Annotated in this window: 421 protein-coding genes, 4 tRNA genes, 6 pseudogenes and 1 riboswitch (2 of these 432 cut by a window edge); of the genes and pseudogenes, 286 read left to right on the forward strand and 145 right to left on the reverse strand. The window is 68.5% G+C overall.

The features are described 5' to 3' along the window. The 6 genes from CKW28_RS02595 to CKW28_RS02620 form a co-directional block, all read right to left on the reverse strand. Positions 1 to 1597: the 5' portion of a Na+/H+ antiporter subunit A gene (locus tag CKW28_RS02595; RefSeq protein ID WP_003926619.1), read on the reverse strand. It extends 1307 nt beyond the left edge of the window; 1597 of the gene's 2904 nt are visible here — the first part of the coding sequence; the start codon lies at positions 1595 to 1597; the stop codon falls past the left edge of the window. 221 nt (positions 1598 to 1818) lie between these two features. Beyond that, a complete protein-coding gene (locus tag CKW28_RS02600; protein WP_003926618.1) occupies positions 1819 to 4074 on the reverse strand; it encodes an AAA family ATPase in 2256 nt (751 codons plus the stop codon). Further along, positions 4071 to 4931: a CDP-diacylglycerol--serine O-phosphatidyltransferase gene (gene pssA, locus CKW28_RS02605; RefSeq protein WP_003926617.1), complete on the reverse strand. Its 861-nt coding sequence runs from the start codon at positions 4929 to 4931 to the stop codon at positions 4071 to 4073. The genes CKW28_RS02600 and pssA overlap by 4 nt, the downstream gene beginning before the upstream one ends. Further along, on the reverse strand, positions 4928 to 5653 hold the full coding sequence (locus CKW28_RS02610; protein WP_081475538.1) for a phosphatidylserine decarboxylase: 726 nt from the start codon (positions 5651 to 5653) through the stop codon (positions 4928 to 4930). Before CKW28_RS02610 ends, pssA begins: the two co-directional genes overlap by 4 nt. 53 nt (positions 5654 to 5706) lie before the next feature. Then, positions 5707 to 6906: a molybdopterin molybdotransferase MoeA gene (moeA, locus tag CKW28_RS02615; protein ID WP_040547255.1), complete on the reverse strand. Its 1200-nt coding sequence runs from the start codon at positions 6904 to 6906 to the stop codon at positions 5707 to 5709. A gap of 6 nt (positions 6907 to 6912) precedes the next feature. Beyond that, complete coding sequence (locus CKW28_RS02620; protein WP_040547253.1) at positions 6913 to 7830, reverse strand: SDR family NAD(P)-dependent oxidoreductase; 918 nt, start codon at positions 7828 to 7830, stop codon at positions 6913 to 6915. A gap of 107 nt (positions 7831 to 7937) precedes the next feature. Between CKW28_RS02620 and CKW28_RS02625 the strand changes: the two genes are divergently transcribed. The 3 genes from CKW28_RS02625 to CKW28_RS02635 are packed head-to-tail and all read left to right on the forward strand — an operon-like array spanning position 7938 to position 10765. After that, positions 7938 to 8420, forward strand: coding sequence for a PH domain-containing protein (locus CKW28_RS02625; RefSeq protein WP_040547741.1), 483 nt, complete (start codon positions 7938 to 7940; stop codon positions 8418 to 8420). Further along, a complete protein-coding gene (locus tag CKW28_RS02630) occupies positions 8417 to 9904 on the forward strand; it encodes a PH domain-containing protein (protein WP_003926612.1) in 1488 nt (495 codons plus the stop codon). Before CKW28_RS02625 ends, CKW28_RS02630 begins: the two co-directional genes overlap by 4 nt. 45 nt (positions 9905 to 9949) lie before the next feature. Further along, positions 9950 to 10765 carry an HAD-IIA family hydrolase gene (locus CKW28_RS02635; RefSeq protein WP_003926611.1) on the forward strand — a complete coding sequence of 272 codons (816 nt, stop codon included), beginning with the start codon at positions 9950 to 9952 and terminating at the stop codon, positions 10763 to 10765. Here the strand turns inward: CKW28_RS02635 and CKW28_RS02640 are convergent. Then, complete coding sequence (locus tag CKW28_RS02640) at positions 10762 to 12459, reverse strand: DEAD/DEAH box helicase (RefSeq protein WP_003926610.1); 1698 nt, start codon at positions 12457 to 12459, stop codon at positions 10762 to 10764. The two genes, CKW28_RS02635 and CKW28_RS02640, sit on opposite strands and share 4 nt — an antisense overlap. 107 nt (positions 12460 to 12566) lie before the next feature. After that, complete coding sequence (locus CKW28_RS02645; protein ID WP_003926609.1) at positions 12567 to 14393, reverse strand: HNH endonuclease signature motif containing protein; 1827 nt, start codon at positions 14391 to 14393, stop codon at positions 12567 to 12569. A 469-nt stretch (positions 14394 to 14862) separates the two neighbouring features. Here CKW28_RS02645 and groL point away from each other — a divergent pair, with 469 nt between their 5' ends. Beyond that, on the forward strand, positions 14863 to 16488 hold the full coding sequence (gene groL, locus CKW28_RS02650; protein ID WP_003926608.1) for a chaperonin GroEL: 1626 nt from the start codon (positions 14863 to 14865) through the stop codon (positions 16486 to 16488). 72 nt (positions 16489 to 16560) lie between these two features. Here groL and CKW28_RS02655 read toward each other — a convergent pair whose 3' ends face one another. Next, on the reverse strand, positions 16561 to 17886 hold the full coding sequence (locus CKW28_RS02655) for an MFS transporter (RefSeq protein ID WP_003926607.1): 1326 nt from the start codon (positions 17884 to 17886) through the stop codon (positions 16561 to 16563). A 125-nt stretch (positions 17887 to 18011) separates the two neighbouring features. Here CKW28_RS02655 and CKW28_RS02660 point away from each other — a divergent pair, with 125 nt between their 5' ends. Genes CKW28_RS02660 through cobU form a run of 4 tightly spaced genes read left to right on the forward strand, consistent with a single transcriptional unit; the run spans position 18012 to position 22147 of the window. Then, a complete protein-coding gene (locus tag CKW28_RS02660) occupies positions 18012 to 18932 on the forward strand; it encodes an ABC transporter substrate-binding protein (RefSeq protein WP_003926606.1) in 921 nt (306 codons plus the stop codon). Positions 18933 to 18960: 28 nt separating this feature from the next. Then, the gene (locus CKW28_RS02665) at positions 18961 to 19944 is read left to right on the forward strand and encodes a FecCD family ABC transporter permease (RefSeq protein WP_003926605.1); all 984 of its coding nucleotides are present in this window, start codon (positions 18961 to 18963) and stop codon (positions 19942 to 19944) included. Further along, positions 19941 to 20744: an ABC transporter ATP-binding protein gene (locus CKW28_RS02670; protein WP_003926604.1), complete on the forward strand. Its 804-nt coding sequence runs from the start codon at positions 19941 to 19943 to the stop codon at positions 20742 to 20744. Before CKW28_RS02665 ends, CKW28_RS02670 begins: the two co-directional genes overlap by 4 nt. 23 nt (positions 20745 to 20767) lie before the next feature. Beyond that, positions 20768 to 22147, forward strand: coding sequence for a bifunctional adenosylcobinamide kinase/adenosylcobinamide-phosphate guanylyltransferase (cobU, locus tag CKW28_RS02675; RefSeq protein ID WP_040547739.1), 1380 nt, complete (start codon positions 20768 to 20770; stop codon positions 22145 to 22147). Here cobU and CKW28_RS02680 read toward each other — a convergent pair. Both CKW28_RS02680 and CKW28_RS02685 read right to left on the reverse strand, forming a co-directional pair. After that, the gene (locus CKW28_RS02680) at positions 22134 to 22511 is read right to left on the reverse strand and encodes a hypothetical protein (RefSeq protein ID WP_003926602.1); all 378 of its coding nucleotides are present in this window, start codon (positions 22509 to 22511) and stop codon (positions 22134 to 22136) included. The two genes, cobU and CKW28_RS02680, sit on opposite strands and share 14 nt — an antisense overlap. After that, positions 22508 to 24250 (reverse strand): N-acyl-D-amino-acid deacylase family protein, encoded by a 1743-nt coding sequence (locus tag CKW28_RS02685; RefSeq protein WP_003926601.1) that lies wholly within the window; start codon positions 24248 to 24250, stop codon positions 22508 to 22510. The genes CKW28_RS02680 and CKW28_RS02685 overlap by 4 nt, the downstream gene beginning before the upstream one ends. A 35-nt stretch (positions 24251 to 24285) precedes the next feature. Here CKW28_RS02685 and CKW28_RS02690 point away from each other — a divergent pair, with 35 nt between their 5' ends. Genes CKW28_RS02690 through CKW28_RS02705 form a run of 4 tightly spaced genes read left to right on the forward strand, consistent with a single transcriptional unit; the run spans position 24286 to position 27665 of the window. After that, positions 24286 to 24675: a VOC family protein gene (locus CKW28_RS02690; RefSeq protein WP_003926600.1), complete on the forward strand. Its 390-nt coding sequence runs from the start codon at positions 24286 to 24288 to the stop codon at positions 24673 to 24675. 26 nt (positions 24676 to 24701) lie between these two features. Next, positions 24702 to 25220: a mycothiol transferase gene (locus CKW28_RS02695; RefSeq protein WP_003926599.1), complete on the forward strand. Its 519-nt coding sequence runs from the start codon at positions 24702 to 24704 to the stop codon at positions 25218 to 25220. Positions 25221 to 25278: 58 nt separating this feature from the next. After that, a complete protein-coding gene (locus CKW28_RS02700; protein ID WP_003926598.1) occupies positions 25279 to 26796 on the forward strand; it encodes an aldehyde dehydrogenase family protein in 1518 nt (505 codons plus the stop codon). Positions 26797 to 26813: 17 nt separating this feature from the next. Beyond that, positions 26814 to 27665 carry a hypothetical protein gene (locus CKW28_RS02705; protein WP_003926597.1) on the forward strand — a complete coding sequence of 284 codons (852 nt, stop codon included), beginning with the start codon at positions 26814 to 26816 and terminating at the stop codon, positions 27663 to 27665. Positions 27666 to 27934: 269 nt separating this feature from the next. Here the strand turns inward: CKW28_RS02705 and CKW28_RS02710 are convergent, their stop codons facing one another. Next, a complete protein-coding gene (locus CKW28_RS02710) occupies positions 27935 to 28597 on the reverse strand; it encodes a class I SAM-dependent methyltransferase (RefSeq protein ID WP_003926596.1) in 663 nt (220 codons plus the stop codon). Between the two features lie 32 nt (positions 28598 to 28629). Continuing rightward, the gene (locus CKW28_RS02715; protein WP_003926595.1) at positions 28630 to 30675 is read right to left on the reverse strand and encodes a prolyl oligopeptidase family serine peptidase; all 2046 of its coding nucleotides are present in this window, start codon (positions 30673 to 30675) and stop codon (positions 28630 to 28632) included. A 61-nt stretch (positions 30676 to 30736) separates the two neighbouring features. On the opposite strand from CKW28_RS02715, the gene adh reads away from it, so the two are divergent. From adh to CKW28_RS02770, 11 genes and pseudogenes are all read left to right on the forward strand, one after another. Further along, positions 30737 to 32260, forward strand: coding sequence for an aldehyde dehydrogenase (gene adh / locus CKW28_RS02720; RefSeq protein WP_003926594.1), 1524 nt, complete (start codon positions 30737 to 30739; stop codon positions 32258 to 32260). A 77-nt stretch (positions 32261 to 32337) separates the two neighbouring features. Next, the gene (locus CKW28_RS02725; protein WP_040547737.1) at positions 32338 to 32757 is read left to right on the forward strand and encodes a DUF779 domain-containing protein; all 420 of its coding nucleotides are present in this window, start codon (positions 32338 to 32340) and stop codon (positions 32755 to 32757) included. A gap of 55 nt (positions 32758 to 32812) precedes the next feature. Beyond that, positions 32813 to 33091 carry a putative holin gene (locus CKW28_RS02730; RefSeq protein WP_040547251.1) on the forward strand — a complete coding sequence of 93 codons (279 nt, stop codon included), beginning with the start codon at positions 32813 to 32815 and terminating at the stop codon, positions 33089 to 33091. Beyond that, entirely contained in the window at positions 33084 to 33635 is a 552-nt protein-coding gene (locus tag CKW28_RS02735) for a hypothetical protein (RefSeq protein ID WP_003926591.1), read from the forward strand. Before CKW28_RS02730 ends, CKW28_RS02735 begins: the two co-directional genes overlap by 8 nt. A 33-nt stretch (positions 33636 to 33668) precedes the next feature. Beyond that, complete coding sequence (locus tag CKW28_RS02740) at positions 33669 to 35237, forward strand: ABC transporter substrate-binding protein (protein WP_003926590.1); 1569 nt, start codon at positions 33669 to 33671, stop codon at positions 35235 to 35237. Continuing rightward, on the forward strand, positions 35225 to 36274 hold the full coding sequence (locus CKW28_RS02745; protein WP_081475569.1) for an ABC transporter permease: 1050 nt from the start codon (positions 35225 to 35227) through the stop codon (positions 36272 to 36274). Before CKW28_RS02740 ends, CKW28_RS02745 begins: the two co-directional genes overlap by 13 nt. Then, positions 36271 to 37113 (forward strand): ABC transporter permease, encoded by an 843-nt coding sequence (locus CKW28_RS02750; RefSeq protein ID WP_003926588.1) that lies wholly within the window; start codon positions 36271 to 36273, stop codon positions 37111 to 37113. The genes CKW28_RS02745 and CKW28_RS02750 overlap by 4 nt, the downstream gene beginning before the upstream one ends. Positions 37114 to 37205: 92 nt before the next feature. Further along, positions 37206 to 37883, forward strand: a complete 678-nt coding sequence (locus CKW28_RS02755) for an ATP-binding cassette domain-containing protein (RefSeq protein WP_435406118.1) — start codon at positions 37206 to 37208, stop codon at positions 37881 to 37883. 68 nt (positions 37884 to 37951) lie between these two features. Continuing rightward, positions 37952 to 38485 (forward strand): annotated as a pseudogene (locus tag CKW28_RS02760) (ABC transporter ATP-binding protein); the annotation flags it as partial. 45 nt (positions 38486 to 38530) lie between these two features. Then, entirely contained in the window at positions 38531 to 39931 is a 1401-nt protein-coding gene (lpdA, locus tag CKW28_RS02765) for a dihydrolipoyl dehydrogenase (RefSeq protein ID WP_003926585.1), read from the forward strand. Further along, a complete protein-coding gene (locus tag CKW28_RS02770) occupies positions 39928 to 40197 on the forward strand; it encodes a hypothetical protein (protein WP_003926584.1) in 270 nt (89 codons plus the stop codon). The genes lpdA and CKW28_RS02770 overlap by 4 nt, the downstream gene beginning before the upstream one ends. A 673-nt stretch (positions 40198 to 40870) precedes the next feature. On the opposite strand, the gene CKW28_RS02775 is transcribed toward CKW28_RS02770, so the two are convergent. After that, a complete protein-coding gene (locus tag CKW28_RS02775; protein WP_003926583.1) occupies positions 40871 to 41419 on the reverse strand; it encodes a carboxymuconolactone decarboxylase family protein in 549 nt (182 codons plus the stop codon). Positions 41420 to 41437: 18 nt separating this feature from the next. Continuing rightward, positions 41438 to 42865: an acetate metabolism transcriptional regulator RamB gene (gene ramB, locus CKW28_RS02780; RefSeq protein ID WP_003926582.1), complete on the reverse strand. Its 1428-nt coding sequence runs from the start codon at positions 42863 to 42865 to the stop codon at positions 41438 to 41440. Positions 42866 to 42983: 118 nt separating this feature from the next. Here ramB and CKW28_RS02785 point away from each other — a divergent pair, with 118 nt between their 5' ends. The 4 genes from CKW28_RS02785 to CKW28_RS02800 all read left to right on the forward strand — a co-directional run bounded on the left by CKW28_RS02785 (position 42984) and on the right by CKW28_RS02800 (position 47488). Then, on the forward strand, positions 42984 to 43832 hold the full coding sequence (locus CKW28_RS02785) for an acyl-[acyl-carrier-protein] thioesterase (RefSeq protein ID WP_003926581.1): 849 nt from the start codon (positions 42984 to 42986) through the stop codon (positions 43830 to 43832). Between the two features lie 274 nt (positions 43833 to 44106). Next, positions 44107 to 45393 (forward strand): isocitrate lyase, encoded by a 1287-nt coding sequence (gene aceA, locus CKW28_RS02790; RefSeq protein WP_003926580.1) that lies wholly within the window; start codon positions 44107 to 44109, stop codon positions 45391 to 45393. A 218-nt stretch (positions 45394 to 45611) separates the two neighbouring features. Beyond that, positions 45612 to 46472: a 3-hydroxybutyryl-CoA dehydrogenase gene (locus CKW28_RS02795; RefSeq protein WP_040547249.1), complete on the forward strand. Its 861-nt coding sequence runs from the start codon at positions 45612 to 45614 to the stop codon at positions 46470 to 46472. Positions 46473 to 46612: 140 nt separating this feature from the next. After that, positions 46613 to 47488 (forward strand): cyclopropane mycolic acid synthase family methyltransferase, encoded by an 876-nt coding sequence (locus CKW28_RS02800; protein WP_003926578.1) that lies wholly within the window; start codon positions 46613 to 46615, stop codon positions 47486 to 47488. Between the two features lie 35 nt (positions 47489 to 47523). Here CKW28_RS02800 and CKW28_RS02805 read toward each other — a convergent pair whose 3' ends face one another. After that, positions 47524 to 48399: a polyphosphate kinase 2 family protein gene (locus tag CKW28_RS02805; protein ID WP_003926577.1), complete on the reverse strand. Its 876-nt coding sequence runs from the start codon at positions 48397 to 48399 to the stop codon at positions 47524 to 47526. Then, a complete protein-coding gene (locus CKW28_RS02810) occupies positions 48396 to 49070 on the reverse strand; it encodes a TetR/AcrR family transcriptional regulator (RefSeq protein WP_197700627.1) in 675 nt (224 codons plus the stop codon). The genes CKW28_RS02805 and CKW28_RS02810 overlap by 4 nt, the downstream gene beginning before the upstream one ends. A 150-nt stretch (positions 49071 to 49220) precedes the next feature. Here CKW28_RS02810 and CKW28_RS02815 point away from each other — a divergent pair, with 150 nt between their 5' ends. The 6 genes from CKW28_RS02815 to deoC all read left to right on the forward strand — a co-directional run bounded on the left by CKW28_RS02815 (position 49221) and on the right by deoC (position 53285). After that, complete coding sequence (locus CKW28_RS02815) at positions 49221 to 50543, forward strand: DUF445 domain-containing protein (protein WP_003926575.1); 1323 nt, start codon at positions 49221 to 49223, stop codon at positions 50541 to 50543. 107 nt (positions 50544 to 50650) lie between these two features. Then, positions 50651 to 51061, forward strand: coding sequence for a helix-turn-helix domain-containing protein (locus CKW28_RS02820; protein ID WP_040547247.1), 411 nt, complete (start codon positions 50651 to 50653; stop codon positions 51059 to 51061). Between the two features lie 56 nt (positions 51062 to 51117). Further along, complete coding sequence (locus CKW28_RS02825; protein ID WP_003926573.1) at positions 51118 to 51810, forward strand: hypothetical protein; 693 nt, start codon at positions 51118 to 51120, stop codon at positions 51808 to 51810. Between the two features lie 62 nt (positions 51811 to 51872). Beyond that, positions 51873 to 52157 carry a DUF2516 family protein gene (locus CKW28_RS02830; protein ID WP_003926572.1) on the forward strand — a complete coding sequence of 95 codons (285 nt, stop codon included), beginning with the start codon at positions 51873 to 51875 and terminating at the stop codon, positions 52155 to 52157. A gap of 4 nt (positions 52158 to 52161) precedes the next feature. Further along, positions 52162 to 52611 (forward strand): DUF2599 domain-containing protein, encoded by a 450-nt coding sequence (locus CKW28_RS02835; RefSeq protein ID WP_003926571.1) that lies wholly within the window; start codon positions 52162 to 52164, stop codon positions 52609 to 52611. Continuing rightward, positions 52611 to 53285 (forward strand): deoxyribose-phosphate aldolase, encoded by a 675-nt coding sequence (gene deoC / locus CKW28_RS02840; RefSeq protein WP_003926570.1) that lies wholly within the window; start codon positions 52611 to 52613, stop codon positions 53283 to 53285. The genes CKW28_RS02835 and deoC overlap by 1 nt, the downstream gene beginning before the upstream one ends. Before the next feature lie 29 nt (positions 53286 to 53314). Here deoC and CKW28_RS02845 read toward each other — a convergent pair whose 3' ends face one another. The 3 genes from CKW28_RS02845 to CKW28_RS02855 are packed head-to-tail and all read right to left on the reverse strand — an operon-like array spanning position 53315 to position 55666. Beyond that, positions 53315 to 54319, reverse strand: coding sequence for an LmeA family phospholipid-binding protein (locus tag CKW28_RS02845; RefSeq protein WP_040547245.1), 1005 nt, complete (start codon positions 54317 to 54319; stop codon positions 53315 to 53317). Continuing rightward, positions 54316 to 55131, reverse strand: coding sequence for a carbon-nitrogen hydrolase family protein (locus CKW28_RS02850; RefSeq protein WP_003926568.1), 816 nt, complete (start codon positions 55129 to 55131; stop codon positions 54316 to 54318). Before CKW28_RS02850 ends, CKW28_RS02845 begins: the two co-directional genes overlap by 4 nt. Before the next feature lie 22 nt (positions 55132 to 55153). Next, positions 55154 to 55666, reverse strand: a complete 513-nt coding sequence (locus CKW28_RS02855) for a DUF2505 domain-containing protein (protein ID WP_040547243.1) — start codon at positions 55664 to 55666, stop codon at positions 55154 to 55156. Between the two features lie 26 nt (positions 55667 to 55692). On the opposite strand from CKW28_RS02855, the gene CKW28_RS02860 reads away from it, so the two are divergent. Beyond that, positions 55693 to 56763, forward strand: a complete 1071-nt coding sequence (locus tag CKW28_RS02860; protein ID WP_040547241.1) for a UDP-N-acetylmuramate dehydrogenase — start codon at positions 55693 to 55695, stop codon at positions 56761 to 56763. 15 nt (positions 56764 to 56778) lie between these two features. Beyond that, positions 56779 to 58077, forward strand: a complete 1299-nt coding sequence (locus CKW28_RS02865) for a L,D-transpeptidase (RefSeq protein WP_003926565.1) — start codon at positions 56779 to 56781, stop codon at positions 58075 to 58077. Here CKW28_RS02865 and CKW28_RS02870 read toward each other — a convergent pair. Continuing rightward, positions 58055 to 58813 (reverse strand): SDR family NAD(P)-dependent oxidoreductase, encoded by a 759-nt coding sequence (locus CKW28_RS02870; protein ID WP_003926564.1) that lies wholly within the window; start codon positions 58811 to 58813, stop codon positions 58055 to 58057. The two genes, CKW28_RS02865 and CKW28_RS02870, sit on opposite strands and share 23 nt — an antisense overlap. 189 nt (positions 58814 to 59002) lie before the next feature. On the opposite strand from CKW28_RS02870, the gene CKW28_RS02875 reads away from it, so the two are divergent. The 6 genes from CKW28_RS02875 (at position 59003) to CKW28_RS02900 (ending at position 65466) form a co-directional block, all read left to right on the forward strand. Continuing rightward, positions 59003 to 60331: an ROK family transcriptional regulator gene (locus CKW28_RS02875; protein WP_003926563.1), complete on the forward strand. Its 1329-nt coding sequence runs from the start codon at positions 59003 to 59005 to the stop codon at positions 60329 to 60331. A gap of 41 nt (positions 60332 to 60372) precedes the next feature. Beyond that, the gene (mshA, locus tag CKW28_RS02880; RefSeq protein ID WP_162292338.1) at positions 60373 to 61701 is read left to right on the forward strand and encodes a D-inositol-3-phosphate glycosyltransferase; all 1329 of its coding nucleotides are present in this window, start codon (positions 60373 to 60375) and stop codon (positions 61699 to 61701) included. Then, positions 61698 to 62201, forward strand: a complete 504-nt coding sequence (locus tag CKW28_RS02885; RefSeq protein WP_003926561.1) for a type III secretion system chaperone family protein — start codon at positions 61698 to 61700, stop codon at positions 62199 to 62201. Before mshA ends, CKW28_RS02885 begins: the two co-directional genes overlap by 4 nt. Positions 62202 to 62692: 491 nt before the next feature. Continuing rightward, positions 62693 to 63442, forward strand: a complete 750-nt coding sequence (locus CKW28_RS02890) for a phosphoglyceromutase (protein ID WP_003926560.1) — start codon at positions 62693 to 62695, stop codon at positions 63440 to 63442. A 129-nt stretch (positions 63443 to 63571) separates the two neighbouring features. Continuing rightward, positions 63572 to 64783, forward strand: coding sequence for a sensor histidine kinase (locus CKW28_RS02895; RefSeq protein ID WP_040547238.1), 1212 nt, complete (start codon positions 63572 to 63574; stop codon positions 64781 to 64783). Then, positions 64780 to 65466, forward strand: coding sequence for a winged helix-turn-helix domain-containing protein (locus tag CKW28_RS02900; RefSeq protein WP_003926557.1), 687 nt, complete (start codon positions 64780 to 64782; stop codon positions 65464 to 65466). Before CKW28_RS02895 ends, CKW28_RS02900 begins: the two co-directional genes overlap by 4 nt. A 9-nt stretch (positions 65467 to 65475) precedes the next feature. On the opposite strand, the gene CKW28_RS02905 is transcribed toward CKW28_RS02900, so the two are convergent. Further along, a complete protein-coding gene (locus CKW28_RS02905) occupies positions 65476 to 66273 on the reverse strand; it encodes a DUF3109 family protein (protein WP_276008036.1) in 798 nt (265 codons plus the stop codon). A 13-nt stretch (positions 66274 to 66286) separates the two neighbouring features. Here CKW28_RS02905 and CKW28_RS02910 point away from each other — a divergent pair, with 13 nt between their 5' ends. The 9 genes from CKW28_RS02910 (at position 66287) to CKW28_RS02950 (ending at position 74073) form a co-directional block, all read left to right on the forward strand. Further along, positions 66287 to 67378: a Ppx/GppA family phosphatase gene (locus CKW28_RS02910; protein WP_081475535.1), complete on the forward strand. Its 1092-nt coding sequence runs from the start codon at positions 66287 to 66289 to the stop codon at positions 67376 to 67378. Then, positions 67375 to 68436 (forward strand): Rv0497 family membrane protein, encoded by a 1062-nt coding sequence (locus CKW28_RS02915; RefSeq protein WP_003926554.1) that lies wholly within the window; start codon positions 67375 to 67377, stop codon positions 68434 to 68436. The genes CKW28_RS02910 and CKW28_RS02915 overlap by 4 nt, the downstream gene beginning before the upstream one ends. 18 nt (positions 68437 to 68454) lie before the next feature. Further along, complete coding sequence (locus tag CKW28_RS02920) at positions 68455 to 69300, forward strand: sugar phosphate isomerase/epimerase family protein (RefSeq protein WP_003926553.1); 846 nt, start codon at positions 68455 to 68457, stop codon at positions 69298 to 69300. Positions 69301 to 69360: 60 nt separating this feature from the next. After that, on the forward strand, positions 69361 to 70236 hold the full coding sequence (locus CKW28_RS02925; RefSeq protein ID WP_003926552.1) for a thioesterase family protein: 876 nt from the start codon (positions 69361 to 69363) through the stop codon (positions 70234 to 70236). 22 nt (positions 70237 to 70258) lie between these two features. Beyond that, positions 70259 to 71122 (forward strand): pyrroline-5-carboxylate reductase, encoded by an 864-nt coding sequence (proC, locus tag CKW28_RS02930; protein WP_003926551.1) that lies wholly within the window; start codon positions 70259 to 70261, stop codon positions 71120 to 71122. A gap of 140 nt (positions 71123 to 71262) precedes the next feature. Next, a complete protein-coding gene (locus CKW28_RS02935) occupies positions 71263 to 71526 on the forward strand; it encodes a helix-turn-helix domain-containing protein (RefSeq protein ID WP_040547234.1) in 264 nt (87 codons plus the stop codon). Between the two features lie 194 nt (positions 71527 to 71720). Further along, complete coding sequence (locus tag CKW28_RS02940; protein ID WP_003855542.1) at positions 71721 to 71822, forward strand: 30S ribosomal protein bS22; 102 nt, start codon at positions 71721 to 71723, stop codon at positions 71820 to 71822. Between the two features lie 30 nt (positions 71823 to 71852). Further along, positions 71853 to 72965 (forward strand): SDR family oxidoreductase, encoded by a 1113-nt coding sequence (locus CKW28_RS02945; protein WP_040547232.1) that lies wholly within the window; start codon positions 71853 to 71855, stop codon positions 72963 to 72965. A gap of 43 nt (positions 72966 to 73008) precedes the next feature. Continuing rightward, positions 73009 to 74073 carry a lysophospholipid acyltransferase family protein gene (locus CKW28_RS02950; protein WP_003926548.1) on the forward strand — a complete coding sequence of 355 codons (1065 nt, stop codon included), beginning with the start codon at positions 73009 to 73011 and terminating at the stop codon, positions 74071 to 74073. On the opposite strand, the gene CKW28_RS02955 is transcribed toward CKW28_RS02950, so the two are convergent. Then, the gene (locus tag CKW28_RS02955) at positions 74038 to 74619 is read right to left on the reverse strand and encodes an FAS1-like dehydratase domain-containing protein (protein WP_003926547.1); all 582 of its coding nucleotides are present in this window, start codon (positions 74617 to 74619) and stop codon (positions 74038 to 74040) included. The genes CKW28_RS02950 and CKW28_RS02955 overlap by 36 nt on opposite strands. Positions 74620 to 74681: 62 nt before the next feature. Beyond that, a complete protein-coding gene (locus tag CKW28_RS02960) occupies positions 74682 to 75593 on the reverse strand; it encodes an HAD family hydrolase (protein WP_003926546.1) in 912 nt (303 codons plus the stop codon). A 39-nt stretch (positions 75594 to 75632) separates the two neighbouring features. On the opposite strand from CKW28_RS02960, the gene CKW28_RS02965 reads away from it, so the two are divergent. The 16 genes from CKW28_RS02965 (at position 75633) to CKW28_RS03035 (ending at position 87240) form a co-directional block, all read left to right on the forward strand. After that, positions 75633 to 75890 (forward strand): glutaredoxin family protein, encoded by a 258-nt coding sequence (locus tag CKW28_RS02965; protein ID WP_003926545.1) that lies wholly within the window; start codon positions 75633 to 75635, stop codon positions 75888 to 75890. A gap of 66 nt (positions 75891 to 75956) precedes the next feature. Further along, the gene (locus tag CKW28_RS02970; protein ID WP_003926544.1) at positions 75957 to 77420 is read left to right on the forward strand and encodes a glutamyl-tRNA reductase; all 1464 of its coding nucleotides are present in this window, start codon (positions 75957 to 75959) and stop codon (positions 77418 to 77420) included. 8 nt (positions 77421 to 77428) lie between these two features. Continuing rightward, positions 77429 to 78382 carry a hydroxymethylbilane synthase gene (gene hemC, locus CKW28_RS02975; protein WP_003926543.1) on the forward strand — a complete coding sequence of 318 codons (954 nt, stop codon included), beginning with the start codon at positions 77429 to 77431 and terminating at the stop codon, positions 78380 to 78382. 14 nt (positions 78383 to 78396) lie between these two features. Continuing rightward, complete coding sequence (locus CKW28_RS02980) at positions 78397 to 80157, forward strand: bifunctional uroporphyrinogen-III C-methyltransferase/uroporphyrinogen-III synthase (protein WP_085975139.1); 1761 nt, start codon at positions 78397 to 78399, stop codon at positions 80155 to 80157. A 10-nt stretch (positions 80158 to 80167) separates the two neighbouring features. Continuing rightward, positions 80168 to 81148, forward strand: a complete 981-nt coding sequence (gene hemB, locus CKW28_RS02985; RefSeq protein ID WP_003926541.1) for a porphobilinogen synthase — start codon at positions 80168 to 80170, stop codon at positions 81146 to 81148. Then, positions 81145 to 81558 (forward strand): hypothetical protein, encoded by a 414-nt coding sequence (locus tag CKW28_RS02990; protein WP_003926540.1) that lies wholly within the window; start codon positions 81145 to 81147, stop codon positions 81556 to 81558. Before hemB ends, CKW28_RS02990 begins: the two co-directional genes overlap by 4 nt. A gap of 22 nt (positions 81559 to 81580) precedes the next feature. Beyond that, a complete protein-coding gene (locus CKW28_RS02995; protein WP_003926539.1) occupies positions 81581 to 82048 on the forward strand; it encodes a hypothetical protein in 468 nt (155 codons plus the stop codon). After that, positions 82045 to 82521 carry a transport-regulating membrane protein Mce1N gene (gene mce1N, locus CKW28_RS03000; protein WP_003926538.1) on the forward strand — a complete coding sequence of 159 codons (477 nt, stop codon included), beginning with the start codon at positions 82045 to 82047 and terminating at the stop codon, positions 82519 to 82521. The genes CKW28_RS02995 and mce1N overlap by 4 nt, the downstream gene beginning before the upstream one ends. Before the next feature lie 17 nt (positions 82522 to 82538). Next, positions 82539 to 82751, forward strand: a complete 213-nt coding sequence (locus tag CKW28_RS03005) for a hypothetical protein (RefSeq protein WP_081475567.1) — start codon at positions 82539 to 82541, stop codon at positions 82749 to 82751. 119 nt (positions 82752 to 82870) lie between these two features. Next, positions 82871 to 83152 (forward strand): hypothetical protein, encoded by a 282-nt coding sequence (locus CKW28_RS24370; RefSeq protein ID WP_328588396.1) that lies wholly within the window; start codon positions 82871 to 82873, stop codon positions 83150 to 83152. Next, a complete protein-coding gene (locus CKW28_RS03010; protein ID WP_235653879.1) occupies positions 83067 to 83687 on the forward strand; it encodes a phosphotransferase in 621 nt (206 codons plus the stop codon). The genes CKW28_RS24370 and CKW28_RS03010 overlap by 86 nt, the downstream gene beginning before the upstream one ends. Before the next feature lie 52 nt (positions 83688 to 83739). Further along, positions 83740 to 84612, forward strand: a complete 873-nt coding sequence (locus CKW28_RS03015) for an oxygenase MpaB family protein (protein WP_003926535.1) — start codon at positions 83740 to 83742, stop codon at positions 84610 to 84612. Beyond that, the gene (locus CKW28_RS03020; protein ID WP_003926534.1) at positions 84596 to 85192 is read left to right on the forward strand and encodes a TetR/AcrR family transcriptional regulator; all 597 of its coding nucleotides are present in this window, start codon (positions 84596 to 84598) and stop codon (positions 85190 to 85192) included. The genes CKW28_RS03015 and CKW28_RS03020 overlap by 17 nt, the downstream gene beginning before the upstream one ends. A gap of 3 nt (positions 85193 to 85195) precedes the next feature. Next, positions 85196 to 86380, forward strand: coding sequence for a macrolide family glycosyltransferase (locus CKW28_RS03025; RefSeq protein WP_003926533.1), 1185 nt, complete (start codon positions 85196 to 85198; stop codon positions 86378 to 86380). Positions 86381 to 86485: 105 nt separating this feature from the next. Further along, positions 86486 to 86761 carry a hypothetical protein gene (locus CKW28_RS03030; RefSeq protein WP_003926532.1) on the forward strand — a complete coding sequence of 92 codons (276 nt, stop codon included), beginning with the start codon at positions 86486 to 86488 and terminating at the stop codon, positions 86759 to 86761. Continuing rightward, positions 86758 to 87240: a pyridoxamine 5'-phosphate oxidase family protein gene (locus CKW28_RS03035; RefSeq protein ID WP_003926531.1), complete on the forward strand. Its 483-nt coding sequence runs from the start codon at positions 86758 to 86760 to the stop codon at positions 87238 to 87240. The genes CKW28_RS03030 and CKW28_RS03035 overlap by 4 nt, the downstream gene beginning before the upstream one ends. A gap of 92 nt (positions 87241 to 87332) precedes the next feature. On the opposite strand, the gene CKW28_RS03040 is transcribed toward CKW28_RS03035, so the two are convergent. Further along, positions 87333 to 87716 (reverse strand): nitroreductase family deazaflavin-dependent oxidoreductase, encoded by a 384-nt coding sequence (locus tag CKW28_RS03040; RefSeq protein ID WP_003926530.1) that lies wholly within the window; start codon positions 87714 to 87716, stop codon positions 87333 to 87335. A gap of 104 nt (positions 87717 to 87820) precedes the next feature. Here CKW28_RS03040 and CKW28_RS03045 point away from each other — a divergent pair, with 104 nt between their 5' ends. From CKW28_RS03045 to CKW28_RS03080, 8 genes are all read left to right on the forward strand, one after another. Beyond that, positions 87821 to 88213, forward strand: a complete 393-nt coding sequence (locus CKW28_RS03045; RefSeq protein WP_003926529.1) for a nitroreductase/quinone reductase family protein — start codon at positions 87821 to 87823, stop codon at positions 88211 to 88213. Between the two features lie 59 nt (positions 88214 to 88272). Further along, on the forward strand, positions 88273 to 89607 hold the full coding sequence (hemL, locus tag CKW28_RS03050; protein WP_003926528.1) for a glutamate-1-semialdehyde 2,1-aminomutase: 1335 nt from the start codon (positions 88273 to 88275) through the stop codon (positions 89605 to 89607). Then, positions 89604 to 90212, forward strand: a complete 609-nt coding sequence (locus CKW28_RS03055; RefSeq protein ID WP_003926527.1) for a histidine phosphatase family protein — start codon at positions 89604 to 89606, stop codon at positions 90210 to 90212. Before hemL ends, CKW28_RS03055 begins: the two co-directional genes overlap by 4 nt. A 32-nt stretch (positions 90213 to 90244) precedes the next feature. Then, positions 90245 to 90820 (forward strand): TlpA disulfide reductase family protein, encoded by a 576-nt coding sequence (locus CKW28_RS03060; RefSeq protein WP_085975168.1) that lies wholly within the window; start codon positions 90245 to 90247, stop codon positions 90818 to 90820. Further along, on the forward strand, positions 90817 to 91638 hold the full coding sequence (locus tag CKW28_RS03065) for a cytochrome c biogenesis CcdA family protein (protein WP_003926525.1): 822 nt from the start codon (positions 90817 to 90819) through the stop codon (positions 91636 to 91638). The genes CKW28_RS03060 and CKW28_RS03065 overlap by 4 nt, the downstream gene beginning before the upstream one ends. Continuing rightward, positions 91638 to 93263 (forward strand): cytochrome c biogenesis protein ResB, encoded by a 1626-nt coding sequence (gene resB, locus CKW28_RS03070; RefSeq protein WP_040547229.1) that lies wholly within the window; start codon positions 91638 to 91640, stop codon positions 93261 to 93263. Before CKW28_RS03065 ends, resB begins: the two co-directional genes overlap by 1 nt. A 4-nt stretch (positions 93264 to 93267) precedes the next feature. Further along, a complete protein-coding gene (gene ccsB / locus CKW28_RS03075) occupies positions 93268 to 94263 on the forward strand; it encodes a c-type cytochrome biogenesis protein CcsB (protein WP_003926523.1) in 996 nt (331 codons plus the stop codon). Positions 94264 to 94369: 106 nt separating this feature from the next. Next, positions 94370 to 95584: a MinD/ParA family ATP-binding protein gene (locus CKW28_RS03080; protein WP_040547227.1), complete on the forward strand. Its 1215-nt coding sequence runs from the start codon at positions 94370 to 94372 to the stop codon at positions 95582 to 95584. A 36-nt stretch (positions 95585 to 95620) separates the two neighbouring features. Here the strand turns inward: CKW28_RS03080 and CKW28_RS23845 are convergent, their stop codons facing one another. Continuing rightward, positions 95621 to 95788, reverse strand: a complete 168-nt coding sequence (locus CKW28_RS23845) for a hypothetical protein (protein ID WP_085975138.1) — start codon at positions 95786 to 95788, stop codon at positions 95621 to 95623. A 50-nt stretch (positions 95789 to 95838) separates the two neighbouring features. Between CKW28_RS23845 and CKW28_RS03090 the strand changes: the two genes are divergently transcribed. Continuing rightward, entirely contained in the window at positions 95839 to 96156 is a 318-nt protein-coding gene (locus tag CKW28_RS03090; RefSeq protein ID WP_040547225.1) for a DUF4229 domain-containing protein, read from the forward strand. A 28-nt stretch (positions 96157 to 96184) separates the two neighbouring features. Here the strand turns inward: CKW28_RS03090 and CKW28_RS03095 are convergent, their stop codons facing one another. The 7 genes from CKW28_RS03095 to CKW28_RS03125 all read right to left on the reverse strand — a co-directional run bounded on the left by CKW28_RS03095 (position 96185) and on the right by CKW28_RS03125 (position 102162). Then, on the reverse strand, positions 96185 to 96901 hold the full coding sequence (locus tag CKW28_RS03095; protein ID WP_003926519.1) for a hypothetical protein: 717 nt from the start codon (positions 96899 to 96901) through the stop codon (positions 96185 to 96187). Then, on the reverse strand, positions 96898 to 97866 hold the full coding sequence (locus CKW28_RS03100) for a hypothetical protein (RefSeq protein WP_003926518.1): 969 nt from the start codon (positions 97864 to 97866) through the stop codon (positions 96898 to 96900). The genes CKW28_RS03095 and CKW28_RS03100 overlap by 4 nt, the downstream gene beginning before the upstream one ends. Continuing rightward, positions 97863 to 98852: a hypothetical protein gene (locus CKW28_RS03105; protein ID WP_003926517.1), complete on the reverse strand. Its 990-nt coding sequence runs from the start codon at positions 98850 to 98852 to the stop codon at positions 97863 to 97865. Before CKW28_RS03105 ends, CKW28_RS03100 begins: the two co-directional genes overlap by 4 nt. Then, entirely contained in the window at positions 98843 to 99316 is a 474-nt protein-coding gene (locus tag CKW28_RS03110; RefSeq protein WP_003926516.1) for a hypothetical protein, read from the reverse strand. The genes CKW28_RS03105 and CKW28_RS03110 overlap by 10 nt, the downstream gene beginning before the upstream one ends. Next, the gene (locus tag CKW28_RS03115; protein WP_003926515.1) at positions 99306 to 100178 is read right to left on the reverse strand and encodes a DUF58 domain-containing protein; all 873 of its coding nucleotides are present in this window, start codon (positions 100176 to 100178) and stop codon (positions 99306 to 99308) included. The genes CKW28_RS03110 and CKW28_RS03115 overlap by 11 nt, the downstream gene beginning before the upstream one ends. A gap of 7 nt (positions 100179 to 100185) precedes the next feature. Further along, complete coding sequence (locus CKW28_RS03120) at positions 100186 to 101181, reverse strand: AAA family ATPase (RefSeq protein ID WP_003926514.1); 996 nt, start codon at positions 101179 to 101181, stop codon at positions 100186 to 100188. Between the two features lie 111 nt (positions 101182 to 101292). Next, positions 101293 to 102162: a 1,4-dihydroxy-2-naphthoate polyprenyltransferase gene (locus CKW28_RS03125; RefSeq protein ID WP_003926513.1), complete on the reverse strand. Its 870-nt coding sequence runs from the start codon at positions 102160 to 102162 to the stop codon at positions 101293 to 101295. A 56-nt stretch (positions 102163 to 102218) separates the two neighbouring features. Here CKW28_RS03125 and CKW28_RS03130 point away from each other — a divergent pair, with 56 nt between their 5' ends. The 3 genes from CKW28_RS03130 to CKW28_RS03140 all read left to right on the forward strand — a co-directional run bounded on the left by CKW28_RS03130 (position 102219) and on the right by CKW28_RS03140 (position 105111). Next, complete coding sequence (locus CKW28_RS03130) at positions 102219 to 102995, forward strand: S-methyl-5'-thioadenosine phosphorylase (RefSeq protein WP_040547223.1); 777 nt, start codon at positions 102219 to 102221, stop codon at positions 102993 to 102995. Between the two features lie 8 nt (positions 102996 to 103003). After that, positions 103004 to 103816 carry an alpha/beta hydrolase gene (locus CKW28_RS03135; RefSeq protein ID WP_085975137.1) on the forward strand — a complete coding sequence of 271 codons (813 nt, stop codon included), beginning with the start codon at positions 103004 to 103006 and terminating at the stop codon, positions 103814 to 103816. 164 nt (positions 103817 to 103980) lie between these two features. Then, complete coding sequence (locus CKW28_RS03140) at positions 103981 to 105111, forward strand: NAD(P)H-dependent flavin oxidoreductase (RefSeq protein WP_003926510.1); 1131 nt, start codon at positions 103981 to 103983, stop codon at positions 105109 to 105111. Positions 105112 to 105155: 44 nt separating this feature from the next. Here the strand turns inward: CKW28_RS03140 and CKW28_RS24475 are convergent. The 6 genes and pseudogenes from CKW28_RS24475 to CKW28_RS23785 all read right to left on the reverse strand — a co-directional run. Continuing rightward, positions 105156 to 105473 (reverse strand): annotated as a pseudogene (locus tag CKW28_RS24475) (hypothetical protein); the annotation flags it as partial. Positions 105474 to 105815: 342 nt separating this feature from the next. Continuing rightward, the gene (menE, locus tag CKW28_RS03150; protein ID WP_003926508.1) at positions 105816 to 106964 is read right to left on the reverse strand and encodes an o-succinylbenzoate--CoA ligase; all 1149 of its coding nucleotides are present in this window, start codon (positions 106962 to 106964) and stop codon (positions 105816 to 105818) included. Between the two features lie 8 nt (positions 106965 to 106972). Further along, positions 106973 to 107365 carry a VOC family protein gene (locus tag CKW28_RS03155; protein ID WP_003926507.1) on the reverse strand — a complete coding sequence of 131 codons (393 nt, stop codon included), beginning with the start codon at positions 107363 to 107365 and terminating at the stop codon, positions 106973 to 106975. Between the two features lie 91 nt (positions 107366 to 107456). Then, positions 107457 to 108344, reverse strand: a complete 888-nt coding sequence (locus CKW28_RS03160; protein WP_040547220.1) for an SDR family oxidoreductase — start codon at positions 108342 to 108344, stop codon at positions 107457 to 107459. A 41-nt stretch (positions 108345 to 108385) separates the two neighbouring features. Further along, a complete protein-coding gene (locus CKW28_RS03165; protein ID WP_003926505.1) occupies positions 108386 to 109300 on the reverse strand; it encodes a 1,4-dihydroxy-2-naphthoyl-CoA synthase in 915 nt (304 codons plus the stop codon). 129 nt (positions 109301 to 109429) lie between these two features. After that, a pseudogene (locus CKW28_RS23785) lies at positions 109430 to 109612 on the reverse strand (hypothetical protein); the annotation flags it as partial. 123 nt (positions 109613 to 109735) lie between these two features. On the opposite strand from CKW28_RS23785, the gene CKW28_RS03170 reads away from it, so the two are divergent. From CKW28_RS03170 to CKW28_RS03225, 12 genes are all read left to right on the forward strand, one after another. After that, on the forward strand, positions 109736 to 110482 hold the full coding sequence (locus CKW28_RS03170; RefSeq protein ID WP_003926503.1) for a PIG-L deacetylase family protein: 747 nt from the start codon (positions 109736 to 109738) through the stop codon (positions 110480 to 110482). A 351-nt stretch (positions 110483 to 110833) separates the two neighbouring features. After that, positions 110834 to 111670: an MlaE family ABC transporter permease gene (locus tag CKW28_RS03175; protein ID WP_003926502.1), complete on the forward strand. Its 837-nt coding sequence runs from the start codon at positions 110834 to 110836 to the stop codon at positions 111668 to 111670. Continuing rightward, the gene (locus CKW28_RS03180; RefSeq protein ID WP_003926501.1) at positions 111671 to 112525 is read left to right on the forward strand and encodes an MlaE family ABC transporter permease; all 855 of its coding nucleotides are present in this window, start codon (positions 111671 to 111673) and stop codon (positions 112523 to 112525) included. It begins immediately after the preceding gene. Next, entirely contained in the window at positions 112526 to 113965 is a 1440-nt protein-coding gene (locus CKW28_RS03185; RefSeq protein WP_003926500.1) for an MlaD family protein, read from the forward strand. After that, on the forward strand, positions 113962 to 115017 hold the full coding sequence (locus CKW28_RS03190) for an MCE family protein (RefSeq protein WP_003926499.1): 1056 nt from the start codon (positions 113962 to 113964) through the stop codon (positions 115015 to 115017). Before CKW28_RS03185 ends, CKW28_RS03190 begins: the two co-directional genes overlap by 4 nt. Then, complete coding sequence (locus CKW28_RS03195) at positions 115010 to 116056, forward strand: MCE family protein (RefSeq protein ID WP_040547219.1); 1047 nt, start codon at positions 115010 to 115012, stop codon at positions 116054 to 116056. Before CKW28_RS03190 ends, CKW28_RS03195 begins: the two co-directional genes overlap by 8 nt. Next, positions 116056 to 117174, forward strand: a complete 1119-nt coding sequence (locus CKW28_RS03200) for an MCE family protein (protein ID WP_040547216.1) — start codon at positions 116056 to 116058, stop codon at positions 117172 to 117174. Before CKW28_RS03195 ends, CKW28_RS03200 begins: the two co-directional genes overlap by 1 nt. Beyond that, positions 117174 to 118391 carry an MlaD family protein gene (locus tag CKW28_RS03205; RefSeq protein ID WP_003926496.1) on the forward strand — a complete coding sequence of 406 codons (1218 nt, stop codon included), beginning with the start codon at positions 117174 to 117176 and terminating at the stop codon, positions 118389 to 118391. The genes CKW28_RS03200 and CKW28_RS03205 overlap by 1 nt, the downstream gene beginning before the upstream one ends. Next, entirely contained in the window at positions 118388 to 119638 is a 1251-nt protein-coding gene (locus CKW28_RS03210; protein ID WP_003926495.1) for an MlaD family protein, read from the forward strand. Before CKW28_RS03205 ends, CKW28_RS03210 begins: the two co-directional genes overlap by 4 nt. Before the next feature lie 17 nt (positions 119639 to 119655). Then, on the forward strand, positions 119656 to 120207 hold the full coding sequence (locus CKW28_RS03215) for an Rv1363c family protein (protein ID WP_003926494.1): 552 nt from the start codon (positions 119656 to 119658) through the stop codon (positions 120205 to 120207). A gap of 19 nt (positions 120208 to 120226) precedes the next feature. Then, the gene (locus CKW28_RS03220) at positions 120227 to 121030 is read left to right on the forward strand and encodes a mannan-binding family protein (RefSeq protein ID WP_040547214.1); all 804 of its coding nucleotides are present in this window, start codon (positions 120227 to 120229) and stop codon (positions 121028 to 121030) included. Continuing rightward, positions 121030 to 121629, forward strand: coding sequence for a hypothetical protein (locus CKW28_RS03225; RefSeq protein WP_003926492.1), 600 nt, complete (start codon positions 121030 to 121032; stop codon positions 121627 to 121629). Before CKW28_RS03220 ends, CKW28_RS03225 begins: the two co-directional genes overlap by 1 nt. Positions 121630 to 121688: 59 nt before the next feature. Here the strand turns inward: CKW28_RS03225 and fadD8 are convergent, their stop codons facing one another. Continuing rightward, positions 121689 to 123290: a fatty-acid--CoA ligase FadD8 gene (gene fadD8 / locus CKW28_RS03230; RefSeq protein ID WP_003926491.1), complete on the reverse strand. Its 1602-nt coding sequence runs from the start codon at positions 123288 to 123290 to the stop codon at positions 121689 to 121691. A gap of 65 nt (positions 123291 to 123355) precedes the next feature. Between fadD8 and CKW28_RS03235 the strand changes: the two genes are divergently transcribed. Beyond that, positions 123356 to 123652 carry a DUF3253 domain-containing protein gene (locus CKW28_RS03235; RefSeq protein WP_003926490.1) on the forward strand — a complete coding sequence of 99 codons (297 nt, stop codon included), beginning with the start codon at positions 123356 to 123358 and terminating at the stop codon, positions 123650 to 123652. 42 nt (positions 123653 to 123694) lie between these two features. After that, on the forward strand, positions 123695 to 124654 hold the full coding sequence (locus tag CKW28_RS03240; protein ID WP_197700610.1) for an o-succinylbenzoate synthase: 960 nt from the start codon (positions 123695 to 123697) through the stop codon (positions 124652 to 124654). Positions 124655 to 124678: 24 nt separating this feature from the next. Here the strand turns inward: CKW28_RS03240 and CKW28_RS03245 are convergent, their stop codons facing one another. Further along, a complete protein-coding gene (locus CKW28_RS03245; RefSeq protein WP_040547213.1) occupies positions 124679 to 125710 on the reverse strand; it encodes an AraC family transcriptional regulator in 1032 nt (343 codons plus the stop codon). Positions 125711 to 125855: 145 nt separating this feature from the next. On the opposite strand from CKW28_RS03245, the gene CKW28_RS03250 reads away from it, so the two are divergent. The 6 genes and pseudogenes from CKW28_RS03250 to CKW28_RS03275 all read left to right on the forward strand — a co-directional run bounded on the left by CKW28_RS03250 (position 125856) and on the right by CKW28_RS03275 (position 133424). Continuing rightward, positions 125856 to 127025 (forward strand): MCE family protein, encoded by a 1170-nt coding sequence (locus CKW28_RS03250; RefSeq protein ID WP_050812052.1) that lies wholly within the window; start codon positions 125856 to 125858, stop codon positions 127023 to 127025. Then, positions 127022 to 128053 (forward strand): MCE family protein, encoded by a 1032-nt coding sequence (locus CKW28_RS03255; protein ID WP_003926486.1) that lies wholly within the window; start codon positions 127022 to 127024, stop codon positions 128051 to 128053. The genes CKW28_RS03250 and CKW28_RS03255 overlap by 4 nt, the downstream gene beginning before the upstream one ends. Then, positions 128050 to 129339, forward strand: a pseudogene (locus tag CKW28_RS03260) (MCE family protein); the annotation flags it as partial. The gene CKW28_RS03255 and the pseudogene CKW28_RS03260, both read left to right, overlap by 4 nt. A gap of 6 nt (positions 129340 to 129345) precedes the next feature. After that, entirely contained in the window at positions 129346 to 130737 is a 1392-nt protein-coding gene (locus CKW28_RS03265; protein WP_003926484.1) for a virulence factor Mce family protein, read from the forward strand. Next, positions 130734 to 131876, forward strand: coding sequence for an MCE family protein (locus tag CKW28_RS03270; RefSeq protein ID WP_003926483.1), 1143 nt, complete (start codon positions 130734 to 130736; stop codon positions 131874 to 131876). The genes CKW28_RS03265 and CKW28_RS03270 overlap by 4 nt, the downstream gene beginning before the upstream one ends. Before the next feature lie 6 nt (positions 131877 to 131882). After that, positions 131883 to 133424: an MCE family protein gene (locus CKW28_RS03275; protein WP_003926482.1), complete on the forward strand. Its 1542-nt coding sequence runs from the start codon at positions 131883 to 131885 to the stop codon at positions 133422 to 133424. Between the two features lie 58 nt (positions 133425 to 133482). Here the strand turns inward: CKW28_RS03275 and CKW28_RS03280 are convergent, their stop codons facing one another. The 3 genes from CKW28_RS03280 to CKW28_RS03290 all read right to left on the reverse strand — a co-directional run bounded on the left by CKW28_RS03280 (position 133483) and on the right by CKW28_RS03290 (position 136560). Beyond that, on the reverse strand, positions 133483 to 134172 hold the full coding sequence (locus CKW28_RS03280) for a TetR/AcrR family transcriptional regulator (protein ID WP_003926481.1): 690 nt from the start codon (positions 134170 to 134172) through the stop codon (positions 133483 to 133485). A 148-nt stretch (positions 134173 to 134320) separates the two neighbouring features. Then, positions 134321 to 135871, reverse strand: a complete 1551-nt coding sequence (locus tag CKW28_RS03285) for a class I adenylate-forming enzyme family protein (RefSeq protein ID WP_003926480.1) — start codon at positions 135869 to 135871, stop codon at positions 134321 to 134323. Positions 135872 to 135909: 38 nt separating this feature from the next. Continuing rightward, complete coding sequence (locus tag CKW28_RS03290; protein ID WP_003926479.1) at positions 135910 to 136560, reverse strand: nitroreductase family protein; 651 nt, start codon at positions 136558 to 136560, stop codon at positions 135910 to 135912. 206 nt (positions 136561 to 136766) lie between these two features. On the opposite strand from CKW28_RS03290, the gene CKW28_RS03295 reads away from it, so the two are divergent. The 8 genes from CKW28_RS03295 (at position 136767) to CKW28_RS03330 (ending at position 146584) form a co-directional block, all read left to right on the forward strand. Next, the gene (locus tag CKW28_RS03295; RefSeq protein ID WP_003926478.1) at positions 136767 to 138692 is read left to right on the forward strand and encodes a flavin-containing monooxygenase; all 1926 of its coding nucleotides are present in this window, start codon (positions 136767 to 136769) and stop codon (positions 138690 to 138692) included. A 238-nt stretch (positions 138693 to 138930) separates the two neighbouring features. Then, entirely contained in the window at positions 138931 to 139845 is a 915-nt protein-coding gene (locus tag CKW28_RS03300; RefSeq protein WP_003926477.1) for an MBL fold metallo-hydrolase, read from the forward strand. 83 nt (positions 139846 to 139928) lie between these two features. Then, positions 139929 to 141137 (forward strand): cytochrome P450, encoded by a 1209-nt coding sequence (locus tag CKW28_RS03305; RefSeq protein ID WP_003926476.1) that lies wholly within the window; start codon positions 139929 to 139931, stop codon positions 141135 to 141137. A gap of 29 nt (positions 141138 to 141166) precedes the next feature. Beyond that, positions 141167 to 142270: an LLM class flavin-dependent oxidoreductase gene (locus CKW28_RS03310; RefSeq protein ID WP_040547212.1), complete on the forward strand. Its 1104-nt coding sequence runs from the start codon at positions 141167 to 141169 to the stop codon at positions 142268 to 142270. 78 nt (positions 142271 to 142348) lie between these two features. Continuing rightward, the gene (locus tag CKW28_RS03315) at positions 142349 to 143131 is read left to right on the forward strand and encodes an alpha/beta fold hydrolase (protein WP_040547211.1); all 783 of its coding nucleotides are present in this window, start codon (positions 142349 to 142351) and stop codon (positions 143129 to 143131) included. 2 nt (positions 143132 to 143133) lie between these two features. Further along, positions 143134 to 144759 carry a 2-succinyl-5-enolpyruvyl-6-hydroxy-3-cyclohexene-1-carboxylic-acid synthase gene (gene menD / locus CKW28_RS03320; protein WP_003926473.1) on the forward strand — a complete coding sequence of 542 codons (1626 nt, stop codon included), beginning with the start codon at positions 143134 to 143136 and terminating at the stop codon, positions 144757 to 144759. A gap of 101 nt (positions 144760 to 144860) precedes the next feature. Further along, the gene (locus CKW28_RS03325) at positions 144861 to 145361 is read left to right on the forward strand and encodes a DUF3592 domain-containing protein (protein WP_050812050.1); all 501 of its coding nucleotides are present in this window, start codon (positions 144861 to 144863) and stop codon (positions 145359 to 145361) included. Positions 145362 to 145441: 80 nt separating this feature from the next. After that, positions 145442 to 146584, forward strand: coding sequence for a glycosyltransferase family 4 protein (locus tag CKW28_RS03330; RefSeq protein WP_003926471.1), 1143 nt, complete (start codon positions 145442 to 145444; stop codon positions 146582 to 146584). Positions 146585 to 146598: 14 nt separating this feature from the next. Here CKW28_RS03330 and CKW28_RS03335 read toward each other — a convergent pair whose 3' ends face one another. Beyond that, positions 146599 to 147438: an SDR family oxidoreductase gene (locus tag CKW28_RS03335; RefSeq protein WP_003926470.1), complete on the reverse strand. Its 840-nt coding sequence runs from the start codon at positions 147436 to 147438 to the stop codon at positions 146599 to 146601. A 90-nt stretch (positions 147439 to 147528) separates the two neighbouring features. On the opposite strand from CKW28_RS03335, the gene CKW28_RS03340 reads away from it, so the two are divergent. Then, positions 147529 to 148221 (forward strand): demethylmenaquinone methyltransferase, encoded by a 693-nt coding sequence (locus CKW28_RS03340; RefSeq protein ID WP_003926469.1) that lies wholly within the window; start codon positions 147529 to 147531, stop codon positions 148219 to 148221. A 1-nt stretch (position 148222) separates the two neighbouring features. Here the strand turns inward: CKW28_RS03340 and CKW28_RS03345 are convergent, their stop codons facing one another. After that, positions 148223 to 148465: a hypothetical protein gene (locus CKW28_RS03345; RefSeq protein WP_003926468.1), complete on the reverse strand. Its 243-nt coding sequence runs from the start codon at positions 148463 to 148465 to the stop codon at positions 148223 to 148225. Positions 148466 to 148738: 273 nt separating this feature from the next. Continuing rightward, positions 148739 to 149953, reverse strand: a complete 1215-nt coding sequence (menJ, locus tag CKW28_RS03350) for a menaquinone reductase MenJ (protein WP_003926467.1) — start codon at positions 149951 to 149953, stop codon at positions 148739 to 148741. A gap of 93 nt (positions 149954 to 150046) precedes the next feature. On the opposite strand from menJ, the gene grcC1 reads away from it, so the two are divergent. From grcC1 to CKW28_RS03370, 4 genes are all read left to right on the forward strand, one after another. Then, positions 150047 to 151054 (forward strand): nonaprenyl/(2E,6E)-farnesyl/geranylgeranyl diphosphat synthase, encoded by a 1008-nt coding sequence (gene grcC1 / locus CKW28_RS03355; protein ID WP_003926466.1) that lies wholly within the window; start codon positions 150047 to 150049, stop codon positions 151052 to 151054. Between the two features lie 66 nt (positions 151055 to 151120). Continuing rightward, positions 151121 to 152005 carry a zinc metalloprotease HtpX gene (gene htpX, locus CKW28_RS03360; protein ID WP_003926465.1) on the forward strand — a complete coding sequence of 295 codons (885 nt, stop codon included), beginning with the start codon at positions 151121 to 151123 and terminating at the stop codon, positions 152003 to 152005. Between the two features lie 218 nt (positions 152006 to 152223). Then, positions 152224 to 153048: an alpha/beta fold hydrolase gene (locus CKW28_RS03365; RefSeq protein WP_003926464.1), complete on the forward strand. Its 825-nt coding sequence runs from the start codon at positions 152224 to 152226 to the stop codon at positions 153046 to 153048. Positions 153049 to 153103: 55 nt separating this feature from the next. Beyond that, positions 153104 to 153598, forward strand: a complete 495-nt coding sequence (locus CKW28_RS03370; protein ID WP_003926463.1) for a hypothetical protein — start codon at positions 153104 to 153106, stop codon at positions 153596 to 153598. 9 nt (positions 153599 to 153607) lie between these two features. On the opposite strand, the gene CKW28_RS03375 is transcribed toward CKW28_RS03370, so the two are convergent. Next, positions 153608 to 154633 (reverse strand): NAD(P)H-dependent glycerol-3-phosphate dehydrogenase, encoded by a 1026-nt coding sequence (locus CKW28_RS03375; RefSeq protein ID WP_003926462.1) that lies wholly within the window; start codon positions 154631 to 154633, stop codon positions 153608 to 153610. A 60-nt stretch (positions 154634 to 154693) separates the two neighbouring features. Beyond that, the gene (locus tag CKW28_RS03380; RefSeq protein WP_003926461.1) at positions 154694 to 155455 is read right to left on the reverse strand and encodes an SGNH/GDSL hydrolase family protein; all 762 of its coding nucleotides are present in this window, start codon (positions 155453 to 155455) and stop codon (positions 154694 to 154696) included. 32 nt (positions 155456 to 155487) lie between these two features. On the opposite strand from CKW28_RS03380, the gene CKW28_RS03385 reads away from it, so the two are divergent. Continuing rightward, positions 155488 to 156330 carry a helix-turn-helix domain-containing protein gene (locus CKW28_RS03385; RefSeq protein WP_003926460.1) on the forward strand — a complete coding sequence of 281 codons (843 nt, stop codon included), beginning with the start codon at positions 155488 to 155490 and terminating at the stop codon, positions 156328 to 156330. Here CKW28_RS03385 and CKW28_RS03390 read toward each other — a convergent pair. Together CKW28_RS03390 and CKW28_RS03395 are read right to left on the reverse strand one after the other, a co-directional pair. Beyond that, positions 156327 to 156752 carry a cupin domain-containing protein gene (locus CKW28_RS03390; RefSeq protein WP_040547701.1) on the reverse strand — a complete coding sequence of 142 codons (426 nt, stop codon included), beginning with the start codon at positions 156750 to 156752 and terminating at the stop codon, positions 156327 to 156329. The two genes, CKW28_RS03385 and CKW28_RS03390, sit on opposite strands and share 4 nt — an antisense overlap. Before the next feature lie 72 nt (positions 156753 to 156824). Then, positions 156825 to 157316, reverse strand: coding sequence for a YajQ family cyclic di-GMP-binding protein (locus CKW28_RS03395; protein WP_003926458.1), 492 nt, complete (start codon positions 157314 to 157316; stop codon positions 156825 to 156827). 99 nt (positions 157317 to 157415) lie between these two features. Here CKW28_RS03395 and CKW28_RS03400 point away from each other — a divergent pair. Next, positions 157416 to 157498, forward strand: a tRNA-Tyr gene (locus CKW28_RS03400). 221 nt (positions 157499 to 157719) lie between these two features. On the opposite strand, the pseudogene arr reads toward CKW28_RS03400, so the two are convergent. Next, positions 157720 to 157995: pseudogene (gene arr / locus CKW28_RS03405) on the reverse strand (NAD(+)--rifampin ADP-ribosyltransferase); the annotation flags it as partial. Between the two features lie 355 nt (positions 157996 to 158350). On the opposite strand from arr, the gene CKW28_RS03410 reads away from it, so the two are divergent. Together CKW28_RS03410 and CKW28_RS03415 are read left to right on the forward strand one after the other, a co-directional pair. Beyond that, positions 158351 to 159016 (forward strand): DUF4352 domain-containing protein, encoded by a 666-nt coding sequence (locus CKW28_RS03410; RefSeq protein ID WP_040547208.1) that lies wholly within the window; start codon positions 158351 to 158353, stop codon positions 159014 to 159016. A gap of 20 nt (positions 159017 to 159036) precedes the next feature. After that, complete coding sequence (locus CKW28_RS03415) at positions 159037 to 159342, forward strand: hypothetical protein (protein ID WP_234784998.1); 306 nt, start codon at positions 159037 to 159039, stop codon at positions 159340 to 159342. A 566-nt stretch (positions 159343 to 159908) separates the two neighbouring features. Here CKW28_RS03415 and CKW28_RS03425 read toward each other — a convergent pair. Beyond that, positions 159909 to 166349, reverse strand: coding sequence for a DEAD/DEAH box helicase (locus tag CKW28_RS03425; RefSeq protein WP_003926453.1), 6441 nt, complete (start codon positions 166347 to 166349; stop codon positions 159909 to 159911). Then, positions 166346 to 171586 (reverse strand): RecQ family ATP-dependent DNA helicase, encoded by a 5241-nt coding sequence (locus CKW28_RS03430; protein WP_003926452.1) that lies wholly within the window; start codon positions 171584 to 171586, stop codon positions 166346 to 166348. Before CKW28_RS03430 ends, CKW28_RS03425 begins: the two co-directional genes overlap by 4 nt. A 256-nt stretch (positions 171587 to 171842) precedes the next feature. Here CKW28_RS03430 and CKW28_RS03435 point away from each other — a divergent pair, with 256 nt between their 5' ends. The 6 genes from CKW28_RS03435 to CKW28_RS03460 all read left to right on the forward strand — a co-directional run bounded on the left by CKW28_RS03435 (position 171843) and on the right by CKW28_RS03460 (position 180215). Then, the gene (locus tag CKW28_RS03435) at positions 171843 to 174956 is read left to right on the forward strand and encodes a DEAD/DEAH box helicase (RefSeq protein WP_003926451.1); all 3114 of its coding nucleotides are present in this window, start codon (positions 171843 to 171845) and stop codon (positions 174954 to 174956) included. Positions 174957 to 175186: 230 nt separating this feature from the next. Beyond that, complete coding sequence (locus CKW28_RS03440; protein WP_131588054.1) at positions 175187 to 175441, forward strand: hypothetical protein; 255 nt, start codon at positions 175187 to 175189, stop codon at positions 175439 to 175441. Positions 175442 to 175610: 169 nt separating this feature from the next. After that, positions 175611 to 176042, forward strand: coding sequence for a PEP-utilizing enzyme (locus CKW28_RS03445; RefSeq protein WP_234784997.1), 432 nt, complete (start codon positions 175611 to 175613; stop codon positions 176040 to 176042). Further along, the gene (locus CKW28_RS03450) at positions 176039 to 177238 is read left to right on the forward strand and encodes a hypothetical protein (RefSeq protein WP_003926448.1); all 1200 of its coding nucleotides are present in this window, start codon (positions 176039 to 176041) and stop codon (positions 177236 to 177238) included. The genes CKW28_RS03445 and CKW28_RS03450 overlap by 4 nt, the downstream gene beginning before the upstream one ends. Then, entirely contained in the window at positions 177238 to 178986 is a 1749-nt protein-coding gene (locus CKW28_RS03455; protein WP_003926447.1) for a PEP-utilizing enzyme, read from the forward strand. The genes CKW28_RS03450 and CKW28_RS03455 overlap by 1 nt, the downstream gene beginning before the upstream one ends. Positions 178987 to 179057: 71 nt before the next feature. Continuing rightward, positions 179058 to 180215: an Rv3169 family protein gene (locus CKW28_RS03460; protein ID WP_003926446.1), complete on the forward strand. Its 1158-nt coding sequence runs from the start codon at positions 179058 to 179060 to the stop codon at positions 180213 to 180215. A gap of 116 nt (positions 180216 to 180331) precedes the next feature. On the opposite strand, the gene CKW28_RS03465 is transcribed toward CKW28_RS03460, so the two are convergent. Next, entirely contained in the window at positions 180332 to 181060 is a 729-nt protein-coding gene (locus CKW28_RS03465) for an HAD family hydrolase (protein WP_003926445.1), read from the reverse strand. Between the two features lie 102 nt (positions 181061 to 181162). Next, complete coding sequence (locus CKW28_RS03470; protein WP_234784996.1) at positions 181163 to 181957, reverse strand: helix-turn-helix transcriptional regulator; 795 nt, start codon at positions 181955 to 181957, stop codon at positions 181163 to 181165. A 216-nt stretch (positions 181958 to 182173) separates the two neighbouring features. On the opposite strand from CKW28_RS03470, the gene CKW28_RS03475 reads away from it, so the two are divergent. From CKW28_RS03475 to CKW28_RS03530, 12 genes are all read left to right on the forward strand, one after another. Further along, positions 182174 to 182878: a PEP-utilizing enzyme gene (locus CKW28_RS03475; RefSeq protein WP_003926443.1), complete on the forward strand. Its 705-nt coding sequence runs from the start codon at positions 182174 to 182176 to the stop codon at positions 182876 to 182878. Between the two features lie 13 nt (positions 182879 to 182891). After that, complete coding sequence (locus CKW28_RS03480; RefSeq protein ID WP_003926442.1) at positions 182892 to 184403, forward strand: hypothetical protein; 1512 nt, start codon at positions 182892 to 182894, stop codon at positions 184401 to 184403. After that, a complete protein-coding gene (locus tag CKW28_RS03485) occupies positions 184400 to 185899 on the forward strand; it encodes a class I adenylate-forming enzyme family protein (protein ID WP_003926441.1) in 1500 nt (499 codons plus the stop codon). The genes CKW28_RS03480 and CKW28_RS03485 overlap by 4 nt, the downstream gene beginning before the upstream one ends. Beyond that, positions 185892 to 186500: a hypothetical protein gene (locus tag CKW28_RS03490; protein ID WP_003926440.1), complete on the forward strand. Its 609-nt coding sequence runs from the start codon at positions 185892 to 185894 to the stop codon at positions 186498 to 186500. The genes CKW28_RS03485 and CKW28_RS03490 overlap by 8 nt, the downstream gene beginning before the upstream one ends. Next, the gene (locus CKW28_RS03495) at positions 186497 to 188245 is read left to right on the forward strand and encodes a pyruvate, phosphate dikinase (protein WP_003926439.1); all 1749 of its coding nucleotides are present in this window, start codon (positions 186497 to 186499) and stop codon (positions 188243 to 188245) included. Before CKW28_RS03490 ends, CKW28_RS03495 begins: the two co-directional genes overlap by 4 nt. Then, entirely contained in the window at positions 188238 to 188783 is a 546-nt protein-coding gene (accB, locus tag CKW28_RS03500) for an acetyl-CoA carboxylase biotin carboxyl carrier protein (RefSeq protein ID WP_003926438.1), read from the forward strand. Before CKW28_RS03495 ends, accB begins: the two co-directional genes overlap by 8 nt. Then, the gene (locus CKW28_RS03505; RefSeq protein ID WP_050811998.1) at positions 188776 to 190206 is read left to right on the forward strand and encodes an acetyl-CoA carboxylase biotin carboxylase subunit; all 1431 of its coding nucleotides are present in this window, start codon (positions 188776 to 188778) and stop codon (positions 190204 to 190206) included. The genes accB and CKW28_RS03505 overlap by 8 nt, the downstream gene beginning before the upstream one ends. Then, the gene (locus CKW28_RS03510) at positions 190203 to 191702 is read left to right on the forward strand and encodes a hydroxymethylglutaryl-CoA lyase-like TIM-barrel protein (protein ID WP_003926436.1); all 1500 of its coding nucleotides are present in this window, start codon (positions 190203 to 190205) and stop codon (positions 191700 to 191702) included. The genes CKW28_RS03505 and CKW28_RS03510 overlap by 4 nt, the downstream gene beginning before the upstream one ends. Continuing rightward, complete coding sequence (locus tag CKW28_RS03515; RefSeq protein ID WP_003926435.1) at positions 191702 to 192142, forward strand: PhlB family protein; 441 nt, start codon at positions 191702 to 191704, stop codon at positions 192140 to 192142. The genes CKW28_RS03510 and CKW28_RS03515 overlap by 1 nt, the downstream gene beginning before the upstream one ends. Beyond that, complete coding sequence (locus tag CKW28_RS03520) at positions 192139 to 193275, forward strand: thiolase family protein (RefSeq protein ID WP_003926434.1); 1137 nt, start codon at positions 192139 to 192141, stop codon at positions 193273 to 193275. Before CKW28_RS03515 ends, CKW28_RS03520 begins: the two co-directional genes overlap by 4 nt. Positions 193276 to 193291: 16 nt before the next feature. Continuing rightward, positions 193292 to 194488, forward strand: coding sequence for a tyrosine-protein phosphatase (locus tag CKW28_RS03525; protein ID WP_003926433.1), 1197 nt, complete (start codon positions 193292 to 193294; stop codon positions 194486 to 194488). Between the two features lie 97 nt (positions 194489 to 194585). Beyond that, positions 194586 to 195626, forward strand: coding sequence for a PQQ-dependent sugar dehydrogenase (locus CKW28_RS03530; protein WP_081475566.1), 1041 nt, complete (start codon positions 194586 to 194588; stop codon positions 195624 to 195626). Between the two features lie 44 nt (positions 195627 to 195670). Here the strand turns inward: CKW28_RS03530 and CKW28_RS03535 are convergent, their stop codons facing one another. Beyond that, complete coding sequence (locus CKW28_RS03535) at positions 195671 to 196867, reverse strand: thiolase family protein (protein WP_003926431.1); 1197 nt, start codon at positions 196865 to 196867, stop codon at positions 195671 to 195673. A gap of 89 nt (positions 196868 to 196956) precedes the next feature. Here CKW28_RS03535 and CKW28_RS03540 point away from each other — a divergent pair, with 89 nt between their 5' ends. Genes CKW28_RS03540 through CKW28_RS03570 form a run of 7 tightly spaced genes read left to right on the forward strand, consistent with a single transcriptional unit; the run spans position 196957 to position 203907 of the window. Further along, positions 196957 to 197742: a co-chaperone HscB gene (locus tag CKW28_RS03540; protein WP_131588053.1), complete on the forward strand. Its 786-nt coding sequence runs from the start codon at positions 196957 to 196959 to the stop codon at positions 197740 to 197742. A gap of 8 nt (positions 197743 to 197750) precedes the next feature. Then, positions 197751 to 198560 carry a CoA transferase subunit A gene (locus CKW28_RS03545; protein ID WP_197700611.1) on the forward strand — a complete coding sequence of 270 codons (810 nt, stop codon included), beginning with the start codon at positions 197751 to 197753 and terminating at the stop codon, positions 198558 to 198560. A 45-nt stretch (positions 198561 to 198605) separates the two neighbouring features. Then, a complete protein-coding gene (locus CKW28_RS03550; protein WP_003926428.1) occupies positions 198606 to 199655 on the forward strand; it encodes an acyl-CoA dehydrogenase family protein in 1050 nt (349 codons plus the stop codon). 12 nt (positions 199656 to 199667) lie between these two features. Beyond that, complete coding sequence (locus CKW28_RS03555; protein ID WP_003926427.1) at positions 199668 to 200798, forward strand: acyl-CoA dehydrogenase family protein; 1131 nt, start codon at positions 199668 to 199670, stop codon at positions 200796 to 200798. Then, on the forward strand, positions 200795 to 201952 hold the full coding sequence (locus CKW28_RS03560; protein WP_003926426.1) for an acyl-CoA dehydrogenase family protein: 1158 nt from the start codon (positions 200795 to 200797) through the stop codon (positions 201950 to 201952). Before CKW28_RS03555 ends, CKW28_RS03560 begins: the two co-directional genes overlap by 4 nt. An 8-nt stretch (positions 201953 to 201960) precedes the next feature. Further along, positions 201961 to 203109, forward strand: coding sequence for an acyl-CoA dehydrogenase family protein (locus CKW28_RS03565; protein ID WP_003926425.1), 1149 nt, complete (start codon positions 201961 to 201963; stop codon positions 203107 to 203109). A 39-nt stretch (positions 203110 to 203148) separates the two neighbouring features. After that, positions 203149 to 203907, forward strand: a complete 759-nt coding sequence (locus CKW28_RS03570) for an SDR family NAD(P)-dependent oxidoreductase (protein ID WP_003926424.1) — start codon at positions 203149 to 203151, stop codon at positions 203905 to 203907. A gap of 96 nt (positions 203908 to 204003) precedes the next feature. Here the strand turns inward: CKW28_RS03570 and CKW28_RS03575 are convergent, their stop codons facing one another. Then, entirely contained in the window at positions 204004 to 204795 is a 792-nt protein-coding gene (locus CKW28_RS03575; RefSeq protein ID WP_003926423.1) for a crotonase/enoyl-CoA hydratase family protein, read from the reverse strand. A 173-nt stretch (positions 204796 to 204968) separates the two neighbouring features. Between CKW28_RS03575 and CKW28_RS03580 the strand changes: the two genes are divergently transcribed. Continuing rightward, complete coding sequence (locus tag CKW28_RS03580; protein WP_235653880.1) at positions 204969 to 206045, forward strand: LLM class flavin-dependent oxidoreductase; 1077 nt, start codon at positions 204969 to 204971, stop codon at positions 206043 to 206045. A gap of 42 nt (positions 206046 to 206087) precedes the next feature. Here the strand turns inward: CKW28_RS03580 and CKW28_RS03585 are convergent, their stop codons facing one another. Continuing rightward, positions 206088 to 206762, reverse strand: coding sequence for a TetR/AcrR family transcriptional regulator (locus tag CKW28_RS03585; RefSeq protein WP_003926421.1), 675 nt, complete (start codon positions 206760 to 206762; stop codon positions 206088 to 206090). A gap of 258 nt (positions 206763 to 207020) precedes the next feature. Between CKW28_RS03585 and CKW28_RS03590 the strand changes: the two genes are divergently transcribed. The 11 genes from CKW28_RS03590 to CKW28_RS03640 all read left to right on the forward strand — a co-directional run bounded on the left by CKW28_RS03590 (position 207021) and on the right by CKW28_RS03640 (position 218820). Further along, entirely contained in the window at positions 207021 to 208256 is a 1236-nt protein-coding gene (locus CKW28_RS03590; RefSeq protein WP_040547206.1) for a CaiB/BaiF CoA transferase family protein, read from the forward strand. Positions 208257 to 208313: 57 nt separating this feature from the next. Beyond that, complete coding sequence (locus CKW28_RS03595) at positions 208314 to 208748, forward strand: nuclear transport factor 2 family protein (RefSeq protein WP_040547204.1); 435 nt, start codon at positions 208314 to 208316, stop codon at positions 208746 to 208748. 83 nt (positions 208749 to 208831) lie between these two features. Beyond that, positions 208832 to 210739: an ABC transporter ATP-binding protein/permease gene (locus CKW28_RS03600; RefSeq protein WP_110844464.1), complete on the forward strand. Its 1908-nt coding sequence runs from the start codon at positions 208832 to 208834 to the stop codon at positions 210737 to 210739. Between the two features lie 88 nt (positions 210740 to 210827). Further along, a complete protein-coding gene (locus CKW28_RS03605; RefSeq protein ID WP_064774574.1) occupies positions 210828 to 211442 on the forward strand; it encodes an MspA family porin in 615 nt (204 codons plus the stop codon). A 97-nt stretch (positions 211443 to 211539) separates the two neighbouring features. Further along, the gene (locus tag CKW28_RS03610; protein WP_003926416.1) at positions 211540 to 213039 is read left to right on the forward strand and encodes a class I adenylate-forming enzyme family protein; all 1500 of its coding nucleotides are present in this window, start codon (positions 211540 to 211542) and stop codon (positions 213037 to 213039) included. Positions 213040 to 213124: 85 nt separating this feature from the next. Further along, complete coding sequence (locus CKW28_RS03615; RefSeq protein ID WP_003926415.1) at positions 213125 to 213436, forward strand: hypothetical protein; 312 nt, start codon at positions 213125 to 213127, stop codon at positions 213434 to 213436. A gap of 67 nt (positions 213437 to 213503) precedes the next feature. Further along, positions 213504 to 214772 carry a cytochrome P450 gene (locus CKW28_RS03620; protein ID WP_003926414.1) on the forward strand — a complete coding sequence of 423 codons (1269 nt, stop codon included), beginning with the start codon at positions 213504 to 213506 and terminating at the stop codon, positions 214770 to 214772. Positions 214773 to 214811: 39 nt separating this feature from the next. Next, the gene (locus CKW28_RS03625; protein ID WP_003926413.1) at positions 214812 to 216278 is read left to right on the forward strand and encodes an aldehyde dehydrogenase family protein; all 1467 of its coding nucleotides are present in this window, start codon (positions 214812 to 214814) and stop codon (positions 216276 to 216278) included. Positions 216279 to 216331: 53 nt separating this feature from the next. Beyond that, positions 216332 to 217153: a mycofactocin-coupled SDR family oxidoreductase gene (locus CKW28_RS03630; RefSeq protein ID WP_003926412.1), complete on the forward strand. Its 822-nt coding sequence runs from the start codon at positions 216332 to 216334 to the stop codon at positions 217151 to 217153. A gap of 90 nt (positions 217154 to 217243) precedes the next feature. Further along, complete coding sequence (locus CKW28_RS03635; RefSeq protein ID WP_003926411.1) at positions 217244 to 218425, forward strand: thiolase C-terminal domain-containing protein; 1182 nt, start codon at positions 217244 to 217246, stop codon at positions 218423 to 218425. Then, a complete protein-coding gene (locus tag CKW28_RS03640) occupies positions 218425 to 218820 on the forward strand; it encodes a Zn-ribbon domain-containing OB-fold protein (protein ID WP_003926410.1) in 396 nt (131 codons plus the stop codon). Before CKW28_RS03635 ends, CKW28_RS03640 begins: the two co-directional genes overlap by 1 nt. A 48-nt stretch (positions 218821 to 218868) precedes the next feature. Here CKW28_RS03640 and CKW28_RS03645 read toward each other — a convergent pair whose 3' ends face one another. Further along, positions 218869 to 220023, reverse strand: coding sequence for an acyl-CoA dehydrogenase family protein (locus CKW28_RS03645; RefSeq protein ID WP_003926409.1), 1155 nt, complete (start codon positions 220021 to 220023; stop codon positions 218869 to 218871). A gap of 45 nt (positions 220024 to 220068) precedes the next feature. On the opposite strand from CKW28_RS03645, the gene CKW28_RS03650 reads away from it, so the two are divergent. From CKW28_RS03650 to CKW28_RS03665, 4 genes are read left to right on the forward strand one after another with little or no spacing between them, the layout of a single operon-like run. Next, complete coding sequence (locus CKW28_RS03650) at positions 220069 to 221133, forward strand: acyl-CoA dehydrogenase family protein (protein WP_003926408.1); 1065 nt, start codon at positions 220069 to 220071, stop codon at positions 221131 to 221133. A 13-nt stretch (positions 221134 to 221146) separates the two neighbouring features. Further along, positions 221147 to 221932, forward strand: a complete 786-nt coding sequence (locus CKW28_RS03655; protein ID WP_003926407.1) for an enoyl-CoA hydratase/isomerase family protein — start codon at positions 221147 to 221149, stop codon at positions 221930 to 221932. Beyond that, positions 221929 to 222975 (forward strand): phosphotransferase family protein, encoded by a 1047-nt coding sequence (locus CKW28_RS03660; protein WP_003926406.1) that lies wholly within the window; start codon positions 221929 to 221931, stop codon positions 222973 to 222975. The genes CKW28_RS03655 and CKW28_RS03660 overlap by 4 nt, the downstream gene beginning before the upstream one ends. A gap of 27 nt (positions 222976 to 223002) precedes the next feature. Then, on the forward strand, positions 223003 to 224286 hold the full coding sequence (locus tag CKW28_RS03665; RefSeq protein WP_003926405.1) for an acyl-CoA dehydrogenase family protein: 1284 nt from the start codon (positions 223003 to 223005) through the stop codon (positions 224284 to 224286). Between the two features lie 88 nt (positions 224287 to 224374). Here the strand turns inward: CKW28_RS03665 and CKW28_RS03670 are convergent, their stop codons facing one another. Together CKW28_RS03670 and CKW28_RS03675 are read right to left on the reverse strand one after the other, a co-directional pair. Next, positions 224375 to 225148: an SDR family NAD(P)-dependent oxidoreductase gene (locus CKW28_RS03670; protein WP_040547202.1), complete on the reverse strand. Its 774-nt coding sequence runs from the start codon at positions 225146 to 225148 to the stop codon at positions 224375 to 224377. 162 nt (positions 225149 to 225310) lie between these two features. Then, a complete protein-coding gene (locus tag CKW28_RS03675) occupies positions 225311 to 226132 on the reverse strand; it encodes a TetR/AcrR family transcriptional regulator (protein ID WP_050811994.1) in 822 nt (273 codons plus the stop codon). 363 nt (positions 226133 to 226495) lie between these two features. Between CKW28_RS03675 and CKW28_RS03680 the strand changes: the two genes are divergently transcribed. From CKW28_RS03680 to CKW28_RS03720, 9 genes are all read left to right on the forward strand, one after another. Continuing rightward, a complete protein-coding gene (locus CKW28_RS03680; RefSeq protein WP_003926402.1) occupies positions 226496 to 227365 on the forward strand; it encodes a mycofactocin-coupled SDR family oxidoreductase in 870 nt (289 codons plus the stop codon). Positions 227366 to 227379: 14 nt separating this feature from the next. Further along, complete coding sequence (locus tag CKW28_RS03685; protein WP_003926401.1) at positions 227380 to 228840, forward strand: aldehyde dehydrogenase family protein; 1461 nt, start codon at positions 227380 to 227382, stop codon at positions 228838 to 228840. Between the two features lie 191 nt (positions 228841 to 229031). Continuing rightward, the gene (locus CKW28_RS03690) at positions 229032 to 230267 is read left to right on the forward strand and encodes a CaiB/BaiF CoA transferase family protein (RefSeq protein WP_003926400.1); all 1236 of its coding nucleotides are present in this window, start codon (positions 229032 to 229034) and stop codon (positions 230265 to 230267) included. Between the two features lie 87 nt (positions 230268 to 230354). Next, positions 230355 to 231374 carry a Rieske 2Fe-2S domain-containing protein gene (locus CKW28_RS03695; protein WP_003926399.1) on the forward strand — a complete coding sequence of 340 codons (1020 nt, stop codon included), beginning with the start codon at positions 230355 to 230357 and terminating at the stop codon, positions 231372 to 231374. A gap of 178 nt (positions 231375 to 231552) precedes the next feature. Continuing rightward, on the forward strand, positions 231553 to 232764 hold the full coding sequence (locus CKW28_RS03700) for a cytochrome P450 (protein WP_003926398.1): 1212 nt from the start codon (positions 231553 to 231555) through the stop codon (positions 232762 to 232764). 49 nt (positions 232765 to 232813) lie between these two features. Next, a complete protein-coding gene (locus tag CKW28_RS03705) occupies positions 232814 to 233035 on the forward strand; it encodes a ferredoxin (protein ID WP_050812048.1) in 222 nt (73 codons plus the stop codon). A gap of 106 nt (positions 233036 to 233141) precedes the next feature. Next, complete coding sequence (locus CKW28_RS03710) at positions 233142 to 234758, forward strand: AMP-binding protein (RefSeq protein WP_003926396.1); 1617 nt, start codon at positions 233142 to 233144, stop codon at positions 234756 to 234758. A gap of 94 nt (positions 234759 to 234852) precedes the next feature. After that, the gene (locus CKW28_RS03715; protein ID WP_040547200.1) at positions 234853 to 235605 is read left to right on the forward strand and encodes an enoyl-CoA hydratase; all 753 of its coding nucleotides are present in this window, start codon (positions 234853 to 234855) and stop codon (positions 235603 to 235605) included. Between the two features lie 40 nt (positions 235606 to 235645). Further along, positions 235646 to 236407 carry a Mut7-C RNAse domain-containing protein gene (locus CKW28_RS03720; RefSeq protein ID WP_003926394.1) on the forward strand — a complete coding sequence of 254 codons (762 nt, stop codon included), beginning with the start codon at positions 235646 to 235648 and terminating at the stop codon, positions 236405 to 236407. On the opposite strand, the gene CKW28_RS03725 is transcribed toward CKW28_RS03720, so the two are convergent. The 4 genes from CKW28_RS03725 to CKW28_RS23955 form a co-directional block, all read right to left on the reverse strand. Next, entirely contained in the window at positions 236391 to 236876 is a 486-nt protein-coding gene (locus CKW28_RS03725; protein WP_003926393.1) for a hypothetical protein, read from the reverse strand. The two genes, CKW28_RS03720 and CKW28_RS03725, sit on opposite strands and share 17 nt — an antisense overlap. 131 nt (positions 236877 to 237007) lie before the next feature. Then, complete coding sequence (locus tag CKW28_RS03730) at positions 237008 to 237511, reverse strand: hypothetical protein (protein ID WP_197700612.1); 504 nt, start codon at positions 237509 to 237511, stop codon at positions 237008 to 237010. Positions 237512 to 237526: 15 nt separating this feature from the next. Further along, a complete protein-coding gene (locus CKW28_RS03735; RefSeq protein ID WP_003926391.1) occupies positions 237527 to 238819 on the reverse strand; it encodes an alpha/beta hydrolase in 1293 nt (430 codons plus the stop codon). Positions 238820 to 238957: 138 nt separating this feature from the next. Further along, on the reverse strand, positions 238958 to 239101 hold the full coding sequence (locus CKW28_RS23955) for a hypothetical protein (protein ID WP_110844435.1): 144 nt from the start codon (positions 239099 to 239101) through the stop codon (positions 238958 to 238960). Between the two features lie 193 nt (positions 239102 to 239294). On the opposite strand from CKW28_RS23955, the gene stpK7 reads away from it, so the two are divergent. Both stpK7 and CKW28_RS03745 read left to right on the forward strand, forming a co-directional pair. After that, entirely contained in the window at positions 239295 to 241061 is a 1767-nt protein-coding gene (gene stpK7, locus CKW28_RS03740; RefSeq protein ID WP_003926389.1) for a serine/threonine protein kinase StpK7, read from the forward strand. A 61-nt stretch (positions 241062 to 241122) separates the two neighbouring features. Continuing rightward, positions 241123 to 242247, forward strand: coding sequence for a YVTN family beta-propeller repeat protein (locus CKW28_RS03745; protein ID WP_003926388.1), 1125 nt, complete (start codon positions 241123 to 241125; stop codon positions 242245 to 242247). Here CKW28_RS03745 and CKW28_RS03750 read toward each other — a convergent pair whose 3' ends face one another. Beyond that, positions 242248 to 243690: a carotenoid oxygenase family protein gene (locus CKW28_RS03750; RefSeq protein WP_003926387.1), complete on the reverse strand. Its 1443-nt coding sequence runs from the start codon at positions 243688 to 243690 to the stop codon at positions 242248 to 242250. 70 nt (positions 243691 to 243760) lie between these two features. Between CKW28_RS03750 and CKW28_RS03755 the strand changes: the two genes are divergently transcribed. The 3 genes from CKW28_RS03755 to CKW28_RS03765 are packed head-to-tail and all read left to right on the forward strand — an operon-like array spanning position 243761 to position 246191. Next, the gene (locus CKW28_RS03755; protein WP_003926386.1) at positions 243761 to 244423 is read left to right on the forward strand and encodes a TetR/AcrR family transcriptional regulator; all 663 of its coding nucleotides are present in this window, start codon (positions 243761 to 243763) and stop codon (positions 244421 to 244423) included. 19 nt (positions 244424 to 244442) lie between these two features. Continuing rightward, complete coding sequence (locus tag CKW28_RS03760; protein ID WP_003926385.1) at positions 244443 to 245846, forward strand: cytochrome P450; 1404 nt, start codon at positions 244443 to 244445, stop codon at positions 245844 to 245846. Positions 245847 to 245855: 9 nt separating this feature from the next. Next, positions 245856 to 246191, forward strand: coding sequence for an alpha/beta fold hydrolase (locus tag CKW28_RS03765; protein ID WP_234784994.1), 336 nt, complete (start codon positions 245856 to 245858; stop codon positions 246189 to 246191). Here the strand turns inward: CKW28_RS03765 and sodC are convergent. Then, positions 246130 to 247014 carry a superoxide dismutase[Cu-Zn] gene (gene sodC / locus CKW28_RS03770; protein ID WP_003926383.1) on the reverse strand — a complete coding sequence of 295 codons (885 nt, stop codon included), beginning with the start codon at positions 247012 to 247014 and terminating at the stop codon, positions 246130 to 246132. The genes CKW28_RS03765 and sodC overlap by 62 nt on opposite strands. A 28-nt stretch (positions 247015 to 247042) precedes the next feature. After that, entirely contained in the window at positions 247043 to 247891 is an 849-nt protein-coding gene (locus tag CKW28_RS03775) for a hypothetical protein (protein ID WP_003926382.1), read from the reverse strand. A 145-nt stretch (positions 247892 to 248036) separates the two neighbouring features. Then, positions 248037 to 248148: riboswitch (SAM riboswitch) on the forward strand. Positions 248149 to 248179: 31 nt separating this feature from the next. Between CKW28_RS03775 and CKW28_RS03780 the strand changes: the two genes are divergently transcribed. The 3 genes from CKW28_RS03780 to proA all read left to right on the forward strand — a co-directional run bounded on the left by CKW28_RS03780 (position 248180) and on the right by proA (position 257425). After that, positions 248180 to 249646, forward strand: coding sequence for an ADP-ribosylglycohydrolase family protein (locus CKW28_RS03780; RefSeq protein WP_050811993.1), 1467 nt, complete (start codon positions 248180 to 248182; stop codon positions 249644 to 249646). Between the two features lie 165 nt (positions 249647 to 249811). Then, positions 249812 to 250504 carry a metallophosphoesterase family protein gene (locus CKW28_RS03785; RefSeq protein ID WP_003926380.1) on the forward strand — a complete coding sequence of 231 codons (693 nt, stop codon included), beginning with the start codon at positions 249812 to 249814 and terminating at the stop codon, positions 250502 to 250504. A 522-nt stretch (positions 250505 to 251026) separates the two neighbouring features. Next, on the forward strand, positions 251027 to 257425 hold the full coding sequence (gene proA, locus CKW28_RS03790) for an anti-phage protein ProA (RefSeq protein ID WP_003926379.1): 6399 nt from the start codon (positions 251027 to 251029) through the stop codon (positions 257423 to 257425). Positions 257426 to 257503: 78 nt separating this feature from the next. On the opposite strand, the gene CKW28_RS03795 is transcribed toward proA, so the two are convergent. The 3 genes from CKW28_RS03795 to CKW28_RS03805 are packed head-to-tail and all read right to left on the reverse strand — an operon-like array spanning position 257504 to position 261365. Beyond that, on the reverse strand, positions 257504 to 258898 hold the full coding sequence (locus CKW28_RS03795) for a xylulokinase (RefSeq protein WP_003926378.1): 1395 nt from the start codon (positions 258896 to 258898) through the stop codon (positions 257504 to 257506). Then, entirely contained in the window at positions 258895 to 260361 is a 1467-nt protein-coding gene (locus CKW28_RS03800) for a mannitol dehydrogenase family protein (RefSeq protein ID WP_003926377.1), read from the reverse strand. Before CKW28_RS03800 ends, CKW28_RS03795 begins: the two co-directional genes overlap by 4 nt. After that, a complete protein-coding gene (locus CKW28_RS03805) occupies positions 260358 to 261365 on the reverse strand; it encodes an NAD(P)-dependent alcohol dehydrogenase (RefSeq protein ID WP_040547196.1) in 1008 nt (335 codons plus the stop codon). The genes CKW28_RS03800 and CKW28_RS03805 overlap by 4 nt, the downstream gene beginning before the upstream one ends. Before the next feature lie 91 nt (positions 261366 to 261456). Between CKW28_RS03805 and CKW28_RS03810 the strand changes: the two genes are divergently transcribed. Genes CKW28_RS03810 through CKW28_RS03830 form a run of 5 tightly spaced genes read left to right on the forward strand, consistent with a single transcriptional unit; the run spans position 261457 to position 266776 of the window. Beyond that, positions 261457 to 262482 carry a sugar-binding transcriptional regulator gene (locus tag CKW28_RS03810; protein WP_040547194.1) on the forward strand — a complete coding sequence of 342 codons (1026 nt, stop codon included), beginning with the start codon at positions 261457 to 261459 and terminating at the stop codon, positions 262480 to 262482. Then, a complete protein-coding gene (locus tag CKW28_RS03815; RefSeq protein ID WP_234784992.1) occupies positions 262479 to 263825 on the forward strand; it encodes an ABC transporter substrate-binding protein in 1347 nt (448 codons plus the stop codon). Before CKW28_RS03810 ends, CKW28_RS03815 begins: the two co-directional genes overlap by 4 nt. After that, positions 263822 to 264796, forward strand: a complete 975-nt coding sequence (locus CKW28_RS03820) for a carbohydrate ABC transporter permease (RefSeq protein WP_003926373.1) — start codon at positions 263822 to 263824, stop codon at positions 264794 to 264796. Before CKW28_RS03815 ends, CKW28_RS03820 begins: the two co-directional genes overlap by 4 nt. Continuing rightward, positions 264796 to 265671, forward strand: coding sequence for a carbohydrate ABC transporter permease (locus tag CKW28_RS03825; protein ID WP_003926372.1), 876 nt, complete (start codon positions 264796 to 264798; stop codon positions 265669 to 265671). Before CKW28_RS03820 ends, CKW28_RS03825 begins: the two co-directional genes overlap by 1 nt. A gap of 22 nt (positions 265672 to 265693) precedes the next feature. After that, a complete protein-coding gene (locus tag CKW28_RS03830; RefSeq protein WP_003926371.1) occupies positions 265694 to 266776 on the forward strand; it encodes an ABC transporter ATP-binding protein in 1083 nt (360 codons plus the stop codon). 150 nt (positions 266777 to 266926) lie between these two features. On the opposite strand, the gene CKW28_RS23505 is transcribed toward CKW28_RS03830, so the two are convergent. From CKW28_RS23505 to CKW28_RS03870, 7 genes are all read right to left on the reverse strand, one after another. Next, positions 266927 to 269212, reverse strand: a complete 2286-nt coding sequence (locus tag CKW28_RS23505; RefSeq protein WP_131807462.1) for an ATP-binding protein — start codon at positions 269210 to 269212, stop codon at positions 266927 to 266929. 9 nt (positions 269213 to 269221) lie between these two features. Beyond that, positions 269222 to 270019 carry an IS21-like element helper ATPase IstB gene (istB, locus tag CKW28_RS03850; RefSeq protein ID WP_095176418.1) on the reverse strand — a complete coding sequence of 266 codons (798 nt, stop codon included), beginning with the start codon at positions 270017 to 270019 and terminating at the stop codon, positions 269222 to 269224. A 1-nt stretch (position 270020) separates the two neighbouring features. After that, positions 270021 to 271643 carry an IS21 family transposase gene (gene istA, locus CKW28_RS03855; protein WP_095176420.1) on the reverse strand — a complete coding sequence of 541 codons (1623 nt, stop codon included), beginning with the start codon at positions 271641 to 271643 and terminating at the stop codon, positions 270021 to 270023. A 147-nt stretch (positions 271644 to 271790) separates the two neighbouring features. Continuing rightward, positions 271791 to 272363 carry an AAA family ATPase gene (locus CKW28_RS03860; protein ID WP_082764993.1) on the reverse strand — a complete coding sequence of 191 codons (573 nt, stop codon included), beginning with the start codon at positions 272361 to 272363 and terminating at the stop codon, positions 271791 to 271793. Next, on the reverse strand, positions 272363 to 273190 hold the full coding sequence (locus CKW28_RS24020) for a metallophosphoesterase family protein (RefSeq protein ID WP_234785023.1): 828 nt from the start codon (positions 273188 to 273190) through the stop codon (positions 272363 to 272365). The genes CKW28_RS03860 and CKW28_RS24020 overlap by 1 nt, the downstream gene beginning before the upstream one ends. Continuing rightward, positions 273150 to 273488, reverse strand: a complete 339-nt coding sequence (locus CKW28_RS24410) for a metallophosphoesterase family protein (RefSeq protein WP_197700613.1) — start codon at positions 273486 to 273488, stop codon at positions 273150 to 273152. The genes CKW28_RS24020 and CKW28_RS24410 overlap by 41 nt, the downstream gene beginning before the upstream one ends. Positions 273489 to 273937: 449 nt before the next feature. Continuing rightward, positions 273938 to 275014, reverse strand: a complete 1077-nt coding sequence (locus CKW28_RS03870; protein ID WP_003923592.1) for an HNH endonuclease — start codon at positions 275012 to 275014, stop codon at positions 273938 to 273940. A gap of 145 nt (positions 275015 to 275159) precedes the next feature. Here CKW28_RS03870 and CKW28_RS03875 point away from each other — a divergent pair, with 145 nt between their 5' ends. The 3 genes from CKW28_RS03875 to CKW28_RS03885 all read left to right on the forward strand — a co-directional run bounded on the left by CKW28_RS03875 (position 275160) and on the right by CKW28_RS03885 (position 280119). Further along, positions 275160 to 276032, forward strand: a complete 873-nt coding sequence (locus CKW28_RS03875; RefSeq protein WP_003923591.1) for an FmdB family zinc ribbon protein — start codon at positions 275160 to 275162, stop codon at positions 276030 to 276032. 34 nt (positions 276033 to 276066) lie between these two features. Next, positions 276067 to 276633, forward strand: coding sequence for a class I SAM-dependent methyltransferase (locus tag CKW28_RS03880; RefSeq protein WP_003923590.1), 567 nt, complete (start codon positions 276067 to 276069; stop codon positions 276631 to 276633). A gap of 114 nt (positions 276634 to 276747) precedes the next feature. After that, positions 276748 to 280119, forward strand: coding sequence for a TM0106 family RecB-like putative nuclease (locus CKW28_RS03885; protein WP_003923589.1), 3372 nt, complete (start codon positions 276748 to 276750; stop codon positions 280117 to 280119). On the opposite strand, the gene CKW28_RS03890 is transcribed toward CKW28_RS03885, so the two are convergent. The 3 genes from CKW28_RS03890 to CKW28_RS03900 all read right to left on the reverse strand — a co-directional run bounded on the left by CKW28_RS03890 (position 280088) and on the right by CKW28_RS03900 (position 283484). Beyond that, the gene (locus CKW28_RS03890) at positions 280088 to 280444 is read right to left on the reverse strand and encodes a DUF732 domain-containing protein (protein ID WP_040545912.1); all 357 of its coding nucleotides are present in this window, start codon (positions 280442 to 280444) and stop codon (positions 280088 to 280090) included. The two genes, CKW28_RS03885 and CKW28_RS03890, sit on opposite strands and share 32 nt — an antisense overlap. Positions 280445 to 280513: 69 nt before the next feature. Then, positions 280514 to 282487, reverse strand: coding sequence for an oxidoreductase (locus tag CKW28_RS03895; protein ID WP_131588001.1), 1974 nt, complete (start codon positions 282485 to 282487; stop codon positions 280514 to 280516). A 217-nt stretch (positions 282488 to 282704) separates the two neighbouring features. Next, positions 282705 to 283484 (reverse strand): SDR family NAD(P)-dependent oxidoreductase, encoded by a 780-nt coding sequence (locus CKW28_RS03900; protein ID WP_003923586.1) that lies wholly within the window; start codon positions 283482 to 283484, stop codon positions 282705 to 282707. Positions 283485 to 283700: 216 nt separating this feature from the next. Here CKW28_RS03900 and CKW28_RS03905 point away from each other — a divergent pair, with 216 nt between their 5' ends. The 4 genes from CKW28_RS03905 (at position 283701) to CKW28_RS03920 (ending at position 290120) form a co-directional block, all read left to right on the forward strand. Next, positions 283701 to 286424, forward strand: coding sequence for a PEP/pyruvate-binding domain-containing protein (locus CKW28_RS03905; protein ID WP_003923585.1), 2724 nt, complete (start codon positions 283701 to 283703; stop codon positions 286422 to 286424). Further along, positions 286421 to 287539: a hypothetical protein gene (locus CKW28_RS03910; protein ID WP_003923584.1), complete on the forward strand. Its 1119-nt coding sequence runs from the start codon at positions 286421 to 286423 to the stop codon at positions 287537 to 287539. The genes CKW28_RS03905 and CKW28_RS03910 overlap by 4 nt, the downstream gene beginning before the upstream one ends. A 3-nt stretch (positions 287540 to 287542) precedes the next feature. Then, on the forward strand, positions 287543 to 288316 hold the full coding sequence (locus CKW28_RS03915; RefSeq protein WP_003923583.1) for a tyrosine-protein phosphatase: 774 nt from the start codon (positions 287543 to 287545) through the stop codon (positions 288314 to 288316). A 289-nt stretch (positions 288317 to 288605) separates the two neighbouring features. Continuing rightward, positions 288606 to 290120, forward strand: a complete 1515-nt coding sequence (locus CKW28_RS03920; RefSeq protein WP_162292329.1) for a class I adenylate-forming enzyme family protein — start codon at positions 288606 to 288608, stop codon at positions 290118 to 290120. 46 nt (positions 290121 to 290166) lie between these two features. Here the strand turns inward: CKW28_RS03920 and CKW28_RS03925 are convergent, their stop codons facing one another. Further along, complete coding sequence (locus tag CKW28_RS03925) at positions 290167 to 290532, reverse strand: Zn-ribbon domain-containing OB-fold protein (RefSeq protein ID WP_003923581.1); 366 nt, start codon at positions 290530 to 290532, stop codon at positions 290167 to 290169. Positions 290533 to 290537: 5 nt separating this feature from the next. Further along, positions 290538 to 291710, reverse strand: a complete 1173-nt coding sequence (locus CKW28_RS03930; RefSeq protein ID WP_003923580.1) for a thiolase family protein — start codon at positions 291708 to 291710, stop codon at positions 290538 to 290540. 59 nt (positions 291711 to 291769) lie between these two features. Here CKW28_RS03930 and CKW28_RS03935 point away from each other — a divergent pair, with 59 nt between their 5' ends. Beyond that, on the forward strand, positions 291770 to 292786 hold the full coding sequence (locus CKW28_RS03935) for a phosphotransferase family protein (protein ID WP_003923579.1): 1017 nt from the start codon (positions 291770 to 291772) through the stop codon (positions 292784 to 292786). Positions 292787 to 292867: 81 nt separating this feature from the next. Here the strand turns inward: CKW28_RS03935 and CKW28_RS03940 are convergent, their stop codons facing one another. The 3 genes from CKW28_RS03940 to CKW28_RS03950 all read right to left on the reverse strand — a co-directional run bounded on the left by CKW28_RS03940 (position 292868) and on the right by CKW28_RS03950 (position 295589). Further along, positions 292868 to 293839, reverse strand: a complete 972-nt coding sequence (locus tag CKW28_RS03940) for an IS481 family transposase (RefSeq protein WP_095176422.1) — start codon at positions 293837 to 293839, stop codon at positions 292868 to 292870. 108 nt (positions 293840 to 293947) lie between these two features. Then, positions 293948 to 294724: a FadR/GntR family transcriptional regulator gene (locus CKW28_RS03945; RefSeq protein WP_082764990.1), complete on the reverse strand. Its 777-nt coding sequence runs from the start codon at positions 294722 to 294724 to the stop codon at positions 293948 to 293950. Between the two features lie 100 nt (positions 294725 to 294824). Next, the gene (locus CKW28_RS03950; RefSeq protein ID WP_003925939.1) at positions 294825 to 295589 is read right to left on the reverse strand and encodes an SDR family NAD(P)-dependent oxidoreductase; all 765 of its coding nucleotides are present in this window, start codon (positions 295587 to 295589) and stop codon (positions 294825 to 294827) included. Positions 295590 to 295680: 91 nt separating this feature from the next. Here CKW28_RS03950 and CKW28_RS03955 point away from each other — a divergent pair, with 91 nt between their 5' ends. The 7 genes from CKW28_RS03955 to CKW28_RS03985 all read left to right on the forward strand — a co-directional run bounded on the left by CKW28_RS03955 (position 295681) and on the right by CKW28_RS03985 (position 304802). Beyond that, on the forward strand, positions 295681 to 296598 hold the full coding sequence (locus CKW28_RS03955) for an enoyl-CoA hydratase (protein WP_003925940.1): 918 nt from the start codon (positions 295681 to 295683) through the stop codon (positions 296596 to 296598). 1 nt (position 296599) lies between these two features. After that, positions 296600 to 297490: an LLM class F420-dependent oxidoreductase gene (locus CKW28_RS03960; protein ID WP_003925941.1), complete on the forward strand. Its 891-nt coding sequence runs from the start codon at positions 296600 to 296602 to the stop codon at positions 297488 to 297490. A gap of 13 nt (positions 297491 to 297503) precedes the next feature. Continuing rightward, complete coding sequence (locus tag CKW28_RS03965; RefSeq protein WP_003925942.1) at positions 297504 to 298826, forward strand: acyl-CoA dehydrogenase family protein; 1323 nt, start codon at positions 297504 to 297506, stop codon at positions 298824 to 298826. Next, complete coding sequence (locus tag CKW28_RS03970) at positions 298826 to 299989, forward strand: acyl-CoA dehydrogenase family protein (RefSeq protein WP_003925943.1); 1164 nt, start codon at positions 298826 to 298828, stop codon at positions 299987 to 299989. Before CKW28_RS03965 ends, CKW28_RS03970 begins: the two co-directional genes overlap by 1 nt. A 20-nt stretch (positions 299990 to 300009) precedes the next feature. Further along, the gene (locus CKW28_RS03975; RefSeq protein WP_050812037.1) at positions 300010 to 301563 is read left to right on the forward strand and encodes an AMP-binding protein; all 1554 of its coding nucleotides are present in this window, start codon (positions 300010 to 300012) and stop codon (positions 301561 to 301563) included. Between the two features lie 123 nt (positions 301564 to 301686). Then, positions 301687 to 303153, forward strand: coding sequence for an aldehyde dehydrogenase family protein (locus CKW28_RS03980; RefSeq protein WP_040547066.1), 1467 nt, complete (start codon positions 301687 to 301689; stop codon positions 303151 to 303153). Beyond that, the gene (locus tag CKW28_RS03985) at positions 303141 to 304802 is read left to right on the forward strand and encodes a GMC family oxidoreductase (RefSeq protein WP_003925946.1); all 1662 of its coding nucleotides are present in this window, start codon (positions 303141 to 303143) and stop codon (positions 304800 to 304802) included. Before CKW28_RS03980 ends, CKW28_RS03985 begins: the two co-directional genes overlap by 13 nt. On the opposite strand, the gene CKW28_RS24415 is transcribed toward CKW28_RS03985, so the two are convergent. Beyond that, positions 304729 to 304962, reverse strand: coding sequence for a DUF3060 domain-containing protein (locus CKW28_RS24415; protein ID WP_353960607.1), 234 nt, complete (start codon positions 304960 to 304962; stop codon positions 304729 to 304731). The two genes, CKW28_RS03985 and CKW28_RS24415, sit on opposite strands and share 74 nt — an antisense overlap. On the opposite strand from CKW28_RS24415, the gene CKW28_RS24025 reads away from it, so the two are divergent. Further along, complete coding sequence (locus CKW28_RS24025; protein ID WP_003925947.1) at positions 304880 to 305062, forward strand: hypothetical protein; 183 nt, start codon at positions 304880 to 304882, stop codon at positions 305060 to 305062. The genes CKW28_RS24415 and CKW28_RS24025 overlap by 83 nt on opposite strands. Before the next feature lie 66 nt (positions 305063 to 305128). Here the strand turns inward: CKW28_RS24025 and CKW28_RS03995 are convergent, their stop codons facing one another. The 3 genes from CKW28_RS03995 to CKW28_RS04005 form a co-directional block, all read right to left on the reverse strand. Then, entirely contained in the window at positions 305129 to 305524 is a 396-nt protein-coding gene (locus CKW28_RS03995) for a DUF4333 domain-containing protein (protein WP_234785012.1), read from the reverse strand. 319 nt (positions 305525 to 305843) lie between these two features. Continuing rightward, positions 305844 to 307322 (reverse strand): neutral zinc metallopeptidase, encoded by a 1479-nt coding sequence (locus CKW28_RS04000; protein ID WP_003925949.1) that lies wholly within the window; start codon positions 307320 to 307322, stop codon positions 305844 to 305846. A 15-nt stretch (positions 307323 to 307337) separates the two neighbouring features. Then, positions 307338 to 308972 carry a serine/threonine-protein kinase gene (locus CKW28_RS04005; RefSeq protein WP_003925950.1) on the reverse strand — a complete coding sequence of 545 codons (1635 nt, stop codon included), beginning with the start codon at positions 308970 to 308972 and terminating at the stop codon, positions 307338 to 307340. A gap of 229 nt (positions 308973 to 309201) precedes the next feature. On the opposite strand from CKW28_RS04005, the gene CKW28_RS04010 reads away from it, so the two are divergent. From CKW28_RS04010 to CKW28_RS04025, 4 genes are all read left to right on the forward strand, one after another. Beyond that, complete coding sequence (locus CKW28_RS04010; RefSeq protein WP_003925951.1) at positions 309202 to 309708, forward strand: O-acetyl-ADP-ribose deacetylase; 507 nt, start codon at positions 309202 to 309204, stop codon at positions 309706 to 309708. Between the two features lie 171 nt (positions 309709 to 309879). Continuing rightward, positions 309880 to 310194, forward strand: coding sequence for a nucleoside triphosphate pyrophosphohydrolase (locus CKW28_RS04015; protein ID WP_003925952.1), 315 nt, complete (start codon positions 309880 to 309882; stop codon positions 310192 to 310194). Then, positions 310191 to 311846: a nuclease-related domain-containing DEAD/DEAH box helicase gene (locus CKW28_RS04020; RefSeq protein WP_003925953.1), complete on the forward strand. Its 1656-nt coding sequence runs from the start codon at positions 310191 to 310193 to the stop codon at positions 311844 to 311846. Before CKW28_RS04015 ends, CKW28_RS04020 begins: the two co-directional genes overlap by 4 nt. Before the next feature lie 45 nt (positions 311847 to 311891). Then, a complete protein-coding gene (locus CKW28_RS04025) occupies positions 311892 to 313289 on the forward strand; it encodes a WS/DGAT/MGAT family O-acyltransferase (protein ID WP_040547067.1) in 1398 nt (465 codons plus the stop codon). Between the two features lie 25 nt (positions 313290 to 313314). Here the strand turns inward: CKW28_RS04025 and CKW28_RS04030 are convergent, their stop codons facing one another. The 4 genes from CKW28_RS04030 to CKW28_RS04045 form a co-directional block, all read right to left on the reverse strand. Further along, entirely contained in the window at positions 313315 to 316704 is a 3390-nt protein-coding gene (locus tag CKW28_RS04030; RefSeq protein WP_003925955.1) for an ATP-binding protein, read from the reverse strand. Then, on the reverse strand, positions 316697 to 317467 hold the full coding sequence (locus CKW28_RS04035; protein WP_003925956.1) for a DUF4194 domain-containing protein: 771 nt from the start codon (positions 317465 to 317467) through the stop codon (positions 316697 to 316699). The genes CKW28_RS04030 and CKW28_RS04035 overlap by 8 nt, the downstream gene beginning before the upstream one ends. Then, positions 317464 to 318909, reverse strand: coding sequence for a DUF3375 domain-containing protein (locus CKW28_RS04040; RefSeq protein WP_040547564.1), 1446 nt, complete (start codon positions 318907 to 318909; stop codon positions 317464 to 317466). Before CKW28_RS04040 ends, CKW28_RS04035 begins: the two co-directional genes overlap by 4 nt. Positions 318910 to 319097: 188 nt before the next feature. Beyond that, positions 319098 to 320126 carry a threonine aldolase family protein gene (locus CKW28_RS04045; RefSeq protein ID WP_003925958.1) on the reverse strand — a complete coding sequence of 343 codons (1029 nt, stop codon included), beginning with the start codon at positions 320124 to 320126 and terminating at the stop codon, positions 319098 to 319100. 150 nt (positions 320127 to 320276) lie between these two features. Between CKW28_RS04045 and CKW28_RS04050 the strand changes: the two genes are divergently transcribed. The 4 genes from CKW28_RS04050 to CKW28_RS04065 all read left to right on the forward strand — a co-directional run bounded on the left by CKW28_RS04050 (position 320277) and on the right by CKW28_RS04065 (position 324529). Beyond that, on the forward strand, positions 320277 to 322670 hold the full coding sequence (locus CKW28_RS04050; protein ID WP_003925959.1) for a nitric-oxide reductase large subunit: 2394 nt from the start codon (positions 320277 to 320279) through the stop codon (positions 322668 to 322670). Then, positions 322667 to 323317: a hypothetical protein gene (locus tag CKW28_RS04055; protein ID WP_003925960.1), complete on the forward strand. Its 651-nt coding sequence runs from the start codon at positions 322667 to 322669 to the stop codon at positions 323315 to 323317. Before CKW28_RS04050 ends, CKW28_RS04055 begins: the two co-directional genes overlap by 4 nt. Beyond that, on the forward strand, positions 323317 to 324150 hold the full coding sequence (locus tag CKW28_RS04060) for a slipin family protein (protein ID WP_003925961.1): 834 nt from the start codon (positions 323317 to 323319) through the stop codon (positions 324148 to 324150). Before CKW28_RS04055 ends, CKW28_RS04060 begins: the two co-directional genes overlap by 1 nt. Positions 324151 to 324277: 127 nt before the next feature. Continuing rightward, positions 324278 to 324529 (forward strand): hypothetical protein, encoded by a 252-nt coding sequence (locus CKW28_RS04065; protein ID WP_003925962.1) that lies wholly within the window; start codon positions 324278 to 324280, stop codon positions 324527 to 324529. A gap of 4 nt (positions 324530 to 324533) precedes the next feature. On the opposite strand, the gene CKW28_RS04070 is transcribed toward CKW28_RS04065, so the two are convergent. The 3 genes from CKW28_RS04070 to CKW28_RS04080 all read right to left on the reverse strand — a co-directional run bounded on the left by CKW28_RS04070 (position 324534) and on the right by CKW28_RS04080 (position 328375). Then, positions 324534 to 326873: an AAA family ATPase gene (locus CKW28_RS04070; RefSeq protein ID WP_003925963.1), complete on the reverse strand. Its 2340-nt coding sequence runs from the start codon at positions 326871 to 326873 to the stop codon at positions 324534 to 324536. Between the two features lie 83 nt (positions 326874 to 326956). After that, on the reverse strand, positions 326957 to 327343 hold the full coding sequence (locus CKW28_RS04075; RefSeq protein WP_003925964.1) for a DUF2237 family protein: 387 nt from the start codon (positions 327341 to 327343) through the stop codon (positions 326957 to 326959). 93 nt (positions 327344 to 327436) lie between these two features. Continuing rightward, complete coding sequence (locus CKW28_RS04080; RefSeq protein ID WP_003925965.1) at positions 327437 to 328375, reverse strand: hypothetical protein; 939 nt, start codon at positions 328373 to 328375, stop codon at positions 327437 to 327439. A 96-nt stretch (positions 328376 to 328471) separates the two neighbouring features. Between CKW28_RS04080 and CKW28_RS04085 the strand changes: the two genes are divergently transcribed. Continuing rightward, entirely contained in the window at positions 328472 to 328825 is a 354-nt protein-coding gene (locus CKW28_RS04085) for a Fe-S protein (RefSeq protein ID WP_040547069.1), read from the forward strand. A 1-nt stretch (position 328826) separates the two neighbouring features. On the opposite strand, the gene CKW28_RS04090 is transcribed toward CKW28_RS04085, so the two are convergent. The 3 genes from CKW28_RS04090 to CKW28_RS04100 all read right to left on the reverse strand — a co-directional run bounded on the left by CKW28_RS04090 (position 328827) and on the right by CKW28_RS04100 (position 332186). Continuing rightward, positions 328827 to 329363: a YdcF family protein gene (locus CKW28_RS04090; RefSeq protein ID WP_435405811.1), complete on the reverse strand. Its 537-nt coding sequence runs from the start codon at positions 329361 to 329363 to the stop codon at positions 328827 to 328829. Between the two features lie 112 nt (positions 329364 to 329475). Further along, complete coding sequence (locus CKW28_RS04095) at positions 329476 to 330174, reverse strand: TVP38/TMEM64 family protein (protein ID WP_003925968.1); 699 nt, start codon at positions 330172 to 330174, stop codon at positions 329476 to 329478. Positions 330175 to 330215: 41 nt separating this feature from the next. After that, on the reverse strand, positions 330216 to 332186 hold the full coding sequence (locus tag CKW28_RS04100) for a glycoside hydrolase family 183 protein (protein ID WP_234785011.1): 1971 nt from the start codon (positions 332184 to 332186) through the stop codon (positions 330216 to 330218). Between the two features lie 615 nt (positions 332187 to 332801). On the opposite strand from CKW28_RS04100, the gene CKW28_RS04105 reads away from it, so the two are divergent. Further along, a complete protein-coding gene (locus CKW28_RS04105) occupies positions 332802 to 332999 on the forward strand; it encodes a hypothetical protein (protein ID WP_003925970.1) in 198 nt (65 codons plus the stop codon). Positions 333000 to 333246: 247 nt separating this feature from the next. Here CKW28_RS04105 and recD read toward each other — a convergent pair whose 3' ends face one another. From recD to CKW28_RS04135, 6 genes are all read right to left on the reverse strand, one after another. Continuing rightward, on the reverse strand, positions 333247 to 334980 hold the full coding sequence (gene recD / locus CKW28_RS04110; RefSeq protein ID WP_003925971.1) for an exodeoxyribonuclease V subunit alpha: 1734 nt from the start codon (positions 334978 to 334980) through the stop codon (positions 333247 to 333249). Beyond that, on the reverse strand, positions 334977 to 338303 hold the full coding sequence (recB, locus tag CKW28_RS04115; protein WP_040547569.1) for an exodeoxyribonuclease V subunit beta: 3327 nt from the start codon (positions 338301 to 338303) through the stop codon (positions 334977 to 334979). The genes recD and recB overlap by 4 nt, the downstream gene beginning before the upstream one ends. A 23-nt stretch (positions 338304 to 338326) precedes the next feature. After that, a complete protein-coding gene (gene recC / locus CKW28_RS04120) occupies positions 338327 to 341659 on the reverse strand; it encodes an exodeoxyribonuclease V subunit gamma (RefSeq protein ID WP_003925973.1) in 3333 nt (1110 codons plus the stop codon). A gap of 47 nt (positions 341660 to 341706) precedes the next feature. Continuing rightward, the gene (locus CKW28_RS04125) at positions 341707 to 341904 is read right to left on the reverse strand and encodes a hypothetical protein (protein ID WP_003925974.1); all 198 of its coding nucleotides are present in this window, start codon (positions 341902 to 341904) and stop codon (positions 341707 to 341709) included. Positions 341905 to 342017: 113 nt separating this feature from the next. After that, positions 342018 to 343292: an MFS transporter gene (locus CKW28_RS04130; protein WP_081475561.1), complete on the reverse strand. Its 1275-nt coding sequence runs from the start codon at positions 343290 to 343292 to the stop codon at positions 342018 to 342020. A gap of 68 nt (positions 343293 to 343360) precedes the next feature. Further along, positions 343361 to 343843: a MarR family winged helix-turn-helix transcriptional regulator gene (locus CKW28_RS04135; RefSeq protein ID WP_003925976.1), complete on the reverse strand. Its 483-nt coding sequence runs from the start codon at positions 343841 to 343843 to the stop codon at positions 343361 to 343363. A gap of 53 nt (positions 343844 to 343896) precedes the next feature. Here CKW28_RS04135 and CKW28_RS04140 point away from each other — a divergent pair, with 53 nt between their 5' ends. From CKW28_RS04140 to prpD, 3 genes are all read left to right on the forward strand, one after another. Further along, positions 343897 to 344514 carry an HD domain-containing protein gene (locus tag CKW28_RS04140; protein WP_050811977.1) on the forward strand — a complete coding sequence of 206 codons (618 nt, stop codon included), beginning with the start codon at positions 343897 to 343899 and terminating at the stop codon, positions 344512 to 344514. Positions 344515 to 344569: 55 nt separating this feature from the next. Next, positions 344570 to 344896 carry a protein UsfY gene (usfY, locus tag CKW28_RS04145; RefSeq protein ID WP_234785010.1) on the forward strand — a complete coding sequence of 109 codons (327 nt, stop codon included), beginning with the start codon at positions 344570 to 344572 and terminating at the stop codon, positions 344894 to 344896. 96 nt (positions 344897 to 344992) lie between these two features. Further along, entirely contained in the window at positions 344993 to 346495 is a 1503-nt protein-coding gene (prpD, locus tag CKW28_RS04150) for a 2-methylcitrate dehydratase PrpD (RefSeq protein WP_003925979.1), read from the forward strand. A 30-nt stretch (positions 346496 to 346525) separates the two neighbouring features. Here the strand turns inward: prpD and CKW28_RS04155 are convergent, their stop codons facing one another. The 4 genes from CKW28_RS04155 to CKW28_RS04170 form a co-directional block, all read right to left on the reverse strand. Continuing rightward, positions 346526 to 347509: a magnesium transporter CorA family protein gene (locus CKW28_RS04155; RefSeq protein ID WP_003925980.1), complete on the reverse strand. Its 984-nt coding sequence runs from the start codon at positions 347507 to 347509 to the stop codon at positions 346526 to 346528. 1 nt (position 347510) lies between these two features. Continuing rightward, entirely contained in the window at positions 347511 to 348212 is a 702-nt protein-coding gene (locus CKW28_RS04160; protein WP_003925981.1) for a crotonase/enoyl-CoA hydratase family protein, read from the reverse strand. 56 nt (positions 348213 to 348268) lie between these two features. Then, positions 348269 to 349303, reverse strand: a complete 1035-nt coding sequence (locus CKW28_RS04165) for a phospholipase effector Tle1 domain-containing protein (RefSeq protein WP_003925982.1) — start codon at positions 349301 to 349303, stop codon at positions 348269 to 348271. A 149-nt stretch (positions 349304 to 349452) separates the two neighbouring features. Continuing rightward, complete coding sequence (locus CKW28_RS04170) at positions 349453 to 350169, reverse strand: MBL fold metallo-hydrolase (RefSeq protein WP_003925983.1); 717 nt, start codon at positions 350167 to 350169, stop codon at positions 349453 to 349455. A 124-nt stretch (positions 350170 to 350293) separates the two neighbouring features. On the opposite strand from CKW28_RS04170, the gene CKW28_RS04175 reads away from it, so the two are divergent. Next, a complete protein-coding gene (locus CKW28_RS04175) occupies positions 350294 to 350752 on the forward strand; it encodes an RrF2 family transcriptional regulator (RefSeq protein WP_003925984.1) in 459 nt (152 codons plus the stop codon). After that, positions 350749 to 351993 carry a globin domain-containing protein gene (locus CKW28_RS04180; RefSeq protein ID WP_003925985.1) on the forward strand — a complete coding sequence of 415 codons (1245 nt, stop codon included), beginning with the start codon at positions 350749 to 350751 and terminating at the stop codon, positions 351991 to 351993. The genes CKW28_RS04175 and CKW28_RS04180 overlap by 4 nt, the downstream gene beginning before the upstream one ends. A 148-nt stretch (positions 351994 to 352141) precedes the next feature. On the opposite strand, the gene CKW28_RS04185 is transcribed toward CKW28_RS04180, so the two are convergent. Continuing rightward, the gene (locus CKW28_RS04185) at positions 352142 to 353014 is read right to left on the reverse strand and encodes an NYN domain-containing protein (protein WP_003925986.1); all 873 of its coding nucleotides are present in this window, start codon (positions 353012 to 353014) and stop codon (positions 352142 to 352144) included. Positions 353015 to 353264: 250 nt separating this feature from the next. On the opposite strand from CKW28_RS04185, the gene CKW28_RS04190 reads away from it, so the two are divergent. From CKW28_RS04190 to CKW28_RS04245, 12 genes are all read left to right on the forward strand, one after another. Then, positions 353265 to 353337 (forward strand) — tRNA-Thr (locus CKW28_RS04190). Between the two features lie 35 nt (positions 353338 to 353372). Next, positions 353373 to 353446 (forward strand) — tRNA-Met (locus CKW28_RS04195). Positions 353447 to 353480: 34 nt separating this feature from the next. Then, on the forward strand, positions 353481 to 353648 hold the full coding sequence (gene rpmG / locus CKW28_RS04200; protein WP_003925987.1) for a 50S ribosomal protein L33: 168 nt from the start codon (positions 353481 to 353483) through the stop codon (positions 353646 to 353648). 52 nt (positions 353649 to 353700) lie between these two features. Next, the gene (gene hadA / locus CKW28_RS04205) at positions 353701 to 354177 is read left to right on the forward strand and encodes a (3R)-hydroxyacyl-ACP dehydratase subunit HadA (protein WP_003925988.1); all 477 of its coding nucleotides are present in this window, start codon (positions 353701 to 353703) and stop codon (positions 354175 to 354177) included. Beyond that, positions 354164 to 354592, forward strand: coding sequence for a (3R)-hydroxyacyl-ACP dehydratase subunit HadB (gene hadB, locus CKW28_RS04210; RefSeq protein WP_003925989.1), 429 nt, complete (start codon positions 354164 to 354166; stop codon positions 354590 to 354592). Before hadA ends, hadB begins: the two co-directional genes overlap by 14 nt. A 4-nt stretch (positions 354593 to 354596) precedes the next feature. Continuing rightward, positions 354597 to 355115: a (3R)-hydroxyacyl-ACP dehydratase subunit HadC gene (gene hadC, locus CKW28_RS04215; protein WP_003925990.1), complete on the forward strand. Its 519-nt coding sequence runs from the start codon at positions 354597 to 354599 to the stop codon at positions 355113 to 355115. Positions 355116 to 355258: 143 nt separating this feature from the next. Continuing rightward, positions 355259 to 355331: transfer RNA gene (locus CKW28_RS04220), tRNA-Trp, on the forward strand. A 91-nt stretch (positions 355332 to 355422) separates the two neighbouring features. Further along, complete coding sequence (gene secE, locus CKW28_RS04225) at positions 355423 to 355857, forward strand: preprotein translocase subunit SecE (protein WP_003925991.1); 435 nt, start codon at positions 355423 to 355425, stop codon at positions 355855 to 355857. A 27-nt stretch (positions 355858 to 355884) separates the two neighbouring features. Then, positions 355885 to 356751, forward strand: coding sequence for a transcription termination/antitermination protein NusG (nusG, locus tag CKW28_RS04230; protein WP_040547072.1), 867 nt, complete (start codon positions 355885 to 355887; stop codon positions 356749 to 356751). Positions 356752 to 356831: 80 nt separating this feature from the next. Beyond that, on the forward strand, positions 356832 to 357260 hold the full coding sequence (gene rplK, locus CKW28_RS04235) for a 50S ribosomal protein L11 (protein WP_003925993.1): 429 nt from the start codon (positions 356832 to 356834) through the stop codon (positions 357258 to 357260). 144 nt (positions 357261 to 357404) lie between these two features. Then, entirely contained in the window at positions 357405 to 358118 is a 714-nt protein-coding gene (rplA, locus tag CKW28_RS04240; RefSeq protein WP_003925994.1) for a 50S ribosomal protein L1, read from the forward strand. A gap of 274 nt (positions 358119 to 358392) precedes the next feature. Continuing rightward, positions 358393 to 360141: a PE-PPE domain-containing protein gene (locus CKW28_RS04245; protein ID WP_003925995.1), complete on the forward strand. Its 1749-nt coding sequence runs from the start codon at positions 358393 to 358395 to the stop codon at positions 360139 to 360141. A gap of 49 nt (positions 360142 to 360190) precedes the next feature. Here the strand turns inward: CKW28_RS04245 and CKW28_RS04250 are convergent, their stop codons facing one another. The 6 genes from CKW28_RS04250 to CKW28_RS04275 all read right to left on the reverse strand — a co-directional run bounded on the left by CKW28_RS04250 (position 360191) and on the right by CKW28_RS04275 (position 366600). Beyond that, entirely contained in the window at positions 360191 to 361087 is an 897-nt protein-coding gene (locus CKW28_RS04250) for a cyclopropane mycolic acid synthase family methyltransferase (RefSeq protein WP_040547073.1), read from the reverse strand. A gap of 140 nt (positions 361088 to 361227) precedes the next feature. Continuing rightward, positions 361228 to 362121, reverse strand: coding sequence for a cyclopropane mycolic acid synthase family methyltransferase (locus CKW28_RS04255; RefSeq protein ID WP_040547074.1), 894 nt, complete (start codon positions 362119 to 362121; stop codon positions 361228 to 361230). 122 nt (positions 362122 to 362243) lie between these two features. Further along, on the reverse strand, positions 362244 to 363116 hold the full coding sequence (locus CKW28_RS04260; protein WP_003925998.1) for a cyclopropane mycolic acid synthase family methyltransferase: 873 nt from the start codon (positions 363114 to 363116) through the stop codon (positions 362244 to 362246). 126 nt (positions 363117 to 363242) lie between these two features. Then, entirely contained in the window at positions 363243 to 364160 is a 918-nt protein-coding gene (locus tag CKW28_RS04265) for an alpha/beta fold hydrolase (RefSeq protein WP_003925999.1), read from the reverse strand. 7 nt (positions 364161 to 364167) lie between these two features. Continuing rightward, on the reverse strand, positions 364168 to 365523 hold the full coding sequence (locus CKW28_RS04270) for an ABC1 kinase family protein (protein ID WP_003926000.1): 1356 nt from the start codon (positions 365521 to 365523) through the stop codon (positions 364168 to 364170). Between the two features lie 72 nt (positions 365524 to 365595). Next, positions 365596 to 366600 carry an oxygenase MpaB family protein gene (locus CKW28_RS04275; protein WP_040547573.1) on the reverse strand — a complete coding sequence of 335 codons (1005 nt, stop codon included), beginning with the start codon at positions 366598 to 366600 and terminating at the stop codon, positions 365596 to 365598. An 88-nt stretch (positions 366601 to 366688) separates the two neighbouring features. Between CKW28_RS04275 and CKW28_RS04280 the strand changes: the two genes are divergently transcribed. Further along, a complete protein-coding gene (locus CKW28_RS04280; RefSeq protein ID WP_003926002.1) occupies positions 366689 to 367312 on the forward strand; it encodes a TetR/AcrR family transcriptional regulator in 624 nt (207 codons plus the stop codon). Here the strand turns inward: CKW28_RS04280 and CKW28_RS04285 are convergent. After that, on the reverse strand, positions 367282 to 367902 hold the full coding sequence (locus CKW28_RS04285) for a DinB family protein (protein WP_040547075.1): 621 nt from the start codon (positions 367900 to 367902) through the stop codon (positions 367282 to 367284). The genes CKW28_RS04280 and CKW28_RS04285 overlap by 31 nt on opposite strands. A 1-nt stretch (position 367903) precedes the next feature. Continuing rightward, entirely contained in the window at positions 367904 to 368425 is a 522-nt protein-coding gene (locus tag CKW28_RS04290) for a DinB family protein (RefSeq protein WP_003926004.1), read from the reverse strand. Positions 368426 to 368510: 85 nt separating this feature from the next. Here CKW28_RS04290 and CKW28_RS04295 point away from each other — a divergent pair, with 85 nt between their 5' ends. Next, positions 368511 to 371378 carry a cation-translocating P-type ATPase gene (locus CKW28_RS04295; RefSeq protein WP_003926005.1) on the forward strand — a complete coding sequence of 956 codons (2868 nt, stop codon included), beginning with the start codon at positions 368511 to 368513 and terminating at the stop codon, positions 371376 to 371378. A 51-nt stretch (positions 371379 to 371429) separates the two neighbouring features. Further along, positions 371430 to 372389: a helix-turn-helix transcriptional regulator gene (locus tag CKW28_RS04300; protein WP_040547076.1), complete on the forward strand. Its 960-nt coding sequence runs from the start codon at positions 371430 to 371432 to the stop codon at positions 372387 to 372389. 48 nt (positions 372390 to 372437) lie between these two features. Here the strand turns inward: CKW28_RS04300 and CKW28_RS04305 are convergent, their stop codons facing one another. Then, a complete protein-coding gene (locus CKW28_RS04305; RefSeq protein WP_003926007.1) occupies positions 372438 to 372989 on the reverse strand; it encodes a nucleotidyltransferase family protein in 552 nt (183 codons plus the stop codon). A 50-nt stretch (positions 372990 to 373039) separates the two neighbouring features. On the opposite strand from CKW28_RS04305, the gene CKW28_RS04310 reads away from it, so the two are divergent. From CKW28_RS04310 to CKW28_RS04350, 8 genes are all read left to right on the forward strand, one after another. After that, positions 373040 to 373807 carry an endonuclease/exonuclease/phosphatase family protein gene (locus CKW28_RS04310; protein ID WP_003926008.1) on the forward strand — a complete coding sequence of 256 codons (768 nt, stop codon included), beginning with the start codon at positions 373040 to 373042 and terminating at the stop codon, positions 373805 to 373807. A 17-nt stretch (positions 373808 to 373824) separates the two neighbouring features. Further along, the gene (locus CKW28_RS04315) at positions 373825 to 374733 is read left to right on the forward strand and encodes an ROK family protein (protein WP_003926009.1); all 909 of its coding nucleotides are present in this window, start codon (positions 373825 to 373827) and stop codon (positions 374731 to 374733) included. 160 nt (positions 374734 to 374893) lie between these two features. Next, complete coding sequence (locus CKW28_RS04320) at positions 374894 to 375340, forward strand: anthrone oxygenase family protein (protein WP_003926010.1); 447 nt, start codon at positions 374894 to 374896, stop codon at positions 375338 to 375340. 237 nt (positions 375341 to 375577) lie between these two features. Then, positions 375578 to 376105 carry a 50S ribosomal protein L10 gene (gene rplJ, locus CKW28_RS04325; protein ID WP_003926011.1) on the forward strand — a complete coding sequence of 176 codons (528 nt, stop codon included), beginning with the start codon at positions 375578 to 375580 and terminating at the stop codon, positions 376103 to 376105. Between the two features lie 38 nt (positions 376106 to 376143). Continuing rightward, positions 376144 to 376539, forward strand: a complete 396-nt coding sequence (gene rplL, locus CKW28_RS04330) for a 50S ribosomal protein L7/L12 (protein WP_003926012.1) — start codon at positions 376144 to 376146, stop codon at positions 376537 to 376539. Between the two features lie 283 nt (positions 376540 to 376822). Beyond that, entirely contained in the window at positions 376823 to 377905 is a 1083-nt protein-coding gene (locus CKW28_RS04335) for an ABC transporter ATP-binding protein (RefSeq protein WP_003926013.1), read from the forward strand. Between the two features lie 742 nt (positions 377906 to 378647). Then, positions 378648 to 382154, forward strand: coding sequence for a DNA-directed RNA polymerase subunit beta (rpoB, locus tag CKW28_RS04345; RefSeq protein ID WP_040547077.1), 3507 nt, complete (start codon positions 378648 to 378650; stop codon positions 382152 to 382154). Positions 382155 to 382211: 57 nt separating this feature from the next. After that, positions 382212 to 386159: a DNA-directed RNA polymerase subunit beta' gene (locus CKW28_RS04350; protein ID WP_003926016.1), complete on the forward strand. Its 3948-nt coding sequence runs from the start codon at positions 382212 to 382214 to the stop codon at positions 386157 to 386159. A 149-nt stretch (positions 386160 to 386308) separates the two neighbouring features. On the opposite strand, the gene fdhD is transcribed toward CKW28_RS04350, so the two are convergent. Next, the gene (fdhD, locus tag CKW28_RS04355; RefSeq protein ID WP_003926017.1) at positions 386309 to 387136 is read right to left on the reverse strand and encodes a formate dehydrogenase accessory sulfurtransferase FdhD; all 828 of its coding nucleotides are present in this window, start codon (positions 387134 to 387136) and stop codon (positions 386309 to 386311) included. Next, positions 387124 to 389505 (reverse strand): FdhF/YdeP family oxidoreductase, encoded by a 2382-nt coding sequence (locus CKW28_RS04360; RefSeq protein ID WP_003926018.1) that lies wholly within the window; start codon positions 389503 to 389505, stop codon positions 387124 to 387126. The genes fdhD and CKW28_RS04360 overlap by 13 nt, the downstream gene beginning before the upstream one ends. A gap of 73 nt (positions 389506 to 389578) precedes the next feature. On the opposite strand from CKW28_RS04360, the gene CKW28_RS04365 reads away from it, so the two are divergent. The 5 genes from CKW28_RS04365 to CKW28_RS04385 all read left to right on the forward strand — a co-directional run bounded on the left by CKW28_RS04365 (position 389579) and on the right by CKW28_RS04385 (position 394754). After that, complete coding sequence (locus CKW28_RS04365; protein WP_003926019.1) at positions 389579 to 390334, forward strand: deoxyribonuclease IV; 756 nt, start codon at positions 389579 to 389581, stop codon at positions 390332 to 390334. 108 nt (positions 390335 to 390442) lie between these two features. After that, positions 390443 to 391543, forward strand: a complete 1101-nt coding sequence (locus CKW28_RS04370) for a phosphatase PAP2 family protein (protein ID WP_003926020.1) — start codon at positions 390443 to 390445, stop codon at positions 391541 to 391543. A gap of 62 nt (positions 391544 to 391605) precedes the next feature. Continuing rightward, positions 391606 to 393249 (forward strand): acyl-CoA dehydrogenase family protein, encoded by a 1644-nt coding sequence (locus tag CKW28_RS04375; RefSeq protein ID WP_003926021.1) that lies wholly within the window; start codon positions 391606 to 391608, stop codon positions 393247 to 393249. Position 393250: 1 nt separating this feature from the next. Further along, positions 393251 to 393973: a PaaX family transcriptional regulator C-terminal domain-containing protein gene (locus tag CKW28_RS04380; RefSeq protein WP_003926022.1), complete on the forward strand. Its 723-nt coding sequence runs from the start codon at positions 393251 to 393253 to the stop codon at positions 393971 to 393973. Between the two features lie 16 nt (positions 393974 to 393989). Beyond that, a complete protein-coding gene (locus tag CKW28_RS04385) occupies positions 393990 to 394754 on the forward strand; it encodes a crotonase/enoyl-CoA hydratase family protein (RefSeq protein ID WP_003926023.1) in 765 nt (254 codons plus the stop codon). Between the two features lie 32 nt (positions 394755 to 394786). On the opposite strand, the gene CKW28_RS04390 is transcribed toward CKW28_RS04385, so the two are convergent. Both CKW28_RS04390 and CKW28_RS04395 read right to left on the reverse strand, forming a co-directional pair. Next, complete coding sequence (locus CKW28_RS04390; RefSeq protein ID WP_003926024.1) at positions 394787 to 395197, reverse strand: DUF3060 domain-containing protein; 411 nt, start codon at positions 395195 to 395197, stop codon at positions 394787 to 394789. 38 nt (positions 395198 to 395235) lie between these two features. After that, a complete protein-coding gene (locus CKW28_RS04395) occupies positions 395236 to 395694 on the reverse strand; it encodes a DUF3060 domain-containing protein (RefSeq protein ID WP_003926025.1) in 459 nt (152 codons plus the stop codon). Positions 395695 to 395827: 133 nt separating this feature from the next. Between CKW28_RS04395 and CKW28_RS04400 the strand changes: the two genes are divergently transcribed. The 11 genes from CKW28_RS04400 (at position 395828) to CKW28_RS04450 (ending at position 407429) form a co-directional block, all read left to right on the forward strand. After that, positions 395828 to 396388, forward strand: coding sequence for a DUF3558 family protein (locus tag CKW28_RS04400; protein ID WP_003926026.1), 561 nt, complete (start codon positions 395828 to 395830; stop codon positions 396386 to 396388). Between the two features lie 2 nt (positions 396389 to 396390). Continuing rightward, a complete protein-coding gene (locus CKW28_RS04405; RefSeq protein ID WP_040547081.1) occupies positions 396391 to 396954 on the forward strand; it encodes a DUF3558 domain-containing protein in 564 nt (187 codons plus the stop codon). An 81-nt stretch (positions 396955 to 397035) separates the two neighbouring features. Continuing rightward, complete coding sequence (locus CKW28_RS04410) at positions 397036 to 397647, forward strand: TetR/AcrR family transcriptional regulator (protein ID WP_003926028.1); 612 nt, start codon at positions 397036 to 397038, stop codon at positions 397645 to 397647. Positions 397648 to 397963: 316 nt separating this feature from the next. Next, positions 397964 to 398338, forward strand: a complete 375-nt coding sequence (gene rpsL / locus CKW28_RS04415) for a 30S ribosomal protein S12 (RefSeq protein ID WP_003926029.1) — start codon at positions 397964 to 397966, stop codon at positions 398336 to 398338. Beyond that, on the forward strand, positions 398338 to 398808 hold the full coding sequence (gene rpsG, locus CKW28_RS04420) for a 30S ribosomal protein S7 (RefSeq protein WP_003926030.1): 471 nt from the start codon (positions 398338 to 398340) through the stop codon (positions 398806 to 398808). Before rpsL ends, rpsG begins: the two co-directional genes overlap by 1 nt. 93 nt (positions 398809 to 398901) lie before the next feature. After that, positions 398902 to 401007, forward strand: coding sequence for an elongation factor G (fusA, locus tag CKW28_RS04425; protein ID WP_003926031.1), 2106 nt, complete (start codon positions 398902 to 398904; stop codon positions 401005 to 401007). 96 nt (positions 401008 to 401103) lie between these two features. Next, a complete protein-coding gene (tuf, locus tag CKW28_RS04430; protein WP_003926032.1) occupies positions 401104 to 402294 on the forward strand; it encodes an elongation factor Tu in 1191 nt (396 codons plus the stop codon). A gap of 1226 nt (positions 402295 to 403520) precedes the next feature. Beyond that, positions 403521 to 404342: a cutinase family protein gene (locus tag CKW28_RS04435; protein WP_003925825.1), complete on the forward strand. Its 822-nt coding sequence runs from the start codon at positions 403521 to 403523 to the stop codon at positions 404340 to 404342. A 111-nt stretch (positions 404343 to 404453) separates the two neighbouring features. Then, positions 404454 to 405266: an SHOCT domain-containing protein gene (locus tag CKW28_RS04440; RefSeq protein WP_003925826.1), complete on the forward strand. Its 813-nt coding sequence runs from the start codon at positions 404454 to 404456 to the stop codon at positions 405264 to 405266. A 71-nt stretch (positions 405267 to 405337) separates the two neighbouring features. Beyond that, positions 405338 to 406192: a mycofactocin-coupled SDR family oxidoreductase gene (locus CKW28_RS04445; RefSeq protein WP_003925827.1), complete on the forward strand. Its 855-nt coding sequence runs from the start codon at positions 405338 to 405340 to the stop codon at positions 406190 to 406192. A 61-nt stretch (positions 406193 to 406253) separates the two neighbouring features. Beyond that, complete coding sequence (locus CKW28_RS04450; protein WP_003925828.1) at positions 406254 to 407429, forward strand: NAD(P)/FAD-dependent oxidoreductase; 1176 nt, start codon at positions 406254 to 406256, stop codon at positions 407427 to 407429. A gap of 60 nt (positions 407430 to 407489) precedes the next feature. Here CKW28_RS04450 and CKW28_RS04455 read toward each other — a convergent pair whose 3' ends face one another. The 3 genes from CKW28_RS04455 to mftR are packed head-to-tail and all read right to left on the reverse strand — an operon-like array spanning position 407490 to position 409990. Then, a complete protein-coding gene (locus CKW28_RS04455; protein ID WP_003925829.1) occupies positions 407490 to 408815 on the reverse strand; it encodes a VOC family protein in 1326 nt (441 codons plus the stop codon). Next, on the reverse strand, positions 408812 to 409336 hold the full coding sequence (locus tag CKW28_RS04460; protein WP_003925830.1) for an RNA polymerase sigma factor: 525 nt from the start codon (positions 409334 to 409336) through the stop codon (positions 408812 to 408814). The genes CKW28_RS04455 and CKW28_RS04460 overlap by 4 nt, the downstream gene beginning before the upstream one ends. 39 nt (positions 409337 to 409375) lie before the next feature. Then, entirely contained in the window at positions 409376 to 409990 is a 615-nt protein-coding gene (mftR, locus tag CKW28_RS04465; protein WP_040547037.1) for a mycofactocin system transcriptional regulator MftR, read from the reverse strand. Positions 409991 to 410092: 102 nt separating this feature from the next. Between mftR and mftA the strand changes: the two genes are divergently transcribed. The 7 genes from mftA (at position 410093) to mftG (ending at position 416646) form a co-directional block, all read left to right on the forward strand. Beyond that, positions 410093 to 410182: a mycofactocin precursor MftA gene (gene mftA, locus CKW28_RS04470; RefSeq protein ID WP_040547039.1), complete on the forward strand. Its 90-nt coding sequence runs from the start codon at positions 410093 to 410095 to the stop codon at positions 410180 to 410182. Positions 410183 to 410185: 3 nt separating this feature from the next. Continuing rightward, a complete protein-coding gene (mftB, locus tag CKW28_RS04475) occupies positions 410186 to 410518 on the forward strand; it encodes a mycofactocin biosynthesis chaperone MftB (RefSeq protein WP_003925832.1) in 333 nt (110 codons plus the stop codon). After that, on the forward strand, positions 410515 to 411708 hold the full coding sequence (mftC, locus tag CKW28_RS04480; RefSeq protein ID WP_050811971.1) for a mycofactocin radical SAM maturase: 1194 nt from the start codon (positions 410515 to 410517) through the stop codon (positions 411706 to 411708). Before mftB ends, mftC begins: the two co-directional genes overlap by 4 nt. A gap of 2 nt (positions 411709 to 411710) precedes the next feature. Next, positions 411711 to 412901 (forward strand): pre-mycofactocin synthase MftD, encoded by a 1191-nt coding sequence (mftD, locus tag CKW28_RS04485; protein ID WP_040547041.1) that lies wholly within the window; start codon positions 411711 to 411713, stop codon positions 412899 to 412901. Positions 412902 to 413023: 122 nt separating this feature from the next. Beyond that, positions 413024 to 413770 carry a mycofactocin biosynthesis peptidyl-dipeptidase MftE gene (gene mftE, locus CKW28_RS04490; protein WP_040547534.1) on the forward strand — a complete coding sequence of 249 codons (747 nt, stop codon included), beginning with the start codon at positions 413024 to 413026 and terminating at the stop codon, positions 413768 to 413770. Further along, complete coding sequence (gene mftF / locus CKW28_RS04495) at positions 413767 to 415179, forward strand: mycofactocin biosynthesis glycosyltransferase MftF (RefSeq protein ID WP_003925836.1); 1413 nt, start codon at positions 413767 to 413769, stop codon at positions 415177 to 415179. Before mftE ends, mftF begins: the two co-directional genes overlap by 4 nt. A gap of 3 nt (positions 415180 to 415182) precedes the next feature. Then, positions 415183 to 416646 (forward strand): mycofactocin dehydrogenase MftG, encoded by a 1464-nt coding sequence (gene mftG / locus CKW28_RS04500; RefSeq protein ID WP_050811972.1) that lies wholly within the window; start codon positions 415183 to 415185, stop codon positions 416644 to 416646. Here mftG and CKW28_RS04505 read toward each other — a convergent pair. Further along, entirely contained in the window at positions 416545 to 418221 is a 1677-nt protein-coding gene (locus tag CKW28_RS04505) for an MFS transporter (RefSeq protein WP_003925838.1), read from the reverse strand. The two genes, mftG and CKW28_RS04505, sit on opposite strands and share 102 nt — an antisense overlap. A 92-nt stretch (positions 418222 to 418313) precedes the next feature. On the opposite strand from CKW28_RS04505, the gene CKW28_RS04510 reads away from it, so the two are divergent. Then, positions 418314 to 418964, forward strand: coding sequence for a TetR/AcrR family transcriptional regulator (locus CKW28_RS04510; protein ID WP_003925839.1), 651 nt, complete (start codon positions 418314 to 418316; stop codon positions 418962 to 418964). Here CKW28_RS04510 and CKW28_RS04515 read toward each other — a convergent pair. Beyond that, on the reverse strand, positions 418930 to 420165 hold the full coding sequence (locus CKW28_RS04515; protein WP_435405794.1) for a cytochrome P450: 1236 nt from the start codon (positions 420163 to 420165) through the stop codon (positions 418930 to 418932). The two genes, CKW28_RS04510 and CKW28_RS04515, sit on opposite strands and share 35 nt — an antisense overlap. Before the next feature lie 167 nt (positions 420166 to 420332). Next, complete coding sequence (locus tag CKW28_RS04520) at positions 420333 to 421595, reverse strand: cytochrome P450 (RefSeq protein ID WP_003925841.1); 1263 nt, start codon at positions 421593 to 421595, stop codon at positions 420333 to 420335. A 156-nt stretch (positions 421596 to 421751) separates the two neighbouring features. Between CKW28_RS04520 and CKW28_RS04525 the strand changes: the two genes are divergently transcribed. From CKW28_RS04525 to rpsQ, 12 genes are all read left to right on the forward strand, one after another. Then, the gene (locus tag CKW28_RS04525; RefSeq protein ID WP_050812035.1) at positions 421752 to 423386 is read left to right on the forward strand and encodes a carboxylesterase/lipase family protein; all 1635 of its coding nucleotides are present in this window, start codon (positions 421752 to 421754) and stop codon (positions 423384 to 423386) included. 441 nt (positions 423387 to 423827) lie between these two features. Further along, the gene (gene rpsJ / locus CKW28_RS04530) at positions 423828 to 424133 is read left to right on the forward strand and encodes a 30S ribosomal protein S10 (protein ID WP_003925843.1); all 306 of its coding nucleotides are present in this window, start codon (positions 423828 to 423830) and stop codon (positions 424131 to 424133) included. A gap of 12 nt (positions 424134 to 424145) precedes the next feature. Then, a complete protein-coding gene (gene rplC, locus CKW28_RS04535; protein ID WP_003925844.1) occupies positions 424146 to 424802 on the forward strand; it encodes a 50S ribosomal protein L3 in 657 nt (218 codons plus the stop codon). Further along, positions 424799 to 425467 (forward strand): 50S ribosomal protein L4, encoded by a 669-nt coding sequence (rplD, locus tag CKW28_RS04540; protein ID WP_040547044.1) that lies wholly within the window; start codon positions 424799 to 424801, stop codon positions 425465 to 425467. The genes rplC and rplD overlap by 4 nt, the downstream gene beginning before the upstream one ends. Continuing rightward, positions 425467 to 425769 carry a 50S ribosomal protein L23 gene (gene rplW, locus CKW28_RS04545; protein WP_003925846.1) on the forward strand — a complete coding sequence of 101 codons (303 nt, stop codon included), beginning with the start codon at positions 425467 to 425469 and terminating at the stop codon, positions 425767 to 425769. Before rplD ends, rplW begins: the two co-directional genes overlap by 1 nt. A gap of 34 nt (positions 425770 to 425803) precedes the next feature. Further along, entirely contained in the window at positions 425804 to 426640 is an 837-nt protein-coding gene (gene rplB, locus CKW28_RS04550) for a 50S ribosomal protein L2 (RefSeq protein WP_003925847.1), read from the forward strand. A gap of 21 nt (positions 426641 to 426661) precedes the next feature. Next, entirely contained in the window at positions 426662 to 426943 is a 282-nt protein-coding gene (gene rpsS / locus CKW28_RS04555) for a 30S ribosomal protein S19 (RefSeq protein WP_003925848.1), read from the forward strand. Continuing rightward, positions 426940 to 427443 carry a 50S ribosomal protein L22 gene (rplV, locus tag CKW28_RS04560; RefSeq protein ID WP_003925849.1) on the forward strand — a complete coding sequence of 168 codons (504 nt, stop codon included), beginning with the start codon at positions 426940 to 426942 and terminating at the stop codon, positions 427441 to 427443. Before rpsS ends, rplV begins: the two co-directional genes overlap by 4 nt. Beyond that, positions 427443 to 428297: a 30S ribosomal protein S3 gene (gene rpsC, locus CKW28_RS04565; RefSeq protein WP_003925850.1), complete on the forward strand. Its 855-nt coding sequence runs from the start codon at positions 427443 to 427445 to the stop codon at positions 428295 to 428297. Before rplV ends, rpsC begins: the two co-directional genes overlap by 1 nt. Before the next feature lie 3 nt (positions 428298 to 428300). Further along, complete coding sequence (rplP, locus tag CKW28_RS04570) at positions 428301 to 428717, forward strand: 50S ribosomal protein L16 (RefSeq protein WP_003925851.1); 417 nt, start codon at positions 428301 to 428303, stop codon at positions 428715 to 428717. Then, positions 428717 to 428950 (forward strand): 50S ribosomal protein L29, encoded by a 234-nt coding sequence (gene rpmC / locus CKW28_RS04575; protein ID WP_003925852.1) that lies wholly within the window; start codon positions 428717 to 428719, stop codon positions 428948 to 428950. Before rplP ends, rpmC begins: the two co-directional genes overlap by 1 nt. Then, complete coding sequence (gene rpsQ / locus CKW28_RS04580; RefSeq protein WP_003925853.1) at positions 428950 to 429291, forward strand: 30S ribosomal protein S17; 342 nt, start codon at positions 428950 to 428952, stop codon at positions 429289 to 429291. The genes rpmC and rpsQ overlap by 1 nt, the downstream gene beginning before the upstream one ends. A 67-nt stretch (positions 429292 to 429358) precedes the next feature. Here the strand turns inward: rpsQ and CKW28_RS04585 are convergent, their stop codons facing one another. Further along, positions 429359 to 430045: a TetR/AcrR family transcriptional regulator gene (locus CKW28_RS04585; RefSeq protein WP_003925854.1), complete on the reverse strand. Its 687-nt coding sequence runs from the start codon at positions 430043 to 430045 to the stop codon at positions 429359 to 429361. Between the two features lie 55 nt (positions 430046 to 430100). On the opposite strand from CKW28_RS04585, the pseudogene CKW28_RS04590 reads away from it, so the two are divergent. Beyond that, positions 430101 to 430580 (forward strand): annotated as a pseudogene (locus CKW28_RS04590) (DUF2306 domain-containing protein); the annotation flags it as partial. 164 nt (positions 430581 to 430744) lie between these two features. On the opposite strand, the gene CKW28_RS24030 reads toward CKW28_RS04590, so the two are convergent. Further along, entirely contained in the window at positions 430745 to 431194 is a 450-nt protein-coding gene (locus CKW28_RS24030) for a hypothetical protein (protein WP_435405793.1), read from the reverse strand. A 46-nt stretch (positions 431195 to 431240) separates the two neighbouring features. Next, a complete protein-coding gene (locus CKW28_RS04595) occupies positions 431241 to 432050 on the reverse strand; it encodes an SDR family NAD(P)-dependent oxidoreductase (RefSeq protein ID WP_003925856.1) in 810 nt (269 codons plus the stop codon). Positions 432051 to 432274: 224 nt separating this feature from the next. Here CKW28_RS04595 and CKW28_RS04600 point away from each other — a divergent pair, with 224 nt between their 5' ends. From CKW28_RS04600 to CKW28_RS04635, 8 genes are all read left to right on the forward strand, one after another. Further along, positions 432275 to 433087: an MlaE family ABC transporter permease gene (locus tag CKW28_RS04600; protein WP_003925857.1), complete on the forward strand. Its 813-nt coding sequence runs from the start codon at positions 432275 to 432277 to the stop codon at positions 433085 to 433087. A gap of 13 nt (positions 433088 to 433100) precedes the next feature. Beyond that, positions 433101 to 433946 carry an MlaE family ABC transporter permease gene (locus CKW28_RS04605; RefSeq protein WP_003925858.1) on the forward strand — a complete coding sequence of 282 codons (846 nt, stop codon included), beginning with the start codon at positions 433101 to 433103 and terminating at the stop codon, positions 433944 to 433946. Positions 433947 to 434025: 79 nt separating this feature from the next. Next, a complete protein-coding gene (locus tag CKW28_RS04610) occupies positions 434026 to 435213 on the forward strand; it encodes an MCE family protein (protein WP_040547543.1) in 1188 nt (395 codons plus the stop codon). Beyond that, positions 435210 to 436241, forward strand: coding sequence for an MCE family protein (locus CKW28_RS04615; RefSeq protein WP_003925860.1), 1032 nt, complete (start codon positions 435210 to 435212; stop codon positions 436239 to 436241). The genes CKW28_RS04610 and CKW28_RS04615 overlap by 4 nt, the downstream gene beginning before the upstream one ends. Next, positions 436241 to 437317: an MCE family protein gene (locus tag CKW28_RS04620; RefSeq protein ID WP_003925861.1), complete on the forward strand. Its 1077-nt coding sequence runs from the start codon at positions 436241 to 436243 to the stop codon at positions 437315 to 437317. The genes CKW28_RS04615 and CKW28_RS04620 overlap by 1 nt, the downstream gene beginning before the upstream one ends. Positions 437318 to 437319: 2 nt before the next feature. After that, positions 437320 to 438792: an MCE family protein gene (locus CKW28_RS04625; protein ID WP_003925862.1), complete on the forward strand. Its 1473-nt coding sequence runs from the start codon at positions 437320 to 437322 to the stop codon at positions 438790 to 438792. Next, positions 438789 to 439967 (forward strand): MCE family protein, encoded by a 1179-nt coding sequence (locus tag CKW28_RS04630; RefSeq protein ID WP_003925863.1) that lies wholly within the window; start codon positions 438789 to 438791, stop codon positions 439965 to 439967. The genes CKW28_RS04625 and CKW28_RS04630 overlap by 4 nt, the downstream gene beginning before the upstream one ends. Next, on the forward strand, positions 439967 to 441472 hold the full coding sequence (locus CKW28_RS04635) for an MCE family protein (RefSeq protein WP_003925864.1): 1506 nt from the start codon (positions 439967 to 439969) through the stop codon (positions 441470 to 441472). Before CKW28_RS04630 ends, CKW28_RS04635 begins: the two co-directional genes overlap by 1 nt. Positions 441473 to 441497: 25 nt before the next feature. On the opposite strand, the gene CKW28_RS04640 is transcribed toward CKW28_RS04635, so the two are convergent. Beyond that, positions 441498 to 441998 (reverse strand): Rv2253/PknI dimerization domain-containing protein, encoded by a 501-nt coding sequence (locus CKW28_RS04640; protein WP_040547545.1) that lies wholly within the window; start codon positions 441996 to 441998, stop codon positions 441498 to 441500. Between the two features lie 282 nt (positions 441999 to 442280). Between CKW28_RS04640 and CKW28_RS04645 the strand changes: the two genes are divergently transcribed. Together CKW28_RS04645 and CKW28_RS04650 are read left to right on the forward strand one after the other, a co-directional pair. Further along, positions 442281 to 442814 (forward strand): Rv1363c family protein, encoded by a 534-nt coding sequence (locus CKW28_RS04645; protein ID WP_050811974.1) that lies wholly within the window; start codon positions 442281 to 442283, stop codon positions 442812 to 442814. Then, the gene (locus CKW28_RS04650; RefSeq protein WP_003925867.1) at positions 442811 to 443350 is read left to right on the forward strand and encodes a hypothetical protein; all 540 of its coding nucleotides are present in this window, start codon (positions 442811 to 442813) and stop codon (positions 443348 to 443350) included. Before CKW28_RS04645 ends, CKW28_RS04650 begins: the two co-directional genes overlap by 4 nt. Positions 443351 to 443367: 17 nt before the next feature. Here CKW28_RS04650 and CKW28_RS04655 read toward each other — a convergent pair whose 3' ends face one another. Continuing rightward, positions 443368 to 443970 carry a PaaI family thioesterase gene (locus CKW28_RS04655; protein WP_003925868.1) on the reverse strand — a complete coding sequence of 201 codons (603 nt, stop codon included), beginning with the start codon at positions 443968 to 443970 and terminating at the stop codon, positions 443368 to 443370. A gap of 3 nt (positions 443971 to 443973) precedes the next feature. Then, positions 443974 to 445524 carry an FAD-binding protein gene (locus CKW28_RS04660; RefSeq protein ID WP_003925869.1) on the reverse strand — a complete coding sequence of 517 codons (1551 nt, stop codon included), beginning with the start codon at positions 445522 to 445524 and terminating at the stop codon, positions 443974 to 443976. 187 nt (positions 445525 to 445711) lie between these two features. Between CKW28_RS04660 and CKW28_RS04665 the strand changes: the two genes are divergently transcribed. Beyond that, a complete protein-coding gene (locus tag CKW28_RS04665; protein ID WP_050812036.1) occupies positions 445712 to 446311 on the forward strand; it encodes a PadR family transcriptional regulator in 600 nt (199 codons plus the stop codon). A gap of 12 nt (positions 446312 to 446323) precedes the next feature. Here the strand turns inward: CKW28_RS04665 and CKW28_RS04670 are convergent, their stop codons facing one another. Continuing rightward, a complete protein-coding gene (locus tag CKW28_RS04670) occupies positions 446324 to 448036 on the reverse strand; it encodes a 3-ketosteroid-delta-1-dehydrogenase (RefSeq protein ID WP_003925871.1) in 1713 nt (570 codons plus the stop codon). 112 nt (positions 448037 to 448148) lie between these two features. Here CKW28_RS04670 and CKW28_RS04675 point away from each other — a divergent pair, with 112 nt between their 5' ends. Genes CKW28_RS04675 through CKW28_RS04690 form a run of 4 tightly spaced genes read left to right on the forward strand, consistent with a single transcriptional unit; the run spans position 448149 to position 451981 of the window. Next, the gene (locus CKW28_RS04675) at positions 448149 to 449309 is read left to right on the forward strand and encodes a 3-ketosteroid-9-alpha-monooxygenase, oxygenase component (protein ID WP_003925872.1); all 1161 of its coding nucleotides are present in this window, start codon (positions 448149 to 448151) and stop codon (positions 449307 to 449309) included. After that, positions 449306 to 449605 carry a hypothetical protein gene (locus CKW28_RS04680; protein WP_003925873.1) on the forward strand — a complete coding sequence of 100 codons (300 nt, stop codon included), beginning with the start codon at positions 449306 to 449308 and terminating at the stop codon, positions 449603 to 449605. The genes CKW28_RS04675 and CKW28_RS04680 overlap by 4 nt, the downstream gene beginning before the upstream one ends. After that, a complete protein-coding gene (locus tag CKW28_RS04685; protein ID WP_003925874.1) occupies positions 449589 to 450389 on the forward strand; it encodes an SDR family NAD(P)-dependent oxidoreductase in 801 nt (266 codons plus the stop codon). The genes CKW28_RS04680 and CKW28_RS04685 overlap by 17 nt, the downstream gene beginning before the upstream one ends. Beyond that, positions 450389 to 451981, forward strand: coding sequence for an FAD-binding protein (locus CKW28_RS04690; RefSeq protein ID WP_040547048.1), 1593 nt, complete (start codon positions 450389 to 450391; stop codon positions 451979 to 451981). The genes CKW28_RS04685 and CKW28_RS04690 overlap by 1 nt, the downstream gene beginning before the upstream one ends. Positions 451982 to 452134: 153 nt before the next feature. Here CKW28_RS04690 and CKW28_RS04695 read toward each other — a convergent pair whose 3' ends face one another. From CKW28_RS04695 to CKW28_RS04715, 5 genes are all read right to left on the reverse strand, one after another. Then, a complete protein-coding gene (locus CKW28_RS04695) occupies positions 452135 to 453208 on the reverse strand; it encodes a hypothetical protein (protein WP_003925876.1) in 1074 nt (357 codons plus the stop codon). A gap of 125 nt (positions 453209 to 453333) precedes the next feature. Next, on the reverse strand, positions 453334 to 454290 hold the full coding sequence (locus tag CKW28_RS04700) for an alpha/beta hydrolase (protein WP_003925877.1): 957 nt from the start codon (positions 454288 to 454290) through the stop codon (positions 453334 to 453336). Further along, complete coding sequence (locus CKW28_RS04705) at positions 454290 to 455141, reverse strand: SDR family NAD(P)-dependent oxidoreductase (RefSeq protein WP_003925878.1); 852 nt, start codon at positions 455139 to 455141, stop codon at positions 454290 to 454292. The genes CKW28_RS04700 and CKW28_RS04705 overlap by 1 nt, the downstream gene beginning before the upstream one ends. Positions 455142 to 455144: 3 nt before the next feature. Beyond that, positions 455145 to 455636: a nuclear transport factor 2 family protein gene (locus CKW28_RS04710; protein WP_003925879.1), complete on the reverse strand. Its 492-nt coding sequence runs from the start codon at positions 455634 to 455636 to the stop codon at positions 455145 to 455147. Between the two features lie 250 nt (positions 455637 to 455886). Next, entirely contained in the window at positions 455887 to 457464 is a 1578-nt protein-coding gene (locus tag CKW28_RS04715) for an acyl-CoA synthetase (RefSeq protein ID WP_003925880.1), read from the reverse strand. A 116-nt stretch (positions 457465 to 457580) separates the two neighbouring features. Here CKW28_RS04715 and CKW28_RS04720 point away from each other — a divergent pair, with 116 nt between their 5' ends. Both CKW28_RS04720 and CKW28_RS04725 read left to right on the forward strand, forming a co-directional pair. Continuing rightward, positions 457581 to 459506, forward strand: coding sequence for a flavin-containing monooxygenase (locus tag CKW28_RS04720; protein WP_003925881.1), 1926 nt, complete (start codon positions 457581 to 457583; stop codon positions 459504 to 459506). Next, positions 459503 to 460390 carry an SDR family NAD(P)-dependent oxidoreductase gene (locus CKW28_RS04725; RefSeq protein WP_040547050.1) on the forward strand — a complete coding sequence of 296 codons (888 nt, stop codon included), beginning with the start codon at positions 459503 to 459505 and terminating at the stop codon, positions 460388 to 460390. Before CKW28_RS04720 ends, CKW28_RS04725 begins: the two co-directional genes overlap by 4 nt. Before the next feature lie 4 nt (positions 460391 to 460394). Here the strand turns inward: CKW28_RS04725 and CKW28_RS04730 are convergent, their stop codons facing one another. After that, on the reverse strand, positions 460395 to 461018 hold the full coding sequence (locus CKW28_RS04730; protein ID WP_003925884.1) for a Dabb family protein: 624 nt from the start codon (positions 461016 to 461018) through the stop codon (positions 460395 to 460397). Positions 461019 to 461022: 4 nt separating this feature from the next. Then, a protein-coding gene (locus CKW28_RS04735) for a hypothetical protein (RefSeq protein ID WP_003925885.1) crosses the window boundary here: on the reverse strand, positions 461023 to 461373 show its 3' portion. It continues 15 nt past the right edge of the window; the window shows 351 of its 366 coding nt (coding positions 16-366); its start codon lies off the right edge, out of view; it ends in the stop codon at positions 461023 to 461025.

Below are 461373 nucleotides of genomic sequence, written 5' to 3' on the forward strand. Positions count from 1 at the left end.
ACCGGGCCCGACGGCGCAGCACCTCCCGCAGGAAGTAGACGGTGACGCCGAGCCCGATGACCACCGCGGAGAGCAGCAGCGGCGGACCGAACCCGTGCCACAACGCCAGCTGGTAGTGCCCCAGCAGCACCCCGTTCGGGACGGTCTCGGCGTAGCTGTGCAACGCCGCGTCCACCGGCGACGGCCACACCCCGAACACCAGCGCCGCCGCGGCCAGCACGCCCGGGGCCAGCAGGAACGTCACCGGGGTGCGGTGCTGTTCCTCCACCCGGCGGCTCGGGCCGGGCAGGCCCTTGCGCCCGAACGCGCCGACGACGAACCGCAGGCTGTAGATGGTGGTGAACACGCTGCCGAGCACCAGCCCGGCCAGCACCCACGGCCCGGACGGACCCAATTGCTCGGAGTGCAGCATGGTCTCGAACACCGCTTCCTTGGCCACGAAGCCGAAGAACGGCGGGATCGCGCCCATGCTCGCCGCCGCGGCGACCGCGATCACCAACAGCGGCTTGTTGCGGTTCCCCAGCCAGGCCAGCCGGCGGATGTCGCGGGTGCCGGTGGTGTGGTCGATGATGCCGACGACCATGAACAGGGCGGCCTTGAACATCGCATGGGCGACCAGCATGGCCAGCCCGGCCAGCATCAGATCCCCGCTCCCGGCGCTGACCAGCACGGTGATCAGGCCGAGCTGACTGACGGTGCCGAACGCCAGGATCAACTTCAGGTCGTATTCGCGGATCGCCCGCCAGCCCGCCAGCAGCAGGGTGGCCAGGCCCAGGACGATCGCCATCGGCCGCCACACCGAGAAGTCGGCGAACCCGGGCGTCATCCGGGCGACCAGATACACGCCGGCCTTGACCATCGCGGCGGCGTGCAGATAGGCGCTGACCGGGCTGGGCGCCGCCATCGCGCCCGGCAGCCAGAAGTGCAGCGGCACGATCGCCGATTTGCTCAGCGCACCGACCAGGACCAGCACCACCGCGACCGTGGCCGCCACCCCGGTGGGCGGGGCGGCGATCAGCTCCGAGAGCAGGTAGGTGCCGGCGAGGTTGCCCAGCACCACGATGCCGGCCAGCATGGCGAGCCCGCCGAACGTGGTGACCAGCAACGCCTGCGTCGCCGCCCGCCGGCTCGTCGCACGCTCCGCGTAATGCCCCACCAGCAGGAATGACAGCACGGTGGTGATCTCCCAGAACACGTAGAGCACCAGCATGTTGTCGCTGACGACCAGCCCGAACATCGCGCCGGAGAACGCCACCAGCTCGGCGGCGAACGACGGCAGCCGTTTCTCCCGGCGGCCGTCGTGGTGGTGGAAGTAGTCGCCGCAGTAGAACAGCACCAGCGCGCCGATGGCCAGCACCAGCACGCTCATCACCGCGGCCAGCGAGTCGAAGCGCAGGTTGACGTCCATCGCCAACTCGGGCACCCACTCGATGTCGGTGGTCGGGACATGACCGTCGCGCGGCCAGTTCAGCGCCACCCACACCAACGACCCCAGCGGCACCAGGGCGAGCGGGTAGAAGGCCTTGCGGTCCCAGCGGTAGACGAGCAGCGGTGCCAGCGCGGTCGCGATCGCATGCGCGATCAGGATGGCGAGCATGGCACTCCGATCTCGTCAGGGTCGGCGATGCGCTCCGCGGCGACGAAGCGGCGGTCGGGGTGTCAGCCCTTCTGGTTTGAAGAGCGTCCGGGAGCAGCCGGACGGGCTGCGGACCGGGGTTCAGTTTACGGGGCGCCGTTTGCGGTCGGTTCGCATAACCGTGTCCGACCGGCATAACCGCACGCCACAAAGGCTTTCCGGGGCGTCCGTCGTGACCGGGATCACCGGCCGGCGGCGAAGGCCCGCAGCGCCTGCACCTGCGCCGGGTCCAGCGACGGCCGCACCGTCTCCCGGGCGCGGGCGACGTCGGCGGCCGTGACGTCGGCGGCATCGATCGAGCGCCGCATCGCGGTCAGTGCGGCCTCCCGCAGCAGCGCCACACAGTCCGCGGCGCTGTAGCCGTCCAGTTCGGCGGCCAACGCGTCCAGGTCGACCGCGTCCGGTCCCTCGGTGGCCAACGGAATCGATTTGCCGGCGGTGGCCAGAATCTCGCGGCGGGCCGCGGCGTCCGGCGGCTCGACGAACACCAGCCGCTCCAGCCGGCCCGGGCGCAGCAGCGCCGGATCGATCAGATCCGGGCGGTTGGTGGCGCCGAGGACCACCACATCGCGCAGCGGTTCGATGCCGTCCAGTTCGGTCAGCAGCGACGCCACCACCCGGTCGGTCACCCCGGAGTCGACGCTCTGCCCGCGCCGCGGCGCCAGCGCGTCGATCTCGTCGAGGAACACCAGCGACGGGGCCGAGGCCCGGGCCCGCTGGAACAGTTCCCGCACCGCCTTCTCGCTGGAGCCGACCCACTTGTCCATCAGCTCGGCACCCTTGACCGCGTGCACCGACAGCCGGCCGGTGCTGGCCAGTGCGCGCACCACGAACGTCTTCCCGCAGCCGGGCGGGCCGTACAGCAGCACCCCGCGCGGCGGCTGCACCCCGAGCCGGGCGAACGTGTCCGGATGCTGCAGCGGCCACAACACCGCCTCGGTGAGCGCCTGCTTGGTCTCGGCCATGTCGCCGACGTCGTCGAACGTGACCGAGCCGACCGCGACCTCCTCGGTGGCCGAACGGGACAGCGGCCGGATGACGCTCAGCGCGCCGAGCAGATCCTGCTGCCGCAACACCGGGGCCGCGCCGGTGGCGCTGGCCCGCGCGGCGGCCCGCAACGCGGCCTCCCGGATCAGCGCCTGCAGATCGGCGATCACGAAACCCGGTGTGCGGTCCGCGATCTCGGAGAGCCGGAGATCCTCGCTGGGCACGTTCCGCAGCAGCACCGCCAGCTGCTGTTCCCGGATCGCGGCGTCCGGCAGGGGCAGGCCGAGTTCCCGGTCGCACACCTCGGGGGCGCGCAGCCGGGTGTCCACCGCGTCCGGCACCGCCGAGGTGGCGATGAACGCCACCCCCCGGGTCGCCACCGCATCGCGCAGTTCGGCGAGGATCGCGGTGGCGACCGGTTCGGCCGGCCGGTCGGCGGACTGCGGCAGCAGCGCGTCGACATCGGTGATCAGCAGCACCCCGCCGCCGTCGCGGACCGTGGCGACCGTCTCGGAGACCCGGCGCAACCGTTCCTCGGCCGGCAGTGCGCCGATCTCCGGGCCGTCCAGTTCGACCAGCCGCCGGTGCGCGCACACCACCCGCACCAGGGTGGCCTTGCCGACCCCGTGCGGCCCGGACACCAGCACGCCCAGATGCGGTGTGGCGCCGAGCGTCTCCAGGAGTTCCGGCTCGTCCAGGGCGAGTTTGAGCCATTCGGTGAGCCGTTCGGCCTGACTCTGCGCGCCCTTGAGGTCCTCGACGGTGAAGTCCGGCCGGGCCCGTCCGGGGCCGGGTGGCCGGGCGGGAGCGGCCGTGCCGGTGCCGTGGGTCCCGGTGCCGTGGGTCCCGGTGCCGTGGGTGCCGGTGCTGTCGGCCCAGGCGACCACGGAATTGGGTTGCACGCTGACCGGCCCGGGCGGGTCGACCGCGGTGACGGTCAGCAGTTCCGACGTCCAGGTGATGCCGACCGACGCCGCCAGCGCCGTGGTCGCCGCCGAGGTGGAGGTGCCGGGGCCGAGGTCGCGGGGCAGCAGCGAGACGGTGTCGCCCACCGTCATCACCTTGCCCAACAGCGCCTGGCGCAGCGTCGCCGGTGAGATCGACCCGCTGGCCAGCCGGGACCCGGCGACGGTGACCGAACGGGCCCCGTAGACCGTCACCGGGGCGACCAGTACCGGGGCGTCCTCCACCAGCCCGGCGTTGGACAGGGTCACATCGTCGAGCAGGGCGGTGCCGACCGGGGTGCCCGGCGGTGCGTGCCCGACCACCGCGGCCGTGGTGCGGGAGCCGGTGAGCGACACCGCATCCCACTCGCGCAGACCGAGCGCCGCGATCGCCTCGGGATGCAGCCGCACCACACCGCGCCGGGAGTCCAGCGCGGAGGTGTTCAACCGCGCGGTCAACCGCAGCTGGTTCAGCTCCGGCTCCGGGACGTCTGTCGTCACGGTCACGACCTCGGCGGCTTGCGCAGACCGAGCCGGGCCATCGACCGCCGGTGCGGATGCGGCCGCCGGGCCCGCCGGATCGCCCGGCGTGCCGCGCGCCGCTCCCGCGGCTGCTCGCTCCACGCCTCCGGATGCGCGGCCAGCCAGCGCTTGCTGCGCACCGCGAACGGGATGTGCAGCACGTAGGCCACGATGATCACCATGATCACGATGTAGCCGTACTGGATCGCCGCGGCCACCCCGATCGCCAGCAGGGCCAGCAACGGCGCCACCATGTTCGCCGGCACCGCGAAGGTGTGGATCTTGCGCATCGGGATGGCGCTGATCACCAGCAGCGAGACACCGACCATCCAGACCGACACCGCCCACTCCGACGTCCACCAGCCGTCGCCGAACTGCATCTTGGCCGCCAGCGGTCCGATCGCGCCGATCGCCCCGGCGGGGGCGGGCATCCCGGTGAAGAACTCCTTGGCGTACTCGGGCTGATCGACGTCGAGCAGCGCGTTGAACCGGGCCAACCGCAGCACGATGCACACCGCATACAGCAGCACCACGATCCAGCCGACCTGCGAATCCGGCAACAGCGTCCAGTACACGATGAACGCCGGCGCCACACCGAAGTTCACCGCGTCGGCCAGCGAGTCGATCTCCTCGCCCATCTTCGAGGTGGCGTTGAGCATCCGGGCGATGCGGCCGTCCAGCGCGTCGAGGATCGCCGCCACGGCCAGCAGCGCCAGCGCCGGGGTGATGCTGCCGTCGTGGGCGAATTTCACCGAGGTCAGCGCCAGGCAGATGGCGGCCACCGTCATCCCGCTGGGCAGCACCAGCTTCAGCCCGGGCGGTCGTTTGAGGCGCGGCTTCATCGGGGCAACTCGGCCAGAACGGTCTCGCCGCCGACGGCGCGCTGATCGGATTCGACGAGCACGGTGGCTCCTTCGGGGACGTAGGTGTCGAGCCGGGACCCGAACCGGATCAGCCCGTAGGTCTGCCCGACGGTCAGCTTGTCACCGGCGGTGGCGTCGCAGACGATGCGGCGGGCCAGCAGGCCGGCGATCTGGACCACCGCGATGTCGACCCCGTCGGGGGTGCGGATCCACATGCTGTTGCGTTCGTTGTCGGTGCTGGCGCGCCCGCGGTCGGCCGATCCGAACTCCCCCGGCCGGTGCACCACCGCGACGACCTCGCCGCCGATCGGGGCCCGTTGCACGTGCACGTCGAACAGCGACAGGAAGATGCTGATCCGGGTCATCGGGGCGGCCGGCATGCCCAGCTCCTCCGGCGGCGTCACCCGGTCGATCAGGGTGATCCGCCCGTCGGCCGGGGCGACGACCACGCCGGGCCGGCTCGGTGGGGTGCGGGGCGGGTGCCGGAAGAACAGCGCGCAGGCGCCGGCGGCGGTGAGCCCGGCGGTCCGCAGCCACCTGCGGCGCCGACCCGCGGCGGCTAGGCCGAGCCCGCCTGCGACGAACGGTAGGCCGGCCGGATGCATCGGGGGAACAGTGCTTCTGACCAGGTCGACGAGCCGGGAGAGTTCGCTGCTCGCAGGGCTGTCAGAGTCGACCGAGGGTCGCGGGGGTCTGGCCATCGATCGGATTCTACGTCCGGGCCACCGACGCCGGTCCGACCGTCGGCGGCCGTTCAGCAGCCGGACAGATCCCAGATGGTGACCTCGGTTCCGGCGGCGATCCGGGTGGTGTCCTCGTCGATCTCCAGCAGGCAGTTCGCCGAGGCCAGCCAGCGCAGATGGTGGGATGCCGGTGGTCCGTAGCTGGTGACCGTGCCGGCCTCGGCGTCGTACCGGCCGCGGCGGAACTGCCGTTTGCCCCCCGGCGACGTCAGATCCTCCGCCAGCACCGCGGTCAGGCGGGGCCGTCGCGGGTGCGGCAGCCGCATCGCGGCGCGCAGCGGTTCGCGGACGAACACCTCGAAGGACACCAGGGCGCTGACCGGGTTGCCCGGCAGCGTGATGATCGGGATGCCGGACAGCCGGCCGGCGCCCTGCGGCATCCCCGGCTGCATCGCGACCTTCACGAACTCCACATCGTCCCCGAGGGAGTCCTTGACCACCTCATAGGCGCCGGCACTGACCCCTCCGGTGGTGATGATCAGGTCGGCGTCGGCGGTGTGCCGGTCCAGCGCGGAATGGAAGGTGTGCACATCGTCCCCGGTCATCGGGGTGGCCACCACGTGTCCGCCGGCGTCGCGGATGGCGGCGGCGAGCATCACCGCATTGGATTCGTAGATCTGGCCCGGGCGCAGCGGGGTGCCGGCCGCGACCAGTTCCGATCCGGTCGACATCACCAGCACCCGTGGCCGCGGCACCACCGGCAGGGTGCTCAGCCCCAGCGCGGCGGCCAGTCCGAGCATCGGCGGGGTGACCACCTGACCGGCCCGCAGCACGGTGGTGCCGGCGGTGACGTCCTCGCCGGCCCGCCGGATGTGCTTGCCGGGTTCCACGGCCGCCCGGATGACGACGGTGTCGGTACCGCCGTCGGTGGCCTCCACCGGCACCACCGCGGTGGCCCGGGCGGGCAGCGGGGCGCCGGTCATGATCCGGTGTGCGGTACCGGGTTTCAGCACCAGCCGGTCGGTGCGGCCGGCCGGGATGTCCTCGGCCACCGGCAGGTGCACCGGATTCTGCGGGCTCGCGCCGGCCACATCCTCGGCGAGGACGGCGTACCCGTCCATCGCCGAGTTGTCGAAGCCGGGCAGCGACAGCGGCGCGGTGACGTCGTCGGCCAGCACCAGGCCGAGCGCATCGTCCAGCGGCACGATGCTCGGTGGACGGGTGGTGATCAGATCGGCGACGACCCGCCGATGCTCAGCAACAGATCGCATGACTCCCTAGACCGGAAAGGTGACGCCGGTCAGCTCCTCGGACACGGTCCACAGCCGGCGTTGAATGTCCTCGTCACGTGACTTCGCACTCGATCCGACCAGCACCGGGTGCCCGCGGATCTCCTGGAAACCGTCCGGACCGTAGTACTGCCCGCCCTTCACCTCCGGATCGGTGGCGGCGCGCAGCGTGGCCAGCGCGCCGACCGCCGGGCTGTTGGTCAGCAAGCCGGCCAGCAGCGACACCCCGGGCAGCCGGGCGCCGGGGATGTACCGCGTCAGTTCGGTGTTGGACACCCCGGGGTGCGCGGCCACGGAGATCGTCGGTGCGTTCTTCGCGCTGAGCCGGCGCTGCAGCTCGTAGGCGAACATCAGGTTGGCCAGTTTGGACTGTCCGTACGCCGCGACCCGGTGGTAGCCGCGCTCCCACTGCAGATCGTCGAAGTGGATGTCGGCCATGTTGCGGTGGGCGATGCTCGCGACGGTCACCACGCGCGACCCGTCGACCGGGAGGATGTTGTCGAGCAGTTGGCCGGTCAACGCGAAGTGACCCAGATGGTTGGTGCCGAACTGCAACTCGAAGCCGTCGCGGGTGGTCTGCCTCGGCGGGTACATCACCCCGGCGTTGTTGATCAGCAGATCGATCCGCGGATACCCGGCCCGCAGGTCGTCGGCGGCCCGGCGGATGTTGTCCAGCGAGGTCAGGTCCAACTGCCGCACCGTGACGTCGGCGTGCGGGGCGGCGGCGGTGATCCGGTCGGCGGCCCGCCTGCCCTTGTCGGGGTCGCGGACGGCCAGCACCACATGCGCGCCCTTCTCGGCGAGCACCTTGGCGGTCTCGAAGCCCAGCCCGGTGTTCGCGCCGGTGATCACCGCCGTCCGGCCGGTCTGATCGGGCACATCGCGCGCGGTCCACTTACCCGTCATGGTGCAAACACTAGTCACTTGGGCATGCTCGAACCATGGACAATGCGGCTGGGCCGTCTCCCGGGCCCTCATCCGGACCCCCGTCACGACCCGCGTCGGGGACACTGCTGACCCTGCACGACCCGGCGAATCCGCCGAGCCGCAAGGCGCCCGCGGTGTGGGCGCTGGGTGCGGCCGTCCCGTGGTCGATGATCATCGTCGGCCAGCTGGTGTGGTGGGTGGCCGACGGCCGGATGCCGTGGCTGCACGCGCTGGCGGCGGTCGCGACAGTGTTCGGGGTGCTGGCGTTCGTGGTGGTCGCACCGTTGTGGCGGTACCGGGTGCACCGGTGGGACATCGACGAGCGGGCGGTGTACACCCGCACCGGTTGGGTGACCCAGGAACGGCGGATCGCGCCGATCTCACGGGTCCAGACCGTCGACACCTACCGCGGGCCGCTGGACCAGTTGTTCGGGCTGTCCAACGTCACGGTGACCACCGCGTCATCGGCCGGGGCGGTGCGCATCGTCGCGCTGGACGCCGACGTCGCCGACCGGATCGTCGCGTATCTGACCGACGTCGCCGCCATCGGTTCCGAGGACGCCACATGACCGAGCCCGTGACCGGCCCCACCCGGGCCGATCAGGTGTGGCACCGGCTCAGCCCGCGGATGCTGTTGGTGCATCCGATCCACGAGGTGCTGCGGCAGGTGCCGCTGCTGGTGGGGACGCTGATCGTGGGGTCGGCCACCGGGAACCCGGTGTGGCTGATCGTGGCGCTGGTGGGCACCGTCGGCGTCGGTGTCGCCCGGTGGTTCACCACCACCTACCGCATCGACACCGAGGAGGTGCAGCTGCGCACCGGGCTGCTGCGCAGGACGGTACTGGCGGTGCCGCGCAACCGGATTCGCTCGGTGTCCACCGAGGCCCGACTGCTGCACCGGATGCTGGGGCTCACCGTGCTGCGGGTCAGCACCGGGCAGGCGGCCACCGGTGACACCGAATTCGAACTCGACGCGGTCCCCGCCACCGAGGTGCCCCGGTTGCGGGCGATCCTGCTGGCCGAATCGCTGACCGCTCCCGGGCAGCCGGAGCAGGCGGCGCCCACCGGGCGGATCCTGGCGCGCTGGCAGCCGTCCTGGTTGTGGTACAGCGCGCTGAGCTTCACCGGGCTGGCGATGATCCTGGCCGCCGTCGGGGTGGTGTCCCAGTTGGGGATCGACCCCGAGGTGCTGCAGGATTCGGAGTTGGCCGAGTCCGGACTCGACATCGCGCAGCGGCTGGGGGCGGCCGTGACCGTGGTGCTGGTGGCGGTCGTGGTGCTGGTGGCCTCGGTGTTGTTGTCTGTGCTCCGGTCGTTGCTGACCTACGGAAACCTGGTGCTGCGCCGTGACTTTGATGTGCTTCATCTGCAGCACGGTCTGCTCAGGTTGCGGGAGAACACCTTTGACATGCGCCGGCTGCGCGGCGGCACATTGCGGGAACCGTTGCTGGTCCGGCTGTTCGGCGGCGCCCGGCTGGACGCGGTGATGACCGGTGTGGGCGGGGCGGGGGAGGCGTCGCTGCTGCTGCCGCCGTGCCCGGCATCGACCGCCCGGTCGGTGCTGGCCGATCTGGTCGAGCGACCGGAGGCGGTGACCGGGCCGCTGTACGGGCACGGCCCGGCGGCGGCCCGGCGGCGGTGGTTCCGGGCGCTGGCGTTGCCGGTGGTGACACTGGCCGCGCTCCTGGCCGGGGCGGCGCAGGGGCTGCTGCCGGGCTGGGTGTGGGTGGCCTGGGTGGCGCTGACGGCCGGTTGTGTGGCACTGGCCGTCGACCGGGTCCGCTCGCTCGGCCACCGGGTGGTGGACGGCTGGCTGGTGGCCCGGGCCGGCAGCATCGAACGCCGCCGGGACTGTCTGGATGCGGAGGGCATCATCGGCTGGACCGTGCGGCAGACGTTCTTCCAGCGCCGGGCCGGGGTGGCGACGCTGATCGCGGCGACCGCCGCCGGCGCCAAACGCTACGAGGTGCTCGACGTGCCGGTGGAGTGGGCGTGGGCGATCGCCGGGGCGGCGACACCATGGGTGGGCGAGACCACCTGGGCGCGCCGTTGACGCGGTTCGGCTTGCGAACCGGTCATTGCGGTTTACTGTCGCACCATGGCGATCGGTGGCGTGCTGTTCGACATCGACGGGGTGCTGGTGACATCCTGGCGGCCGATACCCGGTGCCGCGGAAACGTTGCGCACGTTGGCCGATCATCAGATCGCGCGGTCCTACCTGACCAACACCACCACCCGGACCCGCGCGCAGATCGCCGAACTGCTCACCGGCGCCGGGATGCCGGTGACCGCCGACGAGGTGATCACCGCGGCGGCGCTGACCGCCGAGTACGTGCGTGAGCAGTACCCGGGGGCGCGGTGCTTCCTGGTCAACAGCGGACGCATCGCCGAGGACATGCCCGGGCTGGACCTGGTGTACTCCACCGACTTCGACGGGCCCAGAGCGCCGGAGACCCCCGACGTGGTGCTGCTCGGCGGCGCCGGGCCGGAGTTCACCCACCTGACGCTCAGCTGGGTCTACGACTGGATGTCGCAGGGCGTTCCGGTGGTCGCGATGCACCGCAGCACGGCATGGACCACCACCGACGGACTGCGGATCGACACCGGCATGTACCTGATCGGCATGGAGGAGGCCTCTGGCCGCAAGGCCACCGCGGTCGGGAAGCCGGCGCCCGAGGGCTTCCTCGCCGCCGCCCACCGGCTCGGCGTGGACCCGGAGGAGATGTACATGATCGGCGACGATCTGCACAACGACGTGCTCGCCGCTCAGGTGGTCGGGATGACGGGGGTGCTGGTGCGCACCGGGAAGTTCCGGCAGGAAACCCTCGACCGTTGGGCCGCAGACGAATTCGCGATGCAGCCCAACCACGTCATCGACTCGGTGGCCGACCTGCCCGGACTGCTCGGCCTCTAGGTCAGTTTTCGGACCGCCTCGATGCGGGCCTGCAGCTGTTCGGTGGTCGCCGCGGCCACCGGCGGGCCGCCGCAGATGCGGCGCAGCTCGTTGTGGATCCAACCGTGTGGCTTACCGGTGCGGTGGTGGGCGATCGACACCAGCGTGTTGAGCTCGCGGCGCAGCTCCCGCAGCCGACTGTGGGTGGACGCGTCGCGGGCCGGGGCCGGCGGCCCGTTGGCGGTGCGTTTGGTGAGCTGCTCCTCCTGCCGGCGCCGCAGCAGCTCACGCATCTGCTCGGCGTCCAGCAACCCGGGGATGCCGAGGTAGTCGGCCTCCTCCTCACTGCCCGCCGGGGTGGCGGTGCCGAACGAGGCCCCGTCGAAGATCAGCTGATCCAGCTCGGCCTCGGCGCCCAGCGCCTCGTAGCCGTTGTCCAGCTCGGTCTTCTCGTCCTTGGTCCGGGCGGCATCCCGGAGCAGATCGTCGTCCAGCCCGTCGGACTCCCGGTGCGGTTTGCCCAGCACATGGTTGCGCTGCGCCTCCAACTCGCTGGCCAGCAGCAGCAGGTTGGGCACCGACGGCAGGAAGATGCTGGCGGTCTCACCGGGCCGGCGGGACCGGACGAACCGGCCGATCACCTGGGCGAAGAACAACGGCGTCGACGCGCTGGTGGCGTACACCCCGACCGACAGCCGCGGCACGTCGACACCCTCCGAGACCATCCGCACCGCCACCAGCCAGCGGCTGGTTCCCGCGGAGTACTCGCTGATGCGGTCCGAGGCGCCCGGATCGTCGGAGAGCACCACGGTCGGCTGCTCACCGGTGATCTGGTGCAGCAGTTTCGCGTAGGCGCGGGCGCTGGTCTGGTCGGAGGCGATGATCATGCCGCCGGCGTCGGGCACATGCCGGCGCTTCTGCTGCAACCGCTTGTCGGCGGCCGCGATCACCGCCGGCATCCAGTCGCCGGCCGGGTTGAGCGCGGTGCGCCAGGCGCGGGCGGTCTGCTCGGCGCTCAGTGGTTCGCCCAGCCGTGCGGAGTACTCCTCACCGGCGCTGTCGCGCCAGCGCGCCTCTCCGGAATAGGCCAGGAACACCACCGGGCGGACCACGCCGTCGGCCAGCGCGTCGGCATAGCCGTAGACGTAGTCGGCGCGGGAGCGCAGGAACCCGTTCTCGTCGGGCTCGTAGGTGACGAACGGGATCGGGCTGTCGTCGCTGCGGAACGGGGTGCCGGTCAGCGCCAGCCGTCGGGTGGCGTCGCTGAACGCCTCCAGCATCGCCTCGCCCCAGCTCTTGTTGTCCCCGCCGTGGTGGATCTCGTCGAAGATCACCAGCGTCCTGCGGTTCTCGGTGCGCACCCGGTGCCGGGTGGGGTGACTGGCCACCTGGGCATAGGTGATGACGACCCCGTGGTATTCCGACGACGTCTGCGCGTCGGAGTTGCTGAACCGGGGGTCCAGCGCGATGCCGTGGCTCTCCGCCGCGGCGGCCCACTGGAACTTGAGGTGCTCTGTCGGCACCACCACGGTGACCGTGTCCACGGTGCGGTCGCTCAGCAGCTCCGCGGCGATCCGCAGGGCGAACGTCGTCTTACCCGCACCGGGGGTGGCGACCGCCAGGAAGTCGCGAGGTTTGGCGGTCAGATACTTGACCAGCGCCTTACGCTGCCAGCCCCGCAATGCCCGGGTGCTGGGCGCCGCTTCAGCCCGCACCCGAGCCCTCCTTTCTGACCGGAATGCAGTTTAGGCCAAGGCGTTCCGCGGATGCATCTCGCGTGGCGTGTCGGACGGGGTGTCGCGCACACCGCTCGGCCCACCGCTCAGAACGGGGGCGGGTCGTCTCCTGGTGGTGGTATCGGCGCGCGGGTGGTGGCGGCCCCGGAGAGTGGGCCGAGAACTTCCGCCAACTTCGCATCGGCAGCGAGGTTGGCGAGCCGGTTGGCCTCGCGTTCGGCTTTGATGCGGCCGGCTTCGTCGTCGGCGCGGGTGCGTCGGCGCCGGGGCATGCCCAGCCCACGGGCCGGGGATTCGGGCCCGTCGGGCGTGGTCGCCGGGGTCTGCGGGACCGGGGTGGCGGTGTTCCATTCCGGGAAGATCAGGTGGGCGCCCGGGACGTGGCGGTAGCGGGCTCCGTGCGGGCTGGTCCAGGTCAGGGTGCCGTCCGCGGCCTGGGCGACCTGCCAGCCGGCGAAGGTCTTCGCCAGATGGTGGGTGCGGCAGAAGCAGCCGGTGTTGCCGGCGTGGGTGGGCCCGTTCGGCCAGGGAATGCGGTGGTCGATGTCGCAGCGTTCCGCGGGGGCGTTGCAGCCAGGGAAGCAGCAGGTCATGTCCCGGGCCCGAACGAACCGGGCCAGGGTCGCCGACGGCCGGTACCGGGGTTCGATGTCGGCCGGCGGGGATTCGAGGGCGGTGATCTTGGCTCCGGTGCGTACCAGTTCGGCCAGCAGCGGTCCGGGCACGAAGGGCCCGCCCAGCACTACCGCCTTCCCGCCCGGTTTCGGCGGCGGCGGTGTGGGTGACGGTGTGGGTGGCTTTGTGGGTGGCGGTGTGGATGGCGCAGTGGTGGCGGCCGCTTTGTCCGGTCCGGGACGGCAGGGCGCCGTGTGGGGCTTGTTTCGGGTGTGTCTCGTCCGGCCCCCGGGGCGATGCGGGTTGGCGGCGGCGATCATCTCGGAGATCTGCTCGGGGGTGTAGGTGTGGGTCCAGTCGGCCTGCGGGGTGAAGATCCACGTCGGCGGCTGCTGTGCGTCGAGCCACGGGGTGCCGATGCTGGGCTGGGTCGCGGCCTCGTGGACGGCGGCTTCGATGGCATCCTGGTCGGCCAGCACGTGGATGACCACCGATGACGCCCGCGTGCGGTCGACCACCTCGGCGTCGCCGACGCGTTGGCGGCATTCGGGCCGGTTGCAGCGGCACGGCAGGTGATCGCCCCGGTTGGTCAGCACGTTCATCGCATCCGAGCGGCGTTCACCGACCGTGCGTGGGTCTTCCGGGCACACCGTCGACACCAATTCGTCGATGGTGCGGTCGAGCAGGGCTGCATCCGCCGAGTGCATGCTGCCGTAGAGGCTGGTGGTGCCGGTCCGGTCGTCGGGTTTGCCGAACTGGATGTCACGGCGCTTGGCGGTCTGATGCACCTTGCGGGTGGCGTCGGGGTCGTGAGCGGCGATCGCGGAGTCGATGGCCTGCTCCAGAGCGGCATCCGACAGGCGGCCCCAGCCGCCGCGCACCCCGGCCGCTTCGGCGGCGGCCACCAGCGCCGCGTCGACGGCGGCGGCCGCCTCGGGCGCCACCAGGTAGGTGCGCCAGCAGATCACCGAGGCGATCCGTTCGGAGATGGCGCCCGAACGCAGGAGTTCGGCAACCCCGGGGAGCCGTTGGCGCAACGCCTTGGCCAGGTGGATCTGTGCGCCGGCACGACGCGCGCTGATTCCCAGCGCGGCGCCGACCTCGGCCGCGGTGGCGGCGAACCCGTCGAACACGGCAAGGGGATCGGCGGCGGCGAGATTCCGGTCCAGCAGCTCGGCTATCGCCGCCAGCCTGGTTTCCGCCGCGGCGGCCTCGGCGCGGGCAGCAGCAGTGATCGTCGCGACCAGGGCGGCGGTGTCGGCCGCGGCGAGGTCATGTCGATCAACTGCTTCAAACATGTGTTCGATACTAATGTGCCCCACCGACAAGGCGCTGCGAAACGGGTGTCCACCGACCGCACGCGTTTCGTCCGCACGCGTGGGCGCCGATGGTACGCACCGCGTTGAGTGGTTTGCCGACCCGGTCATGCCAACCCCGGCCGTGCCGTCAGACCTGCACCGATTCGCCGGCGGCCGCAGCGACGCCCGGCGCCGCGGCCGCGTCGCGGGGACGGCCGTGTGGAGGGCCATACGCAAGGAATGCTCAAGCAGCGACAATGGCGGCGTCGGCCATAAGCGCAGCCCCCGGCGGCGACCTTGCACTCGGCATGGGCGAGTGCTAAGAATGCAGTTGGCACTCGCGAACGGCGAGTGCTAGGTCGGGACGGTGAGGCACCGGGCCGCATTGCGGAGCACACCCGAGCCGTCCGTCGCGGGCACTGCACCCGGCCGAGAGACGTGCATCCCCTAGTCGGAGGAACACTTCGCAATGGCCAAGCAAATTGCGTATGACGAAGAGGCCCGGCGCGGCCTCGAGCGGGGGCTCAACGCCCTCGCCGACGCGGTAAAGGTGACGTTGGGGCCCAAGGGTCGCAACGTCGTTCTGGAGAAGAAGTGGGGTGCTCCCACGATCACCAACGACGGCGTGTCCATCGCCAAGGAGATCGAGCTGGAGGACCCCTACGAGAAGATCGGCGCTGAGCTGGTCAAGGAAGTCGCCAAGAAGACCGACGACGTCGCCGGCGACGGCACCACCACCGCCACCGTCCTGGCTCAGGCGCTGGTGAAGGAAGGTTTGCGCAACGTCGCGGCCGGGGCCAACCCGCTCGCTCTGAAGCGCGGCATCGAAGCCGCTGTCGAGAAGGTCACCGAGACCCTGCTCAAGTCGGCCAAGGAGGTCGAGACCAAGGAGCAGATCGCCAACACCGCCGCGATCTCGGCCGGCGACCAGCAGATCGGTGAGCTGATCGCCGAGGCGATGGACAAGGTCGGCAACGAGGGTGTCATCACCGTCGAGGAGTCGCAGACCTTCGGTCTGCAGCTCGAGCTCACCGAGGGTATGCGCTTCGACAAGGGCTACATCTCGGGGTACTTCGTGACCGACGCGGAGCGGCAGGAAGCCGTTCTGGAGGATCCCTACATCCTGCTGGTCAGCTCGAAGGTCTCGACCGTCAAGGATCTGCTGCCGCTGCTGGAGAAGGTCATCCAGTCCGGCAAGCCGCTGCTGATCATCGCCGAGGACGTCGAAGGCGAGGCGCTGTCGACCCTGGTCGTCAACAAGATCCGCGGCACCTTCAAGTCGGTCGCCGTCAAGGCCCCGGGCTTCGGTGACCGCCGCAAGGCGATGCTGCAGGACATGGCGATCCTGACCGGCGGCCAGGTGATCAGCGAAGAGGTCGGCCTGTCGCTGGAGACCGCCGACATCTCGCTGCTCGGCCAGGCCCGCAAGGTCGTCGTCACCAAGGACGAGACCACCATCGTCGAGGGCGCCGGTGACCCGGACGCCATCGCCGGCCGGGTCGCCCAGATCCGCCAGGAGATCGAGAACAGCGACTCCGACTACGACCGCGAGAAGCTGCAGGAGCGGCTGGCCAAGCTGGCCGGCGGCGTCGCGGTGATCAAGGCCGGAGCCGCCACCGAGGTGGAGCTCAAGGAGCGCAAGCACCGCATCGAGGACGCGGTGCGCAACGCCAAGGCCGCCGTGGAGGAGGGCATCGTCGCCGGTGGCGGTGTGTCCCTGCTGCAGGCCGCCCCGGTGCTCGACGAGCTCAAGCTCGAGGGCGACGAGGCCACCGGTGTGAACATCGTGCGTGTCGCGCTGGAGGCCCCGCTGAAGCAGATCGCCGCCAACTCGGGCCTGGAGCCCGGTGTGGTCGCCGAGAAGGTGCGCAACCTCGAAGCCGGTAAGGGCCTCAACGCCGCGACCGGCGAGTACGAGGACCTGCTCGCCGCCGGTGTCGCCGACCCGGTGAAGGTGACCCGCTCGGCGCTGCAGAACGCGGCGTCGATCGCGGCGCTGTTCCTGACCACCGAGGCCGTCGTGGCCGACAAGCCGGAGAAGGCGGCCGCTCCCGCGGGCGACCCGACCGGCGGTATGGGTGGCATGGACTTCTGAGTCAGTCCGTCAATCGGAAAAGCCCGGCCTGTCCGCAGGCCGGGCTTTTTCGTGTCCGCACCGGAGCCGGTGCTAGAGCCGGTGCAGGGGAGCCGGACGCAACGCCGTCGTGGCCACGACGCTGATCAGCGCGGTCGCCACCAGGTAGCCGCAGGCCAGCCACGGCGCTCCGCCGGCGGCGGCGATCAGGGCGGTCAGGATCATCGGCGTCACCCCGGAGGCGAAGATCCCGGAGAGCTGATACACCGTCGACAGCCCGGTGTAGCGGATCCGGGCCGGGAACAGCGAGGCGTACAACGTGCCCTGCGCGCCGTAGAACAACGCGTGGATCACCCCGAACACCAGCAGCATGCCCAGCGTGTAGAAGACGATCTCGCCGGTGCCGAACAGCGCGAACACCGGGAACACCGCGAGCGCGTAGGCGGTGATGCCGATGGTGTAGATCCGCTTGGCGCCGAACCGATCGGTGAGCACACCCGACACCGGCAGCAGCACCGCCATCAGCAGTGCGGCGGCGGTGACGGCAACCAGCACCGGCACTTTCGCCAGCCCCAGTGTGGTGGTGGCGTAGGCGATGGCGAACACGCCCCAGGTGTTGAACGCCGCGCCCTCGCCCCAGCGGGACAGCAACCCGAGCAGCGTCGAGCGCAGCACCGGCGGACGGAACACGTCACGCAGCGGCACGGCGGCCCGGTCGCCGGTGTCGCGGACCCGCTGGAAAGCGGGAGTCTCGGTGGCGCGCAACCGGACCACGACACCGAAGACCACCAACACGATGCTGAGCAGGAACGCGATCCGCCAACCGTAGGTCAGGAACGCGTCATCGGGAAGGGCGATCTGCAGCAGCGCGAACACCCCGGTACCCAGCGCCAGCCCCAACGCCAGACCGATCTGCGGAATGCTGCCGCACAACCCCCGTCGCCGCGGCGGACCGTGTTCGACCGCGAGCAGCACCGCTCCGGCCCACTCCCCGCCGAGCGCGAAGCCCTGCACAATTCTCAACAGCAGCAACAGGATCGGGGCGAGCGCGCCGATCTGGGCGGCAGTGGGCAGCACCCCCATCAGCGCGGTCGCGCCGCCCATCAGCACCATGGTCAGCGCCAGCGTCCTCTTCCGCCCGATCCGGTCCCCGACATGGCCGAACACCACGCCGCCGATCGGCCGGACCACGAAACCCACCGCGAACGTCGCGAACGACAACATGGTCCCGACGAACGTGGACTGGTCCGGGAAGAACGCGTGGTTGAAGACCAGGCCGGCGGCGGTCGCGTAGAGGAAGAAGTCGTACCACTCGATGGTGGTGCCGACGAGGCTGGCCCACAACGCCGTGCGGGCCTGCGGAGTGACCGCGGAGTCGTCGTCGTGGTGGGGCGCCACCGGTGCGTCGAGGAGAGTCACGGCATTCAGTAACGCCGAACCGGGCGGATGGGCATACGGTTGCACGCGCCGTGATTCGAACCCGCCGGCCGCTGGGATAGGCTCCGATGCCTGGGCGCGACAGGTGCCGTCGCGCGCAGCTTCGAATGTTTCAGCAGGAAGGACAGGACTCGGTGAACACCCTGCGCCGGTTGGCGTTGTTGCTGATCGCGCTGCTGCCGCTCGCGGTGGCGACGGCGTGCGGATCCTCCCCGGATTCCGACTCCGGAGCCGCCGGCAGCCCGCAACGCATCATCTCGCTGAGCCCGTCGGCCACCGAGACGCTGTGGGCCATCGGCGCCGGTGAGCAGGTGATCGCGGTCGACGGGCAGTCCAACTTTCCGCCCGAGGTGCCGACCCAGGACGATCTGTCCGGATACACCCCCAACGTCGAGGCGATCATCGGCTACGAGCCCGACCTGGTGATCACCGCCGACGCCCCCGACGAGCTGGTGTCCGGACTCGAGGCCGCCGGCATCGAACTGCTGTCCCAGCCCGCGCCGTCCACGCTGGACGAGGCCTACGCCCAGATCGAGCAGATCGGCGCCGCGACCGGACGCATCGGCGACGCCGCGGAACTGGTCGCGCAGATGCGCGAGCGGATCGCCGACGTCGTCGACAACACCCCGGCGACCGACCTGACCTACTACCACGAACTGGATCCGACGTTGTTCAGCGCCGCCGGCTCGTCGTTCATCGGGGAGGTCTACGGTCTGTTCGGCCTGCGCAACATCGCCGACGAGGTCGGCGACGGGGTGGCGGCGGACGCCTATCCGCAGCTGTCCGAGGAGTTCATCGTCACCGCGAACCCGGATCTGATCTTCCTGGCCGATGTGCAGTGCTGCGGGGTGACCGCGGCGTCGGTGGCGAACCGGGCCGGATGGGCCGAGGTGGCCGCCGTGCGGGAAGGACGCATCTACGAGCTCGACGCCGACATCGCCAGCCGCTGGGGTCCCCGGGTGGTGGACATGGTCGAGCAGATCGGCAGTGTGCTGACCGAGGTCGAGGCTGTCCCGGCGCAGAACTGACCGCCGCCGCTGGGCCACCGCCGCGGCGGTGCTCGGCGTGTTCGGCGCGGCCGCGCTCGCGATTCTGGTCGGACCCGCCGATCTGCCCGCCCGCGGGGTGCTGGGGGCGCTGCTCGACGCGCTGCCCGGTGTCGACGTCGACCACGGGCTGACCGCCGCCCAGCACGCGGTGCTGTGGCAGATCCGGTTGCCGCGGGTGGTGCTCGGGGCGCTGGTCGGCGCCACGCTGGCGGTGGCCGGGGCCGCCTATCAGGGCGTGTTCCGCAATCCGCTGGCCGACCCCTACCTGCTGGGGGTGTCCAGCGGCGCCGGGCTGGGCGCCACCGCGGTGATCGTATTCGGCGCCTCGGCAAGCGTTTTCGCGGTTCCGGCGGCCGCGTTCATCGGCGGTGTCGCGGCGGTGACGGCCACCTACCTGCTGGGACGCGGGGTGGGCGGCGGCCGCACCGAGGTGGTCATCATCCTCGCCGGGGTCGCCGTCGCCGCATTCGCCAACGCCGGGCAGACCTTCCTGCAACAGCGCTACGACGACACCATGCGACAGGTGTACAGCTGGCTGCTCGGCCGGCTCGGCACCAACGGCTGGACCGAGGTCGCGGTCGCGCTGCCCTATGTGGTGGTGACGATCGGGGTGCTGCTGTTGTTCAGCCGGATCCTCGATGTGATGGCGGTCGGGGATCTGGAGGCCGCCAGCCTCGGTGTGGATCCGCGGCGGGTGCGGCTGCTGCTGGTCGCCGTCGCCACCCTGGGCACCGCCGCGGTGGTCAGCGTCAGCGGCCTGATCGGCTTCGTCGGGATCGTGGTGCCGCACGCCGTGCGGCTGCTGGTGGGACCCGGCCACCGGCTGCTGCTGCCGCTGTCGGTGCTGTGCGGTGCGGCGTTCCTGATGCTGGCCGATGTGCTGGCCCGGTGGGCGCTGGCGCCGGCCGAGTTGCCGATCGGTGTGGTGACCGCGGCGATCGGCGCACCGTTCTTCCTGGTGGTGTTGCGGCGCAGCAGGAGAATGTCGTGACGGCCGCGGTGACGTGCACCGGGCTCACCGTGGCACGTCGCGGCGCCACCGTGCTCGAGGGCGTCGATCTCGTTGTGCGGCAGGGAGAATGGGTCAGCATCGTCGGACCCAACGGTGCCGGCAAGACCACCCTGCTGCATGTGCTGGCCGGGTTGCTGCCGGGTGGCGGCGACACCCGGCTGACCGGGAGGGTGCGGGTCGCCGGGCTCGACCCGCAGGCCCAACGGCGCCGGCAGGTCGCCGCGGCGATCGCGTTGATGCCGCAACGGCCCACCGTTCCGGACGGGGTGCGGGTCGCCGAACTGGTCATGCTCGGCCGCACCCCGCATCTACGGCCGTTCGCGATGCCGTCGGCCGCCGACCGGCAGGTGGTGCGCGAGGCCATCGTCCGGCTCGACCTGCAGCCGGTCGCCGACCGGTTGGTTACCGAATTGTCCGGCGGCGAACTGCAGCGGGTGATGCTGGCCCGCGCGCTGGCGCAACGACCGTCGGTGCTGATCCTCGACGAGCCCACCAGCGCGCTGGACGTCGGCCATCAACAGCAGGTGCTCGAACTGGTCGACACGCTGCGCCGCACCGAGCGCATCACCGTCGTCGCCGCCATGCACGACCTCACGCTGGCCGGGCAGTACGCCGAGCGGATGGTGATGCTCGCGGCCGGACGGGTGGTGGCCGACGGCACTCCGGCCGAGGTGCTGACCGTCGAGCGGATCGCGCAGGTGTATCAGGCACGGGTGGAGGTCATCGACCGCAACGGCGGCGTCGCGGTGCTGCCGGTCCGCGATCGGGGTGTCTCGTGACCGGCGGGGACCCGGGCGGCGGCATGGAGGTGGTGCTGTTGGGCACCGGCAGCGCCGACGGCTGGCCCAACCCGTTCTGCGGCTGCCGGTCGTGCCGGTGGGCGTCGGCGGTCGGTGAGATCCGCGGGCAGACCGCCGCGCTCGTCGACGGTGCCGTGCTGATCGACTGCGGACCCGAGACACCGCGCGGCGCACTGCGTTACGGACGCACCCTGGCCGGGGTGCGGCACATCCTGTGCACCCACGCAGACTTCGACCATCTCGATCCCGCCGCGCTGCTGATGCGGCACTGGGCCGGCCGTACGGAACCCCTGCAGGTCCACGGGCCGGCCGCGGTGGTGTCGCGGTGCCGCGACTGGGTGGGCCCCGACGATCCGGTGGTGTTCCACGATGTGGCTCCCGGTGACGAACTGATTCTGTCCGACACCGGCCACACGGTACGGGTGCTGGCGGCCGCGCACACCGACGCCCTCGGCGGTGCCGCCGTGCTCTACGACATCGCCCGCGCCGGAACCCGGATGCTGTGGGCCACCGATACCGGACCGCTGCCCGACCCCACCCACGCCGCGATCGCCGGCGCCCGATACGACGCGGTGTTCCTGGACCAGACCTTCGGCCCGCACACGGATCACGGCACCGATCACCACGATCTGCCGGCCTTCGCCGCCACGGTGGCCCGGATGCGCGGATCCGGTGCGGTGCACCGGGACACCGAGATCATCGCGGTGCACCTCAGTCATCACAATCCGCCCGGTGACGAGCTGGCGCAGGCCCTGGCCGCCAGCGGCGCCCGGCCGGGACGCGATGGCGAGGTCGTGCGGCTCGGCGGCTCGACCCGCCCCGTCGGGGCGACCCGCACCCTGGTGCTCGGCGGGGTGCGGTCGGGCAAGTCGGTGTACGCCGAATCGCTGCTCGCCGGTCAGCCACGGGTGACCTATGTGGCCACCGGCAGCAGCGATCCCGATGACACCGAATGGGCCGAGCGGGTGCGCCGGCACCGGGCGCGGCGCCCGGCGACCTGGCGGACTGTCGAAACAACCGAAGCCGCGGCGGAACTGCGTGCCGCGACCACGCCGGTGCTGGTGGACTGCCTGGGGACCTGGCTGACGGGCCGGATCGACCGGCACCGCGGATGGGATCGCGGGGAGCTCGACGCCGTGCACAGTGACATCGACGACGACATCGACGACCTGGTGGCGGCGTGGCGGCGGTGTGCGGTGCCGGCGGTCGCGGTGAGCAATGAGGTCGGCAGCGGAGTCGTTCCGGACACCGCCGCCGGACGGTTGTTCCGCGATCTGCTCGGCGTGCTGAACATGCGCATCGCCGCGGTCAGCGACCGGGTCGTGCTGATGGTCGCCGGTGTCCCGGTGCCGTTACCGCGCGCGGACCTCAGCTCGCCTTGAACACCACACAGTCGTGCAGGCAACCGCTCTCGGCCGCGGCGGAGCCGGGGACGGCCCGGCGGTGCAGCAGCGCCTTGGCCGGGATGATCCGCAGCCGGCCGTCGCCGCCGGGTTCGGCTGTGCCGTCGACCAGAAGGGCGTATCCGCCGGTCTCGCGGGGCGGCCAGAGCAGCGTGACATCGGGGTGCCGGTCGACGTTGGCGCTGGTGCGGCCGCCGACCTCACCGATCTCGAACACCCCGTCGACCAGGGCGGGTTCGACGGCCACCGTGTGCGGTGCGGGGCCGTCGCCCACGGTGATCAGGAAGGCCTGATCGAAATCGGCCAGCGCCTCGGCGAGCCGGGGCAGGTCCACGCCGCTCATCCCGCCACCTTCGGGGCGGGTTGACGGCCGCGCACCAGCGTGCCCGGCCGGGCGTCGGTCGGCACCCCGTTCTCGGCGATGATGTGCCCCGACACCACGGTGGCGACGTACCCGTCGGCCCGCTGATCGAGCCGGCGGCCACCGGACGGAAGGTCGTGCAGGATCACCGGTCGATGCAACCGCAGCGCCGCATGGTCGATGACATTCAGATCGGCCTTGTAGCCCACCGCGATCCGGCCGCGATCCCCGAAACCGGCCACCCGGGCCGGCACCGAGGTCAGCGCGCGCACCGCTTCGGCGACGGTCAGCCGGCCGGATGCGCGGTCCCGCGCCCAGTGAGCCAGCAGGAAGGTGGGATAGCTTGCGTCGCAGATCATCCCGTAGTGGGCGCCGCCGTCGCCGAGCCCGAGTACCACGTCGTCGCGGCGCATCCACTGCCCGACGGTGTCCAGGGAGTTGTTCTCGTAATTGCCCATGGCGATCAGCAACATGGCGTGCCCGTCGTCGTCGAGCAACCGGTCATACGCCTCCTCCAGTGGGCTGACCCCACGCGCCCGCGCCCGGGCCGCGATGCTGGTCGAGGCGTCCGGTTCGTAGTCGGGCTGCTCACCCAACGGGTAGATCCAGTCCCAGGCCTGGGTCATGAAGAACAGCGGATGCCCGTCACCGGCCGGCTTGTCATTCAGAATGCGTTCGCGCACTTCGGGTTTACGCATCTCGGCGACCTGCTGCGGCAATGGCAGGCCGGCGATCTCCCGGTAGCTGGGATACATGACGAACGGGTTGGCCGACAGCTCCAGGCTCATCACCATCCCGATGGGGCGCGGGAACACCTGGGCCGTCACCGCCGGCGCCGCCCCGCCCGCGGCCGCGTTGAACTTCTCCACCAGGTTCAGCGCCTGCGGCCAGGTCGGTTCCCCGGCGTTCCCGGTCAGCAGCGAGAACGTCACGGGCAGACCGGTTTCAGCACCCACCTCGAAGACCTGACGCAGCACCGACTCGTAGCCGCCGGCCGGGATGTCCGGCACGAACTGCAACAGGCCCCCGCCGGCGTCGGCCACCCCGCGGGCGATCGCGGCGATCTCCTCCTGGGCGGCGTCGTAGGTGGGGATCGGCGACCCGCTCTCGGTCTTGTGCAGGGCGAACCGCGAGGAGGCGAAGCCCAGCGCACCGGCGGCGACGGCCTCGGCGGCCAGCGCCCGCATCCGCTCCAGATCGTCGGGAGTGGCGGGCTCCCGGTCCACCCCGCGCCGGCCCATCACGTACACCCGTAGCGGGGAGTGCGGCAGATACGCGGCCACATCGATGTCGCGGGGGCGGGACGCCACCGCGTCGAGATACTGCGGGAAGGTCTCCCAGGTCCACGGCAGCCCCTCGGCCATCACCACGCCGGGGATGTCCTCCACCCCGGCCATCACATCGACCAGCACGTCGTGATCCTCGGGGCGGCAGGGCGCGAAACCGACACCGCAATTGCCCATCAGCGCGGTGGTCACCCCGTGCGCCGACGACGGATTCAACCGGTCCGACCAGATCGACTGCCCGTCGTAGTGGGTGTGCAGGTCGATGAAGCCGGGGGTGACGAGCAGACCGGTGGCGTCGATCTCCCGGCGCCCGGAACCGTCGGCCGTGCCGACCGCGACGATGACACCGTCGGCGACCGCGACGTCGCCGGTGAAGGGCTCCCCGCCGAGACCGTCGACGATCGTGCCGTTGCGGATGACCAGATCGAAAGTCATACGCCGAATCTACGACGAATTCCTAGGATGGCGGTGTGATCGACCACCTGGGAATCAACTGCGCCGACTTCGCGAAGTCCACCGAGTTCTACGACAAGGTGCTCGGGGTGCTGGGCTACACCCGGCAGCTCGACTACGAGGTCGCGATCGGCTACGGCCGCGACGGCAGACCCTCGTTCTGGATCGCCGACGCGTCCGCGGGCGACGTGACCGGACCCAACCGCGAGGTGCACGTGGCGTTCCGGGCGGACGACGAGGCGTCGGTGCAGGCGTTCTACCGCACCGCGCTGGCGCTGGGGGCCGAACCGCTGCACGAGCCCCGGCTGTGGCCCGAGTACCACCCGGGCTACTACGGCGCGTTCGTGCGCGATCCGGACGGCAACAACGTCGAAGCGGTTTTTCACGGCGCAACTCCACAGGATTGACGGCCGTGGCCGGGTAGCGTCGAACCATGGCTGATCGCGATGCGCAGGCGGCCCGTGAGCTGCTGCGCGACCTGTTCACCCGGCAGATGGAGCACGTCGAGAACCTCACCGACGAGCTGACCGACGAGTTGGCGCTGTTCCGGCCGACCGCATCGGCCAACAGCATCGCCTGGCTGATCTGGCACAGCGCCCGGATCCACGACGCCCAGCTGTGCGCGATCGCCGGGATCGAACAGGTGTGGACGCGCGACGGCTGGGTGGACCGGTTCGGCCTCGACCTGCCGCTCGACGACACCGGCTACGGCCACGACGCCGACGCCGTCGGGCGGGTCCGGGCGTCGGCCGATCTGCTGGCCGGCTACTACCACGCGGTCTACAAGGTGACGTTGGAGTACCTCGCGTCGCTGACCGTCGAGGAACTCGACCGGGTCGTCGACCGGAACTGGAACCCGCCGGTGACCGCCGGGGTGCGGCTGGTCAGCATCATCGACGACTGCGCGCAACACCTCGGTCAGGCCGCCTACATCCGGGGCATAGCCAGCTGATTTGACGGGTGTCAAACCCAGCTGCGACCTGCGTCACACCGATGGTTAGCATGGAACCATGACCGCGACATCCGGCGTCGACGCCACCGAAACCGCCACCATCCGCAATCCGGCGACCGGGGGCGTCGCCGGTGAGGTCCGCTGGACGGATCCAGCCGACGTACCCCGCATCACCGCCGGACTGCGCGAGGCGCAGCGCCACTGGGAGGCGCGGGGCCCCAAGGGCCGGGCGAAGGTCCTGGCCCGCTACGCGGTGTGGCTCGGCGAGCACCGCGACGAGATCGAGCGGCTGCTGATCGCCGAAACGGGCAAATCCGCGGTGGACGCCGCCCAGGAGGTGCCGCTGATCCTGATGATCACCTCCTACTACATCAAGACGATGGAGAAGGCGCTGGCACCGGAGACCCGGCCCGCGTCCATGCCGCTGCTGAAGATCAAGAAGATCACCGTGCACCACCGGCCCCGTCCAGTGGTCGGCGTGATCGCCCCGTGGAACTATCCGGTGGCCAATGCGCTGATGGACGCGATAGGCGCGCTCGCCGCCGGATGTGCGGTGCTGCTCAAACCGTCCGAACGCACCCCGCTGACCGCCGAGTTGCTGCTGCGCGGCTGGCTGGAATCGGGTGCGCCCGAGGTGTTCGCCCTGGCGCAGGGGGCCCGCGAGGTGTCCGAGGCGGTCGTCGACAACGCCGATTTCATCCAGTTCACCGGCTCCACCGCCACCGGCATCAAGGTGATGGAACGTGCCGCCCGGCGGCTCACCCCGGTGAGCCTGGAGCTGGGCGGCAAGGATCCGATGATCGTGCTCGAGGACGCCGACATCGAACTGGCCGCCAACGCCGCGGTGTGGGGGGCGATGTTCAACGCCGGACAGACGTGTGTGTCGGTGGAGCGGGTCTACGTCCTCGCACCCGTCTACGAGCAGTTCGTCGCGGCGGTGGTCCGTGCGGTGGAGAAGCTCGAGGTCGGGGCCGGTGAGGGCCGGCACTTCGGGGCGCTGATCGACGAGAGCCAGCTCGCGGTGACCGAACGGCACGTCGCCGATGCGGTGGCCCGCGGCGCGAAGGTGCTGACCGGGGGCCGGCGCAAGGACGGGCCGGGCTGCTTCTACGAGCCCACCGTGCTGGTCGACGTCGACCATTCGATGATGTGCATGACCGAGGAGACCTTCGGCCCGACCCTGCCGATCATGAAGGTCTCCAGCGTGGCCGAGGCGGTCCGGCTGGCCAACGACACCCCGTACGGCCTGTCCGGGTCGGTGTTCTCCCAGGACGTCGAGCGGGCCCGCGAGATCGCACTGCAGCTGGATTGCGGTGCGGTCAACATCAACGACGTCATCTCCAACCTGATGGCCACCACCGCACCGATGGGCGGCTGGAAGACCTCGGGCATCGGGGCTCGCTTCGGTGGGCCCGAGGGGCTGCGCAAGTACTGCCGCGTCGAGACCGTGGTGGAGCCGCGCACCGGCATCGGCGCCGGCGGCACCTACTACAACAACTCGTTCAAGTCGCTCGGCATGATGAACAAGCTGCTGACCAGGATGGCGCTGGTCCGTCCGCGGCGGCTGGCCAAGTAGGTCAGTACGCTGCACGGGTGCGGTTCCTGACGACGCTGTTGTTGTGGCTCGTCACCACCGTCGCCCTCGCTGCGACGATCCCGGCGCTGTGGGCGCAGCACCACATCGTCGACGAGCACGGCTACTCCGACCTGGCGGCCGCGGCCGCGCGGGATCCGGTGTTGCAGGAGGCGATGGCCGACGAGCTGGCGGATCAGTTCACCGCCTGGGCTGCCGACCGCGGCTATCGGCTCAACCGGAGCATGGTCGGTGACGTCGCCCGGGCCTACACCGGCAATCCCGGCTTCCCCGCCCAGTTCGCCCAGGCCAACCGGATCGCGCACCGGTGGATGTTCACCCGTTCGACACCGCAGGGGGAGTCGACCGATCAGTGGCTGATCGACATCGCCCCGATGTTGTCCGATCCGTCGTTCCGCGACACCGCCGGCGATCTCGACCTCGAGGTTCCGGACACGTTGCTGGTGCCGATCACGGTCCCGACCGATTCGCTGCGGCCCGGCCGGTTGGCGACGGTGGCCACCTGGGGGCCGTGGGTCACCATCGCCGCCGCCACGCTGACCACGATGCTGGCGATGCTCACCGTCGCCGCGGCGCGTGCCCGGGGTAAAGCCGTTGCCGCGCTCGGCGTTTCGGCGCTACTGGTGGGCGGCACCGGCTGGGCGGCGGTGGAGGTGCTGCGCGGCCGCATCGATGAGGCGTTGAACCGCACCGAAACCGGGGTACGCCAGGTGGCCGAGGTGATGGTCGGCCAGGCCGTGGACAGCCTGCATCACTGGCTCAATCTGACTCTGGCCGCAGGCGGTGCTCTGGTGCTGCTGGGGGTGGTCGTCGCCATGCTGGGCGCGGTGCTGCGCGGTGACCGCGTCTAACGCCGGGGTCAGCCGTCGTCATCGTCCATCGGAAGCTTCAGCGCATAGATCTCGTCATTTCGCCACCACCCGTGAACTGCTTCGCCAGCCCACTCACCCCCGAAAGCACCGGGCTCAGGGGCTGGTTGCCGTCGGCAGTACCGAGGGCGACGGCCCGGCAGCGCAGCAGGAGAGGGGCAACAGTCCATCGGGCGTCCTCCTGCTTCGCTGGACGCTACCGGCGCTCCTGGGGTGGAGACGGCACCAATTCGTTCCGGCCGTCCGTCCGCTCAGCTCCGCACCGCGGTGAAGTGCGCAACGGCACCGGACCGCCGGAAGTCCTCGACCTCGAATCCCGCCCGGGTCAGCCAGCCCTGTAGCTCGTCGGTGGTGCCGCCGGGACCGAAGACGCCCGCCCGCCGGAACACGGCGATCAACGCGTCCTGGCGCCGTCCCGCACCGCGCACCACCGCATCACCGATCAGCCGGCCGCCGGGTTTCACACAGCGCGCGATCTCGGCGACGGCGGCCGCCGGGTCGGGTACACAGTGCAATCCGTTGAACGTCACGCAGCAGTCGAATTCGCCGTCGCCGAACGGCATCCGTTCGATATCGGCCACGACGAACCGGACATCGGTGCGTCCCAGCGTCGCCGCTCTGCGCTGTGCCCGCGCGAGCATGTCGGCCGAGATGTCGGCGGCGACGTACCGCAGTCGCCGGCCGTGCCGCAGCCCGCGCAGTGCCAGCCCGCCGCCGCAGGGGATGTCCAGCACCGCCGTGCCGTCCGGCAGGTCACCGATGCGGCGGATGCTGTCGAACAGCAGCCGGGTGTCGGTGCCCCACATCAGGAGCCCGGCTGGCCGCGCGAGCACCTCCCGTTCGACCCCGAAGTCGTACAACCCGCCGGCGAACCTGCCGCCCCGCCCCGCCCAGTTCGCTGCGACATCCGCCATGGTCCCACCCTGACGTCGCGCGGCCGCCGAGGTCAACCGTCCGCCGGGGCGGCGCCGACGGTGCGGTGCAGGAACTCGTAGATCAGCGCCGCGCGGAACGCGGTCTGCGCATTGTCGGCGGCACCGGCATGTCCACCCTCGATGTTCTCGTAGTAGTGCACGCGGTGCCCGGCTTCCTCCAGCGCGGCGGTCATCTTGCGGGCGTGCCCGGGGTGCACCCGGTCGTCACGGGTGGACGTGGTGATCAGAATCGGCGGATACGACCGATCGGTCGAAATATTGTGATAGGGCGAGTATTCGGAGATGAACTCCCAGTCGTCGGGATTGTCGGGGTCGCCGTACTCGGCCACCCATGAGGCGCCGGCCAGCAGCAGGTGGAACCGTCGCATGTCCAGCAGTGGAACGCTGCACACCAACGCCCCGAACAACTCCGGATAGCGGGTCAACATCACGCCCATCAGCAGGCCACCGTTGCTGCCGCCCTGCGCCCCGAGCTGTTCGACGGTGGTGACGCCGCGCTCCACCAGATCCCTTGCCACCGCGGCGAAATCCTCGTACACCAGGTGGCGGTTCTCCCGCATCGCCTGGGTGTGCCAGGTCGGTCCGTACTCGCCACCGCCGCGGATGTTGGCCAACACATAGGTTCCGCCGCGGGACAACCACAGCCGACCCAGCACCCCGGAATAGCTCGGGGTGTTGGACACCTCGAAACCGCCGTATCCGCTGAGCAGAGTGGGTCCGGGGATTTTCTTATGACGCTGTCCGACAACGAAATACGGAATTCGAGTGCCGTCGTCGGAGATGGCGAAGTGCTGGCTGACCGCCAGATCGGCGGTGTCGAAGAACGAGGGTGCCCGCTTGATCTCGGTGATCTCGCCTCCGGCGCGGCCCCACAACAACCGCGACGGTGTGTCGAAACCGCTGGAGTCCAGGAAGATCTCGTCACCGAATTCATCGGCGTCCACCAGCATCGTATTGGTGTTCGGCGGGATTCCGGCGACCTGCGTCCGCTCCCAGCTGCCCGGCGTCACCACCTCGACCCGGCTCACCACATCGACCAGGCTGATCATCACCAGTCGGTCCCGGGTCCAGGCGAAAGTCTCCAGGCTGGTGTGCGGGTCGGGCTCGAACACCACGGCCAGATCGGCGGTGCCGGCGAGGTAATCGTCATACCGGGCGGCGAGCAGGCATCCGGCCGGATAGGTCGTCGAACCCACCGTCCACTCGCTGCGCAACCTGATCAGCAGCCAGTCCCGGTGCACCGAGACTCCGGCGTCGGTGGGGACCTTGATCTCGATCAGCTCACCGTCGCGCAACTCGAAGCGTCGCCGGTTGAAGAAGTCGATCGACCGGCCCACCACCAACCGCTCGTAACCGGGGGTCGCGTCATACCCGGCGCTGACGCTGACGTCGGTGACCTCGCCCTCGAATATCGTCTCGGCCTCTTCGAGCGGCCGGCCGCGGCGCCACCGCTTGGCGATCCGTGGATAGCCGGACTCGGTCAGTGATCCGGGCCCGAAGTCGGTGCCCACCAGCACGGTGTCGCGATCCTGCCAGGCGATCGTGGTCTTGGCTTCCGGAAGTTCGAAACCGTCTTTGACGAACTGCTTTGTCACCATGTCGAATTCGCGCACGACGGTGGCGTCGGCCCCGCCGCGCGACAACTCGATCAGCGCCAGGGAGAAGTCCGGTTCGATGACGGTGGCTCCGGCCCACACCCAGTTCTCGTCGTCGGCGCGGGCGAGCTCGTCGACATCGATGAGCACCTCCCAGTCCGGTGACTCCTGCCGGTAACTGTCCAGGGTGGTGCGCCGCCACAATCCGCGCGGGTTGTCCGCGTCCCGCCAGAAGTTGTACAGGTACTCGCCCCGGCGGCGCACATACGGGATGCGGGCGTCGGTGTCGAGGACCTCGAGCGCCTCGGCACGCATCTGTTCGAAGCGGTCGCCACCGAATTCGGCGAGTGTCGGTTCGTTGTGCCGGCGCACCCACTCCAGTGCGTCGTCACCGGTGATGTCCTCGAGCCACAGGTACGGGTCGGAATCCAGATGCTGTTCGCGTGCGCGCTCATCGTCCACGCCACCATTGTGGCGGGCGCGCGTAATGTGACCGGTGTAACACAGTCGAGGGGAGTCGATCATGACTGTCTACGCCCGCCCAGGGTCCGCGGACGCGTTGATGTCCTTCGAGTCGCGCTACGACAACTTCATCGGTGGTGAATGGGTCGCCCCGGTCGGCGGCGAGTACTTCGAGAACCCGTCCCCGGTGACCGGGCAGCCGTTCTGCGAGGTGGCGCGCTCCACCGAGGCCGACATCGACAAGGCGCTGGACGCCGCGCACGCGGCGGCACCGGCCTGGGGCAAGACCGCGCCCGCCGAGCGGGCGCTGATCCTCAACAGGATCGCCGACCGTATCGAGGCCAACCTGGAATCGATCGCGTTGGCCGAGTCGTGGGACAACGGCAAACCCATCCGGGAAACCCTCAACGCCGACATCCCGCTGGCCGTCGACCATTTCCGGTATTTCGCCGGGGCGATCCGGGCCCAGGAGGGTTCGTTGTCGCAGATCGACGACGACACGGTGGCCTACCACTTCCACGAACCGCTCGGCGTCGTCGGCCAGATCATCCCGTGGAACTTCCCGATCCTGATGGCCACCTGGAAACTCGCCCCGGCGTTGGCGGCCGGCAACGCCGTCGTGCTCAAGCCCGCCGAACAGACCCCGGCGTCGGTGATGTACCTGATGAGCCTGATCGGGGACCTGCTGCCGCCCGGGGTGGTCAACGTCGTCAACGGTTTCGGCGTCGAAGCCGGCAAACCGCTCGCGTCGAGCAACCGCATCGCCAAGATCGCGTTCACCGGTGAGACCACCACCGGCCGGCTGATCATGCAGTACGCCAGCCAGAACCTGATCCCGGTCACCCTGGAACTCGGCGGCAAGAGCCCCAACATCTTCTTCGCCGACGTGATGGCGGCGAGCGACGACTTCTGCGACAAGGCGCTGGAGGGCTTCACGATGTTCGCCCTCAACCAGGGCGAGGTGTGCACCTGCCCGTCGCGCAGCCTGATCCAGGCCGACATCTACGACGAATTCCTGGAACTGGCGACCATCCGCACCAAGGCGGTGCGGCAGGGCGACCCGCTCGACACCGAGACCATGGTCGGCGCGCAGGCCTCCAACGACCAGTTGGAGAAGATCCTGTCCTACATCGACATCGGCAGATCCGAGGGCGCCACCGTCGTCACCGGCGGTGAACGCGCCGAACTGGGCGGGGACCTCTCCGGCGGCTACTACGTGCAGCCGACCATCTTCACCGGCGACAACTCGATGCGCATCTTCCAGGAGGAGATCTTCGGCCCGGTCGTCGCCGTCACCAGCTTCACCGACTACGACGACGCGATCCGCATCGCCAACGACACGCTGTACGGGCTGGGCGCAGGTGTCTGGAGCCGCGACGGCAACACCGCGTACCGGGCCGGCCGGGACATCAAGGCCGGCCGGGTGTGGACGAACTGCTACCACGTCTACCCGGCGCACGCCGCATTCGGCGGCTACAAGCAGTCCGGCATCGGCCGGGAGAACCACACGATGATGCTCGACCACTATCAGCAGACCAAGAACCTGCTGGTGTCCTACAGCACCAAGGCGCAGGGCTTCTTCTGATGGGCCCCGACGGCGATTTCGGCGTGGAAACGTTCGCTCAGCGACCGCGGGCACGCCGAAATCGCGAGGAAAAGGAGGTGCCGCCGCCACGGGTGGACATCACCGGCGCCGCCGCGGAGCTGGTGCGCCGGCTGCGCGCCCGGCACGGCCCGCTGATGTTCCACCAGTCCGGCGGCTGCTGCGACGGGTCGTTACCGATGTGCTTCCCGGAGGGCGAGTTCCTCGTCGGCGACCGCGACGTGCTGCTGGGCGTCGTCGAGCAGACCCCGGTGTGGATCTCCGGGCCGCAGTTCGACGCCTGGCGGCACACCCAGCTGATCATCGACGTCGTGCCCGGCCGCGGCGCCGGATTCAGCCTGGAAGCGCCCGAAGGGGTGCGGTTCCTGACCCGCGGGCGGGCGTTCGACGAACGGGAGATCCGGCTGCTGGCCGATCGACGCGTGCTCACCGGCGCCGACTGCGCGGGTGCCGGGCGGACGCCCGGAGTCGAGCGGTGAGCGGCCCCCGGCGCGGGTACCACGTTCGTGAGGCGGGCCGCGTTATCGTCGACGTGTGATACCACTGCCACGCGCATGGGTGCTCACCGCGGCGATGCTCGTCGGCACCGCCGTCGGCATGATCGGGGCTGTCGCCGCCACCCTGCTGGTGACCGCCACCATCCGGCCCGACATCGTGATCGCGCTGGTGGTCGGTGTGCCCAGCGCGCTCGGCATGCTCATGATCATCAGTTCCACGCAGCGGTGGATGACCGCGCTGGGCGCCTTCATCCTGGCGATCGCGCCGGGGTGGCTCGGAGTCCTCGTGCTGATCGAGGTGGTCAACAGTGCCTGACCGACGTTCGGAAACCCTGCCCGGAGAGCCCACCGGCCAGTACACCCCGGTGTTCGACACCGGCTCCTTCACCGCCGTCCAGCCCGACGACCCGGCCCGGGTGTGGGAGGCCGACCCGGTCAAACCGTTGGCCGCGGAGTTCGAACCGGCCACCGACTCACCGCAGACCGGTGATGTGCCGATCGGTGAGCTGCCCTCCGAGCCGATTCCGGCGCCGGCGCGCCCGATGGTGGTGCCGGGGTCCTATCAGTTCCTCAAGCGGTGGGTGTTCGCGCTGGTGGTCGCCGGGGTGTGGACCGTCGCCGCCGCCGGCGGGCTGGGGCTCTACCACTGGTGGTACGTCTCGCTGGACAAGACGCCGACCGTGGCGACGCTGTTGATCTACCTTATGGTCAGCACCGTGGCCGGGATGCTGCTCGCGATGGTGCAGACGAAACCGGTGGTGTCGGGTCTGGCGATCGCGCTGATGTCCGCGCCGTTCGCGTCGACGATGGCCGCGGCGGCCCTGCACGGCGCCTACTACTTCAATTGGCTCAATCCCTAGCGCCAACAGCCGTTCATCTGTTCAGATAGACAGATGAGAATCTGGGCGCTACCGGTCGCCGCGGCGGCGCTGCTGCTGATCGCCGGCTGTACGGCGGCACCCGAGCACGAGGGGCAGATCGTGCTGGCCGAGGCGCAGGAACTCGGCGGCTACAACCCGGTGAGCGGATACGGTGAGGCCGGGGTGTCGCCGCTCTACGAGGCGCTGTTCCGCCCGGAGGCCGATTCCGACGACACCGTCCCCGACCTCGTCCCTGCGCTGGCCGCCGGCGAACCAGAACAACTGGGCCCGCGGCGCTGGCGGATCCCACTCCGCACCGACGTCGTCTTCTCCGACGGCACCCCGTTCGACGCCGCCGACGTGGTGGCGACCTACACGGCGGTGCGCAACCCCGAGGTCGCCTCGGATATCGCCACCCACGTTGCCCCGGTGGCGCAGGTCCGCGCCGACGGGGAGGACGCCGTCGTCGTCGACATGCACACCGACGCCGACCCCAAGCCCTACCTGCTGGTCGGCATCGCCCCGGCGGAGCGGGTTGAGTCGAAACCGGCCGCGAACTGGAAGCTCAACACCGAACCGGTCGGCACCGGACCGTACCGGCTGGAGAGCCTGCGGCCCGATCAGGCGGTCCTGGTGGCCCGCGACGACTACTGGGGCGAGCCCGCGCAGGTCCGGCGGATCGTCTACACCCACACCCCCGACGACAACGTCCGGGCGCAACGCATCCTCGCCGGCGAGGTGGACGGGGTCAGCCTGCCACCCAAACTCATCAGCTCCATCGACCGCGACGACATCGACGCCATCGCCGTGCAGTCCGCGGACTGGCGCGGCGTCGCACTCCCGGCCCGCAACGCCTTCACCGCCGACCCCAGAGCCAGGCTGGCGATGAACCTCGCCGTCGACCGGGACGCGATCATCCGCGATGTGCTCGACGGCTACGGCCGGCCGGCCGGCACACCGATCGCCACCGTCTACGGCCCCGCCTACCATCCCGACGCCCAGTTCGATCACGCACCGGAGCGGGCCGCCACCGTCCTGGACACCGCGGGCTGGCGGGTCGGACCGGACGGCATCCGGGAGAAGGACGGCGCCCGAGCCTCTTTCGAACTGCTGTACAACGCCGCGGACACGCTGCGCCGCGATCTGGCGGTCGCGTTCGCCACCGCGATGCGCCCGCTCGGGATCGACGTGCGCACCCGCGGCACCAGCTGGGACGAGATCGAAACCCGCACCGCAGATTCGGCGATCCTGCTCGGCGGCGGCAGCACCCCGTACAGCATCGACGCCCAGGTGTACGACACCCTGCACACCCGGGTGCCCGGCTCGTCGCCGTACGCCAACCCCGGCAACTTCACCGCACCCGGCCTCGACGAGCTGCTCGACCGGGCCCGCGAATTACCCGGCGGGCCCGAGAAAGACGACCTGTACCGCCGGATCCAGGAGGTCTACGCGGCCGAACCGTCACACGTCTTCCTGGTCTTTCTGGATCACACCTACGGCTCGCGGGACCGGGGCTGGGATCCGGTGCAGCCGATTCTGGAACCGCACTCCCACGGCGTGACGTGGGGTCCCTGGTGGCGGATCGGCGCATGGACACGCTGACCGCACCGCCCCGGCCCGTCACCGCTCCGCCGCCGTCAGGAACGAGAAACCCGGGCCGTCAACGCCTTTCGGCTGCCGGCCGGTTGCTGGTGATCCGGGCGGGAATCACCGTTCCGGTGACCGCGGCGGTCTCGCTGGCGATGTTCTGGGTGGCCGCGCTGTCACCGTTCGACCCGCTGGTGGCGCGGCTGGGCGCCAACTACCAGTTCGCCGACGAGGCGCAACGCGAGGCCATGCGGGCCGCCTACCAGACCGGGCAGCCGTGGTGGCAGGCCTGGTGGCAGTGGCTGAGCGGTGTGATGCACGGGGACCTCGGCTGGTCGAGCACCCAGGGGCGGCCGGTCACCACCGTGCTGGCCGAGCGGATGCCGTTCACCCTGGGACTCTCGGCGGCCGCGCTGATCACCGCGGCCGTCCTCGCCGTACTCGTGGGGTGTGCGGCGGGGATGCGTCGCGGCGGGTTGCTCGACCGGCTGAGCAGCACCTTGGCGGTGGTGTTCGCCGCGGTGCCGCCGTTCGTCGTCTCGCTGGCGCTGGTCGCCGGGGTGGCGGTCGGTCTGCGCTGGCTGCCGGTCTCCGGCGCCGCACCGCCGGGCGCCGAGTACACGGTGCCGGGTGTGCTCACCCATGCGGTGCTCCCGTTGACCGCGTTGACCGTCTCCCAACTGCCGTGGCTGCTGCTGACCACCCGCACCGCGGTGGTGGAGGCGGCCGCCTCCGACGCGGTGCGCGGGGCGCGGGCCCGCGGCATCGACGGCTGGCCCTTGCTGCGCGGCCACATCGCCCCGGTGGCCGTGTTGCCGACGTTGGCGTTGCTGGGCACCCGGCTGCCGGAACTGATCGCCGGCGCGGCGGTGGTCGAGGCCGTGTTCGGCTGGCCCGGAATGGCTGCTGCCCTGGTGGACTCCGCAGCGGCACTTGACTTTCCGCTGCTCGCCGCGCTGACGGTGGGCGCGGTGCTGGCGGTGCTGATGGGTTCGGCGCTGTCGGACGCGGCGGCGGTGCTGATCGATCCCCGGATCGAGTTGACGGCATGAGCATCATCGCCCCGGACACTGCCCGCCGGTCCGATCGGGTGGCGACACACTGGCCGTGGCTCGTCATCGCCACCCTCACCGGGGCGGCGCTGATCATTCCCGCCGTCGCCGGTGAGCAGATCGCCGACTTCTCCGCGGCGTTGCGCCCGCCCAGCGCGGAACACCTCGCCGGAACCGACCATTCGGGCTACGACCTGCTGACCCGTACCGCGCAGGGGCTGCAGATCTCGCTGGTGATCGCCACGCTGTGCGCCGTCGCGGCCACGCTGCTCGGCCTGGTCATCGGGGTGGGCGCCGCGCTGATCGGCGGATGGGTGGACGCGGTGGTGATGCGGGTGGTGGACGGTGTCAACGCGCTGCCGCACCTGGTGGTGGGCATCGTCATCGCGGCCATGTGGCGCGGTGCGCCGCTGGCGATCATCGCCTCGATCGCGCTGACCCACTGGCCGGCCATCGCGCGGATCGTGCGGGCCGAACTGCTCGCCGTGGTCCGGGCCGGCTGGGTGCAGACTGCCCGACTCGCCGGCGCCTCGCACTGGTTCATCGCCCGCCGGCACCTGCTGCCCGCGGTCACCGGACAGGCCCTGATCGCCATGGTCATGCTGCTGCCGCACGCGGTCTGGCACGAATCCACCCTGTCGTTCCTGGGGGTGGGGCTGTCGCCGGACCGGGCCAGCCTCGGCACGCTGCTCGGGCAGGCCCGCGGTGATGTGCTGACCGGGGCCTGGTGGACGCTGGCGGTGCCGGCCGGGGCGCTGATCGCCGCCGCGCTGGCGTTCGCGGCGGCCGGCACCGCGCTGCGGCGCCGCACCGAACCACCGGCCGGGAGGGTGTGGTGAACGTGCCGACGGCCGCCCGGCTGACCGACCTCACCGTCGACATCGCCACCCGTCCGGGGCGCCGCGCACCGGTGGTGCGCACCCTGACCGGGGTGGACCTGCGGGTGCGGGCCGGAGAGGTGACCGCGCTGATCGGCGAGTCCGGCTGCGGGAAGTCGCTGGTCGCCGCGGCCCTGTGCGGGCTGCTACCGCCCGGATCGCGGGTCACCGGGCGGATCACGATCGCCGGCGCCGACATCGCCCACCACGACGAAAAGCGGTGGCGGCGGCTGCGGGGCCGGCACATCGGTCTGGTGCCGCAGTCCGCCGCGACGTCGTTCACCCCGGTGCGCCCGGTGGGTGATCAGCTGGCCGAGGTGTGTCACCGCCTGCGCGCCGACCGCACCCCGATCCAGCTGTTGGCGACGGTCGGCCTCACCGCCGACGTGGCGGCCCGCTACCCGCACGAACTGTCCGGCGGGATGGCGCAGCGGGTCGCGATCGCCGCCGCGCTCGCCGGTCGGCCCGGACTGCTGCTGGCCGACGAGCCCACCACCGGGCTGGACCCCGACAACGCGGCGATGGTGTGGCGGCTGCTCGGTGAGGCCGCCGCCGAGGGCGCCGGGGTGCTGGTGATCACCCATGATCTGCCGGCCCTGATGCGGGCGCAGGTATGCGCGGAGGTGGCGTTGATGCGGGCCGGCACCGTCGTCGCGCAGGAGCCACTCGACGTGATGTCCACCCGCACCGACGGGTACGTCGGCCGGTTCTTCAGCCCGGCGGTGCTGTGACCGTGCACGACCTGGCCGCGGACAACCTGACGGTGACGTTCGACGGCCACCGGGTGCTCGACGACATCAGCGTCACCGTGCGCACCGGCGAGGTGCTGGGCATCACCGGTCCGTCCGGCTGCGGCAAGACCACGCTGCTGCGGGTGCTGGCCGGCCTGCACCGACCGGACACCGGCACCGTGCGATACGACGGGGCGCCGGTACCCGCGCCCGGATCGGTCGCGCTGCTGGCCCAGCATCCGCGGCTGGTGTGCAATCCGCGCTGGACGTTGCGCCGGATCATCGCCGAACCCGCCGCCATCCGCGGGGAGCGGATCGATCCCGCCGCCGTCGCCGCCCGGGTCGGGTTGACCCCCGACCTGCTGGACCGGAACCCGGCGCAGGTCAGCGACGGTCAGCTGCAGCGCGCCTGCCTGGCGCGCATCCTGGTGCAGCAACCGGTCTTCCTGCTGTGCGACGAGCCGACCGCGATGCTGGACCCGATCGCCACCACCGACATCGTCGCGCTGCTCGACGAGCTGGCCGAACACACCGCGCTGGCGGTGGTCAGCCACGACGACACGGTGCTCGCCGGGCTCAGCCGGCACCTGATGTCGCTGTAGATACTCCATGCTCGAACGGCGGGGTCAGCCGTTAGGGTGGAGGCCGTGAGCCACTATGACGTCGTCGTTCTCGGTGCAGGTCCCGGCGGTTACGTCGCGGCGATCCGTGCCGCACAGCTCGGACAGAAGACCGCCATCATCGAACCCCGGTACTGGGGTGGGGTGTGCCTCAACGTCGGCTGCATCCCGTCGAAGGCGTTGCTGCGCAATGCCGAACTGGCGAGCATCTTCACCCGCGATGCCAAGCTCTTCGGCATCCAGGGCGAGGTGACGTTCGACTACGGGGCGGCGTTCGACCGCAGCCGCAAGGTGGCCGACGGCCGGGTCTCCGGTGTGCACTTCCTGATGAAGAAGAACAAGATCACCGAGATCCACGGGTACGGCCGGTTCACCGACGCCCACACGATCGAGGTCGAGCTCAACGAGGGCGGCACCGAGCAGGTGACCTTCGACAACGCCATCATCGCGACCGGCAGCAGCACCAAGCTGGTGCCCGGGACGTCGCTGTCGGAGAACGTCGTCACCTACGAGAAGCTGATCATGACGCGCGAGCTGCCCGGCTCGATCGTCATCGCCGGCGCCGGCGCGATCGGCATGGAGTTCGGCTACATCATGGCCAACTACGGGGTCGACGTCACCGTGGTCGAGTTCCTGCCGCGGGTGCTGCCCAACGAGGACCCCGAGGTCTCCAGGGAGATCGAGAAGCAGTTCAAGAAGCTCGGGGTGAAGATCCACACCGGCACCAAGGTCGAGTCCATCACCGACAACGGGGCCGGCGGCTCGGTCGTCGTGAAGGTCAGCAAGGACGGCGAGAGCAGCGAGCTCAAGGCCGACAAGGTGTTGCAGGCCATCGGGTTCGCCCCCAACGTCGACGGTTACGGTCTGGACCGTGCGGGTGTGCGGCTCGACGACCGGCAGGCCATCGCGATCGACGATTACATGCGCACCAGCGTGCCCCACATCTACGCCATCGGCGACGTCACCGCGAAACTGCAACTGGCGCATGTGGCCGAGGCGATGGGGGTGGTGGCCGCCGAGACCATCGCCGGTGTGGAGACTTTGCCGCTCGGCGACTACCGGATGATGCCGCGCGCCACGTTCTGCCAGCCGCAGGTGGCCAGCTTCGGGCTCACCGAGGAGCAGGCGCGTGAAGAGGGCTACGACGTCAAGGTCGCCAAGTTCCCGTTCACCGCGAACGGCAAGGCGCACGGCATGGGCGCTCCGAGCGGCTTCGTCAAGTTGATCGCCGACGCCAAGTACGGCGAACTGCTCGGCGGCCACATGGTGGGCCATGATGTCTCCGAGCTGCTGCCCGAGCTGACCCTGGCGCAGAAATGGGATCTGACCGCGCACGAGCTGGCCCGCAACGTCCACACGCACCCGACCCTGTCGGAGGCGATGCAGGAGTGCTTCCACGGTCTGGTCGGCCACATGATCAACTTTTGAGAAACACCGTTCTCGCCGGAATCGGCGGGCTGCTGCTCGGGCACACCCTGTGGCTGGTGGCGATCTCGCTGGCCATGGGCTCGTCCCGGGTGAACACCTGGGTACTGGTGATCGCCGCCGTCACCGCGGTGACGGCCGCCGCCGCGATCTGGCTGGGGCTGCGACGGTATCGGCAACGGTCACACGTGTGGGCGGCGTTTCTGTGGAGCCTGCCGGTGCTGCCGGTGCTGTTCACGCTGTCCGTGCTCGCCGCCACCTATCTGTGACCGGATGAGTGTGCGACGTCTGCTTTGAGTGTGCGACGTCTGCTTTGAGTGTGTGGTGAGCGCGGTGATCGTGTGTCCACGACGGGATTCGCGGTGTGTCGTCGCGGCCGGCGCACTGTCGTCGCGGCCGGCGCACTGTCGCCGCGGTGAGTGCACTCTCGCCGCGGCCGGCGCACTGTCGCCGTAGCCAGCGCGCTCTCGGTGCGACGTGTGCACCCTCGACGTCGGCCGCATCGTCGTGTGACCGCGAGTGTGCGACGTCTGCTTTGAGTGTGTGGTGAGCGCGGTGATCGTGTGTCCACGACGGGATTCGCGGCGTGTCGTCGCGGCCGGCGCACTCTCGCCGCGGTGAGTGCACTCTCGCCGCGGCCGGCGCACTGTCGCCGTAGCCAGCGCGCTCTCGGTGCGACGTGTGCACCCTCGACGTCGGCCGCATCGTCGTGTGAACGTGAGTGTGCGACGTCTGCTTTGAGTGTGTGGTGAGCGCGGTGATTGTGTGTCCACGACGGGATTCGCGGCGTGTCGTCGCGGCTGGCGCACTCTCGTCGCGGCCGGCGCACTATCGCCGCGGCCGGCGCACTCTCGTCGCGGCCGGCGCACTGTCGCCGCGGCCGGCGCACTGTCGCCGTAGCCAGCGCACGGTCGGATACCGGGGTGAACTGTGGGCGAAGGACTAGTCCGGAAAGTCCAGCGGAATCCGCAGTGTGGCGATGGTCGCGGCCAGCGCATCGTATTGCCCTGCCAGCGTGCAGAACTCGATGAGCTGTTTGCGGTTGAGCTGGCGGGCCAGCCGCACCCAGGTCTCCGATGAGACCGACCGGTTCAGCACGAACTCATCGGTGGCGGCGATCAGCGCCCGCTGCCGTTCGGTGAGGCCCTCGGCGTCGGGGCCCTCGAAGATCTTGGCCTGCAACTCCGGCCCGACACCGCGGCTGCGGGCCAGGCGGCGGTGCTGCTGCAGCTCGTATTCGCAGTCGCGCAGCTGCCCGACCCGCAGAATGACCACCTCGGCGTCCTGGCGGGACAGTTTGCCGGCGTAGAGCAGGTAGCCGGAGTACGGCAGCCAGGTCCAGAACAGCAACGGATGCTGACCCAGCACGTTGAACAGGCTGAACCGTGGCGCGCGGATCCCCCGGGCGCCGAGCTTGGCGATCACCCAGTTGATCGGGCCGAGTTCACGGAATCCACCCGGCGGGATGCGGGGCGGTACGGTCGCGGTCATCTCTCCCCGTTCCAGTCGTCACGGCCGGCGCACCAGATACGGCGACACCGTACTGCGATGCTCGTCGAGGTCCAGCGCCCGGCCCAGGGCGGGGAAGGCCCGCTGCGGACAGTTGTCCCGTTCGCAGACCCGGCATCCCACGCCGATGGGGCTGGCGTTCTCGCCCGACAAGTCCAGGCCCTCCGAGTAGACCAGCCGGTGTGCGTGCCGTAGCTCGCACCCCAACCCGATCGCGAAGGTCTTCCCCGGTTGACCATAGCGGGAGGCGCGCCGCTCCACCGTGCGCGCGACCCACAGGTACTTGCGCCCGTCGGGCATCTCGGCGATCTGGACCATGATCTTGCCCGGATAGGCGAACGTCTCGTAGACGTTCCACAGCGGGCAGGTACCTCCGCTGGAGGAGAAGTGAAAACCACTGGCGGACTGGCGCTTCGACATGTTGCCGGCCCGGTCCACCCGGACGAACGAGAACGGGACGCCACGCATGGACGGCCGCTGCAGGGTGGACAGCCGGTGGCAGATGGTCTCGTAGGAGACCCGGTAGAACGCCGACAACCGTTCGATGTCGTACCGGAAGTTCTCGGTCACCCCGTGGAACTGCCGGTAGGGCAGCACCGTCGCCGCGGCGAAGTAGTTGGCCAGCCCCAGCCGGGCCAGCTTGCGGGACTCGTCGCTGGTGAAATGCCCCTCGTCGACCAGCTTGTCGATGAGGTCGCCGAACTCCAGATAGCCCAGCTCGGCGGCCATCTTGAACACCTGCTGCCCCGACGACAGCTGGTTGTTCAGCTCCAGCGTCCTGGTCTCCGGGTCGTAGCGGTGCAGCACGGTCTCCGGCATGTCCACCCGCCGCACGATGTGCACACCGTGCACCATCGTCAGCCGGTCGGCCAACTGCCGGGCCAACTCGGTGCGGGTCATGCCCATCCGGATGGTGAGATCCTCGGCGGCGGTGTCGAGTTCGTGCAGGTAGTTCTGCCGTTGGTAGAAGTAGTCCCGCACCTCCTCGTGCGGCATGGTGATCGAACCGGACCCGGAACCGAAGCCGCTGCTGTCGTGATACCGATCCTCGGTGGCGGCCGCCAGCTGGGTGGTGGTGCGCCGGTAGCGCTGATGCAGATTGACCATCGCGCGGGCCAGCTCCGGATGGGCGCTGACCATGTCGGCGATCTCGGTCATGTCGACATTGATGTCGAGGTCCCGGTCCAGGGTGACCTCGCGCAACTCGGCGATCAACCGGGTGTTGTCCTCGGGCGCGAAGAAGGTGGCGTCCACCCCGAACAGGTCGGTGATGCGCAGCAGCACCGGAACCGTCAGCGGCCGCACATCGTGCTCGATCTGGTTGAGGTAGCTGGGGGAGATGCCGAGCATCTCGGCCAGGGCCGCCTGACTGTAGCCGCGCTCGTTGCGCAGCTGCCGCACCCTCGATCCGACGTACGTCTTGGCCACGGCCCAACCCTAACAATGGTGCGAATTCGAACTTCGCAGTATTTGCAAGATCAACTCCTTGGAGGTTTGACGCGGTGGCTGGCATGATCGCGCGCAGGCAAACGAGGGGGATGTAGGGATGGCCGAGAGCACAGAGAAGTTTGCGGCCGGGCCGGTGACCGGTCCGGCGCGCACCGGCCTGGGCAAGGCGCTGATGCCGGTGCCCGATCCCCATCCCGACGTCTTCGACCGGCAATGGCCGCTGCGCGTCGCCGACATCGACCGGACCGGCCGGCTGCGGTTCGATGCGGCGTGCCGCCACATCCAGGACATCGGCCAGGATCAGCTGCGCGAACTGGGCTACGAGGAGACCCACCCGCTGTGGATCGTGCGCCGCACGATGATCGACCTGATCAGGCCGATCGAGTTCCAGGACATGCTGCGGCTGCGCCGGTGGTGTTCGGGTACCTCCAACCGGTGGTGCGAGATGCGGGTGCGCATCGACGGGCGCAAGGGCGGCCTGATGGAGTCCGAGGCGTTCTGGATCAACATCAACCGCGAGACCCAGGGCCCGGCCCGCATCTCCGACGACTTCATCGCCGGGCTGCGCCGCACCACGTCGGTGGACCGGCTGCGCTGGCAGTCCTACCTGCGGCCCGGCGCCCGCGAGGACGCGGTGCAGATCCAGGAGTTCCCGGTCCGGGCCAGCGACATCGACCTGTTCGACCACATGAACAACTCGGTGTACTGGAGCGTCATCGAGGACTACCTGTTCACCCAGCCGGAGTTGTTGCGCGCGCCGCTGCGGGCCGCCATCGAACACAATTCGCCGGTCGCACTGGGTGACAAACTCGAGATCATCACCCACCGTCATCCGCCGAATTCCACGGATCAGTTCGGTCCGGAACTGATGGATCGCACTGTTACAACGCTCACATACGCCGTCGGCGACGAGGTGAAGGCCGTCGCCGCGGTGTTCGCGCTCTGACCCGATCCGGGCCCGTCACGATCTCTCCGCGGACACGTGCTGACCTGCGGAAATGTGTTACTGGCCAGTAGCTATCAAAGCCGCTCGGAAGAATTGTCTTCGCAAAATTTGCAAAATCGCGGGCTCGCTTCGCCGAAATTGGCAAGAAATGCGGCTGGACCTGCGGCTATGCGGTATGTAAAGGTCGGGTTAACACATCAGTTAAGGCGGGGCGCCGTTAACAAGGCTATGAAGCCTGGTTCCGGCGCAACGACCCGGGCGAAGGAGGGATGCCATGTCGAACGTGGGCACGCCGAGATCTGCCGAACAGATCAAGAAGGACTGGGAGACCAACCCCCGGTGGAAGAACGTCAAGCGTGACTACACCGCCGAGGATGTCGTGGCCCTCCAGGGCACCGTGGTGGAGGAGCACACCCTGGCCCGCCGCGGCGCCGAGATCCTCTGGAACCAGCTCCACGACATGGAGTTCGTCAACGCGCTGGGCGCGCTGACCGGTAACCAGGCCGTGCAGCAGGTCCGGGCCGGGCTGAAGGCCATCTACCTGTCCGGCTGGCAGGTCGCCGGTGACGCCAACCTGTCCGGCCACACCTATCCCGACCAGAGCCTGTATCCGGCCAACTCGGTGCCGCAGGTGGTGCGTCGCATCAACAACGCGCTGATGCGTGCCGACCAGATCGCCAAGGTCGAGGGTGACACCTCGGTGGAGAACTGGCTGGTGCCGATCGTCGCCGACGGTGAGGCCGGGTTCGGCGGTGCGCTCAACGTCTACGAACTGCAGAAGGCCATGATCACCGCCGGTGTCGCCGGCTCGCACTGGGAGGACCAGCTGGCCTCCGAGAAGAAGTGCGGCCACCTCGGCGGCAAGGTGCTGATCCCGACCCAGCAGCACATCCGCACCCTGACCGCCGCCCGGCTGGCGGCCGACGTCGCCGACGTGCCGACCGTGATCATCGCCCGCACCGACGCCGAGGCGGCCACCCTGATCACCTCCGACGTCGACGAGCGGGACCGGCCGTTCATCACCGGTGAGCGGACCAAGGAGGGCTTCTACCGGGTGCAGAACGGCATCGAGCCGTGCATCGCGCGCGCCAAGGCCTATGCGCCGTACGCCGATCTGATCTGGATGGAGACCGGCACCCCGGATCTGGAGCTGGCCAAGCGCTTCGCCGAAGCCGTCAAGGCCGAGTTCCCCGACCAGATGCTGGCCTACAACTGCTCGCCGTCGTTCAACTGGCGCAAGCACCTGGACGACGCGACCATCGCCCGCTTCCAGAAGGAGCTCGGCGCGATGGGCTACAAGTTCCAGTTCATCACGCTGGCCGGCTTCCACGCGCTGAACTACTCGATGTTCGATCTGGCCTACGGCTACGCCCGCAACCAGATGACCGCCTACGTCGACCTGCAGGAGCGCGAGTTCGCCGCCGAGGAGCGGGGTTACACCGCCACCAAGCACCAGCGTGAGGTCGGCGCCGGCTACTTCGACCGGATCGCGACCACGGTGGACCCGAACAGCTCGACCACCGCGCTGAAGGGTTCCACCGAGGAGGACCAGTTCCACTGACGACGCGCGGTCCTGAGGCCGCGAGAGGAAGTGGACCGTAGACCCTGTCACCGGCCGCTGACCCGGTGACGAGGCGCGGCCCCCCGGGGCCGTGAGTTCCCGACACACCACGCGCACGGTTGTCGCCCACCACGTCTGCCGACGATCTCGGCGACGGGGCGGCAACCGTGCGTTTGGCATTTGGCTGGCCGGGTGCGGCATCTGATAGGAAAGAGCACGTGAGCGATTCGATCCAACGAGTGGGCATCGTCGGTGCCGGCCAGATGGGCGGGGGTATCGCGGAGGTGGCCGCCCGGGCCGGGGCGGACGTCGTCGTCTATGACATCAGCGAGGAGCTGACCACCGCCGGGCGCGAGCGCATCGCCAAGTCGCTGACGCGCGGCGTGCAGGCCGGCAAGCTCAGCGAGGACGAGCGCTCCGCCGCGCTGGACCGGCTGCGGTTCACCACCACGCTGGCGGATCTGTCCGACCGCCAGCTGGTGATCGAGGCGATCGTCGAGGACGAGAACGTCAAGGCCACGGTGTTCGCCGAACTCGACGAGCTCCTCACCGATCCGGATGCGGTGCTGGCGTCGAACACCTCGAGCATTCCGATCATGAAGCTGGCCGCCGCCACCAAGAACCCGGGCCGGGTGCTGGGGCTGCACTTCTTCAATCCGGTGCCGGTGCTCCCGTTGGTCGAACTCATCAACACGCTGGTGACCACCGACGAGGCGATCGCGCGGACCGAGAAGTTCGCCGCCGAGGTGCTGGGCAAGCAGGTGGTGCGCTGTGGCGACCGGTCCGGCTTCGTGGTCAACGCGCTGCTGGTCCCGTATCTGCTGTCGGCGATCCGGATGGTCGAATCCGGCTACGCCTCGGTGGAGGACGTCGACAAGGCCGTGGTGGCGGGGCTGTCGCACCCGATGGGCCCGTTGCGGCTGTCCGATCTGGTCGGCCTCGACACCCTCAAGCTCATCGCCGACAAGATGTTCGACGAGTTCAAGGAGCCGCACTACGGCCCGCCGCCGCTGCTGGTGCGGATGGTGGAGGCGGGGCACCTCGGCAAGAAGACCGGTCGCGGTTTCTACACGTACTGACCGCTGGCTGATTGCATTGGAAAATACCCAGGCCATTAGCTAGTCTCACCAGCTGATCTAGATCGCTGACCGGGTTCGCCGGGACGCCCGTCATGGTGCCTCGCGGTCGCCGGACAACTGACAGAAGGTAGTGCGCGCACATGACGAACACATCGGCGGAGCTCGAACCGTTCTTCGAGGAATCCCAGTCGATCTACGACGTCTCCGACGATTTCTTCGCCCTGTTCCTGGGTCCGACGATGGGGTACACCTGTGCCTACTTCGAGCGTGACGACATGACGCTCGACGAGGCCCAGATCGCCAAGTTCGACCTCGCGCTCGGCAAGCTGAACCTCGAGCCCGGCATGACGCTGCTCGACATCGGCTGCGGCTGGGGTGGCGCCCTGCAGCTGGCGCTGGAGAAGTACGACGTGAACGTGATCGGAATCACGCTCAGCCGCAATCAGTACGAGTACAGCAAGGCCCGACTCGCGCAGATCGACACCGCCCGCACCGCGGAGGTGCGGTTGCAGGGCTGGGAGCAGTTCGACGAACCGGTCGACCGCATCGTCAGCATCGGCGCCTTCGAGGCGTTCAAGAAACCGCGCTACGCCGCGTTCTTCGAGATGGCCCACAAGGCGCTGCCGGCCGACGGCCGCATGCTGTTGCACACCATCCTGGCCCATCCGCAGACCTACTTCCGCGAGGCCGGAATCAAGATCACCATCAGCGATCTGAAGTTCATGCAGTTCATCGGCAGGGAGATCTTTCCCGGCGGTGAGCTGCCCGCCGAGGGTGATGTCGTTGAATTCGCCACCGGCGCAGGCTTTTCCGTGGAACGGATCCAGCTGTTGCGTCCGCACTACGCCCGCACGCTGGACATCTGGGCCGAGAATCTGGCCGCCAACCGCGAACCGGCGATCGCGATGCAGTCCGAAGAGGTCTACGACCGCTACTACCGCTATCTCACCGGGTGCGCGGACTTCTTCCGCCGCGGCATCACCAACGTCGGGCAGTTCACGCTCACCAAGGGCTGAGCCGCGAAAGGCGCCCCACGGCAGCCCCGCAACGGTCAGGCCCGCAGCAGCCGGTTCCGCTCCGCCTCGACGTCGAAATCGGCGGGCGGCCAGGATAACCCCATGCCGGCGAGGGCGTCGATGAGCAGTTCGGTGACGGCCAGCCGGCTGTACCACCGCCGGTCCCCGGGCACCACGAACCACGGCGCATAGACGGTGCTGGTGCGGTCCAGCATGTCCTGATACGCGGCCTGATACGCCGGCCAGTGCCGGCGCTCGTCGACGTCGGACGGGCTGTACTTCCAGTGTTTGGCCGGATCCTCCAGCCGGGCCAGCAGGTTCTTGCGCTGCTCGGCGGGCGAGATGAACAGCGCCACCTTGACCAGTGTCATCCCCGCGTCGACGAGTTCCCGCTCGAAGGCGTTGATCTCGTCGTAGCGGTCGGACCACACCTCCGGCGGCACCAGGTTGTGCACCCGCACCACCAGCACGTCCTCGTAGTGCGACCGGTCGAACACCCCGAGGTGGCCCGGGGGCGGCAGCGCCCGGCGGACCCGCCACAGATAGTGCCGGGCCTTCTCCTCGGCGGTCGGCGGCCCGAACGCGCGGTACCGCACGCCCATCGGATTCACCGCTCCCACAACATGTTTGACGATGCCACCCTTGCCGGCGGTGTCCATGCCCTGCAGGACCAGCAGCACCGACCGGCGGTCGCCGCGGACGCGGTGGTTGGCGTAGAGCATCTCCTGCAGCTCGGCGAGGCGGGCGCTGCGCTCGGTCTGCAGGGCGGGCGCGTCGGCCTTGCCGCCGGTGAACCCGGGGGTGGCGGCCGTGTCGAGGTCGGCGACCCGGACACCGGGACGGAAACGCAGTCGCTCACCCGGCCGGTCCGACCAGAGCCGCGGCGGGTCGGTCGACGGTCCGGTGCTCACCGGTCGCGCAGCTGCGGCGGCAGGATCGGCGACGGGTGCGGCATCTCGCGGAACTTCTCCAGCGAGCCGCCGACCTCGACGATGCCGCACAGCGCACTCCACGACAGCATGGTCAGGTAGTCGATCAGTTCGTCGCTGGTCATCCGTGGATGCGACATCCACGAGTGGGTCGCCAACTGCACCCCGCCGACGATGAGATTGGACCAGGGTTCGACGCCGCGGGTGTCCATCCCGGCCTCGGCCATCCGCCGGCGCAGCATGACCCCGAGCATCCGCGCGATGATCCGTTCGGAGTCGGCGACCACCTTGCTCTTGCCCGCCGAGTTGTTGGCCATCACGAACCGGTACGGCTCGGGTTCGGCGGCCACCGTCTCGACGTACACCCGGATGATCTCCCGGGTCAGGTCGTAGCCGTCGAGATCGGTCGACAGGGCGGCGGCCATGTTGGGGATCAGGGTGGTCTGGGCGAAGCGCATCATCACCGCGGTGGTGAGGTCGTTCTTGTCGACGAAATAGCGGTACAGGACGGTCTTGGACACACCGATCTCCGCGGCGATCTCATCCATGCTGACGTTGCTGCCGCGCCGCCGGATGGCTTCCAGCGTGCCGTCCACCAACTCGTTGCGCCGCTCCACCTTGTGCTGGTGCCAGCGTCGTTTGCGTCCGTCCATCTTGACCGCCGCCGGCGGTGTCTGCTGTCCCACTATCGCCGAAATCCCATTCCCTAAGTCATCTCGATACTACGGAAGATCACCGATAGCCGGGCTGCGGGACCGCGGCACCGGGCCGGGTGGCGGATGATGGATTCCGTGGCGCACCGAATGCCGACCAGAACCCCGGTTCCGGTCTCCGCACCCCGACCGAGTTTCGCCGAGGCGATCGCCGGCGCCGATTCGGCCGCCGACGCCGAGCGGGCCCGCAGCCTGCGCCGGATGAAGGCCGTTGCGCTGGGCTTTCTGCTCGGCGCCACGGTGATCTTCCTGCTCTGCACCTGGGCGCAGACCCGGGGCGACGCACCGGCCTGGGTCGGCTATGTACGGGCGGCCGCCGAGGCGGGCATGGTCGGTGCGCTGGCCGACTGGTTCGCGGTCACCGCGCTGTTCCGGCATCCGCTGGGGATCCCGATCCCGCACACCGCGATCATCAAACGCAAGAAGGATCAGCTCGGCGAGGGCCTGGGCACCTTCGTGCGGGAGAACTTCATGGCCCCGGACGTGGTCGAGCAGAAGTTGCGCGACGTGCAGATCGCCGGCCGGCTCGGCAAGTGGCTCGCCGAGCCCGGCCACGCCCAACGGGTCGCCGCCGAGGCGGCAAACGTGATGCGGGTGCTGGTGGTGTTGCTGCGCGACGAGGACATCCAGCAGGTGCTGGACCGGATGATCGTCAAACGCATCGCCGAACCGCAGTGGGGTCCGCCGGTGGGGCGGGTGCTGGCGCAGCTGCTGCAGGAGGGCCGCCAGGAGGCGCTGATCCAGTTGCTGGCCGACCGGGCGTTCCAGTGGTCACTGAACGCCGGCGAGATCATCGAGCGGGTGGTGGAGCGCGATTCGCCCAGCTGGTCGCCGCGCTGGGTGGACCATCTGGTCGGGGATCGGATCCACCGCGAGCTGATGGAGTTCACCGACAAGGTGCGCCGAGATCCCGACCATGAACTGCGGCGGTCGGCCACCCGGTTCCTGTTCGAATTCGCCGACGATCTGCAGAACGACGAGGTCACCATCCAGCGGGCGGAGAACATCAAGGAGCAGATCATGGCCCGCGACGAGGTCGCCCGGGCCGCCGAGACCGCGTGGAACGCCGCCAAGCGCATCATCCTCGAGTCGGTGGACGACCCGTCGTCGACGTTGCGGGCCCGCATCGCCGATTCGGTGATGGTGATCGGCGAATCGCTGCGCGACGACGCCGACCTGCGCGACAAGGTCGACAACTGGATCATCACCGCGGTCAAACATCTGGTCGGCGAGTACGGCGCCGAGATCACCACGGTGATCACGGACACCATCGAACGTTGGGACGCCGAGGAGGCCAGCCGGCGCATCGAACTGCACGTCGGCCGCGACCTGCAGTTCATCCGCATCAACGGCACCGTGGTGGGCGCCCTGGCCGGTCTCGCGATCTACACCACCGCGCAACTGCTGTTCTGACCAGTGCTAACTAGTGCTTGCAAAAGTTAGCACCGCGGCGTACGGTTGAAGGTGTCGCGCACCGGATAGACCGACCACCGGATAGACCGACGCAGGAGGGGGCTCCATTGCCGCAGGACGAGAATCTTGCCGCGGTTGTGTCCAACGCGGCTCAGGACATCGGCAGTTTCATCCGAAGTCAGCGCGAGGCTGCCCAGGTATCGCTGCGGCAACTGGCCGAGAAGGCCGGCGTCAGCAATCCGTACCTGAGTCAGATCGAGCGGGGGCTGCGCAAACCTTCGGCCGATGTGCTGAATCAGATCGCCAAGGCGCTGCGGGTGTCCGCAGAGGTGCTCTATGTGCGGGCCGGAATTCTGGAGCCCGGCGAGCCCAGCGAGGTCCGTGACGCCATCGTCAACGACACGGCGATCACCGAGCGGCAGAAGCAGGTGCTGCTCGACATCTACACGTCGTTCTGTCGACAGAACGAACAGGACGCCGACGCAGATGAGGAGCAACCAACTGCATCACGTGACTGACAGCGACCGCTCACCGAACCCGCACCGTTTTCGATTCGTGAAAGGAACCCACCGAGATGGCTGAGAAGAATCAACCCACCGTCGACGACCTGCGCGCCCCGCTCCTTGCCGCAGTGGGCGCCGCCGACCTCGCGTTGGAACGCGTCAACGAGATCGTCGCCGCCCTGCGTGAGCGGGCCGACGAGGTCCGCAGCGACGCCAACGCCCGGGCCGAGGAACGCCGCGCCCGGATCAGCAAGGTCCGTGACGAGCTGCCCGCCCAGTTCGAGGAGATCCGCGGCAAGCTGAGCGCGGACGAGCTGCGCCGGGCGGCCGAGGCCTACGCCGACGCCGCCCAGGGCACCTACACCAAGTTGGTGGAGCGGGGTGCCGCGGCGCTGGAGCGGTTGCGCAGCCAGCCGGCCTTCGAGGATGCCGCCGAGCGGGTGGAGAGCTACACCGACCAGGCCGTCGAGCTGACCCAGGAGGCGCTGGGCACCGTGGCCGCGCAGACCCGCGCCGTCGGTGAGCGGGCCGCCAAGCTGGTCGGCGTCGACTTCCCGAAGAAGGGCGACGAGACCCAGGCCGAGACCTCGGCTGAATCCTCGGCTGAATCCTCGGCGGGGGCTCCCGCGAAGAAGGCTCCGGCGAAGAAGGCCGCCCCCAAGGACACGGCCAAGGACACTGCGGCCAAGACCACCGCCGCCAAGGCGGGCGCCAAGAAGGCTCCGGCCAAGAAGACCGCGGCCAAGAAGGTCACCCAGAAGTAACTGCCGCCGATTTCGCTCGACGCGAGTCGACGTCCGGGACGGTACCCGCATAGGCTGAACACGTGAGCAGCCACATCGTGGGTACCGTCCTCTTTCTGTTGACCATGGCCGTGCTCGCGGTGACGGTGTACGCCTTCGTCCACGCCGCGATGCAACGGCCGGACGCCTTCACCGCCGCGGACAAACTCACCAAGCCGGTGTGGCTGGTGATCCTGGGCGTCAGCGCGCTGCTGACGTTCCTTCCGGTTCTCAGCATCCTCGGTCCGGTGATCGCCGCCGTCGCCTCGGGTGTCTACCTCGTCGACGTGCGCCCGAAAATCCTGGAAATCCAAGGAAAGTCCCACTAGACCGGTGCGTCGTTCGGTCACCGCCGTGACGGCGGTCAGCAGCTGGTGTGTTGCGCTGGTCCTCGCCGGTCCGCCGGCCGGGGTGGCCGCCGCCGATCCCGAGGGTCCGCCCGATCCGCCGGCCGCCCCCGGGGTCTACGTGGAGCGGGTCGAGTGGGCGAAGTGGGGCGATCTGTCCAGCCTGCGGGTCTACCCGACCCCCGCGGCGCGTGCCGCGGCCGCCCAGATCGGCACCGGCGCGCAGGCCGAGGCCGCCTGGCGTGAGGTGCTCGCCCAGTCGCCCGACGCCGGCCTGCCCGGGATGTACGAGCAGTTCCGCTGTCACTGGCGGCTCGCCGAATTCGCCCAGCCCGGGAAGACCAGCTGGAACCTGGAGCCGTGGCGGCCCCGGGTGGACGAGGTGACGATGCTGGCGACCGGCTGCAATCCCGGGGGTACCGAGGAGCCGTTCTGATGAGCTACACCCGCGCCGAGGTCGCCGCCCGGATCGACCACACCCTGCTCAAACCGGAGGCGACGCCGGACGACGTGGCGGCGCTGGTGGGCGAGGCCACCGAACTGGGCGTCTTCGCGGTCTGCGTGTCACCGTCGATGGTGCCGGTCGCCGTCGCGGCGAGCCCCGCGGATCTGCGCGTCGCCACCGTCGCCGGATTCCCGTCCGGCAAGCACCTGCCGTCGGTCAAGGCCCGGGAGGCCGAACTGGCGGCCGCGGCGGGGGCCGCCGAGGTCGACATGGTCATCGACGTGGGCGCTGCCGTGGCCGGTGAGCTGGGCGCCGTCTATGACGACATCGCCGAGGTGCGCCGCGCGGTGTCCGGCATCACGCTCAAGGTGATCGTGGAGTCGGCGGTGCTGCTGGAGCACACCGACCCCGAACGGCTCACCGCCGTGTGCCGGGCCGCCGAGGATGCCGGGGCCGATTTCGTCAAGACCTCGACCGGCTTCCATCCCAGCGGCGGCGCGTCCGTACAGGCCGTGTCGGTGATGGCGGCCGCGGTGGGCGGACGGCTCGGGGTGAAGGCCAGCGGCGGGATCCGCACCGCCGCCGACGCCGTCGCGATGCTCGACGCCGGCGCCACCCGGCTGGGTCTGTCGGCCAGCCGGGCGGTGCTCGACGGCCTCACCTGAGCCCGGCCGGCCTCACAGCTCGGCGAAACTCACAGCTCGGCGAAACAGGGGTCTTCCTGGCCCTTGGGGATCGACGCGTTGCGGCTGGACAGTTGCGCGATCACACCGTCGTCGGTGACCTGCACACTCTGCGCGGTGATGTCCATCGGATAGTTGTCGGTCAACCCGTCGGTGAACGCGTCCAGCACCGGCTGCACCGTCTCCCGCGGCAGCGTCAGGAAGCCGATGCCGGTCAGGCTGACCACCTCCAGCCGGATTCCGCCGTCGGCCACCTGCGGACGTGCCACGATGCTGGCCAGCGGTCCGTCGAGGGTGATGGTGCCGGCGGCCGGATCGGTGCTCACCCCGGTGGTCACGAACGACCCGATCAGGGGCATCGCCTCCTGCACGGTCCGCCGGATGCCGTCGGCCGACCAGGTGATCGTGATGTCCAGCGCACCCAGCGTCCCACCGGAATCCGCGGTGTCCTCCAGCCGCACGTCACGGATGTGCAGCGCCAGCTTCATACCCTTGGCATCGCGGATCTGATTGCCGGCGGTCTCGATGTTGATGTTGGTGTAGTGGCCCGACATGTGCTGCATCAGAAACGGCGGCAGCGGATCGAAGGATGCCGTGGCCTCGTCCTGCACCACACACGACACCACCCGCGCCACCACGGAGTCGGCCCGGTTGCGGGCGTACAGCTCGGCGCCCAGCAGACCGGCTGCCACCAGTGCGATGACGATGACGACCACCAGCACCACCGACAGCGGGTCGCTGAACAGGCTCTTGATCTTCGCCATGAACGACTCGTCCTGCTCCTCGGAGCCAGCCGGCGGCGGGCCGCCCATCTGACCCGGCGGCGGGCCGCCCATCTGACCCGGCGGTGGGCCGCCCATCTGACCCGGCGGCGGTGGCGGGGGATAGCCGCCCTCCGGCGGCGGTGGTGGGGGACTGCTCGGTGGCCCGCCGGCGGGTGACGCCGGAGGACCGCCCGGCGACGGCGGTGGAACGGAGGGTGTGTCGTCGGTCGGACGCGCCCAGGGATCGGTCATCCGACGGATTCTGCCTTACCCCACTGAGCAACATCTGAGCGGTTGCGCAACACCGCGATCGTGTCGCGGGCCCGCCGCGCGGCGTCCAGGTCCAGGTCGGCGACCAGCAGCTCGGGTTCCGGACCGGCCGCGGCGAGCACCTCGCCGGTGGCCGAGGCGACCAGGCTGCCGCCGACACCCGTCGGGCCCTGCGCGGCGATCTCGTCACCGGGATAGGCCTGTCCGACCGCCGCGACGACGCAGGTGGTGTCCAGGGCCCGGGCCCGGGCCAGCAGCGTCCACTGCTCGAGTTTGCCCGGCCCCGACCCCCACGACGCATGCACGGTGAGCAGCTCCGCGCCGCGGCGGGCCAGCTCCACGTACAGCTCCGGGAACCGGATGTCGTAGCAGGTGGTCAGCCCCACCCGCACCCCTCCGACATCGATCGTCACGGGTTCGGAACCCGGTGCCACGGTTCGGGATTCGGTGAACCCGTAGGCGTCGTAGAGGTGGATCTTGTGATAGTGGGCCGCCACGCCCGGGCCGGTGGCCAGCAGGGTGTTGGTGACCCGGCCGTCGCCGCTGGGCGTGAACATCCCGGCCACCACGACGACCCCGGCGCCGGCGGCGATCTCCCGCACCGCGGTGGCCCAGGGGCCGTCCAGCGGTTCGGCGACCGGTTTCAACGACACCCCGAACCGGCACATGGTCGCCTCCGGGAACAGCACCAACCCCGCACCCGTGGCGGCGGCGCGGCGGGTGTACTCCTCGACGAGGTTCAGATTGGCCGACGGGTCGGTGCCGCTCCGGATCTGGGCGAGCGCTATCCGCATACCGCCACCCTAGTGACCCGGGTCAGGCGTTCGCGGCGATCCAATTCGTGGTGAACCGCTGCTCCGCGATCAGCAGCTCCATCAACTGATTGCCCACCAGGGTCTCGAGCTTGCCGCCCAGCAGCGGGATCCGCACCTCCACCGTCACCTGGAAATCCAGCCTGCAGGTGTGTCCCGAGTCGGTGGGTTGCAGCGTGCCGGTGCCCTCGAGGGAGGCCGGAGCCCCGATGATGGCGCCCTTGACCTCGACGGTGGCGGTCCCGTCCCGCAGCGGGCTCCAGGTCTCCTCGCGTTTGACGCTCAGATCGCCGCGATGCAGTTGGCTGACGAAGCCGGGCAGTCGGTCCGACCAGAGCACCTGGGTGGTCTCCACATCGATGCCGCCGTCGGCGTCGACGGTGAGCGAATCGAGGGTGGCGTGGTCGGCGCCGGAGTCGGCCAGACGTGCCAGCCAGTACTGCTCGTCACGAAGCGCCCGGTGAACCTGTTCGACGGTGGCGCCGTACTCGGTGGCCATGTCGAATGAACGCGGCATAGCGGGTAAGGCTACCGTTACGGCCCGTGGTGGGTTCACGAGTCGCCGGTGTGCCGGTCGCCGAGGGGGTTCCGCTGGCGCCGTTGACCACTCTGCGGGTCGGTCCGGTGGCCCGTCGGCTCATCGAGTGCACCGCCACCGATCAGGTCATCGGCGTGCTGCGGGTGCTCGACGCGGACCGGACCGGCCCGATGCTGGTGCTGGCGGGCGGGTCCAACGTGGTGCTGGCCGACGACCTGACCGATCTGACCGTGGTGCGGCTGGCCAACGACCGGATCAGCGTCGACGGCCACCTGGTCCGCGCCGAGGCCGGGGCGCTGTGGGACGACGTGGTGGTCACCTCGCTGGCACACGGGCTGGGCGGGCTGGAATGTCTGTCGGGCATCCCCGGTTCGGCCGGCGCCACCCCGGTGCAGAACGTCGGCGCCTACGGGGCCGAGGTCGCCGACACCATCCGGCGCGTCCGGCTGCACGACCGGCGCACCGGTGAAGACCGGTGGGTGGCGCCCGAGTACCTGCGATTCGGTTACCGCAGCAGCATTCTCAAGCATTCCGACACGGTGGTCGTGCTCGAGGTGGAGTTCGCACTGGACCCGGCCGGCCGCAGCGCGCCGATCCGGTACGCCGAACTGGCCCGCACCCTCGACGTCGCGACCGGTGAGCGCACCGATCCGGCCCGGGTGCGGGAGGCCGTGCTGGCGCTGCGGGCCGGCAAGGGCATGCTGACCTCGGCGGCCACCGTCGACGACCATGACACCTGGAGCGTCGGCTCGTTCTTCACCAATCCGGTGGTCAGCACCGCCGAATTCGAGCGGATCCGCGACTCGGCACCGGGGCCGGTGCCGAACTATCCGGCTCCGGACGGGGTCAAACTGGCGGCGGCGTGGCTGGTGGAACGTGCCGGGTTCGGCCGGGGCTACCCCGGTGCGGGGGCTCCGGTGCGGTTGTCCACCAAACACGCGCTGGCGCTGACCAACCGCGGCAACGCCACCACCGCCGACGTGATCGCGCTGGCCCGCGAGGTCCGGGACGGGGTGCGCGCGGCATTCGGCATCGAACTCGTCCCCGAACCCGTGTTGGTCGGCTGTTCGCTGTAGGTACGCTGGGTTCGCGTGACCCCCAGCGGTGCGAGCGCCGGCCCGGACGGCCGCGACCGCCACGGGCCGCCGGTGCTGAACCGGCGGCGCGCGCTGGGTCTGCTCGCGCTCGGTGTCACCGCCCCCGCGGCGCTCGCGGCATGTGTGGGTGACGTCGGATCGCCGGCCGAACCGACGCCGGCGCTCACCTTCGAACCCGCTGCCGACAGCGTCGACGTGCTGCCCACCGCACCCGTCCGCGCGGTGGTCGCCGACGGCCGGTTCGACCGGATCAGCCTCACCAACCCCGACGGCAAGGTCGTCGCGGGCGTCCTCAACCCGGACCGCACCGTGTTCACCACCACCGAGCCGCTCGGTTACGGCCGCACCTACACCTGGGCCGGTACGGCGGTCGGCCCCGACGGCCGGGAGGTGCCGGTCGCCGGCGCGTTCACCACGGTGGCACCCGCGGTGCAGGTGACCGGCCGGTTCCAGCTCGCCGACGGTCAGGTGGTCGGGGTGGCCGCGCCGATCATCCTCCAGTTCGACGCGCCGGTCGGCGACAAGGCCGCCGTCGAGCGGGCGCTGCGGGTGACCACCGAACCCGCGGTCGAGGGCGGCTGGGCGTGGCTGCCCGACGAGGCCGCCGGCTCGCGGGTGCACTGGCGGCCCCGCGAGTACTACCCGGCCGGCACCCGCGTCCACGTCGACGCACCGCTGTACGGGGTGGCGTTCGGCTCCGGCGCATTCGGCGCCGCCGACGCCACCCTGGATTTCAGCATCGGCCGGTATCAGCTGGTCCGGGCCCACGCGCCGGCGCACCGGCTGCAGGTGCTCACCGACGCCGGTGTGGTGATGGACTTCCCGTGCAGTTACGGCGAGGGCAACCTGCCGCGCAACATCACCCGCAGCGGAATCCACGTCGTCACCGAGAAACACACCGACTTCTACATGTCCAACCCGGCCGCCGGATACGCCAACGTGCACATGCGGCACGCGGTGCGGATCTCCAACAACGGCGAATTCATCCACGCCAATCCGGGCAGCATCGGGGCCCAGGGCAACAGCAACGTCACCAACGGCTGCATCAACATGTCCCCGGCCGATGCCGAGCAGTACTTCCACAGCGCCGTCTACGGCGACCCGGTGGAGGTGACCGGCACCTCGATTCCGTTGTCGCACGCCGACGGGGACATCTGGGACTGGACCGTCCCGTGGGCCGACTGGCTCGCGATGTCGGCGATCAGCACCGGCCCCGCGCCGCCGGACCTGCCGGAATCCGCCCCGGCCACCCCGCCGGACGCGCCGGTGACTACTCCCCGGCCGGGCGGGTGAACTTGCGGGTGGCGGAGGCCTGATCACGCGGTCGGATCACGATCTGGTCCAGGTTGACGTGCGGCGGTCGGGACGCCGCGAAACCGATCACCTCGGCGATGTCCTCGGCGACCAGCGGGGTCAAACCCTGATACACCGCGTCGGCCTTCTCCCGGTCTCCGTCGAACCGCACCAGCGAGAACTCGGTCTCCACCATTCCGGGCTGGATTTCGGTGAGCCGCACCGGTTTCCCGAGCAGCTCGCCGCGCAGGGTGCGGTGCAGCGCGCTCTGGGCGTGTTTGGCCGCGGTGTAACCGGCGCCGCCGTCGTAGATCTCGAAGGCCGCGATGGAGGTCACCGTGACGATGAGGCCGTCGCCGGAGGCGATCAGCTTGGGCAGCAGGGCGCGCGTGACATGCAAGGTGCCCAGCACGTTGGTCTCCCACATCCACCGCCAGTGGTCCAGATCCGCCTCGGCCACCGGTTCCAGACCCTTGGCGCCGCCGGCGTTGTTGACCAGGACGTCGACGCGGTCGAGCTGGTCGGCCAGCGCCTCCACGGCGGCCCGGTCTGTGACGTCGGTCACGCTCGCGGTTCCGCTGATCTCGGCTGCGAGCGCTTCGACCAGCTCCGCTCGGCGAGCCACGCAGACGACGTGAAAACCCTGTGCGGCAAGAACTTTCGCGGTCGCTTCACCGATTCCGGAGCTGGCTCCGGTGACCACCGCGACCCGGTGTTCGGTTGCTGGTGTTGTCATCTGGACAACTGTAGTAGCCGTGCTAAATTCTCTCCGTGAGCCGGAACCAGGTTGTGCACATGTGTGCGCGTCGCGACTGTTGTTGTCGCGTGACGCGCCGCGCCTGACGTTTCCGCCGAAATTCTGTCCCGTCGGGGCGTGGCCAGCAGGAATCCACCCCATCCGCTGCTCTCGACGAAGGACCTTCCCGTGGCCCGCACTGCCAACACCGTCAGCACCCCCCGAACCGCTTCATCGCTGCTCCGCCCCGCCGGCGTCACGGCGTCGCGCACCCGCCGCCCGCTGGTGTCCCGCCAGCGCGTCGTCGCGCCGTCCCTGCGGGTCGCCGACGCCGCCGCGGCCTCGGTCTTCGAAGCCGCCCGGCTGCGCGGCCCGATCGCCCGCGACGCCATCGCCAAGGCCACCGGCCTGAGCATCGCCACGGTGAACCGCCAGGTCATCGCCCTGCTGGAGGCCGGTCTGTTGCGTGAACGCCCCGACCTCGCGGTGTCCGGGGCGATCGGCCGGCCCCGGGTGCCGGTCGAGGTCGACCACGACCCCTACCTGACCCTGGGCATCCACATCGGGGCCCGCACCACCAGCATCGCCGCCACCGACCTGTTCGGGCGCACCCTGGACGTGGTGGAGACCCCCACCCCGCGTGGAGCGCAGCCGGGCGCGGTGGCGTCGCTGGCCGAGAGCGCGCGCCGCTACCTGAGCCGGTGGCACCGTCGCCGGCCGCTGTGGGTCGGAGTCGCCGCCGGGGGTGTCTTCGACGTCACCACCGGCCACCTCGACCATCCGCTGCTCGGCTGGACCGACGCGCCGGTCGGCCCGGTGCTGGCCGAGACGCTGGGACTGCCGGTGTCGGTGGCCCCGCATCTGGACGCGATGGCCGCCGCCGAACTGCTGCTCGGCCGGTCCCGCCGACGCGGGACGACCAGCCTGTTCATGTACGCCCGGGAAACCGTCGGCTACGCGCTGAGCATCGCCGGGCGGGTGCACTCACCCGCGGCCGGACCCGGCACCATCGCCGCGCTGCCGGTGAACTCCGACCTGCTCGGCGGCACCGGTCAGCTGGAGACCACGGTCAGCGATCAGGCCGTCGTCACCGCGGCCCGCCGGCTGAACGTCATCCCGCCCGAGGGCCCGGCGTCGACGATCGCCGCGGTCCTGCGGGCCGCCCAGCGTGGAGACAGCACCGCCCGCGAACTGCTCGACGAGCGGGCCCGGGTGCTCGGCGAGTCGCTGGCGTTGCTGCGCGACATGCTCAACCCCGACGAGGTGGTGGTCGGCGGCCAGGCGTTCACCGACTACCCGGCCGGGATGGAAACGCTGACCGCGGCCTTCACCACGCGGTCGGTGCTGCCGCCGCTGGAGATCCGCACCACCGCCTTCGGCAACCGGGTGCAGGAGGCCGGCGCCGGCGTGGTTTCGCTGGGCAGCCTGTACGCCGACCCGATCGGCGCCATGCGGCGCGCCCTGGACGCACCGCGCACATCGGCGCGGGTGCTGACCGGTCAGCATGCGACCGGCTGAACCGTCGGTGACCCCACGCGTGTAGACATGAGTGTGTGCGCCTGACGACCGCTGGTCCGCTGGACCCGCCGATTCCGCAACGGGTGGCGGTGCTATCCGTGCACACCTCGCCGCTCCACCAGCCCGGCACCGGTGACGCCGGCGGCCTGAACGTCTACGTGCTGCAGTCCGCGCTGGAGCTCGCCCGCCGCGGTGTCGAGGTGGAGATCTTCACCCGCGCCACCTCGTCGGCGGACCGGCCGGTGGTCCCGGTGGCGCCCGGCGTGCTGGTCCGCAATGTGGTGGCGGGGCCGTTCGAGGGTCTGGACAAGTACGATCTGCCCACCCAGCTGTGCGCGTTCACCGCGGGCGTGCTGCGCGCGGAGGCCACCCACGAACCCGGCTACTACGACATCGTGCACTCGCACTACTGGCTGTCCGGGCAGGTGGGCTGGCTGGCCCGGGACCGCTGGGCGGTGCCGTTGGTGCACACCGCCCACACCCTGGCAGCGGTGAAGAACGCCGCGCTGGCGGAGGGCGACAGTCCCGAACCGCCGTTGCGGGTGGTGGGTGAACAACAGGTCGTCGACGAGGCCGACCGGCTCATCGTCAACACCGAACACGAAGCCCAACAACTGGTTTCGATGCACCAGGCCGACCCGGACCGGATCGATGTGGTGCATCCGGGGGTGGATCTGAGCACCTTCACCCCGGGTGATCGGCAGGCCGCCCGCCGGGCGCTCGGCCTGTCCGACGACGAACAGGTGGTGGCGTTCGTCGGCCGGATCCAGCCGCTCAAGGCGCCCGACATCCTGCTGCGGGCTGCGGTGCGGCTCACCGACAGCCACCCCCGGCTGCGGATCGTGGTGGCCGGCGGGCCGTCGGGCAGTGGACTGGGCGCCCCCGATTCGCTGATCAGGTTGGCCGAAGAACTGGATATCGGGGCGCATGTGACCTTCCTGCCGCCGCAGTCCCGGGACGAGCTGGTCAACGTGTACCGCGCCGCCGACCTGGTCGCGGTGCCGAGCTATTCGGAGTCGTTCGGCCTGGTCGCCGTCGAGGCCCAGGCGTGCGGGACACCGGTTGTGGCCGCCGCGGTGGGCGGACTGCCGGTGGCGGTGCGCGACGGCGTGACCGGGCAGCTCGTCGACGGCCACGATGTCGGAGACTGGGCCGAGACCATCGGTGGCCTGCTGGATCGCGACACCACCGCGATGCGCCGCGCCGCGATCGCCCACGCCGGGACCTTCTCGTGGTCCAACACCGTGGACGCGCTGCTGGCCAGCTACGGCCGGGCGATCGCCGACTACCGGGCCGCGCATCGCCGTCCGGAGCCGTCGGTCCGGCGCAACGGCCGGCGTTTCACGATGCGACGGGGAGTACGGGCATGAGTCGCGAGGTGGAAGAGGACATCGAGCGCACCCTCACCGAGCACGGGCTGTCCTATCAACGGCACGAGGGCGCGCACGGCGGGCCGCCCGGCATCGTGGTGGCGTTGCCGGGGGAGCGGCGGCTGACCACGAACGCGATCTTCACGGTCGGTGAGCACTCGGTACGGGTCGAGGCGTTCGTCTGCCGCAAGCCGGACGAGAACCACGAGGGCGTCTACCGGTTCCTGCTCAAACGCAACCGCAAGCTCTACGGCGTGGCCTACACCCTCGACAAGCTCGGCGACATCTACCTGGTGGGCCGGATCGCGCTGCACGCGGTGACCCCCGACGAGCTGGACCGGGTGATGGGGCAGATCCTGGAGGCCGTCGACCACGACTTCAACAAGCTGCTGGAACTGGGCTTCCGCTCGTCGATCCAGAAAGAGTGGGAGTGGCGGGTGGCCCGCGGGGAGTCGCTGAAGAATCTGCGGGCGTTCGAGCACCTGATCGACGACGAGTGACCGTCGCCTTCGAGCGGGCCGAGCGGCTGTCGAGTGTGCGCCGGGTGTGGCGAGTGTGCTCTGGCCGCGGCAGGCGTGTGGCGGGTGATTCGAATGTGCCGTGGTGGTGGCGATCGGCCCGATGTCGCACCGTGGGCGCACGTCCGCCGTAGCCATCGCACGTTCACCGCAGCCATCGCACACTCACCGCAGCCATCGCACGCTGGGCTCACTGACTGCACGGCGGGCTTGCTGACTGTACGCCGAATGCCGACCGTAATCCGGCGTGCAAGGGCTGAGCCGAGTGTGCTGTGGCCGCGGCGGGCGTGTGGCGGGTGATTCGAATGTGCCGTGGTGGTGGCGATCGGCCCGATGTCGCACCGTGGGCGCACGTTCGCCGTGACCATCGCACGTTCACCGCAGCCATCGCACGTTCACCGCAGCCATCGCACACTCACCGCAGTGACCGCACGGCGGACATGCGACCCGGGCCACATGAGATGATTTCGGCCATGGGAAACGGTGCCACGCTGATTCTGCTCCGCCACGGTGAGAGTGACTGGAACGCCAAGAACCTGTTCACCGGCTGGGTCGACGTCGACCTCACCGACAAGGGCCGCGCCGAAGCGGTGCGTGCCGGGGAGTTGATGGCCGAGCTCGACCGGCTGCCCGACGTGGTCTACACCTCGCTGCTGCGCCGCGCCATCACCACCGCCAACCTGGCGCTGGACCGGGCGGACCGGCACTGGATCCCCGTCCACCGCAGCTGGCGGCTCAACGAACGCCACTACGGCGCGCTGCAGGGGCTGAACAAGGCCGAGACCAAGGAGAAATACGGCGAAGAGCAGTTCATGGCCTGGCGGCGCAGCTACGACACCCCGCCCCCACCCATCGAGCGGGGCAGCACGTACAGCCAGGACGGCGACCCGCGCTACGCCGACATCGACGGCGGTCCGCTGACCGAATGCCTGGCCGACGTGGTCGCCCGGTTCGTGCCCTACTACGAGCAGACCATCGTGCCGGATCTGCGGGCCGGCAAGACGGTGCTGATCGCCGCGCACGGCAACTCGCTGCGGGCGCTGGTGAAGTACCTCGACGGCATGTCCGACGAGGAGGTCGTCGGCCTCAACATCCCGACCGGGATCCCGCTTCGCTACGACCTGGACGAGAACCTCAAACCGAAGGTCGTCGGCGGGCAGTATCTGGACCCGGAGGCCGCCGCGGCCGGAGCCGCCGCCGTCGCGGCCCAGGGCGCGAAGTAACACCGGCGGGCCCGGCCTGGGCGAACAGCGGGTGAACAGCGGCCGAATTTCTCAGCTCACGGGTGTGACGTGTCCCGTTTCGGCCGCGCGCAGCTGGGATGACGTTCACCCGTTGCGTACGATTTTCGCGTGAGCGTGGTTTCCGCGCTGCAGTTGGCAGTCGGGGCACTACTCGCATTGGCCGTCGGAGTCGGCATCGGTGCGGGTTTGATCCCACGGCTGCAGGAACGCCGTCGCGCCCGCGCCGCCGAACAGGCCGGCCTCACCGTATCCGAGATGCTCCGGCACATCGTTTCCGCAGCTCCGGTGGGCATCATCGTCGTCGACACGTTCCGCGACGTGGTGTACTCCAACGAACAGGCCCGTCAGCTCAACCTGGTTCGCGACGGGTTGATCGACGACAAGACGTGGGAAGCCGTCCAACAGACCCTGATCACCGGCGCCGACGGTGACGTGGACCTGTCCGAGGTGAGAACACCGAGCTGGGGCTGGCCCGGCCGGTCGGCCAACCGGTCCACCCCACGGTCGATCCGCGGGCATGTGCGCCTGCTGACCGACGAGGACCGCCGGTTCGCCGTCGTCTACATCAACGACGAGTCCGAACACGCTCGCATGGAAGCCACCCGGCGCGACTTCGTGGCCAACGTCAGCCACGAGCTCAAGACCCCGGTCGGGGCGCTCAAGGTGCTCGCCGAGGCGCTGCTCGCCTCGGCCGACGACGAGGAGACCGTGCGCCGCTTCGCCGACCGGATGGTCGCCGAATCCACCCGGCTGGCCGACATGATCGGAGAGCTGATCGATCTGTCCCGGCTGCAGGGCGGCGAACCGTTGCCGGATCTGACCGCGGTCGACGTCGACACCGTGGTCGCCGAGGCGTTGTCGCGGCACAAGGTGGCCGCCGACAACGCCGACATCACCATCATCACCGACCCGCCGAGCGGCTACCGGGTCCGCGGCGACTTGGGCCTGCTGGTGACCGCCGTGGCTAACCTGGTGTCGAATGCGATCGCATACTCGCCCAACGGATCCACCGTGTCGATCAGCAGACAGCGGCGGGGCGGATTCGTCGAGATCTCGGTCACCGACCGGGGGATCGGAATCGCTCCCGAGGATCAGGAGCGGGTGTTCGAACGATTCTTCCGTGTCGACAAGGCACGGTCCCGGGCCACCGGCGGCACCGGGCTGGGGTTGGCGATCGTCAAACACGTGGCCGCCAACCACAACGGAACGATCCGGCTGTGGAGTCAGCCGGGCACCGGGTCGACGTTCACGTTGTCGATCCCGGCCTACCCCGATTCCGATGTCGCATCGGATGAGCGAGAGGACCAGAAACAGTCATGACCAGCGTGTTGATCGTGGAGGACGAGGAGTCCCTTGCCGATCCCCTGGCATTCCTGCTGCGCAAGGAGGGCTTCGAGACCACGATCGTCACCGACGGCCCGTCCGCCCTGGCCGAGTTCGAGCGTTCGGGTGCCGACATCATCCTGCTCGACCTGATGCTGCCCGGTATGAGCGGCACCGATGTGTGCCGCCGGCTGCGGGCCAAGTCCAAGGTTCCGGTGATCATGGTCACCGCCCGCGACTCCGAGATCGACAAGGTGGTCGGGCTGGAGCTGGGCGCCGACGACTATGTCACCAAACCGTATTCGGCGCGGGAGCTGATCGCCCGGATCCGTGCGGTGCTGCGCCGCGGCTCCGACCTCGACGGCGCCGACGTCGACGACTCGGTGCTGGAGGCCGGCCCGGTCCGGATGGATGTCGACCGGCACGTGGTCACCGTCCGGGGCGAACCGATCACATTGCCGCTCAAGGAGTTCGAACTGCTCGAGTATCTGCTGCGCAACAGCGGCCGGGTGCTCACCCGGGGGCAGTTGATCGACCGGGTGTGGGGCGCCGACTATGTCGGTGACACCAAAACCCTTGACGTGCACGTGAAACGGCTGCGCTCCAAGATCGAGGAGGACCCGGCCAACCCGGTGCACCTGGTCACCGTGCGTGGTCTGGGTTACAAGCTGGAGGGCTGACGGGCCGGATCACTCGGCCAGCCGGGTGGCCGGATGCACCGCCACCAGGCCGAGCTTGCCGCGCCGCTTGCAGATCGCGGCCAGTTCGGCGTAGGCCTTCTCGCCCAGCAGTTCGGTCAGCTCGGCGGCATAGGACTGCCACACCGGCCGGGTGCCGACATGGGCGGCCGGATCACCGGTGCAGTACCAGTGCAGATCATGGCCGCCCTCACCCCAGCCGCGCCGGTCGTATTCGGTGATGGTGGTCTTGAGCACCTCGGTGCCGTCCGGCCGGGTCACCCACTCCTGGCTGCGGCGGATCGGCAGCTGCCAGCACACATCGGGTTTCATCGTCAGCGGCTCGACCCCGAGCTTGAGGGCCTTGATGTGCAGCGCGCAGCCGATCCCGCCGGGAAACCCGGGCCGGTTCAGGAAGATGCACGCCCCCTTGTACTTGCGGGTGCGCAGGGCGGCCTCGCCGTCGTACTCGTCTTCCTCCAGGTAGCCCTTCTTGCCCAGGCCCTTGTCGCGGAACTGCCAGTCCTCATCGGTCAGCTGGTCCACCGCGGCGTCGAGCCGGGCCCGGTCGTCGTCATCGGTCAGGAACGCGCCGTGCGAACAACAGCCGTCGTCGGGGCGGCGGGCGACGGTGCCCTGGCAGGCGGGGGTGCCGAAGACACAGGTCCACCGCGACAGCAGCCAGGTCATGTCGGCGGCGATGAGGTGTTCCGGATTGTCCGGATCGTAGAACTCCACCCATTCCCGGGCGAAGTCGAGTTCCACTTCGCCCACGTGCGATCCGCTCACAGAAAACCACGGTAGACCCATTAGGTTGGAAGCTGTGCGATTGGGAGTGCTCGATGTGGGCAGCAACACGGTCCATCTGCTGATCGTGGATGCCCGCCGGGGCGGTCACCCCACCCCGATGAGCTCGACCAAGGCGTCGCTGCGGCTGGCCGAGCAGATCGACGGCTCCGGGAAGATCACCCGCAAGGGCGCCGACAAACTGATCAGCACCATCGGCGAGTTCGCCAGGATCGCGGCGAGCTCGGGCTGCGCCGAGCTGATGGCGTTCGCCACGTCGGCGGTGCGCGACGCCACCAACACCGAGGAGGTGTTGGAGCGGGTGCGCGCCGAGACCGGCGTCTCCCTTCAGGTGCTGCGCGGCGTGGACGAGTCCCGGCTCACCTTCCTGGCGGTGCGGCGCTGGTACGGCTGGAGCGCCGGCCGGATCATCAACATCGACATCGGCGGCGGTTCGCTCGAGCTGTCCAACGGGGTCGACGAGGAACCCGACGTGGCGTTGTCGCTGCCGCTGGGCGCGGGCCGGCTCAGCCGCGAGTGGCTGCCCGACGATCCGCCCGGGCGGCGCCGGGTGGCGATGCTGCGGGACTGGCTGGCCACCGAGCTGGCGGAGCCCGCCGCCACGGTGCTGGCGGCCGGTTCGCCGGACCTGGTGGTGGCCTCGTCGAAGACCTTCCACTCGCTGGCCCGGCTCACCGGGGCGGCGCCGTCCGCGGCCGGTCCGCGGGTCAGACGGACCGTCACCGCGACGGGCTTGCGGCAGGTCATCGCGTTCATCTCTAGGATGACGACGGCTGACCGTGCGGAATTGGAAGGGGTGAGTGCCGACCGGGCTCCACAGATTGTGGCCGGAGCATTGATAGCCGAGGCGGCTATGAAGGCGCTGGAGGTCGAGACCGTCGACATCTGCCCCTGGGCTTTGCGAGAGGGGCTGATTTTGCGGAAACTCGACAGTGAGGCCGTCGGCGGAAGCGGAACGGACCATCCGTTCGACGTCGGCGGGGCGGACAACCCAGCCACCATCGACGCCGACCAATTCGCCACGGTGTCACCGTCCGCGCGAGAGGCCGGGGCCATGCACCCGGCGTCGACGACCAGCCCAGCCGGGCCCAGAGGCAACACACGATGACAGAACCAGAAGACAGCAACCGGCCGATCTCGGTCGCGGAGTTGCTGGCCAGAAACGGCACGATCGGTGCGCCACCGGTCGGCGGCCGGCGACGGCGCCGCCGCGGCAACGCCGATGCGATCACGGTGGCCGAACTCACAGGTGAGATTCCCGTCGTCGGCGACGACACCGAGCCCGAGGACGCCCAGAAGGACGGCTCCGGGCCGGATGGGTCGGGACGTGCCGCGCCCGTGGAGACGCCCGCCGAACGCACCGACGAGCAGGAGCTGCCCGGCCCGACAGGGCGGACGGACCTGCCGAAGCGGGAGACCCCCACGCCGGCACCCGACCGCGACCGCACCGGGCAGGATCGGTCCGCACACCGCGCCCCGCGCCGCCCGGCGGTCGCCGACAGCGATCCCGACGAGATGGTCCCGGATCCGCTGGATGACGGCGAGGATGCGTTCGAGTCGCCGGTGGACCTGGCCGATGCGCCCGAAATCGACTATGGCCCTGCGAATTTCGATGACGATGCGGACGGGCCACAGGAGCGCGTCGAGGTCGCCGAGCGGCGGCCGTGGTCGCGTTCGACGCACGACGAACTGTTCGGCGGCCCGACCGTCGCCGATCGGGACACCCCGTTCGATCTCGACACCGACGACGTCGACGACACCGACCTCGAGGGGGACCTGGGCGCCGAGTTCGACGAGACCGACGACGAGACGGACCTCGACGAGGACCTCGACGAGAACCTCGATGAGGAGGTCGTCGAGGACGACACCGCCGACGTCGGAGCGGGCGAGGGTTCGCGGCTGTCGGCGATCCTGCGCGGCGCCCTGGTGGTCGGGCAGTGCCTGCTGGCGGTGGCGTTCGGCGCCGGACTGTTCCTCGGTTTCGACCAGCTGTGGCGCTGGAACAGCATCGTCACGCTGGTGCTGAGCATGCTGGTCATCCTCGGCCTGGTGGCCGGGGTGCGGGTGGTGCGCAAGACCGAGGACATCACCAGCACGATGATCGCGGTGGTGGTCGGGGCGCTGGTCACCTTCGGTCCGTTGGCGTTGCAACTGCAGGCGAGCTAGGGCGGCCGACGAAGCACTGTGCGCCCTGCCATCAAGGTCGGATTGTCGACCGCCTCGGTCTACCCGCTGCGGACCGAGGCCGCCTTCGAATACGCCGCCCGCCTCGGCTATGACGGTGTCGAGCTCATGGTGTGGGCCGAGTCGGTCAGCCAGGACATCGACGCCGTGGCACGGCTGTCCAAGCGCTACGGCGTGCCGGTGCTGTCGGTGCATGCGCCGTGCCTGTTAATCACCCAGCGGGTGTGGGGTGCGAACCCGGTTGCCAAGCTGGAGCGCAGCGTGCGCGCCGCCGAGAAACTGGGAGCCCAGACGGTGGTGGTGCATCCACCGTTCCGGTGGCAGCGCCGGTACGCCGAGGGGTTCACCGATCAGGTGGCCGAACTCGAGGCGTCCAGCGACGTGCTCGTCGCGGTGGAGAACATGTTCCCGTTCCGCGCCGATCGGTTCTTCGGGGCGGGTGAGGCGTCGATCGAGCGGATGCGCAAGCGCGGCGGCAAGCCCGGCCCGGGGATCTCCGCGTTCGCGCCGTCCTACGATCCGCTGGACGGCAACCACGCGCACTACACGCTGGACCTGTCGCACACCGCGACGGCCGGCACCGACGCGATGGACATGGCGCGGCGCATGGGAGACGGCCTGGCGCATCTGCACCTGTGCGACGGCAGCGGCGCCTCGGTCGACGAACACCTGGTGCCCGGCCGCGGAACCCAGCCGGCGGCGGAGATCTGCCAGATGCTGGCCGCCGGCGACTTCACCGGGCATGTGATTCTGGAGGTCACCACCTCGCGGGCGCGCAACGCCGACGAACGCGAGGCACTGCTCACCGAATCGCTGCAGTTCGCCCGTCAGCACCTGCTGCGCTGACGATCACCCGCCGCGCAGCCACGAGTTCCAGTCACGAGTCCCCCGGAGGATGTCTTCAGCATGGTCGACAGCACGGTCGAGCCCGGATCCACCTCGTTCACCGACGCCATGACCCTCACCACGGTGAGCGAGGGTCCCGAACGGTGCGAATACGACGGGGAACTCAACGAGCACTGGACCATCGGCCCGAAGGTGCACGGCGGTGCGATGCTGGCGCTGTGTGCGCAGGCCGCGCGCAGCGCGCACGCCGTCGGCCGGGACGGTGCCGGCCGCAACGGTGAGGTCGGGACCGTGCAGCCGGTGGCGGTGAGCGCCAACTACCTGTGGGCCCCCGACCCGGGCCCGATGCGGCTGCGGGCCACGGTGCACAAACGCGGCCGCCGGGTCAGCCTGGTGGATGTCGAACTGACCCAGGGGGACCGCACCGCGGTGCGGGCCGCGGTGACGCTGGCCGAACCCGAACACGAGGCCGAACCGCTGTTGTCGGTCAACCCCGTGGTGACCCGGATGACCCCCGAACCGCCGCCCGGTCTGGAACCTATCGGCCCGGGCCATCCGATGGCCGACATCGTGCACCTGGCCCGTGGCTGCGACATCCGCCCGGCGCTGCACACGCTGGAGCCCCGCAGCGACGGCGGCCCGCCCGTGGTGGAGATGTGGGTGCGGCCCCGCGACGCTGCGCCCGATGTGCTGTTCGCGCTGATGTGCGGGGATGTCTCGGCGCCGGTGACGTACGCGGTGCAGCGGTTCGGCTGGGCGCCCACCGTGCAGCTCACCGCCTACCTGCGCGGGCTGCCGGCCGACGGCTGGCTGCGGGTCATCTGCACCACCATGCAGATCGGCCAGGACTGGTTCGACGAGGACCACGTCGTGGTCGATCACGCCGGCCGCATCATCGTGCAGACCCGCCAGTTGGCCATGGTGCCGCAGCGCTAGCGTCGTCTGCCATGCTTTGAGCGTGGCGAGAATCGCGATCATCGGTGGCGGAAACATCGGCGAAGCCCTTCTGTCCGGACTGCTGCGGGCGGGCCGTCAGGTCAAGGACCTGGTGGTCGCCGAGAAGGACCCGAACCGGGCGAAATATCTCGCCGAGAAGTACGGGGTGCTGGTGACCTCGGTCGGCGACGCGGCCGAGAGCGCCACCTTCATCGTGATCGCCGTCAAACCCGGCGATGTGGAGAAGGTCATCGACGACATCGCGGAGGCCGCGGCGCGCGCCGACAGCGGCACCGACGAGCAGGTGTTCGTGTCGGTGGCCGCCGGGGTGGGCACCGGCTACTACGAGGCCAAGCTGCCGGCCGGCGCCCCGGTGGTCCGGGTGATGCCCAACGCCCCGATGGTGGTCGGCGGCGGGGTGAGCGCGCTGGCGCCCGGCCGGTTCGCGACGCCCGAACAGCTCAAGGAGGTCGCGGGGATCTTCGACGCCGTCGGCGGGGTGCTGACCGTGACCGAGGCGCAGATGGACGCCGTCACCGCGGTGTCCGGCTCCGGCCCGGCCTACTTCTTCCTGATGGCCGAGGCGATGGTGGACGCCGGGGTGGCCGTCGGGCTGTCCCGCGCGGTGGCCACCGGTCTGGTCGCCCAGACCATGGCCGGTTCGGCGGCGATGCTGTTGGACCGTCTGGACGACGCCGCGAAATCCGCGGCCGGCGCTGCGATGGACACCAGCCCGGCCGAGTTGCGTGCGATGGTTACCTCGCCGGGCGGTACCACCGCGGCTGGTCTGCGAGAACTCGAACGCGGCGGTTTGCGGGCCGCGGTCGCCAATGCGGTGGAGGCCGCGAAAATGCGCTCTGAACAGCTCGGAATTACATCCGAGTAATTCGCCTGAATCGGAATTGAATACCCCACACCCGTCGCAGTAACACCACCCGCCACGCTATTCTCCTGGGTGTATGCACGGGTGGGTGCCAGCGGAGGGGAAGCCGCTGGGACTGCCCGTGCCTGATGGATTGGGTTGCGATGACGTCAATGAACGGGCCATCGGGCCGGGATTCGGCGAGCGGGAAGTCGGCGCGTGATGCGGTGGACGCCACCGGAGGTGTGCCGCGAGCTCAATTTCTCACCGTTGCCGAAGTGGCGAGTTTGATGCGGGTCAGCAAGATGACCGTCTACCGACTGGTGCACAGCGGCGAGCTGCCGGCAGTTCGCGTCGGACGGTCGTTCCGGGTGCATGCCAAGGCGGTGCACGACCTGTTGGAATCGTCGTTCTTCGACGCCGGTTAGCGGGGCGGGGCAACGGGGCCGGTTTCCGGTCGGGATGACCTCGCCGATGACATCGGAAACCCGATGATTCTCCTGCGCCCGGCGATTTTCGGCCGGCGACCGGTTTTCCAACCGCTCGGCCCGCCCGGTAAAGTGGCGGGGTCGAGTCAGCCGCCCCGTCATGGGCGGCTCGGAAAACTTAGGTAACGGAGTCAATGGGTTCAGTCATCAAGAAACGGCGCAAGCGCATGTCGAAGAAGAAGCACCGCAAGATGCTTCGCCGTACCCGGGTTCAGCGCAGGAAACTCGGCAAGTAATTTCGCGCTTTCGCCGTTAGGCTGGGCCTGATGGCATCCGAAGATCGTCGCAACGGCAGGTCGGTGGATGCCGCCGACGGAACCGGGACCGGTGACGCGGCGCAGCAGCCGAAGGTCGTTCTGGTCACCGGGGCGTGCCGGTTCCTCGGCGGATACCTGACCGCGCGGTTGGCGCAGAACCCGGCGATCGACCATGTGATCGCCGTGGACGTCGCGACACCGAGCAAGGACATGCTGCGGCGTATGGGGCGCGCCGAGTTCATCCGCGCCGACATCCGAAACCCCTTCATCGCCAAGGTGATCCGCAACGGCAACGTGGACACCGTGGTGCACGCCGCGGCGGCCTCCTACGCCCGGGGATCGGGTGCACGCGCCACCCAGAAGGAATTCAACGTGATGGGCGCGATCCAGCTGTTCGCGGCCTGTCAGAAGGCGCCGTCGGTGCGCCGGGTGGTGCTCAAGTCCACCTCGGACGTGTACGGGGCCCATCCCCGCGATCCGGTGGTGTTCTCCGAGGAGTGCGATGCGCGCAAACCGCCCGGCGACGGTTTCGCCCGCGACAGCATCGACATCGAGGGCTACGCCCGCGGCCTGGCGCGGCGCCGGCCCGACATCGCGGTCACCATCCTGCGGCTGGCCAACCTGATCGGGCCGGCGATCAACAGCCCGCTGACCCGGTTTCTGGCCCGTCCGGTGGTCACCACCGTGCTGGGCCGGGACCCGCGCCTGCAACTACTGCACGAACAGGACGCCCTGGGCGCGCTCGAGCACGCGACGCTCTCCGGGAAACCGGGCACGTTCAACATCGCCGCACCCGGGATCATCATGATGTCGCAGGCGATCCGGCGGGCCGGCCGGATCGCGTTGCCGGTGCCGCGATCGGCGCTGTCCGTCGTCGATTCGGTGGTGCGCGCGACCCGCTCCACCGAGCTGGATCGCGAGCAACTCAACTACCTGAGTTACGGCCGGGTCATGGACACCACGCGGATGCGTGAGGATCTGGGTTACTCGCCCAAGTGGACGACGGTGGAGGCGTTCGACGATTATGTACGTGGCCGTGGATTGACCCCGATCGTCGACCCGCGGTGGGTACGCTCAATGGAGAGCCGTGCGGTGGCAGTGGCTCAGCGGTGGGGACGTTGATCCATCAACAGGGGAATCTATCGATCTGGCGGGGGTGGAGCGAGTGGTCGCCGGCGATCCGAAGGCGAAAGTGATTCCGCTGCATTCGGATTCGGGTCGCGCTGCGCAGCGCCGGATTGCCCAGCGGGCGGCCAGTGTACGCCGGCACCCGTCGATGCAGTCCGACGCGGCGGTGCAGGCCTCCGAGGAGCTCGCCGGCGTCATCCGGGAATTGGAGTCGGCACGCTCAGGGTCCGGGCGGTCGGCGGCGGCCCAGGAGCAGCCCAACGAACTGGCCAGACGCATCGGCGCCGTCGCCGAATTCCTCCGCAAGCGGATGACCGGCGATTACACCGTCGACGAATTCGGCTTCGATCCGCACCTCAACGAGGCGGTGTTCCTGCCGCTGCTGCGGGGTCTGTTCAACTCCTGGTTCCGGGTCGAGGTCAGCGGTATCGAGAACCTGCCCGACTCCGGTGCGGCCCTGGTGGTGGCCAACCACGCCGGGGTGTTGCCGTTCGACGGACTGATGGCGTCGGTCGCGGTGCACGACCATCACCCGCTGCACCGGGACCTGCGGATGCTCGCCGCCGACCTGGTGTTCGATCTGCCGGTGGTGGGGCCGGCCGCGCGTAAGGCCGGGCACACCATGGCCTGTGCCGCCGACGCCCACCGGCTGCTGGCCGCCGGGGAGCTGACCGCGGTGTTCCCGGAGGGCTACAAGGGGCTGGGGAAGCGGTTCAGGGACCGCTACAAGCTGCAGCGGTTCGGCCGCGGCGGATTCGTCTCCGCCGCGCTGCGCAGCAAGGCGCCGATCGTGCCGTGCTCGATCGTCGGCTCCGAGGAGATCTATCCGATGCTCGCCGACGTGCGGCTGCTGGCGCGGCTGCTGGGGGTGCCGTACTTCCCGATCACCCCGCTGTTCCCGGCGGCCGGGCCGCTCGGGCTCATCCCGCTGCCGTCGAAGTGGTACATCGAGTTCGGCGAACCGATCCCCACCGCCGACTACGACGAATCGGCCGCCGACGATCCGATGATCACCTTCGAACTGACCGACCAGGTCCGCGAGACCATCCAGCAGACCCTCTACCAGCTACTGACCCGCCGGCGCAGCACCTTCCTCGGCTGACGCCCCGCCGGTCGCGGGCCGGTTCTGGGACGCCACGAACTGCTTCAACGCGGCGTCGCGGCGCGCCGCGATCTGCGCGGTCAGCTCGTCGGCCTCGTCGGGATGGGCCGCCTCACCCAGGATGGTGACCACGCTGGTGATCACCGGATTGCCGTCGGCGTCGGTGCATTCGCCGCGCACCTCGGTGATCACGGTGCCGTGCGATTCGATCACCGAGTCCAGATAGGAGTCGAAGTACAGCTTGTCGCCCGCGACGATCGGCCGGTGGAAGATGATCTTCTGGTCGCGGTGCATCATCCGCTCGAGGTTGATCGGCACATCGAAGTGGTTGAAGATCTCCAGCTGCACCCGGCGGCCGGCGACGGCCAGGAAGGTCAGCGGGGCGATGAGCGCGTCGTAGCCGCACTCCCGGGCGGCTTCCTCGGTGAAGTGGGCGGGATGGTCGTTCTTCACCGCGCGGGCGAACTCGCGGATCTTCTCCCGGTCCACCTCGAAGTAGTCCGGATAGCGGTAGTGCGTCCCGATGATGTCTGCGGCGATGCTCATGGCTGTGTGCTCCGGTCGGTCGTCGGCCGTGGCCTGGCGGCGTGAGCCTATCAGCGTCGGTGTCAGCGCCGTTCGTGGCGGCGCTGGGCGAGCGCGGCGAGCGCCCCGCCGGCCGCGCCGAGCGCCACCGCCGACGGCACCCCGATCCGGGCGGCCTTGCGCGCGGTGCGGAAGTCGCGGATCTCCCAGCCCCGCTCTCGGGCCAGGCTGCGCAGCGCCGCATCCGGGTTGATCGCCACCGCGGTGCCCACCAGCGACAACATCGGCACATCGTTGTAGCTGTCCGAGTACGCCGTGCAGCGCCGCAGGTTGAGACCCTCCCGGACGGCCAGGTTGCGCACCGCGTGGGCCTTGCCGACGCCGTGCAGGATGTCGCCGACCAGCCGACCGGTGAACACGCCGTCGACCGATTCGGCGACCGTCCCCAGCGCGCCGGTGAACCCCAGCCGCCGGGCGATCGTCGCGGCCAGCTCATAGGGCGTCGCGGTGACCAGCCACACCTGCTGCCCGGCGTCGAGGTGCATCTGGGCCAGCGCCAGCGTGCCGGGCCAGATCTTGTCGGCGATGATCTCGTCGTAGATCTCCTCGCCGAGCGCGATGAGTTCCGCGACCGACCTGCCCTCGATGAACGACAGCGCCTTGCGCCGGCCGGCGGCCACGTCGTCGCTGTTCTCCCGGCCGGTGAGCTGGAACTTCGCCTGCGCATAGACGAACCGCAGCATGTCGCGGTAGGAGAAGTAGTTGCGTGCGGCCAACCCGCGGGCGAAGTGCACCAGCGACGAGCCGTGCACCAGGGTGTTGTCCACGTCGAAGAACGCCGCGGCGGTCAGATCCGGTGGTGGCGCCGGCGGCGGGGGCTCGGGTGCCAGCTCGGTCACCGCTGCTTCGGCGCTGGCCTTACCGGCCGTCTCCTGTTCGCGCGGGCCGTGGCTGGCGTCGGTCGGGGTCGTCTCCACACCACGCGATTCGGCCACGGCTCCAATTTAGCCACCCGAACGGCGATACTGTGCGGTGTGGAGTCCCGTGTGGTGTTGCTGAGCCGACAGGGGTGCGGCATGTGTGAGCGGGCAGCGCAGCAGCTGGAGGAGCTGGCGGCCGAGCTCGGGTTCGAGTTCACGGTCACCGATGTGGACGCCGCGGCGGCGGCCGGCGACCCAGCGCTGCGTGCGGAATTCGGGGACCGGCTGCCGGTGGTACTGCTCGACGGCGACGAGCACAGCTACTGGGAAGTGGACGAGCCGAGACTACGGGCGGATTTAGCGGGCCGATGAACGGAATCAGCGAATTTGGTAGCCCAACTCTGAACCGACTACCGTGGTCGAGGTGGTGATGAAGCCGTGAGCGTGCTGCTATTCGGGGTTTCGCACCGCAGTGCGCCGGTGTCGGTGCTCGAGCAGCTGAGTACCGAGGAGTCCGAACAAGCCAAGATCATCGACCGGGTTCTGGAGTCGTCGCTGGTCACCGAGGCCATGGTGCTGTCGACCTGCAACCGGGTGGAGATCTATGCGGTTGTCGACGCATTCCACGGCGGCCTGTCGGTGATCGGCCAGGTGCTCTCCGAGCACTCCGGCATGCCCCTCAATGATCTGACCAAATACGCCTACGTCCGGTACGCCGAGGCCGCGGTCGAGCATTTGTTTGCCGTCGCCAGCGGGCTGGACTCGGCGGTGGTCGGCGAGCAACAGGTCCTGGGCCAGGTGCGGCGGGCGTATGCCGCCGCCGAGGCCAACCGCTCCGTCGGGCGGACCCTGCACGAACTGGCGCAGCGGGCGCTGTCGGTCGGCAAGCGGGTGCACTCCGAGACCGGCATCGACGCGGCGGGCGCCTCGGTGGTGTCGGTGGCGCTCGACATCGCCGGCCGGACCCTGGGCAGCCTGGCCGCGCGTAACGCGCTGATCATCGGCGCCGGTTCGATGGGCGCGCTCACAGCCAAACACCTGGTCGCCGCGGGTGTGGAGCGGATCCAGGTGGTCAACCGGTCGCTGCCGCGCGCGAAGCGGCTGGCCCACAACATCACCGAACAGGGCGTCGCGGCCGAGGCGCTGACGCTCGATCACATCTGTGCCGCGCTGGCCGACGCCGACGTCGTGGTGAGCAGCACCGGCGCGGTCAGCCCGGTGGTGTCGCTGGCCGATGCGCACCGGGCGCTGGCCGGCCGCTCCGAGGATCGCGAGCTGGTGATCTGCGACCTCGGGATGCCGCGTGACGTCGACGCCGCGGTCGCCGGACTGCCGGCGGTCCACGTCGTGGACATGGAACGGATCCAGCGCGAGCCCAGCGCCCGGGCGGCCGCGTCCGACGCCGAGGCGGCCCGCGCGATCGTGGCCGCCGAGGTGGCCCGGTATCTGGCCGGCCAGCGGATGGCGGAGGTCACGCCGACCGTCACCGCGCTGCGGAAACGCGCCGCCGACGTCGTCGAGGCGGAGCTGTTGCGGCTCGACAACCGGCTGCCCGAACTGGACGCCGCGCACCGCGACGAGGTCGCGCGCACGGTGCGACGGGTGGTCGACAAACTGCTGCACGCACCGACGGTGCGGGTCAAACAGCTGGCCAGCGCGCCGGGCGGGGACAGCTACGCCGAGGCCCTCCGCGAGCTGTTCGAACTCGATCAGCAGGCCGTCGACGCGGTGGCCGGCAGCGAGCTGAAGCCCACGGTGAGCGGTGACATCAACACCGCGGTGGGCGACGCGCTCGACACCGCCCTGAGTGATGCGGCGCGGGCCACCGTGCCCCCAGAGATCAGGGCGCCTGAGATCAAGGCGCCTGACATCAGATCTGTGACAACCGAACTCGAAGACTGAGCTATTCATTGACTCAACGCGATGGCGTAATCCGGATCGGAACTCGTGGCAGCCTCCTGGCGACGACGCAAGCCGGCGTCATCAGAGACGCTCTGATCAGCCGGGGCCACCCAGCCGAACTGGTCATCATCTCGACCCGGGGCGACCGGTCCCCGGACACCCCCATCGAGCACATGGGCGTCGGGGTGTTCACCGCCGAGTTGCGCGAGGCGATCCTCGACGGTCGGGTGGACGCCGCGGTGCACTCCTACAAGGATCTCCCGACCGCCGACGACCCTCGGTTTGCCATTCCCGCCGTTCCTCCGCGTGAAGACCCGCGTGACGTGCTGGTTGCTCGCGACAACCTCGTTCTCGGAGAGTTGCCAGCCGGTTCGTTGATCGGAACTTCGAGTCCACGGCGGGCAGCCCAGCTTAGAGCATTGGGTCTCGGTTTGGAAATCCGCCCCCTACGAGGCAACCTAGATACGAGGTTGAACAGGGTTCGCAACGGTGAACTCGACGGCATCGTAGTGGCCCGGGCGGGGCTGGCTCGCATCGGGCGCCTCGAAGTCGTCACCGAGACTCTCGAACCGGTGCAGATGTTGCCGGCACCGGCTCAGGGCGCGTTGGCGGTCGAGTGCCGCGCGGAGGACACCGGGCTTGCCGCGATCCTGGCGGAGTTGGACGACTCCGACACCAGGGCCGCGGTCACCGCAGAGCGGGTCCTGCTCGCCGAACTGGAGGCGGGATGTTCCGCACCGGTGGGGGCGATTGCTGAGGTAGTCGAGTCCATCGATGAGGACGGTCGTGTCTTCGAGGAACTGTCGCTGCGCGCCTGCGTGGCGACGGTAAGCGGATCCGACGTGATCCGTGCGTCCGGCGTCGGAACTCCGGGTCGGGCACGAGAGCTTGGCGTCTCGGTGGCCGCGGAGTTGTTCGAGCTGGGGGCGCGTGAACTCATGGCGGATCGAACTGAGCTGTAGAGCGGGAGAGACAGATGACTCGGCAGGTGAGCATGCGAGGGCGTAAGCCGAAGCCCGGCCGCATCACGTACGTGGGCGCCGGCCCGGGGGATCCCGGTCTGCTGACAACTAAGGCTCAAACGATACTGGCCCATGCCGCGCTGGTCTTCACCGACCCCGATGTTCCGGAGGCGGTGAAGACTTTGATCGGTACGAATCTGCCGCCGCTGGTCGGTCCGGCGCCGGCCAGGCCGGTCAAATCGGGCGCCAAGTCCGATGCCAAGGCCGCCGGTGCCAAGTCCGATGCGAAGGCCACCGATGCCAAGTCCGATGCGAAGGCCGCCAAGGCCGACGACAAGGACGCCGTCGAGGAAGAGGACATCTGCCGCGGCCCGGAGATCCGCCCGGCGCTGGGCGATCCGGCCGAGGTGGCCAAGACGGTGGCGGCCGAGGCGCGCAGCGGCTCCGATGTGGTTCGGCTGATCGCCGGCGACCCGCTGTCGGTGGACGCGGTCATCAACGAGATCACCGCACTGGCCCGCACCCAGCTCACGTTCGAGATCGTGCCGGGGCTGCCGCAGACCACCGCGGTGCCCACCTACGCCGGACTACCGCTGGGCTCCACCCACACCGTCGCCGATGTGCGCGGCGATGTGGACTGGGGTGCGCTGGCCGCGGCGCCGGGCCCGCTGATCCTGCAGGCCACCGCGTCGCATCTGTCTGACGCCGCGAACACCCTGATCGAGTACGGCCTGGCCGACACCACACCGGTGGTGGTGACCACCAACGGCACCACCTGCCAGCAGCGTTCGGTGGAAGCCAGCCTGGCCACCATGGGGGACAAGGCGACGCTGGCCGGCCTCGAGCCGCCGGGCGGTGCGCCCGCCGAGGGGCCGCACACCGGCAACCTGGTGGTGACCATCGGCAAGACCGTCACCAACCGCGCCAAGCTGAACTGGTGGGAGAGCCGCGCCCTGTACGGCTGGACGGTGCTGGTGCCGCGTACCCGTGAGCAGGCCGGCGAGATGAGCGAGAAGCTGGTCGCCCACGGCGCGCTGCCGATGGAGGTGCCGACCATCTCGGTCGAGCCGCCCCGCAGCCCCGCGCAGATGGAGCGTGCGGTCAAGGGGCTGGTCGACGGCCGCTACCAGTGGGTGGTGTTCACCTCCACCAACTCGGTGCGGGCGGTCTGGGAGAAGTTCAAGGAGTTCGGGCTGGACGCCCGCGCGTTCTCCGGTGTGAAGATCGCCTGCGTGGGGCAGGCCACCGCGGACCGGGTCCGCGCGTTCGGGATCAACCCCGAGTTGGTGCCGTCCGGTGAGCAGTCATCGCTCGGCCTGCTCGAGGAGTTCCCGCCCTACGACGACGTCTTCGACCCGGTGAACCGGGTGCTGCTGCCGCGGGCCGACATCGCCACCGAGACCCTGGCCGAGGGGCTGCGGGAACGCGGCTGGGAGATCGAGGACGTCACCGCCTACCGCACGGTGCGCGCGGCGCCGCCGCCGGCGGCCACCCGCGAGATGATCAAGACCGGCGGGTTCGACGCGGTGTGCTTCACCTCGAGCTCGACGGTGCGCAACCTGGTCGGCATCGCCGGCAAGCCGCACGCCCGCACCATCGTCGCCTGCATCGGCCCGAAGACGGCGGAGACCGCCACCGAGTTCGGGCTGCGGGTCGACGTGCAGCCCGAGGTGGCCGCGGTGGGCCCGCTGGTCGACGCCCTGGCCGAGCACGCCGCCCGGCTGCGGGCCGAGGGTGCGCTGCCGCCGCCGCGTAAGAAGAGCCGTCGCCGCTAGGTCCGCGGCCGTGACGTTTCCGAATCGTCGGCCGCGACGGCTGCGCGGCACCGCGGCGATGCGCCGGCTGGTGGCGCAGACGTCGCTGGAGCCGCGGCATCTGGTGCTGCCGATGTTCGTCGCCGACGGGATCGACGAACCGCGCCCGATTGGGTCGATGCCGGGGGTGGTGCAACACACCCGCGAGTCCCTGCGCCGCGCCGCCGCCGAGGCGGTCGGGGCCGGGGTGGGCGGTCTGATGCTGTTCGGGGTGCCGCAGGAGGCCGACAAGGACGCCACCGGATCGATCGGCGCCGACGAGCACGGCATCCTCAACGCGGCGCTGCGGGACCTGACCGCCGACCTCGGGGACGACACCGTGCTGATGGCCGACACCTGTCTGGACGAGTTCACCGATCACGGGCACTGCGGGGTGCTCGACGCCCGCGGCCGGGTCGACAATGACGCGACCAACGCCCGGTACGTTGAGCTGGCGGTGGCGCAGGCCGAGGCTGGCGCGCAGGTGGTCTCCCCGAGCGGGATGATGGACGGTCAGGTCGCCGCGATCCGCGCCGGGCTGGACGCCGCCGGGCACACCGATGTGGCGATCCTGGCGTACGCCGCCAAGTTCGCGTCCGGGTTCTACGGCCCGTTCCGGGAAGCGGTGGCGTCGAGCCTGAGCGGTGATCGGCGCACCTATCAGCAGGACCCCGGAAACGCCCGGGAAGCCCTGCTCGAGGTGCGCCTGGACATCGACGAGGGCGCCGACATGGTGATGATCAAACCGGCCCTGGGCTATCTGGACGTGGTGCGCGCGGCCGCGGACATCTCCCCGGTCCCGGTCGCGGCCTACCAGGTGTCCGGGGAGTACGCGATGATCAGCGCCGCCGCGGCCAACGGCTGGATCGACGGACCCGCGGTCGCGCTGGAGGCGCTGACCGGCATCCGGCGGGCCGGCGCGGACATCGTGCTGACCTACTGGGCGGTGGAGGCCGCCGGTTGGCTGGGGTGACCGAACCGCAGCCGCCGACGACCCCGCCGGACGTCGACACCGCGTTCTGGCTGTGGGCGGCCGCGCTGCCGTTGATGATCATCGGTTCGGTGGTGGATCTCGTCGCCGCACCGGCGCCCGGCTCCCCGCTGGTGGTCTACGGGTTCTCCGCGATGTTCCTGTTCGTCATCGCCGCGATCGTGGTGACCTTCCTGGTGCTGCTGCGGCAGGGCTACCGGTGGGCGCGGACGCTGTTGACCGGCGGCGGGATCGCCTCGGTGATGTATGCCGGGATCAACCTGTTCAGTGTGGACCGTCCGCCGGTGGCGGCGGTCGGCTACGCCGTCTGCACGATCTTCGGCGCGGTCCTGATCGTGGGCGGGGCGTATCTGCTGCACCGCAAGGACGCCCATGCCTACTTCACCCGCTGAATCGGCGTTAGGCTGGCGCACCGTGTCAGCCACATCACCGCCGCAGCGGCCGCGCATCGTCGACGTGGCGTTCTGGCTCCTGCTGCTCGGCGCGGCCCTGCTGCTCGGTACCGGACTGGTGGTGGCCACCGTCGGGTTCGACCAGCTGCGCGCGGTGGCCCCCGAGACCTTCACCGATGACCAACTGCGCAGCTACCTGATGTTCCGCCGGGCCACCGGGCTGTTGTACGCGCTGGCCGGCGCCGGGCTGGCGTTCCTCACCGGCCGGATCCGCGGTGGGCAGGTCACCTACCGCCGCGCCACGGTCGCACTGGGTCTGGTGACGGTGGCCGTGGTGGCGGTCCTGACCGTTATCGTCGGCACCGGCGTCGCACCGCTGATCGCACTGCTGCCGGTGCTGGTGGGCGTGGTGCTGCTGACGCGGCCGACGGCCGCCGGGTGGTTCACCGACGACGTCACCGAGGACACACAGGACAGGGGAGAGCAGTGAGCGAACGCAGTGCGCCGCCGCAGGTGTTGTTCCACGAACCCGGCGCGAGCTGGTGGTGGGCGATGTTGGGTCCCGCCTCGGCCATGTCGATGCTGTTGATCCAGCGGTGGGCCGGCTACGGGGTGCAACTGCTGATGCCCGGAATCTTCCTGGTGCTGGTGACCGGCTTCCTGGCCATCCAGATCAAGGCGGCCCGGATCCACACGTCCGTCGAACTGACCCCGGAGACCCTGCGGCAGGGCACCGAAACCATCCGGGTGGACGAGATCGTGCGCGTCTTTCCCGAGCCGACCGGCTCCGAGGTCCCGAAGTGGCAGTCGGCGCGGGCGCTCGGGGAGCTCACCGGGGTGCCGCGCGGCCGCAAGGGGATCGGCCTCAAACTCACCAACGACCGCACCGCACAGGCGTGGGCCCGCGACGGCGCCGGACTGCGCACCGAACTGACCCGGCTCGTCGACGAGCGGATACCGTGACCGGCCGACGGGGCGCGATGGTGTTGCTCGTGCTGGCGCTCGGCTGCGCCGCCGGGGCGGTGGCCGGTTGGGTGGCCGCCGGTTCGACCGTGCTGGTGGCGCCGGTGCTCGACGGTGAACCGGAGACCACCTCGGTGGTCTATTCGGCGCCGCTGCTGACGCTGGCGCTGATGTCGGCGACCGCGGCCGGGGTGCTGACCGTGCTGGGCGTCGCCCGACTGCGCCGGTGATCGCGGCGGAGCTCGTCGCCGCCGCCGGGCGCCACGGTCTGCGGCTGGACCCCGCCACCGTGACGGTCAACGAGGCCGGGCTGGACTTCCGTGTCGCGCTCGCCCGGGCCGTCGACGGCGTGGAATGGGTGCTGCGGGTGCCGCGCCGTCCCGACGCCGCCGAGCGGGCCCGCGTCGAGGCGGCGGTGCTCGAATTCGTCGCACCCAGGTTGTCGGTGGCGGTGCCGGAGTGGCGGATCCAACACCCCGGAGCTGATCGCCTATCCGGCGCTGCCGGGAGAACCAAGACTCACCCTCGACGAGGGCGGACGGCCGGTGTGGCGCATCGACCCGGGCTCGCTGCGCTACGCCGAGGAACTCGGCCGGTTGCTCGCCGAACTGCACGCCGTCCCGGCCGATGAGGTGGCCGGCACCGGTCTGCCGGTCTGCTCACCCGAGCAGGTGCGGCAGCGGTGGCGGCGCGACCTCGACACCGTGTGCGCCGAATTAACCGTGCCCGAGCCGGCGCGGCGGCGCTGGCTGGACTGGCTGGCCGACGACGGCTGTCGGCCACGATGGTCGGTGTTGACCCACGGTGAGCTGTATCCCGCGCATGTGCTGGTCGATCCGGACGATCGGATCACCGGTGTCCTGGACTGGACCACCGCCGAGGTGGGTGATCCCGCGCGGGACCTGGCCATGCAGCACGCGTTGGCGCCGCCGGCCGCGTTCGACCGGACCCTCGAGGTGTACCGGGCGGCCGGCGGGCGGGTGTGGCCCCGGCTGGTCGAGCCCCGGCTGGTCGAGCCCCGGCTGGTCGAGCCCCGGCTGGTCGAGCCCTGTGCGCGGCTGTGGTCCACCGCACCGATCGGCTATGCGCTGTTCGCCCTGCAGACCGGCGACGCGGCGCACCGGTCCGCGGCCCAGGCGGGATTCGACGACCTGGCGCCGGGGTGACAACCCTCACAGCCACTTGGAACAAAACTCAAATTTTGTAACACTCGAGGCCATGACCGAACTCGTCGAAACGCCCCAGGACGCCCGCCGGGACACCCCCGATGCCCTGCCGTTGGGCCCCGATTCGCTGGTCTGGCGCTACTTCGGCGACAACCGTATGCCGCTGATCGGGCCGCGGCCCGCGGTGCTGCAGAACATGCTCGCCGAACTCGGCCAGGGCGTGCTCGACCATTCGGTGTTCTTCTCCGACACCGCCGCGCGGGTGAGGCGGTCGCTGCCGCCGATCTTCATGACCGTCTACGGCAGCGACGACGAAAACCCGGGCCGACAGGTGCGCGACTACCACACCGAGATCAAGGGCACGATGCCCGACGGGCAGCGCTACCACGCGCTGGATCCGGAGACCTACTTCTGGGCCCACGCCACCTTCGTCGACCAGGTGCTCTACTTCGCCGACACCTTCGTCAAGCGGTTGACCCGGGCCGAGAAGGAGCAGATCTACCTGGAGTCCAAGACCTGGTATCGCCGCTACGGCGTCAGTGACCGGGTCATGCCGGCCACCTACGACGAGTTCGAGCGGTATTGGGACCGGATGCTCGACGAGATCATCGTCGCGCACAAGACCGCCAAGTACGGGGTCGGCTACGTCACCAAGGGCTTCCCGTGCCCGAAGGGTGTGCACCCGGCAGTGTGGAAGGTGATCAGCGTGGTGTTCGACCCGGTGGCGGCGTTTCTGACCACCGGCGGCCTGCCGCCGCGCGCCCGGACACTGCTGAACCTGCCGTGGAGCGAGAAGCAGGAACGCCGCTATCAGCGGTTCGCCGCCTTCTGCCGGTCCAGGCCGGTGAACTGGGTGTGGGACCGGCTGCCGATGAAGGTGCGCTACAACAAGTACGCGCGCCGGGGCTATGCCCGAGCGGCCTGACCCGGCCCGTCAAGCCATCCTCGACGCCGCGGTCGTCGAGTTCGAACAACACGGCTTCCGCAAGGTCGCGCTCGAGGACGTCGCCCGGCGTGCCGGGGTCAGCCGCACCACCATCTACCGCCGGTTCACCAATCGCGACGAGCTGGTCGCCGCGGTGGTCGACCGGGAGAACGCGGCACTGTTCGCCGACATCGCCGCCGAGCTGAAACACTCGGGCCCGCAAGGTGATTACTACGTCGAGGCGTTCACCCTGGCGATCCTGAAATTCCGCCGGCACCGGGTTCTGCACCGGATGATCACCGATGAGCCGGGATTCATCCTGCACCTGGCGCAGCAGCATTGGGGCGCCGCCGTGGAGCGGATGGCCGAGGCGCTGCGGGTGATCTTCCCGGCCGGCTTCGCCGAACGCATCGGGGAGGCCGCCGTCATCGAATTCGCCGACACCATCCTGCGGTACGCGGCGATGGCGCTGTTGTTGCCCAGTGTGCAACCGCTGGACACCGCCGACGACATCCGCGCCTTCGCCACCCGGCACTTCCTGCCCAGCCTGCCGGCCGCCCTGCACACCGGGTCCGCCTGAGCCGTGGCCCACATCGTCTTCGCGGTTCCGGTCGGCGTCGGGCATGTCAACCCGACGCTGGGGGTGGCCGCCGAGCTGATCGCCCGCGGGCACCGGGTCAGCTACGCCGCCACCGAACGGCACGCGGCCCGGATCGCCGACGTCGGCGCCCGGCTGGTGCCCTACGCGACGACGCTGAGCGGGCCCGAACCGCCCCCGCAGTTCACCGCCCGCGACTTCCACCGTGCCACCGAGGCGGCGCTGCGCGAGACCGGGCACGTGCTGCCCCAGGTCCTCGACGGATTCGCCGGGGATCGGCCGGATCTGGTCCTGCACGACGCCACCATGGCCTGGTGGGGCCGGCTGGCCGCGGCCGCATGGGAGGTTCCGGTCGTCGCCGGGTGGCCCAATCTCGTCGGCAACCGGCACTGGTCGATGAACCGTTACATCAAGGTCAACCCGCTGCATCCGCGGTTGCTGTGGAACCTGTGGCGGGCGCACCGGCTGGCCCGCCGACACGGCCTGACCGGGCTCAGCCTGGTGCGGGCGACCGCCGCCGACGCCCAACTGGTCTATCTGCCCAGGGAGTTTCAGTACGCGGGCGACACCTTCGGCGCGCACTACGCGTTCGTGGGCCCCTGCCTCGTCGACCGGCCGTCCGACGGTGAGTGGCGGCCGCCGCCGGGCCGGGACGGACGCCGGGTGGTGCTGATCGCCCTCGGCACCGCCTACCACGACCGCGCGGACTTCTTCCGCACCTGTCTGGCCGCGTTCGCCGATTCCGGCTGGCATGTCGTGCTGGCCGTCGGCGACCGCGTCGACCCGGCCGGGCTGGGACCGGTGCCGCCGCACGTCGAGGTGCACGCCTCGGTGCCCCAGCTGCAGGTGCTGCGGCACGCGTCGGTCTTCGTCAGTCACGCCGGAATGGGCAGTGTGATGGAGGCGCTGGCGCACCGGGTGCCGATCGTCGCCGTTCCGCAGATGACCGAACAACAGGCCAACGCCGACCGGATCGCCGAGCTGAACCTGGGGGTGCGGCTGGGGCGCGACGAGATCACCGCGGACCGGCTGCGCTCGGCGGTGGAGCGGGTCGCCGGCAGCGCGACGATCGCAGCCGCGGTGCGCACGATGCACGACGCCATCACCGCGGCCGGCGGAGCGGCCGCCGCCGCCGACATCGTCGAGGATGTGCTGACCCGTTCTCGATGAGCGGGCGGTGTTTCGTGGGTCACCGTTGCGGGCAGTCGCTGGTAGCGGGCCGAAACCCCGGTCTGCGACTGATTTCCCACGCGACCGACATCGAGGACGTGCCCCATGACCACCGAGAAGCGCCCCGCGGAAGACTCCGAGCAGCTCACCGAGAAGCCCGAGGTCACCGACGAACATCGGGAGCAGGCCAAGGAGATGGCCAAGGCCTACGATGACAGCACTCCCACCACGACGCTGCCGGGCAGCGGTGGAACCGTCACCGGAACCGCCGTGACCGGCTGGGTCGATGAGGAGGACAAGGGCCACATCGAGACCAGCGCCGAGGAGGGCAGGGTGGAGTACCGCAACACCGAGGAATTCCGTCGGATCCAGGAGTCGTGACCGCGCTTCAACGGGTCGCACCGGCGTTCGTCGCGATGGCCCACGAGATCGTGTGGGCGACGGCCGCGACCGTGGGCGCCGACGGGGTTCCCCGCACCCGGATCCTGCATCCACTGTGGCAGTGGGACGGTGAGCGGCTCACCGGGTGGATCGCGACGGTGCCCACCCCGCTCAAACGCGGTCACATCGCCGCCCATCCGGTGGTGTCGCTGAGCTACTGGTCGCCCAGCCACGACACCTGCAGCGCCGAATGCCGGGTGCGGTGGGTGTACGACGACGCCGGCCGGTCCACGGTGTGGGAGCTGTTCAAGAACGCGCCCGGGCCGGTCGGCTACGACCCGGCGATCATCCCGCAGTGGCGGGACGGCCCGACCTGCGAGGCGTTCGCGGCGTGGCGGCTGACGCCGCTGCGGTTGCGGGTGATGCCGGGCACCGTGCTCACCCAGGGCCGCGGCGACGTGCTCCACTGGCGCGCGTAGAGCCGACACAGACACCCGACACAGACACAAGGCGGCGGATCGGTGTCACCTGCCGGCACCGAACCGCCGCATTGTCGGCGAACCGGGATTCGTCAGGACACCCGGCGCAGCAGCACCGCCTGCTCGAACGGAAGCCTGGCGAACACCCGGCGGGCCGGGCCGACCACCGACTTCGCCGCCTCGTCGCGGGACATCACCTGCGGGTCGGTCAACGTCAACGTCTTGCCGTGCCGGCGCATCCGCACCTGTTCGGCGGCCATGACGTTCTTCAACCAGTCGCGGTCCGGTCCGTACGTCAGCAGGATGGCCACCCCGTCGGCGGTGGGGAACACCGTCAACGGCGTCCGGTACTGCCGGCCCGATTTGCGGCCGACATGCTCGAGGATCCCGAACAACGGGGCCCAGCCCGCCCACAGCCGCTGGATCGGGTTGGTCACGTAGCGGTTGAACCGGGCCAGCCCTTGGGGGAGTTGCATACCGTCATCCAACTACGCGCGAAGCGGTGCGTTCAAGGGTTCGCGCGCCCACACCGGGCCGGCCGGGCATTGCGCCGGCCGGGGTTCGCGGCACAGACTCGGGCATGGCCTATCTCAAACCGCCCTGGTTCACCCGGGCGGTGTTCAACAAGATCGCGATGGCGCTCGGCGCGGGCGGCAGCGAGATCCTCACCGTGACCCGGCGGGTCAGCCGGCAGCCCCAGCAGATCCCGGTGATCCCGGTCGACGTCGACGGCAACCGCCATCTGGTGTCCACCCGCGGCGAGACGGAGTGGGTGCGCAACGTGCGGGCCGAGCCGAACGTGCTGCTGGGGGACACCCGGATGGTGGCCCGTGAGGTCCCGCCCGAAAGCCGGGCGCCGATCCTGGCCGCCTACCGGCAGAAGGCCGGGCGGGTGGTCAAAGGCTATTTCGAGGCGCTGCCCGACGACGCCGACCACCCGGTCTTCCTGCTCACCCCGGTGTCGAAAGCCTGACCCGGCTCCCACTACACCCTGTAGTTGCCGACTTGCGTGGTGCTGGGACACTGGTGGTCATGCGTGTCGACCACCCCGCCCCCGGAACCACCCGAACCTCGGCGCGCCTGTTCGCCGACGCGGCGACGGTCATCCCCGGCGGCGTCAACTCGCCGGTGCGGGCCTTCGCCGCGGTCGGCGGCACCCCGCGGTTCATCACCTCGGCGCGAGGGTGCTGGCTCACCGACGCCGACGGCAACCGCTACGTCGACCTGGTGTGCTCGTGGGGGCCGATGATCCTGGGCCACGCCCATCCGGCCGTGGTCGAGGCGGTGCAGCGGGCGGCAGCGGACGGGCTGTCGTTCGGGGCACCGACACCGGCCGAGACCGAGCTGGTCCGCGAGATCATCGACCGGGTGCCGCCGGTGCAGCGGCTTCGGCTGGTCAACTCCGGTACCGAGGCCACTATGAGCGCGATCCGGCTGGCCCGCGGTTTCACCGGCCGCGCCAAGATCGTGAAGTTCGCCGGCTGCTACCACGGCCACTCCGACGCCCTGCTCGCCGACGCCGGCTCCGGGGTGGCCACCCTCGGCCTGCCGTCGTCGCCGGGGGTGACCGGCGCCGCCACCGCCGACACCATCGTGCTGCCCTACAACGACGTCACCGCCGTCGAGCAGACCTTCGACCGCCTCGGCGCCGAGATCGCCGCGGTGATCACCGAGGCCGCCCCCGGAAACATGGGCGCCGTGCCGCCGCAGCCGGGCTTCAACGCCGCGCTGCGCCGGATCACCGCCGAGCACGGCGCGCTGCTGATCTCCGATGAGGTGATGACCGGGTTCCGGGTCAGCCGTTCCGGCTGGTACGGCCTGGAATCGGTGGAGGCGGACCTGTTCACGTTCGGCAAGGTGATGAGCGGCGGGCTGCCCGCCGCCGCGTTCGGCGGGCGCGCCGAGGTGATGGAGCGGTTGGCGCCGCTCGGGCCGGTGTATCAGGCCGGCACCCTGTCCGGAAACCCGGTGGCGATGGCCGCCGGACTGGCCACACTGCGCGCCGCCGACGACGCCGCCTACGCCACCCTGGACGCCAACGCCGACCGGCTCACCGGCCTGCTCACCTCCGCGCTGGCCGAAGCCGGTGTCCCACATCAGGTCTCGCGAGCCGGAAACATGCTGAGCGTGTTCTTCACCGACAAACCGGTGACCGACTACGACACCGCCCGCGCCAGCGAGACCTGGCGGTTCCCGCCGTTCTTCCACGCCCTGCTCGAACGCGGCGTCTACGCGCCGCCGAGCGCCTTCGAGGCCTGGTTCGTGTCCACCGCACTCGACGACGAGGCCTTCGACAAGATCGCGGACGCACTGCCGGCGGCCGCCCGAGCCGCCGGCCGAGCAGAACCGGAGGCCCGCCCGGCATGAGCGAACGAACCATCGTCCACTTCATGCGCCACGGTGAGGTGCACAACCCCGAAGGCATCCTGTACGGGCGGCTGCCCGGGTACCGGCTCTCCGAGCGGGGCCGCGCGCAGGCCGAACGGGTCGCCGAGGTGCTGGCCGACCGGGACATCGTGCTGGTGGTCGCCTCACCGCTGCAGCGCGCCCAGGAGACCGCCGCGCCGATCGCCGCGCGGCACGGCCTGACCGTGGAGACCGACGACAACCTCATCGAATCGCTCAACGTGTTCGAGGGGCAGCGGGTGTCACCCGGTGACGGCGCGCTGCGCGATCCGCGCAACTGGCGGTTCCTGTACAACCCGTTCAAACCGTCCTGGGGTGAGCCGTACCGCGACATCGTGGCGCGGATGACCACCGCGCTGGAGAAGGCCCGGGCCAAGGCCACCGGCCACGAGGCCGTGTGTGTGAGCCATCAGCTCCCGGTGTGGACGCTGCGGTCGGCGATGGAGGGCCGGCGGTTGTGGCACGATCCGCGCAAACGCGAGTGCAACCTGGCCTCGTTGACGTCGTTCGTCTTCGACGGGGACCGCCTCGTCGAGGTGAAGTACTGCGAGCCGGCCGAACTGTGAAGCGGCTGGTGGTTCTGCTGGTCGGCACCGCGATGCTGGTGCTGACCGGCTGCTCCACCGGTGATGACGCCGTCGCGCAGGGCGGAACCTTCGAATTCGTCGCCCCCGGCGGGCAGACCGACATCTTCTACGATCCGCCCGCCGACCGCGGCCGCCCCGGTCCGATCTCCGGCCCGGACCTGATGAACCCCGACGAGACGATCTCGCTGGACGACTTCGCCGGTCAGGTCGTGGTGATCAACATCTGGGGCCAGTGGTGCGGGCCGTGCCGCACCGAGATCCTCGAGCTGCAGCAGGTTTACGACGCCACCCGTCACCAGGGTGTGGCGTTCCTCGGAATCGACGTGCGGGACAACAACATCGACGCGGCACAGGACTTCATCGCCGACCGGAACATCACCTTCCCGTCGATCTACGACCCGCCGATGCGGACCATGATCGCGTTCGGCGGCCGCTATCCGACCACGGTCATCCCGTCCACCGTGGTGCTCGACCGCGAACACCGGGTCGCGGCGGTGTTCCTGCGTGAACTGCTCGCTGAGGATCTGCAACCGGTGGTGGAACGGTTGGCCGCCGAGGATCCCGCCCCGGACGGGGACGCGTCATGACCGGTTTCGCCGAGCTGGCCGCCGCCGGCCCGGTGCTGGTGGCGGTCGCGATCAGCATCCTGGCCGGGTTGGTGTCGTTCGCCTCGCCGTGCGTGGTGCCGCTGGTGCCCGGTTACCTGTCGTATCTGGCCGCGGTGGTGGGCGTGCCGAAGGAGGCCGCGCCGGTGGTCACCGGAGGTCCCCGCCGGGACCCGCCGGCCGACTCCGGAGCCGGGATGTCGCCGCGGTCGGCGCGGCTGCGGGTGACCGGCGCGGCCGCGCTGTTCGTCGCCGGATTCACCGTGGTGTTCCTGCTCGGCACCGTCGCGGTGCTGGGGATGACCACCACCTTGATCACCAATCAGGTGCTGCTGCAACGCATCGGCGGGGTGATCACCATCGTGATGGGACTGGTGTTCATCGGCTTCATCCCGGCGCTGCAGCGGCAGGCCCGGTTCGCCCCGCGGCAGTGGTCGACGGTGGCCGGGGCGCCGCTGCTCGGCGCGGTGTTCGCACTCGGGTGGACACCGTGTCTGGGCCCGACCCTGACCGGGGTGATCACCGTCGCCTCGGCGACCGACGGCGCCAGTGTCGCCCGCGGGGTGGTCCTGGTGATCGCCTACTGCCTGGGTCTGGGCATCCCGTTCATCCTGTTGGCGTTCGGTTCGGCGCGGGCGGTGCAGGGGCTGGGCTGGCTGCGGCGCAACACCCGCACCATCCAGATCTTCGGCGGTGTGCTGTTGATCCTGGTGGGCGCGGCGCTGGTCACCGGGCTGTGGAACGAGTTCATCTCGTGGGTGCGTGACGCCTTCGTCTCCGATGTGAGGCTGCCGATCTGATGTCTCTCACACAGCGCGTGCGCGCACTGATCCGCAACACCTGGCGCACGTTGACCTCGATGGGCACCGCGCTGGTGCTGCTGTTCCTGCTGGCGCTGGCGGCCATTCCGGGTGCGCTGCTGCCGCAGCGCAACCTCAACGAGGGCAAGGTCGCCGAGTACATCGCCGAGCATCCGACGCTGGGACCGTGGCTGGACCGCCTGCAGGCCTTCGATGTGTTCTCCAGCTTCTGGTTCACCGCGATCTACGTGCTGCTGTTCGTCTCCCTGGTCGGCTGCCTGACCCCGCGGACCGTCGACCACGTCCGCAGCCTGCGCGCCACCCCGGTGCCCGCCCCCCGCAACCTGTCCCGGCTGCCCAAACACCACACCGCCGACATCGCCGGGGAACCGCGGCCGTTGGCCGCCGAGATGACCCGCCGGCTGCGCGGCTGGCGCACCGCCACCCGCGAGCAGGACGGGGTCACCGAGATTTCCGCGGAGAAGGGGTATCTGCGCGAGTTCGGCAACATCGTGTTCCACTTCTCGCTGCTGGGTCTGCTGGTGGCGGTGGCGGTCGGCAAGATGTTCGGCTACGAGGGACAGGTGATCGTCGTCGCCGACGGGCAGCCCGGCTTCTGCTCGGCGTCCCCGGCCGCGTTCGACTCGTTCCGGGCCGGCAACACCGTCGACGGCACGTCGCTTCATCCGATCTGCCTGCGGGTCAACGGCTTCGACGCCGAATATCTGCCGAGCGGGCAGGCCACCTCGTATGCCGCCGACATCGAGTATCAGGCCGGCGACGATCTGGTCACCGGCACCTGGCGGCCGTACCGGCTGCAGGTCAACCATCCGCTGCGGGTCGGTGGGGACCGCGTCTACCTGCAGGGCCACGGGTATGCCCCGACGTTCACCGTCACCTTCCCGGACGGCCAGACCCGCACCCAGACGCTGCAGTTCCGGCCGGACGACATGCTGACGCTGCTGTCGTCGGGGGTGATGCGGTTCGATCCGCCGGCCGGCACCTATCCGGATCCCGACGAGCGCCGCAGGAATCAGATCGCGATCCAGGGCTTGTTCGCGCCGACGGCACAGTTCGACGGCACGCTGATGACGTCGATCTTTCCGGAACTCACCGATCCGGCCGTCGCGATCGACATCTACCGCGGGGACACCGGACTGGACAGCGGCCGCCCACAGTCGCTGTTCACCCTCGATGAGCGGTTGATCGAACAGAACCGGCTGACCAAAAAGGCGCGGGTCAATCTGCGGCTGGGCGAACAGACCCGCCTGGACGACGGCACCACGGTGCGCTTCGACAACGCGGTGCCGTTCATCAACGTGCAGGTGTCGCACGACCCGGCCCAGGTGTGGGTGCTGGTGTTCGCGTTGACGATGATGGCCGGGCTGCTGGTGTCGCTGGTGGTGCGGCGGCACCGGGTCTGGGTTCGGATCAGCCCGTCCGGCCCGGGTACCGTGAACGTCGAACTGGGCGGTCTGGCGCGCACCGACAACTCCGGCTGGGGCGACGAGTTCGAGCGGTTGACCGAGCGGCTGCTGCGCAGTGGCTCACAAACCGGCCCAGAGACCGGCACCGCAACCGGCGCCGACGCCGCTACGGCCGACCCGTCGCGAGAGAAGGTCTGATCTGGTGAGTACGGAAATCGACATCGGCCTGGCCCGCTATTCCGACTGGGCGTTCACCACCTCCGTGCTGGTGCTGATGGGTGCGCTTCTGCTGTTGGCGATCGAGCTGGCCTACGCCCGCAGCCGCAAGGTCGAGACGCGGGAACTGGCCGCCGCCGGAGTGGCCGCATCCGGGGCGGTGACCACGTCCCCCGGCGCCGCGGCACCCGGCGTCGTCGTCGAGGCCCCGAAACGTCCGGTCGATGAACGCATCGGCGGGGCCGGGCTCGCGCTGGCCTATGTCGGCATCGCCGCGCTGCTGGGCAGCATCGTGTTGCGCGGGCTCGCCACCGGGCGGGCGCCGTGGGGCAACATGTACGAGTTCGTCAACGTCACCTGCCTGTGCGGTCTGGTGGCGGCCGCGGTGATGCTGCGGCGGGCCCGGTACCGCCCGCTGTGGGTGTTCGTGCTGGTGCCGGTGCTGATCCTGTTGACGGTGTCGGGCCGCTGGCTCTACACCGACGCGGCGCCGGTGATGCCGGCGCTGCAGTCGTACTGGCTGCCGATCCACGTGTCGGTGGTCAGCCTGGGCTCGGGGGTGTTCCTGGTCGCCGGGGTGGCCAGCATCCTGTTCCTGGTGAAGATGTCGCGGTTCGGCCAGGTGGCCGGCGACGGCCTGTGGGCGCGGATCGTCGACCGGCTGCCCGACGCCCAGACCCTGGACCGCATCGCGTACCGCGCGACGATCTTCGCGTTCCCGGTGTTCGGGTTCGGCGTGATCTTCGGCGCGATCTGGGCCGAGGAGGCGTGGGGCCGGTACTGGGGATGGGACCCCAAGGAGACGGTGTCGTTCATCGCGTGGGTGGTGTACGCCGCGTATCTGCACGCCCGGTCCACCGCGGGCTGGCGGGACCGTAAAGCCGCCTGGATCAACGTCATCGGTTTCGTGGCGATGGTGTTCAACCTGTTCTTCATCAACCTGGTGACGGTGGGGCTGCACTCATATGCCGGCGTCGGCTGAGCCGACAAGTGGGGTCCAGTCGGCTGAGCCGACAAGTGGGGTCCAGTCGGCTGAGCCGACAGAATTGAGTTGACCGACGACCGACACAACAGGAGGGGACGGGCTGTTGACTGACCAACCGTCAGGATTTCGCGGTGAACAGCGGTTCCGCGATCCGGCCGCCACACCACCTCCGGAGTGGACCGCGCCCACCCCACCCGACGGTGTGCCGCACGGCCACGGCGCACCTGCGGGGGCCCCACCACCGGCGATGCCGCCACCGGCGCCGACCGCTCCGCAGGTTGCCCAGCACGGGGTCCAACAGCCCGGGGTGCCACTCCACGGGGTCCAGGCCCAGCCACCGCATACCGGGCCGCCGCCCGAGCAGGCGCCGGGAGCGCCGTATGTGGATCTGTCCACCACGGCCCTGCTCGGACAGCGCAGACCGGCACCGTCGCGCGGCTGGCGCCGATGGCTGTACCGGGCCACGTTCCGGACCGTCAACCTGGGCGAGAGCCCGAAGGTCGCTCGTCACAACGAACTGCTCAACCGGGTGCGCCACCCGCTGCAGGACTGCTACCGCATCGCGGTGCTGTCGCTGAAGGGCGGTGTCGGCAAGACCACGATCACCGCGACGCTGGGGTCGACGTTCGGGTCGGCCCGCGGTGACCGGGTGGTCGCGGTGGACGCCAACCCGGACCGCGGCACGCTCAGCCAGAAGGTGCCGTTGCAGACCCGGGCCACCGTGCGCGACCTGCTGCGCGACGCCGACCGCATCCAGACCTACAGCGATATGCGGGCCTACACCTCACAGAGCCCGAGCCGGTTGGAGGTGCTGGCCTCCGAGAGCGACCCGGCCGTGTCGGAGGCGTTCAGCTCCGACGACTACACCCGCACGTTGCGGGTGCTCGAACGGTTCTACAGCCTGGTGCTCACCGACTGCGGCACCGGGTTGATCCATTCGGCGATGTCGGCGGTGCTGGCCAACGCCGATGTGCTGATCGTGATCAGTTCCGGCTCGGTGGACGGGGCGCGCAGCGCCGCGGCGACGCTGGACTGGCTGGACGCGCACGGACATCAGGACATGGTGCGCAACTCGATCGCGGTGATCAACGCGGTGCGGCCACGGTCGGGCAAGGTCGATCTGCAGAAGGTCGTGGACCACTTCTCCCGGCGCTGCCGCGCGGTGAAGATGGTGCCGTTCGACCCCCATCTGGAAGAGGGCGCCGAAATCGACCTGGACCAACTCAAACCGCAGACCCGACAAGCGCTGCTGGAACTGGCCGCCGTCGTCGCCGACGGGTTTCCCGGCGCGCAGCAGCTTCAGAGCCCCCCGTTCTGAGCCCCCCGTTCTGACCCCCCTTGGCGAGTGGAGGGGTTACGGGCGTGGGTTCGGGTTCGTGTCTCCGCCGAGACGCCGCAGGAACTCCGGATCGTCGTCCGGGCCGATGACACGAGTGGTCGGGCGGCTCTCGTAGGCGCGCGCCAGCCGCCAGCCGAGGTAGACCACGCCCAGCACGATCAGGGTCACGAGCAAGTACGCCACTCAACAACCTCCTTGAGGCCAATATACGCGTCGGCGGTAGGCTCCGATTCGTGACGGAGAATCGGTCCGCTACCCGTGTGGTGCTGGATGTGCTGGCCTATGTGCTGGCCCGGCTCGCGCTGGTCGCGGCGCTGACGGTGCTGATCATCGTGGTGGGCCGGTTGTTCGGGATCGACGAGTTCCCCGTGGTGGTGGCGATGCTGTTCGCATTGGTGATCGCCCTGCCGCTGGGCATCTGGTTGTTCGCGCCGTTGCGCCGCCGCGCCACCGCCGGGATGGCCGAGCTCAGTGAGCAGCGCCGCAAGGAACGCGAGGCACTGCGCGCCCGGATGCGTGGGGAAACCCCGCCGGACACAAAGTCCGACTGAGCGCCTCTCCGGCGGTGTTGGTCTGCGCCTACTCGGCGGCGTCGCGTAGGACCCGCCGCAACCGGTCGAGCGGGTCGCCGTCCCGCGGATGCAGCCGTAACGGTTCCCGGGGCGCCTCGCCGTCCGGCGCGGTCGCCGCACCGACCGGCGGGGGCGGGGGAGGTGGCGCCGACGGCGGCGGGGGTGCGGCCGGGGGCGGTTGCCCCAACCCGGCCAGCTTCGCGGTCAACCGGGCCGCCGCGTCGGCCCGCACGGCCCGCCGCTCGGGATCGGGATCGGTGTTGCCGGCGAAGCACGCCGGCGGCGCCTCGTCGACGATCCGCAGCGCGCTGCGGTAACGCTCGCGAGCGGCGTCGGGCCGGCCCGCCCACGCGGCGTGGTCGCCCTGCCGTTCCCGCACCAACTCCAGATTGATCCGCACCGGACAGGAGTGCGGCGCCGCGGTGCCGGACAGGACCTCGGTGAACCGTGCGTCGGCGTCGGCGAGTCGGCCGTCGAGCACCGCGAGGGTGCCCGCCGCGAACCGCGCCTTCTGCGGTTCGATCACATCGGCCAAGTGCAACGTCGCGACGTCCCGGCGCAGCCCGTCGGCGTCGCCCGCGGCGAAATGCGCTGCCGCCGAGTGCCCGGCGATCACCACCGAGATCAGCTTGATCGCGGTCAGCAGGACCCCGACGGCGACCGGGGCCGAATAGATGAGCAGCCGGCGACGCAACCGCACCCGTGCCGGGAGCCGGCCGGTCACGGCTGCACCGCCTGACGAGCCGGCCGGGTACGCCGGACATCGCGCAGACCGAAATAGATCTCGGCGAGCAGCAGCGCGGCCGCGACCATGGCGAACACCCAGTACAACTCGATCCGGGCGGTCAGGGCACCCGATGCCGACGCACCGCCGGTGGTCGGAGGCCCCGGCTGGGGCAGCTCGCGGCCCGCGGTGCGGTGCAGATAGGGCACCCCGAGCTGTTCGGCGATCCGTTGCAGCCCAGCCTCGTTCAACGGCGACCCGGACGTCTGCCGGATGTCCTCGGGGTTGCCGTAGCCGTACACCGCACCGCCGTCCACCAGACTGCGCCCGGCCGCCCCGGCGATCAGATCGAACTCCCCCTGCGGGGCTTCGGACGCGCCGGCCCCGGAACCGAAATAGAACACCAGGTTCGCTGACTCCGGATACTGCTGCGCGGCGGCGATCAACTGATACCGCAGCACCGTCGCCGCGGCGGCCGCGTTGACCCGGGACGGATCGCCGTTCTGATCACGCCACGGCGTCAGCCGGTCGACGACGGGTTGCAGGCTCCACACGTCCGCGGACAGCGGCCATTCCAACGCCGGCCGGGCCGCGAACGACAGCAGCGCGAACCGGGCACGGGGATAGCGTTCGGTCAGCGCGGTGATGTCATCCCGGATGCCGGCCATCCGGTCGACGCCGTCACCGTGGTCGGCGACCGCGGAATCCGCTGAGCGGTCGACGATCAGGAACACATTGGTGTCGGCACCACCGGCGGTCTCCCCGGAGGTGGCGTCCTTGACGTGCAATGTCGGCCGCGCGGCGGCGATCAGCAGCAGGGCGATGGCGATGGTGACCCCGCACCACCGCAGCACCGCGGCGCGGCCGGCGGCCAGGGCCGGACGCAGCGTCAGCGCCCGCAACGCGACCAGCGCGGCGGCGATCACCGGCAACACCACCACGTGCAGCACCGGCTGGAACGTCATCGCCGCACCCCCACCAGCGCCAGCGCCAGCAGCATCGCACCCAGCACCGCCGCGATCAACGGGGTTACCGGATGATCACCGGTCCCCGCGCCCGCCCCGCGGTGCGGCACCGCGGGTGGGGCGGCGAGGATCGCGTCCAGATGTGCGGCCACCGTGGCGGCGTCGGCGTCGGGAGGCACCGAGAAGTACTGTCCGCCGGTGGCGTCGACGACACCGCCCAACGGGTCCTCGCGACCACCGATCGCGATCGCGTTGACCTGCACACCGGCGTCGGCGGCCAACTCGGTCACCTGCTGATCGGTGAACAGCGCCGGTCGGTCGTCCGCGGGGTCGCCGAGCGTCGGCGGCCCCAGGTAGATCAGTGAGCGGCGGCGCGGTCCCGACTCGTCGGCGGACGGAAACCCGGTCAGGCACAACGCAAGCTGGTCATCGACGGTGGCTGCGTAGTCGGTGTAGGTGACCGCGGGTGCGAAGCCGGCGGCGGCGCTCGCGTCGCCGGCCGGGTCACCGGTTGTGGCCAGCTCACCGAAGCGGGCGGCTGCGAACTGGTGGTCGCGGGTCAGCGGGATCACCCGCCGATTCGGTGAGGTGAGCCCGATGCGCTGACCGCCGTCGCCGGTCGGGTGCTCGGCGAAGAAGCCGAAGAACGCACCGGTCACCCGCTGGGTCAGCGGCGCGGCGACGCACAACATGAGGTCGTCCGGGCCGTCGGAACCCGAGCCCGCCCCCGTCGGTTGCGCGGGCCGGGCGGCGGCCAGCACGGCCGCCCCGAACACCAGCACCAGCAGAGCGAGCGCGATGATCACCGCCAGCGACCGCACCCTGGCCACCCGGATGTACTCCGGCAGCCGGGTCAGCCGGCGGGTGTTGGCCAGCAGCACCGGTTCCGGGTGCTGCCTCTCCAGCGGCAGCAGCCACGCCGCCGCGACCACGGCGGCGAGGCCGAGCAGTCCGATGACCGCGACGGGCCACCAACTCAGGACCATGTCCGCACCAACTCCTCGGCCTTCCGCCCGACGCTCGCCACGTCGACGCCGGGGGCGGCGGCGAATCGGGCCTCCTCGAGCTCGGCGAACAGCTCTGCGGCGTCGGCGAGTCCGGTTTCGGCCAGCTCGTCGAGCTGCAGATACTGGGCCGGGACGCCGGTGGCCTGGTGCAGGAAGCTGCGCAGCGTGCGGCTCAGCCGTGTCCCGGCCTCGGCAGCGGACAGCTCACCACGGCGGTGACCGTCGGTGACGGCGCGCACGGCGCGGCCGAACCGGCGCCGCAGCACCCGCGCATGCATATCGCGCAGCACCGGGATGCGGCGCAACCGCTGCGACGGCAGCGTCCACACCAGCGCCGCGGCGTACCAGAGGATCAGCACGGCGAGCAGGGCCAGCCCGATCCACAGCCACACCGTTGAATACGTCTCGGGCCCGCCGACGAAGCGCAACAGCTCATCGGGCACGGGCCAGCCTCTCGGTCAACGCCACCAGGTTGCGGCGGATCTCGGAGCTGCCGCCGATCACGGTGTACGGCACCCCGCACGTCGTCATGAATTCGTCGAGTCGGCGTACCCGGGCCTGTTCGGCGCGCCGGTACGCGTCGATCACCCGGGCGCCCAGGACGGCGCCGTTGAGGACGACATCGCCGGTGCCGACGTCGTAGCCGTCCTGCGCGGCCGCACCGGAACCGACGGCCGGCCGGTCGGCGACCATCGCCCACATCAGGTCGTGCCGGGCGGTCAACCGGGACAGCGTCGTCGCCAGCCGCTGTGTCGGCTCGGGTTCGTCGGACACCACGACCAGCAACATCTGATGCCGGTAATGCGTTGCGGCATAGTCGAGCTGACATATGACGTCGCTGCGTCCCGGGCGGCCACACACCTGCTCGTGGTAGCGGTGCAGCATGCTCTCGAGGTGGCACTCCCCGCGGCCCGCGCGGATGTTCACACAACCGCGGACGTCGCCGTACACCATGCCGACCTGATCCGAGCGGCGCATGGTGATCAGCCCGAGCGCACCCATGATGTGAAGTGCGACATCGTGTTTGCGTTCCCCGCTGGGGGCGGACGCGGTCATGTTGCGGCCGGCGTCGGCGACGATCAGCACCTTGTGGTGTTGCTCGGAGACGAACCGTTTGATCAGGATGTCGCCGGAGCGGGCCGACGCCTTCCAGTCGATGTCGCGGACGTCGTCGCCGGGCACGTAGGGCCGCAGATCGTCGAATTCCATGCTGCGGGTGTGCAGCAACGCGTAACGGCCGCCCTCGAGCAGGCCGCGGACATCGGTGCCGAAGTGACGTTTGGCGGCGTCGAGGTATTTGCCCACGGCGGCCTCAGGGCACCCGCACCGCTTTGCGGACCGCGTCGATGACCACTTCGGGGGTGACGCCGGCGCTGGCCGCCTCGAAACCGAGGATCAGCCGGTGCCGCAGCACCCGGTGCGACAGCCCGGCGATGTCCTCGGGCAGCACGTGATCGCGGCCGGACAGCAGCGCCAGCGCGCGGGCGGCCTTGGCGAACGCGATGGTGGCGCGGGGGCTGGCGCCGTACTCGACCAGCCGGGCCAGCTGCCGGGGCAGGTAGCGCTCGGGTTCGCGGGTGGCGGCCACCAGGGTGCTGGCGTAGTGCATCAGCGCGCGGTCCATGTGCACGGTGCGCACGATCTGCTGCAGCCGGCGGATGTCGTCCAGTGTCACCACCGGTGGGGTGTGGCGGTCGTACAGGCCGGCGTCCATCCGGGTGAGGACCTCCACCTCCTCGTCGGGGGAGGGGTAGCGCACGATCTCCTTGAGCATGAACCGGTCGGTCTGGGCCTCCGACAGCGGATAGGTGCCCTCCTGGTCGACGGGATTCTGGGTGGCGATGACCAGGAACGGCTCCGGGATCGGATAGACCGTGCCGGCGATGGTGGTCTGGCGTTCCTCCATCGCCTCCAACATCGCGCTCTGCGTCTTGGCGCTGGAGCGGTTGATCTCGTCGAGCAACACGATGTTGGTGTGCACCGGGCCGAGCCGGGTGACGAACGCGTTCGTCGCGGCGTCGTACACCTGGGTGCCGATGATGTCGCTGGGCAGCAGGTCGGGGGTGCACTGGATGCGCTGGAAACCGCCGTGGATGGTGTCGGCGATCACCCGGGCGGCGGTGGTCTTGGCCAGCCCGGGCACGCTCTCCAGCAGGATGTGGCCGCCGGCCAGCAGGCTGATCAGCAGCGATTCGCGCAGGTCGTGCTGGCCGACCACCTTCTGGGAGAACGCCGCGGACACCGCGTCCACGATGCGCCGGGCCTCCTCGAGGTCCTCGCGGTTCAGTTGGAGTCGTGCTGCGGTCATGCATGCCTTTCGCCCGTGTCGAGCGACACGGGTACCCGTTCTCCGCCGAGCAGACCCAAACTCGCACGCGAACCCGGCCGACCAGGCGATTGTGTGCCTGTTCGCGGGTGTCTAACCCAGCGCCAGCGCGGTGCCGACCGCGATCGACCACACCAGCATGGTCAGGCCGGTGTCCCGCAGCACCGGGATCAGCGCCGCGCCGCCGCTACCCGCGCGCACCGGCCGCGCCGCCCGCACCGCCAACGGCAGCGCCACCAGCCCGGCCAGGCACCACGGGGTCGCCAGCGCCAACACCGGAGTCGCCAGCAGGGCCACCGCCACCAGCGCCTGATACAGCAGCCGGGTCCGCGCGTCGCCGAGCCGCACCGCCAGGGTGATCTTGCCGGACTCACGGTCGGTGGGGATGTCGCGCAGATTGTTGGCGACCAGCACCGCCGACGACAGAGAGCCCATCGCCACCGCGGCCACCGCGCCGACCCAGTCGATGCGCAGCGCCTGGGTGTACTGGGTGCCCAGCACGGCGACCAGTCCGAAGAACACGAACACCGCGACCTCGCCCAGCCCGCGGTAGCCGTAGGGTTTCGACCCGCCGGTGTACAGCCAGGCCCCGGCGATGCAGACCGCGCCGACCGCGATCAGCCAGGGGGCGCTGACCAGCGCCAGCGCCACACCGGCGACGGCCCCGATCGCCAGGCTCACCACCGCGGCGGTCAGCACCGCGCGCGGGGTGGCCAGCCGCGAACCGACCAGCCGCACCGGTCCGGACCGCACATCGTCGGTGCCGCGCACGCCGTCGGAGTAGTCGTTGGCGTAGTTGACGCCGATGATCAGTGCCACCGCGACGGCCAACGCCAGCAGCGCCTTCCACCACACCGCGGCGCCGAGCCAGGCGGCGGCGCCGGTGCCGGCGATGACCGGGGCGACGGCGTTGGGCAGCGTCCGGGGACGGGCGCCTTCGATCCACTGCGCGAGACTGGCCACCCGATCATCCTCGCACCGGCGATTCCGCCGGCGGTGCCGTGGCCGACAATGGGCCCATGCTCGCAGTGATCGGCGGCAGCGGCTTCTACTCGTTCTTCGGGCCCGACGCGCGCACCGTCACCCCGGACACCCCCTACGGCGCGCCGAGTGGGCCGATCACCATCGGTCGGGTCGGCCAGCACGAGGTGGCGTTCCTGCCCCGGCACGGTGTCGACCACGAGTACTCACCCCACACCGTGCCGTACCGGGCCAACATGTGGGCGTTGCGGGCGCTGGGTGTGCGCCGGGTGTTCGCCCCGTGCGCGGTGGGCAGCCTGACGCCCGACCTCGGCCCCGGGTCGGTGGTGGTGCCCGATCAACTGGTCGACCGCACCGCCGGGCGGGCCGACACCTACTTCGACTCCGGCGGCATCCACGTGAGCTTCGCCGACCCGTACTGCCCGGAGTTGCGGGCGATCGCCGCGCGGCAGCCCGGTGTGGTCGACGGCGGCACCATGGTGGTCATCCAGGGGCCGCGGTTCTCGACCCGCGCCGAAAGCCGGTGGTACGCCGATCAGGGTTTCACGCTGATCAACATGACCGGCCATCCGGAGGCCGTGCTCGCCCGGGAACTCGAGATGTGTTACGCCGCAATCGCGTTGGTCACCGACCTGGACGCCGGAGTGGAATCCGGAAGCGGGGTGCGGGCCGTTGACGTGTTCGCCGAGTTCCGGCGCAACATGGAACCGTTCAAGAAGCTCGTGCACGAGGCGCTCGATCAGGTCCCCGGCGAACGCACCTGCCGGCACTGTCTGGCGCACGACGGCGTCAAGCTGCCGTTCGAGCTGCCGTGACCAGACGCATGGTGGTTATCGTTGCCGTTGTGGCGACCGGTGTGCTCGGGCTGCTGTGGTCCCAGCAGCGTCGATTGATCTACTTCCCCTCGCCCGGACCCGTGCCGTCCGCCACCACGGTGTCGGTGGATGCGCGCGATGTCGTGCTGCGGACCGCCGACGGGCTGGAGCTGGGTGCCTGGTATTTCCCGGCCCCCGGCGGCCGGCCGTCCCCGGCGGTGCTGGTCAGCAACGGCAACGGCGGTGACCGGTCCGGGCGGGTGGCGCTGGCGGTGAGCCTGCGGCGGCTCGGCATGGCCGTGCTGCTGTTCGACTACCGCGGATACGGCGGCAACCCGGGACGACCCAGTGAGGAGGGGCTGGCCCTCGACATCCGCGCCGCCCACGACTGGCTTCGCGAACAGCCTGATGTGGACCCCGCCCGGATGGTGTACTTCGGTGAATCCCTCGGTGCCGCAGTCGCTCTCGAACTGGCGGTGGAGCGGCCGCCGGCGGCGCTGGTGCTGCGCTCGCCGTTCACGTCGCTGGCGGACGTGGCGCGGGTGCACTACCCGTGGCTGCCGGCGCGGTGGCTGCTGCTGGACCGCTACCCGTCGATCGACCGCATCGGCTCGCTGCGCGCACCGCTGCTGATCGTTGCCGGCGACCGCGACGACATCGTTCCGGAGTCGCAGAGCCGGCGGCTGTTCGACGCCGCGCCGGAGCCCAAACGCTATGTGCTGGTCCCGGACGCCGGGCACAACGACCTCACCCTGCTGGCCGGCCGGCAGATGATCGGCGCCATCGAGGAGTTCCTCGCGCCGATCCTGCACACCGCGTGACACCGATCCGCACCCCCGCCCCCGCGAACGTGTATTCCGCGCGGTCCGAGGGCCGGTTTTCCGCACGGAATGCACGTTCGCCGTTCCCGGGACGGCGGTGGACGGCGCCCGCCGATCCGCACCCCCGGTCGCGACTCGACAGGTGTCAGGTTGATACTTGCGGTATGACTTCGGCCCTGTGTGAGCAGTTCGGTATCGACTTTCCGCTCTTCGCGTTCAGCCACTGCCGCGACGTGGTGGCGGCGGTCACCAATGCCGGTGGCTTCGGTGTGCTCGGCGCCACCGCCTACACCCCCGAACAGCTGGACCGCGAGCTCAGCTGGATCGACGAACAGGTCAACGGCAAACCGTACGGGGCGGACATCATCGTGCCCGCGAAGTTCGAGGGCAAGGGCGAGAAGGATGTCACGGCCCAGAAGCTCGCCGACCGGATCCCGCAGCAGTACCGCGACTTCATCAACGAACTGCTCGCGGCCCACGACATCGAGCCCGAACCGAAGCCGAAGCTGGGCGGTACCTCGCTGTCCGGGGACACCGGCAAGGAGCTGCTCGAGGTGGCGATGAGCCACCCCATCAAGCTGATCGCCAACGCGCTGGGGGTGCCGCCGGACTACATGCTCGAGGCCGGCCGCGAACACGGTGTTCCGGTTGCCGCACTGGTCGGGGCCCGCGAGCATGCCGTCAAGCAGGTCCGGGCCGGGGTCGATCTGATCATCGCGCAGGGCACCGAGGCCGGCGGCCACACCGGCGAGGTGACGACGATGGTGCTGATCCCCGAGGTCATCGAGGCCATCGAGGCCGAAGGGGCGAACGTGCCGGTGCTGGCGGCGGGCGGCATCGTCACCGGCCGGCAGATGGCGGCGGCGGTCGCCATGGGCGCCGCGGGCGCGTGGACCGGTTCGGTGTGGCTCACCACCGAGGAGGCCGAGACCGCCCCCTACACCGTGCAGAAGCTGCTGGCGGCGAGTTCGCGGGACACCATCCGCTCGGCCGGGCGCACCGGCAAGCCGTCGCGGCAGCTCAAGTCGGCCTGGACCGAGGCGTGGCTGCCGTCCGACGGTGGGCGTCAGCCGCTGCCGCTGCCGTTGCAGTCGATGATCAGCGAACCGGTGCTGCGCCGCATCGACGCGCTCGCCGCCCAGGGGCACAAGGGCGCCCAGCAGTTGGCGACCTACTTCGTCGGTCAGGGCGTCGGCCTGATGAACAAGGTGAAACCGGCCCGCGAAGTGGTACGCGAATTCATCGAGGACTACCTGGCCGCCACCGAACGGTTGAGCAACTCCCTACCCAGCTGACCGGCGCCCGGCCGGTCCGGTATCGCGATCGTGGTGGCGTCGATTCAGCCGGTGGTGTCGTCACCCGAATCGTCACCGGAATCGCCGAATGTGTCCTCGGGCGCGTCATCGGTGGGTGGATCGATGCTCTCGGGATCGTCGCCGGCACCGTGGTTCGGGTTGGTGCAGATGGTGCCTTCACACGGGACGTAGGTGTTGCTGCCGTCCGGACTCAGGATGGCGTTGGGGCCGACGTAACTGCCCGCCGGGCACCCCGGATCCTCGTTTCGGGCGCAGTACTCCCGGGTCAGATTGTTGCCGGTGGAGCCGTCCGCCCCGACCGGCCCGCCGTGCACCGGCTGGCCTTCGTCATCCCAGTGGCCTCGCGGTGCTTCGGCTCCGGACCCCGATCCGCTGCCGTCGCGGTGCTGCTCCTGGTGGTGGTCGCCGGTCGGTGCGGAGCTGGTGGTCGTCGGGCTTTCGGTGCCGGTGTCCGAACTGCACGCCAACACCAGCAGCGGTGCCACACCGCAGCCGATGACCCCCGCCACGATCCGGTGGACCACGCGGTGGATTCGCATGCTCACCTCCCTGGGTCCAGAGTGCCTAGGGGTCCAGAGTGTAGGTGCGCAGCGCACCGCGCAGGCAGGTTTTCCGAAGTTCGGCGAAAAGCGCTGTCCCGCAGCATGATCGCAGCCCTGCGGCAGCGGTCGGGTGGCACGATGTCAGCTGGCGAACCGCTGGGCCAACGCGCGCCGATCGACCTTGCCGATGCCGCGGCGCGGCAACCTGGTCAGGATGTGGATCTCGCGGGGCGCGGCGGTCCGGTCCAGGATCCGGGCGACGTGGGTGCGCAGGTCGTCCACCGACGGCGCCTCGGCGCCGGGTTTGAGCACCAGCGCGGCCACCACCCGCTGCCCCAGCCGGTCGTCGGGCACCCCGAACACCACGCTCTCGGCCACCGCCGGGTGGGTGTTCACCGCCGCCTCCACCACCTGCGGCAACACGGTCAGCCCACCGGTGCTGATCGCGTCGTCGACCCGGCCCAGCACCCGCAGCGCGCCCGATTCATCGATGAGCCCGTAGTCATCGGTGCGGAACCAGCCCGGCTCGGCGAACGGGTCGGGCCACACCGGATTGCGGTAGCCCTTCGCCAGCACCGGCCCGCCCAGCAGGATGCGCGAGTCGTCGAGCCGCACCCGCACCCCGTCGAGCGGGAAGCCGTCGTACACGCAGCCGCCGGCGGTCTCGCTCATCCCGTAGGTGCGCACCACGTTGATCCCGGCGGCGACGGCCGGTTCGGCCACCGCCGCGGGTATCGGCCCGCCACCGATCAACACCGCGTCCAACCGGGCCAGCGCCGCGGTGGCCTCGTCGTGGTGCAGCACCTTCGCCAGTTGTGCGGCCACCATCGCGGTGTAGCGCCGGGTGCCGGGGTCCATCTGGTCGATGGCCGCCACCAGATCGGCCGGCGCGAAGTTCGGGGCGATCGCGACCGGTGTGGTGCCGGCGATCAGGCTGCGCACCAGCACCTGCAGTCCGGCGATGTGTTCGGCGGGCAGCGCCAGCAACCACTGACCGGGCCCGCCGAGACGGTTGTGGGTGGCCTCGGCGCTGGCCCGCAACGCCACGGCGGTCAGCATGGCGCCCTTGGGGGTGCCGGTGGTTCCCGAGGTCGCCACCACCACCGCGACGTCGTCGTCGATGGGTTCACCGGCCCGCAGGGCGGTGGTCAGCAGTGCGCGGTCGCGGGCGTCGTCGGCGGGGACCGGCAGCAGCGCCGGAGAACGGTCTTCCAGCGCATCGGCCAGGGCGGGCAGTATCGCCAGCGCCTCAGCGCCGGCGGCGACGGATATCGGACGCAGCACGCTCATCGGACACGTCAATCCTCAGTCATGCGCGTATCACGGCGCAGCGGATGGTCGGCGGGAATCTGGACGAAGATCAGGGTCACGCCGTCGGGGTCGGTCACGTGCATCTCGTGCAGACCCCAGCGTTCCTGCCGGGCCTCCCGGGTGATCTGCACCCCCCGCTCGGTCAGTTCGGCCTGCGCCGCGTAGACGTCGCGGACCTGTAACCACAGTGCCCCCGAGAACCGGCCACCCGGCTCGCCGCCGCCGTGGCCGGCGATTTCGAGCAGCGTCTGGCCGGCGAAAAACACTGTGCCCCCCGGATATTCCCGGGCGATCGCCAACCCGATGAGGTCACGGTAGAACGCCAGCGTGCGCTGGTAGTCTGCCGGCCGGAGCAACACCCGGCTGGCCAGAATCTCCATGATGTCGTGTTTATCATCTCCGGCGCCGGGTTGTCCCGGCTCGGACCGGCGAGTCCCGGCCGCGCCGGCCCGCGGGCGCCGGTTCAGCCGATCAGACGAAGACCGGCTGGATGCGCTGTCGTTTCATCACCGCGTTGACCACGCCGGGCGCGACGACGTTGAGCGCGCGGGCGGTGACGGCCATCCGGGGCGCGATCTGGATCGGCCGGTACCGGGCCGCACTGATCATCCAGTCGGCGGCTTCCTCGGCGCTGAGCGCGGGCAGGTTGTCGTACTCCCGGGTCGGCGCGATCATCGGGGTCTTGACCAGCGGATAGAACAGCGTGGTCGAGTGCACACCGAATTGGGACCACTCGGTCTCCACCACCCGGCTGACCGCTGTCAGCGCCGCCTTGGAGGCGTTGTACACCGAGAACAGCGGCGACGCCTCGCTGAGCACACCCCAGGTGGACACGTTGATGATGTGGCCGTCGCCGCGCTCCCGCATCCCCGGCGCCAGCCCGCGGATCAGCCGCAGCGGCGCGTAGTAGTTCAGGTTCATGGTGCGTTCGACGTCGTGCCATCGCTCCAGCGACTCGGCGAGCGGGCGGCGGATCGATTTCCCGGCGTTGTTGATCAGGATGTCGACTCCGCCGAGGTCCTGTTCGATCTTGAGCACGAGTTCGTCGATCGCGTCGAGGTCGGTCAGGTCGCAGGCCAGCGCCCGCCCGGTGCCCCCGGCGGCGGTGAGCTCGTCGAGCACCTCGTCGAGCAACTGCTGCCGGCGCGCGACCAGCACCACGTGCGCGCCGCGCCGCGCGAACTTCCCGGCGGCGGCCGCCCCGATTCCCGACGACGCCCCGGTGATCAACACCCGTTTGCCGCGCAGCCCGACCGGCTCGCGGTCGGGGCGGTACTGCAGCAGCTGATCGACCAACGGCGGCCGCATCGTCGACAGCAGCAAACCGTTCGACAACCGGCGAAGCGGATTCCTCGTCATCTCAGCGAGTCTAGGCGTCCCGGCTGCGATCTCCCGACCCGCTAGAAGTAGCGGGGGAACGCGCTCCAGTCCGGGTCGCGTTTCTCCAAGAACGCGTCGCGGCCCTCGACGGCCTCGTCGGTCATGTAGGCCAGCCGGGTGGCCTCCCCGGCGAAGACCTGCTGGCCCACCAGCCCGTCGTCGATCAGGTTGAACGCGAACTTCAGCATCCGGATGGCGGTCGGCGACTTGCCGTTGATCTCGGCGGCCCACTGCAGCCCGGCGCGTTCCAGGTCGGCGTGGTCGACGACCTCGTTGACCGCGCCCATCTGATGCATGGTCTCGGCGTCGTAGGCGCGGCCCAGGAAGAAGATCTCCCGGGCGAACTTCTGCCCGGTCTGGCGGGCCAGATAGGCGCTGCCGAACCCGCCGTCGAAGCTGCCCACATCGGCGTCGGTCTGCTTGAACCGGGCGTGCTGCCGGCTGGCGAGGGTCAGGTCGCAGGTGACGTGCAGACTGTGTCCGCCCCCCGCGGCCCAGCCGTTGACCAGGCAGATCACCACCTTGGGCATGAACCGGATCAGCCGCTGCACCTCGAGGATGTGCAACCGGCCGGCCCGGGCGGCGTCGACGGTGTCGGCGGTCTCGCCGGAGGCGTACTGGTAGCCGGTGCGGCCGCGGATGCGCTGATCACCGCCGGAGCAGAACGCCCAGCCGCCGTCCTTGGGGGACGGCCCGTTGCCGGTGAGCAGCACCACCCCGACGTCCGGCGACATCCGCGCGTGGTCGAGCGCGCGGTACAGCTCGTCGACGGTGTGCGGACGGAACGCGTTGCGCACCTCCGGCCGGTTGAACGCCACCCGCACGGTCGGCTGCGGTTCTCCGTCCACGACGTGGCGGTGGTAGGTGATGTCGGTGAGATCGTCGAAGCCGTCCACGACCCGCCACAACTCGGGGTCAAATGGGTTGTCGCTCATCCGGTCAGACATGACCGCAACGCTACCGTCCCGCCGCGGCCGGGCTCAGACCCGTAGGCCGTGGTCGCGCAGCGCGGTGCGCAGACCGTCCGGGCGCTGACCGGAGGGCAGCGGGTCGACGAGCACGAGACGCATCAGCTCCACCTGCACATGCCGGTCGACCTCACGCTGCTCGGCGATCGTCATGCCCCCGAACCAGCTCGCGTCCTCCTCGAGGCGGAAGAGCGTGCCGGAGAAGTCGAACAGCACGGCCCTGACTTCTGGGGGGGACTTCTGGGGGGGACTGCTGGGGGCCTGACCGTGTGCACGGATCCATGCTGCACCGCCGACGGACAGCAAACTCTCGGAGAGTACCGTGTAAGCGGCGTGAAATCTGGCTATTCCTGCCACGATGAACTATCGCAAACGTCTGGTTTGCGACGGGGGAGATGTGCGGTGACGACGGAACCGGGGGCGGTGGTCTCGGATCTGGGCCAGGCGGCCCGGCGCTCCGCTGTCCGGACGCCGGTCACGGCGGGTTCCGGTGGGGGATATCCGCGGCTCGATCTGACCGCCTGTCCGGGGCTGGTCGTGGTGGCCGCCCGGCCGGACGACGAGCTGCTCGGGCTGGGCGGCGCGATCGCCGCGCTGGTCGACCTGGGGGTCGAGGTGCGGGTGGTCTCGGTGTGTGACCGTGACGCCACCCTGACGTTGACCGGCTTGCCCGCGCTCGACCGGCAGATCCCCGATCAGCGGTTCGATCAGCGGGTGGCAGCCGAGATCCTCGGCGTCAAGGAGCTCCACCATCTCGGCCTGCCGGCCGACGATCTGGACCGGCACGCGGCCGGGCTCGCCGACGACCTCACCGAACTGCTCGTTGGGCCGGGCCTCTGGTGCGCGGCGCCGTGGGCCGGCGACGGCGACCCGGACAGCACGGTGGTGGCGCGCGCCGCCGAACTGGCCGCGCACCGGGCCGCCGCCCGGCCGCTGCAGTACCCGGTGTGGTCGCGGCATCTGCCGTCGGCGGCGCGGCCCACCCTGCCCTGGGAGCGGGTGCACACCATCGATGTGCCCGAGTCCGCGCACGACCGCAAATTCACCGCGGTGCGGTGGTACATCGGCTCCTTCCGACCGGATGCCCGCCCGGTGCTGGCGTCGGTGCTGCTCCCTCAGCTCGCCATCGGCGAGATCGTCTTCGCCTGAGCCCGGCTCCGCGCCGGCCGACCGGGCCGCACCCTTTCGGACAGCGAATTGACGTGTGTGTCAGTGCATTACGGTGCGGTTGAACGCGACCGCAGCGTGTGTCAGCATCGCGGCGCGGGTGCCCGCACCGGCCCATCGCGATGTCGTCGCCCGATTCCGCGTCTCGCCACAAGTTAATGTGCATACTCATCACACGAGGTAGCCTGCCGAAGGTCACGTGTGGGCACCTAGTGTGATCGACTGCACTCGATCCGCACAAAACCAAGCGAAGATGCGGCAACAATCGTGGGGCGGCGCTAGCCGGATTGATGCCGCGGGCGACGGACGAAGGCTCGAAGTGAATGGCGGTTCATGACGCGTAGTGACGGCGTTGAGGTCATCGGCGAATGGGCCGGTGGCTACATCCGGCGCCACCCGCTGGCGGCGCTCGGAACGGTCGGAGAGCAGTTCGTCCTCGGCGTGCGCACCCTGCAGTATCTGTTCGTCGACCTGTTCACCGGCCGGTTCCAGTGGTGGGAGTTCGTCCGGCAGGCCGCGTTCATGGCGGGCACGGCGGTGTTGCCGACGGTGTTGGTCGCGCTGCCCATCGGCGTCACCCTGTCGATCCAGTTCGCCCTGCTGGCCGGACAGGTCGGCGCCACCTCACTGGCCGGCGCGGCCAGCGGTCTGGCGGTGATCCGGCAGGCCGCCTCGCTGACCGCGGCGATCCTCATGGCCGCCGCCGTCGGTTCCGCGATCACCGCCGACCTCGGCTCCCGCACGATGCGCGAGGAGACCGATGCGATGGAGGTGATGGGCGTCTCGGTGATCCGCCGGCTGGTGGTGCCGCGGTTCGCGGCCGCGATCATGATCGGCGTGGCCCTCACCGGCGTGGTGTGCTTCGTCGGATTCCTGGCCAGCTACCTGTTCAACGTGTACTTCCAGAACGGCGCCCCGGGTAGCTTCGTCGCCACGTTCGCGTCGTTCACCACCACGGGCGACATGCTGGTCGCCCTCATCAAGGCGGTGGTGTTCGGCGCCATCGTCGCGGTGGTGTCGTGTCAGAAGGGGCTGTCGACCAAGGGCGGGCCGACCGGGGTGGCGAACTCGGTGAACGCCGCGGTGGTCGAGTCGATCCTGGTGCTGATGATCGTCAACGTCGGCATCAGCCAGCTCTACATCATGTTGTTCCCGCGGGTGGGTCTGTAGATGGCGGCGACGTACGTCCCTCCGGTGCTGACGCCGTTCGTGCGGCTCTACCGCAAGGCGACGCCGCCGATCGCCCGGCTCGGGCACATGCTGGTGTTCTTCGTCCGCGCGATCGTGGGGATTCCGGTGGCGCTGCGTCACTATCGCAGCGAGTTCGTCCGTCTGCTGTCCGACATCGCTTGGGGCAACGGCTCTCTGGTGGTCGGCGGTGGGACGGCGGGGGTGGCGATCGTGCTGGGCGTCACCGTGGGCGCGCTGGTCGGCATCGAGGGCTACAACTTCCTCGACCTGCTCGGGCTCGGTCCGGCCACCGGGATCATCTCCTCGCTGGTGAACACCCGCGAACTGGCGCCGATCGCGCTGTCGCTGGCGTTCGCCACCCAGGCCGGCTGCCGCTTCACCGCCCAGCTCGGGTCGATGCGGATCGCCGAGGAGATCGACGCGCTGGAGTCGCTGGCCATCCGGCCGGTCCCGTATCTGGTGACCACCCGGCTGATGGCCTCGGTGATCGCCGTCATCCCGCTCTACGTCATGTGTCTGGCGGTGAGCTATCTGACCACGCAGGTGGTGGTCCAGATCATCAGCGGCGGTGCGACCGGGCCGTACCTGCACTACTTCAACCTGATGCTGTCGGGTCAGGACATCCTGTACTCGCTGCTCAAAGCCATTGTTTTCGTGTGGATCGCCACTACGATCCAGTGCTACTACGGCTTCTACGCCAGCGGCGGCCCCGAGGGTGTGGGAGTCGCGGCAGGTCATGCCATGCGCGCCAGTATCACCGTGGTGATCATCGTCAACATGCTGCTCACCATGGCGTTGTGGAACATCGACGCAGGGGCGAGGTTCGGGGGCTAGATGGCGAATTCCTTCGATCTGGACGGACGGGGGCCCACCGATCGACAGCTGCTGGCCGGCGGTGTGGTGGTCATCGTTGTGCTGTCGGTGATTTCGACATATCTGTTGGTCAAGGCCACGGGCCGGCTGGATCCGTTCGTGCGGGTGGTCGCCGACCTCGTCAACGTCGGCGACGGTCTGCCGCAGCGATCCGACGTCAAGTACCACGGGGTGTTGGTCGGTCACGTCGACAGCGTCACCCCCGCCGCGCACGGCCACCCCAACTACGTCCACATCAACCTCGACCGGCACCATGCCCGTTCGATTCCGGCCACGGTGACGGCTCGGGTGGTGCCCAGCAACGTCTTCGCGGTGTCGTCGGTGCAGCTCGTCGACCGCGACGGCGGCCCGGGCACGCCGATCCAGGCGGGAGCGCACATCCCTGAGGACACCGAATTGCCGACGGTGTTGTTCCAGACCACGATCAGCAAGCTGCGCGACATCCTGGCCGCCACCGGGCGCGGCCGTGAGGACCGCACGGTCGGCATCCTGGCCGCGGTGAACGCGGCCACCGAGAACCGCCGCACCGAACTGCTCTCCGCCGGTGCTCAATTGGACCTTCTCATCGATGAGATCGACTCGATCGTCGCCACCGACCCGGGTCCCACCACGGTCTCCGCGCTGATCGGGGCGACCCGCGGACTGCAGCAGACCGCGCCGGAACTGCTCGACGCGCTGCATCAGGCGGTCCAGCCGATGCAGACGCTGGTACAGCAGCGTGCCCAACTCGACGCCCTGATCGGCGGTGCTCTGCACACCAGCGCGACCACGCACACCGCGCTGACCAACCACACCGACCGGATGGTGACGATCACCACGGAGATGACCCCGGTGATCGGCAACCTCGCCGACACCTCGCACCACTGGCTGCCCGCGTTCATCAAGATGAACGGGTTGTCCGACAAGTTCTTCGAAGAGGTATGGCGGCCCGAGCGCGACATCGGCAACATGCGGATGAACCTCTCGCTCACCCCCTCCTACACCTACACCCGCGCCGACTGCCCGCGCTACGGGGAGCTGAAGGGGCCGAGCTGCTACACCGCACCGCTGGTGGTGACGCGGCCCTCGCTGCCCGATGTGCTGTTGCCGCAGAACTATCAGCCTCCGAAGGATCTGGCGCCACCGCCGGGCACCATCGTGGGTGAGAACGGGAACCTCGTCGCCGTGGGACCGCCGTTGGTGAACCCCAACCCGAACCTGGCGGATCCGAACCCACCGCTGCCGCCGGGGATGTTCCCGGCGCCGCCGGTGCCGGGGACGTCCAACCCCGACCTGGTGCCGATACCCCCGCCGCCGGTGAACCTGTCACCGCTGGCGCCGGTCGCGCCGAATCCGAACAAGCCGCGGCCCCCGGTGCCCGCTCCGCCACCGGCGCCGGGCGGCGGAGAGGAGCCCCGATGAGATCTCGAGGCGCACTGATCGGGCTGTCGCTGTTCATGGCGGTCGCCGTGGTGTTGACCTGGCTGGTCTATGTCACGCTGCGACGCGACGTGGCCGGGTCGACGGTGCCCTACTCGGCGGTGTTCACCGATGTGTTCGGCCTGCGCGAGGGCGACGACGTGCGGATGGCAGGAGTGCGGGTCGGCCGCGTGGAACGCATCGAGCTGGACGGCAAGTACGCCAAGGTGTCGTTCGTGGTGCAGTCCGACCAACAGGTCCTGGGCAACACCGTGGCCTCGGTGACCTACCAGAACATCGTCGGGCAGCGCTATCTCGGCCTGTCGCTGGGCAACCTGGGGGATCCGCACCCGCTTCCGCCGGGCGCCACGATTCCGGTGGAACAGACCGACCCCTCGTTCGACGTCGGCGCGTTGCTCAACGGCTACGAACCGCTGTTCAGCGTGCTCGACCCCAAACATGCCGACAACCTCACCAAGGGCGTGATCGAATCGCTGCAGGGCGACGAAGCCTCGATCACCGCGCTGGTCGATCAGACCGCGCAACTGACCGAGGCGTTCGCCGGCAGGGATGAGGAACTCGGAGCGGTGATCACCGACCTCAACACGGTGGTGGCCAACCTCGCCCGGCACAACGACGACCTCGACCACGTCATCGGGGAGGCCCGGTCGGTGGTGTCGACCTTCGACGACCGGCGCGACCAGCTGATCGACTCGATGGGATCGGCGGCGAAGGTGATCCGTCAGCTGTCGGCGATCTCCGACGAGGTGTACCAGCCGCTGAACGAAATGGTGCAGCGCGAGCCGGGATTCGCCAAACACATGCTGGGCATCGAACCCCAGCTGGCGTTCGTCGGCGCCAATCTGCCACTGATGCTGAAGGGGTTCGCGCGCGTCACCGGCGAGGGCACCTACGCCAACGCCTATGCGTGCAACCTGGACGGCACCGCGTTCTTCCCGGGCCTGAACGACATCACCCCGATCATCGTGGCCGCGGCCACCCCCGGAAACAAAGCCCGTTACACCCCGAAGTGCAGGAACCTGGCCAATGGTTGATCGAGCACGACTGAGGCGGATAACCCGGCGTCCGTTGGAGACCTACAGCAGGACCACGCTCGGCGTCATCGCCGTGGCGGTGGTCGCGGTACTGGTCGGAGCGCTGCTGGTGGTCAAGGCGGCCGGCATCGGCTACAAGGAGTACACCGCCCGCTTCCTGCAGGCCGCCGCGCTGCAGCCGGGCAACCCGATCACCGTCGCCGGCATCCCGGTGGGCGAGGTGCTGAGCATGAAGCTCAACGGAGACCACGTCGAGGCGCGGCTGAAGGTCCGCGGCGACATCCGGCTGGGCGAGCACTCCCGCGCCGTCATCAAGATCACCACCATCCTCGGATCTCGCTACCTCGCGCTGTACCCCGACGGCCCGGGAACGTTGCCCGACAACACCTTCGACCTCAAACACACCGAGGTTCCGTACGACCTGCAGGAGGCGTTGGCCGACGTCGCGACCACCTATGAGCAGGTCGACTCCGATCAGTTCGCCGAGTCGCTGGCGATTCTCGGCCGGCAACTCGAAACGCTTCCCCCGGTGGTGCCACAGGCGCTGGAGAACACCCACACCCTGTCATCGATCATCGCGCAGCGCCGCGACCAACTCGGTGAGCTGCTGAAAACCACCGAGATGGTCAGCACCACCCTGCGCCGTCAGCAGGCCAACATCGGAAACCTGGTGCACCAGGGCAATTCGCTGCTCGGCGAGTTCGTCGCGCGCCGGGCCACCTTCCACGCGATGATGGACGCCCTCACCGTTCTGGTGCAGCGGTTGAGCGACATCGTGATCGACGACCGCCCCGAATTGGAAGAGCTGCTGAGCAATCTGCGCGAACTGTCCGGTCTGCTCGCCGACAACGACGGCATGCTGCGCAGCATCCTGCAGACCACGCCGATCGCGGTCCGCAACCTGGCCAACATCACCGGCACCGGCAACGCGATCGACTTCAACGCCCCCGGTGGTCTGCTGGTCGACTCCTGGATGTGCGCCATCAGCGGCCGGGCCAAGCAGTTCGGCATGATCGAGTACTTCCAGGACTGCAAATGATGCGTGACGTCAGAACCAGGGTCATCGCGCTGATCGCCGCCGGGCTGGTGGCGGTCGCGGCGGTCGCCGTCGTGGCGGTGAAGGTCGCCCGGGATCAGCTCGACACGATCACGGTGACCGCCCAGTTCGACAGCGCCGCCGGGCTGTACGTCGGCAATGTGGTCGCCGTGCTCGGCATGCCGGTCGGCAAGGTCACCGAGATCACCCCGAAGACCAACTACGTCGAGGTGACGTTCACCGTCGACAAGGACGTCAAGGTGCCCGCGGACGTCCAGGCGGTCACCCTCTCCAACTCGATCCTGACCGACCGTCAGATCGAGTTGACCCCGCCGTACCGGGGCGGCCCGACGTTGCAGGACCACGACACGATCGGACTGAACCGCACCCGCACCCCGGTCGAATTCGCCCGCGTGCTCGACGTCCTTGACAAGCTCGCGTTGTCGCTGCGCGGCGACGGGAAGGGCGGCGGACCCATCGCCGACGTGGTGGACGCCGGCGCGGCGATCGTCGACGGCCAGGGCCGGCAGATGAAGGATGCGCTCGGTGAGTTGTCGAACGCGTTGCGGCTGTCCGCCGACCGCGGTGAGCTCACCAGGGACCAGCTCACCACCATCGTGCGCAACGTGAGCTCGTTGGCCGAGGCGGCCGCCCGCAACGACGAGTTGCTGCGCGAATTCGGCTCATCGGTGCGCGCCATGAGCCAGATCCTGGCCGACGAGAAGCTCGGCAGCGGCACCACCGGCCGCAAGATCAACGAGGTGCTCACCCACGCCGGCGAGGTGCTGCAGACCCATCGGGAGACGATCAGGGACCTGATCGCCAACGGCGATGTGGTGTTGAACGCGGCCGTCGACCACGAACGCGATCTCAAGGAGTTGCTCGACGTCACCCCGATGACGCTGGACAACCTCTACAACGTGGCCGATCAGCGCAACGGCGCCCTGCGGATCAAGGTGGTCACCGACAAGGTGCTGTTCGACAACCAGCTCGTCAAGGAAGTCTGCAACATGATGGGTCTGCGGCAATTAGGTTGCAGCACCGGGACTTTACAGGACTTCGGGCCGGACTTCGGTCTGACGTACATGTTGGAGGGCCTGGCGGCGATGGGGCAAAGATGATGAGTGTGCTGCGACTGCGCCGGCTGGTTCCCGCCCTGGTGACGGTCGGGTGTCTGGTGTCCGGGTGCGCCACCAATGGTCTGGCCGACCTGCCGCTGCCCGCGCCCGGGGTGGGTTCGGGCGGTTACCGGCTCACCGCGGAGTTCACCAACGCGCTGAATCTGCCCGCGAACGCGAAGGTCAAACTGGCCGGCGCCGACGTCGGTGAGGTCGAGTCCATGGTGGCACGCGACTATCTCGCGGTCACCACGCTGCGGATCATGGACGGGGTCCGGCTGCCCCGGGGCAGCACCGCCGAACTGCGGTCGGCGACCCCGCTCGGCGATGTGTTCGTGGCGATCAAACCGCCGATCGACGTGCCGCCGGACACCCCGATGCTGCGCGACGGCGACACCATCGGCAAGGATTCGACCAAGGCCGCCGCCACGGTGGAATCGGTGCTGGCGTCGGCGGCGATCCTGGTCAACGGCGGTGCGGTACGCAACTTCACCAACATCATCAACGGGTTGGGGAAGGCCACCGGTGACGAGGGCCAGGCGTTCGGCAACCTGGTCCGCAAGACCAACGCCACGCTCGCGAAGCTCAACGCGCGGTCGGCGGAGATCTCCACCGCGATGACCGAGACCTCCCGGCTGGCCAGCGAGATCGCCGCGAAGAATCAGGTGCTCAGCGAGGTGATGGCCGAGGCGCGGCCGGCCACCGACACGCTCGCCGGGCATGCGACCGAGATCGCCGATCTGGTCGAACGGTTCGGCGGCATCTCCGATCAGGCACACAGATTCCCGTCGATCGCCGGCACCGACACCAGCGGCCGCAGCGTCATCGCCGACGCCAACACCATCGCCAACGCCTGGAACGATGTCGCGCTCGCCCCGGGCGCGACCCTGTACGCGCTCAACCGGCTGATGCCGCCGTTCATCAAGACCATGAGCGGCGGCTCGGTCGCCCTGGACGCCAGCGTGGACCGGTTGGTGTGGGGCCACCACCCCGATATCGGCTTCGCCGGCGACCCCGGACTGCACGGGCCGAAGTGGAGCGACTGGCACCAACTGGTCGGCACCCTGCAGTACACGCTGTTCCGGTTGCAGGAACGGGTCGTCGGCAAGGGCCCCGATGTGCCGCAGCTACCGGTGATTCCCAGCCCCACCGAGCCCGGCGAGATCATCCCGGCGCCGGGGCCCGCCGCCGGAGCCGCACCGGAGGAGGCGCCCCGATGATCGGTGCGGTCGCCGACCGGATCGTCGCGCTGGTGCGGTTCGGACATCGCCGCCGGGCGACGCTGTCGACGATCGGGCTGATCCTGACGCTCGTGGTCGCGACCGCCTACCTGCTGTTCGGGGCGTTGCAGGTGAACCCGTTCGCCTCGAGTTACCAGGTCACCGTCGCGCTGCCCGAGTCGGGCGGGCTGTTGCCGAATCAGGCCGTCACGCTGCGCGGGGTGCCGGTCGGGCGGGTGGAACGGCTCGACATCACCCCGGAGGGGGTGAACGCCGTCGTCGACATCGATTCGGCGGTGAAGATCCCGGATTCGTCGGCGGTGCGGGTGTCGGGGTTGTCACCGGCCGGTGAGCAGTACATCGACTTCATCCCCGAGGAGGACACCGGCCGGTATCTGGCCGACGGTGCCCACATCGGGCAGGGCACCGCGACCGTTCCGGTGCCGCTCGCCGAGTTGTTGGCCGACGCGGACGGGGCGTTGGCGCAGGCCGACGTCGAGAAGCTCGAAATCATCCGCCGTGAGCTCAGCCTCAGCCCGGCCGGGCCGCAGAAACTCAAGGACATCGTCGACGGCGGCACCTTCCTGCTGTCCACCCTGGATTCGGTGCTGCCCGAGACCAGCTCGCTGCTGCGGACCAGCCGCGTGGTGTTCACCCTGATCGACGACAAGAACGCCGGAATCGACGTCGCCGCAGACAATCTCGCCGACACGTTCGACGGGGTCAACCGGATGAGAGAAGGCTACCGGCGGCTGACCGACCAGACACCAGAGGTGCTGGCGCACGTCGACAACCTGTTCGCCGACAACTCCGACACCATGGTCCAGCTGCTCGGCAACCTCACCACCACCTCGCGGCTGCTCTACCTGCGGGTGCCGGCACTGAACGCGTTGTTCCCGTCGCACCGCACCTCGGTGCTCGACGCGCTCGGCGCCGCCATGCACGACGGCGGCCTGTGGGGCACCGCCGAGATCTATCCGCGCATGACATGCGATTACGGCACGCCCAAGCTGCCACCGTCGCATGCCGACTACCCTGAGCCGTTCATGTACACCTACTGCCGCAACGACCATCCCGGGATCCTGGTCCGCGGCGCCAAGAACGCCCCGAGACCGGCGGATGACGACACGGCCGGTCCGCCGCCCGGAGCGGATCTCGGCCGGCAGACCGACCCGACACCGAAGGGCCGCTACACGATCCCGACGCCCTACGGCGGTCCCACCCTGCCGATCGAACCGCCCCGCTGACCCGAGGAGCCGAATCCGTGTCCACCGACGAAGACCCCGACACCGGCCGGAAACCCGACGAGAAACCCGTCCCCGACCCGCCGGGGCCGGGCCGGGGACGCGTCGTGGCGTGGGCCGGCGCCGCGCTGGCGGCCGTGGTGCTGCTCGGCGCGATCGGGTTCCTCGGCTGGAGTATGTGGCACCAACGCCAGATCCAGCAGGCCGGGGAACAGGCGCGGCAGGCCGCCGCCGCGTACGCGCAGGTGCTGACCAGCATCGACTCCGACAGCGTCGATGAGAACTTCGACGCCGTCCTCGACGGGGCGACCGGCGAGTTCAAGGACATGTACTCCCAGTCCAGTTCGCAGTTGCGGCAACTGCTCATCGACAACAGGGCCAAGGCGAGCGGTGTGGTGGTGGAGTCGGCGGTGCAGTCGGCATCCAGGGACAAGGCCGTGGTGCTGTTGTTCGTCGACCAGTCGGTGACGAACACGGCGGTGCCGGATCCGCGGATCGACCGCAGCCGGATCAAGATGACCATGGAACACGTCGACGGTCGTTGGCGCGCAAGCAAAGTCGAGTTGCCGTGACGATGTCGGGAGGATCGTGATGCGTCTGAGAAGGCTGGCGGCGCTCTGCACTGTGGTGGCCGTCCCCGTCGCTGCGGCGCTGCTCACCGCACCGTCGGCCCACGCGTCGGCGCCGTCGTTCTGCGGCGAGATCGGTGGGCAGTGGGACGGCCGATACTGCCGCACCACCGTCGAATCGGTGCGCAAGGCCACCCGCGACATCAAGATCGCGATCCCGGGTGATCTGGTCGACCACCCCACCACCGGGCCGGTGATCCGCGATTACCTGAGCACGCTGATGAACAACTGGCGCAATGCCGCCACCGACATGGTCGCCGACAGTTTCGGTGAGGGCAATCATCAGGTGTTCCGGCGCGGCGATGTGCTCAGCGTGGTGTTCCGCGAGACCTACCACGCCGACGGACCGGACTTCAACAACGCCTACCGCACCTTCACCTTCGACATGGCCAACGGCCGCCGGCTGCAGCTCGCCGATCTGGTGAAGCCGGGGGTCGACCCGCTGACCGAGATCCCGCCGTTGGCCCGGCCCTACATCGAGCAGGCGCTCGACGTCGCGCCGCCGCCGCATCAGCCGCGCACCTACCCGTTCATCTTCGAACGGTGGACCCCGGACAAGGTCTACTCCGGCGCGTACAAGGCGTGGGCGCTCAACGGCGACGAACTCGTCATCTACATGCCGGACTATCCGGTGGCCCGTGACCGGCCCACCGACTTCACCCCCGGCGTCATGCAGTGGTCGATGGACGGCGGCACCGTGCAGGCGCACATCCCGTTGTCCGCGCTGGCCCCCATCCTGCGACCCGAGTACGGCGGCAGCCGATGATGATTCGCCTGCCGGCCGGTGTGGCGGGATGGCTGGTCCCGGCTCTCGCCGCGGCACTGCTGGTGCTCGCCCCGGCCGCCCGCGCCGACGACGAGGTCGCTCCGACGCTGCCGGTTTTCACCCCGTACGAGTCCGGTTGGCAGCCCGATTACACCGTGTTCCCGTACAACCTGTGGCAGATCCGCGTCACCCCGGAGCAGGTCGTCGCGATGCGGGACTCCTGCCAGTGGTTCAACGCCCAGTACGACCAGTTGCGGACCCAGATCTACGGATTCCAGTACTTCCTCGCCGATCACGGCGACGACTGGTCCGCACCCGGCGTGGCCCGGGCCGGCGACACCGTGGCCGCCAACCTCGATCAGACCGCGGCGTTCCTGCAACCGCGCGTCCACACCCTGTTCATCGTCAACTACCCGGACCAGAGCGAGTATTCGCCGGTGTTCCACGGGGATTCGATGTACCGGCTGTGGTACCAGTACACCCAGATCAGCGACAAGATCAGCAAGCGGCTGCCGTCCGGTCAGATCAACGCCAACATCGCCACCGCCAACGTCTACGGCAGCGTGATCCGCGACTCCGGGGTGTGCGCCGGCGCTTAGGAGGCCGGCGCTCGGGAGTCTGTGACGGCGACCCGGACGGCACCGGCGAGCAGTCCCTGTCAGCCGATGGCGCGCTCGCTGTCCTTCCAGAACCGGGCCCGCACCGCCTTCTTGTCCGGCTTGCCGAGCGCGGTGGTCGGCACCGAGTCGACGACGATCACCTGCTTGGGCGCCTGCACCGAGCCCTTGCGCTCCTTGACCGAGGCCCGGATCTCGTCCTTGATCCGCTCGACGTTGGCCTCGTCGCGGTCCACCTCCGGCCGCAGCACGATCACCGCGGTGACGGCCTCACCCCACTTCTCGTCGGGGGTGCCGATCACGCACACCTGCGCGACCGCCGGATGTTCGGCGACGATGTCCTCCACCTCGCGCGGGAACACGTTGAACCCGCCGGTGATGATCATGTCCTTGACCCGGTCGACGATGTACCAGTAACCGTCCTCGTCCTCGCGGGCCATGTCGCCGGTGCGCAGCCAGCCGTCCTTGAAGGTCTTCGCGGTCTCCTCGGGGAGCTTCCAGTAGCCGCCGGCCAGCAGCGGGCCGCTGACACAGATCTCACCGACCTCGCCCTGCGGCACCGGATTGCCGTCCGGGTCGAGCAGCGCGGTGCGGGCGAACAAGGTGGGCCGGCCGCAGGAGGTCAGCCGCTTCTCGTCGTGGGCGCCCTTGGGCAGGTAGGTGATCACCATCGGCGCCTCGGACTGCCCGTAGTACTGGGCGAAGATCGGGCCGAACCGGTCGATCGCCTCCTTGAGCCGCACCGGGTTGATCGCTGACGCGCCGTAGTACACCGTCTCCAGCGACGACAGGTCGCGGGTGCGCGAATCCGGATGGTCCAGCAGCGCATAGAGCATCGACGGCACCAGCATCGTCGCGGTGATGCGGCGTTCCTCGATCACCCGCAGCACCTCCGCCGGATCGAACTTCGGCAGCACGATCATCTCGCCGCCCTTGACGATCGTCGGGACGAAGAACGCCGCGCCGGCGTGCGACAGCGGGGTGCACATCAGAAACCGCGGATTCTCCGGCCACTCCCACTCGGCGAGCTGGATCGTCGTCATCGTGGTGATCGACTGCACGGTGCCGATCACCCCCTTGGGTTTCCCGGTGGTGCCCCCGGTGTAGGTGAGCCCGCCGATGTGGTCCGGCGGCAGGTCGGCCGCCACCAGCGGCCTGGGCTCGTACTTGGCGGCCTCGGCGGTCAGATCCACCGCGACCCCGTCCAGCGCCGGCGGCACCGGCCCGATGGTCAGGATCCGCTGCAGTGACGGCACCTTCTCCAACAGCGCGTGCGCCCGCTCGACGAAGGCCGGGTTCGGGTCGATGATCAGCGAGGTCACCTCGGCGTCGCTGAGCACGTAGGCGTGGTCGTCGAGCGACCCCAGTGGGTGCAGCGCGGTCCGCCGGTAGCCCTGGGTCTGCCCGGCGCCGATGATCATCAGTACCTCGGGTCGGTTCAGCGACAACAGCCCGACCGCCGCGCCGGTGCCCGCCCCGAGCGCCTCGAAGGCCTGGATGTACTGGCTGATCCGGTCGGCGAGCTGACCGCCGGTCAGCGTGGTGTCGCCGAGGAACAACACCGGTTTGTCCTTGTTGCGCTTCAGCGCGCCTACCGTGAGGTGGCCGGAGTGCAGGGGATGGCGCAGCAACTGGTCACTCATACGCTCAGACTAGAACGTGTTACAGATTTGTGGCCAGGCCAGGTCCGGTCGGTTTGACTGGACCGGTGGACGACACCCGCCGCCGGCTGGCCGCCGCGATCCGGGACCTGACCCGCGATCGGGGCCCGACGGGCAGCATCTGCCCGTCCGAGGCGGCCCGGGCGGTCGGCGGTGACACCTGGCGTGAGCTGATGGGACAGGCCCGGGAGGTGGCCCGCGAGCTGGCCCGGGCCGGCGACATCGAGGTGACCCAGCGCGGCAGGATCCTCGACCCGGACGACGCCTGGCGCGGACCGATCCGGCTGCGCATCCGCCGGCCCGAGCCCGGCCGGACCGCGGCGGCACGCGGAACGTGCCGGTGATCCGCGGCCATCGCGGGCGCCGTGGGTGACACTGGCCCGGTGATGCCAACACTCGACGAGCTGCTGGAGCGCCTGCGCGTGGTGGCCCTCCCGATGCGGGTGCCGTTCCGGGGAGTGACCGTCCGGGAGGTCGCGCTGATCGAGGGACCGGTCGCGTGGGGCGAGTTCGGCGCGTTCCCGGAGTACGGCCCGGCGGAGGCGGCCGCCTGGCTGGCCGCCGGTATCGAGGCAGCGTTCAAGAGTCCGCCGTTGATCCGCCGGCACCGGATCCCGATCAACGCCACCGTTCCGGCGGTGCCGGCGCAACGGGTGCCCGAGGTGCTGTCCCGGTTCCCGGGGGCGCGCACCGCCAAGGTGAAGGTCGCCGAACCGGGGCAGACCCTCACCGACGATGTGGCGCGGGTCAACGCGGTCCGCGAACTCGTGCCGACGGTGCGGGTGGACGTCAACGGCGCCTGGACCGTCGACGAGGCGGTGAAGGCCGCCGCGGCGCTGACCGCCGACGGTCCGCTGGAATACCTCGAGCAGCCCTGCGCCACCATCGCCGAACTGGCCGAACTGCGCCGCCGCATCGACGTGCCGATCGCCGCCGACGAGAGCATCCGCAAGGCCGACGATCCGCTGCGGGTGGTGCGCGCCGGCGCCGCCGACATCGCGGTGCTCAAGGTGGCCCCGCTGGGCGGCGCGTACCGGCTGTTGGAGATCGCCACCGCGATCGACATACCGATCGTGGTGTCCAGCGCGCTGGACACGGCGGTGGGAATCGGCCGGGGTCTGTTGGCCGCGGCGGCGTTGCCGCAGCTGAACCACGCCTGCGGATTGGGCACCGGGCGGCTGTTCGTCGAGGACGTGGCCGAACCGCTCGAACTCGTCGACGGGCATCTGCCCGCCGCGCCGGTGCGACCGGACCCGCAACGGGTGCTGGAACTCGCCGCACCGCCGGACCGCCGGCGGTGGTGGATGGACCGCACCCGGGAATGCTTCGCACTGCTCGAAACGTAGCGATTTCGGCGTGCGTACGTCCGCTCAGCGAACGTCAGCACGCCGAAATCGCGCCGGAGGGAGGGCGTGCCAGCGCACGAAGGCGTGGTGGAACGCCGCCGGCTCGGAGTAACCGAGTTGCTGGGCAACCTGTTTCACGGTCGCCCCGCCGCTGAGCAGATCGGCGGCCCTGGCACCCCGCACCTCGTCGATCAGTGACCGGTAGCCGGTGCCCTCGCGGGCCAGCCGACGTCGCAGGGTCCGTTCGGTGAATCCCATCTCGGTGGCCAACGTCCGCATCAGCGGCACCGCGCCCGGATCACGGGCCAGCCGTCGGCGCACCCGGCTCGCCACCGTCGGTTCGTCCTGGTGCCGGGCCAGCAGTTCGTCGCACTGGGCGATGCACTGGGCGGCCACCGCCGGATTGGCCGCCGCCAGCGGGCGGTCCAGCAGCGCGGTGGGGAAGGTGATGGCGTTGCGGTCGGCGCCGTAGCTGACGTCCACCAACTCCTCGACCGCTGCATCGCCGTTGGGTCTGCGGCGCAACGACATCCGCACCCCATCCGGCAGCGGGCCGCCCAGCAGCGCCGGGGTGACGCCGACCATCGTGGCGGCGTCGCGTTCGACCAGGAACTGCCGCACATCGGCCGGCACGTCGCGGTCATCGAGCACGATGGCGGTGGTCTGACGGTTCACCTCCAACGTCACCCGCTCGAACACCGATGTGAGCCGCCAGAACCGGATGCCGACCCGGATGGCGTCGCCGAGGGTGTTGCTGGAAAGCAGAGCGAAGCCGAGGAACCCGGCCCGGGGCAACTGATAGCGCGCACCGGCCGAACCGGCCAGCGCGGTGGGGTGTTCCGTCGCGGCCAGCACGTTGCGCACGATCCGCAGTTCCTGCTCGGCGGTGATCAGCCGGTCGGCGGCGGCCAAATCCGACCGCGTGAGCCAGGTTCCGCGCAGACACCGGTCGGCGGGGATGCCCGCCTCGACGGCGGTGTCGATCAGGTCGGCCGCGGCCACCGGCGGCCGCGGGAGGTTCCAGAACCGCCCACACGCCCGATCGTCGCGACGCACTGTCCGAACGTATCAAGCCGAATGGCCGTTTCGGTCATTTTGCCCGGATCGGCGCTCACCTAACGTCAGGGCCGGGTGATACGGAGGGGAGCCGGTCGAATTGACCATCCTGCAGGAGGATCAGCGCCGCCGCCCACGGTACAAGATGCTCGGCGCACTGTTGCTGATCCTGCTGGCGGCCGCCGTCGCACTCGTCTGGGGACAGTTCCGCGGTGCGTTCACCCCGGTGACTCCGTTGACCATGCTGGCGGCGCGGGCCGGCCTGGTGATGGAGCCGGGCGCCAAGGTCACCTACAACGGTGTGCAGATCGGCCGGGTCGCCGAGATCGCCGCCGTCGACGGCAACGGGGACACCCTGGCGGAGTTCCGGCTCGACGTCGAGCCCCGGTTCGTCGAACTGATCCCGGCCAACGTGCACGCAGAGATCAAGGCCACCACGGTGTTCGGCAATAAGTACGTGGCGTTGACCGCCCCGCCCCAGCCGGCGGCGGCCCGGATCAGCCCGGACCGTCCGATCGACGCGACCGCGGTGACGACCGAGTTCAACACCTTGTTCGAGACGATCACCTCGCTGTCGGAGAAGATCGATCCGGTCAAACTCAACGCCACCCTCACCGCGCTGGCCGACGCGTTCGACGGTCTGGGCGCCGACTTCGGGCGATCGCTGGTCGACGGCAACGCGATCCTGGCCGACCTGAACGCCCGCATGCCGCAGATCCGGCATGACGTCGTCGCGCTGGCCGACCTCGCCGACATCTACGTCGCCGCATCCCCGAACCTGTGGAGCTTCCTGGACGACGCCGCCACCACGGCGCAGACGGTATTCCGGCAACGCGACGATCTCGACAACGCGCTGACCGCGGCGATCGGCTTCGGCGACACCGGCGCCGACGTCTTCGAACGGGGCGCGCCGTATCTGATCCGCGGCGCCGCGGATCTGACCGTGTCGGCCCGGCTGCTGGACCGGCACAGCCCGGCGTTGTTCTGCGGTGTCCGCAACATCGCCCGCGCCGCGCCCGCGGTGCGGTCCGCGCTGGGCGACAACGGATATTCGCTGGCCACCAACAGTTCGCTGCTGGGAGCGGAGAACCGCTATCTGTATCCGGACAACCTGCCGCGGGTGAACGCCAAGGGCGGCCCCGGCGGCAGACCCGGTTGCTGGCAGGAGATCACCCGCGAGCTGTGGCCGGCGCCGTGGCTGGTCATGGACACCGGCGCCTCGATCGCGCCGTACAACCATTTCGAACTCGGCCGGCCGATCGTCGCCGAATACGTCTGGGGCCGGCAGGGCGGAGAGGACACCATCAACCCATGAGAATCACCGGGGTGGCGGTCCGGCTGGGCATCTTCTCGGCGATCCTGCTGCTGTTCACCGCGCTGATCATCGTCGTGTTCGGGCAGGTCCGGTTCGACCGCACCGTCCGCTACGCCGCCGAGTTCAGCAATGTCAGCGGTCTGCGCGCCGGTCAGTTCGTCCGGGCCTCCGGTGTCGAGGTCGGCAAGGTGGTCAGCGTCACCGTCGGCGGCGGCGACCGCCCGGTGCGCGTCGAGTTCGCCGTCGACCACACGGTGCCGCTGTTCGCCTCCACCACCGCGGCGATCCGCTATCAGGACCTGATCGGCAACCGCTATCTGGAGTTGCAGCCGGGCACGGATCGCCGGCCGCTGCCGCCCGGCTCGACGATCCCCGTCGAACGGACCCGGCCGGCGCTCGATCTCGATGCGTTGATCGGCGGTTTCCGGCCGCTGCTGCGATCGCTCGATCCGGGCAGGGTCAACAGCATCGCCGAGTCGATCGTCGTCGCCTTGGAGGGCCGGGGCGACACCCTCGGCCAGATCCTCGACCACACCGCACAACTCACCAGCCGGCTGGCCGAACGTGACCAGACCATCGGCGAACTCATCGCCGATCTGAACGTCGTGCTCGACACCACGGTGCGCTATCAGGAGGAGTTCGACGACACCCTGGCCGATTTCGAAACGCTGATCACCGCGCTGCGCAACCGGGCCGACCCGCTCGCCGACGCGGTCGCCCACATCAGCGACGCCGCCGGCACCGTCGGGGATCTGCTCGCCGACGAACGCCCGGTGCTCAAGGACACCGTCGGCCACCTCGAGAACGTGGCCCAGCCGTTGATCGACGACATCTCCAACCTCGATGATCTGCTGATCCGCTGGCCGGAGGCGTTCAAGACCATCGGCCGGGCCGGCGGCATCTACGGCGACTTCTTCAACTTCTACCTGTGCGACCTCAATCTCAAGCTCAACGGTCTTCAGCCCGGCGGGCCGGTGCGCACGGTGCGGATCACCCATCAGCCGAGCGGACGGTGCACACCGAAATGAGAGCGATCGAAGTCTCCGACCGGGCCCGCACCGGGATCATCGGCATCCTCCTGGGCGTGCTGCTGCTCGGTGTGGGACAGAGCCTTTCCAGCATCCCGATGCTGTTCGCCCAGGCCACCTACTACGGCCAGTTCACCGACTCGGCCGGGCTCAACCCCGGCGACAAGGTCCGCATCGACGGGGTGGACGTCGGCACCGTGACCTCGACCGCGCTGCGCGACGGGCTGGTCGTGGTCGGCTTCAACCTGGGCGGCCACACCATCGGCACCGACAGCCGGCTGGCCATCCGCACCAACACCATCCTCGGCATGAAGGTGCTGGAGATCGATCCCCACGGCAGCGAGGAGCTCAAACCGCACCAGGTGCTGCCCGTGGGTCAGAGCACCGAGCCGTACCAGATCTACGACGCGTTCTTCGACGTGTCCACGGCGGCGTCGGGGTGGGACATCGACACCGTCAAACAATCGTTGACCGTGCTCGCCGACACCGTCGACCAGGCCACCCCACATCTCGGCGCGGCACTGCGCGGGGTGGCCGACCTGTCCGACGTCATCGGACAACGCGATGAGCAGTTCACCGAACTGCTGGCCGGCGCCAACGATCTGGCCGCGGTGTTCGGTGAACGCAGCGCCGACGTCAACCGGCTGCTGATCCACGCCCGCGAGCTGCTGGCCGCGGTCAACGAACGCGGCGCCGCGATCTCCCAACTGCTGGAACGGGTGTCGGCGGTATCGGAGCAGGTGGCCGGCCTCATCGAGGACAATCCCAACCTCGGGCACGTGCTGCGGCAGCTGCAGTCGGTGACCGATCTGCTGGCCGACCGCAAAGACGATCTGGCCGAACTGCTGTCCATCGTGCGCAACTACTCGGCCGGGCTGTCCGAAGCGCTCGGCAGCGGACCGTACTTCAAGGCGTTGGTGGCCAACCTGGTTCCCGGGCAGATCATGCAACCGTTCGTCGACGCCGCGTTCAAGGAGCGGGGGATCGACCCGGAGAACTTCTGGCGGGACGCCGGGCTGCCGGTGTTCCAGTGGCCGGATCCCAATGGCGCCCCGCAACCCAACCGGGCCCCGCCGCCGGCGCCGCCGGTGCGGGAGGGCACCCCCGAACATCCCGGACCGGCGGTGGTGCCCGGCGCGCCGTGCTCCTACACCCCACCGCCGGACGGGCTGCCCCGCCCGGACAACCCGCTGCCGTGCGCCGCCGTCGACCAGGGGCCGTTCGGGCCGGTCCCCGGCGGCTTCGGCCCACCCGCCGTGCTGACCGCACCGACCAAGACGGAAGGCTGATCCGTGGCGACGATCTTCGACATCCACCGGCTGAGACTCCCGCGGATCTCCCGGATCGCCCTGGTGGCAACCGTGCTGGTCGCGGCGCTGGCAGTCGTCGGCGGCTACGCCGGCTGGCGCCTGTACCGGGCACTGACCACCACCACCGTCACCGCGTACTTCCACCAGACCAACGCGCTGTATCCGGGGGACAAGGTGCAGATCGCCGGAATCCGGGTCGGCACCATCGACAGCATCGAACCCGAGGGCGACCTCATGAAGGTCACCTTCCACTTCCAGAACCGCTATCCGGTTCCGGCCGACGCCAAAGCGGTGGTGCTCAACCCGAGCCTGGTGGCGTCGCGCTCCATCCAGCTCACCCCCACCTACACCGACGGCCCGACCATGGCCGACGGTGCGGTGATCCCGCTGGACCGCACCGAGGTTCCGGTGGAATGGGACGATCTGCGCAACGAGATCACCGAGATCGTCAGCCGGCTCGGCCCCACCGACGACCAGCCCAGGGGGCCGTTCGGAGAGGTGGTCGAATCCTTCGCCGACGGGCTGGCCGGCCGCGGCGCGCAGATCAACACCACGCTCACCGGCCTGGCCGATGCGCTCACCGCGCTGCACAAGGGCAGCGACGACTTCTTCGGTGTGGTCACCAGCCTGGCGGAGTTCGTCAACGCACTGCACAAGAACAACCGCCAGTTCGTCGCGCTCAACCGCGACCTCGCCGAATTCACCGCCAAACTCACCGATTCCGATCAGGAACTGGCCGAGGCGATTCGGCGGATCGACCACGTTCTGGCGGTCACCCGTGCGTTCATCGACGACAACGGCTCGGTGCTGGCCCGCGACGTCAACAACCTCGCGATCACCACCACCGCGATCATGCAGCCCGAGCCGCGGGAGGGGCTGGAGACCGCGCTGCACGTGCTGCCGAATCTCGCGGCGAATCTGATCAACATCTACGAACCGGCGCACGGAACGCTGACCGGTGTGCCGGTGGTGACGTTCGCCAACCCGCTGCAGTTCTTCTGCAGCAGCATCCAGGCCGCCGGCCGGCTCGGTTACCAGGAGTCCGCGGAGCTGTGCGCGCAGTATCTGACACCGATCCTCGACGCGATCAAGTTCAACTACGCACCGTTCGGGATGAACCTGTTCAACACCGCCTCCACGCTGCCGAACCAGATCGCCTACTCCGAGGAACGGCTGCGGCCGCCGCCCGGTTTCAAGGACACCACGGTCCCCGGGGTGTGGGCCCGCGACACCCTGTTCTCACACGGAAACCATGAGCCGGGCTGGAAGATCGCACCGGGAATGGCCGGGCTGCAACTGCATCCGAACACCCGCAAGATGATCGCCCCGGATGATCTGGCGGCGTTGATGGGCACCGCGGAGGCCGGCCGATGAGCGCGCTGCGCCGGGCCGCCCGGCTGCTGGCGGCGCTGTCGGTGATCGTCGCGCTCACGTCGTGCGGGTCCTGGCGCGGAATCGCCAACGTGCCGTTGCCGAGCGGTCCGGGCACCGGACCCGGCTCCTACACCGTCTATGTGCAGGTCGAGGATGCGTTGGCGCTCAACGTCAACAGCCGTGTGCGGGTGGCCGACGTGTACGTCGGCACGGTGCGGTCCATCGACCTGGTCGACTGGGTCGGCACGCTGACGATCTCCCTGGATCCGGCGGTCCGGTTGCCGCGCAACGCCACCGCCAAGATCGGGCAGACCAGCCTGTTGGGCACCCAGCACGTGGAACTGGCCGCACCCGCCGAACCTGCCCCGGAGCCGCTGCGCGACGGCGACACCATCCCGCTGCGACACACCTCGGCGTTCCCGACCACCGAACGCACCCTGGCGGGCATCGCCACGGTGTTGCGCGGGGGTGGGGTGGGCAACCTCGAATACCTTCAGAACGAGGTCCACGCGATGCTGTCCGGAAACGCCGAGCAGATCGGCGAATTCCTCGACAGGCTCGCGGTTTTCACCGCGAGCCTCAACGATCAGATCGATCAGATCGACCGTGCGATCAGCTCGACGCGCCGGCTGGCCGGAGTCGTCGCCGAGCGCTCGGCCACGCTGGAGCGGGTGCTGACCGAGGTGCCGCCGCTGATCGAGCATTTCGCCGCGCAACGCGAACTGTTCGTCGACGGGATGGAAGCGCTCGGCCGGTTCGCCCACATCACCGACGAGGCGCTCACCGCGGCCCGCGCCGATCTGCACACCAACCTGCGGCTGCTGCAACGACCGCTGCGCGAACTAGCCCGTGCCGCACCGTATCTGCCCGAGGCGCTGCAGCTGCTGCTGACACTGCCGTTCACCATCGACAACGTCGACAAGGTGGTCCGCGGCGACTACATCAACCTGTCCGGAACGTTCGACCTCACCTTGAGCACCCTGGACAACGGCTTCCTCACCGGCACCGGGTTCTCCGGGGCGCTGCGGGCGCTGGAACAGTCCTGGGGCCGCGACCCGGACACCATGCTGCCCGACATCCGGTTCACCCCCAACCCGTTGGACGCGCCCGGCGGGCCACTCATCGAGCGGGCGGAGTGAGCGGGCATGCAGATCACCCGGATCGTGCGAATCCAGTTGGCGATCTTCGGCGCGCTCACCGTCGTCGCCGTGGTCGCCCTGCTCTGGTACTACCTACGGGTCCCGGCGCTGCTCGGCGTCGGTCAGTACACCCTGTACGCCGAACTGCCCTCCTCGGGCGGGTTGTACGCCACCGCCAACGTCACCTACCACGGGGTGACGATCGGCAAGGTCACCGAGGTGTTGCCGACCGAACGCGGCGCCCGGGCCACCATGAGCATCTCCGAGCGGTACCGGATCCCGGTCGACGTCACCGCCAACGTCCATTCGGTGTCGGCGATCGGCGAGCAGTACCTCGACCTGGTCGCCACCGACGGCGGCGGACAGTACCTGTCGGACGGCGACACCATCACCGAGGCCACGGTGCCCGCCGAGATAGGTCCGGCGCTCGACACCGTCGACCGCGCGCTGGCTGCGCTGCCGCGGGACCGGATCGCGTCGCTGCTGGACGAAACCAGCTCGGCCGTCGCCGGTCTGGGGCCCACACTGTACCGGCTGGTGGACGCCACCCAGAGCGTCGTCGCCGACTTCCGCGCGTATCGGCCCGCCGTCGGCGACGTCATCACCCACGCCGGGCCGATCATCGACAGCCAGGTCGAATCGGGAGCCGACATCGCGGCCTGGTCGGCGCAGCTGGACGAGCTCGCCGCGCAGGCTGCCGAACACGATGCGGCGCTGCAGCGCAGCCTGCGCGACGCCGCACCGACCGCGCGGGCCGTCCACGGCGTGCTCGAGGAAGTCCGGGACGGGCTGCCGCAGACGCTGGCCAACCTGACCATCGTGCTGGACATGCTCAAGCGCTACCACGACGGGGTGGAACAGGTGCTGGTCATCCTGCCGCAGGGCGCCGCCGTCGCGCAGACCGTCGCCGCACCGTTCCCGGGGCAGGCGCTGCTGCATTTCAATCTCGCGGTCAACCAGCCGCCGCCATGCTTCAGCGGTTTCGTGCCGGCCTCGCAGTGGCGGTCGCCCGCCGACACCACCCGGGCTCCGCTTCCGGACCGGTTGTCGTACTGCAAGATCCCCAAGGACGCCGACAACGTGGTGCGGGGCGCGCGCAACTATCCGTGCGCGGACGTGCCCGGCAAGCGGGCCGCGACGCCGCAGGAGTGTCGCAGCGACGAACCGTATGTGCCGGCCGGCACCAACCCGTGGTACGGCGAACCCGGTCAGATCCGCACCTGTCCGGCGCCGGGCGCGCGCTGCGACCAACCCGTCGAGCCGGGCCGGGTCATCCCCGCACCCACGGTGAACACCGGCGAGCATCCGCTCCCGGCCGATCGGCTCCCCCCACCGCCGCTGCCCCGCAGCGACCCGCTCACCCCGCCCGGGCAGGGCACCGTGCGCTGCGACGGCCGGCAACCCAACCCGTGCGTCTACACGCCGGCGCACGCCACCTTCCACCCGGCCCGCGGTGAGGTCATCGGCCCCGACGGGGTGCGCTACCGGCTCGAGGATTCCAGCGGCGACACCGGGGACGCCTGGAAGTCCATGCTCGCCCCACGGTGATTTCGGCGTGCATACGGTCGCTCAGCGATCGTGCGCACGCCGAAATCGCGACGACGCGTCAGGAAATGCGGGCCCGCAAGACCCGTTCCACGATCATCTCGGTGTAGGCCGCGATGACGTCGGGCAGCGAGTGACCGCGGTCGGGGTGGAACCATCCGCTGACCCCGTTGAGCGCATCGAGGATCAGCAGGGCCGCCAGCTTCGGATCCGGCACGTCGAATTCACCCGAGCGCACCCCGGCGACGATCACATCGCGGACCCGGCGCTGGTAGTAGCGACGCAGATCGTCGATGATCGCGCGGTGCTCGGGGGTCAGCGAGTTGATGTCGTGCAGCGCCACCAGGTGTTCGACCCGGCGCCGGATCAGGTGTTCCAGATGAGCGCGGATGAGCGCGGACAGCCGCTCCGCCGGTGTCCCGGCGGCATCGAGCAGCGGCAGATTGAGCTCATTGGGCTCCTTGGTCACGGTGAGACAGATCGCGTAGAGGATCTCCTCCTTCGACCCGAAGTGGTGGTAGAGGCTCGCGCCCCGTATCCCGACCGCCTCCGCCACATCGCGCATGCCGACGTTCGCATAACCCTCGCGGGCGAAGAATTCGGCTGCCGCGCTGACGATCTCCTCCGGGCGGATGCGCGGCCGGCGCCGCGGGGTGTCCCGCCCGATCGGCTCCGCGCCGGACCCCGCGCCGGACCCCGCGCCGGACCCCGCGCGGGACGATGACGTGGCGTTGTCGGGCGACTGGCTCAACTGCTCTTCGCTTTCTACCCACGGTGGTGCGCGGCGGGCTCTCCGGCCCACCGCAGCGCGCTGCGTTCCATAACCTACCGCAGCCCGCTGCACAACCGTCCGAACCGCGCGAGACCCCGCGACGGCCCGAGGGCCCGCTCGCCGGACGTCACGCCGGGGCCATCGTGCGGAGCACCCGCTTGAGGATCTTGCCCTGCGCGTCGGTCGGCAACTCGTCGACGATGTGGACGGCCTTGGGAACCTTGTACGGGGCAAGGTGTTCGCGGCAGTGCGCGACGATGTGTTCGGCCGACGTGTCACTGCCGTCCCGCAGGACGACGAACGCGGTGACGGCCTCCGACCAGTAGCTGTCCGGGACCCCGACGACGGCTGCCCGCAGGACGTCGGGATGACGATGGACGACTCGTTCCACCTCCTGAGAGGCGATGTTGATACCGCCGCTCTTGATCATGTCCTTGACCCGGTCACAGAAGAACAGGTTGCCGTCGGCGTCGATGCGGACGATGTCGCCGGTGCGCAGCCAGCCGCCGCGGAGCACCTGCGCCGTGCGTTCGGGATCGTCGAGATAACCCAACATGACCGACGGGGACCGGCAGATCAACTCGCCGGTCCCGACGTCGTTGTCGTCCTCGTCGACGACCCGGATCTCCAGATGGGTGACGGGTTTTCCGATCCAGGTCGGATCCCCGCCGGGGATGTCGTCGAGGCTTCGGAAGAACCCGACGGTGCCGAGTTGGGAGAGTTCGGTCTGCCCCCAGTAGGTGCCCCACATCACCTCCGGTGCGGCGGCCGCCCAGGCCTCGATGACGTGCGGGGGCACCTGCCCGCCGTAGGTCATACAGCGGCGGACCTGCCCGACGGTGTGGGCGCCGAAATCCGGATGCTGCGACAGCGCGGCGTAGAACGTGGGCGTCTGCGCGATCACCGTGATCTGCTCACGCGCAATGAGTTCCAGCGCCGTACCGGCCTCGATCAGGGCCGGCAGCACCAGGGTGGCGCCCATCAGGGTGAGACTGGTCATCGAACCGATCCCGGCGATCGTGTGGAACGGCATCACGAACAGCCAGGTGTCCTCCGGGTTCGTGCCCAGTCCCCAGCCCCAGGCCGGGGCCGTCGACGCCAGGTAGTTCCGGTGCGGTATCAGCACCCCTTTGGGCGTGGCCTCGGTGCCGGAGGTGTACACCACCAGAGCGACATCGTTCTCGTCGACGTCGGCGACGGGTTCAGCGGTCGGCTGGTCGTTCAGCCGCGCGTCGAGTTCGTCGCCGTAGGTCAACCGGCGCATGCCTTCCGGCAGCACCTCGTCGACCAGCGGCGCGAACTCGGCGTCGGTCAACACCACGGCGGGGCGGCTGTGGGTGAGTTGATAACCGATGTCCGACCCGCGGTACATGACGTTGACACCACCGAACGCGGCGCCGATCTTCAGCGCCCCGTAGTAGGCGGCGACGACATCGACATGATTGCGGGCCATGGAGGACACCCGGTCGCCACGCCCGACGCCCAGTTCGGTGAACAGCGCCGCGAACCGGTTGGCCCGCTCGTTGAGCTCGCCGTAACTGGTCGTCGTGCGGGTGCCGTCGACCCCGTAGGAGATGAAGGCGAGTTTGTGGGGTTGCGTCCTCGCGTGGCGTCGCAGCTGGTCACCGATGGTGGCTCGACCCAGTGCGGTGCGGTGGTGTGGGGCGAGATCAGGCATGGCAGTCTCCTCGGGCGCGGCGGATCCCGACCGGTGTGTCACACCGTCGTCGGCGCGAAGAACGGCTGATCGTAGGTCTCGGCGGCGACGACGTCCTCGACCGGGAGCCGAGTCAGTTTCGCCGGGAACGGATCCCGCGGGTATCCGATCGCGATGTGTGCCGCGGTGGCGACGCCCTCCGGGATGGCCAGCAACTCGCGAACCTCGGGTTCGACCTGGCACAACAGCGTGGTCAGTGCCGACCCCACCCCGAGATTGCGCAGGGCCAGGCAGAAGTTCTGAACGGTCGGATACACCGACGCGCCGCCCACGATCGACAGCCGGCCCAGGTCGGTGTCGGTGGGATGCAGACCGTCGAGTTCGGCGCACGCGACGACGATCGCGGGAGCCTCGGCGAGATGTTCGGCGAAGTAGTCGGCGTCCCGCACGGTCTTCGGCAGCGCGCCCACATTGACCGTGCCGTCGGCGATGCCGGACAGATAGTTCTTCCACAGCGGAAGGTAGAGGTCCTGCAGGGCCGCCTTGCGCGCCGGGTCGCGCACCACGATCCACCGGACCGGTTGGCGGTTACCGCCCTGTGGCGCGAACCGGGCGTGATCGAAGGCCTGGTAGAGAACCTCATCAGGAACGGGATCCGGACGGAAGTACCGACACGTACCCGTGGTCCGCATGGCCTCGACGAGTTCCACCTCATGCCCCTTTCACGACCTATCGACGGTTAGGCGATGTGGGCGATTGTGATGTGACTGCCCCCACATGTCAAGCAGAGCTCGTCGTGCGACACCCCTTTTGAGGTCGGGAGCTTGGTATTCGACGCCGGGTGGGTGGGGCTTGCTGGCGGCTGCCGGGCTGCAATAAACTAACCGCAGTTAGGTTGCTGTGTGAGGAGGCTGGTGTGCAGGAGATTCGCCGGGCGGTTCCCGCCGGAGGCGCCGCCGAGCTGTCCGCCGATATCGAGCACGCGAATCTACCCTCCCTCGTCCCGGTGCTCTACCAGCTCACCGGCGATCGGAAATGGCTCGGCGCACGGTATCGCCCCACGCGCAGCAGGGGTATGGACGACAACGACTCCGGCGGGTTCCCGCCGGAGGTCGCCGCGGAGATCAAGCAGGCGGCGGTGGCGGCGGTGCTCGACTGGGAAGCCGGCGCGAAACCGGCTGTTCCGGCGCCCACCGGAGATGTCCTTCTGGAGCTGCTCGAACTGGCCAACGGTGAACACGTGCCACCCGAGTACGTCGAGTTCGCCGCGGAGGACCTGGGTTTCATCGAGCGGCCAGCACCCCGAGCGGCGTCGCCGGATATCGATGTGATCGTCATCGGCGCCGGGATCTCCGGCATGTTGGCGGTGATCCAGTTGCGCCAGGCCGGTTTCGAACGGATCGTGGTGCTGGAGAAGAACGACGACGTCGGGGGATGCTGGCTGGAGAACAGATATCCCGGGGCCGGTGTCGACACCCCCAGCTACCTGTACTCCTACTCGTTCACGCAACGGGACTGGGCAACGCATTTCGCCAAGCGCGACGAGGTCGAGAACTACCTGCGTCGGGTCGCCGACGAATACCGGGTGCGGGATGCGATCAGGTTCAACACCGAGGTGGTCAGTGCGGAGTTCGATCCGCGTTCGGCACGGTGGACGGTCCGCACCGACCGCGGCGACGAGTTGTCCGCTCGGATCCTCATCTCGGCGACGGGTGTGCTCAACCGGCCGAAGATCCCGTCGATACCGGGTCGGGAGTCGTTCGAGGGGCCGGCGTTCCACACCGCCGAGTGGCCGGACGGGCTGGATCTGTCGGGCAAGCGGGTCGCGGTGATCGGCACCGGGGCCAGCGCCATGCAGGTGGTGCCCGCGATCGCCGGGGAAGTCGAATCGCTGTGGGTGTTTCAGCGTTCGCCGCAATGGATCGCCCCCAACAACGTCTATTTCAGTGCCATCGACCCGGCGGTGCACCGCCTCATGGCGCGGGTGCCGTTCTATGCGCGGTGGTATCGGGCCCGGCTGGCGTGGAATTTCAACGACAGGGTGCACCCCAGCCTGCAGATCGACCCTGACTGGCCGCATTTCGACAGGTCCATCAACGCCGCGAACGACGGTCACCGCCGAGTCTTCACCCGCTATATCGAGGAGCAACTGAGTGACCGGCCCGATCTGATCGAGAAGGTGCTGCCCGACTATCCGCCGTTCGGCAAGCGGATGCTCCTCGACAACGGTTGGTACGCCGCGCTCCGGCGCCCGAACGTGCACCTGGTGACCGAGGCGGTCACCCGGATCGGTCCGTCGTCGGTGTACGGCGCCGGCGGCACCGAGGCCGAGGTGGATGTGGTGGTGTTCGCCACCGGATTTCACACCCACCGGTATCTCTACCCGATGCGGATCGCCGGACGGTCCGGACGGACGTTGGCGGACACCTGGGGTCCCGAGAACGCGCACGCCTATCTGGGAATCACCGTGCCCGACTTCCCCAACCTGTTCATTCTGTGTGGGCCCGGAACCGCGCTGGGGCACGGTGGCAGCTTCATCACCGTCGCCGAATGTCAGGTGAGGTATGTCGTCGATCTGCTGGTGACGATGGCCGAACGGGGCCTCAGGACCGTCGAGGTCCGTCCCGAGGTCGAGGCGGACTACACCCGTCGCCACGACGACGCGCACGCCAAGATGCTGTGGTCGCATCCCGGGATGACGAACTGGTACCGCAACGAGCAGGGGCGGGTCGTCGCCACCATGCCGTGGCGGATCGTGGACTACTGGCGGATGACCCGGTGCGCCGCCCTCGAGGACTACCGGTGCGAGCGCGATGACGCGGCCGTCGCGGTCGACGCGTGAGCTCGTTCACCGAGGGTCTTTCATCTATCCGTAGTTAGGCACGGTAACCAATTCCGGCTGCGGTGTCCGATGGATCCGATGCCTGTAATTCGCCTGTGTATGAACATTTTTCGGCAAATCTCTTGACATGTGCGCCGGATCACATGCACTATCCGAACCAGAACCTAACAGTGGGTAGTTTGAAGTCGCCTACATCAGGTCCCTTCCGTCGACAGTCGGCCGATGCCAGGAGGTCCCCATGATCAAGACCATCGAGATCGGCGCGGTGACGGTCACCCGGGTGATGGAGTGGGAGGGACTCTTCGCCCCCGGCACCGAACTCATCCCGGACAGCGACGACCGGTTCTGGGAAAGCGAGCGCGCGCTCCTCGCGCCGGACCACTGGGAGCCGGCCGACAGGATGGTGCGGGCCTGTCTGCAGACGTTCGTGTTGCAGAGCGAGGGCCGCACGATCCTGGTGGACACTGGAGCCGGGAATCACAAAGAACGGCCGTACCTTCCGGTGTTCGGGCACCTGGAGACGGATTTCCTCGACCGGCTGGCGGCCGCCGGCTTCCGGCCCGAGGACATCGACCTGGTGATCAACACCCACGTCCACGTCGACCATGTCGGCTGGAACACCTATCTGCACGACAGGGAGTGGGTCCCCACCTTCCCGAACGCCCGGTATGTGTTCAGCAGACGTGATTTCGACTTCTGGAATCCGCTCAACGGCCACGAGCGTCGCGGTGCGCTGGTGAACCAGAACATGTTCGAGGACAGTGTGCTGCCCGTGCAGCAGGCCGGTCTGGCGGACATGTGGGAAGGCGACACCCACCGGATCGATGCGAATCTGACGCTCGAACTCGCACCCGGCCACACACCCGGGCTGTCGGTGCTCAAGTTGGAGTCCGAGGGGGAGCGGGCGGTGTTCGTCGGCGACCTGCTGCACAGCCCGGTGCAGATCCTGCGTCCCGATTGGAACAGCTGCTTCTGCGAGGATCCCGGCCGCGCACGGGCCTCTCGGCGCCGCGTCCTGTCCTGGGCGGCGGACAACAACGCGCTGCTGGTACCCGCGCATCTCGGCGGCGACCACGCGGCGGAGGTTGTCCGTGCCGGAGACGATTTCGCCGTCAAGGGCTGGGCCGCGTTCCGCAGCGCCGGCGCCGTCTGAGTGAAGGGCTTTCGCCAGTGTCCGCCGATGTCCGCCAATGTCCGCCGTGAGGCACAACGAAGTCGCCGTGATGAGGAGCTGACGTGACCGTCCTGTTCGATCCGCTCGACGAAGAGCAGTTGGCCGATCCGATCCCCACCTACCGGGCGCTGCGGGAGCAGGATCCCGTTCAGCGCATACCGGTCGGCGGGGGAACCTGGGTGGTGTCCCGGTACGAGGACGTCCGGCGGCTGCTGCGGACCACCGCCGGGCTGATGCAGCCCCCGGGCGCCACCGTGCCGGTGGAACTCGCCGGCGGGCCGGCCGAACGCATCTACCGGGGTCTGATGGTGCTCAACGACCCTCCGGTGCACACCCGGTTGCGAAAGCTCACCGAGAAGGCGATGACACGCGGTGCCGTGGAGAAACTGCGTGCCGACGTGGAGCGGGTCGCCTCCGAGGCCCTCGACGCCATGCTCGAACAGGGCGAGGCGGACGCGATGACCGAACTGGCCTTCACCGTGCCGTTGCGGGTCATCTGCGGGATGCTCGGCATCCCGGAGGCCGACCGGGCCCAGATGCTGGACTGGACACCGGATTTCTTCCGGATCTTCCTGCCGCAGGCCAACGACGCCGACGGGATCGCGGCCTGCCACCGCGCCTGCCAGAACTTCATCGACTATCTCTCCGAACAGATCGAGTACCGTCGCCGCACGCCGGCGGACGACATCTTCTCGGCGCTGGTCAGTGCCGAGGACGAGGGCGATCGGCTCAGCCGCGACGAGCTCGTCGCGACGGTGCTGTCCCTGCTGACCGGTGGTTTCGACACCACGATGGGAATGATCGGGGCCGGCGTGTTCGGATTGGCCAGGCAGCCCGAACAACTCGCTGCGCTGCGGGAGGATCCGGCGGGCCTGGCGCGGACGGCGGTCGAGGAGTTCATCCGGTGGGAGTCGCCGGTGGCGGTGACCTATCGCCATTTCGTCGAGGACGTCACCATCGCCGACACGACCATCCCGGCGGGGGAGCCGATCTGGCTGCTGCTGTTGTCGGCGAATCGCGATGACACCCGGTTCCACGACCCGGACGGCTTCGACGTCCGGCGAAAGCCCAACCAGCACGTCGCATTCGGGGGCGGCCGGCACCACTGCATCGGCAGTCATCTGGCGCGACTCGAAGGCGAAGTGGTGTTCGCCGAGATCGCACGCCGGATCGAGACGATCGAGATCACCGGCGACTCACCGCGTCGCCCGAACTTCCAGTTCCGGTCCTTCACCACCCTGCCGGTCAAGATGACCGGCCGTTCCCGGTAGACCCATCACCAGATCATGAAAGGATTTTCGTGACCACTTCTGCGCAGAGCCCGGCTCATGACGTGCTCGACGAGCACCCGTTCGCGCTCGGCCTGTTCGGGCTGAATGTGTCCGGCGGTATCACCATGACCAGCGCGCCGGGAGCTTTCGAGCTCAGCTGGGAGTCCACTTCACGAGTGGCCCGGCAGGCCGACCGGCTGGGCCTGGACCTGTTGGTGCCGGTCGCCCGCTGGCGCGGTTACGGCGGTCGGCTCAACCCCAACGGTGTGACGTACGAAACGTTCACCTGGGCCGCCGGCGTGGCCGCGGTCACCGAGCGGATCGTGGTGGCGGCGACCGCGCACGCACCGGCGGTGCATCCGGTGGTGGTCGCCAAGCAGGCCGCCACGATCGCCGCCATCTCCGGCGGCCGGTTCGCGCTCAACGCGGTCATGGGCTGGTTCACACCCGAACTGGACATGTTCGGCATCGCCACCAAGGAGCATGCCGACCGCTACCGGTTCGGCGACGAATGGATGGGCATCATCGACCGGTTGTGGTCGTCGACCGAGCCGTTCGATCACGACGGTGCGTCGTTCCAGCTCAGACAGGCCGTATCCGAGCCGCGTCCGGCGCAGCGGCCGCTGGTGCTCAACGCCGGCGCCAGCCCGGCCGGCGTCGAGTTCACCGCCCGGCACGCCGACATCAACTTCGCCACCCTGCTCGACGCCGAACAGGGCCGCGCGCTGGCCGACAACATCACCTCGGTCGCCGAAGCCAACGGCCGGAAGGTCCGCGTGATGACCTACGGGACCGTCGTCCTCGGCGACACCGAGGCGGACGCCCGCCGCCGCTATGAGGAGATCCTGAGCGCCGGCGACTCCGAAGCCGCCCGCAATTTCATGCACTACCTCGGTCTGAACAGCTCCTCGTTCGAAGCGCACATCGCGGCGGCCCTCGAGGAGCACTTCATCACCAGCGGTGGCGGGCTGCCGCTGGTCGGATCCGCCGAGCAGGTCGCCGACCGGCTCACCGAGCTGTACGAGGCCGGCATCACCGGCTTCCTGATGGGCGGGGTGCCATACGACGGCATGCTGGAACGGTTCGGCGCCGAGGTGCTTCCGCTGCTCAGGGAACGCGGCCTGCGGATGTGATCTGCGATTTCGGCGTGCGTACGGTCGCTGAGCGATCGTGCGCACGCCGAAATCGCGGTAAGAGGTACGGTCGTCGGCGTGAATTTGGCTTACGACGATCGTGGCCGGGGCGATCCGGTGCTGTTCATCGCCGGGCGCGGCGGCGCCGGACGGACCTGGCATCTGCATCAAGTACCCGAGTTCATACGGGCCGGCTACCGCTGCATCACCTTCGACAACAGGGGTGTGGGCGCCACCGAGAACGCCGACGGATTCACCACCGAGACGATGGTCGCCGACACCGCGGCGCTGATCGAGAAGATCGGCGCCGGGCCGGTGCGCGTCGTCGGGGTGTCGATGGGCTCGTTCATCGCGCAGGAACTGATGCTGGCCCGCCCCGATCTGGTCACCGACGGGGTGCTGATGGCCACCCGCGGCCGCGAGGACCACACCCGTCAGTTCTTCCGGCAGGCCGAGCGTGAACTGCAGGCCTCCGGGATCGAGCTGCCGCCCGCCTACGACGCGAAAATCCGTCTGCTGGAGAACTTCTCCCGCAAGACGCTCAACGACGAGCGGACCGTGCGGGACTGGATCGACATGTTCACGATGTGGCCCACCAGACACACCCCCGGGCTGCGCGCGCAGATGGACGTCTCCCCGCAGGGCAACCGGCTGCCGGCCTACCGCAACATCACCGCGCGGGTGCTGGTGATCGGGTTCAGCGACGACGTGCTGCTGCCGCCGCATCTGGGCCGGGAGGTGGCCGACGCCATCCCGAACGCCCGCTACCTGGAGATCCCCGACACCGGGCACCTCGGGTTCATCGAACAGCCGCAGGCGGTCAACGAGGCGATCCTGAAATTCTTCGCCGATAGGCTGTAATGGTGAATCCTTCGACCGCGCAGGCCAGGGTGGTCGTCGACGAACTGATCCGCGGCGGTGTCCGCGACGTCGTGCTGTGCCCGGGGTCACGCAACGCGCCGCTGGCGTTCGCGCTGCAGGACGCGGACCGGGCCGGGCGGCTGCGGCTGCATGTGCGGATCGACGAACGCACGGCCGGCTTCCTGGCGATCGGCCTGGCGGTGGCCGAGGGCGCCCCGGTGTGTGTGGCGATGACGTCGGGCACCGCGGTGGCCAATCTGGGACCCGCGGTGGTGGAGGCCAACTATGCGCGGGTGCCGCTGATCGTGTTGAGCGCCAACCGGCCCTATGAACTGCTCGGCACCGGCGCCAACCAGACCTTCGAACAGCTCGGCTACTTCGGCACCCAGGTGCGGGCCACCATCAGCCTCGGGCTGGCGCCGGAGACGATCGGCGACATGTCGACGCTGAACGCCCAGTGGCGCTCGGCGACGTGCCGGGTGCTGGCCGCGGCCACCGGAGCCCGCACCGCCAACGCCGGGCCGGTGCAGTTCGACATCCCGCTGCGGGAGCCGCTGGTGCCGGATCCGCACACCACCTCCGAGGGCCCGCCTCCCGGGCGGCCGGGCGGCAGACCGTGGACCCACACCCCGCCGGTGAGCTTCGACCAGCCGCTGGACATCGATCTGAGCCTGGACACCGTGGTGATCGCCGGGCACGGCGCCGGCCACCATTCCAACCTGTCGGCACTGCCGACCGTCGCCGAGCCGACCGCCCCGGCCCCGGAGAACCCGCTGCATCCGCTGGCCCTGCCGCTGCTGCGCCCGCAGCAGGTGATCATGCTGGGCCGGCCCACCCTGCACCGGCCCGTCTCGGCACTGCTGGCCGACCCGTCGGTGCCGGTGTACGCGCTCACCACCGGTCCGCGGTGGCCGGACGTGTCGGGCAACTCGCAGGCCACCGGCACCCGGGCGGTGGTCACCGGGGAGCCCCAGCCGGCCTGGTTGCGGCGCTGCGCGGAGGTGCACCGGCATGCGATGTCGGCGGTGCGGGAGCAACTCGCCGCGCATCCGCTGACCACCGGGCTGCACGTGGCCGCGGCCGTGGTCGACGCGTTGCGCGACGGCGACCAGCTGGTGCTGGGTGCGTCCAACCCGGTGCGCGACGCCGCCCTGGTCGGGCTGAACGCCCGCAACGTCGCCGTGCGGTCCAACCGCGGGGTGGCCGGCATCGACGGCACGGTGTCGACGGCGATCGGGGCCGCGCTGGCCCACCAGGGCCGCACCATCGCGCTGATCGGGGATCTGACGTTCGTCCACGACAGCTCGGGGTTGCTGATCGGGCCGACCGAACCGGTGCCGCACAACCTGACGATCGTGGTGTCCAACGACAACGGCGGCGGCATCTTCGAACTGCTCGAGCAGGGCGATCCGCGGTTCGCCGACGTGTCGTCGCGCATCTTCGGCACCCCGCACGACGTGGACGTCGGCGCGTTGTGCCGCGCCTATCACGTGGAATCGCGTCAGCTCGAGCTGCCCGAGCTCAGCGCCGCGCTGAACGAACCGTTCGAGGGGATGCGGGTGCTGGAGGTGAAAGCCGACCGGTCCTCGCTGCGGGCGCTGCACGCCTCGATCAAGGCGGCGCTGTGACACGCGGCCCGAAGACCGACGGCGTGACCGGTGCCGCCGACCGGGCCCGCGCCGCGCTGGAGGTGCTCGGCGCGCGGGCCAGGGCGGTGTGGGCGGTGGTCATGCCGCATCTGTACGGCGAGCCGGGGGAGACCCGCAGCCAGCGCATCCTGCGCCGGGTGCGCATCGGCCTGGTCATCGCCGCGTGCGTGATCACGCTGCAGTCGGTGCTGCTGGTGGTGGGCGCCTGGCGCAACGACCGGCAGATCGAACGCAACATGGGGGTGGCAGAGGCGCTGGTGCTCGACGCGGGGCCGCGCCGGTCGACGATCGAGTTCGTCACCCCGGAGCGGGTCACCTACCGGCCCGAACTCGGGGTGCTGTACCCGTCCGAACTCGACACCGGCATGCGCATCTACGTCGAGTACGACGTCAACGATCCCGAGCTGGTGCGGGTTCAGGACCGCAACGCGCTGCTGGCGATCGTGCCGGCCGGGTCGATCGCGGTGCTGGGCTGGATCGTCGTCGGCGCGGCGCTGGTCGGGCTGGCGTTTCTGCAGCGCCGGCTGGAATCGCGTACGCCCACCCCCGCCGAGCCGGCGCGAACTCACACGAGCGGCTGAAACCCGCGATTTCCCGGCTGCTCGCGTCCACACCACCGGTCGGCAACCTGGTGGTCAGCTGCGGCTGAGACGCTGCGGGTGTGCGGGTCGCGATCGTCACCGAGTCATTCCTGCCCCATGTCAACGGGGTCACCAACTCGGTGCTGCGGGTGGTCGAACATCTGCGCGGCACCGGGCACGAGGTGCTGGTCATCGCGCCCGACACCCCACCCGGCCAACCCCCGGCCGAACGGGTTCACGACGGGGTGCGCATCCATCGGGTGCCGTCCCGGATGTTCCCGAAGATCACCTCGCTGCCGCTGGGGATACCGCGGCCCCGCATGATCGGTGTGCTGCGCGGCTTCGACCCCGACGTGGTGCACCTCGCCTCACCGGCGCTGCTGGGCTACGGCGGTCTGCTCGCCGCCCGCCGGCTCAGGGTGCCCACGGTCGCGGTGTTCCAGACCGACGTCGCCGGGTTCGCCGCCAGCTACGGCATGGGCGTGGCCGCGCGGGCGGCGTGGGCGTGGACCCGTCATCTGCACCGCCTCGCCGACCGCACCCTGGCCCCGTCCACCGCGGCCATGCGGGATCTGGCCCGCCACGGTGTTCCGCGGGTGCACCTCTGGGCGCGGGGGGTGGACGTCGGCGGTTTCGCACCGTCGGCGCGGGACGAGCAGCTGCGCCGGCGCTGGTCGCCCGACGGCAAGCCGATCGTCGGGTTCGTCGGCCGGCTGGCCCCGGAGAAGCATGTCGAGCGGCTGCGGGCGCTGGCCCCGCGCACCGACCTGCAGCTGGTGATCGTCGGCGACGGGGTGGACCGGCGCAAGCTCGAGAACCTCTTGCCGACAGCGGTTTTCACCGGTGCGCTGTACGGTGAGCAGCTCGCGGCCGCGTATGCGTCGATGGACGTCTTCGTGCATCCCGGCGAACACGAGACGTTCTGCCAGGCGGTGCAGGAGGCGCTGGCCTCCGGTCTGCCGGTGATCGCCCCCGACGCCGGCGGCCCCCGGGATCTGGTGGCGCCGTGCCGCACCGGGCTGTTGCTGCCGGTCGAGGAGTTCGAGACCCGGCTCGCCGGGGCGGTGGATCACCTGCTCGCCGAGCGGCCGCGGTACGCGGTCGCGGCCCGGCGCAGCGTGCTGGGCCGGACCTGGCCGGCGATCTGCGATCAACTGCTCGAGCACTATGCGGCGGTCGCACCCGCCGTCGCGCACCCGGCACCGCACCGGCACGCCGGATGACGCCACCCCGGGGGTCACCCCTGGGCCAGCACGGCGATCGGCTGCCACTCCTCCCAGGTCTGCAACCGGCTCTGGTAGTCGGCGTTGACGATCTGCAACGGCAGCTCGCCGAAGAACACCCGCAGCGGCGGTTTCTCGGCGTCGACGACCTTGAGCAGGGCAGCCGCCGACGCCTTCGGGTCGCCGGGGCGGGCCACCCGCTGGGACCGCACCCGGTCGGCTTCGGCGCGGGACTCGGCGTATTCGGGCATCGTCGCGGAGCGGCGGGCCGACGAACCACCCCAGTCGGTGGCGTAGCCGCCCGGTTCGATCAGCGTGACGTGGATGCCGAACGGCGCCACCTCCAGCGACAACGACTGGGAGAGCCCCTCCAACGCCCATTTGGAGGCGTGATAGGCGCCCAGATCGGCGAACGCGGACACCCCGCCGATCGACGACACCTGGATGATGTGCCCGCTGCGCTGGCGGCGCAGATACGGTAGCGCCGCCTGGGTGACCCAGAGCGCTCCGAAGAAGTTGGTCTCCATCTGATCGCGCACCTCGGTTTCGGTGAGCTCCTCGACGAAGCCGAAATGGCCGTAGCCGGCGTTGTTGACCACGATGTCGAGGCGGCCGAAGTGGTCGTGTGCCCGCTGGACCGCGGCGAAGTCGGCGGCGCGGTCGGTGACGTCCAACGTCATGGCCAGCACCGCGTCGCCGAACCGGTCCCGCAGATCGTCGAGGGTGGAGACGTCGCGGGCGGTGGCCGCCACCCGGTCGCCGCGGTCCAGCGCCGCGATCGCCCATTCCCGGCCGAAACCGCGCGATGCCCCGGTGATGAACCAGACCTTCGAGCCCCAGACGTTCGAACCCATGCGCTGCCTTCCGTCGCGAGTGCGTTGTGCAGTTCAGCATGCCGACCGGACGGATTTCGTGCGGAACTTTGACCCGGTAGCGTCAGGGACGTGAGCCGGGCAACTCTGGAGAAGGATCCCCGCGACGTCGCGTCGATGTTCGACGCGGTGGCGCGGCGTTATGACCTCACCAACACCGTGATGTCGCTGGGGCAGGATCGGTTCTGGCGTCGGGCGACGCGGGCCGCGCTGCGCATCGGGCCCGGCGACACCGTGCTGGATCTGGCGGCGGGCACCGCGGTGTCGACGGTGGAGCTGGCCAGATCCGGCGCGTGGTGTGTGGCCGCGGACTTCTCCGTCGGCATGCTGGCCGCCGGCCGCGGGCGGGCGGTGGCCAAGGTCGCCGGCGATGCCACCCGGCTGCCGTTCGCCGACGGGGTCTTCGACGCGGTGACGATCAGCTTCGGGCTGCGCAACGTCGTCGACCACGCCGCGGCGCTGCGGGAGATGGCCCGGGTGACCCGGCCCGGCGGCCGGCTGGTGGTGTGCGAGTTCTCCACCCCGACCCATCCGGCGTTCGCGACGGTCTACAAGGAGTACCTGATGCGGGCGCTGCCGCGGATCGCGCGGGTGGTGTCGTCCAACCCGGAGGCCTACGTCTACCTCGCCGAGTCCATCCGGGCCTGGCCGACGCAACTCGAACTGGCCCACCAGATCCGCGACGCAGGCTGGTCGAAAGTGCGCTGGCGCAACCTGACCGGCGGCATCGTCGCACTGCACGCGGCCACCAAACCGGCCCGGTAGTTTAGCGCGGGGGCGGGGTGTCGGCCATGTCGACGGTCAACAGCGGTCCGAGCACCTGGCCGACCGGGGTGCGCGCCGACTTGTTCGGCCGCTCCCACATCGGCACGCACACACCGACATAGGGGACTTCGGCGCAGCGCCGGTCGGGGTGCCCGGGCGCCGCGGCCGCCGGGCCCGGCGATATCAGGGCGGCGGCGGTGAGAGCGGCCGCCAGTGCGAGCGGGCCGGCCAGTCTGGCGGACATCGGACCGGGCATCGCGGACCTCCCAGTTGACCCCGACGGGTCGGGCCGACGGGCTGTGATCTCAGCTGCGGCCCTGTGGGGTCAAGGCTACGCCGTTCGTCGCTGCCGGCAACCCCGTCGCACCCCGGCATATTCCGGTCGGGTCAGCCGGGGTGCTGCAGGGCGAGGTCGCAGATCTGCTGCGGCGCCGCTGGTGCTGTCCGGCGAATGTGCAACGCGCACACCAGGTTGTCGCACATGACCGGCGACGGTGCGGCCGCGCTGGACGCCCGGTCAGCTGAACGGCGGCCGCTCGTCCAGTCGGCGGGACCCGGCGCCGGCCGTGCGCCACACCCGCGCCACCCAGTCGGAGTCCTCGTCGGTGACCAGGTTGCCCATCACCCGTACCGCGATATTCATCAGCTTCGTCGAGCGCATCGCCACCGGACCGGTCAGCGGCAGGAACCGCGGCCGGGTCAGCAACGACGCCAGCCGCCGCGCCACCGAGAAGCCGTGACCGTAATGCCGCTGCAGCAGCGCCGGCCAGGCCTGCGACAAGTCACCGGAGCCCAGCAGTCCGGCCGCGAACCGCCCGGTCTCCAGGCCGTAGTCGATGCCTTCACCGTTGAGCGGGTTGACGCACGCCGCGGCGTCGCCGATGAGCATCCAGTTCGGCCCGGCCACACCGGACACCGCCCCGCCCATCGGCAGCAGCGCCGACAGCGCGGCGCGGGGCGGGCCCGGAAAACCCCATTCGTCGCGGCGCAGTCCGGTGTAGAAGGACAGCAGCGGACGCAGCGCCGCATCGGCCGGGCGTTTGGCGGTGGACAGCGCCCCGACGCCGATGTTCACCTCGCCGTTGCCCAACGGGAAGATCCAGCCGTAACCGGGCAGCAGTTCGCCCTCGGCCGAGCGCAGTTCCAGATGCGAGGTGATCCACGGTTCGTCGTGGCGGGGGCTCTCCGCATAGGCGCGGATCGCGATGCCGTAGACGGTCTGCTGATGCCATTGCCGGCCCAGCGCGCGGCCCAGGGTGGAACGGGCGCCGTCGGCGACGATCAGTTCGGTGCAGCGGATCTCGGTGCCGTTGTCCAGCTGTACCGACGCCACCCGCCCGGATGAGTCGTGGGTCACGCCGGCGGCCTTGACGCCGAGCATCATCTTCGCGCCGTCGTCGACGGCCACCATCCGGATCCGGTCGTCGAGTTCGGTGCGCGGCACCGCGCTGCCGGTGGACGGGAAGGACGGGCCGGGCCACGGCACTTCCACCGCGGCGCCGAATCCGCTCATCCGCAGCCCGTGGTGGCGGATGTGGGTGTCGAGCCACGGGCCCAGCCCGAGCAGTTCCAGTTCGGCGACCGCCCGGGGGGTCAGACCGTCGCCGCACGCCTTGTCGCGGGGGAACTGCGCGGAGTCGATGACCAGCACGTCTCGGCCGGCCCGGGCGGCCCACGCCGCGGCCGCGGAACCTGCCGGTCCGGCCCCGACGACGACGACATCGGCGCTCACCCGATCGCCGTGTCGCCCGTCCTGCCCTGCACCGGGGGCTGCCCCGAGCGCTCCTTCGCACCGGCCGTCCATGGGTACCAGTATGTTGGCATCGTGAACACACCAGCGACCGTGGTGGCCGGCGTGGATCTAGGTGACCCGGATTTCGCCGCCGGCGTCCGTGACGGCGTCGCGCGCATCGAGGATCTGATGTCCTCTGAGCTGGGCAAAGCCGACGACCTGATGGCCGAGGCGGTACAGCATCTGTTCCGGGCCGGCGGTAAGCGATTCCGCCCCCTGTTCACGGTGCTGTCGGCCCAGCTGGGGCCGGAGCCCGACGCCTGGCAGGTCACCGTCGCCGGCGCGGTGATCGAGTTGGTGCACCTGGCGACCCTCTATCACGACGATGTGATGGACGACGCCGAGATGCGTCGCGGTGCGCCCAGCGCCAACGCGAAATGGGGGAACAGCATTGCGATCTTGGCCGGCGACTACCTGTTCGCGACCGCGTCGCGGCTGGTGTCGCGGCTCGGGCCGGAGGCGGTGCGGGTGATCGCCGACACGTTCGCGCAACTGGTCACCGGTCAGATGCGCGAGACCCGCGGCGCCGCCGACGGCGCCGACCCGATAGAGCACTACCTGAAGGTGGTGTACGAGAAGACGGCGTGCCTGATCTCGGCGTCCGGCCGGTTCGGTGCGACGTTCTCCGGCGCCGACGAGGAGCAGGTCGAACGGCTCGCCCGGCTGGGCGGCATCGTCGGGACGGCGTTCCAGATCTCCGACGACATCATCGACATCGAGAGTGAGTCCACGGAGTCGGGGAAGACGCCGGGCACCGACCTGCGCGAAGGGGTGCACACGCTGCCGGTGCTGTACGCGCTGCGGGAAACCGGCCCGGAGGCCGAGCGGCTGCGGGAGTTGGTGTCGCGACCGGTGGAGGACGATGCGGACCTGGCCGAGGCGCTGGACCTGCTGCGCCGTTCGCCGGGAATGGCGCAGGCCACCGAGACGGTCCGGGAGTACGCGACGGAGGCGCGCAGTGTGCTGGCGCAGCTGCCGGCCGGACCGGGCCGGGACGCGCTGGCAACCCTGATCGATTTCACCGTGAACCGACACGGTTGACCCGAACCGGAACCTCTCACGTCCGGCTCAGCGTTTAATCAGCGAAGACTTCTAGGAGGAAAGCTGATGACGTGGAACCCGCACGCCAACCGGTTGAAGACGTTCGTGCTGCTGGTCGGGATGTCCGCGTTGATCGTCTTCATCGGTGCGCTGTTCCAGAACCGGTCGATCCTGTTCCTGGCGGTGCTGTTCGCCGTCGGCATGAACGTGTACGTCTACTTCAACAGCGACAAGCTGGCGCTGCGGGCCATGCACGCCCAACCGGTGACCGAACTGCAGGCGCCGGTGATGTACCGGATCGTGCGGGAATTGGCCAACACCGCCCACCAGCCGATGCCGCGGCTGTACATCAGCGACACCGCGAACCCGAACGCGTTCGCCACCGGGCGCAACCCGCGCAACGCGGCGGTGTGCTGTACGACCGGCCTGTTGCAGATCCTCAATGAGCGGGAACTGCGGGCGGTTCTGGGTCATGAACTCTCCCATGTCTACAACCGCGATATCCTGATCTCGTGTGTGGCCGGTGCGCTGGCCGCGATCGTCACCGCGCTCGCCAATATCGCCATGTACGCCAGCATGTTCGGCGGCAACCGCCAAGGCGGCCCGAGCCCCTTTGCGTTGCTTCTGGTTTCGTTCCTGGGCCCGATCGCTGCGACGGTCATCCGGATGGCGGTGTCGAGGTCGCGGGAGTATCAGGCCGACCAGTCCGGAGCCGAATTGACCGGCGACCCACTGGCGTTGGCGTCGGCGCTGCGCAAGATCAGCGGCGGGGTGCAGGCGGCGCCGCTGCCGCCCGAGCCGCAGCTGGCCGATCAGGCGCATCTGATGATCGCCAGCCCGTTCCGCGCCGGGGAGAAGATCGGCAAACTGTTCTCCACCCACCCGCCGATCGAGGACCGCATCGCCCGGCTCGAGGCGATGGCCGGCCGCGGTCCGGGCCATTACTACTGAGCCCCGGGGCGCTTACTGCTGAGCCCCGAGGACGTCGCCAACGCCGTGCTCTATCTGGTCTCGGATAAGGGGGGGTGCTAGTCCGGGGAGTCGCTCACCCTGGCCAACGGGATGAACTGAGTTCTGCGACTTTCGCGCTGCGAGAACGGGTGCCGCGGGGTAGCTTGCTAATCGGCGAATCCGGCGAATCCGGCGAATCCGGCGAAGAAGGGCCGACGATGGCAACGATCACCACTTCCGACGGCGTCGAGATCTTCTACCGGGACTGGGGCAGCGGGCAGCCCATCGTGTTCAGTCACGGGTGGCCGCTGACCGCCGACGACTGGGACCCGCAGATGCTGTTCTTCCTCAACGCGGGATACCGCGTGATCGCCCATGACCGGCGCGGGCACGGCCGTTCGTCGCCGGTGCCGGACGGTCACGACATGGACCACTACGCGGACGACCTGGCCGCGCTGGTCGAGCACCTCGGTCTCCGGGATGCGGTGCACGTGGGCCACTCGACCGGCGGGGGGGTCGTGGTGCGCTATCTCGCCCGCCACGGGGAGGAGCGGACCGCCAAAGCCGTGCTCATCGCCGCGGTGCCGCCGTTGATGGTGCGGACCGACGCCAATCCCGGTGGGCTGCCCAAGAGCGTGTTCGACGACTTCCAGGCGCAACTCGCGGCGAACCGCTCGGAGTTCTACCGCGCCCTCGCGTCCGGGCCGTTCTACGGGTTCAACCGCGACGGTGTGGAACCGTCGGAGGCGCTGATCGCCAACTGGTGGCGGCAGGGAATGATGGGCGACGCCAAAGCCCACTACGACGGCATCGTGGCGTTCTCCCAGACCGATTTCACCGAGGACCTCACGAAGATCACCGTCCCGGTCCTGGTGATGCACGGCGACGACGATCAGGTGGTGCCCTACGCCAACTCCGGTCCGCTGACCGCCGAACTGCTCCGGAACGCGAAACTGAAGACCTATCAGGGATTCCCGCACGGCATGATGACCACCCACGCCGAGGTCGTCAACGCCGACATCCTGGAGTTCCTGCGGTCCTGAGGTGCGGTCGGCCGTCACGCTGCGGGCAGCTCATCGCCCCGTTAGGCTGAGCCCCGTGCTGAAGCGTGTGCTCCTCGGGGCGGCTCTTGCCGCCGTCGTCGGTGTGCCCGCCGTCGCGGCCGCCGAACCGGACCGGCCCGGGCCGCCCGACGTCAACGCCTTCGAGCCGGTGAGGTTGTCGGAGTACACCGTCATGGACGGCGCCTGGTTCGCCTTCCGCGGCCCCGCGGGGATCACCTGTGTGCTGCAGCGCAGCGGGGGATACGGGTGCAGCGGGCCGCTCCCGGGAGCACCCGGCGGGGCGAACATGGTCAGCGGCGGGCCCGGGGTTCCGGGTTTCGCCACCACCGACGCCTCGGTGTTCGACGTGGTCGGCGACGCCGAACCGCTGCCCCCGAACTCCCGGATCAGCTATCAGACGGTCAGCTGCGGCACCGACGGCACGATGACCACCTGCGTGGACAGCCGCACCGGGGCCGGCTTCGTGATCGGCCCGGCCGGCAGCCACATCCTGGCGCCGAGCAACCCGCTGCTCAACCGGCGCAACTGAGCTGCGGGATCAGAACCCCGAGCCGTGCACCTCATGGCCGGGCTTCTCGGCCATCAGACCGCGGTAGGCCTGCTCGACGGTGGAACCGTGGTTGACGACGGCGTCCACCTCCCGGGCGATCGGCATGGAGATGCCGTACTCGTCGGCGAACTCCATGATCACGCTGGCGGCCTTCACCCCCTCGGCGACCTGATCCATCGACGCGATGATCTCGTCGATCGGTTTACCGGCACCCAGCTGCTCGCCGACGTGGCGGTTGCGGCTGCGCTTGCTGGTGCAGGTGACGATCAGATCGCCCATGCCGGCCACCCCGGCGAAGGTGTCGCGCTGGCCGCCCATCGCCTCACCGAGCTTCGACATCTCGCGCAGCGCCCGCGCCATCACCATGGCCCGGGTGTTCTCGCCGATGCCCAGTGAGTAGCCCATCCCCACCGCGATCGCGTACACGTTCTTCAGCGCCCCGGCCATCTCCACGCCGACCACATCGTCGGTGGTGTAGGTGCGGAACCGCTTGGTGCGGAACATCCGCGCCAGATATGCGGCCATCTCCTGATCGGGCATCGCCAGCACCGCCGCGGCCGCATATCCCTCCGCCACCTCCCGGGCGATGTTCGGGCCGGCCAGGATGCCGGCCGGATGGCCCGGCAGCACCTCGTTGACGATCTGGCTCATCCGCAGGTTGGTGCCCTGCTCCAGACCTTTCACCAACGACACCACCGGCACCCACGGCCGCAGCTCCCGGGCCAACTCGGTCAGCACGGCCCGGAACCCGTGCGACGGCACTCCCATGACCACCACGTCGGCACTGTTGGCCGCCTCGGAGAAATCCGTGGTGGCGCGTAGGTCGGGTGTGAGCACCACGTCCTCGCCGAGGTAGCGGGAGTTGCGGTGGTTCTCGTTGATGTCGCGGGCGGTCTCCTCGGAGCGCACCCACTGCAGCGTCGGGCCGCGCCGGGCGCAGATGTTGGCGACGGTGGTGCCCCAGGAGCCGCCGCCCAGGACGACGACGGTGGGGGCGCGTTTCGCAGCTGCCATGCGGACCAGATTAGGGCCGGCGACCCTCCGCCCGGGGGCATTTGCCCGTGCGGGGTTCCGTCAGGTCCGGCCCGGGGCCGGGTCCGACGCGTCTCGGCCCCGACTTCGGTTGCGCGGCAGATGCGCAAGCCACTCGTCGATCACCTCGGCGATCAGCGCCGCACCGCGGCTGTTCTGGTGGATGTGATCGGTCGTCAGCGCCAGCCGGCGTCGGCGGGCGAGGGCGTCGAGGTCACCTCCGAGGCCGCGCCGCAACAGCGTCGCGATGAACCCGGCGGGCGTCAGTTCGCGGTACGGCACCGGGTCGACGGGTTCTGACCGCAGCACGTCGACCTGCCGCTCGTGCAGCGGAAGACAGGCGACCCCGGCCGCCCGCGCGACCTCGGCGATCGTCGCGCTGTACTCGGCGGCGACGCGCATCGGGGCGGCGTGCAGCACCTGACCGAGCGCGGGCAGTGACAGCAGCGCGATCTCGGCGTCGGTGTCACGCTGCAGCCGTTCGACGATCCCGGTGAGGCACTCGGCGAACCAGTCCCGGCTCGGTGGCTGCGGAAGTCCCTTGCGCTTCATGGTCTTTGCGATCGGGTAGCCGGGAAGGGCGGCGCGTGCGTCGTTGGTGCCGATCAGCACGGTGATTGCGTCGGCTCCGGTGGCGACGACCGGGTCGAGGCGCTGCAGCAGGTTGTAGGCGAAGTCGCCGTTGACGCCGAACCGCTGCACGGTGAGCGTCTCCGGATGCCGGTGGGTGAGCGGGGCGATGTAGTCGGCGCTGATCTGGGCGCGGGTGATGCTGTCGCCGATACAGGTCAGACGGATCGTCATGGTGTTGTCTCTTTCTGCGTACGCTGGGGCGGGTGAGGGATCCGGCGCGGATCGAGATCGGCGGACATCCGGCGGCGCCGCTGCGGCCGTTCGTCACGGGCTACACGGGATTCGACCTGCGGGGTTTCGAGCCCGGGGTGCACGTCGGCATGCCGTCGCACACGCTGACCGCCGTTCTGACCTTCGGCGAACCACTGGAGATCGACGTGCCGAGCGGGCTGAGCGGCACCAGCGGCCGCTACCCGTCGATGGCGAGTGGTCTTCTGGCCCAGTCGATCTCGATCAGGCACCGGGGCGCTCAGCGCGGCGTGAAGCTGTCGTTCACCCCGCTGGGCGCGCGGATGGTGTTCGGGATGCCCGCGGGCGCGCTCGCCAACTCGGTGGTGCCGCTGTCCGATGTGCTGGCCGACCTGTGGCCCGAACTCGAGGACCGGCTCGGTGCGGCGGCGACGTGGCCGCACCGGTTCCGGGTGCTCGACGACGTGCTCGCGCGCGCCGTCGCCCGGACGATGTGCGCCGGGATGTTCGACGTCCGCCCCGAGGTCGCCGCGGCCTGGCAGCGGCTCGTCGACTCGCGCGGGCAGGTGCGGGTCGGCGACCTGGCGCACGACCTGGGGTGCAGCCGTCGCCACCTGACCGCCCGGTTCCGGGAGGAGTTCGGCCTGACACCCAAGACGCTGGCGCGGATCCTGCGTCTCGAGCAGGCCGTCGGGCTGGTGGCCGCCGCCGGCGCCCCGGCGTGGGCGGAGGTGTCCGCCGCCGCCGGATACGCCGACCAGGCCCACCTGGTGCGCGACTGGCGCAGCTTCACCGGGCGGACGCCGTCCTCCTGGTTCGACGGCGACGTGCTGGTCGACGGCCGTCCCCACGGCTAGGTCCTGGGCCGGTGTTCGCTGCCGGGGCCGGGGGTGATCGTCAGCACCCGGGCCCGACCGTGCATGTCGACGGCGTGCCAGACGCCCGCGGGGTTCACGACCGCGTCGCCGGGGCCGAGGACCACCTCGTCGGCGGTGTCCTCGCTCGGGTCGGGGCCGCGCAGCACCGAGACCTGTCCGGTCAGGCAGACGATCACCTCATCGGCGACGTGGCGTTCCCAGTGGTCGCCGCGGCCCTCGTCCTCGACGACGACCATCAGGCGGCCGTCGGCGCCGTCGTCCGCGGTGGCCGAGACGTAGGCGGACAGGGCCTCGGGGTTCCAGGCGAAGCCGCGAACGGTCCGCACCCGCGGGCCGGGGCCGAGGTGCAGCGGGGTGACGAGCAGGTTCTGGCGTCCGTTGGGGGTTTCGATGGCGATCATGCGGCCATCGTCACAACCGGGCTCCCGGGCGGTCTTGAACAAATGGGAACGCCGGAACCGGCCCGTCAGCCGTCAGCGATAGTTGACGAACTGCAGCGGTACGTCGAGATCGGCCTTCTTCAGCATCGCGATGACGGCCTGCAGATCGTCGCGCTTCTTGGAGCTGACCCGGATCTCGTCGCCCTGGATCTGCGCCTTGACGCCCTTCGGTCCCTCCTCGCGGATCAGCTTGGTGATCTTCTTGGCGTTCTCGGCGCTGATGCCCTGTTTGATGGTGCCGGTCACCTTGAAGGCCTTGCCGCTGGGCTGCGGTTCGCCGGCCTCGAACGCCTTGATCGAGATGTCCCGGCGCACCAGCTTCTCCTTGAAGACATCGACGGCGGCCTTGAGCCGCTCCTCGGTCGAGCTGGTGATCTCGACGGCGTCATCGCCCTTCCACGCGATGCTGGTGTCGGTGCCGCGGAAGTCGAACCTGGTGGCCAGCTCCTTGGCCGCCTGGTTCAACGCGTTGTCGACTTCCTGCCGGTCGACCTTGCTGACCACGTCGAAGCTTGAATCCGCCATGGACCAGCTCCCTCCTCATCGATCCCGTTTTCGTACTCGACCCATACTCGTTGTACCCTGCTAGTCGCGCCAAACTGGTAAGGGTTGGTGCGACACCCCGGCAGGTTGCCCGAGCGGCCAATGGGAGCGGACTGTAAATCCGCCGGCGTAAGCCTACGCAGGTTCGAATCCTGCACCTGCCACAGAGGTCAGAGGCGGCGCTTAGCCTCTCTTAGCTAATTCGGGAAGCTCAGAGTCTCCGCCGTTAGGGCGTCTGCGGCACGGGACACGTGCTCGTCGTGGAGGTGCCCGCAGCGGTCTAAACCCCCGCGGAGGTTTGCGCGGGGTGCGGGCCGCCGGTGGCGACGCCCACGGAAAGTGGCTCGACCACACCAGCGACCCGCAGCACCAGATCAAGTGCTGATCAGTCGTAGATGACGGCCTTGCCGCTACGCCGCAGTTCCTCGAGGCCGTCAATCATGGCCTGCAGCTGTTCGGGGGTGTGGCCGACCCAGTCGGTGACCTCGCCGACGACGCGGACCGGCTCGCGGGTGCGGTAGGAGTGGGTCGGGTTTCCCGGGAACTTCTTGTCGGTGACGTTGGGGTCGTCCTCCAGCGTGCCGGTCGGTTCGACGATGTAGACGCGGCCGGGGCCGTCGCCCCTCGCGAGCTCGGCGGCCGACACCGCGCCGTCGAGTGTAGATCTCGAACGGCTTCGGCGGGTTCGGCAAAGCGGATTCCTCCTGGTCGGGTGCGGTGGACGCACGATTGTGCAGCACCACCCGGGCCTTGCGGCAAGCCCCGGTCCCTGACGTAAAGTGAGAGTGGGACAGACGAAGTGGGACAGACGAAGTGGCCCGCCATCACCCGGACTTTCCGGCTACCGCGTCTCGCTCGACCCGAATCCCCCAAGTCTCACAGCAATGTAACTCTACGCTGAGGCAAGCTGAGAAACAGCCTCCGACGTGCTCAGATGCGTTCTCAGCGCGGACTTGTCGGTGGGCGCCGCTAACGTTCCCTCCGCTCAAGAAAACAGCTAGCGGGGGGAGTCAGGAATGGCTACGCACATGCCTCCGGGGTGGTACCCGGATCCGTCGGGTTCGGGCCGGCAGATGTACTGGGACGGTCAGGGTTGGGCTGCGCCGCAGGCGCCGACCGCCGTCAAGAAGGGCTCAGGCAAGGGCGCAGCGTGGGTGATGGTCGCCGTCGTTCTGCTGATCCTGTTCGGAGTTGGCAAGTGCGGCAGTGGCGATGAGAGCAGTAATTCGACGTCATCGCGCCCATCGACGTCATCCAGGACGGCCCCGGCCTCCGCGACGCCGACGGTCGCACCGGCGGGATCCGCGGTACGCGACGGCAAGTTCGAGTTCCGGGTACTCGATATGCAGCGCGCCGCGCAGGCCGGCGATCCCAGCAACCCGTTCATGATCGCGAAACCGCAGGGAGAGTTCATCATTCTCACTCTGTCGGTGAGGAACATCGGAGATCGGCCGCAGTCGTACTTCGGGTCGAACCAGACCCTGATCGACACGGCCGGCCGCGAGTACGGCGCTGACTCCAAAGCCGACATGTGGATGAACGACGGGATCATGGCAGACATCAATCCCGGCAACGCGATTCAGGTGCGTGTCGCGTTCGACGTCCCGCCGGGCACCCAGCCCGCCGAGCTCGAGGTCCATGACTCGATGTTCTCGGGTGGTGCGAAGGTCAGGCTTCAATGAACCGGCCGAGCGTCACGGGCGTGGCCAGCCTCGGTCTGCTGGTGGCGGGCGCCATCGCGCTGGCGCCCGCCGCGGCGGCCGACGAGACGTGGACCATGCCGAACCTGATCGGTACGGATCTGCAGGGCGCGCAGGACGCCATCCAGTCGCTGACCGACGGCGCGGTGTGGTTCAGCAGCTCAACCGATCTGACAGGAAAGGGGCGGCTGCAGATCATCGACCGCAACTGGACGGTGTGCAGCTCGACCCCGCCGCCCGGCGCGACGTTCACGGCGTCAACGCGCATCGACTTCGGCGTCGTCCGCGACACCGAAGACTGCCCGTAGCCTGATCTGGCTCGTGCCGAGCGAGGACTCACGGCTGTTGAACGTCAGATTTCACAGCCATGAGGTAGTCCGCTTCGTGGTCCTCGGCGATCCGCCTGCCTTGTCAGTGAGGCGGGGCCAGACGCCTGCCGCGTTCAGGACGGTGAGCACGCTGTTGTCGAGTATCGACCGCACCAGGGTGAGCGTCGCTCGCTGGGCCTGCCTGCGCGACACCTGATCGCGTTACCCTCGCCCGACTCATCAGACAAGTCCAGAGGATGGGTGACAGCAACGACTTTCGTTTGGATGACAGCAGCGGCGAGTTTTTCTGGCGGAGGGATGTTCAACCGCCGAACAGGACCAGACCACCGTGAATCACCCCGGCACGTCTGTCAGGTGAGTTGGAGCAGCAGGCGCCTGGTTTACAGGAAGAGCTGCGGCGCATGACTAAGGAGCGGCACGAGGCACTTCGCACTCTAGACGAGATTCGGCAGCTGCCGCCGGGATCCCGACGAACGCTGCTCGAGCGGGATAGCCTCGTTGCAGAACCTCCGCGTGCTTAGCCGGCTCCTCGATTGCGACGAGGCCTACCCGCCTTGTTCTTGATCGTCAGCCCCTGCCAGTCGCTGATCCAGATGGCGCAGAACCGAGGGATTTGCGATCGCCTGCTTCTCCCCATTGCCTACGTGCAGCTCCCAGCGAGGCTTCGCCCGCTCAACCACGACCGTGTGTAGCGGGTCGATCCCTATTAGCATGCCGCGGGTGAACAGCAGGCGCCCGTGGTTGCGTGCTTCCTGCCGAGTGGGCGGCCGCATCGATGCGCACGCATGACACAAGTACGTTCCGGCGGATGGCTCCCGGACACAACGCTTGCAGATCGGCGCTCCGCAGCAGTCGCATGCCACCATGCCGTCGGTACAAGCGCTGCAGCATATCTGGTTGCAGTAGCCGCACATGACGTGTGCCGTTCCGAAGTGCCCTTCTCGGTCGATACCGCCCCAATCCAATGTCTGACGGGTGATGTGGTCCAACCGCCGTGCATCGGTCGACCCTGGCGCCAGCGCGACCTCGTATTTCCACTCCTGTCCGTCCTGGGTGCTCACGGTCTCCACGACCGAAGCGCCGATATCGAGGGTATACCGCTGTGCTGGAGTGATGACTTTTCTTAGTGCGATGCGTAACTCGTCGGGCATCACAAGTAGCGGAGGTGTCATCACCGTGGCGTCAGGACACCACGCGGCCAGAGCTGCTGCCGTTTCGTGATCGGCTCGTGCCGAAGCGGGCTTGAGCTCTCCGCGCGGGGTCACATCGTGGCTGACGCTCGACGCGTTTGCGATGGTAGACAGGCGAATCCGACTGGGATCGGTAAAAGTGCCTACCTCATCCGCGTCAGCGAGGCCCATGGACCGCGACAACAGAGTCGCGGCCGGTGCGTGAGCTGACGCCGCGACTACATACCAATCCGTCCTGCCCGAGATATGCACACCGAGTGCGACCAGTGCCCCCATGCTGACGAGCGCGGCTTCGACCTCCCCGTCCGCGGCGGTCATCCGGACTGCGGGGACTGGATTCCAGCTCTGCGAGATCCACTCCGTCGGACGATCAGGCTCGCGCCATTCAGTGATCGCCTCGTGCTGATTGGGCCCGTCGATCGTCGCCACACTGATACCGGACGGAACGACCGCGACATCGGAGCCCACACGCTCCCACCGGATCACCATCGGTGTTGTTGGAGGTGGATTGAGCGATGCCAGCAGCGGTCGCAGCCTGGCGGGCGCTTTGATCACGGGTTCAGGGCAGGACGACAATGGTGGGAACTGATCTGCGACAGCGGCTGCCAGGTCATCGTCAGGAGTAGGTCGTCCCTCGGGGTCCCGTCCAGCGAGCGTCGCAGCTGACCACGCAGGATAGAACCTGCGATCCGAACGCAAGAGAATTCGAGGCCCCGGGTGTGGTACCTCGGGCTTGAGCAGTTCGACCCTCGGCACCACTGGGAACTTCAGAGCTCGGCTGGCGGCCAGCCGCAATCGATAAGCACTGTCGATCTGCGTTCTGTCGAACGCGACCCACCGGTTCACTGACCCGTCGCGAATGATCGCCTGCTCGCGAGCGCTGCCCCGGTCGATGAGCACCACCGTGGCATCTTCATCGGAAGCGATGAGCAGCGACGCACCCTCGACAGCGAGCGCGTCTGGCAGGGAACGTCGTTCGTCGTCAGTGGCGGGCGCAAGACGGCTACACGCCGGACACGTGTCGCCGATCCTGCATGAGCCACACATGGCCCGGTCGCACATCACGCAAGCGGCGACGTCGGGATCGCGGCCGCAGTCAGGGCACGCGCGATCCCCACAGAGCAGGCACCGGGTCTTCGGCACGGAGTGGACGGAGGCAACGCACCGTCGGCACACCGCATGTGCACAGCCCGGGCACTCCACGGATGCTCGATGTTCGAGCATGTCGCACGCGCGGCACGCCCATGTGTGGCACGCTTCGCACAGGGCGGCTGTTCCAGCCGCATAGAAGTGGCCGTCGCGGCATACCCCGAAATCGCTATGCCGAGCGCCGATGTCATCGAGGTTCGGGCTGAGCGGCTGGCCGTCGAAGGTGCGGTACACATGAGTCGCGGTACCGTGTCCGCGCCAGGTTTCCGTCACCTCCAGGCCATTGCGGATGGCTGCGGTGTAGGAGCGAGCCGCGCGGTCGAGCAAGTCTTTCGCCAAGTCTCGGGGAACCGGTTCAGCTGAGGGAGCTCTGTTGGCGGGCGAAATACCGAGCGCCGCCAGCGATTCCGTGTCAGCCGGTACCACGTCAGTGTCCTTGGTTGTGGGGACCGTGCCTGCAACAACGCGGATCGTCCGGTCAGCGGCTGTGCACTCCGACGGGGCGGGAAAGCTTGTAACGATTTCCTCGATCGAATAGGTCTGCTTGCCGAGTCGCCCACCCGGTGTTCCCAGCGTCTGCAGGTGCTCGTAGCAGCTCACTTGTTCTGCAATCGACGTGCCGTCCGGGCAGGCGACCCAACGACCCACCGAAGCAGAACCCAGTCGTGCATCCACGACTAATGCCTCGTTGCGACGCTCCACGGAGACATGAAGGTCATCGAGCCGTCCCTCGGCGACGAGAGGGTGGTCAACCGATGGTTCGACCCACTGAAGGTCGGTCGAACTGGTGCCGGTCAAGGTCAACGCTTTGTCGTTGGTCACCACGAGTTCTTCGCGGACCAGCCGATCTGTCTCGAGGTAGAGGTCCACAAACTGCGCGCGATGCGTGACAACGACAGCCGGCCGCCGCGGTGGCGGCGCCTCGCGTCGCATCTGTGTCAGGGCCACGCTGAGTCCGAAGTCCTCTTCGCGGGAGACGGGGACTTCAGGGGCGGCCGGAACAGCCTCGACCACATCGAGGTCGAGTGCGGCGTCCAGTGATGAGTCAATGGACAACTCCACCGCTACTGTTCGGCTGGTATGCAGTCGAAGGCGTGTGCTGACTGGCGTCTCGTCACGAACCGTCAGGTCGCGCTTCACCAGCCCACAATCCAGCGGCAGACCGTTCTGGTGTGCGTAGGCACGCAGGCGGGCCATTCGTGGGTCGTCGTAGTCCTGCGCACTAACCAAAACCGCGGGAGGGGAACCATCCGGCCGGACGAGCTCGGCCACTCGCTCGCCGACCCGGACGATATTGCCTCCACCCAGCCTCCACGCGACGAAGAACTCGTCGTCGAGTTCGGGTACGCGCTGCGGGGAGGCACAGGTCCGGCAGAGGCCACCGGTCTCGCGGCGGCACCGCCCGCAGCACCACTGGGCACATACCGCGCACGCTGCGAAGACCGCGTCCTCGCCGCAGGCATCGCACAACGAACGCTCACACGACCCGCACCGGGTGACCTCGGATTCGTCCACCCAGTGCATGTCAGAGCACAGGGCAAGAACTCCAATGGGACCGCCGGTGACGGCGCTTTCGATGATCGGCCGCTCCACGCCCCATTCGTAGGTCAGTGTGGTTTCGTCGCCGCTTGGCCCAGCCCAGGTTTCCTCAACGAGCCAGTCGTCCTCATCGAGCGTCACCGCCAGGACCTTTGCGCGGGCACGGATATCGGGTCGTCTGGTGAGGCGCTTCTCCTCGGTGCGTAGTGCACGTTGAAGTCGAGCGCGCTCGTCACCGCTGCTCTCGGCAATCTGCGCGCGGTAGCCGCTGGTGACTCGTTCCAGTTCCAGCGCTTGTTGCCGCTCGACCTCATCGAGGCGTTCGCGTCGAAGCGACTCAAGCTGCGGGATAGCCGCGCGTTCGAAGCGGGCGATCACCTGAGGTGCGGTGCCGAAGGCTGGAGGCAGTGATTCGCCGTCCTCCAGAGGGCGTCGAGGCAGGAGATGCTCGCGGTGACTGTTGATGTCCGCGGTAATGAGGTGCTCGGTGGTCTCTGCCTCACCGACCGTTGCGCGGAACGTAGCTTGACCGCTCCAGGAGCCGGAGGGGACGAGACGACGGCGAACCAGTCGAATGGAGTCCGAATAGCGGTAAGGAGTGGGGCCGATATCCTCGGGGATCACCGGGACGGTCGCGTGTATATCACCGCGGACGCGCAACAGTCCTAGAAGTTCGTCGAAAACCGGTGACCCGACGGCGCACAACTCCGCCTCCGGGTGGTGCTCCAGACCGAACCGATCGAAGGCCAGGTGCATGGTGGTGCGACCGCCCAGTTCCTGTTCGAATTCCTCACTGAACACCGCGGTGATGAACGCCCCCTCACCATCGCCGGTGTCGTGAATGATGTCCGCGTTCAGGGCCTTCAGGACATTTCGCACCCAGGTCTGGACCCGTCGCTGCCGCATACGCGCACGTCGCGCCACTTCGGGTGCCAACTCGGTGCTGCCGGCCTTGGTGAGCCCCTTGCGGTGCTCGAACGCCCCGGCCATCCACTTGCTGACGTCCCGGTCAGCGGCGATCAGCTCGGACGCCTTCTCCCGCGCCTGAACCAGTTCCATGCCGAGTTGGTCCAGCAGAGCGTTCATCTTGGTGTCGTTCTCGGCGAACAGCGCCTCCATGACGCGCGATTCGAAGCTCGCGGACTTTGATTCATCCAGTTCGCCGAGAATGGTTGTGACCTGGCCGAACAACAGCTCGAACATACGGAGCTTTTCGGCGAGCAGCCAGAAGACCTTCTCGTCGATCGTGTTCTGGGCATACAGGTTCGCGACGAAGACTTCATCCTTAGGCTGGGTCAATCGGTCCACGCGGCCAATCCGCTGCTCGACCCGCATGGGATTCCAGGGAAGGTCGTAGTTCAGGACGCAGTTACAGAACTGCAGATCTTGTCCTTCGGCGCCCGCATCGGTCGAGATCATGATCGGGGCTTCGCCGGAGCGGAACGCGGCGATCGTCTTGGCGCGCTCAGTCGCTGACATCGATCCGTGGAAGGACCGCGCTGTAAGCCCCTCGGCCTCCAGGCGCCGCAGCAGTCCCGTGACGGTGTCGGTGTGCTGGGTGAAGATCAGCACTCGCCCGTGTTCGCGCAGCCAGTTACGGGTGATCTCCAGTGCGCGGTCCTCGCGGGCCGACGTCTTGATATCCATCGCGAGGTGGCCGATCTCGCGGAGGACCTTGCGAACGCGCGAATCGGGATGACGGTCGGCCATCCGTAGTGCGGTCGTGCCCATGGAGAACGGGCTCGCTGTCAACCGAAGGGCAAGACTTCGCCGCCGCATCGCATCACTCGGGTCGCGCATCACCTTGCGAAGAAGTTCGGTTGCCAGCGCGTAGAGTTCCTGCTCCCGACTGCCGAGTGTGATGGCCTCGTTGACGGCACGACGCACAACGCGATCGACACCGGCCTGCGCTCGCGTTGTCCGGACCATCACGCTGCTGATGAGACGGCGAAGTCCGGCGGGATCAGCGGGGGTGCGGGTGTCGTATGGCGACATGAACTGTCGTCTGAAATCGCTGGCGGAGGTGAACGTCCCGGGGCGGAGAAGCTCGACAAGCCGGTAGAGCTCAAGTAGATCGTTCTGAACTGGCGTGGCGGTGAGAAAGAACGCATACCGGCACGCAGTAGTCAAGGATGTGATGAGGATACGGGTCTTAACGGAGTGGGATCCGGCCGCACGGTGTGCTTCGTCGAGAATGACGATGTCCCATGGCTTTCTCGTGAGTTTGTCTATGTTGCTGCGGGCGAGCTGCAAGCTCATGATCAGCTTGTCCTGCTTCTGGATCTCGGGCCCGCGAGTGGCGACCTCGAAGTTGAGGTCGAACTTGTGCCCCATCTCCTCACGCCACTGCTCACGCAATGGGGCAGGACAAAGGATGAGAACCCGTTTGGCGAGACCGCGGAGTGTTAGCTCCTTGACAGCGAGGCCAGCTTCGATGGTCTTACCCAGGCCGACCTCATCTGCGAGAATGGCTCGTCCTCGTAAGCGCGACAATGCATGTCGGGCCACCGCCTCTTGATGCGGCATCTTGTCGACGTTGGAAACGTCGACGGATAGGAGCTCTTCGAAGTCGTCGAGCGTGGCTAGTTTCTCGCCCTGCCTCCGCAGTTCGACAAGCTCTCGAGTATCGAAACCAGCGGCCTTGAGCTGTTCGGAGAGAAGCTCGCGTGCCTCGGTGAGAAAGCCGATCGTCGGGGTCGAACGCTGCCCCCAGTCGTAATCGGAATCGGCGTGGAACTGGCGGTCAACCGTGGCGCGGCGCCGCTGAGTCTTGGCCTTTCTTGAAGACGTGACACGTGGTGGAGGGGGAGGGGGAACTGTAATCGTGAACTGTGTTCCCGGCGGCAGCAGCTGCAGTCTGTAGATATCGTCAACGCGTCGCAACCGTAGAAGTCCGTTGACCTGTCCGTAATCTTGCAGCCGTTCCGCAAGGAAGTCGCCGCTGAGGACGCGACCACGACCGGTCCATTGCGCAGTGAAGGCCTCCCCTTCGAGCTCCAGCTCAACCGTCGTGCTGTGCTGGGGGAGTTCGAGGCTTTGACACTCCTTCTCGGTGAGCGTGAGCTCACCGGTTTCCAGGAGTTGTTCTGTAAGTCGCTTTTCAATCATTGCGGCTCCGGAATGCCAAGAGTCTGTTCACCGAGCGGGGTGAGAGCAAGGGACTGGTACGGCATCTGGGTGCTCTCTCGGACCACAGTGCGCCGCTCTACCAGCCCTTGCCCGATCAGTTTGTCGACAGCTTGATCCCAGCGCTTCTCCCCGTTGCGAACGTGGCGGAGGGCGCCGAACTGCGGGCAGTTGAGCACACCTGCGCCCAACGGGCGGTTATCGCCCAGCGATTCTCTGCCCAACACTGCAGCCTTCAGACTTGCTTCGCCATACGCTCCACGACGGAATGCGGACGCCCATGCGATCGCCTGAAGGGCCGTGAGTTCAGCGTTGACGAGTAGCTCGGGATCAGCCACCTTATGATCCGGTATTGCCGACCACGGCGCCGGTTCTCCACTGCAGACGTCGCACAGCTCGACGTCACGGCTCTTGCAGTCTTCGACTGCGTCACCAAAGTGATCCCCGATGACCGTGCGCCGGCACCGCGTGTCATCGGTGGCGTAATCGATCATTGCCTGCAGCCGCCGCTTCTGCCACCACTTCCAGCGGGCGGACTCACCCTCCAGCGCGTCACGTGGGGCCACCCGTGTCAGCAACTGGACGCGACGCAGGCGCCGGGAGCTGGAGAAGGTTATGAGTCGATCCAGCGACCAATTGATCAGCTGTTGCTCGAGTTCATCGGGGTCATACCCGCGCTCGTCCTTCAGCTGCTGAAAGTCCAGCTGAATTCGCACGTTGGGGCGCGCCCGGTGGTCCTTGTAGAAGAGTTCGCGGTACAGGCGGCGTTCGTTCTCGTCTTCCGGTTCACGGAATCCAACATCGACGGTCCCGCGTGCCGAACAATCAAGTCCCTGTTTGATGGCGCGGACACGCTCCAGTTGCGCCAGATGCACGTTGAGCTCGTCGTCATCGATACCGAGCTCATCGGCGATCTCGTCGATGTCGAACACTCGATAGTCACTGCGCTCCGGACAGCTCCATAATGTTGTCAGGAGCTGTTGCGTGATGTCTGCGTCGGCCTTGGTGCTGTGGGCGTCGATCAGTCGGCGGCGACGGGCGATGTCAGCGTCGGTGTACAGCAGGAGGCACTCACCTGTGAGGTCCCGGGAGCGTGCCGCACGGCCGGACTCTTGGGCGTAGCCGTCGAGGGAGTCCGGCAGGTCGTAGTGCACAACCCATCCGATGTTCGGCTTGTTGATGCCCATACCGAAGGCTTTGGTGGCAACGATAATTCGAGTGGTGTCTGAGTCGAAGTCTTCCTGAACAGCGTCGCGCTGCTCAGGCACCATACCGGCGTGGTACGCCCGAGCGGCGTGGCCCGCACGACGCAGCAGTGCGGCGATTTCTTCGGCGAGGGCGCGTTTGGACACATAGACGATGCCGGGCTGGTCCGCCGCCCACGTCACAAAGCGCAGAAGTTCTCTGGCGCGGTCGCGTTCGTCAGCTCTCTTGATCACGCGCAGGCGAAGGTTCGGACGGTCACTGGGCTCGCGGATTGACGTCGGGTCCACCATTTCCATCGCGTGGGTGATGTCGTGCTCGACCTCGGGGGTTGCCGTCGCCGTGAGGCCGGCCCGCGGCGGCCTGGTGTCGAAACTGGCTACCGATGCGGGCACTTGGCGGAACTCTGGACGAAAGTCGTGCCCCCACACCGAGATACAGTGCGCTTCGTCGACGACGACCCGATTAAGCTGCTGGCGGCCCAGTGCGCCACGCAAGACGGGGTCGCGGGCAAGTCGTTCGGGGGATACATAGAGCAACCGAACTTGGCCGTTCGCGGTATCACGCAGAATTTCGGTTTGCACTACACGCGATGTTGTGCCGGTAATGCCGTGCACAGGTCGGATTCCTCGGCGGCCCCGAAGGTCGTTGACCTGATCTTTGATCAGCGCGATGAGCGGCGAGACTACGACGGTCGCGCGGTCCTGCGGCGCGAGCAACGCCGGCAGTTGAAAGCAGATCGACTTGCCGAAGCCGGTGGGAAGGACTGCGACGACGTCCTTACCGTCGATGATGGCGCGCATGACGTCGAGCTGTTTCGGGTGCAGTTTGGTGATACCGAAAAGTTTTTCGGCGGCTTCTGTGAGTTTTGCGGTTGGGTCCTCACCTTCGACGAGTCGGAGCTCTTCGAGAAGCTGGGACACATCATCGCGGCCGAAGGAGATCGCATTCGACAGGTCGGGTGGTTCCCCGGTGACGAACTCAATGGCACGGGTCCACGCGTCATCTCGGTCGATGGCTTCGTATATCGCCGGGCCCGGCAGTGAATTGAGGATGACGTGCTGCGCCTGGGTGGGTGAGTGCAGCCGGCGGTCACAGACAAGAGCTGCGCCCCTGTCGTTTTCGGACCGGATGAGCCGGCCGAACCCCTGTGTGAAGAGCATGGCTGTCATCGGCAAGACGTAGTCACGGAACGGATCGCCGCCCCATTCGGCAATAGCGCGACTACGAGCCGACACGAGTGGATCGTCGGGGTGGGGGTACGGCGGCTTCTCGAGGAACAAGTACGAGAGCGTTTCACCTGGAGCGTCAAAACCCTCCCAATACGACTTCAAGCCATACAGGACGGTTCCCGGTTCGGTCTTGAATCGGTGCGCGATTTGGGATCGGCCCAACTCACCTTGAACGAGGAGCTCGACGCCACGAGCCGCGAGTTCGTCTTTCTTAGTGCGTACGCCTTCGGCCACGGCCTCCATTCGCCTCCGGGAGGCGAACAGCGTGAGGGTCTTGCCCCCGGATAGGGACAGAAAGCCGGCCTGGTCTGCTGCCATCTCCTCACAGAACTCGCGCTCATTCACCGGAACCGGGACCGGTAAGTGGTTCGTGAGCACCACCAGGGACTGGTTCTGGTAGTCGAACGGCGAGTGCAGGCGCAGGGCACGGAACGCGTCGTCGTCCGCGGGGTCTTCTTCGATCCGGATGCCCAGCCGTGAAGCTAGATAGTCGAATCTGTGCTCGACAGTCAGCGTTGCCGAGCAGAGCACCGTCGAGTGTGTGTGATCCACGACGTGCTGCTTGAACTCTGGAAACACGTGAATGGGCAGACGTTCGTAGACCCACGCAGCCGGATCATCCTCTTCGGCAGCGAGGCGGTACACCCAGCGATGGGTGTCAGGGAGCGTGCCTACGGTCTCTAAGAGGTCAATGGCGTTGTTTAGCCGCTCGGCGTACCCGCGGAGCCGCTGTAGGGCAGACTTGAGGCCGTCGACCTCGTAGAGCGAATTACGGAGTGCCTTAACAGCTTTAGCCAGTTGGATCAGCGAGTAGCGGACGGCGGAAGCGGCTTGGCGGAGTGTTCTGAACTCTGGGCGATTGTCGACGACGCCGGACTGAAGTACCACGCCGTCGGACTGGCCCGCGTATTCGTGCAGATAGGTGACGATCGCGTCGGTGAGTTCCTGTCCTGTGGAGCGCACTTGACCCGATGCTGTCGTGATTGCCTGGATGGCCTCCTCTGTTTCCGGATTACCGGATGCGCGTTTGCGGATGTCGCGGATGAGGCGCGAGCGTCTGGCGAGGCTGTTGACGAGGATCTCGAGTTCGAGAGCGTCGATCTGCTCGGTCCATGCGGCGGTCAGTGAGTCCTCGAGTGCGTGAGCCTCGTCGAAGACCAGGTCGGCGCGGCCCTGCGCAAGGACGTCTCCGGGGGCTGGGATGCCTTGTTGTTCAAGTTTGATCCAGCTCGCGATCAGTGCGTGGTTGACTGATACGACGCCCGGCGTCTTGTCGAGCCCCCTCAGCTGTTGCATGAGGGGACAGAGGGACGCCCATGCGCAGTTCCTGCGGTCGCATCCGCCTGAGCTCGTGCGGAGCCGGCCGCGGGTCTGGGCGTAGCGGGCATCTGAGTTCCGCAGGGTGAAGTCCGTGACGTCGTCCCAGGTGCCTGAAGGGGAGGAAGCGAGGGCGCGGATGGCGACCGCGATGGCCAGGCCGGATGCGTCAGCATCGGACAGCACACCCTCTAGTTCGCGGGCGCATACGTAGTTGCCGACGCCTTGAAGCTGGCGGAAGGGGGCCCGAAGCAGTCCGTCGTCGTGAAGGCGGGTTGCGTCGGCGCGGAGCTGATTCTGCAGAGCCTTGGTCGCGGTCGCGACTATCACCGGCCTGCCGGCCTGGGATGCCCGCCCCAGGGCAGGAAGGAGGTAGGCGAGGGACTTACCGGTGCCGGTCGGTGCTTCGACGGCGAGGCGTCCGCCGTGATCGAACACGGCGCCGACGGCGTGCGCCATCTCTTGTTGTTGCGGTCGAGGATGCAGCCCGCGCTTCTGATGAAGCACAGGAAAGTCGTTGCGGGCTGCCGAGCGCGCGTCGGGAGCAGGTGACCCGGTCGCCGTCAGCAAGGGGTCGGTGGGGCGGCTAAGGGCCGACAGGTCTGGCGGCTCTGTGAGCGGTGGGAAGAGCTTGACCAGGGGATGGTTGAAGGTCTCCAACGCGGCGATCGCCAACTGCCAGCTCGTCTCGGCCATGTCGACGGCCGCGAGCATCTTTCGGATCGCCGCGGCAGTCGCGGTCGCGTCCGCGAGCGCGCGGTGCGGCTCATCGTTGCTGAGCTGGTAGTGGAGGAGCAGGTCGGCGAGCTGGCGATTCGGCAATGCGACGTCGACCAGCAACGATAGATGAATGCTGTCAGCCGCGGACCGGAGATCGAGAGCAGGGATGCCGGCGCGCCGGGCGGCTGTCTCGAGAAATGGCAGGTCGAAGCCCAGCAGGTTGTGGCCGACGACTAGGTCGACGTTTTCAAGCTGCCTCGATAGGGCGGCGATGGCATCGCCAACGGGTATCGGTTCGCTGCGCGCCATGGCGGGTCGAGGGACGCCATCCGGGAGCTGCACCGTCAGGTCCAGGAGGGGCGTGCCGTCCAGCCGCACGAGCGCGACCTCTGTGATGAAGTCGTGTGTCCGGTTCAAGCCGGTCGTCTCGATGTCGAGGACAGCGATTCGGCCAGGTTCGGGGCGGTCCGGCTGTGGTCTATACCAGTTTTCGTCATCAGACCGGGTTTCGGGCTGATCAGGCTCGTTCTCAGACGTCGCGGTAGCGATAGTCAGGAGGCCGTCAGGCGTCGTGTGGAATCGGTGGGGGAACCTGTCGGACAGTTGCTGGAGCCGTTCGACCGGTAGAGCGAAGCCCTGTGGCCGTATGCGCTCACGAAGCTCGGAGGCGGCGAGCGGGCCATGCTCAGCGAGAATCCGGTAAGAAGCCTCGGCCGCGGGTGGCAGAGGACGATTCGTGGAGCTCATCGGGAGTCCGTGAGCGCAGCCATCAGCGCCCCGCGAGGCTGTGCGGAACAGCTAGCGACCAGCACCGGAACCCCCACCTCATGGCGACTCAGATATCTGTCGCAGAGGTTAATACTATTGGTCTGATGAGACGAGCTTAATTGTCCAGCAAACATCGCTTGGAGTCTAGATGCTGTCGATGGCGCCTAGGACGGAGTCTGTGATCCAAGATAGCTGATGCCGAGGCATGTCAGCCTGATCGGCTAGTCTCCGGATCGTGGATGCAGGGCTATACGAATCCGTCATCACTCAACGCCTGCAGCGCCAGTTGGAGACACTCAGGGAGCGGAGTGCCCAGCTCACTCCCCAGCTCACTGAGGTCGACGAGGCCGAGGAGGCGTTGACGCTCGCGCGGCACCTGATGCCGGTAATTGAGCGTTCACTTCGATGTGCCCGCGGGGCGGAGGACCGCGCTCGACTAATCGAGAAGCTTCTCGCTGCCCTGGGTGATCCGGATGCCCTTGCCGAAGCAGTTCACCAACTAGACCCTGGGAAGATTCATCGTCTCGATGCGGTGACCCCTGTAGCGCTCGGGACGACCCACATCCCACGTCCGACCACGCCCTTGTCCGACGCGGCATTGATGACGAATGCGCGAGATGAGCCCACGCTTGCAGCCGAGCTTCGTGCTGAACTCGCGAGTGCAGACCACGTTGACTTGCTCTGTGCCTTCGTGAAGTGGCACGGTCTCCGGTTACTGGAGCGCGAGCTCACCGAGCTCAAAGAGCGAGGCATCCCTCTTCGTGTCATTACGACTACATATATGGGCGCCACCGACGCGCGGGCGCTGGATGCCTTGGTCAATGAGTTCGGAGCCGAGGTTCGAGTCAATTATGAAACCGATCGAACTCGGCTTCATGCGAAGGCCTGGCTTCTCCGCCGCAACACGGGTTTCCACACCGCCTACGTAGGCTCCTCGAACTTGTCCCACGCCGCCCTCGTCGACGGGTTGGAATGGAATGTTCGGCTTTCTGCGGTGTCCACGCCGCATCTCTTGGAGAAATTCCGGGCGACTTTCGACTCGTACTGGGAGAACCGCGAGTTCGAGAGTTACAGGCCCTGCGAGGATGGCGACAAGCTGCGAAATGCGCTGGACGTCGCTTCGGGCAAGAAACCCCGCGACCCGCTGAGGGTCACGCTGTCTGGCTTGGAGGTAACGGCGAAGCCCTACCAGGCTGAACTACTGGAGCAACTCGAGGCAGAACGTGTGCTGCACGATCGGCATCGCAACCTTCTCGTCGCTGCTACTGGTACAGGCAAGACGGTGATCGCCGCGTTAGACTACCGGCGGCTCGTGCGCGAAGTGCATGGTCGCGATCTCTCCTTGCTGTTTGTGGCGCACCGAAAAGAGATCCTGCAGCAGGCTCGCCGGATGTATCAGGAGGTGCTAACCGATCCGACGTTTGGCGAGTTGCTGGTCGACGGCGAGCAGCCCGCACGTTGGCGACACGTCTTCGCAAGCATTCAATCCCTGAACTCAGAGCGTCTTTCCACGATCGACCCGGAGCACTTCGACGTCGTTGTTGTCGACGAGTTCCATCATGCGCAGGCCGCGTCGTATCGGCGGCTGCTCGACCACATACGGCCAATTGAGTTGCTCGGGCTGACGGCCACCCCGGAACGGGGCGACGGAGTGGACGTACGCCAGTTCTTCGGTGGGCGGGTTGCTGCGGAGCTGCGACTCTGGGATGCGCTGGAACAAAACCTGTTATGCCCTTTCCACTATTTCGGCATCTATGACGGCACGGACCTGGAGGCGTTGCAGTGGAAGCGCGGGCGTTATGACCTTGACGAGTTGGACCGCGTCTACACCGGCAACGACGCACGAACGCGAATCATCCTGAAAGAAGTACGCGACAAAATCGCCGACGTCGGAGCGATGCGTGCTCTCGGCTTCTGCGTCAGCGTCGAGCACGCGCGGTACATGGCGAAGAGGTTCGTCGAGGCAGGAATTCCTGCCCGGTCTGTCGTAGGTCTTGACGACAGCCGCGAGCGTCGAGAGGCGCTCGCGGCGCTGCAAAGCAGGGAGATAAACGCACTCTTCACAGTCGATCTGTTCAACGAGGGGTTAGATATCCCGATGGTGGACACCGTGTTGTTTCTGCGGCCCACCGAGAGCGCCACGGTCTTCCTGCAACAACTGGGTCGTGGGTTACGGCTTGCGCCAGGCAAGACCGTGCTCACAGCGCTGGACTTCGTGGGTCATCACCGACGTGAGTTCCGGTTTGATCAGCGTTTCCGCGCGCTAACTGGGTTGAGCCGCAAGCGGCTGGAGAAGCAAGTGCAGGAAGGTTTTCCGTTCCTGCCGTCCGGAAGCCAGATCGTGCTGGATGAGGTGGCGCAGAAGATTGTGCTGGAGAATGTGCGCCAGCAGGTCTCACCGAAGAAGTCGGTGCTGGTCTCAGAGATTCGTAGCCACCCGGACGATAGGCTGGCGTCCTACCTCGAGGAGTCGGGTCGTGGACTCGACGATATCCTGCGCCCCAATCGCTCCTGGACGACGTTGTGTCGTGATGCTGGCAAGCTCGCTGAGCAACCCGGACCTCGTGAGGCAGAGTTGGTGAAGCGGCTTAAAGCGCTGGCGCATGTGGATGACAGGAAGCGTGCAGACGCGTATCGAAGGTTGCTTGCCAGCGATGTGAGATCCGACAGCCTGGCGGAGCGGCGGTTGGCAGACATGCTCTTTTACTCGCTCTACCCGGATGGGGGCGGGTTTGAGGCCGCAGCGGACGGCTTCGATGAAGTACGACGCGAAATTGTGGTGGCGGAGATGCGCCAAATTATCGATATTGCCTTCGATGCGGCGCACCGTCGCACCAGCGAGCTTGGCGAGGTCATACCGGAGTTGCGCGACGTTCCATTAGCGCTCCACGCGACCTATTCGCGGGAGGAAATCCTAGCGGCGCTGGGTTGGGTATCGCCGGGACGGAAGCCCTCGACGATGCGTGAAGGCGTGGCATGGTGCCCGGAAGTCAACGCAGACGCGTTCCTCATCACGCTGAAGAAATCGGATACCGAGTACTCGCCGACGACCATGTACCGCGACTTCGCGCTAAGTCCGGACCTCTTCCATTGGGAGTCACAGTCGACGACCACAGCAAGCTCGCCGACCGGACAGCGCTACATCCATCACCGGGAGCGTGGGTCCCATGTGCTGCTTTTTGTGCGGGAGGCCAAGAAAGGCGCGTTTGGTGATGGGGCGCCTTACATCTTCCTCGGGCCCGCGGATTACGTGTCGCACGAAGGCGACCGTCCGATGGCGATCACCTGGCGGCTCCGCCGGCCGATGCCGACAGAGGTGTACTTAGGGGCGCGGGCTGCGGTTGCGTAGGACTGCTTGCCGGCGCAGCTACTCGTGTGTACCTCGGGTGGGACGCGGGGGGTGAGTGCCCGGTTCCCGCGGTCCTCGTACTGGCAATGGTGAGGTCGGATGGGTTGAAGCGTCGCTCGCACGGATTGAGGATCGATGTGATAATCCCGAGCCGCCGTTCGCGGAAAACGTCCTGCTGCCCACCGGCTACTCCTGCGCGCTGCCCGAACCGCCGCGGGGGAGTGCTGGCGATGGCATTGCACGCGTTCAACCTGGCCATCACTCAGCGCCTCGCCGTCGACAACACCCGGTTCGAGGAGTCGATCGAGCTGCGCGGCATCCCGCAACCGTGCCCGATCGCGATATCGCCGACGGACTTCCCCCACTCCGCCGAGCTGATCGCCCGGTCGGAGACATTGGCCCGCAAGTGGCTGTCGACGCCGCATCCGGCGACGGGGCAGGCCGCAATGCTGGCACCGCACTGTCACGGCCCGAACCGGGCGTGACCGCCGCGCCGTAGGCCCGGAACGCGTTTCCGCAGGTCAACGCCTTCTCGATATCCCGGTGGCGTGCCTCACCACCGGTTGGTCAGGGTGTGCTGGGCCACCTGTCCCCCAAAGGGGACTGATATTTCTGTGATGCACTTCATAGCCTGCTGATCGTCTCGGGCTATCGATGACCCCGAAGCCCAGTTGGGGCCAGAGACGACGAAAGGATCTAATTCGTATGGCAAACTCCGGACAGCGCGTCGGCACCGGCGTGAATCTCTTTGCCGGCGAGGACGTCACCGGCATCGCTCGTTGGTTCGAAGACACCACCGATGTGTTGACGATCGACGACGACGATCTGGAAGAGACCATCGCGTTCGTCCACAAGGGCGGAATGACATTCCTGTCGCCGATTCTCCCCGACCTCAAGGCGGTCGTCTGCACCGCGGGAAGTCGAGAGTCCCATCTGGCCATCCTGTCTCGCGAATCCGCAGTGCCGTGCGTGCTGGCGGCGAAGCTGGACGGCGAGATCCCGACCGGCGCGACCGTGCGGCTCGGCCTCAGTGACCCCGACACGGCGACCGTCGAGATCCTGAGCACCTCGGAGGTGGACGCATGAACGCCCCCGCCGTGGCCTTCAGCAAGCAGCTGCTCACCGACCCCGACTACGAACCCACTCTGGAGGAGTGGAATCAGCTGATTCTGCACGGCGGCCGCGCCTACAAGAGCGAACTGGCCCGGCGCACCGTGTTCGAATCCGAACTGTTCGGGATGAACACCTACATCGTCATGTCGATGATGGAGGACTACCTGAAGGTTCCCGATCGGATTCGCCTGATCACCCAGCATGCCTCGCCGGAGGAACTCGTCCGGTCCGGTCTGCCGATCGGCTCGAAGCGGAGCTTCATCAACCTCGCCGCGATGCCGCTGCACTACATGACCGGCCGCGAGCTCTACGTCGACCTCGGCGAGAACAAGCTCGAGGACGGTCTGGAGGATCAACTCGAGGTGCTGCGGTTCTGGCGGCGGGCCACCATCGCCATGCGCACCGACGGTGTGCTGTTCAACATGGACGCCGAGCCGCCGAACAGCTCGCACGTCGTCGACGACGATCTGCGCAAATCCATTCTGGCGCAGCTCGAACCCAACGACGCCAAGGTCACCGCGACGATCCGCAAGTTCGCCGCCCGGCTGACCGCGTACGCGTTCCTGGAGAACTGCGACGCGCGGACCGCGGTGTGCGACACCGGCCCCTACGACCTCGGCGACGGCACATTCCTGGCGTTGCGGGAGCTGTGCTGCGACGGCGACGGCGACTTCCCGTGGGTCGACGGCATCCGGGAAACCCTGCCCGAGCACCACTTCGTGATCGCCTACCGGTTGCCGAACAGCGTGAGCATGGACAACAACGTCTGGGGCACCGCCTGGTTCACGCCCAGCGACCACCTCAGCGAGGTCATCGAGGCGCGGGTGTTCGCCTCCAAGAACGGCCAGCTGCGCGCGCTGTCCCAGCAGGAAGTCGACGAGATGACCGGCCATGTCCGCAAGGCTCATCGCGCGCTGTACGCCCGGCTCGCCGAAACCGACGCCGAGGAGCGGAACCTGTACGCCACTCAGATGTACAGCTGGAAGTTGAAGCCCTGGGCGCGCATCGCGGGCTGCTACGACAAGATCGACTGGTCGATCAGCCCGTCCATCGTCGAGTCGTATCAGCGGTTCAAGGATCCCGAGGTCGCGCTCACACTGATCGGCGGCGTCTTCGTGCCCGAGGACCGGGACAGCTGTTTCCGTCCGATAGGGAAGGCCGGCGACTGATGACGGCCCAGGTCTCGTCGCAGAACACCCGCTACGAGGGCATCAGCTCGTACAACTTCGGTGTGGCGCACGGCCGCATCCGGTCCTTCAACGATCCGCAGGACGTCATCGACGTCTTCGGTGACGACCTCGAGGACACCATCGCGCTGGTCGAGTCCGGGGGTACGACGTTCCTGTCGCCGATCCTGGGACGGCTGGGCGGGATCGTCTGCACCTCCGGCACCACCCGGTCGCACCTGGCGATCGTGTCCCGCGAGTATGAGGTTCCCTGTCTGCTGGCCGTCGATCTGGGCGACTGGCAGCCGGCGGACGGGGACGCGGTGCGGCTGGAGTCCGCACCGGACGGCGCCGGGTGGCTGATCCCGACGACGGACGCGGCCGTCGGCTCCAGCGCAGCCGGCGGCGCCTCCGCCGGGAACACCGCCGTGACCGTGCCGCAGGCCGGCGCGGCGGACGGGTCCACCCCACAGCGGCAGTACACCCAGGAGACGTCGGGCTCGCCGACCACCGACTGGTGGAACTACATCAAGGCCGACGGGGATGAGATCGGGCGCAAACCGTTCCCGGCGTCGGTCACCACCGACACCGTGGCGCAATTGTTGCAGGAGCCGATGAGCGACGAGCAACTGGAGGCGCTCATCCTGCACATGGGCCGGTCGTTCAAACCGGAGATGACCCGGCGGTCTGGCTTCACGTCCGAGATCTTCCCGATGCTGCCGTACATGTCGATGTCGGTGATCGAGGACTTCCACAGCTATCCGGAACGGGTCCGCGCCATCGACGCCGCGATGCCGGCCGAGGAGATCGGCGCCCGGCTGCGGTCGAAGCCGGGACTCGCCAGCCCGCTGTGGATCTGGATGGTGGGCTACCACTACCTCTGCGGACGCGAACTCCTCATCCATATGGGGAAGCTGGCGCCCAACGAGGACGTCGACGACGTCCGGACGGTGGTCGACTTCTGGCGACGGCTGGCGCTCTCGCATCGCGGAGACGGCACACTGGACTACAAGGACGCCGGGTTCACCAACCTGTACCTGCCCGATCCGGAAGTGGCCGCGTTGCGGGAAACGCTGCAACCGCTGGACACCTCGACCGGAAAGGAACTGCGGCAGCTCAACGCCGCGCTCTCCGGGTACTGCTTCATGTACTTCACCGACTCCAGAGTGGGCATCTGCGACAACGGTCCGTACCCGGCCGGTGAGAATGAGGCGACCCTGGTACGCGATTTCCTCAGCCTGGACTCGGGGCCGTTCTCCTATCCCTGGGCCGAGGAACGCGATCCCGGGGTCAGCGGTGTCACCCTGACGCTTCAGTACACCCCGGGTGCGTTCAGCTACTTCGAGATCAACGACTGGGGAACGACTTTCACCGAGCCGGAGAACTTTTTCTCCGCGGTGAAGAGCGCCTCGGTCATCGCGCGCTACCGGGACGGTTCGTCCGAGGTCCTCAACCCGGACGAATGGCCGGAGCTGGCCAAGCGGGTGGGCGCCGAGCATCTGAAGCTGTATCAGACGTTCAGCGACATGGACCGGGACAGCCGGATCCTCGCCGCCACCCGGATGTACACCTGGGGGCTGCGGCCGTTCGCCAAGTTGGCCGGTGTCGACGGTTCGATCGACTGGTGGTTCTCGGACCGCACGATGGCGCTGTTCCCGGATCCGCTCGGTGACGACGATCAGGCGGCTGCGATCTTCGGCGGCGCGCTGGTCGCTCACGACCGGCCGAGTTCGTTCACCGGTCTGAGCTGACCCGGACACGGCCCACATCTGCGTAACGAACACAGTGGGCCGCCCGAAACGGCGGCCCGGAAAGGAAAGTCATGCGTCATCCCATCAATCTGGTGACTCCCGCCGACGAGTATCTGATCCACCAGACCCCCGACACGTTCGCGATGGTCTCGGATTCGGACTACTCGTGGACGGAGCGGGTGTGGTGCTCGCTGTTCGCCCGTGATGGATCGCTGCAGATCGACTTCGGGCTGGGGAAGTACCACAACCGCAACGTCCTCGAGGGTTTCGGCGGTATCTCGCGCGGAGTCGAGCAGATCACGGTGCGGGCGAGCACCCAGCTCGACCTGAACCCGTTCGGGCTGGCCGCGATCGGGGTCGGCCCGCTCGAGTACGAAATCATCGAACCGAATCAGAAGGTGCGCTGCGTCCTGCGTGAGAACGATGCGCAGCCGCTCTCCTTCGATGTGACGCTCACCGCGATCATGCCTCCGTTCCTGGAGCGCAAGGACGCCCAGCGCGGCATGGACGGCTTCCGCATCGCGTCGGATCTGCGCCGGTTCCATCAGCTGTGCACCGTGTCCGGTTGGGTCGAGATCGACGGCGAACGCACCGAGATCACCGATGAGACCTGGCTGGGCTACCGGGACCGCTCCTGGGGTGTCCGGATGGACGTGGGTGCCAAAGCCCCGGATGTGTACGCGCCCAACCGGATGGAGCAGAACTTCATCCTCACCTGGAGTCCGATGTACTTCCAGCCGGCGGACGGCAGCGCTCCCTACGAGATCCACCACTATCTGCAGTGGGTGGACGGTGAAACCCACTACTTCTCCGGGTACGTCAACTACGCCGACGGCCGGCAGGAGCCGCTGCACGGGATGGTCGACGACCTGAAGTACGATCCCGCCACCCGGCGACTGCTCGGTGGCACCGTGACGTTCGACGCGGGATGGGGCAAGGAGCGGGTCGTGGAGATCGAACCGGTGTCCGACACCGGATTCCATCTCGGGCCGGCTCTCTACTTCGGGTTCAAGGGCGACCACCACGGCGGCTGGAAGGGTGTCAACCACATCGACGGCGAGTGGTACAAGGACATGACCGACCGGGAGACGCTGCTCGAGGCGCACCAGCTGCGGGACTGCGTGATCCGCACCCGCGAGGGTGACGCCACCGGGTACGGCATCTTCGAGTCGATCGTGATCGGCGACCACCCCCGGTACGGCCTGAAGGGCGAGAACTCCTTCCTGTAACCCGCAACCACACCAACGAAGAAATCCGGCTCGTGCCTCTGGCACGAGCCGGATTTCTTCGCTCTGGGACGTTCTCAGCCGCTTCTGAACGAACTGCAGGTCGCTTTGTGGACGAACTACAGACCGAGCCACCCCGGCAGGTCGGCGACGCTGTCCAACACGATATCGGCCATCTCACCGAGCCGTTCGGCTGGTGTCGGTCCGGAGCACACCCCGATCCGCAGGAAGTTCGCCGACTGGGCGGCGAGCATGTCGAACACGCTGTCGCCGACCATGGCGCAGTGCTGTGGGCTCAACCCGGTGTGTTCGCAGAACGCGACGAGCATGCCGGGGCCGGGCTTGATGCCGTGCCCGGAGTCGGCGTCCGCCACGAACGAGAGGCACGAGTCGATGCCCGCCTGCTGGAGATGCCGGAGGGTGGACTTCTTCTGATCGTTGGTGGCCAGGCCGAGGACGATCCCGGCGCTGCGCAACCGCTCGAGCAGCGGGCGCAGCGGCACCACCTGTGCCGGGCTGCGGGTCGCGATGGAGTCGTCGACATGCCGGAACAACCTGTCCGCGTCGGTGTCCGGTGGCAGCACCCCGAGCAGCGTCTTGACGACCGCCTGGATCGTGTCGGTGAGCACCACGCTGTCCGGTTCGAACATGCGGAGTTCGAGGTCGAATCCGAGTGCGGCGCCGAGCCGGCGGGCGAGTCCCGGATCGCCGCCACTCAACTCGCCGACCAGTTGTTCGCACCACGGCGTCCACGTTCGGGTGAAATCGAACAACGTGCCGTCTTTGTCGAAGACGACGCCGCGGATTCCCGGTCGATCCGGCTGGGGTGATTCGCGATCGAACGTCAATTGCTCATTCTTCCTGGAACGGCGTTCCCTTGGCGTGAAAATCCTTGGGAACGATATGATCACGGCAGGTTGGCACGGCAGTGGAACCACCGGGGTGACCGGTCAGAGTCCGGCGTCTCGAATGATCAACGCCAACTCGAGTCGTGACCGGCACGCGGTCTGATGAAGAATTCTGGTGACGTATTTCTTCACAGTGTCTTCCGCCAGGCAGAGAATATCCGCGATCTCGGCGTTGCTGAGACCGTCGGCGACCAATTTCGCCACATCGCGTTGCCGTTCGGTGAGTCGGTTGATCACCCGCAGCGCCGGTTCGGCGGGAAGTCTTCTGCTCACCGGTGACAATTGATTGCCGACCAATCGAAGAATGGCCAATTCGCGCGGTCCGAGATCCTCTGGGTGCGGGCTGAAGAACCCCACCAATGCGGTACGACCACGGGACAGTGGGAGTTGCATCGCGGCCGCGCTTCCCATATCCCACCGGCCGTGCAGGAAATGGCGGATATAAGCCACGGCGGTGGCCGGCAGACGGTGCTGGGACTTCAGTTCATTGAGCGAACTGACCGTGCTTGCCAGCAATTGCCTGACAGCGGCCGGTGACCCGAACACATCGTGGCGGGCCCAGCGGTCCTGATATTCCGGGAGCATTTTCCGGGTCGCGCCCTCGGTCAGCGGGGATTCGTCCTCGAAAACCTGGTTGAACGTCGCCCCGGAGAAAAACGACACATTGGGAATCGACAGATGTCTGCACAGCGACTCGACCAATGCCTCACGGAATTCATTCAGCGTCGACGAGTCGTGGCAATCCGACACGATGTCGAACGCGCAGCGATAGTCCTCGGCGGTCATCACGGCCGGCGGAGTCCATTGGGTGGACGACTTCTTCGACAGTGTTCTCACAGGTCTCCTTCTACGCGAACCCGTCCCCCCAAGGCGGATCTCGCGCCGAATGTCCCCCTATGTGGACTCGGTCACAGCGGGTCTCGCCGCTAGATTGTGATCACAACCACGCGGAAACGCAATCCTCCCGAGAAAAACGGGTGTTTGTGCAGCGTATCCGCTCTTCAGGGCTCTTCCGGCTCGTCAGCCGCTCACCGAGAAGCAAGGAGTGCAGTCATGTCAGAGGCATCGCCCACCACCCCGAAATGGGGTTCCGAGGAGACGCTCACACTGCCGAAGCGGTACAACGCGGCGGTACGCGGCCTCGTCCGCAAACGGCTGTCGGAACTCGACTTCGAGTGGAGTCGCGACGTCTTCTCGCGTTCTTTCGAATTGTTCGACGAAGACGATGCGAAGAAAATCGAGCAGGACACCCTGGCCACCGGATATCGGTTCGAATTCTCGGCCACCGCATCGCTGGATTCGGAGCCGGAGAAATACAAGCGGCCGGAAGTGGACGACACCGTGCTGTCCCCCGAGGACCGGGCCGATGAGAATCTGCGCGGACGCGGCGACAATGTGCTGGCCACCGAGGAGAACACCGTCGGGACCGTGTTGCGGGTCTCACGGACCGAACACGTCATGGAATTGCTCACCGAGGGTGTTCCGGAGAATACGATCGCCGTCATCGACGATTCCGGCGGCACCCTGACCGCCCCGATTCTCGAGCAGTTCCACGGGGTGATCTGTCTGGGCGGAACGGTGCGGTCACACCTGGGAATCCTGGCTCGCGAATACGGTGTGCCCACCTTGATGAACTGCCGTATCGACGACCTGAACGACGGCGACCGCGTCGAATTGGAGACCACCGCTGCGCCACCCGCTCCCGATGCCTACGAGACGGGCGACACCGGCAACTCACGAATCTGGAAACTGAGCTGAGGACCCAAGAACAATGGCACGCAAACTGACCTACGCCGACCTGCTCGAATCGAACAGCTTTCTCCGCAATCTGAGTGACACCACCTATTGGTTGTGCATCACCCGGACAACGCAGGAATCGAAGCTGTTCCCGATGAACCCGTACATGCTGTTGTCCTATCTCAACAGCTTCTATCGGCTGCCGACGCTGCTGCGGGAGGTCGACTCCGTCATGCCGGCCGAGGAACTCGGTGACCGGGTGCGGGAGGCCAGCTTCAAGGTCAACACCGTCAACGCGGCCTGGGGTATGCCGACGTTCTACCTGCTGGGCCGGGAACTGCTGCTGAACTGGGGTCTGATCCGTCCGCAGGACGCCATCGAGGACGTGGTCGACGTCCTCGATTTCAGCCGCCGGTTCAACCTGTCGTATCACCGTAACGACGGGCACATCACCAACAAGGAGTTCGGTGACCGCTCCCAGTTCCTGCCCGAGCGCACCCTGGACGGGTTCCGCGAGCAGCTGCTGGGGGTCACCCCGAACGACCGGCTGCACACCGCCGCGGTGAAGCTGCTGGCACAGCTGTCGCAGTACGCGTTCCTGGCGCACTGTGAGTGCCGCATCGGCATCCACAACAGCGGTCCCTACAACTGGGGCGACAACCGGCAGATGCTGGTCCGGGACTTCTTCGACCTGACCGAGGGCGACTATCCGTGGCTGGACGGCATCGCCACCCGGCTGCCGCACAACAACCTGACCATCCCGATCGTCTTCAAGGACACCCACTTTCACCTGGTCGACGACTGGGCGTCGTTCGAGGCCGAACCCAGCTACGACGCCCGCAACATCGTGGCGGTCGGCATGTACACCTCCGACCCGCTGACCGACGGCTACGTCCCGGTCGGCATGGAGAACGCCGAGGTGCTGGCCGAGACGATGGAGGAATACCGCGAGATCCTCGCCGAGGCGACCGCGGACCTGTGGAAGCGCATCGCCTCGTGGAGCCGAGAGCAGATGATCGACGCCGGCGCGCTGGTCTACTCGTCGGTGGCGAAGGACTTCGCCCACCTCACCGGCACCTACCGGCAGTCGGACTGGATGGAACTCGACGACCGGGCGCAGCGCTTCAAGGTGCTGATGAACGACGAGTACGCGCGGGACAACCTCACCGAGATGGTCGGCCTGCTCGGATTCCCGCAACAGAAGGCGAACCCGTACACGATGGCGCGTTACTCGAACCTGAACCAGCACATGATCAGCGGTCTGCCGTACTCGGTGCTCAACGACGACGACTACGCGCCGACGGTCGGTTCGGAGCTGAGCGGCCGCTCGTCGCTGGACGCGAAGACGGGGCTGTGGACCACCAGCGCCGGCCGCATCACGATCGACGAATACAACGAGCGGGCACGCGGATTCACCCCGACCGTGCACCAGGAGAAGTTCCGCTACCTCGACGAGGAATGGGTGAAGTGGAACCACGACTCCGAGCTGGCTGCGGAGCTGTACCGCCTCGGACGTCCGCAGGCTCCCGGAAAGGTCAACCAGTGAGCCGGTCACACCTGCTGATCGGTGACCTGATCACCAGGGCGGCCCGCACCTACGGTGCGGCGCCGGCCCTGGTGCACGGGGACCGCGTCATGAGCTTCCGCGAGTTCGATGACGCGACCAACCGATTGGGCAACGCTCTGCTCGCCCGGGGGCTCCGCCCGGGCGACCACGTCGCGGTGCTGGCGCCGAACGGGATCGACGGTGTCGTCACCTACTACGCGCTGGCCAAGGCAGGCCTGGTGCGGGTTCCGTTGAACAGCAGGGAAACCGATTTCGAACTGGCCTACAAGATCGACGACTCGCAGGCGCGCGCGCTGGTCACCGACGGGCGCATCCCGGCGGAGACCGAGCTGGTCATCCACACCGAGGAGCTCGCCGGCATGATCGCCGGTGCGGATCCCGGCCCGTGCCGCATCGAGCGGGACCCGGAGGACCCGCTGCGGCTGGCCTACACCGGCGGCACGACCGGCAAGCCGAAGGCGGTGGTGCTGACCACGCGCAGTGAGCTCGCCGAGATCGCCAACTTCCTGGTCGATCTGCTGCCCGACCTGACGCCGGACTCGGTCATGCTGCACGCCGCGCCGATCACCCACGGCAGCGGCGCGTTCTTCCTGCCGCACCTGGTCAAGGGTGCCCGCAATGTGATCCTGCCCCGGTTCACCCCGCAGGGCTTCGTCGATGCCGCGGTCGAGCACGGCGCCACCGCCACGTTCATGGTGCCGACCATGATCGCGATGATGCTCGAGGACGCCGAGATCGACCGGGACAGGCTGAAACTGCGCCGGCTGTGCTACGGCGGTGCGCCGATCGCCCCGACCCTGCTCGCCCGCGGGCTGGAGACGCTGGGTCCGGTGTTCGTCCAACTGTACGGTCAGGCCGAGGCGCCGCTGGCCATCACCTGCCTGCAGCCGTGGGAACACACCCCCGAACGGCTCACGTCGGCCGGAAAGCCGTACACCTTCGTCGAAATGGACATCCGCGATGAGGAGGACAATTCGGTTCCGCCCGGCACCCCCGGCGAGGTCGTCACCCGCGGCCCGCACACGATGAGCGGCTACTGGCGGCGCCCCGAGGCGACGGCCGAAACCCTCGGCGAGGACGGGTGGCTGCGCACCGGCGACATCGGTCAGGTCGACGAGGAAGGTTACCTCTACCTGCTGGATCGCCGCAACGACGTCATCATCAGCGGCGGCTTCAACGTGTACCCGCGGGAGGTCGAGGACGCGCTGCTGACCCATCCGGCGGTGCGCGAGGCCGTCGTGGTCGGCGTCGACGACGAGCGGTGGGGCCAGCGGGTCAGCGCCGCGGTGGTGCTGCGGGAAGAGGTCGACACCCAGGCGCTCATCGATCACTGCGCGGAGCGACTCGCCGGGTTCAAGCGACCGCGACACATCGAGGTGTGGGATGAGCTGCCCAAGAGTCCGGTCGGGAAGTCGCTACGGCGGACGGTCCGGGAAACCATGCGTGCCAACGAGGAGGTAACCGCACATGCTTGAACAGAAAGACCTGGCGCTTCACGGTCTGACCCTGCGGCAGCTCGCCAACGCCGAGCAGCTCGCCGACATTCTCGACATGGACAGCGCCGAGGTGGAGAAACACCTGCTGCAGGCCGTCGGCGACGGGAAAGTCGTTGCTGCCAAGGGGAACTTCATGATCTCGCCGCAGGGGCGGGACTACCTGGACATCCTCTATCCGACGGCGTTCGAGGAGCAGCGGGCCAACTCCGAGCTGGTCGAGACGCTGGCGAATTTCGAGAAGGGCATCAACAAGAAGATGCTCGCCGTGATGACGTCGTGGCAGACGGTGACCGTCGACGGCGCCCAGCAGCCCAACGACCATTCTGATCCCGACTACGACGCGAAGGTCATCGACCAGCTGGCCAACGTGCACGACCGGGTCACCACCCTGCTCGCGCCGTTCGCCGACGCGGATCCGCTGACCAAGCGGTTCCTGTTCCGTCTGGACGCGGCGCTGGCCCGTGTCGACCAGGGCGACCACGAATACGTCAGCAACGTCCGCCTCGACAGCTATCACACCGTCTGGTACCAGATGCACGAGCACCTGCTCCGCATGATGGGGGAGGAGCGCGACGAATGACCGCGCAACTGACCGAACCCGCGGTGCTGCGGATCACCGACCTGGAGACCGAGCCGTCACGGGAACTGGTGGGCGGCAAGGCGTTGAGCCTGTGGCGGATGAGCCGCCTGGGCCTGCGGGTGCCGCCGGCGGTGGTGATCACCACCAGGTCGTGTGCCGAGTACTTCAGCCGCGGCCGCACGTTGTCCGATGAGCTGTTCGAGGAGATCGTCTCCGGCATCGGCTATCTCGAGGAGAAGACCGGCCGCAGGCTGGGCGCGTCGGACAAGCCGCTGTTCGTGTCGGTGCGCTCGGGTGCGGCGGTGTCGATGCCCGGGATGATGGACACCATCCTGAACCTCGGGATCAACGAGACCACCGAGGCCGCGCTGGCGGCCGAATCGGGCAATCCGCAGTTCGCCGCGGATGTGCGCCGGCGGTTCAGCGCCCTGTACGGGAAGCTGGTCGCCGGATGCCTGGAGGATCTGGAGGACCTGCCGGACACCGCGGCGGTGCTGCAGGCGATCAGCGAGGAGACCGGTTCCGCGGTCCCCGACGATCCCTACGAGGCGCTGCGCGGCGCCGTCTGCGCGGTGTTCGACTCCAGCCAGTCCCGGCGGGCCAAGGCGTACCGGGCCCACTACGGCATCCCCGATGACATCGGGACCGCCGTGACGATCCAGGCGATGGTGTTCGGCAACCTCGACGACGACTCCGGCACCGGTGTGGTGTTCACCCGGAACCCGTTGACCGGCAGCCGCGAACCCTACGGCGAGTACCTGCCGCGCGGGCAGGGCGAGGACGTGGTGTCGGGCCGGGTCACCCCCCGCCCGCTGTCCTGGCTCGCCGAGAACCGCCCCGAACTGCACGCCGAGCTGGTGTCCGCGGCCGAGCTGCTCGACCGTGAGGGCCGCGACGCCCAAGACATCGAGTTCACCGTGCAGCACGGCACGCTGTACCTGCTGCAGTCGCGGGCGGCGAAGCGGACCGCGCAGGCGGCGGTGCGGATCGCCACCGCAATGGTCGAGGAGGGATCGATCGACCCTGCCACCGCGTGCAGCCGGGTGACCGCCGAGCAGGTGCGTCACCTGCTGCGGCCGGCGATCGACCCCGACCGGATCGGAGACGCCGAGCCGATCGTGACCGGCACCTCGGCCAGCCCCGGCTACGCGGTCGGCATCGCGGTCGGCACCGCCGAGGAGGCACAGGCGAAACCGGGTTCGATCCTGGTCCGCGAGGCGACCAGCCCGGAAGACGTGCACGGCATGATCGCCGCCGCGGCCGTCGTCACCGAGAAGGGCGGCTCGACCTCACACGCCGCGGTGGTCAGCCGGGCTCTGGACACCCCATGCGTGGTCGGCTGCGGCGAGGGCACGTCGAGCGCCCTGGTCGGCAAGCTGGTGACGGTGGACGCGACCGGCGGCCGGATCTATCCTGGCGAGATTCCCGGCCGCGCCACCACGGTCGACGACGACGAGGATCTGGCCACGCTGTTGCGGTGGGCGCGGGACCTGGCGCCGATCCGGGTGGTACCCACCGCCGACGAGGTCGACGGCCCGGTCTTCGACGCGGATCAGGCCCTCATCGAATCCGGTGAGGAGCTGCCGACGATCCCGAACGGCACCCACGCGGTCTCCGGCGCCTACTTCGACACCGACGAAGGGGTGCAGGCCGCGCTGGACGCCGGGGTGTCGGTGATCGTCAGCACCAACCCGCTGCCGGTGTTGCTCGCCGCAATCGCGTACCGAAAGGACAGTGATGACTAGCAATCCGGGCTCGGAGCCGACCGCGGGCGATCTGCGGATCGGAACCGAGGAGATCAGCGAGATCCTGCGGGCTTTCGAGGCATCCGACTGGACCGGCATGCATCTGCGGATCGGCGGGGTGACGGTGTCGGTGGGCAAGGACGCCCCACCGCCGGAGCCCCGGCCGACCGCATCGGCCGCGGCGGCGGACACCCCATCGGCTCCGGCAGCCGCCGCCGTGACCGCTCCGTCGGCGCCCCAACCGGCCGCGCCAGCCGCGTCGCCGGCGGCGGACGAGGTGGTGGACGAGACCGGCCTGGTAGCGGTGACCGCGCCGACGGTCGGCACCTTCTGGGTCGCGCCGGCCCCCGGCTCGCCGCCGTTCGTCGAGGTCGGATCCAGGGTGGCGGCGGGTGACCAGCTCGCGATCGTCGAGGTGATGAAGCTGATGAACCCCGTCATCACCGAGATCGGCGGCGAAGTGGTCGCCGTCCGTGCCCGCAACGCCGATCTGGTCGAGTTCGGCCAGACGCTGTTCCTGATCCGCCCCGATGACTAGCGCAGCGGTGGCGGCGACAGACGCGGCAAACAGGATTCCGGTCGCCGCCCGGATACGCAGGGTGCTGGTCGCCAACCGGGGTGAGATCGCGCTCCGGGTGGTGCGGGCCGCCCGGGCCATCGGCCTGGAGACCGTGGTGGTCACCTCGGACGCCGACCGGGACCAGCTGGCCGCACAGCTCGCCGACCGGGCCGTCTGCATCGGCGGTGCCAGCGCGGCAACGAGTTACCTCAACATCGATGCCGTGCTGGCGGCCGCCGTGGGAACCGGGTGCGATGCCGTTCATCCGGGTTACGGATTCCTCTCCGAGAACCCGGAGTTCGCCCGTCGCTGCGAGGAGGAGGGCCTGATCTTCATCGGCCCCGATCCCCGGATCGTCGCGGCGACCGGCGACAAGGCCGCCGCCCGCGACATCGCCGCCAACGCCGGCGTCCCGGTCCTGACCGGGTCCAGCATCACCGAAAGCCCCGAGGCCGCGGTGGCCGCGGCCGGCGAGGTCGGTTTCCCGGTGTTGATCAAGGCGGTGGCCGGGGGCGGGGGTCGCGGCATGTCCGTGGTCGCCGATGAGGCGGAGCTGCGGCGGCGGTTGCCCACCGCGATCGCGGAGGCCACCGCGGCGTTCGGCGACGGCCGAATCTATCTGGAGCGGTTCATCGCCCGCGCCCGGCACATCGAGGTACAGGTGATCGGCGACAAGCACGGATCGGTCGTGCACGTCGGCGAACGCGACTGCAGTGCCCAGCGGCGTCATCAGAAGGTGCTCGAGGAGGGGCCCGCGCCGGGACTCTCCGATACCACCCGGGCCGGCATCCATGCGGCGGCTGTCCGTTTCGCACAGGCCATTCAGCTCGACAGCGCCGGCACCGTCGAGTTCATCTACGACTCGGACACCGGCGAGTTCGCGTTCCTGGAGTTCAACGCCCGCATCCAGGTGGAACACCCGGTGTCGGAGATGATCTCCGGGATCGACCTGGTGGCCGAACAGATCCGGGTGGCCGCCGGGCTGCCGCTGTCGTTCGGGCAGAACGACGTCCAGCTGTCCGGGCATGCCATCGAAGCGCGGATCATGGCGGAATCACCCGAACGGGGATTCGCCCCCGCGCCCGGCACCGTCACCGTCTGGCAGCCACCGTCGGGCATCGGGATCCGGGTGGACTCGCACTGTCGCCCCGGCACGGTGATCAGCCCGTACTACGACTCGATGATCGCGAAGGTGATCGCCCACGCGCCGACCCGCGATCAGGCCATCGACCGGTTACTCGCCGCCTTGACGGAGCTGCGCGTCGAGGGTGTGTCGACGACCATCCCGTTCAACCGTTTTCTGCTGCAGGGCCGGCAGTTTCGCGATGGCCGGATGACCACCAGGTGGATCGACGACGAGGGCATCGACGAATTTCGACAAAACTTCAAGGAGGCGACGTGACCAGCTATCTCGACTGCGCCGACCGGGCCGTCGGCGGCCGGCGGACGATTCAGATCATCGACCAGACCCTGCGCGACGGCCCCCAGAGCTGGTGGGGGATGCGCATGCGCAAGTCGATGGGCCTGCCGATCGCGGGCGAACTGGACCGCACCGGGTTCAACGCCATCGACCTCGTCGGCAGCTCGATCTTCGAGGTCCTGGTCCGGCACTGCAAGGAAGACCCCTGGGATCAGCTGATCTCACTGTCCAAGGCGATGCCCAGGACCCGGGTGCGAGCCGGTACCCGGAGCAACGGCATCGTGACATTCGGCCTGACCGCGGACAGCGTGATGGACCTGTGGGTGCAGAGGCTGTGCGCCCACGGGATCGGCAGCTTCTGGATCTACGACGGCTTGTTCAACATCGACAAGATCGGCCGACTGGTCAAGGTCGCGCAGGCCCACGGCGCCGAGGCTGTGCCGTGCATCCTGTTCGCCGACAGCCCGTATCACACCGACGAGTACTACGCGCAGAAGACCCGCGAACTGGTCGCCCTCGGCGCGGACGGCATCGAACTGGAGGACGCGGCCGGTCTGCTCACGCCGGAGCGCACCCGGAGCCTCATCGGCGCCATCAAGAAGGAGGCCGGCGACCTCCCGGTCGAGGCGCACTTCCACTCCAACAACGCGCTGTCGCCGCTGAACTATCTGGAGGCCGTGCTCGCCGGGGCCGACCGCGTCCACACCGCGAGCCGTCCACTCGCGGCCGGGGTGTCGCTGCCGTCGACGGAGAACACCGTCGCGAACCTGCGGTACGCCGGATTCGATGTGGAGATCGATGATTCGCGGCTCGAGGTCGTCGAACAGCACCTGTTGAACGTGGCGAAGATCGAGGAACTCCCGGTCGGCCGGCCGGCCGAGTTCTCGCTGTACCAGTACCGCCACCAACTGCCCGGCGGGATGGCGGGAACCTTCAAGAACCAGCTGAAGGACCGCGGCATGGAGCACCGCTTCGAGGAGGTGCTCGACGAGATGGCACTGATCCGCCGCGAGCTGGGTTACCCGGTGATGGCCACGCCGTTCTCGCAGCTCGTCGGCACCCAGGCGGTCCTCAACGTGGTGACTGGCGACCGCTACTCGGTGGTGCCGGACGAGGTGCTGTTGTATGTCAACGGTTTCTACGGTGAACCGGTGGCGCCGCTGGACCAGGACGTCCTCGACAAGATCATGGACAGCCCCAAGGCGAAGACCTATGCCGAGTGGGAGCCGCCCCAGCCCGAACTCGACGAGCTGCGGGCCAAGTTCGGCAAGGACATCTCCGATGACGAGCTGATCCTGCGCCTGCTGGTTCCCGAGCACGACATCGAGGTCATGCGGGCCACCCCGCCGCGCACCATCGACTACGGGCTGACCAGTAGGGAATTGGCCAACATCCGGAAACTGATCTCCACCTCGGTCGGGGCCTACCTGCATGTGGAGTCGGGCGGATTCGAACTGACGCTGCACGGAGATCACTGATGACGACCACGGTGAAGAAATCAGAGCTGACCGACCGTCCGAACAAGCGTCGGGCGGGTGCCGCCGCGGGCGGGCTCCCGGTTGCCGAATCCCGGCCCCGGGTCGTCGACGGTCTGCTGCGCGGGGCCCGCTGCATCCGCTGCCAGCTTGCCGTCTCACAACCGGACATTCCCTGGTGCCCAGCCTGTTTCGGTGCGATCGAGCCGTGCGGGTTCCGGCCGGTGGGCACCGTGTGGGCGGCGACGACGATCCGCATCCCGGTGGGCCGGTGGTCGGCGCCGTTCGGGCTGGCCTACGTCGACGTCGACGACGGGCCCCGGGTGCTGGTCCATGTGCCGCCGGCGCCGAATCTTCCCGCCGCGAAGACCCGCATCACCTTCACCATGGATGACGGCGGTGACCTCGTGGCGACCGAACCGGACAGTGAGAGCGGGGAATGACCATGGAAGTCGCGATTTGGGGCGTCGGCACATCGGATTTCGGCGTCTTCCCGGACCGCCGGGTGGAGAGCCTCGCCTGGGCAGCGATCGCCGAGGCCATCGCCGATGCAGAGATCCGGCCCGACGACATCGAGGCGATCATCTTCGGGTCGGTGTTCGGGCCGCCCGGGGTGGCGACCCGGGTCCAGCGCGGGCTCGGGATGCGGGCCGTGCCGGTGTGGACCATCGAGAACGCCTGTGCGAGCGGCACGACGGCTTACCACGAGGCGGTCCAGGCGGTGCGGCAGGGCCGGTTCGAGTGTGTGCTGGTGGTCGGGGTCGAGCAGATGTCGACACTGTTCACCGGGGCGATCGTGCCGGAGGCCACCGATCCGGAGGGTGCGACCGGGCTTCCCCTGCCGGGCCTGTATGCGCTCACCGCGGCTCGCTACATGGACGAGCACGGTCTGACCCCCGAGCAGCTGGCGGCCGTGGCGGTGAAGAACAAGACCAACGGTATGGACAATCCGCGGGCCCACCTCCGCGGTGAGGTGCCGACCATCGAGTCGGTGCTGGCGTCGCGGCCGATCGCGGACCCGTTGACGCTGCTGCAATGCTGCCCGACCACCGATGGTTCCGGCGCGGTGGTCGTCGGCAGCGGCCGCCGCAACTCCCGCGACGTCCTGGTCGAGTCGTCGGCGCTGGTGTCGGGCCGCCCGTGGGATCAGCGGTCCGACGAGGTGTGGGGCTTCGCCTGTGTGCGGCGCGCGGCGGAGCAGGCGCTCGCGCAGGCGGGACGGAAGATCACCGAGATGGACGTGCTCGAGGTGCACGACGCGTTCACGATCGGGGAGATCACCACATTGGAGGCGCTCGGGATGACCGAGGTCGGCCGGGGCGGTGAGCTGGCCGCGTCGGGCTACACCCAACGCGATGGCCGGCAACCGGTCAACCCGAGCGGCGGACTGCTGTCCCGTGGCCATCCGCTCGGAGCCACCGGCACCGCGCAGCTCGCCGAGATCGTGTGGCAGCTGCGCGGCGACGCCGGGCCGCGCCAGGTGGACCGGCACCGGGTGGGCATGGTCGAGACGATGGGTGGCGGCGCGGCGGGGATGGACGGCAACGCCTGTGTCGTCACGATCCTGTCGACGTGAGTCCGGGCCCGGCCAGATGACGAACACCGATGTCCGACCGGACCGGCCGGGCGGGGCGACAGTCCGGGAGGGGCCGCAGGGCCTTCTCGGGTTCCGCCCGCTCAGCGGGTTGCGGACCACCGACGGGCGCCGGATCAGGGCCGGCATGCTGTTCCGCAGCGCCACACCGCAATTCGTGTCGGGGGCCGAGGCGCGTGCGTTCACCGACGCGACCGGACTGCGCACGATCGTCGATCTGCGCCTGCCGCACGAGGCGAAAGCCGAGGGCAGCGGCGGGTTCACCGACTGCGAGGTGCGGGTGATTAACTGCCCGTTCACGATCCGCCAGACGGTCGCCGCGGACTCCGCCGTGGCGCCGATGCCCGGTGCCGATCCGCTGATCGGCACGTACCTGCAGTACCTGCAGGACCGCTCGGCGTTCACCCGCATCGTGCAGGCGTTGTGCGGCACCGGCAGCACACCCGCGCTCATCCACTGCACGGTGGGCAAGGACCGCACCGGTGTGGCGTGCGCGATCCTGCTGGACGCGATCGGGGTGTTGCGCCACGACATCAGCTCCGACTATGTCGCCAAGGTCGACGATGTCAAGGAGATGATGAGCCGGCTCCGGGGGATGAAGAGCTACGGCGACGCCGTCGACGTCTATCCGCCCGAAGCGTACGAGGCGGTGCCCGCGACCATCCTGCGGTTCCTGGCGTGGGTGGACGTCATCTACGGCGGGGCGCGCGCCTACCTGCTGGCCAACGGAGTGACAGACGACCAACTCGACGCATTCGCCCAACGAATTCTCGAACAAGACGAAGGAGATGTCATGGCGGAGGTTTCCCACTCGATCGTCCTCAACGCCTCGGTGGAGGACACCTGGAAGGTGGTCGGCGACGTCGGCAACGTGCACAAATGGGTGCCGGCGATCGCGTCCACCCGGATGGACGGCGACGTCCGGATCGCGACGTTCGCCGACGGCGGCGGTGAGGCCCGGGAGCGGATCGTGTCGCACAGCGACGCGGACCGGACCTACACCTACTCGTACCTGGAGGGCCCGATACCGCTCGACGAGTACACCTCCACGTTGACCGTCAGCCCCCACCACGACGGTCCGGGGGCCTTCGTCAGCTGGACGGCGACCCTGCAGGCCGCCCCGGAGGTGGTGGCGAGCATCGATGAGCTGTACCGCACCAGCCTGGCCGAACTCAAGGAGATCCTCGAGGGATGACCTGATCCGCGGCGTCCGGGTCGCCGTGATCGGGTATGAAGGGAGCGTGGCGGTCGGCCGGATACGGCGCACCACGGTGCGTGCGGCGGTGGCGCTGATGTGCTTGGCGCTGCTGGCCGCGGCGTGCGACGGGGAGGCGGTACCGGCGCCGCCCGCCCCACCTGAACAGCCCCCCGCCCAGACCGGCGAGTCGGGTGCGCGCGACGTCGTCACCGACCTCGGGGTGCCGTGGGGGATCGCGTTCCTGCCCGACGGCTCGGCGTTGATCGCCGAACGTGACAGCGGGATGATCAAGCAGTTGTCCGAACCCGGCGTCGTCCGAGACGTCGGTGCCGTGGAGGGAGTGGCGGCGCGCGGCGAGGGCGGACTGCTGGGGCTCGCCACGGCCGGTGACACGGTGTTCGCCTACCACACCACCGCCACCGACAACCGGGTGGTGCGGATGGACTTCGACGGTCAGGCGCTCGGCCCGCCGGCGCCGATCCTCACCGGCATCCCCACCGGTGGCTCCCGGCACGACGGCGGCCGGATCGCGTTCGGCCCGGACGGCAGGCTCTACGTCGCCACCGGCGAGATCGGCGACCCGCCGCTGGCGCAGGACCGCTCCTCACTGGCCGGCAAGATCCTACGGATCAACCCGGACGGGTCGATTCCCGCCGACAACCCCGACCCGCAATCGCCGGTGTGGTCGTTCGGACACCGCAATGTCCAAGGGCTGGCGTGGGATCCGGGCGGACGGCTGTGGGCCACCGAGTACGGAGCCGACACCTGGGACGAGCTCAACCTGATCGAACCGGGTGGCAACTACGGGTGGCCCGTCGCCGAAGGCAGGCAGGAGATGCCGGGGATGATCGACCCCGTGCTGCAATGGCGGCCGGCCGAGGCGTCACCGTCCGGGCTGGCCTTCTGGGACGGCGCGCTGTGGATCGCCAACCTGCGCGGTCAGCGGCTGCTCGAGGTCCCGGTCCGCGCCGACGGTGAACTCGGCGAACCGGTGTCGCGGTTCGTCGGCGAGTACGGACGGCTGCGCACCGTGGTCGCGGCGCCGGACGGATCGCTGTGGTTCACCACCAGCAACCGCGACGGCCGCGGCGTGCCGCGGTCCGGAGATGACCGGATCCTGCGGTACCGGCGCTGAGCGGTTGTCGGCCCCTCGGCGCCGATACCCGGATCGTGTTGCGATCAGGCCGTTCTGAGGTTCTCGATCAGCGTGGCGTTCGCCATGCCGCCGCCCTCGCACATGACCTGCAGCCCGTAGCGGTGCCCGCTCGTCACGAGCCCGTGCACCATCGTCGCCATCAGCCTGGTACCGGACGCGCCGAGCGGGTGCCCGAGGGCGATGGCGCCGCCCAACGGGTTGAGGCGTGCGTCGTCCACGCCGGTCTCGTGCTGCCATGCCAGGGCGACGGAGGCGAACGCCTCATTGACCTCGAAATGTCCGATCTCATCCAGACCGACCCCACTGCGTTGCACGATCCGATCGGTCGCGGGGATGGGGCCGGTCAACATCATCAGCGGATCGTCGCCGACGACGGCGAACGAGTGGAAGCGGGCGAGGGGTTCCAGCCCCAGCTCGTTGGCCTTGGCCTCACTCATGATCAGCGCCGCACTGGCGCCGTCGGACAGCTGCGAGGAGTTCCCGGCCGTCACGTGCCAGCCGATCTGCGGGTAGCGTTCGGCCAGTTCGGCGGAGTGGAACGAGGACCGGAGCTTGGCGAGGGCTTCCACCGTGGTGCCGGGGCGGATGGTCTCGTCGGCCTCGATCGGTGCGTCGCCTGCCGGAGTCCGCACCGGCACGATCTCGTTCCCGAACGCGCCGCGGTCAACTGCCTCGGCGGCACGCTGGTGTGATCGCGCGGCGTAGGCGTCCAGCGTCTCCCGGTCGAACTTCCATCTCGCGGCGATCAGCTCGGCGGAGATGCCCTGGGCCACCAGGCCGGGCGCATACCGTTGCTGCACCGACGGGCCGTGTGGGTCCTTGCCCATCCGGGCCGAACCCATCGGCACCCGGCTCATCGACTCGATCCCGCCGACGACCGCGATGTCATACGCCCCGGCGATGATCGCCTGCGCACCGAAGTGCGCGGCCTGCTGGCTGGATCCGCATCGGCGGTCGATGGTTGCCGAGGGGACGTGCTCGGGGAAACCGGCGGCCAGCCAGGCGAACCGTCCGGGGCACCCGGCCTGTTCGGCGGCTTGACTCACACACCCGATGAGGACGTCGTCCACGGCACCGGGGTCGACGGCGGGATTGCGCTCGAACAGCCCGGTCAGCACCTGGGCGAGCAGTTCGACGGGATGGATCTCGGACAGTGCGCCACCGGGTTTGCCCCGGCCCACCGGGGATCTCACCGCATCCACGATGACTGCGTCGGCCATGGTTCCTCCTGATCGTTGAACAAAACCTACGCAGCAGTATGCACATACCGGTTGGACAATGGAACCTACCCGGTAGTATGCTTTGCGGCATGGTTCCGGATGCTGGCGGGCAGATGCCTGCTCTCGTCGATGTCTTGGCGCTGGGCGCACGGGAATTCGATGGTGTCTCATGGGTGTTCACCGGTTTCAACCTGCCGGTCCTGGCCGCCCGGGTGGCCCGCCGGCGGGCCGGTTCGGACTTCGTCCAACTCCTCGAGGCCGGGGCCGCGCTCGACCGGGATACCGAGGAACTCGTCACCAGCACCACCGACTTCCACGCCTACGCCGACGTGACGTGCTACCGGGGCAACACCCCGGACGTCCTGCTCACGCTGATCCCGAGGTGCGATCTCGTGGTGCTCGACGGGGCCACCATCGACCTGCGGGGCCGCACCAACGCCCACGCGATCGGGCCGACCCGCCATCCCCGGGTGCGGCTGCCCGGTGCCGGCGGCGCGCCCGACGCCGCGGCCCGCGCCCGGGATCTGCTCTTCCTCAACGCCAGTGATGATCTGCGCCGCATCTGCGCCCAGGTCGAACATGTCTCCACCAGTCCGGCGGCAGCCCGGCGAGTCCGGCTGGTCACCCGGTGGGGCATTCTGCGACTCGGTGCGCACCCGGCGTTCGAGGCGATCCTGGACGGCCCCGGCGTCGACACCGCCGTCGACCATCTGGCGGACCTCGGCGTCGACGCCGGCGCGGCCGCCGACGCCGCACCACTGGGCGATGAGGAGCGCGCCGATGCGATCGCGGTGCTCCATGAGGCGGCCGGAAAGGGTTACCAGGCTGCGGCACAGGCCGTGGCAAAGCTTCCGACACCCGTAGGACATCGGTGAGGCCTGCTGTGACTCCACCCATTTTGAGTGTCGCGGACGCGGTCCGCGAGTACGTGCACGACGGTTCGTGCGTCTATGTGGGCAACTTCGGCGCCCAGCTGTACGGCGTCGCCCACGAGATCATCCGGCAGCGCCGCCGGTATCTGCACATGGTGGCGGGATCCGGCGGCATCATGCTCGACCAGCTGCTCGGCGCCGGCGTGGTGTCGACCGCGACCTTCGCGCATTGCTGGAACGCGATCGGGCCGGCGCCGGCATGGAACTTCCGCCGGCTCGCCGAGAGCGGTGCGAACCCGGTTCGGCTGCGGGAGGTCAGCCTCGGCATCCTCGGCGCCGCGCTGCAGGCCGGGGCGTGGCGGGTGCCGTTCGCGCCGGTCGACATCCCAGCCGAGACGGGATACCGCGCCGAGGACTGGACCGACGGGATGCTCGCCACGGTGTCGTCGCCGTTCGGGGAGGCGACCGTGGTCGAGGCGATCACACCGGACATCGCCTTCGTCCACGTGGACCGCGTCGACACCCGCGGCAACGGGGTCATCGACGGCCCCCACGGCGAGGCGGTCATCGCCGCGCACGCAGCCCGCCGTACGGTTCTGGTCAGTGAGGAGATCACCGACCCCGCAACCTCGATCGGTGAGGCGTCCATCCCCGGGGTGCTCGTCTCGGCGATCGTGGTGGCCCCGGGATCGGTACGCCCCGACGGCACCTCCCGGGGATATCCGCGGGAGGTCGAGGCCTTCGCGGGCTACTCCGCGGCGGCCGCATCCCAGGATGGTTTCGCATCGTGGTTGCGCCGGACCCTGGCGGAGCTACCGTGATCCGCGCCGCGTCACGCTCGGCTTTCACCCTTTCAGGAGGAATCGGTGCACTTCGCGCTGTCTGAGGACCAGCAGTTCCTGCAGAAAACCGCCGAGGACATCGGCGGCCAGTTGTTCGGCGACGAGCAGGTGCGGTCGGCGCTCACCGACGACGGCGCGCTGCGCTCCCGGGCGTGGCAGGAGCTCGCATCACTGGATCTGCTCGGCCTGCTGGTCCCCGAGGACTGTGGCGGCGCGGGTGGATCGTTGACCGACGCCTGCCTGGTCGCGGAGGCCCTCGGGCGGCGCATCGCCCCGGTGCCCTATGTGAGCACCGCCATCGCCGCGGCCGCGCTTCTCGTCCACGGCGGCGGCGACCGACAGGTGCTCGCCGACCTGTGCAGCGGAGCTCCGGTGGGCGTGTTGCTCGATGCCGAACTCGACTGGCCGGAGCGGGAGGCGTCGGTCTCGTTCGGCTGGGGTCCGGGTGCCCGCGGGGTGGCCGTCGTGGACCGCGACCGGGTGGACGCCGTCGAGCTGTCCGGCGCCGGCGTGATCGAAGGGGTCGATCCGTTGCACCCGGTGTACGGTGTGGACCGGGTCGATGTGGTGCCGGGCGACTCCGGGGGACTGCGACGGGCCCGGGCCATCGCCTGGGTCGGGGCCGCGGCCGCGTTGACCGGCATCGCCGACGGTGCGCTACGGCAGGCCGTGGAGTACGCCAAGCAACGAGAGCAGTACGGCCGCCCCATCGGTTCGTTCCAGGCGATTCAGCACATCTGCGCGGACATGCTCGTCGCCGTCGAGACGGCACGGTCGGTCACCTACGGCGCGTCCTGGGAGGTCGAACATGCCCCGATCGAACAAGCGGAGCGGATCGGCGCGGCAGCGAAGGCCCACGCCGCCACCGCGGCGATCCGCACCTGCGAGAACGGCATTCAGGTGCTCGGTGGTATCGGCGTGACCTGGGAACACGACGCTCATCTCCGGTTGCGCACAGCACACACCTTCGCCGACGTCTTCGGCGACGTCACCCGGCCGCTGCAGCTCTTGGCGGCCACTGCTTTCGACTCCGCGGCTCGCGGCGCCACTGCCGCCGATGCCGGAACCGTCTGACGAGGAATTCCCATGGATCTGCTTGATTCGCCGGCCGAAGCCGATTTCCGTGCCCGGCTGCGCGCCTGGCTGCGCGACAACGTGCCCGCCGAACCCGAACCGGCCGCGCTGGCCGACCGCTGGCCCGGGATGCGCGCCTTCCAGAAGAAGATGTATGAAGGCGGTTGGGTCGCGCTGTCCTGGCCGAAGGAATACGGCGGTCAGGGTCTGGGCCCGATGGAGGAGGCGATCCTCAGCGAGGAGCTCGGCCGCACCAACGCGCCGACCACCATCCCGGTCTCCCACCTGGGCCGGCCGATTCTCAGCCACGGGACCGAGGAACAGCGCAGGCGTTATCTGCCCCCGTTGCTCTCCGGTGACGAGATCTGGTGTCAGGGGTTCTCCGAACCGGGTGCCGGCTCCGATCTGGCGTCGTTGCGCACCAAGGCGGTTCGTGACGGCGACGACTACGTGATCACCGGTCACAAGACCTGGACCAGCCTCGGCGCCTATGCCGATTACTGCCTCCTGCTGGCTCGCACCGATGACGCCGCGCCGCGGCATCGCGGCATCTCCGCCTTCATCCTCCCGCTCGACCTCCCGGGGGTGGAGGTCCGGCCGATCGTGCTGGCCAACGGGGACGAGGAGTTCGCCGAGATCCACCTCGACGGGGCGCGGGTGCCCGCGGCGAACATGCTGGGCGCGCCGACCGATGGTTGGAAGATCGCCATGGAGGTGGTGTCCTACGAACGTGGCGCGGTCGACATCGGATACCAGGCGAAGTTCGAGCATGCGTTCGCCGAACTCGTCACAGAGCTCGCCGACCGGCGTGACGATCCGGCCGTACTGCGGAGGATCGGCCGGATCGCCGCGAATCTGGAGGTGCTGCGTATGCACAGCCTGCGGAGCCTGAGCGCCCGGGTGGCCGGGGGCGCGCCGGGGCCGGAGAGCTCCATCGACAAACTCCTCATGACCGAGGTCGAGCAGCATCTGATGGGGGCGAGTCTCGAACTGCTGCGGGATCGCCGGGCGCATCCGCGCTCGGAGTGGTTCGACCGCTACCTCTACGGCCGCGCGGGCAGCATCTACGGCGGCTCGGCCCAGATCCAGAAGAACATCCTCGCCCAGCGCGTCCTGGGTCTGCCCCGGGAGCCGCAGGCATGACCGCCGTGGAACGGCTGCCGGCGTCCGCCCCGGTCGAGGTGGCGCCGGAACTGCGGGCGGAGGTCCGCGAATTCCTCGACGAGGAGCGTGCCGCCGGCCGGTTCACCCCCCGCTGCGATGCCTGGCTGGTCGGGTGGGATCCGGAGTTCAGCAGGAGACTGGCGGGCCGGGGCTGGCTCGGGATGACACTCCCGGCACGCTACGGCGGTCACGAACGGTCCACGCTCGAGCGCTATGTCGTCACCGAGGAGCTGCTGGCGGCCGGCGCTCCGGTGGCCGCACACTGGATCGCCGACCGGCAGATCGGTCCCTCGCTGCTGCGTTACGGCACAGAGGCACAACGTAATCGGTTCCTGCCCGCCATCGCGCGGGGGGAGTGCTTCTTCGGCATCGGGATGAGCGAACCGGACTCGGGTTCCGACCTGGCCTCGGTGCGGACCAAGGCCACCCGGGTCGACGGCGGCTGGCGCATCGACGGCACCAAGATCTGGACCAGCGGCGCGCACCGGGCCCATGCCTTCTTCGTGCTCGCGCGCAGTACACCGTTGGCAGAATCACCGAGCCGCCACGCCGGGCTGTCCCAGTTCATCGTGCTGCTCGATTCGCCCGGGGTCGAGATCCGGCCGATCCCGCTGTTGACCGGCGAGCACCACTTCAACGAGGTGCACCTCGACGGGGTGTTCGTCCCGGACGACATGGTGCTGGGCGAGATCGGCGAGGGCTGGCGTCAGGTCACCTCCGAACTGGCCTTCGAGCGCAGCGGCCCGGAACGGTTCCTGTCGACGTTTCCCCTGCTGACCACGCTGGTGGATGAACTCGCCCGACGGGGTGACCGGGGCAGCGGCACCGAGATCGGGAAGTTGATCGCACGGTTGTGGACGCTGCGGCGAATGTCGCTGGCAATCGCGGTGTCGCTGGCCGACGGTGTGGCGCAGGAAGTGCCTGCTGCGCTCGTGAAGGATCTGGGCACCCGGTTCGAGAACGAGATCGTCACCGCCGCACAACTTCTGCTCGACCTCGAGCCGGATCCGGGTGGAGAGGGTCTGCCGAGGTTGCTGGCCGAGGCGGTGTTGCAGGCGCCGGGCTTCACGATCCGGGGTGGAACGAGTGAGGTGCTGCGATCGATGGTGGCGCGAGGGATGGGACTGCGGTGAGTGCGGAGATGAGCCCGAAAACCGACCCGGGCGCGGGGCCCGACGAAACCGATCTGCGCGAGCTCGCCGCGGTCGTCGACGAGCTGCTCGCCGAGGGGCGTGCGCACCGGGATTCGAGGCAGCACTCCGGCCGATCCACACAGGACGAATCGCTGTGGGATCAGGCGGTGTGGGAAGACCTGGTGGACAACGGCTTCGCACACGTCGGCATCGCAGAGTCCGCGGGTGGCAGTGGCGGCGGACTCCGCGAAGCCGCCGTGCTGCTGCGCGCCGTCGGCCGGCACGCCGTGGCCGTCCCGCTGGCGGAGGTCGGCTTGGCCGGCTGGTTGCTGGAGACGTCCGGCGGCCGACTCGGTGACGGGCTCACCACGGTCGGCGCCGGAAATCTGGTCGCGACTCCGGCCGACGGTGGGGTGCGGGTGGTCGGTCGACTGACGAGGGTGGCGTTCGCCCGACAGGCCCGCACGGTCGTTGCGCTGGCGGCGCCGGCCCCGCATCGGCCGGAAACCGACGGAACCGAGAGCGCAACCCCCGAGCTGGTGGTGTCGATTCCGGTGGCGGACTGCCGGATCACGCCGGGGCGCAACGTCGCCGGTGAGGCGCGGGACGACCTCCTCGTCGACACGGTGTTGCCGTCGTCTGCGGCCGAGGCCGCGGTCATCGGTGCGGCCCGGGAGCTGCGCCTGCGGGGGGCACTGGCTCGGGCGGTGTCGAGCGCGGGGGCGATGTCCGGGCTGGTCAGCCAGACCAGCCAGTACGTCAGGGAACGTGAGCAGTTCGGTCGGCCCCTGGCCGCGTTCCAGGCGGTGCAGCAGAGCATGGCGCTGCTCGCCGCCGAGGCAGCGGCCGCCGGGACCGCGGCCGACGCCGCCGTCCGTATCTGCGCCGAACGCGGGTGCGCGTCGCCGGAGGCCGAGCTCGCGGTCGCGGCGGCGAAGGTCCGTACCGCCCAGGCCGCGACGGTGGGGGCGGCCACGGCCCACCAGATGCACGGTGCGATCGGTATGACCTACGAACACGCGTTGCGCCACACCACCTCCCGGCTGTGGTCCTGGCGCAGTGAATGGGGTGGGGAGAGAACGTGGGCCGATCAACTCGGCCAGCTGGCGATGAACGCCGGCGGCGCAGGCCTGTGGGATGCGCTGACCAAAGCCTGACACACCGACGAGCCGGATGTGCCGGCTCAAGGAGGACAGATGGAGAATCCGAATCTCTCGATGGCGGGGAAGGTCGCCCTCGTCACCGGTGGTAGCCGCGGACTCGGCCGCGCGATGACGCTGGGATTCGCGCGCGCGGGGGCCGACGTGATCATCGCGAGCCGAAAGTTCGACAGCTGCAAGGAACTCGCCACCGAGATCGAGCAGACCATCGGTCGCCGTGCCGTGCCCATCGCCGCGAACGTCGGCAACTGGGAGGATTGCGACGCGCTGTATCGCGCCGCCTATGAGGCCTTCCCCCGGGTCGACGTGCTGGTCAACAACGCCGGGATGTCACCGCTGTACGACAAGCCCAGCGACGTCACCGAAGCGCTCTACGACAAGGTGCTCGGCGTCAATCTGCGCGGACCCTTCCGGTTGACGGCATTGTTCGGGGAGCGCATGCAGGCCGACGGCGGCGGGTCGATCATCAACATCTCCAGCGTTTCCGGAGTGAACCCGGGTGCCAACGTGATTCCCTACGGGGCGGCGAAGGCCGGTCTCAACTCGATCACCGTGTCATTCGCACGGGCGTACGGTCCCCGGGTGCGGGTCAACTGCATCATGGTCGGCCGGTTCCGCACCGACGTCGCCAAGTACTGGGACGAGGAGGCGACCGCGGCCGAGATCGAGCAGTACGCATTGCGCCGCATCGGTGAGCCGGATGAGGTGGTGGGGACGGCGCTGTATCTCGCCACCGATGCCAGCAGCTACACCACCGGTGCGATCCTGAGGGTCGATGGCGGCACACCGTACTGATCCGTACTGATCCGCGACGATCCGTCGCCACCGGATCGTCGCATGGTCGCCAACAGCGGAACCGCCCCGGCGTTCACCGGGGCGGTTCCTCATTTTCTACCGGTTCCGCCAGAGCGGCATCCGCTTCTCGGCGAATGCTCGCGCACCCTCGGCGGCATCGGCGGAGCTGCGTACCGGGGCGACGATGTCCTCCTGGCGGGTGAACATCTCCGTGCGTGGCCAGTCGGGGGATTCCTCCACCACGCGCTTGGCGGCACGGATGGCCAGCGGGCCGTTGGCGGCGATGACGGCGGCCAGTTCGCGGGCGGTGCTGAGCGCGCTGCCGGGCGGGGTGAGCCGGTTGAGCAGCCCGAGTTCGGCGGCGCGTGCGGCTGTGACGGGTCGGCCGGTCAGGATCAGCTCCATCGCGAGGTGGTGGGGAATCCGGCGCGGCAGCCGGAGCAGCCCGCCGCCGTTGGGGGTGAGCCCCCGGGTGACCTCGGGCAGGCTGAAGCGCGCGGACTCCGACGCCACGATGAGGTCGCAGGCCAGGACGATCTCGAAACCGCCACCCACGGCGGCTCCTTCGACCGCGGCGACGAGGGGTTTGGCCGGCGGCTGTTTGACGATTCCGGCGAACCCCCGCGGTTCGGGGCGGGGAACCTCGCCACGGGCGAACGCCTTGAGGTCCATGCCGGCGCAGAAGGAGCGCCCGTTGGCGGCGATGATTCCCACCCGCAGGTCGGGATCGTCGTCGAGGCGGTCGAGCGCGTCCGAGATCCGCTGCGCCATGTCGAGGTTGACGGCGTTGTGCACGTCGGGCCGGTTGAGGGTGATGGTCAGCACATGCGAGTCGGCCGAGACGAGGACCGGGTCGGTCGCTTGTCGGGCAGTGGTCGGGGCGGTCATCGGGACGCCGTCCGGATCATGTGGTCGAGTCGGATGGTTTCACCGTCGGACATGCCGTTGTCTCCTCGATTCTGTGGATCAAAGGGTGGTCGTGCGCAATAATAAACCTACGCAGTAGTATGTCTATTGTTTGCGTGCGCAAGCACGCTCCCCGCGACACAGGAGGTGGCCTCGTGGTCGAGCGCAGCAGTGGCCCGGAAGGCGTCGAAAGACCGCGCGTCGAGGTGGGATTGGGTGCGCTCACCGCCCAGACGCGCAGCGGTACCGCCGCCGAGAGCACCGAGGCGCTCACGATGCTGCTCGACACCTGCGTGCTGGCCGAGGACGAGGGGCTTGACTCGGCGTGGGTGGCCGAACACCATTTCGCTGCGGACGGTTTCCTCTCGTCACCCATGACGGTGCTGGCCGCGCTGAGCCAACGGACCTCCCGCATCCGGTTGTCCACCAACGTCATGATCGGTCCCCTCTACGATCCGATCCGGCTCGCCGAGGACGCTGCGGTGGTCGATCAGCTCAGCCGCGGTCGGCTGATGCTGGGGCTCGGCCTCGGATACCGTGATGTCGAGTTCGCGGGCCTGGGCCGCCGGCGGCAGGAGCGGGGGCGTCGGCTCGACGATCTGATCAACGTGCTGCGCCAGGCCTGGTCGGGAAAGCCCGTCGAGCATCACGGACTGGGTACCTACAAGACGCCGCCCGTCACGCCGTTGCCGTTCCAGCAGGACGGCCCGCCGGTGCTGGTGGGCGCGTTCGCTGAAGCGGGCCTCAGGCGCGCGGTGCGACTCGGAAACGGCTGGTTGGCACCGGAACTCCGGCACTGGCGGGGGCTCGAGAAACGGGTGGCGGCTCTTGGACTGGACTCCCGGACCGATCCGTTCCACGTGGCTGTGACCGTCAATGCCTTCGTCGCGGCGCGGGATGCCTGGGAGACGGTGCGTCCCGGTGTCGCGCATGTCGCGGGCCAGTACCGCAGTTGGCTTGTCGAGAGCGGCGATCTGCCCGCCCTCGAGGGCAAGGAATTCGAATACGAAGCCGACGAGACCGGAAAGCCGCCGCAGTTCGTGGCGGGGACCCCCGAACAGTGCGTCGCGCAACTGCGGCCCTGGTGGCGGATTCTCGCCCGGCTGCCGGAGCACGTGCAGCCACATCTGATTCTCGGGATGACGTTCCCGGGTGTCTCGCGGGAGGCGACCTTCGAATCCGTACGGTTGCTGGCCCGCGAGGTGGTTCCGGCCCTGAACGCCGAGGAGTGAAAATGCCGAGGGGTGAGATCCGGGACGACGGCTGTCGCGCGCTCAGCCGTCCGCCTCGGTCGGTCTGAGACCGCTGACCACGAAATCGGCGATGGACGTGGCGATCCGGAATCGGTCTTCGTCCGTGTCGCCGCCCGGGTGGTACCACCTGCTCATCCAGTTCAGCGTCCCCAGAACAGCCTTGGCCATCAGGTAGGAGTCCGTTGCCTTGAACTCGCCGGATTCGATGCCCCGGGCGATCACCCGCTCGAACCGCGCCTCGTATTCGCGCCGGAGCGTGCGGATCTCGTCGACGTCCTCCCTCGGAGTGCGTCCTTCGCTGGCGAGGTTCATCTCGGCGTGCTGACCGGCCAGCCGCAGGAAGGTCGGCTCGTTCAACATCATCAGGGCATGGGCCCGGGCCATGCGGTGCAGCTTCTCGGACGCGGGAGCGTCGGAGTCCGATGCGTCGCGAATGCTGTCGAACGAGATCTCGAGGGCCCGCTTGTGGATACCGATGAAGATGTCGCCCTTGGTGCGGAAGTAGTGGTAGACACGACCTTTGGTGGCGTGGAGCCGGTCGGCGATATCGTCGATCGAGGTGGCGGCATAGCCGCGGGTGGTGAACGCCTCGGCTGCCGCCCGCAGCACCTCATTGCGGCCGGCGGACTGGCGGGCCGTCAGCCGGCGGCGCCGTGCCGAGTCGGCGACGGTGTCGGCGTCTGATTCACCGGTCAAGTCCCATCCCCTTCGAGCGGTAGTCGGACCGCCCACTCACGATAGCGCAAAGTACTACCCGGTAGGTCGTAGTCGTCGTCGGCGCTGCCCCGGGGGAGGGGAAACTGCAGGTCGTCAAGCACTGAACCGGCAGAAATGTGAACCAGATCACTATCTGTGTGATGTGACACACTTCCGGTGCTACCGTTAAACAACCTACTACGTAGTATCTGGTGTTGGCCGCGGGAAATGAGACGGACCACATGGAGGTGGAGGCCGATGGGTGACCGGGCGGGTCGTTCCGTGCAGGTCCTCGAGGGAATCCGGGTGCTGGAGCTGTCCGGTTTTGCTTACGTGCCCTCCGCCGGAGCGATCCTGGCGGACTGGGGTGCGGACGTGATCAAGGTGGAGCATCCCGCGCACGGTGACCCGTCACGTGGGATCACCATCGGCGGGATCCCCCCTGGCACCGGCGGTTTCACCTTCATGTGGGAATTGGCCAACCGGGGGAAGCGCTCGGTCGGGATCGACGTGTCCACCGACGATGGCCGCCGGCTCGTGCTCGAACTGGCGAAGTCGGCGGATGTGTTCCTCACCAGCTACCTGCCGGGCGTCCGGGAGAAGCTCCGTATCACCGAGGACGACATCCGCGGTGTGAACCCCTCGATCGTCTACGCAGTCGGGTCGGGTCAGGGCCACCACGGGCCGGAGAACGCGGCCGGCGGTTTCGATCAGACCTCGTTCTGGTATCGGACCGGCATGGCGTCGGCGCTCACCGAAGCGGGCGGGCATCCCCCCGAGCTGCCCGGTCCCGGCTTCGGGGATCTGTCCAGTGGGGTGGCGCTTGCCGGGGGGATCTCCGCGGCACTGCTGCACCGGGAACGGACCGGTGCGGGAGTGGCCGTGCACGGGTCGCTACTGGCCACCGGAATGTGGATGATGCAGCCCAGCATCGTCGCCACCGAGGTCACCGGTGAGCCCGAGTTCCGTTGGCTCGACCGGTTCGAGACGACCAACCCGCTGGTGAACTCCTACCGCACCGCCGACGGCCGATACATCGGTCTGACCGTGCTGCACGCCGACAAACACTGGAGGGAATTCTGCGAGGCGATCGGACACCCCGAGCTGGCCGACGATGAGCGATTCGCCGACCACGACGCGCGAGCGGCCAACAGCGCTGCGTGCGTGAAGCTGCTCGACGAGATCTTCGCCACACGGACACTCGAACACTGGAAGGCCGTCCTGTCGGCCCAGGGCGCCCAGTGGGCGGTGATCCAGCAGTGCGCCGAAACGCGCAGCGATCCCCAGGTGGTGGCCAACGGCTATCTGCAGGCCGTCGATTACGGCGGCGGAAGGTCGATCTCGCTGGTTCCGGCGCCGGTGCAGTACGGCGACGGGCCGCCCCGGCTCCGGCCGGCTCCCGAGCTGGGGGCCAACACCGAGGAGGTGCTGCTCGACAACGGTCTCGAATGGGAGGAGATCGAGCGCCTGAAGGATCAGCGGGTGATCACATGAGCCGTGGGGGGCGCAGCGATCACCGGACAGTCCGGTCATGTCAACGAAGGAGTCCGTGTGGGTGGAATCACCATCGTCCAGCGCGTCGACGAGATCCTCGATCGGGTACAGGAGTTCGACTTCGACGCGGTACTCGAGCTGTTCGCCGATGACGGGTGCCTGGAGCTGCCGTACCGGCCGGGTGGGTACCCGACGGTGATGGCGGGACGCGCTGAGCTGAAGCGGTTCCTTCGGGTGATACCCAAGCTCTACGCGGAGGTGACCTTCGTCGAGCGCAACCACCTACCGACCAGCGATCCGGCGACGGTCGTCACCGAGTACCGCGGTGTCGGCAAGACCTGTGTCGGAAACGACTACGCCAATCGATACATCGCGTTGTTCGAGTTCGACGACAGCGGAAGGTGCACGCTCTGGCGGGAGTACTTCGACCCCACCGTGGTCACTGCCGCACTCACTCCGGCCGGCCGGGGTGACGAGGCGTCGCGGGGATAGTCGGGCGTGGGCCGCTGGATGCGACGGAGGAAGCCTGTGCGGTCGGTGACATGCCGGTCCGAGTGGACAGCACGGAAGCCGTGATGGTGCACAACAGCGTATCGGCGAGTTCGCCGGCGGGCGCGGGCGTCGCCTCGGATGCGGGTTGGTCCGGGGGGCTGAACGTCGAGCTGGTCGGACTGACCCTGTCGGACGGGCGCCAGCTTCTCAGCGAGGTGTCGTTCACGGCCTGCCCCGGGTCGCTGACGGCGATCATAGGTCCGTCGGGCGCGGGCAAGACCACGCTGGCCAACCTGGTCGCCGGAGTGGTCCGACCGACCACGGGGGCGGTGACATTCGACGGATACGACATCCATACCAACTATGCGGTGCTGCGGCGCAGGATCGGGCTGGTCCCACAGCGCGACGTGGTGCACCCGCTGCTGACGGTCAGGCAGGCGCTGCGCTACGCCGCCGAACTGCGGTTGCCGGAGGTCGGTCCCGCCGACCGGCAGCGGGCGGTGGACCGGGTGCTCGAGGAGCTCGAGCTGACCGACCACGCGCACACCAGGATGGCGGATCTGTCTGGCGGACAGCGGAAGCGGGCATCGGTGGCGATGGAGTTGCTCACCGAGCCGGCGTTGCTGATCCTCGACGAGCCGACGTCGGGACTGGACCCCGCACTCGACCGCCAGGTGATGAGCATGTTGCGGCGGTTGGCCGATGCGGGCCGGGTGGTACTGGTGGTCACCCACTGTCTGGCCTACCTCGACGTCTGCGACCGGGTGCTGTTCTTGACCTCCGCCGGGAAGACCGCGTACCACGGGCGCCCCGGCGGCATCGCCGAAGTGATGGGCACAAGCGACTGGGCCGAGATCTTCGCGCGGATCGGAGCCGACCCCGAAGCAGCCCACCGGCGGTTTCTCGCCCGGCAGAGCGCCGGGGACCGCCCGGCACAGACGCTGTGGCGTCGCGACACCGTGGCCCGCCGGCGGCCCCGGCGGCTCGGGCAGGTCTGGACGGTGGTGCGTCGGCAGTTGCGGCTCATCGTCGCCGACCGGGGGTACCTGCTGTTCCTGATCCTGATGCCGCACCTGCTGGGTGCGCTGACTCTGGTGGTGCCGGGTGACGTCGGTTTCGGTGTCGCCGACCCGAGTGGACCGGCTCCCAACGAGCCGGCGCAGCTGCTGATGCTGCTGAACATCAGCGCAGTCTTCATGGGAATGGCACTGACCATCCGAGACCTGGTGGGGGAACGCAACATCTTCCGGCGCGAACAGGCGGTCGGTCTGTCGGCGTCGGCCTATCTGACCGCGAAGGTTGTGGTGTACTGCGGTATCGCCGCCGCGCAGACGGCCGTGCTGACCGCGATCGTCGTCCTCGGCAAGGGAAGGCCCGACCGCGGCGCCCTGCTCCTCGGCCACCCCGTCGTGGAACTGTACGTGACGCTCGCGGTGACCGCGGCGGTGTCGGCCATCACCGGCTTGGCGCTGTCGGCCGCCGTCAGATCCCAGGATCAGATCCTGCCCGCGCTGGTGATCGCCGTGATGTTGTCGATCGTGTTCTCGGGTGGGCTGATCCCGGTCAGCGGCCGGTTCGGTCTGGACCATCTGTCTCGATTCGTCCCGGCCCGCTGGGGTTTCGCCGCCTCGGCGTCGACGACCGATCTGCTCAACGTCGCACCGCTGCTCCCCGCCCGGGATGCGCTGTGGGTGCATGACACCGATCGATGGGTGACGAACATGGTGTTCCTGGTGGTGCTGGGCATCGCGCTGATCGGCGTCACCAGGTGGAGGATCCGGCTCAACGCCGTTCTGCGCAGTCCGCTACGGGCACGGACCACACCCAGTCGGGCCGGGAACCCGGACTGCGCGAAGCGCGACCCCCTGCACCGTCGACCGGGCCGGTGGCCGGTACCGGGGGAACGCTGGAATCCCATGGTGAACAGCGGGTTCGGCACTCTGCGCAGGTTCTTACCGCCCAGCCATCGGCACCGGACGATACCTGAGTGACCAGCTCACATCACGAATCAAAGGCCCAGATCACGAACCAAAGGGCCAAACGGATCAAAGGCCCCGTAACGAAAACAGGGAGGAAAATGTGAAGAACGCAGTCTCGGTGCGCGAGGGCGTCAGTACGCGGCCACGCACCCGCCGCGGGTGGTTGAACGCCCTGAGCGTGGCGCTCGCCGGTGCCACCCTGGTAGCGCCCGCACCCGCGATGGCCGAACCCGTCGCCGACGCGCCGCCACCACCACCTGCCGCTGTCCCGGTGCCGTCTGCCGAGCCGGCGACGGGTAAGTCCGCCGACGGTTGGACGCTGGCGGTGTCCGCGAACAGCGAGACCCTCACGCCGGTGCCACCGTTGACACCCGAATTGGCCACCCGCGATTTCGTGGTGAGCGGCCTGTTCAACGGGACGTTACGCTCGCCCAACGGTGGAACGGCGCCGACTCCCTCGGGGACCCTCGAGGTCGGTTACCAGATCCAGTGTGTGCCGTCCGGGATGCTCGCAGCGTTGAAGCCCGCCGTGACGAATGTCCAGGTGAGCAAGGAGGAATTCCAGTCCGCGAACCCGTCGGCGGTGGTCAGCGACTACCGCATCCAGGTCGACTGCATGGGTCCCGCACTGGTCCGGTCGTATGCGATCCTGACCCGCTCGACCCACAGCAACGACGCCGTCGTCGCCTATTACGGCATCTCCAACGAGGTGTGACCGCAACCGCGATCGCACCGACCTGGTGGGTGTCCGGGCTGTGCCCGGCGCGGACACCCACCATCGGTCGTCATCCCTACTTCCTCAGAGGTGGTGCATGGGAATCGAAATCGTGCTCGACATGGCGGTGTCCGCCATGGCCGACCGGGTCGCGGTAGGCCGCCGGGACTCCGGCCTCACCTACCGTCAGCTCGACGACATGGCCGCCGGGGGCGCCGGCCTGTTGCGGGACCGCGGTGTGGAGCACCTCGTCTTCGTGGGGGTCAACGGGCCGATCATCCCCGTCCTCATGTTCGCAGCGGCGAAGGCCGGAATACCCCTGGCGCCCATGAACTATCGGCTGCCGTCGGATCAGATGCGGGCGCTCATCGCGCAACTGGACCGCCCGATGATCGTCACCGACAGCGCCTACCGGGCAGATCTCGAGGGCGCGTCCGAGCATGTGCTCACCAGTGACGAGTTCGTCGCGACCGCGCGGGGGGCCGGACGGGTCGATCACCCACCGGCGCCCGACGACGGCACCGCGATCGTGTTGTTCACCTCAGGGACGACGTCGGCCCCCAAGGGGGTGCTGCTCCGGCATCACCAGCTGTCGGCCTATCTGTTCAACACAGTCGAATTCGGCGCTGCCGGTGACGAAGAGGCCATGCTGATCAGTACCCCGCCCTACCACATCGCCGGGATGGGGGCGGTGCTGAGCAACCTCTACGCCGGCCGGCGAATCGTGTACCTGCCGGACTTCACCGCGGCGGATTGGCTGGCCACCGTCCGCGAGGAGCGGATCACGAACGCGATGGTGGTTCCGACGATGCTCGCGCGCATCGTCGAGTATCTGGACGGTGAGCCTGCGCGGGTGCCGACCCTCGCGTCGTTGGCGTACGGCGGCGCCCGGTTGCCCCAGTCGGTTCTCGAGCGCGCGCTGCGGGCATTTCCCGACACCGGGTTCATCAACGCCTACGGTCTCACCGAGACCAGCTCGACGATCGCGGTGCTGGGACCGGAGGAACACCGCGATGCGATGTCTGATTCGCAGCTGCGGCACCGGCTGTCCTCTGCCGGCCGGATCGTGCCAGGGGTCGAGGTCCAGATCCGCGATGAGGACGGCACCACCGTCCTCCCGGAGGGGGAGACCGGTCTGCTGTGGGTGCGGGGTGCTCAGGTCAGCGGCGAGTATCTGGGCAGCGGCTCGGTCCTGGACGGCTCCGGCTGGTTCCCCACCCGCGATCGGGCGCGCATCGAGGACGGATTCCTCTACATCGGTGGACGGGCCGACGACACCATCATCCGTGGTGGGGAGAACATCTCGCCCGCCGAGATCGAGGATGTGCTGGTCCACCACGACGGTGTGCGGGAGGTCGCGGTCGTCGGTCTGCCGGACGAGGAGTGGGGCGAACGCATCTGTGCGGTGATCGTTCCGGTCGACGGTTCGCACGCCGAACCGGATCAGGTGCGGGAGTGGTGCCATGCCCGCCTGCGTGGCTCACGCACGCCGGACGAGGTGGTGTTCGTCGATGACCTGCCGAAGAACGCCACCGGGAAAGTGTTGCGACGCGACATTGTCGAGAAACTGACCGAGGGAGTCGCGATGAGCGGCTGACGCCGGCGGCGCTGCCGGAATGCCATGGACAGAGAAGTCGGCTTTCTCCAAAAAACAACATACTGAGCAGGATGGAAGATGAGATATGGGTGTGTCGCTCAAAGCAGGAATGCGGCTCCGCAGCGCGGTGTGCGCGACGGAAGTGGTCATCGTGCGGACGCCGGCTGATGCGGTCGATCTCCGTTGCGGCGGAGCGCCGATGCTCCCGCTGGAGGCCGAACGTGCCGGCGGCGAGCCGGCGCCGGGCTTCGCCGGCGGGACGGTGCTCGGGAAACGCTACGCCGACCCGGATCTGGGCCTCGAGGTGCTCTGCACCAAGGCGGGTGACGGGTCGTTGTCGGTGGGCGACCGGCCCCTCGCCCTGAAAACGGTCACCCCCCTGCCCGCATCGGATTGACGGCGACGCCCGGCCCCCGGCCCCGGTCGCGGAACCACCGGAGACCAGTAGAGAAAGGCACTGCACAATGACCCTGCACATCGACACCAGCCAGTCACAACGCACCGTTGTCGACTTCAACCACCACGCGCCCGAACTGCGTGAGCGGTACCACGAAACGTACGACCGGTTACGGTCGGCATGTCCGGTGGCCTATTCGGAGGCCAACGGCGGTTACTGGCTCATCACGTCATATGAGCTCATGGCCGAAGCGGCCCGCGACGCCCGGACGTTCTCGTCCGACCATGACATCTCCGGCGTACGGACCGGATACCAGGGCGTCACCATCCCACCTCAACCCTTCGAATTCGGCTTCACCGAGCAGGACCCGCCCAGAACCACCAAGGTGCGCCGGGTCTTGGCGCCCTTCTTCACACCGGCCCGCTCGGCCGAATGGAAGCCGATGATGGTGGACGTCACCACCGCCTGTATCGACCGTGTCATCGAGGCGGGGAGGTGCGACTTCGTCGGAGACCTCGGCTCGCCGATACCGGCGTTGCTGACCATGATGCTGCTCGACTTCCCGCTGGAGCATTGGCGTCGGTTCGCCGATGCCAACCACCTGCTGCTCGCCGCCGTGCCGGGCAGCCCCGCCCACGACAAGGCCCAGGCGGACATGGGCTGGTGCATCGACAGGCTTCAGGAGGCCATCGAGGTGCGCAGCGATCCGGATCACCCCGGCAAGGACCCGCTGACCGCGTTGTGCCAGGCCGAGATCGACGGTGAGCCACTCACGCCGCAGGAGAAGCTGGGCGGCGGGATGCTGTTGATGATCGGCGGCGTGGACACCACCACCTCGGTGCTGGGCAGCACCATCAGATGGCTCGGCGCCAACCCCGATGCCCGCCGCCGACTCCGGGAGAACCCCGAGCTGATGACGACGGCCTGCGAGGAGTTCCTCAGGGTGTTCGCACCGGTCACCGGCAATGCCCGGACGTGCACCCGGGAACTCGAGATGAACGGGCAGCGGTTACAGGCCGGTGACCGGGTCCTGCTGAACTGGGCCGCCTGCAACATGGATCCCGCGGTGTTCGATGAGCCGCACGAGATCCGGCTGGACCGCGCCCCCAACCGCCATGCCACCTTCGGTCTGGGCATCCACCGCTGTCTGGGGTCGAACTTCGCACGGTTGGTCTTCCAGACGGTGCTGGAGCAGGTGCTGGAACGGATGCCGGACTTCTCGATCGACGAGTCCGGTGTGGAGCCCTATCCGAGCTTCGGGGTGAACCGTGGTTACGTCCGGCTGCCCATGACGTTCACCCCCGGTGAGCGCCGCGGAAGCAGCATCGCCATCTGACCATTGCGCGCCAATCGATTTCAACCGAAGGACAACACCGTGACCTGGAAGTACGACCTCTACATCGACGGAAAGTGGGACACCGGGACCAGTGGCCGGGCCCTCACCGTCGTCAATCCCGCGACCGAGGAGACAATCGGTACCGTCCCGGACGCCTCGCTCGACGACATCCGGCGGGCCATCGCCGCGGCCCGCACCGCTTTCGATGAGGGTCCGTGGCCGTGCATGACGCCTCTGGAGCGGGCGGCGGTCATCCGGCGTATCGCCGAGGTGCTGCAGCGCCGCAGATCCGAACTCGTCGATCTGGTGCGGGCCGAGACGGGTAGCCCCCAGTGGATCGTCGAGATGTTGCAGGTGGGGGTTCCGTTGCGGGTCTGCGCCGACGTCGCGGACCGGGTTCTGCCGCAGTTCAGGTTCGTCGAGCCGATGCTGCCCAGCTTCGACCTCCGCCCGGGGCAGGGCATCATCTCCAAGGAGCCGATCGGCGTCGCCGCGCTGATCACTCCGTTCAACTTCCCGTTGTTCCTCAATGTGATGAAGTTGGCGCCGGCGCTGGCGGCGGGCTGCACCGTCGTGCTCAAACCCTCACCGTTGACCCCGTTGGAGGCGTTGGTGCTCGGTGAGGTCGCCGACGAGGTGGGATTGCCTCCCGGCGTACTCAACATCGTCACCGGCGGGGCCGAGGAGAGTGCCGAGCTGACCACCAACCCCATGGTGGACCTGGTCAGCTTCACCGGCTCGGACACCGTCGGCCGACAGGTGATGAACCAGGCGTCCGCGACGCTGAAGAAGGTGGTGCTCGAGCTCGGCGGGAAGTCGGCCAATGTCATCTTCGCCGACGCCGACCTCGACGCCGCAGCCGCGCACGTCGTCGGCGAGTTCACGCTGCATGCCGGTCAGGGCTGCTCGCTGCTGACCCGCACGCTGGTGGAGGAGTCGATCCACGACGAGCTGGTGGACTGGGTCAACAAACAGTTGGCGGCGCTGAAGGTCGGAGACCCCGCCGACCCGTCGGTGATGATGGGCCCGCTGATCAGCGAAGCGCAGCGGAACCGGGTCGAGGGTTACATCAAGGCCGGCGTGGACGAGGGCGCCGAGATCGCCTTCGGCGGCGGTCGCCCGAGCCATCTCGAGCGCGGGTACTTCGTGGAACCGACGTTGTTCACCGGGGTTCGCAACGAGATGAAGATCGCCCAGGAGGAGATCTTCGGGCCGGTGGGCGTCGTGATCCCGTTCACGAGCGAGCACGAGGCCGTGAGACTCGCCAACGACAGCGACTTCGGGCTCGGAGGCGGGGTCTGGTCCACCGATGTCGAGCGCGCTCTGCGCGTGGCACAGCGGATCCGCACCGGGATGGTCGCCATCAACGGGGGTGGTGGATCCATGGGCAAGACCGGACCGTTCGGCGGGTTCAAGGCCAGTGGCCTGGGCCGGGAATGGGGCGAATGGGGTCTGGACGAGTTCCTGGAGATGAAGCAGATCATCTGGCCGATCGCGGGCGGCTGAGCAAGAAAACCGCGTGACGTCGGCTGATCGCAGCGAGAACAGAGGAGGAAGACATGGGACGGGTGCAGGGCAAGGTCGCGTTCATCACGGGCGCGGCACGCGGACAGGGACGATCCCACGCCGTGCGGTTGGCGGAGGAGGGCGCGAGCATCATCGCGGTCGACTCCTGCCAGGGTTCGATGGACACCCTGCTGTACGACCTGCCCACCGAGGACGATCTCAAGGAGACCTGCAACCAGGTCGAAGCGGTCGGTGGACGGATCGTGGCGACCAAGGCCGACGTGCGGGACCGCAAGGGCCTGCGCGACGCCTTCGAAGCGGGCTACGCCGAGTTCGGTCGGGTGGACATCGTGCTGGGCAACGCCGGCATCATGCCGGCGTTGGGCGAGGTGTCCGACACCGACGAGGCGTTCGATGACGCCATCGCTGTGATGCTGACCGGTGTCTACAACACGTTGCGGGTCGCCACACCGAAACTGGTGGAACAGGGGCAGGGCGGATCGATCGTCCTGACGAGTTCGACCGCGGGGCTCAAGGGACAGACCACGGGCACCGCGGGCTGCGACGGTTACGTCGCGGCCAAGCACGGTGTCGTCGGCCTGATGCGTGCGTACGCCACCACTTACGCGAAACACAACATCCGGGTGAACACCGTGCACCCGTGCGGCTGTGCGACGCCGATGATCGAGAACGTCGCGTTCGCCCAGTACGCACAGGAGAATCCGGAGACCGTGTCGACGTGGCAGACCATGCTGCCGGTTCCCCAGGTCCAGCCGATGGACATCAGCAATGCGATCCTGTGGCTGTGCTCGGACGAGGCGCGATATGTCACCGGGGTGACGCTGCCGGTCGATGCCGGCGCGGTGGCCCGCTGAGGCGGCCGCTACCCGACGTGCTGCGGACACCGCCTCCCCCGGCGGTGTTCGCGGCACCTGCTCGCCCAGCCCCTGTGTGAGAAGGAATCCATGGAGTTCAACCACCGGGACGCCTGCGCCATCGTGGGTATCGGGACCACCGAGTTCTCGAAGAACTCCGGTCGCAGCGTGGTGCGGCTGGCGACCGAGGCGATAGCCGCGGCCATCGCCGACGCCGGTCTGCGACCGTGCGACATCGACGGGGTGGTGCGCTGTGATTACGACGATGTGCTGCCGAACGACCTCGCCGAGGTGATGGGCCTGCCATTGACCTACTGGAGCACGGTGGGCATCGGTGGTGCCGCTCCGTCGGCGATGGTGGGGCAGGCGGTCGCGGCGATTTTGAGCGGACAGGCCACCAACGTCGTGGTGTACCGGTCGCTCAACGGTCGGTCAGGCCGACGGCTCGGCAGTGCCGATCAGGGCGGCCCGGCGCCGGCGGTGGGTGGTCACGGGAGCTACGACGAGTTCTTCCTGCCGTACGGACTGAACACGCCCGGTCAGGTCTGGGCCATCATCGCCCAACGCCACATGATCGAGTTCGGCACGAAGCCGGCCGATCTCGGTGCGATCGCGCTCACCTGCCGGGCGAACGCCAACAACAACCCGAACGCACAGATGCGCGATCGCACCCTGTCAATGGCGGAATACGAGGCCAGTCCGATGATCTCGGCGCCACTTCGCCTCTATGACTACTGTCTGGAGACCGACGGCGCGTGCGCCGTCGTGGTGACCGCGGCCGACCGGGCGGCCGATCTGGCCCAGCAGCCGGTTCTCATCCGGGCGGTGGCCCAGGGCGCGCCGGAACGCCCGCAGCCGGGTCTGATCTATCCGGTGCTGCTGCGGGAGAAACTGACCACACAGCCCTCCGCGTGGGCGGCCCGGACGCTGTACCGGCGTGCCGGCCTCGGACCGGACGACATCGATGTGGCGCAACTGTACGACTGCTTCACGATCACCGTGCTGATGCAGTTGGAGGACTACGGGTTCTGCGCGAAGGGGGAGGGCGGAGCTTTCGCCGCCGGCGGCGCGATCGGCCCCGGCGGCAGGTTGCCCATCAACACCGCCGGCGGAAACCTGAGCGAGGGATACATCCACGGGATGAACCACGTCGTCGAGGGAGTGCGGCAGATGCGCGGCACGTCGCCGAATCAGGTCGAGGGGGCCGAAGTGTGTCTGGTGACATCCGGAATCCCGGTGTCGACCAGCGCGATGATCCTGAGGAGGCCGTGATGACGCGTCCGGTGCCCTACACCGACGACCACGAGACCGGTCCGTTCTTCGCCGCCGCGCGCGAAGGTGCCCTGGCGCTGTGCTTCTGCAGCCGGTGTGATCAGGTCCTGCACCTGCCGCGGGCGCACTGCCGGTTCTGCGGGTCGTGGCGGACCGACTGGCGGGAGGTCTCCGGCCGCGGTTCCGTCTACAGTTGGACAGTCGTCGAGCGGCAACTGCATCCGGCATTCCCGGTGCCGTACACGCTGGTGCTGGTCAGCGTCCACGAGTACCCTGAGGTCCGGCTCCTCGGGCACCTGCCCGGCCGGCCGGCGCTACGGGCGGGAATGCCGATGGTCGCCATCGTGGAACGGGTCGACGACACCGCCGTGCTCAACTGGGCGCCGCAGGAGTAGCACCCGACCGGACCACCCGATCGGACGGGGCGGCCGGTCGCGGACCGCTCAGCGGCCGGCGCCCGTCGGCAGTCCGAGGACGCGCCGGGCGATGATGTTGCGCTGGATCTCCGACGTGCCACCGGCGATGGTCTGGCCGGGCGCGGCGAGCAGCCAGTCCCGCCACCGTGCGCAGGCGCTGCCGGTCACGAGATCGGGCCCGAGCGTCTCCTGCGCGAAGACGGTGATGTCCCGTTCGAGCTCGGTGGCGGTGAGTTTGAGCAGTGACGTGCGGGAGTCATCGGTGGACCTCACCAGCGACAACACCCGGAACCACTGCAGGCGCAACAGTTGACTGCGCGACCACAGATCGGTCCACCGGCGCCGGACGGCGTCGCCGGCCGTGAGCCCCCGGGCGTCGAGATCAGACCACAAGTCGTGCAGCGCCTGGGTGAAACGTACGGCGTTGGCACCGATCATCATCCGTTCACGGCCCAGTGTCGACATCGCCACCCGCCAGCCGGAGCCGACCTCCCCGAGCACATCCTCCGGCCCGACGTACACCCCGTCGAAGTACACCTCGTTGAACTTGTACTGGCCGTCCATCTGCCGCAGTGGCCGCACCTCGATCCCGGGCCGGTCCATCGGGAGCAGGAAGAACGTCAACCCGTCGTGTGGGCGGTCGCCGCCGCCGGTGCGGGCCAGCAGCAACCCGAGATCGGCGTAGTGCGCCCCGGAGGTCCACACCTTCTGGCCGTGGACACGCCAGCCGTCACCATCCGGTTCGGCGCGGGTGCGCAGCCGGGCGAGGTCCGAACCGGCCTCCGGTTCGGAGAACAGCTGGCACCAGATGTCCTCGGCCCGCAGGATCTTGGGCAGGAATCGCTGCTGCTGCGCCTCGGTGCCGAACTTGATGATCATCGGCCCGGCCAGTTCGGGGCCGAAGAGATTGATCTGCAACGGAACCCCGGCCCGCGCGGTCTCCTCGGCCCAGATCCCCTGTTCGACCGGGGTGGCTTCGGTGCCGCCGTGCGACCGCGGCCAGGACAACCCGGCGAACCCGGCGTCGAGCAGCGTGCGTTGCCATTCCCGGGCGGCCGGCAGGTCCTCCAGTGTCGGAGTCGCGCCGTAGTCGCGAAGGCCATCGGGTCTCGGCGCGTCGGCGAGCCAGGCCCGGACGCGCCCACGGAAGGTCCGCTCAGATTCGGAGAGGTTCAGGTCCATGGATAGCATGATACTGCGTAGTATGTTTTGGCCTAGGATGTGGTGATGCGCTTTACATTCGATGAACAGCAGCAGGAACTCGCCGAGGTGGCCCGGAGCTTCTTCGTCTCCGGAGCCCCGATGGATCAAGTCGACGCCGGGCCTGAGGCGGCCCGGAAGGCCTGGGGGCACGCCGTCGAGGCCCTGGGGGTGCACCTGCTCGGTGTGCCGGAGGAGTTCGGGGGCGTCGGAGGTGTCGTCGGCCTGGCCGCCGTGCTCGAGCAGGCGGGCCGGGTGCTCTATCCCGCGCCGCTGTTGACGTCGGTCGGATACGCCAACGGTTTGCTGGCGGCCCTCGGCGGTGTCGCGCACAAGGTGTTGCGTGATGTCGCGGAGTCCGGCCGGGCGGCGGCCGTGGTCGAGGATCCCGCCGTCCGGCTCGAGGGCGACACCGTGATCGGTACGGCGGCGGCCGTCGTCGATGCCGAACTGGCGGACGACCTGCTCGTCATCGCCGACGGCGCGGTCGTGCACGTGGACGCGTCCGAGGTGCGGATGGAGCCACGGGAGGGCGTCGACCCTTCCCGGCGTGCGGCGCGGGTGGCGTTTCCGGACGTGCTGGGCACCGTCCTGGCCCGCGACGCCGGCGAGGCGGTCACCCTGGCGCGGCGGCGTGCGCAGGCCCTCGCGGCGGTCGAGGCGGTGGGCGGTATGCGGGCGACCCTCGACTCGGTGGTCGAACATGTCTCGACCCGGCAGCAGTTCGGTGTCCCGGTCGGCTCGTTCCAGGCCGTGCAGCACCGGGCGGTGGACATGCTGCTGGAACTCGACCGTGCCACGGCGGGCGCCTACCACGCCGCCTGGTGTGTCGACGCCGAGCCGGAGACCCTGGCCTGGGCGGCGCCGCTGGCGCTCGTGACCGCCGCGTCCGGCTATGGCTCTGTCGCCCGCGCGGCGATTCAACTCTTCGGCGGGATCGGGTTCACCTGGGAGCACCCCGCCCACCGGCACTTCCGCCGGTCGGTCGCGCTGGCGTCCCAATTCGGCACCGCCGACCAGCAGCTGGACGCCGTCCACGCGGCCGTGGGAGCGATTCGCCCCGAGTCGGTTGCCCAGGAATCAACCTACTAAGTAGTATCAAAATATGGACTACGGACGCTTCGCCCCCACACTGCTGGTGACCAAGGACGGCCCGGTGCGGATTCTCACCATGAACCGCCCGGACGATCTGAACTCGTTCAATGATGATCTGCACAGTGCGATGCGGCGGATCTGGGATGCGCTCATCGACGACGTGGACGCGCGAGCGGTGGTCCTGACCGGGGCCGGTCGTGCGTTCAGTTCCGGCGGCTACCTGCCCAACTTCGCGCGGAACAACACCGATCCGGTGGCGCGCCGCAAGGATATCCGTGAGGCGGAGCGGCTGGCCAAGGCCATGCTCGAATGTGAATTGCCCATCGTCGCCGCGGTCAACGGACTCGCGGTCGGACTGGGCGGATCCCTGGCCGTGATGTCCGACCTGGTCGTGATGGCCGAGGACGCGTTCATCAGCGATCCGCACGTCAGCGTCGGGTTGGTCGCCGGCGACGGGGGAGCGCTCACCTGGCCGTTCATGATGAGCATGCTCAAGGCCAAGGAGTACATCCTGCTCGGGGAACGCATCACGGCGTCCGAGGCGGAGCGGTTGGGCCTCGCCAACCGGGTGACGCCGCGCGAACGGGTGGTCGAGGAGGCGGTGGCCCTGGCGCATCGGCTGGCCGATCAGCCGGCGCAGGCGCTGCGCGACACCAAGCGCGCGATGAATCTGCACCTGCTCAACGCCGCGAACATGATCCTGCCGTTCGCGCTCGCGACGGAGTCGGAGACGTTCGCCAGTGAGGATGTTCGGCGAAGTGTCGAGAAGTTCCTCAGCAAGGATGCCTCCCGATGACCGCAGCGCGATCGGACACGCCCGGTGAGGAGCTGGTTTCCGTTGCGGCACTGGATGACTGGTTGGATGATCGGCTCCCCGGATCCGGGCCGCTGACGGTCGAGCGCATCACCACCGGTCATTCCAACGAGCTCTTCACCGTCAGCCGCGGCGGTCCCACCTGGCTGCTGCGCCGGCCGCCACGGGTCAAGAACGCGCCCACAGCGCACGACATGGTGCGGGAGTATCGGGTGCTCACGGCGCTGGAAGGCACCGATGTGCCGCACGCGACCCCGCGGGGGTTGTGTGCGGACCCGGACGTCATCGGGGCGCCGTTCTACCTGATGGACAAGCTGGCCGGGGTGCCCCTCTATCACGAGTTGCCGGCGTCGTTGGCCGGCGAGCGGGTCGCCATCGCCCATGCCGCCATCGACGCACTGGCCGCCCTGCACCGACTGGACTGGCGAGCCGCCGGTCTCGACGGTTTCGGAAAACCGGACGGCTACACCGAACGTCAGGCGGCCCGGTGGGGCAAGCAGTTGAAGTCCTATGCGTTCCGGGAGCTGCCTGAACTCGACGAGGTGGCCGCGTGGCTGGACGAGTCATGTCCCGGTACCCGGGGATCGGCGTTGATCCATGGGGATTACGGCCTGCACAACCTGCTCTACGCACCGGAGCCGCCGGTGCGGATCCTGGCGGTGGTGGACTGGGAGACGTCGACGATCGGTGATCCGCTCGCCGATCTGGGCTATTTCCTGGCCAGCTGGTTGGAGCCGGACGAGGTGGCGCAGTGGGGTGAGCTCGGGTCCCCGCACGGCGTGGCCGGCAACCCCAGCCGCGCGGAACTGATCGAGCGCTATGCGCGCAAGAGCGGAATCGATGTGACCGCTGACGATCTGGTGTGGTACCGGGTGTTCGGACAGTTCAAGCTCGCCGTGATCTTCGAGGGCTCGTACGGACGTTACGTGCGGGGCCAGTCCGCCGATCCGTTCTTCGCCTCGCTGGAACGTCGGGTACCGCTGCTGGCCAGGCACGCCCTGGCGATCGCCGCGGGCGAAGCCTGAGACAAGCCCCGAGAAGAAAGGTCCAGTATGTGGGATTTCGCGACCGAGCCCGAGGTCGAGCGAGAACTGGAGTGGATCCGCGAGTTCGTCAAGGAGGAGATCGAACCTCTCGAGACACTCGATCTGGATGACGCCGCGATGACCCGGGCGATGGAGCCGCTCAAACAACAGGTCAAGGACCGGGGACTGTGGGCGGCGCATCTACCGCCGGAGCTGGGCGGCCAGGGCTTCGGTCAGGTCCGGCTGGCGTTGATGCACGAGATTCTGGGCCGGTCGCATCTGGCGCCCATCGTGTTCGGCAACCAGGCCCCGGACTCCGGTAATGCCGAACTGCTGGCCGTGGCCGGCACGCCCGAGCAGAAGCGCCGGTGGCTGGATCCGCTGCTGGCCGGGACGATCCGCAGTTGTTATGCGATGACCGAGCCGGGCGCCGGGGCCGATCCGACGATGCTCACCACCACCGCTCGATTGGCAGGCGATGAGTGGATTCTGAACGGCCGCAAGTGGTTCGCGTCCAACGCTTCGATCGCCGACCTTTTCATCGTCATGGCGGTCACCGACCCGGAGGCGGCGCGCCATCAGCGGGCCTCGATGTTCCTGGTGCCCGCGGGCACCCCCGGTCTGGTGGTGGAGCGCGATATCCCCACCATGGAGCATCCCTATCCGCGGCCCCCGGTCTACGGCAACCACGCGGAGGTCTCCTTGACCGATGTGCGGGTGCCGGCCGAGAACCTGCTGGGCGAGCGGGGACGTGGATTCGCGTTGGCGCAGACCCGGTTGGGGCCGGGGCGCATCCACCACTGCATGCGGTGGCTGGGACAGAGCGAACGCGCACTCGAGATGCTCTGTGAGCGGGCGGTGTCGCGCACCATCCATGGGTCGCTGTTGTCGGAGAAGCAGATGATCCAGGACTGGGTCGCCGAGTCGGTCGCCGAACGTCAGGCCGCGCGGCTGATGACCCTGCACGCCGCGTGGAAGATCGACACCGAGGGCGTCCGCGGTGCGCTCACCGAGATCGCGATGATCAAGTACTGGGGTGCGCGGGTGCTCTACAACGTGATCGACCGGGCCATTCAGCTGCACGGGTCGCTGGGCTACAGCTGCGACATGCCGTTGGAGTTCATGTATCGGCAGGCCCGGGCCGCACGGCTCTACGACGGTCCTGACGAAGTCCACAAGGTGACCGTGGCACGGCGCACCCTGCGAGAGTTCGAGCCACGGGAGGTTCCCTCCGAGCACATTCCGACGCGTCGGGCCGCGGCGCGGGAGAAGTTCGCGCATCTGCTCGCCGAAACCGCCGCGAACTCGTAACGGGCCGCGTGACGGGTGCGTCGCCGGTCGCCGACAGACAGAACCGCCCCGGTGTGTGCCGGGGCGGTTCTGCTGTGTGCGGGGACGGTCAGCGGGGCGCCATCCGGATCGCACCGTCGAGCCGGATGGTCTCACCGTTGAGCATGCCGTTCTCGATGATCGCCATGGCCAATTGGGCGTATTCGTCCGGGTCGCCCAGCCGGCGTGGATGGGGGATCGACGCCGCGAGATTCTCCCGGACGGGTTGCGGGACCCGCGCCAACAGCGGTGTGTCGAAGGTGCCCGGCGCGATCGTGCACACCCGAATCTGCTTGGACGCCAGGTCTCGAGCGGCCACGATGGTCATGCCGACGATGCCGGCTTTCGAGGACGCGTACCCGGTCTGACCGATCTGGCCCTCCCACGCCGCGACCGATGCGGTCAGGATGCACACGCCACGGTCGTCCTCCGGGGAGCCCGACGGCTCGTTACGGGCCATCGCGGCCGCGGCGAGGCGCAGCGTGTTGAAGGTCCCGACCAGGTTGACGTTGATGATGTCGACGTACTCCTCCAGCGATCCGGGCTCTCCGGCGCGGTCGAGGACCCGTACCGGACCACCCCGGCCCGCACAGTGCACCAGCACCCGCAGGGGGCCCCGTTCCACCGCGGCGTCCACCGCTTTCTGCACCTGGGCCGCATTGGTGACGTCCGCCGCGACGAAAACCGATGACCCGCCGAGGTCGTCGGCCACCGCGTTACCGGCGGCACCCGGCAGGTCCACCACGACCACATGTGCTCCGGCCTCGGCAAGCCGCTGGGCGGTTGCCCGGCCCAACCCGGAGGCGCCGCCGGTGACGATCGCGCTGGCGCCGTCGATATTCACGTTGTTGTCTCCCCTCACGCTGTGTGTTCGCACTGGATCTCGGGCAGGCTGGACGCCCGCCACGGTGAGAATAGAACCTACCCAGTAGTATGATCAAACGGGGTGAACCAGCCTGAGGCGGCGCGAGGTGACGGCTGAGGGTCTGAGGGGTGCGGACGTGGGCTAATCGGCTTTGGCCCCGGTGCTCGCGGCCCGGGTGCTCCTGGCCCGGGTCTTCCCGGGCTCGCTGTTCTTGGTCTGGGTGTTCCTGCTCTGGGAGTTCTTGGTCCGGCTGTTCTTGGTCCCGGTGTGCTTGCTCGGAGCCTTGGGGTTCGGTTCCACGGTGGGCTTGAGCCCGTGGGTGACGAACTCGGCCATCGACTGGGCGATGCGGCGTTTCTGGGCCTCGGTGTCGTCGGCCCGCGGGTTGTACCACATGCTCATCCAGTTGAGCGCTCCCAGCACCGCCTTCGCCATGAGGAAGGAGTCCTTGGCCTGAAACTCGCCTGCGGCCATTCCATCGGCGATGACGTGCTCGAACTGCGCCTCGTACTCGTGCCGGAGTTTGAGGATCTCGTCGATGTCCTCTTGACGGGTGCGGCCTTCGCTCGCGAGTCCCATGTCGGTGTGGCGGGCCGCGAGCCGCATGAAATTGGCTCCGGTCATCATCAGCATCGCGTGCGCTTCGGCCATCCGGTAGAGCCGGTTGACCGCCGGTTCCCCGTTGTCGACGATGCCCTCGAGGCTGGCGAAGGCCAGCTCGAGGGCTCGCTTGTGGATGCCGATGAAGATCTCGCCCTTGGTGCGGAAGTAGTGGTAGACGCGGCCCTTGGTGGCCCCGAGCCGGTCTGCGATGTCATCGATGGATGTCGCCGCGTATCCGCGGCTCGTGAAGGCGTCGGCGGCGGCGACGAGCACCTCGTCGCGCCGTTCCACCTGACGCGCGTTCAGGCGGCGACGCGGAGCCGGGGTGCTCGAGTCATTGGGCCCGCTGGAGTCGACCACACCAAGTTTCCTCTCACCGCAAGCTTTCGGACGTCACGGTCTTGCCCCGATGCGGCCGTCGCTCGGGGGACTGGATGGCCGAGTGGGCGGCAATCCCCGTAAAGCTGGCCCGCCTCACCTCAATGTACTGCCGGGTAGGTTGCCGGGTCAATTTCCCGCGCCGAGTGGTCGTCCACGGATCTCGCCGCGTCGGCGCCCGGTGGCCGGCCGTCGCGGCCCCTCGGGTGGGGCGACTCCGGCCACTGTCATGGCCGGAAAGTGATCTGGGTCTTGTCGAACCGGCATCGAGGGCATATTGTATTCAACATACTAGGTAGTATGTGATGTGCTCCCCGGCACACGGGGGCCAGTGGAAGGAGTCATATGGCGGGGCGTGTCGCTGGCAAGGTGGCCATGATCACCGGCGGAGGACGGGGCCAGGGTCGGTCGCATGCGGTCCGATTGGCCGAGGAGGGCGCGGACATCGTGCTCGTCGATGCGTGCACCACGATCAACGATGCGGTGACGTATCCGATGGCGACGCGCGAGGATCTGGAGCGCACTGCCGAACTGGTGCGGAAGACCGGTCGACGGGTGCAGACCCACGTGGCGGATGTCCGGGATTTCCCGGCGCTGAAAGCCGCGGCCGACGCGGCGGTCGACGAGTTCGGGGCGATCGACATCCTCTGCGCCAACGCCGGGATCATCTCCTGGCACTGGTCGTGGGAGATTCCCGAAAGTGCATGGGACGACGTCATCGACGTCAATCTCAAGGGGGTGTGGAACAGCGTCCGCGCGGTGGTGCCGCACATGATGAAGGACCGGCGGGGTGGTTCGATCGTGGCCACCAGCTCTGCCGGCGGAATCCGTGGCCTGCCCTACACCGCCCACTACGTCGCCAGCAAGTTCGGCGTCGTCGGGCTGGTCAAGTCGTTCGCGAATGAGCTGGGGCAGTACAACATCCGCGTCAACGCCATTCACCCCGGCACCGTCCTCGGGGACGGCGAGTTCGCGAGCGCGATGGGCACTCTCGATCCGGTTCCGCGCAAGTTCTTCGGTGACTACCCCGAGTACGCCCCCAACCCCGGTCACTTGCGGGATCCCAACGCCGACGACTCGGTGCGGCATGCCCCGCGCCCGGGAACCGATACCCGCGACATCTCCGAGGCGGTGTTGTGGCTGGCTTCTGACGCGTCCCATTTCGTCACCGGCATCTCGTTGCCGGTCGATGACGGCCAGGTCAATCGTCAGTGAGACAAGGAGCCAATGTGACGACGACGGAAAACCGGCTCGTTTCGGAGATTCATCTGGCGGGGCGCCGGCTCGCCGAGGGATCCGCAGGTGTCTACGAACATGTCAACCCCGCCACCGGGAAGGTGCAGGGAGAGGTTCCGCTGGCCGGCCCCGCCGAGGTCGATGAGGCCGTCGCCGCCGCGCAGGAGGCCTTCAAGGAATGGCGAAAGTGGCGGCCCGAGGACCGTCGCCGGTTGCTGACCCGCATCGCCGAGCGGATTCGCGCCCATGAGGACGAACTCGCCGTCCTGCAGGCCCGCGAGAACGGATTGCCGGTCTCGCAGGGCAAGGCGGTGCTGGTGCCGCACGGCGCGGGCTGGTTCGAGGCGGCGGCCGGCTGGGCCGACAAGCTCGAGGGCGCGGTCGTGCCGACGACACCGGGTGAGACGGTGGACCTCACCCTGCTCGAGCCCATCGGTGTCGTCGCGGTCATCCTGACCTGGAACGCCCCGATCGGTGGTTGGGGTATGTGTGTGGCGCCACCGCTGGCGGCCGGATGCTGTGTGATCCTCAAACCGTCCGAGCTCGCGCCGTTCACCTCCAGCTTCATCGCCCGGATCTGTGAAGAGGAAGGTATGCCGCCGGGTGTCGTCACCGTGCTGCCCGGCGGGCCGGACGCCGGCGAGGCGTTGGTGCGGCATCCCGGTGTGGCCAAGGTGAGCTTCACCGGCGGTGGGCCGACCGGGCGCAAGATCGCGGCCGCATGTGGCGAGCAGCTCAAGCCGGTGCTGCTGGAACTGGGTGGCAAATCCGCCAACATCGTGTTCCCGGACGCCGACCTCGCGAAGGCGGCGGAGACCGCGGCGTCGGTGATCTTCTCGGCAGGCCAGGCCTGCACCCTGCCGACACGCATTCTGGTGCACGAGTCGATCTACGACGAGTTCACCGCGATGGTCGCCGGGGCGCTGGGTCAGATCCCGCTCGGGGATCCGCTCGATCCCGCGACGATGATGGGTCCGGTGATCAGCGAGGCGGCCGTCGAACGGATTCTGAGAACGGTGGACGAAGCCACCCGGGACAACGGCGCGGAACTCCTGACGGGCGGCAGCCGCGCAGGTGGCGAGCTCGCCTCCGGCTATTACATCGAGCCGACATTGTTGGGCAACGTCTCACCGACCAGCGAGGTCGCCCAGAACGAGGTGTTCGGCCCGGTGACCGCCGCGATCCGGTTCTCCGATGAAGAGGAGGCCGTGGCGATCGCCAACGGCACCCCGTACGGGCTGGCCGGCTATGTCCACACCCGGGACGTGTCACGGGTGCTGCGACTGGCGTCCGCTCTCGAGGCCGGCACCGTTGCGTTCAACGGTGCGGGTGCCCCGGCAGGACCGGGTGCACCGTTCGGCGGATACAAGGAAAGCGGTTACGGCCGCGAGGGCGGCAAACTCGGTGTCCTGGAGTTCGTCCAGCACAAGACCGTGTCGGTGGCGCTTTCCTGACAGGGGGCACACGATGTCATCCGCGCCGGCCGCGACCATCTGCGGCCGGCGCGGTCATCTGGACGAATGCGACGTTCGCGCAACAGATTTCGATGATGATAAAGGAGACGTGGTGCACACCGGCCATAGAAAGAAACTACTCAGTATGATATTTTCGGCCGCATGAGAGTACGGGTTCGAAGGATCGTCGAATGAGCCGTCTGCTGGCCGGTATCCGGGTGCTGGAATGCGGCGCGCTGTTGAACTGTGACACCGTCGGTATGCGCCTCGCCGACATGGGCGCGGACGTCATCAAGATCGAACAACCCCCGTTGGGGGACTACCTCCGGGACATCAACGGTGTGCTGGCGCCCGGCTGCAGCCCGGTTCATCTCCATGTGAACCGGGGTAAACGATCCATCGCGCTCGATCTCACCGAACCCGCGGACCTGGATGTCTTCTGGCGCCTGCTGGACACCGCCGATGTGTTCGTCGACGGGCTGACCGCGGGAGCGGCCGACCGGCTCGGTATCGGCTACGAGGCGCAGCGCGCACGGCGTCCGGACATCGTGTACTGCCAGTACACCGGGTTCGGCGCCAGTGGACCGTACGCCTCGGTGCCGACGCACGGTCAGATGATGGATGCACTGGCCGCCGGGCAGCCCCGGGCGCTCGACGGAGACGGCTTCATGAGCCCGTTGACCACGGGTGGGCCCAACGGCAGCTCGGGTGGTGAGGGCACCGCGGCCGGTGCGATGCATGCGACCACCCACATCCTGGCCGGCATCATCCACCGGGACCGGACCGGGGAGGGCTGCTATATCGACGTCGCCGCGAGCGACGCCGTCGTCGCGCAGGCCTGGGGCACCGTGGCCAGCGCGCTCAATGCCCACCGTGTGATCGACCCGCAGAACATCCCTGAACAGGTTCAGGGCGGCGTCTATCGCGGCGCGAAATACCAGTTCTACGAGACCGCGGACGGGCTCGTGGTGTTGTTCTGCGCCATCGAGCATCGATTCTGGGACGCGTTCTGCCGAGCGACCGGACGGACCGACCTCATCCACCGCAAGAATGAGGACACCCCGGTGGACTTCGGCCACGACGACGAGCTGCGCCGCACCCTGCAGGAGATATTCCGCACCAGGACGCAGGCCGAGTGGATGAAGCTCGCGGTCGAGGAACGGATTCCCATAGGTCCGGCGCCGCGTGACTTTCACGAGATGCGCCGTGATCCCCACGTGTCGCACCGCGGAATCATGCTCGAAGCCGAGCACCCGGTCGCCGGTCGGTTCACCTGCACCGGCGAGGGGGCGATCGTCGCCGGACAGCCGTTCGTTCCCCGGCCGGCTCCCGCCTACGACGAGCACGGTGCGGAGATCCGGCGAGAACTCGACGAACGGGCCCGTTCCACAACGAAATCCGACGGTCGGCAGGTGTTGCGTGGTTAGCCGGCACCGGCCGGGCCATCTCCGGAAAGGAGTGTCAGAGATGAGGTTCGAGGCTCACCGAGCCGTTGCGGGACGGGTGATGCCGCGATGATCGCCGGTTTCCCGCACACCCGTGTTCCGACCGGCTGGTATCAGATCGGTTGGTCATTCGAGTTCCCGGTCGGGGAGGCCCGGCCGCTGCGCTACTTCGGCGCCGACTTGGTCGCCTACCGGGGTCACTCCGGGAATGTCGTGGTGCTCAACGCGCATTGCCTGCACATGGGGGCTCACCTCGGCCATGGCGGGGTCGTGGTCGACGATGAGATCGAGTGTCCGTTCCACGGCTGGAGATGGGACGCGGAGGGCCGGAACACCCACATCCCGGATGGGTCGCCGCCCAAGCGTGGCCAGCACACCATGCGGTGCTGGTCGGTCGCCGAGAACTGTGGTGTCGTGCTGATGTGGTACGACGCCGACGGCGGAAAACCGACCTGGGAGGTTCCCCAGCTGATCGAGGATCCCGATCGGTACTACCCGATCGACCGCGCATCGCGGTACTGGTCGGTGCGGGTGCACCCCCAGATGGTGTCCGAAAACGCAATCGACAGTGCGCATTTCACCTATGTGCATCGAGCCGGCTCGAATCCGGTCATCCTCGACATCGATGACCGGGGCCCGATCCTGCACGTGTCGCAGGAGATGGAGTTCGGCAGCCGGAAGAAATCCACCTGGCTCACCCCGGACGGACCGGTCAAGGGTTCACTCGAGATCGACTTGTTCGGTCTCGGTCTGTCGCACACCCGCTTCGCCGGGGCGGATGAGGCCTACACCTTGGTGGGCGTCACCCCGATCGACGGCGAGACATCGGCCTACCGGATGACCAACTGGGCCCTGCGCAACACCGACGGCGACGAACCCGACGAGCTCGCGCGGCGTCGCATCGAGGAGCAGTTCCGGCAGGCGGAACGGGACTTCGTGATCTGGGAAAACATGATCTACATCGACAAACCTCCGCTGATGCGCAGCGAGACCCGCGCCTACCGGGCGTTTCACACCTGGGCCGAGCGCTTCTACACCGGCTCCGGCGCAGATGCGCGGGCGGCAGATGTTCGCGCCGGGAAACGCTGACGCCGGGACGAAACATCGGTATGAAAAGTGAGGTGTGCAATATTTGGAAATCCTAGTGACGTACTACTCAGTATGATAACTTTGTGATCCGGACAGCCTGCCCGCAATCAGCCTCGGGCGACGCCAGGGGCGTCGGCCGGCGGGCAACTTTCACCGAAAATCCGAAAAGGAGCAGCTGATGACGGCATCGGATGTCACAGTCTCGCCAGCGGACTATGACCCGGCGGACCAAGAGGGTCTGCAGGACCCGCAGCCGATGTATCGGGCCCTGCGCGCGGCGCGGGTGGCCTACAGCGAGAAGCAGGAAGGTGGTTTCTACGCCCTCGCGCGCTACGAGGACGTGCACGGTGCGGCGCGCGACTGGCAGACCTTCAGCTCGGCCGACGGGATCACCCTCCCGGCGGTCGGCAACCCGGAGCCGTTCATCCCGATCGAGGTCGATCCGCCGCGGTTGCAGGAGTACCGTCGCATCCTGGCCCCGTTGTTCACTCCGGCGAAGACCAAGGAGATGGTGCCCGAACTGCGCCGGATCGCGCGGGAGATCATCGACGACATCGCGAAGCGGAACTCGTGTGAGTTCGTCGACGAGTTCGCCTACATGTATCCGACGGTCGCGATGTACCGTTCGCCGTGGATGGGTGAACCGCTGGAAGGGGAGAAGTTGGACCCCGAAGGGTCGGACGACTGGGCCCAGAATCTGCGGGACTCCGTCCGGACGTTCATCCACGGCTTCGGTGAACCGTCGGCACGGATCGCCGGCCTGATCATCGAGTATTCCAAGAAGCTGCTCGAACACCGGCGAGCCAACCCCGCCGACGACATCCCGACCTATCTGTTGAAGGCCGAGATCAACGGGCGGAAGCTGACCGAGGCGGAGATGCTGAACACGCTGCTGCTGCAGTTCAACGCGGGTCCGCCGACCACCGGGGCGTTCCTGAGCGGCGCGTTCTGGTTCCTGGCGCAGCGTCCCGACCTCCAGGAGGTGCTGGCCGGCGATCCGACGAAGATCCCCCTCGCCATGGAGGAGTTGCTCCGTTATCTCGGCCCGACGCAGGTCTCGAAGCGGACGACCACCCGGCCGGTGACCGTCGGCGGCACCGAGATCCCGGCGAAGTGTCCGGTCGGCCTGGTGTGGGCCGCGGCCAACCGCGATGAGGCGGAGTTCCCGAATGCCGAAGAGTTCGTGTTGGATCGCTTCCCCAACCGCCATATCGCGTTCGGGATGGGCGTACACCGCTGCATCGGTTCGAACGTCGCCCGTGCCCTCATCCAGATCTCGCTCGAGGAATGGTTCCGCCAGATTCCGAAGTTCTCGATCCGGCCCGGCTCACCGACCCCATGGGATGTCGGGATCTCCCGGAATCTCCAGAATCTGGAGTTGGTCTGGTGACCCGGAAGGGCGCTCATGCAATGAGGTTGGCGCAATGAAAGAGGAGAGCATGGATACCACGACCAAGGTGGGCCGGCTGTATGTGGAGGTCGACCAATCCGTTTGCCAAGGGCACGCGCTGTGCCATCGGGCGCTGCCGGAGGTCTTTCTCAGCGACGACGAGACTGGGCTGTCTTACACCACGAACGAGCCGGTGCCACCGGAACTGGAGGACGAGGTGAAGGCCGCGGCGTCGAACTGCCCGGAGCGGGCCATTCGTCTCCGCAGTTAGCGACATCCGTCGCCCGTGGATCCTCGCCCGCCGCCGGGCGAGGATCCACGGGTGTTTCCGGCCTGACGCCGGACGGCCGAACCTTCACGAACGAGACGGGGAAACAATGCACTGGATTGAGGATTCCAGCCGCGAGAACGTCGCCGCGGGACGCGCGCTGGCGCTGCAGGCGGACGCGATCGGGGATGCGCCGTTCCTGGCGTCCGGCGATCGCCGCTACAGTTACGGCGAGGCCAACGAGACGGTGAACCGGTACGCGAACTCACTGCGTGCGCTCGGAGTCGAGGCCGGAGACCCGGTGGCGATGCTGATGGACAACAGCCTTGAGTTCGTGTTCACCGCACTCGGGACCAACAAGCTCGGGGCGATGTGGGTCCCCACCAACACGAGTTATCGGGGGGAATGGCTGGCCCGCACCTTCGTGGACGGAGGCGCCAAGGTGCTCGTCGTCGATGAGTCGCTGCTCGACCGCGCCACCGACAACGGGCTGGCCCGCCGCTTCGAGCGGGTGGTGGTCAACGGTGACCCCGCGGCGATCGCCGACGAGGCGGTGCGGCAGCGGGCGGTCGCACTGGCCGACTTCGCCGAGGGGGCAGGCACCGAGGTGACCTCGAGTGCCGACGCGGCCACCATCTCGTCGGTGATGTGGACCTCCGGGACCACCGGGCGTTCCAAGGGAGTCATGCAACCGTACGGGGCCTGGTACGCCGCGGCGCGGATCTTCGCATCGGCCCGCGACCTGGCGCCGGGAGACGTCCTGTACTGCTGCGTCCCGCTGTTCAACTCCGGCGGCTGGTCGCTCAACGTGTTCCAGGCGCTGTACTCCGGCCTGTCGATCGCGATCGACCGGGAGTTCTCCGTCTCCCGGTTCTGGGATCGGGTCCGCCGCTACGGCGCAACGCAACTACTCACGCTCGGTTCGATGCACATGTACCTCTGGCAGCGAGAGGAGCGCGACGATGACGCCGACAATCCGGCGCGGGTGGCCGGCCTGCTGCCGCTCCCGGCTGAGATACGCGAGGCGTTCCAGAAGCGGTTCGGGCTCGAGAGGATCTGGCGAGGCTACGGTCAGAGCGAGATCATGCCGCTGTCGGTGTCGACACCCGAGCGCGAGGGGAATCCCGCCGGCGACGGCTTTCCCCGTCCCGATGTCGAGGTGGCACTGTTGGACGAGAGGGGGCGTGAGGTGCCGGTCGGTGAGGTCGGGGAGATCTGTGTGAGGCCGCGGCGGCCGGACGTGATGTTCCGTGGCTACTACAACAACGAAGAGGGCACCGCGAAAGCCTGGCGAGACGGCTGGTATCACTCCAATGACCTCGGCCGGTTCGACGAAGCCGGCGAGCTGTACTTCGTCGACCGGGCGTCGGACTACATGCGGCACAAGGGCCGCAACATCCCGTCGCTCGAGCTCGAGGAACTGATCGGTCGCCATCCCGCGGTCTATGAGGTTGCCGCACACGGTGTTCCGTCGCAGGATCTCGCCGAAGAGGACGAGGTGAAGATCTGCGTCATCCTCCGGGAGGGGCACGAGCTGGAGCCGGAGGAGCTGATCCGGTTCATCAACGAGCGGGCGCCGTACTTCATGGTTCCGCGCTACGTCGAGTTCGTCACCGAGTTGCCGCACACCCCGACGGGCCGGGTGCAGAAATTCAAGCTGCGGGAGCGCGGTGTCACCCCCGATACGTGGGACCGGGAGGCGGCGGGGCTGGTGCTCGAGCGGTAAGGCATCCGAGGAGAGACGACCGCGGCCGGTGCGGGCGGTCGGTGGTGGTGTCGGCCCGGTGCTGTGGGCCGCTGAAACGAGGTGAAGTAGAGCCGTGTCCGATCCAGTTCTGATGGCTGTCGAAGAGCGTGTCGCGGTCATCACCGTCAACGACCCGGAACGCCGGAACGCGGTGACGTTCGAGATGTCCGAAGCGCTGCGCGCCGCGGTCGCCCGCGCGGAGGCCGATGAGGCTGTGCACGCGGTGGTCGTGACCGGCGCGGGGCGGGCATTCTGCGCGGGCGCGGACCTCGCCGCGTTGCGGACAGCCACCGAAGACGACCTGCGCCGGTTGTACGACGGTTTCATCGCGGTGGCCCGATGCACTCTGCCGACCGTCGCGGCGGTCAACGGTCCCGCGGTGGGTGCGGGACTGAACCTGGCGTTGGCCGCCGATGTGCGGATAGCGGGGCCGACAGCGGTGTTCGATCCCCGGTTCCAGAAGCTGGGTATCCATCCGGGCGGTGGCGCCACCTGGATGCTGCAGCGCGCGATCGGCCCACAGGCGGCCCGGGCGTCGTTGCTGTTCGGTCTGGGGTTCGACGCTGAAGCCGCGGTCCGGTCCGGCCTCGCGCTGAAGATCGCCGAGGATCCGGTGGCGGCCGCCCGGGAGTTGGCGGCCGGGCCGGCGGCGGCACCGCGCGATGTCGTCGTGGCCACGAAGGCATCGATGCGGGCGACGGCGAATCCCGGCGTCCCCGACACCGAGCAGCACATGCGGGCCGTCGACACCGAACTCCCTCCGCAGGCGGCGTCGATCGCCGCACCTGCGTTCGCCGAGCGGATCGCCGCCGCTCTCCGGCGCTGAGCGGCTGTCGGCCACCCATCCTTGTCAGGCACCATGAGGTATGGCCGGATATGTCGAGGTCCGGGCGTACGCCGAACTGAACGATTTTCTTCCGCCCGAGGCACGGGCGGTGACCGTGCGGCGACCGTTCCAGCCCCATCAGACCGTCAAGGATGTGCTGGAAGCGATGGGGATCCCGCACACCGAGGTGGATCTGATCCTGGTCAACGGGGATCCGGTGGATTTCCCGCACCGGCCGGCGGCGGGGGACCGCATCGCCGCGTACCCGGTGTTCGAGGCGCTCGACATCGGACCGACCGCCCGGCTGCGGCCGGTCCCGCTGCGCGATCCGCGGTTCGTCGTCGATGTCAACCTGGGGCGGCTGGCGCGGCTACTGCGGCTGCTCGGGATGGACGTGTGGTGGTCCAGCACCGCCGGCGACAGGGAGTTGGCCGAGATCAGCGCGGCCCAGCAGCGGATTCTGCTGACCCGCGACCGCGGGCTGCTGAAGCGGCGCGCGGTGACACACGGTTTGTTCGTCCGCTCCGATCAGCCCGAGCAGCAGGTGATCGAGGTGGTGACCCGGTTGGACCTGGGCGCGCGGCTGGCGCCGTTCACCCGGTGCATGCGCTGCAACGGAATGCTGGTCGCGGTCGGCAAGGATGAGGTGCACGACCGGCTGGAGCCGCTGACCCGCCGGTACTACGACGAGTTCGCGCAGTGCACGGACTGCGATCGGATCTACTGGCCGGGCACCCACCACGCCCGCATGCTGAAACTGGTCGAGCGGCTGCGGGCCGGCATGGTCACCGCTGGGGCGTGAACCGGATCGCGGCGATCCGTTCGCGGCGGGCGGCCTCGGCGAACTCCTCGACGGTCGGAATCCGTTGCTCGCGAAACGTCATGCCCAGCATGCGTTGTGCCCTCTTCACCCCGTTGGCCTGGGCGGTCTTGTGGCACAGTTGTGCGACCGTCGCGGGATCCTGGATCAGCTCGCCGCGCATGGTCCGGGTCTGGCGGTCGTGCAGTATCTCGGCCCGGGCGCCGTCGCGGAAGTTCCACTTCCACCCCGCACTGGAGATCGCGTAGAGATCGCCGTCGATCCAGTGGGCACTCAACGGAATCGAGTACCGCTTGCCGCTCTTGCGTCCGGTGACGTTGACGACCATGAATTCCTTGCCGGCGCCGCCCAGCAGCGGAGTCCGCAGCAGTGTGCGCAGGATCGGGTTGATGACGCGCAACACGGGTTCCGGCGGGTGCGACAGCGTGACCGCATGGCTCTGTTCTGTCATGGGTCAACGGTAGGGGCGTGGTGTTCAGGTGTCGAGAGACAGCCCAGAAAGAGAAGCCCAGAAAGAGAAGCCCCAGAAAGAAGAGCCCGGAACGAACACGAAACCGGCCGGACCCGCGCCCAGTTTCGCGATCACCCGGGCCGCACCATGGCCCGGGCGCCGGACGCCGCGGCGGTCGCGGACAACACATGCCAGACGCCGTGCCACTGCCACCAGCTGTCCGGGCTGCACAGCGGCGAGCCGGTGCGGCCCGCCAGATGGGCGGCCACCGCCAGCGCGAACACCGCACCTGCACCGGCCCACACCCGCCACCGTCGCCGCCCGGTGCGGAGCAACGCGAACGTATACACCACCGCCACCGCGAGGATCGGCCAGTCATGCGCCGGTTGCGCCCACGACGGCTGCGGGCCGTGGTAGGCGAAGCTGTCGATCCCGACGGTCAGCAGCACCACGCCCGCCGTGCCGGCCAACAGCGAGTCCGCCGGTACCGCCCAGGTGAGCACCAGCCCGGCCGCGATCAGATACGCCAGGCTGGTGACGGCCAGCACCGGTTGGGCCAGCACGGCATCGACGAGGCGTTCACAGTCCGCGCCACCCATCCCGGCTGCGGGTGCTGCACGCAGGAACGCCGTCATGGCCGTCGGTCGCCGTCAGCGTGGTGCCGGCTGCGCTCTCGGCCCTTCCCCGAGCACGGTGTTGGCGTAGATCTCGGCGAGGAACTGTTCCACGGCGACCGCGGTATGCGCGGCCCGCGCTGAGCCGAAGATGTCGAAAGCGTGTTGTGCCAGGGGCAATTCGGCGTACACCACCGGCTGGGTGCTGACTTCGCGCAGCCGCCGCACGAAGTCTCGGCCCTGTTCGACCGGCACCAGCGAGTCGTTGCGGCCGTGCAGCACGAAAAACGGTGGAGCGTCGGCGGAGATGTGGTTCACCGGGGACGCACTGGCATAGGTCTCCCGGTTCGACGAGTGCGGTTGTTTGATCACCCAGCGCTCCAGCAGCTCGGGCATCGACGGGTGCATCGCGTCGTCGAACCGGGTGAAGTCGTAGACGCCGTAGAACGGGACCGCCGCCTGCACCCGGGTGTCGGCGTCTTCGAAACCGGGCTGGAACCGGGGGTCGTTGGGGGTGAGCGCCGCCAGCGACGACAGGTGTCCGCCGGCCGAGCCGCCGGTGATCGCGAGGAAATCCGGGTCGCCGCCGTAGTCGGCGATGTGCTCCTTGACCCAGGCCAGCGCGCGTTTGACGTCGATGATGTGGTCCGGCCAGGTATTGCGCGGGCTGTGCCGGTAGTTGATCGCCACACAGATCCAGCCCAGTTCGGCGAGGTGGCTCATCAACGGATGCGCCTGACCCCGCTTGTTGCCGGTGGTCCACGCCCCGCCGGGAATCTGGAAGAGCACCGGCGCCTTGCCGTTGCGGTCGAGGTCGGGGCGCCGCCAGATGTCCAGATGGTTGGCGCTGCCGTACGGCCCGTAGCTGATGTCGCCGTCGTGGGCGTAGTCGCGGTAGATCCGCAGCATCCGCACCGCACCGGGGGTCTTGGCGGTGCCGCCACCGGCGGGTCGGCGCCACAGCCCCTCGGAGTCGGTGCGACGGTGCAGGCCCAGGCCGTTGTCCAGGGCGGCGGTCAGGGTGCGGTCCGCGCGGTGGCCGGCCCGGTTGAAGTTGAGCAGGCCCAGCGCCGACACCGCGGCCGCCGACCAGGCGAAGATCCGCACCCGCCGAGTCAGCCCCCGGCTGGTCAGCGCCAGCCCGCCGACCTGGCTGGCCAGGGTCTGCAGCGGAAACTCCGACACCACCAGGCCGAACCCCCAGGCGAAGATCGACGGATACCCCTTGCTGAACAGGGGCCGGTAGCCGTTGACCGTCGACGCCAGACTCAAGAGGGCGGCCAGGATCGCCGCGATCTGCCGGGCCAGGTGAACGATCCGATCTCGCATGCGGTCACCTTACGGCGACGGAACACCTCTTCCGTCCACCCGCCCACGTTTGCGTAACGCCATGGCGGTTCCGGGCGCTCATTTCCGCCACTGCGTTACGCAAATGTCTCTGCCGCCGGGTGCCGGCAGGCGCCTGCGCTACTGGTGGCGCTTCTTGTGCAGCACCGCCTCGGTCTGGCTCGCGGCGGCGTTCGCGGCCTTGGCCCGCTTCTCCGCGCGTTTCTCCTTGAGGGATTTGCCGGACTTCTTGGACATCGTCTGTCGTGGAGATTTGTCGGACATCGTCGGCCCTTCGATAGCGGGGCCTGATTGGTCCCGGTACACCGACCGTACGCGTCCGGGCCGGTTTCGTCTCCGCACTGGCCTCCGTGCCGGACCGCCGGACAGCGATATCGACATTCGCCGCGACGGCATCGGCAAAGGTGAGGTAGCTTCAGTCGACACACCTGACAGGCCGCTGCCGAGGAGTTTGCCGGTGGAAGCGACGCCGTTCGGGCACTATCAGCTACAGGAGCTGATCGGCCGAGGCGGAATGGGCGAGGTCTACCGCGCCTACGACACCCGTACCGACCGCGTCGTCGCGTTGAAGGTGCTGCCCGTGCACCTGGCCCAGGACGAGACATATCAGCAGCGGTTCCGCCGCGAATCGCAGGCCGTTGCCGGTCTCAACGATCCGCATGTGGTGCCGATCCACGGGTTCGGCGAGATCGACGGCCGGCTGTACCTGGACATGCGGCTGATCGAGGGCCGCAACCTCGGCACCGTCCTGAACAACAAGGAGCCGCTGGATCCGCGGTTCGCGGTCTCGGTGGTCGAGCAGGTCGCCCAGGCGCTCGACTCCGCGCACGAGGCCGGGCTGGTGCACCGCGACATCAAACCGTCGAACATCCTGATCACCGACCGTGACTTCGTGTACCTGATCGACTTCGGCCTGGCCCGCACCGCCGGGTCCGCGGGGTTGACCACCGCGGGCAGCACGCTGGGCACGCTGGCCTACATGGCGCCCGAGCGGTTCGAGAACGGCGACGTCGACCGGCACGCCGACATCTACGCGCTGACCTGCGTGCTCTACGAATGCCTGACCGGCAAGCGGCCGTATCCCGGCGACACCTACGAGCAGCAGATCGCCGGACACATGGTGGCGCCGGCCCCGCGGCCCTCGGACACCGATCCGCGGCTGGCCGCGTTCGACGAGGTGATCGCGCGCGGGATGGCGAAGAAGCCCGGCAAGCGGTATCCGACGGCCACGGAGCTGGCGGCGGCGGCCCGGCGGGCGCTGGCCCGGCCGGTGCCCTCCGCGACCGGTTCGGGGCGGCACCACCGCCGGCCGGCCCGCGAGCGCAAGCGCCCGGTGCCGGTGCTGGCGGCCGCCGGGGTGGTGGCGCTCGCCGGGGTGATCGCCCTGGGCGCGTGGATCTTTCGCGGTGGCGGGGATGATCCGGCCCCAGTGGCGGCCGATGTCCCCGAGGGCGTGGTCGCAGAGATCGCGCAGACGGTTCCCGCCGACATCCGCGACGGCGGCCGGCTGATCGTCGGCGTCAACGTGCCGTACAAACCCAACGAGTTCAAGAACGCGGCGGGGGAGATCGTCGGCTTCGACGTCGACCTGATGAACGCCGTCGCCCGGACGCTGGGGCTGGCGCCGGAGTACCGGGAGCTTCCGTTCGAGGCGATCCTGCCGTCGGTGCGGGCCGGCGATGTGCACGTCGGGATGGCCTCGCTCACCGTCACCCCGGAACGCAGCGCCGGTGCGGACTTCGTCACCTATTTCCAGGCCGGCACGTTGTGGGCGCAACCCGCGGGCGGCGCCGTGAACCCGGCGGACGCGTGCGGGCTGCGGGTCGGCGTCGCCTACGCCACCATCCAGGAATCCGACGAGGTGCCGTTCAAGAGCGAAATCTGCACCGCCGCAGGTAAACCCCCGATCGACAAGGTGGTGTACGTCAGCCAGGACGATCTGACCGAGGCGCTGATGAACGGTGAGATCGACGCGATGTCCGCCGACTCGCCGGTGACCGGGTTCGCGGTCAAGACCTCCGGCGGCGCGCTGCAGGAGGCGGGCGAGATCTTCAGCCCGGCACCGTACGGATGGCCGGTGACCAGGGGCTCGCCGCTGGCCGAGTCGCTGCGGCAGGCGCTGGAGCATCTGATCGCCACCGGCGAGTACCGCACCATCGCCACCATGTGGGGGGTGGAGAAGGGCATGATCGACCGGCCCGAGATCAACGCCGCGGCCGGCTGACGACCGCGGGCGAATCGTCGAACCCGGGCCGGGGCCCACCCGCCGGGAGTACGGTCGAACGATGTCACCGGTGACCGCAGCGCGCCGGGGTGTCCGGTTTGCCGCCGCCCTGTCTTCGGTGTTGCTGGTCGCACTGACGGCGGGCTGCTCGAGCGGGGAACCGGACGGACAAGCACCGACCGGCCAGGAGCCGTCGCCGCAGCCGTCGGCGGTGACCGGATCGGTGTGGGTGGCCGACGAATCCGGCAACAGCCTCACGGTCCTGGACGCGGAGAGCAGCACCGTCGCGACCACGCTGACCGGAATCGGCGGGCCGCACAACGTCCAGGTCGGCCGGGACGCGATGACGGTGTACGCGACCAGCAGCGCCGACATGGTCGTCGCGATCGACGCCGAGACCTACCGGATCACCGCGACCGCCCCGACCGGTCCGCACCCGGCGCATGTGATCGAGACGCCCGACGACAAGGTCTACGTGACCAACGCCGGTGACGGCACGGTGTCGGTGTTCCGGAGCCGGAGCCTGGAACCGGTCGGCCGGATCGAGGTGGGCGGCATGCCGCACGGTCTGCGGGCGTCCACCGACGGTTCGGTGATCGTGGTCGCCAACCACGGAAGCGGCGCGCTGGATGTGCTCGACGCCCGAAGTGACCGGCTGGATTTCTCGGTCCCGGTGGGTGAGGGTCCGGCGCAGGTCGCGGTCAGCGCGGACGGACGCTACGCCTATACCGGCATCACCGAACCGGCGGAGGTCATCAAGGTGGACCTCACCGCGCGGGAGGTGGTCGGAAGCGTGGCGGTGTCCGCCCCACCGGCGCAGGTGTCTCTCACGCCAGACGATGCGACGGTGGTGTCGGCCGATCAGGGCACGGCGGACGCGCCGGGGAACGCGGTGTCGCTGATCGACACCGCGCGGATGACGGTGCGCGCCACGGTCGAGACCGGCGCGGGTCCGCACGGGGTGGTGGTCGATCCCGCCGGAACCTTCGCCTGGGTCACCAACAGCGGCGACAACAGCCTGTCCGCCGTCGACCTCGCCGACCGGTCGGTCTCGGCCACGGTTCCGGTCGGCGAGCGCCCCAGCGGCGTCAGCTACTCACCGCGCCCGCCCGCGCCCGGTGCGTCCACCGTCGAACTGGACCTGCCCGCCGCCGGTGCGGGCGACGGGCATCCGGGCCACTCCTGATCAGCCGTCGCTCGGCACCCAGTTGCCGTGGAAACCGGCCGGCACCCGGTGCGGCAACCTGATACGGGCGACGTCCTCGAGGGTCTGCGCGTCGAGGATGGCCAGCTCGCTGCGGTCGGTGGTGCGGTCGTAGACATAGCCCATCACCACCCCGTCGTCCTCGGCCGCGTCGGCGGAGGACGGCTGAAAGACGAACTCGCCCAACTCGTGATACGGCTCGAACACCCGGCTCTGGGTGTTGCCGCCGACGAAATCGTGTTTGAGCAACACATTTCCGCCCGAGGTGCCCTCGCCCACCGTCGGCGCGTAACCGTAGCGGTGCCGCCTGCCGACCAGGCGTTCGTCGACGCGGGGGAACTCCTGGCCGCGGTCGTCGATCCGGGATTCCCGGACCTTGCCGTCGGCGAGGTCGACGGTCCACCGGTCCAGGGTGGGCGGGCCCTCGTTCGGCCCGAGGTTGTCGGTGTCGAACATCTTCGGATGCCGGATCACGTCGAGGACGATGGTGTCGCCGTCGTCGTAGGCGTTCATCGGGTGGAACACGTAGCACGGTTCCACGTCGAACCAGCGCACGTCCTTGTTGGAGCCGTCGCGCGGCATCACCCCGATGCGGGCCGGGTAACGCGGATTCCACGAATACGGGAAGCGCCGGTCGGAGCTGTTGCCGCGGGGCTGCCGCGCGGCGATCGGGTCCGGTACCCGCACCCGGCCGATCAGCGCCGACAGCACCAGCCGCGCCGGCAGCCGCAGCCCGCGGGGCACCGTCATCGAAACCGCCTGCCGCGCATCGAAGGTCACCGGTAGGTCGTAGAGCACGATGTGGCGTTCGGTCAGCGAGAAGTCGTGCATCATCGGGCTGCCGGTCACCTCGATGTCCACGGTGCGCCGGGCCCGGCCGTCGGTGCCGATCACCGAGTACTGCACGGTGTTGCCGCGGTACATGCTGTAGGACACCGCATGGAGCTCACCGGTTTCCGGGTCCCGTTTCGGATGTGCGGTGTAGCCGCCGGTGAGCGTGCCGTCGAAATCGCACGGTCCGACGGTGTCGAGCTCCTCGGTCAGCTCGTAATTGGTCACCCCGGACTCGACCAGGGCGATCGTCTTTCCGGCGTGGCCGATCACGTTGGTGTTGGCGCCGATTCCCGATACCGAGCACTCCTCGGACGGCGGACGTTCGCCCAGGGCGCGGGCGGTCAGCGGTCCGCGCACCCACCGGTTGCGGTACCACTCGGCGCGGCCGTCCCGCAGCCGGATGCCGTGCACCATGCCGTCGCCGACGAACCAGTGGTAGAGCTCCGGGTCGATCTCGCCGACCGGGTTCGGTCCGTTGCGCAGGTATCGCCCGTCCAGGTAGTCGGGGATCGTCCCGGTCACCTCGAGGTCGGTGAGCGTGTACTCCTCGGTCAGCGGGGCGAACGCCCCGGTCAGATAACGGTTACTCACGGTTCTCCCCTTATAACGCTGTTATAGCTGATGGGAACCTGTATAACAGCGTTATGGCAGAATCGCAAGGGTGACTGCGGACGACATTCGGGAGAAACTGGTCGACGCCGGGGTGCGGCTGCTGGAGCGGGACGGGGTGCAGGCGCTGAGCGCCCGGAACCTGGCGGCCGAGGCCGGCACGTCGACGATGGCGGTCTACACCCGCTTCGGCGGGATGCCCGGTGTGCTCGAGGCGGTGGCGGGGGAGATCTTCGCCCGGTTCGCCGACGCGCTGACCCAGATCCCGCAGACCGGCGATCCGGTGGCTGATTTCCTTCTGATGGGCGCCGCCTACCGCGAGTACGCGCTGACCCACCCGCAGCGCTATCTGCTGATGTTCGGCACCGCGACACCGGCGTCGATCGCCGGATCCCGCGCCGACCTCACCGCCACCGGTGAGGTGAGCGACCGCACCGAATGGGCCGCGTCCTTCGAGGCGCTGCGCACCATGGTGCGGCGGATGATCGCCGCCGGCCGGATCCGCGACGACGGCGAGGCCGCGATCGCCGGCCGGCTGTGGAGCCTCATCCACGGCGAGGTGATGCTCGAGCTGGCCGGGTTCTTCGGCGCCGAGGGGCACGGCCTGACGAAGATCCTCACCCCGATGACCGTCGACATGCTGGTCGGGCTCGGCGATGACCGCGCCCGGGTCGAGGCGTCGTTGACCACCGCGGCCGAGGCGCACGGGCGCTGATGCTCGTAGGCTGGGGGAGATGAGCCCCTCGGCGCTGCCTCCCGGGCCGCGACTGCCGGCCCCGGTGCAGGCCTGGCTCATGCTGCGGCACGGGAAGTGGTTCATCGCGGCCTGTCAGCGCCGCTACGGTCCGGTGTTCACCCTGCGCATCACCTCGATGGGCACCCTGGTCTATCTGACCGATCCCGCCGACATCAAGGCCGTGTTCACCGGTGATCCGGACACTTTCCATGCCGGCGAGGCGAATTCGATGCTGAGCGGAATCCTCGGCGAGACCTCGGTCCTGGTGATCGACGGGGACCTGCACCGCCGGAGGCGCCGGCTGATGCTGCCGTCGTTCCACCGCGACGCGGTGACGCGGCAGGCCGACGCGATGGCCGAGATCGCCGCGGCCGACATCGCCGGCTGGCCGGTGGGAACCACGTTCGCCGCCGCACCCAGGATGTCGCAGATCACCCTGGAGGTGATCCTGCGCGTCGTCATCGGCGCCGGCGATCCGGGTCGACTGGCCGCGCTGCGCACGGTGTTGCCGCGGCTGATCGACATCGGTCCGTGGCTGTCGCTCGCGGTGGCGAGCCCCCACCTGCAGCGCCACCGGCCGTGGCAACGGCTGCAGCGCAACCTCGCCGACGCGGACCGGCTGCTCTACGCCGAGATCGCCGAGCGCCGTGCCGATCCCGAGTTGGACACGCGCACCGACACATTGGCGATGCTGGTGCGGTCGGCCGACGACGACGGCCAGGCCATGAGCGACCGCGAACTGCGCGATCAGCTGATGACCCTGCTGCTGGCCGGGCACGACACCACCGCCACCGCGCTGTCCTGGGCGCTGGAACGGTTGACCCGGCATCCGATGCTGCTGGCCGAGGCGGAGCAGGCCGCCGAGGCCAGTGCCGCCGGTGATCCGGCCGGCGACGAGTACCTGGACGCGGTGTGCAGGGAGACGCTGCGGAACCGCACCGTCGTGTTCGACGTCGGCCGGGTGCTGAAACGGCCGGTGGAGCTGGCCGGTCACCGGCTGCCCGCCGGTGTCATGGTGGTGCCGGGCATGGTGCGGGTGCACGCCGACGGCGAGCTGTATCCGGACCCCGAGCGGTTCGACCCGCACCGCATGCTGGGGGAGACCCCGGGTCAGCCGGCGCTGACGCCGACGACCTGGTTTCCGTTCGGCGGCGGCAACCGTCGCTGCCTGGGCGCCACCTTCGCGATGGTCGAGATGCGGGTGGTGCTGCGCGAGATCCTGCGCCGGGTGGAGTTGGAGACCACGTCGGCGCGCGGAGAACGGCCCCGTCTCAAACACGTCGTGTTCGTCCCGCGCCGGGGCGCGCGGATCCGGGTCCGGGCACACCGGAAGCCGGTGGCGGACAATACCGTTGACGATGCAGCGGGCCCGGTGCCGTCGCCGGTGCCACCTCGCCGCTGACCTGCCATGGTGAACGATTTTCCGGAGACCAGATACGCGCGGGACGGTGATGTCCACCTGGCGTATCAGGTGGTCGGCGAGCAGGGGCCCGATCTGCTGTTCATGCCGACCGCGACCTTCCCGATCGATCTGCTCGGGGTGGGCAGCTCGGACGCGGTGCCGATCAACGGCGGACCCGCCATGCAGTCCTGGACCGACGGGCTCGCCGCCGTGTTGGACGCCGTCGGCAGCGAATCGGCCACCGTCCCGGCGATGTCGGAGTCGGCGCTGCCGGACATGCTGCTCAGCCCGGACCCTCACCCTCCGGCACGGTCGTGGTCACCGTCGTCGTGGGCGGTGTGGTGACCGTCGTCTCGGCGGTCGTGGTGGTGGTCTGCGGTGATTCGGTCGTCGCCGGCGGTCCGGTGGTGCCCGGCGGCTCGGTGGCGGGAGGAGCGGTGCCCGCGGGCGGGCCGCCCGGCGCCGTCTCGGTGATCGTGGTGGTCTCGGTGGTCGGGGTGGCCTGTGCGCTCGCCGCGGCGAGCGCACCGCAGGCGATGCGGCTGCCGGCGTCGCCGGTGGCCAGCGTCTCGGCGTCGGGGCCGGGTGCGCCGTTGACGGTGTACCGCGGCGGGATGTTGGCAAAGTTGTCCGGCCGTTCGTGCAGCATCAGCGCCGACCCCTGCGACCCCCGCAGATCCTCGATGGTCAGCGAGTCGGTCGTCGCGACCAGCCGCGCTGACCCGTCGGAACGGACCTCGAGAGGGGTCAGATCGCCGGTGCCGGGGTGAGGGGTGTCGCCGCGCATGTGCAGATGACCGCCGGCGGACAGGAAGTCACCGGGCTCGCCGCCGCCGGGTGCGACGGAGTTGGCTTCACACTTGCCGATCTCGTGGATGTGCAGGCCGTGGAAGCCGGGGGAGAGGATGCCGGACTCGGTGGTCTCGACGGTGATCGTGGCGTAGCCGTCGGTGAATTCGATGTCGGCGTCGGCGACCGTCCGACCGTCCGGTGTCTTCAGTTCGGTGCTGATCGTCTCGCCGCGGGGCGCGGGACTGGTCGTGGTGGGGGATGTGGTGTCCTCGGCGGACTGCCCGTCCTGCTGGCAGCCGGTCAGGAGGGCGAGTGCGACGGGAGCGGCCAGGGCGGCGGCGATTGCCGGTCTGGGTACCTGTTTGGGGTTCGTCATGGCGGTGAAGTACCCGGACCGCCTCGATTCAATCGATCGAGTCGGCGCGGCGGTGCGCTTGGATCGTCGCCTGCAGTTCCTGGAAGGCCGCGACCCGGGATCGCACCAGGTCGGTGGCTTCCGACGGCTCGCGCTGCGACGCCGCTCTGGTGCCGGTGAGCAGGGCGGTGATGCGGACGCGCAGCTGGTCGCGGCGGTGTTCGACGGCGTCCTGTTCGCGCTGTTGGGCAAGGGCCCGGTCGACGGCTTCGGCCTGGTTCGCGCAGTCGTGCAGCACCTGCAGCCGTTCGGCGACGGCGGCCTTGAGCTCGCCGATGCTGCGTTGGGCGTCGACGATCAGATCGGCGTCGACCGGCATGGGGTCGGGCAGTGCCGCCCATTCGTCGCAGGCCTTGCGCAGCTCGGTGATCCTGCGCTGGGCCGCGGCGATCATCTCGGTGTCGGCTCCGAAGTCCAGGTCGCCCAGCCACCCGTGTTGTGCGGCCTCGGTGTGCAGGATCCGGTCGATCAGCGTTTCGGCTTCGTCGAGCGCGGCCACGCCGTCGGGCCCGAACTCGTCGAGGCGCCGCCGGGCGGCGTCGCGCCGTTGTTCGAGCGTGGCGCGTTCGCGCTGCGGGCGGGTGCGGTCGCGGACCCGTACGACCAGGTAGGCGCCCACCCAGGCGCCGATGGGCAGCAGCGGCCAACCGTCGCCGACGGTGAACCCCAGCGTGATCGCGACGCCGAGGGCGAGCATCCCGAGTACCACCAGCGTCGTGGTCGCGGCGTCGGACAACCGCCGGTCGGTGGGGGCGTCGCGCGGTCCGCCCCGGGTGACCACGGCGACCGCGGTGACCAGGACCAGCAGGATGACTGCCAGCAGGACTGCCCGAATCATGTGACTGGGCGCTCTCTCCATCGACGTACCGGTTCGATACGTCGATGGTAGTCACGCGGAGGTGGGCGCGCTTCTCTCAAGCGGTTCGCAATCGGTGGTGCAAACCAGCAAATTTTGTCGCCCTCCTGATCTAGACTCAGGAGAGCTTCATGAGACACCGCCGCAAAGCTCCGACTGGGCGGTGCGCCAACCCCACGCTCGTGGGTGGCTCGGATGACGAAGCGACCGTCGCCAACCGGTGTCGGTAAGAGCGCCCCCGATGCGGGGTTTCGAGGTTCTGGGGAGTCGATGAGCGCACCTTGGCTGAAATTGTCTGCTGCGCAGCGTGATCGGGCTGTCGGCGTGCTTCTGGCGACCGCTGCCGGTGATGCGCTGGGCGCTGGATACGAGTTCGATCCGCCGATGGGGGATGACGAACCCGTCGGCATGATCGGCGGCGGGTTGGGACCGTTCGCGCCCGGTGAGTGGACGGACGACACCGCCATGGCGTTGGCCATCGCCGAAATCGCCGCCACTGGAGTTGATCTGCGCGATGACAGCGTCCAAGATCACATCGTCGAGCGCTGGTATGAGTGGGCGCGCACCGCCAAGGACGTCGGCAATCAGACCAGTGCGGTGCTGAGCGCGGTGGGGCGACGAGGCATCTCGGCACGTGCAGCGCGCGAGGAGTCCGCGGTATGGCACGAATCGGCGGGGCGGAGCGGCGGGAACGGCTCGCTGATGCGCACCGCGCCGGTGGCGTTGGCGCATCTCGATGACGAGGATGCGCTGGCCGACGCGGCGCGGGCGATCAGCGAGCTGACGCATTTCGACCCGGAAGCCGGCGACGCCTGTGTGATGTGGTGCCTGGCGATCCGTCATGCGGTGCTGACCGGCGGGTTCGACGTCCGGATCGGACTGGACCACATCGACGGCTCGCGGCGTGATCTGTGGGCGGCCCGCCTCGAGGAGGCGGAATCGTCGCGTCCGGAGGCGTTCGCCGGAAAGAACGGCTGGGTGGTCGCCGCGTTGCAGGGGGCGTGGTCGTCGATTGTCACCACCCCGATTCCGGTCGATGATCCGGCGGCGGGGCTGTTCCGGGCCGATCATCTGCGGTTGGCGCTGGAGGCGGCGGTTCGCGGTGGTGGGGACACCGATACGGTGGCGGCGATCGCCGGCGGGCTGCTCGGCGCGGTGCACGGGGCCTCGGCGGTACCGGCGCAGTGGCGGCTGCTGCTGACCGGATGGCCCGGGCTGAACACCCGCGGTCTAGTGCAGTTGGCGACCGATATCGTCAGCGGCGGGCAAGCGGAGTCGTTCGATCAGGCCTACGGCGCATACCCGGAATCAGCACTGGCGGTGCGCCATCCGCATGACGTCGACATCTGGATCGGTAATGCGGCCGCGCTGCACCGGCTCCCCGACGGAGTCGACGCGGTGGTGTCGTTGTGCCGGGTGGCCGATGAGCACATACCCGACGGCGCCACCCATCTCGATGTCCGGCTGATCGACCGCGTCGGCGACAACGCGAACCTGGACTTCGTGCTCCTCGACACCGTGCGGGCGGTCGAACAGCTGCGGGCGGAGAACCGGACGGTGTATCTGCACTGCGTGCACGCGTACAGTCGCACACCGACGATCGCCGCGCTCTACGGCGCCCGTCGGCAGGGTATCGGCATCGAGCGGGCGCTCGACGAGGTGTGCGCGGTGTTGTCCGGCGCGAATCCGAATCCCGAGTTCCGGGATGCGTTGCGGCGGTTGCATTCGGGCGATTAGCGACCGGGAAGCCCGCTGTTGACGGTGATGTCGGCGAGCGGCGTCGGACCTGGTGAGCATGAAGACAACCGCCTTGGGAACGAGCACTGGTGGAGGAACCGGTGGAAGCATTCGGTGGCCGGGCGCCCGACACCGACGACGAATGGCGAGACAGGGGGAGCGCGGATGATTGATGCCGCGGTGCGGGGCTGCCACATCATCGAGTGGCCACCGGACAGTGGGAAATACCTGCGGGCCAACGGCGATCCGGACAATCCGTGGTCGGAGAAGAACACCAGGCAACATCGGGAGGTCCTCGATCAGGTCACCGGTGCGGACCGCGGCCGGTTTCTGGACTGGTTCGCCACTCTGCCGCTGTGGCTGGATCTGGGCGATCTGCGGGTCATCCACGCCTGCTGGCACGAGCCGTCGATCTCGGTCGTACAACAGCGGTGCGGGACGAGCACGCCGTTCGGTGAGTTGTCCCACCTGGTCGACGCCATCACCGAGGGCGACCCGCTGCACCACGCGGTCGAGACCCTGTTGACGGGTCCGGAGAACCTCGTCGAACATGGGCAGCCCGAATACCGCGACAAATACGTATTCCGCGGGACAACGCGCGGGTGGGGTGGTGGAACAGTGGCGCGCAGACGTTGCGTGACATCGCAGAGATGGGGGGAACTTCACCACCGTCTGCGGGCAGCCGTATCCGGAGCTACCAGAACTGGAACTGGGCGGTGCCGAGAATTCCGCCAAGATGGCGGTGTCTACGTGACGGTGGGCGGATATGTGCTGACGCATCGCAGTACGGTCTGTGTCTTCGAGCAACCGCCCACACTGACATCACAGCCAGATGCCGAGCTGGCGGAGGCGGAATGAACGCAGAGCAGGGCTGGATCGCCGGTCCCCAGCCCCCGAGACTGCAGCGGCACCGTTCGTACGCCTCATATCGGCTCCAACAGATCGACGAGCGGGAACGAGCCCGCATCCGAGACGCCGAGCGACAGGCTCTGCGCGGACCGCACTGAGCGGCGTCCAGGGCGGGACCGCCCGAGAGGCGAACGCATGGCAGACGGTATCGCTGAGTTCGGGTTGGCCCCGCGGGGCCGGCAGGCTTCCGGTGAGTGGACCCCTCACCGCATCGGGTGCGTTCCGGGGCCGGGCTCCCAAGTGTTTGCCAGACGGGCGCGACAGTCGGTCGGTGCCGGTGAACAGCGACAACCGAACCCGACGGCAGCAAACGAGAAGGCAGGTCCGCCGATGGTGACGATTCGACCTTCAGGGCGCTCAGTGGGGTCCGTATGACGATCGTTACACTTTGTCGGTGCTGTGGCCTATCGTCGGCCGTGGCACGCAGCGAAATGTGCTGAACGCGTGCCCGCTCTGATTGAGGGGGGAGACATGTCCGTCGACGGCGACGACTTCCACTCGACCGTCGGTGAGGCTCTCGGTATCCTCATCGAGGGTCTGAGTCCGTTCGTCGAACAGGTATTTTCCGGCGTCTTGCCGTCCGGCTCGGAGTGGGTCGACATCCTGCGGAAGAAGGATTCGGCAACCGGCCGGCGAACCGACAAATACCGGAGTCGAGATCTTTCGCTGATGTTGCGGGCGATGACCGAGCGGCTCGGCGATCTGGGGTACCCGTTCAGCGGTCGTCTGTCACGTCAGGCGCAGGCGTGCGCCAGCGAACTGCGCGAGGTGCGGAACCGCTGGGCACACAACGAAGCGTTCACGGCTCAGGAGGCCTACCGAGCGATCGACTCGGCTGAACTGTTGCTGCGGTCGATCGGGCGGAACAGCGAAGCCGATCGGATCGCGTTACTGAAGCCACCACCCACGGTGCCGGCCGCAGGCACCCGATCGTTACCACCTTCCGAGGTTGCGCCGAGGTCGCAGTCAGCTTCTCCAGGGGCTGGCGGCGGGCCGCGCATCGAGATCCACGCCGTCCCGGACCTCAGCTACGCGATGGCGCATTGCCGCATCCCGGTGATCGACCACATCACCGTCGAGAACACAGGTGCGGATGTTCGTGGCGCCAAAGTCGAGGTCGACGTCGTCAGCGCCGACGGGTCGCACGGCGGCCCGCGGGAGGTGTTCGTGGATCTCTCGGCTGAGAAACCCACGATCCTGCGCACCGTCGATCTGCAGCTGGATCCGGCGTCCATGTTGAGTGTGGAGGATCAACGCCCCGGTGCGATCCGGGTGGTGCTGCGCACCGCGGCGGGTGAACGCCTTGCCGAGGCGACTCAGGAAGTCAACATTCTGGCCGCCAATCAATGGAAAGCCACACCTTTGCAGCTCGCCATGGAGATGCTGGCGGCCCATGTGCAGCCGAACTCACCGGCAATCGCCGAGTTGATGACCGATGTGTCCGACCGGTTGCACGCGTTGACGGGCAACTCCGCGATCGACGGCTACCAGAGTGAAAACCCCGAAAGGGTCGACGCGATCGCGGAAGCCGTGTTCGACGCGATGCGGGCGCGAGACATCCGATACGCCGAGCCGCCGGCGAGCTGGGGGACCGACGGGCAGAAGGTCCGCACGCCGGCCGACGTGCTGGAAGGCCGGCTGGGCACCTGTCTCGACACCACGTTGACGATGGCGGCAGCCCTGGAACAGGCTGGTATCAACTCCACGATCTGGGTGCTGAACGGCCACGCTTTCCTGGGATACTGGCGCACTGATTCGGCGCTCAGCATGGTGTCGAGCACTGAGGTTCTCGACGTCGTCAATCAAGTCGACCTCGGCAATATCCGGCTGGTCGAGACCACGATGGTCACCCAGGCCGACAACGGCCCGACCTTCGCAGACGCCACCACCGCGCCGCGCGTCCGGCACCTGTCCGGTGACCTCTCCAACATCCTCGGAGTCACCGATGTCCGGCAGGCGCGGCAGGCGCAGATCCATCCGCTGCCCAGCCGGACGGTCGACGCCGATGGAACCGTCGTCGTCACGCACTACCGACCCGGCGCCGGGCCGACCATCGCTCCCTACGTCGCGGGGGAGAAGGAACGGCGTGAGGCGACGGTGGAGGATGTCCCGCCGCGAATCACCCAGTGGAAGAACGCGCTGCTCGACCTGAGCTTGCGTAACAAGCTCATCAACTACACCGAACGTGCCGGCTATCGCATCGAGGTGCCCGGACCGGCGTTGGCGCGTCTGGAGGACGCGGTCAATGCCTCGACACCGATCAGTCTGTTGGCATCTGACGCGGTGAAGAGCGTCGATGCGGCGCGGGGCATTCGGTACGGACGCGACCTGCCCGAAAGTGAACGCGAACTGCTGCTGGCCGAGAAACGGCTCGCCTACATTGACATCACCGAGGCCTCCTACAAGGGCAAGCTGCGGTACCTGGCCTACAAGGCCAAGACCATCGTCGAGGAGACCGGTGCCAACAATCTCTACTTGGCGTTCGGCATGCTCAACTGGCGGTTCAACGACCGCGATCTGCGTTCGCCACTGGTGCTGGTGCCGGTCACGCTCAGCACAACCAACCGCGGTGAACGCTATGTGATCACCATCGATGAGGCTGGGATCTCAACTCCGAATTACTGCCTCATCGAGAAGTTGCGGATGGCATTCGGGTTGGAGATCCCGGAACTTGCCAATCCGGTCGAGGACGAGTCGGGTATCGATCTGGAAGAGGCTTTCAACGGAGTGCGGCGCGCGGTCGCCCGAGCGGAGTTGCCCTTCCGCGTCGAAGATTCCGTCCATTTGTCCATCCTGCATTTCGCGAAGTTCCCGCTGTGGAAAGACCTCGACGAGTCGTGGCGGGAGCTGTCCCAGAACAGCCTGGTCAAACATCTCATCGAGACGCCGGTGGAACCCTACGTCGATCCGGTGAGCGAGCCTCCTCAGGTTGATCTCGACGAACTGGGGTCCTCGGTGCCGGTGCCGGCGGACTCTTCTCAGTTGACCGCTGTCGCTGAGGCGGTCGCAGGGCGAACCTTCGTTCTCGAGGGACCGCCGGGAACCGGGAAGTCACAGACGATCACGAACTTGCTGGCGCACGCGATGGCCTCTGGTCGGCGGGTCCTGTTCGTCGCGGAAAAGCGTGCGGCCCTCGACGTCGTGAAGAAGCGTCTGGAAGAAGTCGGCCTCGGTGCGCTGTCGCTCGATCTGCACGACAAATCAGCGCGTCCCGCCGCTGTTCGCGCGCAGATCAAAGCGGCGTTGGACCTTCGGATCAGCCACGATGCGGAATTGCTGAAGACCAGCACCCACGCGGCCGAATCCAGTCGCAGAACTCTTGCCCGCTACGCCGAACGTCTGCATGAGCCCAACGCGGCGAACAAGTCGCTCTATACGGCACGCTCATCCGAACTGGCCACCGACCCGGATGTACCGACCCTGGACGTTCCCCGCGATCTCGTGGCGAACGGACCTCAGGAGACACTCGACAAGATCGCAGCCGTGCTGCGGACGCTTCCGGAGAAGGCCGACCTTGCGAGGCCGAGTGCTTCGCACCCCTGGGGGTTCATCGATGACCTGCCTGCGGACGGGTTGGATCCCCGGGCGATTCACGAAGCGGCGGTGGAGTTCGATCAGGCACTACAACAGATAGCCCGGACCCCAGTCGATTTCGACAGTGTCGCTCGGACGGTGGACCCAGTCGACCTCGACATCTGGGCCACGCTGGCGCCGATGCCGCGGTATCCGCTCGAAGCGCTCGACCAACTGCACCGAGCCGGGTGGACCCGCGACACGAACGGAATAGCGGCGCTACTCCAGGAGCTCGCGCAATCCCAGCCGGAGTGGAAGGCGACCGCCGGCCCGACAGCGATGGATCTGGATATCCCGGCTATCCACCACGACGCCCAAGCCGCCGACGAGTCGGGATTCTTTGGTCGCAAGAAGCGCCGGCGTGCGGTGCTGGCCCGGTTGACCGAGGTGCTGACCGTCGACCCGGCGTCCATAAAGCTGAAGACGCTGTCCCGGCTCACCGCGGATATGGCGGAATCGTTTGCAGCGGTGGAAGACCTGCGTTCACGAGTCACGGCTCTCCCGGTTCGGCTCGTCGATGAGCCGGTCAACCCGTTCATCCCCGAGCAGGTCGAACGGCTCGACACCCGGTTGGGGCAGCTGAAGTGGCTGGTACAGACGCTGTGCACTGATCCGGACCAGGAACCGGTGCGCGTGATGCGCCGCTACTATGCGAGCAGCGAGGCCGGAGTCGGAGCCGGTGAACTTCGGCGATTGACCACCGCGTGGCGTCATCTGGAGAAGGTCACCGCCGTGCCATTGGAGCGTCAGCACGCATGGGCCGGCGAGGATTCGTTCATTACCCGCTGGTGCGCGACCCGGAGTGCCCGTCGCGTGGAGAGCTCGGCGTCGATCGAGCGGTGGGTCGACCTGTTAGAGCACCTGGAGCCGTTACGGGCAGCAGGAATGGGGCAGGCGCGTCGCGCGCTGCTCACCGGCGAGGTATCCGCGGAGGACGCGAGCCTGGCATTCGACCGCGGTATCGCCGTCGCCTCGATCGACGAGCGGCTCGAGGCCAGCGCCCTGATGGACTTCGACCTCAACGCCCACACCAAGACCATTCAGCGCTTCGTCAAGAGCACCAAGGCTGTTCGTGACGAGCTGCGCCGCGCGATCCCGGCGAAGCTGTTGAACGAACGCAGGTTCGACGCGAACACCTCCAGCGGGCAGATTGGCGCGTTGCGCCGCCAGTTGGACCGTCGGCGCGGCGGCATGGGCGTGCGAGCGTTGATCGAGAACTTCGGCGAGCTGATCACGCAGATCCTGCCGTGCACGCTGATGAGTCCCGACTCGGTGGCGAGATTCTTTCCGGCAAAATCCGGATATTTCGACATCGTTGTGTTCGACGAGGCTTCGCAGATCCGCGTCGCGGATGCGGTCGGCGCGATGGGACGGGCCAAGTCAGTGGTCGTCGTCGGAGACAGCAAACAGATGCCGCCCACCAGCTTCGCCGAGGTCAGCGTCACGGTCGACGAGGACGAGGACCACAGCCCCGACGTGGTGATCGATGAGGAGTCGATCCTCAGCGAGTGCGTTCAGGCGAGGGTGCCTCGACAGTGGTTGTCCTGGCATTACCGAAGCCAGGACGAAGCGCTGATCGCGTTCAGCAACTACCACTACTACGACGGGCGACTGGCGTCCTTCCCGGCGCCGTTGCCGGCGAAAGGTTCACCTGGCGCCGGATACGGTCTCTCATTGGTACGGGTGGACGGACACTTCGAGCGGTCCAGACGAGGAAAGACGCTGCGCACTAACCGCGTCGAGGCGGAACGGATTGTCGAGGACATCCTGTATCGGTTCAGTGCCTCACCGGACCGCGCGCCGTCGCTGGGTGTGATCACGTTCAACGCTCAGCAGCGTGATCTGATCGAGAACCTGTTGCGCGATGCCGGCGACGACCGGGTCCTGCGGGCACTCGACGAACCGGATGGCCTGTTCGTCAAGAATCTCGAGAACGTGCAGGGCGATGAGCGGGACACCATTTTGTTCTCGGTCGCGTTCAGCGCTAACGACAAAGGTGTGGTGCCGCTGAATTTCGGACCGCTGTCACGGCCCGGCGGAGAACGGCGGTTGAATGTGGCGGTGACCCGCGCCCGTCGCGAGGTGGTGCTGTACGCCAGCTTCGATCCATCGGATCTGCGTGCCGAGGAGACCTCCCAGGTCGGTACCAAACACCTCAAGGCGTACTTGGAAATGGCCGCACAGGGCGTTGACACCGTCACCGAGGGCGGACGGCGTCAACCGGTCATCGACAGACACCGTGACGACATCGCGAACGCGTTGCGCGAAGCAGGATTACCGGTGTCGACCGACGTCGGCTTGTCTGATTTCCGGGTCGACATCGTCATCTCGGACCCCGAACAGCCCGATCAGCCGTTGGTCGCTGTCCTGTTGGACGGCACTGAGTGGTTCGGACGGAGAACAGTTGCCGACCGGGATGGTTTGCCGGTGGACGTTCTCGAAAGGCTCATGAAGTGGCCGGCAGTGGAGCGCGTGTGGCTGCCTGAATGGCTCGATCACCGCACAGAGACGATCAACCGACTGCGTGACGCCGTCGATGAGGCGAAAAGGGAACTCGCACGGCGGGAGGTTGTGCCGGATCCGGAATCCGAGCAGTTGGTGTCACCGCCGACGCAAGTGCTGAAAACGGACACAAGCACCGCCGCTGTGGTGGCTGACGGAAAGCGCAGACAATATGCGGCGCTGAAGTCCGCTCCCGCCGCGTCAGTGTCCACACAGCAACGGGAGCCGAAACGGCATCCGATGATTCAGCCGTTCCGAGAGTTCGTGCCGCGGAGGGCAGGCGATGTCGAGACGCTGGACAGGTCGAGGGAGGGCTGGGCGTCAACTCGGATCAAGGCTGTCATCGCCGAGGTGATCGACGCCGAAGGGCCCATTCATCAGGATCGGCTGGCGCGCTTGGTGGCCAAAGCGTTCGGATTGAGCCGGGTGAACGATGACCGTCGGCGTTCCATTCAGCGGCTGGTACCTGCCGAATATCGGCGTAAGACCGGGGAGAAGTTCTATTGGCCCAAGGACATCGACCCAGCTGCGTGGCGTGTCGTGCGGCAACCCGAGGGCGGCGCGAGTAGGCCACTCGAAGAAATCAGCCTGATCGAGATCGGCAACGCGATGTTGGTGGTCGCGGAGCAGTCGGGCGGTATCGGTTCCGATGAGCTCCTGCGCGAGGCACTCAATCTCCTTGGTGGAAAAAGGATCACGCAGTCGATTCGCAGTCGGTTGGATGCGGCATTGTCGAAGGCGGTCGAGCGAGGGTTGTTGCGTGAGTCAGAATCGGGACTCATTCACCGAGCGTGAAGGTTCGGTGAATCGCCCGTCCGGAGAAGGTGACGTGCCCTGGGTTCGCTGCTGAGACCTGGGCGCTGACGACGAGCCCTACTCCACCCCCTCGGTGAGGTCGCGCACCTCCGCATAGCGCTCCCGCACCGCGGGTACCGGGTCTGCCTCGTACCGATCGGTGCGGGGCGGCTGCCACGAAGGCGGTTCAGGTGTCCCGCGCAGCGCCCACGCCGCCTGCCGGGCCGCCCCGAGTGCGACGTACTCGGCCGGATCGGGCACCAGCACCGGCACCCCGAACACCTGAGGGGCGATGGCCCGCACCGCCTCCGACCGGGCGGCGCCACCGATCAGCAGTACCCGCCGCAGCGGGATGCCGTGGCCGGTCAGGTGTGCGATCCCGTCGGCCAGGGCGCACAGCAGGCCCTCGACGGCGGCCCGCGCCAGGTTCGCCGGTGTCGCATTGGACACCCGGAGTCCGTGCAGCGCCCCGGAGGCGTTCGGCCGGTTGGGGGTTCGTTCACCCTCCAGATACGGCACCAGCACCAGTCCTTCGCTACCGGGCGGTGCGGACAACGCCAACCGGGACAGCTCGGCGTGGTCCACCTGCAGCATGGCCGCCGCGGCGTCGAGCACCCGGGCGCCGTTGAGCGTGCACACCAGCGGCAGATGCCGCCCGGTGCCGTCGGCGAAACCGGCGACGAACCCGGTGCCGTCGCGCACCGGTGCGGTGGCCACCGCCGACACCACCCCCGAGGTGCCCACCGAGACGATGACGTCCCCGGGTTCGGCGGCCAGCCCCAACGCGGCGGCGGCGTTGTCACCCAGGCCGGCGCCGAACACCCGGTCACCGCCGCGGGTGGCGTCAGACGGGCCGAGCACCGCGGGCAGATGTGGTCGGCGCCCGCGCAGCCCGAGCTCCAACAGGTCGAGGCGGTAGTCGTCGCCGGACGCGTCGTAGTACCCGGTGCCGCTGGCATCGCTGCGGTCGGTGGTCAACTCGGCGATGTCGGTGGACCCGCGCAGCCGCCAGGTCAGCCAGTCGTGCGGCAGGCACACCGCGGCGGTGCGGTCGGCGTGCTGCGGCTCGTGGTCGGCCAGCCACCGCAGCTTGGCGACGGTGATCGCGGCCAGCGGCACCACCCCGACGGCCTCGGCCCACGCCTGCGGTCCGCCGAGCTCGTCCACCAGTGCCGCGGCCGCGCCGGCGGAGCGGACGTCGTTCCACAACAACGCATCCCGTACCACCTTGCCTGCCTCGTCGAGGCAGACCATGCCGTGCTGCTGTGCCCCCACCGCGACCGCGGCGACATCGTCGAGACCGCCCGCTGCCCGGACGGCGTCGTGGGCGGCGGACTCCCAGAACGCCGGGTCGATCTCGGTGCCGTCGGGATGGGCGGCGCGGCCCTCCCGCACTACCGCGCCGGTGTCGGCATCACAGATCAGCACCTTGCACGACTGGGTGGACGAGTCGATGCCGGCGACGAGCGTCATGACCGCTCCCGCAGCAGCGCTTCGAGCGTGGCCCGCGCGCCCACCCGGTGCAGCGACTCCAGCGCCCACCGGTAGGCCTCGACGAATCGGGGCTGATCCACCAGATCACCGAAGATCGCCCGATTCTCGATGAACGCCGGCGGATTGTCCCGCTGGGACCGGGCGATCGGGATCAGGGTGTCGGCCAACCGGTCCACCACATCGATCGGCTCACCCTGCTCGTCGACCCCCTCGGCGTAGCGGGCCCAACTGGCCACGGTGGCGGCGGCAAGCCGCACCGGGCCACCGGACGCCAGGTTGTCCCGGATCACCGGCAACAACCATTTGGGGATCCGGTCCGACGATTCGGCGCACAACCGGGCGATGGTGTCGCGGACGTGGGCGTTGGCGAACCGCGGGATCAACTGATCCTTGAACTCGTGCAGCCCGGGAACCGGTTGCAGTGTCGGCATCGCCTCTGAATCCATGTAGCGGGACAGGAATTCGGCGAACAACGGATCCTGCGCGGCCTCATGCACCAGCCGATACCCGGAAAGATACGCGAAATAGCACAGACTCTGGTGGCCGGCGTTGAGCAGCCGCAGCTTCATCGCCTCGTACGGGCGGACGTCGTCGACCAGTTTCACCCCGGCCCGCTCCCACGGTGGGCGCCCGTCGGCGAAGTCGTCCTCGAGCACCCACATGCAGAACGGTTCGGCGACCACCGGCCAGGAATCCTCGACGTCGAAATCCGTGGCCAGGGTGTCGATCACCTCGGGGGTGGTGACCGGGGTGATCCGGTCGACCATCGAGTTCGGGAACCGGGTGTGCTCGCGCATCCACTGCGCCAAACCGGGGTCGGCGAGCTCGGCGTATGAGGTGAACACCCGGCGGGCGACGTCGCCGTTCTCGACGATGTTGTCGCAGGACACGATGGTCGGCGAGGGCAGTCCGCGCTCGCGGCGCCGCGCCAGCCCCGCCGCGACCAGACCGAACACCGTCGCCGGGGGACCGTCACCGGTGAGGTCCCGCTGCACGGCGGGGTTGTCGATGTCGAACCCAGCGTCGCTGTCGCGGAGGTTGTAGCCGCCCTCGGTGATGGTCAGCGAGATGATCCGCACCGCCGGATCGGCGAGCAACTCGATCACGCCCTCGGGATCGTCTGGGGCGTAGCGGAAGTCGACGATCGATCCGATGACCCGCGGTTCGCGGGTGCCGTCCGGGTGGGCGAGCATCAGGGTGTAGAGGTGGTCCTGGCGGCTCAGCGCCTCCTGCATCCGGCGGTCGTTGGGCAGTACACCGACCCCGCAGATGCCCCACTCGCCGGCGAGGCCGTCGTTGAGCAGCCGGTCCAGATACATGGCCTGATGCGCCCGGTGGAAGCCGCCGACGCCGAAGTGCACGATGCCGACCCGCACCTGTCCGCGGTCATAACCCGGGGTGGGGATCGACAGTGCGGACAGGTTGGCGGCGTTCAGCTTCATGACGTCCCCACTTCGACGACGGACTTGATGTTTCCGGGAATCCGGTCGGATTCCAGTGCTTCAGCGGTCTTCTCGAGCGGATAGCGGCCGGTGATCAACGCGTCGACGTCGACCCTTCCCGTGCGGATCAGCGCGATCGCGGCGGGCCAGGTGTTGGCGTAGCGGAAGACGCCGGTGAGGATCAACTCCCGGTTCTGGATCGTCTGTACCGGCAGTTCCATGGTCTCGGCGCCCATGCCGACCAGCACCGCCCGGCCGGCCGGGCGCACCGCCGCCAGCCCCGACATCACGGCGGCCGGGGCGCCGGAGGCGTCGATGAACGCGTCGACCCGCAGCCCGGTGACGTCGTCGGTCTGCGGATCCAGCGTCGTGGTGGCGCCGAAACGATGCGCCAGCCTGCGGCGGTGCGGATCGAGGTCGGTGACGACGATGTCGGTCGCCCCGTACGCGCGGGCCACCTGGGCGGTCATCAGGCCGATCGGACCCGCGCCGGCGATGAGCACCCGCGACCCGCCGGCGACGGCGGCCTTGTCGACCGTGGCGATGGCCACCGACAGCGGTTCGCACAACGCCGCGGCATTGTCGGTCATCTCGGCGGGCACCGGATGCGCGAACGCCGCACCGATCGTGACGTATTCGCACAGCGCGCCGTCCACCGGCGGGGTGCCGTAGAACCGCATGTGCGGGCACAGGTTGTAGCGGCCGCGGCGGGTTTCCTCGCTGTTCGGGTCGGGTCGCTGCGGTTCGATGGAAACCCGTTGTCCGATCCGGTCTTCCGGCACGCCCGACCCGACCGCGACGATGGTGCCGGCGGCCTCGTGGCCGAGGATCAGCGGCTGTTCGACGACGAACTCGCCGATGCGGCCTTCGCGGTAGTAATGCGCGTCCGAGCCGCACACCCCGACCGTTCTCACCCGGATCAGCACATCACCGGGCGCGGGTGTCGGTACCGGACGTTCGGCGATCTCGATGCGCCCCGGCTCGACGAGCACTGCGGCCCGCATCGTCGCGGGTGTTGTCTGCGTCACATTTTCATGTTAACCTCCTGAGCAGATTTACGCACCCCTGAGCATCTGCTCATTTGTGGAGGTTGTGATGTCCGGTCCGACGATGGACAGCCCGGAGCCCTCGGCGCCGGCTGCCGCGGAGGACCTGCGCCTGGCGCTGCGGGCCGCGTCGCTGTACTACCTCGACAACCTCACCCAGGCCGAGGTCGCCGCCCGGTTGGGGGTGTCCAGACCCACCGCCGGCCGGCTCATCGCCCGCGCGAAGGCCAAGGGCCTGGTGCGCATCGAGGTGGTGGTGCCGCCGGATCAACGCGACAGCGTGTACGCCGACGAGGAGATGGACCTCGAGGCGGCGTTCGGGCTGATCGAGGCGGTGGTGGTCGGCGGCAACCTCGACGACGCCGGCCCGCTCGACGACCCGGCCACCTGGGCGCCGGTCGGCCGTGCCGGTGCGCGACTGCTCACTCGTCGGCTCCGGCCCACCGACAGCCTCGGTTTCAACTGGGGCCCGGAGGTGGTGGCCGTCGCCAAGGCGCTGCCGGCCGGGGCGGCAAGCTGCCGCGCGGTGGTGCAACTCGACGGCGCGATCAGCGCCGGCAACTACCAGACCGGCACCGAGTACGTGCTGGGACGATGCGCCGAACGGCTGCACGCCAAGGTGATCCGGCTCCCGGCTCCGTTGTACGCCGATCCGGCGACGGTGGCGTCGCTGCACAACGACTCGCTGATCTCACGCGCGCTGGAGGCCGGGCGCAGCGCCGAGGTGATGATGTTCGGCGTCGGCACGGTCTCGACGTCGACCACGCTGTTCGAGGGCAGCTTCCTCGACACCGGCATGCTGGACCGGCTCAAGGCCCAGGGCGCGGTGGGGGAGATCGGCGGCCGGTTCTTCGACGCCGACGGGGTGGTGCTGGAGACCGAGTTGTCCCCGCGGGCGGTGTCGGTGCCTTTGGAGGACATCCGCGACTGCCCGACCACGATCCTGCTGACCGGCGGGTCGGGCAAATACGAAGCGGCGCTGGCCGCACTGCGGGGTGGCTTCGCCCGCTACCTGGTGTGCGACGTGCATTGCGCCCGATGGTTGTTGGACAACCGCAAGGAGGTGCCGAGGTGAGGCGAACACCGATCCGGGCGGTGCTGGCCGCCGTCGCCGCGGTCTGCCTGACCCTGACCGGCTGTGCCGGGGCCGGAACCCTGGGCTCGTCGGGCAACACCGTGACGATCGCGCTGGTGTCGAACTCGCAGATGTCCGACGCGCAGCGGTTGGCGCCGCACTTCGAGGCCGCCAACCCCGACATCCGGCTGAAGTTCGTCACGCTCTCGGAGAACCAGGCGCGGGCCAAGATCACCGCCTCGACGGCGATGGGCGGCGGCGAGTTCGACGTGGTGATGATCAGCAACTACGAGACCCCGCAGTGGGCCGCGGACGGCTGGCTGGTCAACCTGTCCGACTACGCCCGGCAGACCCCCGGCTACGACGAGGACGACTTCATCCCCAGCATCCGCGAATCGCTGTCGTACGAGGGCGACATGTACGCGGTGCCGTTCTACGGCGAATCGTCGTTCCTGATGTACCGCAAGGACCTGTTCGAGAAGTCCGGAATCGACATGCCGCACAACCCGACCTGGCAGCAGGTCGCCGACGCCGCCGCTGCCCTCGACACCCCGGACATGGCCGGCATCTGCCTGCGCGGCAAACCGGGCTGGGGTGAGGTGCTCGCCCCGCTGGACACCGTGATCAACACCTTCGGCGGCCGCTGGTACGACATGGACTGGAACGCCCAACTCGACAGCCCCGAGGTCGAAGAGGCCGTCAGCTTCTATGTGAACCTGGTGCGCGACCACGGTGAACCCGGCCCCGCCACCAGTGGATTCGGGGAGTGCGCCACCCAGTTCGCGCAGGGTCGCGCCGCCATGTGGTACGACGCCACCTCTGCGGTGTCGGTGCTGGAGGATCCGGCGCAGAGCAACGTGGTCGGCAAGGTCGGCTACGCGCTGGCGCCGACCGTCGTCAAAGCCGACGCCGGCTGGCTCTACACCTGGGCGCTGGGCATCCCGGCCAGCAGCGACAACAAGGACTCGGCGTGGAAGTTCATCTCCTGGATGACCGACAAGAACTACATCCGGCTGGTCGGTGAGGAACTCGGCTGGGCGCGGGTTCCGCCGGGGAACCGGTTGTCCACCTATCAGATTCCCGAATACCAGCAGGCCTCCGAGGCGTTCGGGCAGGTGACGCTCGAGTCGCTGGAGAACGCCGACACCCAACACCCGACGGTGCAGCCGGTGCCCTACACCGGGGTGCAGTTCCTCGCGATCCCCGAGTTCCAGGACCTCGGCACCCGGGTCAGCCAACAGATCAGCGCGGCGATCGCCGGGCAGAAATCCGTCAAGGACGCGCTCGCGCAGGCGCAGAAGTACGCACAAGTGGTCGGCAAGACGTATCAGGAGAAGCCATGACAGCCATCGCCCCCGGCGCGTCAGAGCACCTCACCGGGTCCGAGGCCGACCGGGTCGCCCGCATCAAACACGCCAAACAGCAGGGGGTCTCACGGGCCGAAGGGTGGCGACGGCGCGGGCCGCTGCTGCCGGCGCTGATCTTCATGATCATCGTCACCCAGGTCCCGTTCCTGTTCACGCTGTACTTCTCCACGTTGTCGTGGAACCTGGTGCGGCCGGGGTCGCGCGAGTTCGTCGGGTTCCAGAACTACGTGGATGTGGTGCAGGACAGCACCTTCTGGCAGGTCGCGGTGAACTCGGTGCTCATCATCGTGGTGACCGTGCTGGTGTCGGTGCTGCTCGGGCTGGGGCTGGCGCTGCTGCTGGACCGGGTGTTCCTGGGCCGCGGCATCGTCCGGACGCTGCTGATCACCCCGTTCCTGGTGACGCCGGTGGCCGGGGCGCTGATGTGGAAGACCGCCATGCTCGACCCGGTGTTCGGCATCGTCAACTGGCTGCTGTCGCCGTTCGGGGTGCACCAGGTGGACTGGGTGAGCCGGTTCCCGCTGACCTCGGTGATGATCAATCTGGTCTGGCAGTGGACGCCGTTCATGATGCTGCTGATCCTGGCCGGGCTGCAGTCCATGCCGCGCGACATCCTGGAAGCCGGCCGGGTGGACGGCGCCGGGACGTTCCAGCTGTTCCGCGAGCTCACCCTGCCGCATCTGCGCCGGTTCATCGAACTCGGCGCGGTGCTGGGCGCCATCTACCTGGTCAACACGTTCGACCCGATCTACATGATGACCCAGGGTGGGCCGGGTACCGCGAGTTCGAACCTGCCGTTCTACATCTACCAGCGCGCGTTCCTGGGCTTCGACATCGGCCAGGCGGCGGCGATGGGCGTCATCGTCGTCATCTTCACGATCATCATCGCCACCTTCGCGTTGCGACTGATCTTCCGCTCGTTCACCGGTAAAGAGGAGGCGGCCTGATGAGCACGGCCACTGTCACCACCACCGCCCCCGTCCCGACCGAGCCGTCGAAGGCCGCCAAGGTCAAACGGCGCAGCTTCGACCCGTGGGGTGTGGTGGCCTGGATCGCGGCCATCGGGTTCTTCTTCCCGGTGTTCTGGATGGTGCTGACCGCGTTCAAACAAGAGGTGGACGCCTACACCACCACCCCGAAGGTGTTCTTCGCGCCGACGCTGGACCAGTTCCGCGCGGTGTTCGACCAGGGCATCGGCACCGCGCTGCTGAACTCGCTCTTCGCCACCGTGGTGTCGACCCTGCTGGTGCTGGCGCTGGGGGTGCCGGCGGCGTTCGCGTTGTCGCTGCGGCCGGTGCGCAAGACCCAGGACGCGCTGTTCTTCTTCATGAGCACCAAGATGCTGCCGATCGTCGCGGCGATCATCCCGCTGTATGTGATCGTGTCCAATGTCGGCCTGCTGGACAACATCTGGGCGCTGATCATCCTCTACACGGCGATGAACCTGCCGATCGCGGTGTGGATGATGCGGTCGTTCTTCCTCGAGGTGCCCGGTGAACTGCTGGAGGCCGCCAGCCTGGACGGGGCGGGCACCTGGCGCACCATGCGGGAGGTGATCCTGCCGATCGTGTCGCCCGGGATCGCGGCGACCGCGCTGATCTGCGTGATCTTCGCGTGGAACGAGTTCTTCTTCGCGGTCAACCTGACCGCGGTGCAGGCCCAGACCATGCCGGTGTTCCTGGTCGGCTTCATCGCCGGGGAGGGGCTGTACTGGGCCAAGCTGTGCGCGGCGTCGACGATGGCGGCGCTGCCGGTGATCCTGGCCGGCTGGCTGGCGCAGAACAAGCTGGTGCGCGGGCTGTCCTTCGGCGCGATCAAGTAACTCGGAGACGACGGGAGTTCTCATGGCGACAATCACCTACCGCAACGCGTCGTGCATCTACGAAGGGTCCGACACGTTCGCGGTGAACTCGCTCAACCTCGAGATCGAGGACGGTGAGTTCGTGGTGCTGGTCGGGCCGTCCGGGTCGGGGAAGAGCACCGCACTGCGGATGCTGGCCGGGCTGGAGGACATCGACGACGGCGACATCGAGATCGGTGGCCGCAACATGCGCGGGGTGCCGTCGAAGGACCGCGACATCGCGATGGTGTTCCAGAACTACGCGCTGTATCCGAACAAGACCGTCGCGGAGAACATGGGATTCGCGCTGAAACTGCGCGGGGTGGCGGCCTCCGAGCGGCGCCGCAAGGTCGAGGAGGCCGCCAAACTGCTCGACCTCACCGAGTTCCTGGACCGCAAGCCGGCCAAGCTGTCCGGTGGGCAGCGCCAACGGGTGGCGATGGGCCGGGCGATCGTGCGGGAGCCGCAGGTGTTCTGCATGGACGAACCGCTGTCGAACCTCGATGCCAAACTGCGGGTGCAGACCCGCACCCAGATCGCCGCGCTGCAGCGTCGGCTCGGCACCACCACCGTGTACGTGACCCACGATCAGGTCGAGGCGATGACCATGGGGGACCGGGTGGCGGTGTTGAAACACGGTCGGCTGCAGCAGTTCGCGTCGCCCGGGGACCTGTATCACCGGCCGGCCAACGCGTTCGTGGCCGGGTTCATCGGGTCACCGGCGATGAACCTGTTCAACGCGCAGCTGGTGCCGGAAGGGGTGCAGATCGGCGACACCGTGCTGGAACTCGAACGCGCCCAGCTCACCGCACTGCACGAGGCCAAACTCGACACCGTCACCGTCGGGTTGCGGCCCGAGCACCTCGAACTGTCCGATGCCGGCGGGGTCGAGGTGGTGGTCGACCTGGTCGAGGATCTGGGGAGTGAGGCGTATCTGTACACGCACACCGGCAGCGGAGTGGACCTGGTGGCGCGGTGTCTGGACCGGGTGCCGGCCAAACTGGCCGACACCGTGCGGCTGCGGAAGCGGACCGACGGTGTGGTGCACCTGTTCCATCCGGACACCGGGGAACGGGTGGGGGAGTAGGTCAGGGTCGGTGTTCGGCGTCTGATGACCATGGGCCTCGAACTGGAGTCGCTGCGCGACGGCGATCCGGCCGGAGCCCGGCGCACCGGGCTACGCAACGGCGACATCGGCCTGCAGCGCATCGTTTCAGAATCCGATCACTGCAGTGATCTAAACGAGTTCTACCTGGCGCAAAGTGTGCAACTTATGGTGCGGTCCGGTGAGTTTGTGCTGCGCCCAGCGTGCAACTTCCTGTTCTTGAGTGAAGAGGATGACCTGGCGGTCAGTTGTGATTTCGAGAAGCAGGTTGAGTATGGCGCTGGTGCGTTCCGCGTCGGTATGGACTGTCACGTCATCGAGAAGAAGTGGGCACGTGTCGTGTCCTCGGGTTACGTGATCGGCGAGTGCGATTCGCAACAAAAGGTAGATTTGTTCGGCGGTCCCATGGGAGAGCAGTTCAGCCGCTCGCCATGGGCCGGATTCGCCGCGCACCTGCACCTTCAGGGACGCTGGATCAACGATGGCGTCCGTGTACCGTCCGTCGGTGACTTTCGGCAGCCAATGATTCAAGGTCTGGACCAGTACTGGTGTGATGTCGCGGTGTATCCGATCTTGGGCGTTTCGAAGGAAATCTCTGGTCCGGTCGAGAGTGTCTTTCAGTTCACGAATGCGCATCAAGTCGACCTCGGCGTGGCAAAGCGCTTCCTCCGCCTCCGCCACGCTGGTGATCTGCTTCTCGAATTGTGCTAACTCACCTGTTTTCCTCGCCACCATCGCCTCAGCGGCGGCGGCGTCCTCACGAAGCCGGGGTAGGTGTTCGTGGGCAACCGACTCCTCGATGGACTCCGGCGCGTCGGATTCGACCTCATCGCAGAGTTCATTTGCGCGAGCGATCGCGCGGAGGCAGGCAGCTTCCAAGTCAGCAAGTGACTGGCCGTCAAGAAGTTCTTGGAGTGTGGCCCAGTCCTTCTGTCTATTGGTGAGGTCGGCCAATCGATTGGAACGCTCTTGGAGCCATTTCTCGAGAGCTTCGACGGCTGACTCAGCATCGTCGGCAACCAGACCGCATAGCTCGGCAGCCGCGGTCACCTCTCGGGACGCTTGATCTCGGCGTAGTTGGTCCGCGGCAACTCTCTGTTCAGCTTTCTCCACCACCTGCAATTCTCGGAGGAGGTGATTGCGGCGAGCGGCCTCTCTCGAGCGCGCTGCTCGTTCCCGGCAGTCCCGGTGATAACTGTCGACGGCAAGGCGCAAACCGTCATGGTTCGGCGGTACGGAAAGATATCCTCGGTCGGCCAATGCACGGGCAAGCGCTGAGGCTGCATCGTCCAGCGTGACTTGTAGGTCATCCCGTCGTTGCTCCCAATGGGCCTGGTTTCGCCGGAATTCCTGAATCTTGAGGCGCGCATCCAGGAGATTACGCAATGAACCGGACTCCGCCGCGATACCGAGTTCGGCGCACCGAGCATCCGCACGCTCATGTTCTTCGATGGCCTCTTCAGCCCGCTGCTCTGCCGAGCGGAGGGCTGTCCGCGCCTCGGTGAGTTGCCTGGTTGCTACTTCTGTGGGCACCCTGCGACGCTGGGTGAGACCATAGAGGCCGAACGCGGCCCCAGAAAGTGTGACTAGGACACCGGCCACGACGTGTACGGTTACCAGCAGCGCTAAGCCGACCACGGCAAGCGCTACCCCAATACCAATTGATCCAATCGATAGTCGGTCGCGGCGTTGTGCCTGCGCCGCGGCTTCTTCCGCATCTTTCACCCTTTGGAACAAGTCCGGTGGGACCGCAGGCACCGCCTTGTCCAGAGATTGGATCAATTCGTAGAGTTCTTGGTCGGTGACCGGGAGTGGCGAGACCGTGGAGCTGGCCGTCGGTTTCATCCGGGCGTGGGATTCGAGTTGTATCAGAGCCTGATCGAATGCAGCGGCAGCTTGCATCACGCTGTCGTGGGGTTCAATGTCGCCCTCAGGTACGGCGGGTAGTGCATCGAGCTCTTCTCGAATTTGCCTACTTGTTCGTTGCTGTGGTGATGGTGGAGCGATAGGAGGTTGGGACCGCCACTGCGCCAACGCATCGGCGACCAGGTTGGCGAGATCATCGTCTGCCAAAACTGACGGTGGTTCTGTGCCGCCGAGTTTGCTGTCAAGCGCTCGGGCACGTGCTTCCCTGCGCTGCAGTTCATTCGCCTCATCCCTGGCGCGCGCAGCCTCATACAGTTTCAGTTTTCGGCCGGCTTCTGCCGCGTCGAGCCGTAAGTGATTGACCTGGTCAACTTCAGCCAGATAGGCTGCATGAGCTTCCTTGGCCTCCACCAGCGCTTGCTTTGCTTCTTCCACACGGGTGATCGCTTTGCGAAGTGGCTTGGTCGAATTGCGCCGGTCGCTCCCAATCCGTTCGCGGGTGTCGCTTGCCAGGGTGATGGGACCACCTGATTGCCAAGGGGATGGGACCACCGTGGCGCGTTACTGAGGATGCTCGTCGTCGGGGCCGGGGTCAAGCTGGGGTCGGGTGCGTTGTCGGTAGGACGGTCCCTCGATGACCAGGGTGTGGGCCGCGGAGGTCAGCCGGTCAATGGCTGATTGGGCGAGCAGGGTGTCGGCGGTCATGGTCAGCCATTCGGCGGGCTCGCGGTTCGACGTCACGATGGTGGTCTTGGTGCGGTGGCGTTCGACGACGATTTCGTAGAAGTCGCTGGTTTCGGTGGCGTCGAGGGGTCGTAGCGCGAAGTCGTCGATGATGAGGACGTCGACGGCGGCCAGTCGGCGGATCTCGGCTTCGACGGTGTGGTCGAGCCGGGCGGCGCGTAGCCGGGTGAACAGTTTGTCGGCGCGGCCGAACACGACGGTGTGGCGGCGACGAATAGCCATGTGCCCCAATGCTGTTGCCAGATGAGTTTTGCCAACACCAACGGGTCCGAGGACGATGGCGGACTGGCCGGCGTCGAGGAACCGCAGTGAGGTCAGATCGCCGAGCAGGGTGCGATCATAGCGCAGGTCTTCATGTGCGGTCCAGGTGTCGAACCGCATGGTGGGGTCGAGCCCGGCTTTGGCCGCTCGTAGTGCGGCGGAGCGGGATTCGCGTCTGGAGACCTCGTCGGCGAGCAGTGTTTCGAGAAAGCCGATGTGGCTGAGTTTGTGTTGGCGGGCCAGGGCGGCGCGTTCGGGCGGGGTGTCGGCCATCGCTCCGAGTTTGAGGGCCTTGAGCAGTCTGAGCAGATCAGCGCCGATAGGGTCGGTGGCGCCACGGTGGGTGGTGGTCATGTCAGCGGGTCTCCTCGGGATCGGTACCGGGTACGGCGGTCAATGATGTTGGGGTGGAGTTGAATTCGGATGGATCGCGGACAAACCGGGTCGCGGTGTGGCCGACTGCCTGTGGCAGTGCCGGGGCGCTGGTCTCGGTGGCGCGCTCCAGCATGGAGGCGATCTTGTTCACCGAGACGACATCGAGATCCAGCGATAGCGAGCAGGCTTGTTCGACCCGCGCTGCGCCGTAGCGCCGTACCAGGCCCAGCAGGCGGTAGACCGTGCGCATCCGGGTCCAGGGCAGCCGGTCATCGAGGATGCGTTCGGCGTAGATCCCCACGTGGGGGCCGTGGGAGGCGCAGGTGGCGATCAACGCCGCCACATCCCGCAGGGCGTAGCCGGTCTTGTGTTCGGGCAGATCGGTGGGGTCGGTACTGCGCCCACCGGGCCGCTGGCGGGGGTGAACCTTGACCAGCACGCCGCGGTGGTAGAACTTCACGAGCTCGGTGTCGGCGCGCACGTCCAAGCGCTGTCCTATCCAGCACTCGGGCAGCGAGTACAGCGCCTTGCCGACCTCGGCGTGGAAATCGCGGTGCACCTTGACCGTCTTGAACACCGGCACGTCATAGACCTCCGGCGCCGGCAGCAGCTTCGGTTGTTCCTCGGCGGTGAACACCTGCCCCGGCTGTGCGCAGGTGGTGCCGTGGGTGCGGGTGCCCGCCGTGTCACGACACCACCGCACGGCGGCCTGCTGCGCTTGCTCAAGGCTGGTGAATGTTTCACCGTCCCAGAAGTTTCGGCGCACGTAATGCACGGCGCGTTCCACGCGCGGCTTGTCTTTCGGCGAGGCCACCCTCGCCGGGTCGGTCAGGAACCCGGCATGGCCGGCGTAGTCCAGCCAGCCCTGGCTGAACTGCGGGTTGACCGCATCGGCGGCGGCGATCACCGGTTTGAGATTGTCGGGGATCAGCACCGCGAACACGCCCCCGAAGAACTCCCACGCCGCCTCGCATCCGGCGATCACCGCGGCCAGGGTCTGCGAGTAGGACAGCCACACGAACATGTGTCGGGAGTACACCGCGGTGAAGATCAGGGCATGCACCTTGCGGCGCCGCCCGTCGGCGGGGTCGGTGAGCATCCCCAAATAGCCAAAATCGATCTGGCACTCCACCCCGGGATCACCATCGGCGACCCGTACTGTGAGGTCCTTGCGGCCGAAACCGCAACGCTGGCTGGCGAATCGATGCAATGTCCGGTACGGCACCACACAGCCCTGCCGACCCAGCAGGGTGTGGATCTTGGTCACCGTCAACGGCCGCTGCTCTGCCGTGCCAGCCACCCAGGCAGTGATCTGATCCTCGAACCCCAAAAGCTGCTCCCACGCCGCCCCGTGGCCATCAGGGCGCACCGGACGCACCGCTTCGGCGACCAACCCGATCAGGCCGTCATCAATCGCGCTGGGATCAGCGTCGCGGCGCAGACCGGCCCCCTGGGCGGCCTCGACATAGCGCCGCACCGTCTTGCGGTCCAGGCCGCAATGCGCGGCGATCGTGCGATAGCCCGGCGCCGGCAACCCCGCGACCCCCAGCCACACCCGTAACACTTCTCTGATCTCATTCACACTGACCTCCCGAAAAGCCATGCCCGCCGACCTCCGTGACTTGAGCCGTCACGACCGATCGAACGAACAAACGAAAAGACCACCGACGCGACGCGCCGGTGGTCCCATAACTGGCAATCCAGGTGGTCCCATCACCCTGGCAAAAATCAGGTCACACTGGTCCCATCCTCATGGCAGACGACAGCGGGCAAAAATATCAAGGCGTTCGATTGCTTTCGCTGCACTTCCGGAACTACCCGCAGTGGCCGCTGCACGTTGTAGGTGGTCTTGGAGTGCGTTGGCGTCTTTGACGACACGCATCACCTGACCTTGATTGATGCAGGCTGTCGCAACGAAGGTCGATCGGTCGAGGCCTAGCCATAGCGAGGCGTCGGGTGTCCCGTCGTTCATGATTTCGGCAGAGACATCGCGCCCCATCTTGAGGTCAAACGCATGGCAGTCGACCTTGTTGGCAAGGTCCTGACGCATTTCGATCAGTCGGCCGTCGTCAAGGTGAAGCTGTGTGGTGACCAGCCACTGGTCATGGCCCCACGGCTTGTGCCGATCCGCAAACTGTCGGTCGGACGTCGTCGGCGGTCCTTTTCGTCGAGGCAAACCGCAAATCGCGGCAAAGATCGCTCCATGCCAGGAGGATTTTCCGCTTTCGTTATTCCCGACAACGACCGTCATTCCCTCGCCGAACTCGAGGGTTTCATCGCGGAGCGGTCCGAATGCGTGTGCTGTTACAGAACGAATCCGCATTATAAAATCTCCATCTCGTCGATTCCCTCATCGAGCGCTCGGAGTCCGGCGCGCAACACCCAGTGGCGTTGATCTTCAGAAAGTGAATCGGACTCGATCACGTCACGGACGAACTGACCTCGAACAGTCTGCTCCTGCTTGACACGTTCGATGTCGTATGACGGGGCGAAGGATACCTTGCCGAACTGCACCACCAAGGCGTCGAGATGAGCTGTGAGATGAGCTGGTGGTGACCACTCCGTGTCGTTCAGGCGGAAATCGACGGTGGGTTCTATCTCTCCTTCGAGCGTAACGCGAACGGCACCACGAAATTCTGATACTTCATCGGCGATTCTCTGCAGTATTTGAGTCTTGTGGGTAGCGCCGGTCACGTTCACACGAACGTCGCTGACCTCTGACGTCGCCACGGTCACCCTTTCGCGAGAGACGGACCCATCTTCTGCGATCTCAACGAGTACCGTTGAGCCCTGCCAATCTTCGCCGAAATTCAATGGGTCCGGATTACCGGGATAGGTGTGATGTTCGGCATCGACCGGCTTATGAAAGTGGCCTACCAGGGCATGGTGCAACCCTGAACCGGGAATCTGGTCGGCGGTGAATGGTGCGTGGGGCACTTTCCCGTCTTGTTGAAAGGGTAGATCTCCCTGAGCCGAACCGTGGAAAAGTCCGATGTGTATCCCCTCTCGGTCCACTCGGAAGTTCTCTAGGAACCCAGGGGTGTTCGCAGGTGCGCAATGCGCCGCGCCCCAGAGGGTGATCCCATCCGCCAGCGGAACGGGTTCGAGTTCAGGGGTACTGAAGACATGGACATTGTCCGACCAGTCCACTTGGCGGTAGATGCTTTGGTGGTCCGAACCAGTCATGGTTGCCCGGAGCAATGAAGACCGGTATCGGAGCGAGCTCGGCGAAGCTGTCTCGTAGGAATTCCTTCGTGTCAGGTGTGAACCGGTCGTGCTCATAGAGGTCTCCGCCACAAGTCAACGCATCCACTTGGCGCTCAGCGCCCAGCTGGCAAATCTTCTCGAGGGTATGCCGCAGTGCTAGGCGACGACTTTCTGCGTAACGCGGTTCAGCCCACCGAAAGTGGGTGTCCAGATGTAGATCTGCGAAATGTAACAACCTCACCGCAACCCCTTGTTCCCCTGCTACTCACCGCGTTCGCGGGTAGAAATTTGAAACCGCAAGAACACTGGGGCCGTGCGCTATCCGATGCTGGCCACGGCGCTACCGCTACTCCGGTACTCAGTGAGAAATGGTAGACGCGCATCTTCGAGTTGTCTCAAAGATTCGACACAATTTTTGTTGAGCTCGCGTTTGCTCCATGACGTAAGAATTCGGCGCAGCACCGGAATGCTCAAGTGGCGCCGATACTGTGCCGCTCCGCCCCCTCCATCTCAAGCCTTCCGATGTTGGCCAGAGCGGCGACACCTGCCACCGCCATCAATGTCGGACGGTTGTGCTGGCGAAGCTGCCGATGCGACCAGTCCTCTAGATCGGATTTGGTGATCGTCTAAACGACATGGCGACGGGACCCGCCGGTAGCTGAAGGTAGTTGGTAGCGGCAGCGGGGCACCTTACTCCCACCGCGGCAGAAAGCTGATATCCAGACGCTCACTGCGCTTGTACCCCGACCAAGTCGGAACACCTTCGGGTTGTCCGCGGTAGATGCCCCGCGCGGCTGCCACCACCCGCGCACGCTGGGTCGGCCACTGGATTTCGGACGCGATCTGCTCGAGCACCGCGTGGTCTCGCTCCAGCACGTTGTCCATGATCGACACCGCGGGCAGCGCACCGCTCTTGTCCCCGTTGCACCGGGCGCAGGCCAACACCAGGTTGGCCAACCCATCGATGCCGACCAGTGACCAGGGCAGTACGTGATCGATGGGATTGTTCGCCGGCAGGTGTGTGCCGCAGTAGAAGCAGTGCGGGCCGAACGCTTCCTTGAACGGTTCTCGCACCACCGCCAGTGCTGTGCGTTCCCGGCCGAACAGATGCCCGGCGACGTCGGGCACCTCGGCGTCGAGGAACTTGTTCATCCGCCGCACATCTTCGACCCACATGATCTCCAGCGCGGGTTTCAACAGACCCGCCAGCCGCGCCAGCCCGTGTGCGACGCCGGGTTTCAACTCGATGCTGTCCCCGTGCGCACGCAACGCCGATCGCGAGATCTGATCGTGCAGGAACGAGTCGTCGTACAGAAACGGATCCCCGGCAGCCGCGCTGGGCAGCTTCTGCAGACGGTGCAACGGCTGCTGTGCCAGACACATGGTGATCTCTTCGATGGCCTGCCGGTACACCTCCGGCGCCCGCATCCGGGCGATGTCGACCGAACAGTTTCTCCCGCCGGCCGCCGCGGCGTCGCGCAGCTTGGTCACCGCGCTGAGGATCCGCGCCCGGGGCTGAGTGGACTGGCGCAACTCATGCCCGTCGAACGGCCGGACCTGCTGCCAGTAGATCTCCAGCACCCGGTGTGCCAACTCCGGAATCGGTACCGTCAGAGCATCATCGGGCATCTCGGGCAGGTTCTCGATGCAGTGCTCGATCAACGCCATCAACGTCGCCAGCTTGTAGGTCGCGGTGCGCAACCCCTGCTCCAGGATGGCCACGACTCGCTGCCCCAGCAGTAGCGGATCCTGCGCGTCCGTACCCATGACCCCCACCGTCGATCCAGCCAGACCAATGGCCCGCATTATGGCGTAGCCCGCCGACGAAGTGGCCCTGAAACGGCAGGTCCGATTCCCGGCAGCGAAGCCAGGAGACTCCGAAAGTGTCGGTGCCAACTGGGATAATGATGACGTGGAGCAAACTACTGAGCGGCTGCATATCGTCGAGAGCACGGACTGGAAGGCGGCGGTGATCTCACTGCTGGACTCCCGCTACCCGTTCTGCCCCTGGCGTTACGGCTTCGGTGAGGCCCGGGCCGGGGAACCCGTCGCCATGGTCCTCAACACCGAACCCGCGTCGGTGCTGACCTCGGTGGGCAGGCTCGGCGTCGACGGGCGCCCCGATCTGGCGGTGATCGCGTGGCCCTTCCGCGGCCCGGGGCTGGTGGACCTCGCCACGCTGACGATGGTCCTGGGCCTCGACGAGGACCCGAGGGAAAGCTGGCAGCTGACCGGCGACGCCGCGCAGCGGATGGAATCCACGTTGCTGGAGTGCGAGTACCGGCACGACCACGCCACCCTGTTCGGGCACTCGACGGTGGTGCAGGCCCGCATCCTGCTGCGCTCGGACGGCCTGTGCACCGGCTGTGACAACCTCCTCGACCTCGCACGCGACGATGCGGAGACGAATTTCCACATCCACACCGTCGGTGTGCCGCCGCGGGAAGCGCCGCAGGTCCTGGTCAGGACCGAGCGCGTACCGAGCTATTACTACGGGCCGATACCGGATGACTACTGGCGGCCCGACCTGCCCGCCGACTGGCCCGGTGTGCTGTGCACCAGATGCAAACGTCGCATGGACGAGGACGGCCACACCAGCCTGCTCGACTTCCGGTTCTCCCAGCATCCGAAGTGCCCGAGTTGCGGTGCGCAGCGCACCCAGCGTGCGATGTTCGGCGAACTGGCTGTTCGCAGTTACAGCGAAATCCTGCCGTGGCGCGATCCGCGCGGCTGCATCGTCACCAACGACATCTGGACCTGTGCCGAATGCCTGCACCGCTGGTGACTCGAACCCACACCCCACACGTACCCTCACCTCCGTGAGCGAGCAGGACCGCATCCGCTGGGACGACCGCTACCGCAGCCGACCCGCATCCGACCCGGCGGCAGCAGAGCTACCGGACGTGTTCACCCCCTATGAGGACCGGTTTCCCGCCACCGGCCACGCCCTCGACCTGGCCTGCGGAGCAGGGCCGGCGAGTGTGTGGCTGGCCCGGCGCGGTATGGACGTTCTGGGTGTCGACGTATCCCCTATCGCCATCGCCCAGGCCCGGGCGTTGGCCGCGGCCAACGGTGTCAGCAACCGGTGCCGATTCGAGGTCTTCGACCTCGACGACGGTCTGCCCGCCGGCCCACCCGCCGACGTCATCCTCTGCCACCTCTACCGCGACCCCCGGCTCGACAGGCCGATCATCGAGCGGCTGGCGCCCGGCGGGCTGCTGGCGATCACCGTGCTCAGTGAGGTCGGCGTCGGCCCGGGCCGGTTCCGGGCCGCTCCGGGGGAGCTGACCACCGCGTTTGCCGAGCTGGAGCCCATCGCCGTCGGTGAGGCCGACGGCCGGGCCTGGCTGCTGGCCCGGAAGGCCCCCGAGACGCAGACCATCTGAACCCGCCACAGCCTGTCTCCGCCCGCTGCTATGGTGCCGGGACAGTACCTCGGGGGATATGGAATTGCGAGCGTCAGTCCACGCACACAACGAATCCGGCCGCAGGGGGCGCCGGTGACCACCACCGTCACAGAGCGTCTGCTCACTCCGTCGAAGGTCACCGCGTGGCTGGACTGCCCGCACTACCTGTCCCTGTGCGCCCAGGTCGATGACGGGATCCTGCCACGGCCGGAATCGCGGTTCGGATCGTTTGCCGAACTGTTGCTCGACAAGGGGCGAGCGCACGAGCAGGCCTGTCTGGCCGACTTCGAACGTCAGGGCAAACGCGTTCTCCGGATCCCGGACCGGGAGAATGGCGAGAGCTTCGCCGCCTGGGTGGCTCGGGTCGGCAACCCGCTGACGGACGACCATGACGTGATCTACCAGATGCCGTTCGTCCACAACGGCATCGCCGGTATCGCGGACTTCCTGGTACGGGTCACCCACCCCGACACCGGCGAGGTGAGCTGGGAACCGGTCGACGCCAAACTCACCCGCATCGAAGCCAAACCCGGCCACGTGCTGCAGCTGTGCTTCTACGCCGACGCCCTCGAAGCGCTCACCGGCAGGCGACCCGAACACATGCACATCTGGCTGGGATCCGGACAGCTGGAAACCCTGCGGGTCAACGAATTCCAACCGTACTGGCGGCGTCTGCAGACCCAGCTCGCCGCCGCGCTGGCCGCGGGCCCGGAAGCCGGCACCGTCGCCGAACAGTGCGCCCACTGTGAATTCTGCGAGTTCCAGCCGACCTGCGAGATGTACTGGCGCGACACCGATTCACTGATCTACGTGGCCAACATCCGCAAGCCGGACCGGGAAGCCCTCGCCGGCGCCGACATCGCCACCCTGACCGCGCTGGCCACCAGCGACGGCCCGGTGGAGGGAATGGATCCCGACCGGCTGGCCCGGTTGCGCCGGCAGGCGGCCCTACAGCTCGCCGCACGCGAGCAGCAGAGGGAGAAGCCGCCGTTCGAGCTGATCAGGCCGGGCCCAGAGCCGTGGGGTCACGGCTTCGAGATGCTGCCCGAACCCGACGGCGGCGATGTGTTCCTCGACTTCGAGGGCCACCCGTTCTGGCGCGCCGACACCGGCCTGTTCTTCCTGTTCGGACTCATCGAACAGGACGACGACGGCGGACGGTGGCGGTACCGGTGCTGGTGGGCCCACGACCGGGATGAGGAAGCCGCCGCGGTCGCACAGCTCGTCGAGTATCTCGTGGAGCGCCGGAAGCAGCACCCGGCCATGCACGTCTACCACTACAACCACACCGAACGCTCGGCGCTGCAGCGCATGGCCGAAGAACACGGTGTCGCCGAGCTCGCCCTGGCCGAACTCATCGACACCGGCGCGTTCGTCGACCTGCTGCTGGTGGCGCGAAACAGCATTCAGGTCGGCGCAGAGTCCTACGGGCTGAAACATCTGGAACGGCTCACCGACTTCGAACGCAGCCACGACATCGACCAAGGCGCCGGCGCCGTCGTCCAGTACGAGCAATACATCGCCGACGGCAATCAGGCCCACCTCGACGCCATCGCCGCCTACAACGCGGACGACGTGCGCGCCACCCTCGCGCTGCGCGACTGGCTGGTCGAGCACCGCCCACCCGGCCTGCCGTGGCGGTCCGCCGTGCTCGAACCCGACCCGGAGCTGCCCGGACTCGGCGAAACGGTCGAGCGACTGCACCAGTTCCCGGTCGGCAGCGATGAACACAACCTCGGTGATCTGCTGAATTACTGGCGCGACGAAGGCCTCGCCTACATCGCCCCGAAGAACGCCAAGCTGGCGACGGATCCGGTCGACTTGTACGACGACGCGGAGGTCATCGCCGACCTGCGGCCCGAGACGCTGCTCGAGAGCACCGGCAGGGCCAGGCATCCACGGAGGCGGTTCCGCTTCCCGGATCAGGATGTCGACCGTTTCCCGAGCGACGGCGGATCGGTCATGGTCGCCACCTCCACCGGTGAACGGTTGTGCACCGGCATCGCCAACCTCGACCGCGACGCCCATACCCTCGACCTGGTCTGGAATGACAAACTCCAGGAAGCCGGTTGTCCGCCCCGCATCGCGGTCCTGCACGACTGGGTGAAATCCGAGGTCAAAGTCAAGGCGCTGCAGGCCTTCGCCGAGGACCTCCTCGACGGCCGCAACCCCAATCCGGTGACGCTCGCCCTGCTGCGCCGCGAGCTGCCGCGGTTCACCGACCGGCCGCGCACCGCGTTCGTCGACGACCTCGACGACATGATCGACTGGGGCACCCGACTCGACCACAGCTGCGTGGCGGTCCAAGGCCCACCCGGGACCGGCAAGACCTATCGGGGTGCCCGCATGATCCGTGCCCTGGTGAAGGCCGGCAAACGGGTCGGGATCACCGCGATCAGCCACTACGCGATCGGCAATCTGCTCGAGGGCGTCGTGGCGGCCTTTCGCGAAACCGATGAGCTCGACTCGCTGCGGGCGGTGTGCAATCCCGGCAAGAGCGCGTTGCGGCGCCTGCCCGAAATCGCGTACGGCGGGAACAAGAAATGTGCCCGCGAGGAGTACAACGTGGTCGCCGGCACCACCTGGCTGTTCTCCAGCAAGGAGATGCGCGCCGCGCCGGTGGATGTGCTGGTGATCGACGAAGCCGGCCAACTCGCACTCGCGGATGCGCTGGCGGCATCGGGTGCGGCGCACAACCTGGTGCTGCTCGGCGATCCGCTGCAGCTGCCTCAGGTCGCCCACGCCAACCATCCCGGCATCGCCGGACGCAGCGTGCTGGACCACATCGTCGGCGACGACATGCTGCTGCCACCCGACCGCGGGGTGTTCATGCACGAAACCCGGCGGATGCACCCGGACGTGTGCGCGTTCATCTCCGATCAGATCTACGACGGCCGGCTGCACAGCATTTCCGACTGCAACCGCCAGACCACCGTCGCGGGCACCGGGCTGCGCTGGATGCGCGTCGACCACCACGGCAACCGCACCCGGTCACCCGAGGAAGCCGACGCGATCGCGGACGAACTGACCCGGCTGATCGGCACGCCGTGGACCAACCAGTGCGGCGAGGAGGCCCCGCTGCGGCCCCAGGACGTCATGGTCGTCGCTCCATACAACCTGCAGGTCAACACCATTCGAGCGCGACTGCGGCAAGATCCGCGCCTGGCCGACGTGCCGGTCGGAACCGTCGACAAGTTCCAGGGCCGCGAGGCCGCTGTGGTGTTCTTCAGCATGGCCAGTTCCAGCGGCGAGGACATCAGCAGGGGGGTGGACTTCCTGCTCTCCCGCAACCGGCTCAACGTCGCGGTGAGCCGGGCCCGCTGCCTGGCCTACCTGGTGTGCACCGACGCGCTGCTGGACACCCGCGCCCGCACCGTCGAGGACATGCGGCTGGTGGCGACGCTCAACGCGTTCGTCGAAGCGGCGCAACCGGTTACACCGGTGCCGAGTACTGCTGGCTGTTGACCCAGCTCACCACGGCCGGCTGGACGTCGACGCACATGTGCGTCACCGCCGATGCGAGCACGATCACCGCCTCCGCCGGCGCGAAACCGGTGTTGACGAGCTTGTCGAGCACCAGCCCGGGTGAGACCCGGTGCCGCAGCTCATGACAGACCTCTTTGCCGATGTCGACCATGTCGACAGACGACGGGTACCACACCCCCGCATTGTCGAGCTCGATGAGAAAGTCGTACTGATCGGCGTGAGCCGGCCCGGCCATGGACACCGATGCCGACAGTGCCGATGCCGACAGGACCAACGCCGCAGCGAATACCCGATATCCGCGCATGATTCCCCCCTTGACACAGCGCTCAAGGGAAAGGTAACTCGCGGCACCGACAAAGCCGGCGTTCCGCGCTCACAGCGCGTTCGCCAACGCCCAAGCCTGCCGCGTCGCAAAGGTGATGCGTTGCGGTGCGTACGCGTCGCCGAGGATGTGCATCTCGGGCACCTTGCCGTGGAGCGCCCGTGCCAGTACCGAGTTCGGGATCCGGCCACACGCCAGTACGACGAAGTCGACATCGTCGATCGTCAACGGGGTGTCGGCGAAGATGTCCTTGGTCTGCACTCGGGACGGCTCGATCTCGACGACGCGTCGCATCGTGACGAATTCGGTTCCCCGTTGCAGCAGGCGTTGCAGCGGTGCGCCGATCGTGTACTTCCCGACCCCCTGGGCGGGCGCCATCGACTGGTAGACCATGACGACCCGGGTGTCGTCCTGGCCGGCGATCAGGTCGGCGACGGCGAGCGGCGGCATGTGATCGTTCTGCGCGATGATGACCACCTTGCCCCGAACCCGCGCCTTCCCGGTGATGACATCGTCCATCTGGACGACATGGGACTGGTCGACCCCCGGGATGGTGGGGGTGCGGGGACTCGCTCCCGTGGCGAGGACAACGACATCGGCACCGAAGTCCACGACCTCGTCGGCGGTGGCTTCCCGGGACAGCTCAACGGTCACGCCCGCCCTGTCGAGGCGGCGGCGCTGAAACTCGATGAACCGGGGAAATGTGCTGTGCATGGGTGTCTTGGCGGCAATCGTCATCGCCCCACCGAGTTCCGCATTGCGTTCCCACAGCGTCACCTCGTGCCCGCGTTCAGCGGCCCGGGCGGCGGTCTCCATCCCGGCGGGCCCACCGCCGATCACCAGGATCCGCCGGCTGTGCTCCGGAGCGGCGACGTGAACTTGCTCCTGGCCCGCACCCGGGTTGACCGCACAGCCGAACGCCAGCCCTTCCTGCTGAACACGGGAGATGCAGTCATTCACACCGATGCACGGTCGGATGTCGTCCAGCTGGCCCCCTGCGGTCTTTGCCGGCAGATCAGGGTCTGCGATCAACGCCCGGTTCATCCCGACAACATCGGCGTGCCCAGCGGCCAGAACCTCACGGGCGACCCCGGGTTCGAGGACCAAGCCGGCGTACACCACCGGTAGTGAGGTCGCGGCAGAGAGCTCGCCGCAGAGCTCGGCCCAGGGGGCCATACCGTGCACCGCCGGTGGGATGTAACTCGGTGCGCCCCAGTTGTTGCCCACATCCAGGCTGAAATAGTCGACGGCACCGGTAGCCTCCAGCTCGATCAGCGCCGCCCTGCAGTCCTCGACGGTCCACCCGCCGTCCTGGTACTCGTCCATACAGAGTCGAACCCCGATCGCAAGATCGCCGTCGGTTGCCGCGCGCATCGCTTTGACGATGTCGACCAAGAACTTCAGCCGACCGCTTCGGGAGCCGCCGTACGCGTCCCGGCGGTTGTTCGTCAGCGGCGAGAGAAACCACTGCACGATATCGTTGTGGTTTGCGTGTACTTCCACACCGTCGATCCCGGCTTCGAGGGCGAGTCGCGCTGAAGCCGCGAACTCTTCGACGATCCATTCGATTTCGTGGACCTCGAGCTCATGAGGTGTGGTACTCGAGACGAGATTCAGTTGGGTACCGGCCGACGGACCCTGCAATGCGACGGCGCGCAGGATCATCTGGACGGTTCCCACAGCGCCGTACCCGTGCAGGACGTCCATCCAGCGACGGAAGTTCGGAAGGAAATTCGGGTGGCGGAACGTGCCCAGGGTCGTCGCTCCCAAGCCGGAGGGCTCGAACCCGTGCGGAAGAGGGTTCCGCACGAACGCATTGCTTCCGCCGACCCAGCCTGCACCTCCTGCAGCCTTACTGCCGTAGTAGGCGAGAAATGCGGCGGCCTGTTGCTCATTACCCTCCAACGGACCGATGCCCGTGCCATGCGCCGGCACCATGATCCGGTTCTTCACCTTCATCGGGCCGATGGTGATCGGCTCGAACAGGATGCCCATGTCGTCGGTTCCAGAAGCAGCGTTCCCCACACCCAGAGCATAAACCTCAGATGTTTAAACGGGAAGCGATTCGGTCGCATTGGTGTACGACGTAAACCGCATGATTTCTGCGCTTGTCAGCGGAGAAGGGGGTTGCGGCTAAAAGATCTGGTGTATTACTCCGATCGGTGGGCCGCTCGTGTCGAGCGTCAGGTGACGTGATGCTTTGCGATGAGCTCTGCACCAGTGCAGGGGGCCTGGGCGGGGTCTACCAAGGCAGGGTCCCACCGTCGACATTGATTGCCGTACCGGTGATTCCGGCGCCCTCGTCCGAGACCAGCAGTGCGCAGGTCGCGGCGACCTGCTCGACCGTGTTGAGCTGTTTGGTCATCGTGTCGGCGGCGTAGTTCTTCAGGTAGTCCTCGTATGAGACGCCCCGCCGCGCGGCGGATGCGCGACCGGCCTCCCGCATCAGGTCGGTCTCCACCGGCCCCGGGCATATGGCGTTACACGTGATCCCCAGTTCCCCGTAGTCGCGGGCCGTGGCCTTGGAGAATCCGTTGAGGGCGTGCTTGAACGTGATGTAGTGGCTCGATCCCGGCTTCTTCGCCTGCTTCGAGGCGATCGAGGAGATGTTCACGATTCTTCCCCATCGCTGATCCACCATGTGGGGGAGGCAGCGACGGGTGAACCAGAACACCTGATCGAGGATCCACGTTCCGGCCTTCTGCCACGCCTCGTCGGTCATCTCGTGGATCAGGGCGAAGCCGTCCGCGCCCCCTGCGTTGTTGACGAGGATGTCGACCCCGCCGTTCTGCTCGATCACGGCGTCGACGGTTTCCTCCACCGAGTCGCGTTCGAGGACATCGCAGGCGTAGAAGAACGCGCGGCCCTCGGCGTTCAGCCGCTGCAGCGCCTCGGCGCCCTTCTCCGGCGAGCGTGCCACCAGCGCCACCGTCGCACCGTGCGCGGCGAGGCGTTCGGCGATCCCGTAGCCGATTCCCCGGGTGCCGCCGGTGATCAGAGCGACCTTGCCGGTCAAGTCCATCGCCTTCTCCTTGATTCCAAACATCGGAGGTAACGTCTCCGTGCAGATGGTCCTCTTTCGCGCAGGTCAACCGTGCCCTTACCGGGCTCGTCTGCGCAAGAGGATCTTTCAATCCCTGGACATGTTAACGTCTGACGTATAACGTACGCGACGTGGATCACAGCTGATGCAGCCGTGTTACCGGGGCCACCAAACCACCTCAGGAAGTGACGGGGTATGTCCTACATCGTTGAGTTTTCCGAACCAGCAGCCGTCCAGCGCGCAGTTGCGGGCGGTAAAGGAGCGCATCTGGCGTCCCTGACCACCGCGGGATTCACCGTCCCGCCGGGTTTCGTCGTCACCGTCGACGCGTTCGATGCTGCCGTGACACGGAACATCGGTGCGGACGTGGAGAAGATCCTCGCCGGGACCGACTTCGCTGATGCGGATGCCGTCGAGGAGGCGGCCGCGAAGGTGCGCGCACTGGTCACCGACCTGGACGTGCCGGCCGACATCGCCTCCGCCATCACCGCCGCCTACAACAAGCTGGGTTCCGACGCGGCGGTGGCGGTCAGGTCCTCGGGCACCGCGGAGGACATGGCCGAGGCCTCGTTCGCCGGTCAGTACGACACCTATCTCGATGTCGTCGGGACCACGGCGGTCCTGGATGCGGTCAAGAGGTGCTGGGCCTCGCTCTACACCACACGCGCGGTCGCGTACCGCAGTGGCAAGGAACTCGACACCTCCACGGTGAAGCTCGCGGTGGTGGTGCAGGAGATGGTGGAGGCGGAGGTCTCCGGGGTCATGTTCACTGCCAACCCCTTCACCACCGCCACGGATGAACTCGTGATCAACGCCAGCTGGGGGCTGGGTGAGGGCATCGTCTCGGGGATCCTCACCCCCGACCAGTTCACGCTGGACAAGGCGGACCTTACGGTCCGTGACGTCACCATCGGCCCCAAAGAGGTTCGGGTGGTGCGGAATCCCGAAACCGGCCAGGGCACGGTGACCCTCGACAACGATGAGGCCAGCCGTGCTCGGCGCACCCTGGACGACGCTGCCCTCGTGCGGCTCGGCGACATCGGCCGGCGAATCGAGGAACACTTCGATTCCCTCCCGCAGGACGTCGAATGGGCATACGCCGACGACACCTTCTATGTCCTGCAGTCGCGCGCGGTCACCGGCGTCGATTTCACCTGGGATGACGACGTCGACGCCTGGCAGTGGAGCCGGCCGCATGCGGACACCATCTGGACCCGCGGATTCGCCGACGAATACTGGACCGGCGCGATCACCCCGCTGTTCTATTCGGTCCGCGGGGCAGAACAGACCAGTTCCTATCAACGCAGCGCCAAGCTCTGGGGGGCTGATCGGCTGGCCGCCTTGCCGCAGTTCAAGTACCACAAGGCCGAGGTCTACTTCAACGTCGAGAACCAGGAGGAGTTCCTCCGGTACACCTGCCCGCCGATGTTCCGTGCAGCGGCCAGTGGCTACCTTCCGCCGAGCCGTGCCGCGGCGGTGGCCGAGGACCCGTTCTCGTGGGCCGGGTACGCCAAGATCCACGCCCGCATCCTGGGGCTGGACATTACGCAGTCGTTCCACAAGTGGATCGCCTCTGTCGAGGACTACATGCAGAACCGCATCGAGGAAGCCGACGGTCTCGGTGATGAGGAACTGCGCAAGCTCACCGACCGGGCCTTGCAGAAGTACATCGACGACCGAATGGAGTTCGTCGAGGGCCTGTTGTACAACATGTGGTCCGGCTTCCAGATCCACGCATCGCTGGTGCTCAACGGTCTCGGCACACTGCTGGCCAAGTGGTACGACGGCGACAACCAGATGATCTTCGTGGACCTGATCACCGGCTTGCCCCAACGCACCATCACCCTGCAGGAGAACCTGGACCTGTGGGATCTGGCCGCTGAGATCCGCCGCAGCCCCGCCCTCAGGAAACTGTTCGAGCAGTCCGAACCGCACGAATTCTTCGACAAGCTCGCTGTCCATCCGGACGGTGCCGAGGCCCACCGCCGATACCAGCAACTTCTCAAGGATCACGGCCACCGTGGCCATGCCGACCGGGACTTCATCTTCCCGCGCCGGATCGAGGACCCGTCGATCGACTATCGCAGTCTGCAGGCGCTGCTCAGCGGTGATGGGATGCAACGGCCCGACGAGCAGGAACGTAAACAGGCCGCCAAGCGTGAGGCAGCGACCGCCGATGTGATCGCTCGGCTGGAGGCGAAACCGTTCGGCCGCTTGCGCGCCGACCTGTTCCGGATGCTCCTCGATTACGCGCATCGCTTCATGGTGCTCCGCGACGACGAACGTCACTACGTCGACCGTGCCACGATGTCAAAGAAACGAGCATTCCTCGAACTCGGACGACGGTTGTTGGCGCGCGACCTGATCGAGCGGCTTGACGACGTGTACTTCCTCACCAAGGACGAACTCTACGAACTGATGGCCGAACGCGCTCCACAGGCTTTGGTCCGCGCCAAGATCGCCGGGCGTCGAAAGCAATTCGAGGCCTTCGACCGTAAAGACGCGATCCCGCCGATGTATCTGCAACACGGCAGGGAGTGGATCGATCCCACCGAGATCAGCGGCGGGGACGTCGATCCGCGTGCACTGCAGGGGCTGCCCACCAGCCCGGGAACGGTCGAAGGACGGGCACGAGTGGTGCGGGAACTCGACGGGATCGGCTGTTTGGAGAAGGGCGACATCCTGATCACCAACAGCACCGACCCGGGGTGGACCCCGGTGTTCGCGATCATCGGGGGCTTGATCCTGGAGACCGGCGGGATGCTCGCGCACGGATCCTGTCTGTCACGCGAATACGGCCTCCCCGCTGTGACGGTTGCCAACGCGTGTTCGCACATCGCCGACGGTGCGCATATCCGCGTCGACGGACACACCGGCATGGTGTCGGTGCTGGACGACGAACTCGCTGCGGCACGATGACCGGTACTGCCACCGCGGTGCTCGCGCCGCCGGGAAACATCGGCGCAGCCACGCCGGAAGGGGACAACATCGCCGAGATGATGGCGCTCGCTCAGGCGCAGCTGCTGCAACAGGCCGCCGATCTCGTCCGGCCGGTCTGGGTTCCGTTTCTCAGCAAGACGATTCGCTCCGCCGGGGCCAACGCCGATACCACGTACGGTGTCGCCCTGCTCGAGCCGGGAGGCAGCTACCGGATCAGTGGGCGGCGAGGCACAGTGGTCTTCGCGGATCTGCTGGTCGGAGCCGGCCTGCTGGGGGTTGTCGAACGACAGCAACCCAACGTCGGGGTCGTGGATTTCACCGACCTCGACCTCGGCGATGACGACACTGTCGAACTGATTCTCAGTGCCGAGCGGCCGGCGGGATATGACGGACACTGGTTTCGGCTCGACCCGACCGCCGATCACGTGTGGCTACGTCAGTACTTCTATGACTGGGAAACCGAACGGCCGTGGTCGGTCACCATCGAACGCCTCGACGTGGCGCCGACCGACCCTCCGAAACCGGCCCTTCGCGACGTCGAGATCAACGGTTTCGTCGATCGCTACGTGAGCATGTGGCAGTCGCACGTGGCGGCGATGGCGGACCGCGGTTACGTGAATCGGCTGGAAACCGTCGGGCTACCCGACACCACCGGGATGGTGGCCCAGTCCTATTTTCAGGGGGTGTACGAGATCGCCGAGGACGAGGCGCTGCTGCTCGAAGTGCGGCCACCGCGCCGGTGTCGCTACTGGAGCGTGCAGTTGACCGATGACCGGTACATCTCACTGGACTGGATGTGGCGGCAGACCAGCCTCAACGGCCACCAGGCCCGGCTGGACCCGGACGGGGTGTTCCGCGCAGTCATCAGCCACCGGGATCCCGGCGTCCACAACTGGCTCGATGCGGCCGGCTGGACCCGCGGCACCATTCTCGGCCGGTGGAACCGCGCGGACGCGAACCCGGTCCCTTCGGTCAAGCTCGTCGACTTCGCCGATCTGCCCGGTTTCCTGCCCGCCGACGTACCCCGGATCACCAGCGATGAGCGGCGGGCGCAGTTGCGGGCCCGAGCCGCCGCCGCACAACGGATGGGCTGACCGATGGGGCGGCACTCGATGTTCCCGAGCGCGCCGAACTTCCGCGATCTCGGGGGACTGAGAACCGAAGACGGCCGGAAAGTCCGCCACGGTGTCCTCTACCGGTCCGAAGCGCCCTCGGTTTTCGACCCCGAGGATCTGAACCGGTTGGGCACGCTGGGAATCCGACTGGTGTGTGATCTCCGGAATCCGGCGGAGATCGCGGAGGACGATCCGGTGGTCGAGGGAACTCGGAGAATCACCATCCCGGTGCTCCCCGAGGTGCGCACCGGGGGGCCGGACCTCATCAGGGAACTGATCTCGGACCACACCGGAGGGCTGGCCCGCGCCAACATGATCAGGTCGTACTCGACCATGCCCGCGGTGTTCGAACCGTATTTCGCCGGTCTGATCACCGAGATCCTCGACGGCAACCTGCCCATGCTGGTGCACTGCACCGGCGGCAAGGACCGGTCCGGGTTCGTCGTTGCGCTGTTGCTGGCCGCGGTCGGAGTCGAGTTCGACGCGATCGTCGCTGACTATGAGTTGAGCCGGAAGGCAATGGATCGCAATGCGATCCGCAGATTGCTCGTTGGTCCCACCGGGCGCAGCGGGCTGGCTGAGAACACCGAGATCAGCGATGAGGTGCTCGACGCGATGACCGTTGACCGGGCCTACCTCAAGGCGGTGTTCGAGGCCGCCGCGGATCGTCACGGGTCCCTCGAGCAGTACATCGAAGTGGCCGGTCAACTCGACGCCGACCGACGGTCGCGCCTCCGGGACGCTCTGCTCGAATGATCTCCCTCGGACGGTTCGGTCCGTCCCGGAAACTCACCCGTCAACCGGCCCCGTGGTCATTCCCATGGGCACCGGCCGGATAGCGGTCACACCGGTTGCTGCGCCCCGCCGTGAGCTCACCGCTCGGCGGGGCGCGGTGATCTACGCCGGCGCGGGCTGCGACGACGGCGAGCGAGCGCCCGCGCCGACCGAACGAGCGGCGCAGAGCACTGGAGATTAATACATCAGACGTTTAAACTGACGGTGCTGTTGCGGTGCCCGTATGGGTAGCCGAGAAAGGTTTGAAATCGTGTCGCAGAACCAGCAGGGTCTTGCTGCGGGGTTTGCCAACATGCTCGAGGCCGATCCGGACGCGGTCGCCCTCATCCGCGGTGATCAGCGGTGGAGCCGCGAGCAACTGTGGGAGCTCTCCGGGCGCGCCGTGGCAAAATTGCGCAGCCTCGGCGCCGAACCCGGGGACGCGGTCGTCGCCCACTACGACACCGGGGCCGAGGAAATGGCGATCGCGCTGGCCGCCTCGCGGCTCGGATGCGTGTTCATGCCGATCCCGAGACGACTCGGCGCCCGCGAGCTCAATTACGTGGTCGGCCTGGCTGATCCGGTGCTCGTCGCCGTACAGGATCGAGATCACGTCGGCGTGGTCGAGAACCCCGGCCGGGCCCGAGTCCTCACGCTTGCCGACTCGCTCGCCCCGACCGGCGCCGAGGTCGATCCGTACCGTTGGCGGCCCGGCGAGGCTGCCCTGGTCGGCTTCACCTCGGGATCGACCGGCCACCCCAAAGGCGTCATGCACGGTGTGCCCGCGATGGAGTGGGTCGCCGATCTCATCGTCGAGCGCGGGTCGCTGCGGCCGGGGGAGCCGATCTGTGTCACCGGGGCGGGTGCCGGCGCACCCGGCTTCACGTTCTACACGTATCTCGGCCTGACCCGCGGGCTGCCCATCGTCAAGAGCGAGAAGTGGGACCCCAAGAGAGTTCTGGAGCTGATGGCGCGGGAGCGTTGTGTGTGGTCGACCATGGTGCCCACCATGCTCCACATGCTGATGACCGCCCAACGGGATTCGGGCCGGGCCTACGACCTGAGCGCCATGCGGACCGTGTCGATGGGCGGTGCGCCCATGAGCGAGGAGTTCATCTCCGAAGCCCGCGAGCTGATGACATTTGAGCCGTTGCGCGTGTACGCGATGGCCGAGTGCATGATGCACTCGCACAGCCGGGCGGATGATCCGATCGAAATCCGCAATGGCATGGACGGGCGGCCCGGACCGGGGGCAGAAATCGCCACATACGACTCCGAGGGGCGTCGACTGCCGACGGGCGAGACGGGTGAGATCGGGATGCGCGGGCCGTCGCTCATGCTCGGCTATCTCGGCGACGCCCCCGGTTCACTACCGCTCACCTCGGACGGGTTCTTTCTCAGCGGAGACCTGGGACGCGTCGAGGACAACGGCTGCATCAAGGTGGTCGGTCGGCTGAAGGACATGATCATCCGGGGCGGATACAACATCGACCCCGGCGAGGTCGAGGAACTGCTGCGGGCGCATCCGGAGGTCCGCGATGTGGCGATCGTCGGTTATCCCGACCCGGTGTACGGTGAGCGGGCGTGCGCGGTCCTCTGGACGGACGGAGTCGTCCTCGGGCTGTCCGACATCGCGGAATTCCTGCTGGAGCGCAACCTGTCCAAGGACAAGATCCCGGAGATGGTCGTCTGCCGGGACGAGCTGCCGCAATCACCGGACGGGAAGATCCTCAAGGGGCAGTTGCGCGCGGAGATCGCCGCGCTCGTCGCCACGCGATCCGGATGAACCGCGGCAGCCGCCGAGAACCGGGTCGATCTCGATTCCTTCGAAGTCAGGCCGGGGCGAACACCAGTGCTGATCCCGCCCCCGTGGTGGCGACGCCGTCCAGGCGCACCGGTGTGCCGACCTGCGGGCGGCCCCGGAACCGAACCACCAGTCTGATCTCCGGTGCCGCATCCGGTATGACGAGCCCGACGCGATAGGGGATCTCGAAGTCGTCGACGAATCGCCGATGTACCTCGGTGGTGGTGAACACGTGGCCGGACGCCGGCACCTCGACCCACTCGTATCCGCTGGCGCAACACGGCCCGAACTCGGTGGGATACCACCACCAGCGGTGACACCGCGGACAGCGTGGCAGCCACAACTCGCCGCGCGCCGCTGGAGAGAAGTGCCTGGCGTCCAGATCTACCATCATCACCTCTACCGGTCGGATGTCAGTACCGCGCAGGCCATGTCGGGGATGCCCAGTCCGGTCACCAGAGCCACCTCGGCATCGGGCACCTGGCCCTCACCACGCTCGCCACGCAGCTGGCGGACCGCCTCGATCAGATGGTTGCCGGCCAGCAGATAGGAATGGGCGAGCAGACCGCCGTGGGTGTTGACCGGCAGCGGTGCCCGCGGACCGATCCCCACATCGAGAACGTATGCGGCGCCTTCACCCCGGGGAGCCACGCCCAGGTCCTCGAGCTGAATGATCGTGGTGATCGTGAAACAGTCGTACAGCTCTGCGATGTCGACATCGTGCATCGACAGGCCGGCCATCCCGAGTGCCTGGCGGGCAGCCGAATCCGTGGACAATGACAGGAAGTCATGCCGCTGGGTGAAGTACTCGGTCTGAGTGGTGGCTGCGCCCGCGATGCCGACGCCGGCGACGAGCACGGGCTTTTCAGTCAGGTCACGAGCCCGCTCCGGGGTGGTCATGACGAACGCGATCGCTCCGTCGTTGGTCAGGCAGCAGTCGGCCTTCCGCAACGGCGTCGCGATCATCGGAGACGCGAGATAGCCGGTCACATCGAGTGGTTCGGGCAGCAGTGCTCCCGGTGTGCGAGCGGCGTGCGAGCGGGCGGCGCCGGCGACCTCGGCCAGCGCCTCGGGTGGCAGCCCGTACTCGTGGGCGTACCGCTGTGCCATCGCGGCGAAATACACCGGTTGGCCGAACCACCCGGCCGGCATCTCCACCGCCGCCTTCCACGGATCCTCTGCGTGCACGGCGTACGCCCCACCCCGGGCAGGGTCGAGGGTGAGGCCGAAGTAGGTGACGACGACCTCGGCCAGACCGCTCTCGATCGCCAGTTGCGCGATCAGCGGCGCACCCACCAGTCCGGCCCCCGCGATGGACGACTGACAGGAGAACGGCCGGTGACGCAGGCCGAGAGACTGGGCCATGGCGTCGACCGGCACAGTGTGGGCGGTGCTCATTCCCTCGATGACGAACCCGTCGACATCTCCCGGGGACAGCCCGGCGTCGGCCAGCGCGCGGTCCACCGCGGTGCGGGCCAGCGCCGCGGCGCTGTGACCGGACTTGTGGACATGGTCCGATTCGCCCACTCCCACGATCGCCACCGGCACGGTGGTGCCCTCCAGGTTTGCCAATAAAAAGTCTGATGTTTAGCTTAAACTAGCCCAGTCGACTCAATAAGGAAAGGGAGGCCGTGTCCATCACCGCAACCATCGAGTCGCGCGACGAACTGCACGAACAGGTCGGCGCCTGGGCGCGACACCATTACGGGCCCCGGGTGCGAGCGGGGCGGCCGGTCACCCCCGAAGGGCACTCCGGGCTCACCGTCATGGTCCCCGTCGTGCTCGAATCCGGACAGGTCGTGGACGAGGTGGTCATCCGGTTGCCACCGAAAGGCGTGAAACCCAAACGCAATACTGATGTTCTGCGGCAGATTCCGGTGCTGCGGCACTTGGCCACCACGGAAGTCCCGGTGGCTCCTGTGCTCGATCCGGGGACCGACACGAGGTGGTTCGGCCGCCCGTTTCTGATCGTCCGCCGGATGCCGGGGGAGACCAGGAGCATCGACGACGGGCCGGGTCACGCGCCCGGACCCGAACACGTGCGTGAGGCGATCACCGTGCTCGGCATGTTGCACAAGTCGGTTCCCGCAGAGGCGCTGACCGGTTGGGACACCGTGAACACCTACGCCGACGAATTGCGGGCGTGGGATCGCGCACTGGAGCGGATGCCGAACGACGACTGGCGGACTGCGTGTGGAAGGCTGCGTGAGCGGTTGGCCGACGTGCTGCCTGTCGAGGCTGCCACCGGGTTGGTGCACGGAGATTACCAGTTCTCGAACCTGCTCTACGACGCAACGCGTATCACCGCCGTCCTGGATTGGGAGGTGGCCACGCTCGGTCCCCAATTGCTGGATCTCGGTTGGTTCGTCACCATCAACGACCAGGATTCGTGGGCGCATCGGGTGGCGACTGCGGGAATCCCGCCGACCGAGGTGATCGTCGACTGGTATGAATCCGCAGCTGATCGCGCCGTGGACAAGGGGGAACTCGCCGCTGCGTGTGCGCTGGCCGCGTATCGGTTCGCCGTGATCGCCGGACTCAACCTCTCACTGCACCGCACCGGTCGTCGCGTCGATCCGCACTGGGAGAAGATCGCTCCGTCGATTCCCAGACTCGTCGAGTGCGGACTACGTCGGTTGCGCCGCTGACCGCGTCGGCGATGTCCGGGTTCGGAATGCGGTCAGCCGATCTGAACGGGCCCGAGGCGATTCCGAAATCGTCTCGAACGACTAGGTGTTCTTCACGGGTAGGTTGTGAACGCGTAGGCGGTCGATAGGTGTCATTCCGCCGATGCCGGTGTGGGGTCGGTGGTGATTGTAGTGATGCAGCCAGTGCTGGTAGGTTCCGGCGCGTTCGGCCTCAGAGCGGTAGGTCTGCGCATAGGCCCATTCAGTGGTCAGGGTGCGGTTGAATCGCTCGACTTTGCCGTTGGTCTGCGGCCGGTAGGGCCGGGTCCTCTTGTGGGCGATGTCGGGGCCGAGCGCTTCAGCGAAATTCTTTGACCGGTAACAGGATCCATTGTCGGTCAACACCCGCTTGACGGTAATGCCATGGTCGGCGAAGAACGCGCTGGCGCGTTTCCAGAACCCCGCGGCGGTTTCTTTGCGTTCGTCGGCGAGGTCCTCGGAATACGCCAGCCGGGAGTGGTCATCAACGGCGTGGTGCAAGAACGTGTATCCCATGCCGCAGCGGTTGCGCCGGCCGGCTTGGCGACCCAGCTTGCGATGGCCGCCCCCGTCGGGGATGCGGCCCAGTTTCTTGACGTCGACATGGACCAAGTCGCCGGGAGCCGGGTGCTCATAGCGGCGGGGTTTGGGCCGGCGTACCGGCAACCCGGTGTTCTGGTCCAGGTGCCGCAGCAATGGCATGCGGTAGCGGCGTAACACCGCTTCTACCGTTGACCGCGCCAACCGCAAATGGGCGGCGATACGATGTGGGCCCCACCGCCGGGTGAAGCGCAGGTTGACGATGCGCCGCTCACGTCGTTTCGGCAACCGCAACGGACTGCGATGCGGCCGGCTGGGCCGGTCTACCATCGCTGCTTCGCCACCGTCGCGATAACGGTCGGCCCATTTCTTGGCTGTGGCCACCGAACATTGGAACCGCTCAGCAGCGCGCCGCAAACTCCAGCCCTGATCAACAACAGCCTGCGCAAGCCGCAACCGCCCACGAGGAGTCAACGAAGCATTAGCGTGGACCATGAGGACCTCTCGGTAATCGGATGTGCGTGTTTGGTAACCACACCGATACCGGAGGTCCTCACCTACTTCCGCTCACCACGCCGTTCACAACCTGTCTGGGAGTTACAACTAGGCCCCCGCGCCGTCGCGGTCCGCCTCCTCGGGTGGGAGGTAGTACGGTGACAGGTCCTCGTCGATGTGGCGCGTGGCGAGTTCGTACGCGAGGTTCTCATCGCCTGCCAGGATCGCCTTCAGCAGCTCCTGATGGGCCCGTTGGTTGCGTTCCCAGAACTCCAACCCGGGGACCGTCCGCCGGAACTTGCTGCGGGCCACCGCAGATACCGGACGCCCCATCGCCTCGAGCAGCTTGTTGCCCGACGCCCGCAGGATCGCGCTGTGAAAGTCCGCGCTCTGCTGCATCGCGGCCTCCTGATCGGCGGGGTCCACCATGGCCGCGGTGCGTTTGAGCTCCTCGACCTGATCGCCACCACGCGCGGCCGCGGCCAGCGCCGCGGCCGGCCCCTCCAGCGCCCGCATCGCCTGCAGAAATGATCGCGCGTCAACCTGATTGGTCAGTGCCAGCATGCTGAACGAGGTATTGAACATCCCCTCGAGTCGCTCGGAATCCGGCACCGCGACGAAAGCGCCTCCTTGTATCCCGCGGCGGGTCTCGATCAGGTGCTCGGTGGTGAGGATGCGCAACGCCTCCCGGATCGTGCTGCGGCTCACGCCGAGCAACGGTGCCATCTCGGCCTCCGACGGCAGCTTCTGGCCGACGGCCAGATCCCCGCGCAAGATCAGGTCCCGCAGTTGATCGGCCACCTGGATATAGGACGACTGCACCCTGCGCAGCGGCGGCAACCCGGAGGGCCGGGATGCGCCGGTCGGCGTCGTCTTCGCAGCCATCTGAACCCCCTGTTACGTCGAGTGCCTCAATTGTAACGTCAGACGTAACCATTGCGCGGTTACGCCGGATATGACATGCCGGTCGTCGGCGCTGAGCGGGTCAATCCCGCCCGCCATCGACGGTGATGACGGCTCCCGAGGTGAAACTGGCGGCGTCAGAGGCGAGGTACAGAGCTGTGCCGACGATCTCCCGCGGATCACCGATCCGTCCCAGCGCGGTCTGGTCCACAACCCTCGCCACGGCCTCGGCGCTCCAGTACTCACTCACATCGGTGGCGAATGCGCCCGGCATGATCGCGTTGACCCGGACGTGCGGTCCGTACTCTTTCGCCAGCGCCGCCGTCATCGCGTTCAAGCCCGCCTTGGCCGCGGCGTAGGGGACGATGTCGGCGGTCGGACGGACCGCGCCGATGCTGCTGAGGTTGATGACCGACCCGCCGCCGTTGTCGACCATGGCGGGGGCGAGCAGCGCCGTCAATCGAAACGGCGCACGCAGGTTCACGGCCAGCGTCTTCTCCCACATCGTCTCGGTGATGTCGGCGACCTTGTCGTAGAGCGGCGACATCCCGGCGTTGTTGACCAGGACGTCGACATGGCCGAACGTCGCCAGCGCCCGGTCGGCGAGCGCATCGAGTTCCGCCCATCTGCCGACATGACACGGCATCGGGACCGCCCGAACGGCAAAGGTTCGACCAATCTCCTCGGCGGCGCGTCGGCAGGATTCCTCGTCGCGACTGGAGATGATGACGTCTGCACCGGCGCCGGCGAAGGCCCGGGCCATCTCGAATCCCAGCCCCCGGCTACCGCCGGTCACCAGGGCCACCTTGCCGTCGAGGCGGAACGCCGCCAGTGGATCCGGCGTCATCGCGCCTCCCTTCCCATACGGTTGCACATGCTTGTAGGGTATACCTCAGACGTTTTATCGGTAATCCCTGCCACAACCCCGTCAGAAGGAGATGCAGATGACTGAGCGGACGGGTGCGGAGTACTCCTACGTGACCTACGAGGTCCTCGACGAAGGGCGCATCGCGCGGATCATGATGAACCGTCCCCGTCAGCGCAACGCGCAGAACCGGGGTCTGCTGGTCGAACTGGACGACGCATTCATGCGCGCCGAACGGGACGACGATGTCCGGGTGGTGATCCTCGGCGGGATCGGACCGATGTTCTCCTCGGGGCACGACCTGGGCAGCAGCGATGACCGGGCCGAACGATCCGGTGGGCCGGCGGGGCACCCGACATATCTGTTCAACGGCGGCAGTCGGCAGGGCACCGAGCAGCGGATGCTGCAGGAATGGCATTACTACTTCGAGAATGCCCGGCGTTGGCGCAATCTCAAGAAGATCACCATCGCCGAGACCCACGGGCCGGTGTTGGCCGCGGGCCTGATGATCGCATGGACCTGTGATCTCATCGTGGCCACCCCGACCACCACCTTCGCCGACGTCGTCGGTACCCGGATCGGTATGTGCGGTGTCGAATACTTCGCCCACCCGTGGGAGCTGGGCCCACGCCGAGCCAAGGAGCTGCTGCTCACCGGGGACTCGCTGGACGCCCACACCGCCCACCAGTGGGGAATGGTCAGCAGGATCTTTCCAGATGACGAACTACAAAAGCGCACAATGGAATTGGCCCAGAGGATCGCGGGACTGCCGACCGTCACCGCCCTGCTGATCAAGGAGGCGGTGAACCAGTCGGTGGACAACATGGGCTTCTACAACGCGCTCAACGCCTGCTTCTCGCTGCACCAGATCAACCACGCGCACTGGGCCGAGGTCACCGGAGGGGAGAGCCACCTCGGAACGCCCGAATTCGGGGTGCCGCGCTGGCAGGATGCCGGTCCCATCCTGCCGCGACCGATGAGCGAGGCATGAGGTGAAGTTCGGGATCTCGCTGTTCCCGCTGCGTCCCCGCCAGATGGTGGACGTGGCGGTGGCAGCGGAACGGCTGGGGTATGACTCCGTCTGGCTCGGCGAGCACGTCGTCACCCCGATCCACAGTGACTCGACGTTCCCCTATGCCGAGGACGACGCCCACGCCGCTTTCCACGGGCAACTGCCCTTCTACGATCCGTTCGCCGCGCTCGGCTACCTGGCGGCGCAGACCAGCACCTTACGCTTGGTTCTTTCGATCTCCATTGTCCCGGTACATGATCCATTTCATCTGGCCCGATCGGTGACAACACTCGACCTGTTCTCCGAAGGTCGGTTCTGGTTCGGAATGGGCGCCGGTTGGCTGCGTGAGGAATTCGAGATCCTGCAGAAACCGTTCGATGGCCGCGGCCGGATCCTCGACGAGACGATCGACATCATGAACCGGCTGTTCACCCAGGACGTCACCACGTACCGGGGCCGGCACTTCACCGTCCCGCCGGTCGGCCTGCAACCGAAACCGCTCACCCGGCCGCACCCGCCCTATCTCTTCGGCGGCCACAGCCGTAAAGCGCTCGAACGCGCCGCAGCCCGCGGACAGGGCTGGCTGTCGAGCGGCATGAGCCCGGAGCGAAACGCCGAGGCGATCGCCTTCCTGCGCCGGGAGCGTCGGCGGCTGGGAGTGGACGATCAACCCTTCGAATGCAGCACCCACCTCGTCGGTCCGGTCGACCGCGGACTCGTCGACGCATACAGGGAAGCAGGAGTCGACCGGCTCGTGGTCCGGCCCTGGCGCAAAGGGGGACAAGCCGTCGAGGCGATCACCCGGCTGGCTGACGACCTCGGCGTGACCCGAACGGATCGGGTCACCGACTGCTCCACGCACACCATCTAGGAGAGAGGCAACCATGAGCTGGGACTTCTCCACCGACTCCGAGTATCAGGAGAAGCTGGACTGGGCCGAAGACTTCGTCCGGCGCGAGATCTTTCCGCTGGAAGCCCTGGAACTTCCGCAGCAGCAACTGGTGGAGGCGATCACCCCGCTCCAGCAGGAAGTCAAGCGGCAGGGCCTGTGGGCCGCGCACCTGCCGCCGGAGATGGGCGGCGGAGGTTTCGGGCAGGTTCGACTCGGTCTGTTGCACGAGATCATCGGGATGTCCTCACTCGCGCCGGTCGTGTTCGGCAACAACGCACCGGATTCGGGGAATGCGGAGTTGCTGGCGATCGGGATCGAGGAGAATCCGGAGTCGGCGTGGCAGCGGGAGAAATGGCTGGAGCCGCTGCTCGACGGCCGGATCCGCAGCGCGTTCTCGATGACCGAACCCGGTGCCGGCGCAGACCCGACGCTGCTCACCACCACCGCCGAGCTCATCGGAGACGAGTGGGTGATCAACGGCCACAAGTGGTTCACATCCAACGGTTCAGCCGCCGACATCCTGCTCGTGATGGCGGTGACCGATCCGGATGCTGCGCCACGGAACCGGATGTCCATACTGGTGGTCCCCCGTGACACCCCGGGGGTGGAGATCGTCCGGGACATCGGGACGATGCAGCATCCGCACCCCGAGTTCGGTCGGATCGGCAATCACAGTGAAGTGGTCTACCGGGATGTGCGGGTTCCCCGGGAGAACCTCATAGGGCTGCGTGGCAACGGTTTCCTGCTGGCACAGAAGAGGTTGGGGCCGGGGCGGATCCATCACTGCATGCGTTGGCTGGGCCAGTCCCGGCGGGCCTTCGACATGCTGTGCGAACGCTCGGTGTCGCGCTACACCCACGGCTCGCTGTTGTCGGAGAAGCAGACGGTGCAGAACTGGATTGCCGATTCGATGGCCGAGATGGGTGCCGCCCGGCTGCTGACGCTGCACGCGGCCTGGAAGATCGACACTCAAGGTGTGCAGGCTGCGCTGACCGACATCGCGATCATCAAATTCTACGGCGCGCAGGTTCTGTACAACGTCATCGACCGCGCCATCCAGGTGCACGGGTCGTTGGGGGTGACGACCGACCTTCCGTTGGAGGCGATGTACAAGGAGGCCCGCAACGCACGGATCTACGACGGTCCCGATGAGGTGCACCGGCAGACCGTGGCCCGTCGCGTGCTCCGGAACTACCGATCACGCGAGGTTCCCAGTGAGCACCTGCCGACCCGGCGCGCCGAAGCTGTGAAGCGCTTCGCCCGCCTGCTGGAGACCGGCGCCGACGTCCTCACCCCGTCCGTGCAGGAGAAGTGATGCAGCGGACCCTTTATGACTCCGATCACGAGGACTTCCGCGCCGTGGTACGGAACTTCGTTCAGACCCACATCGAGCCGAACGACGAGAAGTTCGCCGCCGAGGGCCGGCTTAGTCGCGAGCTCTGGCGCGCCGCGGGCGACACCGGCATGCTCGGGCTGTGTGTGCCGGAGCAGTACGGCGGCGCCGGCGTCAACGACTACCGGTTCAACGCGGTGATGGACGAAGAACTCACCCGAGCCGGTATGGCTTACGCGTGTGGTCTGGGAGTACACACGCACGTCGTCTCCCAGTACCTGGTGCACATGACCACAGAGGAGCAACGGGCCCGCTGGTTACCGGATTTCGTCAGTGGTGAACTGATCACCGCCGTGGCGATGTCGGAGCCGTCGGGGGGATCCGATCTGGCGGCGTTACGGACCCGAGCGCGTCGTGACGGCGACCAGTGGGTCATCAACGGCTCGAAGATCTTCATCACCAACGGTGCCACCGCCGACCTGATCGTGGTGGCCGTGCGCACCGGCGAGGAGACAGGTTCGCGCGGCATCTCGCTGATCGCCGTGGAAGGGGACGCGCCCGGCCTCGACCGCGGACGAACTCTGCGCAAAATCGGTCAGCACCAGGGTGATACCGCCGAATTGTTCTTCGATGACTGCCGCGTGCCGGTGGCGAACCTCATCGGGGAAGAGGGTGCGGGATTCCGAGCGATGATGGAGCACCTGGCTCAGGAGCGGCTCGCCTCGGCGGTGTGCAACGTCGCGCACGCCCGCCACGTCCTGGAACTGACATGTCGGTACGTCACCGAACGGTACGCCTTCGGGGCCAGCCTGGGCGCGCTGCAGCACATCCGGTTCCAGATGGCCGATATGGTCACCGAACTGGACATCATCCAGACCTACGTCGACGCGTGCGTCGCGGCGCATGTGCGGGGCGATCTGACCGCGATCGACGCCGCCAAGGCCAAGCTGAAGAGCTCGGACATCCAGAGCCAGATTGTCGACACCTGCGTCCAACTGCACGGCGGCTACGGCTACATGGAGGAGTACGAGGTCGCCCGAGCCTGGCGCGACGCCCGCGTGACACGGATCTGGGCCGGCACCAACGAGATCATGCGCGAGGTGATCGGCCGCTCGCTCAACCTCAGGGAACCTTCGAAGCACTAGATTCAAGGCAGGTGGACATGATGGCCACGATCGGTGTGCCGCCGTGCGCAACGGCGCTCACCCCCACGGATTTTCTGCGCCGCTCGGCGACGATCTTCCCCGACCGTGTCGCCGTCATCGACGGGGCTGATCGGACCAGCTACATCGGGTGGTATCACCGGGTGCGGCGGATGGCAGGCCTGTTGCGCAAGTGCGGCGTTCAGCAGGGCGACTGCGTCGCGGTCCTCGCGCCGAACACCTCGATGCTCCTCGACGCGCACTACGGCGTTCCGATGGCTGGTGCCGTACTGCTCACGCTCAACATCCGACTGACCGTCGAGGACCTGACCTACATCAGCCGGCACGCCGGGGCGAAGGCTGTCCTCTTCGATGACAGCCTTGCCCACATCGCGGCTCAATTGCCGATCCCGATCCAGCTCAGCGCCACGGAGTATCGCCGTCGGGTCGCCGACGCGCCGGAGGTCGAGCACCAGGTCGACGACGAACTCGCGTTGTTGTCGCTGAATTACACCTCCGGGACGACCGGGCGACCACGGGGCGTGATGTACCACCATCGCGGAGCCTACCTGCAGGCACTGGCCACCGCATACCACTCGGGGTTGTCGCCGCAGACCGTACACCTGTGGACGTTGCCGATGTTCCACTGTCACGGATGGTCGTTCACCTGGTCGGTCACCGCTGCCGGCGGGACACACGTCTGCCTGCCGAAAGTCGAGCCGTCCGCGATCTGGCGACACCTTCACGACGATGGTGTCAACAGCCTCAACGCCGCCCCCACCGTGCTGATAGATCTCGCCTCGCACCATGATGCCCGTCGAGTCGCCCACGGAGTGCGTGTGGGCACCGGTGGTGCGCCGCCGTCGCCCACCCTGCTCCAGCGCCTCAGCGAACTGGGTTTCGACATCACGCACTATTACGGGCTCACCGAAACCTATGGGCCGGCGGTTATCTGCGAGTTTCCCGCCGAACGGGCTGACTCGCCCATGATCGAACAGGCGCGGTTCAAGGCGCGTCAGGGCAACTGCAACATCGTCGGACAGCCACTGCGGGTGGTCGACGACCGAGGTGACGATGTGCCCGCCGACGCGACCACCATGGGCGAAATCGTGATCAGAGGAAACACCGTCGCCACCGGTTACTACCGAGACGAAGAGGCGACTCGGGAGGCATTCGGCTCAGGCTGGTTCCGCACCGGCGACCTCGGCGTCATGCACCCCGACAACTACGTCGAACTCCGTGACCGGGCCAAGGACGTCATCATCTCCGGAGGCGAGAACATCTCGTCCGTGGAAGTCGAACAGGTCCTGGACACCCATCCAGCGGTGCGCGAATGTGCTGTCGTCGCAGGGCCACATCCCCGATGGGGCGAGGTGCCGGTGGCCTTCGTCGACTTGGAACCCGGCGCGAACGCGACCGTCGAGGATCTGATCGCCTACGCCCGCACACGTCTCCCCGGATTCAAGACGCCCAAGACCGTGTATATCGGGCCGCTACCGAAAACCGGCACCGGCAAGATCCAGAAGTTCCGGCTCCGAGACCGGGCGCGTCATGGCAAATATTCATCCGACGTTTAAATAACGACGACAGCCTGGTCAAACACGTTGACGTGTAAACATCTGATGTTTAACGTTAGGCGTGGCACGCGTCACAGACACGACCCGCCCGCCCGGCGGGCCCAAGCCCAGAAAGGGGCAGGTATGGCAGTTGGCCCGGTCACCCGAGAGGCGATCCCGACGTGGGAGCAGGAGCTTTACATCGACGGGAAGCGCGTTCCAGGCGACGGACATCCGATTCGCGTGCCCAATCCGGCCACCGCTGCCCCGATCGCGACGGTCAACAGCGCCTCGGTCGCCCAACTCGACGCCGCGGTCGCAGCAGCACGACGGGCCTTCGACGAGGGGCCGTGGCCGCGGATGTCACCCAAGGAACGATCCGCGGCGTTACATCGGGTCGCCGACCGGCTCGAACAGCTCCACGCACCGCTCTCGGCAGCGCTGGTAGAGGAGGTCGGAACTCCGATCACCCTGGCGACCACCCTCCAGGCGCAGCTACCGGTGCAGGTGCTGCGGGAGTATGCCGACGCGGCAGCAGATATCGGCGTCACGCACCTCGGGCCACACTTCGATCCGGTACCCAGTTCGAGCTATGTGGCGCGGCGTCCCATGGGAGTCGCTGCCGTCATCGCCGCCTACAACTTCCCGATCCTGCTCGCGATCCGTTCCGCGGGCGCCGCTCTCGCCGCAGGATGCACCGTGGTGCTGTTGCCCAGCCCCCGGACGCCGCTGACCACGTTGTTGCTGCACGACATCTTCAGCGATCTCCCGCCCGGCACCGTCAACACCGTCGTCGGCGGGCCGGAGATCGGCCGGCACCTGACCACCCATCCCGGCGTCGAGAAGGTCGCCTTCACCGGCTCCATGGCGGTCGGCGCGCAGATCATGCGGCAGGCCGCCGACACCGCGAAGTCGTTGTCGCTGGAACTCGGGGACAAATCCCCCGCGGTCGTTCTCCCGGACGCGGACCTCGCAGAGCAGCTGCCCGGCATACTGCTCGGATACCTCGCAAACTCGGGTCAGAGTTGCGGTGCGACAACGCGTTTGATCGTCCCTCGGGAAAAGGTCGAGGAGTTCATCGCCGGGAGTCAGGCCTTCATCGAGGGCGTGCTCGTCGGCGACCCCTGGGATCCTGCCACCGTGATCGGGCCGCTCATCAGGCCCGAACACCGCGATTTCGTCCGCAGTCACGTCGAGAAGGCGATCCGGAACGGTGCCGACGTCATCGCCCGCGGCCGCAGCGTCGACGCGCTCCCCGGCTGGTATCACGAACCGGTGCTGCTCGCCGGTGTCGACAGTCGGGCGGAGATCGCTCAGCAGGAACTGTTCGGTCCGGTGGCCGTGCTGCTGGTCTACGACGATGTCGAAGAGGCCGTGAAACTCGCCAACGACACACCGTACGGCCTGCACGGGAAAGTGTTCACCGCCGACGTCCGCGCCGGGCTGGAGGTTGCGGCCCGAATCCGGGCCGGCAGCGTCCAGGTCAACGGAGGAGGATTCCGCGCGGACGCCCCGTTCGGCGGAATGAAGGCCAGCGGAATCGGCCGCGAGTACGGCATGTGGGGCATTCAAGAATTCTCCGAAGTTCAACACATCCAATGGGCGTGGTGATGATGGGTCGCAGAAGCAATTTGCATGACTACATCGTGGTCGGCGCCGGATCGTCCGGGTGTACGGTCGCGGGTCGGCTCGCCGAGGGGAAGCGACACAGCGTTCTGGTGCTGGAGGCCGGGGGGAGTGACCTCTCGCCATTCATCCGGATACCGGCGGGCCTGATGAGAGTGAATCCGAGGAACTACTGGCATTTCCGACTCGAGCCGGACCCCACCCGCAACGGCGCGGTGGACACCTGGGCTGCCGGCAGGGTGGTGGGCGGCGGCAGCTCGGTCAACGCCATGCTGTGGGTGCGAGGAAACCGAGCCGACTTCGATACCTGGGCCAAACTGGGAGCGCAGGGCTGGGACTACGAATCACTACTGCCCGCCATGCGGTCCCTGGAAACCTGGGAAGGCGGTGCCGATCGATATCGCGGCGGCACCGGACCGCAGCACGTGTCCCGCATCCGGCTGCACCATCCGCTGGTTCAGAAATGGCTCACCGGCGCGGCCCAGACGGGTATGCCGATTCTCGCCGATTACAACGGTGAGTCCCAGTTCGGGGCCGCGTGGTCACAGTTGTCGCAGAAGAACGGTCTGCGACACAGCGCGGCCCAGGCATTCCTGGCGCCGGCCCGACGTCGTGGTGAAGTCGATGTCGAGTCGCATGCGGTGGTGGACAAGGTGATCATCGAAAACGGGCGGGCAGTGGGGGTGGAGTACGTCAGGCGCGGCACCCGCAAGGTTGCCTACGCGGCCAAGGAGGTCATCCTCAGCGCCGGCGCGCTCTGTTCGCCGTTGATTCTGCTGCGTTCGGGTATCGGTCCGGCCGAAGAATTGCGTGACCACGGGATCGACGTGATCGCCGACCTTCCGGGAGTGGGTCGCAACCTGCAAGAGCATCCCGCCATCACCATGACTTTCACCGTCACCGACCGGACCCTGAACCAGGAACTCACTCCGCTGTCGATCCTCAAGGGCGCGTTCGACTTCGTGCTTCGTCGACGGGGTCCGGCAACGGCGCCGTTGTCGCATGCGATGCTCTTCGGTCCTCCGCTGGAGCCCGAAGGCTGGCCGCAGTACCACGTGCTGATGGCCCCGTTGGGCACCGAACAAGAGAAGCCGCACGCCACCCAGGAGGAGGCGGAGCAGAACCGCTACGACAAACAGAACGTGTCACTCTCACGCAACTCGATCGTCAGTGCGTTCATGTCGCCGCTGCATCCCCGCGGGCGCGGCACCGTCCGACTGGGTTCGCCGGATGTCGACGCCACACCGGTGATCGAACATCCCATGCTCGCTGATGAACGCGATGTGGTTGATCTGACTGCTGCCGGCCGTAAGGTTCGTGAGATCTTCCAGTCGCCGGCGATGCGGCCGCACGTCATCGCCGAGAACGCACCGAGCCGCGGAGTGGAGACCGACGATGAGTGGGCGGAGTTCATCCGTAACCACTGCTTCGGCGGATCGCACTGGGTGGGAACCGCGAGAATGGGAGCCGACTCAGACCCGGATGCCGTTGTCGACCCCCAACTTCGGGTACGCGGTGTTTCCGGTCTCCGAGTGGCCGATGCCTCGGTGATGCCGACCCTCACGAGCGGTAACACCAACGCGCCCTGTGTGTTGATCGGCGAGAAAGCCGCTGAGCTGATCCGGGGTCGATAGTTTGCGTCCGCCCCTCACCCCGGCGACACGATGTTGCCGAGCCCGGGCAGTTGCTGTTCGGCTCCCCGGACCGGTAGGTGACCCGGATACCGATCCCGGCCGCGACGATCAGGCCGGCGGACTCGACCGTGATCTCGTTGTGCACTCCCGACGCCGTCAGCGCGGTGGTGTGTCCGGTGACCGTCGCCGTGTTGGTGTCGCCGCCGACGGACACGGTGCAGTCGTCGCTCTCGATGGTGTGCGTCTCACCCTGCCTGTGAACACTGACCCGCTCACCCGGGGCGGCTAGTCGAACCACCGGCGGCGCCCCGCTGTCCGCGCAGCGGCTACCGCGGCCGATCCACCGCATAGGTGCCGGCGTCATCCTGGAACACCACGAGCACTCTGCGGGTCTTGCCGTCGACCACCGCGTCGCAGAAGAACTCCGCCCCGGCCCGCACCACCGGATCCTTGCCGCCGTTGCAGCGGACCGAGGTCAGCCCGTCGACCCCGTAACCGTCGATCGGGTCGAGCAGGATCTCGGCGACGTCCCGCTCCACATCCGACACGTCGAGAACGTTGTCACGCACCGGATTCATCGTGGACAAGCCGACTCCGAGTGCCATCCCGCCGGCCAGCACCACCGCGACACCGGCGGCGAGCCGGCCCGGCGACACAGTGCGGCGGGTCTTCCTACCGGGCGGGGGAGCGGCCGGGGCCGGCGGCTGCGTGATCGTCCGCACCGGCCGGCGGGATGCGTCGCCCCGCGACGGCGCAGCGGGACCGGGGGACGGGGACGGCCGGGACGGCCGGGTCGGCCGACGTGGCATCGGCGGCGGTTCGCGGTTCACGGTGCGCCACCACGGCTCCCCGGCCCCCGACGCGGGCGGGGGTCCCGGGCGCCGGGGCGGCACGGGAGGGGGACGGCGCACAGGCGGGACCGGCGGCGCCGGCGGCCGTCGGAACTCCACCGTCGGATCGTCGGGGCGGGCCCACCGCGCCCGGTCCCGTCCGTCGCGCGGGCCGGTCACCGGTACCTCCGCCGACACCCGGGACCCGCCGTCACGGGAACCTCCGGAAGCAGTCGTCGACGTCCCCGGCCAGCCCGGACCGGAACGCCGAGATCCGGGTGAAACCCGACGGCACCACCCCACCGTTGACGTCGCTGGCCACCACCCCGTTGGTGAGGATCCCCGATACCGCCTCGTCGAGGTCGCCGGTGCCCAGCGTCAACGCCAGATCGTTGCGCTCGGCCATCTGATGCTGGGCCACCCCGGTCAGACACGCGGTGCGCATCGCGGCGACCCCGGACTCCAGGCCCACACCCCGCTCCTGCTGCACCGCAAGCACATAACGCGACACCACCACCGACAGTGCGGTGTTGTCGCCCTGCAGCAGCACCTGCTGGCTCTCGTCGGCCGGGGTGCCGATCCGCCGCAGCGCGGCGAGATCGACGCTGACCGTGTTGCTGTCCGGGCAGTACCGCGCGGGCAGCCCGTCGGGCAGCGGGCAGCCGGACTGGTCGACCTCCAGCGCGGGCGGCGCCGCCGGGGCGAAGATGACGTCGAGCACCTCCATCAGCGACTTCACCGTGTTCTCGGTGATCCGCAGATCGCTGGCCGGGATGCCGGAGTGGAACAGCAACGAGGAAAGCTCACCGCGCCGCTGCTCGATATCGTCGAAATCGATCGCCGCGCAGGCTTCCGCACCCACATCGAAACCCTGTTGCAGGGCGCTGACCCGGTCCAGCGCGGTGCCGTGCGCCTCGGACGGCGGCACCAGCAACCGCACCACCGAGATCGGGTCGCGCATCGCGATCGCCCCGGCGATCACCCGGTCCAGATCGCCGGTGGTGTTCAGGGTGAACCGCGGGGAGTGCCCCTCGGCCACCCAGCGCAGATAGGTGCCGGCCAGACAATCCGCCTGCTGCTCCCCGATCAACGTCGGGGTGTCGGCGTCGACGAGCCGGGCCTGCACCTGCACCGCGTGGCCGTACTCGTGGGCCAGCACCCCGTTGACCGCCATCACCCCGAAGAACGTATTGGCCACCGGCAGCAGGTATTCGCGGTCCCACACCAGCACGTCCCGGGTGCGGCAGTAGGCGGCGTTGTACCTCAGTTCGGCCGCCTCGGCCCCGCACACCGCGGGGCTGCTCGGATCCGACGGGTCGATCGACACCAGCGTCTGCACCGGTGCGAAGGTGCCGGAGAACGCCTCGGGATAGTGCTGCGACCAGAAGTCCTCGATGTCCTCGATGGCCAGCAGCGCCGACCGGTCGATCTCGCCGCCGTCGGAGTTGGTCACCCGCGCCGTCGACCCGGGCAGCGGCACCCGGGGCCCGCTCGGCCCGTCGGTGGTGGGCAGCCCGGCCACCCGGAACGGGTCGTAGCGCATCGACACCGCGCGCCCGTCGAGGACATAGCGCTGACCGCAGCCGGTGCCCGCCAGCACACACAGCACCACCACCGCCAACGCCACCGGAATTCTCGCCCACCGGACGGCGCCGCGCTGCGCGGACCGCAGGGTGGCTGTGGTGGGCATCGGTGAGAGATTCCGTCAGTTGTGGGCAGTGCTTCCGCGTACCGGATGGGTGGTACTCACCAGCTTCGCATAGCAGTCGTTCCGGCCGAGGCCCTGCGCCCGGCACCACGCCAGCGCACCGTCGGGGGTGGCGAACGTGACCGGCACGATCGTCACCCAGTAGTTCGGCGCGTCGAACGTCGACCAGTCACCCGACCACACCAACACCGCGTCGTACCGCTGCCGCAGCAGCAGGTGCTCCTGCAACGTCAACGCGTTGTCCCAGGTCACACCCTTATCGACGATGCCCGGGCGTTTGGAGCTCAGCTGCGGCACCCACCGGTCGGCCAGCCGGTCGGCGACGAAAGCGCGGTCGCCGGCGGCCAGCCGGCGCAGCCGCTGCAGGCTGGCGGCCTCCGGACCGGGCTGGACCGACACCGACGCCGCCGGTCTCGTCGGAGGCGGCGGTGGCGGCGTCGCGGTCACCGTCTTGGTGGACGTGGTGACCGGCGCCGTCTGGATGATCGTGGTCGGCGCGAGCACGGTCGGCAGCTCCGGGGTCACGGCGACCGGCGCGGGCGTGTCCGGGCCGGGCGACATCAACAACCCGATCACCACGCCCGTCGCACCCAGCAGCAACGCGATCCCGACCAGCGCCACCGGCACCATCCAGGTGCGTGCCGCCCCGGACTGCGCGGAGAGCGCGACCGTCGGGCCGGTGTCCTGCGGTCCCGACACGACCGGCCCCGACACGACCGGCCCCGCCGCAACCGGCCCCGCGGCAACCGGCCCCGCCGCAACCGGCGCGGCCATGGTGGCCGCCGCCGGATCGACCCCGCCTGCGGAGGTCAGCGCGCGGCGGGCGGCGCGGGCCAACGCGCCGGCACTGCCGTACCGGTCATCGGGCTGCTTGGCCATGCCGCGGGCGATCACCGCGTCCAGCGCCGCAGGCACCCGCGGATTGGCGGCACCGGCCGCCGGCGGAGGTGTGGAAAGGTGTGCGGCGATGAGGCTTTCGTGGCTGCCGGTGTCGAACGGGGTGTTCCCGGTGAGCGCCTCGTACAGCACACACGCCAGGGCGTAGATGTCGGTCGCCGGGGTGCACGGTTCGTCGTTGAACCGTTCCGGGGCCATGTAGGCCAGCGAGCCGATCTGGGTTCCCGCCAGGGTGAGCCGGCTGTCGCCCTGCATCGCGGCGATCCCGAAATCCACCAGATAGGCGAAGTCGGCGGGGGTGACGAGGATGTTGTGCGGCTTGACATCGCGGTGCACCAGACCCTCGGCGTGCGCGGCGTCCAACGCGTCGGCCACCTGCTGCACGATCTCCACCGCGCGGTCCGGACCAAGCGGCCCGTCGGTGATCAGGTCGTGCAGGGTGCGCCCCTGCACCAACCGCATGTCGATGAACAGGTTGCCGTCGATCTCCCCCCAGTCGTGAATCGGGATGACATGCGGCTCCTGAAGGATCGCCGCGGCGTGCGACTCGCGCAGGAACCGGGTGCGGAACCGGTCGTCCCGGGCGTATTCGGCGCGCAGGATCTTCAACGCGACGGCACGACGCTTCTCGGTGTCGAACGCCTCATAGACCTCGCCCATGCCGCCCCGTCCGAGCAGCGCCGTCAGCTCGTACTTCCCGAACCGCGTCCCGGCCCGGGACTCCGGCCCGCTCATCGGTACCGTCCCGAGGAGCACGCCGGCAGCCCCGCCGGCGTGGTTGCTGCCTTCGGGACCCGCGTACCGGTATCCCGTGATGAGAAGCGTCGAATGCTCGACATGTGGCCCCCCGAATATTTGCCTGTCGTCCGCACCATATCGCGGGGTACCGACAGCCGGACCCGGTTTCCGGCCCCGGTCGCTCATCGGGGGCCAGGGTCCGGCGGGCGGTGCGCATACTGGCGTCATGCCGATCATCACCGCAGTTCAGGGCGACATCACCAAGCAGACCGTGGATGCGATCGTCAACGCCGCCAACCGCGCCATGCGCGGCGGGGGCGGTGTCGACGGGGCGATTCACCGCGCCGGCGGACCGGCGATCCTGCGCGACTGCATCGAGCGGTTCCCGGACGGGCTGGCCACCGGCGACGCGGGCTGGACCACCGCGGGTGATCTGGCCGCGCGCTGGGTGATCCACACCGTCGGCCCGAACTACCGCGCCGGGGAGCGCGACCGGTCACTGCTGGAGTCCTGCTACCGGCGATCGCTGGAGGTGGCCGATGAGCTCGGCGCCGCCACGGTTGCGTTCCCGTTGATCAGCAGCGGCATCTACGGCTGGCCCCGTCACGACGCCATCGCCGCCGCGATCGAGACCATCGGCCTGGCCGACGCCCGGGTCGAGGAAGCCCGGATCGTGGCGTTCGACCTCGACACCTACGAGGCCGTCCGTACGCAGCTGGAACAGCGGACGTAGCTACCTCGGCCGAGCGGAGGTGCTCACTGCCGCGACGACCCTTTCTCGGTCACGTCCGGCCACACACTCGCGCGCCGTCGCTCAACCCTCTCTGACACCCCCTCTGACACCCTGACAGCCCATTGTCGGCGCCATGGGCTACAACTATCGGCAACCGAGGGGGACGATGTCATGGGCAAACTCGTGCGGGACCGCATCCCGGACCTCATCCGGGCCGACGGCCGGACACCGAGGGTGCGGACGCTGAACCGCGCCGAGCTGCGTACCGCCCTGTACGCCAAGCTGGCTGAAGAAGTCGACGAACTGCGGGCCGCTGCCGGCCGGGACGCCGTCATCGAGGAGGCTGCCGACATCCTCGAGGTGCTCACCGCTATCGTCGGCGAATACGACGCCGACCTGGATGGCATCATCGACGCGGCGCGGGCAAAGCGGACGCACCGAGGAGGGTTCGACATGCGGTTGTGGCTGGACGGGGTGGAGCCGTGACCATCACCCCCGACGAGTATCCCCGCCTCAACGCCTCGGAGCGGTCCACCTATCAGGCGCTGGTCGATCAGCTCGAACCCAACGACCTGCTGGTCCCCGGTCAGCGGGTCACCGACCACCTCAAGGACCACGAGGTCGACTTCGTCGTCGGCATCGAGGGCGCAGGCATCGTCTGCGTCGAGGTCAAGGGCGGGGAGGTCTGGCACGACGGCGACGGCTGGCGGCAGAAACGTGGCGGCCGCGAGGTCAGCATCCACCCCGTGCGCCAGGCCCGCGAAGCCTGCTACGCGCTGCGCGACTTCATCGAGAAGGATCCCCGCTGGACGCAGGGCCGGTTGCGGTGGGACCACGTCATCGTGCTGCCCAACACCGAACTACCCGACGACTTCGGTCTGCCGGAATGTCCGCGATGGAAAGTCATCGACCGCAACGACTTACCGAACATCGTCGAGAAACTGCGCTACGTGCTGCTCAATCAGAAGCTCGACCGGCCGCTGCTGACCAAGGAGGGCATCGACCAGCTGGCCACCGCGTTGAGCGGCCGCGGGCTGCCGCAGCGTGACGTCGTCGCCCGCGCCCTGGCCAATGAGGACGCCGCCGACGCGCTCACCGAACATCAGGCCGTCATCCTCGACGCGATCCGGATGCTCAACCGGGTCGAGGTACGCGGGGGAGCGGGCAGCGGCAAGACATTCCTGGCCGTCGAGCAGGCCCGCCGGCTGGCGCAGCGGGGACAACGGGTCGCGCTGGTGTGCTACTCACACGGGCTGGCGTCGTACCTGGAGCGGATCACCGCGTCCTGGCCGCGCCGGCATCGGCCCGCCTACGTCGGCGAGTTTCACGCACTCGGAATGCAGTGGGGTGCACCGGAAGGTCCGGACGAGTCGGTGCGCACCGAGGAGTCGGTGCAGTTCTGGGAGCACGACCTGCCCGCGCAGATGGCCGAGCTGGCCGCCCGGCTCGAACCGGGCCAGCGGTTCGACTCGGTGGTCGTCGACGAGGCCCAGGATTTCGCCGATGCCTGGTGGGATCCCCTGCTGGCGGCGCTGGACGATCCGGTCGAGGGCGGGATCTACGTGTTCTCCGATGAAGGCCAGCGGGTGTTCGACCGCTACGGAGTGCCGCCGGTGCCGCTGGTGCCGTTGATCCTCGACCACAACCTGCGCAACACCCGCCAGATCGCCAGAGCGTTCCAGCCGCTGGTCAACCATCCGATGCGGTTCCGCGGCGGCGACGGCCCGGCCGTGACGTTCATCCCCTGCGACCGGGAGGAGGCGATGGACGTCGGCGACGACCAGGTCGACGCATTACTGGAACAAGGCTGGCGGCCCGAGGACCTCGCGCTGCTCACCACCGGCAGCCGGCACCCCGAACAGGTGGCCCGGCAGGCTGAGGGGCACAAGGCCTACTGGGACACGTTCTGGGACACCGACCAGGTGTTCTACGGCCACGTGCTCGGGTTCAAGGGACTGGAGCGCCGGTGTGTGGTGCTGGTGGTCAACGAGACCGGCAAGTTCGAACGGTCCCGCGAACGGCTCTACGTCGGTCTCTCCCGGGCCCGCGACCAGCTGGTGGTGTGCGGCGATCCGGACTTCATCCGTGCGGTGGGCGGCCCGGATCTGGCGCGACGGCTCAACATCCCTGCCGACTGACCGCGCCGGCGGTTGGACAGGCGGACGCCGGGGTACTGCACGTGCGTGGAGAGGTTGAGCGGCCTCGATGCGGGGCTCTTGTACAGCGAGTCGCCCGCGGTGCCGCTGCACGTGTGCGCGATCGTCGAGCTGGACCCGACGACGGTTCCGGGTGGATACAGCTTCGAGCGCTTCCGGGACGCCCTGGCGGCGCGGATGCGTGCGGTGCCCGAGCTGCGCGCCAAGCTCGCCGACAACCCACTGAATCTCGACCATCCGGTGTGGGTCGAGGACACCACACTGGACCTGACCCGCCACCTCAAAAGGGTCGGCCTGCCGGCGCCGGGCGGCCGACGGGAACTGGCCGACCTCTGTGCCCACATCGCGTCGGTTCCGCTGGATCGCAGCAAACCACTGTGGGAGATGTGGGTGATCGAGAACCTCGGCGGCACAGTGCAGGACGGCACTCCTGCGGACCGCGACGGTCCGATCGCGTTGATGATCAAGGTGCACCACGCCGCGGTCGACGGGGTGTCGGCGGCCAACCTGCTCAACCAGCTGTGTGACCCCGAGCCGGACGCCCCGCAGCGCGACCCGGTCGGCGGCGTCGGTGACGCGACGCCATGGGGGATCGCGGCGGGCGGGCTGCTGCGCTTCCTCACCCGCCCGTTACAGATGGCCAGGATGGTTCCGGAAACGACGTCGACGATCGTCAGGACCGTGGGCCGCGTGGTCACCGGAACGGCGATGGCCGCACCGTTCTCCGCACCGACGACACCCTTCAACGCCCCATTGACCTCGGAGCGCACCATCGCTCTGGCCCAACTGAGCCTGGGCGACGTCAAACTCGTGAAGAACCGCTACGGCGTCACGGTCAACGACGTCGTGATGGCGTTGTGCGCCGGAGCGCTACACGGCTTCCTGCGGGACCGCGAACAGCTGCCGGAGACTCCGCTGACCGCCGTGGTGCCCTCGTCGGTTCGCGACGTGTCTGACCGGCCGGGCCGCAACCAGATCTCGGGAATGTTCTGCGACCTGCACACCGATCTCGACGATGCGTCGCAGCGGCTCCGCGCCATCGCCGAAACGAACGCGAACGCAAAGAAACACAGCTCCGTCCTCGGACCGACGTTGCTGGTCGACGCGGCCGAGATCTTCTCCCGCGCCGGTTTCGGCTGGCTGATCAACCTTCTGTCCCGCACCCCACTGACCCGCGCGACGATCCACAACGTGATCATGTCCAACGTCGCCGGGCCGCCGATGACGTTGTACATCTGCGGCGCGCAGGTGAAAGCGCTCTATCCGCTCGGCCCGATCTTTCACGGTTCGGGTGTGAACATCACGGTGATGTCGAACGACGACAAGATCAACGTCGGCATCCTCTCCTGCCCGCAGCTGGCGGACGACCTGTGGGATCTGGCCGACCGCTTCCAGGTCGAGCTGGACACCCTGCTTCACCGCTAGGTCAACGGGCTCCAGCCGTGGCCACTCACACCCCGGCCGGCACCCGCGACGAGCCCATCTTCTCGCGCAGCGCGGTGAACTCCGAGATGGTCCGGGTCGCCACCGACGCCACCGGCCGGGGATTACGGCCCGTCGCCTCGGTCTTGGACACCATCACCACACTGTCGACGTACGGCTGGATCGTCGTCGCGTTCTGCACCGTCGCCACGATCACCAGCTGGAACCCGAACTTGCGGAACGCCTCCAACGCCTGCTGCGCGAACTGCGGGTCGGACTTGGAGAACGCCTCGTCGAGCATCAGCTGGGCGAACACCGGCCGGTTGTCGCGACTGTCCGGGCTGGCCAGGTTGAAGCTCAGCGCCCCCGCCAGACAGAACGCCATCAGCTTCTCCTGCTCCCCACCGGAGTTGTCGCCCGCGTTGGAATGGGTGCGGATCAGCTCACCGGTGGCGACGTCCCACTCCGCGCAGTCGAAGGTGAACCGGTTGCGCACGTCCAGCGCATCGCGGGTCCAGGCCCGGTCCTCCGGTGTCGTCGACGCCAACCGGTTACGCAGTCGCAGAATGTCGGCGTACTGATCCAGGATCGCCTGCTTGTCGCCCAGCCCGACCTCGGCGATGCGGCGGCTGATCGCCCGCACGATCTCGGTCAGCTCGGCCACCGCCGTCAACTGCCGCGGGGTGGCCCGCAACGTCAGCCGGGTGCCGCGGTTGAACTCCACCGCCCCCAGCCCGGTGTTGACCCGTTCGATCTGCTCGGCGATCCGCCGCGCCTCCTGTTCGGCCACCCGGTGCAGCGTCAGGATCGCGTCCGGCGCCTGCTCGGTCACCAGCCGCATCATCCGCTCGTAGGCCTCGGGCAGCTCCCGCTCGTCGATGTGCCGGCACAACGCCACGTAGTCGTGCACCCGTTCGTCGAACACATCACTGTCGTTGGGGATGGCGTCCGGGAATGTGGTGTCGAAAGTGTTGAGGATGCGGGCCAATTCGTCATACGACCGCCGACGGCTCTCGCGCAGCTGCTCACGCTCCCGCTTGATCGCGGCGAACAACGCCTCCCGGTGCGGCTCCGGATCGAGCAGCTCCAAGCCCACCGGCACCTGCGCGGCGAAGCGCTGCAGCAGCTCGGTCAACGGCTCGGACACGAATCTATGCTCTCCGCGCGAGCGCTCATCGGCAGGCGGCGACAACCGCTCGGCCAGCTCCAACAGCCGGGTGCGTCGCGTGTCCAGCTCGTCGCGGCGGGTCTGCACCGCGCCGCGCCGGGTCATCAGCTTCTGGATCTGCGCCCAGCAGTCCTCCGCCCGCGCGTTGAGCGCATCCAGATCCGGATGCTCGGCCAAAAGCAGCTCATACTGCTCACGCAGCCGGTCGGCATGCCCGTCGGCGGTCTCCACGTCGATCTGGCTCCACTGCGGGAACTGCTCGCAGATCGCCCGGCACGACGCCGCCCAGTCCCGCCACTGCTGCCGCTGCGCGGCGATCTCATCGGCGACCCGGCGCGCCTTCTGGTACGCCTCCTCCGCGGCGGCTAGCTCGACGGTCAACGCGTTGATCTTCGCCGAGACATCGCCCTGGAACAGGTATTCGGACTGGCGCACCGGCCGCCGGTCGTCCTTGATCGCCAGCCGATCGGACTCCTTGTACAGGCCGGTGTCGGTCACCGCACGGCGGAACCGGCCGAACACGTTCGGGTCGTCCACACAGATGTGATCACCGGCCGCGGCGATCACATCGGCGGCCTCCGCCGCACACGGATGGTTCGGGTCGACCACGAACAGCTTGCCGGCCAACGTGTTCGGCTCCGGCTCCACCGGCTCCGCCCCGTACATCCTCGCCCGCACATGATGCAGCGCCAGCCGGCCGCGCATGTTCGTCTCGTTGACGAACCGCAGCACCGCACCCCAGTACGCGTCCGGCACCAGCAGCCGCAACCCGGCGCCGCGCAGCACCTTCTCCACCGCCACCCGCCACCGGGTCTGATCCGGCCGCAGATCCATCAGCTCGGCGATGTAGGGCAACTCCGACGGGTCGACACCGATCGCGGCGCAGATCTGTTCCCGCATCACCAGCGCGAACTCGGGCAGCGACGAACCCACCTTCTCCACCCGGCGCAGCTCCGCGGCGATCTCGTCGCGGGCCAGCCGGGCCGCCTTCTGCGCGTACTCGGCGTCGGTGGACTCCTCCCGGCGCCGCTCGGCCTTGGCCAGCGACTCGGTGGCCTCGGTGAGCAGCCGCTCACGCAGATTCCAGAACTCCTCGGCGGTCTCCGGGATCTCCAGCCCGTGCGCGGTCAGCATGTCCTCATACGCCGTCCGGCGCCGCGACACCTGCTCGGCCTCGGCCTCGGCGGCGGTCAGCTGCGACTGCAGCGGCGCCAGGCTGGCGCTCGACCCGCTGATCTGCGCGGTCAGCGAATCCGCCTCCGCCTTGGCGAGATTCAGTTGCCGCGTGATGTCCTGGTATTCGTTGTCGAGCTGTTCGATGGTGCTGTCGAGCTGGGCGATCTGCTCTGGGCACTGCGCCAGCCGTACATGGTCGGTGTAGGCGCGCACCGTCGGCATGTCGACCAGATCGATGATGCCCAGATCCGACGACTCCGCGGCGTACCGCTGCTGAATCTGCTCGATATCGCCGAGGATCTTGCGTTTGCGCTGCGCGACCGCCAGCAGCTCCCGCGCCTCCACCAGCGGGTCGATCTGCTTGAGCGCCTCCGGCAGCCGTGCCAGGCTCTCCGGCTCGTCGAGCATGAACTCCCGGACGAACTGTTCCAGCCCGCCGACGCTCTTCAGCGATTTGGCCTTACCCAGCAACTGCTGGGCGGCGTCGGAGGCGCGGATCCCGATGGTGGCGTACAGCTGCGCCAGATACTGCGATTCCACCTTGGTGGTGAACCGCCAGCCCCCCTCCTTGAAGACCGACGCGTCGAACCGGCGGGCCGCCCACCGGTTGCACACCTCCTCGATGTCCAGGTCGCCGTCGCCGATCACGAACCGGCTCGAGGAATCGGACCGCGACTCGCCGGTCAACCACTTGAGCACCAGGCCGGTCACCGTGCGTCCGGAGTCGCTGGTGTAGGTGACCGCCACCGCCGACCACGTGGTGCCCTCGCCGCGCAGATACATCACCCGGTTGGTGCCGCCGTCGCTGCGCTGCCCCCACGCGCCCCGCACGTACTTGTCGACGGTGCGCCGGCCGGCGCTGGACCCGGCGGCGGTCTGATCACCCGAGGCGTTGAAGTTGCGCCGGTTGAACGGCAGGAACCCCAGCGAGATCGCGTCCAGCAGAGACGATTTCCCGCTGCCCGAGGCGCCGGCGATCAACGCGCCGCCGGGCGAGAACGGGATCGAGTGGTAGCCGTCGAACACCCCCCAGTTGATGACCTGCAACCGGGACAGGTGGAACTGTTCAGTCAACGACCTCAACCTCTTCGTCCAGACGGTCCTCGAGATCCTGCGGCGCCCCGTTCCCCGACTCGGGGGCGTCACCGTTGCGGGACTCGGGCGGCCCGCCGCGCTGCAGCTGTTCGAACTGCTGTTGCAGCTCGCTGATCACCGACGCGGTCATGATCGCGGTGATCACCGGGCTGATGGTGTAGCTGTCCTCGTCGTCGCGGTTGCGCCGCAGGATCTCCAGGCTGGTCAGCCGGGCGATCGCGCCGTCGATGCGGGCCGCGAACGTCACCGCGTCACGGTCGGTGTCGTTGAGCACCCCGGAGAACAGCGCGTGCATCTCCTCCCGGCTGATCACCACCTTCTGCCCGCCGGCCGCACGCATCATCTGCGCCAGGTGCAACGCCAGGATCGAGTCGTAGGTGCCCAGCGGTTCGCGGCGCAGCAGCTTCACCCCGCGCGCGGACTCGTAGCGGGCCTGCTCGACGAACGCGACATCGCCATTCTCGTACGGGCTTTCGACGATCCGCAGCAGCAGATCCAGCTCCGAGAGCCGCACCCGGAGCTGATCGCGGTACTCCAGCACCCACGAGTACAGATCGGGTTCGGTCTCCGCGCTGATGTAACGCCGCGTCAGCAGATGCTGCAACGCCCAGCAGGCGCGGTCGGGCAGCTCCGACACATCGCCGTCGAACCGGGGCCGGCGCTGCTGCGGCGGCCGCGGGTTCTGGTTGACCTCCGGCAGCTGCGAGAACGCCGCGAGATCGGCTTCCTGATCGGTTGTCACGAGAGAGCTCCAGCCAGAGTGATCGGTTCGGTGAACATCAGATTCGGAACCTCGATGGCGCGGTCACGGCCGTCCGGGGACCGGAACCGCACCCAGGTCGACGGGCAGTCCCCGTCCACGCCGGGCTGTTTGAGCGCCCACGACCACAGCACGATGACATGCCCCAGATAGGCGCCCTGCCCGGCGCCGTCGACCAGGTCCACCGCCTGCGGCAGCGACACCGGACCGGAGGCCAGCTCGGTGTTGAGCCGCTCGGCCATCGCGGTGGCGTCCACCTGGGTGGTCAGCGCCGCGAAGCTGCTCAGGTCGACCTCACCGCCGGCCGGTTCGGCCGGTTTGGGCACCGACAGGTCACTGATCTTGAAGCTCAACGCGCCGACGGAACTGATTGCGTGCCGGGTCAGCGGCACCTCGATGTCCAGCCGGGAGTCGGCCAGCGACGTCTTCAACAGGGCGCGGGCCGCGGCGATCGCCTCGTTGAGCTGGCGCGCGATGCCGCGGCTCTGCTCCAGCGTGCCGAAGGCGGTGAACCGTTTGATTCGCTGGGCGCAGCGCTGCTGGATGCGCTCCACCTCGTCGATCTGATGGCCGACCAGCTCGAAGAACCCGGTCATCACCTTGCGCAGCTGCGGGTCCAGCGCCGGCAGCGCCTCGGCGACCGCCGCCACATCGGCCTCGAACTCGGCCCGCTGGTCCGGATCGTTGACCATCCGCAGGAACGCGCGGTGGCTGTCGCGGCCCGAGCTCTCCCAGGCGGCCTGATAGTCGGCGTACAACCGACGCTGGCGTTCCCGGTAGGCGGCGTTGCTGTCGATGGGTTCGTCCAGCGCGGCGGTGGCCTGCTCGATCATCGTCCCGTACTGGCCGATGTCGGTGATGATGCGCTCCATCTGCAGTGCGATCGCGCGGGCCTCGTCGTAGCAGTCGGTGACGTCGGGCTCCGGGCGTTCGCCGGCCTCGAGCGCCTCCAGCTCGGCCTGCAGCGCGGCGATCTGGGCCTCGATGTCCTTGCGGATCCGGGCCGGATCGCCGCCGACCCGGATCGCAACCTGCTTGAGCCGGGCCGCGATGCCGTTGATCGACCCTCCGGTGGCGATGGTGTCGTTGCGACGCAGCCCGCGCAGGAAGTCCAGCGCCCGGCGGGCGTCCTGGGTCAGATAGCAGACGTTCTGCCCGGTGCGGTCGTCGACGATGCGGTGCAGCCAGCCCTGGCTGGCCCAGTTCTTGATCAGCGCCAGACCGGATTGCCCGTCCGGGTGGTCGTCCAGCTCGGCGAGATCCCGCTCCAGCCGGATCACCAGTTCGGTCTCGGCGACCACACCCTCGTTGAGGTGGCGTTCCATCAAGGTGGCGTACAGCCCCAGGTTGTGGGTGGCCAGCAACCGGATGGCGCGCGATCCCTGCAGCTCACGGTTCATGCCGAGCAAATCGGCCGCCGACATCCCCCTGTTGTCGTCCACCAATTGGTCCTCGATGTCTCCTTCTGCTCCGATCAGACGGTCCAAGATAGCGCGCCGGCTCCACCCGCCACTCACCACGGCGCGAGCGTCCGGGTTTGCACGGCGACACGCCGGTGGAAGGTGTGCAGACACGGACGCTCGCGGGCCCGTCGCGGGCCGTCGGGGGGCTGTTACAGCAGATCGCGCAGCGTCGCCAGCGCAGCGTCGACGTCGCGTTCGGTGGTCGCCCATGAGCACACGAACCGCACCACCGGCTCGAGAGGATCGGGCCGGTGCACCGCGTAGAGCTCGCTGAACCGCCGCTGCACCCCGGGATCGAGCGTGACGAACACCTCGTTGGCGTCGGTCGGGCTCGCCAACCGCAACCCCAGCGCGGTCAGGCCGGCGCTGAGCCGGGCCGCCATCGCATTGGCGTGCCGCGCGGTGTCCAGCCACAGCCCGTCGGCGAAGAACTCCCGGAACTGCGCGGCGATGAAGCGTTGTTTGCTGGCGCGTTGCCCGATCTGCTTCTGCACGTAGTCGATCCCCGGAAAGTGCGCCGGGCGGCGCACCAGGATCGCATCCCCGAACACCATCCCGTTCTTGGTGCCGCCGACGGTCACGATGTCGGCGTCACCGATCGCCTGCGACGGGGAGACATCGAGGGCGGCAACCGCATTGGCGATCCGTGCGCCGTCGACGTGGACCAGCAGATCCAGCCGGTGGGCGTGGTCGACGAACTCGGCGATCGTCTCCGCCGGCCACACCCGGCCGTTCTCGGTGGACTGGGTGATGCTGACGAGGCGCGGCTGGGAGTGGTGCACCGGTCCGCGCCGCGTCACCCGCCGGTCCAGCTCCGCCGGCGAGATCAGCCCGTCGACGCTGGGCAGCGGGGTCAGCTGCGCGCCGGACAGCCGCACCGGGCCGCCCGCCTCGTCGAGCAGCACGTGAGCGATGTCGCTGCACAGCATCTCCTGCCACGGCCGCACCGCCGAGGTCAGCGAGATGACATTGGCGGCGGTGCCGGTGAAGGTGAACAGCACCTCGGCGTCGGGGGAGTCGAACACCGACCGCAGGGTGTCGACGGCCTGTTCGGTGACCTCGTCGTGGCCGTAGGCCGCCACGGCGCCCGTGTTGACCTCGTGCAGCGCTGCGAGCGCGCGGGGATGGGCAGGGGCGGCATTGTCGGAGGCGAAGGTGGCGGCGGGCACGTCGCCCATTGTGCTCGACGCCTGAGCCGACGCCGTGGGAGAAGCCAGGGCGGTGATCCGGCAGATCAACGCCGGGAATGCCATTCCGCGGCGAGGACCGCCGGATTGGTCTACCTTCCCTGCAAGGGCGCGCGATCGTGAATCCCGCGGGGGTGTGCAATGGCCGAGCGGTCCACCGGGTCTGCGACCAAGACAGAGCTTGCCATCTCAAAGGGCTGGGTGCAGGGCGTCGCCCTGGTCTTCGTGTTCGGCTTCCTGGTCATGGGGCTGCTCGCCGCGCGGACCTACAGCGACTCCATGCCGCTGCCGCAACGGGTCGTCGGCCCCACCGGCGAGACCGTCTTCACCGAGCAGGAGATCACCTCGGGGCAGCAGATTTTCCTGCGCCGCGGCCTGCAGCAGTACGGCTCGGTGGTGGGCCACGGCGGCTACCTCGGTCCCGACTACACCGCGGAATACCTGCGGCTGTCCGCCGACCGCGTCGCCGACGCACTGCGCGACCGCGGCGTGCCGGATCCGACCACGGCCGTCGTCGAGATGATGCGCACCAACCGCTACGACGAGGCCACCGGGACACTGCAGTTCACCGCCGAGCAGGTCGAGGCGTTCGAGGCGATCCGCGACCACTACGCCGACGTCTTCGGCACCGACTCCACCGAATACGGCCTGATCCCGCGGGTCATCACCGACCCGCAGGAAATTCACGACCTCACAGCGTTCTTCAGCTGGACGGCCTGGGCCAGCGCGGCGCAGCGGGAGGGACACGCCTACTCCTACACCAACAACTGGCCACCCGAACAGCGCGTCAACAACACCCCGACCGCCGACATCCTGGTCTGGTCGGCGATGTCGCTGGTCGCGCTGCTGGCCGGGCTCGGCGCGTTGTTCGCGCTCTACGGACGCTGGAGCCGCAGAATCGGCTGGCATGCCGCTGAAACCCCGTCGCTGGCGTTCCGGCAACCCGGCGAGGTGGCGATCACGCCGTCCCAGAAAGCGACCGCGTGGTTCTTCCTCGTCGTCGCCGTGCTGTTCCTGGGCCAGGCGGTGCTGGGCGGCGCCATCGAGCACTACCGCGCCGACCTCAGCAGCTTCTTCGGGCTGGACCTCGCGCGGATCCTGCCGTTCAACCTCGCCCGCACCTGGCACGTGCAGCTGTCGCTGCTGTGGACGGCGGCCGCGTTCCTGGCGGCGGGCATCTTCCTGGCGCCGATCATCTCCGGGCGGGAACCGCGACGGCAGTCCTGGCTGGCCTACGGGCTGCTCGGCGCGCTGTTCGTCGTCGTCGCGGGCACCCTCACCGGTACCGCGCTGAGCACCTTCGGCGTCGAGTGGGCCAAGGGCTCCATCTTCTTCGACCAACAGTGGGAATACCTCGACCTGCCGCGGTTCTGGCAGATCCTGCTCGTCGTCGGGCTGTTCCTGTGGATCGCGATCATCTTCCGCTCGATCCGCTCCCGGCTGAGGACCGAGAGCAAACTGAACATGCCGTGGCTGTTCCTGTACGCCGGCCTGGCCATCCCGGCGTTCTACGCGGTCGGCATGCTCGCCACCACCCAGACGCATCTGACGGTGGCCGAGTTCTGGCGGTTCTGGGTGGTGCACCTGTGGGTCGAGGACTTCCTCGAACTGTTCACCACGGTCATGGTCGCCTACATCTTCGTGATGCTCGGCGTGGTGCGCCGCAAGATCGCCATCCAGTTGATCTTCCTCGACGTCATCCTCTACTCGGCGGGCGGCGTCATCGGCACCATGCACCACCTGTACTTCTCCGGCACACCCGTCGAACACATGGCCCTCGGCGCGTTCTTCTCCGCGATGGAGGTCATCCCGCTGACCTTCCTCACCGTCGAGGCGTGGACGTTCCTGCAGCTCGGCTCGCGGCAACAGTCGCGCAGCCGCGCCCCGTTCCCACACCGGTGGGCGGTGATGTTCCTGGTCGCGGTCGGCTTCTGGAACTTCCTGGGCGCCGGGGTGTTCGGATTCCTGATCAACCTGCCGGTCGTGTCCTACTACCAGATCGGCACCGCGCTGACCGCCAACCACGCGCACGGCGCGATGATGGGCGTCTACGGCATGCTCGCCGTCGGGCTGGCGCTGTTCGCGTTGCGCTACATCATCCCGGCGCAACGCTGGCCCGACAAACTGGCCAAGGTGTCGTTCTGGAGCCTCAACATCGGGCTGGCATGGATGGTGTTCGCCACCCTGCTGCCGCTGGGCGTGCTGCAGCTGTGGCACTCGGTCAACGACGGCTACTACGAGGCCCGCACGTTGGGCTATCTCACCCAGACCGGGAACGCGGTGCTGGAATGGCTGCGCCTGCCCGGGGACTTCCTGTTCATCCTCGGCGGCGTGCTGCCGTTCCTGTGGATCGCCTGGCTGGGCGTCCGGTACGGGATCAGGGCGACCACCCACACGCTGCCGCCCGAGACACTGTTCGTCGAGGAGCACGCCGAGGCCGCCGAGGACCGCACCGGGCTGGCGGTCGCCGCCACCAGCCGCTACGCCTCCGACCGCCGGGTCACCCCCGACGCCGAGCCGAGGGGCGGGCCGTGACCGCGGACATCGGCGCCGGCGCGTGGCTGGCGATCGGTTACTCCGGACTGCTCGTCGTGATCGCCTACGGCATCGACACTTTCGCCCGCCGGGCGGCGGCCAAGGTCGAGCAGCACCGCACCGGCGGGTTCGTCTACCACGAGGACCACGACGCGTGGCTGTGCCCGCAGGACCAGTGGTTGTGGCCGACCTCGTTCGATCCGGACAACCGGGTCATGCGGTACCGCGGTCGGCCGTCGATCTGCAACGCCTGCCCGGTCAAGCACACCTGCACCGGTTCCGACGACGGCCGCGAGGTGAGCCGCGCGGTGGACAGCTGGCCGGCCTCGGAGGCCGCACGCTTCCACCGCGGAATCGCCTGTGCCGTCAGTGTGATCGCGGTGATCTGGCCGCTGGCCGCGGCACCGGCGGCCGACACCGCGCCCGAGGCGCTGCTGTTGGCCGGGTGTGCGCTGGCGGCCGGACTGCTGTCGCTGCCGCTGTGGTCACACCTGCGCCGCACGCCGGCCGTCCCCGCCGGAGTGGTGTTCCGGTCACTTGACGACAACCTCGAGGAACGGAAGCGGTTGGCCGAGGCGGAATCCCGCCGCCGCACTTCCTACGCGTCGGATCGCCGACCGGATGGCCAGTCGCGAGAGGTGTTCTGATGAGCGGGTGGCCGGCAGTCGTCATCGTCCTCGCGGTGGTGGTGTCGGCGGTGGCCGTCGCCTCGCTGCGGATCGTCAAGGAGTACGAGCGCGGGGTGGCGTTCCGACTCGGCCGGCTGCGCGGACCGCTCGGCCCCGGCATCGTCGTCGTGCTGCCCGGCATCGACAAGATGGTGCGCGTCGACCTGCGCACGGTGACCCTGACCATCCCACCGCAGGAGGTCATCACCCGCGACAACGTGACGGCCCGCGTCAACGCCGTCGTGCTGTTCCGGGTGACCGATCCGGTGAAATCGGTGATGGCGGTGGAGAACTTCGCGGTCGCGACATCGCAGATCGCCCAGACCACGCTGCGGTCGGTGGTGGGGCGCGCCGACCTCGACACCCTGCTCGCGCACCGCGCCGACCTCAACGAGGACCTGGCCGCCTCGATCGCCAGGCAGACCGAGCCGTGGGGGATCAGGGTGGAGGTCGTGGAGATCAAGGACGTCGAGATCCCCGAGATGATGCAGCGCGCGATGGCCCGGGAGGCCGAGGCGGAACGGGAACGACGGGCGAAGGTGATCAGTGCGCGCGGCGAACTGCAGGCGTCGGCCGAACTCCGCGACGCCGCGGTGACCCTCAGCGAGAGTCCGGCGTCGCTGCAACTGCGTTATCTGCAGACCCTGCTCGAACTGGGTGCGGATCAGAACTCCACCGTGGTGTTCCCGTTGCCCATCGACATCATCGGCCCGTTCGTCGAAGGGGTGCGCCGGATCCGGGCCGAGGGACTGCAGCAGGACGCCCCGGGCGACGGCGTTCCCCACATCAGGAGGGTGAGATCCGATGAGTAGCACCGCACCCGAGCCGGGCGTGGACGAACCCGACACCGGCGCCGACCCCGGCCTCGGTAGAGCCCCAGATGACAGGGCTCCAGATGACAGGGTTCCAGACGACAGGGCTTCAGGTGACGGTCGTCCCGTGGTGCTCGAACCCACCCCGCCCGGCATGTGGGGCATGATGCTGGGCACGGCCGTCGCCGTGCTGGCTCCGCTGTTCGGCTTCCTGGTGGGCGGAATGTTCGGGCCCGGCACGACGGGCGACACCGTCGACCCGATGTTCCTGTCACTGTTCACCGGCATCGTGATCGGCGGTGTCGGCCTGCTGGTGGCCATCGCGGGCGGCGCGCGGCTGTGGCGGCACTTCCACCACCGCGACGCCACCGACACCTGAACCGTCAGCGGGCGTTGAGCCAGGCGAAGAACTCGTCGGCGCAGAACACCGGCTTACCGTATTCGGCGGCCTTGCGGGCCTTTCCGGACTGGGTGCCGACCTCGGCGGTGACCAGCACATCGCAGCGGGTCTTCGTCACGTTCTTCACCGGGGTCAACCCCGCCGACGCGGCCAGCTTCTCCATCTCCTCGCGCTCGACGGTGCGACCGGTGTCGTCCTGCACGGTGCCGGTGAAACAGATCCGCGCACCGGGTGTCAGCACGGCCGCGATGTCGGGACGCTGCCCGTCGGCCGCCGCGATGTCGAACCGCACGCCCAGCAGCCGGCCCGCCTCGCCCAGCCGCGCCGCCACCTCGGCCGGCAGCGCCACCCGCGCGGCCGCGGCCCGCAGCTGATCGGCCACCGCCTGCCGGGCCGCGGCATCCCACGACGAGTCCAGGTCGTGCGCCGGGGCGGGCTCGCCCAGCAGCACCGCGCTGACGTCGCGGCTGACCCGCAGCAGTGCCGACAATCCCGGCAGGTGCTCGGCCGCCGGGGTCGGCACCTCGGGGTCACGGCTGAGCAGAAGTCCCGACGACGCCACCGATTCCGGTTCGTCGAACGCCGACGACCCGTCCTCCCCGTCGAGCCCGCGGTGCGCGGCCAACGCCGACCGGGCCCGCTCCAGTGCGGTGCGGCCGGTGATCCGCGCCCCGCGCAGCTCGACCCCCAACGGCATCGCCGTCACATGGCCGAGCCGTTTGAGCTCGAAGTCGACCAGGCCCAGCTGCTCGTCCACCCCGGCCCCGACCGGGGTGCAGCCGGCCAGCATCGGCGCGATCACGGCCCACGCCTCGGCCAGCGTGGGCGCCAGCAACACATCGGACACGCTGATCCCGAACGCCGTTCGCGCATCGGCGAGATCGCGCTGCGGGTTGATCAACGTGCTGATGGCGGTGCCGTCGTCGAACGCCACCGCCAGCTCCACCGGCCGTGGCCGCGACATCCGCCCCTCGTCCCCGACCGTCAACAGCCCGAGCGCGCAGTAGCGCCGGGCACCCGGCCCACCGCCCGAGGTGCGCAGGAACCGGGCGACCCGCCGGTCGGTCTTCAGATCCTTCGGCAGCACCGGGCGCCGGAGCACCAGCCCGGACAACGACGTGCAGCGGCTCAGCGCCACATACAGCTGGCCGGTCGAGAACATCCCGCCGGACAGGTCGACGATCACCCGGTCCAGGGTCTGGCCCTGGCTCTTGTGGATGGTGATCGCCCACGCCGGCTTGAACGGCAGCTGGGTGTAGGAGCCGACGACCTGCCGGCCCAGCGACGAACCGGACACCACCGGCCGGGTGGCCTCCCAGGTGTAGGGCGCCACCTCGGCGACCGACCCGTCGCGGAACTCCACCTCCACGACCGCGCCGTGCCGGTCGTAGCCCACCCCGACCACCCGGCCGACGCTGCCGTTGACCCAGCGGTTGAACGGGTCGTTGTTGAGCATCATCACCTGCGCGCCGACCTTGAACCGCAGCGTCTCCTCGACCGGCGGGTCGAACAACGATAGATCACCGGAGGTGCGGGCGTGGTGGGTCATCTCGTCCCCGGGCAGCCGCTCCAGCTGTTGGCGGTTGCGGGCCGTCACCAGCCGGTTGGTCGGCGCCAGCGTCAACCAGAACTCGTCGTCGGGCGGCACAAAATCCTTGTCGGCGCGGGCGTTGAGCTGCTCCTGCGCGTGGCCGAGCAGCACACCTTCGCGGATCTCGTTGAGGATCGCGGTCATCCGGTCGTCCCCGAGCTGGCGGAACACCGTCGTCAGCGACACGGTGGGGAAGTCCCCGCGCCGGAACGAGTGCGCCGAGAAGAAGTACGGCGTCTCGTAATACGGTGCGCCGGAAAAGAACACCGCCTCGTGCTCGTTGACCACCGGCGGCAGCTGATACAGATCGCCGACCAGCACGACCTGCACCCCGCCGAACGGTGCGCCCGGCTGCGGGCCGTAGCGCCCCAGGGCGGCCGCCACCATGTCGAACACGTCGGCGCGCAGCATCGACGCTTCGTCGATGATCAGCGTCTGCAGCGACGCCAGCGTCCTGGTGAACCGGCCCGGCCGGTAGCCGCCGGACCGGACGTCGTCGAGGGTCGTGGTGGTGCGGAACCCGAACAGCCGGTGGATGGTGTGACCGTCGACATTGAGCGCGGCGATCCCGGTGGGTGCCACCACGACGACATTGCGGTCGGTCTCGGCCATGAACAGCCGGATCAGCGTCGACTTGCCGGTGCCGGCCTTACCGGTGAGGAACAGGTTGCTGCCGCCGGCGAGCAGATCGAGTGCGTGGCGGAATTCGTCGGTGACAACGATCCCGGACATGGCCGCACTCTAGCCCCGGCCCGCTCGACGGATCCTGTCGGTGGGCCGGTACCCGCCCCACCGGGGCTGGGGGAGGACCTCGGTCAGAGGCCGCTGGGATCGTCGGGCACGTCGACGGCGTACTTCTGCAGCGCCTCCAGCGGCACCACCTCGAGGGTGGCTTCGTGGGTGGCGGCCAGCACCACCGGCGCCGCGTAGCCGTCCTCGTAGGCGCGCAGCCAGTTCAACGCGGTGACGCACCAGCGGTCGCCGGGGGTCAGGCCCGGGAACCGATACTCGGGCCGCGGCGTGGACAGATCGTTGCCGATCGCGCGCTGATGTGCGAGGAATTCCGCGGTGACGACCGCGCAGATCGTGTGCCGGCCCAGATCCTGCGGGCCGGTGGAGCAGCAGCCGTCCCGGTAGAAGCCGGTCATCGGCTCCGTGCCGCACACCTGCAGCGGCCCACCGAGGACGTTGAGTTCGGGCACGGCTCCAGTATGGCGCGGCCACACGGTGATCGACGCGCACCCGCCGGAGTGTCGTCCACCGGATCGCCGCGGCGTGAACGAACCGGGGAGCGTTCAGTTGTTCGGGATCTTGTTGATCTGCTTGACGATCCGTCTCAGCAGTGCGTCGTCGGAGTCGATGTGCAGGACGATCGGTTCCACCTCGACGGTGCCGGTCGCGTAGCGCAGCAGAACCGGCATCTCCTCGACCCGGGCCACGAAATCGTCGATGAACCGCTGGAAGCCCCGCAACGGCGCGTCGGTGAGCCGGGCGCAGTCCTTCAGCAGCTCGATGTAGCGGCTGGCCGCGTGCGCTTCCCGGCAGCGTTCCGACAGCGCGAGGAACCGGTCGTGATAGTCCATCAGCCGGTGCGCGGTGTGCACGATGCCGTCCGCATCGGCGGTGCCCTCATCGCCGGGCGCGCCGAACATGTTGGTGAACGCCGGGGTGCGCATGAAACTCTCCACGCCGTCGATCAGCAATATGAAGTCGTCGAGAAGTTCGGCGATGAACCCGCCGACCTCCCACCCGGTGATCAGGCGCTCTCCGGTGGGCTTGGTGAAACCCAGCGCGCTGTCACGCAGCCGGTCCTGCAGCGGTGCCCGCCGCTGTACCAGCACCGAGGCGAACGCGGCCCACCGCCAGCACGGCGGCTTCTTCTCGAGCAGCTCGGTCAGCTCGAACCAGGAGTGAACGACCGAGGCCACCTCCGGGAAATCCGGCGGAGGCTCGTCGAGGAACGCCGCCGCCGGCGGGGGCGGGGAGACCTTGCGCATGGCGTCGGCGCCGTCCGGGCCGTAGACGCCCCGGTCGTCGCCGTGGATGATCCAGCGGTGCTGCTCATCGGCGCGGCGGGCCAGCTCGGCCCGGCGCTCGGCGGCGTCGTCCAGACGCCCCCGGATCCGCGGCGCCAGTCTGCGGACTGCGAAAACCACGCCGACCAGCACGGCCGCCCCGAGCACCCACCAGAAGAACTCCACCATCAAGCAGATGACCAGCGCCAGCGCCGCCACGAACGCGACGCCGCTACCGCCGGCTCCCCCCCTTTGCCGTCGCCATGGCCTGACCGTACGACGACGCACCGACACACCTGGCGTAGGCTCGGGGGCATGGAACTACTACGCGATGTAGTTGTCTTGCTGCACATCGTCGGCTTCGCGGTGACCTTCGGCGCCTGGACGGCAGAGGCGGTGGCGCGACGGTTCCGTACCACCCGGCTGATGGATTACGGCCTGCTGCTGTCGCTGATCACCGGGCTGGCGTTGGCGGCCCCGTGGCCCGCCGGCATCGTGCTGAACTACCCGAAGATCGGGCTGAAGCTGGTCCTCCTCGTCGCACTCGGCGCGGTGCTCGGCATCGGTGGCGCACATCAGCGCCGGACCGGCAACCCGGTGCCCCGGCCGCTGTTCGTGACCGCCGGCGTGCTGTCGTTCGCGGCCGCCGCGGTCGCGGTGCTCTGGTGAGCTACCCGACGTTGACGAACGGGCTGATCACATCCCGGGTGAACTGAACGACGTTGACCTCCGGGCTGCCGTCCGGATAGCTCACGGTGGCAAGGATGTTCGCGCCCTCGTCGGCGAAGTTCCGGTCGGCGCGGCCCTGGTGCGTCGATGAGGTCACCAGGATGATGCCCGTCGCTCCGGCCTGTTCGGCCAGCGGCACCGAGAACCGGGCGTTCTGCACCGTGCTGTTGGCGCGGTCCTCGACGATGATCCGGTGATCGGGGAAACCGAGCATCAACAACATCCGGCGCATGGCCGCCGCCTCGGTGACGCCGTTGCGGGGATTGCCGCCGGTCACGATGATCGGCGACTGCGGAAAGAACTGCGCGACAGTCAGCCCCGCCAGCACCCTGCGACGCAGCAGGGGACGCATGGTGCCGTCCGGATTCAGCCCGTAACCGAGCACCACGATGGCCGGTTTGGAGAAGTCCTTCACCGCAGCGGTGGCCGGCTGTGCGGCGGCCGGTGCGATCGAGAGCTCCGCGCCGAGAGCCAGCATGACCGCGAAAGTCACTGCCGCTGCGACGCTCTTCCACCCGTTGCCCATGCGTCCTCCGCGACTGGCGAAACCGACGTTGCTGTAAGGGTCATCGTCGCTGGAGCCGACGTCGTTACGGCCGGACGTCGCGAGGACGCGCGGTCGCCTGCCAGCTGCGGAAGCCCTGCCGCGCGGCGAACGCTCCGACGATGGCGATCACACACCACACCGCGATCGCGGTGTAGGCCAACGGCGCCGACAGGTCACCGATCGACGCGCCGAGCGCGGTGTAGACGAACGCCCGCGGCGCCGATCCGATGAATGCGCCAACCGCCATCTGCCACAACGGAACGCCGAATGCGCCGAACGCATACGACGCCATCGCATCCGACACGCCGGGAATGAACCGCTGCCCGACGACGGCCCACAACCCGCGCCGGTCGATCAGCGCATCGAGGCGGTCCGCCCGATCGGTTCCGAGCAGGGCGCGGGCACTGCTGCGGCCGGCGCGGCGGCCCAGCAGGCAGCTGACCGTCGCCGTGCCCACCGTCGCGCCCAGGGTGACGAAGGTGCCCAGCAGCGGGCCGAACAGCAGTCCGCTGCCGGCCGCCAGAATCGGGCCCGGCACAAATACCGCGCCGAGCACCGCCGACACCACCACGTAGACCAGCGGCGCCACCGGGCCCGCCGCCGCGATCGCGCCGCGCACCCCGTCGACGTCGATCACCCGGACCACCGCGACCAGATAGAACAGGGTGAACAGGAACCCGGCGAACGCGGCGAGCCGCAGGATGTGCGGCCACCGACTGGCGGGCGGCGACGGTTCGGTCATGGCGACCGCAATTCTGCCCCGCCGCCAGGTGCCGACGACGGTCAGACCTCCACCAGCGACGAGAGGTCCGTCTGCATCAGGTACACGTTGTACGGACCCCACATCGACATGTTCCAGTACAGCGATTCGGGGTCCGGGTCGCCATTTTCGTCGAGCAGATAGCCGGTGCCCGACCACGGGTGGATCATCGGGGCGTACAGGCCGGGATACTGCTGCGGCGTCGCCAGGATGATCGGATCCGACCACGGGCCCTCGGGACTGTCGGCGATCCGCATCTCGATGTTGTTGGTCCTGCCGTTGCCGTACAGGATCACGTACTTGCCCAGATATTCGTTGTACTGCACCGACATCTCACCGACGTTGCCGCCGGTCTTGGCGCCGAACAGCCCGCCGAGGTAGCCGCCGAACACATTCGGGTCGTTGGCCCAGTCGATGATGAAGCCGAACAGGCCGGCCGACCGGGTGGATTCGCCGATGATCGGAGCGGCGTGCGCGGCGCTGCTGACCCATGCGTTGCCGTCCCAGTACTCGTACTTGCTCACATCGGTGATGTGCTCCTCGGGCACCCGTGACAGATGCACCGACCCCTGCCGGCCGGACGGGGTGCCGAACGCGTACACATAGCGGACCCCGTCCTCGCCGACCTGATCCACGGGTTGCAGCACATAGGCCATCTGCTGGAAGTTCTGATCCCCCGCGCGATACGGCGTGGACGACCGCAGCCAGCCCGCCGAGCGGACCGACGACGGCACCGTCACCCAGGTGTCGGTGGCCTGGTCGTACCGCGAGATCGCCGAGAAGTTCGTGGTCCACGAGCCCGGCACTCCCCATTGCCGCACCGACATGTAGTTGACGTACTGGGTGCCGTTGGCATGCACACCTGCGGTCGGGATGACCGTCACCTCGGCGGGAAAGAACCAGCTCAAGAGCTGTCCACCCGGGATGAACTGGAACGCCGGGCCGGTCTGTTCGAGGAACCCGGCCGGATTCTCGTACAGCGTCCGGGAGGTGCTGATCATGATCGCGTTCGAGATCCAGTCGCCGGACATGTTGGGCCCCGAGAAGGTGTCGCCGAACACCACATGGACGGCACGCTGACCGCGCCATTCGCCCATGTCCCACATGATTCCGAGGTCGGTGCCGTAGATGTTGAGACGGTTGGGTCCGTCGGTGATGCCGGGACCGGTGATGCGGCCGATCCTCTCGGTCTCCCCGATGAGGTCGGCGGGCAGCGGATCCACCACCGCGGCGGTGGACACCACGGCCGGACGCGCCGTCACCAGCGAGCGCGCCTGTTGCGTGTAGGCGCGGTCGGTTTCGCGGCGGGCCCAGCCCAGCAACGCCAGCAGCGGCGTCGACTGTGTCGGGGCCAGTGGGCTGTTGGCCGTGAACGGCGCCAACCCCACCGCCGCCAACAGCCCGGTCACCAGCCGGGGCGCCGCCGGCTGCTCGGCGTCGACAGCCGGTGTGGCCTCGGGTGCGGCGGTGATGAGGGCGACCGGTTCGACAGTTGCCGCGGCCACACTCGCCGCGGAGGTGAGCGCCGTCGTCGCGGCGACGTCGGTGAAGGCGCGGACCGACTCCAGCGTGACCGAGCGTCGCTCGGTGAGGCGCTCGGCGAGCGCGCGGACCGCGGTGGCATCGGCAAGCCGAACCGGGGTCGACAGTTCGGGTACCGAGGCCGCGGTGCTGCGGAGAGAGCTCCGCCGCTCGGAGTCGTCGTGCTGCACCGTCGATTCGGTGTTCGTCGATTCGGTGTTCGTCGATTCGGTGTCCGGCAGCACCGCGGTCATGCTGCGGATGCCGCGGCTCGACGGTGCCGGCTGAGTCTCCGGGGCGGTGGACTCACCGGGGGAGCCGGCGTGAGCGTCGGGCTGCGCCTCGGGGTTCGCCTCGGCGGGAGTCTCGACGGGGGTGGGGTCAGTCGATCGTGTGGTGGCGGGCCGCCACGGCTTGACCGCATCCCGCACCGAATCAGCCAGCCGGCCGGTGAGTGACGTCCCCGCTGGCATCCCCGCTGATCTCCACGCTGAGGTCCCCGATGACACCGCACCGGTCTGCTCGGTGGCCGACGAATCAGCACCCGATCCACCGAGAGGCGCCCGTGACGCCGGGCGGTCCAGCCGGCTCCCCGGGCCCGAGCCGGCCCCGGACCCGATGCCGGACTTGGCGCTCGACCGGGTCTGGGCGGGGTTTGACTTCGAAGAGCTGTCCTGCGACGAGCTCGATGACGCGGTCGAGCCGCTGTCGGCCCAGGCCACTGCGGTGCCACCGGTGGCGACGGCCACCCCGACCCCGAGCGCCACCGCCAGGGCGCCGACCCGGCCCACGAACGCAGATGCCCTCGTCCCCGGACCCAGTGGCCCCGAAGCCCGTGTCCCCGAAGCCCGTGTCCCCGAACCCAGCGTCTCCGAACCCCGCGTCATCGAATCCATAGTGCACACCCCTGTCGTCGGCGGATCCGAACATGTCATCGTGTCCGGCGGTCGTGACGTTTCAGCATCGGCGGGGGCACGACTCGCTGACGACCCGCACCGCATCGGCTATTATCCAGGTCACATATAGGACGATGGTGTGAGGTAGATCACACCAGGGAGGGTGGCATGGTTGGTGCACGCGATCGTTCGGTGGATCGATCAAAGGTCGTCTCCCCGCGGCCCGGTGGTTCGTCGGTCGACGGTCGGTGGTTACTGGGCGCGCTGCTCGTCCTGATCGTCATCTGCGCCATCGCCGGCATCGTGGTCGCGACATCGTTGGGGCAGACCACGCTGGCCTTGGTGATCGCACTCATGACCTTGGCCGTCTTCCTCGGTCTGATGTGCTGAACGCCTGAGGGGTTGACACCCGCAGCCGTCGCCGGGCCTTGAGCGTGCGTTCACGGTGGTGAGGGTGCGGTCAGCGATCCCAGCGTGCGCGTGCGGCGGGATTTCGGCCGAAACACCGCGGTCCGTTCACTTTCGACGCACAGTGCGCACGGTCAACGCACAGCGCGCACGGTCGATACCACCAAGACTCACCCGACACCACCAAGACTCACCCGACACCACCGAGACACACCCGACATTCGAATCCTCACGCACTGAGCCGGCGGGCCAGCCCGCTGGCCCGCACCACCCGGTGCCGCACCGCTTGACGCAGCGACGCCTCCGGCCCGACGATCCGCACCCGCGACTTCGCCCGGGTGACCGCGGTGTAGAACAGCTCCCGCGACAGCAGCCGGGAATCCTCCGGCGGCAGCAGCACCGTCACCTCGTCGGCCTGGCTGCCCTGACTCTTGTGGATGGTCATCGCGTGCATGGTGTCCACCTCGGAGAGCCGGCTGGTGGCGAACTCCACCCGCCCGGCCGCCCCGGCGATCACCGCCCGCAGCCCGTCGTCACCGGCCACCGTCACCCCGGTGTCACCGTTGTAGAGGCGTAGCCCGTAATCGTTGGCGGTCACCAGCACCGGCCGCCCGACATACCAGGCCGACCAGATCGGCTCGCCGGTCGCCTCCGACAACCAGCGCTCGGTCTGCCGATTCCAATACGTCACCCCGTACGGGCCGCGGCGATGCGCGCACAACAGCCGATGCTCGTCCAACGCGGCCAGCGCCCGATCCCGGTCGCCCAGCACCGCGGCCTGCCGCAGCCGCAGCGCATGCGGTTCCACCACGGCGCGCAACGCCTCGGCCGGCTCCTCGGTGTCGACCCACTCGATGTGCTCACCGCCGGCGCGCAACACCTCGACCACCGCATCGGCGTCCCCGGCCCGGATCGCCGCCGCCAGCGCCCCGATCGACTCGCCGAACCGGTGCGACGTCAGCAGCGCCGCCACCCGGGTGTCCGAGCGGGCCGACAACCCGTCCACCAGATCCGCCAGCACCGCACCGGCTTCCACCGACGCCAACTGATCCGGATCCCCCACCAGCAGCACCCGCGCATCCGGGCGGACCGCCTCCAACAGCCGCGCCATCATCGTCAGCGACACCATCGACGTCTCGTCCACCACGATCACGTCATGCGGCAACCGGTTCGCGCGGTGATGCCGGAACCGCGACGACGAATCCGGCCGCGGCCCGAGCAGCCGGTGCAGAGTCGTCGCCTGCAACCCGGACAGCCGGCGCCGGTCCACCAGGTCCAGCCTGTCGACCTCCAGTTGCACCGCCTCCTGCAACCGGGCGGCGGCCTTGCCCGTCGGCGCCGACAACGCGATCCGCAGCGGTGGGCGCCCCGCCGCCGCGGCCTGCTCGGCGATCAACGCCAGCAGCCGCGCGACCGTGGTGGTCTTGCCGGTGCCCGGCCCGCCGGTCAGCACCGTGAGCCCCTGCGACAAGGCCACATCCGCGGCGGCCCGCTGTTCCTCGTATCCGGCCGGGAAAAGTCGCTCGGAGGCGGGTGCGGTGCCCGGGGGCCGCGCCGTGACCAGCGTCAGCACGTCCTCACAGACCTGCTGTTCCTCCCGCCAGTACCGGTCCAGATACACCAGCCGGCCGTCGACCCGCAGCGCCGACGCGGTGACCAGCGGGCTGGCCGCCACGGCGTCCAGCCACGCCGACGGCGACGGCCACGGCAGCTCGGGCCTCCCGATCTGCCCGGCCACCGCCGACAGGTCCACACACACCGACCCGCCGCGCAACGCCCGCACCACCAACGCCACGGCCAGCGCCACCCGCTCGTCGGGTTCCCCGCCGAGCTCGCACAACCGCCGCGCCACCTGTACATCGGCGGTCTCGATCACGCCGGCCTCGGCGAACTCCCGCAGCAGTCCGTCGGCCCCGACCGGGAACCGCCACGACAGCGCATCGATCTCGGTGGGCGCGCTCATTCGGCCGTCCTCCCGGCATCGAGCAGATCCGACAGCGCCACCACCAGCCCGGCCGGTGGCTGCCAGCTGAACACCCCGGCCGGATGCCCGTCGACGACCGGGGTGTCCGGCCCGCACATACCGCGCAGGAACAGATACAGCACCCCGCCGAGGTGCTCCTCGGGTGTGTACGCCGGCAGCCGCCACCGCAGAAACCGGTGCAGCACAACGCTGTACAGCAGGGCCTGCAGCGGATAGTCGGAGTGCAGCATCGCCTCGACCAGACGCGGCCGGGTGTAGTCGGCGGCGGTCAACGGTCGGTCCACCGGGCCCAGCCAGTTCGTCTTGTAGTCCACGACGAGATAGCGGTGATCGTCCCCGGCCGGGATGCGCAGCACCGCGTCGACCGAACCGGTCAGATATCCGCGCAACGGCTGCCTGCCCAGCCCGGTGCCGGTGAGCCGCTCGGCGTAGCAGGCCAGCGGATCGTCCTCGGGCAGGTGGGCGCCGAGCAGATCGCCGACATCGGCCAGCCGGATGTCGGGCGCCGCGTCGCGGGCGTCCCCGCCGGCCAGTGGGAACTCGAACTCCATCTCCCGCATCCGATCCCGCAACCCGATCTGTCGCAACGTCAGCCCGGGCGCCAACGGCCCCAGCGGGGTGTCGTGCACCGGCACCAGTGCGGCCGCCAGCTCCTCGGCGGGTACATCGACCGGCCACCACACGGCGTGTTCGCGGACCCGATCGGCAAGTTCGGCGGCCAGATCCGGCGCGAACGGGTCGGCGGTCTCCAGCACCGCGTGCACCAGCGTGCCGAGCTTCGCCCCGGTGGGCAGCCCGGCCATCGGGGACGGCACCTCGGCGCCGTCGGTGGCCGGGGTCAACGGGATCTCGCCGACCTCGTCATCGAGTTCGGCCACCTCCGGCTCGCTGGTCACCCCCGGTGACCCGGAAGCCGCCACGCCGCCGTCCGACTGCGAGGCCCGCAGCAGACCCGAATAGGAGGTGCGCCGCCAGTCGGTGTCGATGCTGCGGTGGAAATGCCGGGCGCCCAACTCGGTGGGTGTCGGTTCCGGGGGCAGGGCGGTCACCGGCCGGGGGAGCGACTCCTCCAGCACCGGCCCGCCCGCGGCCTCCCACTCCCGCAGCCGCTCCCACGCCTGGTCGTCGGTGATCCTGTCGTCCGGACAGCGGTGCGGCACAGAACGTTCACCGGGCCGCCGGCCCCGCAGCAGCCGGGACAACCCGCCGTTGGGTTCATCCCAGGACGGCGCCCACCACGCCACCACCTGGGCCTGCGCCCTGGTCAGTGCGACATAGGTGAGCCGGCCGTCGTCGCTGGCGTCCTCGTCGCGGCCCCGCTGGGCGACCTGTGGGTGGTCCGGGCTGTCGCTGCCGCCGATGTGCAGGCAGCGGGTGCCGTCGTCCTCGTGGTAGAGCACCAACTCCTGTTTGCGGACATGACGATTGAACGCGAACGGCAGATACACCACCGGGAACTGCAGCCCCTTGGCCGCGAACACCGTCATCACCGGCACCGCCGCGGCATCGGTGTCCAACCGCCGGAACCGTTCGGTGGCGCCGCCGGAGGTCTCCTCGCGGCGGGCCCGCAACCAGTCCCGCAGCGCCGGCAGGCCGAGGTGGTCGCGGTGCGCCGCCTCCTGCAGCAGCTGCGCGATGTGCGCCAGATCGGTCATGTGCCGTTCCCCGTCGGCCCACGACAGCACCCGGTCACCCATGCCGCTCAGCTTCGCCGCCTCGAATATCGCGGCGACACCGCGTTCCCGGGCGTGTGCCGCCCACTCCCGCAACGTGTCGGCCACCCGGTCGGTGAGCGCGTCGCCGCCGGCCGCCAGGCTCTCGGCCGTCTCCCCGAAGAACATGGTGGCCGCGGCGGCGCGCACCATCCCCGGCCGGTGCGGCTGATCGAACGCCTCCAACAGGCACAGCCAGTCCTCGGCGGCCGGCGAGCCGAACACGTCCGAGTCGCCGGTGTACACCGCCGGGATCCCGGCCTGACACAGCGCGTCATAGCAGGCGCGGGCATCCTTGTGGGTCTCCACGATCACCGCGATGTCCGCGGCCTGCAGCGGTTTCCCGTCGAACGTCGCACCGCTGGCCAGCAGGGCGGAGATGTCGGCGGCCAGATCCCGGCCGATGTGGCTGCGCAGCGTGTCGATGCCGATGGTCTTGGCGCCGCTGATCCCGAAGCCGGCGCGGCGCACCACCCGCAGCCGGAACGGGTCGCCGCAGGGCGCACCGGCCAGCCGGGAACCGCGGTGATGGGCGTCGACGCGGTGCACCACGATGCGCGGATCACCGAGTTCGGCGCCGCCGAGCACCGCCTGCAGCCGGTCCACCAGCGCGCTGTCGCTGCGCCAGTTGGTGGCCAATGTGTAACGGGCGCCGGCGGTTTCCGCGGCCTTCAGATAGGTGATGATGTCGCCGCCGCGGAACGCGTAGATCGCCTGCTTGGGGTCGCCGATGAGCACCAGCGTGGAGCGTCCGGAGAACGCCCGGTCGATCACCCGCCACTGCACCGGGTCGGTGTCCTGGAACTCGTCGACCATCACGATCGGCCAGCGCTGATGCATCCGCAGCTGTGCCGGGGAGCCGTCGGCCTCCAGCGCGTCGGCCAGCCGGGTGAGCAGATCGTTGTAGCCGAGGATCCGGCGCTGCCGTTTCCGCGAATCCAGCTCGGCCAGCACATCCTCGGCGAAGGCCAGGCACACCGCGGCGCGGCTGTCCGGCTCCGGATCGCGTGGCCGCAGTTCGGTGGCCGGATGTTCGACCACCTCCCGCGCCAGCGTCAGCGCGTCGGCGTAGCTGAGCAGCGGATCGTCGCGGTCGCCGGCGAAATGACGCAGGTACAGGTCGTTGACGATCTCGACCACCAGCTCGTCGAGGCTCTCCACCAGCTCCATCCCGGTGTCGGTGTCCCCGGCCACGCCCAGCGACCGCAGCACCAGCTGGCAGAACTGATGAGTGGTGGCGATCGTCGCGGCGTCGAAATCGGCCAGCGCATCCCGCAGCCGTTGCCGGCGCACCTCGGCGTCCGGGCCGGTGATCAGATGCCGGATCAACTCGTTGCCGGCGGCCCGCTCCGGATCGTCGAACGCCTCCACCGTCTCGACGATCTGACGGCGGACCCGGTCGCGCAGCTCCTGGGTGGCCGACCGGCTGAACGTGATCAGCAGCATCTGATCCAGCCGGGCCCTCCCCTCGGCCAGGTAGCGGGTGACCAGGCCGGCCAGCGCGAACGTCTTGCCGGTGCCGGCGCTGGCCTCCAGCACGGTGGTGGTGCGCTCGGCCGGCAGCGGACCGGTCAGATCGAACGGCGTCATCGGTTCGGTCAGGGTGCCGGACATCAGCGCGGCCCGTCCATCGCCCGCAACAGCGGCCCCCACAGCCGCATGGAATACGCTCCGAGCCGGTGGGTTTCGCCGGCGGATTCCTCACCCGGCCGCAGCGGCTGCATGAGGTCCTGCAGCCAGGCCGGCCGGCCGTTGCGTCCCCATGCCCGCACGTGCGCCGGTTCCTGATCCTCGCCGGGATAGTTGTTCGACCGCCACCTGTACAGCGCCGCGCGTTCCGGGTCGCCACCGGAATGACGGGCCTCGGCCCAGGCGAAGCTGGTCTTGACCGGCAGCGGCAGCGGTTCGCGCCGGCCGGCGTCGTAGATCGCCACCAGATCCCGCAGCAGCTCCACCGGGGACCCGTCGGGCCGGCCCACCAGCTCCTCCCGCGGAGTGGTGCCGCGTTTGCGCCGCCCCACGCACACCGCCGACCACGCGGTGTGCGGATCGTGGGCGTACAACGCCAGCAACGAGATCCACGGCTGCAGCAGGTGCCGGCCGTCGAGCTTCGAGTACGTCACCGACACCAACCGCTGCCCGAACACCGGCGCCACCGTGCCGGTGAGCCGACGACCACCGCCCAGGTCGATGTCGACGTCACAGGCCCGCGGCGGCTCGTCCCGGTACTGGTGCGCCGTCCGCGCCAATTCCACTGCCTGGTCGAGGATCTCACCGGCCTTGCGCCAACCGAGCCGGCCGGGCGGTAGGGTGCCGCGGCGCCATTCGGCGTCGCGGGCGTCCTCGGGCCGCATCCCGCGCAGCAGATCGTCGAGCATCCGGTCGCCGACCGTCCACTCCGCCAGCGCGTCGAGGTCGACCGGCATCGCGTCGTCGACACCGTCGACCTCCCAGGGCAGCGTGTAGTCCAGCGCCCGGAAGAACCCCTTGACCGGATCCCTGAAGAACGCCAGCAGGTCGGCGAGCAGCACGTCCTCGGGCGGGGGCGGGGCCAGCGGCCCGGAGACGAACGGCGGCCGGGCGGCGCGGTCCTCGGCGCGGATGCGGGCCGCGTTGAGCACCGTGGAGTCGAAGGTGAACGGCACTCCGGGGATCAGGCCGCCGGGCTCGACATTGCGGACATCGAACGGCTGCAACGGATGTTGTACCACCAACCGGTCGCGCACCGGTTCCTCGGTGGTGCGGTCGAGGGTGTCGAGCAGTTCGGCCAGCGGCACCGCCGGCGGACGGACCTGCCCCGAGTACTCGTTCGCGCCGGTGTAGGTGATCACCAGCTTCTCGGTGGCCGCGCAGATCGCGTCGAGCAGCAGCTGCCGGTCCTCGGACCGGACGTCGCGCTCCCCGGTCATCGGATCGCGGGCCAGCACGTCGTCGCCGTCGACCACACCGACCCGCGGGAACACCCCGTCGTCGAGGCCGACCAGGCACACCACCCGGTGCGGAACCGACCGCATCGGCACCATCGTGCACACGGTCAGGGTGCCGGTGCGGAAATTCGCCCGGGTGGGCCGGCCGGCCAGCTGCCGCTCCAGCAGCGCGGTGATGTCCGGCAGCCGCAACGGCATGTCGGCGCGCGGGCCCGCCTTGGCCAGGATGTCGCCGAACTCCCGGTGCAGTTGGCTGACCTGCCACGCGTCCTCGTCATCGACGCGGGTGAGCAGGTCCACCCCCTCGGTGAGCGCGGTGAGCCAGGCGTGCAGCGGCTGCGTTCCGGTCAGGGCGCCCACCGTGCGGTGCAGCCGCTCGACGTACTCGGCGAGCCGACCGGCCAGCTCCACCCGGTTGCTGCTGACATCGTCGAGCGGCAGGGTGGTGCCGACCCAGGAGTGCGCGTCGTCGGACATCGCCACCCCGGCCAGCACCCGGTCCACCCCGAATCGCCAGGTGTTCTGGATGAACTCGACGCCGAACGGCCGGCGGTGCTCGGTGTCGAAGCCCCACCGGATGTTGGCCTGCCGAACCCAGCGGGTGATGTCCTCGAGGTCGTCGTCGGTGAACCCGAACCGCGCCCGCACCGGCGCGGCCTGTGCGAGGTTGAGCACCTCGCCGGCGGTGGCCCGGCCGCCGGCCAACTGCAGCAGCTGCGCGGCCACCCCCAGCAGCGGGTTGGTCTGCACCAGCGCCCGGTCGGCCAACCGCACCCGCAGCCGGTGCGCCGGGTGCGCGCCGTGCACCACGTCGCCGAGCCCGAAGTCGGCCATGATCAGCGGCGCGTAGGTCTCGATGTCCGGGCACATCACCACGATGTCGCGCGGCTCGAGCGTCTCGTCCTCGGCGAGCAGCCCGAGCAGCACCTCCCGCAGCACGTCGATCTGCCGGGCCGCGCCGTGACAACTGTGCACCTGCACGCTGTCGTCGTCCGGGCGCAGCACCCGGCCCGCCGGGCGGACCGCGTTCGCGGCGATGTCGGACTGCAGCCAGCCCAACAGCGTGTCCGGCCGGCCGGCGTCGGTCTCCGGGCCCGGGGCGCCGAGGAATTCGTCGGTGGCCCGCTCCGCGGGCAGGCTGCGCTGCAGTTCCCGCAGATCGCGGCCCAGCGTCGCCAGCAGCGGATGACCCACCTCACGGTGGGTCAGGTCGGCGCGGCGCGGCACCGGCCCGGTGTGCCCGGCGAGGCGGGTCCACAGCTCGTTGCTGGGGTGCGGCAGCCACAGGTGCAACTCATGGTGGGTGGCCAGGGCTTCGAGCAGTTCGATCTCGGTGCTCGGCAGCCGGGTGTGACCGAACAGCGACAACCGCGGCGGCAGCTCCTCGACGGGCGACTCGCGCAGCCGGGCAAGCACTTCGGCGTGCCGCACATGTGGTGGGTCGGCGTCGACACGATCCACCAGCGCCCGCCACAGCGGCGGCTGCCAGCGCAGATCGGAATCGAGGTCGCCGACCTCACCGGCCAGCCAGTCGATGAGCAGCTGGGGGCGTTGCCGGGCGTAGGAGGCGAACAGTCCGGCCAGCCGGCGGGCCACCGCGTAGCGGCGGCCCTGCCGCAGCTCACGTTCGGCGCCGGTCTCGAAATGCCCGAGGTGGGTGGCCAGCGTGCTGCACCAGTCCTCGGTGCAGCTGGCATCGATGACCTCGAGCAGCGGCCACACCATCGCCTCGGGCGCCCACGGATCGTCGTCGGCGGCGCCGGTGAGCGGGCCCGTCAACCCGGCGATCAGCGAGTGCGGATTGCGGAACGCCACCCCGGCGCACACCCCGTCGGAATTGCCGTCGGCACCGCGGCCGAGGAGGTGGGAGAGCCGCTGGCTGAGCCAGCGCTCCACACCCTTGGCCGGCACGATGACGAGTTCTTCGACGAACGGATCATCGAGCGGTTCCGACAGCAGAGCGGCCAGGCCGTCGGCGAGCTGATCAGTGCGTTCGGCCCGGTGCAGATGAAGTGCCATCGGGAGTCACGATAGGCCGTGACCCCGACAGACCCGGGGAAACCGGGTCAGTTGTTGGCGGCGCGGGCTTCCCGCACCCATTCGAGGGCGACCTCGTCGCGCAGGTCGACGTTCGTCTTCTCCTTGTACTGCGCTTTGACCGAACGCACGGCGGCGGTCTCGTCGCCCGTCATCGGCACGGTGACCAACGACTTCAGCCGCTTGATCAGTGCCTGGCGGTCAACTTCTGCCGTCGAGACATCCACGGCGATCTCCTCCTGCGCACTTTCCGGTGCACGTGCTCTCGGGTCCACTCATACCGCTCTTTCCGAATTAACTCGACCCGAAACCTGTTATCCGAACACGAAAGTGACCTCAATCACAGCTCGGCGGGGTTGGTGACGACCATGTTGCTCCTGGCCCGGTCGGCGCCGGTGCTACCGCCGCCGACGGGCACCGGTTCGAACGGGGCCGGGCGGCCCAGCGTCGCCGGCCGGCACAACACCGCGATCACCGCCACCGACAGTGCGGCCAGCGCGAACGCCGCCGCCACCGAGATCGTGTCGGCGGTGCCGCCCAACACGGCCGCCGCGATCGGCCGCGAGCCCAGGAAGCCGACCAGCCACAACGCCATGATGCGGCCGCGCAGTTCGTCGGGGGCGCGTTCCTGCACCACGGTGCTCAGCCCCGTCATCGCCCAGCCGAAGCCCACCCCGGCCACCACGAAGCCGGCCAACGCGACCGCCGTGACGGTGCTCAGCGCCAGGACCAGGCTGCCGGCTCCCAGCAGCCACAACCCGATCACCGACACCCGCGCGGAGGCCAGCCGGCCCCGCAGCAACGCCAGGGTGGCCATTCCGGCGGCCGCGCCGATCCCGAACGCCGCGGACAACGCGCCCACCAACTCGCTGCCGCCGCCGAGGTTGTCGGCCAGCGACGGCGCCAGCGTGATGGACGGGTCGGAGGCGAACCCGACCGTGGTCACCGCCAGCAGTGCCAGCAGCAGCGGTCGGTCCCGCCAGACGTGGCGCAACGCCGTGCGGACCCGGTAATCGGTGCCGGCAGGCTGGGGCGTCTGGGCCGGGAACGGTAGAGCAACCAGGATCAGCGCGAACAGCAGATGCAACACGCAGCTCACCGCGAATGCGGTGGGGGCGCCGAAACTCGCGGCGATGTAGGCGCCGACCGCCGGGCCGGCGATGCGGCCGACGGTCATCGGAAGGCTGTTGAGCGCCATCGCGGTGGACAGCTCGCCGGGGCGGATCAGGCTCGGCACGATCGACTGCATCGCCGGACCGCCGACCACGAACCCGAAGCCGACCAGCGTCGTGCCGATCAGGATCGGCACCGCTACGGCGACGCCCTGCATGTGCGGGCTGAGGAACAGCCACGCCGCGATCAGCCCGGACCCGGCGGTGCACAGGAGCCGGCCGAGCAGGATCTGCCGGGCCTGATTGCCGACGTCGGCCCACTTGCCGCTGATCGGGGTGAGGATGAGCTGCGGCCCGAATTGCGCGACCCCCACCAGGCCGACCATCACGGCCGAGCCCGTCGCGTTGAACATGGTGATCGCCGCGACGATGCCGTGCGTCCACACCGCGACGACCGACAGGATCTTGCCCCAGAACAGCCCGCCGAACACCGGGTCGAACATCAACCCGAGGGCGCCGCGGGGCGGGGCCGGATCGGTTGCCGCGGTGGTGGTGGTGGCGGGGCTCGTGCTCACTGGCTCACCCCGCGTTCGAGATCGGTGGCCAGCCGCTGCAGCAGCGAGACCAGGGTGTCGACGTCGGAGTCCGGCCAGTCGGCGACCACCTCGGTCACCATCTCCCGGCGCCGCTCGGTGACCTGCGCCAGCGTCTTGCGGCCGACATCGGTGAGGGTGAGCACCGTCCGGCGCTGATCGTCGGCGGCGGGTTGTTTGGTCAGCAACCCGGCGACGACGATCGCGGACACGGTGCGGCTGGCGGTGGAGTGGTCGACCGCCAGGAATTCGGCGACGTCGCCGATCGACGCCGCCTGGCCGGCGCGCTCGCGGAGTTCGACGGCGCGCAGCGCCCGCAGGGACGACATGGAGGTCACCGGGCCGGCGCTGTCGAGCAGTCGGCGTCGCCAGTCCGGCCGCTGCCGGGTGATCAGGATCCGGGTCAGCAGCTCATCGAGATCGTCGTACCTGGATGAAGCCACCAAATATGCATAGCACATGAATGTATCTGGATTCGAATCGTCGCGGTACCGACCCTGCTCTGCGACAGTGGATGGGCGACAGGGGATGGGGGAGGAGACCGCCAGTGACCGCACCGAGGACCACCCGCCTGACCGTGAAGTTCGATCAGGCCCTGCTGTACGCGGCCGACCTGCACCGCGGTCAGCTCCGCAAAGGTGGCGGCATCCCGTATCTCGGTCACCTGCTGTCGACGGCCGGACTGGTGATCGAGGCCGGCGGCAGCGAAACCCAGGCGATCGCCGCCCTTCTGCACGATGCGGCCGAGGACCAGGGCGGGATCCCGACGCTGAACGAGATCCGCGCCCGGTTCGGCGACGAGGTCGCCGACATCGTCGACGAATGCAGCGACACCTTCGAAACCCCCAAGCCGCCGTGGCGGGAGCGCAAACAGAACTATCTGCGCCGGCTCGAAACCGTCTCGGACGACACCGTTCTGGTGTCACTGGCCGACAAACTCGACAACGCCCGCTCCACGCTGCGTGATCTGCGCCGGCACGGCGACGCGCTGTGGCAGCGGTTCAGCGTGCACGATCCGCAGCTGCACCTCTGGTACTACCGGGCGCTGCACGAGGTCTACGCCCGGCGCAACCGCACCTGGCTGGTCGACGAGCTCGGCCGGGTGCTCGACGACCTCGAACAGATCGTCTGAATCGGCGCTGACCTGGTCTTTCGGGCTCGACGTGCGTACCCTGAAGACATCCCCGATGAGGAGGGCAGATGCGATGAAGGGCGCGCATCGAGATCCGATAGATCATTCCCGCACCACCCTGCCGCGAGCCGGGGAATCGCTGATCGACACCCTGTGGTTCCCGGGCCTGATCCTGATCGCCCTGGGGGTGATCGGCCTGGCCGCGATCGTGGCGGCGGCGGCGTACGGAAACATGGACCTGGTGCTGCCGATCGCGCTCGTCGCCGGTGCGCTGACCACCGCCGGTGGCGGGCTGATCGCCCTGGAGCACCGGCGGGTCCTGCGCATCGAGCGGATGTGGCAGGACGAGCACCACGGCGACACCCGGCGGCGGGTCGCCTGACCTCCCGGCCGGCCGGGCGTTCGGGTACGCGGCCGCGCCGGCAGCGAATTCGGCGTCCACTTGGGATTCCACACCGTGCTGCGTACGGTGCCGATCATGCGCATCCATCACGTCCGGACCCGGCGCAGCGCCGACGACTTTCCCCGCACCGAACACCTCGCCCACAAGATCGCCCGGGTGGCGGCGGACCCGGTCCCGGTGCCCGCGGACACCGAGGCGATGGTGCTCAACCGGATCATCGACAACGCCGCGGTATCGGCCGCCGCGGTGCTGCGCCGACCCGTCACCGTGGCCCGCACCCAGGCGCTGGCACATCCGCGCCGGCCGGGTGCGGCCGTCTTCGGGGTGGACGGCGGCTACTCGGCGGAGTGGGCGGCCTGGGCCAACGGGGTGGCGGTGCGCGAACTGGACTTCCACGACACGTTCCTGGCCGCCGACTACTCCCATCCGGCCGACAACATCCCGGCGCTGGTCGCGGTCGCCCAGCAACTCGGGCTCGGCGGCGCGGACCTGATCCGCGGCATCGCCACCGCCTACGAGATCCACATCGCCCTGGTACGGGGAATCTGCCTGCACGAACACAAGATCGACCATGTCGCCCACCTCGGCCCGGCAGCCGCCGCCGGGCTCGGTACCCTGCTGCGGCTCGATCCCGACACCATCTACGACGCGATCGGGCAGGCACTGCATCTGACCACCGCCACCCGGCAGTCCCGCAAGGGTCTGATCTCGAGCTGGAAGGCATTCGCCCCGGCCCACGCCGGCAAGATCGCCGTCGAGGCCGTCGACCGGGCCATGCGCGGTGAGGGCTCGCCGGCGCCGATCTGGGAAGGGGAGGACGGGGTCATCGCCTGGTTGCTGTCCGGACCGGAGCGCACCTATCGGGTGCCACTGCCCGAACCCGGCGAACCGAAACGCGCCATTCTGGACAGCTACACCAAGGAACACTCCGCGGAGTACCAGAGCCAGGCGGTGATCGACCTGGCCCGCCGGATGCGCCAGCGGATCGGCGATCTCGGCGAGGTCGAGTCCATCGTGCTGCACACCAGCCACCACACCCACGTGGTGATCGGCACCGGCAGCAACGACCCGCAGAAATTCGATCCCGACGCGTCGCGGGAGACCCTGGACCATTCGGTGATGTACATCTTCGCCGTCGCACTGCAGGACGGCACCTGGCACCACGAACACTCCTACGCCCCGGAGCGGGCGCGCCGCCCGGACACCGTCGAACTGTGGCGCAAGATCTCCACCGTCGAGGACCCGGAGTGGACGCGGCGCTACCACTCGACCGATCCGGCCGAAAAGGCTTTCGGCGCAAGAGCCGTCGTCACCCTCAAGAACGGCGACGTGATCGTCGACGAGCTCGCCGTCGCCGACGCCCATCCGCTGGGGGCCCGCCCGTTCGGCCGGGAGCAGTACCTCGCGAAATTCGAGACTCTCGCGGCCGACGTCACCGACGCCGCGGAACGGCAGCGGTTCCTCGCCGTCGTCGACGCGCTGCCCACCGCCGAACCGGGATCACTCGACGCGCTGAACCTGCGGGTCGATCCGCGAGTCCTGGCGGCCGCACCGCCCGTCCCGGCGGGCATCTTCTGAGCTTCTGACCGCCGCGCGCCGCCACCGGGCTCACAGCCAGTTGCGCCGGCGGAACATCACGTACAGCACCGCCACCAGCAACACGATGATCACCGTGCTGGTGACGAAACCGCCGACCGTGTCGATGCCCGGGAACAGCACGTTCTGCCCGTAGAAACCGGTCACCGCGGTCGGAATCGCGATGATCGCCGCCCAGCCGGTGAGCTTCTTCATCACCGAGTTCAGCCAGGCGTCCTGCAGCGCCAGATTGGTCTCGAACACCGTGGTGACCATGTCGCGCAGCGAGTCGGTCCACTCGGCCGCCCGCAGCACGTGGTCGTAGAGATCGGTGTAGTGCGGGTCCAGCGCCGATTCGGCCGCCCGCTCGACCCGGTGCCGCTGGATCGCGCTGACCACCTCGCGCATCGGCAACACCACCCGGCGCAGCAGCACCAGATCTTTGCGCAGCTGAAAGGTGCGCTGCGGCAGGTCTTTACCCGGCCGGGACGCGGAGAACAGATCGTCCTCCAGCTCCTCGACCGCGTCGTCGAGCACCTGGATGGCCGCGAAGTGTCCGTCCACCACCACGTCGAGCAGGGCGTGCAGCAGCGCGCCGACCCCGTGCCGCTGACCGCCCAGGTCATCGAACCGCTGCGACACCGCCGACATGTCCAGCGCCGGTGGCAGCCGCACCGTGATCAGTGCCCGGGGTAACACGAACGCCGAAATACGGTGGGTGGTCAACCGTTTCCCGGTCCGGTCGGGCTCACCGGCGGTCACCGCGTACACCGTGAAGAAGGTGTGCGTGGGATACACCGTGGCCTTGGTGCGTTCCGCCGCGGCGACGGCGTCCTCCACCGCCCACAGATTCAGGCTGATCTCATCGGCGAGTTCGGCGAACGCCTCGTGGTCCGGGTCGTAGATGTCGACCCACACCAGGGTGTCCGGCTCGGCGAGGTAGTCGGACAGCGCCGAGAACTCGAAGCCGTCCTGCGGTTCACCGGACCGCCAGATCCGGCCCCGCACCGCGCGCATCTCAGCCGCCGGTGAATTCCGTGGCGATCCCGTCGATTCCGGCGCGGATGGCCTTCAGCGCGGCATCGCGGGCCTTGAGCTTGCTGGCCAGGTGGGCGTGCGCGTGCACCGTGGTGGCGACCTCGGCGGCGAACTCCCGGGCGCGGGGCAGCACCCGGTCGGTGTCGACGACCTCATCGAGCCAGCCCGCCCGGATGGCCGCGTCGCCGGTGAACGTCGTCGCCAGGGACACCGCATGCTGATACGCGGCCGGCGTCAACCGCATCCGCATGATCTCCAGCGCCGCCACCGGCAGGATCATCCCGATCGCCACCTCGTTGGCCTGGCAGCGGGTCCGCTCCGAACCGACCCGGTGGTCTCCGCACAACAGCAGGAACGACCCCATCGCGATCGCCGGACCGGTGGCGGCCATGATCACCGGCACCGGGAACGTCAGGGCACGCACCGCAAGTTCGAAACCGCCCCTGAGCATGCCCAGTGCCGCGTCGACGTCACCGGAGGAGAACACGCTCAGGTCGAAACCTCCGCTGAACACCCGCGAATTCCCGGCCAGCACCACCGCTTTCGCGCCGTCCTGCTCGGCCCGGTCCAGCGCCTCGTTGAGGTTGCCCTGCATCGCCGGTGACAGCACGTTCACCTTGCCGTCGTCCATGGTGATCGTCGCCACCGAGTCGGTCAGTTGGTACTCCACCGTGCTGCTCATCCCGCTCCCTCATCCGAAACCGGTCTGCGACGGATGGTACGGGTCGCCGGTGGACGTCAGACCGCCGAGTGGGCGAGCGCCCGATCCGCGGCCGGCACCCGCACCCGGCGGGGTGTGGGCAGCAACCGCTCACCGCGGGCCGCCCAGTCCGGATCGGCCCAGCAGAACGTCGCCGGCAGCCGCCGCCAGTACCCGGGGTGCCGGCGCAGATACACCCGCACGCTGTCGTGGATGTGCGGAGCCGGGGGCAGCCTGCGCAGCCCCCCGGTGGGGGTGTGCCCGGCCACCGCGTCGGACTCGCCCAGCACCGGTGCCGGCCGGCGGATCGGCGACACCTCCAACCCGGCGCGCACCGCCCCGTCGAGCACCCAGTGCAACGCGATGTTCGCCAACGGCCGGCACCCGCCCGGCCCGCCGGCCACATCGGCGTGCACCCCGCGGAACCACACCTCCTCGATGTGGTCGCCGATGTGGTCGCTGCCGGCAGTCCGATCGGTCGGGCCGTCGCCGACGATCTCCCCGAAAGCGGAGCCGTCGATCGCCACGGCGTGCCGGGCGATACGGACATTGGCGGGCAGGCCCGCCGCCGAGCGGGGCAGCCCGGGAATCCGCACCGAGTCCCACAACCCCAGGAAGTGCACCGGCACCGACAACGCGCTGCGGCCGGCCAGGATCTCGGTCAGCTCGGTGACCTGGCGCCATTCCTGCGGCGTGCGACCCTGCCGCGGCAGCGCGTAGGTGGCCAACGCGTAGTCGAGCAGGTGGTGGCAGCGGTCCGGCAGCACACCGACGGTGTCCAGCAGTCTGCTCAGGGCGCGGGCGCAGTAGCCGCCGTAACCGGCCCCGAACAGGAAGATCCGGTCGCCGCGCTGCCACGAGTCGGCGATCACCCGGTACCCGCCGACCACGGCGGTCTGCGCATCGGAGATGGCGCGTCGGCGCCGCATCCGCAACCACGCCGCACCGATCGGATGCCACCACACGAGCTGACTGTCGGTGTCGTCGAGCAGACGCCGTAGCTCGAGCACGTTCGTGGCCCGCGAACCGGGCCCACCCCACCCGCTGTCAAAACACAAGACGATGTTCTTCACGACGACCCCCGACCATCCGACGACGGCGAAGATCAGTTTGCCAGATTCACCCTCTCGCGTCTTGGGTATCGCACTACTCGAAGTGGGTGGATTCGCTAAACAGCCTGTATAGGGCTGATCTTGATGGGTGCTTCCGGTGTGGTTCCGACTCAGGCCCCCATCAGCATGCGCCACTGCTCCAAATTGCTGGCCCGGTACACGTAGTTGGTGCGGCGGACCTCCGAGAGGCTGGCGCTGGGCTCCGCGGCGTACCAGTGGCCGGGATACACCGTGGGATCGCCGGGCAGCTTGGCCAGCGCCTGCAGGCTGTGGAACATGTCGTCGACGTTGCCGCCCGGGAAGTCGGTGCGCCCGCAGCCCTCGAGGAACAGCGTGTCACCTGCCACCAGTCGGCCGTCCAGCAGGAAGCACTGGCTGCCCGGTGTGTGCCCAGGCGTGTGCAGCAACTCGATCTCGACGGCGCCGACCGTGACCTTGTCGCCGTGGTCATGGGCGGTCAGATCGCTGAGCGGGATCCCGGTGACCCGTGACACCCAATCCGCCTCATGGGTGTTGACGTGCACCGGCACCTCGGCGCGCTCCAGCAGTTCGGCGACGCCCTTGAGGGTGAAACCCATCATCGAACCGCCGACATGGTCGGGGTGGTGGTGGCTGACCAGCACGCCGGTCAACCGCATCCCGTCGGCCTCCGCCGCGTCGACCAGATCGTTGGCGGCGTAGGCCGGGTCGACGACGACGCACTCCCCGGTCTCGCGGTCGCCGATCAGGTAGGCGAAGTTGCGCATCTGCTGCGCCATCATGTCGCCCGCGGCGAAATCCCGCCCGGACAGCAGTTGACGGAAGTAGAGACGATCTGAATCCGACACACAGCCAGCCTACGAGGTCGCGCTCAGCGCATAACGGCTGGTGGAAAAACCGCACGTAGCGGGGTGTTTAACGGCACACCGAGAAAAGTCGCGCCCGGAATGCGCAATTACTACGTTCTGTCGTATGCAACTCACCCGGTTCACCGACCTGGGGCTGCGGACCATGATGCTGCTCGCCTCGGGCGAAGCCGACGAGCAGCGGGTCACCACCCGCACCATCGCCATCGGCGCGAACGCATCGGAAAACCACGTCGCCAAGGCGGTCTCCCGGCTCGTCGACCTCGGCATGGTGCACGCCCGGCGCGGCCGGGTCGGGGGCCTCGAGCTCACCGACGCCGGCCGGCACGCGTCGGTCGGCTGGCTCATCCGCCGGCTGGAGGGCGACAAGGAAGTCATCGAATGCGGCGGTGAGAGCCCGTGCCCGCTGGTCCCGGCGTGCCGGCTGCGCCGGGCGCTGGCCGACGCCAAGGAGGCGTTCTACCGCGAACTGGACCGCTACACCGTCGCCGACCTGGTGGCCGGCCCGTCGTTACCGCTGATCCCGGAACTGCACCTGCACACCGTCGAAAGGACATCGCCATGACCGTCACCACCCCGGGTCCACGGCCGACCGCCGTCGCCCACGCCGAACTGGAACCGCAGCACGCCGAGATCGTCGCGGCCACACTGCCGTTGGTCGGCGCCCACATCGACGAGATCACCGCCGAGTTCTACCGGCGGATGTTCGGCGCCCACCCCGAACTGCTGCGCAACCTGTTCAACCGGGGCAATCAGGCGCAGGGCGCCCAGCAGCGCGCGCTGGCCGCCTCGATCGCGACGTTCGCCACCCACCTGGTGGACCCGGAGCTGCCGCACCCGGCGGAACTGCTGTCCCGCATCGCGCACAAGCACGCCTCGCTCGGGGTGACCGCCGACCAGTACCCGATCGTGCACGAGCACCTGTTCGCCGCGATCGTGGCGGTCCTGGGTGCCGACACCGTCACCGCCGAGGTCGCCGCCGCCTGGGACCGGGTGTACTGGATCATGGCCGACGTCCTCATCGACCTCGAACGGTCGCTCTACGCCGAGGCCGGGGTGCCCGCCGGGGACGTCTACCGCCGCGCGCGGGTGACCGCCCGCGTCGACGACCCGTCCGGGGCGGTGCTGCTCACCGTCCGCCCGCTGGGCGAGCGGTTTGCCGAATTCCGTCCCGGCCAGTACATCTCCGTCGGGGTGACCCTGCCCGACGGTGCCCGCCAGCTGCGCCAGTACAGCCTGGTCAACCCGCCCGGCGCCGATGAGCTGACCTTCGCGGTCCGCCCGGTGGCGGCCACGCCCGATCAACCGGCCGGTGAGGTGTCCACCTGGATCGCGGCCAACGTCTGCGTCGGCGACATCCTCGACATCACCGCCCCGTTCGGCGATCTGCCCACCCCGGTCGCCGGGGAGCCGCTGGTGCTGATCTCGGCGGGCATCGGCATCACCCCGATGATCGGCATCCTGGAGTACCTGGCCGCCGAGGCTCGCGCCACCCCGGTGCGGGTGCTGCACGCCGACCGCGGCGATCGGAGCCATCCGCTGCGCGAGCGGCAACGCGAACTGGTGGCCGCGCTGCCCGACGCCACCCTCGACATCTGGTACGAGGACGGTCTGACCGCCGGGCGGCCCGGCGTGCGTCCCGGGCTGCTGGACCTGGACGCCGTCGAGTTGCCGGCCGGAGCCGCGATCTATCTGTGTGGCGGCACCGGGTTCGTGCAGGCCGTGCGGGATCAGCTGATGGCCCGTGGGGTGCCCGCCGAACGGGTGCACTGCGAGCTGTTCGCGCCCAACGACTGGCTGGTCTGATCGCCCGGCCGTACTCTCCGAGACCGTTGCCGGCGAACGTGCATTCCGTGCGCTCCGGGGCGCGGAATTCCGCACGGAATGCACGTTCGCGCGGGATCGGACGCGCGGGATCGGACGCGCGGGATCGGACGCGCGGGGCGCCGGCAGGTCAGTCGTCGGTGCGCAGCCGGACCAGTCGGGTGGTGCTGCTCTCGTCCAGTTCGACCAGATCGCCGCGGGACCGCAGAAAGTCGCTGAACGACCGGTAGCCCAGCGACTTCTCGCTGAACGACGGATCCATCCGTTTCATCTGCGCCTTGACCGCCGAGTTGTGCAGCCACTCGACGTCGTCGCGTTCCAGGCCGATCCGCAGCGCCCGCAGCAGCAGATTCGTCGCGGCCTCCTGCGGATCGTGCGCATCGTCGTCGCCATCCGCATCGGATGCGACGGCCTTACGCCGGGGACGTCGCTTCGGCGCCGGCGTGGACTCGACCGGCACCCCGGGCAGGGCGTCATAGGTGACGTACTCGTCGCAGGCCGCCGTCAGCGACCGGCTGATCGACCCGGCCACCCCGATGCCCACCACATAGCGACCCAGCCGCCGGCAGCGCTGCGCCAGCGGGATGTAGTCCGAGTCGCCGGCCACGATCACCACATGGGTCAGGTCCGGCAGCCGGAACATGTCCTCCACGGCGTCCACCGCCAACCGGATGTCGGCGCCGTTCTTGCCGTACGCCGCCGTCGGGAACAGCTGCACCAGATCGACCGCGCGGCTCACCAGCTGACCCCGGTACGCGGCGTTGACCTCGGTCGACCAGTCGGCATACGCCCTGGTCAGCACCAGCGTCCCGAAGGATGAGGCGTAGTCGATGATCGCGCCGATGTCGACCGTCGCCGCGGCCAACCGGTCCGGGTACTGGTCGAACCCGGCGGCCCGGTCCTTCTGGAACGCGTTGCGGCCATGCAGCTGGTCGTACCGCGAGATCACGATGTTGTCGAAGTCGAGGTAGACCGCCACGCGCGGTGCACCGGGCTCCGTCACGGCTTGTCTCCCGCCAGTAGCAACTGATCCGATCCTGCTACTTGTCTACCCGGGGAACGCCGTCGGCGGGCTGCATTCGCCCGGCATGTCCACCGCGCGATACCCGGCCGAAGCGCCCGGCAGAATCGGGCCACAGCACCGCAGAACGGCCAAAACACCGCCCTTGACCTGCTGTTTGGCGCGTCAGCGGGGGAGGTTGTACCCTCTTTAAGGCCCACCGCACCGGTATGGTCCGATGCTCCGGGTCGCTGCCCCCTTAGCTCAGTCGGCAGAGCGTTTCCATGGTAAGGAAAAGGTCAACGGTTCGATTCCGTTAGGGGGCTCGGTGGACGGGTGTCGCCGCGCCCGTTTCCATCGGGGCGGTGTAGCTCAGCTGGTTAGAGCGCACGACTCATAATCGTGAGGTCGGGGGATCGAGTCCCCCCACCGCTACTAGGCAAGTCCGACATGTGCGAAAGAGGCAGACGTGGCGTCCAGTACTGATGTGCGGCCGAAGATCACTTTGGCCTGCGAGGTGTGCAAGCACCGCAACTACATCACCAGGAAGAACCGGCGCAACGATCCCGACCGGCTGGAGATCAAGAAGTTCTGCCCGAACTGCGGCACCCATCGGCCCCACAAGGAAACCCGCTAGGCCGCACCGTCAGGGCCGCTGCACGGTCCGCGAAGATTAGGTTCTCTCAGCCGTGGCACTGTCTCAGGACATCGTCGGAAAGCGTTTCACGTATCCGGACCACTACATCGTTGGGCGGGAGAAGATCCGCGAATACGCCGTAGCCGTCAAGAACGACGACGAGGTGTTCTTCGATGAGAACGCCGCCAAGGAGCTCGGCCACGACGCGCTGCCGGCACCGCTGACCTTCATCTCGGTGTTCGGTTACTACGCCCAGCGCGCGTTCTTCGACCACGCCAACATCGGCATCACCGACGCCAAGATCGTGCAGGTCGACCAGGAGTTCAGGTTCCTCAAACCGATCCGCGCCGGCGACAAGCTCTACTGTGAGGTCAGCGTGCATTCGGTCCGGCAGTCGTTCGGCACCGACATCATCGTGACCAAGAACATCGTCACGAACGAGGCCGGCGAGGTCGTCCAAGAGGCATACACGACCCTGGCTGGGCGTTCCGATGAGACTGGAGAGGGTTTTGCCGATGGCTCTGCGTAAGTTCGATTCCGTGAAGGTGGGGGACAAGCTCCCCGAGAAGGTCATCCCGCTGACCCGCGCAGACCTGGTGAACTACGCAGGAGTGTCCGGCGACCTCAACCCGATCCACTGGGACGACGAGATCGCCAAACAGGTCGGGCTGGACACCGCGATCGCCCACGGCATGCTGACCATGGGGATGGGCGGCGGCTACATCACCGAATGGGTGGGCGACCCGGCCGCGGTCACCGAGTACAACGTGCGGTTCACCGCGGTCGTGCCGGTGCCCAACGACGGTAAGGGCGCCGAGATCGTGTTCGGCGGCCGGGTGAAATCCGTCGACCCCGAAACCAAGAGCGTGACCATCGCACTGACGGCCACCGCCGGCGGGAAGAAGATCTTCGGCCGGGCCATCGCGACCGCGAAGCTGGCTTAGCACCATGGCGCTGAAAACCGACATCCGTGGCATGGTCTGGCCCTACCCGGACAAGTTCGTGGTCGGGCGTGAACAGATCCGGCAGTACGCCGCGGCGGTCAAGGCGTTCGACCCCGCGACACATGACGAAGCCGCGGCCGCGGAACTGGGCCACGACAACATCATCGCCCCGCTCACCTTCACCGCGATCTTCGCGGTGATGATCCAGCGGCACTTCTTCCAGAACGTCGACGTCGGCTTCGAGACCATGCAGATCGTGCAGGTCGACCAGAAGTTCAAGTACTACCGGCCGCTCAAACCCGGTGACGAGCTGCACGGCACGATGTACATCGAGTCCGTCGACGAGCGGTTCGGCGCCGACATCGTCACCACCCGCAACGTGTGCACCGACCAGAACGACGAGGTGGTGCTCGAGGCGTTCACCACGATGATGGGGCACGAAGGCGACAACTCCATCTCGGCCGGCTGGGATCCGGAAACCGGTCAGGTGGTGCGCAAACCGGTCGTTCACGACACGGATTAGTCACTGGGACGGGTGGCGCGCTACACTCAGACCTCGGGGTTTTCCCATTCCAGCGCGCTGTCCACCGGGTCATGACCGGTCGGGGAGCGCGCGAATTGTGTAATCCCCGGGAACGGGTGGTGCCACCCGGTCGCCATCCTTGAAGGGGCGTAGCTCAACTGGCAGAGCAGCGGTCTCCAAAACCGCAGGTTGCAGGTTCAAGTCCTGTCGCCCCTGCTCAACTCAATACTCGACTAGCGTGGACACTGGAAGGTGACCACCCGGTCAGAGACGACCAGACACGGACGACCAGACAGGGGAGCATGCGGTGAGCGACGAGCGCGACCCAACCGGCTCCGCAGCCGACCCCGCGACCGGCGACGCCGACAACGACACCACGGCGAGCAACCGCGGGCAGACGGCGGTGGCGGCGCGGCCGCTGCGGCCGACCGGCAAGCGGGCCCGGCGGGCCGCGGTCGAGGACGAGACCGCGCAGGGCGCCACCGAGACCACCGACGACGGCGGTAAGAACGGCAAGGCCAAGACCGCCAAGGGCGGGGACCGGCCACGCAACCCGTTCCGCTTCGTCATCACCTACTTGCAACAGGTCGTCGCCGAACTTCGGAAGGTGATCTGGCCGAACCGCAAGCAGATGAGCACCTACACCACCGTGGTGTTGGCGTTCCTGGCCTTCATGGTCGCGCTGATCGCCGGCGCGGACTGGGGTCTGGCCTGGGTGATTTCTTGGGCGTTCGGTAACTGACCGGGCATGTGAGAGAGGACGAGAGACGTGACTAGCTTCGACGGCGATGAACGCTTGGATGACGAGCGTTCGGCCGCCGATGAGACCGTCGACCCGACCCCGGCCGACGAATCGAACCCAGAAGAATTGAACCCAGAAGAATTGACCCCGGAAGCATCGAGGCCCGAAGAATCGAGCCCCGAAGAATCGAGCCCGGAAGCCGCCGCCACCGACGGTGACGGCGCGGAGGGCGCGGTGAGCGCCGAGACCGGCGAGGCCGGCGAGGAAGAAGAAGAGGACCCCGCCGAGGCACTCAAGCGGGAACTGCGCAGACTGCCCGGTGAGTGGTACGTCATCCACTCCTACGCCGGCTACGAGAACAAGGTGAAGGCCAACCTGGAGACCCGGGTCCAGAACCTCGACGTCGGCGACTACATCTTCCAGGTCGAGGTGCCCACCGAAGAGGTCACCGAGATCAAGAACGGTCAGCGCAAGCTGGTCCAGCGCAAGGTGCTGCCCGGCTACATCCTGGTGCGCATGGAGCTCAACGACGAGTCCTGGGGCGCGGTCCGCAACACACCCGGCGTCACCGGATTCGTCGGTGCGACGTCGCGGCCGTCCCCGCTGTCGCTCGACGACGTGGTGAAGTTCCTGCTGCCGCAGAGCCCGGCCAAGAAGACCAAGGCCGCCGCGACCGCCGGTGCCGCCGCGGAGACCGAGGGTGTCGAACAGACACCGGTCGAGGTCGACTTCGAGGTCGGCGAATCGGTCACCGTCATGGACGGGCCGTTCGCGACGCTGCCCGCCTCGATCAGCGAGGTCAACGCCGAACAACAGAAGCTCAAGGTGCTGGTGTCGATCTTCGGGCGGGAAACACCGGTGGAGCTGACCTTCAACCAGGTCGCCAAGATTTAGCGGTTTCGGCGTGACTATCGTCGCTCAGCGGAACTGAGCACGCCGAAATCGCCGGTAACGAGAGAGGAACACCAACACCCATGGCCCCGAAGAAGAAAGTCATCGGGCTGATCAAGCTGCAGATCGAGGCTGGTCAGGCCAACCCGGCACCGCCGGTCGGCCCGGCGCTCGGCCAGCACGGCGTCAACATCATGGAGTTCTGCAAGGCGTACAACGCCGCGACAGAAAGCCAGCGCGGGAACGTCGTGCCGGTGGAGATCACCGTCTACGAGGACCGCAGCTTCACCTTCACGCTCAAGACGCCGCCGGCCGCCAAGCTGCTGCTGAAGGCCGCCGGTGTGCAGAAGGGCTCCGGTGAGCCGCACAAGAACAAGGTCGCCAAGGTGAGCTGGGATCAGGTGCGGGAGATCGCCGAGACGAAGAAGGCGGACCTGAACGCCAACGACATCGACGCCGCGGCGAAGATCATCGCCGGCACCGCCCGTTCCATGGGGATCACGGTCGAGTAGCTTGCGGATCGACCCGACTGGCACGGTCGAGTAGCTTGCGGATCGACCCGACAGACACGGTCGAGTAGCTCGAGTCACTCGACCACGTGGGAGGGCCAGCTCCGGCCCGCCGACCACGACTCCAACGACAGATTGGATGGACACATGAGCAAGAAGAGCAAGGCCTACCGCGAAGCCGCCGCGAAGGTGGACCGGGACCGGCTGTACCACCCGCTGGAGGCCGCGAAGCTGGCCAAGGAGACCTCGTCGAAGAAGCAGGACGCCACCGTCGAGGTGGCCATCCGGCTCGGCGTGGACCCGCGCAAGGCCGATCAGATGGTGCGCGGCACCGTGAACCTGCCGCACGGCACCGGTAAGACCGCCCGGGTCGCGGTGTTCGCCGTCGGTGAGAAGGCCGAGGAGGCGAAGGCCGCGGGCGCGGACATTGTCGGCAGCGACGACCTGATCGAGCAGATCCAGGGCGGCATGCTCGACTTCGACGCGGCCATCGCCACCCCCGACCAGATGGCGAAGGTCGGCCGGATCGCCCGCATCCTGGGCCCGCGTGGTCTGATGCCCAACCCGAAGACCGGCACCGTCACCACCGACATCGCCAAGGCCGTGCAGGACATCAAGGGCGGCAAGATCAACTTCCGCGTCGACAAGGCCGCGAACCTGCACCTGGTGATCGGCAAAGCGTCGTTCGACGAGAAGGCGCTGGCGGAGAACTACGGCGCGGCGCTGGAAGAGGTGCTGCGCGCCAAGCCGACCGCCTCCAAGGGCCGCTACCTCAAGAAGATCGTGATGACCACGACGACGGGCCCCGGCATCCCGGTCGATCCGTCGGTGACCCGGAACTTCACCACGGTCGACGCCTGATGGTCGACGCCTGATCCAGACCTGACGAGAATGCCCACTTCGCCACGAAGTGGGCATTCTCTCTTTCTTCCGCGTACCTCCGCGTACCTCCGCGTACCTCCGCGTACCTCCGCGTACCTCCGCGTACCTCCGCGCTCACACCGCCGCGTCACCAGAAAGTGAGGGACACGTCTGCAAAACCGGTCCGCCGAGACCGTGTCGTGTGCAAGCATCTCGCACTAGCGAATTTCTCGGCGCGGACGGGCAACCGTGCGCAGGCGCTGGAAGTGGGCACATGCGACAGGCGGCACGGTCGATCCTCATCGCGGTGGTGGCGCTGCTGGGCGTGGCGGCCGTGGCGGTCAGCGGCACCGTCACCGCCGCCGTCATGCTGGCGGCCAAGGCCATCGTGGTGCCCGGCACCGGAACCCCGGACGCGAACGTGGTGCCCAACTACCTGGAGAACTTCGTCGACTACTACATGGGCGACACGTTCTGCGACGAGTCCGAGGCCTGCACCGGGGACGATCTGGTCGGGGTCAATTATCCGGCGTCGTTCTGGCCGCTGTTCATCTTCCCCGGATGGTGCGAACCCGACCGCTGCGAGAAATGGAACGTCTCGGTGGGCGACGGCGTCGCCGGTCTGAACGCCGAACTCATCAACACCTGGCAGGAGGAACCGGACGCGGAGATCGTGATCGCCGGCTACTCGCAGGGTGGGGCGGTGGTGTCCAACGAGTTGCGTAACCTCGCGAAGCTGACCCCCGAGCAGAAGGAGCGGCTCGAGGTCGTCATGATCGGCAACATCGCCAATCCGGACGGTGGGTTGTGGCAGCGGCTCAGCCCGCTCAACCTCGTCGGCGAGCTGCTGCTCGACGCCACGCTCGGACCGCCGATGATCACCGACAGCGGGATCCGGGTCACCAACATCGGCTACGAGTACGACCCGGTGGTGTACGCCCCGCGGTACTGGGGCAACCCGTTCGCGATCCTCAACGCGCTGGTCGCCTTCGACACCGTGCACGGGCAGTACCTGGCCGGACCCAACCGTCCGGAGGCCGGCGAGCTGCCCTACGGCTATCAGCCCGACGAGGTGGAAGGGCTGCTGGAATACGCCCGCGAGAACTGCGGAGAGCCGGGTTCGAACTGCCGCCTCGATGCGAACGGCAACAAATACATCATGATCCCGGCGAAATCGCTGCCTTTGGCCGACGCGGTGCTCAGCCTCGGCGCGTCAGTCGGTCTCACCCCGGTCGTCAAACCGCTGGTCGACCTGTTCGCGCCGGTGGTGAAGGTGCTGGTCGATCTCGGTTACGACTGGAGCGGCGATCCCGGGGTGCCCCGGACCCTGTCGCTGTTGCCGTTCAACCCGTTCAACAACTGGTTCGAGGTCGGGCTGAAGCTGATCGAGGCCACCGGCGAGGGGGTCGAGGCCTTCCTGGAGAACTTCGGGATCACGTCCGGCGCACCGGTGGTCACGAACCACACTCCGGCGCCGGCACCCACCGCGGATTCGACGCAAGCCGATCTGATGCGAGCAGCCTCGGTGGGCGCCGATCCGATGCGCGCGGTCAAGCCGGCCCCCGAAGCAGCCGAGCGGGTACCGGTCGCCGAATCGGAACCGGATGAGCAGGGTGAATCGCCTTCCGGCAATGCGGAGCGGACCACCGCACCGAGGCTGCGGCTGGTCACCGAACGGGACACCGCGACGGCCCCCACCACGGGCACCGGGCCGGCCACCCAGACGGAGCCGGAGACTCCCGACACCCCCGCCGAGCCGACACCGGAACCGGTGGCCGACACCGGCACCACACCGGATCGGCTGATCGGGGTGGGTGCGCAGGACCCCGGCACCGGCCCGGCAACCAAGGACGCCCCGGCAACCAAGGACGCCCCGGCAACCAAGAACGCCCCGGCAACCAAGGACGCGAAGCCAGCCCTGAAGGCGCCGGTCACCAAGAAGCCGGTCATGAAGGACCGGACCCCGGCGGACAGGAAGGGCCAGTCCACGAGGGCCGGCAAGGGCCTGGATCGGGCCGCCTGATCCGGACTCCGCAGGGCCGGCGTGACCGGAACCCTGCGGAACCGGGGCGTCAGCGGACCGCGCCGGGTTTGAGGTAGGTGACGAGGCTGACGTCGATGCACTCGTCGATGAAGTAGTACTGGCAGCCCCGCAGATACCGCATGTAGCGGTGGTAGTTCTCCTCGTCGGTGATGGCGATGGCGCGTTCCTTGTTCCGCTCCAGCGCATCGGCCCACATGCCCAGCGTCTTGATGTAGTGGTTGCGCAGCGACATCGTCTCCGGCACCACGAATCCGGCCTTCTCGCCGTGTTCCACCATCATCTCGGTGGTCGGGATGCGACCGCCCGGGAAGATCTCGGTGATCATGAACTTGATGAACCGGGCCAGCTCGAACGTCAGCTTCTTGCCGCGGGCGCGCAGATTGTCCGGGTGGTAGCCGACGCTGCTCTGGATCGTCATCCGGCCGTCGTCGGGCATGATGTCGTAGCAGTTCCGGAAGAAGTGGTCGTAGCGCTCGAAGCCGAAGTGTTCGAACGCCTCGATCGACACGATCCGGTCGACCGGGTCGTGGAACTGCTCCCAACCCATCAGCCGGACGTCGAAGCTGCGATTCGTGTCGAGCTGCTCCAGCAGCTGCGTACAGTACGCCTGCTGATTCCTCGACAACGTCAGGCCGATGACGTTGACGTCGTACTTCTCGATCGCCCGCCGCAGGGTCAGACCCCAACCGCACCCGATGTCGAGCAGGGTCATCCCCGGCTTGAGGTCGAGCTTGTCGAGGTTGAGGTCGACATCGGCGATCTGCGCGTCGGACAGCGTGGCGTCCGGTCCGGTGAAGTATCCGCAGCTGTATTTCCGGGTCGGATCCTGGAACAGGCCGAAGAAGTCGTCAGACAGATCGTAGTGCGCCTGAATGTCTTCGAAGTGCGGTCGCATTTCGGCAGTGCCGACTGACTTTGTAGACATGACAGCCCCTTACGCGTGAAATGGACGATCTCGGGCGCGACTCACCTGCTTGTCGATGCACCGCACCCTACCTGGTACGGCGATCTTGAAAACCGTGATCCGGAAACGATCCGGCCACGTGTTCTCACCAGCGTCACCGATCACGTCGCTGCCTTCTCGAGGGTGAATTGGTTGACGTCGATATACCCCATCCGGAACCCCTTTGCCGTGCCGGTGAGGAAGTGCATGTACCGGTCGTACGCCTCCTCGGACTGGATCGCGACAGCCTCGTCGCGGCGGGCCTCGAGCGCCTCCGCCCACAGTTCGACGGTGCGCTGGAAGCTCGACCGCAGCGACTGGTTGCGGGTCACGGTGAACCCGGCCCTGGCGGTGTGCTCCTCGACCTTCTCGATGGTCGGCAGCCGGCCGCCGGGGAAGATCTCGGTGACGACGAACTTGATGAACCGGGCCAGTTCGAAAGTCACCGGCAGACCGCGTTCGACGATTTGTTTCCCGGTCAGCGCGGTGATCGCATGCAGCAACATCACGCCGTCGTCGGGCAGCGCGTTGAACGCGTAGGAGAAGAAATCGTCATAACGGTGGAAACCGAAATGCTCCAACGCCTCGATGGTGATGATGCGGTCCACCGGTTCGTCGAAGTCCGCCCAGTCGCTCAACAGCACCCGGTGGGAACGGTCCGTGTCGACCGTGTCGAGCAGGGCGGTGCAGTACTCGACCTGATTCTCGCTGAGCGTCAGGCCGATGACGTTGACGTCGTAGCGCTCGAGCGCCCGCTTCATCGTCGCGCCCCAGCCACATCCGATGTCGAGCAGGGTCATTCCCGGCTCCAGACGCAATTTGTCCAGTGACAGATCCAGTTTGGCCAACTGCGCTTCTTCCAGCGTCATATCGTCGCGTTCGAAATAGGCGGAACTGTATGTCATCGACGGATCGAGGAACAGTGCGAAGAATTCGTTCGATACGTCGTAATGGGACTGCACATTGTCGAATTGGCGACGAATGTCCTCGCGGTGTGCTGTCGAAGCGTTGACCATATTGAGCCTTTCTGATGAGCGGGACGCGGGAGCGTTCGCCAGAAAATCGCTCACTGGCTGAACCGGACGATACTCGCTCGACCTCGATTGCGGTGTCAGCAACAGGCGCCCCCGGGATATTTCTATTTCTGCAGCGTGAATTGGTTGACGTCGATATAACCGACCCGGAAGCCCTTGGCGCATCCGGTCAGGTACTTGATGTAGCGGTCGTAGACCTCGTCGGACTGGACGGTGATCGCCTCCTCGCGGTGCTGTTGCAGCGCCTCCGCCCACAGATCCAGCGTGCGGGCGTAGTGCGACTGCAGTGACTGCCTGCGGGTCAGGGTGAACCCGTTCGCGCCGGAATGGTCCTCGACTTTCTCGATCGACGGCAGCCGGCCACCCGGAAAGATCTCGGTGAGGATGAACTTGACGAACCGCGCGACCTCGAAGGTCAACGGGATGCCGCGGTCCACCATCTGCGGCACCGTCAACGCCGTGATGGTGTGCAGCAACATCACCCCGTCGTCCGGCAGCAGCCGGTGCGCGGTGGCGAAGAAGTCGTCATACCGGTCGTGGCCGAAGTGTTCGAACGCCCCGATCGACACGATCCGGTCGACGGGTTCGTCGAACTCCTCCCAGCCCCGCAACAGCACCCGCCTGCTGCGCCGGCTGGGCGAGTCGGCCAGGAGCTGCTCCACATGGGCGTGCTGGTTGGCGCTCAACGTCAGACCGACGACGTCGACGTCGTGGCGCTCCAGCGCCCGCAGCATGGTCGACCCCCACCCGCAGCCGATGTCGAGCAGCGTCATGCCCGGTTGCAGGCCGAGCTTGCCCAGTGCCAGGTCGATCTTGGCCAGCTGCGCCTCCTCGAGGGACATGTCGTCGCGCTCGAAATAGGCGCAGCTGTAGGTCCGCGTCGGATCCAGGAACAGCCCGAAGAACTCATCGGACAGGTCGTAATGCGCTTGTACGTCTGCAAAGTGCGGCTTCAGTTTTTTCGCCGGTTCGGCCATGGCCTGCCCCCCTCCGGGCAATCAGGAATCCGGCGGCGTCGGCAGTGACGACGTCAAATCCTCATCCGATCGGCGATTGTAACGCCGGTCACAGGCCCGGACGCAATTCCGGTGCCGCGGGGCAGGTCAGCGGCCTGCGGTGATGTTCTTGTCGAGCTCCGCGACGATCTCGTCCCACAGCGGCTCGGGCAGGTCGTGCCCCATCCCGTCGAACAGCGTCAGCCGCGCTCCCGGAATGGCCCGCGCCACCGCGCGGCCCCCGGTCGGCCGCATGAGTTTGTCGGCGCGGCCGTGGATGACCACCGTCGGCGACGTGGTGCGCCGGTTGTAGCGTCGCAGGCTGCCGCTGCCCAGGATGGCGTCGAACTGCCGGGCGACCCCGACCGGGTGATACGACCGGTCGAAGGCGGTCGCCGCGTCGGCACGCAGCTGCTCGTCCGGCACCGGATAGGCGGGGCTCCCGTTGAGCCGGCCGACCTTGACCGCGTTCTCGATGACCTCGTCGCGGGGCGCGTCCGGTGCCGGCCCGGTGATGATCGACAGCAGCTGCCGCGGTCCCGGCGGCGGCAGGAACGGCCGATTGTTGCTCGAGAAGATCACCCCGAGCGATCTGGTCCGGTGCGCGTGGCGGCCGGCGAACACCTGGGCCACCATGCCGCCCATCGAGGCGCCGACGATGTGCGCCGCGTCGATCTGCAGATGGTCCAGCAGCCCGGCGGCGTCGTCGGCCATGTCCTCCAGGGTGTAGACGGCCGGGCTGGGCAGCCCCGCGAACGACCGCAGCATGCGCCACGGCAGCGGTGTGCGTTCCCGGCGTCCGTCGAGCTTGCTGGACAGGCCGACATCGCGGTTGTCGAACCGGATCACCCGCAGCCCCCGCTCGACGAGTTTGCGGCAGAAGCCGTCGCGCCACAGGATCAGCTGCGCGCCCAGCCCCATGATCAGCAGCACCGGCGGATCGGCCGGGTCACCCAGGTCCTCGTAGTAGAGGTCGACCGGCTCCGGGGAACCGTCGACGTTCGCGAATCCGGTGCGGATCTGCATCGGCGGATCAGACCTCGAGCTCGTCGGCCTTGGCGTCGTGTTCGCGCTTGATGTCCACCATGAAGTTGGCGAAATAGCCGGTCAGCTCGGGATCGGACATCATCTGCCACTTCGGCGCGAGCAGCTTCATGTACCGCTCGACGTAGAGGAACTGTTTGCCGATCAGCACCAGCTCCCGCGGCAGCTTGACGTCGTACGCCTCGGCCAGCGCCGAGAGCTGCCGGCCGATCTCGGCGTAGCTCATGTCGCCGAGGGTGGACATGGTCAGCGGGGTCGCGAACTTCTCCAGGTCCTTGGCGGCCTGCGCTTCGGGTTTGGTGGTGCCCACCGCGCCCATCAGCACGACGATCTTGCCGGCGGCCGCGTGGTCCTTCTTCACCAGCAGCGCGTACACCAGCTCACGCAGCAGCCAGCGGGTGCGCGGATCGATGCGGCCCATGATGCCGAAGTCGAAGAAGACGATCTTGCCGTCATCGTCGACGTACAGGTTGCCGGCATGCAGGTCGCCGTGGAACAGGCCGTGCCGCAGCCCGCCCTCGAACAGGCTGAACAGCAACGCCTTGACCAGCTCGGTGCCCTCGAAGCCCTTCTTGCGCAGCGCGGCCACATCGTCGATGCGCACCCCGGAGACCCGTTCCATGGTGAGCACCCGCTCGCTGGTGAGATCCCAGTACACCTGCGGCACCCGGATGTTCTTGCCGAGCGGGGAGGCGTGCATGTGCGCCACCCAGGTGTCCATCGACTGGGCCTCCAGCCGGAAGTCCAGCTCCTCGGCGAGGTTGTCGGCGAAGTCGGCGACCACATCCTGGGCGGACAGCCGCCGGCCCAGTTTGGCGAGCTCCACCAACCGGGCGCCGTGCTTGAGGATCTGCAGGTCGGCGGTGACCCGGCGGCGGATACCCGGCCGCTGGATCTTGACCACCACCTCCTCACCGCTGTGCAGGGTGGCGTAGTGCACCTGGGCGATCGACGCCGACGCGAACGGCTTGTCGTCGAAGTGCTTGAACAGCTCGGACGGGTCGGCGCCGAGCTCCTGCCGGACCAGTTTGCGCACGGCCGTCGGGTCGGCCGGCGGCACCCGGTCCAGCAGGCTGCGGAACTCCCGGCTCAGCGGCTCCCCGAACGCACCCGGGCTGGACGCGATGATCTGGCCGAACTTCACATACGTCGGCCCCAGGTCGGAGAACGTCTTGGGGAGCTCTTTGATGACCTTCTGCTGTAGGGAGCCACGGCTGGGAAGCCTGGTGACGACTCGGGCGCCCGTGCGGGCGATCTGCCAACCGGTGGCACCGATCCGGGCCGCCTCAACCGGCAACGACACCCGGTCGAGCTTGGCTACCTCGCGGTGCTTGGTGGTACTCATGTTGGCCAGTGTCCCAAAAAGCGGGACGAGGCAAAAAACCGCACTCGGCAGGACCGGAACTCGGGCCGGATCTCAGGCGTGGGCGAACTCGCGCTCGATCTCCTCGCGACTGCGCACCGGATCGTCGCCGGGCCGGTACCGCGGCAGGGTGTGCGGCGCCAGCACGGGATCGACACCGTCGGCGACGCGCGCCCGGGCCTGCCGGAACTCCGGGATCGGGCCCTGCGCCAGATGCAGACCGTTGATCACCGACCACACCATCGCGCGGCGGGCGGTGCGTTCGACGATGTTGGGGTCCTTGTGCTGGATCAGCTGTTTGGCCCACTTCGGCATGGTGTCGCGGATCGCCCAGTTGATCGCGGCCTGTGGCAGCGGCAAATCCGGGCCGGTGGCCAGGGCGGTGCCGTGGGTGACCGCCAGCCGCGGCAGATAGGACTCCAGGCATTCGAGCGTCTCGGCCTTGGTGGTCGGCAGATCGGTGCCGCCCAGTGCGTGGCCGACCCGCACGAACTCGCCGTAGTAGCGGTCGATGGCCTTCCCCCGCAGCGGGTTCGGGTGATACAGCTCGTGCGCGGTGGCCAGCCCCCACACCACCGTGGCGTAGTTCCAGCGCAACCACTCCGGATCGTCGGCGTCGTAGCGGGCGCCGTCGGGCCGGGTGCCCTTGATGGTGTGGTGCATGGCCCGCACCGTCTGCGCGAGGCGTTCGGCGGTCTCGGTCGACCCGTAGGCGGTGCCGATGAAGAACGCGATGGAATGCCCGAGGCGCACCGCGGCGCCCTTCGGGTCGATCTCCGGGCGGGCCACCCCGTTCTCGTCGCGTTTGACCAGCCGGGAGTGGTGCATCCCCATCCAGTAGATGGAGGGGTCGAGACGTTCCATGAACGCCGCGCACTGCAGACCGAAGATCAGGGTCTGCATGTGCGAGTGCACATGCCACACCGCGCTGCCCGGACCGAACCAGCCCGGATCGCCGGCCGGCTCGGCGAACTCCATTCCGCGGAAGTAGTTCCGCCGGATGTCCCTGTCGAACCGCTGATTGAGAAATTCGCCGATGAACTGATGGGGCAGCAGGATCACGGCGGGGTCCTTCCGCGAAGTGTGGTTACAGGTGTGACCAGACTACCCCGTTGGGTACGGGTGTATCCAGACCTAAGCTGAGGTGATGACCAGTCCCACCCGGTGGGCCGGGGTTCCGTTGACCGACCGTCGCGCCGAACGGCGCGCCCTGCTGATCGCCGCGGCGTACCGGCTGTTCGGCGAGGGGGGTGAGGCCGCGCTCTCGGTGCGGTCGGTGTGCCGGGAGAGCGAGCTCAACAGCCGCTACTTCTACGAGAGCTTCGCCGACGTCGACGAGCTGCTCGGCGCGGTCTACGACGAGGTCAGCGCGCAACTGGCGGCCGAGGTGGAGACCGCCATGGCCGCAGCTGTCGAGGGGGCCGGCGAGGGGGCGGGGGACTCACTGCGGGCCCGCACCCGCGCCGGGATCGTCGCCGTGCTGGGGTTCAGCTCGGCCGATCCGCGGCGGGGCCGGATCCTGTTCACCGATGCCCGGGCCAACCCGGTGCTGGCCGCCCGCCGCGCGGCCACCCAGGACCAGCTGCGGGAGGCGGTGCTCACCGAGGGCTGGCGGCTGCATCCGAAATCCGATCCGGTGGCCGCCCAGGTCGGCGCCGCGATGTACACCGGCGCGATGGCCGAACTGGCCCAGCAGTGGCTGGCCGGCAACCTGGGCGACGATCTGGACCGGGTGGTCGACTACGCGCTGCGGCTGGTGCTGGGCCGCTGACCCGGTCGCCAGGGTTTGAGCCATTCCGTCTCCGGCCAGCCTTCCGCGGCCGCCATCAACTCGTACATCGTTGCGCCGTCTATGGATTCGCGGATGATATCGGCGTGCCCGGCATGCCGGGACAGCTCCTCGATCAGGTGCAGGATCACCCAGCGCACCGACCAGTGGTCGACGTCGCGCGGAAACCACGGGATCTCCCGCGGGATCGGCACCGGGGTGTCGAGGTCCTTCTCACCCAGAATCCGCAGCGTCTCGGCGTTCTGCGCACGCAACCGGTCGAGCAGACCGGCCAGCGTCTCATCGGGGCCCATCACGTACTCGTCGGCGTAGGCGGCCATCACCTCCTCCATCGGCCGCGGATCCGGTGGTGGGAAATCCGGTGCGGCCGCTGCCCGCTCGACCCAGCCCCGCTGCACTCCGGCGGCATGCTTGACCAGTCCGCCGATGGACAGCGCGCTCACCGACGGGGTGGAACGGGCTTGTTCGTCGGTCAGGCCGTACGCCGCGGCGATGAACGCATTCTGCTGAAACGCCAGGAAGTGCAGCAGGCTTTCGCGTTCGGTGCCGGCTGGTGGTGGCATTCCGGGCATGTCAGTTCCCCTTCCGGTGTGCGTAAAGATCACGGAGACAAGCGATCTCCGCTCCGTGGTGAATGACCTCACGGTTGATGTGCAGAACCAGCGTGATCATGGGCTGCTCCGCCCACGGGCCCTCCGCCGGACCGACCGGTCGCCACAACGCATCGGCGGACAGACTACGGACACCGGTGACCCAGTCCCGATAGGCGTCGTCGAGCTGGTGCAGCGCGGTGGCCGCGTCGGTGGCGTAGTCCCAGCTCTGATAGTCGGCTTCGGGTCCGCCGAAATGCGCGTGGTTGCGCACCGCGAGCACCCCGACGATGACGTGCGCCAGCCGCCACGCGATCGTGGTGAACGGCGCGGGGTCCGGTGGCGGGTGGTGAAAGTCGACCGAACCGTCCGGATGCACCGTCCAACAGTCCGGCACCGGTTGCCAGAAGTACTCGGCATCGGTCAGTCCGTCGAGCCGTGGTCGAAGTTGTCGGGTCCAGTGCCAGTCGAGTTGGTCGGCGAGGTGGGCGCTCCAGTCCGTCATGGCAGTCACGATGCCAGGACTACCGGACAGAAACGGTCCTCAGATGTCCGTCGGATTCGGGCGTTTTTCGCATAGCGTTGACGAGGTGGCTGCACCCGTCGTCGCGGCACCGGATCCGACCCCCGATCCGGCCCTGCGAGATGCCGCCGACATCGCCCGCGAACTGGGCGTCGACCCCGCGGTCGGGTTGAGCACGGCCGAGGCCGCGCGCCGGCTGCGGGTCGACGGGCCCAACGAGCTGCGGGCGAAACCGCCGCTGCCCGGATGGCGCCGATTCCTGGCCCAGTTCCAGGATCCGCTTGTCTACCTGCTGCTGGTGGCCGTCGCGATCTCGTTGCTGGCGTGGGCGGCCGAGGGCGCCCGGGGTGTGCCGATCGACGCGGTGGTGATCTCCGTCGTCCTCATGCTCAACGCCGTCCTCGGGTTCGTCGAGGAGCACCGCGCCGAGAACGCGGTCGCGGCGCTGCAGTCGATGACCGAAACCCGCGCCACGGTGCTGCGCGACGGGAGGCTGACCACCGTGCCGTCGCACGAACTCGTCCGCGGCGACATCCTCGTGCTGAACGAGGGCGACGCCGTCGGCGCCGACGCCCGCGTGCTGTCGGCCACCGCGCTGCGCGTCCAGGAAGCCGCGCTGACCGGGGAGAGCGAAGCCGTCACCAAGAACGCCGCCACCCTGCCGCGACGGGTGCCGTTGGGCGACCGGAGAAACATGGTCTTCAAGGGCACCGCGGTGGTCCAGGGCGTCGGCCGGGCCGTGGTCACCGGCGTCGGGATGCGCACCGAGGCGGGCGCCATCGCCGAGCTGCTCGAGGCCACCGAGGAAGAACCCAGCCCGCTGCAGAAGGAGATCACCTGGGTCAGCAAGCTGCTCGGGGTCACCGTCATCGCGATCGCGGTCGCGGTCATGGTCCTCACCGCGGCCGTCAACGACGTGGACACCGTCGACGAGTTCGTCACCGTGCTGCTGCTCGGGGTGGCCCTGGCGGTCGCCGCGGTCCCCGAAGGTCTGCCGGCCATCCTCTCGGTGGTGCTGGCCATCGGGGTGCAGCGGATGACCCGGCGCAACGCCGTCGTCAAGAAGCTGCACTCGGTGGAGACGCTCGGTTCGGCCTCGGTCATCGCCACCGACAAGACCGGCACGCTGACCAAGAACGAGATGACGATCCAGCGGATCCGCACGGCGTCCGGCGAGGTCGAACTCACCGGCGTCGGCTACCGCCCGGACGGCACCGCCCTGCTCGACGGGAAAGCGCTGACCGATCCGCGACTCGCCCGCGAGGTGAGCCTGGTCATCGCCGGCGGATCGATCGCCAACAATGCCCAGCTGCACCGCCGCGACGACACCTGGGAGATCCAGGGCGACCCCACCGAGGCGGCTTTTCTCGTCGCCGCGCACAAGCTGGCCGACGCCACCGAGCTGGCCCGCGCCTTCCGCCGGCGGGCCGAGATCCCGTTCACCTCCGAACGCAAGATGATGTCGGTGCTCGGCCGGGCCGAGGACGAACCGCCCACCCTGGTCACCAAGGGCGCCCCCGATGTGCTGCTGCGGCGCTGCGCCGCACTGCAGCTCGGCGACGACATCGTCCCGCTCGACGATGAGCGGCGCGCCCGGGCGCTCGCCGACGTCGACGAACTGTCCGCGCAGGGGTTCCGCACGCTGGCCGTCGCCTACCGCCGCATCGGCGAACCGGACCTGCCCGACGACCCGGACGGCCCCGGGATCGGCGACGAGGCCTCCGGGATCAGCGACGAGGTGGAAGACGACCTGGTCTACGTCGGCGTGGTCGGCATCATCGACCCGCCGCGCGACGAGGTCCCGGACGCCGTCGCGATGGCCCGGCGGGCCGGTATCCGGGTGCTGATGATCACCGGCGACCATCCCCGCACCGCGGTGCGCATCGCCGAGGACCTGGGCCTGATCGACGCGGGAGCCGAACCGGGGGCCGGCCGGGCCGCGATCACCGGCGCCGAACTGGACGACCTGTCGAATCGGGAACTGCTCGAGGTGACGGCGCGGACATCGGTCTACGCGCGGGTGGCGCCCCAGCACAAACTGCGGATCGTCGACGCGCTGCAACTGCAGGGGCACGTCGTGGCGATGACCGGCGACGGCGTGAACGACGCCCCGGCGCTGAAATCCGCCGACATCGGCGTGGCGATGGGCATCACCGGCACCGAGGTCACCAAGGAAGCCGCCACGATGATCCTCGGCGACGACAACTTCGCCACCATCGTGGCGGCGGTGCGCCAGGGCCGCATCATCTTCGACAACATCAAGAAGTTCCTGCGGTACCTGCTGTCGTCGAACATGGGTGAGGTCTTCACCGTCTTCTTCGGCGTGCTGCTGGCCGGATACATCGGCCTCACCGCGGGGGCGGGGGAGACGATCGTGGTGCCCCTGCTGGCGACCCAGATCCTGTGGATCAACCTGATCACCGACTCCACCCCGGCCCTGGCCATGGGAGTGGACCCCGAGGTCGACGATGTGATGGCGCGCGGACCGCGGCGGCCCGGCGACCGCATCATCGACGGCCACATGTGGGCCGGCATCATGTCGATAGGCCTGGTGATGGCCGCGGTCACGCTGCTGACCATGGACATCTTCCTGCCCGGCGGGCTGGTGGAGGGTTCGGACTCGCTGGACGTGGCCCGCACCGCGGGGTTCACCACGCTGGTGTTCGCCCAGCTGTTCAACAGCTTCAACTCCCGCTCGGAAACCTCCAGCGCCTTCCGGCGGCCGTTCAGCAACCCCTGGTTGTGGGCCGCGGTGGCGCTCGGCGCGGCACTGCAGGTGGCCGTCGTGCATGTGCCGCTGCTGCAGGTGGCCTTCGGCACCGCGCCGCTGGATCTCGCGCACTGGGCGGTGGCGATCGCGATGGCGTCGGTGGTGTTGTGGTTCGACGAGATCCGCAAGGTCGTGTTGCGCGCGTTCGGGGTGGACGGCGCGTGACCGGGGTGGTAGCGGACAACTTCTGTCCTTTGAATGTGGCAGGCTGCGGATGTGTCGGAGACGACGAGCCGGGTGCTGCGGCTGCTCGGGCTGCTGCAGTCCCGGCGGGTGTGGAGCGGGGAGGAACTGGCCGAGCGGCTCGGCGTCACCACCCGCAGCGTCCGCCGCGACGTCGAGCGGCTGCGCGACCTCGGGTACCCGGTGCACGCCAGCCGTGGCCACGGCGGCGGATACCAGCTGGGTGCGGGGGCGGCGCTGCCGCCGCTGCTGCTCGACCCTGAGGAGGCCGTCGCGGTCGCGGTGTGCCTGCGGCTGGCCGCCGGTGGCAGCATCGCCGGGGTGGGGGAGTCGGCGCTGCGGGCGCTGGGCAAGCTCGACCAGGTGATGCCCGCGCGGCTGCGGTCCCAGGTCTCGGCGGTGCACGAGGCCACCACCACCCTCGGCCCGAACCAACCCGATCAGCCGGTGGCGCCCGACGTGCTGATGACCCTGGCGCGGGCCTGCCGCGACCACGAACACGTCAACACCGGCTACACCGACCGCGCCGGCAACCGCAGCCGGCGCCGGCTCGAGCCGTACCAGCTGGTGACCACCGGCCGGCGCTGGTACCTGCTGGCCTACGACCGGGATCGCGGTGACTGGCGCAGCCTGCGCCTGGACCGGATGACCGATGTGCGGGCGCTGGGCAGCACCTTCACCCCACGCCCGGCGCCCGACGCGGCCGAGTTCGTGCGGCATTCGATCAGCGCATCGCCGTACCGCCACGTCGCGCGGGTCCGGTTCCGCGCGCCCGAACGCGTGGTGTCCCAACACTTTCCGGCGGCCGCGGTGATGATCGAGCCGGATGGGCCGGACACCTGCATCGTCACCGCGGGTGCCGACGACCCGCAACGCATCGTGCTGCACCTGGCCGCGCCCGGTCTGCCGTTCGAGGTGCTGGAACCCGCCGAGGTCGCTGAGGCCGCCGCGGCGGTGGCGGACCTGCTGACCCGCGCATCCGGCCGAACGTGAACGCGATTGCGAATCCACGCAGAATTCTCGCGAACAACTCGGCGGGTGCTACGCGGTGATGCCGAGCCGGTCGGTGAGCACCAGGAACGCATGCGCGAAATCGTTGCCGGCGGTGTCCTGCCGGACCCGAGGCCAGTCCACCTGTTCGCGCACCGCCCGTACCCCGGGCAGCAGCCCCGCGAAATCACAGTGATGCTCGTTGAGCGCCGTCAGCTTCTCGGTCAGCACCTGCGTCGGCGACAACACCGGCATCCGCAGCGCCAGCACCTCCCGTTCGGCGGCCGACGCGATCATCGCCGCGGACACCGGCACCCCGTTGAGCCGGTGCAGCACATCGATGACGAAATCGTCCTCGACACACGCCTTGAACAGCCAGTCCTCCGGGGTGCGCTCGATACGGAAACCCGCCTTCTGCAGCGTCACCGCGGCCGCCTCGGTGTCCTCCTCGGCCACCACGAAATCGACGTCGTGCACGGGTTCCGGCCCGCCGAACACCCACAGCGCATAGCTGCCGCCGAGCGCGAAACCCGGGCCGTGCGCCTTGAACGCCGACGCCGCGCGCTTCAGCGCGTGGCGGAGATCCTCACTGCGGGGTGGCATCGGCGGTCCACATGAGTCGGGTGCGGGCGATCGTGGGTATCTGGTACCCCATGCGGCTCGCGACATTCAACATCCTGCACGGTCGCAGCGTGCACGACGGCGACGTCGACCCGGACCGGCTGGTGGCGTCGGTCGAACACCTCGACGCCGATGTGCTCGCCCTGCAAGAGGTCGACTGTGATCAGCCACGGTCGAAGATGGCCGACCTGACCAGCCTGGCCGCCGAGGCGATGGGCGCGACCAGTCACCGGTTCGTGGCGGCGATCGCCGGCACGCCGGGCGCCACCTGGATGGCCGCCACCGGTGACGAACAGCCCGGGACCGCCGCCTACGGCATCGCCCTGCTGTCCCGGTATCCGGCCCTGAACTGGCAGGTGGTGCGGCTGCCGCGGATCCCGATGCGGTTCCCGATGTATCTGCCCGGGCCGAACCGGGTGCGGATCGTCGACGAGGAACCGCGCGCGGCGATGATCGCCCGACTGGACACCCCGCGCGGTGAACTCACCGTCGCCAACACCCACCTGTCCTTCGTGCCGGGGTGGAACCGGATCCAACTGCGTCACCTGATCCGGGATCTGCGGGCCTTTCCGGGCCCGCGGGTGCTGATGGGCGACCTCAACATGACCCCGCCCAGCCCGGCGCGGTGGTCGCGGCTGCGTCCGCTCGGCTCCGGCCACACCTTTCCGGCCGCCGAGCCGAACCGCCAGCTCGACCACATCCTGACCGACGATCCCGCCCTGCGCCCGGTCCGCGGCGGCGCGGTCGAGCTGGGCGTGTCCGACCACCGGGCGCTGGTCGTCGATATCGGCCGCGGCTGACGGCCTACTGTCGGGGCGTGCTCACGCTGACCCTCGACATCGGCGGCACCAAGCTGGCCGCCGGGCTGGTCGACGGCGACGGCGGCCTCGTCCACCACACCCATGCCGCCACCCCCGGCGGCGACGCCGAAGCCGTGTGGACGGTGCTCGCCGGGTTGATCGACGACGCGCTGACCCGAGCCGGTGGGCGGGTGCGCGCGGTGGGCGTCGGCTCGGCCGGACCGATCGACCTGACCGCCGGCACGGTCAGCCCGATCAACCTGACCGCGTGGTCCCGGTTCCCGCTGACCGAACGGGTCTCGGCGGCGCTGCCCGGGGTTCCGGTCCGGCTCGGCGGCGACGGTCTGTGCATGGCGATGGGGGAACAGTGGCGTGGCGCGGGCCGCGGCGCCCGGTTCGTGCTGGGCATCGTGGTCTCCACCGGGGTGGGCGGGGGACTGGTCCTCGACGGCATGCCCTACCAGGGCCGGACGGGCAACGCCGGTCACGTCGGACACGTCGTCGTCGACCCGCGGGGCGTCGCGTGCAGCTGCGGTGGCCGGGGGTGCGTCGAGACGATGGCCGCCGGACCCGCGATGGTGCGGTGGGCACGGGCGAACGGCTGGAACGCCCCGCCGGACGCCGATGCCGAGGACCTCGCCGCTGCCGCCGCGGCGGGGGTTCCGGTTGCCGTGCGGGCTTACCGCCGGGGTGCCGACGCGCTCGCGGCGGCGATCTCGTCGGTGGCGGCGGTGTGCGACCTGGACCTTGTGGTCATCGGCGGTGGGGTGGCCCGATCCGGGCCGGTGCTGTTCGACCCGCTGGCCGAGGCGTTGACGACATACACCGGCCTGAGCTTCCTGCGCGGCCTTCGGGTGGTGCCGGCCCGGCTCGGCGCTACCGCCGGGCTCATTGGTGCCGCTCGACTGGCGATTTCGGCGTGCTGACGGTCGCTCAGCGGTCGTCAGCACGCCGAAATCGCAAGGTCAGGCCCGCGTCGACCAGGTCGCGGGCTGGGCTGGTTCCCGGAACCGCCACCATGACCCCGTCCGCTGACGAAAACGTCACTACTTGTGCTTTTGTCAGCACATCGGGACGGTGGGGTGCATGACAGCGGCAATCCAGGCTCTGGCGGTCCTGCTGGCCGGTCCGTTGGTCGGCTGCGAGATCGCGGTGGCGGTGTTTCTGCATCCGCTGCTGAGCCGCCTGCCTGACGATGCCTTTCGCGCCGCCCGCAGCGCCGGCGCCGACCAACTCGGCCGCGTCATGCCGTTCTGGTACGCCGCCACCCTGGCGCTGCTCCTCGCCGCCGCCGTCGTCGCGCCGGGCGGATACCCGACCTGGCTCATCGGCAGCGCGGCGGCCGTGATGGTCCTGGTGCTGGTGGTGACCATCGCGATGATGGTTCCGCTCAACAACCGGATCGCGAACTACCCCGCCGACCAGCCGGCGCACGAACTGCGGCAATCGGCGCGATTGTGGGACCGGCTGCACTGGCGGCGGGTGGCCCTGCTCGTGATCATGCTGGTGCTGGTGCTGGTGGGGATCAGCTGAGCGCATCGTTTTGGCTGATGGGCCCGGCCACGCTATTCTCGGGTGGTTCCACCGAAGACCGTCGGTCACCGATGAACAATCGGTCGAAGGTCCGGGAGTGATCCCGGCGGCCCACGCAGGAGGACGAGGTTTCGCCGATCGTTGCGCGCCCCGACCTGTCTGCGTCGGGGCGTTCGTCATTTCCGGCCTCGCGGCGGTTGCGGTGGCACATCCACATCCACCACGAGGAGGCATTGCATGGCCCGAGCTGACAAGGCCGCCGCGGTTGCCGAGATCGCCGAACGGTTCAAGGAGGCGACGGCCACCGTCGTCACCGAGTACCGGGGGCTGACGACAGCCGACCTCGCCGAGCTCCGCAGGGCTCTCGGGGAATCGGCGAGCTACCGGGTCGCCAAGAACACGCTGGTTCAGCGCGCCGCCGAGGAAGCCGGCATCGAGGGTCTCGATGAGCTGTTCAGCGGCCCCACCGCGATCGCGTTCGTCACCGGCGAGCCGGTCGACGCCGCGAAGGCGATCAAGAAGTTCGCCAAGGACAACAAGGCGCTGGTCATCAAGGGCGGCTACATGGACGGCCGCCCACTGTCCGTCGCCGAAATCGAGAAGATCGCCGACCTGGAGTCGCGCGAGGTGCTGCTGGCCAAGCTGGCCGGCGCGATGAAGGGCAACTTGGCCAAGGCCGCCGGCCTGTTCAACGCGCCCGCATCCCAGGTCGCGCGTCTCGCGGCCGCGTTGCAAGAGAAGAAGCCCGCCGAGGACGCCGCGTAGCGCGGTTCGGCACCCCAACCCACTAGGAAGGACCACTCATGGCAAAGCTCAGCACCGACGAACTGCTCGAAGCCTTCAAGGAGATGACCCTGCTCGAGCTCTCGGAGTTCGTGAAGAAGTTCGAGGAGACCTTCGAGGTCACCGCCGCGGCGCCGGTCGCCGTCGCGGCCGCCCCGGGTGCCGCGGGCGGTGGCGCCCCGGCCGAGGCCGCCGAGGAGCAGACCGAGTTCGACGTCATCCTCGAGTCCGCCGGTGACAAGAAGATCGGCGTCATCAAGGTCGTCCGGGAGATCGTCTCCGGCCTGGGCCTCAAGGAGGCCAAGGACCTCGTCGACAGCGCTCCCAAGCCGCTGCTGGAGAAGGTCGCCAAGGAGGCCGCCGAGGAGGCCAAGAGCAAGCTCGAGGCCGCCGGCGCGACGGTCACCGTCAAGTAGGGCGTCAGAACGGATCGGTGGGGTCGGCCCGACGGGCCGGCCCCACCGGCGTCTCCGGCTCACTCCGCATGGCGCGCGGCGTGTGTCCCGCCGGCGGGACACCGCTCCCGGGCGTGCCACCAGCGCAATCGCCGGTGCGGGCGACGCCGGATTGTGACCTCAGAAATCTAGGCCCATCCCTGTGGGGGCATAATGGGCCGTAGGCTACAGTGACTCAAGCCACAGGTAGAGGTGGCCGTGGCGCACATCGTCGGCACAGGTTTTGAACTGGGAAGGATCGCTCGTGGGCATTGGTATTCAAGTTGAGGGGCTGACCAAGTCCTTCGGGCCCCAGCGAATTTGGGAAGACGTCACCATGGACATCCCGGCGGGCGAGGTCAGCGTGCTGCTGGGCCCGTCCGGTACCGGTAAGTCGGTGTTTCTGAAGTCGCTGATCGGCCTGCTGCGCCCGGAGCGCGGCAAGATCATCGTCGACGGCACCAACATCATCGACTGCACCGCCAAGGAGCTGTACGAGATCCGGACGTTGTTCGGCGTCATGTTCCAGGACGGCGCCCTGTTCGGGTCGATGAGCATCTACGACAACACCGCTTTCCCGCTGCGTGAGCACACCAAGAAGAAGGAAAGCGAGATCCGCAAGATCGTCATGGAGAAGCTCGAGCTGGTCGGTCTGGCCGGTGACGAGAACAAGTTCCCTGGCGAGATCTCCGGTGGTATGCGCAAGCGTGCCGGCCTGGCCCGCTCGCTCGTGCTGGATCCGCAGATCATCCTCTGTGACGAGCCGGACTCCGGTCTGGACCCGGTGCGTACCGCGTATCTGAGCCAGCTGCTCATCGACATCAACGCGCAGATCGACTGCACCATCCTCATCGTCACGCACAACATCAACATCGCCCGGACGGTGCCGGACAACATCGGCATGCTGTTCCGCAAGCGGCTGGTCATGTTCGGCCCGCGGGAAGTGCTGCTGACCAGCGACGAGCCGGTGGTGCGGCAGTTCCTCAACGGGCGCCGGATCGGTCCGATCGGCATGTCCGAGGAGAAGGACGAGCTGACGATGGCCGAAGAGCAGGCCATGGTCGACGCCGGCCACCACGACGGCGGTGTCGAGGAGATCGTCGGCGTGCCGCCGCAGCTGACCGCCACGCCGGGTATGCCCGAGCGGCAGGCGGTGCACCGGCGCCGGGCCCGGGTGCGGGAGATCCTGCACACCCTGCCGCCCGCCGCGCAGGCCGCGATCCGCGACGACCTCGAGGGCACGCACAAGTATCGGGCCGACGAGTTCGGCGATTCCGGGGCCGGGCAGCACCGGGCGCACGAGGACGACGCCCCGACGGCATCCATCCCGGTGGCCGGCGAACAGTAACGCTCCGGAGCAGACTCCAGCCAGCAACGAACGCGACCGGTCCCTCCCGGTGAGGGGCCGGTCCGTTCGGCTGTGCGCACCCGGGTGTGCGCCGGGCTCGGTGCGGCATGGCTGCGGTGTGCCCGACCGCGCGCGGTGTCGATCGCGGCTGCGCGCGCCGGCAGCGAATCCCCGGCCGATCCCGGTGTGACGAGCCCCAGCAGCGCACCGGCGGCGGCCGTCCGGCGCCACCACCGCCGGGCCGGGCCAGGGTGCGACCGCGCGCGCCCGGTGGTCGGTCGCGGGGGCGATCCAGCGGTGGACCGGTGGCTGAACCGGGGTTGAACAACTCGTGTCGAACCGGGCAAACCGGCAAGCCGGGTCCGGAATTCCTCCACAGCCGATCATCAAAGACCGGGACAAGTCTTGACGGACGGGCCGAAACACGCCACTCTGTTGAGCAGCATGTTCGTAGCGGATCAGGACGCCAGCCAGCGCCAGCTGAGGAAACCCGCTATGTTGACATGCGGTGGTTGAGGAATGCGTGAATCCGCGCTATCGTTAGACGTTGCGCTGGCTGCATCCTGCCCACCTCTACCCGCACCCGACACCGTGGTCCTAGCCTGAGCATCGGTTTTCCGCTCAGTGATCTAGTTGCCGCTGTGCGTTCGGGAGTAGGCGGCTTGATGAAGCCAGCCGAACCGACGCAGATACGCGACGACCGGGAACCGGTGCCACCCGGCATCCCGAACAGTCGCATGAGGTGCTGGAAGGATGCATCTTGGCCGTCTCTAGCCAGAGCAAGTCAGCCATTAACACCAATAACTCCATTCCCGGCGCACCCAACCGGATTTCTTTTGCCAAGCTCCGCGAACCGCTGGAGGTTCCGGGCCTGCTTGATGTGCAGACTGAATCGTTCGAGTGGTTGATCGGCTCGGACACCTGGCGGGAAAAGGCCATCGCCCGCGGAGAGACCGACCCGATCAGTGGCCTCGAGGAAGTACTCTCCGAAATCTCCCCGATCGAGGACTTCTCCGGCAACCTGTCGCTGTCCTTCGCCGATCCGCGCTTCGACGAGGTCAAGGCCTCCGTCGAGGAGTGCAAGGACAAGGACATGACCTACGCGGCGCCGTTGTTCGTGACCGCGGAGTTCATGAACGCCGAGAGCGGCGAGATCAAGAGCCAGACGGTCTTCATGGGCGACTTCCCGATGATGACCGAGAAGGGCACCTTCATCATCAACGGCACCGAGCGTGTCGTGGTGAGCCAGCTGGTGCGGTCCCCGGGCGTGTATTTCGACAAGTCCAAGGACAAGGCCACTGAGAACGACATCACCAGCGTCAAGGTGATCCCCAGCCGGGGCGCCTGGCTGGAGTTCGACGTCGACAAGCGCGAGACCGTCGGGGTGCGCATCGACCGCAAGCGCCGCCAGCCGGTCACCGTGCTGCTCAAGGCGCTGGGCTGGACCAACGAGCAGATCGTCGAGCGGTTCGGCTTCTCCGAGATCATGATGTCGACCCTGGAGAAGGACAACACCGCCAACACCGACGAGGCGCTGCTGGACATCTACCGCAAGCTGCGCCCGGGCGAACCGCCGACCAAGGAGTCCGCGCAGACCCTGCTGGAGAACCTGTTCTTCAAGGAGAAGCGCTACGACCTGGCCCGCGTCGGCCGCTACAAGGTCAACAAGAAGCTCGGCCTGCCGGCCGGTGAGACGATCACCACGACCACGCTCACCGAAGAGGACATCGTCGCCACCATCGAGTACCTGGTGCGGCTGCACCAGGGCGACACGACGATGACCGTGCCGGGCGGCTTCGAGGTCCCCGTCGAAGAGGACGACATCGACCACTTCGGCAACCGCCGCCTGCGCACCGTCGGCGAGCTGATCCAGAACCAGATCCGGGTCGGCCTGTCCCGCATGGAGCGCGTCGTGCGCGAGCGGATGACCACCCAGGACGTCGAGGCGATCACGCCGCAGACCCTGATCAACATCCGCCCCGTCGTGGCGGCGATCAAGGAGTTCTTCGGCACCAGCCAGCTGAGCCAGTTCATGGACCAGAACAACCCGCTGTCGGGTCTGACCCACAAGCGCCGGCTGTCGGCGCTGGGCCCGGGCGGTCTGAGCCGGGAGCGCGCCGGCCTCGAGGTCCGCGACGTCCACCCGTCGCACTACGGCCGGATGTGCCCGATCGAGACCCCCGAGGGTCCGAACATCGGTCTGATCGGCTCGCTGTCGGTGTACGCCCGGGTCAATCCGTTCGGGTTCATCGAGACGCCGTACCGCAAGGTCGTCGACGGTGTGGTCACCGACGAGGTGGTCTACCTGACCGCCGACGAGGAGGACCGCTACATCGTCGCGCAGGCCAACTCGCCCACCGACGACGAGGGCCGGTTCACCGAGGACCGCGTGCTGGTCCGCAAGAAGGGCGGCGAGATCGAGTACGTGTCGGGCTCGCAGGTCGACTACATGGACGTCTCGCCGCGCCAGATGGTGTCGGTGGCCACGGCCATGATTCCGTTCCTCGAGCACGACGACGCCAACCGGGCCCTGATGGGTGCCAACATGCAGCGTCAGGCGGTTCCGCTGGTGCGCAGTGAGGCGCCGCTGGTCGGCACCGGCATGGAGCTGCGGGCCGCGATCGACGCCGGCGACGTCGTGGTCGCGGAGAAGGCCGGCGTGATCGAGGAGGTCTCCGCCGACTACATCACCGTCATGCACGACGACGGCACCCGCGAGACCTACATGCTGCGCAAGTTCGCCCGGTCCAACCACGGCACCTGCGCGAACCAGAAGCCGATCGTGGACGCCGGGCAGCGGGTGGAGGCCGGGCAGGTCATCGCCGACGGGCCGTGCACCCAGAACGGTGAGATGGCGTTGGGCAAGAACCTGCTCGTCGCGATCATGCCGTGGGAGGGCCACAACTACGAGGACGCGATCATCCTCTCCAACCGGCTGGTGGAGGAGGACGTGCTCACCTCGATCCACATCGAGGAGCACGAGATCGACGCCCGCGACACCAAGCTGGGCGCCGAGGAGATCACCCGGGACATCCCCAACATCTCCGATGAGGTGCTGGCCGACCTCGACGAGCGCGGCATCGTCCGCATCGGCGCCGAGGTCCGCGACGGCGACATCCTGGTCGGCAAGGTCACCCCGAAGGGGGAGACCGAGCTGACCCCGGAGGAACGGCTGCTGCGCGCGATCTTCGGCGAGAAGGCCCGCGAGGTCCGCGACACCTCGCTGAAGGTGCCGCACGGCGAGTCCGGCAAGGTCATCGGCATCCGGGTGTTCTCCCGCGAGGACGACGACGAGCTGCCGGCCGGTGTCAACGAACTGGTCCGCGTCTACGTGGCCCAGAAGCGCAAGATCTCCGACGGCGACAAGCTGGCCGGGCGCCACGGCAACAAGGGCGTCATCGGCAAGATCCTGCCGGTCGAGGACATGCCGTTCCTGCCGGACGGCACCCCGGTCGACATCATCCTCAACACCCACGGTGTGCCGCGGCGGATGAACATCGGCCAGATCCTGGAGACCCACCTCGGGTGGGTGGCCAAGAGCGGCTGGGACATCAACCTCGTCGGCGACAAGGACCTGGCGTCCAAGCTGCCCGAGGAGCTGCACTCGGCCCCGCCGAACAGCATCGTCGCCACCCCGGTGTTCGACGGTGCGCAGGAGGAGGAACTGCAGGCGCTGCTCGCCTCGACCCTGCCGAACCGCGACGGTCAGCAGATGGTCGACAACGACGGCAAGGCGATCCTGTACGACGGGCGCTCCGGGGAACCGTTCCCGTACCCGGTGACGGTCGGCTACATGTACATCCTCAAGCTGCACCACCTGGTGGACGACAAGATCCACGCCCGCTCCACCGGCCCGTACTCGATGATCACCCAGCAGCCGCTGGGCGGTAAGGCGCAGTTCGGTGGCCAGCGGTTCGGCGAGATGGAGTGCTGGGCCATGCAGGCCTACGGCGCCGCGTACACGCTGCAGGAGCTGCTGACCATCAAGTCCGACGACACCGTCGGCCGGGTCAAGGTGTACGAGGCGATCGTCAAGGGCGAGAACATCCCCGAACCCGGGATTCCGGAGTCCTTCAAGGTGCTGCTCAAGGAGCTGCAGTCGCTGTGCCTCAACGTCGAGGTGCTGTCCAGCGACGGCGCCGCGATCGAGATGCGCGACGGCGACGACGAGGATCTGGAGCGCGCGGCGGCCAATCTGGGCATCAACCTGTCGCGCAACGAATCCGCCTCGGTGGAGGACCTCGCATAGCGCATCCCGAACTCGCCACTACCAGTTTTTCTATCCCGGAAGGGGAAAGGGAGTTACGTGCTAGACGTCAACTTCTTCGATGAGCTCCGGATCGGCCTGGCCACCGCCGACGACATCCGTCGGTGGTCCTACGGCGAGGTGAAGAAGCCGGAGACCATCAACTACCGCACGCTGAAGCCGGAGAAGGATGGCCTGTTCTGCGAGAAGATCTTCGGACCGACTCGCGACTGGGAGTGCTACTGCGGCAAGTACAAGCGCGTCCGCTTCAAGGGAATCATCTGTGAGCGCTGCGGCGTCGAGGTGACCCGCGCCAAGGTGCGCCGGGAGCGGATGGGCCACATCGAACTGGCCGCGCCGGTCACCCACATCTGGTACTTCAAGGGTGTCCCGTCACGGCTCGGCTACCTGCTCGACCTGGCGCCCAAGGATCTCGAGAAGATCATCTACTTCGCCGCCTACGTCATCACCGACGTCGACGAGGAGATGCGCCACAACGAGCTGTCCACGCTCGAAGCGGAGATGGCCGTCGAGCGCAAGGCCGTCGAGGACCAGCGTGACCTCGACCTGGCCGAGCGGGCCAAGAAGCTGGAGCAGGACCTCGCCGAACTCGAGGCCGAGGGCGCCAAGTCCGACGTCCGCCGCAAGGTGCGCGACGCCGGCGAGCGCGAGATGCGCCAGATCCGCGACCGGGCCCAGCGCGAGCTGGACCGGCTCGACGAGATCTGGAACACCTTCACCAAGCTGGCGCCCAAGCAGCTGATCGTCGACGAGGTGCTCTACCGCGAGCTGGTCGACCGCTACGGCGAGTACTTCCAGGGCGGGATGGGCGCCGAGGCGATCAAGAAGCTGATCGAGAACTTCGACATCGACGCTGAGGCCGAGGCGCTGCGCGAGGTGATCCGCAGCGGCAAGGGGCAGAAGAAGCTGCGGGCGCTGAAGCGGCTCAAGGTGGTCGCGGCGTTCCAGCAGTCGAGCAACTCACCGATGGGCATGGTGCTCGACGCGGTGCCGGTGATCCCGCCGGAGCTGCGGCCGATGGTGCAGCTCGACGGTGGCCGGTTCGCCACCTCCGACCTCAACGACCTGTACCGCCGCGTCATCAACCGCAACAACCGGCTCAAGCGACTGATCGACCTCGGCGCGCCCGAGATCATCGTCAACAACGAGAAGCGGATGCTGCAGGAGTCGGTGGACGCGCTGTTCGACAACGGCCGGCGCGGCCGTCCGGTCACCGGGCCGGGCAACCGTCCGCTCAAGTCGCTGTCGGATCTGCTCAAGGGCAAGCAGGGCCGGTTCCGCCAGAACCTGCTCGGTAAGCGCGTCGACTACTCCGGCCGTTCGGTGATCGTGGTCGGCCCGCAGCTCAAGCTGCACCAGTGCGGTCTGCCCAAGCTGATGGCGCTGGAGCTGTTCAAGCCGTTCGTGATGAAGCGGCTGGTCGACCTGAACCACGCGCAGAACATCAAGAGCGCCAAGCGGATGGTCGAGCGGCAGCGTCCGCAGGTGTGGGACGTGCTCGAAGAGGTCATCGCCGAGCACCCGGTGCTGCTGAACCGCGCGCCCACCCTGCACCGCCTGGGCATCCAGGCGTTCGAGCCGCTGCTGGTGGAGGGCAAGGCCATCCAGCTGCACCCGCTGGTGTGCGAGGCGTTCAACGCCGACTTCGACGGCGACCAGATGGCCGTGCACCTGCCGCTGAGCGCCGAGGCGCAGGCCGAGGCCCGCATCCTGATGCTGTCCAGCCACAACATCCTGTCGCCGGCGTCCGGCCGCCCGCTGGCCATGCCGCGACTGGACATGGTGACCGGGCTGTACTACCTGACCACGATGGTTCCGGGGGACAAGGGCGAGTACCAGCCCGCCACCAAGGACGCCCCGGAGCAGGGTGTGTACAGCAGCCCGGCCGAGGCGATCATGGCGATGGACCGCGGCGTGCTGAGCGTCCGGGCCAAGATCAAGGTGCGGCTGTCGGATCAGCGGCCGCCGGCCGACGTCGAGGCCGAGCTGTTCCCGGACGGCTGGAAGCCGGGTGACGTCTGGACGACGGAGACCACCCTGGGCCGGGTGATGTTCAACGAGCTGCTGCCGCAGGACTATCCGTTCGTCAACGAGCAGATGCACAAGAAGGTCCAGGCCCGGATCGTCAACGACCTGGCCGAGCGCTACCCGATGATCGTGGTCGCGCAGACCGTCGACAAGCTCAAGGACGCCGGCTTCTACTGGGCGACCCGCTCCGGTGTGACGGTCTCGATGGCCGACGTGCTGGTGCCGCCGCAGAAGAAGGAGATCCTGGACCGCTACGAGAAGGAAGCGGACGGGATCGAGAAGAAGTACCAGCGCGGTGCGCTCAACTACGAGGAACGCAACGAGGCCCTGGTCAAGATCTGGCAGGACGCCACCGAAGAGGTGGGGCAGGTGCTGCGGGACTTCTACCCCGAGGACAACCCGATCATCATGATCGTGGAGTCCGGCGCCACGGGTAACTTCACCCAGACCCGGACCCTGGCCGGCATGAAGGGCCTGGTGACCAACCCGAAGGGTGAGTTCATCCCGCGGCCGATCAAGTCCTCGTTCCGTGAGGGCCTGACCGTGCTGGAGTACTTCATCAACACCCACGGCGCCCGTAAGGGTCTGGCGGACACCGCGCTGCGGACCGCCGACTCGGGTTACCTGACTCGTCGTCTGGTGGACGTGTCGCAGGACGTCATCGTGCGCGAGCACGACTGCGAGACCGAGCGCGGCATCAACGTCACGCTCGCCGAGCGGCAGCCGGACGGCACGCTGGTCCGCGATCAGCACATCGAGACCTCGGCCTACGCCCGGACGCTGGCCACCGACGCGGTCGACAAGGACGGCAACGTCATCGTCGAACGGGGCCACGACCTGGGCGACCCGCAGATCGAGGCGCTGCTGGCGGCCGGCATCACCGAGGTCAAGGTGCGGTCGGTGCTCACCTGCGCCACCGGCACCGGGGTGTGCGCGATGTGCTACGGCCGTTCGATGGCGACCGGCAAGCTGGTCGACATCGGCGAGGCGGTCGGCATCGTCGCCGCCCAGTCCATCGGTGAGCCCGGTACCCAGCTGACCATGCGGACGTTCCACCAGGGTGGTGTCGGCGGTGACATCACCGGTGGTCTGCCGCGGGTGCAGGAGCTGTTCGAGGCCCGGGTGCCGCGCAACGAGGCGCCGATCGCCGACGTCAGCGGCCGGATCCGGCTCGAAGAGGACGACAAGTTCTACAAGATCACCATCATCCCCGACGACGGGGGCGAGGAGGTCGTCTACGACAAGCTCTCCCGTCGTCAGCGGTTGAAGGTCATCAAGCATCCCGACGGGACGGAGCGGCTGCTCGCCGACGGCGACCACGTCGAGGTGGGCCAGCAGCTGCTCGAAGGTTCGGCCAACCCGCACGAGGTGCTGCGTGTGCAGGGGCCCCGCGAGGTGCAGATCCACCTCGTCAAGGAGGTCCAGGAGGTCTACCGTGCTCAGGGCGTGTCGATCCACGACAAGCACATCGAGGTGATCGTCCGGCAGATGCTGCGCCGCGTGACCATCATCGACTCGGGCTCGACGGAGTTTCTGCCCGGGTCGCTGACCGAGCGGGCGGAGTTCGAGGCCGAGAACCGTCGGGTGGTGGCCGAGGGCGGCGAGCCCGCGGCCGGTCGTCCGGTGCTGATGGGTATCACCAAGGCGTCGCTGGCCACCGATTCGTGGCTCAGTGCGGCGTCGTTCCAGGAGACCACGCGCGTGCTGACCGATGCGGCGATCAACTGCCGCAGCGACAAGCTGCAGGGTCTGAAGGAGAACGTGATCATCGGCAAGCTGATCCCGGCCGGTACCGGTATTCCGCGGTACCGCAACATCCAGGTGCAGCCGACCGAGGAGGCCCGGGCCGCTGCGTACACGATCCCGACCTACGAGGATCAGTACTACAGCCCCGACTTCGGTCAGGCCACCGGTGCCGCGGTTCCGCTGGACGACTACGGCTACGGCGACTACCGCTAGGCGACCATCGCCGGCGGTCCGCCGGTGGCAACGGAAGAGCCCCCGCCTCGTGCGGGGGCTCTTTCGTGTCCGGGGGACGGCGGGGCCGAGCGTCGGCTCTTGTCACGCGGCACGGGGCTGCGGCGTGACAGAACCCGACACTCGGCGGATCAGACGGTCACGCGGTCGCGGCGGGTGTAGATGTTCATCGACGCGCCGCGCAGGAAGGCGATCAGCGTCAGCCCGGACCGCTGGGCCAGGTCGACGGCCAGCGACGACGGCGCGGAGACCGCGGCCAGGATCGGGACGCCCGCCATCACCGCCTTCTGGGTCAGTTCGAAGGAGGCCCGCCCGCTGACCAGCAGCACGGTGCCGGCCAGCGGCAGCCGATCCTGTTCCAGCGCCCAGCCGATCACCTTGTCGACGGCGTTGTGCCGGCCCACGTCCTCCCGGACCACCAGGCACTCGCCGGCGGTGCTGAACAGCGCGGCGGCGTGCAGGCCGCCGGTGCTGGCGAACACCTTCTGCGCGGCGCGCAGCCGGTCCGGCAGCTCCGCCACGGTGACCGCCGCGACGGTGGCCGGGTCGTCGCCCGGGCTGTGCCGGCTGACCAGTTCGACGGCGTCCAGCGACGCCTTGCCGCACACGCCGCACGACGAGGTGGTGTAGAAGTTGCGGGTGACCAGCTCCGGGGCGGGCGGGGCGACCCCCGGCGTCAGCGTCACGTCGAGCACGTTGTAGGTGTTGCGGCCGTCGGTCGTGCCGCCGGGGCAGTAGCGCACCGTCGCCACGTCGTCGCGCCGGGTGATGACACCCTCGCCGACCAGAAAGCCCCGGGCGAGTTCGAAATCGGCGCCCGGGGTGCGCATGGTCACGGTGAGCGGGGCGCCGTTGAGGCGGATCTCCAGTGGTTCCTCGACCACCAGGGTCTCCGGCCGGGTGGTCAGGGTTCCGGCGCGCAGGTGATGGACCCGCCGCCGGGTGGTCACCCGGCCCATGTCTTCTCCAGCCGGATCACCACGGCCTTGGACGCCGGGGTGTTGGATTTGATCGCCACGTGGTCGAGCGGCACCAGCGGGTTGGTCTCCGGATAGTAGGCGGCGGCGTTGCCGACCGGGGTGGAGTAGGCGACCACCCGGAAGTCCTCGGCCCGGCGTTCCTGCAGCCGCCCGTCGGCGCCGGTGAACTCCGAGACCAGATCGACCCGGTCGCCGTCGCGCAGCCCCAAACTGGCGATGTCGGCGGGGTTGACGAACACCACCCGCCGGCCGCCGCTCACCCCGCGGTAGCGGTCGTCGAGACCGTAGATGGTGGTGTTGTACTGGTCGTGGCTGCGCAGGGTCTGCAGCACCAGCCGGCCGTCCGGCACCGGCACCCACTCCAGCGGGTACACCTCGAAGTTGGCCCTGCCGGTGGCGGTCGGGAATTCGCGGGAGTCCCGCGGCGGATGCGGCAGCTGGAATCCGTCCGGACGGCGCACCCGGGTGTTGTAGTCCTCGCAGCCGGGCACCACGTCGGCGATCGCGTCGCGGATGGTGTCGTAGTCGTCGGCGAACGTCTCCCACGGCACCGGGTGGTCCGGGCCGAGCAGTTCGCGGGCGAGTTCACAGACGATGGCGACCTCGCTGCGCACCTGATCGCTGGGCGGCGTCAGGCTGCCCCGCGACAGGTGCACCATCGACATCGAGTCCTCCACCGACACGACCTGTCTGACCCCGTTGCGGATGTCGCGGTCGGTGCGGCCCAGGGACGGCAGGATCAGCGCGGTGCGGCCGTGCACCAGGTGGCTGCGGTTCAGTTTGGTCGACACCTGCACCGTGAGCGAACAGGTGCGCAGCGCGGCCTCGGTGACCTCGGTGTCGGGGGTGGCCGACGCGAAGTTGCCGCCCATCGCCATGAACACCTTCGCCTGCCCGTCGCGCATGGCGCGGATCGCGGCGACGGTGTCGTGACCGGGTGTGCGGGGGCTGGTGATGCCGAACCGGTCGTCCAGGGCGGCCAGGAACGATTCGGGCATCTTCTCCCAGATCCCCATGGTGCGGTCACCCTGCACATTGGAGTGGCCGCGCACCGGGCACACCCCGGCGCCCGGTTTGCCGATCATGCCACGCATGAGCAGCACGTTGGTGATCTCGGCGATCGTCGGCACGGCATGGCGGTGCTGGGTCAGGCCCATCGCCCAGCACACCACGATGCGCTGCGCGGCGGCCATCTTGGCGGCGACCCGCTCCAACTGGGCGCGGCAGACGCCGGTGGCCTCGCACACGGTGTCGAGGTCGACCGCGCGGGTGCGGGCCTCGTAGGCCGCGAAGTTCGCACAGTGGTCGGCGATGAACCGCCGGTCGACGACGCTGCCCGGGGCGCGGTCGTCGGCCTCGAGCAGCAGCCGCCCCAGTCCGGCGAACAGCGCCATGTCCCCGCCGATGCGGATCTGCACGTACTCGTCGGCGATCGCCACCCCGTCGCCGAGCACCCCGCGCACCTTCTGCGGATCCTTGAACCGCAGCAGCCCGGCCTCACGCAGCGGGTTGACGGCGATGATCTCGGCGCCGTTGGCCTTGGCCTTCTCCAGCACCGACAGCATGCGGGGATGGTTGGTGCCCGGGTTCTGCCCGGCGATGACGATCAGGTCGGCGGCCACCAGGTCCTCGACGGTCACCGACCCCTTGCCGACACCGATCGCGTCGATCAGCGCGGTGCCCGACGACTCGTGGCACATGTTGGAGCAGTCCGGCAGGTTGTTGGTGCCGAAACTGCGGACCAGCAGCTGGTACAGGAACGCCGCCTCATTGCTGGTGCGCCCGGAGGTGTAGAACACCGCCTGATCCGGGTCGGGCAGGGCCCGCAGTTCGTCGGCGATGAGCCGGTAGGCGTCGTCCCAGTCGATCGGGCGGTAGTGGTCGTCCCCGGGGCGCAGCACCATCGGATGGGTCAGCCGGCCCTGTTGGGACAGCCAGTACTCCGGGCGTTCGGACAGCTCGGCGACCGAGTGCCGGGCGAAGAACTCGGGCGTGACGAGCCGGGTGGTGGCCTCCTCGGCGACCGCCTTGGCGCCGTTCTCGCAGAACTCGGCGAACTTGCGGCCGCCCGGCTCCTCCGGCCAGGCGCATCCGGGGCAGTCGAACCCGTGCCGCTGGTTGAGCCGGAACAGCGAGGCCGCGGTGCGCACCGGCCCCATCGAGGTCAGCGCCCGCTGCATCGACACCAGCACGGCCCTGACCCCGGCCGCCTCACCCTTCGCACCGGTGACGCGTACCGCGTGTTCGTCGTAGTCGGCGGGGTGGTCGGACTCGGCGAGGTGGTCGGGGTCACGAGGAGTGCGATGACCGCGCCCGCCGCCGCGCACCGAGGGAAACCGAATGCCCATGGCGGCAGCCTATCCCCGGACGGGCATCCTCGACCGGGACCCGATGTCACCGTGGCTGCCTAGACTGGCAGCCGTGCTGATCGGTTCACATGTCGACAACGAGGATCCCCTGGCCGCGGCCCAGGCCGACGGGGCCGACGTCGTCCAGTTCTTCCTCGGCGACCCGCAGAGCTGGAAGAAACCCAAACACCGCGACGACGCCGAGGCGCTGCGCACCTCCCCGGTGCCGCTGTACGTGCACGCCCCGTATCTGATCAACGTGGCGTCGGCGAACAACCGGGTGCGCATTCCGTCGCGCAAGATCCTGCAGGACACCTGTGACGCGGCGGCGGAGATCAACGCCGCAGCGGTGATCGTGCACGGCGGCCACGCCGACGACAAGGACTTCGAGGCCGGGTTCCAGCGCTGGGTCAAGGCGCTGGACTACCTGGAGACCGACGTGCCGGTCTATCTGGAGAACACCGCCGGCGGCAACCACGCGATGGCGCGGCACTTCGACACCATCGCCCGGCTGTGGGACCACATCGGCGACAAGGGCATCGGCTTCTGCCTGGACACCTGCCACGCCTGGGCCGCCGGTGAGCAGCTCATCGACGCCGTCGAACGGATCAAGGCCATCACCGGCCGGATCGACCTGGTGCACTGCAACGACTCCCGCGACGCCTTCGGGTCGGGCGCCGACCGGCACGCCAACTTCGGCACCGGGCAGATCGATCCCCAACTGCTGGCCGCGGTGGTCAAGGCCGCCGACGCCCCGGTGATCTGCGAGACCGCCGAGGCCGGCCGCAAAGACGACATCGCCTTCCTACGCGAACAGGTCGCGGCCTGACACGGTGCGGTAACGATGGCCGACGCGAACAGTCGGTGGCATCGGGGCTAACTTAGGGTTAACCAGCAGTCGGCGGTCGAGCCGGCGTCGGTGGCCCGGAGGTTGCTTGTGTCCGCGATCGACGAAGAACCGTCCGTCGCGTTCGAGTCCACCCCGAGAGTAGACGAGGCCCGCGCGGTCCGGGACCGGCGGCTGCGGGTGGTCCGGTACCTGGCGGTCGGGGTGTGGGCCGCGGTGGTGGTCTACCGCACCATCACCGACGGCTTCGCGTTCAACCGCGAATTGCTGCTGCTCTACATCGCCACCGGTCTGCTCGCCGCCAGCATCGGCCAGGGCCGCAAGATGCTCTACGTCATCCGGGACTGGCTGCCGTTCGCGGTCGTGCTGCTGGCCTATGACCTGAGCCGCGGCGCGGCGACGCTGGTCGGCCGGCCGACGCTGTGGCAGTGGCAGGCCGATGTCGACCGCTGGCTGTTCTTCGGGGTGATGCCGACAGTGTGGCTGCAGGAGCGGCTGAAGCTGCCGCACCCGCCCTGGTGGGAAGTCGTCATCAGCACCGTCTACATGTCGTTCTTCATCCTGCCGTACGTGATCGCCGCGGTGCTGTGGCTGCGGGACCGCCAGGAGTGGAAGCGGTTCGTCCGGTTGTTCGTGACGCTGTCGTTCGGCGCGTTGATCGTCTATGTGCTGCTGCCGGCCGCGCCGCCGTGGGCGGCCGCTCGGTGCACCCCCGCCGACGTCGAGGGCGGGCCGTCGGATCCGGCCTGCATGTTCCGCAGCGCCCGCGGTGTGCCCGACGGCGGACTGCTCGGCGCCATGCAGTTCTCCCAGGACGGCGCCAACGACTGGGTGGAACGCATCGTCGCCCGTGGGTGGGGCAAGCTCAACCTGCATTCCGCGACCGCGTTGATCGACCAGGGTCAGGCCGCGGTCAACCTGGTGGCGGCCATCCCGTCGCTGCATGCCGGCCTGTCGGCGGCGGTCGCGGCGTTCCTGTGGACCCGGGTGCACCGCCGGTGGCGGCCGCTGCTGGTCGCCTATCCGCTGACCATGGCGTTCACCCTGGTCTACACCGCCGAGCACTACGTCATCGACATCCTGCTGGGCTGGGCGTTCGCCGCAGCGGTGATCCTGGTGCTGCACCGGTACGACACCCTGCGCGGGCGGCCGCCGAGCGCCTCGACCGTCCTCGGTCCGGACCTCACCTGAACCCCGCCCACCCGGTGAATTACAACTCTTGTGCGACTGTCGGGAAAATGTAACAGTGGGTTATGGCCGATCGCCCGTCATTCGCAGACACCCACGTCGTCACCAATCAGGTGCCGCCGCTGACCGACCACAACCCGGCCGCCTCGCCGGTGCTCACCGAGGCGCTGATCGGGGAGGGCGGACAGTGGGGCCTCGACGAGGTCACCGAGCTCGGTGCGCTGGCCGGCAGTGCCGAGGCGCAACGGTGGGGCGACCTCGCCAACCGCAACCGGCCGATCCTGCACACCCACGACGCGGTCGGGCACCGCATCGACGAGGTCGAGTACGACCCCGCCTACCACGAGCTGATGCGCACCGCGATCGCCCACGGCGTGCACGCCGCACCGTGGGCCGACGAGCGGCCGGGCGCGCACGTGGTGCGCGCGGCGAAGCTGTCGGTGTGGACACCCGAGCCCGGGCACGTCTGCCCGATCTCGATGACCTACGCCGTGGTGCCGGCACTGCGGCACAACCCCGAGCTGGCGGCCACCTATGAACCGCTGCTGACCAGCCGGCACTACGACCCGGAGCTGAAGGTGCCGACCACCAAGGCCGGGATCACCGCGGGCATGTCGATGACCGAGAAGCAGGGCGGCTCCGATGTGCGGGCCAACACCACCGAGGCCACCCCCAACGGCGACGGCAGCTACACCCTGGTCGGGCACAAGTGGTTCACCAGCGCGCCGATGTGCGACATCTTCCTGGTGCTCGCTCAGGCCCCCGGCGGCCTGAGCTGCTTCTTCCTGCCCCGCATCCTGCCCGACGGCACCCGCAACCGGATGCGGCTGCAGCGGCTCAAGGACAAACTGGGCAACCACGCCAACGCCTCCAGCGAGGTCGAATACGCCGGGGCCACCGCGTGGCTGGTGGGCGAGGAGGGCCGTGGCGTGCCCACCATCATCGAGATGGTCAACCTCACCCGGCTGGACTGCACGCTGGCCAGCGCCACGAGCATGCGCACCGGCCTGGCCCGCGCCATCCACCACGCCCAGCACCGCAAGGCGTTCGGCGCCTACCTGATCGACCAACCGCTGATGCGCAACGTGCTGGCCGACCTGGCGGTGGAGGCCGAGGCCGCCACCGTGCTGGCGATGCGGATGGCCGGCGCCACCGACGCCGCCGCCCGCGGTGACGAACGCGAGACCCTGCTGCGGCGCATCGGCCTGCCCGCCGCCAAGTACTGGGTGTGCAAACGCGCCACCCCGCACGCCGCCGAGGCGATGGAGTGCCTGGGCGGCAACGGCTACGTCGAGGACTCCGGGATGCCCCGGCTGTACCGGGAGGCCCCGCTGATGGGCATCTGGGAGGGCTCCGGCAACGTCAGCGCGCTGGACACCCTGCGGGCCATGGCGACCCGGCCGGAATGCGTGGAGGTGTTGTTCGACGAGTTGAGCCGCACCGCCGGCCAGGACGCCCGGCTGGACGCCTTCGTCGCCACCCTGCAGCGGGACCTGGGCGAGCCCGACCTCAGCTACCGGGCCCGCAGGGTGGCCGAGGACATCGGCCTGGCTCTGCAGGCGTCGCTGCTGGTCCGGCACGGCCATCCGGCCGTCACCGAGGCGTTTCTGACGTCGCGGCTGGGCGGACAGTGGGGCGGCGCGTTCGGCACCCTGCCCACCGGGCTGGACCTGGCGCCGATCCTCGAACGTGCCCTGGTCAAGGGATGACGTGCGGCTGACCGCCCGCTCGGTGGTGCTGAGTGTGCTGCTCGGCGCTCACCCCGCGCACGCCACGGCCGCTGAACTGATCCGGCTGACCGAGGATTTCGGTATCCGCGAATCGACGCTGCGGGTCGCCCTGACGCGCATGGTCAACGCCGGGGACCTGGTGCGGTCCGACGACGGCGGGTACCGGTTGTCGGACCGGCTGCTGGCCCGGCAGCGCCGCCAGGACGCCGCGCTCGACCCGCACCTGCGGCCGTGGACCGGCGACTGGACCATGCTGGTGGTCACCAGCGTCGGCACCGACGCACGGGCCCGGGCCGCGCTGCGGACAACGTTGCAGCACAGCCGCTTCGCCGAGCTGCGTGAAGGCGTGTGGTTGCGGCCGGACAACCTCGACACCGAGTTGCCGGCCGACATCGAACAGCGGATGCACCGGTTGCGGGCCCGCGACGACGATCCGGTCGCCCTGGCGCGGCGGCTGTGGGATCTGCCGGGCTGGGCCGCCACCGGCCGGCGCCTGCTCGACGAGATGGCGGCCGCCACCGACGTGCCCGACCGGTTCGTGGTCGCCGCCCGGATGGTGCGGCACCTGCTGGCGGATCCGGTGCTGCCCGACGAACTGCTGCCGGCCGGCTGGCCGGGCGGCGCCGTCCGGGACGCCTACCGTGTCTTCGCCGCGGAAATGGCGGCGCGGCGGGATGCTGGACTGGTGGAGGCGTTCGACTAGTGGAGGCGACAGCGACATGACCAAACCCGTGCGGATCGAGCGCGACGGTCCGGTGACCACCGTGATCATCGATCGGCCCGAGGCCCGCAACGCGGTCAACGGCCCGACCGCCGCCGCCCTCTACGCGGCGTTCGACGAGTTCGACCGCGATGAGGACGCCGCGGTCGCGGTGCTGTGGGGAGCCAACGGAACGTTCTGCGCCGGCGCCGACCTCAAGGCGTTCGGCACCCCGGAGGCCAACCCGGTGCACCGCAGCGGACCGGGGCCGATGGGGCCCACCCGGATGGTGCTGTCCAAACCGGTGATCGCCGCGGTCAGCGGGTATGCGGTGGCCGGTGGGCTGGAACTGGCGTTGTGGACGGATCTGCGCATCGTCGAACAGGACGCGATCATGGGGGTGTTCTGCCGGCGGTGGGGTGTGCCGCTGATCGACGGCGGAACGGTGCGGTTGCCGCGGCTGATCGGTGAGAGCCGCGCCATGGATCTGATCCTCACCGGCCGCCCGGTGGACGCCGACGAAGCGCTGGCGATCGGATTGGCCAACCGGGTGGTGCCCACCGGTGAGGCGCGGGCGCGGGCCGAGGAACTCGCCGCCGAGCTGGCCCGGCTGCCGCAGCAGTGTCTGCGCGCCGACCGGATGTCGGTGCTGCAGCAGTGGGGCAAACGTGAGGCCGAGGCGATGGACTTCGAGTTCGCCAGCATCTCCAAGGTCAGTCACGAGGCCGCCGCCGGGGCGAGCCGGTTCGCCGCCGGCGCGGGCCGCCACGGCGCACCCGCCTGATCGTTCGGGGCCCGCCCGGCCTTCTCGGGGGGTCAGCCGCGGCCGATGTTGTTGCCGCGCCCGGTGTCGCTGACGGTGGGATCGCCGTCCCGGTAGGTCAGGGTGTTGTTGAACCCGGTGACGCTGATCTCGTTGTCGACCCGTTCGACCGTGATCCGGTTGTCGGTGCCGCCGACATTGACGTTGGCACACGTCCCCAGCACGGTCAGGGTGTTGTTGGAACCGCCGATGTTCAGCGATTTGCCGTCCGCGCAGTCGATCTCGGTGGTGGTGCCGAACGAGCCGTAGTTGATGGTGTTGGCGATCTCGACCCTGACGCCGTCCTCACCGGCCGTCGCACTGGGACCGGGGGTGTCCCCGTCCTGAGAGCCGCAGCCGGCCAGGCCCAGCGCCGCGGCCGCGGCGAAGGCGCCGATGACCGTTCGGATTACGTCGTGACCCATGGCTGCCTCGTTTCTCTGCCGATGGGGCCGATGCCGTGTCAGGCCGACACCCGGTGGAGCCGATTCGTCATGCCGAGTTCGCGCCCCCGGTCCAGCAGGACCGGGTCGCCGTGGGTGAACAGCACGGTCTGATCCCAGCCGTACACGGTGATGTCGTTGATCACGGTGTCGGCGACGATCACGTTCGACGACCCCTGCACCGCCACCGCCCAGCAGGTGCCCATCGCGGTGATGTGGTTGCCGGTGCCGTTCACCAGCAGGGTGCGGTTGTTGCAGTCGACCGTCCTGCGGATGCCGACGCCGGTGATGTGGGTGTCGCCCGGCACGTGGCTTCCGATCACACTGGTGTCCGCGCACTCGCGGGCCAGCGGATTGCAGATCCGGTTCGGGTCCGCGTGTGCCGCAGGGATTCCCGCCCCGGCACCCACGGCGGGGCCGATGGTGAGGGCCAGGCCGATCGCCGCTGCGACCGAGCCCCTCAGTCTGTTCCGTCCCATGTTCACTCTCCGGTCGACTCCGATGGGTAAGCCTACGTCGGGCAGCGGGTGCGCCGACGGCAGTCAACCAGGTTCGCCCACGGGCGCCCGCATCGGTCGCCGGGCCGGGCGCCGCTGGGTAGCGTGAACAGCGATGCACGGGCGGATGGCGGTTGCCGGCGCAGCGATCGCGATGCTGATCGCCGTTCCGGCGTGCACCCGTACCGTCGACGGCGCGGCCGAACGGATCCGGTTCGACGCCGCTGGTGGCGACGGGCCCGGCGCCGGTCTCGGTTACGACGTCGACGGGGACCGCTGCGGGCTGCTGGCCGACAGCACGATCGCCGACCTGCTGGCCGCCGAACACGTGACCAAGGCTTACCACGGGCCGGTCTGTCAGTACGTGCTGATCCGCGCCGACGCCCCCCTGGACGTGACCTACTCCTGGTTCGCGTCGGGCAGCCTGCAGCGGGAACGCCGGCTCGCCGAGGAACGCGGCGCCGAGATCCGCGACACCACACTGCACCGGCATCCGGGGTTCTTCGCCCGCAGGGACGTCACCGGGACCGCGTGCGCGGCGACCGCCGGGCTGGGTACCGACGACTCCGGCCGGGGTGTGCTCAGCTGGTGGGTGCAGCACCGCGGGCGCTCCGACGGCGATCCGTGCGCGGATGCCGAGCGGCTGTTGGCGGCGACGTTGTCGGCGGCGATGTGACCATGCGGTCGCGCTCCCCCCGTCCGTCCGCCGCGGTGTTCGCCGCGGTGTTCGGCGGGGTGCTCGCCGGTCTGCTGGCCGGCTGCGGCACCGCGCCGGATCCTCCAGCCGAGGGAGCCCCGGCCGAGGGACCCGGCCCTGCCGGCCCGGTCGAGGGTTTCCGCAGCGCCGACTGCAACGGCATCACCGACGCCGACGTGCGCAGAGCCGCCGGGTCGGCGAAGCTCACCGGGGTCGCGGTCGGCGACGCCGGCTGCTTCTGGCAGGAGGATGCGGTGTTCGGCACCGTCGGCCTGGGCAACGGGATCTCCACCTGGTGGTACCGCGGCGCCGACCTGGGGGAGGAGCGGCTGCTCGAGTCGCGGGCCGGGCGCACCCTGGTCGAGGTCACCGTGGACGGCCACCAGGGTTTCCGCGCCTCCGACGACAAGGCCTGCAGCGTGTATCTGGCCAAGGGGAACGACGTGATGGCATGGAGCCTGCAGACCCTGAACCCGGCCGACTACGGTGATCTGTGCGCGGTGGTCTCACAACTCGTCGCGGTGAGCCACGACCGGGTCAACTGACCCGCGCCGACGAGGCGTTAGAGTTCTCCAGACCCCTTCGCGGGTCTGCCATCGTCTTTGACCCGAAGGGTGAACACGCAGATGTCAGCTGGGCCGGGGGGCGCGCCCGGCGCTCGTACCAAAAGTCCGGCCCGTGCCGGCCGGCTGAGCCGCGACACGATCGTCAACGCCGCCCTGACCTTCCTCGACAGGGAGGGCTGGGACGCGCTGACCATCAACGCGCTCGCCACCCAGCTGGGCACCAAGGGCCCGTCGCTGTACAACCATGTGCAAAGCCTCGACGACCTGCGGCGCAGCGTCCGGATGCGGGTCGTCGACGACATCATCGGGATGCTCAACGCCGCCGGGCAGGGGCGCACCCGCGATGACGCGGTGCTGGCGATGGCCTCCGCCTACCGCAGTTACGCCCACCACCATCCCGGCCGGTACTCGGCGTTCACCCGGATGCCGCTCGGCGGTGACGACCCGGAGTTCAGCGCCGCCGCCCGCGCCGCCGCCGGCCCGGTCATCGCGGTGCTCGGCTCCTACGGGCTGGAAGGGGAGGAGGCGTTCTACGCCGCCCTGGAGTTCTGGTCGGCGCTGCACGGCTTCGTGCTGCTGGAGATGACCGGGGTGATGGACGACGTCGACAGCGACAAGGTTTTCACCGACATGGTGCTGCGACTGGCGGCCGGGATGGAAAAGCGGTCGTGACGGGCACTAAGATCGTCGGTGCTGACCTGCGATAAGGCCTGCGACGCCGAGTTTGGAGCGGTGCGGGCACCCCTGGTACTGTGGACCATCGTGCCTGGCCGACGAGGTGCGCGCGGCTGTGGATTTCAGCAAGCACGCCCGCACGCCGGGTCACTTCGCATGTCGTGAGCATCGGAGCTGCATCGTCGACGGACCGGCGCGGCACGCGTGCGACACACCCGGCCGCGGGGTGACCAGGCCGGTACACAACTGCAGGACAACGTACCGAACAAACTTCACAAGAACGACCGACAACAGCAACACAGAAAGCCGGTAGATGCCAACCATCCAGCAGCTGGTCCGCAAGGGACGCCGCGACAAGCCGGGCAAGGTCCGAGTTGCCGCTCTCAAGGGCAGCCCGCAGCGACGCGGTGTGTGCACACGCGTGTACACCACCACCCCGAAGAAGCCGAACTCGGCGCTTCGGAAGGTTGCCCGTGTGAAGCTGACAACGGGGGTTGAGGTCACCGCATACATCCCGGGTGAGGGACACAACCTGCAGGAGCACTCCATGGTGCTGGTGCGCGGCGGCCGGGTGAAGGATCTGCCGGGTGTGCGGTACAAGATCATCCGCGGCTCGCTGGACACCCAGGGGGTCAAGAACCGCAAGCAGGCTCGCAGCCGTTACGGCGCCAAGAAGGAGAAGAGCTGATGCCGCGCAAGGGACCTGCCCCGAAGCGCCCGCTGACCAGTGATCCGGTATACGGTTCGCCGCTGGTCACCCAGCTGGTGAACAAAGTTCTGGTGCGCGGGAAGAAATCGCTGGCCGAGCGCATTGTCTACGGTGCGCTGGAACAGACCCGGGAGAAGACCGGCACCGATCCGGTGGTCACGCTCAAGCGTGCCCTGGACAATGTGAAGCCCTCGCTGGAGGTGCGCAGCCGTCGGGTCGGCGGTGCGACCTACCAGGTCCCCGTCGAGGTGCGGCCGGAGCGGTCCACCACCCTGGCGCTGCGGTGGCTGGTCACGTTCGCCCGGCAGCGCCGCGAGAAGACCATGGTCGAGCGGCTGGCCAACGAGCTGCTCGACGCCAGCAACGGTCTGGGTGCGTCGGTCAAGCGGCGTGAGGACACCCACAAGATGGCCGAGGCGAACCGGGCATTCGCGCACTACCGCTGGTGACCCGCCGGTCCGCACGGAGCCGGTGGGCAATCCGGCAGGGAAGCCGGCGGCGGAAAGAAAACAGCCAACACGCAAGCGAGAGAGAAGACTTCTGTGGCACAGAAGGACGTGCTGACCGACCTTAGGCGGGTACGCAACATCGGCATCATGGCGCACATCGATGCCGGTAAGACCACCACGACCGAACGCATCCTGTTCTACACAGGCGTCAATTACAAGATGGGCGAGACCCACGACGGCGCCTCCACCACCGACTGGATGGAACAGGAACAGGAGCGCGGCATCACCATCACCTCCGCCGCGGTGACCTGCTTCTGGAACGACCACCAGATCAACATCATCGACACCCCGGGGCACGTCGACTTCACCGTCGAGGTGGAGCGCAGCCTGCGGGTGCTCGACGGCGCCGTCGCCGTCTTCGACGGCAAAGAGGGTGTCGAGCCGCAGTCCGAGCAGGTCTGGCGGCAGGCCGACAAGTACGACGTCCCGCGCATCTGTTTCGTCAACAAGATGGACAAGCTGGGCGCGGACTTCTACTTCACCGTCGACACCATCAAGGAGCGCCTCGGCGCCAACCCGCTGGTGATCCAGCTGCCGATCGGCGCGGAGAACGACTTCGTCGGCGTCGTCGACCTGGTCGAGATGAAGGCCAAGGTGTGGCGCGGTGAGACCGCCCTGGGCGAGAAGTACGAGGTCGAGGAGATCCCCGCCGAGCTCGCCGACAAGGCCGAGGAGTACCGCAACGCGCTGCTCGAGGCGGTCGCCGAGACCGACGAGGACCTGCTGGAGAAGTACCTCGGCGGCGAGGAGCTGACCGTCGAGGAGATCAAGGGCGCGATCCGCAAACTGACCGTCACCAGCCAGGCGTACCCGGTGCTGTGCGGCAGCGCGTTCAAGAACAAGGGTGTCCAGCCGATGCTGGACGCGGTCATCGACTATCTGCCCTCGCCGCTGGACGTCGAGTCGGTGAAGGGCCACGTCCCGGGGCACGAGGATCAGGAGATCGCCCGTAAGCCGTCGGTGGACGAGCCGTTCTCGGCGCTGGCGTTCAAGATCGCGGTGCACCCGTTCTTCGGCAAACTGACCTACATCCGGGTCTACTCCGGCCAGGTCGAATCCGGTTCGCAGGTGATGAACTCGACCAAGGGCAAGAAGGAGCGGCTGGGCAAGCTGTTCCAGATGCACTCCAACAAGGAGAACCCGGTCGAGCGGGTCAGCGCCGGCCACATCTACGCGGTGATCGGTCTGAAGGACACCACCACCGGCGACACCCTGTGCGATCCGAACGATCAGATCGTGCTCGAGTCGATGACCTTCCCCGATCCGGTCATCGAGGTGGCCATCGAGCCGAAGACCAAGAGCGACCAGGAGAAGCTGGGTACTGCCATCCAGAAGCTGGCCGAAGAGGATCCCACCTTCAAGGTGCACCAGGATCCCGAGACCGGTCAGACCGTGATCGGCGGCATGGGCGAGCTGCACCTCGACGTCCTGGTCGATCGGATGAAGCGCGAGTTCAAGGTCGAGGCCAACGTCGGCAAGCCGCAGGTGGCCTACCGCGAGACCATCAAGCGCAAGGTGGAGAACGTCGAGTTCACCCACAAGAAGCAGACGGGTGGTTCTGGACAGTTCGCGAAGGTCATCATCACCATCGAGCCGTTCACCGGCGAGGACGGTGCGACCTACGAGTTCGAGAACAAGGTCACCGGTGGCCGTATCCCGCGTGAGTACATCCCGTCGGTGGACGCGGGTGTGCAGGACGCCATGCAGTACGGCGTGCTGGCCGGGTACCCGCTGGTGAATCTGAAGGTGACGCTGCTCGACGGTGCCTTCCACGAGGTGGACTCCTCGGAGATGGCGTTCAAGATTGCCGGCTCGCAGGCGCTGAAGAAGGCGGCGCAGATGGCCAATCCGGTCATCCTCGAGCCGATCATGGCCGTCGAGGTGACCACACCCGAGGAGTACATGGGTGATGTGATCGGCGACCTGAACTCCCGCCGTGGTCAGATCCAGGCCATGGAGGAGCGTGGTGGTGCGCGTGTCGTCAAGGCGCTCGTGCCGCTTTCGGAGATGTTCGGCTACGTCGGAGACCTGCGGTCGAAGTCGCAAGGCCGGGCCAACTATTCCATGGTGTTCGACAGCTATGCCGAGGTTCCGGCGCAGGTGTCGAAGGAGATCATCGCCAAGGCGACGGGCGAGTAGTCCGGCGTCGGCGGGGGTGGTCTCCACGCCTGACCACAACTGAAAAGATCAACCCTGCTTTTGTAAGCACCGAACAGAGTCCAGGAGGACACCACAGTGGCGAAGGCGAAGTTCGAGCGGACGAAGCCGCACGTCAACATCGGGACCATCGGTCACGTTGACCACGGCAAGACCACCACGACTGCAGCAATCACCAAGGTTCTGCACGACAAGTACCCCGAGTTGAACGAGTCGCGCGCGTTCGAGCAGATCGACAATGCGCCTGAGGAGCGTCAGCGCGGCATCACCATCAACATCTCCCACGTGGAGTACCAGACCGAGAAGCGGCACTACGCCCACGTCGACGCTCCCGGCCACGCGGACTACATCAAGAACATGATCACCGGTGCCGCCCAGATGGACGGCGCGATCCTGGTGGTCGCCGCGACCGACGGCCCGATGCCGCAGACCCGTGAGCACGTTCTGCTCGCCCGCCAGGTCGGTGTTCCCTACATCCTGGTCGCTCTGAACAAGGCCGACATGGTCGACGATCCGGAGCTGCTCGAGCTCGTCGAGATGGAGGTCCGCGAGCTGCTGGCGTCCCAGGAGTTCGACGAGAACGCCCCGGTCATCCCGATCTCGGCGCTCAAGGCCCTCGAGGGCGATCCCAAGTGGGTCAAGTCGGTCGAGGACCTCATGGAGGCCGTCGACGAGTCGATTCCGGATCCGGTGCGTGACACCGACAAGCCGTTCCTGATGCCGATCGAGGATGTGTTCACCATCACCGGCCGCGGCACCGTGGTCACCGGCCGTATCGAGCGCGGTGTGATCAACGTGAACGACGAGGTCGAGATCGTCGGCATCCGTCCGGAGACCACCAAGACCACGGTCACCGGTGTCGAGATGTTCCGCAAGCTGCTCGACCAGGGCCAGGCCGGCGACAACGTGGGTCTGCTGCTCCGCGGCATCAAGCGTGAGGACGTCGAGCGCGGCCAGGTCGTCGTGCAGCCCGGCACCACCACCCCGCACACCGAGTTCGAGGGCAGCGTCTACATCCTGTCCAAGGACGAGGGTGGCCGGCACACGCCGTTCTTCAACAACTACCGTCCGCAGTTCTACTTCCGGACCACCGACGTGACCGGTGTCGTGACGCTGCCGGAGGGCACCGAGATGGTGATGCCCGGTGACAACACCGACATCTCGGTCAAGCTGATCCAGCCCGTCGCGATGGAAGAGGGTCTGCGCTTCGCGATCCGCGAGGGTGGCCGCACCGTCGGCGCCGGCCGGGTCACGAAGATCATCAAGTAGGTCCGCCTACTGATCTGATTCACGCCGGAAAGTGGCGCTCACCCGAAAGGGTGGGCGCCACTTCTGCTTTGGTGGCTGGCGTGTGCGCCGGTCGCGGCCGTGCCGAGCCCGCCGCCGCGGGTGTGTGTGGGCTGTCGCGAGTGTGCGTGGGCTGCGGTGGGTGTGCTTCCACGGCGGTGGGTGTGCGTGGGCGGCGTCGATGGTGCGGGCAGTGTGGTGATTCGGTCGATTCGCCGCATTGGTGTCACGGTGAGCGTGGTTGTCGCACTGTGGAGTCGGCGTGCGCACGTTGGGGTTTGTCGGTGCACGATGGTGGGCCTCCAGCGGCGGGCCTCCAGCGGCGGGGCTTCAGCGACGGGGCCCGGGCAGGCGGTTGGGGCAGTGAATGCCCGTCGCGGTGTGTGTGGGCTGCCGCGGGTGTGCACGGGCTGCCGCGGGTGTGCTTCCACGGCGGTGAGTGTGCGTGGGCGGCGTCGATGGTGCGGGCAGTGTGGTGATTCGGCCGATTCGCCGCATTGGTGTCACGGTGAGCGTGGTTGTCGCACTGTGGAGTCGGCGTGCGCACGTTGGGGTTTGTCGGTGCACGATGGTGGGCCTCCAGCGGCGGGCCTCCAGCGGCGGGGCCCGGGCAGGCGGGTGGGGCAGTGAATGCCCGTCGCGGTGTGTGTGGGCTGCCGCGGGTGTGCACGGGCTGCCGCGGGTGTGCTTCCACGGCGGTGGGTGTGCGTGGGCGGCGTCGATGGTGCGGGCAGTGTGGTGATTCGGTCGATTCGCCGCATTGGTGTCACGGTGAGCGCAGCCGTCGCACTGTCGAGTCGGTGTGCGCACGTTGGGGTTTGTCGGTGCACGATGGTGGGCTTCCAGTGGCGGGGCTTCAGCGGCGGGGCCCGGGCAGGCGGGTGGGGCAGTGAATGCCCGTCGCGGTGTGTGTGGGCTGTCGCGAGTGTGCGTGGGCTGCCGCGGGTGTGCTTCCACGGCGGTGGGTGTGCGTGGGTGGCGTCGATGGTGCGGGCAGTGTGGTGATTCGGTCGATTCGCCGCATTGGTGTCACGGTGAGCGCAGCCGTCGCACAGTCGAGTCACCAGACGCACCCCCGACTCGGTCACCGCACAGACCCGTGTAACGCGGTCGTCGCCCACCCCGATGTGTAGGACAGTGATTCGTCGATCGGGTTGGGAGTCTGTCTCTTGCTGGGCATAACTGGACGGGGTTTGACCGCACGGGGTTTGACTGCACTGGCCGGCGCCGCGGCCCTCGCGGCTGCCGCGCTGATCACCTCGGCCGTGACCGCGCACACCGCTGCGGCGGCGCCGGATTGCCCCGACATCCACTGGATCGGCGCCGCCGGCTCCGGTGAACGGGACGGCGATCTGACCGCCGACGCCGGGATGGGCACCACCGTCTACCGGTCCTATCAGGAGTTCCGGGAGCTGGCACAGCGCGACGGCCGCACCATCACCGCCGAAGCCGTTGAGTATCCGGCGGTCCCGGTGCCCGGCGAGGGCGAGGTGCTCGGCTGGGCCGGCTTCCTCAGCAGCGTGCGCACCGGCGCCGAGGCGCTCGGAAACCAGTACGCGGCGTTCGTGCAGCGCTGCCCCGACACCACGGTGGTGCTCGCCGGCTATTCGCAGGGCGCGATGGTCGTGCACCGAAACCTGCACGCGCTCGCGGGAAGCCCGAACTTCGGCGCGGCGCTGCTCGTCGCAGACGGGGACCGGCTGCCCGGCGACACCACGGTCGACATGGGCACGGTCACTGCGGTGTCCCGCCCCAGCATGGGTGTCGCGCAGGACTGGCCCATCCTGGCCGGACCGCCCACCACGCCGCTGCCGCCCTCGGTGGGCTCCCGCACGATCAGCGTGTGCGACATCGGCGATCCGGTGTGCGACTACGACCCCGCCGCGGGATCGGCGATGACAGCGGAGGGTGTGGCCATCCACACCAGCTACGTGTCCGGCCACGGGGAATCGCTGCCGTGGACCGCACCGCTGTACCGCATGCTCGGCTCCGCGCCGGAAAGCGTGCAACTCGCCGCCGCCGAGGGATGATCCGCCGGCCCCACCCCACACCGGCGGTGACGCGTGCCTGTTCACAGGGCGCCGGACCGGTCGCGGCGCTAGTCTGACCGCGTCACGGCGGCACGGCGACGGGAGCCCGAGATGTCCACCTTCTGGCGGTACCTGCGCATCCAGGCGTTCATCCTGTTGTGCGGGATCGTCGGCCCGCTGTTCCTGGCCATCTACTTCATGACGGGCGCCGACCCGACGCTGAAGTGGATGTTCTGGGCCGGCCTGGGCGTCACCGCGACCGATGTGCTGATCGCGTTGGCGCTCACCAGCTTCGGGACCCGCTCGGCGGCGAAGAAGGCCGCACTCGAACGCGACGGCGTGGTGGCGCTGGCCCGGGTCACCCACATCGGCCGCACCAACACGCACATCAACAATCAGCCGTTGGTGAAGCTCGACCTGCAGATCTCCGGTCCCGGCATCGCCACCTTCACCAGTCGGGACCGGGTGCTCGCCTCCCCGGACCGGATGCCCATGCTCAACCGCGGCCAACTGGTCGCACTGGTCGACCCGACCACCCGGGAGTATCAGATCGATTGGCAGCGAAGCGCTTTGATCGGCGGGCCGGTGCCGGCCACGGTGACGCTGGACAGTGACGGCAGCACCCACGACCTGTCCGGTCAGGTGGAGCCGTTGCTGGAGATCCTGCGGATCCTCAAGGCGCACGGCATCGCCCCCGACGGTCCGATCGATCTGCGGGACCAGCCCGCCGCCCGCCAGCAGGTACAGGCCGTCATCCGGCGGCCCGTGGCCGGCGCCGCGCAGGCCACGCCGGCGCCCACCCCGGCCGCGTCGGCACCCTCCATCGGGCAGCGGCTGCAGGAGCTGGAATCCCTGCGCGCCGACGGAATGATCACCGAGTCGGAGTACCAGGCCAAACGCCGGCAGATCATCGCCGAACTCTGAGCCCGGGGACTACTAGAACACGTTCCAATTGGCCTGTTAGCCTGGAGCGCAGCCCCGCGGAAGGAGCAGTGGTGACGGGATCTGGCGGCAACCTCCAAGGACGAGTGGCATTCATCACCGGCGCGGCCCGAGGGCAGGGTCGCGCCCACGCCATCCGGCTGGCCGAAGAGGGCGCCGACATCATCGCGATCGACGTGTGCGGGCCCGTCTCGGACACCATCACCTACCCGCCCGCCACCGAGGACGACCTCGCCGAGACCGTCCGGGCGGTGGAGGCCACCGGCCGGAAGGTGCTGGCCCGCACCGCCGACATCCGGGATCTGGCCGCCCAGCAACAGATCGTCGCCGAGGGCATGGAACGGTTTGGCCGGCTCGACATCGTGGTCGCCAACGCCGGCGTGCTGAGCTGGGGCCGGCTGTGGGAGATGTCCGAAGAGCAGTGGGACACCGTCATCGACGTCAACCTCAACGGCACCTGGCGCACCATCCGGGCCGTGGTGCCGGCCATGATCGAGGCCGGCAACGGCGGGTCGATCATCATCGTCAGCTCGTCGGCGGGGCTGAAAGCCACCCCCGGCAACGGGCATTACGCGGCCTCCAAGCACGGTCTGGTGGCGCTCACCAATGCCTTGGCCATCGAGGTCGGCGAATACGGGATCCGGGTCAACTCGATCCACCCCTATTCGATCGACACCCCGATGATCGAACGCGACGCGATGATGGCGGTGTTCGCCAAACACCCCAACTACCTGCACAGTTTCGCGCCGATGCCGTTGCACCCGGTCAACCGCGAGGGCGACGGGGGCCGGCAGGAGTTCATGACCCCCGAGGAGGTCGCCGACGTGGTGGCCTGGCTGGCCGGGGACGGCTCGGCGACGTTGTCCGGCAGTCAGATCGCCGTCGACCGCGGCGTCATGAAGTACTAGCGATCCCCGGTTGCCGGAGGGTGGCTTCCCACTCGCCGGCGCGATCGTGTAGAACACCCTCGTGAGCACAACTGCGGGCATCATCATCGTCGGCGGCGGGCTGGCCGCCGCGCGGACCGCCGAGCAACTGCGCCGGTCGGAGTTCGGCGGGCCGATCACCATCGTCAGCGACGAGGACCACCTGCCGTACGACCGGCCGCCGCTGTCGAAGGACGTCCTGAGCGGCAAGACCGACGACGTCACCCTCAAGCCGGCCGAGTTCTACGCCGAGAACGACATCACCCTGCTGCTGGGCACCGCGGCGACGGCGCTGGACCCGCAGGCCAGGAAGCTGACGCTGGCCGATGGCCGGGCGCTGGAGTACGACGAGCTGATCATCGCGACCGGCCTGGTGCCCAAGCGCATTCCGACGCTGCCCGACCTCGAGGGCATCCGGGTCCTGCGCACCTACGACGAGAGCATGGCGTTGCGCAAGCACGCCGGATCGGCGCGCAACGCGGTGGTGATCGGCGCCGGCTTCATCGGCTGTGAGGTGGCGGCCAGCCTGCGTGGCCTCGGCGTGCACGTCGTGCTGGTGGAACCGCAGCCCACGCCGCTGGCGGGGGTGCTCGGTGAGCAGATCGGTGCGCTGGTGGCCCGGCTGCACCGCGACGAGGGCGTCGACCTGCGGTGCGGTGTCGGGGTGGCCGACGTGCGGGGCACCGGCGCGGTGGAGAAGGTCGTCCTCGACGACGGCACCGAGCTGGACGCCGACCTGGTGGTGGTCGGGATCGGTTCCACGCCGGCCACCGACTGGCTGCAGGGCAGCGGGGTCGAGGTCGACAACGGCGTGGTGTGCGACGCCGTCGGCCGCACCAACGTGGAGCACGTGTGGGCGATCGGTGACGTCGCATCCTGGCGCAACACCGTCGGAAAGCAAGTCCGCGTTGAGCATTGGAGCAATGTGGCCGATCAGGCCCGGGTGCTGGTGCCGGCGCTGCTGGGCCAGGAGGTCCCGGTCGCGGCGACGGTGCCGTACTTCTGGAGCGATCAGTACGACGTCAAGATCCAGTGCCTGGGCGAGCCGGAGGCCGGCGACACCGTGCACGTGGTCAGCGACGACGGCCGCAAGTTCCTGGCCTATTACGAACGCGACGGGGTGCTGACCGGTGTGGTCGGCGGGGGGATGCCCGGCAAGGTGATGAAGGCCCGGGCCAAGATCGCCGCCGGCGCCCCGATCAGCGAGGTCCTGGAGTAGCGGGAACCGGCCCCGCTAGAACCGGCCCCGCTGGAACCGGCCCCGCTGGAACCGGCCCCGCTAGAACTGGCCGAGGTAGAACTGGCCGAGGTAGAACCGCATGCCCTGGTCGTCCAGGCACTGGGCGGACCGGCCGTAGGGCTGCTGGGCGGGCTCCTCGATGACCGTGCCACCGGCCTCGCGCACCCGCTGCACCGCGGCGTCGATGTCGTCGACGGTCCACATCGGCACCGTGACCTGGTTGGCGATCCCGCCGGCGACTCCGGCCATCGGGTGGACCGGTTCGATGGTCCAGCCGTCGTCGACGCGGCCCGGGGTGAACGTCCAGCCGAGCAGCCGGCCGTAGAAGTCGCGGAACACCGCCGCATCGCGAACCTCGAAGGTGACGTACGAGAGTTCGCCCGGCCCAGCGCCGTTCAGTGCCGGCCGGGGCGTGTCCCCGCTCGGCCGGTACACCGCGAACGGGTTCCCCAGTGCGTCGGTGGCGTCCAGCACCGTGCCCTGGTCGAACTCCCGGGTCGGGCCGGGCCGGCCACCGCCGTCGATGATCGCCTGGCGGGCCGCGTCCAGATCGGTGACCGCGTAGCAGCAGAACATCGTCCTGGCGTCCGGGACCCGGTGGATCCCGATCGGCCCGGTGGTGTTGGTGACCTGGTTGCTGTCCGGGTCCCACTGCCAGCCCAACACCTGCCGGTAGAACTGCGCGGCCCGCTGCGGATCGGGCACCCACAGTGCGACGTAGCCGATGTCGCCGTGCTGGATCCGCGCCGACGCGCCGGTGAGGGGGCCGGACAGCATCCACCGGTGGCCGAACGGGTCGACGATGGCGGCGGAGCGTGCGCCGTGCGCCTCGTAGGGTTCGCGCTGCACCGTCGCGCCGTGCCGGCGGGCCCGCTGCAACGCCGCGTCGGTGTCCGCAACCGGCAGCACCAGGCTCATCGACACCGCCTCGGGCGCAGGCGCTCTCAGCCCGAGCTCGGGATACTCGTCGGCGAGGTAGAACACCCCGCCGGCCAGCGTCAGTTCGGCGTGGCCGATGCGTCCGTCGTCCATCACCACCGGTTCACCGGACAGCGTGGCGCCCAGCGCCTCGACGTACCAGTCGATGGCGGCCCGGGCGTCGGCGACGTTGAGGTACGGCACCGCCGCCGGCCGCGGCGGGGTGGTGGCCGCTGGTTCGGCCGTTCCGGTCGATCCGGTCAGCTCGGTCAGCGCCGTCTGGGTACCGCTCATGACAACTCCCTCCGTATGCGGCCGGTCGGCGAGAAACCGGGCCGCGGATTCCAGTCGGGCGCGCAGGCGCGCCGCGAACGCCGGATCGGGCTGCACCGGACGGTCGCCACCACGCAGCACGTCCAGCGGGTCCCGGCTGTGGTGCTGGTTCATGACGTCCCTCCTTCCCGATCCGGATAGGCCCGCCGGAATGCGCGGCGGGCGCGTACCAACAGCGCCTCGGTGGCGTGCACGGTGCGGCCGATCAGGTGCGCGCACTCGGGCACCGAGCAGTCGTCGAGGTAGCGCAACGCCAACACGGTGCGGTGCTGATCCGGCAGCCGGGCCAGCACGCTTTCGGCGACGATGCGGTCCAGTTCGGCGTCCCACTGGTCGGTGGGTTCGTCCGGTTCGGGCACCTCGGCCACCGACACGCTCTGCCGGTGATGGCGGCGGCGGTAGTGGTCGGCCAGTTTGTGGCGGGCCACCCCGATCAGCCACGGCACCGATATCGGCGTGTGGGCGTCGCGGTGCGCGGCGTCCATCGCGGCCAGAAAGGTCTCCGAGGTGAGATCCTCGGCGGTGGCGCGGTCGGCGCAGCGCCGGACGAAGTAGCCGTACACCACCGGCAGCGCTTCGTCGTACAGATCCAGCAGCGCCTGCGGCGCGGGCTGGGGGTCCGGTTCGACGCTCACACCTCTATCGTCGTCGCGAGCGCCGGAACTCCGACGCCTTCAGGCGAACTTTTTTCCGTCGAGGGCGTCGAGCCCGGGCCGGATCGCGTCGAACGCGTCGGCCAGCGCCTGCGCCAGCGGCACCGATTCGTCGGCCAACCAGTACGCATAGGCCGACAACGCCACCCCGAGCATGGTCCAGGCCACGGTCTGGGGCACCAGGTCCGACGGGGCCAGCCCGAGGCGTCGGGCCACGAAGTCGGCGACCACCGCGCGCCACCCGGCGTACATCGTCATCGAATGGGCCTGCAGGGCGTCGGTCTGCAGGATCACCCGCATCCGTCTGCGGTGCCGGCCGGTCTCGTCCTCACCGAAGTCGTTGAACGCCAGCAGCATCGACCGCAGCGCGGCGCCGATCGGGACGTCCGGGCCGATCCCGTCGAGCAGATCGCGCATCCGGTCCAGGTGGGCGTCGAAATCCCCCCACGGGATGGCGTTCTTGGACGGGTAGTAACGGAACAGGGTGCGCCGGCCGATCCCGGCCGCCGCCGCCACATCATCGACGCTGACCTCGTCGAAGCCGCGGTCGGCGAACAGGTCGAGCGCCACGTCGGTGATGTGGTCCTGGGTGGTGGCAGGCCGCCGCCCGGGACGTCCCCCCGCTTGCCGACCCATCCGCACCCCTTTCGACCACCCGCCGCTTTTATTCTGGCACCGGATGCCATATCCTAGCGACCTGGATCACAGTATCGGGCCGAATCGAGGAAGGGACGGCACATGGAGCAGGAACAGCACACCGACACCGAACTGGTCACCGAGACCCTGGTCGAAGAGGTGTCCATCGACGGGATGTGCGGGGTCTACTGACCGATGGCAGCCGGCGCCCCGAACCCGGTCGGCACCCGTGAGACGGGGACCGACCGGGTGGAGTTCGATCCCGACGCGAGTTGGCGGCTACACCCACAGGTGGCCGTGCGGCCCGAGCCGTTCGGGGCCCTGCTGTACCACTTCGGCACCCGCAAACTGTCATTTCTGAAGAACCGCACCATCGTGGGCGTCGTGCAGTCGCTGGGTGAGCATCCCAGCGCGCGGGCGGCCTGCCGGGCCGCCGGGATCGACGACGCCGACCAGAAGCCGTATCTGCATGCGCTGGGTGTGCTCGCCGCGTCCCGCATGCTCGTGCCGAAAGAGGACCGTCCATGACGAGCGCAGCACCGGTACAGCCGCAGGCATCCGCACCCGTGCCGCGGTTGATCGAGCAGTTCGAGCAGGGCCTCGACGCGCCGATCTGCCTGACCTGGGAGCTCACCTACGCCTGCAATCTGGCCTGTGTGCACTGCCTGTCGTCGTCGGGTAAGCGCGACCCGCGCGAGCTGTCCACCCAGCAGTGCAAGGACATCATCGACGAACTGCAGCGCATGCAGGTGTTCTACGTGAACATCGGCGGCGGTGAACCGACTGTGCGCTCGGACTTCTGGGAACTGGTCGACTACGCCACCGCGCACAACGTCGGAGTGAAGTTCTCCACCAACGGTGTTCGTATCACGCCTGAGGTCGCGCGCCGGCTGGCCGCCAGCGACTATGTGGACGTCCAGATCTCGCTGGACGGTGCCACCGCCGAGATCAACGATGCGGTGCGCGGGGCCGGCTCGTTCGACATGGCGGTGCGGGCGTTGCAGAACCTCGCCGACGCCGGATTCGCCGACGCGAAGATCTCGGTCGTCGTCACCCGCCACAACGTCGATCAGCTCGACGACTTCAAGGCGCTGGCCGACCGTTACGGCGCCACCCTGCGGATCACCCGGCTGCGCCCGTCCGGCCGGGGCGCCGATGTGTGGGATGAGTTGCATCCCACCGCCGAACAGCAGGTGCAGCTCTACAACTGGCTGGTCGCGCACGGGGAGAAGGTGCTCACCGGCGACTCGTTCTTCCACCTGTCGGGGCTGGGCGAGCCCGGTGCGCTGGCCGGTCTCAACCTGTGCGGCGCCGGCCGGGTGGTGTGCCTGATCGATCCGGTGGGCGACGTGTACGCCTGCCCGTTCGCCATCCACGACCGGTTCCTGGCCGGAAACGTGTTGACCGACGGCGGTTTCGACAACGTCTGGAAGAACTCGCAGTTGTTCCGCGAACTGCGCGAGCCGCAGTCCGCCGGCGCCTGCTCGGGCTGCAGCCATTTCGACAGCTGCCGCGGCGGCTGCATGGCGGCGAAGTTCTTCACCGGCCTGCCGCTGGACGGTCCGGACCCCGAGTGCGTCGAGGGCCACGGTGCGCCGGCGCTGGCCCGAGAGCGCACCAAGCCCAAGCCGCGGGTCGACCATTCCCGGGGTGGCCCAGTGGCTTTGAAGCTGCTGACCAAGCCTCCTGCCCGACTCTGCAACGAAAGCCCGGTGTGACCATGGCACGCGACAAATGGTTTGAGACGGTCTCGATCGCCCAGGAACGCGCCAAGAAGCGACTGCCCAAGTCGGTGTACGGCGCCCTGATCGCCGGCAGCGAGAAGGGTTTGACCGTCTCCGACAACGTCGAGGCGTTCGGCGAGCTCGGATTCGCCCCGCACGTGGTGGGCGGACCGGCCAAGCGGGACATGGCCACCACCGTGATGGGCCAGGAGATCTCGCTGCCGGTGGTGATCTCACCGACCGGTGTGCAGGCGGTCCACCCCGACGGTGAGGTCGCCGTGGCCCGGGCCGCCGCCGCCCGCGGCACCGCGATGGGACTGTCCTCCTTCGCCAGCAAACCGATCGAGGAGGTGATCGCGGCCAACCCGAAGCTGTTCTTCCAGGTGTACTGGCTGGGCGGCCGGGACGCGATCGCCGCCCGGGTGGAGCGGGCCCGGGAAGCCGGCGCGGCCGGGCTGATCGTGACCACCGACTGGAGCTTCTCGCACGGCCGCGACTGGGGCAGCCCGAAGATCCCGGAGAGCATGAATCTGCGGACCATTCTGCGGATGCTGCCGGAGGGCCTGTCCCGGCCCCGCTGGATGATGCAGTGGGCCAAGACGCTGCGGCCGCCGAACCTGCGGGTGCCCAATCAGGCCGCCCGCGGAGAGGCCGGCCCGCCGTTCTTCCACGCCTACGGTGAGTGGATGGGCACGCCGCCGCCGACCTGGGACGATATCGCCTGGTTGCGCGAGTTGTGGGGCGGGCCGTTCATGCTGAAGGGCGTGATCCGGGTCGACGACGCCAAACGCGCTGTGGACGCCGGTGTTTCGGCGATCTCGGTGTCCAACCACGGCGGCAACAACCTGGACAGCACCCCGGCGGCGATCCGCGCGCTGCCGGCGATCGTCGACGCGGTGGGCGATCAGGTCGAGGTGTTGCTCGACGGCGGCATCCGGCGCGGCAGCGATGTGGTCAAGGCGGTGGCCCTGGGCGCCCGCGCGGTGATGATCGGGCGGGCCTACCTGTGGGGGCTGGCCGCCGAGGGACAGGCCGGTGTGGAGAACGTGCTCGACATCCTGCGCGGCGGCATCGACTCGGCGCTGCTGGGCCTCGGCCGGGCCTCGGTGCACGATCTGACCCCCGACGACGTGGTGGTGCCGCCCGGCTTCACCCGCGCGCTGGGTGTCGACCCGACGCGGCCCTGAGGCCCGTCCACCCTGCTGGTACGGGTGGGCTAGTTGTGACACGGGGGGTCGCCTGGTGTGGATCGATGAGCAAATCCGTCGAATCAAGGGTGTCGGTTGGGCGAACAACCGACGCACGCCAGCTGAATTCGGCCTACCATCGGCGGGTGGCCTTTCCCAGCGAGCTCGGGAACTCGACGTCGAGACAGCTGTCTGACACCTCGCCCACGTTGATCGTCCCGGTCGGATCAACCGAGCAGCATGGGCCGCATCTGCCATTGGACACCGACACCCGGATCGCCGGCGCGGTCGCGCGGGCCGTGATCGAGCGGCTGACCGCCGCCGACGGCGACACCCGGTGGCTGCTGGCGCCGCCCATCTGCTACGGCGCCAGCGGGGAGCACGAGGGCTTCCCGGGCACGGTGTCGGTCGGCACCCCGGCGCTGCGGCTGTGGCTGGTGGAGTACGGCCGCTCGGCCGCCAACTGGGCGTCGCGGCTGGTGTTCCTCAACGGACACGGCGGCAACGTGGAGGCGCTGGCCGCGGCCACCGCACTGCTGCGCTACGAGAACCGGGACGCCGCGTGGCTGTCCTGTCTGGCCGCCGGCGGGGACGCACATGCCGGCCACACCGAAACCTCAGTGCTGCTTCACCTCTCACCGGAGGTGGTGAGCACCGAACACGTGCTGCCCGGCAACAGCGCGCCGTTGGCCGAGTTGATGCCGCAGCTGCGTGCCGGGGGTGTGGCCGCGGTCAGCGAGGTGGGCATCCTGGGCGATCCCACCACCGCCACCGCCGCGGCCGGCGCGCGGATCTTCGCGGACATGGTCGACGACTGCGTCGAGCGGATCACCCGGTGGACGGCGAACCGGGACGGGATGCTGACATGACCGGACAGCGACTTCCCGACGGGTTCGCCGTGCAGGTCGACCGGCGGGTCAAGGTGCTGGGGGAGGGCGCGGCGCTGCTCGGCGGTTCACCCACCCGGTTGCTGAAGTTGGCCCCGGCCGCCCGCACCATGCTCGCCGGCGGGCGGCTGGAGGTGCGCGACGCGGTCAGCGCGCAGCTGGCCCGCACCCTGCTGGACGCCACCGTCGCCCATCCCCGCCCGGCCAGCGGTCCGTCGCACCGCGATGTGACGGTGGTGATCCCGGTGCGCGACAACGCATTCGGATTGCACCGGCTGATGCGCGCGCTGCGCGGGCTGCGGGTGATCATCGTCGACGACGGGTCCGCGGTGCCGGTCGATGCCGCAGAGTTCACCGGCCTGCACTGCGATGTCCAGGTGTTGCGGCATCCGCACAGCAAGGGGCCGGCCGCGGCGCGCAACACCGGTCTGGCCGCCTGCACCACCGACTTCGTGGCGTTCCTGGATTCCGATGTGGTGCCGCAGCGCGGGTGGCTGGAGGCGCTGCTCGGACACTTCTGCGATCCCGCCGTGGCGCTGGTGGCGCCGCGGATCGTGGGTCTGCGCAAAGACGACAATCTGATCGCCCGCTATGAGGCGGTACGCTCCTCGCTGGACCTGGGCGTCCGCGAGGCCCCGGTGGTGCCGTACGGCCCGGTGTCGTATGTGCCCAGCGCGGCGATCATCTGCCGGCGTAAGGTGCTCGACGAGATCGGCGGCTTCGACGAGGCGTTGCGGTCCGGTGAGGACGTCGACCTGTGCTGGCGGCTGGTGGAGGCCGGGACCCGGCTGCGTTACGAGCCGATCGCGCTGGTCGCCCACGATCACCGCACCGACATCGGTGAGTGGCTGGGCCGCAAGGCGTTCTACGGTTCCTCTGCGGCGCCGTTGACGGCGCGCCACCCGGACAAGACCGCCCCGTTGCTGATGTCGGGCTGGACGCTGGTGCTGGGTGTGCTAGTGGCGATGGGGTCCTGGGTCGGCTACCTGGCCGCCCTGGTGCTCGCGGTGATCACCGGCCGGCGGGTGGCCAAGTCACTGAGCACCGTGGGCAGCGAACCGGTCGAGGTGGTGGCGCTGGCCGCCCAGGGCCTGGGATCGGCGGCACGCCAGCTGGCCGGGGCGATCTGCCGGCACTACTGGCCGATCGCGCTGATCGCCGCGCTGCTGTCCCCGCGGTTCCGGCAGGTGGTCGTGGTGGCGGCCGTCGTCGACGGGGTGGTGGACTGGCTGAGCAGGCGCGAACACGCCGGGGAGGACACCAAACCGGTCGGTCTGTTCGCCTACCTGGTGCTCAAACGGCTCGACGACCTGGCCTACGGGTGCGGATTGTGGGCCGGGGTGCTGCGGGAACGCGATCTCGGTGCGCTCAAACCACAGATCCGGATCTGATCGGTGACCGGTCGACCTGGTGCTGAACGCTGCCACAGCGACGTTCTGATCGTCGGTGCGGGCAGCGCCGGATCCGTGTTGGCCGAACGGCTTTCTGCCGACTCCGGCTGCCGGGTGACGGTCGTGGAGGCCGGTCCGGGACCCTCCGATCCGCGGGTGGCGCACCAGATCACCGACGGCCTGCGCCTGCCGATCGGCGATGCCAGCTCGGTGGTGCGCCGGTATCCGACGACGCTGACCGACCACCCCCGGCGGCCGGCGCAGCTCATGCGCGGTGCGGTGGTCGGCGGGTCCGGCGCGGTCAACGGAGGCTACTTCTGCCGGGGCCTGCCGGCCGACTTCGACCGCTGGGGCCTGGGCGACTGGACGTGGGACCGGGTGCTGCCGCACTTCCGGGCCATCGAGACCGATCTGGACTTCGACGGGCCGCTGCACGGCGCCGACGGCCCGATCCCGGTGCGGCGGAGCACCGAATTCGACGGCTGCACAGCGAAATTCATCGAGGCGGTAGAAGATGCGGGTTATCCGTGGATTCCCGATCTCAACGGGGCGACGCCCGATCAGCCGTTGCCACCGGGTGTCGGACAGGTGCCGCTGAACATCAACGGCGGCACCCGGGTCGGGCCCGGCGCCGCCTACCTGCAACCGGCGCTCGCCCGCCCCAATCTCACCGTGCTGACCGAGACCCGGGTTCGGCGGGTGCGGATCGCCGACGGCCGGGCCGACGGGGTGGAGTGTCTGGGTCCGGACGGTGCGACGGTCCTGACGGCCGACCGGATCGTGTTGTCGGCCGGGGCGATCGGATCCGCCCATCTGCTCATGTTGTCCGGAATCGGTCCGCAGCGGCTGCTCGGCGCCCTCGGCATCCCGGTGGTGGCCGATCTGCCGGTCGGCGTCGCGACGGTCGACCACCCGGAATGGGTGCTGCCGGTGACCTGGACCGAGACCGCTGGCCGGCCGCCGTTGGAGGTGGTGCTGACCACCGCCGAGGGTCTCGAGATCCGGCCCTACACAGCGGGATTCGGCGCCATGATCCGGGGCCGGCGGGATGATCCCGCCGATCACCCGCACCTCGGGGTGGCGCTGATGCGGCCGCGGTCCCGCGGCACGGTGCGGCTGGCCTCGGCGGATCCGGATGTGCCCCCGGCCATCGAACACCACTATGACAGCGAGCCGGCCGACGTGGCCGCGCTGCGTGCTGGCGCCGAACTGGCCCGGGAGCTGGCCGGCCCGGCGGGTCACGGTGCGACGGTGTCCTGGTCGACATCGCAGCATCTGTGCCGCACCGCCCCGATGGGCCCCGACGGCCAGGCCGGCGAACATGCCGTGGTGGATCCGCGATGCCGGGTGCACGGCGTGGAAAACCTATGGGTCGTCGACGGTTCCGTGCTCCCAGCCATCCCCGGTCGCGGCCCGCACGCCACCATCGTCATGCTCGGCCACCGCGCCGCCGGCTTCCTCACCTGACCACCGGGACGTCCACCGTTCGACGAACCCGTACTGACGCCCGTCCCGGCCCGGCGCCCACACCGCGACGAACGCCGCCGCCAGCGCGCAGAGCGCCCCGAGCACGATCAACGAGACATGCATCGCCTCCAGGAAGGCCGACTGGGCGAACTCGGCGAGCCGGGCGCCCTGGGGGCCCAGCTGCCGCGCGGCTTCCAGGGCCTCGGCCAGCGAGTTCGACGCCGCCTGCCGGACCGGTTCGGGTAGCGCGCCCAGATGGGGCCGCAGCCGGTCGCCGTATTCCGCGGCCAGCACCGAGCCCGCCACCGCGATGCCCAGCGCGGCGCCGATCTCCCGGGTGGTGTCGTTGACGGCCGAAGCGACCCCGTGCTTCTCGTCGGGGACCGCGCCCATGATCGCCGACGTCGACGGCGCGGTGCACAGGCCGATACCGGTCGACATGATGAGCAGCGGTACCGCGAGATCCAGGTACGGCGAGGCGATCTCGAGGGTGCGGGCGTAGAACAACCCGGCGGCGATCAGCAGCAGGCCGGTGGAGATCACCGCCCGCAGCCCCAACCGGGGCAGGTACCACTGCGTGGTGACGCTGAGCAGCAGCAGCGGGATCGTGAGCGGGGTCAGCGCGAACGCCGTCTGCAGGGCGCTGTATCCCAGCATCAGCTGCATGTACTGCATCGAGACGAAGAAGAATCCGAAGTTGGCCAGGAAGAAGAACGTGACCCCGACCGCACCGGTGGTGAAGTCCGGCTTGGCGAACAGCCGGATGTCCAGCAGCGGGTGTGCGCTGCGCAGCTCGACCACCGCGAAGGCGAGCGCCAGCGCGACCCCGGCGGCCATCGAGCCGTACACCACGGGGTGGGTCCACCCGTGGACCGGCGCCTCGAGCACCCCGTAGACGAACACCGCGACCGCTCCACCGATCAGCACCGCCCCCGGCCAGTCCAGCGGGGTGGCACGGTGATCGCGGGACGACGCCACCGTGCAGGCCAGGACGAACAACCCGGCACCCGAGACGGTGAACGCCCAGAAGATCGACGGCCAGGACCAGAAGTGCAGCAGCACACCGGTTCCCAGGAATCCGACCACTGCGCCCGAACCGGCGACGGCGGCCCAGATGCCGACGGCCTTGTTCCGTTGGGCCCGCGGGTACGCCGCGGTCAGCAGCGACAGCGTGGCCGGCATCACGAATGCCGCCCCGACGCCGGCCACCATGCGGGACAGGATCAACGTCAGCGGACCGTCGAGCACCAGCGGTGCGGCCGAGGCGACGGTGAACAGGCCCAGCCCGACGAGCATCGCGCCGCGCCGGCCGTACCGGTCGCCGATCGCGCCGGCGGGCAGCAGCAGACACGCCAGCACCAGCGTGTAGCCGTCGACCACCCAGGTGAGCTGCGACTGGGTGGCCGCGGTCTCCACCGCGATGTCGGGCAGCGCGGCGTTGAGGGCCACCATCGAGCTGATCACCAGCGCGACCCCCATGCACGCCACGGTGAGCAGCCACACGCGGGCCCGAGTGGACAGAGCGGCGACGCTCGCGCCGATATCCTGACCGGGCTGGCTGAGGGCGTCGACCATCGGTCGCTCTCCTTCGGCAGGGAGATTTGAGACTAACAGTCTTGTACCAAGACCGATAGTCTTCTTTATCCGAAGGAGGTGGGTTACAGCAAATGGCGGCCGCAACCAGCGACCCTCGACCGGCCCGCTCGCGGGCCCGGCTGCTCGAGGCCGCGACGACGCTGTTGCGCACGGGCGGGCCGAGTGCGGTGACGATCGACGCGGTCACCAAGAGCGCCAATGTCGCCCGCGCCACGCTGTACCGGCACTTCGCCGGCGCCAACGATCTGCTCGCCGCCGCGTTCACCAGCCTGCTGGAGCCCGCGCCGATGCCGCCCGCCGAGGGCAGTCTGCGCGACCGACTGCTGGCGGTGGTGCTGGGATGGGCGGAGACCATCGCCGAGGCGCCGACGATGCTCACCGCCATGACCTGGATGGCGTCCGGGCCCGACGTCGGCCCCTATCCCGATGCGCGGGAGACCGATTCCGACGCGGTCGGCACCCTGCGCTCGCGGATCGTGCAGCTCTACTCGGTGCCGTTCGACGCGATCCTGGACAGCCCACAGGCGGCCGAGGAACTCGACGAGGTGGACCGCATCCAGACCATCGCGCTGCTCATCGGCCCGCTGATCCTCGGAAAGCTGTCCACCGTCGCCGATTTCGACTATCGGAGGTGCGCGGAAGCCGCCGTCGACGGCTTCCTCGCCACCCACGCCAAGAAGCGTGAGATCACCTCAGCGAGTACCGAATCGGGAGGTGCTTGAGCCCGCCGACGAACACCGTCGAGGCTAGTGCGGGCTCGCCGGCCAGTTCGATCGACTCCAGCCGGGGCAGCAGCTCGGTGAAGAAGCTGTTGATCTCCATCCGGGCCAGCGCGGCGCCCAGGCAGAAGTGCACCCCGTAGCCGAACGACAGGTGCTTGTTGGGGTCGCGGCCCACGTCGAACCGGAACGGCTCGTCGAACACCTCCTCGTCGAAGTTCGCCGAGACATAGGACAGATACACCGATTCGCCGGCCTTGATCGGCACCCCGCGCACCTCGGTGTCGGCGGCGGCGGTGCGCATGAACTCCTTGACCGGGGTGGACCAGCGGATCATCTCCTCGACCGCGGTGGGCATCAGTGCCGGGTCGGCCTTGAGCCGTTCCAGCTGATCCGGGTTCTCGATCAACGCCCGCAGCCCGTCGGAGATCGCGTGGCTGGTGGTGTCGTGGCCGGCGGTGGCCACGATGACGTAGTAGGACAGGCAGTCGACGTCCGACAGCAGCTCTCCGTTGATGCGGCCGTTGGCGATCGCCGAGGCCAGGTCGTCGGTCGGGTTCTTGCGGCGCGCGATGGTGAGCTCGTTGAAGTAGTTGAAGAAGTCCATCAGCACCTGCAGCTGCTCCTCGGGCGTGGTGCCGCGCTTGTACTCCTCCTCGTCGCCGCCGAACAGCTCCTGGGTGAGCCGCAGCATGCGCGGGAAGTCCTCCTCGGGCAGGCCCAGCAGCGACATGATCACGTACAGCGGGTAGTACACCGCGATGTCGTCGACGAAGTCGCACTCCGGGCCGATCTCGACCATCTTGTCGACATAGCGGCGGGCCAACTCGTCCACGCGGACCTTCAGATCACGCATGGCCTTGGGGCGGAACCAGTCCGCGCCGATCTTGCGGACGTCGCGGTGGTGCGGGTCGTCCATGTGGATCAGGGTGCGCAGACCCATCCCGGCCTCGAGTTGCGCCTTGGCCAGATCGTCGGCCTCGGCGGTGGCCAGCAGCGGCCGCGGTTCGGACAACCACAGGTCGTTGGCCCGTTCGATGTCCATCACGTCGGTGTGTCTGGTGATGGCGAAGAACGGCCGGTAGGGCGGCTGGTCCACCCAGGCCACCGGATTGTGTGCGCGCAGGTGGGCCAGCGCCGCATGCAGCCGCGCCTCGTCGGCGTACGCGGTGGGGTCCGCGAAAATCCTGGCGGCCTCGTCCATCGTGCGAGTGTTCACCCGAGCCTCCCTGTCCGTAAGTCGTCTTACAGACGAGTGTCGGTGATCGACCCAGTGGTTGGGAGGCTTTTCGGCGAACCCGCCGGCCCCCGGCCGAGTCCCGGGCCGGGTTCCGGGCCGGGTCCCTGGTCCGAAACCCGGTCGGGGCGCGCTCAGCGCACCGAGTACCGGATCGGCAGATGCTTGAGCCCGCCGACGAACGTGGTCGCCAGGAACTCCGGTTTGCCGGCCAGTTCGATCGACTCCAGCCGGGGGACCAGTTCGGTGAAGAAGCTGTTGATCTCCATCCGGGCCAGCGCGGCGCCCAGGCAGAAGTGCACCCCGTAGCCGAACGACAGGTGCTTGTTGGGGTCGCGGCCCACGTCGAACCGGAACGGCTCGTCGAACACCTCCTCGTCCCGGTTGGCCGACACGTAGGACAGCAGCACCGATTCGCCGGCCTTGATCGGCACCCCGCGCACCTCGGTGTCACGCGTCGCGGTGCGCATGAACTCCTTGACCGGCGTGGACCAGCGGATCATCTCTTCCACCGCGGTCCCCATCAGCTCCGGATGGGCCTTGAGCCGTTCCAGCTGATCCGGGTTCTCGATCAACGCCAGCAGGCCGCCCGAGATGGCCGCGCTGGTGGTGTCGTGGCCGGCGGAGGCCACGATGACGTAGTAGGACAGACAGTCGATGTCGTTGAGGTATTCGCCGTCGATCTTGGCGTTGGCGATGGCCGACGCGAGGTCCTCGGTCGGGTTGGCCCGCCGGTCGGCGGTGAGCTTGGTGAAGTACCGGAAGAAGTCGGTGATGACCTCGTGCAGTTCCTGCGGGCTCTTGCCGCGGGTGAACTCGTCGTCGTCACCGCCGAACATCTCCTGGGTGAGCTTGAGCATGCGGGGGAAGTCGGACTCCGGTAGGCCGAGCAGCGACAGGATCACGTACAGCGGGAAGTTGACCGCGACCTCCTGGACGAAATTGCACTCCGGTCCGACCTCGACCATCTTGTCGACGTAGATCCTGGCGAGTTCGTCGACCCGGGTCTTGAGCGCCCGCATGGCCTTCGGCCGGAACCAGTCCGCCCCGATCTTGCGGATGTCGCGGTGCAGCGGATCGTCCATGTGGATCAGGGTGCGCAGCCCGCCGCCGGCGGCCAGGTTCGCCTGGGCCAGGTCCTCGGTCGCGGCGGGGATCAGCATCGGCCGCGGCGCGTTGATCCACAGTTCGTTGTCGCGCTCGATGTCCATGATGTCGGCGTGCTTGGTGATCGCCCAGAACGGCCGGTAGTTCGGCACGTCGACATAGGAGACCGGTGCATGGGCCCGCAGATGGGTCAGTGCGGCGTTCAGGCTGTCCTCGTCGGTGTACGCCTGGGGGTCGGCGAGGACCGTCGCGGCTTCGTCGGTGAGGCGAGAGCTGATCGGCGTGCTCATGGCGCGGTTTCCTTACTGACATGTACGTCGACTTGACGGGTGTCAAGTTCAATCTAGCGAACGTCGAACGGGTTGGCCACGGCCGGTACGTCAGTAGGCTCTTCAGCCGTGCTGTCCGGAGCGTTGCGCCGCGTGTTCGCGGGCGCGGTGACGTGCATGACGGGTGTGTTGGTGGCCGGCTGCGTGAGCTCCGGACCCTCGCCCGATCCGCCGCCGGCGCCGGGCGCGCCGGCGGGCGACCCGGCCGTGGTGCAGACCGACGCCGGGGCGGTCCGCGGGACCGTCACCGACCGGTACCGGTTCTTCGGCGGCATCCCGTACGCCGCCGCCCCGGTCGGGGATCTGCGGTGGCGGGCGCCCGAGCCGCCGCGGAGCTGGCCGCAGGTGCGCGACGCCACGATCCCCGGTCCGCGCTGCATCCAGAATCCGGCCGGGGATCCGGAGGGCGGCCGCAACTCCGACGAGGACTGCCTGACCCTCAACGTGTGGACACCGCCACCCGACGGTGTGTTGCGACCGGTGCTGGTGTGGATCCACGGCGGCGGCTTCGTCAACGGCGGCGGCGCCATGTTCAACTCCGAGTGGTTCGTCGAACGCGGCGACATCGTCGTCGTCACCATCAACTACCGGTTGGGCACGCTCGGGTTCCTGGCACACCCGGAACTCGGGCCGCCCGGGGCGGTCGGCAACTACGGATTCCTCGATCAGCAGGCCGCGCTGCGCTGGGTCCGGGCCAACATCGCCGGGTTCGGCGGCGATCCCGACCGGGTGACCATCGCCGGCGAGTCGGCCGGCGGCATGGCGGTGTGCGACCACCTCGCCGCACCCGGGTCGGCCGGGCTGTTCCACGCCGCGATCATCATGAGCGCACCGTGTCAGGGGCAGGTCGACGTGGACACCGCCGAACAGGTCAGCCTGCGGTACGCCGCCGAGGTGGGCTGCGGCGATCCCGGCGCCGCGGCCGCCTGTCTGCGCGGTCTGCCGCCCGAGGCCGTGGCGGCGCCGGTCTCGTACTTCGAGTTCGGCACCGAGAAGCTGTCCGGACCGGTCACCGGAACCGAGGCCCTGCCCGTCGATCCGGTCGACGCGATCGCCGAGGGCCGCGTGGCGCGGGTTCCGGTGCTCATCGGCACCAACCGCGACGAGTTCACGCTGTTCGCCGGGTTGCGGTATCTGCGGGAAGGGGAGCGGTTCGCCGCCGAGGATCATCCGCGGCTGCTCGCCGAGATCTTCGGCGACGACGCCGCGGCGGTGGCGGCCCGGTATCCGCTCGAGGATTACCCCAGCCCGGCCCTGGCCTACAGCGCCGCGGTCACCGACAGCCTGTTCGCGTGCCTGAGCGAACGCCTGGCCGATCAGTTGGCCCGCCACCAGCCCGTCTACAGCTACGAGTTCGCCGACCGGGACGCCCCGGCGCCCGAACCGCTGCGCACCCTGCCGTTCCCGGTCGGCGCCGGTCACTCCCTGGAACTGCGGTATCTGTTCGACGTCGGCGGCGCCCCGGCGCTCACCGCGGCGCAGCGCGCGCTGAGCGAGCAGATGATCGATTACTGGAGCGCGTTCGTCGCCACCGGCGTCCCGGCAACCGACGGCCATCCGGACTGGCCCGCCCACCGGGCCGCCGCGGACTCCGGCGCGGGGCCGGACGAGAGCCCGACAGACCGGGACCCGGGTGACGGGGGCCCGGGAGCCGGCCCGGCCCGGATGTCACTGCGCCCCGGCGGCAGCACCGTGGTCGACGATTTCGCGACCGAGCACCGCTGTGTGTTCTGGGCGGAACTGGCTGGTTAAACTGTTTCGGCCGATCGCCCGGCTGTGGTGAATCGTTCCCGGAGCATCGATGAGCAGGGATTTGGCTGCTGCCTCGATGTAAGGCATACTGTTCGGGTTGCCTTGAGCCGGGTCCTTCGTCTGGCCGGGTAACCGACCAGCGCCCGCACGGGCGCACCCGGTCCCACTCTCGATGTGGCGGTTTCCGTCACAAAAAGGGGTGCGGAGCAGGGCCGACACGCCCGACCGCAGGGGCCGGTGAACCACAGACAGGAAAACAGCGGCGGCGACAGCCAGCGCGCCGAGTTGACGTGTGAGCGGAGCGCCGGCCCGGCCGGCGAGCCGACGAGAGTTGGCGAGTCGGCACAGCCGACGAGAAGAAGGCCAGTCGGCACCAGCCGACGCGAGCGCCGGGACGTCACGTCCCAGCACGGACCCGAGCAGGAGTGAGGTAGGAGAAGCGTGGCGGGACAGAAGATCCGCATCAGGCTCAAGGCCTACGACCACGAGGCGATCGACGCCTCGGCGCGCAAGATCGTCGAGACGGTCACCCGTACCGGCGCCAGCGTGGTCGGGCCCGTGCCGCTGCCGACGGAGAAGAACATCTACTGCGTCATCCGGTCCCCGCACAAGTACAAGGATTCGCGGGAGCACTTCGAGATGCGTACTCACAAGCGGTTGATCGACATCCTCGACCCGACGCCGAAGACCGTTGACGCGTTGATGCGCATCGATCTTCCGGCCAGCGTCGACGTGAACATCCAGTAGGAGACCCAAGAAATGGCACGTAAAGGCATTCTGGGCACCAAGCTGGGCATGACGCAGGTGTTCGACGAGAACAACAAGGTCGTGCCGGTGACGGTCGTCAAGGCCGGCCCCAACGTCGTGACGCGCATCCGCACCCCGGAGCGGGACGGGTACAGCGCGGTGCAGTTGGCCTACGGCGAGATCAACCCGCGCAAGGTGAACAAGCCGCTGGCCGGCCAGTTCGCCGCCGCGGGCGTCAACCCGCGCCGGCACATCGCCGAGCTGCGGCTCGACGATGAGGCCGCCGCCACCGAGTACGAGGTCGGCCAGGAGCTCACCGCCGACATCTTCACCGAGGGCAGCTACGTCGACGTGACCGGCACCAGCAAGGGCAAGGGCTTCGCCGGCACCATGAAGCGCCACGGCTTCGCCGGTCAGGGCGCCTCGCACGGCACCCAGGCGGTGCACCGCCGGCCGGGCTCCATCGGCGGCTGCGCGACCCCCGGCCGGGTGTTCAAGGGCACCCGGATGGCCGGCCGGATGGGTAACGAGCGGGTGACCACCCTGAACCTCAAGGTGCACAAGGTCGATGCCGAGAACGGCGTGCTGTTGATCAAGGGCGCCATCCCGGGACGCAACGGCGGTCTGGTGATGGTCCGCAGCGCAATCAAGCGAGGCGACAAGAAATGACAATGAAGATTGACGTGAGGACGCCGGCCGGTAAGACCGAGGGTTCCGTCGAGCTGCCCGCCGAACTGTTCGACGTCGAGCCGAACATCGCGCTGATGCATCAGGTGGTGACCGCTCAGCTGGCCGCCGCCCGCCAGGGCACGCACTCCACCAAGACCCGCGGCGAGGTCCGGGGCGGTGGCCGCAAGCCGTGGCGGCAGAAGGGCACCGGCCGCGCCCGGCAGGGTTCGCTGCGGGCGCCGCAGTTCACCGGCGGCGGTGTCGTGCACGGGCCGAAGCCCCGCGACTACAGCCAGCGCACCCCGAAGAAGATGATCGCCGCCGCGCTGCGCGGCGCACTGTCCGACCGGGCCCGCAACGGCCGCATCCACGCCGTCACCGAGCTGGTCGAGGGCCAGACCCCGTCAACCAAGAAGGCCAAGGCGTTCCTGAGCACGGTCATCGCCGACCGCACGGTCGAGAAGGACAAGGTGCTGGTGGTGATCGGCCGGACCGACGAGACCAGCATCCGCAGCGTGCGCAACCTGCCCGGGGTGCACGTGATCGCGCCGGATCAGCTCAACACCTACGACGTGCTCAAGGCCGATGACGTGGTGTTCAGCGTCGAGGCCCTGAATGCCTACATCAGTGCCAACACCAGTACGGCCAAGGAGGTTTCGGCCTGATGGCAACCGTCACCGATCCGCGCGACATCATCCTGGCGCCGGTCATCTCGGAGAAGTCCTACGGCTTGATCGAGGACAACGTGTACACGTTCATCGTGCACCCGGACTCGAACAAGACGCAGATCAAGATCGCGATAGAGAAGATCTTCAACGTCAAGGTCGCGTCGGTGAACACCGCCAACCGGCCGGGCAAGCGCAAGCGCACCCGCACCGGGTACGGCAAGCGCAAGGACACCAAGCGGGCCATCGTGACGCTGGCTCCGGGAAGCAAGCCCATCGACCTGTTCGGAGCTCCGGCCTGATCCGCCGGCCGGGAACTGGAGAGATTTAGCAGACATGGCAATTCGCAAGTACAAGCCGACGAGCCCCGGTCGCCGCGGTGCCAGCGTCTCCGATTTCGCCGAGATCACTCGCTCACATCCGGAGAAGTCGCTGGTCCGCCCGCTGCACGGCAAGGGCGGACGTAACGCACACGGTCGGATCACCACCCGGCACAAGGGCGGTGGCCACAAGCGCGCGTACCGTGTCATCGATTTCCGTCGCCATGACAAGGACGGCGTCAACGCCAAGGTCGCGCACATCGAGTACGACCCGAACCGCACCGCGCACATCGCGCTGCTGCACTACCTCGACGGCGAGAAGCGCTACATCATCGCGCCGCAGGGCCTCCGCCAGGGCGATGTGGTCGAGTCCGGCGCCAACGCCGACATCAAGCCGGGCAACAACCTGCCGTTGCGCAACATCCCCGCCGGTACCGTGATCCACGCGGTGGAGCTGCGTCCCGGCGGCGGCGCGAAGCTGGCCCGCTCGGCCGGTGCCAGCATCCAGCTGCTGGGCAAGGAGGGGTCCTACGCCTCACTGCGGATGCCCAGCGGTGAGATCCGCCGCGTCGACGTGCGCTGCCGCGCCACCGTCGGCGAGGTCGGCAACGCCGAGCAGATCAACATCAGCTGGGGCAAGGCCGGCCGGATGCGGTGGAAGGGCAAGCGCCCGTCGGTCCGCGGTGTCGTGATGAACCCGGTGGACCACCCGCACGGCGGTGGCGAGGGCAAGACCTCCGGCGGCCGTCACCCGGTGAGCCCGTGGGGCAAGCTCGAGGGCCGTACCCGCAGACCGAACAAGCCGAGCGACAAGCTCATCGTCCGGCGCCGGCGCACCGGCAAGAAGCGCTAGTCGTCAGGAGGACAGACACAGATGCCACGCAGCCTCAAGAAGGGTCCGTTCGTCGACGACCATCTGCTCAAGAAGGTCGACGCACAGAACGAGAAGAACACCAAGCAGGTCATCAAGACCTGGTCACGTCGGTCCACGATCATTCCCGACTTCATCGGGCACACCTTTGCGGTGCATGACGGCCGCAAGCATGTCCCGGTGTTCGTGACCGAGGCGATGGTCGGGCACAAGCTCGGCGAATTCGCCCCGACCCGCACGTTCAAGGGTCACATCAAGGACGACCGGAAGAGTAAGCGGCGATGAGCGCACCAGTCATTGAATATCCGTCCGCGACCGCCAAGGCGCGGTTCGTGCGGACCTCGGCCACCAAGGCGCGCCGGGTCATCGATCTGGTGCGCGGCAAGACCGTCGCCGAGGCGCTGGACATCCTGCGGTGGGCGCCGCAGGCCGCCAGTGAGCCGGTGGCCAAGGTGATCGCCAGCGCCGCGGCCAACGCACAGAACAACGAGGGGCTCGACCCCGACACGCTGGTCGTCGCGACCATCTACGCCGACGAGGGCCCGACCTTCAAGCGGATCCGGCCCCGCGCCCAGGGCCGGGCGTTCCGGATCCGCCGGCGCACCAGCCACATCACCGTGGTGGTGGAGAGCCGTCCGGTGAAGAAGGGTCGCGGCGGGTCCGCGGCCTCCGCCCGGTCGCGCCGGGCGCAGGCCAGCAAGGCGGCGTCGACCAAGAAGGCCCCGGCAACCAAGGCGACTGCGCAGAAGGCGACCGCCGACGAAGCGAAGGGAGGCTCGCAGTAGTGGGCCAGAAGATCAACCCGCACGGCTTCCGGCTCGGTATCACCACCGACTGGAAGTCCCGGTGGTACGCCGACAAGCAGTACAAGGACTACGTCAAGGAAGACGTGGCGATCCGCCGGCTGCTGTCCACCGGTCTGGAGCGGGCCGGCATCGCGAACGTGGAGATCGAACGCACCCGGGACCGGGTGCGGGTGGACATCCACACCGCGCGGCCCGGCATCGTCATCGGCCGGCGCGGCACCGAGGCCGACCGGATCCGCGGCGACCTGGAGAAGCTGACCGGCAAGCAGGTGCAGCTGAACATCCTCGAGGTGAAGAACCCCGAGTCCAACGCACAACTGGTCGCCCAGGGTGTCGCCGAGCAGCTGAGCAACCGGGTGGCGTTCCGGCGCGCGATGCGCAAGGCGATCCAGTCCGCGATGCGCCAGCCCAACGTCAAGGGCATCCGGGTGCAGTGCTCCGGCCGTCTCGGCGGCGCCGAGATGAGCCGCTCGGAGTTCTACCGCGAGGGCCGGGTGCCGCTGCACACCCTGCGCGCCGACATCGACTACGGCCTGTACGAGGCCCGCACCACGTTCGGCCGGATCGGCGTGAAGGTGTGGATCTACAAGGGTGACGTCGTCGGCGGCAAGCGGGAGCTGGGCGTGGCCCCGCCGTCGGAGCGTCCGCGCCGGGAACGGCCGTCGCGGCCGCGGCGCAGCGGCGCGTCGGGCACCACCGCCACGGGCACCACCCCGCCGCCGGGAACCGAACAGGCCCCGGCGACCGCCGAGGCGTCGGCCGGTACCGAGGCCGCTGCCGGTGCTGCCGCCGCGGCGCCGTCCACGGAAACTTCTACTTCTGGGGAGAGCTGAATCATGTTGATTCCCCGCAAGGTCAAGCACCGCAAGCAGCACCACCCCAAGCAGCGTGGGCTGGCCAGCGGCGGCACCACGGTGGAGTTCGGTGACTACGGCATTCAGGCGCTGACGCACGGTTACATCACCAACCGGCAGATCGAGTCGGCCCGTATCGCGATCAACCGGCACATCAAGCGTGGCGGCAAGGTGTGGATCAACATCTTCCCGGACCGCCCGCTGACCAAGAAGCCCGCCGAAACCCGGATGGGTTCGGGCAAGGGCTCGCCGGAGTGGTGGGTGGCCAACGTGAAACCGGGCCGCGTGCTGTTCGAGCTGAGCTATCCGAATGAGGAGACGGCGCGCGCGGCGTTGACGCGCGCGATCCACAAGTTGCCGATCAAGGCACGCATCGTGACCCGAGAGGAACAGTTCTGATGGCTGTGGGAGTGACGCCTGGCGAACTGCGCGAACTGACCGACGACGAGTTGAAGGATCGGCTGCGCGAGTCCAAGGAAGAGCTGTTCAATCTGCGCTTCCAGATGGCCACCGGCCAGCTGTCCAACAACCGTCGGCTGCGCATTGTGCGGAAGGAGATTGCGCGGGTGTACACCATCCTGCGCGAACGTGAGCTGGGTCTGGCATCCGGGCCGGGCGGTGAGGATTCGTAATGGCAGAGACTAAGAGTGACGCCCAGAAGGACTCGGCGCAGAAGGGTTCGGGCCAGAAGGGGCCGAAGTACACTCCGCCCGCCGAGAAGCCGCGGGGCCGCCGCAAGACGGCCATCGGCTACGTGGTGAGCGACAAGATGCAGAAGACCATCGTGGTCGAGCTGGAGGACCGCAAGAGCCACCCGCTCTACGGCAAGATCATCCGGACGACCAAGAAGGTCAAGGCGCACGACGAGCACGGCATCGCCGGCGTCGGCGACCGGGTGTCGCTCATGGAGACTCGTCCGCTGTCGGCCACCAAGCGCTGGCGGCTGGTCGAGATCCTGGAGAAGGCCAAGTAGTAGTCGCTTCGAGAAGCCCCCGACCCGCGGTCGGGGGCTTTTTCGTCGCTGTGTGTGCCCCGCTCTGCTAGAGCTTCGCGGCGATGCCGTCGAGCAGGTAATCGACGGCGCTGTGCAGGTCGGTCAGCGGATCGGCATCGACGGGGTCGAACGCTCCCGCGTCGAGCGCCGCGGTCAGCGCCGGGAAGCGGTCGGCATCGATCAGACGCCGTAGCAGCACCGGGTACTCCGGCCAGTCCAACCGGCCCGCATCGATGTGCAGCGCCGCCGCGCCGCGTACCAGGTGCATCAGCGCCGTGACCGCGGCGAGTTTGTCGCGTTCGGCCAGCCCGGTTCCCTGCAACGCGGCCAGGGCGGTGTCCAGCCAGGCGAGCTGTTGCGGGTCGGCGGGCGGGCCCGCCGCGGCGGCCTGCAGGATCCACGGATGACGGTGATACACCTCCCACAGTGCGGTGGACCAATGGCGCAGGGCCGCAACCCAATCCGTGGGATCGAGCTGGGGTGGCGGGCCCACGGCCGCGGCCACCATGAGGGTCACCAGGTCGTCCTTGTTGGCGACGTGGCGGTAGATCGACATCGTGCCGCAGCCGAGGTGCTCGGCCAGCCGGGCCATCGACAGCGCGGCCAGCCCGTCGGCGTCCGCCACGTCGATCGCGGCCCTGACGATGCGCTCGCGCGTCAAGCCGGCGCCCCGGCGGCGGGGCGGGGGCTCGCGCCAGAGGGTCTCCAGTGCACGCGGCAACGGGTTGCTCATCGACGCCGAGCTTAACCCGTCGACAACCGCACGCGTATGCCATACGCTTATGCGTATGGCATACGCAAAGTCGCCGCGGGTCGCCGTATCGGCACTCGTGCTCGTGGTCGGGGTCTTCCTCGGGTATTCGGTGTGGCCGTACCTCCGCGGCGGCACCCGTGTCCCGCCCACCTTCGCGCTGCACCATCAGCTGCTGGTCGCGCACGTCCTGCTCGGCGCCGTCGTGATGGTCGCCGCGATGCCGCAGATCTGGCCCGGGCTGCGGGCGCGTCACCCGGCCTGGCACCGGCGGTCGGGGCGGGTCTACGTCGCCGCGGTCATCCCCTCCGGGCTGCTGGCGCTGGTACTCGGCGCGGCGGGCCCGTTCGGGCCGGCTCTGGCGATCAGCAATGTCCTCCTCGCCTCGGTGTGGGTGTGGTTCACCACCGGCGGATACCTCGCCGCCCGGCGGCGGCGGTTCACCGAGCATCGCCGGCACATGCTGATCAGCGTGACGCTGGCGCTGTCGGTGATCACCAACCGGATCTGGTCACCGCTGCTGTTCATGGCCTCTGAGCCGTTGCGCGACAGCGTCTTCGGCGGTAGTGAAGAACACTACGTGTGGTTCGTCGCCGGGGTGGGCGGGTGGCTCGGGTGGCTGCTGCCACTGGCCGCCGTGACGTGGTGGTTGCGCCGCCGCGGGCCGCTGCCCGCGCCGGCTCAGAGTCGAACCAGCGAGAACGGATACCGCAGGGTTCCGGGGGCGCCGTCGCAACCGGATGCGAACGACGACTCCAGGGTTCCCTGCAGGGTCGCGGCGTCCCAGGTGTACACGTCCCGGGTCGGGATCACCGGACCGAAATAGACGTCGCCGCAACGGAGCCCGTCCGGTACATCGACCGTCAGGGTGTAGCGGCCGTCGGCCAGATAGGCATTGCCCCGGTATTCGAATGCCTTGGCGATCGGCATCGGAATGGCGTTGATCTCGACGCAATCCGGCGCCTGGGGGACACAGAACGCGACGGCCCAGGTCCACGTGTGAAAGTCATACCGCTGCGGGATCACCAGTTGGTAATTCCCGTAGAACACACCGGCATGGGCGACCCCGGGTGCGCCCGAAGCCATCGCGATCACCGGGATGACGGCCAGCACGGCCCGGATCGTCGTCATGTACAACCTCCGATGAGTCGGCCACGCGGAATCGGTTCGCGGGCAATCACATGTGCGCGCCACCGTCGATCCGAACCTCGGTGCCGGTGATGAAGAAGGCGTCGTCGCTGCCCAGCATCGCGACCACACCCGCCACCGCGTCCGGGTCCGCGAAGATCGTGCCGTCGCCGAGTGGCAGCGCCGGGGCGACCTTGGCGAACAACGCCAGGTCGGCGTCCTCCGGCAGACCCGGACCGACACTCTGCCGTGAGACGCCGGAACCGTCGGTCATACCCGATGAGATCGAGCCCGGCTGAACGGCATTGAACCGGATCCCGGCCTTGGCGAACTCGGCCGCCCAGGTGTGGGTCATCGCCAGCACACCGCCCTTCGACGCGGCGTACGCGGCCATGTACGGGTGGGCGAAATGCGCCGAGGTCGAGCTGAAGTTCACCACCGCCGGACCGTTGCCGTCGAGGAGCGCGGGGATGCACTCGCGGGTCACCAGGAACGTCCCGGTCAGGTTGATCCGGATGACCTGTTCGAAGTCGGCCAGAGTGGTCTGCACCAGATGCGCCGAGCGCAGGATGCCGGCGGCGTTGACCAGGGCGTCGAGTCCGCCCAGCGCCGTGATCGCCTGTCCGACGCCGTGGCGAACCGACTGTTCGTCCGCGACGTCCATGGTGACGGTGGTCAACCGCTCGGCGGCGGCGCCGGCCTGGTTCACGGTGTCCCGCAGACCCGACGGGCTGATGTCGGCGGCGGCGACACGCCCGCCTTCGGCGAGTATCCGCAGAACGCAGGCCTGTCCGATCCCGGAACCACCGCCGGTGATCAGCACCCGCCTCGCGGCGTAGCGTGCGGACAGATCAGACACGATGATCCTCTTTCGTCGATCCTCTTTCGTCGTAACTGCACGTCGACACCGCCGGCGGGCGGCGGCGCATCCACGTTGCGACCCATCCTGGCACGGTGTCGCGGCAACTCCCGGTGGATGGGACGCACCGTGTCTGATCACCGATCTGCTGCGCGAAGGTGAGTCGTCCCACCGGCGGTCGGTGGTGTGTGTGGTCAGACTTCGACGGAGTTCTCGGGCGACAGATGGTGAACAAGGCAGTGGACCGGTGGTCCACCGGGCTGCCCCTGCCGGCAGGCGGAACCGCGGGCACGCTGCGGGCGGTCGGCGGTCTGTTCTCGATGTCGGTGGACGCGGTGAGGTTCGCGTTCCGCCGGCCGTTTCAGGGCCGGGAGTTCCTGGAGCAGTCCTGGTTCGTCGCCCGGGTGGCGCTGTTGCCCACCCTGCTGGTCGCCATCCCGTTCACCGTGCTGGTCAGCTTCACCCTCAACATCCTGCTGCGCGAACTCGGCGCGGCCGACCTGTCCGGCGCCGGCGCCGCCTTCGGCGCGGTCACGCAGGTGGGTCCGATGGTGACGGTGCTGATCGTCGCCGGAGCAGGTGCCACAGCCATGTGCGCCGACCTGGGCTCCCGCACGATTCGGGACGAGGTCGACGCCCTGGAGGTGCTGGGAATCAACCCGGTTCAGCGGTTGGTCACCCCCCGGATGCTTGCTTCCGGGCTGGTGGCGCTGCTGCTCAACAGCCTGGTGGTGATCATCGGGATCCTGGGTGGATACACGTTCTCGGTCTTCGTCCAGGACGTCAACCCCGGGGCCTTCGCCGCCGGGATCACGCTGCTCACGGGTGTGCCGGAGGTGATCATCTCGTGCGTCAAGGCCGCGCTCTTCGGTCTGATCGCCGGCCTCGTCGCCTGTTACCGCGGGTTGACCATCTCCGGCGGCGGCGCCAAGGCGGTGGGCAACGCCGTCAACGAGACGGTGGTGTACGCCTTCATGGCGCTGTTCGTGGTGAACGTCGTGGTCACCGCCATCGGTATTCGGATGACGGCCGGATGACGGGCTGCGGAGAATGACGGTACAGGCGCTCTACCCCAGGCTGGTCCGCACCGCGAACCGGCCGGTCGACGCCGTCGAGCGGTTGGGCGAGCACACGCTGTTCTACCTGCGGGCGCTTGCCGGCGTGCCCAACGTGATCATGCACCACCGGCGCGAGATCATCCGGTTGATCGCCGAGATCAGCATGGGGGCAGGGACTCTCGCGATGATCGGCGGCACGGTGGTGGTCGTCGGCTTCCTCACCCTGGCGGCGGGCGGCACCCTGGCGGTGCAGGGCTACAGCTCATTGGGGGACATCGGCATCGAGGCGCTGACCGGGTTCCTCGCCGCGTTCATCAACGTCCGGATCTCCGCACCGGTGGTGGCCGGCATCGGGTTGGCGGCGACCTTCGGCGCCGGGGTGACCGCCCAGTTGGGCGCGATGCGCATCAACGAGGAGGTCGACGCGCTGGAGACGATGGGCATCCGCGCGGTGGAGTATCTGGTGAGCACCCGCCTGGTGGCCGGAATGCTGGCCATCACACCGCTGTACGCCGTTGCGGTGCTGCTGTCCTTCGCCGCCAGCAAGCTCACCACGGTGGTTCTGTTCGGACAGTCGGCCGGACTCTACGACCACTATTTCTCGACCTTCCTCAACCCCGTCGACCTGCTGTGGTCCTTTCTCCAGGCCCTGCTGATGGCGTTGGCGGTGCTCCTGGTGCACACCTATTTCGGGTACTTCGCGAGCGGTGGCCCGGCCGGTGTCGGGGTCGCCGTGGGCAATGCCGTGCGCACCTCGCTGATCGTGGTGATCGCGGTGACGCTGTTGATCTCGCTGTCGGTCTACGGAGCCGACGGAAACTTCAACCTGTCGGGGTAGGGGCGGGATGAACGCTGGGATGGACAACACCGGGATGGACAACACCGGAATGGACAACGCCGGAATGGGCAGCGCCGGGATGAGCACCGAGTGGAAACGACGCCTCGCGGGGTTCGCCACCGCGTCGGTGATCGTGCTGCTGGTGGCGATGGCGATCGGGTTCTTCCGAGGCAGCTTCACCAGGACCGTCCCCGTCACCGTGCTGTCGGAGCGGGCCGGACTGGTGATGAATCCGGACGCCAAGGTGAAGCTGCACGGGGCCCAGGTGGGCTCGGTCCGCTCGATCGACACCCTGCCCGACGGCCGCGCGGCGATCCAGTTGGCGATGAATCCGGCCTATCTCCATCTGATCCCGGCGAACGTACGAGTCGACATCTCCTCGCCGACGGTGTTCGGGGCGAAGGCGGTCGAACTCGTTCCGCCCCACCGGCCCGACCCGGAACCGTTGCGGCCCGGTCAGGTACTCACGGCCGACCACGTCACCGTCGAGATCAACACCGTGTTCGAGCAGTTGTCCTCGGTGCTGGCGAAGATCGAGCCGCAGAAACTCAACCAGACCCTCGAAGCGCTGTCGGCGGCGCTGGACGGTCGCGGCGAGCGGATCGGCCAGATGCTCACCGACTTCGACGAATTCCTCGCGCGGGTGGAGCCGAGCCTCCCCACGCTGGAACACGAGTTGGCGCTGGCGCCACAGGTGGTCGAGGCGTACGCCGACGTCGCTCCGGCGCTGATGGAGACGGCCACCGCGGCGACCACCACCGGCCGGACCATCGTCGACGAGCAGACGAACCTCGACAAGCTGCTGCTGCATGTCAGCGGGCTGGCCGATATCGGCATCGACGTGATCGGCACCAACCGCGCGGCGATCACCGACGTGGCCCGGTTGCTGGTGCCGACCACCGATCTGCTCAACCGCTACCACGAGGCACTCACCTGCGGGCTGGGCGGCGCCGCGCAACTCGCCAAGGCTCCCGGCAGCCCCGTCCCCGGCGGGCTGCTGCTGCAGACCATCGTGCTGGGCCAGGAACGCTACCGTTATCCGGCCAATCTGCCCAAGGTGGCGGCGAAGGGCGGACCGCAGTGCACCGATCTCCCGAAGGTGCCGTTCCAGAAGAGCCCGCCGTTCGTCATCACCGACATCAACGCCAACCCGGCTCAGTACGGCAACCAGGGCATCCTGCTCAACTCGGACGGTCTTAAGCAGATGCTCTACGGCCCGATCGACGGGCCGCCCCGGAACACCGCACAGATCGGACAGCCCGGATGACGGGAATCGGCGGTACGGCAGCCAAATTCGGCATCTTCGGCACGGTCATGCTGTTGCTCACCGGGATGTTGTTCGTGATCTTCGGTGAGTACCGGTCGGGGTCCACCACCGACTACTCGGCGGTGTTCGACGACGTCTCCAGCCTCAAGCGCGGAGATTCGGTGCGCGTCGCCGGATTGCGCGTCGGCACCGTCAAAGACGTCTCGCTGCAACAGGACAACACCGTGCTGGTTCGGTTCACCGCCGACGACAAGGTCCGGTTGACCGAGGGCACCAGGGCGAAGGTGCGGTATCTGAACCTGGTGGGGGACCGGTATCTGGAACTCGTCGACGAGCCGGGGTCGACCAGGATCCAGCCGCCGGGATCGCTGATCGGCTCGGATCGCACCGAACCGGCACTGGACCTCGACCTGTTGCTGGGCGGTCTCAAACCGGTCATCCAGGGGCTGAACCCGCAAGACGTCAACGCGTTGACCGGCGCACTGATCCAGGCACTGCAAGGGCAGGGCGGCGACATCGAATCGCTGTTCTCCCACACGTCGTCGTTCACCAACACCCTCGCCGACAACGGCCGGGTCGTCGAACAGCTCATCGACAACCTCAACGAGGTGTTGAACACCATCGCCGAAGACGGCGACAAGTTCTCCGGCGCGGTGAACCACCTCGAAAACCTCATCACCCGGCTGGCCGCCGACCGCGACCCGATCGGCGAGGCCATCACGGCCCTGGACAACGGCACGGCCTCCCTGGCCGACCTGCTCGGCCGGTCCAGGCCCCCGTTGGCCGGCACCGTGGACGAGCTGGCGCGGCTGGCGCCGCTGCTGTCCAACGACACCGATCTGGCCCGCATCGACCTCGCACTGCAGAAGACACCGGCCAACTACCGCAAACTCGTACGCCTCGGGGCCTACGGCAGCTGGCTGAATCTCTACATCTGCGGGGTGTCGGTCCGGGTCACCGATCTGCAGGGACGGACCGCCCACTTCCCGTGGGTGATCCAGAACACCGGACGATGCGCGGAGCCCTGATGCACAAATATCGAGAATCCGCTCTGATCCGCAGTGGTGTCATCGGCCTGGTGCTGGTGGTCCTCATCATCGTCGTGGGTCTGCAGACCCAGCAGCTGTGGACGATGGCCACGTCGGTGCGCTACCACGCCGAGTTCGCCGAGGCCGGCGGGCTGGCCGCCGGCAACGAGGTGAAGGTCTCCGGCATGACCGTCGGCACCGTTTCCGATGTGCGACTCCAGGGCGGTCACGCCGTGGTGACCTTCGCGTTGAACGCGCGGATCCGGCTGGGGGAGGAGACCACCGCCCACATCCGGACGGGCACGCTGCTCGGCGAGCGGGTGCTGACCGTGGAACCCCGGGGGAACGGTCGCATCCGGCCGGCCGGCGTCATCCCGCTGAGCCGGACCGGGTCGCCCTACTCGCTGACCGACGCGGTCGGTGACTTCACCGCCAACACCGCACAGACCGACACCGCGGCGATCAACCAGTCGCTCGACGTGCTGGCCGAGACCATCGATCGGATCGCGCCCCAGCTCGGTCCGACCTTCGACGGCGTCACCCGGCTGTCGCAGTCCCTCAACAGCCGAAACGAGTCGCTGGCGGAGCTGCTGGAGAGCGCCTCGAAGGTCACCGGGATACTCTCCGAGCGCAGCGAACAGGTCAACCGGATGCTGCTCAACGCCAACGATCTGATGGGTGTGCTGCAGCAGCGCCGGCACGCGATCGTCACGCTGCTGGCCAACACCTCCGCGGTGGCCCAACAGCTCTCGGGTCTGGTCGCCGACAACGAGGAGGAGCTGGCCCCGGCGTTGGAGAAACTCAACAGAGTGCTCGAGTTGCTCGAACGCAATGAGGACAACCTCACGCAATCACTGAAGGGCCTGGCCAAATACCAACTCACCCAAGGTGAGGCCGTCAACAACGGCTTCTACTACTACGGGTTCGCGTCGAACCTGCTGCCCGGTCCGGCCATCCAGCCGTTCCTGGACTATGCGCTGGGCTTCCGGCGCGGGGTCAACGCCGGCCAACCGCCCGACAATGTTGGCCCACGCGCCGAATTCCCGTTCCCCTACAACGGTATTCCCGGAGGCTGACAATGATCGCCACATGGCGGACCGCTCCGCGGATCACCAGGACGTTGTTGATCGTCCTGGTGGCGTTGATGCTTGCGAGTTCCGGATATCTGCTGTACCAGAACAGATTCGGCCCGATCACCATCTCGGCGTATTTCAGATCGGCGACGGCCGTCTATCCGGGGGACGACGTGCGGGTCGCCGGCGTCCGGGTCGGAACCATCAAGAGCATCGAACCGATGGGTACCCGGGCCAAGGTCGTCCTGCAGGTGCGGCGTGACGTGCCTATCCCGGCCGACGCCGAGGCGATCATCGTGGCGCAGAACCTGGTCTCGGCGCGATACGTGCAGTTGACTCCGCCCTACGGTTCCGCCGCGGCGCCCGACGGTCCCACCATGCCCGACGGCGGGGAGATCGGGCTGGAGCGGACCGCGGTGCCGATCGAGTGGGACGAGGTCAAGGAACAGCTCACCCGGCTGGCCACCGAACTCGGGCCCGACGGTGGCGTGTCGGACACCGCCCTCGGGCGGTTCATCGACAGCGCCGCCGACGCCATGGCCGGTAACGGCGGGAAGCTGCGCCAGACCATCTCCGAACTCTCGGCGGTGGGCCGTGTGCTCGGGGAGGGCAGCGGGAACATCGTCGAGATCCTGGAGAACCTGCAGACCTTCGTCACCGCGTTACGAGACAGCAACATTCAGATCGTGCAGTTCCAGGATCGGCTCGCCGACGTCACCAGCGTCGTCGACGGCAGCCGGGCCGAGCTGGACGCCGCCATCAGGGATGTCGCAGATGCGGTGGGCGTGGTCGAGCGGTTCATCGACGGCACCCGCGATCAGACCGCCGAGCAGATCCAGCGGCTGGCCGCTCTGACCCGGGTGCTCTCGGACAACAGCATGACCGTCAAGAACGTGTTGCATGCCGCGCCCACCGCCCTGGCGAACGGCTACAACATCTACAACCCCGACACCGGCGGTCCGCGCGGATCGTTCGCCATGAACAACTTCGCCAACCCGGTGACGTTGATCTGCGCGGCGATCGGCGCGGTGGAGAACGTCACCGCGGAGGCCTCCGCCAAAGCCTGCGCGGAGTACCTCGGACCCGCACTGCGCCTGATCAACTTCAACTATCTGCCGCTGCCGTTCAACGCCTATCTGGGACCGGCGCCGCAGAACGTGATCTACTCCGAACCCGGGCTCGCACCCGGCGGCGGTCAGAGGCCGCCCGGCCCGGACGAACCGCCGCCCGCGGTGTCGGCTTACACCGGTGCCGGTGACGTGGCGCCACCCGCCGGATGGCACGACCCGCCACATCCGCCCGGGGCGTACACCCCCGACGGGCTGCCGGCCATCCCGCAACCCGCCCTGTTCCCGGGCGCGCCGGTACCGCCCGGGCTGCCGGCGCCGGCGCCGTCCGGTCCCGGCCCGGCCGACCTGCAGGACCTGCTGCTACCCGCCGAACGTCACTCTGACCAGCAGCCGGGAGGGACACCGTGACAGTCGTGACCTTCTTGCGTAGCCGGATCGCCGTCGCGTGCTGCGCCGTGCTGACCCTCTCGGGCTGCACCTTCGACGGGGTCAGCTCGCTGCCGCTGCCAGGCACCGTGGGTACCGGCTCCGACGCCGTCACCTACCAGGTCCAGATCGCCAATGTCGGTACCCTGGAACCGAATTCACCCGTCATGGTCGACGATGTGGTGGTCGGCGCGGTGCGCAGGATGACACTCGACGGCTGGTATGCCGACGTCGAGGTGACGGTACGGCCCGGCACCGTGATTCCGGCGAACGCGGTGGCCACGGTCGGACAGACCAGCCTGCTCGGGTCGATGCACCTGGCATTGGATCCACCCGTCGGTGAACCACCCACCGGTGCGCTGGCACCCGGCGCCACCATCCCACTCGAGCGGTCGTCGAGCTTTCCGTCCACCGAGCAGACACTGGCGTCGCTGTCCTTCGTGGTCAACGGCGGCGGGCTGGCTCAGATCGCCGACATCGTGCACAACTTCACCGCGGCGCTCGACGGTCGCGCGGTCCACGTCCGGGAGTTGCTCACCCGGATGAACAACGTGGTGGGCCTCCTCGACGGTCAACGCGACAAGATCCTCGCCACCATCGAGAACCTGGACCGGGCCGCGGGAACATTCGCCGCCCAGCGTGAGGAACTGGCCGCGGCGCTGGACCGCATCCCGCCGGCTCTCGAGGTGCTCGCCGAGCAGCAACCCCGGATCAGCACCGCCCTCCAGAGCCTGGGCGACTTCAGCGACCTGGCGAATCAACTGATCAACGAATCGCAGGAAGATCTGGTGCGCAACCTGCAGAACCTCGAACCCACGGTCCGCGCCCTCGCCGAGGTCGGCCCCGACCTCGTCACGGCCCTCACCTACCTGCCGACCTATCCCTACACCCAGGAGTTCATCGACCGGGGCATCCGCGGCGACTACATGAACCAGTTCATCGTCTTCGACTTCACCATTCCCCGGCTCAAGCGCGGAATCCTGCTCGGAACGCGGTGGGGGCAGCCCGGCGCGTCCCTGGTACCGGCGCCGGGCGACCCCTGGTACTCCTCGTACACCCGCGACCCGTTAAAAACCCCGGTGACACCTGCGCCCCCCGACCTGGCGCCGATCCCACCGATGACCGACGATCCGGCGGACACCGGAGGCGGCAACTGATGCTCACCCGGTTCGTCCGCACCCAGCTCGTCATCTTCACCATCGCGGCGGTGGTCGGCATGGGCGCCATGGTGTTCGGCTATCTGCAGGTACCGATGCTGCTCGGCATCGGACGCATCTCGGTGACGATGGAGCTGCCCTCGACCGGCGGTCTGTACCGGTTCTCCAACGTCACCTACCGCGGCGTCAAGGTGGGCAAGGTGCTCGACGTCCGGCCCACCCGCACCGGTGCGGTCGTCACGATGTCGCTGCAGTCGAGGCCGAGGATCCCCGCGGATCTGCAGGCGGATGTCCGCAGCGTCTCGGCCGTCGGTGAACAGTACGTCGAGCTGCTGCCCCGCCACGACGGCGCCCCGTACCTCGAGGACGGTTCGGTCATCGGGATCGAGAACACCTCGGTGCCGCAACGGGTCGGACCCATGCTCGATCAGATGAGTGCGCTCATCGACAGCATCCCGTCCGGGCAACTCGGCGCATTGCTCGACGAATCGGCCACAGCACTCGGTGGCTCGGGATACGAGTTGGGATCGGCGTTCGATTCCGCCGCCCAGCTGGCGGAGCGGCTCAATGGTTCCGGCGAACGGGCGCGCGTCCTCATCGAGGACGGGCGGCCGCTGCTCGACGGGCAGGCTGTCGGCGCCGAGGCCATCCGCACGTGGGCGCGGAGCCTCTCCGGGATCACCGGGCAGCTGGCGGCCGACGACGCGCAGATCCGCACGATCCTGACCGACGGTCCGGGTGCCGCCGACCAGGCCGCCCGGCTCCTCGCCCAGGTGAAGCCGACCGTGCCGGTGCTGCTGGCCAACCTCACCACGGTCGGACAGATCGGCGTCACCTACAACCCGTCGCTCGAACAGCTGCTGGTGCTGCTGCCGCCGTATCTGGCCGCCACCCAGTCGTACGGCTCCTCGTTGAACAATCCGACCGGGATGGCGTTGTCGGAGTTCAGCCTGACGCTGGGGGATCCGCCGGCCTGCACGGTCGGCTTCCTGCCGCCCTCGGAATGGCGGTCACCGGCGGACCTGTCCGACATCGACACACCGGACGGGCTCTACTGCAAGTTGCCGCAGGACTCGCCGATCGGTGTGCGCGGCGCACGGAACTTCCCCTGCATGGGACAGCCCGGGAAGCGCGCCCCCACCGTGGAGATCTGCGAGAGCGACCGGCCGTTCGAGCCGCTGGCCATGAGGCAGCACGTCACCGGCCCGTACCCGATCGACCCGAACCTGATCGCGCAGGGCGTCGCACCGGACAGCCGGGTGACGTCGGATGACCAGATCTTCGGCCCGCCCGCCGGCACCCCGCCGCCCGCGGACGACACCCCGCCGCCGGGGGCGGCCCCGGCGTCCGCATCCGCCGAGGCGACCGACGGGGGTCCGTCGGTGGCGTTCGCGACCTACAATCCGCGGACCGGGCAGTACGCGACGCCGGACGGACTGGTCCACACCCGAACCGATCTGGTGGCCCCGCCCGCGCAGAACTGGACCGACCTGTTGCCCCGATGACCGCCTCGCCGGTGCGGTCGGCGCGTCAGACCTTCACCAGCTTGAACGGCATGTTGATGTAGACCGGTTTGTTCACCCCGCAGGCGCCGCTGACCCCGGTGGTGATGTCCTCACCCACCAGCGTCGTCGCGGTCGGATCGGCCGTCGTTCCGTCCGGTGTCATGGCCTTGAACCGGAACACCTGCAGGCCCGGCGCGGTGCTGCCGTCCGGGCACGGAATCCAGTCCTCGATCGTGTGTTTGACGTACCAGACGCCGCTGCGCTGGTAGATCGGCGCGGTCCAGCCCCATTCGCTGACCACCGTCCCGGTGCACTCACCCGGATAACTGCACTGCGTGCTGATCGTCCACGTGCTGCGCAGGCTCCGCTGCTCGAAGAACACCTCGTTCTTGCGGGCCAACTCGCCGTTGGAGGTCGCGATATAGGTTCCGTTCAGACCCCAGTCGGCGGTGTCCGCGCCGGCGTCCGGGGACGTCGCCAGCCCCAGCGCCGTCACCGCCGCCAGCACCACGGGAATACGCACCATCGCCACTCCTCGAACACGAGGCCTGCGGTCAGCGCCGGACCGGTGGACGTCCGGATGACACAGGCAACAAGCCCGGAATCTAGCCGCGACAGCGGGCGGCCACAGCCTGTGCACCCACTGAGCGGACATGTGGGCCCATACCGCGTCCGGTCCTCGCCGTTGACGGCGCCGCCCGGTGGGCGGGACGGACCGAACCGCGCTGCGGCGTCATCGGCCTAGCGTCGAGCATCGTCCGGGCCAGACGGGCCGCACCTCGGGCGGACTCGAGCAGGAAGGAGGCCGGTGCCGCGCACATCAGGCTCACGAACATCAGGCGCGCCACGCACATCAGGCGGTCGCCGGGCGCCGATCTTCGTCGCCGCGGCACTGCTGGCCACGGTGGCCATGCTCATCGGCAGCGGGATCCTGCTGCGCGCCACCCACACCGGTCGGTCGGCCGCCCACGAGCGCGCCGAGTTCATCGCGGCCGCCCGGCAGGCTGTGGTGACGCTGTTGTCGGTCGACGCCGAACAGGCCGACCGGCAGGCACAACGCATCATCGACAACTCGACCGGGTCGTTCAAGGACGACTTCACGTTCGCGGCAGATGATTTCGTCCGCATGGCACGCGACGCGGGGGTTTCCACCACGGTGACGGCGGCCGCCGCCGCGGTCGAGAGGATGGCCGACGACTCGGCTGTCGTACTCGTCGCCGCCACCTCGACGGTCACCGATGCGGCCGGCACCGCCGAGCCGCCGCAGCACTGGCGACTCGCCGTCGAACTGCGGCGGGAAGGGGATCAGATCAAGATGTCCGGCGTGGAGTTCGTCTCGTGAGGCTCCGCGGCCGCGCCGGGCGCATCATCGGCGCAGCGGCCGCCCGGTGGTGCGTCGTCCGGTGGTGCGCCGTCGTCGCGACCGTGGCGTTGATCGGCTCCGCCGCACTGCTGGCGGCTGCGATGGTCCATCACCACCGCAGCACCCAACGCAGCGGACCGGAGGTTGCGCAGGACGCGGTCGAGGCCGCAGCGTCGGCCGCCGAGGCGCTGCTGTCGTATGCGCCGGACACCATCGACGGCGACATGGTGCGGGCCGGGTCGATGATGACCGGGGAGTTCTCGACCTATTACGGCAGATTCACCTCCGATGTGCTGGCGCCCGCGGTGCGCGACCGTGGTGTCACGGCGTCCGCCCGGGCACTGCGGGCCGGGTTGATCGAGATCGGTCCGGACACCGCCAAGGTGCTGGTCTACGTGAACCAGGAGACCGGCAGCGCGCAGCGACCGGAGCCGGCGTACACGTCGAGCAGCGTCGTCGTCAGCCTGGCGAAAGTCCAGGGGCGGTGGCTGGTCTCGGCGTTCGAGCCAGTGTGAACGCCCGGCGGTGAGCGTCATCCGGGCCGGATGAAGACCCCTTCACCGCGCACCGTGACGACGCCGTCGTGATCGGAGATCTGCCCGAGAGCGAACGTCTTCGAGCCTTCCTCCCGGTCCACCCAGGCCTCCGTCCGCAGCGGCACCCCCAGCGGTGTGGCACGCAGGTACCGCAGGGTGATGGTGCCGGTGAACGCGGGCGCACCCGGGCGGTGCGCCGTCGCGCCGAGCACATGGTCGAGCAGCAGGGCACACACACCGCCGTGCACCTGCCCGGGCGGCCCCTCGTACGGGGCGCCCAGGGTGACCTCGGCCCAGGCCCGGCCCCCTTGGTGATGGACCCGCAACGGCGGAGCGATCGCATTCCGGAGCCCGATCGCGACGTTGCCCCACACCATCGGATTGCCGTCGGTGTCGTGCCGGAGCCCGAACGAGCCCGGCATGAGCCGGGAGCTGAGCAGCGCGACAGCCTGATCGATGAGGGCGTGCGCCTGCCGCACCGCCTGTTCATCGGCTTCGCTGCGAATGGTGGCGTCGATGAGGCGCCGGACCGACGACGTCAGGGGTTCGTAGCGGGCCCGGTCCTGTTCGGCCCGGCTGACCGGTACCTGCTCCGGCATGCGCTAACGCCCCGCCCCGGTCGGCTGGGCGGCCATGTCCAGTGCCGCGAAGTGGCTGAACAGCAGCGAGGCGCCGATCGGATTACCGCCACCCGGATAGGTGGTTCCGGTCACCGCGGCCATGGTGTTGCCGGCCGCGTACAACCCGGGAATCGCGGTGCCGTCGCGGCGCAGCACGCGGGCCCGCGCATCGGTGCGCAGTCCACCCTTGGTGCCCAGATCGGACAGGCCGAAGGCGGCCGCGTGATACGGCGGGGTGTCGATGGGTACCAGCGGTGAGGCGCCGGCGGTGAACACGCGGTCGTATGCCTCCGCGCCCCGACCGAAGTCGACGTCCGTGCCGGAAGCCGCGAGCTCGTTGAAGCGTGCGATCGTCGCCGCGAGATCGCCGGCGGGCACCCCGATCGCCTCGGCCAGTCCGGTGATCGTGTCGGCCGAGCGCCACAGCCCCGCCTTGCGGTACTCCGCGGCGTCCACCATCGAGACGTTGGTGGCGCCGATCGGGGGTGTGCCGCCGGTCCGGTCGTCGTAGATCATCCAGTACGGCAGGGTCAGCCGGCCCGCCCGCATGTGCCGGATCACCTCGCGGCCCAGCCGGTCGTAGGGGGCCGACTCGTTGACGAACCGCCGACCGTTCTGGTCGACGAAGATGCCGCCGGTGAACCACAGGGCGAATGCGGAGCGGCCGTCCGGATGGGTCAGACCGGGGGACCACCACGCCTGATCCATCAGGTCGGTGTCGGCCCCCGCCGCGATCGCCGCCAGGTGGGCGGCGCCGGTGTTGCCGGGAGCGCCCATGGTGTCGGTCGCATCACCGGGAACGCCGTACCGGGCACGCATGTCGGCATTCCGTTCGAATCCGCCGGCCGCCAGCAGCACGCCCCTGCGTGCGCGGACCCGCACCGGCGTTCCGTCGCGCACCACGACCGCCCCCACGACCCGATCGCCGTCGCAGATCAGCTCGGTCAGCGGGGTGTTGCGCCAGCAGGTGACGTCGGGGAATCCGCCGAGAGCCGCCAGGAACCTGCCCACCAGGGCGCGTCCGCCGACCAGGACATCGGGTGCCGGAGTCCCGAGCCGTTCGGTGTCCAGTGGCCCGCGCACCAGCCCGGCGTGTCGCCCGAGCGCGTCGTCCGGGAGCGGGACCGGGACGATGTGCCGGTAGCCGTCGTTCCGGGCGCCGGGGGCCGAACCGTAGTAGTCCGGCCACGGCAGCACGGTGAACTCGAAATGCGGGTCCTGCTCCAAAAACTCGATGAAGCCGGCGCCACCGGTGACATACGCGTCCTGCAGGTCGCGCGGGGTGCGATCGCCGACGACCGCATGGAAGTACTCGAGTGCGTCGGCGATGGTGTCGTCGGTCCCGGCACGCCGGACCACCGGGTTGCACGGATACCACATCCCGCCGCCGCCCGAATACGCCGTGGTGCCGCCGAACTTGTCGGTGGCCTCCACCAACAGCACCGACAGGCCGGCCCGTGCTGCGGTGTAGACGCCCGCGAGCCCACCGCCGGAACCGGCCACCAGCACATCGACCACGATGTCGTCGGACATATCCCTCCTCCGCCGGGAGATCAACCCTGCCGGGCGCCGCCGCGACCGCGCAATACGGCCTCCCGGTCAGCGGTAGGAGGGCGGCCGCCGTCGGACGCGGAATTGTTAGCCTTGGACAGTGACGGAAGCTGTCGAGGACGCCGCTGATCAGCCCAATCTGAGCCCCACCGGGTGGGCGCTGCTGGGCATGTTGTCGGGCGGTAACGAGCTGTCCGGCTACGACATCAAGAAGTGGACGGACTGGGTCATCCGGTTCTTCTACTCCAGCCCCGCGTACAGCCAGATCTACTCCGAACTCAAACGACTCGAACAGTACGGCCTGGTGACGTCGCGGATCGAGGGCAGCACCCGGAGCCGGCGGATGTACAAGATCACCGACGCCGGCCTGGCCGCCGTCACCCGGTGGACCAACGAGGAACCGGTGGAGGCCCCGACCCTCAAACACAGCCCGATGCTGCGGGTGGTCTTCGGCCACCTGACGAATCCGGGTCGGCTCAAAGAGGTGTTGGCCGAACACGCGGCCTACGCCGACCGGATGCAGCGGGAGGCCGCGACCGAGGCGAGGCACACCGCCGAACAGCCGGCGTGGTCGTACGCCCGGCTCGCGTTGCAGTGGTCGGAGCGGTACTACGCCGCCGAACGCGATCTCGCGCTGCAGCTGATCAAGGACCTCGACGTCGCCGACAGGATCTTCACCGAAGCAGAGCAGTCGGGACTGGAGTGGCCGGTCCGCGAGTACTGGTACGAGGTGGAGCGCCGGATCGCCGCGGAGAAGGATCGGGAGTGACCGCCGGGGCGGTCAGCCCGCCCGGGTGGCGGCGTGCCGTGCCGCGATGTAGCCGAACACCAGTCCCTGGCCGATGGTGGCGCCCGCGCCGGGGTAACACGCCCCGAACACATTCGCCGCGGTGTTGCCGATCGCGTACAGACCGCCGATCACCGATCCGTCTTCGCGAAGCACCCGCGCATGGTGGTCGGCCCGGACGCCGCCGCAGGTGCCGAGGTCGCTGAGCACCACCCGCACCGCGTAGAACGGGCCGTGGTCGAGCGGTCGGAGGTTGGGGTTGGGCGCCACGGTGGGGTCGCCGTAGTAGCGGTCGTAGGCGCTGTCGCCCCGGCCGAAGTCGGTGTCGACTCCGGCCCGGGCCAGCCGGTTGAACCGTTCCACGGTGGCGTCCAGCGTGGACGCGTCGACGCCGATCGCCCGGGCCAGACCGGGGATGTCGTCGCTGCGGTGCGCGATCCCGGCGTCATACCAGGACCGCGGCAGCGGCATCCGTGGAAATAGTTCCGCGGCAAGCAGATAACTGTCACGGTAGCGCTGGTCGAAGACCATCCACATGTCCTCGACCGGGTGGCCGCTCCGCTCGCGCCGCAGAAGCTGCTGACCGAAGGACATGTAGTCGGTGGCCTCGTTGATGAACCGATTGCCGGTCTGGTCGACCAGCAGGCATCCCGGTAGCGACCGTTCGGCGAGCATCACCGCCGGTTCCCCACCGGGCAGTGGGGCGAAGGCGGGAAACCACCACGCCTGATCCATCAGCCCGGTGCCGGCCCCGACCTCCTGCGCGATCCGGATACCGTCACCGGTGTTGCCCTCGGCGCCCAGGCTGAGGTCCCCGGGCAGCGATTCGAGCTGAAACTTGCGGCGCCAGTCCAGCAGATGGTCGAAGCCGCCGGTGGCGAGGATCACACCGCGACGCGTCCGGACCGTCACCTCGGCGCCGTGCCGGTCGATCACGGCGCCGACGACGTCGTCGCCGTCGAACAGCAACCGCGTCAGCGGGCTGTGGGTCCACACCGGGATGCCGGCCCGGATCACACCGGCGAACAGACCGGCGGCCAGCGCCTGCCCGCCCGCCACGTAGCGGCGGCGCAGGGCCAGACCGCCGACGCCCTGGACGACGCGCAGCCCGATCCGGGGGATCGCCTTCAACGGCATCCGCGTCATCAGGTTGAGCCAGCGGTAGTCCGCCCCGGTGACCGGCACCGGCAGGGAGGACTTCATCACCCCGGGGCGCAGCCGGTCCAGTTCCGGGCCGAGGATGCGGGCGTCGAACGGCCGGCATTCGCAGGTGCGGCCCAAAACCGCTCCGCCGGGCCGCTCCGGATGGTAGTCCGAATACCCCTTGGCCCACTGGAATCTCATCGGTGTGGTGCGGCGGAGCATGCGCACCGTCTCGGCGCCGTGATCGAGGAAGGCCTGCCAGCGGTCGGCGGGCGCGCTGTCCTCGACCACCGCCTCCAGGTAGCTGCGCGCCGCGTCGAGGGTGTCCGCGGCGCCTGCCTCGGTCAGGACCGGATTCGCCGGCATCCAGAAGGCGCCTCCGGACCGGGCGGTCGAACCGCCCACCTGGGCGGTCTTCTCCACGATCAGGGTGGTCAACCCGAGTTCGTGGGCGGCCAGGGCCGCGGCCATCCCGGTCCCGGAACCCACCACCAGCAGGTCCACCTCGATGTTCTGGGCAACAGTCACCGCACGATTCTGGCCACCGCCGCGTCGGGCGGTCATCGGCGTTGCCCGATCAGTGGAACACCGCGGGTTCCCGGCGCCGTTCCGGTGTTACAACCGGGGCTGTCCACAACACGCAACACGACGAGCAGACAAGACGAGGATGGCCGGTATGACTTCGTTGCAGTCCGACCGCGACACCGGCGAGGTGCGTCAGATCGAGGCGCAGGCGGTGCCGACCCGGTTCGCCCGGGGCTGGCACTGTCTCGGACTGATCGACGACCTCGGCGACGGGAAACCCCACGCGATCAACGCTTTCGGCGGCAAGTTGGTGGTCTTCCGGGGTGGGGACGGCAAGATCAACGTCCTGGACGCGTACTGCCGGCACATGGGGGGAGACCTGTCCGACGGCGAGGTGAAGGGCAACGAGATCGCCTGCCCGTTCCATGACTGGCGCTGGGGCGGGGACGGCCGCTGCAAGAAGGTTCCCTACAGTCGCCGGGTCCCGAAACTGGCCCGTACCGCCACCTGGCCCACCCTGGAGCAGGACGGGATGCTGTTCGTCTGGAACGACCCGGAGAACAATCCGCCGCCGCCCGACGTGACGATCCCCCGGATCGAGGGTGTGGGCACCGACCGCTGGACCGACTGGCACTGGTACAGCACGGTCGTGCACACCAACTGTCGGGAGATCATCGACAACATCGTGGACATGGCGCATTTCTTCTACATCCACGGCGGACTTCCGACGGAGTTCAAGAACGTCTTCGAGGGCCACGTCGCCACCCAGTACTACAAGAGCGAGGCCCGTCCCGATCTCGGGTCGGGGGAGGGGGCGAAGATCCTGGGGACCACCTCGGTCGCGTCGTACTACGGCCCCTCGTTCATGATCGACGACCTCACCTATCACTACGAGCACGGTGATCAGCGCACCGTGCTGATCAACTGCCACTACCCGATCGACGCGAATTCCTTCGTGCTGCAGTACGGGATCACCGTGGAGATCTCCGACACCGCACCGCGGGACATCGCGATGCAGATGGCCGTCGCGCTGGGCGACTTCGTGAAGATGGGTTTCGAACAGGACGTGGCGATCTGGAAGCGCAAGGCGCGCATCGACAATCCGCTGCTCTGCGAGGAAGACGGCCCGGTCTATCAGGTGCGGCGGTGGTACGAGCAGTTCTATGTCGACGTGGCGGACGTGACACCGGACATGGTGGACCGATTCGAGTTCGAGATCGACACCACCCGGCCGCGGGAGGCGTGGATGAAGGAGGTCGAGGACAACATCGCCGCCGGCCGGTTGCCCAGGCTGGTGGGCGTGAACAAGTGACCGCACGCCCGGACAACCGGCTGCTCGACGCACCGATGCGGCCGGTCACCTGCGGGACCTGCGGGGCGCGGGTGCTGGCCCGGAAGAGCAGCTGGGAACAGACCAGCGTGCAGTGGAACGCCGCGGCGCGGGAGATGTGCCTCGACCAGAGTCAGGTGGAAGGACATGCCATCCCGCTGTGCCCCGCGTTGCGCACCGCCATCGAGACGGCGGTGGTGCAGGGGTTGCTCCCGGTGCTGGACGACTCCGCGCCGCCGACCACCGAAGGGGAGCCGTCCCGTGCGCATCACCGATAGGGTGTTCGTCGTCACCGGTTCCGGCAACGGCATGGGGCGGGAGGTCGCCGTGGAGCTGGGCCGGCGCGGGGCACATGTCGCCGCCGTCGACATCGATCGGGAAGGGCTCGCCGGCACGGCGGAACTGGTTCGGGCCACCGGAGCGCGGATCACCACCCACGTCGTGGACGTCACCGACGACAATGCGGTGGCGGCCCTGCCCGCTGCGGTGCTCGACGCGCACGGGCAGGTCGACGGTCTGGTCAACATCGCCGGGATCGCGCAACGGTTCGCGTTGTTCTCCGACCTCGGCGCCGAGGCCCTCGACCGGGTGCCGGTGGTGAACTTCACCGGCACCGTGCGGATGTGCCGGGCGTTCCTGCCGATCCTGCTGGCGCGTCCGGAGGCCAACATCACCAACATGTCGAGCCTGTCGGCTCTGGTGCCGTTCGCCAGTCAGCTGCTCTACAGCGCCAGCAAGGCCGCGGTGAAACAGTTCAGCGAAGGCCTGGACGCCGAACTCGTCGGTACCGACGTCCGTGTCGTGACCGTGTTCCCGGGCAACGTCGCCACCGAACTCGCGAAGAACTCCGGGGTGGAGATGCTCGACGCCGGCAGCCGACGGGTGTACGCCACCAGCCCCGAGGCGGCCGGCAGGAAGATCGTCGCCGGTATCGCGAGAGACCGGTACCGGGTGATCATCGGCGCGGACGCCCATGTGTTGCATGCCCTTGCGCGGATCGCGCCGCGGCGCACCGCACGGCTGGTGGCCAGACAGATCACATCCGTTCTCCGGGAGCAGTGATGCCGACAGCGCAGGAATACGACGTCATCATCGTGGGATTCGGGGCGGCGGGCGCCTCCGCGGCCATCGAGGCGGCGGACCGGGGGGCGCGGGTCCTGGTGCTGGACCGCGGTCACGGCGGTGGTGCGACGGCATACTCCGGCGGGATCGTCTACGCCGGCGCCGGAACGGCCGAACAGCAGGCCGGGGGGCATGCCGACAGCGTCGAGAACATGCGCGCGTATCTGGCGCGTGAGGTCGGTGACGCCGTCAGCCCCGAGACCCTCACCCGCTTCTGCGAACAGAGCCCCGCGATGATCGAATGGCTCAAGGCACAGGGGGTGGAATTCCGGGGCGGTCCGGTGCCCCCCTACAAGACTTCCTACCCGACCGATGAGCACTACCTGTACTACTCGGGCAACGAGACCGCCTTCCCGTACAGCGAACACGCACACCCCGCACCCCGCGGTCACCGGGCACTGGCCCCGGGTATGAGATCGGGGCGGGTGCTGTTCGAGCGGCTGCGGGATTCCGCGCTGTCCAAGGGCGTCGAATTCGTTCCGCTCGCCCACGTGCATTCCCTGATCCAGGCTGACGACGGCCGGGTCACCGGGGTGCGCTACACGGTCCTGGATCCCGGGCACCGCCACGCCCGCAGGCATCGACTCATCACCAGGGCCACCGGCAAGCTGGGGACGTGGATGCCCGGTGTGGTCTCCGGCGCCGTCCGGTACGCCGAACGGCTGCGTGCCGAGGCCAGTGTCGAAACGGAAACCCGTGCCGGCGCGGTGATTCTGGCCGCCGGTGGATTCATCAACAACCGTGGATGGGTGCGACAGTACGCACCGCAGTTCCTGAAGATCTCCCCGTTGGGCACGGTCGGGGACGACGGCACCGGGATCCGGCTCGGACTGGACGCCGGTGGTAAGACCGACAAGATGGGCAACGTCACCGCCTGGCGATTCCTGTCCCCACCCAGCGCGTTCCTGGAAGGTCTCACCGTCGGCGCGGACGGGCGGCGGATCGCGAACGAGGATCTCTACGGCGCCACCCACGGTGACGTGCTCATGCGCGAGTTCGGCGGCACCGGGTGGGCGATCTATGACGCCGCCACCTGGCGGAAGATCAGGACGCAGATCACCGATCAGACCCAGGTCTTCCAGCGGCTCCAGGTGTGGTATCTGCTGACCATCGGGCACAAGAAGGCGGCCACGATCGCGGATCTGGCCCGCAAGAACGGTATCGACGCCGCCGGTCTGCAGCAGACCGTCGACGAGTACAACCGCGGGATCAGCAGCGGGGCAGGGGATCCCGGTCACAAGCATCCGTCCCTGTGTCCACCGCTGGAGCGCGGTCCGTTCTACTCGATCAACATCTCCGCCGACGCCTCGCTGTTCTACCCCATTCCCGGGTTGACCCTGGGCGGGCTCGTGGTGGACGAGGACAGCGGTGCGGTGGTGCACCGCGACGGCGGGGTGATCCCCGGCCTGTACGCCGCCGGCCGCAACGCCGTCGGCGTGTGCTCCAACAGTTACGTCAGCGGCCTGTCGATCTCGGACTGCGTGTTCAGCGGCCGGCGGGCCGGCGCCCACGCGGCCGGCGGAACCCGCTGAGATCCGGCCCGAGATCCGGTTCGGCATCCTCCGGCCCGCCAGGGCGACTTCCGGTCCGGAAAAGCCCGGCCCGGAAAAGCCCGGCCCGGAAAAGCATTGTGGCCCCGGGTGTTCCCGGGGCCACAATGCGTGTGACACGCTTGGTGGGCGTCGTCAGAGCACGAACGCGCTCACCGGGGCCTCTTCCGGATAGATCGCCGGACCGCCCAGGTCGTAGGCGGCGTTGAGGGCGGCGATGAAGGCCGGGTCGTGCAGGGGCTCACTCGGGATGTCGAGCTTGGTGCCCCGCTTGGCCAGGTCGTCGACCATCATGTCGATCGCCTTGTCGATGGTGAGGTCGTCGGAGTGGTCCATGTTCTTCTTCAGCTCGTCGTAGTCGGAGAACACCTCGGCCGACCAGTGCACCAGGAACCGCAACTCGTCGGTGTGGTGGCGGGCGATCACCTCGTCTCCGTTGCGGAGCACCCAGTGGTCCCGCGACTCCGGATCGCCGGCGAACACCGTGTCGAACGACAATCCCTTCGGCACCTGCTGGTCGAGCGGGCCGTTGGCCTCGCCACGGTGCACCATCATCTCGTTCTGGACCACCACGCCCCGGTTGTAGACCGGCGGCAGAACCCGTTTGGGCGCTTTGAGCGGCCCGTCGGGCCAATAGGTGAAGCCGCTGTTCTCGTCCAACGAGAACCAGGTGATGACCTGCGCCATCTTGATCAGGTAGTCGGTGAACAGGCCGGACTTGCCCATCACGCTGACCAGCCATGTCGGGGCGTTCTCGTAGCGGATACCACGGAAACTCGGGGAGTCGAGATGACCGGGGTCGCGGTTGCAGCACGGGCCGTTGATGTTGAACAGCATCATCTGGGGTTTGGCGTACTCGGCTCCCCAGTACGACTTCGCCTCGTTCAGGAACCGCTCGTTGTAGAAGCAGTCGTGCAGTTCCGGATACAGCACGGTGCCGTAGTTGGCCAGGTGCCCGCGGAAGGTCGGGGTGAGGAAGAGATCCAGGCTGGGCTCGAAGCCCTCCGGGAACTGTCCACTCATGGTGGCCATCAGTTCTTCGGGCGAGGCGAAGTGCTGGGCGATGATCAGTCGCCACGGGCCTTCCCGGCGAACCACGTCGAGCAACCGTTCACGTTGGTCATCGGTGTAGACGTTGTCGATCTCGCGGGGCGGTGCCACCGGCCGGAGAATGTCGGACAACTCCATACGCCGCTCTTCGGTGAGCATGCCTGTCACTCCTTCGTCGGGTTGCGGCGTCGATGCACGCCAGATGGTGTGTACCGTCGATTGTCAGTCGGGTCGGTATCCCCCGGACCGGGGGTTTCCGGCCACCGGGACGGTTTGAGAAATTGTCAAAACGGAAGTGGATTGGCGAATTTCGCGCGGAGGAGGGCGCCGATCTCGGCCAGGGCCAGCCGGCCGCGGGCGGTGGACTCGTAGCGCATCAGAAAGCCGTGGTACATCCCCGGGTAGCGGGTCACCGTGGTCTGCACCCCGGCATCCCGCAGCCGCCCGGCATACCTTTCCCCCCAGTCCCGGATGGGGTCACAGGCGCCGGTCACGATGATCGTCTGCGGAAGGCCTCCGAGATCGGTGGCGTAGGCCGGCACCCGGTACGGGTCATGGGGGGTGCCGGCGCCCAGGTCGGCGAGCTCGTGCAGATACACGATGTCGTCCCGGCTCAACATCGGGGCTTCGGGCATGGCGACGATGGACGGGGCAGCCAGGTCCCGGTCCAGTCCCGGGTACATCAACAGCTGCGCGAGCAGTTCTGGTCCGCCCCGGTCGCGGGCCGCCAACGCCACCGCGGCGGCCAGTGCCCCACCGGCGCTGTCGCCGGCGACGGCGAGCCGGCTGGTGTCCAGCCCCAGTTCGTCGGCGTGGGCGGCCACCCAGCGGGTCGTCGCCCACGCGTCGTCGAACTGCGCCGGCGGAGGATGCTCCGGCGCCAACCGGTAGTCGACGGCGACCACGACGGCCCCGCTGGCGGCGGCCAAACCCCGGGCCAGCGGTTCGAATGAGTGGTTGCTGCCCATGACCAGACCGCCGCCGTGGAAGTACAGCACCGCCGGCGCCGGGTCACCGCAGCCCCGTTCGGGGCGGTGGATGCGCACCGGGATGTCACCGCCGGGTCCGGGCACCGCCCGGTCGACGATGCTCGCCATGGCCGGCATATCGGTCGGCAGTGGGGCGGATTCGATCGCGTCGCGCACCGCCTGGAGGCCACGTCGGCGCATCGGTGCGGGTGGGCCGAGGGAGGCGATGCGGGCCGCCGCGTCGGGATCGAGCGGGGGAACCGGGTGATTCATCAGTGCCGTGCCGGATCGAATCGCTGTTCGGTGCGCAGGACCGGAGCACGGCGCTCCGTCAACACGGCCGCCCGTTCCGCCATCGCCCCGCCGACGTACTCGGGCTGAGTGAGCAGGTAGAACTCGCCGGCGGCGGCCTGTTCGAAGACCACCCGCGCCGCCTCGACCGGATCCATCGCGGCGGCCTTGATGTCGAGCATCGCGGCCCGCTGCGCCTCGGCGGCGGCGACATCACCGTCGTCGACACCGCCCGCCGCCTCGAAGATGTTGGACTTCACCGCGCCCGGCAGCACCGCCTGCACGGTGATCCGGTCGGCGTGTCCGGCCAGTTCCACCTCGAGCCGTAGGCATTCGGTCAGTGCCAGCACCGCGTGCTTGCTCATGATGTAGGGGGCCTGCAACGGAACCGCGGCCACCCCGCCGATGGAGGACAGGTTCCACACCCACGCCGGGGCGCCGGCGTCGATCATGCGGGGCAGGAACGCCCGGATCCCGTAGAACACCCCGCTGACATTGACCGAGACGAGCCGGTCCCAGTTGGGGACCGGCGTGTCCCACAGGTACCCGAACTGCTCGATGCCGGCGTTGTTGACCAGCAGCCGTACCGGCCCCACCTCGGAATAGACGCGCGCGGCGAGCATTTCGAGCGCGTCGGGATCGCGCACATCGCACACCTGACCCACCGAGCCCGGCAGCTCCCCGCGCAGGGCCGCGATCGCCGCGGCGTCGACGTCGGCGAGCACCACCGTCATCCCCAGGGACGCGGCATACCGGGCCAGCCCCGCACCGACGCCGTGCCCGGCGCCGGTGATGACGGCGACGCCCCCGCCGAAGACCTCATGCGCGTCCACGCGTCACGAACCCGCCGGTGCGGCCGCGGTGGTGTTGGCGGCGTGCTCGGCGAACGGGATGGAGTCCTCGGCGTCGAGCACCACCGTCATCTTCGTGAACACCAGGCCGTCGCCGGACCGGCGGATACCGACGTCGACGACACCACTGGAGACATCGAACGGGACGTTGTTGGTGACCTGGTTGACGTAGAGGTAGAAGCGCGCCTTCGTGACGTCTCCGTCGACGCCGGTGCGGAAGATGTTCGTGGCGTGGTGGCGCAGCGGGTACGGGTTCTCGTTGCGGTGCTGGGTCAGCCAGGCCAGGGTTTCGTCCTTGCCGTGCAGCTCGGCGGCGAGCAGATGCTCGAACGGGCAGTTACCCGAATCGGATCGGCTCAGGTACTCCATCTCGTCACCGAGGCGGGCGCCGAGCTCGGCGAAGTGGCCCTGGTCGTAGTGGTACCAGAACTCGGCGATGAACTCCTGGACCTCCGACAGCGTGATCTCGTTGCTCATGGCAGGCAGTCAACCCCGCCGCTGTGCGCTTCGACACAGCTCGGCCCGGTCAGCGGAACACGAGTTGACCGAGGTGCCGGCCGTGACGCGCCGGCCGATGAAGGACGCTGCGCCGGTGAGCGCGGGATCCTGCTTTCCCGACGCCGCGTCACCGGCTCGCGGCGTTGGTTCTGCGGTGCGGCCCCAGGGCGAACCGACCGGCACGGGGACGTGCGGACGTTCCGTTCCGCGCCATCCGTGCCGATCTGCATCAATGCGGCGCCTTCTCCGAGTACCGTTCCCGCAGCACCCGTTTGAGCAGCTTGCCGCTGGGATTCTTGGGCAGCGAGTCGACGAAGAACACCTGTTTCGGGGTCTTGAACCCCGCGAGATGCTCCCGGCAGTGGCCCAGGAGCTCCTCCTCGCCGAGCGTCATACCGTTCCGGGTCACCACCGCGGCCACCACCGCTTCGACCCAGGTGGGATGAGGCAGACCGAACACGGCCACCTCCTCCACCGCGGGGTGGCGGTAGATGACCTCCTCGACCTCGCGGCTGGCGACGTTCTCCCCGCCGGTGTTGATCATGTCCTTCTTGCGGTCCACGACGTGCAACATCCCGTGCTCGTCGAAATAGCCGAGGTCCCCGGAGTGGAACCAGCCGCCGCGGAACGCCTCGGCCGTCTTGGCGGGATCGTCGTAGTAACCGAGCATCAGATGTGGGCTGCGGTGGGCGATCTCCCCGACGGTTCCCGCGGGCAGCACCGCACCGTCGTCGTCGAGGATCACCGTCTCGACATTGGTCACCGGCCGGCCGGCCGCCCCGGCGTGCGCATCCTGCTCGTCCGGACCCAACGCCGTCGCCAACGGCGCCATCTCGGTCTGGCCGTAGAAGTTCCACAACCGCAATCCGGGCAGCCGGTCGCGGATCTCGGCCAGGATCTCCGCCGGCATCGCGGACGCGCCGTAATAGCCCTTGCGCAGGCTGGACAGATCCACGGTGTCGAACACCGGGGAGCGCAGCAGCGATATCCACACCGTCGGCGGTGCGAAGTAGTTCGTGACCCGGTGACGCTCGATGGTCCGCAGCACCAGCTCGGGATCCGGACGCGGCAGGATGATGCTGGTGGCGCCGAGATAGACGTCGGTGATCAGGAAGTTGTCCAGCTGTGCGCAGTGATAGAGCGGCAGCGAGTGGATCTCGACATCGCCGCTCTCCATCGATCCGGCGATGATCGTGCTGACGTAGTTGCCCATCAGGCTGCGGCTGGAATGCATCGCCCCCTTCGGCCGCGACTCGGTGCCGCTGGTGTACATGAGCCGGATCATCTGGTCGTCCGCCACATACGGGTGCGGCGCGGGCGACGTGGTCTGCAGCCAGCGGTCGAAATCCGTCCACCCGGGCGGCAGGGCCTGACCGGGCAGCACCAGAGCAGCGGTGGTGGTGACCGATCCGCCCAGGCGCATCGCGGCCTCCGCCGTGGGCACCAGATCGGCCTCGACGAGGAAACCCCGTGCCCCGCAGTGGCCGAGGATGTACGAGATCTCCTCGGCGGTCAGCATGAAGTTGATCGGCACCAGCACCACCCCGGCCCGCGCGGTGGCGAACGCCAGCACCGCGAACTGCCGGCAGTTGCGGGACAGCACCGCCACGCGGTCGCCGGGGGCGAAGCCGTGATCGCTCAGCGCCGCCGCCGCGCGGTCCACCCAGTGTTCGAACTCTGCGAACGTCCACGTCACGTCGCCGTCGATGATCGCGACCTTGTCCGGATGCCGACGGGCCGACCGTCGTGGAATGTCACCGAGTGCGTGGCCACGCGCCGACGCGACCACCGCATGCAGGTCATCCATGTCCCGGAACGTTAGGTCCGGGGCCGGCCGGCATGCAGCCGCCGTCCCGCTCAGTAGAAACCGCTGCTGACGGGGGCGCCGGCGGCGCCCATACTCGGGCACGACAAGGAGGTTCGATGCCGACCGACCCGACCGTGCTCTCGGCCGAAACCGCTTCACACGCCGAGGAATTACGGATGTACCTACGTCACGCGGACGCCGGGGTGCTGGTGGCGGTGCTCGCTCAGCTCACCGGAGATCCCGGTGTCGTCGACCGGTTCGGACCGCGCATAGAGCATGTTCCGGACCCACCGGAACATGTCGGCGTCACCGACGCCGCCACGCTCGACGCCCTGGTGGAGGCGGTGGTTGCGGCCATGGGCGGAGACCGGCCGGATCATCGGTTGCCGCCCGACGACCCGCAGCTGTTCGTCCGGATCGCGCCGTTGGCGCTGGGCACCCCCGTCGACACCGACTATGTCGGCCTGCTGCTGGAGCAGGGCGGATTCCACCCCTCGCAGCCGGTGCTGCCTCGGACGGCCCGCCTGCCGGCGGATTTCAGCGTGACCGTCATCGGCGCCGGAATGGCGGGTATGGCGGCGGCGCTGGAACTGGCCGACGCCGGAATCGACTATCAGATCATCGACCGCAACGACGACGTGGGCGGCACCTGGTGCACCACGGTGTACCCGGGCATCGGGGTGGACACGCCGTCGGCCTACTACTCGTTGTCACGCGACATCAACCCCGATTGGTCCAGCTACTACCCGAACGGCGCCGAGTACCAGCAGTACCTGCTGTCGGTGGCCGACAAACACGGGCTGCGCGAACACATCCGGTTCGGAACCGAGGTGACGGCGCTGCGGTGGGACGACGACCGCGACCAGTGGCAGGTCCACACCGTCGGCCCGGACGGCACGAAACAGGTCAGCTACGCCAACGTGGTGATCCCGGCGGCCGGTTACCTCAACCGCCCACGCTGGCCGGAGGTCGAGGGCCGGCACACGTTCACCGGGGTCAGTGTGCACTCCGCCCAATGGGATCCGGAACTGGATCTGACGGGCAAGCGGGTCGCCGTGATCGGCGCCGGTTGCACCGCGGTGCAGATCGTCGACGCCTGTGTCGATCAGGTCGCGCACCTGACGGTCTTCCAACGGCAACCGCACTGGGTCGCCCCGCGGAAACGGTTGAGCGACGACGTGCCCGAACACCGGCGCTGGCTCAACAACCACATCCCGTTCTACGCCAACTGGAACCGGTTGAAATCCTTCTGGGGTACCGCGGACAACAACTACCCGGTCATCCTGCGCGATCCGCAATGGGCCGCCGAGCATCCGCTGTCGATCTCGAAGGCCAATGACGCGCTGCTGCAGCTCTGCCTCGATTACATCGACCGGACCTTCGGCGCCGGCAGCGAGTTGGCGGCGAAGGTCACCCCTGACTTCGCGCCGTACGGCAAGCGGATCATCCGTGATCCGGGTGGCTACTACGCCGCGTTGACCCGACCGCACGTAAATCTCGAAGCCGCCGAACCGGCCCGGATCAATGAGCGCGGCATCGTCACCCAGGAGGGGCGGCAGATCGATCTCGACGTGATCATCTACGCCACCGGCTATTACCTGGATTTCCTGTCCACCGTGGACATCCGGGGCCGCGACGGTGTCCGGCTGGCCGAGGTGTGGGGCGACAGCCCCAGCGCCTACCGCGGCGGGACGGTCCCCGGATTCCCGAACATGTTCGTCTCCTCCGCGCCCAACTACAGCCCCGGTCACGGGGCCGGGCACAACTTCGGAGTCGAGATCATGGTGCACTACGTGATGGAGTGCCTGCAGTTGATGGCGCTGCGCGGGGCGCGGACCATCGAGGTGAAGCCGGAGGCGTTCACCGACTATGTCCGGCGGGTGGACGAGGCGATGGCCGACACCGTCTGGTGCCACACCCCCACCGCACACACCTATTACCGGTCCGGCAGCGGCCGCATCGTGACGGCGTTCCCGTTCCGTCTGATCGACATGTGGCAGAGCCATCGGGCCCCGATCGAGGACGATTTCATTCTGCGATGAACGACTTACTCCACGGCAGGACGGCGTTGGTGACCGGCAGCAGCCGGGGGATCGGGCGCGCCATCGCCCAGCGGTTGGCGGCCGAGGGGGCGACGGTGGCGGTCACCGCGAGATCCCAGACCCCATCGCCGTCGACCAGGGCCGGGCAGTCCACGGTGCTTCCCGGCACCATCGGCGAGACCATCGAACTGATCGAGGCGGCGGGCGGCAAGGCCTTCGGCATCGTCGCAGATCTCGAGGACCCGCGGCAGCGGGCCGATCTGATCGACCAGGTGGTACAGCACACCGGCCGCATCGACATCCTGGTCAACAACGCCGGTTTCGCCGACTATTCGATGGTCGAGAAGATGTCACTGGAAACCTTCGACCGGACCGTCGAGCACTACCTGCGCACGCCGTTCGTGCTGACCCAGGCGGCCATCCCGCACATGCGGGCCCAGGGGGCCGGCTGGATCGTCAACATCGGCTCGGTGACGGGTCTGCCGCCGATCCGGCCGTACCGTGACTACAACAAGACGTCCGGCGACGTCATCTACGCCTCGTTGAAAGCGGCGCTGCACCGGTTCACCCAGGGCGTGGCCGCCGAACTGCTGGACTCCAACATCGCGGTGAACGCCGTGGGGCCGAGCAGTGCGGTGCGCACCCCGGGGGCGGCGAGCCTCATTCCCGACACGTTCCCCACCGAACCGGTCGAGTACCTCGCCGAGACAGTGCTCGCGATGTGCCACCGGCCGGCGGCGGAACGCACCGGACTGGTCGCGTTCAGTCTGCATTACCCGTGGTCACAACGGATTCCGGTGCACACCCTGGACGGTCGCGAGGTGCTTCCGCCGCTCGAGCCGCCGGCGACGGCCAACCCGAACATCCTGCCGGGCGGGATGTGAGGGATCAGGACAGCACCGGAGCGGGGCTGACACAGAAGCTGTGGCAGACCCGGTCCCGCACGATGACCTCGGTGGTCTCCGGATCGAACCAGCGGTCCACCACAGCCCAGTGGATCGGATGCATGAGATAGGGGCCCATCAACCCGGCGACGTCGGTGAACTCCTGTTCGAACACGTGCGTCCAGGGTGTCGCGCCCACCGCTTCGGTCACCCGGCTCAGCTGCCAGGCCCGGATGCTGCGCACATATCGGGGCATCGCCGCAAGCTCGGATTCGAATCGAGCCACCGTTTCGGCGTCGGTGCCGGGCGCCACCCGGAGCAACAACGTGCGGTAGACCGTTCCGGGCTGCCCGGTGCTCACCGGTGTGCCCTGATAGCAGGCGCCGTTGACCCGGGTGATCGCGGTGTCGGCCAACAGCTCGTCGAATCGTGGTGCGTGCCCTGACCATCGGTCCGCATCGGGGAACCGCAGATGCAGCAGTATGTCCCCACCGTTGCGGGATCGGGGATCGGTCCGTTCGACGACCCACCGACGCGCGCCGGAGGCGGTCGCAGCCTGACGCAGCGCCGTCACCACCCGGTCGCGATGTTCGGGCACGACGTCGAGCAGGCGGGTCACACCGTACATCGGCTCACTCCACCACCGCACACAGCGCGTCGACGTCGGCCGCCTCGGCGGCCACCGACCGGGACCTCTCGGTGATCAATTCCCCGATCTCCGACCACCATCGGCCCAGTGTCGGGTCCGGCCGTCCCTGCCAGGTCATCTGCCACCATTCCGACGGCCCCGGCAGGGTCCAGGTGATGGTGACGGTGTTGGGCCGATCGTCGAACCAGATCGGTGGGCTCACCAGGACATGGCTCAGCGTCATACCCCGCTGCCGGGCGCCGGGAGCATACTCGGCCAGATACCGGTCCACGAACATCCGGGCCCGCCCCGGTTTGGTGACCACCCGGTCGATGACGTAGACGGGATTCCGCGC

The sequence above is a fragment of the Mycolicibacterium thermoresistibile genome (genome assembly GCF_900187065.1).
Classification (GTDB): domain Bacteria; phylum Actinomycetota; class Actinomycetes; order Mycobacteriales; family Mycobacteriaceae; genus Mycobacterium; species Mycobacterium thermoresistibile.

What these genes read in the sequence shown, in the direction of transcription:
- CKW28_RS02825 (WP_003926573.1), top strand. Translation starts at nt 51,118, where the DNA reads ATGGCTGAGAAGAATCAACCCACCGTCGACGACCTGCGCGCCCCGCTC.
- CKW28_RS04715 (WP_003925880.1), bottom strand. Translation starts at nt 457,464, where the DNA reads ATGGATGACCTGCATGCGGTGGTCGCGTCGGCGCGTGGCCACGCACTC.
- CKW28_RS04600 (WP_003925857.1), top strand. Translation starts at nt 432,275, where the DNA reads ATGGTGAACAAGGCAGTGGACCGGTGGTCCACCGGGCTGCCCCTGCCG.
- CKW28_RS03745 (WP_003926388.1), top strand. Translation starts at nt 241,123, where the DNA reads ATGTCACCGGTGACCGCAGCGCGCCGGGGTGTCCGGTTTGCCGCCGCC.
- htpX (WP_003926465.1), top strand. Translation starts at nt 151,121, where the DNA reads ATGACGTGGAACCCGCACGCCAACCGGTTGAAGACGTTCGTGCTGCTG.
- CKW28_RS02785 (WP_003926581.1), top strand. Translation starts at nt 42,984, where the DNA reads ATGGCCGAGAGCACAGAGAAGTTTGCGGCCGGGCCGGTGACCGGTCCG.
- CKW28_RS02750 (WP_003926588.1), top strand. Translation starts at nt 36,271, where the DNA reads ATGAGCATCATCGCCCCGGACACTGCCCGCCGGTCCGATCGGGTGGCG.
- prpD (WP_003925979.1), top strand. Translation starts at nt 344,993, where the DNA reads ATGCGCATCCATCACGTCCGGACCCGGCGCAGCGCCGACGACTTTCCC.
- CKW28_RS04525 (WP_050812035.1), top strand. Translation starts at nt 421,752, where the DNA reads ATGACGGGTGTGTTGGTGGCCGGCTGCGTGAGCTCCGGACCCTCGCCC.
- CKW28_RS03910 (WP_003923584.1), top strand. Translation starts at nt 286,421, where the DNA reads ATGACCGGTACTGCCACCGCGGTGCTCGCGCCGCCGGGAAACATCGGC.
- CKW28_RS04015 (WP_003925952.1), top strand. Translation starts at nt 309,880, where the DNA reads ATGGGCAAACTCGTGCGGGACCGCATCCCGGACCTCATCCGGGCCGAC.
- CKW28_RS03590 (WP_040547206.1), top strand. Translation starts at nt 207,021, where the DNA reads ATGGGTGACCGGGCGGGTCGTTCCGTGCAGGTCCTCGAGGGAATCCGG.
- CKW28_RS04255 (WP_040547074.1), bottom strand. Translation starts at nt 362,121, where the DNA reads ATGGTCAACGCTTCGACAGCACACCGCGAGGACATTCGTCGCCAATTC.
- CKW28_RS03335 (WP_003926470.1), bottom strand. Translation starts at nt 147,438, where the DNA reads ATGGGTTCGAACGTCTGGGGCTCGAAGGTCTGGTTCATCACCGGGGCA.
- CKW28_RS03955 (WP_003925940.1), top strand. Translation starts at nt 295,681, where the DNA reads ATGCAGATGACTGAGCGGACGGGTGCGGAGTACTCCTACGTGACCTAC.
- CKW28_RS04070 (WP_003925963.1), bottom strand. Translation starts at nt 326,873, where the DNA reads ATGTCCGGGATCGTTGTCACCGACGAATTCCGCCACGCACTCGATCTG.
- CKW28_RS03055 (WP_003926527.1), top strand. Translation starts at nt 89,604, where the DNA reads ATGAGCGAACGAACCATCGTCCACTTCATGCGCCACGGTGAGGTGCAC.
- CKW28_RS03365 (WP_003926464.1), top strand. Translation starts at nt 152,224, where the DNA reads ATGGCAACGATCACCACTTCCGACGGCGTCGAGATCTTCTACCGGGAC.
- CKW28_RS02905 (WP_276008036.1), bottom strand. Translation starts at nt 66,273, where the DNA reads ATGGGTCTACCGTGGTTTTCTGTGAGCGGATCGCACGTGGGCGAAGTG.
- istA (WP_095176420.1), bottom strand. Translation starts at nt 271,643, where the DNA reads ATGGCTTTTCGGGAGGTCAGTGTGAATGAGATCAGAGAAGTGTTACGG.
- CKW28_RS03905 (WP_003923585.1), top strand. Translation starts at nt 283,701, where the DNA reads ATGTCCTACATCGTTGAGTTTTCCGAACCAGCAGCCGTCCAGCGCGCA.
- CKW28_RS02885 (WP_003926561.1), top strand. Translation starts at nt 61,698, where the DNA reads ATGAGTCGCGAGGTGGAAGAGGACATCGAGCGCACCCTCACCGAGCAC.
- CKW28_RS02870 (WP_003926564.1), bottom strand. Translation starts at nt 58,813, where the DNA reads ATGACAACACCAGCAACCGAACACCGGGTCGCGGTGGTCACCGGAGCC.
- CKW28_RS04610 (WP_040547543.1), top strand. Translation starts at nt 434,026, where the DNA reads ATGAGCACCGAGTGGAAACGACGCCTCGCGGGGTTCGCCACCGCGTCG.
- CKW28_RS02695 (WP_003926599.1), top strand. Translation starts at nt 24,702, where the DNA reads ATGGCTGATCGCGATGCGCAGGCGGCCCGTGAGCTGCTGCGCGACCTG.
- CKW28_RS03655 (WP_003926407.1), top strand. Translation starts at nt 221,147, where the DNA reads ATGGACTACGGACGCTTCGCCCCCACACTGCTGGTGACCAAGGACGGC.
- CKW28_RS03660 (WP_003926406.1), top strand. Translation starts at nt 221,929, where the DNA reads ATGACCGCAGCGCGATCGGACACGCCCGGTGAGGAGCTGGTTTCCGTT.
- CKW28_RS03915 (WP_003923583.1), top strand. Translation starts at nt 287,543, where the DNA reads ATGGGGCGGCACTCGATGTTCCCGAGCGCGCCGAACTTCCGCGATCTC.
- CKW28_RS04160 (WP_003925981.1), bottom strand. Translation starts at nt 348,212, where the DNA reads ATGAGCAGCACGGTGGAGTACCAACTGACCGACTCGGTGGCGACGATC.
- CKW28_RS04730 (WP_003925884.1), bottom strand. Translation starts at nt 461,018, where the DNA reads ATGTACGGTGTGACCCGCCTGCTCGACGTCGTGCCCGAACATCGCGAC.
- CKW28_RS04635 (WP_003925864.1), top strand. Translation starts at nt 439,967, where the DNA reads ATGCTCACCCGGTTCGTCCGCACCCAGCTCGTCATCTTCACCATCGCG.
- CKW28_RS02935 (WP_040547234.1), top strand. Translation starts at nt 71,263, where the DNA reads ATGACGTCAATGAACGGGCCATCGGGCCGGGATTCGGCGAGCGGGAAG.
- hadB (WP_003925989.1), top strand. Translation starts at nt 354,164, where the DNA reads ATGGCTCTGCGTAAGTTCGATTCCGTGAAGGTGGGGGACAAGCTCCCC.
- CKW28_RS03505 (WP_050811998.1), top strand. Translation starts at nt 188,776, where the DNA reads ATGACTAGCGCAGCGGTGGCGGCGACAGACGCGGCAAACAGGATTCCG.
- mftA (WP_040547039.1), top strand. Translation starts at nt 410,093, where the DNA reads ATGGAGCAGGAACAGCACACCGACACCGAACTGGTCACCGAGACCCTG.
- CKW28_RS04285 (WP_040547075.1), bottom strand. Translation starts at nt 367,902, where the DNA reads ATGCCCGGAATGCCACCACCAGCCGGCACCGAACGCGAAAGCCTGCTG.
- adh (WP_003926594.1), top strand. Translation starts at nt 30,737, where the DNA reads ATGACTGTCTACGCCCGCCCAGGGTCCGCGGACGCGTTGATGTCCTTC.
- CKW28_RS02745 (WP_081475569.1), top strand. Translation starts at nt 35,225, where the DNA reads ATGGACACGCTGACCGCACCGCCCCGGCCCGTCACCGCTCCGCCGCCG.
- CKW28_RS03185 (WP_003926500.1), top strand. Translation starts at nt 112,526, where the DNA reads ATGGCGAATTCCTTCGATCTGGACGGACGGGGGCCCACCGATCGACAG.
- CKW28_RS03925 (WP_003923581.1), bottom strand. Translation starts at nt 290,532, where the DNA reads ATGATGGTAGATCTGGACGCCAGGCACTTCTCTCCAGCGGCGCGCGGC.
- CKW28_RS03450 (WP_003926448.1), top strand. Translation starts at nt 176,039, where the DNA reads ATGAACGCCCCCGCCGTGGCCTTCAGCAAGCAGCTGCTCACCGACCCC.
- CKW28_RS03160 (WP_040547220.1), bottom strand. Translation starts at nt 108,344, where the DNA reads ATGACGAGGAATCCGCTTCGCCGGTTGTCGAACGGTTTGCTGCTGTCG.
- CKW28_RS03520 (WP_003926434.1), top strand. Translation starts at nt 192,139, where the DNA reads ATGACCATGGAAGTCGCGATTTGGGGCGTCGGCACATCGGATTTCGGC.
- CKW28_RS03065 (WP_003926525.1), top strand. Translation starts at nt 90,817, where the DNA reads ATGACCGGTTTCGCCGAGCTGGCCGCCGCCGGCCCGGTGCTGGTGGCG.
- hemL (WP_003926528.1), top strand. Translation starts at nt 88,273, where the DNA reads ATGCGTGTCGACCACCCCGCCCCCGGAACCACCCGAACCTCGGCGCGC.
- CKW28_RS04700 (WP_003925877.1), bottom strand. Translation starts at nt 454,290, where the DNA reads ATGAATCACCCGGTTCCCCCGCTCGATCCCGACGCGGCGGCCCGCATC.
- CKW28_RS02900 (WP_003926557.1), top strand. Translation starts at nt 64,780, where the DNA reads ATGACCAGCGTGTTGATCGTGGAGGACGAGGAGTCCCTTGCCGATCCC.
- CKW28_RS04290 (WP_003926004.1), bottom strand. Translation starts at nt 368,425, where the DNA reads ATGACGGACTGGAGCGCCCACCTCGCCGACCAACTCGACTGGCACTGG.
- CKW28_RS04000 (WP_003925949.1), bottom strand. Translation starts at nt 307,322, where the DNA reads ATGCCCACCACAGCCACCCTGCGGTCCGCGCAGCGCGGCGCCGTCCGG.
- mftR (WP_040547037.1), bottom strand. Translation starts at nt 409,990, where the DNA reads ATGGGTCGGCAAGCGGGGGGACGTCCCGGGCGGCGGCCTGCCACCACC.
- CKW28_RS03725 (WP_003926393.1), bottom strand. Translation starts at nt 236,876, where the DNA reads ATGACAGAACAGAGCCATGCGGTCACGCTGTCGCACCCGCCGGAACCC.
- CKW28_RS03345 (WP_003926468.1), bottom strand. Translation starts at nt 148,465, where the DNA reads ATGTCCGCCAGACTGGCCGGCCCGCTCGCACTGGCGGCCGCTCTCACC.
- CKW28_RS02685 (WP_003926601.1), bottom strand. Translation starts at nt 24,250, where the DNA reads ATGACTTTCGATCTGGTCATCCGCAACGGCACGATCGTCGACGGTCTC.
- CKW28_RS03665 (WP_003926405.1), top strand. Translation starts at nt 223,003, where the DNA reads ATGTGGGATTTCGCGACCGAGCCCGAGGTCGAGCGAGAACTGGAGTGG.
- rplC (WP_003925844.1), top strand. Translation starts at nt 424,146, where the DNA reads ATGGCACGTAAAGGCATTCTGGGCACCAAGCTGGGCATGACGCAGGTG.
- CKW28_RS04310 (WP_003926008.1), top strand. Translation starts at nt 373,040, where the DNA reads ATGCGGCTCGCGACATTCAACATCCTGCACGGTCGCAGCGTGCACGAC.
- CKW28_RS03380 (WP_003926461.1), bottom strand. Translation starts at nt 155,455, where the DNA reads ATGACGATCCGTCTGACCTGTATCGGCGACAGCATCACCCGCGCCCAG.
- CKW28_RS04155 (WP_003925980.1), bottom strand. Translation starts at nt 347,509, where the DNA reads ATGCGCGCGGTGCGGGGCCGGATCTGGCGGTCCGGTGAACCGCAGGAC.
- CKW28_RS04250 (WP_040547073.1), bottom strand. Translation starts at nt 361,087, where the DNA reads ATGTCTACAAAGTCAGTCGGCACTGCCGAAATGCGACCGCACTTCGAA.
- rpsG (WP_003926030.1), top strand. Translation starts at nt 398,338, where the DNA reads ATGCCGCGCAAGGGACCTGCCCCGAAGCGCCCGCTGACCAGTGATCCG.
- CKW28_RS04515 (WP_435405794.1), bottom strand. Translation starts at nt 420,165, where the DNA reads ATGGACGAGGCCGCCAGGATTTTCGCGGACCCCACCGCGTACGCCGAC.
- mftC (WP_050811971.1), top strand. Translation starts at nt 410,515, where the DNA reads ATGACGAGCGCAGCACCGGTACAGCCGCAGGCATCCGCACCCGTGCCG.
- CKW28_RS03830 (WP_003926371.1), top strand. Translation starts at nt 265,694, where the DNA reads ATGGCGACAATCACCTACCGCAACGCGTCGTGCATCTACGAAGGGTCC.
- CKW28_RS03535 (WP_003926431.1), bottom strand. Translation starts at nt 196,867, where the DNA reads ATGGCCGACGCAGTCATCGTGGATGCGGTGAGATCCCCGGTGGGCCGG.
- CKW28_RS04180 (WP_003925985.1), top strand. Translation starts at nt 350,749, where the DNA reads ATGACCGTCACCACCCCGGGTCCACGGCCGACCGCCGTCGCCCACGCC.
- CKW28_RS03270 (WP_003926483.1), top strand. Translation starts at nt 130,734, where the DNA reads ATGAGCGCGCTGCGCCGGGCCGCCCGGCTGCTGGCGGCGCTGTCGGTG.
- CKW28_RS03180 (WP_003926501.1), top strand. Translation starts at nt 111,671, where the DNA reads ATGGCGGCGACGTACGTCCCTCCGGTGCTGACGCCGTTCGTGCGGCTC.
- CKW28_RS04245 (WP_003925995.1), top strand. Translation starts at nt 358,393, where the DNA reads ATGCGACAGGCGGCACGGTCGATCCTCATCGCGGTGGTGGCGCTGCTG.
- CKW28_RS03020 (WP_003926534.1), top strand. Translation starts at nt 84,596, where the DNA reads ATGCCCGAGCGGCCTGACCCGGCCCGTCAAGCCATCCTCGACGCCGCG.
- CKW28_RS04655 (WP_003925868.1), bottom strand. Translation starts at nt 443,970, where the DNA reads ATGCCGGAGCAGGTACCGGTCAGCCGGGCCGAACAGGACCGGGCCCGC.
- CKW28_RS03120 (WP_003926514.1), bottom strand. Translation starts at nt 101,181, where the DNA reads ATGACCGCAGCACGACTCCAACTGAACCGCGAGGACCTCGAGGAGGCC.
- recD (WP_003925971.1), bottom strand. Translation starts at nt 334,980, where the DNA reads ATGAGCGCGCCCACCGAGATCGATGCGCTGTCGTGGCGGTTCCCGGTC.
- CKW28_RS04605 (WP_003925858.1), top strand. Translation starts at nt 433,101, where the DNA reads ATGACGGTACAGGCGCTCTACCCCAGGCTGGTCCGCACCGCGAACCGG.
- CKW28_RS02815 (WP_003926575.1), top strand. Translation starts at nt 49,221, where the DNA reads ATGCCGACCAGAACCCCGGTTCCGGTCTCCGCACCCCGACCGAGTTTC.
- CKW28_RS03810 (WP_040547194.1), top strand. Translation starts at nt 261,457, where the DNA reads ATGTCCGGTCCGACGATGGACAGCCCGGAGCCCTCGGCGCCGGCTGCC.
- CKW28_RS03825 (WP_003926372.1), top strand. Translation starts at nt 264,796, where the DNA reads ATGAGCACGGCCACTGTCACCACCACCGCCCCCGTCCCGACCGAGCCG.
- CKW28_RS02700 (WP_003926598.1), top strand. Translation starts at nt 25,279, where the DNA reads ATGACCGCGACATCCGGCGTCGACGCCACCGAAACCGCCACCATCCGC.
- CKW28_RS04400 (WP_003926026.1), top strand. Translation starts at nt 395,828, where the DNA reads ATGCACGGGCGGATGGCGGTTGCCGGCGCAGCGATCGCGATGCTGATC.
- CKW28_RS03015 (WP_003926535.1), top strand. Translation starts at nt 83,740, where the DNA reads ATGACCGAACTCGTCGAAACGCCCCAGGACGCCCGCCGGGACACCCCC.
- rplW (WP_003925846.1), top strand. Translation starts at nt 425,467, where the DNA reads ATGGCAACCGTCACCGATCCGCGCGACATCATCCTGGCGCCGGTCATC.
- rplV (WP_003925849.1), top strand. Translation starts at nt 426,940, where the DNA reads ATGAGCGCACCAGTCATTGAATATCCGTCCGCGACCGCCAAGGCGCGG.
- CKW28_RS03940 (WP_095176422.1), bottom strand. Translation starts at nt 293,839, where the DNA reads ATGGTCCACGCTAATGCTTCGTTGACTCCTCGTGGGCGGTTGCGGCTT.
- CKW28_RS04390 (WP_003926024.1), bottom strand. Translation starts at nt 395,197, where the DNA reads ATGGGTCACGACGTAATCCGAACGGTCATCGGCGCCTTCGCCGCGGCC.
- CKW28_RS02800 (WP_003926578.1), top strand. Translation starts at nt 46,613, where the DNA reads ATGACGAACACATCGGCGGAGCTCGAACCGTTCTTCGAGGAATCCCAG.
- hadC (WP_003925990.1), top strand. Translation starts at nt 354,597, where the DNA reads ATGGCGCTGAAAACCGACATCCGTGGCATGGTCTGGCCCTACCCGGAC.
- CKW28_RS03240 (WP_197700610.1), top strand. Translation starts at nt 123,695, where the DNA reads ATGCCAACACTCGACGAGCTGCTGGAGCGCCTGCGCGTGGTGGCCCTC.
- CKW28_RS23955 (WP_110844435.1), bottom strand. Translation starts at nt 239,101, where the DNA reads ATGTCCGACAAATCTCCACGACAGACGATGTCCAAGAAGTCCGGCAAA.
- CKW28_RS02915 (WP_003926554.1), top strand. Translation starts at nt 67,375, where the DNA reads ATGACAGAACCAGAAGACAGCAACCGGCCGATCTCGGTCGCGGAGTTG.
- CKW28_RS03210 (WP_003926495.1), top strand. Translation starts at nt 118,388, where the DNA reads ATGATCGGTGCGGTCGCCGACCGGATCGTCGCGCTGGTGCGGTTCGGA.
- rplD (WP_040547044.1), top strand. Translation starts at nt 424,799, where the DNA reads ATGACAATGAAGATTGACGTGAGGACGCCGGCCGGTAAGACCGAGGGT.
- sodC (WP_003926383.1), bottom strand. Translation starts at nt 247,014, where the DNA reads ATGACGAACCCCAAACAGGTACCCAGACCGGCAATCGCCGCCGCCCTG.
- CKW28_RS04090 (WP_435405811.1), bottom strand. Translation starts at nt 329,363, where the DNA reads ATGCTGGCTCTCGGCGCGGAGCTCTCGATCGCACCGGCCGCCGCACAG.
- CKW28_RS03645 (WP_003926409.1), bottom strand. Translation starts at nt 220,023, where the DNA reads ATGGACCTGAACCTCTCCGAATCTGAGCGGACCTTCCGTGGGCGCGTC.
- CKW28_RS03190 (WP_003926499.1), top strand. Translation starts at nt 113,962, where the DNA reads ATGAGATCTCGAGGCGCACTGATCGGGCTGTCGCTGTTCATGGCGGTC.
- rplB (WP_003925847.1), top strand. Translation starts at nt 425,804, where the DNA reads ATGGCAATTCGCAAGTACAAGCCGACGAGCCCCGGTCGCCGCGGTGCC.
- rpsL (WP_003926029.1), top strand. Translation starts at nt 397,964, where the DNA reads ATGCCAACCATCCAGCAGCTGGTCCGCAAGGGACGCCGCGACAAGCCG.
- CKW28_RS04440 (WP_003925826.1), top strand. Translation starts at nt 404,454, where the DNA reads ATGTCCACCTTCTGGCGGTACCTGCGCATCCAGGCGTTCATCCTGTTG.
- CKW28_RS02945 (WP_040547232.1), top strand. Translation starts at nt 71,853, where the DNA reads ATGGCATCCGAAGATCGTCGCAACGGCAGGTCGGTGGATGCCGCCGAC.
- CKW28_RS04280 (WP_003926002.1), top strand. Translation starts at nt 366,689, where the DNA reads ATGACCAGTCCCACCCGGTGGGCCGGGGTTCCGTTGACCGACCGTCGC.
- CKW28_RS03200 (WP_040547216.1), top strand. Translation starts at nt 116,056, where the DNA reads ATGCGTGACGTCAGAACCAGGGTCATCGCGCTGATCGCCGCCGGGCTG.
- CKW28_RS03100 (WP_003926518.1), bottom strand. Translation starts at nt 97,866, where the DNA reads ATGACGTTCCAGCCGGTGCTGCACGTGGTGGTGTTGCCGGTGATCGCC.
- aceA (WP_003926580.1), top strand. Translation starts at nt 44,107, where the DNA reads ATGTCGAACGTGGGCACGCCGAGATCTGCCGAACAGATCAAGAAGGAC.
- CKW28_RS04100 (WP_234785011.1), bottom strand. Translation starts at nt 332,186, where the DNA reads ATGCCAGCGGGGACGTCACTCACCGGCCGGCTGGCTGATTCGGTGCGG.
- CKW28_RS03530 (WP_081475566.1), top strand. Translation starts at nt 194,586, where the DNA reads ATGTGCTTGGCGCTGCTGGCCGCGGCGTGCGACGGGGAGGCGGTACCG.
- CKW28_RS02890 (WP_003926560.1), top strand. Translation starts at nt 62,693, where the DNA reads ATGGGAAACGGTGCCACGCTGATTCTGCTCCGCCACGGTGAGAGTGAC.
- CKW28_RS04665 (WP_050812036.1), top strand. Translation starts at nt 445,712, where the DNA reads ATGTTGTCGGGCGGTAACGAGCTGTCCGGCTACGACATCAAGAAGTGG.
- CKW28_RS03620 (WP_003926414.1), top strand. Translation starts at nt 213,504, where the DNA reads ATGACCCTGCACATCGACACCAGCCAGTCACAACGCACCGTTGTCGAC.
- CKW28_RS03105 (WP_003926517.1), bottom strand. Translation starts at nt 98,852, where the DNA reads ATGGTCCTGAGTTGGTGGCCCGTCGCGGTCATCGGACTGCTCGGCCTC.
- CKW28_RS03705 (WP_050812048.1), top strand. Translation starts at nt 232,814, where the DNA reads ATGGATACCACGACCAAGGTGGGCCGGCTGTATGTGGAGGTCGACCAA.
- CKW28_RS04620 (WP_003925861.1), top strand. Translation starts at nt 436,241, where the DNA reads ATGCACAAATATCGAGAATCCGCTCTGATCCGCAGTGGTGTCATCGGC.
- CKW28_RS02610 (WP_081475538.1), bottom strand. Translation starts at nt 5,653, where the DNA reads ATGGCCAGACCCCCGCGACCCTCGGTCGACTCTGACAGCCCTGCGAGC.
- CKW28_RS03965 (WP_003925942.1), top strand. Translation starts at nt 297,504, where the DNA reads ATGAGCTGGGACTTCTCCACCGACTCCGAGTATCAGGAGAAGCTGGAC.
- CKW28_RS03495 (WP_003926439.1), top strand. Translation starts at nt 186,497, where the DNA reads ATGACCGCGCAACTGACCGAACCCGCGGTGCTGCGGATCACCGACCTG.
- moeA (WP_040547255.1), bottom strand. Translation starts at nt 6,906, where the DNA reads ATGCGATCTGTTGCTGAGCATCGGCGGGTCGTCGCCGATCTGATCACC.
- pssA (WP_003926617.1), bottom strand. Translation starts at nt 4,931, where the DNA reads ATGAAGCCGCGCCTCAAACGACCGCCCGGGCTGAAGCTGGTGCTGCCC.
- rplJ (WP_003926011.1), top strand. Translation starts at nt 375,578, where the DNA reads ATGGCCCGAGCTGACAAGGCCGCCGCGGTTGCCGAGATCGCCGAACGG.
- CKW28_RS03225 (WP_003926492.1), top strand. Translation starts at nt 121,030, where the DNA reads ATGATTCGCCTGCCGGCCGGTGTGGCGGGATGGCTGGTCCCGGCTCTC.
- CKW28_RS02645 (WP_003926609.1), bottom strand. Translation starts at nt 14,393, where the DNA reads ATGTTTGAAGCAGTTGATCGACATGACCTCGCCGCGGCCGACACCGCC.
- CKW28_RS03525 (WP_003926433.1), top strand. Translation starts at nt 193,292, where the DNA reads ATGACGAACACCGATGTCCGACCGGACCGGCCGGGCGGGGCGACAGTC.
- CKW28_RS03630 (WP_003926412.1), top strand. Translation starts at nt 216,332, where the DNA reads ATGGGACGGGTGCAGGGCAAGGTCGCGTTCATCACGGGCGCGGCACGC.
- CKW28_RS03300 (WP_003926477.1), top strand. Translation starts at nt 138,931, where the DNA reads ATGATCAAGACCATCGAGATCGGCGCGGTGACGGTCACCCGGGTGATG.
- CKW28_RS03140 (WP_003926510.1), top strand. Translation starts at nt 103,981, where the DNA reads ATGACTTCGGCCCTGTGTGAGCAGTTCGGTATCGACTTTCCGCTCTTC.
- CKW28_RS03615 (WP_003926415.1), top strand. Translation starts at nt 213,125, where the DNA reads ATGGGTGTGTCGCTCAAAGCAGGAATGCGGCTCCGCAGCGCGGTGTGC.
- rpsS (WP_003925848.1), top strand. Translation starts at nt 426,662, where the DNA reads ATGCCACGCAGCCTCAAGAAGGGTCCGTTCGTCGACGACCATCTGCTC.
- CKW28_RS04375 (WP_003926021.1), top strand. Translation starts at nt 391,606, where the DNA reads ATGGCCGATCGCCCGTCATTCGCAGACACCCACGTCGTCACCAATCAG.
- CKW28_RS04140 (WP_050811977.1), top strand. Translation starts at nt 343,897, where the DNA reads ATGGGCGACAGGGGATGGGGGAGGAGACCGCCAGTGACCGCACCGAGG.
- CKW28_RS04050 (WP_003925959.1), top strand. Translation starts at nt 320,277, where the DNA reads ATGGCCGAGCGGTCCACCGGGTCTGCGACCAAGACAGAGCTTGCCATC.
- CKW28_RS03600 (WP_110844464.1), top strand. Translation starts at nt 208,832, where the DNA reads ATGGTGCACAACAGCGTATCGGCGAGTTCGCCGGCGGGCGCGGGCGTC.
- CKW28_RS03735 (WP_003926391.1), bottom strand. Translation starts at nt 238,819, where the DNA reads ATGCGAGATCGGATCGTTCACCTGGCCCGGCAGATCGCGGCGATCCTG.
- resB (WP_040547229.1), top strand. Translation starts at nt 91,638, where the DNA reads ATGTCTCTCACACAGCGCGTGCGCGCACTGATCCGCAACACCTGGCGC.
- CKW28_RS04005 (WP_003925950.1), bottom strand. Translation starts at nt 308,972, where the DNA reads ATGAGCGGGCCGGAGTCCCGGGCCGGGACGCGGTTCGGGAAGTACGAG.
- CKW28_RS04385 (WP_003926023.1), top strand. Translation starts at nt 393,990, where the DNA reads ATGACCAAACCCGTGCGGATCGAGCGCGACGGTCCGGTGACCACCGTG.
- CKW28_RS04505 (WP_003925838.1), bottom strand. Translation starts at nt 418,221, where the DNA reads ATGGTCGACGCCCTCAGCCAGCCCGGTCAGGATATCGGCGCGAGCGTC.
- CKW28_RS03575 (WP_003926423.1), bottom strand. Translation starts at nt 204,795, where the DNA reads ATGACCGCCCCGACCACTGCCCGACAAGCGACCGACCCGGTCCTCGTC.
- CKW28_RS04040 (WP_040547564.1), bottom strand. Translation starts at nt 318,909, where the DNA reads ATGTCGGCGGCCGATTTGCTCGGCATGAACCGTGAGCTGCAGGGATCG.
- CKW28_RS04455 (WP_003925829.1), bottom strand. Translation starts at nt 408,815, where the DNA reads ATGAACCAGCACCACAGCCGGGACCCGCTGGACGTGCTGCGTGGTGGC.
- CKW28_RS04010 (WP_003925951.1), top strand. Translation starts at nt 309,202, where the DNA reads ATGCCGATCATCACCGCAGTTCAGGGCGACATCACCAAGCAGACCGTG.
- mftB (WP_003925832.1), top strand. Translation starts at nt 410,186, where the DNA reads ATGGCAGCCGGCGCCCCGAACCCGGTCGGCACCCGTGAGACGGGGACC.
- CKW28_RS03250 (WP_050812052.1), top strand. Translation starts at nt 125,856, where the DNA reads ATGCTCGGCGCACTGTTGCTGATCCTGCTGGCGGCCGCCGTCGCACTC.
- CKW28_RS02925 (WP_003926552.1), top strand. Translation starts at nt 69,361, where the DNA reads ATGGTCGACAGCACGGTCGAGCCCGGATCCACCTCGTTCACCGACGCC.
- CKW28_RS04095 (WP_003925968.1), bottom strand. Translation starts at nt 330,174, where the DNA reads ATGACCGAACCGTCGCCGCCCGCCAGTCGGTGGCCGCACATCCTGCGG.
- CKW28_RS04660 (WP_003925869.1), bottom strand. Translation starts at nt 445,524, where the DNA reads ATGTCCGACGACATCGTGGTCGATGTGCTGGTGGCCGGTTCCGGCGGT.
- CKW28_RS03680 (WP_003926402.1), top strand. Translation starts at nt 226,496, where the DNA reads ATGGCGGGGCGTGTCGCTGGCAAGGTGGCCATGATCACCGGCGGAGGA.
- istB (WP_095176418.1), bottom strand. Translation starts at nt 270,019, where the DNA reads ATGACCACCACCCACCGTGGCGCCACCGACCCTATCGGCGCTGATCTG.
- CKW28_RS03560 (WP_003926426.1), top strand. Translation starts at nt 200,795, where the DNA reads ATGACCGCCGTGGAACGGCTGCCGGCGTCCGCCCCGGTCGAGGTGGCG.
- CKW28_RS04695 (WP_003925876.1), bottom strand. Translation starts at nt 453,208, where the DNA reads ATGCTCACCGAAGAGCGGCGTATGGAGTTGTCCGACATTCTCCGGCCG.
- recB (WP_040547569.1), bottom strand. Translation starts at nt 338,303, where the DNA reads ATGACGCCGTTCGATCTGACCGGTCCGCTGCCGGCCGAGCGCACCACC.
- rpmC (WP_003925852.1), top strand. Translation starts at nt 428,717, where the DNA reads ATGGCTGTGGGAGTGACGCCTGGCGAACTGCGCGAACTGACCGACGAC.
- CKW28_RS03760 (WP_003926385.1), top strand. Translation starts at nt 244,443, where the DNA reads ATGAGCCCCTCGGCGCTGCCTCCCGGGCCGCGACTGCCGGCCCCGGTG.
- CKW28_RS03375 (WP_003926462.1), bottom strand. Translation starts at nt 154,633, where the DNA reads ATGGCAGCTGCGAAACGCGCCCCCACCGTCGTCGTCCTGGGCGGCGGC.
- CKW28_RS04395 (WP_003926025.1), bottom strand. Translation starts at nt 395,694, where the DNA reads ATGGGACGGAACAGACTGAGGGGCTCGGTCGCAGCGGCGATCGGCCTG.
- CKW28_RS03275 (WP_003926482.1), top strand. Translation starts at nt 131,883, where the DNA reads ATGCAGATCACCCGGATCGTGCGAATCCAGTTGGCGATCTTCGGCGCG.
- CKW28_RS03390 (WP_040547701.1), bottom strand. Translation starts at nt 156,752, where the DNA reads ATGATCGCCATCGAAACCCCCAACGGACGCCAGAACCTGCTCGTCACC.
- CKW28_RS03565 (WP_003926425.1), top strand. Translation starts at nt 201,961, where the DNA reads ATGAGCCCGAAAACCGACCCGGGCGCGGGGCCCGACGAAACCGATCTG.
- CKW28_RS02680 (WP_003926602.1), bottom strand. Translation starts at nt 22,511, where the DNA reads ATGAGCGGCGTGGACCTGCCCCGGCTCGCCGAGGCGCTGGCCGATTTC.
- CKW28_RS03710 (WP_003926396.1), top strand. Translation starts at nt 233,142, where the DNA reads ATGCACTGGATTGAGGATTCCAGCCGCGAGAACGTCGCCGCGGGACGC.
- CKW28_RS04405 (WP_040547081.1), top strand. Translation starts at nt 396,391, where the DNA reads ATGCGGTCGCGCTCCCCCCGTCCGTCCGCCGCGGTGTTCGCCGCGGTG.
- CKW28_RS03800 (WP_003926377.1), bottom strand. Translation starts at nt 260,361, where the DNA reads ATGAAGCTGAACGCCGCCAACCTGTCCGCACTGTCGATCCCCACCCCG.
- CKW28_RS03640 (WP_003926410.1), top strand. Translation starts at nt 218,425, where the DNA reads ATGACGCGTCCGGTGCCCTACACCGACGACCACGAGACCGGTCCGTTC.
- CKW28_RS03455 (WP_003926447.1), top strand. Translation starts at nt 177,238, where the DNA reads ATGACGGCCCAGGTCTCGTCGCAGAACACCCGCTACGAGGGCATCAGC.
- CKW28_RS04710 (WP_003925879.1), bottom strand. Translation starts at nt 455,636, where the DNA reads ATGAGCAACGAGATCACGCTGTCGGAGGTCCAGGAGTTCATCGCCGAG.
- CKW28_RS02775 (WP_003926583.1), bottom strand. Translation starts at nt 41,419, where the DNA reads ATGACCGCGACCGTACCGCCCCGCATCCCGCCGGGTGGATTCCGTGAA.
- CKW28_RS03005 (WP_081475567.1), top strand. Translation starts at nt 82,539, where the DNA reads ATGGTGTTGCTCGTGCTGGCGCTCGGCTGCGCCGCCGGGGCGGTGGCC.
- CKW28_RS04690 (WP_040547048.1), top strand. Translation starts at nt 450,389, where the DNA reads ATGCCGACAGCGCAGGAATACGACGTCATCATCGTGGGATTCGGGGCG.
- CKW28_RS03860 (WP_082764993.1), bottom strand. Translation starts at nt 272,363, where the DNA reads ATGCGGATTCGTTCTGTAACAGCACACGCATTCGGACCGCTCCGCGAT.
- CKW28_RS02980 (WP_085975139.1), top strand. Translation starts at nt 78,397, where the DNA reads ATGACTCGGCAGGTGAGCATGCGAGGGCGTAAGCCGAAGCCCGGCCGC.
- CKW28_RS03165 (WP_003926505.1), bottom strand. Translation starts at nt 109,300, where the DNA reads ATGAGCGACAACCCATTTGACCCCGAGTTGTGGCGGGTCGTGGACGGC.
- CKW28_RS03255 (WP_003926486.1), top strand. Translation starts at nt 127,022, where the DNA reads ATGAGAATCACCGGGGTGGCGGTCCGGCTGGGCATCTTCTCGGCGATC.
- rpsQ (WP_003925853.1), top strand. Translation starts at nt 428,950, where the DNA reads ATGGCAGAGACTAAGAGTGACGCCCAGAAGGACTCGGCGCAGAAGGGT.
- CKW28_RS04135 (WP_003925976.1), bottom strand. Translation starts at nt 343,843, where the DNA reads ATGTGCTATGCATATTTGGTGGCTTCATCCAGGTACGACGATCTCGAT.
- CKW28_RS04725 (WP_040547050.1), top strand. Translation starts at nt 459,503, where the DNA reads ATGAACGACTTACTCCACGGCAGGACGGCGTTGGTGACCGGCAGCAGC.
- CKW28_RS03395 (WP_003926458.1), bottom strand. Translation starts at nt 157,316, where the DNA reads ATGGCGGATTCAAGCTTCGACGTGGTCAGCAAGGTCGACCGGCAGGAA.
- CKW28_RS04625 (WP_003925862.1), top strand. Translation starts at nt 437,320, where the DNA reads ATGATCGCCACATGGCGGACCGCTCCGCGGATCACCAGGACGTTGTTG.
- mftF (WP_003925836.1), top strand. Translation starts at nt 413,767, where the DNA reads ATGACCGGACAGCGACTTCCCGACGGGTTCGCCGTGCAGGTCGACCGG.
- CKW28_RS03030 (WP_003926532.1), top strand. Translation starts at nt 86,486, where the DNA reads ATGACCACCGAGAAGCGCCCCGCGGAAGACTCCGAGCAGCTCACCGAG.
- CKW28_RS03060 (WP_085975168.1), top strand. Translation starts at nt 90,245, where the DNA reads ATGCTGGTGCTGACCGGCTGCTCCACCGGTGATGACGCCGTCGCGCAG.
- CKW28_RS03555 (WP_003926427.1), top strand. Translation starts at nt 199,668, where the DNA reads ATGGATCTGCTTGATTCGCCGGCCGAAGCCGATTTCCGTGCCCGGCTG.
- CKW28_RS02635 (WP_003926611.1), top strand. Translation starts at nt 9,950, where the DNA reads ATGGCGATCGGTGGCGTGCTGTTCGACATCGACGGGGTGCTGGTGACA.
- CKW28_RS02810 (WP_197700627.1), bottom strand. Translation starts at nt 49,070, where the DNA reads ATGGACGGACGCAAACGACGCTGGCACCAGCACAAGGTGGAGCGGCGC.
- CKW28_RS03285 (WP_003926480.1), bottom strand. Translation starts at nt 135,871, where the DNA reads ATGCCTGATCTCGCCCCACACCACCGCACCGCACTGGGTCGAGCCACC.
- mftD (WP_040547041.1), top strand. Translation starts at nt 411,711, where the DNA reads ATGGCACGCGACAAATGGTTTGAGACGGTCTCGATCGCCCAGGAACGC.
- CKW28_RS03970 (WP_003925943.1), top strand. Translation starts at nt 298,826, where the DNA reads ATGCAGCGGACCCTTTATGACTCCGATCACGAGGACTTCCGCGCCGTG.
- CKW28_RS03980 (WP_040547066.1), top strand. Translation starts at nt 301,687, where the DNA reads ATGGCAGTTGGCCCGGTCACCCGAGAGGCGATCCCGACGTGGGAGCAG.
- CKW28_RS03775 (WP_003926382.1), bottom strand. Translation starts at nt 247,891, where the DNA reads ATGATTCGGGCAGTCCTGCTGGCAGTCATCCTGCTGGTCCTGGTCACC.
- CKW28_RS03945 (WP_082764990.1), bottom strand. Translation starts at nt 294,724, where the DNA reads ATGGCTGCGAAGACGACGCCGACCGGCGCATCCCGGCCCTCCGGGTTG.
- rplP (WP_003925851.1), top strand. Translation starts at nt 428,301, where the DNA reads ATGTTGATTCCCCGCAAGGTCAAGCACCGCAAGCAGCACCACCCCAAG.
- CKW28_RS02740 (WP_003926590.1), top strand. Translation starts at nt 33,669, where the DNA reads ATGAGAATCTGGGCGCTACCGGTCGCCGCGGCGGCGCTGCTGCTGATC.
- CKW28_RS03205 (WP_003926496.1), top strand. Translation starts at nt 117,174, where the DNA reads ATGAGTGTGCTGCGACTGCGCCGGCTGGTTCCCGCCCTGGTGACGGTC.
- CKW28_RS04510 (WP_003925839.1), top strand. Translation starts at nt 418,314, where the DNA reads ATGGCGGCCGCAACCAGCGACCCTCGACCGGCCCGCTCGCGGGCCCGG.
- deoC (WP_003926570.1), top strand. Translation starts at nt 52,611, where the DNA reads ATGAGCTACACCCGCGCCGAGGTCGCCGCCCGGATCGACCACACCCTG.
- CKW28_RS03490 (WP_003926440.1), top strand. Translation starts at nt 185,892, where the DNA reads ATGCTTGAACAGAAAGACCTGGCGCTTCACGGTCTGACCCTGCGGCAG.
- CKW28_RS24030 (WP_435405793.1), bottom strand. Translation starts at nt 431,194, where the DNA reads ATGACGACGATCCGGGCCGTGCTGGCCGTCATCCCGGTGATCGCGATG.
- CKW28_RS04320 (WP_003926010.1), top strand. Translation starts at nt 374,894, where the DNA reads ATGACAGCGGCAATCCAGGCTCTGGCGGTCCTGCTGGCCGGTCCGTTG.
- CKW28_RS03440 (WP_131588054.1), top strand. Translation starts at nt 175,187, where the DNA reads ATGGCATTGCACGCGTTCAACCTGGCCATCACTCAGCGCCTCGCCGTC.
- usfY (WP_234785010.1), top strand. Translation starts at nt 344,570, where the DNA reads ATGAGGAGGGCAGATGCGATGAAGGGCGCGCATCGAGATCCGATAGAT.
- CKW28_RS03155 (WP_003926507.1), bottom strand. Translation starts at nt 107,365, where the DNA reads ATGGAGATTCTGGCCAGCCGGGTGTTGCTCCGGCCGGCAGACTACCAG.
- CKW28_RS03870 (WP_003923592.1), bottom strand. Translation starts at nt 275,014, where the DNA reads ATGGGTACGGACGCGCAGGATCCGCTACTGCTGGGGCAGCGAGTCGTG.
- CKW28_RS02940 (WP_003855542.1), top strand. Translation starts at nt 71,721, where the DNA reads ATGGGTTCAGTCATCAAGAAACGGCGCAAGCGCATGTCGAAGAAGAAG.
- CKW28_RS03730 (WP_197700612.1), bottom strand. Translation starts at nt 237,511, where the DNA reads ATGACGGCGTTCCTGCGTGCAGCACCCGCAGCCGGGATGGGTGGCGCG.
- CKW28_RS04305 (WP_003926007.1), bottom strand. Translation starts at nt 372,989, where the DNA reads ATGCCACCCCGCAGTGAGGATCTCCGCCACGCGCTGAAGCGCGCGGCG.
- CKW28_RS03805 (WP_040547196.1), bottom strand. Translation starts at nt 261,365, where the DNA reads ATGCGGGCCGCAGTGCTCGTCGAGCCGGGGCGCATCGAGATCGCCGAA.
- CKW28_RS03515 (WP_003926435.1), top strand. Translation starts at nt 191,702, where the DNA reads ATGACGACCACGGTGAAGAAATCAGAGCTGACCGACCGTCCGAACAAG.
- CKW28_RS02660 (WP_003926606.1), top strand. Translation starts at nt 18,012, where the DNA reads ATGTTTCAGCAGGAAGGACAGGACTCGGTGAACACCCTGCGCCGGTTG.
- fadD8 (WP_003926491.1), bottom strand. Translation starts at nt 123,290, where the DNA reads ATGAGTGACCAGTTGCTGCGCCATCCCCTGCACTCCGGCCACCTCACG.
- CKW28_RS03570 (WP_003926424.1), top strand. Translation starts at nt 203,149, where the DNA reads ATGGAGAATCCGAATCTCTCGATGGCGGGGAAGGTCGCCCTCGTCACC.
- CKW28_RS03475 (WP_003926443.1), top strand. Translation starts at nt 182,174, where the DNA reads ATGTCAGAGGCATCGCCCACCACCCCGAAATGGGGTTCCGAGGAGACG.
- CKW28_RS03130 (WP_040547223.1), top strand. Translation starts at nt 102,219, where the DNA reads ATGCTCGCAGTGATCGGCGGCAGCGGCTTCTACTCGTTCTTCGGGCCC.
- CKW28_RS02855 (WP_040547243.1), bottom strand. Translation starts at nt 55,666, where the DNA reads ATGCCGCGTTCATTCGACATGGCCACCGAGTACGGCGCCACCGTCGAA.
- CKW28_RS04670 (WP_003925871.1), bottom strand. Translation starts at nt 448,036, where the DNA reads ATGACCGCCCGACGCGGCGGTGGCCAGAATCGTGCGGTGACTGTTGCC.
- CKW28_RS03785 (WP_003926380.1), top strand. Translation starts at nt 249,812, where the DNA reads ATGATTGATGCCGCGGTGCGGGGCTGCCACATCATCGAGTGGCCACCG.
- CKW28_RS03425 (WP_003926453.1), bottom strand. Translation starts at nt 166,349, where the DNA reads ATGATTGAAAAGCGACTTACAGAACAACTCCTGGAAACCGGTGAGCTC.
- CKW28_RS03635 (WP_003926411.1), top strand. Translation starts at nt 217,244, where the DNA reads ATGGAGTTCAACCACCGGGACGCCTGCGCCATCGTGGGTATCGGGACC.
- CKW28_RS04720 (WP_003925881.1), top strand. Translation starts at nt 457,581, where the DNA reads ATGCCGACCGACCCGACCGTGCTCTCGGCCGAAACCGCTTCACACGCC.
- CKW28_RS02845 (WP_040547245.1), bottom strand. Translation starts at nt 54,319, where the DNA reads ATGACCGATCCCTGGGCGCGTCCGACCGACGACACACCCTCCGTTCCA.
- CKW28_RS02850 (WP_003926568.1), bottom strand. Translation starts at nt 55,131, where the DNA reads ATGCGGATAGCGCTCGCCCAGATCCGGAGCGGCACCGACCCGTCGGCC.
- CKW28_RS04265 (WP_003925999.1), bottom strand. Translation starts at nt 364,160, where the DNA reads ATGCAGATCCGCACCGGATTCGCGAACGTCGACGGTTCCCCGGAGCCG.
- accB (WP_003926438.1), top strand. Translation starts at nt 188,238, where the DNA reads ATGACTAGCAATCCGGGCTCGGAGCCGACCGCGGGCGATCTGCGGATC.
- CKW28_RS03325 (WP_050812050.1), top strand. Translation starts at nt 144,861, where the DNA reads ATGCCGCATCTGTACGGCGAGCCGGGGGAGACCCGCAGCCAGCGCATC.
- CKW28_RS04615 (WP_003925860.1), top strand. Translation starts at nt 435,210, where the DNA reads ATGACGGGAATCGGCGGTACGGCAGCCAAATTCGGCATCTTCGGCACG.
- CKW28_RS04260 (WP_003925998.1), bottom strand. Translation starts at nt 363,116, where the DNA reads ATGGCCGAACCGGCGAAAAAACTGAAGCCGCACTTTGCAGACGTACAA.
- CKW28_RS04585 (WP_003925854.1), bottom strand. Translation starts at nt 430,045, where the DNA reads ATGAGCAACCCGTTGCCGCGTGCACTGGAGACCCTCTGGCGCGAGCCC.
- CKW28_RS03540 (WP_131588053.1), top strand. Translation starts at nt 196,957, where the DNA reads ATGGTTCCGGATGCTGGCGGGCAGATGCCTGCTCTCGTCGATGTCTTG.
- recC (WP_003925973.1), bottom strand. Translation starts at nt 341,659, where the DNA reads ATGGCACTTCATCTGCACCGGGCCGAACGCACTGATCAGCTCGCCGAC.
- CKW28_RS04640 (WP_040547545.1), bottom strand. Translation starts at nt 441,998, where the DNA reads ATGGTGCGTATTCCCGTGGTGCTGGCGGCGGTGACGGCGCTGGGGCTG.
- rplA (WP_003925994.1), top strand. Translation starts at nt 357,405, where the DNA reads ATGAGCAAGAAGAGCAAGGCCTACCGCGAAGCCGCCGCGAAGGTGGAC.
- CKW28_RS03985 (WP_003925946.1), top strand. Translation starts at nt 303,141, where the DNA reads ATGGGCGTGGTGATGATGGGTCGCAGAAGCAATTTGCATGACTACATC.
- CKW28_RS03220 (WP_040547214.1), top strand. Translation starts at nt 120,227, where the DNA reads ATGCGTCTGAGAAGGCTGGCGGCGCTCTGCACTGTGGTGGCCGTCCCC.
- CKW28_RS04360 (WP_003926018.1), bottom strand. Translation starts at nt 389,505, where the DNA reads ATGGGCATTCGGTTTCCCTCGGTGCGCGGCGGCGGGCGCGGTCATCGC.
- CKW28_RS04520 (WP_003925841.1), bottom strand. Translation starts at nt 421,595, where the DNA reads ATGAGCACGCCGATCAGCTCTCGCCTCACCGACGAAGCCGCGACGGTC.
- CKW28_RS03820 (WP_003926373.1), top strand. Translation starts at nt 263,822, where the DNA reads ATGACAGCCATCGCCCCCGGCGCGTCAGAGCACCTCACCGGGTCCGAG.
- CKW28_RS03900 (WP_003923586.1), bottom strand. Translation starts at nt 283,484, where the DNA reads ATGGACTTGACCGGCAAGGTCGCTCTGATCACCGGCGGCACCCGGGGA.
- CKW28_RS04045 (WP_003925958.1), bottom strand. Translation starts at nt 320,126, where the DNA reads ATGGGCGACGTGCCCGCCGCCACCTTCGCCTCCGACAATGCCGCCCCT.
- proA (WP_003926379.1), top strand. Translation starts at nt 251,027, where the DNA reads ATGTCCGTCGACGGCGACGACTTCCACTCGACCGTCGGTGAGGCTCTC.
- CKW28_RS03480 (WP_003926442.1), top strand. Translation starts at nt 182,892, where the DNA reads ATGGCACGCAAACTGACCTACGCCGACCTGCTCGAATCGAACAGCTTT.
- CKW28_RS03700 (WP_003926398.1), top strand. Translation starts at nt 231,553, where the DNA reads ATGACGGCATCGGATGTCACAGTCTCGCCAGCGGACTATGACCCGGCG.
- CKW28_RS03445 (WP_234784997.1), top strand. Translation starts at nt 175,611, where the DNA reads ATGACCCCGAAGCCCAGTTGGGGCCAGAGACGACGAAAGGATCTAATT.
- CKW28_RS04060 (WP_003925961.1), top strand. Translation starts at nt 323,317, where the DNA reads ATGAGCGGGTGGCCGGCAGTCGTCATCGTCCTCGCGGTGGTGGTGTCG.
- CKW28_RS03650 (WP_003926408.1), top strand. Translation starts at nt 220,069, where the DNA reads ATGCGCTTTACATTCGATGAACAGCAGCAGGAACTCGCCGAGGTGGCC.
- menE (WP_003926508.1), bottom strand. Translation starts at nt 106,964, where the DNA reads ATGAGCGTGCTGCGTCCGATATCCGTCGCCGCCGGCGCTGAGGCGCTG.
- CKW28_RS03175 (WP_003926502.1), top strand. Translation starts at nt 110,834, where the DNA reads ATGACGCGTAGTGACGGCGTTGAGGTCATCGGCGAATGGGCCGGTGGC.
- cobU (WP_040547739.1), top strand. Translation starts at nt 20,768, where the DNA reads ATGGAGGTGGTGCTGTTGGGCACCGGCAGCGCCGACGGCTGGCCCAAC.
- rplK (WP_003925993.1), top strand. Translation starts at nt 356,832, where the DNA reads ATGGCCCCGAAGAAGAAAGTCATCGGGCTGATCAAGCTGCAGATCGAG.
- CKW28_RS02710 (WP_003926596.1), bottom strand. Translation starts at nt 28,597, where the DNA reads ATGGCGGATGTCGCAGCGAACTGGGCGGGGCGGGGCGGCAGGTTCGCC.
- CKW28_RS03690 (WP_003926400.1), top strand. Translation starts at nt 229,032, where the DNA reads ATGAGCCGTCTGCTGGCCGGTATCCGGGTGCTGGAATGCGGCGCGCTG.
- CKW28_RS03795 (WP_003926378.1), bottom strand. Translation starts at nt 258,898, where the DNA reads ATGACGCTCGTCGCCGGCATCGACTCGTCCACCCAGTCGTGCAAGGTG.
- CKW28_RS03135 (WP_085975137.1), top strand. Translation starts at nt 103,004, where the DNA reads ATGGTGGTTATCGTTGCCGTTGTGGCGACCGGTGTGCTCGGGCTGCTG.
- CKW28_RS04085 (WP_040547069.1), top strand. Translation starts at nt 328,472, where the DNA reads ATGGAACTACTACGCGATGTAGTTGTCTTGCTGCACATCGTCGGCTTC.
- CKW28_RS03195 (WP_040547219.1), top strand. Translation starts at nt 115,010, where the DNA reads ATGGTTGATCGAGCACGACTGAGGCGGATAACCCGGCGTCCGTTGGAG.
- rplL (WP_003926012.1), top strand. Translation starts at nt 376,144, where the DNA reads ATGGCAAAGCTCAGCACCGACGAACTGCTCGAAGCCTTCAAGGAGATG.
- CKW28_RS03430 (WP_003926452.1), bottom strand. Translation starts at nt 171,586, where the DNA reads ATGAGCTCCACGAATCGTCCTCTGCCACCCGCGGCCGAGGCTTCTTAC.
- CKW28_RS03695 (WP_003926399.1), top strand. Translation starts at nt 230,355, where the DNA reads ATGATCGCCGGTTTCCCGCACACCCGTGTTCCGACCGGCTGGTATCAG.
- CKW28_RS02630 (WP_003926612.1), top strand. Translation starts at nt 8,417, where the DNA reads ATGACCGAGCCCGTGACCGGCCCCACCCGGGCCGATCAGGTGTGGCAC.
- CKW28_RS02955 (WP_003926547.1), bottom strand. Translation starts at nt 74,619, where the DNA reads ATGAGCATCGCCGCAGACATCATCGGGACGCACTACCGCTATCCGGAC.
- CKW28_RS03780 (WP_050811993.1), top strand. Translation starts at nt 248,180, where the DNA reads ATGAGCGCACCTTGGCTGAAATTGTCTGCTGCGCAGCGTGATCGGGCT.
- CKW28_RS02620 (WP_040547253.1), bottom strand. Translation starts at nt 7,830, where the DNA reads ATGACGGGTAAGTGGACCGCGCGCGATGTGCCCGATCAGACCGGCCGG.
- CKW28_RS03890 (WP_040545912.1), bottom strand. Translation starts at nt 280,444, where the DNA reads ATGCGCGGATATCGGGTATTCGCTGCGGCGTTGGTCCTGTCGGCATCG.
- CKW28_RS03040 (WP_003926530.1), bottom strand. Translation starts at nt 87,716, where the DNA reads ATGCAACTCCCCCAAGGGCTGGCCCGGTTCAACCGCTACGTGACCAAC.
- groL (WP_003926608.1), top strand. Translation starts at nt 14,863, where the DNA reads ATGGCCAAGCAAATTGCGTATGACGAAGAGGCCCGGCGCGGCCTCGAG.
- CKW28_RS03410 (WP_040547208.1), top strand. Translation starts at nt 158,351, where the DNA reads ATGGCTACGCACATGCCTCCGGGGTGGTACCCGGATCCGTCGGGTTCG.
- CKW28_RS04270 (WP_003926000.1), bottom strand. Translation starts at nt 365,523, where the DNA reads ATGAGTACCACCAAGCACCGCGAGGTAGCCAAGCTCGACCGGGTGTCG.
- CKW28_RS03950 (WP_003925939.1), bottom strand. Translation starts at nt 295,589, where the DNA reads ATGACGCCGGATCCACTGGCGGCGTTCCGCCTCGACGGCAAGGTGGCC.
- CKW28_RS03610 (WP_003926416.1), top strand. Translation starts at nt 211,540, where the DNA reads ATGGGAATCGAAATCGTGCTCGACATGGCGGTGTCCGCCATGGCCGAC.
- fdhD (WP_003926017.1), bottom strand. Translation starts at nt 387,136, where the DNA reads ATGGGCCGGGTGACCACCCGGCGGCGGGTCCATCACCTGCGCGCCGGA.
- CKW28_RS03460 (WP_003926446.1), top strand. Translation starts at nt 179,058, where the DNA reads ATGCGTCATCCCATCAATCTGGTGACTCCCGCCGACGAGTATCTGATC.
- CKW28_RS04410 (WP_003926028.1), top strand. Translation starts at nt 397,036, where the DNA reads ATGTCAGCTGGGCCGGGGGGCGCGCCCGGCGCTCGTACCAAAAGTCCG.
- CKW28_RS04175 (WP_003925984.1), top strand. Translation starts at nt 350,294, where the DNA reads ATGCAACTCACCCGGTTCACCGACCTGGGGCTGCGGACCATGATGCTG.
- CKW28_RS04675 (WP_003925872.1), top strand. Translation starts at nt 448,149, where the DNA reads ATGACTTCGTTGCAGTCCGACCGCGACACCGGCGAGGTGCGTCAGATC.
- CKW28_RS04130 (WP_081475561.1), bottom strand. Translation starts at nt 343,292, where the DNA reads ATGTTCGACCCGGTGTTCGGCGGGCTGTTCTGGGGCAAGATCCTGTCG.
- CKW28_RS03720 (WP_003926394.1), top strand. Translation starts at nt 235,646, where the DNA reads ATGGCCGGATATGTCGAGGTCCGGGCGTACGCCGAACTGAACGATTTT.
- CKW28_RS03975 (WP_050812037.1), top strand. Translation starts at nt 300,010, where the DNA reads ATGGCCACGATCGGTGTGCCGCCGTGCGCAACGGCGCTCACCCCCACG.
- CKW28_RS03045 (WP_003926529.1), top strand. Translation starts at nt 87,821, where the DNA reads ATGGCCTATCTCAAACCGCCCTGGTTCACCCGGGCGGTGTTCAACAAG.